The sequence below is a fragment of the Saprospiraceae bacterium genome, assembly GCA_026129545.1.
In the GTDB taxonomy this organism is placed as follows: Bacteria; Bacteroidota; Bacteroidia; order Chitinophagales; family Saprospiraceae; genus M3007.
Genome location: JAHCHX010000001.1, coordinates 2,841,514 through 3,252,500, shown reverse-complemented (window position 1 = coordinate 3,252,500; position 410,987 = coordinate 2,841,514). Strand labels below are relative to the sequence as shown.

General features: G+C 50.7%; 334 protein-coding genes, 1 tRNA gene and 1 pseudogene. 193 read left to right on the top strand and 143 right to left on the bottom strand.

Going from position 1 to position 410,987, the window contains the following annotated elements:
- Nucleotides 1-190: 190 nt before the first annotated feature.
- The 3 genes from KIS77_12625 (at nt 191) to mnmE (ending at nt 2,766) form a co-directional block, all read left to right on the top strand.
- Nucleotides 191-898: a ComF family protein gene (locus tag KIS77_12625; protein MCW5923187.1), complete on the top strand. Its 708-nt coding sequence runs from the start codon at nt 191-193 to the stop codon at nt 896-898.
- Between the two features lie 15 nt (nt 899-913).
- Nucleotides 914-1,210 (top strand): hypothetical protein, encoded by a 297-nt coding sequence (locus KIS77_12620; GenBank protein ID MCW5923186.1) that lies wholly within the window; start codon nt 914-916, stop codon nt 1,208-1,210.
- 80 nt (nt 1,211-1,290) lie between these two features.
- Nucleotides 1,291-2,766 carry a tRNA uridine-5-carboxymethylaminomethyl(34) synthesis GTPase MnmE gene (mnmE, locus tag KIS77_12615; GenBank protein MCW5923185.1) on the top strand — a complete coding sequence of 492 codons (1,476 nt, stop codon included), beginning with the start codon at nt 1,291-1,293 and terminating at the stop codon, nt 2,764-2,766.
- A 5-nt stretch (nt 2,767-2,771) separates the two neighbouring features.
- On the opposite strand, the gene KIS77_12610 is transcribed toward mnmE, so the two are convergent.
- A complete protein-coding gene (locus KIS77_12610; protein MCW5923184.1) occupies nt 2,772-5,084 on the bottom strand; it encodes a carboxypeptidase regulatory-like domain-containing protein in 2,313 nt (770 codons plus the stop codon).
- 255 nt (nt 5,085-5,339) lie between these two features.
- Between KIS77_12610 and mqnC the strand changes: the two genes are divergently transcribed.
- Entirely contained in the window at nt 5,340-6,482 is a 1,143-nt protein-coding gene (gene mqnC / locus KIS77_12605) for a dehypoxanthine futalosine cyclase (protein MCW5923183.1), read from the top strand.
- Nucleotides 6,483-6,520: 38 nt separating this feature from the next.
- Here the strand turns inward: mqnC and KIS77_12600 are convergent, their stop codons facing one another.
- From KIS77_12600 to KIS77_12580, 5 genes are all read right to left on the bottom strand, one after another.
- Nucleotides 6,521-8,008 carry an aminotransferase class V-fold PLP-dependent enzyme gene (locus tag KIS77_12600; GenBank protein ID MCW5923182.1) on the bottom strand — a complete coding sequence of 496 codons (1,488 nt, stop codon included), beginning with the start codon at nt 8,006-8,008 and terminating at the stop codon, nt 6,521-6,523.
- A gap of 15 nt (nt 8,009-8,023) precedes the next feature.
- On the bottom strand, nt 8,024-8,773 hold the full coding sequence (locus tag KIS77_12595) for a response regulator transcription factor (GenBank protein ID MCW5923181.1): 750 nt from the start codon (nt 8,771-8,773) through the stop codon (nt 8,024-8,026).
- 98 nt (nt 8,774-8,871) lie between these two features.
- Nucleotides 8,872-12,015, bottom strand: coding sequence for a histidine kinase (locus KIS77_12590; GenBank protein ID MCW5923180.1), 3,144 nt, complete (start codon nt 12,013-12,015; stop codon nt 8,872-8,874).
- Nucleotides 12,016-12,166: 151 nt separating this feature from the next.
- Nucleotides 12,167-12,658, bottom strand: a complete 492-nt coding sequence (locus KIS77_12585) for an acyl-CoA thioesterase (protein MCW5923179.1) — start codon at nt 12,656-12,658, stop codon at nt 12,167-12,169.
- 77 nt (nt 12,659-12,735) lie between these two features.
- Complete coding sequence (locus KIS77_12580) at nt 12,736-13,188, bottom strand: energy transducer TonB (GenBank protein ID MCW5923178.1); 453 nt, start codon at nt 13,186-13,188, stop codon at nt 12,736-12,738.
- Nucleotides 13,189-13,500: 312 nt separating this feature from the next.
- On the opposite strand from KIS77_12580, the gene KIS77_12575 reads away from it, so the two are divergent.
- A complete protein-coding gene (locus KIS77_12575) occupies nt 13,501-14,295 on the top strand; it encodes a hypothetical protein (protein ID MCW5923177.1) in 795 nt (264 codons plus the stop codon).
- 298 nt (nt 14,296-14,593) lie between these two features.
- Nucleotides 14,594-16,390 carry a translation elongation factor 4 gene (gene lepA, locus KIS77_12570; protein MCW5923176.1) on the top strand — a complete coding sequence of 599 codons (1,797 nt, stop codon included), beginning with the start codon at nt 14,594-14,596 and terminating at the stop codon, nt 16,388-16,390.
- A gap of 6 nt (nt 16,391-16,396) precedes the next feature.
- Here the strand turns inward: lepA and dapA are convergent, their stop codons facing one another.
- The 3 genes from dapA to KIS77_12555 all read right to left on the bottom strand — a co-directional run bounded on the left by dapA (nt 16,397) and on the right by KIS77_12555 (nt 18,894).
- Nucleotides 16,397-17,290 (bottom strand): 4-hydroxy-tetrahydrodipicolinate synthase, encoded by an 894-nt coding sequence (dapA, locus tag KIS77_12565; GenBank protein ID MCW5923175.1) that lies wholly within the window; start codon nt 17,288-17,290, stop codon nt 16,397-16,399.
- Nucleotides 17,268-17,819, bottom strand: coding sequence for a hypothetical protein (locus KIS77_12560; GenBank protein MCW5923174.1), 552 nt, complete (start codon nt 17,817-17,819; stop codon nt 17,268-17,270). Before KIS77_12560 ends, dapA begins: the two co-directional genes overlap by 23 nt.
- A 109-nt stretch (nt 17,820-17,928) precedes the next feature.
- On the bottom strand, nt 17,929-18,894 hold the full coding sequence (locus KIS77_12555) for an acetyl-CoA carboxylase carboxyltransferase subunit alpha (GenBank protein MCW5923173.1): 966 nt from the start codon (nt 18,892-18,894) through the stop codon (nt 17,929-17,931).
- A gap of 230 nt (nt 18,895-19,124) precedes the next feature.
- Between KIS77_12555 and KIS77_12550 the strand changes: the two genes are divergently transcribed.
- Nucleotides 19,125-19,198 (top strand) — tRNA-Asp (locus KIS77_12550).
- Nucleotides 19,199-19,246: 48 nt separating this feature from the next.
- On the opposite strand, the gene KIS77_12545 is transcribed toward KIS77_12550, so the two are convergent.
- A complete protein-coding gene (locus KIS77_12545) occupies nt 19,247-20,647 on the bottom strand; it encodes an IS66 family transposase (protein MCW5923172.1) in 1,401 nt (466 codons plus the stop codon).
- Nucleotides 20,648-20,722: 75 nt separating this feature from the next.
- Here KIS77_12545 and KIS77_12540 point away from each other — a divergent pair, with 75 nt between their 5' ends.
- The 4 genes from KIS77_12540 (at nt 20,723) to thrC (ending at nt 34,809) form a co-directional block, all read left to right on the top strand.
- Entirely contained in the window at nt 20,723-21,409 is a 687-nt protein-coding gene (locus KIS77_12540) for a hypothetical protein (protein ID MCW5923171.1), read from the top strand.
- Nucleotides 21,410-21,589: 180 nt separating this feature from the next.
- Nucleotides 21,590-31,855, top strand: a complete 10,266-nt coding sequence (locus KIS77_12535; protein MCW5923170.1) for a hypothetical protein — start codon at nt 21,590-21,592, stop codon at nt 31,853-31,855.
- A 48-nt stretch (nt 31,856-31,903) separates the two neighbouring features.
- Nucleotides 31,904-33,505 (top strand): OmpA family protein, encoded by a 1,602-nt coding sequence (locus KIS77_12530; protein MCW5923169.1) that lies wholly within the window; start codon nt 31,904-31,906, stop codon nt 33,503-33,505.
- Between the two features lie 5 nt (nt 33,506-33,510).
- On the top strand, nt 33,511-34,809 hold the full coding sequence (gene thrC / locus KIS77_12525) for a threonine synthase (GenBank protein ID MCW5923168.1): 1,299 nt from the start codon (nt 33,511-33,513) through the stop codon (nt 34,807-34,809).
- Between the two features lie 18 nt (nt 34,810-34,827).
- On the opposite strand, the gene KIS77_12520 is transcribed toward thrC, so the two are convergent.
- From KIS77_12520 to KIS77_12480, 9 genes are all read right to left on the bottom strand, one after another.
- Nucleotides 34,828-37,872 carry an amidohydrolase family protein gene (locus tag KIS77_12520; protein MCW5923167.1) on the bottom strand — a complete coding sequence of 1,015 codons (3,045 nt, stop codon included), beginning with the start codon at nt 37,870-37,872 and terminating at the stop codon, nt 34,828-34,830.
- Between the two features lie 62 nt (nt 37,873-37,934).
- Nucleotides 37,935-40,391, bottom strand: coding sequence for a DNA translocase FtsK (locus KIS77_12515; GenBank protein ID MCW5923166.1), 2,457 nt, complete (start codon nt 40,389-40,391; stop codon nt 37,935-37,937).
- A gap of 112 nt (nt 40,392-40,503) precedes the next feature.
- A complete protein-coding gene (locus KIS77_12510; GenBank protein MCW5923165.1) occupies nt 40,504-41,697 on the bottom strand; it encodes a LysM peptidoglycan-binding domain-containing protein in 1,194 nt (397 codons plus the stop codon).
- 103 nt (nt 41,698-41,800) lie between these two features.
- A complete protein-coding gene (locus tag KIS77_12505; protein MCW5923164.1) occupies nt 41,801-42,868 on the bottom strand; it encodes an efflux RND transporter periplasmic adaptor subunit in 1,068 nt (355 codons plus the stop codon).
- A gap of 51 nt (nt 42,869-42,919) precedes the next feature.
- Nucleotides 42,920-44,089, bottom strand: coding sequence for a sorbosone dehydrogenase family protein (locus KIS77_12500; GenBank protein ID MCW5923163.1), 1,170 nt, complete (start codon nt 44,087-44,089; stop codon nt 42,920-42,922).
- Nucleotides 44,090-44,169: 80 nt separating this feature from the next.
- On the bottom strand, nt 44,170-45,279 hold the full coding sequence (locus KIS77_12495) for an alpha/beta hydrolase fold domain-containing protein (GenBank protein MCW5923162.1): 1,110 nt from the start codon (nt 45,277-45,279) through the stop codon (nt 44,170-44,172).
- A gap of 143 nt (nt 45,280-45,422) precedes the next feature.
- A complete protein-coding gene (locus KIS77_12490; protein ID MCW5923161.1) occupies nt 45,423-46,442 on the bottom strand; it encodes a pirin family protein in 1,020 nt (339 codons plus the stop codon).
- A 124-nt stretch (nt 46,443-46,566) separates the two neighbouring features.
- Complete coding sequence (locus tag KIS77_12485; GenBank protein MCW5923160.1) at nt 46,567-47,742, bottom strand: thiolase family protein; 1,176 nt, start codon at nt 47,740-47,742, stop codon at nt 46,567-46,569.
- 88 nt (nt 47,743-47,830) lie between these two features.
- Nucleotides 47,831-48,508, bottom strand: a complete 678-nt coding sequence (locus KIS77_12480) for an SOS response-associated peptidase (GenBank protein MCW5923159.1) — start codon at nt 48,506-48,508, stop codon at nt 47,831-47,833.
- A 650-nt stretch (nt 48,509-49,158) separates the two neighbouring features.
- Here KIS77_12480 and KIS77_12475 point away from each other — a divergent pair.
- The 5 genes from KIS77_12475 (at nt 49,159) to KIS77_12455 (ending at nt 52,967) form a co-directional block, all read left to right on the top strand.
- A complete protein-coding gene (locus KIS77_12475) occupies nt 49,159-50,247 on the top strand; it encodes a COX15/CtaA family protein (protein ID MCW5923158.1) in 1,089 nt (362 codons plus the stop codon).
- Between the two features lie 99 nt (nt 50,248-50,346).
- On the top strand, nt 50,347-50,778 hold the full coding sequence (rpsF, locus tag KIS77_12470) for a 30S ribosomal protein S6 (protein ID MCW5923157.1): 432 nt from the start codon (nt 50,347-50,349) through the stop codon (nt 50,776-50,778).
- Nucleotides 50,779-50,905: 127 nt separating this feature from the next.
- Nucleotides 50,906-51,175 carry a 30S ribosomal protein S18 gene (rpsR, locus tag KIS77_12465; GenBank protein ID MCW5923156.1) on the top strand — a complete coding sequence of 90 codons (270 nt, stop codon included), beginning with the start codon at nt 50,906-50,908 and terminating at the stop codon, nt 51,173-51,175.
- A gap of 97 nt (nt 51,176-51,272) precedes the next feature.
- Complete coding sequence (gene rplI / locus KIS77_12460; GenBank protein MCW5923155.1) at nt 51,273-51,743, top strand: 50S ribosomal protein L9; 471 nt, start codon at nt 51,273-51,275, stop codon at nt 51,741-51,743.
- Nucleotides 51,744-51,905: 162 nt separating this feature from the next.
- Nucleotides 51,906-52,967 (top strand): VOC family protein, encoded by a 1,062-nt coding sequence (locus KIS77_12455; protein MCW5923154.1) that lies wholly within the window; start codon nt 51,906-51,908, stop codon nt 52,965-52,967.
- 20 nt (nt 52,968-52,987) lie between these two features.
- Here the strand turns inward: KIS77_12455 and KIS77_12450 are convergent, their stop codons facing one another.
- From KIS77_12450 to KIS77_12435, 4 genes are all read right to left on the bottom strand, one after another.
- Nucleotides 52,988-55,588: a carboxypeptidase-like regulatory domain-containing protein gene (locus KIS77_12450; GenBank protein MCW5923153.1), complete on the bottom strand. Its 2,601-nt coding sequence runs from the start codon at nt 55,586-55,588 to the stop codon at nt 52,988-52,990.
- A 726-nt stretch (nt 55,589-56,314) separates the two neighbouring features.
- Entirely contained in the window at nt 56,315-56,929 is a 615-nt protein-coding gene (locus KIS77_12445) for a TetR/AcrR family transcriptional regulator (GenBank protein ID MCW5923152.1), read from the bottom strand.
- Between the two features lie 176 nt (nt 56,930-57,105).
- Entirely contained in the window at nt 57,106-59,241 is a 2,136-nt protein-coding gene (locus KIS77_12440) for an elongation factor G (protein ID MCW5923151.1), read from the bottom strand.
- Nucleotides 59,242-59,477: 236 nt separating this feature from the next.
- A complete protein-coding gene (locus KIS77_12435; GenBank protein ID MCW5923150.1) occupies nt 59,478-60,728 on the bottom strand; it encodes a T9SS type A sorting domain-containing protein in 1,251 nt (416 codons plus the stop codon).
- A gap of 158 nt (nt 60,729-60,886) precedes the next feature.
- On the opposite strand from KIS77_12435, the gene KIS77_12430 reads away from it, so the two are divergent.
- The 3 genes from KIS77_12430 (at nt 60,887) to KIS77_12420 (ending at nt 63,360) form a co-directional block, all read left to right on the top strand.
- Nucleotides 60,887-61,723 (top strand): AMP nucleosidase, encoded by an 837-nt coding sequence (locus tag KIS77_12430; protein ID MCW5923149.1) that lies wholly within the window; start codon nt 60,887-60,889, stop codon nt 61,721-61,723.
- Nucleotides 61,724-61,892: 169 nt separating this feature from the next.
- Nucleotides 61,893-62,117 (top strand): hypothetical protein, encoded by a 225-nt coding sequence (locus KIS77_12425; GenBank protein MCW5923148.1) that lies wholly within the window; start codon nt 61,893-61,895, stop codon nt 62,115-62,117.
- A gap of 169 nt (nt 62,118-62,286) precedes the next feature.
- Complete coding sequence (locus KIS77_12420; protein ID MCW5923147.1) at nt 62,287-63,360, top strand: PA0069 family radical SAM protein; 1,074 nt, start codon at nt 62,287-62,289, stop codon at nt 63,358-63,360.
- Nucleotides 63,361-63,364: 4 nt separating this feature from the next.
- On the opposite strand, the gene ggt is transcribed toward KIS77_12420, so the two are convergent.
- A complete protein-coding gene (gene ggt / locus KIS77_12415; protein ID MCW5923146.1) occupies nt 63,365-65,071 on the bottom strand; it encodes a gamma-glutamyltransferase in 1,707 nt (568 codons plus the stop codon).
- A 147-nt stretch (nt 65,072-65,218) separates the two neighbouring features.
- Between ggt and KIS77_12410 the strand changes: the two genes are divergently transcribed.
- The 3 genes from KIS77_12410 to KIS77_12400 all read left to right on the top strand — a co-directional run bounded on the left by KIS77_12410 (nt 65,219) and on the right by KIS77_12400 (nt 69,585).
- Nucleotides 65,219-65,803 carry a YceI family protein gene (locus KIS77_12410; GenBank protein ID MCW5923145.1) on the top strand — a complete coding sequence of 195 codons (585 nt, stop codon included), beginning with the start codon at nt 65,219-65,221 and terminating at the stop codon, nt 65,801-65,803.
- A gap of 10 nt (nt 65,804-65,813) precedes the next feature.
- Nucleotides 65,814-68,690: a histidine kinase gene (locus tag KIS77_12405; protein MCW5923144.1), complete on the top strand. Its 2,877-nt coding sequence runs from the start codon at nt 65,814-65,816 to the stop codon at nt 68,688-68,690.
- Between the two features lie 133 nt (nt 68,691-68,823).
- On the top strand, nt 68,824-69,585 hold the full coding sequence (locus tag KIS77_12400) for a response regulator transcription factor (protein MCW5923143.1): 762 nt from the start codon (nt 68,824-68,826) through the stop codon (nt 69,583-69,585).
- A gap of 12 nt (nt 69,586-69,597) precedes the next feature.
- Here KIS77_12400 and KIS77_12395 read toward each other — a convergent pair whose 3' ends face one another.
- A complete protein-coding gene (locus KIS77_12395) occupies nt 69,598-70,704 on the bottom strand; it encodes a ferredoxin--NADP reductase (protein ID MCW5923142.1) in 1,107 nt (368 codons plus the stop codon).
- A 139-nt stretch (nt 70,705-70,843) separates the two neighbouring features.
- Here KIS77_12395 and KIS77_12390 point away from each other — a divergent pair, with 139 nt between their 5' ends.
- Nucleotides 70,844-71,893: an alkane 1-monooxygenase gene (locus KIS77_12390; GenBank protein MCW5923141.1), complete on the top strand. Its 1,050-nt coding sequence runs from the start codon at nt 70,844-70,846 to the stop codon at nt 71,891-71,893.
- Between the two features lie 93 nt (nt 71,894-71,986).
- Here the strand turns inward: KIS77_12390 and KIS77_12385 are convergent, their stop codons facing one another.
- Together KIS77_12385 and KIS77_12380 are read right to left on the bottom strand one after the other, a co-directional pair.
- Complete coding sequence (locus tag KIS77_12385; protein MCW5923140.1) at nt 71,987-72,814, bottom strand: M48 family metallopeptidase; 828 nt, start codon at nt 72,812-72,814, stop codon at nt 71,987-71,989.
- Nucleotides 72,815-72,956: 142 nt separating this feature from the next.
- Nucleotides 72,957-73,814, bottom strand: a complete 858-nt coding sequence (locus KIS77_12380) for an FKBP-type peptidyl-prolyl cis-trans isomerase (GenBank protein MCW5923139.1) — start codon at nt 73,812-73,814, stop codon at nt 72,957-72,959.
- A gap of 380 nt (nt 73,815-74,194) precedes the next feature.
- On the opposite strand from KIS77_12380, the gene KIS77_12375 reads away from it, so the two are divergent.
- From KIS77_12375 to folB, 3 genes are all read left to right on the top strand, one after another.
- Nucleotides 74,195-75,610, top strand: a complete 1,416-nt coding sequence (locus KIS77_12375) for an MATE family efflux transporter (GenBank protein ID MCW5923138.1) — start codon at nt 74,195-74,197, stop codon at nt 75,608-75,610.
- Between the two features lie 60 nt (nt 75,611-75,670).
- On the top strand, nt 75,671-76,027 hold the full coding sequence (locus tag KIS77_12370) for a hypothetical protein (protein MCW5923137.1): 357 nt from the start codon (nt 75,671-75,673) through the stop codon (nt 76,025-76,027).
- A 172-nt stretch (nt 76,028-76,199) separates the two neighbouring features.
- Nucleotides 76,200-76,745: a dihydroneopterin aldolase gene (folB, locus tag KIS77_12365; GenBank protein ID MCW5923136.1), complete on the top strand. Its 546-nt coding sequence runs from the start codon at nt 76,200-76,202 to the stop codon at nt 76,743-76,745.
- Here the strand turns inward: folB and mtaB are convergent.
- Nucleotides 76,716-78,107: a tRNA (N(6)-L-threonylcarbamoyladenosine(37)-C(2))-methylthiotransferase MtaB gene (mtaB, locus tag KIS77_12360; protein MCW5923135.1), complete on the bottom strand. Its 1,392-nt coding sequence runs from the start codon at nt 78,105-78,107 to the stop codon at nt 76,716-76,718. The genes folB and mtaB overlap by 30 nt on opposite strands.
- 233 nt (nt 78,108-78,340) lie before the next feature.
- Between mtaB and KIS77_12355 the strand changes: the two genes are divergently transcribed.
- From KIS77_12355 to KIS77_12345, 3 genes are all read left to right on the top strand, one after another.
- Nucleotides 78,341-82,735 carry a WD40 repeat domain-containing protein gene (locus KIS77_12355; GenBank protein ID MCW5923134.1) on the top strand — a complete coding sequence of 1,465 codons (4,395 nt, stop codon included), beginning with the start codon at nt 78,341-78,343 and terminating at the stop codon, nt 82,733-82,735.
- A 163-nt stretch (nt 82,736-82,898) separates the two neighbouring features.
- Nucleotides 82,899-84,143 carry an HD family phosphohydrolase gene (locus KIS77_12350; protein MCW5923133.1) on the top strand — a complete coding sequence of 415 codons (1,245 nt, stop codon included), beginning with the start codon at nt 82,899-82,901 and terminating at the stop codon, nt 84,141-84,143.
- Nucleotides 84,144-84,313: 170 nt separating this feature from the next.
- Nucleotides 84,314-85,042, top strand: a complete 729-nt coding sequence (locus KIS77_12345) for a polyprenol monophosphomannose synthase (GenBank protein MCW5923132.1) — start codon at nt 84,314-84,316, stop codon at nt 85,040-85,042.
- Nucleotides 85,043-85,045: 3 nt separating this feature from the next.
- On the opposite strand, the gene KIS77_12340 is transcribed toward KIS77_12345, so the two are convergent.
- Nucleotides 85,046-86,155 (bottom strand): hypothetical protein, encoded by a 1,110-nt coding sequence (locus tag KIS77_12340; protein MCW5923131.1) that lies wholly within the window; start codon nt 86,153-86,155, stop codon nt 85,046-85,048.
- An 88-nt stretch (nt 86,156-86,243) separates the two neighbouring features.
- Between KIS77_12340 and KIS77_12335 the strand changes: the two genes are divergently transcribed.
- Nucleotides 86,244-86,771 carry a peptide deformylase gene (locus KIS77_12335; GenBank protein ID MCW5923130.1) on the top strand — a complete coding sequence of 176 codons (528 nt, stop codon included), beginning with the start codon at nt 86,244-86,246 and terminating at the stop codon, nt 86,769-86,771.
- 85 nt (nt 86,772-86,856) lie between these two features.
- Here the strand turns inward: KIS77_12335 and KIS77_12330 are convergent, their stop codons facing one another.
- The 9 genes from KIS77_12330 to KIS77_12290 all read right to left on the bottom strand — a co-directional run bounded on the left by KIS77_12330 (nt 86,857) and on the right by KIS77_12290 (nt 95,556).
- On the bottom strand, nt 86,857-88,011 hold the full coding sequence (locus tag KIS77_12330; GenBank protein ID MCW5923129.1) for a J domain-containing protein: 1,155 nt from the start codon (nt 88,009-88,011) through the stop codon (nt 86,857-86,859).
- Nucleotides 88,012-88,124: 113 nt separating this feature from the next.
- On the bottom strand, nt 88,125-88,613 hold the full coding sequence (locus KIS77_12325) for a hypothetical protein (GenBank protein ID MCW5923128.1): 489 nt from the start codon (nt 88,611-88,613) through the stop codon (nt 88,125-88,127).
- A 156-nt stretch (nt 88,614-88,769) separates the two neighbouring features.
- The gene (locus KIS77_12320) at nt 88,770-91,196 is read right to left on the bottom strand and encodes an ABC transporter permease (protein ID MCW5923127.1); all 2,427 of its coding nucleotides are present in this window, start codon (nt 91,194-91,196) and stop codon (nt 88,770-88,772) included.
- A gap of 159 nt (nt 91,197-91,355) precedes the next feature.
- Complete coding sequence (locus KIS77_12315) at nt 91,356-92,789, bottom strand: Gfo/Idh/MocA family oxidoreductase (protein MCW5923126.1); 1,434 nt, start codon at nt 92,787-92,789, stop codon at nt 91,356-91,358.
- A 113-nt stretch (nt 92,790-92,902) separates the two neighbouring features.
- A complete protein-coding gene (gene trpS, locus KIS77_12310; GenBank protein MCW5923125.1) occupies nt 92,903-93,907 on the bottom strand; it encodes a tryptophan--tRNA ligase in 1,005 nt (334 codons plus the stop codon).
- A 21-nt stretch (nt 93,908-93,928) separates the two neighbouring features.
- Nucleotides 93,929-94,315 carry a Rid family detoxifying hydrolase gene (locus KIS77_12305; GenBank protein ID MCW5923124.1) on the bottom strand — a complete coding sequence of 129 codons (387 nt, stop codon included), beginning with the start codon at nt 94,313-94,315 and terminating at the stop codon, nt 93,929-93,931.
- A 139-nt stretch (nt 94,316-94,454) separates the two neighbouring features.
- Nucleotides 94,455-94,658, bottom strand: coding sequence for a 50S ribosomal protein L32 (rpmF, locus tag KIS77_12300; protein MCW5923123.1), 204 nt, complete (start codon nt 94,656-94,658; stop codon nt 94,455-94,457).
- Between the two features lie 100 nt (nt 94,659-94,758).
- Nucleotides 94,759-95,277: a DUF177 domain-containing protein gene (locus KIS77_12295; protein MCW5923122.1), complete on the bottom strand. Its 519-nt coding sequence runs from the start codon at nt 95,275-95,277 to the stop codon at nt 94,759-94,761.
- 90 nt (nt 95,278-95,367) lie between these two features.
- Complete coding sequence (locus tag KIS77_12290; protein ID MCW5923121.1) at nt 95,368-95,556, bottom strand: T9SS type A sorting domain-containing protein; 189 nt, start codon at nt 95,554-95,556, stop codon at nt 95,368-95,370.
- Nucleotides 95,557-96,171: 615 nt separating this feature from the next.
- Between KIS77_12290 and KIS77_12285 the strand changes: the two genes are divergently transcribed.
- The 21 genes from KIS77_12285 to alaS all read left to right on the top strand — a co-directional run bounded on the left by KIS77_12285 (nt 96,172) and on the right by alaS (nt 120,058).
- Nucleotides 96,172-96,429, top strand: a complete 258-nt coding sequence (locus KIS77_12285) for a hypothetical protein (GenBank protein MCW5923120.1) — start codon at nt 96,172-96,174, stop codon at nt 96,427-96,429.
- Nucleotide 96,430: 1 nt separating this feature from the next.
- Nucleotides 96,431-96,847: a PadR family transcriptional regulator gene (locus KIS77_12280; GenBank protein MCW5923119.1), complete on the top strand. Its 417-nt coding sequence runs from the start codon at nt 96,431-96,433 to the stop codon at nt 96,845-96,847.
- Between the two features lie 124 nt (nt 96,848-96,971).
- Nucleotides 96,972-99,182, top strand: coding sequence for a DUF2807 domain-containing protein (locus KIS77_12275; protein ID MCW5923118.1), 2,211 nt, complete (start codon nt 96,972-96,974; stop codon nt 99,180-99,182).
- A gap of 442 nt (nt 99,183-99,624) precedes the next feature.
- The gene (locus KIS77_12270; GenBank protein ID MCW5923117.1) at nt 99,625-100,551 is read left to right on the top strand and encodes a TraB/GumN family protein; all 927 of its coding nucleotides are present in this window, start codon (nt 99,625-99,627) and stop codon (nt 100,549-100,551) included.
- Between the two features lie 34 nt (nt 100,552-100,585).
- On the top strand, nt 100,586-101,053 hold the full coding sequence (locus tag KIS77_12265) for an OmpA family protein (GenBank protein ID MCW5923116.1): 468 nt from the start codon (nt 100,586-100,588) through the stop codon (nt 101,051-101,053).
- A gap of 302 nt (nt 101,054-101,355) precedes the next feature.
- Entirely contained in the window at nt 101,356-102,672 is a 1,317-nt protein-coding gene (gene ahcY / locus KIS77_12260; protein ID MCW5923115.1) for an adenosylhomocysteinase, read from the top strand.
- Nucleotides 102,673-103,018: 346 nt separating this feature from the next.
- On the top strand, nt 103,019-103,651 hold the full coding sequence (locus tag KIS77_12255; protein ID MCW5923114.1) for a sterol desaturase family protein: 633 nt from the start codon (nt 103,019-103,021) through the stop codon (nt 103,649-103,651).
- A 74-nt stretch (nt 103,652-103,725) separates the two neighbouring features.
- Nucleotides 103,726-104,961: a pyridoxal phosphate-dependent aminotransferase family protein gene (locus KIS77_12250; GenBank protein MCW5923113.1), complete on the top strand. Its 1,236-nt coding sequence runs from the start codon at nt 103,726-103,728 to the stop codon at nt 104,959-104,961.
- A 48-nt stretch (nt 104,962-105,009) separates the two neighbouring features.
- Complete coding sequence (locus KIS77_12245; GenBank protein ID MCW5923112.1) at nt 105,010-106,131, top strand: GNAT family N-acetyltransferase; 1,122 nt, start codon at nt 105,010-105,012, stop codon at nt 106,129-106,131.
- Entirely contained in the window at nt 106,128-107,114 is a 987-nt protein-coding gene (locus KIS77_12240) for an NAD(P)-dependent oxidoreductase (protein MCW5923111.1), read from the top strand. Before KIS77_12245 ends, KIS77_12240 begins: the two co-directional genes overlap by 4 nt.
- A gap of 83 nt (nt 107,115-107,197) precedes the next feature.
- Nucleotides 107,198-108,211, top strand: a complete 1,014-nt coding sequence (locus KIS77_12235) for a fatty acid desaturase (GenBank protein ID MCW5923110.1) — start codon at nt 107,198-107,200, stop codon at nt 108,209-108,211.
- Between the two features lie 54 nt (nt 108,212-108,265).
- Complete coding sequence (locus KIS77_12230; GenBank protein MCW5923109.1) at nt 108,266-109,621, top strand: inositol-3-phosphate synthase; 1,356 nt, start codon at nt 108,266-108,268, stop codon at nt 109,619-109,621.
- A gap of 145 nt (nt 109,622-109,766) precedes the next feature.
- Nucleotides 109,767-110,237 (top strand): phosphatidylglycerophosphatase A, encoded by a 471-nt coding sequence (locus tag KIS77_12225; protein MCW5923108.1) that lies wholly within the window; start codon nt 109,767-109,769, stop codon nt 110,235-110,237.
- A 149-nt stretch (nt 110,238-110,386) separates the two neighbouring features.
- The gene (locus KIS77_12220) at nt 110,387-110,839 is read left to right on the top strand and encodes a GtrA family protein (protein MCW5923107.1); all 453 of its coding nucleotides are present in this window, start codon (nt 110,387-110,389) and stop codon (nt 110,837-110,839) included.
- Nucleotides 110,840-110,978: 139 nt separating this feature from the next.
- On the top strand, nt 110,979-113,543 hold the full coding sequence (locus tag KIS77_12215) for a carboxypeptidase-like regulatory domain-containing protein (protein MCW5923106.1): 2,565 nt from the start codon (nt 110,979-110,981) through the stop codon (nt 113,541-113,543).
- A gap of 155 nt (nt 113,544-113,698) precedes the next feature.
- Nucleotides 113,699-114,403: a CDP-alcohol phosphatidyltransferase family protein gene (locus KIS77_12210; protein MCW5923105.1), complete on the top strand. Its 705-nt coding sequence runs from the start codon at nt 113,699-113,701 to the stop codon at nt 114,401-114,403.
- 13 nt (nt 114,404-114,416) lie between these two features.
- Nucleotides 114,417-114,962: a DUF4833 domain-containing protein gene (locus KIS77_12205; protein MCW5923104.1), complete on the top strand. Its 546-nt coding sequence runs from the start codon at nt 114,417-114,419 to the stop codon at nt 114,960-114,962.
- Entirely contained in the window at nt 114,943-115,860 is a 918-nt protein-coding gene (locus KIS77_12200) for an inositol phosphorylceramide synthase (GenBank protein MCW5923103.1), read from the top strand. Before KIS77_12205 ends, KIS77_12200 begins: the two co-directional genes overlap by 20 nt.
- Before the next feature lie 149 nt (nt 115,861-116,009).
- Nucleotides 116,010-116,861, top strand: a complete 852-nt coding sequence (locus tag KIS77_12195; protein MCW5923102.1) for an SPFH domain-containing protein — start codon at nt 116,010-116,012, stop codon at nt 116,859-116,861.
- Between the two features lie 184 nt (nt 116,862-117,045).
- Nucleotides 117,046-117,213 (top strand): hypothetical protein, encoded by a 168-nt coding sequence (locus tag KIS77_12190; protein MCW5923101.1) that lies wholly within the window; start codon nt 117,046-117,048, stop codon nt 117,211-117,213.
- A gap of 187 nt (nt 117,214-117,400) precedes the next feature.
- The gene (gene alaS / locus KIS77_12185; protein MCW5923100.1) at nt 117,401-120,058 is read left to right on the top strand and encodes an alanine--tRNA ligase; all 2,658 of its coding nucleotides are present in this window, start codon (nt 117,401-117,403) and stop codon (nt 120,056-120,058) included.
- A gap of 42 nt (nt 120,059-120,100) precedes the next feature.
- On the opposite strand, the gene KIS77_12180 is transcribed toward alaS, so the two are convergent.
- From KIS77_12180 to KIS77_12160, 5 genes are all read right to left on the bottom strand, one after another.
- Nucleotides 120,101-120,505, bottom strand: a complete 405-nt coding sequence (locus KIS77_12180) for a hypothetical protein (protein ID MCW5923099.1) — start codon at nt 120,503-120,505, stop codon at nt 120,101-120,103.
- Nucleotides 120,483-121,016: a transposase family protein gene (locus KIS77_12175; GenBank protein MCW5923098.1), complete on the bottom strand. Its 534-nt coding sequence runs from the start codon at nt 121,014-121,016 to the stop codon at nt 120,483-120,485. The genes KIS77_12180 and KIS77_12175 overlap by 23 nt, the downstream gene beginning before the upstream one ends.
- Nucleotides 121,017-121,139: 123 nt before the next feature.
- Nucleotides 121,140-122,192, bottom strand: a complete 1,053-nt coding sequence (locus KIS77_12170; protein MCW5923097.1) for a response regulator — start codon at nt 122,190-122,192, stop codon at nt 121,140-121,142.
- A 188-nt stretch (nt 122,193-122,380) separates the two neighbouring features.
- Nucleotides 122,381-122,758, bottom strand: coding sequence for a response regulator (locus KIS77_12165; protein MCW5923096.1), 378 nt, complete (start codon nt 122,756-122,758; stop codon nt 122,381-122,383).
- Nucleotides 122,755-124,113: a hypothetical protein gene (locus KIS77_12160; GenBank protein MCW5923095.1), complete on the bottom strand. Its 1,359-nt coding sequence runs from the start codon at nt 124,111-124,113 to the stop codon at nt 122,755-122,757. The genes KIS77_12165 and KIS77_12160 overlap by 4 nt, the downstream gene beginning before the upstream one ends.
- 340 nt (nt 124,114-124,453) lie before the next feature.
- On the opposite strand from KIS77_12160, the gene KIS77_12155 reads away from it, so the two are divergent.
- The 4 genes from KIS77_12155 (at nt 124,454) to KIS77_12140 (ending at nt 132,630) form a co-directional block, all read left to right on the top strand.
- On the top strand, nt 124,454-126,841 hold the full coding sequence (locus KIS77_12155) for an ABC transporter permease (protein ID MCW5923094.1): 2,388 nt from the start codon (nt 124,454-124,456) through the stop codon (nt 126,839-126,841).
- 208 nt (nt 126,842-127,049) lie between these two features.
- On the top strand, nt 127,050-129,491 hold the full coding sequence (locus tag KIS77_12150; GenBank protein ID MCW5923093.1) for an ABC transporter permease: 2,442 nt from the start codon (nt 127,050-127,052) through the stop codon (nt 129,489-129,491).
- 4 nt (nt 129,492-129,495) lie between these two features.
- Nucleotides 129,496-129,858 (top strand): cupin domain-containing protein, encoded by a 363-nt coding sequence (locus KIS77_12145; GenBank protein ID MCW5923092.1) that lies wholly within the window; start codon nt 129,496-129,498, stop codon nt 129,856-129,858.
- Nucleotides 129,859-130,248: 390 nt separating this feature from the next.
- Nucleotides 130,249-132,630 carry an ABC transporter permease gene (locus tag KIS77_12140; GenBank protein ID MCW5923091.1) on the top strand — a complete coding sequence of 794 codons (2,382 nt, stop codon included), beginning with the start codon at nt 130,249-130,251 and terminating at the stop codon, nt 132,628-132,630.
- On the opposite strand, the gene KIS77_12135 is transcribed toward KIS77_12140, so the two are convergent.
- Nucleotides 132,616-132,945, bottom strand: a complete 330-nt coding sequence (locus KIS77_12135; GenBank protein MCW5923090.1) for a hypothetical protein — start codon at nt 132,943-132,945, stop codon at nt 132,616-132,618. The genes KIS77_12140 and KIS77_12135 overlap by 15 nt on opposite strands.
- 181 nt (nt 132,946-133,126) lie before the next feature.
- Here KIS77_12135 and KIS77_12130 point away from each other — a divergent pair, with 181 nt between their 5' ends.
- Nucleotides 133,127-133,366, top strand: coding sequence for a hypothetical protein (locus KIS77_12130; protein MCW5923089.1), 240 nt, complete (start codon nt 133,127-133,129; stop codon nt 133,364-133,366).
- A gap of 26 nt (nt 133,367-133,392) precedes the next feature.
- Here the strand turns inward: KIS77_12130 and KIS77_12125 are convergent, their stop codons facing one another.
- Both KIS77_12125 and KIS77_12120 read right to left on the bottom strand, forming a co-directional pair.
- Nucleotides 133,393-134,811, bottom strand: coding sequence for a DASS family sodium-coupled anion symporter (locus KIS77_12125; protein MCW5923088.1), 1,419 nt, complete (start codon nt 134,809-134,811; stop codon nt 133,393-133,395).
- 55 nt (nt 134,812-134,866) lie between these two features.
- Complete coding sequence (locus tag KIS77_12120; protein ID MCW5923087.1) at nt 134,867-137,590, bottom strand: HAD-IC family P-type ATPase; 2,724 nt, start codon at nt 137,588-137,590, stop codon at nt 134,867-134,869.
- Between the two features lie 313 nt (nt 137,591-137,903).
- On the opposite strand from KIS77_12120, the gene KIS77_12115 reads away from it, so the two are divergent.
- From KIS77_12115 to KIS77_12095, 5 genes are all read left to right on the top strand, one after another.
- On the top strand, nt 137,904-139,988 hold the full coding sequence (locus KIS77_12115) for a PKD domain-containing protein (GenBank protein ID MCW5923086.1): 2,085 nt from the start codon (nt 137,904-137,906) through the stop codon (nt 139,986-139,988).
- Nucleotides 139,989-140,329: 341 nt separating this feature from the next.
- Nucleotides 140,330-141,385: a PorP/SprF family type IX secretion system membrane protein gene (locus KIS77_12110; GenBank protein ID MCW5923085.1), complete on the top strand. Its 1,056-nt coding sequence runs from the start codon at nt 140,330-140,332 to the stop codon at nt 141,383-141,385.
- Nucleotides 141,386-141,516: 131 nt separating this feature from the next.
- Nucleotides 141,517-144,366, top strand: a complete 2,850-nt coding sequence (locus tag KIS77_12105) for a PD40 domain-containing protein (GenBank protein MCW5923084.1) — start codon at nt 141,517-141,519, stop codon at nt 144,364-144,366.
- A gap of 57 nt (nt 144,367-144,423) precedes the next feature.
- Nucleotides 144,424-146,841, top strand: coding sequence for a PD40 domain-containing protein (locus tag KIS77_12100; protein MCW5923083.1), 2,418 nt, complete (start codon nt 144,424-144,426; stop codon nt 146,839-146,841).
- A gap of 105 nt (nt 146,842-146,946) precedes the next feature.
- Nucleotides 146,947-151,341, top strand: coding sequence for a gliding motility-associated C-terminal domain-containing protein (locus KIS77_12095; protein ID MCW5923082.1), 4,395 nt, complete (start codon nt 146,947-146,949; stop codon nt 151,339-151,341).
- A gap of 188 nt (nt 151,342-151,529) precedes the next feature.
- Here the strand turns inward: KIS77_12095 and KIS77_12090 are convergent, their stop codons facing one another.
- The gene (locus KIS77_12090; GenBank protein MCW5923081.1) at nt 151,530-152,114 is read right to left on the bottom strand and encodes a sigma-70 family RNA polymerase sigma factor; all 585 of its coding nucleotides are present in this window, start codon (nt 152,112-152,114) and stop codon (nt 151,530-151,532) included.
- Between the two features lie 376 nt (nt 152,115-152,490).
- Between KIS77_12090 and KIS77_12085 the strand changes: the two genes are divergently transcribed.
- Entirely contained in the window at nt 152,491-153,801 is a 1,311-nt protein-coding gene (locus tag KIS77_12085; GenBank protein ID MCW5923080.1) for an HlyC/CorC family transporter, read from the top strand.
- Between the two features lie 9 nt (nt 153,802-153,810).
- Here the strand turns inward: KIS77_12085 and KIS77_12080 are convergent, their stop codons facing one another.
- The gene (locus tag KIS77_12080) at nt 153,811-155,001 is read right to left on the bottom strand and encodes a glycosyltransferase family 2 protein (GenBank protein ID MCW5923079.1); all 1,191 of its coding nucleotides are present in this window, start codon (nt 154,999-155,001) and stop codon (nt 153,811-153,813) included.
- 501 nt (nt 155,002-155,502) lie between these two features.
- Between KIS77_12080 and KIS77_12075 the strand changes: the two genes are divergently transcribed.
- The 3 genes from KIS77_12075 (at nt 155,503) to KIS77_12065 (ending at nt 159,332) form a co-directional block, all read left to right on the top strand.
- Nucleotides 155,503-155,868 (top strand): response regulator, encoded by a 366-nt coding sequence (locus tag KIS77_12075; GenBank protein MCW5923078.1) that lies wholly within the window; start codon nt 155,503-155,505, stop codon nt 155,866-155,868.
- Between the two features lie 61 nt (nt 155,869-155,929).
- Entirely contained in the window at nt 155,930-157,015 is a 1,086-nt protein-coding gene (locus KIS77_12070; GenBank protein ID MCW5923077.1) for a sugar transferase, read from the top strand.
- Nucleotides 157,016-157,136: 121 nt separating this feature from the next.
- Nucleotides 157,137-159,332, top strand: a complete 2,196-nt coding sequence (locus KIS77_12065) for a S9 family peptidase (GenBank protein ID MCW5923076.1) — start codon at nt 157,137-157,139, stop codon at nt 159,330-159,332.
- 158 nt (nt 159,333-159,490) lie between these two features.
- On the opposite strand, the gene KIS77_12060 is transcribed toward KIS77_12065, so the two are convergent.
- On the bottom strand, nt 159,491-159,979 hold the full coding sequence (locus tag KIS77_12060; protein MCW5923075.1) for a type I restriction enzyme HsdR N-terminal domain-containing protein: 489 nt from the start codon (nt 159,977-159,979) through the stop codon (nt 159,491-159,493).
- A gap of 169 nt (nt 159,980-160,148) precedes the next feature.
- On the opposite strand from KIS77_12060, the gene KIS77_12055 reads away from it, so the two are divergent.
- Entirely contained in the window at nt 160,149-161,081 is a 933-nt protein-coding gene (locus KIS77_12055; GenBank protein MCW5923074.1) for a diacylglycerol kinase family lipid kinase, read from the top strand.
- A gap of 11 nt (nt 161,082-161,092) precedes the next feature.
- Here the strand turns inward: KIS77_12055 and KIS77_12050 are convergent, their stop codons facing one another.
- Together KIS77_12050 and KIS77_12045 are read right to left on the bottom strand one after the other, a co-directional pair.
- Entirely contained in the window at nt 161,093-163,114 is a 2,022-nt protein-coding gene (locus KIS77_12050) for a peptidylprolyl isomerase (GenBank protein ID MCW5923073.1), read from the bottom strand.
- A gap of 60 nt (nt 163,115-163,174) precedes the next feature.
- Nucleotides 163,175-163,456 carry a hypothetical protein gene (locus tag KIS77_12045; GenBank protein MCW5923072.1) on the bottom strand — a complete coding sequence of 94 codons (282 nt, stop codon included), beginning with the start codon at nt 163,454-163,456 and terminating at the stop codon, nt 163,175-163,177.
- Nucleotides 163,457-163,591: 135 nt separating this feature from the next.
- Between KIS77_12045 and KIS77_12040 the strand changes: the two genes are divergently transcribed.
- The 3 genes from KIS77_12040 to KIS77_12030 all read left to right on the top strand — a co-directional run bounded on the left by KIS77_12040 (nt 163,592) and on the right by KIS77_12030 (nt 168,905).
- Nucleotides 163,592-164,233, top strand: a complete 642-nt coding sequence (locus KIS77_12040) for a response regulator transcription factor (protein MCW5923071.1) — start codon at nt 163,592-163,594, stop codon at nt 164,231-164,233.
- Nucleotides 164,234-164,569: 336 nt separating this feature from the next.
- The gene (locus KIS77_12035; protein ID MCW5923070.1) at nt 164,570-166,540 is read left to right on the top strand and encodes a peptidylprolyl isomerase; all 1,971 of its coding nucleotides are present in this window, start codon (nt 164,570-164,572) and stop codon (nt 166,538-166,540) included.
- Between the two features lie 352 nt (nt 166,541-166,892).
- The gene (locus KIS77_12030) at nt 166,893-168,905 is read left to right on the top strand and encodes a T9SS type A sorting domain-containing protein (GenBank protein ID MCW5923069.1); all 2,013 of its coding nucleotides are present in this window, start codon (nt 166,893-166,895) and stop codon (nt 168,903-168,905) included.
- Between the two features lie 158 nt (nt 168,906-169,063).
- Here the strand turns inward: KIS77_12030 and KIS77_12025 are convergent, their stop codons facing one another.
- Nucleotides 169,064-169,504: a hypothetical protein gene (locus tag KIS77_12025; protein MCW5923068.1), complete on the bottom strand. Its 441-nt coding sequence runs from the start codon at nt 169,502-169,504 to the stop codon at nt 169,064-169,066.
- A 127-nt stretch (nt 169,505-169,631) separates the two neighbouring features.
- Here KIS77_12025 and KIS77_12020 point away from each other — a divergent pair, with 127 nt between their 5' ends.
- Both KIS77_12020 and KIS77_12015 read left to right on the top strand, forming a co-directional pair.
- Complete coding sequence (locus KIS77_12020; GenBank protein ID MCW5923067.1) at nt 169,632-169,997, top strand: DMT family protein; 366 nt, start codon at nt 169,632-169,634, stop codon at nt 169,995-169,997.
- Between the two features lie 61 nt (nt 169,998-170,058).
- Nucleotides 170,059-171,582 carry a GH3 auxin-responsive promoter family protein gene (locus tag KIS77_12015; protein MCW5923066.1) on the top strand — a complete coding sequence of 508 codons (1,524 nt, stop codon included), beginning with the start codon at nt 170,059-170,061 and terminating at the stop codon, nt 171,580-171,582.
- Here KIS77_12015 and KIS77_12010 read toward each other — a convergent pair whose 3' ends face one another.
- From KIS77_12010 to KIS77_11980, 7 genes are all read right to left on the bottom strand, one after another.
- Nucleotides 171,583-173,037, bottom strand: coding sequence for an MBOAT family protein (locus KIS77_12010; protein ID MCW5923065.1), 1,455 nt, complete (start codon nt 173,035-173,037; stop codon nt 171,583-171,585).
- 135 nt (nt 173,038-173,172) lie between these two features.
- Entirely contained in the window at nt 173,173-173,880 is a 708-nt protein-coding gene (locus tag KIS77_12005) for a hypothetical protein (protein MCW5923064.1), read from the bottom strand.
- The gene (locus KIS77_12000; GenBank protein ID MCW5923063.1) at nt 173,877-174,920 is read right to left on the bottom strand and encodes an acyltransferase; all 1,044 of its coding nucleotides are present in this window, start codon (nt 174,918-174,920) and stop codon (nt 173,877-173,879) included. Before KIS77_12000 ends, KIS77_12005 begins: the two co-directional genes overlap by 4 nt.
- A 16-nt stretch (nt 174,921-174,936) precedes the next feature.
- On the bottom strand, nt 174,937-176,199 hold the full coding sequence (locus KIS77_11995) for a glycosyltransferase (protein MCW5923062.1): 1,263 nt from the start codon (nt 176,197-176,199) through the stop codon (nt 174,937-174,939).
- 67 nt (nt 176,200-176,266) lie between these two features.
- The gene (locus KIS77_11990; GenBank protein MCW5923061.1) at nt 176,267-177,232 is read right to left on the bottom strand and encodes a glycosyltransferase family 2 protein; all 966 of its coding nucleotides are present in this window, start codon (nt 177,230-177,232) and stop codon (nt 176,267-176,269) included.
- Complete coding sequence (locus KIS77_11985; GenBank protein ID MCW5923060.1) at nt 177,229-177,876, bottom strand: hypothetical protein; 648 nt, start codon at nt 177,874-177,876, stop codon at nt 177,229-177,231. The genes KIS77_11990 and KIS77_11985 overlap by 4 nt, the downstream gene beginning before the upstream one ends.
- A complete protein-coding gene (locus KIS77_11980) occupies nt 177,845-178,096 on the bottom strand; it encodes a helix-turn-helix transcriptional regulator (protein MCW5923059.1) in 252 nt (83 codons plus the stop codon). Before KIS77_11980 ends, KIS77_11985 begins: the two co-directional genes overlap by 32 nt.
- A gap of 167 nt (nt 178,097-178,263) precedes the next feature.
- Between KIS77_11980 and KIS77_11975 the strand changes: the two genes are divergently transcribed.
- Nucleotides 178,264-179,145 carry a hypothetical protein gene (locus KIS77_11975; protein MCW5923058.1) on the top strand — a complete coding sequence of 294 codons (882 nt, stop codon included), beginning with the start codon at nt 178,264-178,266 and terminating at the stop codon, nt 179,143-179,145.
- 100 nt (nt 179,146-179,245) lie between these two features.
- Here the strand turns inward: KIS77_11975 and hemA are convergent, their stop codons facing one another.
- On the bottom strand, nt 179,246-180,499 hold the full coding sequence (gene hemA / locus KIS77_11970) for a glutamyl-tRNA reductase (protein MCW5923057.1): 1,254 nt from the start codon (nt 180,497-180,499) through the stop codon (nt 179,246-179,248).
- Nucleotides 180,500-180,647: 148 nt separating this feature from the next.
- Here hemA and KIS77_11965 point away from each other — a divergent pair, with 148 nt between their 5' ends.
- From KIS77_11965 to KIS77_11955, 3 genes are all read left to right on the top strand, one after another.
- The gene (locus KIS77_11965) at nt 180,648-181,541 is read left to right on the top strand and encodes a DMT family transporter (protein MCW5923056.1); all 894 of its coding nucleotides are present in this window, start codon (nt 180,648-180,650) and stop codon (nt 181,539-181,541) included.
- Nucleotides 181,542-181,721: 180 nt separating this feature from the next.
- Nucleotides 181,722-181,919 (top strand): hypothetical protein, encoded by a 198-nt coding sequence (locus KIS77_11960; GenBank protein ID MCW5923055.1) that lies wholly within the window; start codon nt 181,722-181,724, stop codon nt 181,917-181,919.
- 52 nt (nt 181,920-181,971) lie between these two features.
- Nucleotides 181,972-182,628: an RNA pseudouridine synthase gene (locus tag KIS77_11955; protein ID MCW5923054.1), complete on the top strand. Its 657-nt coding sequence runs from the start codon at nt 181,972-181,974 to the stop codon at nt 182,626-182,628.
- Here KIS77_11955 and KIS77_11950 read toward each other — a convergent pair.
- Nucleotides 182,625-184,028: an L-serine ammonia-lyase gene (locus KIS77_11950; GenBank protein ID MCW5923053.1), complete on the bottom strand. Its 1,404-nt coding sequence runs from the start codon at nt 184,026-184,028 to the stop codon at nt 182,625-182,627. The genes KIS77_11955 and KIS77_11950 overlap by 4 nt on opposite strands.
- Nucleotides 184,029-184,228: 200 nt before the next feature.
- Here KIS77_11950 and KIS77_11945 point away from each other — a divergent pair, with 200 nt between their 5' ends.
- Entirely contained in the window at nt 184,229-186,595 is a 2,367-nt protein-coding gene (locus tag KIS77_11945) for a 3-hydroxyacyl-CoA dehydrogenase/enoyl-CoA hydratase family protein (GenBank protein ID MCW5923052.1), read from the top strand.
- Nucleotides 186,596-186,600: 5 nt separating this feature from the next.
- Here KIS77_11945 and KIS77_11940 read toward each other — a convergent pair whose 3' ends face one another.
- Nucleotides 186,601-188,358, bottom strand: a complete 1,758-nt coding sequence (locus KIS77_11940) for a T9SS type A sorting domain-containing protein (GenBank protein MCW5923051.1) — start codon at nt 188,356-188,358, stop codon at nt 186,601-186,603.
- A 631-nt stretch (nt 188,359-188,989) separates the two neighbouring features.
- Between KIS77_11940 and KIS77_11935 the strand changes: the two genes are divergently transcribed.
- Genes KIS77_11935 through KIS77_11920 form a run of 4 tightly spaced genes read left to right on the top strand, consistent with a single transcriptional unit; the run spans nt 188,990 to nt 190,138 of the window.
- Entirely contained in the window at nt 188,990-189,223 is a 234-nt protein-coding gene (locus KIS77_11935; GenBank protein MCW5923050.1) for a hypothetical protein, read from the top strand.
- A 1-nt stretch (nt 189,224) separates the two neighbouring features.
- The gene (locus tag KIS77_11930; protein ID MCW5923049.1) at nt 189,225-189,389 is read left to right on the top strand and encodes a hypothetical protein; all 165 of its coding nucleotides are present in this window, start codon (nt 189,225-189,227) and stop codon (nt 189,387-189,389) included.
- A complete protein-coding gene (locus KIS77_11925; GenBank protein MCW5923048.1) occupies nt 189,374-189,526 on the top strand; it encodes a hypothetical protein in 153 nt (50 codons plus the stop codon). Before KIS77_11930 ends, KIS77_11925 begins: the two co-directional genes overlap by 16 nt.
- 42 nt (nt 189,527-189,568) lie before the next feature.
- Entirely contained in the window at nt 189,569-190,138 is a 570-nt protein-coding gene (locus KIS77_11920) for a phosphatase PAP2 family protein (GenBank protein ID MCW5923047.1), read from the top strand.
- Between the two features lie 102 nt (nt 190,139-190,240).
- Here KIS77_11920 and ald read toward each other — a convergent pair whose 3' ends face one another.
- Nucleotides 190,241-191,353 (bottom strand): alanine dehydrogenase, encoded by a 1,113-nt coding sequence (ald, locus tag KIS77_11915; GenBank protein ID MCW5923046.1) that lies wholly within the window; start codon nt 191,351-191,353, stop codon nt 190,241-190,243.
- 576 nt (nt 191,354-191,929) lie between these two features.
- Between ald and KIS77_11910 the strand changes: the two genes are divergently transcribed.
- From KIS77_11910 to rny, 6 genes are all read left to right on the top strand, one after another.
- Entirely contained in the window at nt 191,930-192,307 is a 378-nt protein-coding gene (locus KIS77_11910; protein MCW5923045.1) for a hypothetical protein, read from the top strand.
- Nucleotides 192,308-192,447: 140 nt separating this feature from the next.
- Nucleotides 192,448-194,922: a phenylalanine--tRNA ligase subunit beta gene (gene pheT / locus KIS77_11905; GenBank protein MCW5923044.1), complete on the top strand. Its 2,475-nt coding sequence runs from the start codon at nt 192,448-192,450 to the stop codon at nt 194,920-194,922.
- Between the two features lie 469 nt (nt 194,923-195,391).
- The gene (locus tag KIS77_11900) at nt 195,392-195,586 is read left to right on the top strand and encodes a hypothetical protein (GenBank protein ID MCW5923043.1); all 195 of its coding nucleotides are present in this window, start codon (nt 195,392-195,394) and stop codon (nt 195,584-195,586) included.
- On the top strand, nt 195,561-197,123 hold the full coding sequence (locus KIS77_11895) for an N-6 DNA methylase (protein MCW5923042.1): 1,563 nt from the start codon (nt 195,561-195,563) through the stop codon (nt 197,121-197,123). Before KIS77_11900 ends, KIS77_11895 begins: the two co-directional genes overlap by 26 nt.
- Before the next feature lie 302 nt (nt 197,124-197,425).
- A complete protein-coding gene (locus KIS77_11890; protein ID MCW5923041.1) occupies nt 197,426-197,698 on the top strand; it encodes a cell division protein ZapA in 273 nt (90 codons plus the stop codon).
- Nucleotides 197,699-197,936: 238 nt separating this feature from the next.
- A complete protein-coding gene (gene rny, locus KIS77_11885; protein ID MCW5923040.1) occupies nt 197,937-199,604 on the top strand; it encodes a ribonuclease Y in 1,668 nt (555 codons plus the stop codon).
- 106 nt (nt 199,605-199,710) lie between these two features.
- On the opposite strand, the gene KIS77_11880 is transcribed toward rny, so the two are convergent.
- From KIS77_11880 to KIS77_11865, 4 genes are all read right to left on the bottom strand, one after another.
- Nucleotides 199,711-200,184, bottom strand: a complete 474-nt coding sequence (locus tag KIS77_11880; protein MCW5923039.1) for a GNAT family N-acetyltransferase — start codon at nt 200,182-200,184, stop codon at nt 199,711-199,713.
- 41 nt (nt 200,185-200,225) lie between these two features.
- Entirely contained in the window at nt 200,226-201,077 is an 852-nt protein-coding gene (locus KIS77_11875; protein ID MCW5923038.1) for a hypothetical protein, read from the bottom strand.
- Nucleotides 201,078-201,145: 68 nt separating this feature from the next.
- Nucleotides 201,146-201,973, bottom strand: a complete 828-nt coding sequence (locus tag KIS77_11870; protein MCW5923037.1) for a DUF2490 domain-containing protein — start codon at nt 201,971-201,973, stop codon at nt 201,146-201,148.
- An 84-nt stretch (nt 201,974-202,057) separates the two neighbouring features.
- The gene (locus KIS77_11865; GenBank protein ID MCW5923036.1) at nt 202,058-203,320 is read right to left on the bottom strand and encodes a competence/damage-inducible protein A; all 1,263 of its coding nucleotides are present in this window, start codon (nt 203,318-203,320) and stop codon (nt 202,058-202,060) included.
- 211 nt (nt 203,321-203,531) lie between these two features.
- On the opposite strand from KIS77_11865, the gene KIS77_11860 reads away from it, so the two are divergent.
- Nucleotides 203,532-203,897 (top strand): hypothetical protein, encoded by a 366-nt coding sequence (locus tag KIS77_11860; protein MCW5923035.1) that lies wholly within the window; start codon nt 203,532-203,534, stop codon nt 203,895-203,897.
- A 451-nt stretch (nt 203,898-204,348) separates the two neighbouring features.
- Here KIS77_11860 and KIS77_11855 read toward each other — a convergent pair whose 3' ends face one another.
- On the bottom strand, nt 204,349-204,786 hold the full coding sequence (locus KIS77_11855) for a LytTR family transcriptional regulator (GenBank protein MCW5923034.1): 438 nt from the start codon (nt 204,784-204,786) through the stop codon (nt 204,349-204,351).
- A 258-nt stretch (nt 204,787-205,044) separates the two neighbouring features.
- On the opposite strand from KIS77_11855, the gene KIS77_11850 reads away from it, so the two are divergent.
- Nucleotides 205,045-206,598, top strand: coding sequence for a hypothetical protein (locus KIS77_11850; protein ID MCW5923033.1), 1,554 nt, complete (start codon nt 205,045-205,047; stop codon nt 206,596-206,598).
- 9 nt (nt 206,599-206,607) lie between these two features.
- Here KIS77_11850 and KIS77_11845 read toward each other — a convergent pair whose 3' ends face one another.
- From KIS77_11845 to KIS77_11835, 3 genes are all read right to left on the bottom strand, one after another.
- Nucleotides 206,608-206,811: a pinensin family lanthipeptide gene (locus tag KIS77_11845; GenBank protein ID MCW5923032.1), complete on the bottom strand. Its 204-nt coding sequence runs from the start codon at nt 206,809-206,811 to the stop codon at nt 206,608-206,610.
- Between the two features lie 152 nt (nt 206,812-206,963).
- Nucleotides 206,964-207,425, bottom strand: a complete 462-nt coding sequence (locus tag KIS77_11840; GenBank protein MCW5923031.1) for a RecX family transcriptional regulator — start codon at nt 207,423-207,425, stop codon at nt 206,964-206,966.
- A 24-nt stretch (nt 207,426-207,449) separates the two neighbouring features.
- A complete protein-coding gene (locus KIS77_11835) occupies nt 207,450-208,886 on the bottom strand; it encodes a hypothetical protein (protein MCW5923030.1) in 1,437 nt (478 codons plus the stop codon).
- A gap of 50 nt (nt 208,887-208,936) precedes the next feature.
- Here KIS77_11835 and aroQ point away from each other — a divergent pair, with 50 nt between their 5' ends.
- Nucleotides 208,937-209,365, top strand: a complete 429-nt coding sequence (gene aroQ / locus KIS77_11830; protein MCW5923029.1) for a type II 3-dehydroquinate dehydratase — start codon at nt 208,937-208,939, stop codon at nt 209,363-209,365.
- Between the two features lie 10 nt (nt 209,366-209,375).
- Here aroQ and KIS77_11825 read toward each other — a convergent pair whose 3' ends face one another.
- Together KIS77_11825 and metK are read right to left on the bottom strand one after the other, a co-directional pair.
- Nucleotides 209,376-210,905 (bottom strand): hypothetical protein, encoded by a 1,530-nt coding sequence (locus tag KIS77_11825; GenBank protein ID MCW5923028.1) that lies wholly within the window; start codon nt 210,903-210,905, stop codon nt 209,376-209,378.
- 103 nt (nt 210,906-211,008) lie between these two features.
- Nucleotides 211,009-212,271, bottom strand: a complete 1,263-nt coding sequence (metK, locus tag KIS77_11820; GenBank protein ID MCW5923027.1) for a methionine adenosyltransferase — start codon at nt 212,269-212,271, stop codon at nt 211,009-211,011.
- A 291-nt stretch (nt 212,272-212,562) separates the two neighbouring features.
- Between metK and KIS77_11815 the strand changes: the two genes are divergently transcribed.
- Nucleotides 212,563-213,516: a MarR family transcriptional regulator gene (locus tag KIS77_11815; GenBank protein MCW5923026.1), complete on the top strand. Its 954-nt coding sequence runs from the start codon at nt 212,563-212,565 to the stop codon at nt 213,514-213,516.
- Nucleotides 213,517-213,522: 6 nt separating this feature from the next.
- Here KIS77_11815 and KIS77_11810 read toward each other — a convergent pair whose 3' ends face one another.
- Genes KIS77_11810 through KIS77_11800 form a run of 3 tightly spaced genes read right to left on the bottom strand, consistent with a single transcriptional unit; the run spans nt 213,523 to nt 214,583 of the window.
- A complete protein-coding gene (locus tag KIS77_11810) occupies nt 213,523-213,738 on the bottom strand; it encodes a hypothetical protein (GenBank protein ID MCW5923025.1) in 216 nt (71 codons plus the stop codon).
- Between the two features lie 25 nt (nt 213,739-213,763).
- On the bottom strand, nt 213,764-214,246 hold the full coding sequence (locus tag KIS77_11805) for a hypothetical protein (protein ID MCW5923024.1): 483 nt from the start codon (nt 214,244-214,246) through the stop codon (nt 213,764-213,766).
- Entirely contained in the window at nt 214,212-214,583 is a 372-nt protein-coding gene (locus KIS77_11800; GenBank protein ID MCW5923023.1) for a hypothetical protein, read from the bottom strand. The genes KIS77_11805 and KIS77_11800 overlap by 35 nt, the downstream gene beginning before the upstream one ends.
- Nucleotides 214,584-214,779: 196 nt before the next feature.
- Between KIS77_11800 and KIS77_11795 the strand changes: the two genes are divergently transcribed.
- The 5 genes from KIS77_11795 to KIS77_11775 all read left to right on the top strand — a co-directional run bounded on the left by KIS77_11795 (nt 214,780) and on the right by KIS77_11775 (nt 223,795).
- Nucleotides 214,780-218,883 carry a T9SS type A sorting domain-containing protein gene (locus KIS77_11795; protein ID MCW5923022.1) on the top strand — a complete coding sequence of 1,368 codons (4,104 nt, stop codon included), beginning with the start codon at nt 214,780-214,782 and terminating at the stop codon, nt 218,881-218,883.
- A gap of 234 nt (nt 218,884-219,117) precedes the next feature.
- Entirely contained in the window at nt 219,118-220,674 is a 1,557-nt protein-coding gene (locus KIS77_11790) for an rRNA pseudouridine synthase (GenBank protein ID MCW5923021.1), read from the top strand.
- A 29-nt stretch (nt 220,675-220,703) separates the two neighbouring features.
- Nucleotides 220,704-221,333: a PorT family protein gene (locus KIS77_11785; protein MCW5923020.1), complete on the top strand. Its 630-nt coding sequence runs from the start codon at nt 220,704-220,706 to the stop codon at nt 221,331-221,333.
- 160 nt (nt 221,334-221,493) lie between these two features.
- The gene (gene nadB / locus KIS77_11780; GenBank protein MCW5923019.1) at nt 221,494-223,104 is read left to right on the top strand and encodes an L-aspartate oxidase; all 1,611 of its coding nucleotides are present in this window, start codon (nt 221,494-221,496) and stop codon (nt 223,102-223,104) included.
- A gap of 406 nt (nt 223,105-223,510) precedes the next feature.
- Nucleotides 223,511-223,795 (top strand): SUMF1/EgtB/PvdO family nonheme iron enzyme, encoded by a 285-nt coding sequence (locus KIS77_11775; protein ID MCW5923018.1) that lies wholly within the window; start codon nt 223,511-223,513, stop codon nt 223,793-223,795.
- Nucleotides 223,796-223,834: 39 nt separating this feature from the next.
- On the opposite strand, the gene KIS77_11770 is transcribed toward KIS77_11775, so the two are convergent.
- From KIS77_11770 to KIS77_11740, 7 genes are all read right to left on the bottom strand, one after another.
- Complete coding sequence (locus KIS77_11770) at nt 223,835-224,578, bottom strand: tetratricopeptide repeat protein (protein MCW5923017.1); 744 nt, start codon at nt 224,576-224,578, stop codon at nt 223,835-223,837.
- Nucleotides 224,575-225,576 carry a VWA domain-containing protein gene (locus KIS77_11765; GenBank protein MCW5923016.1) on the bottom strand — a complete coding sequence of 334 codons (1,002 nt, stop codon included), beginning with the start codon at nt 225,574-225,576 and terminating at the stop codon, nt 224,575-224,577. The genes KIS77_11770 and KIS77_11765 overlap by 4 nt, the downstream gene beginning before the upstream one ends.
- Before the next feature lie 133 nt (nt 225,577-225,709).
- Nucleotides 225,710-226,696, bottom strand: a complete 987-nt coding sequence (locus KIS77_11760; GenBank protein ID MCW5923015.1) for a VWA domain-containing protein — start codon at nt 226,694-226,696, stop codon at nt 225,710-225,712.
- The gene (locus tag KIS77_11755; GenBank protein MCW5923014.1) at nt 226,693-227,709 is read right to left on the bottom strand and encodes a hypothetical protein; all 1,017 of its coding nucleotides are present in this window, start codon (nt 227,707-227,709) and stop codon (nt 226,693-226,695) included. The genes KIS77_11760 and KIS77_11755 overlap by 4 nt, the downstream gene beginning before the upstream one ends.
- Nucleotides 227,710-227,737: 28 nt before the next feature.
- Nucleotides 227,738-228,619, bottom strand: coding sequence for a DUF58 domain-containing protein (locus tag KIS77_11750; protein ID MCW5923013.1), 882 nt, complete (start codon nt 228,617-228,619; stop codon nt 227,738-227,740).
- Between the two features lie 165 nt (nt 228,620-228,784).
- Complete coding sequence (locus KIS77_11745) at nt 228,785-230,230, bottom strand: hypothetical protein (GenBank protein MCW5923012.1); 1,446 nt, start codon at nt 230,228-230,230, stop codon at nt 228,785-228,787.
- Nucleotides 230,231-230,317: 87 nt separating this feature from the next.
- Entirely contained in the window at nt 230,318-231,361 is a 1,044-nt protein-coding gene (locus KIS77_11740; protein ID MCW5923011.1) for a MoxR family ATPase, read from the bottom strand.
- A gap of 332 nt (nt 231,362-231,693) precedes the next feature.
- On the opposite strand from KIS77_11740, the gene KIS77_11735 reads away from it, so the two are divergent.
- Entirely contained in the window at nt 231,694-232,194 is a 501-nt protein-coding gene (locus KIS77_11735) for a transcriptional regulator (protein ID MCW5923010.1), read from the top strand.
- Nucleotides 232,195-232,207: 13 nt separating this feature from the next.
- On the opposite strand, the gene KIS77_11730 is transcribed toward KIS77_11735, so the two are convergent.
- From KIS77_11730 to KIS77_11710, 5 genes are all read right to left on the bottom strand, one after another.
- A complete protein-coding gene (locus KIS77_11730; GenBank protein MCW5923009.1) occupies nt 232,208-233,755 on the bottom strand; it encodes an FAD-dependent oxidoreductase in 1,548 nt (515 codons plus the stop codon).
- Nucleotides 233,756-233,773: 18 nt separating this feature from the next.
- Nucleotides 233,774-234,469, bottom strand: a complete 696-nt coding sequence (locus tag KIS77_11725; protein ID MCW5923008.1) for a DUF4290 domain-containing protein — start codon at nt 234,467-234,469, stop codon at nt 233,774-233,776.
- Between the two features lie 21 nt (nt 234,470-234,490).
- Nucleotides 234,491-236,332: a glutamine--fructose-6-phosphate transaminase (isomerizing) gene (gene glmS / locus KIS77_11720; GenBank protein MCW5923007.1), complete on the bottom strand. Its 1,842-nt coding sequence runs from the start codon at nt 236,330-236,332 to the stop codon at nt 234,491-234,493.
- 72 nt (nt 236,333-236,404) lie between these two features.
- Entirely contained in the window at nt 236,405-237,763 is a 1,359-nt protein-coding gene (locus KIS77_11715) for a DUF4270 family protein (GenBank protein ID MCW5923006.1), read from the bottom strand.
- Between the two features lie 240 nt (nt 237,764-238,003).
- A complete protein-coding gene (locus KIS77_11710) occupies nt 238,004-238,825 on the bottom strand; it encodes a glycogen/starch synthase (protein ID MCW5923005.1) in 822 nt (273 codons plus the stop codon).
- Between the two features lie 293 nt (nt 238,826-239,118).
- On the opposite strand from KIS77_11710, the gene KIS77_11705 reads away from it, so the two are divergent.
- The 3 genes from KIS77_11705 (at nt 239,119) to bamA (ending at nt 244,061) form a co-directional block, all read left to right on the top strand.
- Nucleotides 239,119-239,967 (top strand): hypothetical protein, encoded by an 849-nt coding sequence (locus KIS77_11705; protein MCW5923004.1) that lies wholly within the window; start codon nt 239,119-239,121, stop codon nt 239,965-239,967.
- 149 nt (nt 239,968-240,116) lie between these two features.
- A complete protein-coding gene (locus KIS77_11700; GenBank protein ID MCW5923003.1) occupies nt 240,117-241,457 on the top strand; it encodes a peptidylprolyl isomerase in 1,341 nt (446 codons plus the stop codon).
- Between the two features lie 66 nt (nt 241,458-241,523).
- On the top strand, nt 241,524-244,061 hold the full coding sequence (bamA, locus tag KIS77_11695) for an outer membrane protein assembly factor BamA (GenBank protein MCW5923002.1): 2,538 nt from the start codon (nt 241,524-241,526) through the stop codon (nt 244,059-244,061).
- 19 nt (nt 244,062-244,080) lie between these two features.
- Here bamA and KIS77_11690 read toward each other — a convergent pair whose 3' ends face one another.
- The 9 genes from KIS77_11690 to KIS77_11650 all read right to left on the bottom strand — a co-directional run bounded on the left by KIS77_11690 (nt 244,081) and on the right by KIS77_11650 (nt 250,956).
- Nucleotides 244,081-244,965 carry a DUF58 domain-containing protein gene (locus KIS77_11690; protein MCW5923001.1) on the bottom strand — a complete coding sequence of 295 codons (885 nt, stop codon included), beginning with the start codon at nt 244,963-244,965 and terminating at the stop codon, nt 244,081-244,083.
- A 2-nt stretch (nt 244,966-244,967) separates the two neighbouring features.
- Nucleotides 244,968-245,963, bottom strand: coding sequence for a MoxR family ATPase (locus KIS77_11685; GenBank protein ID MCW5923000.1), 996 nt, complete (start codon nt 245,961-245,963; stop codon nt 244,968-244,970).
- Nucleotides 245,964-246,149: 186 nt separating this feature from the next.
- A complete protein-coding gene (locus tag KIS77_11680) occupies nt 246,150-247,676 on the bottom strand; it encodes a glycosyltransferase family 39 protein (GenBank protein ID MCW5922999.1) in 1,527 nt (508 codons plus the stop codon).
- Between the two features lie 49 nt (nt 247,677-247,725).
- Nucleotides 247,726-248,166 (bottom strand): SRPBCC domain-containing protein, encoded by a 441-nt coding sequence (locus tag KIS77_11675; protein MCW5922998.1) that lies wholly within the window; start codon nt 248,164-248,166, stop codon nt 247,726-247,728.
- Between the two features lie 61 nt (nt 248,167-248,227).
- Nucleotides 248,228-248,656, bottom strand: coding sequence for an SRPBCC family protein (locus tag KIS77_11670; GenBank protein ID MCW5922997.1), 429 nt, complete (start codon nt 248,654-248,656; stop codon nt 248,228-248,230).
- A 49-nt stretch (nt 248,657-248,705) separates the two neighbouring features.
- Nucleotides 248,706-249,083 (bottom strand): nuclear transport factor 2 family protein, encoded by a 378-nt coding sequence (locus KIS77_11665; GenBank protein MCW5922996.1) that lies wholly within the window; start codon nt 249,081-249,083, stop codon nt 248,706-248,708.
- Between the two features lie 118 nt (nt 249,084-249,201).
- Nucleotides 249,202-249,654, bottom strand: a complete 453-nt coding sequence (locus KIS77_11660) for a VOC family protein (GenBank protein MCW5922995.1) — start codon at nt 249,652-249,654, stop codon at nt 249,202-249,204.
- Nucleotides 249,655-250,011: 357 nt separating this feature from the next.
- Nucleotides 250,012-250,386 (bottom strand): DUF1801 domain-containing protein, encoded by a 375-nt coding sequence (locus tag KIS77_11655; GenBank protein ID MCW5922994.1) that lies wholly within the window; start codon nt 250,384-250,386, stop codon nt 250,012-250,014.
- A 141-nt stretch (nt 250,387-250,527) separates the two neighbouring features.
- The gene (locus tag KIS77_11650; protein MCW5922993.1) at nt 250,528-250,956 is read right to left on the bottom strand and encodes a VOC family protein; all 429 of its coding nucleotides are present in this window, start codon (nt 250,954-250,956) and stop codon (nt 250,528-250,530) included.
- 187 nt (nt 250,957-251,143) lie between these two features.
- Between KIS77_11650 and KIS77_11645 the strand changes: the two genes are divergently transcribed.
- Complete coding sequence (locus tag KIS77_11645; protein MCW5922992.1) at nt 251,144-252,124, top strand: helix-turn-helix domain-containing protein; 981 nt, start codon at nt 251,144-251,146, stop codon at nt 252,122-252,124.
- 58 nt (nt 252,125-252,182) lie between these two features.
- Here the strand turns inward: KIS77_11645 and KIS77_11640 are convergent, their stop codons facing one another.
- The gene (locus KIS77_11640) at nt 252,183-252,545 is read right to left on the bottom strand and encodes a hypothetical protein (GenBank protein MCW5922991.1); all 363 of its coding nucleotides are present in this window, start codon (nt 252,543-252,545) and stop codon (nt 252,183-252,185) included.
- 615 nt (nt 252,546-253,160) lie between these two features.
- Between KIS77_11640 and KIS77_11635 the strand changes: the two genes are divergently transcribed.
- A complete protein-coding gene (locus KIS77_11635) occupies nt 253,161-253,787 on the top strand; it encodes a DUF3455 domain-containing protein (GenBank protein MCW5922990.1) in 627 nt (208 codons plus the stop codon).
- Nucleotides 253,788-254,118: 331 nt separating this feature from the next.
- The gene (locus KIS77_11630) at nt 254,119-256,368 is read left to right on the top strand and encodes a patatin-like phospholipase family protein (GenBank protein ID MCW5922989.1); all 2,250 of its coding nucleotides are present in this window, start codon (nt 254,119-254,121) and stop codon (nt 256,366-256,368) included.
- A 140-nt stretch (nt 256,369-256,508) separates the two neighbouring features.
- Here the strand turns inward: KIS77_11630 and KIS77_11625 are convergent, their stop codons facing one another.
- Nucleotides 256,509-259,796 (bottom strand): UvrD-helicase domain-containing protein, encoded by a 3,288-nt coding sequence (locus KIS77_11625; protein ID MCW5922988.1) that lies wholly within the window; start codon nt 259,794-259,796, stop codon nt 256,509-256,511.
- Between the two features lie 280 nt (nt 259,797-260,076).
- Between KIS77_11625 and KIS77_11620 the strand changes: the two genes are divergently transcribed.
- Together KIS77_11620 and KIS77_11615 are read left to right on the top strand one after the other, a co-directional pair.
- Nucleotides 260,077-260,337, top strand: a complete 261-nt coding sequence (locus tag KIS77_11620; GenBank protein ID MCW5922987.1) for a zinc ribbon domain-containing protein — start codon at nt 260,077-260,079, stop codon at nt 260,335-260,337.
- A complete protein-coding gene (locus KIS77_11615) occupies nt 260,328-260,846 on the top strand; it encodes a DUF1572 family protein (GenBank protein MCW5922986.1) in 519 nt (172 codons plus the stop codon). The genes KIS77_11620 and KIS77_11615 overlap by 10 nt, the downstream gene beginning before the upstream one ends.
- 161 nt (nt 260,847-261,007) lie before the next feature.
- Here KIS77_11615 and KIS77_11610 read toward each other — a convergent pair whose 3' ends face one another.
- Nucleotides 261,008-261,265 carry a hypothetical protein gene (locus KIS77_11610; protein ID MCW5922985.1) on the bottom strand — a complete coding sequence of 86 codons (258 nt, stop codon included), beginning with the start codon at nt 261,263-261,265 and terminating at the stop codon, nt 261,008-261,010.
- A gap of 70 nt (nt 261,266-261,335) precedes the next feature.
- Between KIS77_11610 and KIS77_11605 the strand changes: the two genes are divergently transcribed.
- Nucleotides 261,336-262,271: a polysaccharide deacetylase family protein gene (locus KIS77_11605; protein MCW5922984.1), complete on the top strand. Its 936-nt coding sequence runs from the start codon at nt 261,336-261,338 to the stop codon at nt 262,269-262,271.
- Nucleotides 262,272-262,274: 3 nt separating this feature from the next.
- Here the strand turns inward: KIS77_11605 and KIS77_11600 are convergent, their stop codons facing one another.
- A complete protein-coding gene (locus tag KIS77_11600) occupies nt 262,275-262,655 on the bottom strand; it encodes a hypothetical protein (GenBank protein ID MCW5922983.1) in 381 nt (126 codons plus the stop codon).
- A 193-nt stretch (nt 262,656-262,848) separates the two neighbouring features.
- Between KIS77_11600 and fbp the strand changes: the two genes are divergently transcribed.
- The 4 genes from fbp to KIS77_11580 all read left to right on the top strand — a co-directional run bounded on the left by fbp (nt 262,849) and on the right by KIS77_11580 (nt 266,948).
- A complete protein-coding gene (gene fbp, locus KIS77_11595; GenBank protein MCW5922982.1) occupies nt 262,849-263,931 on the top strand; it encodes a class 1 fructose-bisphosphatase in 1,083 nt (360 codons plus the stop codon).
- A 29-nt stretch (nt 263,932-263,960) separates the two neighbouring features.
- Nucleotides 263,961-264,368 (top strand): DUF2141 domain-containing protein, encoded by a 408-nt coding sequence (locus tag KIS77_11590; GenBank protein ID MCW5922981.1) that lies wholly within the window; start codon nt 263,961-263,963, stop codon nt 264,366-264,368.
- 132 nt (nt 264,369-264,500) lie between these two features.
- Nucleotides 264,501-265,259, top strand: a complete 759-nt coding sequence (locus KIS77_11585) for an ATP-binding cassette domain-containing protein (protein ID MCW5922980.1) — start codon at nt 264,501-264,503, stop codon at nt 265,257-265,259.
- A gap of 54 nt (nt 265,260-265,313) precedes the next feature.
- The gene (locus tag KIS77_11580) at nt 265,314-266,948 is read left to right on the top strand and encodes a hypothetical protein (protein ID MCW5922979.1); all 1,635 of its coding nucleotides are present in this window, start codon (nt 265,314-265,316) and stop codon (nt 266,946-266,948) included.
- Between the two features lie 175 nt (nt 266,949-267,123).
- Here KIS77_11580 and KIS77_11575 read toward each other — a convergent pair whose 3' ends face one another.
- Together KIS77_11575 and KIS77_11570 are read right to left on the bottom strand one after the other, a co-directional pair.
- A complete protein-coding gene (locus tag KIS77_11575; protein MCW5922978.1) occupies nt 267,124-268,314 on the bottom strand; it encodes an amidohydrolase in 1,191 nt (396 codons plus the stop codon).
- 18 nt (nt 268,315-268,332) lie between these two features.
- Nucleotides 268,333-269,049 carry a TIGR00730 family Rossman fold protein gene (locus tag KIS77_11570; GenBank protein ID MCW5922977.1) on the bottom strand — a complete coding sequence of 239 codons (717 nt, stop codon included), beginning with the start codon at nt 269,047-269,049 and terminating at the stop codon, nt 268,333-268,335.
- Nucleotides 269,050-269,160: 111 nt separating this feature from the next.
- Between KIS77_11570 and obgE the strand changes: the two genes are divergently transcribed.
- The gene (gene obgE / locus KIS77_11565; protein ID MCW5922976.1) at nt 269,161-270,153 is read left to right on the top strand and encodes a GTPase ObgE; all 993 of its coding nucleotides are present in this window, start codon (nt 269,161-269,163) and stop codon (nt 270,151-270,153) included.
- A 41-nt stretch (nt 270,154-270,194) separates the two neighbouring features.
- Entirely contained in the window at nt 270,195-270,725 is a 531-nt protein-coding gene (locus tag KIS77_11560) for a hypothetical protein (protein ID MCW5922975.1), read from the top strand.
- Nucleotides 270,726-270,734: 9 nt separating this feature from the next.
- Here the strand turns inward: KIS77_11560 and KIS77_11555 are convergent, their stop codons facing one another.
- Nucleotides 270,735-272,870, bottom strand: a complete 2,136-nt coding sequence (locus KIS77_11555; protein MCW5922974.1) for a cation:proton antiporter — start codon at nt 272,868-272,870, stop codon at nt 270,735-270,737.
- A 276-nt stretch (nt 272,871-273,146) separates the two neighbouring features.
- Between KIS77_11555 and nhaD the strand changes: the two genes are divergently transcribed.
- Nucleotides 273,147-274,424, top strand: coding sequence for a sodium:proton antiporter NhaD (gene nhaD, locus KIS77_11550; GenBank protein ID MCW5922973.1), 1,278 nt, complete (start codon nt 273,147-273,149; stop codon nt 274,422-274,424).
- Between the two features lie 13 nt (nt 274,425-274,437).
- Here the strand turns inward: nhaD and KIS77_11545 are convergent, their stop codons facing one another.
- Complete coding sequence (locus tag KIS77_11545; protein ID MCW5922972.1) at nt 274,438-275,631, bottom strand: potassium/proton antiporter; 1,194 nt, start codon at nt 275,629-275,631, stop codon at nt 274,438-274,440.
- A gap of 5 nt (nt 275,632-275,636) precedes the next feature.
- The gene (gene rlmD / locus KIS77_11540) at nt 275,637-277,052 is read right to left on the bottom strand and encodes a 23S rRNA (uracil(1939)-C(5))-methyltransferase RlmD (protein MCW5922971.1); all 1,416 of its coding nucleotides are present in this window, start codon (nt 277,050-277,052) and stop codon (nt 275,637-275,639) included.
- Between the two features lie 93 nt (nt 277,053-277,145).
- Between rlmD and KIS77_11535 the strand changes: the two genes are divergently transcribed.
- Together KIS77_11535 and KIS77_11530 are read left to right on the top strand one after the other, a co-directional pair.
- Nucleotides 277,146-277,628 (top strand): heme-binding domain-containing protein, encoded by a 483-nt coding sequence (locus KIS77_11535; protein MCW5922970.1) that lies wholly within the window; start codon nt 277,146-277,148, stop codon nt 277,626-277,628.
- A gap of 150 nt (nt 277,629-277,778) precedes the next feature.
- Nucleotides 277,779-280,727 carry a S9 family peptidase gene (locus KIS77_11530; protein MCW5922969.1) on the top strand — a complete coding sequence of 983 codons (2,949 nt, stop codon included), beginning with the start codon at nt 277,779-277,781 and terminating at the stop codon, nt 280,725-280,727.
- An 18-nt stretch (nt 280,728-280,745) separates the two neighbouring features.
- Here the strand turns inward: KIS77_11530 and KIS77_11525 are convergent, their stop codons facing one another.
- Nucleotides 280,746-281,846, bottom strand: coding sequence for an aminopeptidase (locus KIS77_11525; GenBank protein MCW5922968.1), 1,101 nt, complete (start codon nt 281,844-281,846; stop codon nt 280,746-280,748).
- 145 nt (nt 281,847-281,991) lie between these two features.
- On the opposite strand from KIS77_11525, the gene KIS77_11520 reads away from it, so the two are divergent.
- From KIS77_11520 to rfbA, 7 genes are all read left to right on the top strand, one after another.
- The gene (locus KIS77_11520) at nt 281,992-282,549 is read left to right on the top strand and encodes an RNA polymerase sigma factor (protein MCW5922967.1); all 558 of its coding nucleotides are present in this window, start codon (nt 281,992-281,994) and stop codon (nt 282,547-282,549) included.
- Nucleotides 282,546-283,910 carry a hypothetical protein gene (locus KIS77_11515; protein MCW5922966.1) on the top strand — a complete coding sequence of 455 codons (1,365 nt, stop codon included), beginning with the start codon at nt 282,546-282,548 and terminating at the stop codon, nt 283,908-283,910. The genes KIS77_11520 and KIS77_11515 overlap by 4 nt, the downstream gene beginning before the upstream one ends.
- A gap of 129 nt (nt 283,911-284,039) precedes the next feature.
- The gene (locus KIS77_11510; protein ID MCW5922965.1) at nt 284,040-285,014 is read left to right on the top strand and encodes a hypothetical protein; all 975 of its coding nucleotides are present in this window, start codon (nt 284,040-284,042) and stop codon (nt 285,012-285,014) included.
- A 220-nt stretch (nt 285,015-285,234) separates the two neighbouring features.
- Nucleotides 285,235-285,714 carry a ribosome maturation factor gene (locus KIS77_11505; protein ID MCW5922964.1) on the top strand — a complete coding sequence of 160 codons (480 nt, stop codon included), beginning with the start codon at nt 285,235-285,237 and terminating at the stop codon, nt 285,712-285,714.
- 50 nt (nt 285,715-285,764) lie between these two features.
- The gene (nusA, locus tag KIS77_11500; protein ID MCW5922963.1) at nt 285,765-287,009 is read left to right on the top strand and encodes a transcription termination/antitermination protein NusA; all 1,245 of its coding nucleotides are present in this window, start codon (nt 285,765-285,767) and stop codon (nt 287,007-287,009) included.
- A gap of 240 nt (nt 287,010-287,249) precedes the next feature.
- Nucleotides 287,250-290,204: a translation initiation factor IF-2 gene (gene infB / locus KIS77_11495; GenBank protein ID MCW5922962.1), complete on the top strand. Its 2,955-nt coding sequence runs from the start codon at nt 287,250-287,252 to the stop codon at nt 290,202-290,204.
- Between the two features lie 263 nt (nt 290,205-290,467).
- Entirely contained in the window at nt 290,468-291,337 is an 870-nt protein-coding gene (rfbA, locus tag KIS77_11490) for a glucose-1-phosphate thymidylyltransferase RfbA (protein ID MCW5922961.1), read from the top strand.
- Between the two features lie 203 nt (nt 291,338-291,540).
- Here the strand turns inward: rfbA and KIS77_11485 are convergent, their stop codons facing one another.
- From KIS77_11485 to KIS77_11475, 3 genes are all read right to left on the bottom strand, one after another.
- Nucleotides 291,541-291,936, bottom strand: a complete 396-nt coding sequence (locus KIS77_11485; protein ID MCW5922960.1) for an OsmC family protein — start codon at nt 291,934-291,936, stop codon at nt 291,541-291,543.
- 108 nt (nt 291,937-292,044) lie between these two features.
- Nucleotides 292,045-293,514: a proline--tRNA ligase gene (proS, locus tag KIS77_11480; protein ID MCW5922959.1), complete on the bottom strand. Its 1,470-nt coding sequence runs from the start codon at nt 293,512-293,514 to the stop codon at nt 292,045-292,047.
- 9 nt (nt 293,515-293,523) lie between these two features.
- The gene (locus KIS77_11475) at nt 293,524-294,225 is read right to left on the bottom strand and encodes a YceI family protein (protein MCW5922958.1); all 702 of its coding nucleotides are present in this window, start codon (nt 294,223-294,225) and stop codon (nt 293,524-293,526) included.
- Between the two features lie 150 nt (nt 294,226-294,375).
- Here KIS77_11475 and KIS77_11470 point away from each other — a divergent pair, with 150 nt between their 5' ends.
- Nucleotides 294,376-295,173 carry a hypothetical protein gene (locus KIS77_11470; GenBank protein MCW5922957.1) on the top strand — a complete coding sequence of 266 codons (798 nt, stop codon included), beginning with the start codon at nt 294,376-294,378 and terminating at the stop codon, nt 295,171-295,173.
- A gap of 64 nt (nt 295,174-295,237) precedes the next feature.
- Here KIS77_11470 and KIS77_11465 read toward each other — a convergent pair whose 3' ends face one another.
- Entirely contained in the window at nt 295,238-295,432 is a 195-nt protein-coding gene (locus tag KIS77_11465; GenBank protein ID MCW5922956.1) for a hypothetical protein, read from the bottom strand.
- Between KIS77_11465 and KIS77_11460 the strand changes: the two genes are divergently transcribed.
- Both KIS77_11460 and KIS77_11455 read left to right on the top strand, forming a co-directional pair.
- Complete coding sequence (locus KIS77_11460; GenBank protein ID MCW5922955.1) at nt 295,431-297,590, top strand: hypothetical protein; 2,160 nt, start codon at nt 295,431-295,433, stop codon at nt 297,588-297,590. The genes KIS77_11465 and KIS77_11460 overlap by 2 nt on opposite strands.
- A gap of 26 nt (nt 297,591-297,616) precedes the next feature.
- Nucleotides 297,617-298,153: a hypothetical protein gene (locus tag KIS77_11455; GenBank protein ID MCW5922954.1), complete on the top strand. Its 537-nt coding sequence runs from the start codon at nt 297,617-297,619 to the stop codon at nt 298,151-298,153.
- Between the two features lie 7 nt (nt 298,154-298,160).
- On the opposite strand, the gene KIS77_11450 is transcribed toward KIS77_11455, so the two are convergent.
- From KIS77_11450 to gldG, 3 genes are all read right to left on the bottom strand, one after another.
- A complete protein-coding gene (locus KIS77_11450; protein ID MCW5922953.1) occupies nt 298,161-299,261 on the bottom strand; it encodes a hypothetical protein in 1,101 nt (366 codons plus the stop codon).
- Nucleotides 299,262-299,514: 253 nt separating this feature from the next.
- Nucleotides 299,515-299,808, bottom strand: coding sequence for an antibiotic biosynthesis monooxygenase (locus tag KIS77_11445; GenBank protein MCW5922952.1), 294 nt, complete (start codon nt 299,806-299,808; stop codon nt 299,515-299,517).
- A gap of 27 nt (nt 299,809-299,835) precedes the next feature.
- A complete protein-coding gene (gene gldG / locus KIS77_11440; GenBank protein MCW5922951.1) occupies nt 299,836-301,539 on the bottom strand; it encodes a gliding motility-associated ABC transporter substrate-binding protein GldG in 1,704 nt (567 codons plus the stop codon).
- A 196-nt stretch (nt 301,540-301,735) separates the two neighbouring features.
- Between gldG and KIS77_11435 the strand changes: the two genes are divergently transcribed.
- Nucleotides 301,736-303,436 (top strand): caspase family protein, encoded by a 1,701-nt coding sequence (locus KIS77_11435; protein ID MCW5922950.1) that lies wholly within the window; start codon nt 301,736-301,738, stop codon nt 303,434-303,436.
- A 21-nt stretch (nt 303,437-303,457) separates the two neighbouring features.
- Here the strand turns inward: KIS77_11435 and KIS77_11430 are convergent, their stop codons facing one another.
- Nucleotides 303,458-304,945 carry a polysaccharide biosynthesis protein gene (locus tag KIS77_11430; protein MCW5922949.1) on the bottom strand — a complete coding sequence of 496 codons (1,488 nt, stop codon included), beginning with the start codon at nt 304,943-304,945 and terminating at the stop codon, nt 303,458-303,460.
- A 171-nt stretch (nt 304,946-305,116) separates the two neighbouring features.
- Nucleotides 305,117-305,728, bottom strand: a complete 612-nt coding sequence (locus KIS77_11425) for a NifU family protein (GenBank protein MCW5922948.1) — start codon at nt 305,726-305,728, stop codon at nt 305,117-305,119.
- A gap of 521 nt (nt 305,729-306,249) precedes the next feature.
- On the opposite strand from KIS77_11425, the gene KIS77_11420 reads away from it, so the two are divergent.
- From KIS77_11420 to KIS77_11405, 4 genes are all read left to right on the top strand, one after another.
- On the top strand, nt 306,250-307,449 hold the full coding sequence (locus tag KIS77_11420) for a GNAT family N-acetyltransferase (protein ID MCW5922947.1): 1,200 nt from the start codon (nt 306,250-306,252) through the stop codon (nt 307,447-307,449).
- Nucleotides 307,450-307,465: 16 nt separating this feature from the next.
- A complete protein-coding gene (locus tag KIS77_11415; protein MCW5922946.1) occupies nt 307,466-308,248 on the top strand; it encodes a class I SAM-dependent methyltransferase in 783 nt (260 codons plus the stop codon).
- A 260-nt stretch (nt 308,249-308,508) separates the two neighbouring features.
- Entirely contained in the window at nt 308,509-308,985 is a 477-nt protein-coding gene (locus tag KIS77_11410; protein ID MCW5922945.1) for a hypothetical protein, read from the top strand.
- On the top strand, nt 308,985-309,161 hold the full coding sequence (locus KIS77_11405; GenBank protein MCW5922944.1) for a hypothetical protein: 177 nt from the start codon (nt 308,985-308,987) through the stop codon (nt 309,159-309,161). The genes KIS77_11410 and KIS77_11405 overlap by 1 nt, the downstream gene beginning before the upstream one ends.
- A gap of 6 nt (nt 309,162-309,167) precedes the next feature.
- On the opposite strand, the gene KIS77_11400 is transcribed toward KIS77_11405, so the two are convergent.
- From KIS77_11400 to apaG, 4 genes are all read right to left on the bottom strand, one after another.
- Complete coding sequence (locus KIS77_11400) at nt 309,168-309,683, bottom strand: 3-hydroxyanthranilate 3,4-dioxygenase (protein MCW5922943.1); 516 nt, start codon at nt 309,681-309,683, stop codon at nt 309,168-309,170.
- A gap of 34 nt (nt 309,684-309,717) precedes the next feature.
- Nucleotides 309,718-310,062 (bottom strand): cupin domain-containing protein, encoded by a 345-nt coding sequence (locus KIS77_11395; protein MCW5922942.1) that lies wholly within the window; start codon nt 310,060-310,062, stop codon nt 309,718-309,720.
- Nucleotides 310,063-310,069: 7 nt separating this feature from the next.
- Complete coding sequence (locus KIS77_11390; protein MCW5922941.1) at nt 310,070-310,993, bottom strand: hypothetical protein; 924 nt, start codon at nt 310,991-310,993, stop codon at nt 310,070-310,072.
- Between the two features lie 145 nt (nt 310,994-311,138).
- On the bottom strand, nt 311,139-311,525 hold the full coding sequence (gene apaG / locus KIS77_11385) for a Co2+/Mg2+ efflux protein ApaG (GenBank protein ID MCW5922940.1): 387 nt from the start codon (nt 311,523-311,525) through the stop codon (nt 311,139-311,141).
- A 221-nt stretch (nt 311,526-311,746) separates the two neighbouring features.
- Between apaG and KIS77_11380 the strand changes: the two genes are divergently transcribed.
- Nucleotides 311,747-314,635, top strand: a complete 2,889-nt coding sequence (locus tag KIS77_11380) for a PQQ-dependent sugar dehydrogenase (GenBank protein MCW5922939.1) — start codon at nt 311,747-311,749, stop codon at nt 314,633-314,635.
- A gap of 230 nt (nt 314,636-314,865) precedes the next feature.
- Here the strand turns inward: KIS77_11380 and KIS77_11375 are convergent, their stop codons facing one another.
- Entirely contained in the window at nt 314,866-315,729 is an 864-nt protein-coding gene (locus KIS77_11375; GenBank protein MCW5922938.1) for an FkbM family methyltransferase, read from the bottom strand.
- A gap of 190 nt (nt 315,730-315,919) precedes the next feature.
- On the opposite strand from KIS77_11375, the gene KIS77_11370 reads away from it, so the two are divergent.
- The 3 genes from KIS77_11370 to KIS77_11360 all read left to right on the top strand — a co-directional run bounded on the left by KIS77_11370 (nt 315,920) and on the right by KIS77_11360 (nt 319,554).
- A complete protein-coding gene (locus tag KIS77_11370) occupies nt 315,920-318,253 on the top strand; it encodes a hypothetical protein (protein MCW5922937.1) in 2,334 nt (777 codons plus the stop codon).
- Nucleotides 318,254-318,465: 212 nt separating this feature from the next.
- A complete protein-coding gene (locus tag KIS77_11365) occupies nt 318,466-318,705 on the top strand; it encodes a hypothetical protein (GenBank protein MCW5922936.1) in 240 nt (79 codons plus the stop codon).
- Between the two features lie 168 nt (nt 318,706-318,873).
- Nucleotides 318,874-319,554 (top strand): ABC transporter ATP-binding protein, encoded by a 681-nt coding sequence (locus KIS77_11360; protein ID MCW5922935.1) that lies wholly within the window; start codon nt 318,874-318,876, stop codon nt 319,552-319,554.
- A 165-nt stretch (nt 319,555-319,719) separates the two neighbouring features.
- Here the strand turns inward: KIS77_11360 and KIS77_11355 are convergent, their stop codons facing one another.
- Together KIS77_11355 and KIS77_11350 are read right to left on the bottom strand one after the other, a co-directional pair.
- Nucleotides 319,720-321,537 (bottom strand): T9SS type A sorting domain-containing protein, encoded by a 1,818-nt coding sequence (locus KIS77_11355; GenBank protein ID MCW5922934.1) that lies wholly within the window; start codon nt 321,535-321,537, stop codon nt 319,720-319,722.
- A gap of 33 nt (nt 321,538-321,570) precedes the next feature.
- Complete coding sequence (locus KIS77_11350; GenBank protein ID MCW5922933.1) at nt 321,571-322,023, bottom strand: nuclear transport factor 2 family protein; 453 nt, start codon at nt 322,021-322,023, stop codon at nt 321,571-321,573.
- A gap of 304 nt (nt 322,024-322,327) precedes the next feature.
- Here KIS77_11350 and KIS77_11345 point away from each other — a divergent pair, with 304 nt between their 5' ends.
- From KIS77_11345 to KIS77_11320, 6 genes are all read left to right on the top strand, one after another.
- Nucleotides 322,328-323,104 carry a hypothetical protein gene (locus tag KIS77_11345; GenBank protein ID MCW5922932.1) on the top strand — a complete coding sequence of 259 codons (777 nt, stop codon included), beginning with the start codon at nt 322,328-322,330 and terminating at the stop codon, nt 323,102-323,104.
- A gap of 19 nt (nt 323,105-323,123) precedes the next feature.
- A complete protein-coding gene (locus KIS77_11340) occupies nt 323,124-324,296 on the top strand; it encodes a tetratricopeptide repeat protein (protein MCW5922931.1) in 1,173 nt (390 codons plus the stop codon).
- A 3-nt stretch (nt 324,297-324,299) separates the two neighbouring features.
- Nucleotides 324,300-325,007, top strand: a complete 708-nt coding sequence (locus KIS77_11335) for a sensor histidine kinase (GenBank protein MCW5922930.1) — start codon at nt 324,300-324,302, stop codon at nt 325,005-325,007.
- Entirely contained in the window at nt 325,004-325,753 is a 750-nt protein-coding gene (locus KIS77_11330; protein ID MCW5922929.1) for a response regulator, read from the top strand. The genes KIS77_11335 and KIS77_11330 overlap by 4 nt, the downstream gene beginning before the upstream one ends.
- 84 nt (nt 325,754-325,837) lie before the next feature.
- Nucleotides 325,838-327,307, top strand: a complete 1,470-nt coding sequence (locus KIS77_11325) for a polysaccharide biosynthesis C-terminal domain-containing protein (protein MCW5922928.1) — start codon at nt 325,838-325,840, stop codon at nt 327,305-327,307.
- Nucleotides 327,308-327,652: 345 nt separating this feature from the next.
- Nucleotides 327,653-328,216 (top strand): hypothetical protein, encoded by a 564-nt coding sequence (locus KIS77_11320; GenBank protein MCW5922927.1) that lies wholly within the window; start codon nt 327,653-327,655, stop codon nt 328,214-328,216.
- Nucleotides 328,217-328,251: 35 nt separating this feature from the next.
- On the opposite strand, the gene rodA is transcribed toward KIS77_11320, so the two are convergent.
- From rodA to deoC, 3 genes are read right to left on the bottom strand one after another with little or no spacing between them, the layout of a single operon-like run.
- Nucleotides 328,252-329,736 carry a rod shape-determining protein RodA gene (rodA, locus tag KIS77_11315; GenBank protein MCW5922926.1) on the bottom strand — a complete coding sequence of 495 codons (1,485 nt, stop codon included), beginning with the start codon at nt 329,734-329,736 and terminating at the stop codon, nt 328,252-328,254.
- A gap of 34 nt (nt 329,737-329,770) precedes the next feature.
- Nucleotides 329,771-330,214 carry an SPOR domain-containing protein gene (locus KIS77_11310; GenBank protein MCW5922925.1) on the bottom strand — a complete coding sequence of 148 codons (444 nt, stop codon included), beginning with the start codon at nt 330,212-330,214 and terminating at the stop codon, nt 329,771-329,773.
- Nucleotides 330,215-330,220: 6 nt separating this feature from the next.
- A complete protein-coding gene (gene deoC / locus KIS77_11305; GenBank protein ID MCW5922924.1) occupies nt 330,221-330,844 on the bottom strand; it encodes a deoxyribose-phosphate aldolase in 624 nt (207 codons plus the stop codon).
- A gap of 6 nt (nt 330,845-330,850) precedes the next feature.
- Between deoC and KIS77_11300 the strand changes: the two genes are divergently transcribed.
- Both KIS77_11300 and uvrA read left to right on the top strand, forming a co-directional pair.
- A complete protein-coding gene (locus KIS77_11300; protein ID MCW5922923.1) occupies nt 330,851-331,102 on the top strand; it encodes a hypothetical protein in 252 nt (83 codons plus the stop codon).
- Nucleotides 331,103-331,326: 224 nt separating this feature from the next.
- The gene (uvrA, locus tag KIS77_11295; GenBank protein ID MCW5922922.1) at nt 331,327-334,242 is read left to right on the top strand and encodes an excinuclease ABC subunit UvrA; all 2,916 of its coding nucleotides are present in this window, start codon (nt 331,327-331,329) and stop codon (nt 334,240-334,242) included.
- 398 nt (nt 334,243-334,640) lie between these two features.
- Here uvrA and KIS77_11290 read toward each other — a convergent pair whose 3' ends face one another.
- A complete protein-coding gene (locus tag KIS77_11290) occupies nt 334,641-334,997 on the bottom strand; it encodes a hypothetical protein (GenBank protein ID MCW5922921.1) in 357 nt (118 codons plus the stop codon).
- Between the two features lie 195 nt (nt 334,998-335,192).
- On the opposite strand from KIS77_11290, the gene KIS77_11285 reads away from it, so the two are divergent.
- From KIS77_11285 to KIS77_11225, 13 genes are all read left to right on the top strand, one after another.
- Entirely contained in the window at nt 335,193-336,806 is a 1,614-nt protein-coding gene (locus KIS77_11285) for a site-specific integrase (GenBank protein MCW5922920.1), read from the top strand.
- A 585-nt stretch (nt 336,807-337,391) separates the two neighbouring features.
- Nucleotides 337,392-339,368 carry a zinc-dependent metalloprotease gene (locus KIS77_11280; GenBank protein MCW5922919.1) on the top strand — a complete coding sequence of 659 codons (1,977 nt, stop codon included), beginning with the start codon at nt 337,392-337,394 and terminating at the stop codon, nt 339,366-339,368.
- 64 nt (nt 339,369-339,432) lie between these two features.
- Nucleotides 339,433-339,963 (top strand): hypothetical protein, encoded by a 531-nt coding sequence (locus KIS77_11275; GenBank protein ID MCW5922918.1) that lies wholly within the window; start codon nt 339,433-339,435, stop codon nt 339,961-339,963.
- A 234-nt stretch (nt 339,964-340,197) separates the two neighbouring features.
- The gene (locus KIS77_11270) at nt 340,198-341,262 is read left to right on the top strand and encodes a hypothetical protein (GenBank protein ID MCW5922917.1); all 1,065 of its coding nucleotides are present in this window, start codon (nt 340,198-340,200) and stop codon (nt 341,260-341,262) included.
- A gap of 319 nt (nt 341,263-341,581) precedes the next feature.
- Entirely contained in the window at nt 341,582-342,571 is a 990-nt protein-coding gene (locus KIS77_11265; protein MCW5922916.1) for a hypothetical protein, read from the top strand.
- Between the two features lie 5 nt (nt 342,572-342,576).
- Nucleotides 342,577-343,266: a hypothetical protein gene (locus KIS77_11260; protein MCW5922915.1), complete on the top strand. Its 690-nt coding sequence runs from the start codon at nt 342,577-342,579 to the stop codon at nt 343,264-343,266.
- A 171-nt stretch (nt 343,267-343,437) separates the two neighbouring features.
- Nucleotides 343,438-344,760: a hypothetical protein gene (locus KIS77_11255; GenBank protein MCW5922914.1), complete on the top strand. Its 1,323-nt coding sequence runs from the start codon at nt 343,438-343,440 to the stop codon at nt 344,758-344,760.
- A gap of 20 nt (nt 344,761-344,780) precedes the next feature.
- Nucleotides 344,781-345,779 carry a hypothetical protein gene (locus KIS77_11250; GenBank protein ID MCW5922913.1) on the top strand — a complete coding sequence of 333 codons (999 nt, stop codon included), beginning with the start codon at nt 344,781-344,783 and terminating at the stop codon, nt 345,777-345,779.
- Entirely contained in the window at nt 345,776-346,357 is a 582-nt protein-coding gene (locus KIS77_11245; protein ID MCW5922912.1) for a hypothetical protein, read from the top strand. The genes KIS77_11250 and KIS77_11245 overlap by 4 nt, the downstream gene beginning before the upstream one ends.
- Before the next feature lie 52 nt (nt 346,358-346,409).
- On the top strand, nt 346,410-347,441 hold the full coding sequence (locus KIS77_11240) for a hypothetical protein (protein ID MCW5922911.1): 1,032 nt from the start codon (nt 346,410-346,412) through the stop codon (nt 347,439-347,441).
- Nucleotides 347,442-347,780: 339 nt separating this feature from the next.
- Nucleotides 347,781-348,527: a hypothetical protein gene (locus tag KIS77_11235; protein ID MCW5922910.1), complete on the top strand. Its 747-nt coding sequence runs from the start codon at nt 347,781-347,783 to the stop codon at nt 348,525-348,527.
- Nucleotides 348,509-349,651 carry a trypsin-like peptidase domain-containing protein gene (locus KIS77_11230; GenBank protein MCW5922909.1) on the top strand — a complete coding sequence of 381 codons (1,143 nt, stop codon included), beginning with the start codon at nt 348,509-348,511 and terminating at the stop codon, nt 349,649-349,651. The genes KIS77_11235 and KIS77_11230 overlap by 19 nt, the downstream gene beginning before the upstream one ends.
- Nucleotides 349,652-349,861: 210 nt before the next feature.
- Nucleotides 349,862-351,631 (top strand): AIPR family protein, encoded by a 1,770-nt coding sequence (locus KIS77_11225; GenBank protein MCW5922908.1) that lies wholly within the window; start codon nt 349,862-349,864, stop codon nt 351,629-351,631.
- A gap of 280 nt (nt 351,632-351,911) precedes the next feature.
- Here the strand turns inward: KIS77_11225 and KIS77_11220 are convergent, their stop codons facing one another.
- Nucleotides 351,912-352,964, bottom strand: a complete 1,053-nt coding sequence (locus tag KIS77_11220; GenBank protein MCW5922907.1) for a transposase domain-containing protein — start codon at nt 352,962-352,964, stop codon at nt 351,912-351,914.
- Between the two features lie 187 nt (nt 352,965-353,151).
- On the opposite strand from KIS77_11220, the gene KIS77_11215 reads away from it, so the two are divergent.
- From KIS77_11215 to KIS77_11155, 13 genes are all read left to right on the top strand, one after another.
- Entirely contained in the window at nt 353,152-354,678 is a 1,527-nt protein-coding gene (locus KIS77_11215; GenBank protein ID MCW5922906.1) for a hypothetical protein, read from the top strand.
- Nucleotides 354,656-355,054 (top strand): hypothetical protein, encoded by a 399-nt coding sequence (locus KIS77_11210; GenBank protein ID MCW5922905.1) that lies wholly within the window; start codon nt 354,656-354,658, stop codon nt 355,052-355,054. The genes KIS77_11215 and KIS77_11210 overlap by 23 nt, the downstream gene beginning before the upstream one ends.
- 347 nt (nt 355,055-355,401) lie before the next feature.
- Nucleotides 355,402-355,674 (top strand): hypothetical protein, encoded by a 273-nt coding sequence (locus KIS77_11205; GenBank protein MCW5922904.1) that lies wholly within the window; start codon nt 355,402-355,404, stop codon nt 355,672-355,674.
- A 24-nt stretch (nt 355,675-355,698) separates the two neighbouring features.
- Nucleotides 355,699-356,013, top strand: a complete 315-nt coding sequence (locus tag KIS77_11200; GenBank protein ID MCW5922903.1) for a hypothetical protein — start codon at nt 355,699-355,701, stop codon at nt 356,011-356,013.
- A complete protein-coding gene (locus KIS77_11195; protein ID MCW5922902.1) occupies nt 356,010-356,489 on the top strand; it encodes a hypothetical protein in 480 nt (159 codons plus the stop codon). Before KIS77_11200 ends, KIS77_11195 begins: the two co-directional genes overlap by 4 nt.
- Entirely contained in the window at nt 356,486-357,199 is a 714-nt protein-coding gene (locus tag KIS77_11190) for a hypothetical protein (protein MCW5922901.1), read from the top strand. Before KIS77_11195 ends, KIS77_11190 begins: the two co-directional genes overlap by 4 nt.
- A gap of 17 nt (nt 357,200-357,216) precedes the next feature.
- On the top strand, nt 357,217-357,531 hold the full coding sequence (locus tag KIS77_11185; GenBank protein MCW5922900.1) for an IS1 family transposase: 315 nt from the start codon (nt 357,217-357,219) through the stop codon (nt 357,529-357,531).
- Between the two features lie 11 nt (nt 357,532-357,542).
- Nucleotides 357,543-357,929, top strand: a complete 387-nt coding sequence (locus KIS77_11180; GenBank protein MCW5922899.1) for an IS1 family transposase — start codon at nt 357,543-357,545, stop codon at nt 357,927-357,929.
- 30 nt (nt 357,930-357,959) lie between these two features.
- A complete protein-coding gene (locus KIS77_11175) occupies nt 357,960-358,409 on the top strand; it encodes a hypothetical protein (protein ID MCW5922898.1) in 450 nt (149 codons plus the stop codon).
- Nucleotides 358,406-358,780 (top strand): hypothetical protein, encoded by a 375-nt coding sequence (locus tag KIS77_11170; GenBank protein MCW5922897.1) that lies wholly within the window; start codon nt 358,406-358,408, stop codon nt 358,778-358,780. Before KIS77_11175 ends, KIS77_11170 begins: the two co-directional genes overlap by 4 nt.
- 159 nt (nt 358,781-358,939) lie before the next feature.
- Nucleotides 358,940-360,265, top strand: a complete 1,326-nt coding sequence (locus tag KIS77_11165; GenBank protein MCW5922896.1) for a hypothetical protein — start codon at nt 358,940-358,942, stop codon at nt 360,263-360,265.
- 19 nt (nt 360,266-360,284) lie between these two features.
- The gene (locus KIS77_11160) at nt 360,285-361,280 is read left to right on the top strand and encodes a hypothetical protein (GenBank protein MCW5922895.1); all 996 of its coding nucleotides are present in this window, start codon (nt 360,285-360,287) and stop codon (nt 361,278-361,280) included.
- A 3-nt stretch (nt 361,281-361,283) separates the two neighbouring features.
- A complete protein-coding gene (locus tag KIS77_11155; protein ID MCW5922894.1) occupies nt 361,284-361,799 on the top strand; it encodes a hypothetical protein in 516 nt (171 codons plus the stop codon).
- Between the two features lie 447 nt (nt 361,800-362,246).
- Here KIS77_11155 and KIS77_11150 read toward each other — a convergent pair whose 3' ends face one another.
- On the bottom strand, nt 362,247-363,122 hold the full coding sequence (locus KIS77_11150; protein MCW5922893.1) for an IS5 family transposase: 876 nt from the start codon (nt 363,120-363,122) through the stop codon (nt 362,247-362,249).
- Here KIS77_11150 and KIS77_11145 point away from each other — a divergent pair.
- From KIS77_11145 to KIS77_11070, 16 genes are all read left to right on the top strand, one after another.
- Complete coding sequence (locus KIS77_11145) at nt 363,121-364,158, top strand: hypothetical protein (protein ID MCW5922892.1); 1,038 nt, start codon at nt 363,121-363,123, stop codon at nt 364,156-364,158. The genes KIS77_11150 and KIS77_11145 overlap by 2 nt on opposite strands.
- A gap of 296 nt (nt 364,159-364,454) precedes the next feature.
- Nucleotides 364,455-365,567: a hypothetical protein gene (locus KIS77_11140; GenBank protein ID MCW5922891.1), complete on the top strand. Its 1,113-nt coding sequence runs from the start codon at nt 364,455-364,457 to the stop codon at nt 365,565-365,567.
- Nucleotides 365,568-365,631: 64 nt separating this feature from the next.
- Nucleotides 365,632-366,381, top strand: coding sequence for a T9SS type A sorting domain-containing protein (locus KIS77_11135; protein MCW5922890.1), 750 nt, complete (start codon nt 365,632-365,634; stop codon nt 366,379-366,381).
- A 5-nt stretch (nt 366,382-366,386) separates the two neighbouring features.
- Nucleotides 366,387-366,935 (top strand): hypothetical protein, encoded by a 549-nt coding sequence (locus tag KIS77_11130; GenBank protein ID MCW5922889.1) that lies wholly within the window; start codon nt 366,387-366,389, stop codon nt 366,933-366,935.
- A 247-nt stretch (nt 366,936-367,182) separates the two neighbouring features.
- Complete coding sequence (locus KIS77_11125; GenBank protein ID MCW5922888.1) at nt 367,183-367,482, top strand: hypothetical protein; 300 nt, start codon at nt 367,183-367,185, stop codon at nt 367,480-367,482.
- Nucleotides 367,479-368,162 (top strand): hypothetical protein, encoded by a 684-nt coding sequence (locus KIS77_11120; protein MCW5922887.1) that lies wholly within the window; start codon nt 367,479-367,481, stop codon nt 368,160-368,162. The genes KIS77_11125 and KIS77_11120 overlap by 4 nt, the downstream gene beginning before the upstream one ends.
- A 114-nt stretch (nt 368,163-368,276) precedes the next feature.
- Complete coding sequence (locus KIS77_11115) at nt 368,277-369,752, top strand: T9SS type A sorting domain-containing protein (GenBank protein MCW5922886.1); 1,476 nt, start codon at nt 368,277-368,279, stop codon at nt 369,750-369,752.
- Nucleotides 369,753-370,102: 350 nt separating this feature from the next.
- Nucleotides 370,103-370,741: a hypothetical protein gene (locus KIS77_11110; protein MCW5922885.1), complete on the top strand. Its 639-nt coding sequence runs from the start codon at nt 370,103-370,105 to the stop codon at nt 370,739-370,741.
- Between the two features lie 3 nt (nt 370,742-370,744).
- On the top strand, nt 370,745-373,201 hold the full coding sequence (locus tag KIS77_11105; GenBank protein ID MCW5922884.1) for a zinc-dependent metalloprotease: 2,457 nt from the start codon (nt 370,745-370,747) through the stop codon (nt 373,199-373,201).
- 57 nt (nt 373,202-373,258) lie between these two features.
- Nucleotides 373,259-375,388 (top strand): T9SS type A sorting domain-containing protein, encoded by a 2,130-nt coding sequence (locus KIS77_11100; GenBank protein ID MCW5922883.1) that lies wholly within the window; start codon nt 373,259-373,261, stop codon nt 375,386-375,388.
- Between the two features lie 104 nt (nt 375,389-375,492).
- Nucleotides 375,493-376,557 carry a T9SS type A sorting domain-containing protein gene (locus KIS77_11095; protein ID MCW5922882.1) on the top strand — a complete coding sequence of 355 codons (1,065 nt, stop codon included), beginning with the start codon at nt 375,493-375,495 and terminating at the stop codon, nt 376,555-376,557.
- A gap of 516 nt (nt 376,558-377,073) precedes the next feature.
- Entirely contained in the window at nt 377,074-379,536 is a 2,463-nt protein-coding gene (locus tag KIS77_11090; GenBank protein MCW5922881.1) for a hypothetical protein, read from the top strand.
- 73 nt (nt 379,537-379,609) lie between these two features.
- Nucleotides 379,610-381,190, top strand: coding sequence for a T9SS type A sorting domain-containing protein (locus KIS77_11085; GenBank protein MCW5922880.1), 1,581 nt, complete (start codon nt 379,610-379,612; stop codon nt 381,188-381,190).
- Between the two features lie 228 nt (nt 381,191-381,418).
- Nucleotides 381,419-386,704 carry a hypothetical protein gene (locus KIS77_11080; protein MCW5922879.1) on the top strand — a complete coding sequence of 1,762 codons (5,286 nt, stop codon included), beginning with the start codon at nt 381,419-381,421 and terminating at the stop codon, nt 386,702-386,704.
- A gap of 55 nt (nt 386,705-386,759) precedes the next feature.
- On the top strand, nt 386,760-388,493 hold the full coding sequence (locus KIS77_11075) for a PKD domain-containing protein (protein ID MCW5922878.1): 1,734 nt from the start codon (nt 386,760-386,762) through the stop codon (nt 388,491-388,493).
- 111 nt (nt 388,494-388,604) lie between these two features.
- On the top strand, nt 388,605-389,540 hold the full coding sequence (locus tag KIS77_11070; GenBank protein ID MCW5922877.1) for a proline dehydrogenase family protein: 936 nt from the start codon (nt 388,605-388,607) through the stop codon (nt 389,538-389,540).
- An 18-nt stretch (nt 389,541-389,558) separates the two neighbouring features.
- Here KIS77_11070 and KIS77_11065 read toward each other — a convergent pair whose 3' ends face one another.
- A complete protein-coding gene (locus KIS77_11065; GenBank protein MCW5922876.1) occupies nt 389,559-389,897 on the bottom strand; it encodes a helix-turn-helix transcriptional regulator in 339 nt (112 codons plus the stop codon).
- A gap of 143 nt (nt 389,898-390,040) precedes the next feature.
- Here KIS77_11065 and KIS77_11060 point away from each other — a divergent pair, with 143 nt between their 5' ends.
- Nucleotides 390,041-390,502 (top strand): nuclear transport factor 2 family protein, encoded by a 462-nt coding sequence (locus tag KIS77_11060; GenBank protein MCW5922875.1) that lies wholly within the window; start codon nt 390,041-390,043, stop codon nt 390,500-390,502.
- A 48-nt stretch (nt 390,503-390,550) separates the two neighbouring features.
- On the opposite strand, the gene KIS77_11055 is transcribed toward KIS77_11060, so the two are convergent.
- The gene (locus KIS77_11055) at nt 390,551-391,435 is read right to left on the bottom strand and encodes an NmrA family NAD(P)-binding protein (protein ID MCW5922874.1); all 885 of its coding nucleotides are present in this window, start codon (nt 391,433-391,435) and stop codon (nt 390,551-390,553) included.
- Between the two features lie 122 nt (nt 391,436-391,557).
- On the opposite strand from KIS77_11055, the gene KIS77_11050 reads away from it, so the two are divergent.
- Nucleotides 391,558-391,908 (top strand): helix-turn-helix transcriptional regulator, encoded by a 351-nt coding sequence (locus KIS77_11050; protein MCW5922873.1) that lies wholly within the window; start codon nt 391,558-391,560, stop codon nt 391,906-391,908.
- A gap of 166 nt (nt 391,909-392,074) precedes the next feature.
- Here KIS77_11050 and KIS77_11045 read toward each other — a convergent pair whose 3' ends face one another.
- The 7 genes from KIS77_11045 to KIS77_11015 all read right to left on the bottom strand — a co-directional run bounded on the left by KIS77_11045 (nt 392,075) and on the right by KIS77_11015 (nt 396,263).
- The gene (locus KIS77_11045) at nt 392,075-392,275 is read right to left on the bottom strand and encodes a hypothetical protein (protein ID MCW5922872.1); all 201 of its coding nucleotides are present in this window, start codon (nt 392,273-392,275) and stop codon (nt 392,075-392,077) included.
- Between the two features lie 11 nt (nt 392,276-392,286).
- Entirely contained in the window at nt 392,287-393,762 is a 1,476-nt protein-coding gene (locus tag KIS77_11040) for a T9SS type A sorting domain-containing protein (protein MCW5922871.1), read from the bottom strand.
- 88 nt (nt 393,763-393,850) lie between these two features.
- On the bottom strand, nt 393,851-394,063 hold the full coding sequence (locus KIS77_11035) for a T9SS type A sorting domain-containing protein (protein MCW5922870.1): 213 nt from the start codon (nt 394,061-394,063) through the stop codon (nt 393,851-393,853).
- Complete coding sequence (locus KIS77_11030) at nt 394,005-394,469, bottom strand: ISAs1 family transposase (GenBank protein ID MCW5922869.1); 465 nt, start codon at nt 394,467-394,469, stop codon at nt 394,005-394,007. The genes KIS77_11035 and KIS77_11030 overlap by 59 nt, the downstream gene beginning before the upstream one ends.
- Nucleotides 394,470-394,524: 55 nt before the next feature.
- Nucleotides 394,525-394,929 (bottom strand): ISAs1 family transposase, encoded by a 405-nt coding sequence (locus KIS77_11025; GenBank protein ID MCW5922868.1) that lies wholly within the window; start codon nt 394,927-394,929, stop codon nt 394,525-394,527.
- A complete protein-coding gene (locus KIS77_11020) occupies nt 394,859-395,443 on the bottom strand; it encodes an ISAs1 family transposase (GenBank protein ID MCW5922867.1) in 585 nt (194 codons plus the stop codon). Before KIS77_11020 ends, KIS77_11025 begins: the two co-directional genes overlap by 71 nt.
- Nucleotides 395,373-396,263: a hypothetical protein gene (locus KIS77_11015; protein MCW5922866.1), complete on the bottom strand. Its 891-nt coding sequence runs from the start codon at nt 396,261-396,263 to the stop codon at nt 395,373-395,375. The genes KIS77_11020 and KIS77_11015 overlap by 71 nt, the downstream gene beginning before the upstream one ends.
- Nucleotides 396,264-396,559: 296 nt before the next feature.
- Between KIS77_11015 and KIS77_11010 the strand changes: the two genes are divergently transcribed.
- Nucleotides 396,560-396,802 carry a helix-turn-helix transcriptional regulator gene (locus KIS77_11010; protein ID MCW5922865.1) on the top strand — a complete coding sequence of 81 codons (243 nt, stop codon included), beginning with the start codon at nt 396,560-396,562 and terminating at the stop codon, nt 396,800-396,802.
- Nucleotides 396,803-396,824: 22 nt separating this feature from the next.
- Here KIS77_11010 and mutL read toward each other — a convergent pair whose 3' ends face one another.
- Together mutL and KIS77_11000 are read right to left on the bottom strand one after the other, a co-directional pair.
- Nucleotides 396,825-398,687, bottom strand: a complete 1,863-nt coding sequence (mutL, locus tag KIS77_11005) for a DNA mismatch repair endonuclease MutL (GenBank protein ID MCW5922864.1) — start codon at nt 398,685-398,687, stop codon at nt 396,825-396,827.
- Nucleotides 398,688-399,163: 476 nt separating this feature from the next.
- Nucleotides 399,164-399,892, bottom strand: coding sequence for a DUF4197 domain-containing protein (locus KIS77_11000; protein MCW5922863.1), 729 nt, complete (start codon nt 399,890-399,892; stop codon nt 399,164-399,166).
- Nucleotides 399,893-400,069: 177 nt separating this feature from the next.
- Between KIS77_11000 and KIS77_10995 the strand changes: the two genes are divergently transcribed.
- The 3 genes and pseudogenes from KIS77_10995 to KIS77_10985 all read left to right on the top strand — a co-directional run bounded on the left by KIS77_10995 (nt 400,070) and on the right by KIS77_10985 (nt 401,861).
- Complete coding sequence (locus KIS77_10995) at nt 400,070-400,897, top strand: alpha/beta fold hydrolase (protein MCW5922862.1); 828 nt, start codon at nt 400,070-400,072, stop codon at nt 400,895-400,897.
- 19 nt (nt 400,898-400,916) lie between these two features.
- On the top strand, nt 400,917-401,648 hold the full coding sequence (locus KIS77_10990) for a tRNA pseudouridine(65) synthase TruC (protein MCW5922861.1): 732 nt from the start codon (nt 400,917-400,919) through the stop codon (nt 401,646-401,648).
- Between the two features lie 22 nt (nt 401,649-401,670).
- Nucleotides 401,671-401,861, top strand: a pseudogene (locus KIS77_10985) (IS1 family transposase).
- Nucleotides 401,862-401,936: 75 nt separating this feature from the next.
- On the opposite strand, the gene KIS77_10980 reads toward KIS77_10985, so the two are convergent.
- Nucleotides 401,937-404,048, bottom strand: coding sequence for a TonB-dependent receptor (locus tag KIS77_10980; GenBank protein MCW5922860.1), 2,112 nt, complete (start codon nt 404,046-404,048; stop codon nt 401,937-401,939).
- Nucleotides 404,049-404,454: 406 nt separating this feature from the next.
- On the opposite strand from KIS77_10980, the gene KIS77_10975 reads away from it, so the two are divergent.
- From KIS77_10975 to KIS77_10960, 4 genes are all read left to right on the top strand, one after another.
- Entirely contained in the window at nt 404,455-405,657 is a 1,203-nt protein-coding gene (locus tag KIS77_10975) for an OmpA family protein (protein MCW5922859.1), read from the top strand.
- Nucleotides 405,658-405,828: 171 nt separating this feature from the next.
- Nucleotides 405,829-406,641, top strand: coding sequence for an SDR family oxidoreductase (locus tag KIS77_10970; protein MCW5922858.1), 813 nt, complete (start codon nt 405,829-405,831; stop codon nt 406,639-406,641).
- A 9-nt stretch (nt 406,642-406,650) separates the two neighbouring features.
- Nucleotides 406,651-407,133, top strand: coding sequence for a hypothetical protein (locus KIS77_10965; protein ID MCW5922857.1), 483 nt, complete (start codon nt 406,651-406,653; stop codon nt 407,131-407,133).
- 74 nt (nt 407,134-407,207) lie between these two features.
- A complete protein-coding gene (locus KIS77_10960; protein MCW5922856.1) occupies nt 407,208-408,101 on the top strand; it encodes a helix-turn-helix transcriptional regulator in 894 nt (297 codons plus the stop codon).
- 85 nt (nt 408,102-408,186) lie between these two features.
- Here KIS77_10960 and KIS77_10955 read toward each other — a convergent pair whose 3' ends face one another.
- On the bottom strand, nt 408,187-409,116 hold the full coding sequence (locus tag KIS77_10955) for an aldo/keto reductase (protein MCW5922855.1): 930 nt from the start codon (nt 409,114-409,116) through the stop codon (nt 408,187-408,189).
- Between the two features lie 228 nt (nt 409,117-409,344).
- Nucleotides 409,345-410,745, bottom strand: coding sequence for an IS66 family transposase (locus KIS77_10950; GenBank protein ID MCW5922854.1), 1,401 nt, complete (start codon nt 410,743-410,745; stop codon nt 409,345-409,347).
- Nucleotides 410,746-410,987: the final 242 nt, after the last annotated feature.

The window sequence follows — 410,987 nt, the reverse complement described above, 5'->3', positions numbered from 1 at the left end:
CAAAGGTACTACGGGTTTCTATTTTTCAAATAGCGCGACCAAAGTTTTACGCAAAAAAATTAAATAGGCTAAAAAAATTGGGCAAATCGCGTCTTTTTTTCATATATCGTTTGTCATTTGAGTCGAAGAGGATATTTTTGAATGTACTTTCATTTAATCGCCTTGCAAAAAAATTATAACTGTGTCGCAAATGACTTTTCCTTCGGTACGCGAACTTTGGAGTGGTTTTGTGCATCTACTCTATCCTGAGTTATGTGCTGCCTGCGGCGAAGAGCTCCCGCATGGCGATGTTTGTTTTTGCTTCAAGTGCCAGTTAAAAGTTTCTACATCGGAAATGCACTTTTCACGCGAGAACGAGTTTACCAACAGATTGTGGGGCAGGGTAAATATCGAAAGCGGTGCTGCTATGTATTATTTCAGCAGGAAGGGGCCAGTGCAACAGGCTCTACATCAGTTAAAATACCACAACCAACCGGACATAGGGTTAAAAATCGGAAGGGCGTTTGGCAAAAAACTAAGGTCTTCAGAGGTGTTTCAATCGGTTGAGTCGATAATCCCCGTGCCGCTCCACCCTAAAAAGGAAAGGCTTCGGGGATATAATCAGAGTGCTGTATTTGCTCAAGGTCTTTCTGATGCAATGGGCATCCCCGTCTTGCATCGAGTCTTGATAAGGAGGTCGTTCACCGAAACGCAGACGAAAAAAAAGCGGATGGACCGTTTTGGCAATGTCGGTGAAATATTTGTTGTGGACAAACCCTCTCTTATCGCGGGTAAGCATTTGTTGCTCGTGGACGATGTGTTGACGACAGGTGCCACATTGGAAGAGTGCGGGAAAGCACTTCTGGGCGTACCTAACACAAAACTGAGCATGGCCACCATTGCCATTGCCGTCAATTGATTAAATGCCACGACAATGAAAAGAATCTATCCTCGCCAGATTAAGGACAAGTTTTATCTTTCACGTTTGTTGGAGCAGTATCTGACCACCTTGGAAGAATCTCCGATGCAGGTCAAACTTCGGGCTTTGGCTTATAATTCAAAAATACCCGAATCCATTTTTCGCCGTCTTATGAATCTACACCGAAACCCGGAAGATGCTCCCAACATCAATGCCGAGGATTACCACATTCTTTTTTCCAACATCATGTTTCGCTATCCCACCGTGAAAATGTGGCTTCAGGATGACGGCGAGGTGTTTTTTGAAATGTGAATGGCCAAGCCTTGTTTTTTGAGAGAACTTGAATCTTCGTAACGTTGCACCTTGAGTTGTCATGTATTGAGACTTTATTCATGCTCGCGCCTGACCTGTCTTCTACCATTGTAGCGCTATCTACCCCACCGGGAGTGGGGGCTACTGGGGTCGTTCGGTTGTCCGGCCCTCGCGCTGTCATTATTGCAGACAAGATTTTTAAGGGAAAACGCTTGGAAAACCAACCAAGCCATACGGCACATTTTGGCAAAATAATCGCTGCGACGGATGGTGGCGAGCGAGTGATTGATGAGGCGTTGGTCACTGTTTTTAAAAATCCGCAATCATACACGGGGGAAGATGTTGTTGAAATCAGTTGTCACGGTTCGCCATATATCCTGCAAGAAACAATTCAACTGTGTCTTCAAAATGGTGCCAGAATGGCTGCCCCCGGCGAGTTCACGCTGCGAGCTTTCTTGAACGGCAAAATGGATTTAAGCCAAGCCGAAGCTGTTGCGGATTTGATTGCCAGCGAAAGCGAGGTAGCGCATGGTGTAGCTATGCGGCAATTGAGAGGTGGTTTTAAAAATGAAATCCAACATCTACGCGAAGAGCTTATTGGTTTCGCCAGCCTTGTAGAACTCGAGCTCGATTTTGCGGAAGAGGATGTGGAATTTGCAGACCGCACCCAATTGAAAACTTTGGTGGAAAGAATCAGGAAGTACATTCAAAATCTACTGCGCTCCTTTTCGTTGGGCAACGCCTTGAAAACGGGGGTTGTCACCGTCATTGCGGGACGGCCAAACGCGGGAAAATCCACCCTCCTCAACACCTTGCTCAACGAGGAACGTGCCATCGTATCAGACATCGCAGGCACTACCCGCGACACCATCGAAGAAGTACTCAATATTAAAGGTGTGCAATTCCGGCTTGTTGACACAGCGGGTCTCCGTGAGGCTCAAGATGCCATTGAGGCCATCGGCGTTCAGCGAACGATGGAAAAAATTGAGCAAGCAAGTATTCTCGTATATGTGTGGGATGTGGCGGCCATGACTCTTGCGGAGTTGTATGAAGATTTGTCGCAGTTTGCTCCGCTTCGGAAAAGCGACGGAAGGCTTCTCATCGTCTGTAACAAAATGGACAAGAATCCTTATTTCAAAACCGAGTGGCTATTTGACCCCATGCATCCTGACGTGCACCCCTATCTTCTCGAAGGTGGGATGCCGAGAGGTTTGTCGTTACTCGCCCATCAGCTATCTATTTTACCTATTCCCATTTCGGCAAAAAACGCTCAAAACATTGAGTTCTTAAAAGAAAAACTCTTCGAGGTAGCCATTGGAGAAGAGGTGAATCTGGAAAGCACTGTCGTCACTAATGCCCGTCATTATGATGCGCTGCGCCGGGCCGATGCCGCGCTGACCGATGTTTTAAATGGGCTTGAAAATGGCGTGACAAGTGACTTTGTGGCGCAGGATATTCGACGCTCGTTGGCCTGTTTGTCTGAAATCACGGGCGATGTTGTGGGTGTAGAGGATATTTTGGGGACGATTTTTTCAAAGTTTTGCATCGGCAAATAACGGGGTCAAAACTCCAGTCTCCAGCTCAAATTGGGAATAAGCCCCAGCTGATATTTCGTCTCTACCGATTGCTTGTATGGGTCCCAATACTGATAAGCGACGTTTTCTTGCATCAAGGCATTTTGGAAGTCCATCGCAAAGGTGCTGTTGCGGCGGTCGCCGAGGCTGCGTTTCCAGTAGACCCTTAAATCAAGCCTGAGATAATCGCGAGGGTTGGCCGCAAATCCTGCGCTTTCGTCAAAAACCGTGTGTCCAACTTGTGCCGATGCAGCGGCATTCACGGGCAAGGAGCGAATGCCATCCGTCCATGTGAAGCGACCGTTGAGGCCGAAAGCACGCACTTGGCCGGGGCGCTTGTCGCGATACCATTCCTTGCCGCCTGTGACGTTGGCAATGTAGCGTGCGTGCCAACGAGTCGTGCGCCATGCTCCATCACTCCCTTGATATGCCGATTTAAAAAAAGTGGCATTGGCAAGCACAAACCACCCTTCCGAAAAGTAGCGTTCTGCGGTCAGTTCAAGGCCGCGATTTTCTCCTGCTCCTCTGTACGCAAATTCTTTTTGGGAAAAAATTCGGTACTCGTTCTCATTGAGCAAACTAAAAGATGTCGGAACGTTAGCATCAATGCCTACATCCGTTTGTCGCTGCCAAAAAATTTCTGTTTTCAGCACCCAACTTGGCACCACGCTCCAAGTGTGCTTCAAGCCAGTATGCCACGCACGAATCAAATCGATATGGTCTTTGAGCAGCCATAAGGGCGCTATCGCGCTATACCGACCACCGGAAAGCGCGAGGCGATGGTTGGGGGCCAACTGATGTGTCAGGGTAAGGCGCGGTTCTATTGTGTGTCGGTTTTTGTATGGAAAAACCAAACTATGTGCTCCAAACTGCACACTTGTTTTTTCGTCGCGGCTGCTCCATGTTGCGTTCGCCCAAGGTTGGGTGATAAAATACCGATGGTCTGGAATTTCCTGCGACATCGTATTCAGCAGGGCCTCATAGCGATATTGTTGTTGTGTCAGCATGGCTCCTCCCATGATGCGCCATTGCGAGTGCAGGCGCTGCGACAGGGTGATAGAGCCGGACAATTTTGACTCGTCAACATAGTCGTAGCTATCGTATTCCGCGTATTGTTCGGAAAATGAGGTGCGAGCATTCGATTGCGCTGAAGCAGCAAACGCTACTTTCACCCATCCTTTTTTGCCCAACGGCGACCAGTTGGATAGCCCAATGACTCCTGTTTTTGACTGATAGTCAACGTCGAAAAAATCTTTGAACTCCTTGATCGCAGTCGAATCGGATTTGTGTTCGAACACGTTGTTGCTCAGCCCACCCAAACCAAAAAGCGACCATTCACCACCGTTTTTCCCTTGAAAATTGAATTTAAAGGATAGGTCTTGAAAATCTATTTGCTCGTCGCCAAATGAGATGCCCATTTGACCCAAAAGCCCAACGGTGGAATAGCGATAGTTGAACAAATATGAATTTTTGCCGCGTTGGAACAATGGTCCTTCGGCAGCAATATCAAGTCCGATGAGACCAGCCTGCGCGGTAAACTCGTGCTGCCGGGTATTGCCGCTCCGAAGATTGATATCCATGATGCCGCCCAGTGCCTCTCCGTAGCCAGCGGGAAAAGACCCGGTGAGCAGCGATGAGTTGTCGAGCAGTTGAGCCGAAAACATTAGTACCCCGCCGGCGGCGGCGGTGGGCCGGTCGCTGATGGTGCCTGCGTTGGTCAGGTGATTGGGATTAACCACATCAACGCCTTCCAAACGCCAACGCATAAAAGCAGGGCTGTTGCCCCTGACGCTGAGGCCATTGGCTTGGTCGTCATTGTTCATCACGCCCGGATACGCCATAGCCAATCGAGCAGGGTCGAAAAAGGTAGCGGGGAATCGCAGTGTCTGTTCGCGAGTGAGCGGGATGGCACCCAACGGCTGCAACGGGCGTCTTGCAGCTGCATTTACCACTGTCAACTGTGGCAAATCCATGTTTTGGTCGTAGTTAATATCCAAGAGGGTTTCTTTTCCGCCAGCCACGCTGATTTCTCTAATTGTCATGGGTCTGTAGCCTCCATAAGTTACTGTCAGCGTGTAGTAGCCGGGGCGCAGGGATTGGAAGAGATATTCTCCTGCTGCATTGCTCTGCGTTGTAATTGGTGTGCTATCGGCTGATGCGGCAAGGCTTACATTTGCTCCTATCAATGCTTCGCCCGTAACGACATCGCGCACGGTGCCTCTCAAAGTTTGGGCAATGGCCCAATGCAACGGCAACAGCAGTGAAAAAAATAGTAGGGCATATTTGATTGATGATGACATGGTCAAGGTTTCTATTGTTTTTTCTGAACGCAAGGTATTGCTCTAGGAAGAACCCTGCTAATGATTGAGCGGAAGAGATGCCTTTGTGGTGTGCTTTTATTCACAAACGGTTTTCCCGACTTGATTTCGCAAAAGTTTGAAGATGGGCACCCCAACCTTACCTTCGCTTTTTTGTTTTCAAAAAAAAATTGAAAATAACTCAGCAGCACAAGCAGGCTCCAACCAAGATTGGAATGTCGTCTTGGGTTTATCGTCATGAATATCTCCGACCTCCTACACCGCGCCCTCCACTTCGAGTGGCTTTCGCCCGAAGAGGGTGTTTTTTTGTTTGAAAATGCCTCCACCGCCGAATTGATGTATGTGGGCAATTCCATGCGTCAGCATCACGTGCCCAGCAAAATCGTGACTTGGATTATTGACAGAAACTCGAATACGACCAATGTGTGTATCGCCAATTGCAAGTTCTGCAATTTCTATCGGCGGCCTGGCCACGAGGAGTCGTACATCACCACGATGGCGCAATATCGCACGAAAATAGAAGAGACTTTCCGATTGGGCGGCGAGCAGCTTTTGTTGCAAGGTGGTCACCATCCCGACTTGGGGTTGAGCTTTTACGCAGAGCTCTTCCGCCAATTAAAATCGGAGTATCCCAACCTAAAGCTTCATGCGCTCGGCCCGCCAGAGATTGCTCACATCGCCAAGTTGGAAGGCATGAGCCACTATGATGTGCTGAAAGAGCTAAAAACCGCAGGGCTTGATTCGCTGCCCGGCGCGGGGGCCGAAATTCTCAACGACCGTGTCAGGCGCTTGATTTCCAAGGGAAAATGTGGGGGCGAGGAATGGCTAGATGTGATGCGGGCTGCCCACCAGCTGCGTCTTACGACCTCTGCGACCATGATGTTTGGGCACATCGAGACCAATCTTGAGCGCATGGAACATTTCGCCGCCATACGTCAGGTTCAATCCGAAAAACCCGCAGACGCAAAAGGGTTTTTAGCGTTCATCCCTTGGCCTTTCCAAGATGAAGACACGATTTTGAAAAAACTCAAACGCGCTCGCAATGCCGTCACGGGCGATGAGTATGTGCGTATGATTGCTATGAGCCGCATCATGCTTCCCAACGTGGTCAATATCCAAGCTTCTTGGCTGACCGTAGGCAAACAGGTGGCACAAGTTTGCCTTCATGCGGGGGCTAATGATTTTGGCAGCATCATGATTGAGGAAAATGTGGTGTCAGCCGCGGGAGCGCGTTTTCGTTTTACCGCGGATGGCATTCAACAGGCGATTCGAGAGGCTGGGTTTGTGCCTCAGCTGAGAAATCAACAGTATGAATTCCGTGACTTGCCTCCCAACATGGCACAACAGGAGTTAGACAGAGTGGCTATGGTGGTGGATTAAGGAATCTGTGAAGGATAATCTTATAGTTTCACACATTCTTAGGTCGCCGTTTCAAACTTGACGCACTTTTTCCCGATTTTCAACACGGCTTCTATCAAGAGTTCCAAATCAGCCGTCGTGGTGCGATGATTGGCGATAGCCACTCGCAGGCAATATGCTTGCTGTAACACTGTATAGGATGGCACTGCGATGCCGCTCTCGTGCAGCTGCATCAATATCTCTCGGTTCAAGAGATTCAGCTCGTGGATGTTCAAAAACCCGGGATTGTAACGAAAGCACACGATGTTGAGTGGGACTGATGCCATGAGCTCCAAGCCGGGCGTCTGGGCGATACGCCGAGCGAGATATCTTGCTTGCTCGATATTTTGTCGAATAAGACGAACGAATTTTTCAACGCCGTGCTCTTTGAGCGTCATCCACACTTTCAGGGCTTTGAAATCGCGAGAAAGCTCTGGCCCATAGTTCGACATCCCCTCCGGCCCGGCGGCAAAGCCTCGCTCGTGATGTGTCAAATAATCGGCACTGTAAGAGAAGGCGTTTCGATGCGTGTCGCCTTCGCGCACGAGCACACAACCCACATTGTATGGCAGATACATCCATTTGTGCAAATCGAAGGCGATACTGTTGGCATAGCTAAGCCACTTCAAGGCATCTTCATATTCTGGCAGCAGGCGCGCCAGCGCGCCAAATGCGCCATCAACATGAAGCCACAAGCCTTTTTCCTTGCATATATCTACCAATGCTTCCAATGGGTCTATTGCACCCGTGTTGACCGTGCCCACATTGGCCACGATGCAGAAGGGGCGATAACCCGCCGCCTCGTCGCGGGCAATGCACTCCTTTAGGTGCCCTACATCGAGCGTATAGTGGCTATCTACCCGAACATGACGCAGCGCATCCGTTCCCAAACCGAGCATTTCAGCCGCTCGGGCGATGCAACTATGTGTTTGGGCGGATGCGTATAGCGTCAATTTAGCTTTGCGTCCTTGCAGCCCTTCCTTGCGGATATTTTCGTCAGACGCGTTGCGTGCCACAATTAGAGCTGTGGCGTTGGCCATGGATGCGCCGCTAACCAATAGGCCACTCGCGTTTTGAGGATAGTGCATCATATGTTTGCACCACTCTATGACTTGTTTTTCCACATACATGGCAGCTTGGTCTCCGAGCGACACATTGGGGTTCATCGCCGCCGCGAGCATCTCAGCCAAAGCGGATTGCATGGAGCCTGTTCCTTTCACCCAGCCCCAAAAGCGGGGGTGTATGTTGCCATTGTGATAAGGCAATATATGTTTCTTGAAATCGGCGTATATGTCCGCGATGTCTTGAGGAAGCTGCGGCACACCCTCTTGCAGATATTCTTTTGCGGCATCGGAAGGTTTGCGCCAGACTGGCTGTTCGCCGATGTCCCGTAAAAACTGCGCCATGTCGTCCACCATTTGATGGCCAAGCAGCCGCATTTTTTCCCAATCCGATGGGTCAAGTGTTTCGGTGCCGGGGTTGGGAGGGTAGGGTATGTTGTTGTTCATAGCTTTTCAATTTTGTCAGGAGAGCAGGGTCAGCAGTTCTTCGCGCTTGCTTTTCGAGACGGCTACTTGCATTTTATTTTCTAAAATCAAGTATCCACCGTCGCCCCGCACGAATTCTCGCACTCGATTGAGGTTGACGAGATGCGAATGATGGGGCCGAAAAAAATCATACGGCGACAACAGGTCTTCAAATTCTTTCAACGTCTTGGAAATCAGTCGTTTTGCGCCATTACAAAGGTAAACTTCGGTATAGTTGCTGCTGGCCACGCACACCACTATGTCGTTGGGGTCAACAAACTCGATACTTTCTTTTGAAGCGAGCGCCACGCGAGCACGTTTGCCCTTCCGCTCGGCGTGTACATTGCTCAATAGGGCATCTATTTGTTCTGCGGGGATGCTTCTGTTTGTTTTTCGCAAATGTTTCTCGATGGCCTCTTTAAGCTCTTTGTTTTGAACGGGTTTTAGCAAATAATCAAGCGCACTGAATTTGACGGCTTGTATGCCAAAATTGTCGTAGGCAGTGGTAAAAATAATATCGAAAGACACATCTCGGCCTAATTCCTCCAGCACGTCGAAGCCATTGAGCATGGGCATTTCGATGTCGAGAAAAAGCAGGTTGGGCGTGTTTTTTTTCAAAAAGTCCACCCCCTCCGCAGGGTTGTCGAAGGCGGCTTCCACTACTACCTCTGGGCAATAGTTCTCGAGCTTCCATTGTAGCGTCTCGATGCTGGGTCGCTCATCGTCTATGATGACTGCTTTTATCATTTTTAAAAGTTGATAAAGGGTGGATGATGATTGATTAAGAATCGATGCATTGCGGCAAACCCTGCGTTATCGCTCTCACAACCCTTTGCAAACCGTCTTCACACTGGTATCGTCAGTTCCACGCGCGTTCCGGTTGCTTGTCCGTTCTCGTCCTTTAAATCAATGATTTCAACGCGGGCATCCATTTTGCGAAGTTTGTTGATGAGGTCAATGCGGTCGCGGGTAATACTCATGCCCATTGATTTTTTGTGATGATTCCCATTTTTCCCTGCTTTTAAGGCTGCCGATTCTTCACGGCCAATACCGTTGTCCTCTATCACACAGCGCAAGTATTCTCCCTCGCGAGCGATTTTTAGCAGAATTTTACCCTCGCATCTCTCTTTGGATATGTGCCGCAATCCATGCCAAATCGCATTTTCCAAAAAAGGTTGAATGAGCATGGGAGGAATCACGATACTTGACGTGCGCAAGGATTCCGCTACTTCAATCTTATAATCAAAACAATTGTCGAAGCGCAAGCTTTCCATTTGCAGATACAGGTCAAGCACTTCCAGCTCATCTGCCAGACTTATGTGGCCTGAACGCGACTGTTGGAGAATCAGCCGCACTAGTCGGGCAAAGTTGTTTAGGTATTCTGAGGCTTTTTTCGATTCGTTTTTGATGATATAGCTGTCTATCGAATTAAGGCTGTTGAACAGGAAATGGGGGTTCATCTGGGCCAACAGGGCGCTCATTTCTACTTGTGCCAACCTCTTTTCATATTCGGTCTTGAGGCGTTCTTTCCGACGAATTTGGCCGACACGATACTGATAAGCCCCATAGACGATGCCGCCGATGGCAAGCAACACAGCTCCCCTAAACCACCATGTGGCCCACCAAGCAGTGGCTACAAACACTGGGATTTCGAGCAGTTTTTCGTTCCAAACGCCTTCGTTGTTGGCTGCTTGCAATTGAAACACATACTTGCCTCCCGGCACGTTTGTGTAGTTGGCAAACCGACGGTTGCTCACTTCCGTCCAATCATCGAATCCCGCGAGCCGATAGCGGAAGCGCGTTTCGTTGCCGAGCGTAAAGGCTCTCGCCGAGAAGCCCACGGAAAAAAAGTTCTCCCAATACTGTAATCGGACTGGCTCTCCGCCATATAGGGACTCGTAGTGGCGAGATTTGTTCGACACATGAATCTCCGTGACATAAGGCACCGGCAGTTCGCGGTTGCGCTGAAGTTCTGCTGGGTTGGCCAACACGATGTCGTTGCGTCCGCCAAACACCAATTCGCCCGAAGGAAGAACAGAGAAGTGATAAAAATCGGCTTCTTTCACGCCATATCGAAAGTTGAAAGTGGTCAGCTCCAACGTCTCCGCATTGATTTTAAGCAACTCTTTTTCCGTGTAACTCCAAATATCACCATTTACGTCTGCCGCGATGTCGTACAGATTTTCCAAAATGCCTTTGCTTGCGATGTTAAACTTAAACGTCACGCCCAACTGAGGTTGAGCGGGGTTCGCCCACCCCAACCAGCCGTCGCTGCTTACCAACCACACCCGTCCCTTTTTGTCTTCCGTAAAATCAAACACTACCGGAAAACTGTTTGTGCTTGATTTTTTGTAAATAAAGTTGAAAATCGTGTCGTGGGCAGCATCGTACACGCCCAACCCGCCATCCCGGGCGAACCAGATATTGCCTCGGCTATCCTCAAATAACCCCCCGATTCTGAGCAAACTCTCTTCTTCGGTGGCCTGCAAGCTCTCCGCACCAAAAATACGCGGCTGGCGTTTGCTGGGGTCGAGACAAACAAGTCCTTCGCCAGTAGCGCAAAGCCAAATCTTGTCGTCGCGAGCAGCCAACACATCTCCCCATCGTTTAAAACGAATGCCTGGAACTGGCTTTTCTGGGCGCAACTGACCGCCCTTCGTTGGCAACCAAGTAAACAATCCTTCTTCCGCGGACACCACATACAGCCCATCGCGCCGGCGCGAGAATCCGCGCACCGCGACCTGCCTGTTGAAAGGGAACTTCGTCCATGTGTGGCTCAATTTGTCGAACCTGTATATGCCATCGGTATAACGAGGGCATACGATGAGGCCATCGCTCTCGATTTCGGGCAGGACGTAAAACGTGAACCCCCACTCCGTGTGCAAATCACTGTATGAGTATTGGGCAAATTGCTGCATCAGTGGGTCGAAGCATTGGATGCCTCGCAAGTTGCGTTGCCAAGCTCGCCCGTCTTTATCAATGCTTTCGGCCCCGTACAATTCCTGTTTGATATGTTTGTTGTGTTTGACAAAAACGACTTCTCGCCAGCGAGTGTGGTAAATGACCAGCCCATTCAACGTTGTTATCCAAAGCTCGTCGGTGTTGCGGCTCAAAATTTTGGCAGTCGGCGTTTGCAGGATGTCACTGCCATATTTATTTTTCAAAAATAGTGGTTCGAGCGTTTGTTTTTCGGGGTCAAAAACCGAAACGCCCGCCCCCCAGCTGCCCACATACAATTTCCCGTCACTATGGTAACACAAGCGCCGAAAAGCATTCACATTCACTTGATAATCTTTGTCTTTTTGCGGAAAAGTGAACCAGCGCACCTCGCCCGTTCGCTTGTTCACCTGCTGTAAGCCTGCGGGTGTGCCAGCCCAAACCAAGGAATCGCCATCCGACTCGATACTAAGAACCGATTGCGGAGAGTCCAGCATCGGCGAAATGGCCGGGTAAGCTTCTGGTGGGTAGGGATATTGGTAAAAATCGTCGCTCTCGGGGCGGAATTTCCAAAGACCATGAGAACGTGTCCCGAGCCAAATATCACCTGCCGAATCTTTGAACAACACCGAGACACTGTGGCCAAAATCGCGGGTCAAGGTGGCGGCCTTTCCTGTTGCCGTGATTTGATAATGCCTGAAAGTGTCGGCGCGGACATTGAGCACCGAAATGCCTTGTCCGGTCGCCACCCACACTTCATCTTTTTCTGGCAAAATGCTGAATATGTTGTTGTCAAGCAAAGAGCGGGGATTGTCTGGGTCGCGCCGCCAAACTTTGAATTGATTTCCGTCGAATCGGCAAAGCCCATCGTCAGCGCCCGCCCAAACAAAGCCATCCTCGCCCGCCACCACCAACCGCGCACCATTGACGGGCAACCCGTTTTCCCTCGTAAACTGCGTGGGTTGGCCAAATTTGTATTGCGCTGCCGCGATATTGGAGATGCCAAACCACGCTGCCACAATGAGCAACATGGTCCGGCGGGCTGGGAACACGTTTGCGAGACCATCGAAGAATTCGCAAGCGCCCCCCAACCATCTGCGAGTGCAATATAACGGAGGTGCATACATCGGACAAATGTAACATACTGGTTAATTCGAGGTGACAAATGCCGACAATTTGGCACTCGCATGTTTTCATTTCCCCTTAATGGGACACGCTGACAACGGTTTCCTTCATTGCCGCGACTCGCTCCTCGAAGGGCATCCTGCGCGACAAGGGGGTTTCCCATTGCTTGAAGAGGCCATTGACATACTCTGAATGAAGCGTTCGTTTTTGGGTGCGCAGATTCACATGAACATATCTCGTCCAAAGCATCGCTTTCACTTTGGTGCAGGACTCATTCCACATTTGCATTTCTACCAAAACGTCGCTTGAGTTCCATTCCAAAATGGACGACTGGATGAGTACTCTTTCCATAGCACGCGCCGGAGTCAGGTAGGCAATCTGGTTTTGCGCTACTACCCACGATTCGCCCGTTTTGGCTGCATGGTCGTAAATGTCGAATCCATAGTTGTGCAGCAGATGGTCTTCCCGCGCATTGATAAAATATTCGAGATAGCGTGTGTTGCTCAGGTGATTGAACGGGTCGCAGTGCATGAAACGGATGGTGTGCATCGAATCGGGAGCCTTTGTCATGATTCAAAATGTCTTAGGTCAAAACTTTTCAAAAACCCCCTCCCGACTATGTGCGGGAGGGGTTAAAACAAACCAAATTAAAACAACTCAAGTTTGAAGTGCACCCGAACAAACACCTTTTGTTCGACAGGCACTCCGTCACGACGCGCGGCATTCCACGGGGGCATACTCGATAGCATTTTTTTCACTGCCTTGTCGCAGCTGTAGCTAAGTGGTTCGACAATCCGAACATCCGTCAGTTTGCCATCCGTCCGCACCACGGCTTCCGCTCCGACCGCGCCCTCCAAGCCAGTTTCGCGGGCCGCACCGGGATATTGGATATGCTCACGCACATACTGCTTGAAATTGGGGAACCACGCATTTCTAATTCTGCTCCTTGAAGTCGAAAGTTCATTGTGTGCTTTCGGTGCAGGCGCTTCCTCGTCAAGAAAGACTTTGGTTTCCATTCGGCGAAAATGGGGCGGCGTTTGAGCGGTCGCAACGGACCAGAGGCACAGACTGGTCAGTGCCAGCGCGAAAATTGTTTTCATAGCGAAATAAGATTTGAAAAAAATGTGATTGAATTCGCTGACAAAGGACACCGCCATTTTAAAACAGGCCAAGGCTGTTTGATTGTGTGTGGCCAAAAGTTGAGTCGTTTGATGGTTTTTTTGAGTACGACAAGCATCGTGAGCAAAATGTGCGTTTTTCCCTTTTTGAACGTCGCTGCCTCAAAAAACACTGACTGCTGCGCGAAAAATGCACCTATCGGCTCATCTATTCATTGTCGGGTCAGGATGTCGGGCAAACCTTGCGGCGCAATTGAATCAATCACATTTTTTACACTCAATTTAACTCACTTTATGAAACGTCTTCTCGTTTTGCTGTACGGCGTTGTCGCTTATTGTGTGTTTTTCGGCACCTTTCTCTATATGATTGGATTCGTCGGAAACTTATTCGTTCCCAAAAGCATTGACGGCGAGCTACAGTTGCCGCTCATGGAGGCCATCCTCATCAACGCAGGCCTTTTGTCGCTGTTTGCAGTGCAACACAGCGTCATGGCCCGACCTGCTTTTAAGCGTTGGTGGACGCGGTTCGTCCCCGAATCCATGGAGCGTAGCACATTCGTGTTGCTTGCAAGTCTTTGTCTCCTTGCGTTGGCCTATTTTTGGCAGCCGATGGGTGGCGTGGTTTGGGCCGTTGAAAATGGCACGCTCGCTGCTACATTGACGGGCATCAGCCTTCTGGGTTGGGGTATCGTTTTGGTCGCCACGTTTATGATTAACCATTTTGACCTGTTCGGGCTGCGCCAAGTGTGGCTCTACTTTCAAGGTAAGAAGTACGAACACATCCCTTTCCGTCTCCCGCTTTTTTACAAGTATGTGCGCCACCCACTCTACCTCGGTTTCATCATCGCATTTTGGGCTGCTCCAGTCATGACGTTCACGCATCTCTTTTTTGCCGTGATGACCACAGGATATATTCTCGTGGCAATTCAGCTCGAAGAGGGTGATTTGGTGACTTTGTACGGTGACAAATACCGCAATTACAAAAAGTGGGCACCTATGCTGATTCCTTCCTTCAAAAAACTGTCTCGACGGGCCGAATCTGCCAAAATGGAATCTGAGAAAGCGGAAAGCCAAGCCCCCATCTACTAATTGACCACATCCCTGAGGCCATCCCATCAGAAGACAATCTTGCAAGGCTTTCATCTTAGCTCGGTCTGAAAAGACCGGGCTTTTTTTATTTTGTCTAAATGGTATCCCAACATTGGTTGTATCCATTCAAAACACTCAAAATCATCTACCTTTGCAGGCCGAAAACGGCTATTGGCTTTTTTGCCTTTAGCCGTTGGCAATTTTTTAGGATATAACTTGTTGCGGTGAAGAGATTTTCCTTCAATCAAAACCCTACACTGCACAACAAGCGTGTTTCCAAAAGCCAACACCATTTTCAATGAAGAATATCCGCAATTTTTGCATCATAGCGCATATTGACCACGGCAAGAGCACACTTGCCGACCGCCTGCTTGAATATACCAACACCATCAGCAAGCGTGACATGCAAGACCAGGCGCTCGACAACATGGACCTCGAACGTGAGCGCGGCATCACCATCAAAAGTCATGCGATACAGATGCGCTATGTGCATCCGGCCAATGGCGAGGAATACATTTTCAACTTGATTGACACCCCCGGCCATGTTGATTTTTCCTACGAGGTGAGCCGTTCCATTGCTGCTTGCGAAGGCGCACTGCTTTTGGTGGATGCCACACAAGGGATTCAGGCTCAGACCATTAGCAATCTTTATCTCGCGGTTGAGCACGACCTTGAAATTATCCCCATCGTCAACAAAGTGGACATGGAAACCGCGATGATTGAAGAGGTGCAAGACCAAATCATGGACCTTATTGGGTGTAGTAGAGAGGAGATTATCTCTGCCTCCGGGCGCACGGGCATCGGCGTGCCAGAGATATTGGCGGCGGTGGTTGACCGCGTGCCGCCGCCAAAAGGCGACTCTAACGCCCCCTTGCAAACGATGATTTTTGACTCCATGTTCAACTCTTACAGAGGAGTGGTTGCCTACGTCCGCGTGATGAACGGCACTTTGAAAAAGGGAGACAAAATCAAGTTTTACAACACTGGCAAAGAAGTGTTTGCCGAAGAGGTGGGCGTATTGAAGCTGGGCCAATTTGAAACCAATGAGCTGAGCGCGGGCAACGTCGGATATGTCATCACGGGCATAAAAGTCAGTCGAGAAATCAAAGTCGGTGACACGATAACCCATGTCGCGAACCCATGTTCCGAACCCGTTAAGGGTTTTGAGGACGTGAAACCGATGGTGTTTGCAGGGCTATATCCATTGGACAACGATGACTTCGAAGATTTGCGCGATTCTTTGGAAAAACTCCAACTGAACGATGCCTCATTGGTGTACGAACCCGAAACATCCGCCGCTTTGGGGTTTGGTTTCCGGTGCGGATTTCTCGGAATGCTGCATTTGGAAATCGTGCAAGAGCGTCTTTATCGAGAGTTCAAACAGGAAATCATCACGACGGTGCCCAACGTGCCCTATTTTGCCACCGACATGAAGGGACATCGTTTTCGTGTGCATCAGCCAACAGAATTGCCCGACCCCAACCACCTTTCATCGGTGGAAGAACCCTACATCTACGCCCAAATCATTACCAAGCCAGAATATATCGGAAATATCATGACGCTTTGCCTCGAAAAACGAGGCATTCTCATCAAACAGCAGTATCTCACCTCCACGCGCTTGGAAATGATTTTCCACCTGCCGCTCGCGGAAATTGTTTTTGACTTTTATGACAAACTGAAATCCATGACGCGCGGTTACGCCTCTTTCGACTATCACTTGCTCGACTACCGCGAGACGGATTTGGTGAAACTCGACATCAAGCTCAATGGCGAACAGGTAGACGCGCTCAGTGCCCTTGTACACCGCTCAAAAGCGGAACAGATGGGACGGCGGATGTGCGAAAAACTCAAAGAATTGTTGCCTCGTCAGCAATTCCAGATTGCCATTCAGGCAGCCATAGGCCAGAAAATAATCGCGCGCGAAACCATTTCGGCACTCCGAAAGGACGTGACCGCAAAATGCTACGGCGGCGACATCTCTCGCAAACGGAAATTGTTGGAAAAGCAAAAAGAAGGCAAAAAACGCATGAAGCAGTTCGGCTCGGTGGAAGTGCCGCAAGAAGCGTTTTTGAAGGTGCTGAAGTTGAGCGATTGACCCATCTCACAAATATCCCAACTTCTCCAGTTCGGCCATTATCAAATGTACGCCTTGCTCGCTCATTGGCACGAGCGGGAGCCTCACCTCGCGGCTGCAAAGCCCTTGCAGTTCGAGCGCGGCTTTCACCCCAACGGGGTTTCCTTCTAAAAAAAGCAACTTGTAAAGCTCGAGCAGTTTCAAGTTGAGTTTTTGAGCGGTCGGCATATCGTGGCGCAATGCGGCACGCACCATGTCGGTAAAGGGGCGCGGAACGGTGTTCGCAATCACTGAAATCACGCCATCCCCACCCGTTGCAATCAGCGGAAGCGTGATGAAATCATCGCCGCTCAGCACGAGAAAATCCTTAGGCTTCCCCTTGATAATTTTCATCACTTGGTAAATGTCGTCAGAGGCTTCTTTCACGCCAAGAAACTTTTCGCTCGCATTGGCAAGGCGAAGTGTCGTTTCGGCAGCCATATTGGAGGCCGTGCGGCTTGGCACGTTGTAAATGATGATGGGCCTTGGTGATACTTCGGCCAGTTCCATATAATGGCGAAAGATGCCCTCTTGGCCGGGCTTGTTGTAGGCGGGGTTGCTGGACAGCAGCGCATCAATGCCCTCGAAGTTGAAGTCCTTGATTTTGTCCACCATTGCCTGTGTGTTGTTGCCTCCAAAAACACCCGCCACCACTGGCAGCCTGCCCCGATTGACCTTGATGGTGAAATCAAGAATTTCCCGATGCTCTTCATCCGACAATACGACTGATTCTCCGGTGGTGCCAAGACTGACAAGGAACTCAGCCCCGCCCGCAATGACGTGTTCAATAATTTTTTCGAGGTCTTCCCAGTCAATGCCACCATTTTTAAAAGGCGTAACTAAGGCCACGCCAGTACCCCTAAATCGCTCGTGCAGATTCATTTTTCGAAAGGACGATTTTATCCAGATACAAGTGCATTTGTTCGATGAAATAGGCAAGCCCTTTGTCGTCGGGGGTCTCCAAAAGTAGGTCAAAATCGTTGGGGCGTTCCGTCGCAAAACCCACTTTCATGGCCGCTTGTGAAGCTGCGGCAAGCCACTCGAGTGGCGGGCACTCTTCCGGGTTGAGGTAAATCAACAGATCGAATTTTTCCTCGGCAAAGGCTTTGGCTTTCTCGCTTTTGGGCACTCCTGCCCAAGTTGTTTCTTTTTGAAAGAAAAAATTGAAAGCGTGGCCCTCTGGGGGTTGCTTGGTTTTGAAATAACCAAACAAACGAACACTCTTGCCCTTTTCCACCAATTGTTTAGCGTAGTCCATCACTTCATGCCGGGTTTTCTCGGCGGTGGCATCAAACAGGACACCCACTTTTTTCGCACTGGCAAAATTGTGCGCCTGGCGATGACGCTTCTGCGTCGCCAATACCTTGCGCAAGGATTTTTCATAAAGGGCAATGCGGATGGATTCCAGCATGGCAAGCGTAGATTTTTTGAATTCTGATGTGCTGTGCTCGGGGCAAAATTACTTGTGTCCCAAAGTCAACTGCCTAACGTTCAAGTGTCTCAATCTATTTGCTGTTCGACTATGCATTGGCGGGGAGCTCGCGGTAATGCCCCATTTTACTGTACTTTTCAATGCGGTCGGCAATACGTTTGGCAGGGTCTTGCGGCATCAGTTGCTTCAGTTCGGATAGGATGTGCTCTTTCAAGTGATTGGCCATTTCCTCTGGAGCATTGTGAGCGCCGCCAAGCGGTTCTTTCACAATGCCGTCTATCAATTTGAATTTTAGCATGTTTTCCGCATCCAGTTTGAGCGCCTCGGCGGCCTGTTCTTTGTAATCCCACGAATGCCAGAGTATGGAAGAACAGGATTCGGGCGAAATTACCGAATACCATGTGTATTCTAGCATGAACACCCGGTCGCCAAGACCTATGCCCAACGCACCACCCGAAGCGCCTTCCCCAATGATGTAACAAAGTATCGGCACTCGCAGCTGTGCCATCTCGAAAAGGTTGCGGGCAATAGCCTCCGCTTGTCCGCGTTGTTCTGCCTCAAGCCCCGGATACGCGCCAGGGGTATCAATAAGCGTCACCACCGGAAAGCCAAAACGCTCAGCCATTTTCATCAGACGCAGCGCCTTTCTGTAACCTTCGGGATTAGCCATGCCAAAGTTGCGATATTGACGCATCTTGGTGTTTACTCCTTTTTGGTGGCCAATGACCATGATGGTTTGGCCGTCGAGGTTAGCTAGCCCACCCACGATAGCGTGGTCATCGCCCGCATATCGGTCGCCATGCAACTCGATGAACTTGCGACACATCGTAGTCACATAATATAGGGTGTAAGGGCGTTCGGGGTGACGAGAGAGCTGCACTTTTTGCCAACCTGTAAGATTGGTAAATATCTCTGCGCGTTTGGAGGCGATTTTACCTTCCAGCTCGCGCACCATATCAGTCACGTCCAATTCGCCCTTTTCGCCCACTTCCTTCAACTTTTCCAGCTGCTCGTAGAGGGCTTCAAGGGGTTTCTCGAAATCCATGAAAGTCATTGCCATGTGGCTACAACATTGATTTTGGATGATTGACCAACCCAATGGCTTTAGCAATCAGGCCAAGCAAGATTGGTCTTTTTTGTTAAAATGGCGGACAAAGGTATGCGAACCCAATGGATTTTCGACAGCCGTAAACCGGAGCAAACTTTTTTGGATTTTTTTTGAAAAAAACTTGTTCTTCTAAACGGTTAGAAATTACCTTTGCCCCCGCTTTTGCTAAAAAATATGGATTGGTAGTTCAGTCGGTTAGAATGCCGCCCTGTCACGGCGGAGGTCGCGGGTTCGAGTCCCGTCCAGTCCGCAAGAAAGCTCAACGGTTTCGTTGGGCTTTTTTAATTTTCGTAAAAACTTAGCCAGCCTTAAAAACGATAGTTTTCCTATCAAAAGCGTTTGTCAGGTTCTGGAACACGTTCATTGAATGTTTGCGTAGAGTTGAGGTAAATGATTGTATGCGTGCATAGTGCTGCGCCCCTTTAAAGGTTTGGAAATTGGTGGCGACCTTTTGTTTGGTCTTCAGGCAACGGATGTCGCGCTCGGCTTGGTTGTTGGTGAACGGCACGTTTTGCTCAAAGGCAAAGGCAAGCCACTCGTCCCGGTGCTTGACCAGGCGATTGAGCAGGTTGCGTCCCTTCGAGTTTTTGGGCTTTCCTCTTTTGCCCTGTTTGGGGGGCGGCTCTTCCCTGTCGGCCGATTGGCAGATTTGCTCGAAGTGGTGCCGCCAGGTTTGAGGGTCGGCCACCGACCCGGTGCCCTTTTGGCTGGCTTGGTAGAGTTGCAGGACAAACTGGTGCATTTGGGAGGCCCATTTTGAGCCGTTTTCCGCCAGATTGGTCAGTTCCCGGAGCAGGTGCGCGCCACAGAGGGCGTGCTTGCACTGTTGAAAGTCAAAATAACTGGCCCAGCAGTCGTGCACGGCCCGCTTGGTGAAGTCCTTGAGCAGCGAGGCTTCGGATTCGAGCGCCTCCTTGCCCCGTTTTTTGTGGACGAACAGGTGGGTGAACAGCGCGGTCGAGGCGACGTGGAACCAGTGGAGTTTTTTCTCCACCCGCATGCCCGTTTCATCAAAATGAACCACATCGGAGGCCAAAACCGCCGTTTTGATTTGTTCCTCAATCGGCTCAAGGGCTTGGTACATGCCAGCGTTGGCCGTCAGGGCGGTGCTTTCGTTGAACGAACAGCCCCACAGGTCGCCCATGAGTTGCTCGATTTTCTCCAGCGGCAGTTTGTAGTCGTTGTTCAACAGGACGCTCAGCGCCTTGATCCGGGAACCGTACTGCACAGGCTGGCCTACCTCGGGCGGAAAACAGCCCCAATGCTGCCTGCCACAACAGACCGCCACGCCCAACTGGTGCTCCGTGACCTCCATGCGGGGTGCGGGAATATCGAACACCTGGCGCTTTTGGGCCACTTCAACCACGTCGGCAGTGGAAAAATCCTTCGAACAGCAGGAGCAGGATGTGGCATGGTGCACCACAACGTGGTCCACCGTGTCCACCATCTTGAGCGTCTTGCCTTTGTGGCCCAACTGGCCGCCGCTCTTTTTGGGCGGCTCTTTGGGAAGGCCCGGTTTCTTGGACAAACCATCTGACGACGGCGGCTTGTGACTGTTCTTGCTGTTCATCTTTAGGCGCGAACGCAATTCGGCAACTTCCGCCCGAAGGGCAGCATTCTCGGATTCCAGTGCCTCAACCTTGGCAAGCAAGACCATGACCAAATCCTTCAATACCGATATGTCATTCGATAACTCCATGAACCAGATGTATTCGCTAAAACAATTTTACATTGACTTGGGTTGGATGCCTAAGTTTTTACTAATTTTCTATCTATGCTCCTTGCCAAAATCCAAACCTACCTCGCTTCCTATAAAAATTGGCTCAGTGGTGTGCGCCATCATCCGCACACCTATAGATGGGAATCGGTGCAACATTTTCAAACTCATTGGAATTTGGGTGCCGCCGACCCTGTAGTTATGTTCGACCGTAGTTTTCAGAATTCCGAAACACGCCGCCTATGGCAATCGGAACATTGGCACCCCAAGGAAATGATGCTTGAGTTTTGGCGCTCATCGCCTCAAACCTTGCGGCTTATGTTCGAAGACTTGTTCAACGAAAACCGCGAGGTGGAAGGTCGTATCGGCCGCTTTTTGTTTGGCTGCGACGAACTGTTGCGCGACTACCGGCGCGACCACCCGCTCAGCCCCGAAAACAACCATTATCACGACGACTATCGAATGATAGCACTCTATCTCGCATTTCGTTACCCAGAAAATTACGCTCCTTACGACTTTCCCGTTTTTCAAAAAGCATTGGCTCGATTGGGCGCACGCGACGTGCCTCAACAAAACGACTTACCCCGATATTTCAAGGTGCTGCGAACATTAGGCAACTTTGTGGAGAAGGACCCGGCTGTGCAACCCGCTTTGAAAAAGCATTTGCACCCGGCTCGGCATTATCAAGGCAAAACATTGCTGCTAGCGGAAGATTTTTGCCAGCATATCGCAAACAACGCATAATTTTGTTCAATTTCCGTTAGTGTCTTAGGTTTGCACGACGAACCTTTTCCCCATTTCCAGCCCCTTCACCCTCCTTTACACCTCTCTGTAAATCTGCTCTAGTTTGCCGCAATGGTTAAGCGTGTTCTGCCCCGAACAGCCGCTAAGCAACCTTATTTCAAACTCTGACATTTTTTGCTAATGCTGAATGACACAATCCTTTCCAGCCTCACCAAGACCTACTCCGACAAGCAATATCGCCATACCGCTATGCTGCGACACAAAGGCAGCCTGATTGCCTTTGCCATGGACAACCAGCGGCGCATATATTATGCCGTGCTCGACCAAAGCCCCGACAATGCCGATTCGCCGCTTGACGTGAGCCTCTGGCCCGGCGGCCTGACTGAGCTAGATTTTCCCAACGAAATCGCAGAAGTTGGCTTTGGCATCGCAGACCAAACACTACTGCCAACATACCAGCGCGGCAGCGACACACCTGTGAAAACTGGCGTTCGCATTGATTCCCGCGAGAAGGATTTATTCCGCTCCACCACCGCTCGCCTCACGGCGGACGCGCCTTTTCAGGTGTTGACCGATGGGCGTTATGTCTATTTGTTTCGACAGGCTATTGATGCCGACCACCCCACTCAGGTTTTCAAAAAAGACAAAGACGGCGAGACTGTTTTGGATAAATCGGGCAAGCCCGTGCCGCTCGTGGACGCGACTTTGCTCGTGGACCGCTTCGTGTTGGTCGGTACCACGCTCGAACCCCGCCTCGAAGTGCGCTTCCAACGCAGTCGGAGCAAAACTCGCCCCGCCAGCCGCAAGGACAGCCTCGGCCCAAAAGATTTGGACGGCAACGACTTTTTCGAGCCAACGCAGGAACTCAAATTCATCGGCAACCTCACGGGCGGACGATTCACCGTAATGCTGCTGCCCACCGCCGTCGCCGAAGTGGAGCGTTGGCAAATTTTTGCCCAAAATCGCGCAACTGGCCGCATAGATGCTTTCAACGTGGAGCGTTCGGCGGATGGGCTGTTCAACACACGCGGTTCGCAGGTTTTTAGCCCTACAAAAGAGGGTCACGCAGAGTCGGCTTTGCAATTGGAAAAACCAAGCGACCATGTTGCGCTCAGCAAGGGCGTGACACTCGGCGAAACATTCACCTTCGAAGGCTGGATTTTTCCCGAACAAATACAAAGCACACAACCACAGGTGCTTATGGCTGGCGCGAAAAGCGGAGCAAATGCTGGCGGCCCCTCTATTCTGGTATCAGCGCAAACGCGGATTCGCGTGGATTTTGGTGGCGGGCAAGGCGACAAATACACCTCCAAAAGCATCCTTACGCCCAACACATGGAACCACGTCGCCATCACTTTTGATGGCGCGGCATTCCGCTTCTATATCGGTGGAAACCTGCGCGATAAAATTGACTTGGAAGAAAATGCCGAGAAACCGCCAGGCAAACCCGCCCTGTTTTTCGGAGCAGCCCAAAATTCCTTCAAAGGAACTTTGGATGAAATCCGCCTGTGGAATCGCGCTCGCGCTGCCCGTGAATTGCAGAATGACTTAAACCAGCGCCTTACTGGTCTCGAACCCGGTCTCGTGGGCTATTGGCGTTTCGATGAGGCGGCAGGCGACACGGTTTTTGACCAAACCAACAACGGCGCGGATGGCACTTTAAACGGCGGCAATTGGGTCACTTCTGATGCGCCGATTGGTGAAAAAGCGGGCGTGAACCGCAATACATTCCAAATCGTCAGCCGAAAACCCGACGACAAATTAGAATCCCGCGAGGTCGCTTCCGGCCTCACGGCTTTGCTTTATTTCCAGCAAGCCAACGTACCGAGCGGCTACGGTGGTGAGGAAAAGCCCCTCAAACAAACCGCTCGCGTGATGTTGGCATTCGCCACCAAAGGGTCGAGTGCTGGGGTTCAAAACTACATAGCCTCGCTCGACTTCGGGGTGTCGCCCTCTGGCAAAATCGCTCAAGCGCCCGACCGCATTCCGCTGAGCATTGTCAACCCTGACCCTACAAAATCATCTGTCAACGAACAGCTTGACGCAGTAAAAGCCGCAGAAGGACAGGTGCGCGTGTTGGGCGATTCTGTGAAAAAATTGGAGAAAAAACGCGATGCGCGGAAAACCGAGCTCGACGATTTGCAGGCTCAGCTGGATGGCGCAAAAGTCAAAATCCACGCGCTCAATGCCTCGAACGCAGCCATTGTTTTGGAAAAAAATATCGGCTCCGTCACCTATAACGAGTTGAACAATCTCGGCATCAACGACCGGGTCACAAAACTCGAACTACCAGGGCCGCTCCAAATCACCGTTTTTATGCACGATGTGGATGCTGGCGCGTCCAAAACTTTTTCGGAAGAGGGAACGGTAAATCTTGCCGACTTTGACATCGCCGGACAGCCGGCCGGCACGAAATGGAGCAACCATGTATCTGGGCTGACCATTGCCGTCAATCCGGCGTTTTTGGAGAAAATCACCAAGTCGCAGCAACGGTTGAGCCAAGCCCAAAATGACCTGACGGCACAGCAAGTGTTGCTCACAGACGCACAGGCCGCCCTTGCCTCTTTGCAATCCGTGTTGCGCACAGGGGCAGAGGTGGAAATGCCCGCCGTACACCTCGATGCTTCCGGGCTTTCTATTGCGGGCGGCCTACTTGGCTTCGCATGGACGGAAAGCACCCCTCTTTTGTTCGACAGTGCCACTGGCTCGCTCGCGCTCTATTTTCGGGGTGCCGACGACCAGTTTTTCGCCACTTACTACACCACGTTTACCGAAAAAGCGAAATACCCGCTCGTGGACAAAAGCGGCAATCAAGCCGTCATCTGCGTCGCCCGCTCCACCGATTTGGGCATGGACAAAATTGCCGTCGAAATCAGCAATGGCCCCGACGATGATAATTGTACGTTGAAAATCACGGGCCTCGAAATCGAGGAGGCATGGACCAAGATGCCGCGAGACCCGGAACGATTCGCCCGCGTACTCAACGGCGAGGCAGGCCACTACGAAAATGGCAAGCTCGTGGGCTATCGGGAATTTGTCGGCTCCGGCATATTGGAGAGCGACCAACTTACCCTCGAGGCTCCCGGCGTACGCCGGGCCTTGGAAAAAGGCGCGGCCTTGATGCTTGGCACCACACGCCTGTTCGTGAAGGAGGCCGTCGCCAAAAACGCAACGACGATTCCCGTTTCAAGCCAAGTGCTGATTTTCCCTACCCAGCCTTTGCCGATTTACTTCATGGAATATGACTATGCAGCCGATGCCAGCACCACAAAAGTGCCGGGTGATTTGTTCGGAGGGTCGCTCTTGCTTCGTGCGGTAAGCTTAGCAAACCTTCATGGTTTACCAAACTTGGACTCCAATGTCGCCAACCAGCGCGTCACCAGCGGCACCACTTTGAAGAGCAAATGGACCGCTGCTGCGCCGGGCAGCGCCCTGCTGTTCAACGGGGCCGACACCTTTGCTCGCTTGGAAGGGGCCAGCAAACTCAAACAGTTTGACCTCGACGACGACGTGACCCTCGAGGCATGGGTGCGACCTTTGAAAGTAGAAGATAAATCGCGCATTATTCAGCACAAATCCAACGAATCGAACTACACCCTGGGTTTGCAAAAAAAGGATTTGAACTCGGCGTTCAAATTCGACGGCACGGCCGATTATGTGACTATCCCCAAAAATGCCGCGCTTAATTTCGCGGGCGCAATCACCATAGAGGCTTGGGTAAAATTGGAAGCCAGCGACGGCTCTCGCAACATTGTGGCGCACGGCTACCCGCACGACGACAACCCCGAATTGTTCCTCCGCATCGAGGACGGGCAATACCAAGCGGGTATCTGGTCGGGTGGCAATCACTTGGCGGCCATGCCCATTCCCGAAGCCGACAAACAAGGCAAAGACTGGGTTCACCTTGCAGGCGTGTACGATGCCGTTTCCAAAAAATGGCTTTTGTATCGAAACGGTGTTTTGGGAAAATCCACCAACTCAAACATGGGCGCGCTCGCCGTGGAAGCCGATTGGGGCATCGGGGCAAATCCCAACCCTGCCGCCAACGTGACAGACCGCCGTCTTTGGAAAGGCGAGATAGACGACGTGCGCGTCTGGAAACGCGCCCGTACCCAAGCCGAAATTTTGGCCGACATGAACCGTCGCCTCGCAGGCAATGAAACCGACCTCACAGGATACTGGCATTTTGAAAACAAACAAGCCAGAGATTATTCCCGCAACTTCAACGATGGGGTACTGCACGGAGAACCCGAGCAAGCAGTGTCGCCGTTGCCAGCCTACGCCGTTTTTGCAGGCGTGAACGGAAAGTTTGTGCAAAGCAAGGAGGTGTTTCCCGCAGGGAATTGGGCGCATTTCGCGGCCGTGTTTCAGCAAAATTATGGTTTGAAATTCAACGGCATGGGTAGCTATCTCGATTGTGGTAAAGACGAATCGCTGAACATTGGCACAGACTTGACCATCGAAGCCTTTTTGCGGCCTACAAGTTTCTTTCGCGGAAGCGGTATCGTCGCCCGTGATACCAACACCACCAGCAATCAAAGAACCCCTTACTCGCTCGCTTTCAATGTTCAGGGAAAATTGATGTTTAGTTTTCAGGACAGGAATGGAAACCTTCAAACTTTCACCTCGACAGCAAGCGCCCAACTAAATCAATCTACCCGTGTGGCTGTCACTCGCAAACGCGAATCGCAGACCTATAAAATTTCGGACAACGAAACCAAGACGTTAGGATGGTACACCATCGAGTTGCATATTGGAAACACCCCAGAATCATTTATTTACGCCTTTGATGAGCCTACCAGATTGGCCGTTGCAGAACTTAAAAAATCGGCACCAAACGCTAACGTCATCCGCGCTGGCAGTGATAGGGTGCCCGACATTGGTCGCAACAACGCCAACACCCTCATCGGTCGAAATACAGCGGGTTCTTTTGCTGGCATCATCAGCGAAGTACGCATCTGGAACGCCGCGCGCGATGCCGCCAACCTCGGTCAGGAAATTGGCGGTGGTGAGGAAGGCTTGGTCTCTTGGTGGCGATTCGATGAGCGCGAAGGCACCCGCGCCAACGACTCCAACGGCCAAAATCACGCCTCCCTCAATGGTAGCCTCGAATGGGTGAAAGACCCCGACCCGCAAAGCTCGGTACTGACCTTTTACTTCAATGACAGAGGCACATTGACCACCGAAAATCTCACCGGCCTCGCAGCGGTAAATAACCAATTCGCGCTCGGCGCACTTGCCAATGCTGTGCCTACCGAACGCTTCAATGGCGAAATCGAAGAAGTGCGCATCTGGAAAACACCCCGCACCCGCGAGCAAATCGAAGACAACCTATTCCGCCGCCTCAACGGCGAGCTGGAAGACCTCATCGCTTACTATACCTTCGATGCTGAAACGGACACCAAACTTAGCGACAATGCCCTGCGCGGCAACCACCTCAAGGTAGAAGGCTCCCCCAATTATATCCTCTCCTCCGCACCGGTTGGCGACGACGCACCCGTCGTGCGCAGCGCGTTGGCTGGTGTGCGCACCCCTTTTAGCGGATTTATTCACGCCACACCCGCCGTACATGAATACGCTGATATGCAAATGGATAGCCGGGGCGAACTCATTGGCGTGTTCAAACGCAGTTACGGTTTTATTCAAAATGGAAACTTGAACCTGCTCACGGGCTACAAAGTCGGCGACCTTGCGGTGGAATGGATTGGTCAAGTGCAGTTCGCCCCACAACTCATCGGATTCATCGAAGGCGCGCCGCCCGTTCCAAGCGAAAACCTGACTCACCCCAGCGTGGAGGTTATTGGCGACCTCGACGATTACAACGAGGCCAGCACGGTCGAGTTTGCCCAAGCGGAAGAAACGACTTACACTTATTCTGCCTCCAAAGAGCAGGGCTTTGGCTTGGAAGTGGAGGCCGCGCTCAAGTTCGGCATCAAATCGGTATCCAGCGCCGGCGGCGGTCTCGGGGTCATCGCCATCACCTCCATGGAAGAGGCCAATATCCTCATCGGCTTGAAAGCGCAATTTGAGGCGATGTGGAGCTGGTCGTCGGAAGCCAGCGTGGGTACCACCCGCACTACTGGCAAAACCACCAGCCTCGAACTGCGCGGGCGCTATACCTCGCCGCAAGAATCCGAGCAAGAGCCATACGGCTGGCGACGCTTCGTACCCGAAAACACAGGGCTGGCACTTGTGCAATCCGAAACCGCCGACGTGTTTGCATTGCGCTTGAAACACAACAACGCATTGATTTCCTTCACGATGCGCCCCAATCCCGACATTCCGAAGGACTGGAACATCATTCATTTCCCCATCAATCCGCAGTATGTGAAGCAAGGTGTCTTGGACGGAAAAATCGGCCCCGCACCCGACGTGGATTATCCCAATGCGCTATCATACAGCAACGACGTGAGTTATTTCAAACCCGTGGAAGCCTACGCTTTGAAAAACAAGATTCAGAAAGATGAGCGGGAGTTGGAAACCTATTACAGCCAGTTCAACGCCGCCAATAAAGGCCGCAAAGCCTATTTTCCCTCCGAAAGCGCGTTCGAACTCACTGAATATGCCGAGCTAAAAAAGAAGATGCGCCGCAACCTCGTGAACACTTACGTCTGGACAGCCGACGGGGGACTTTTTGCCGAAACGCAGCAAACGATGGAAGTGCAGACTGAAACTTCCGGCGGCTCCTATGAATTTACTGGAAAGGGAGGCATTGACCTTGGAATCAACTTTGCGGTGGCCAAAGCCGCCGCTTCGTTTGAGCTGAGTGCTTTATTCGTCGGCCAACACAAACTCAACATCAGCAAGAGCAGGGAATCCAGCTCTTCATTTGCGCTCAATGTCGGTTTGGACAACGTGGAGCGCGACCTCTATATGCGCGACGAAGACAAAATCGTGCTGCTCGACAAAAGCGACCCCAAACGTCCGCGCCCCGTCAAGCACCCCTACAAGGTGGATGCTTACCGCTTCATGTCCTTTTATTTGGAACCCACGTCGGACCACTTTGACCTTTTTTTCAATAAAATCGTTGACCCGATTTGGCTCGAGCAAAGCGACGACCCCGCAGCACAAGCCTTGCGCGAAGCCCGGCAGGAAGGCAAAAAACCACCATGCTGGCGCATCATGCACCGCGTCACCTACGTCAGCCGCGTGTTGCCCCCGCTCGACAACACCGCGCCGCCCTCGTTGGAAAAAGCCCTGCAAACCCTCGACATTGAGAGCAACTACGAGCTCATCAAACAATTGGAACCTTACGTCAGCAATCGGCTCGGCAGCTTCCCAGAATTTTCCGATGCAGTGCGTGATACCATCCGTGAAAACCTGCCCGAGTTGCAGCCACACACCCAAGAGGTCATTCAATACATGAGCCTCTATTTCGGCATCACTGGCAACCAAATGCCTGAAGGTGAGCAATTTGGCGAAATCACCCTCACCGAACTCGCGCCCAACCAACCGCCCTTGGTCAATGCTGGCCTCGACCAAATCATTGGCCTCGATGGCACTTCCGTCGTCGCCGATTTAGAAACTGCTGTCATTGACGACCGTTTGGAAAAAGCCGAGGCCATTTTTGCGACTTGGCAAAAAACAAGCGGCCCCGAAGGCGTGACTTTTGCAAACAAACACGCCGCAACTACCAAAGCAACCTTCACAAAACGAGGCCGCTACGAACTAAAACTCACCGCCAACGACGGCTTGCTCGAAGCGGAGGATGCGCTCACCATCATCGTCAACGAGCGCCCTATCATCAGCGCGGGAGCCAATATAGAGACCAATGCGCTCGAAGTGCAGCTCGTCGGCCAAATCCTCGACACCGGTCTTGGCGACCCCGAAACGGGCGTGCTCACCGTGCAATGGCTCAAATCAGGCGGCCTCGGCAACGTTGTTTTTGAACAAAAGGATGCCCTGCAAACAAAGGTCAATTTTGATAAACCCGGCAATTATCTGCTCCAACTATTAGTAAGCAATGGCACTTTCGATGCCAACGCAGAAGTCATGGTCAGCGTAGCTGCTCGCGTCAACCGCGATATTCAGGCACTCTACACCTTTGAAGAAAATACCGGCCAAACAGTAAAAGACGCATCCGGTACAGGAGAGCCGCTCGACGTACAAATAATTGATTTACAGAAAATTAGTTGGCTAAATGGCGCATTAAAAATCAAAAACCCAACCCTGCTGCTCGCCTCCGGTCCCATTGGTCGCCTCCACGACGCGTTCAAAATCGCCAACGAAATTACCCTTGAAGCGTGGCTGAAGCCCAGCGATGTCAACGTGCCGGGGCTGGCGCGTATCCTCACGTTTTCTTCTGGGCCGGGCGCTCGCAATTTCACGCTTGCGCAAAGCGGCAACCAATATCACCTGCACCTTCGCACCAGCACCACCAATGACAACGCCAGCAACAAGGCGCTGGCAGGCGGTGTGGTAGAGAACAGGCTGACCCACCTCGTCTGCACCCGCGATGCGAGCGGCCTGACGCGAATGTTCGTCAACGGCACCGAAGTTGCCAGCCGCACCGTAAGCGGCAACTTTTCCAATTGGAAAAACGACTTCCAACTCGCCCTTGCCAACGAAATAGGCTCTGGTGCCGACGGCGACCGTGCATGGCTAGGCGAACTTCACCTCGTCGCCATCTACAGTCGCGCACTGACACTCGGCGAAATAGAACAGAACTTCAAATTTGGCGCGAACGCCAACCTACCACCTGTCGTGTCCGCCGGGGCGAATGCTGTGGTGAACTGGTCTGATTTTGATTGGTCAAAAACAAGCACCCAGAAAAAAACCATCGTGCTGAATGGCCGTGTTACTCATGACCGCCCGACACCTGCCGGAACGGTGCAATGGAAACAAATCGGCGGCCCAACAAGCGGTACTATAATTCAAAATGAAAATACCGCGCAAACCACCGTGCAAGTCACCCAGAAAGGGCGCTACGTTTTCCGCCTCACAGCACAAGATGGCGAACTATTGAGCAGCAACGAGACCATCGTAATAGTCAATGTGCCACCGAATGTTGAAATCAAATCCGGCACACAAAAAATTGCCCTCGTCGGCGCGAACACACAGGCCGACCTCATCGCCGAACTCAAAGACAGCGGCCTCGGCGACATGGGCGATATGAATGTGCCGACGTTTAAATGGAGCCGCACAGGAGGGCCTGCGACCGTGCAAATCGCGGATTCGGACAAGCCCACGGCCAAAGCAATTTTCACGGCACGCGGCTTATACAATCTAAAACTTGAAGTCAGCACCGGGGCACTTGTCGCAGAGATACCATTCAACATCACCGTAAACCAAATGCCCGCCCTGAACGCGCTATCATTACCTGTTATCACACTGCCAACCAATCAATTAGCCGTCAATGGCAACTTAGCCGACAACGGCCTAGGCAACACGGCTGACACCCTACAAATCCTTTGGGAGAAAACCAGCGGTCCGGGTACCGTCACGTTTGCGGATGCAACCAAATTGCAAACCACCGCGACGTTCAGCACGGGTGGCGTTTACTTCTTGCGCCTTACCGTGAAGAATCCCGACAACCCACAACTTTCGACCAGCTTGGAAGTGAAAGCCACGGTCAACCGCGCCCCGGTGGTGGATGCTGGATTTGATATGGTGCTGCTCAAGCCCTTGAGCCAACCGTTCATCGCGGTACAACTTGATGGCACGGTAAGCGATGATGGCTTGCCCGAAACACCGGGCGTGGTTGCGCTCAAATGGACAAAGGTCAGCGGCCCAGGCAACCTTACGTTTTTGCAGGACAACACCGATTTTGTGGAGGCGCGATTCAGCGCCAAAGGCAAATATGTGCTGCGATTGGAAGCCGATGACAGTGTCGCTAAGTCCAATGATGACCTTACGGTAGTGGTCAATACCCTGCCCGTTATCTCCCCAGGCCCCAATCAAAAAGTCACGGTGCAAAACAACGATGGCATCACGCTCGCCCTCAACGGTCAAGTTTCTGACGAGGGCTATGGCGACAAGACCCCTCAGAGTATTTTTAGTACACTTTGGGCGCAAGTCTCTGGTCCAACACAGGCACTCATCACCGATGCGAACAAGCCCGTCGCCTCTGTCAAATTACCCAATCAAAAAGGCATCTATGTTTTCCGATTGACTGCCACAAACGATTTTGGCACTTCCACCGGAACGGTGAATATCGTGGTCAATCAGCCGCCAAAAGTGACGGTGCAAGTCAATGATGTGGGGCAGAACCTGAAGCGCCAACTTTTGGTCAATGTGACCGATAGCGGCCTCGGCGACCCGCAAAACGACAACTTGACCCTCCAGTGGACAAAAGTGAGCGGCCCCGCCGGGCAGGTGACGTTTGTTCCGAATGCCAGCACCTCTCCCACTACGGCCACCTTCCCCTCGTCGGGTACTTATCGGTTGTTGTTGAGCGTGGGCAATGGCTCGTTTACATTGAGCAGGGAAGAAACCATCGTTGTGTGATGAGGAAGCCATGGGTTTACTTTTGCAAGCCGTAATTTTGCCCAGTCTATGAAACACACATTTTTTTTTATTTTTTTGCTGGGCATTCAATCGCTGGCGGCGCAGGATTTTAAGTTGGAAAAATTACCCGATTTCATCAATTCGATTTATGATGAAATTACGCCTGTGCCTAGCCGGGACGGCAAAACGCTTTATTTCACCCGAGTGGGCTATCCCGAATTTGAGCAAACACTTTACATTGATGGGATGGAACAATCAAAGAGACTTGGCCAAGAGCAGTATTTGAACAAGTTAGCAGCCATATTTTCTGAAATGGCTGGGGCCGGAGTCTATAACCCTGTTCGCTCCCCATACAATCAGGATATATGGGCCGTACAAGTCGAAGCATCCGAGTTTGGCACTTTGACGCATCCGGGTTATCCGCTGAATAATGCCTTGCCCAATAGCATAGTCACCGTCACTCCCGACCCCAACGCATTCTATGTCATCAACCAATTTGATTTGTCGGGCAATATGCAGCGGGGCTTCTCAATCGTTCGCCGACTGACGGATAGCACATGGAGTTTTCCAGCACCCGTGGAAATCAAAGACTATTACACTATCACCTCCGATGTAGGCCTCACCATGAGTTTTGATGGGAAAGTGTTGATATTGTCGGCTACTCGATTTGACTCGAAGGATATGGATTTATATGTTTGTTTCCGAGAAGGTGACAACAAGTGGACCGCTCCACAGCATCTGGGCAACGTGGTAAACTCACCCTTCCGCGAGACATCTCCATTTTTATCGGAAGACAACACCACCTTGTTTTTTTCTTCCAATCGCTCTGGCAACAGCGACATCTATATCTGTCAGCGACAGGACGATACATGGAAGAACTGGTCTGCTCCCTATAAAGCGGTGGAACCCATCAACTCTACTGCTGACGACGGCCAACCCTATTTCAACATGACTTCTGGCTACCTTTACTTCACATCAAAACGTGATGGCAACAGTGATATTTACCGAGTGCAAATCGCTCCACCGCAGCCGACCGAAATTGAAATAGTGGGCCGTGTCATTTTTCGCAAAACAGGACAATTGATTCGAGGTGCGCAAGTGCGCTATGGCACCGAAGGAAACATGGCCAGTATTATTTTATCAACGGATGGCACTTTCCGGCTGAAAGTCCCCAAAGGAGTGTTATTTGAGTTAAAACCAGAAAAACCAGGTTTTGTAGGCAATACCGAGCGTGTTTTGTTTCGTCGCGACTACTATTATTTCGACGAGCATTTTTTGGATTTACCAATGGATGCCTTAGAGGTGAATGCCAAAATCGAATTGCAACCCATCTTTTTTCAACAATCAAAACCAATCATTCTGGAGGAGTCGTACTCCGAACTTGAACGGCTTGTGGCCACCATGAATGAGCTGACCTCATTGCACTTGCGCGTGGAAGGTCACACGGACAATGTAGGCAAGGCAGAGGAACTCCTTCGTCTTTCGGAGGAGCGGGCTGAGGCCATCAAATCTTTTTTGGTAAACAAAGGCATAGACAAAAAACGAATCGAGACAGTGGGGCATGGCCCAAAGTACCCGCTCAACGACAACAGCACCGATGCGCTACGTGCGCAAAACAGACGAGTGGAATTCGTGATAACGAAAATATAGACCCAATGCAACTACATAGCACCAACAACCCTAATTTGCGTGTATCTCTACGAGAAGCAGTGATGGCAGGAATGCCCGAAGATAGGGGGCTTTTCATGCCTGTTGATATTCCAAGATTGCCAGAACGATTTTTTCAAAATTTGGCATCACGTTCATTTCAGGAAATTTCCATCGAAGTTGCCCAATATCTTTTGCAAGGCGCTATACCTGCCCGTGATTTAGATGCCATTGTGGAAGGTGCCATTGACTTTCCTGCTCCACTTTTTCGCCTCGACGACAGTACATACATACTTGAGCTGTTTCACGGCCCGTCTTTGGCTTTCAAAGATTTTGGGGCAAGGTTCATGGCCAAAATGATGGCCTATTTCAATCGGGATGAAAACAAGGAATTGCTCATATTGGTCGCTACTTCTGGCGACACGGGAGGTGCCGTTGCCGCCGGCTTCTTCAAAGCACCCGGCATTAAAGTAGTTATTCTTTATCCATCCGGGAAAGTTAGCCCTTTGCAAGAAAAGCAGTTGACGACGTTGGGACACAACATCACAGCCATAGAGGTGGATGGTACTTTCGACGATTGCCAAAGTTTGGTAAAACAAACTTTTTTGGACAGGGAGGTGACAAGCAGAATCCGGCTGAGCTCGGCAAATAGCATCAATATCGCGCGTCTGATACCGCAGTCTTTCTACTACTTCGAGGGATATAAACAAGCGATGCCATCAAGAAGCCCCATCGTATTTTCCGTGCCGTCGGGCAACTTTGGCAATCTCACTGCTGGCCTGCTCGCAAAAAAAATGGGTCTGCCCATCGCCCGTTTCATCGCAGCTACCAACGCCAATGACGTGGTGCCGGCATATCTCGAAACGGGGGCGTATGCTCCCCGTGCATCCACTCGCACCTTGAGCAATGCTATGGATGTAGGCACTCCATCCAATTTTGCCCGGATGTTAGATTTGTATTGTTCCACGTGGAACATGATAAGGGAAGATGTCATCGGATTCTCTTTTTCAGACGAAGAAACCGAAGAAGCCATGCGTGATATTGACAAGACATATAACTATGTGATAGACCCCCACGGAGCGGTTGGCTACCTCGCCCTACGCAAATATCAACGAACGAATCCTTGCACGGGCATTGTTTTGGAGACGGCTCATCCCGGCAAATTTGTGGAAGATGTGACGCGCATCTTGGGGCATCCCATAGAAATTCCATCAAGCCTTGCTGAATTGGGCGATAAAGAAAAAAGGGCAGTCAGCATAAAAGCAAACTACCCCTTATTTAAGTCATGGCTTTTACAAAACGTCTGACGTTCCACGTGGAACATTTCAGCCTTCGTCTTCAATAGACTCGCAATCGTAATAGTGTTTGGGAGAGGATGGGCGTTCGCGCCCTTCGTTGGGCTTAGCGGTTGTTTGAATTTTCTGGATGATACGCGCCCGTTCTTGTCGAACCTGCTGCTGCATTTCAGCATCCTGAGCGCGGTCGAAATAGAGAATGCCATCCACCCAAGTTTTTTCGGCTTGAGCATAGACAGAGAGAGGGTGCTCATTCCATAGTACGAGGTCAGCATCTTTGCCTACTTTTATACTGCCCACGCGAGCATCTACCCGAAGGAGCTTGGCTGGGTTGAGTGTCACCATTTTCCAAGCCTCCTCTTCTTTCATGTCTCCATACAAGATTGATTTGGCGGCCTCCTGATTGAGTCGGCGAGCCATTTCGGCATCATCGGAATTGATTGCGACGACCACTCCCCTGTCAGCCATGATTTTGGCATTGTATGGAATCGCTTCATATACTTCATACTTATAGGCCCACCAGTCGCTAAAAGAAGAGCCGCCTGCCCCATGTTTAGCCATCTTGTCAGCCACCTTATAGCCTTCGAGGATGTGGGTAAAGGTGTTCAATTTAAAGCCAAACTTTTCGGCCACGCGCATCATCATCGTGATCTCGGATTGAACATAAGAGTGGCAAGTGATGAAACGCTTGGACTCCAAAATCTCTTGAAGGGCATCCAACTCGAGGTCGCGGCGATATGGCTTGCCTGTTTTTTTCAAGTTCGCATACTCTTGCGCTCGCGTGAAATAGTCAATGTATGTTTGCTCCACCCCCATCCGTGTCTGCGGATAGCGGGTTCGATTGTTGTCGCCCCAATTGCTCTGTTTCACATTTTCACCAAGAGCGAACTTGATAAAGCCCGGCCAGTTCTGAAACTTCAGCTCTTCTGGAGCGCCCCCCCAACGCATTTTTATCAATTGGGTTTGCCCGCCAATGGGATTTGCCGAGCCATGCAAGATATGACTGGTCGTGACACCGCCAGCAAGCTGGCGATAAATGTCAATATCTTCCGAATCTATAACATCGCCAATGCGAACTTCGGCACTACTTTCTTGTGTGCCTTCATTGACAGAGCGGCTGACGGCTATGTGCGAATGCTCGTCAATAATACCCGCAGTGAGGTGTTTCCCCGTCCCATCCACCAATTTGGCATTGTCTTGCACTGGCAATTGACGTCCAATTTTCTGAATTTTTCCATTGGAAATCAGGACATCAACATCCTCGACAATGCCCTCTTGTTCGTTCGTCCAGACAGTGGCGTTTTGAATTAGGACGGTCTCGGCCTTGGGTTTTTCTTTCCAACCAAAAGCAGTGAAAGGATAAACCATGTCTCCTACAACGGGAGGTGTCACTGGATTTTGTTTCGTTGGCTGGTCTGGTGTTGCGGGACTGACAAACTCCGTCCGCCAGTCCGTCCAAGTTCCGTTGGGTAGTGTGCCTCTTCCGAACCATTCTTTTTGTTGGGCCGTACCAGACAATGAAACGAACCCTTTATTGATAGTGTCTGGCTGAAAAGAAAGTGACACTAATCCCGCAGCCGTAATGCCGAGATTGGCCTTTGTTTTTGTGCTGTCGGCTTTTATGATTTGAGCTTCTGGTGCTTCTGGCTTGCCTTTGACGACTAAACTATATTGCTCTCTTCCAATGGTAAGCTGGTAGGTGCCGAGGCGGCTGGGGTATGTCGTGAAATAGTTCGGCGGGGTCACTTCCAATGGTTTTCCCATCACCCAACTCTGGAGAATTTTGGTTTCTTTCTGAAATATATCTCCATTGGCAATGATAAAATTGGCCAACTTTCCAGGCTCCAAACTTCCTATCGCCCCACCTCGATTGTTGTCGGTAGGCAATGTGTACGCACCGATGAATTGGGCAGGGTGATAGGTCAATGCCTGCAATGCTGTTTGCTCTGAAAGTCCGTATTCAATCGCCTTGCGAAGGTTTTCCCAAAACTTGCTTTTGTCTTTCAATCCTGATGCGGTGAGTGCAAATGGCACGCCAGCAGATTCCAGTCGCGCTGGGTTAGATGGGGCTAACTCCCAGTGTTTCAAATCTTTAAGCGAAACATTCATGGCATCGTAAGGGTCTTTCACTTCGTAACTTTCAGGGAAAGACAAGGACACTACAAGCGGCAATCCGCTGCTTTTTACCGCATCAAGTCTTTGGTATTCATCGCCCGCCGTTTTTACGATGTATTTGATGTTGAACTCTTTGCCTAATTGCGCAATGCGCAGCACATCCAATTTGTCGCTTGCCTCAAAAATTTGGGGTAAATTTTGAACCACATTCCAGGCCTCAAGCGAGAGGTTGCGCTCTTCTCTGCTGCCCTGTGTTTTATACCATTGTCCATCCAAATATGTTTGGCGAACAAGGGCTATGCACCCCATCAGCGACGAAGGATAATTCTGTGTGCTTGTCCCTTTGCGAAAGGAAAGAAAATGGCCTGCCCTTGCTGTAATAATCGTCTCATGTTCCCTACTGCCTATGGCTAAGGCGACCAATGCGCCCGTGCCGCGAGAGATGCCGTCCGCTTTATGGGTTACTACAGCACCGAATCCGAGTTTCCGCCACTCCTCGGCGGCTTTTGCATCCATCGAAAAGATATCGGCAGCGTTGTATTCCGTGCGGAGCGCTTCGTTCCATGAATACGCGCCTTTTTTGTTTGAAAGCGGTTGCGGAATACGCTGTCCCGGTCCACCAGAACCACCTGCGGTGTTAGGGGTGGGTGGCAATCCAAAATCAGTGGCGTACAAGTCAACAAAAGCCGGATAAATTGTCTTGCCCGCGCAATCGGTGACGACCGCACCATTGGGGATGGTCACTTTAAGCCCACAATTTTCCACTTTACCATCGCGGATAAGCAACGTTGCGCCTTCTATACGGGTTTTGTAGTCCACATATATCGTGGCGTTGGTGAAAGCAAAAAGGCCAGACCTTTCGTCCGAAGGAGCGGGTTTTGGAAATGTGACTTGGGCAAAAGCGGCAGAGGTGGGCAACAAAACAAAGGCAAGCAAAAATTGCCGAATCAAACTATGCATGATGTGGAGGATTTTTTATGGGGTGAAAATAGGCAGTAGTCCCTAAAAAATCCCCAAAACATTTATCCTCGCTTAGTTCTCAATTCTGCCAGAAACCTTTCCAACTCATCCACGCTGTAATACAGCACCTCGCGGGGCTTGGAACCTTCGGCAGGGCCGACGATTCCTAGTGCTTCAAGTTGGTCCATAATGCGGCCCGCACGATTGTAACCCAATTTCATCCGCCGCTGAATCATGCTGGTAGAGCCGTGTTGAGTCTCCACCACCAATCGAGCCGCATCTTCCAGCATATCATCCATTTCAGAGAAGCTGAATTGTTTGGCTTCGCCACCTTGCTCCCCATCGGGGTGAAACTCCGGCAGGAAAAATGGCTCGGCAAATCCTTGTTGGTTTGCAATAAACTCGATGACGCGCTCCACCTCCGGCGTGTCCACAAACGCAGATTGCAAACGAATGATATCACCGCCGACCGAAAGCAGCATATCGCCGCGACCAGTAAGCTGCTCCGCACCGCCCGTGTCAAGTATGGTGCGCGAGTCTACTTTTGAAGCGACCTTAAATGCTATGCGGGCCGGGAAATTCGCTTTGATAACTCCCGTGATGATGTTGACCGAAGGTCGCTGAGTAGCAATGATGAGATGGATGCCTACCGCACGGGCCAGCTGAGCAAGGCGGCCTATCGGGAGTTCCACCTCTTTGCCAGCAGTCATAATAAGGTCGGCAAACTCATCAATGATAAGCACGATGTAGGGCAAGAAGCGGTGCCCTTTGTTAGGATTGAGGCGTCGAGCGACAAACTTGTCATTGTATTCGGTGATGTTGCGCACTTCGGCTTTTTTCAACAAATCGTAGCGCGTCTCCATTTCAATGATGAGCGAGTTGAGGGTGTGCACCACTTTCGTCGTATCGGTCACAATCGGTTCGGTCTGGTCGGGCAAAAAACCGAGAAAGTGATTTTCCAAGTGGGCATAAGGGAATAGCTCGACCTTCTTAGGGTCAATCAAAATCAATTTTACCTGAGAAGGGTGTTTCTTGTAGAGCAGCGACATCAAAACCACGTTGATACCGACAGACTTACCCTGACCCGTGGCTCCCGCCACAAGTAAGTGTGGCATTTTGGTCAAATCAGCCACAAACACTTCATTTTGAATGGTTTTCCCAAGCGCGATGGGCAGTTCCATCTTCGCCCGCTTGAATCGTTCGTCAGTAATCACCTCACGGATGCCAACCGTTTGGCGTTTTTTGTTGGGCACCTCGATGCCGATAGTGCCCTTGCCCGGTATGGGGGCTATGATACGAATGCCGAGTGCGGACAAATTGAGCGCAATGTCGTCTTCGAGGTTTTTGATTTTGGAAATGCGGATGCCTTTGGCTGGCACTATTTCATAGAGCGTGACAGTGGGGCCAATGGTCGCCTTGATTTTTTCAATTTCAATTTTGAAATACATCAAGGTTTGAAGTATTTGGTTTTTATTGGCCTCCAACTCTTCGCGGTCAATTTCCAGCACCGTGTTGTCGTGTTCTACGAGCAATTGGGAATGTGGATATTCATAGTGCGAGAGCTCGAGCGTGGGGTCGTATGGTTCGGTCAGATTAACGCTGTCTTCCTGTACGGCTACCACAGGCGGCTTGTAGGCTTCGGCATCTTCGGGGGTGGCGGGTGGGGGTGTATTGATGATGATTTCCATATCACCCTCATTGCCGGGCTGCAATACTTCCCGTTTGGGCAAATCAGCAAACAAGGCGCTTCTTTGACTGAGGTCGAATGCCAGTTGCGCTCCCGTTTCTTCCATTGGTTTGTTGGCGGATAGCGGAGGCTCGACCACTTCCGCGGGCGAAGGAATTTCGGTTTTCCCCCTCGACACGGTGGGTGAAGCAGCGGCGGTGGGTCGGCGTTTTCCAAAATTTCCCGTGAGCAAATCGTGCCACGCCTGCTTGGTCTCGTCCCATAGTCTTTGCCAACTCAATTCCTCAAGATTCGGATTGTTTGACCAGACAAAAGTTGCTATCAACGCAAACAACATCAATGCTAAAGTACCGACGGTGCCAAGCAAATTTTGAATGTATAGACTGACTGACTGACCAAACACGCCTCCCCAAGGGAATTCAAAATTTTGGAAAAAAAACGAGGAGACGATGGAAACAATCACCATCAGGATTACGGTGCGCTGGAAAGTGATGCCCAAATAGCCCAAGGGAATGCGGCGCACCAAGGCAAGACCGTATTTGTAAAGCAGATAGACAATGCCAAAAGAGGAGACACCAAACCCCCAATATATGATGCTGTCGGATAGAAAAGCGCCCAGCCGCCCCAGCCAGTTGTCCACAGGCTGGTCGGCCAGCAACATTTCCCATGAAAAACGGAACACAATGTCATGGTCGTTTTTCCAAGTAAAAAAATAGGAAACGAAAGCGATGAGGAAGTAAAAAGACAGGAACAAGAGGAATATCCCGAAGAGTTTCGGGACGCGCTCTTTGTCGAAATTCATGCTTAGTTGTCCGCGTTTACCTTTTGCCATGCCGTGTATTTCGGGTTCGGTCGAGTGGGTGGAAGTGCTGTGCTTTGGTGCAAAGGTAGGGAAATCGGACAGTCATTTGCCGATTTCCCTACTTAGAACACCAGAGCTTACACTAGCTCCATCCACCCGCCTTGGCAAAGCTCAATCCCGAATCCAATACGCCTTGCGCTCGGCTGCGTATCCGCTCATCCGTGGCATTGTATGCAATTGTCTCGGCCACCATTCGCTCGTCAATCTGTCGCAAATCGGGCACACCCGTCTGCATAGCTACCTGAGAGGTTGCGGGAGCCACCACATTGCGGCTCATGCCACCCACCCCTTGATTGATACCGATGGCGATAGCGATGGTCTGGAAAGCCTCCGATGTGAAAATATCTTTGAGTGTGACAGCCATGGAAGCACCCGCAATATTGAGGTCAAGTCGGGCATTAAGGGTTGGTTGCACATAAAGTGTGTTGGCCATACGGAGCTGCTCCAACACGAGGGCAGGCTCGAATCCCGCTTGAATGAACGCCCCATAAAGTGGCACGGTCTGCTGGATGTAAAGCCAAGCTGGGTCCCCCTGAAGCGTGTTTCCTTGGTCGTCAACCACCGTGACCACATTTCCAGAAACGCCGATGCCAACGCTTTGGAACACTTTGTCGAAAAGGCTTGGAGCGTTGGACTTCATGCTCGCCAACACTTGATTTAGACTTGCCCCATGCGCTGAAGCGCCCACAAACTGGATAAACCCATAAGAAAAAATGGCGCGGTCGTAACTGTTGATGGCATCGAATTTTCCTTCGTGCGTGGATACATATTGAAGCGCACGAGCGGTCTGAGGATTGAGACCGACCGACTGGATAGAGTATAAATCTACCTCAATATTCGATTGGCCCGCGTACATGATTCCTTGTGGGTAAACCAAATGGCTTGAATTGGTCAGATTGTCGCGCATATTGGCCGTCACGGTGCCACCACTGAGTAAGGGTACTGTCAATGTATAGCGATTGAACCCCGCGTCGGGGCGTATCTGAACTCCAAATTGCTGGCGGGCGGCGGCATATCCCCCACCGCTACCCCATGAACTACCGGACGAACTACCTCCTCCCCACGACGGCGGGCTTGGTGGTGGGGGTGGGGTGGGCGGGACGAATGACTCTTGGCCTCCGCTTTCGGCATAAACTTGAAGTGTCTGGCCAACGCTGAGATTGCTTGAGGAGAGGCCGTTTAGCGACATCAAGTCATTGACATCCATGCCAAATCGGCGGGCAATTCCATAGAGCGTGTCGCCGGGAGCGACAGTGTAATGTGAAGTTGTGGGCATTTGATAAAAGTTTGTTTTGTAAAAAAGACTGTTCGGGAACAAATGTAATAACCTATTCGGATATTGTTCCACAATCTTGGTAAATACAAAACATATCTGATTATCAATTGGGTATCACCACTTGCACCCTTGCCCTGTCAGAAAGGTTCATTTGCCCTGACACGACGACTTGCTCACCGGGTTGAAGCCCGGCGGTTACTTCAACTTTTTCGTCAAAGACTCCGCCAAGGGTCACAGAGCGGAGCTCAGCCAGAATGGAGTCGTGTACCACATATACTTTGGCATCTTGCAAGCTGCCAGCAATGGCTTTGCGAGGTAGCGTCAGCCCTTGGCGATTGGTGTCGAAAGTAAATTTAGCCATGCCGTGCATACCTGCGCGTAGAGGGCTCTTTGTTGGATTAATCACCTCTATCTCAACATCATACGTAAAAGCATTGTCAGCTCGAAGACCGATATTCGTCACCTTTCCGGGAATAGAAAGCCCGGGATAAACATCGGGGGACACGATGACCGACTGGCCCTTGCGCACTTTCAAAACATCGCGCTCGGTCACTTTTACCATGAGAAAAAGTTTCTCCAAGTTCGTTATTTGTGCCACCTGAATGCCCGGCCCAATGACGCTTCCTCGCTCAATGAAGCGTAGCCCCATGGTGCCCGTCATAGGAGCCTTTATGCTTGTGTTGGCAATTTGTTTTTTCAAGCCTTTTTCTTTGGCTTCGGCAGCCAAGATGCCTAGCGACACGTCCTCGATTTTGTTTCTCGGGGCAGCTTCGCCTTCTATGAGATTGGTCAGGCGCTCGCGGTCTTTGTAGAGTTTGGCGAGGTTGGCCTGTGTGGCCTCTAGCTCGGTACGCAACAGTTCATCATCCACTTTTGCTATCAGGTCGCCCTCGTTGACCCACTCTCCTTTGTTTCTGTACACTTCCAACACACGACCTGCTGTTTCAGAAATAACAAACATTTCTTTTGCTGGCAAAAATATGCCTTGCGCTTCAAGGCGATTGGCGAGTGTCTCCAGCTTTGCCTCCACAATTTCAACTGGCACATAAGCTCTGCTCACCTTGCCAAGCTCGGTCTCGGCAGCGAGTTCTTTTTTATTGAAATAAAGCTTCCATGCGACAAAAGCGGCGCATAAGAACAAGAAAAGCCAGAGGTAGATACGGTTGCGCACAATATGAGTGGATGTTGGCTTTTGGAAAAATTCGGCGCAAAGCTAAACAAATCATTGCCCTTCGTACCATATCCTGTACACCGCGTCTCCGTAGTCGTCCGATATGAGCAAAGAGCCATCAGGCAAGTGCTCCAAATCCACTGGGCGGCCCCATACAGATTCGTCGGGCTGTAGCCACCCACTCGCAAAAGGTTCGTAGCCTAGGCTTTTGCCATTGGTGTCCAGTTTTACCAAACTGATTTGATAGCCACTTTTTTTGCTTCGGTTCCACGAACCATGTTCGGCAATAAAGACTTGGTGGCGATATGTTTCAGGGAAATTGTTGCCCGCATAAATTTCCAAACCTAATGGCGCAACGTGTGCGCCGAGATTTTGGGTCGGTGCCGTGAAGTTGGAGCAAGGGCGTTTGTCCCCAAATTTGGGGTCTTTCAAATCTCCTTGATGACAATAGGGATATCCAAAGTGCATACCGGGTTGGGGAGCGTGATTGAGCTCGCAAGCGGGCAAATCATCGCCGAGCCAATCGCGGCCATTATCCGTGAACCACAGCTCTTTCGTGAGTGGATGCCATGTGAAGCCTACGGTGTTGCGAATGCCGCGCTGCACGATTTCTGGCTCGCGGGGGTTATCCACGTCAAGTCGAGTAATGGTGCAGTATATCGGGTTTTGAGGCTCGCAAATGTTGCAAGGAGCACCTACTGGCACATAAAGTTTGTCGTCGGGGCCAAAAGCGATATACTTCCAACCATGATGCTCATCGGTAGGATATTTATCAAAAACCACAATGGGTTTGGGCGGATTGGCCAACTGGTTTTCAATGTCGTCGAAACGCAGGATACGACTGATTTCCGCGACAAATAGGCTGCCGTTGCGAAAGGCCACGCCATTGGGCATCCGAAGACCCGACGCGAGCGTGTAGTAGAGGTCGGCCACATAATCACCATTGGTGTCGCGCAAGGCATATACATTGCCTTTTTCGCGAGTGCTAACGAAAAGCGTACCGCTGGGGCTAAGACATAGGGAACGAGCGTTGGCAAGATTTTCGGCATACACGCCTATCTTAAATCCCGGTGGCAATTTGATTTTTTCGATAGGCAACTTGCCTGTGTATACGGGACTTGGTTTAGAAGCAACTGAGGCTGAGCTGGCAGTCTCCGTCTTTTTGGGTGAAGAGGCCGTGCAGGAAAGCCAAAGAAGCAAAGCAAAAATCGAGTAGCGCATATTTTTTGCGGAAAAATAGGGCATTTATACCTTGATTCTCCAAGATTTTTCATGCGTGTGAGAAGGGAGACTAACACACGTCATCTGTCCAAAGGTATGGAATGGGGCATCGCGGTTTCACTTTCAACACCCCCGGGCAACAAAACCTCCAACTCTCGCATAGGTTTTCCATTGGGCCAGCAACCCAGCCAACGTTGGTCAGGAGTATTGCCCAAAGCCAGTTCGGTGTAGCAGCCGTTGCGGGTGGATTCCATGAGCGCATCGGCAAATTTCCAATAACAATTGAAATCTACTTCGTTGAGGCGAGAGGTATAGAGTACTCTTTTAGAGGTGTAATTGCGCACGCCCGTATCAAAATCGAGGTCGTAGCAATAAGGCTCTGAATGGGAGGCGCTTATCCACCGGCGACCGTCGGTGCTGCGACGTTGGATGACGAGGTTGCGTTGAGGAGTATTGATAGCCGAATGAAAAACAAGACGGCCAAACTCATCGCCCACCACATAGTCATCCTCACCCACCACCACTACCATTTGCAAATCGTCCGACAAGGCTGAATAATCCGACAAGCGAGCGCCTTTGAATGGCCCTGACCCCGGCTCGCAAAGAAGCATGGAGGCGGGTTTTGGTATGTCATATTTTTGCCAGTTCACGCCCAAATTGGCCGCAATGACCCCGCCATAAGAGTGGCCGATGTAGGCCACTTTTTCCGTTTTCGGTTTCACGCGCTCTTCTTTCTGCAATTCAGCCAATGCTCTACGGATGCCAATGGCCGCATTTTGAGGAAAGGCCTCTGGCCGAGGCCACATAAGGTTCTTCTGATAGCGCGGATATATCACGATGTTGCCCTTAGCCACCAGATGTTTTATCCATTTTCCGTAAGCCATCGGATTGTATGCGCCATAGCCATGCAGAAACACAACCACCTCTGCCGAGTCTGGTTTGGGGTTGGCTGGCTCAAAAAGCCAGTAGCCGTCTGCTTCCGCAGCGGCATCAAAAAATGCTACAGATGAATGGATGTATTCCGCTCCACCCGGCCCGGTAAGCGGCTGGCCGGGATAAGGTGTGTCTTGCGCTGTGGCAAAAATACCCCTAAACAACAAAGGCGTAAGAGGGGAAAAAACACGAACCACCCGTGTCAAGGTGATGGAACGAAAACTGCCGATGATGGAGGAGGTGGTTTGCTTTGCCATTGCGTCGCTGCTTGTTCAAAAAACAGGCATAAAACGCATGAGTGGGTGGTTTCGTTTAAAGAATAGAATGGAAAAGGGGATGTGCAACCTAAATATATTGGTACAAAACATTGGCTGCAAGCCCCCCCTTCCCTCAATGTCTATCAAGCCCCCTGCTCAAATGTGCCGTCCGAATGTCGGGCAAACCTGCCTTCGGAACGGTCATGTACTTGGTCGTATCGTTTCCACGGCCATCCTCCAAACTTGGTGGCATGGTAGTCTTCGAATGCTTGCTGGATTTCTTCTTTGGTGTTCATCACGAATGGTCCATACTGAATCACCGTTTCTCCAATGGGCTTGCCTTGCAGGACGAGGATGCGCGCCTCGTCGTCGCCTGTGTTGGCGATGCTCAAGTCCACGGCGGCGTTCACCACCACAGAGTGGTATTTTTCAATCGAGGTACCAGCCAATGTAATGTTATTGCCCATGTAAAAATAGAGCGCACGGTTGATTCCCACACTGGCCTTTGGCAATGTGAACGTGGCTCCCACTTCCATTTTGATATTGAAAACGGCCACCTCGTTTGCGGCATCGGCAGCCCAAGAGTCAGGCGGTGGCGCGGGCGCGATATGCTCATGCAAATTGCCTGCTATCACCTCTACTTCTGTTGTTTTGCCACTGGTGTCGGTATGTTTGGGCTTGGGGATTTTGCTGCCCCACAACATTTTGAAATGTGGTTCCACCATCTTGTTTTTCTTGGGCAGGTTGAGCCAGATTTGAAAAAGCTCCATTGGATTTTCCTCATCTGTCTTCAACAAAGGAAACATTTCAGAATGTTGAACCCCTTTGCCGGCGGTCATCCATTGCACGTCGCCTTCGCCATATCTGCCAGATGCTCCCATCGAATCAGCATGGTCAACCATGCCTTGGCGCACCACAGTAATGGTCTCAAACCCTCTGTGCGGGTGTCCTGGAAAGCCCGGCACTTTTTTTCCGTGATACATTCGCCACCCATCCTTGATGATGAAATCATCACCAAGCGACCGCCCTTTCAACGAGACGGCAGGCCCCATTTCTTCGTTGCCTTTCGGAAATTTGTCCTCATGATGCACGCAGAATAAGAACGGGTCAAGTGTTTCCCAGCTGAATCCCATTGGCTTAACATCCAGAATTGGGTTGAGCATAGAACTGCTCTTGTTGTTGCGTATTTTGGTCCCGCCGTTAATGGGCAGCCCCAATATGGAAAGGATGCCAAGTGAAAGTTTAGCCAAGAATCCTCTTCTATTATCCATGATGACGATGTGTGAATTAGTTCAACCTTTCAAAAATGCCAGCTATGCCTTGACCGCCGCCAACACATGCCGTCACCATGCCGTACTTTTGATTGCTTCGACGCATTTCATTGAGTATCTGCACCGTGAGCTTGGCTCCCGTGCAGCCAAGTGGATGGCCAAGTGCCACAGCACCTCCATTCACGTTGACAATGTCGGGATTCAGCCCCGCTTCTCTTATGACTGCAAGGGCTTGTGCGGCAAAAGCCTCGTTGAGCTCCACTGCCTGAATATCGTCGAGTTTCATCCCTGACTGCTTCAATGCCTTAGGGATAGCTGAGCAAGGGCCGATGCCCATGTAGAGCGGCTCCACTCCCGCCACGGCGCAAGCGGCCAAACGGGCAATTGGCTTTAAGCCCAACGATTTCATCAGTTCTTCCGACATCACCAGCACAAATGCCGCACCGTCGGAGGTTTGAGAGGAGTTTCCTGCCGTCACTTTGCCGTCGCTCGCAAATGCTGGTCTAAGTTTCGAAAGCCCTTCCAGAGAGGTATCGCGACGCACCCCTTCGTCGGTGTCAACAACATGGAACGACTCTTTGCGCTTGTCGTTTTCTACCCAAACATCGGTGACTTTTACCGGCACGATTTCATCTTTAAACTTGCCTGCATCTATGGCAGCCGCAGCGCGCTGATGGCTGCGAACGGAAAAAGCATCTGCATCCTCACGGCTGATATTCCACTTGTTGGCCACCGCTTCGGCAGTAAGACCCATGCCCACCAAATAATCGGGTGTATTTGCGGCAATGTTGTAGTTGGGGGCAAGTTTGTAGCCAGTCATCGGGATGAATGACATGCTCTCGGTGCCGCCAGCCACATAACAATGACCCATGCCTGCACGGATTTTGGCCACAGCAATGCTAATGGTTTCGAGCCCTGAGGCGCAATAGCGATTGACGGTCATGCCCGGCACATCCTTGCCAAGTGCACGAACGGAAATGAGGCGACCGATTTGAAGCCCCTGCTCACCTTCTGGATTGGCGCACCCCACGATACAGTCGTCCACCATTTTGGGGTCGAGTTGAGGCGCGGAAGCTAAAAGGTGGTTGATAACATCAACGGCTAAGTCGTCAGGGCGATATGATTTGAATCCGCCTTTGCCAGCTTTGCCGACTGCGGAGCGGTATCCGGCAATAATATATGCTTCTTGCATGGTGGGTGGTTGGATATTTACGGTTGCTTTTTTTGCAAACATATTGGACTTGCCTTGTAACAGCCAAACGAGCCAAAAGATTATTTTTTCAGAACAAAGTTGGTTGTTCGGGAAGCGCGTCGTGCAAGTCTGGTTCGTCGTAGTCGGGTTTGTTCAGCTTCTCGGAAACCCGATACATTGCCAACGAGCCGTCCGCTATTGGACGCAGCATGGTGAGTACTTCATCTGCTGGAAGGGAGGACAACCAATGTTCTTGCATGGTTTGGGTGAGCAGAATGGCGGGCATACGGTTGTGCAATGCCGACATTTCAAGATTGGGTGGAGTGGTGACAATAGAAAAGGTTCGCCTCGTCTCGCCCATCTTTTTCCACTCATCCCAAATGCCAGCTATAAACAACAGGTCTCCATTTTTCAAAAAGATGCGGTAGGGAATTTTTCGCCCGCCGGGTTCGGCGCGCCATTCATAAAAACTGTCGGCGAGCACCAAGCAACGCCTACGCTGAATCGGCTCCCGAAACGACGGTCGTTCTTCGATACCTTCTGAGCGGGCGTTTATCAATTTACCATTGTTCTTGCCATCTGCGCTCCAATGAGGCACGAGCCCCCACTCCATTGCCTGCAGTGAGCGTGGCGCATCGTTGGCGATGACATATCCTTGATGGGTCGGTGCGATGTTATAGCTAATTTTTAGTTCTGGGCGTTTCGCATCACGCAGACGGGCTTCGAGTTGTTGGGGTTTGGGAGCAAAAGAGTAACGACCACACATAATTGCGCAATGAGGGGATTTTTGTTTTGAGTTTGGCAATACTTTTAGGAAGTGATTCCGTTTTTAGACAAACCTTGTTAGGTTTTGGAGAGGTCAAAATTAACAATTTATTCATTTTCAGGCTTTTTGGGATAAACACAGATTGTTTCGACAAGTTTTAAACAATAAAAAAAATAATATACTTACGATTTTGATGGTCAATGAGAACTATGTGTTGAAAGATGTGGAAAAAACCAGTTGTTGTTCACCCCTACTCACAATCGCGTACGAGTTATGCCCAACGAATGAGTGACGGAGAGCGATGTGTGTGAGTACAGGCATGATTATGCTACAAAGATTCACACACGAGCGATCAAAGAATAATCAAACACAGGGTTTTTAAACAATGGCGGCACAAGATGTGAAAAACGTCACAATCTATTGATTGTAAAGACGCAACTGCGTGGAGAATGTGTGCATGAAACGGGTAACTGTCATGGAAAGCGAAAAAGGAATAAACAGTTGCAAGGTTATCCACAAACTAACAGGCCTAATGATGGCCGAAGGCAAAGAAATTTAAACTTATTAAAACTTATAAGGGAATACTGCTCTTGCGGAAAATGGAAAGGAGAAGGGTTCTACTTTTGTTTTGTTTTTAAAAAAGCAATGCGATGAAAATGAAATACGCGAAAGAAGAGCGCACCCCACGCGCAGTAAAAATTTGGCTCATCGTGGGGTTGTGCATGATAGCCATGCAAGTGGTAATTGGTGGCATCACAAGGCTGACGGGCAGTGGGTTGAGCATCACTCGCTGGGAAATAGTGACAGGCAGCGTCCCTCCTCTCAGCGAGGCAAAATGGGAATCGGAATTCGAACTATACCGACAAACTCCTCAATATCAAAAGATTAACAGGGGAATGAGCCTAAGTGAGTTTAAATTTATTTATTTCTGGGAGTACTTCCATCGCTTGTGGGCGCGGTTGATGGGTCTGGTGTTTATCTTTCCTTTCTTGTGGTTTTTGTGGCGAGGCATGCTGTCTCGACGGTTGATGTTGCACCTAATCGTGGTGGTTGTTTTAGCTGGTTTGGAAGGCTTTTTTGGCTGGATTATGGTAGCAAGTGGTTTGATTCACCGTCCGTGGGTGAATGCGTACAACCTTACTCTTCATCTTTGCATGGCGTTGGTGATTTTCGGCTATCTGCTCTGGACCATTTTCATTGCGTACCGGCCCCAGCCACCAGGCTTCGCCAACAATTCATTGAGGCGAATGGGCTGGTGGCTGGTAGGGATAGCATTTTTTCAAATAGCACTTGGAGCCATGATGTCAGGTTCAAAAGCAGGTCTTTTTTACCCAACTTGGCCCGATATGAAAGGAGAATACTTCCCTGCCATCTTGCTCGACGGTAGCCATTGGGTGGCGGATAGTTTCATTCATTATGACACTAATCCCTTTATGCCGGCATTAATTCAATTCTTGCATAGAAATACGGCTTACCTGCTTACTTTCATGGTTTTGTACTTCGCATGGAGAATGAGAAAAATCATCGTGACAGGCGACCTGCGCACTGGCGTTGTGGCGTTAGTTGCGGCATTGCTAGTGCAAGTGTTGTTGGGTATTGTCACGCTTATTAACTGTCAGGGTGCCATTCCTGTGGATTTGGGAGTGTTGCATCAGGCTGGGGCTGTGCTGCTTTTTGGGGTATTGCTTTATGTAAACTATCAGATGTCGGGTCGTCGCCTCGAAATTCGAGGTTCGTAAAAGAAAACTTTGAACTTTCCTTGCTCATCCCGGCGCGAGTTTCTACTTTTGCAGCCGTTTTTTCAAAAAGTTCATTTCTTTTTTTACAACTGACTGATAATGAGACATTACGAAGTCACCTTCATCGTAGATCCAGTGCTGTCGGGCGATGAAGTCAAAGCGACAGCAGAACACGTCCAAAAAGAACTTACAGGTTTTGGGGCTACTATCGTAGCGGTGGACGAGATGGGTATTCGGCAGCTGGCCTACCCTATCAACAAACGCTCTTCGGGCGTTTATTACACCATTGAGTTTGGCTGCGAGGCCGCTGATTGGTTGTCCAAGTTCGAGTTGAACCTGAAGCGCAACGAGCGCGTGCTTCGCTTCCTCACCGTTAAACTCGACAAATACGGCATCAAGTACAACGACGACAAGCGCAACGGCCGAATCGGGGTGAAGAAGAAGAAAGAAGAGGTGCCCGTCGCTGCTGAAAATGCTGCCGTCGAAGAATTGGTGCCCGCGCCAGAAGTGGTTGACCTTGATGCAGATTAAGGTTTCTTCACAGTCTCTCAGGGTCAACGCAAACGACAACCACCATCACTCAATTTGGTCCAGAGGCTTAGGCCGCTATAAAATGAGGGCTTGAACTTCTGGGCAATCAGCAAACAACATCCACATTATGGCTGCTTCAAGAGAAGACGTTAAATTTTTAAGCAACCCGAAAATCGGGCTTCGCCGCAAAAAATATTGCCGTTTCCGCAAGTTTGGAATCAAACACATTGACTATAAGGACAGCGATTTTTTGCTGCAATTCATCAACGAGCAGGGCAAATTGTTGCCGCGACGTATCACAGGTAATAGCCTGAAGTATCAGCGTCGGGTAGCTACTGCTGTCAAACGCGCGCGTCATTTGGGCATGCTGCCTTTCGTGGCCGACTTGATGAAGTAAAAGCGGTTTCGGGGGAATTGCCTTCTGCGGTTTTCTCAACTGAAACGCGAATGCAACAACCCTATCCAACATCTTTCAACATTCAAATTCAACAGTAATGAATATCATTCTGCTCGAACATATCGAAAAGGTGGGTGCCAAGCATGATGTCGTCAAAGTGAAAGACGGTTATGGCCGCAACTACCTGCTCCCTAAAGGTCTGGCTATCGTGGCCAACAAGACGAACCTTGCCAAACTCGAAGGCATGAAAAAACAAGCGGCCAAGAAAGAAGCGGCTGTGGTCTCTGCTCTTCGGGAAATGGCTGCAAAAATTGCCAACACTACCCTGAAAATTACTGCAAAGGCTGGCGAATCGAGACGTCTTTTTGGCTCTGTGACGGCACAGCACATCGTCAACGCGCTCAAAGAATTAGGCGTGGAAGCAGATAAGCGCATCATCGAAATGCCCGACGAGGTAAAAGAGCTCGGCACCTATTCTGCTACCGTAAAATTTCACCCAGAAGTGGTGCAAGAGGTCAAGTTTGAGGTCGTCGCCGAAAAAGAAGAGGTAGACGAGACCGCAGATTAGTCGCCGCTCTATCGCGTTGTTTTTACATAAGAGGCAAAGCCAGAACAAGCTGGTTTTGCCTCTTTTCTTTTTTCTCAAAAAATAGACGCACACATATTTTGTCAGCCTACTTTTGCCTGCTTCAAAAAACTTCAATTCACAATTTGAAATCGCAATTACTTCATGTTTATTTCTGGTATTCAGCAAGTTGGTGTCGGTGTGGCCAATGTTCAGGAAGCGTTCAAATGGTATCGGCAGCACTTTGGTTTCGATGTTCCAATTTTTGAAGAAGCTGCTGTGGCTGGTCTGATGCTGCCTTATACGGGCGGCCAGCCGCAGGCGCGACACGCTATTCTCGCGCTCAATCTACAGGGCGGAGGTGGCCTTGAAATATGGCAGTACACCGGCCGCACACCCATGCCATCCGCCTTCCAGACTCAACTTGGCGACCTCGGTATTTTCATCGCGAAAATCAAATGCAAAGATGTCCAGGCTTGTTTCCATGACTTGCGCAAACGCGGCGTGAATATGTTGAGCACACCTATCGCTCGCCCTGACGGACAAGAACACTTTTTTGCGAAAGACCCTTGGGGCAACACTTTTGAAATCGTAGAAGCATATGATTGGTTTTCCAAAAGCCAGCCATACCTGACTGGGGGTGTATATGGTGCCATTATCGGAGTTTCCGACATGGGCAGTTCGGTAAATTTTTATTCAGAAGTTCTTGGCTACGAAATAGTTGTGTACGACAAGACAGACGATTTTACTGATTGGCACGGTGTGGACGGTGGTTTTGACCGCTATCGTCGGGTACTCCTACGCCACGCCGAAAAACGCAAAGGGCCGTTCAGTCGAATGCTTGGCGACACGGAAATCGAGCTCGTGCAGAGCCTCGAACGCCAGCCGCGCAAAATCTACGAGCAGCGCTATTGGGGCGATTTGGGCTTTATCCATCTGTGTTTTGATATCACGGGCATGAACGAGATGAAAAAGTTTTGCGCCGAAAAAGGCCACGTCTTCACGGTGGACTCGAGCGGCTCGTTCGATATGGGCGAGGCGGCGGGCTATTTTTCCTATATCGAGGACCCTGACGGCACGCTTATCGAGTTCGTGGAGACGCACAAAATCCCGATAATGAAAAAGTTGGGCTGGTATCTCGATTTGCGCAAACGCAGTAAGCCGGAGAAACCTTTGCCCACATGGATGCTTAGGGCGTTGGGGTTAGGGAGGGTGAAAGACAAGTAACTTTGGGAGCGCGAGGCACTCTAAAACTCGACTTTAAACCTTGCGCGAATGCCCCAACTGGGCGCGTTCGGGTGTTCGAGATAATTGAGGCGGCGCACATAGTCCACCCGCAGTACTTTAAAGATGTTTGCCACGCCCACACTGGCTTCCATGTATGGTTGTTTTTCCAGCGTATAAGTCAGCGGTGTGCCATTCGGAGCAGTCGGGAAATGTAGCAACCCATTTTCGGCGGTAGGGCGATTCGTTTCATCGAGGCCTCCCCAAAGTCCTTTAAATGACACTACTTCACGCCATTTCAGTCTTTTCAATAGGGGTACCCGATTGAAAAAAAATCCGCCGAAAGTATGTGTCATATTGATTGACGCGTACTTATCGCTCACGAATTCCATGAAATTCATCAAATTATACGACTCCAATTGGTAGGCGTATGTCTGGTTGGCGCGGTGGATTTTCAAAAGCGGGAAAGGCAAGGTGCCAAAAACACGACCGCCTTCCAACACGACTTGCGACCATCCGAAAGGCGAGGTGTAGAAGACTTTTTCGACCTTCGCTTGCACTGAGTGATATGCATGTTCGCCACCGAGCACATCCTTGGCGCCGAGGTTGTACCAAAGGCTGAACTTAGGGTACTTGTTCAGAATCGGGGTGCGATAGGTGGCACCTTGATAAAATTTCTCATTGGGGGCGTAACGCAAGAACACGCCAAAATCCGTAGTTTGAATATCAGGGTCAAATTGGAGATTTTCCACTTCCCCATACTGGAAGTTGAGTGCGCCCGCTGGGCGTTGGCGCTCTGTTTTAAGGGTTATGGAATATGAAAAGTGGGAAGGGGTTTCCCGAAGGTATTCCATTCCAAGCACGCGGTTGTAAATCATCTTGTCGTTTACGCCACGCTTGAACGAAAGCAAAAAGTTGTCCTCTTGCACGAATTGAAGTTCCTGACCCGGAATTTTCACGTCGTCTTGATACCATATTTTCATCTGATGGAGCGGAAAACGCCGAACCTGTTGATTGTTCAGAGAATAGGTGAAAGTTGCGTTGCCCTTCATGCGCTCATCTTTTGTGCCGTAAGCCACATAACCCTCAAATTGCAAGTTTTGAGCGAAGCTCATATTCGTGCGTCCGCCGAAGCGAGCGCGAAAACCCTCCACCTCGTTGAAACTGTAAAATGTATTGACTGGCCCAATGTCAAAGCCTCCACCCCCGACCGTGTGATAACCTTCAAAAAGGATGCGGGCTACTGTCATAAAGCGTTTGAATGGCTTGTGATTATTCAGGGTGTCAATGGTTTTTTGGATGCCCTGCTCTCTTTCGCTGAGTGACACATGACGATGCTCCACCCAGAATTGCTCGTTTTGGGCGGAAGCATTTTTTTCATAGCGAGTGTTGCCGCTGAATTTGAACACCCCATTGGAAATCGGCTGGCCGAGCGAATACTGACGGTAAGATGTCGTTTTGCGCCCGATGAGGCCTCGGCGGGTGGTGTCCTTCGAAACCCCGAACTGCATCACTACGATGTCATTGCTTAGCATCAAGCCTCGTGTGGTGCCTACAAGACCATCATTCGATTCCACCCAGTCGAACTCCTGTTCGACGGTTAGGTCGCTCACCCAGTTCAGGTTAATGCCTTTTGGCACACCCAGTTCTATTTTTCGCACCGCGTAGGAGCCATCAAGTGCCACCCACATATTTCCTTCAAAAGCGAGGTCGGACTTGTTTCGTGGAGCAAAGTACAAACGAACCGCCTGTGTTTCCTTCATCGTCACAGTGTCCTGAATGTAGAACCGGTAGATATTCGGGGAAATCGAGGCAAGCGGGCTGACGAACTCGACGGTAGCCAAATTGATGCGGTTGTCGTAGATATCCACTTGCTGGTACATATTCTGCACATAGCTGGAGATGCCTTGCTCATCGAAAAATCCGGGAACGGTAGTGCTCTTTTCTCCTTTTACAAGGGTTTTTTCCTCACGAGGGCTTTTGCGGTAGTGAACATCTGAAAGGCGTTCGTAGAGATAGAACGGCAAACTGACCACCCCTGAGGCGCTGGTGTCGGCATTGTCGAAAAGGAATTGCATCCTGCGGAACAAAAGCCCATTGCGCAATTGGTCGTCCACGTGGTTGATGGCGAACTCCACTTTCTCGTATTGTTCGAAGTTGTAGAAATCCAACCCCTCTCGCCGATTCTGAGATTTGTGTTCAATTACCTTTTGAATAAGTTCCACCGCCGGATTGCCCTTGTTTCGGTACTTTTCATTTCGCACCACGACTTCCTTCAACGTATTGTTGGCTTCTTCCAAGCGGACACTCAGCCCAGCATTGGCCTGACCGGGGCGAAGATTGACGACGGCGGTTTCATAGCCCATGTACGTCACTGTCAGGCGATTGGCTGGTTCGTTGATTTCGACCTTGAAACGGCCCTCAGCGTCGGTGATGCCGCCTACATTTTTTCCTTCAAAACGAATGGTAGCCAAAGCAAGTGGCTCGCTGGTGGATGCGTCCACAACGATGCCACTGGCAGTTGTGGTGGTTTGTGCCGAAGATGGGATGGCAAAAAGAAGCAGCGAGCCAAATAAAATTAGGTTGGCGAGGCGAAGGAAGAAAGCGTTGGTTGGAGTTTCCATGATTGCAGACATGACGAAAGTGATGGGTTCTGTTTTTTAATGCTGGATTAAAAGTTTGTTTAACATGCTGGTGTTCTAATGTTGGAGCGAATTGTTAGAAATGGTAGCAATAGACTTTCAAAAAAGGAGAAATGTTGCAGCCCAGTGTGATTTTTAAATTTTTTTGACCAAAAAATTTAAATGTTTGTTCAAAAGCGTTTGGGCATGTTTTTAGTTTCTCGAAAGGCCGTGTTATTAGACCAACTCACCTATTTCTTTTGTGAGGAGCACTGTTTTTTCGGCGAATTTTGCTGAAAGCCTCTCATGTACGATGCTGGTGAACATATGGATTTATCTTCGGGGGCTTGATGTCCAATTTTAATTTGGTTGAAAGTGTTTGCACTCGTCTTCCAAAGGTGGTGCTCATGCTTCTTTTAGGCAATTTGTTTCTCGTGAACGGGCGTTTATGTGCAGCGAGAAGGTGGAAATAGTCAGTGAAAAGCAATGGCCGAAAAAAACATATTGGGAAGTCAACAAGGTGCGGGGGCATTGGTGCCTCCGTTTTTGCAAGGCAAAGGTGCGGGGCGGATTACATTCGACTGTTCAGCGGTATTTCGTAAAATGGATACGAAGATTTGCGTATGTAGAGGATTGCAAGACTGATGTGGTTTGGCGAGGGGGGATGAGTTTATTTTTCGTTTTAAATAAAAAATTTAAATATTTGTTTAATAATGGGGCAAAAAAATATTACCCCTTTTGTCGGAGGTAGGTTAAGAGCATTTCGGGGATATTTTTTTTGCGTTCGTCCACGAGCTGGTGGAATTCTTCGGTACTGAGGTTCTTTTTCATTTTTATCATATTCATGCTGAGGAAGGGGAAGATTACCATAGCCATGAGGCTAAGTTCTACTTGTTCGAAGTTGGTGCTTCTAATATTTCCCTTCTCTGCTTCTTCTTGGAGTTGTGCCTGAAAGCGGCTGGAGCCTTGCTGCTGCAATTCGGTCAATGATTCACAAATTTTTGAATTTTCCCCACGCATTTCGCTCAAGACAAACATGGGGAGCAGCGGGTCTCGTTTGAGCAACTCGGTCATGTGGTCCACAAACTTGTAGATTTTGACTTCGAGTGGCAAGTCGTCGTTTAAAATGCGTGTTACGGGCATAAAAGTCTCAGTGAAGCTATCCCGAAAGACTTCCTGAAACAGTTTCTCCTTGCTGCGAAAATAGTAGTTCACCAAGGCTATATTCGTGTCGGCGCATTCCGCGATATCGCGGGTGGTGGCGCTGCCAAATCCTTTCTTTAAAAAGATTTTTTTTGCTGCGTCCTTGATTTTTTCTTCCGTGCTCAATTCCGAGTTAGGCATAAGCAGTTTTTTTATGGCGCAAAGTTGCCTCAACTTCTATGAAAGAGGCAACAGGGGGCCAAAGGATATTTTTAAATAAATGTTTAAACTTTGAATGGTGAATTTGACAACAATAGAAAAATCCCGGCCAATCCAATGTTTGACCGGGATTTGCTTATGAATCTTTGAGTCTGCGATCAATGCTCGTCGGCTGCTGCGTGTTTGGCATATTCAGCAGTCAGTTTAGATTGAATGTCGCCCGGGACAGCTGCATACTCGGCAAACGAGATGCTAAATTTGGCCTTGCCTTGTGTGAGTGCTCGCAACGACGACGAGTATTTGTATAGTTCCTTGAGTGGCACACGAGCGCGGATGACCTGATAGTGTCCTTCCGAATCCATACCCATCACAATAGCTCGGCGTGTTTGCAAATCGCCCATGACACTGCCCATATACTCGGCATCTACCATGACCTCAAGGTTGTAGATGGGTTCGAGCACCTGAGGCCCAGCCATGGGGAAAGATTCTTTGAAAGCCATGGTTGCCGCAATTTGGAATGCCATATCGTTTGAGTCCACGGGGTGCATTTTGCCGTCGTATATGCTCACGCGGATGTCACGACAATAGGAACCGGTAAGTGGGCCTTCTTCCATTTTGGCCATGATGCCTTTTTTGATAGCATTGATGAAGCGAGCGTCTATGGCTCCTCCCACAATCGCCCAACAGAATGAGAACTTACCGCCCCATTTTAGGTCTTCCACCTCTATGTTTTTGACTGTCAGGCCGTTTGGGGCAGGCATGCCATCGTAGTAAGGCTCTATGCGCATGTGGACTTCGGCAAATTGTCCCGCGCCGCCTGATTGTTTTTTATGGCGATAGTCCTTGTTGGCTTCCTTGGTGATGGTCTCTCGATAGGGGATGCGCGGCTCGGTGAATTCGAGTTTGATGCCGAAATTTTGCTCTGCTTTGTAGCGTACCATGTCCAAGTGCAATTCGCCTTGACCTTCGATGATGGTCTGCTTCAACTCTATGTTTTGGTCCACGATGAGCGTTGGGTCTTCCTCGCGGATGGAATGTAGGGCATTGGCCATTTTTTCGACTTCGGCCTTGCTTGGCGGCACCACAGCCATACGGATGCGCGGGGCTGGGAAGTGGATGCGCTCGATTTTGATATCGGAACCTTTTGGGTTGAGTGTTTGATTGGTGTGCGAGCCTTTGAGTTTCACTGTGCAGCCGATGTCGCCGGCACGCAGTTCGTCCACTTGGTCGCGGTTTTTGCCCTCGCTTTCAAAGAGTTGTGAAAAACGCTCAACGGTGCTATTGTCGGCGTTGGTCAATTCGTCGCCTGTTTTAAGCACACCTGAATAAACCTTGAAATAGGAGACGTTGCCCACCTTAGGCTCGTTTACGGTTTTGAAGATAAACACGCACGGGCGAGCATTGGGGTCGCAAGGCTTGGAGCCGCCGCCTTCGAGGTCGGCAGCGGGCCGGTCTGCAGGGCTTGGGCAAATGTCGTGGATGAAACCCATGATGCGACCGCTGCCCATGTCTTTCAGGCCCGAGGCGCAGAACACCGGGAAAAACTGGTGATGCGCTAGGCCGATGCTCAGGCCCTTGGCAAGTTCTTCCTCGTCGAGGGTGCCATTCTCGAAGTATTTTTCCATGAGCGCCTCGTCATTTTCAGCGGCAGCTTCCACGAGTGCGTTGTGCATTTCGTCGGCGCGTGTTTTGTGTTCGGTAGGTATAGGTTTCTTTTCAGGCTTGCCACCGCCAGCTGGGAAAACATACATCACCATGCGCAAGGCATCCACGATGGCATTGAAGTCCGGGCCTTGATTGACGGGGAATTGCATGGGCAACACCCGATTGCCAAATCGGTTTTTGGCTTGTTCGAGTGTCATTTCGAAGTCGGCTTTTTCGTGGTCTAATTGATTGATGACAAATATGCTGGGTGTTTCGAACTTGTCCACATACTCCCATATCAGTTCGGTACCTACTTCCACGCCACTCCGAGCATTCAACATGACTACTGCGGTGTCAGCTACTTTTAAAGCCGTTACCACTTCGCCCACGAAGTCATCGAGACCCGGCGTGTCAAGGATGTTGATTTTGGTATCCTTCCAGCTGCAATGAAGGAGTGAGGCAAAAAGGGAGTGGCCGCGTTGTTGTTCGAGCGGCGCGTAGTCACTCTGCGTGTTGCCGTCGCCGACGGTGCCTCTGCGGTTGATGGCTTTAGCTTCATAAAGCATGGTTTCGGCAAAAGTGGTTTTACCACTGCCGGAGTGTCCCACGAGGACGACGTTCCTAATCTTGTCAGTAGTGTAGGCTGCCATTGGCAAAGAACTTGGTTTGGTGAACGAAAGACGGTACACGGCTGGCGGTGCGCGATGCAGGAAAAAAACGCCCTGAACCGCGTGTCTCCAGCCGTGTACCGTTTAGTGTAAACGGGCAGAATGCATGACCAAGAATTTTGTTTGGTGAAAAAATCTGCTTTGAGCGGTTAAAGTAGGTGGGTTTGAAGATTGGGGAAAGAAAATGGGGAAAAATTTTTAGAAGAATTAAAGTCGAATCACATTTTCAAGGCTTTGAAAACCTGAATATATGTTTCCCAGACTGCTTCAAAAGTATATGCCCCAGAAGGCAAGGTGCTCATATCCAGCGCTTCTGGCACCTCGTTGAGGTGAAGCACTACCTGACCGGATTGGTTCAGCACGCGGATATGGTGCGGTTTTTTGTGCTCAAAAAAATCGAAGCGCACCGACTCCACAAAAGGATTAGGAAAGACTTTAAACCCTGAGGCGGTGCTTGGCTCTTGGCTACCGACATTTTCAGGCACCCACTGCCCAAAATCGAACCATCGGGTGGATTGCTCCACGAATGTGACACCACCCGCCACTGTCCGTTCGTTGGAGATGTATCCAGTGCGATTGCCCAAAAAGCCGATACCTTCCGCCTGCCCGGTTGTGAAAGCCGAGCCAAGCTCGATGCGTCGCTTGTTACCCGTGAAGAACAAATCAGAGCCAGCTTGCCAGTCCCAGAGCAGCCATGCAAATACTTTTGGGATGTTTCGCAAATCGTACCCGAGCAGCGTTATTAGTTTGCCATCGGGCGACACGTCCGCCCCTGTTATGAGGCCATCGCAGGGGAATGTTTCAAGTTTTTCGGCTTTTCCGTTGGACTGATTCACTACATAGTGCGTCGTCGTGTATTCCTTGCGATTTTTGGTGAATAGGTGAATTTTTCCGCTCAACACAACCATCGCCTCGCAATCGAACACAGCGCTATCGGCAGGCTGAAACGAGAAATCCGTTTGGTCCTCGTAAGAAAACGGAATAAAAGACCAGTCGCTCGTCTCGATGCTTACAAAAGAGGTGTTGCCGATTTTGGAAAGCGGAATCCGATAAATGCCGAGGTCTTGCCTATTGTTGTTGTTATTCCCAACGTCGCCTATATAGATATGTGTGTCGGACGCAGCGATATCCTCCCAGTCCTTGTTGGAGGCTTGTTTCAAATGAATAATCTGGGCGATACTCCCGTTTTCAGGGTCAAAACGATAGAATCGGGACCCATCGCTCCCGTCGTTGTGGGCATACCAATTGGCTCCAACTCTCACTTGTCCGCTTATTTCAACCAACGTGTCGGGCAAGAGTGCCTTGAGCGTGGGCACATAATTGGTGGCAGGGTATTGGCACGAACCGTTGTTCGAGGTGGCTGAAGCATTGTAGTTGAGTGCCTGCGGGTCTGGGCATCCGGGTTGGGCGTAGGTTCCCGACACAAGTAGCAGCGAAAGGCAACAAAGCAGAAAAAATTTCATTGTCATGTCTATGTTCAATTTTTGGGCAAGTTTCGTCAATTTTCGCAGCATCCGTCGTTTCAAGACAGCTGATGCTGGCCAAACATAATTTTAAACGAGGCTGCTCTTCGAATCTTGCCGTTACTTTTGAGCCGAACAATTGCGCAAACAACAAATCAATTTTTATGGACAGCAAAGATTTTTTTCTCCCCGAATATCTCGAAGAAATTCAGAAACAGGAAAAGGAAGCCAAATCGCGCATCATAAAGGATTGGTTGCCAAGATATACGGGTATGCCCTTGGAAGAATTCGGCGAATACATCCTGCTGGTCAATTTCAGCGGCTACGTCAAAACTTTCGCTGACCAAAACGAGGTTCCGATTTATGGCACGGACCGCCCCATGCAGGCTGCCACTGCCGACAATATCACCATCATCAATTTTGGCATCGGCAGCCCCAACGCTGGTCTGGTGATTGACTTGTTGGAGGCGATACACCCCAACGCTGTTTTGTTTCTTGGAAAATGCGGAGGCTTAAAAACGGGCAAAAATCACGTCGGCGACCTGATTCTCCCTATCGCAGCAGTGCGTGGTGAGGGCACCAGCGACGACTACCTGCCCCCCGCGCTGCCTGCGCTTCCAGCCTTTGCTTTGCAAAAAGCTATATCCACTACCATCCGCGACTATGAGCGAGACTACTGGACCGGGGTCGTTTACACCACGAACAAGCGTGTTTGGGAACACCGAGAAGATTTCAAGCAGCGTCTCCGCGATTTGCGTTGCATCGCCATTGATATGGAGACAGCAACAATCTTCGTAGCCGCATTTAAAAATCGGATGCCAGCCGGCGCACTCTTGCTGGTGAGTGATATGCCTATGACATCGGAAGGCATCAAAACAGAAGCAAGCGACAAGGAAGTAACGGCTAATTTCGCGGACTTGCATTTGCGGATTGGGGTGGACTCGCTCAAACAACTCATAAACAAGGGCCTGACGGTGAAACACCTTCGATTCGAGGTGTGAGCACCACAAAGGCACTGGCAATCAGTGCGGGATATTTGGAAATGCGAGTGAGCTGTCAGAATTTCGCCGCACGCAACTTTTAAGCGGAACAACGAAATCGGTTTGACCAATAAAAGGCAAGCAATTATCACAACCTGTCCCGAAATACCGGGATTATCACATCTCACTTATGAAATCATTGGTGCCTGTTCTCGTCCGAATCATCGCAGTGTTCGCGGTTTTTTGGGTCTTGTTGTTCTTCATCCCTTACCCTTTGCTCGTCGTTGGGGGTATCGCGGCTGGTTTTTTTCTGTATAAAACCAGCGACGACCGCCCTCTGGCTTTTGGCTTGCTCATTGGCAGCGTTTGTTTCGGAATCTACGCCTACCTCATGTCAATTTATTTTCCGAGCTAAGTGTCGTTATACGGTGATTTGCACTTTGCCACAAAGACGCGAAGGCACAAAGATTTTGGAAGTCTTTGTGGCAAAACAAAAAAGCATGCTCAGCAACGCACTTTTTAAAAAAACAAAAAGTTTTTTAAACGCGATTTTGTTTTAACTTTGTCTCCTAATTACGAACAACGTGACAAACGAAAAAAGACAATTGAAAGGGCGTGGCGCGCAAATCAATCCTCCATCCCCTTATGAAAAATTCGTGCGCGACCACGAACCGCTCGACTGGGCGCTCGTTGCCGATGAATGGGAAGATGGCAGTTTAAAAACAGAATATCTCGAAACCCACCCCAAGACCATCCTCAATCGTGTGGAAAGCCCCGACATCCCGCTCGAATGGAGCATGAACCCCTATCAAGGTTGCGAGCATGGCTGTGTTTACTGCTATGCTCGAAATACGCACCCTTATTGGGGATACAGTGCCGGACTTGACTTTGAGCGCAAAATTCTTGTCAAGCGAAACGCTGCCGAACTTCTTGAAAATGAATTGAAAAAGAAATCTTGGAAAGCCGCGCCCATTATGTTTGCGGGCAATACAGATGTGTATCAACCAGCCGAGCGAACTTTCCGCATCACACGCGCCTGTCTCGAAGTATTTTGGAAATACCGCCACCCAGTTGGCATCATCACCAAAAACAGCCTTGTGCTGCGCGACCTCGACATCTTGAAAAAACTGGCTGCCGAGCAACTTGTCCATGTCGCTATAAGTATCACCACATTGAATGAGACACTGCGTCAATTCCTCGAGCCCCGCACTGCTTCCGTGAAGCAGCGCCTACGGACGGTGGAAACCCTATCAAAGGCAGATGTCCCTGTGTTCGTGATGATGGCACCCATCATTCCGGGCCTCAACGACCACGAAATTTTGCCATTGGTAAAAACGGTTGCCGATTGTGGGGCATTGGGCGTGGGTCACACCATCGTGCGACTCAATGGAGACATTGGCCCTATCTTCGAGGATTGGATACGACGTACCATGCCCGACCGTGCCGACCGCGTGCTCAACCGAATCCGCGATACGCACGGCGGAAGTTTGGAGGAAAAACGCTTTGGAAAACGGATGCGTGGCGAAGGCAATATCGCCCAGATTATTCACGACCAGTTTCGCGTGGCAAAAGAGAAGTATCTGAAAGACAGGAAAATGCCGAGCTACAATCTTTATTTGCACGAACAAGTCAAATTTCCTCAGCTGCGCTTGTTTTGAGGGGTCAATACCCCACAGCCTGACCATCCTTTCGAGCATCCGAAGCACCAAAATAAACCCTCTTCGAGGCATCGAATCGGATGGCCTGATACCCACCGTAACTGCCCGGCGGTGCCCAACCCACGCGATGCCCCATCTGCATCAAGGCGCGAATGGTCTCGTAAGGGAAGCCATTTTCAAGCGTGATGTACCCAGCATCTTTCATTCGCTCGCCAGTAGGCTCACTGCTTCCTTGATGGTCAATGCGCGGCGCGTCACCAGCCTCTTGCGCGTTCATGCCAAAATCAATCATGTTCATCAGTATTTCGACATGGCCGAGCGGCTGAAACGAGCCTCCCATCACCCCAAAGGACATCCAAGGCTTGCCGTCTTTGGTGACAAAAGCTGGAATAATTGTGTGGAAAGGTCTTTTGTGCGGCGCGTAAGTATTGGCTTGCTCGGGTTCGAGCGTGAAAAGCTGCCCCCTGTTCTGCAACATGAATCCCAAGCCATCAGGCACCATGCCAGAGCCAAAGCCCCTAAAGTTGGATTGGATGAGCGACACCATGTTGCCCTCTTCGTCAGCTACCGTGAGATAAATCGTGTCGCCATCTTTCAGATTGGGGTTTCCTGCTTCTACCGTCGCGGCAGCGCGATTGGGATTTATCAGTTTGCGACGTGCTGCGGCATATTCTTTTGAAATCAGGTGCTTCACGATGCCCGGCTGCATATATTCCAAATCAGCATAAAACCTTGCGCGGTCTTCATAAGCAAGTTTTTTGGCCTCCACGAACAGGTGAACATGCTCATGGGAGCCGAAGGAAATTTTGGAAAAGTCAAAACCCTCGAGAATGTTGAGCATCTGCAAGGCTGCGATGCCTTGGCCATTGGGCGGTAATTCCCACACATCGAAACCTCGATAATTGGTGGAGACAGGCTCAAGCCATTCGGAGGTGTGTTCCGCCAAATCCCTAAGGGAGAGGAAGCCACCGTTTTTCCGCATGAACTCGTCTATTGCTTGCGCTATTTCCCCTTTGTAAAATATGTCGCGTCCGCCATTGGCGATTTTTTCCAACGTGTTGGCCAGCAAGGGGTTTCGGAAAATATCGCCGCGTTTTGGCGCGTTTCCACCCGGCAAATAGACTTCCTTCACGTTTGGGAACTTCCCATATACCTCTTCCATGCGTTGCCATGAAGCCGAAGCTTCATCAGCCACCGCAAAGCCATCACGGGCATACTTGATGGCTGATGATAGATTTTCCTTCATCGGTTTTTTGCCAAATTTGCCATGTAGCTCAAACCAACCATCCACACATCCGGGCACCGACACAGGCAGTGGGCCAAAAGGCGGGATATGCTGAATTTTGCGTTGAACAAAGGTATCCAAATGAAGCGAGTGAGGTGAACGACCGGAGGCATTCAACCCATGAAGCTTGCCAGTCCTTGCCTCATAGACAATGGCATAGAGGTCTCCTCCAATGCCGTTGACGTGTGGCTCCACCACCCCAAGCACTGCATTGGCGGCAATGGCCGCATCCACCGCCGAGCCACCCTTGCGTAGCACATCGAGTGCCGCGGCGCTCGCTAAGGGGTGGCTTGTGCAAGCAATGCCGTTGCGGGCCATCACTTCCGAGCGGGTCGCAAAAGCGCGACCGACCAGGCGGTCTTGGGCAAAAGACGCGGCACAAAATGTGGACAAAAAGAGAGCACTAACAACAAGTGAATTTTTCATGGCATAGCTGATTTTGGAACAAGGTTGCAAGTATGTTGAAACAAAACTACGCCCATGTCATCCATTTAAAATACCCATTCAGCAAGCATTTTTGCCGGCAGAAAGATGTTTGGCCTTAATTTCACCTGTCGGAAAATACTTTGACCCATGTATGCAAGCATCTTAAGCGGGCTGTTGTTCTTAGCCGTATCGTCGTTGGGAACGAAGGTGGGCCTTGTGCGCCATGCTGAAAATGGCGCCCAGCAAGGCGTGTTTCGATGTGAAAACGGAAAGGTCGCTTTCAAGTCCGATGCACCGTTGGAGAGCATCACGGCCAAGAGCAGCAAGCTGCGGGGTATCATAGACACCTCCAAACAGACCTTCGCATGGACGGTGGAAATAAAGACGTTCGAGGGCTTCAACAGCCCTCTCCAGCGAGAGCATTTCAATGAAAACTACATGGAAAGCCGGAAATATCCGAAGGCAAGTTTTGCCGGAAAAATTATCGAACAAATAGACTTTCAGAAGAACGGGATATACACCGTTCGCGCCAAAGGCAATCTCAATATACATGGCGTGGAGCAAGAGCGCATCATAAAAAGCCAATTGGAATTGAGCGGAAACAAACTCAGGGTTCAATCCACCTTTACCGTTCCGTTGGCGGACCACGACATCACGATACCCAAGGTCGTTTACCAAAAAATTGCCGAGGAAATCACGGTGACGGTGGATGCAGAATTGACAGGCAACTAACATCCTTATTTTGCACAGATTAGCCAACATATTTCTCCTTTTCATCTGCCTTTCCGCGCAAGGGCAAACGCCTGTTTTCCGCCTTCGAGAAACAAAGGAGTTGGGCAACACCCAGTTGACTGCGGTCTTTCAGGACAGTAAAGGTTGGTTGTGGCTGGGAGGCCGGAACGGGCTTTATCGCTATGATGGACTATCGTTCCAAGCTGTGGGCTTACCCGCTTCTTTCTCCAGTGCCATCAGTGCTTTGTTCGAGTTGGATGGCCGGTTATGGGTTGGGTTTCGCGATGGCGCCATTGGCTTTGTCTTGCTCAATAGCGCGTTTGCTTCCGACAAGGATGGTCAAAATATGCACATTGCCCAATTGCAAGCGTGGTTGCCAGAGGAGGGGTTGCCTCAGAAACCCATTACCGCCTTTGCCGCCGATTCTGCTGGCGGATTTTGGGTTTCGACGTATGGTGAAGGGATTTACTGCCTGAAAAACAAACGTATATATCAATTCAATGCCGCTGACGAGGGTTTGGGTAGCGACGAAATTTACGCTTTGGCCTGCGATGCGAAAGGAAGAGTGTGGGCTGCGACAGATGCAGGCATCAGTATTTGCTCGATGCCAAAGCCCGGCAAGAAACAAGTGCGGCGCTTGACGACCGAGGATGGTTTGCCCGACGAAATCGTGACCGCATTGTTGGCCGATAAAAGGGGAAATATGTGGATTGGGATGCAAGAAAACGGTGTGTGCCACTATGACGTTTTTCAAAATAAATTTGATTTCCGAACCGAGAAATGGCCTTACAGCGCCGTGCTAAATCTCGCCACCACTGGAAACAAGGAGCTTTGGGTCGGCACGGAGAAAGATGGCGTGCTGCGTCTTGACTTGCCGACGAATACAACCCATCCGCTACCATCCGCGCATACGCTTCGCTCGGCTCGAATCAGGGCGTTGCTCAAAGACCGAGAGGGGCTTTTGTGGCTGTTGGGCGACAAAGGTGCGTTGTACGCCGCCAATATCAAGTTTGGAATGTTGGAGGCACCTTCCAACAACGCACAAGCCGTGCTCATTGACCGCCAACATCGAGTTTGGGTTGGGAACAAAGACGGCCTTTCTCTGCTAAAAAATGGAGAAAAAAAATCTGTAACCACCATCAACGGTGTTTTCAAGCCACAGAATGTCATATCCATCTGGGAGTCGAATGTGGATGGAAACATCTGGGCGGGTACCTTCGACAATGGGGTATATGTGGTAAGTCCGACAGGCAAGGTCTTGAAAAACTTCAGTAAGAGCAACGGCTTGAGCGACGCAAACGTGCTTTCTATCGCGGGTGACGACCGCCGTGTTTGGCTTGCCACGTTTGGCGGGGTAATGGAGATAGATTTACACACCCAACGAATCACCCGCATTGAAGAACTTGGCAACGGGTACGTCTATAAAGTGTTTCCCGATAGCAAAGGAAGGGTGTGGTTTGGAACGGATGGAAAAGGGCTTATCGCATTAGAAAACAACAGGTTTCGCCACTTTACGCAAGCGAATGGCAAACCGCTAAAAACAATATACAGTATTGCGGAAGACCTCAATGGGGGTATATGGTTCAGCACGGAAAGAGGAGGGGTATTCTGCTACGATGGTCAAAATTTTCGTCATTTCGGGACCGAGCAACGCCTACATAGTCTTTCCGTGACTGGCTTGGCCACTGACGGCAATGGTCAACTCATCATTGCCTACAACGATGGGGTTGACGTGTTGAATCCTGCGCGTTCGGAACACGTCACATTTTGCGACGCGGCCATTGGGGCTCCGAATGTAGAGGTAAATCTAAATGCGCTTTGCCGCGACGCACAAGGCAATGTTTGGCTTGGCACTCAACAAGGAATCATGCGAGTGGCAGCCTTCGACGAATCATTCATGGACGACCCTCAACCGGGCATCGTCTCTGTGTCAAATTTTTCCGAACCCATTGATTTTCTGTCGAAAAGTATCTTCCCGCACCATCAAAACTATCTTGTGTTCAACTTTACTGGCCTTTGGTACACGGCTCCCGAGTCGGTTCGTTATCGCTATCGGCTCGAGGGTTTTGACTTGGATTGGACGGTATCCAAAGACCATGTGGCATCATATCCCAACCTGCCCCCCGGACGCTACACATTTCGGGTTCAGACCAGCGAGCACGGCAATTTTGAAGGTGTGCCGGAGGCGACGTGGCAATTTACCATCGAACCGCCGCTTTGGGCACGGTGGTGGTTTATTTTGCCCTGCATTGTGGCGGCAAGTGGTATTTTTTTTATGTTTGTCAAAAACCGCGAAGCACGACTGCAACGCGAGGAGAGGCTGCAAAGGGAAAAGGTGGAGTCTCAATTCGCAGCACTCAAAAGCCAGATTAATCCTCACTTCTTGTTCAACAATTTCAATACGCTCATCACGATTATTGAGGAGAACCCCACGATGGCCGTGGCGTATCTGGAGCACCTCTCCGATTTTTATCGCAGCATCATCGCTTATCGAGAAAAAGACTTCATCAGCCTTCAAGAAGAAATGGATTTGGTGCGAAACTTTGATTTCCTATTGAAAAAACGCTACGAGGACGGCTTCAGATTGGTAGAACATCTGAACGGAGAAACGGGCTTAGTCATGCCGCTGGCTTTGCAAATGCTGGTTGAAAATGCCGTGAAACACAATGTCATTTCCGCAACAAAGCCGCTGATAGTGGAAATTTTTTCGGAAAAAGGCGGCTATGTCGTGGTTCGCAACAATGTGCAGCCCAAAATAAAGCCAGAGCCAAGCACGCATTTTGGCTTGCATAGTTTGGTAAAGCGGTATCAGCTGTTGGGAGAAAAGCCTGTTTTGGTAGAAAAGAATGATGCTTTCTTCATTGTAAAAATTCCACTTAAGCAATAGCGGCTCACTTTCTCAATTATACCCAGATGAAAATGATTTGCAAGATTGCCTTGATTGATAACAATGATTTTCAAGGGTTTAAATGGACATTTTTCGCAAACCACTTTCCGTTGGGTATAAAACCTTTTAGAAAATGAACATAGTCATCGTAGAGGACGAACACGCGGCTGCCCGGCGTTTGGAAAAACTCCTCAAGGAGGTTGCTCCCGAATCCGTCGTGCTCTCTCGGTTGGATAGTGTGGAGGCTGCCGTAATGTGGCTTCAAGGCAATCCGCAACCCGACCTCATCCTGCTTGATATTCACTTGGCTGATGGCGACAGTTTTGAGATATTTGAGCATGTGGACATCGTCTGCCCCGTCATTTTTACCACTGCCTATGACGAATATGCGCTGAAGGCATTCAAGGTGAACGCGGTGGATTATTTACTCAAGCCCATCAAAACCAACGAATTGGCCGCAGCATTGGAAAAGTATAAGAAGATTTACAAAAATGCCGCGCCTGATTATGCGCCTTTGCTCGAAATGCTTCGCAAGCAGGAAGGGCAGGCATTTCTTAGGAGAATGCTTATCCGATTTGGCAACAGCATCAAACTCGTGGACATGACCGATGCCGCCTATTTTTACACAAAAGATAAAATCACGTTTATTGTCGTTCGCAGCACTGGCAAGCGATTTCCGGTGGACTACCCCTTGGATAAATTGGAGAGTGTGCTCGACCCCTCCGTATTTTTTCGCATCAACCGCCAGTTCGTCATCAATGTAAACGCTATCAAAGAGATGCACCCCTATTCAAAGAGCAGGGTCAAAGTAGATTTGGAACCCAGCACCGAATTGGAAACTATCGTCAGTACCGAACGTTCGGCAGAGTTCAAAAAATGGTTGGTAGGCGAATAGCCTGGATAGCGGTTACATATCGTAGGTAAGCTCTACCACATCCGTCTCAGGGTGTGCCTGACAGGTCAGAATGTAACCCGATTTTACTTCTTCATCGTCGAGCGCATAACAAACATCCATTTTCACTTTTCCGCTTATTATTTTAGCCATGCAAGTAGAACACGCCCCCGCCGTGCAAGAGTAGGGTGGGTCGTGCTTCTCTTTGACCAGTACATCCAGCACAGTTGCTCCTTCCGGCACGAGTGTCTCTATTTTTTTACCCTTCAGATGCACCACGACGCGCTTGCCTCCGCCGTTGGCAGAAAATTCGCCTGGGATGTGGCTGGCGTTGACAAAGTGTTCCGTGTGGATTTGTTTGGCCTCGATGCCCCGACCCAAAAGGGCCGCTTTCACCGTATCGGTCATGTCGCCGGGGCCGCAAATGAAATAGAAACAGTCGCTTTCCGGGCCGCGGGCCATGTTCTCATCCAAAAATGAATGGACCGCTTTATGGGTGATGCGTCCGGTTTTGCCCAGCCAATTGGTTGTTGATTTTTTGAAAAGCCCGAACAATCCACCAGAGCCACCTTCTTTTTTGGGTTGGCTGAGGATGTGTTCCACCTGCAATTGACCAGCATAACGCCGAGTCAGCTCTTCCAACTTATCGCGGAAAATGATGCTTTCTTCATTGCGGCTGCCATAGAACAGAAAGACGGAGCTCATCGGCTCTTCTTCAAGGATGGTTTTTAAAATTGAGATGAGTGGCGTGATGCCGCTGCCCGCGCCAAACATAAAGTAGGTACGGCGTTTTTCGGGGTCAAGTTGGGTAAAAAAACGCCCGTCGGGAGGGGCGATTTCAAGAGTGTCTCCGACTTTGACAGAATCATGCAAGAAGTTGGAAACAGTGCCGCCGCGCACTTTTTTCACCGTCACGGCCAGTCGGTGCGCTTCCAATGGGCTGGACGACATCGAGTATGAGCGGCGCAACTCATGGCCGTCTTTTTGCAACCGAACCGTGATGTGTTGCCCTTGTATGTAGGAAAAAGTCTCGCGCAGGTTTTCCGGTATTTCAAAGTCGAGTGTCACGGTATCAGCGGTTTCCGCGGTGATTTCCTTTATTTTGAGCGTATAAAATTCCATTGATGCGAAAAAATTAAGGGCCTATGGGTCAACGTGGATGGGTCAATGGGGGGGCAAAAATATGGCGACACAACAAAACGAATTTTGAATAGTTTTGCAGGGTGTCAATCTTTTCAGGCGTTTGGCTAAACAATTGACAATGAAAGACTTGAAGTATCTCGCCGCATATCTGATTCCTCTAAGCGCCGCGCTTGCCCTGACTCGGCAAGGCGGATGGTCGTGGTCAACCGTGGTGCTGGGTTTTGTCATCGTGCCCATCGCCGAGTTGTTTCTGCCCCAATCTGCGAGCAACGTGTCGCCTGAGTTGGAAGAGGGCCGCTCCAAGACTCGCTTTTTCGATTGGCTTTTGTACTTGAACGCGCCCATGCTTTTCGGCATAGTGGGATGGTATCTATGGGTGGTCGCGCACGATTCGCTTAGCCTTTTTGAAGTTGCCGGTATTACCCTGAGCGTTGGCATCATAGTCGGTGCCAATGGCATCAACGTGGCGCACGAGCTCGGCCACCGTGCTGCCAAAGGAGAGCAGCTGCTCTCCAAAATCATGTTGTTGCCTGCTCTGTATCAACACTTCTTCATTGAGCACAATCGCGGTCATCACAAGAACGTGGCGACCGATAAAGACCCTGCCTCGGCGCGATTGGGAGAGCATTTGTATGCCTTTTGGTGGCGGTCCGTAGTGGGTAGCTGGCGCAGTGCTTGGGCACTTGAGCGCGAGCGGTTGGAGAAAGAAAAAAAGTTGTTTTGGAGTTGGCACAACGAAATGCTACGGTTCAGCCTGTCTCAAAGTCTCTGGTTGGCAGCCATATATTATATGCTAGGTTGGAAAGGGCTGGCTGGCGCACTTGCGGTGGCCGCGATTGGTTTTTTGTTGTTGGAAACCATCAATTACGTTGAGCACTATGGGCTGCGCCGACGGGTGCTTGCCACGGGGCGGCCCGAGCCTGTCTCGCCAACACATTCTTGGAACAGCGACCATGAATTGGGTCGCATTATGCTTTATGAGCTCACCCGACACAGCGACCACCATTACAAGGCGACCCGCAAGTATCAAATTCTCCGTCATCTCGACGAAAGCCCGCAGCTCCCTTATGGCTATCCGGCAAGTATGCTATTGGCCCTCCTGCCTCCCGCCTGGTTTGGTGTGATGAACAGACGGGTCATAATAGGCGAAAAAGCCGTGGCCATGTGATGGCGAGTTGCTGCTAACTTGGAAATCATTTTTGGCCACAACAAAAACGGGCCTGCTCGACCAAGCGAGCAGGCCCGTTTCGTTCTGAAACTGTCATTTGCTTCGATGCTTTGAACTGGCTGGCACGGGATATTGTCTGGCCAAGTTTCGAGCCTTCGGCACCAACGACCTCAGTTTTTGGCTGCGGTTGTCGGGGTCGGGGTGCGTGCTGAGAAACTCCGGCGGACGGCTGCCCGAGCCACCCATTCGCCTCCAAAACGGCGCTGCTTCGTCGGGGTTGTACCCGGCCATCGTCATCAAGTATAGCCCCATCTCGTCGGCTTCGGACTCATGCTTGCGGCTGAACGGCAGCATCACGCCAACTTGGGTGCCCACACCTGCCGCGCTCATAAGCAACTGGCGGGTGGCTGCGGGTTTTTGCGAAAGCGCGATGTCGAGCGAGGTAAGACCGAGCTGGGCAACCAACCCCTGACTCATGCGTTCGTTGCCATGATGTGCCAATGCGTGGGCTATTTCGTGCCCCATCACCACAGCCAAAGCATCTTCGTTTTGTGTCACTTTCATGATGCCAGTATAGACCACCACTTTACCGCCCGGCATACAGAAGGCATTGACGGTTGGGTCGTCCACCACATTGAACTCCCAAGAGAATTCCTTGAGCTCTGCGGAGCGTTTTTTGGCGCGGTAATAGACTTCAGTGGCAGCGACCAAATCCCTGCCGATGCGGCGCACCATTTCCACTTCCGGCCCAGAAGTGAGGGTTCTGCTTTGCTGAATGAAAGAGCGATATTCGTCTCGGCTCAGCTGGTTGATGGTGCCGGACGGAATGATATTCAGTGATTTGCGCCCGGTCATGGCGTTTTTGTGGCAAGCAAAAACAAAAAGCAACGCCAATAGGCTGAAAGAGATTTTTTTCCACATACTTCATGTATTTTGTTTTGGAAAAATGATTTTGCGGATTGTAACGCAAAAATACGCGCCCGCCACGTTTGGTGCGCAAGTTTTTTCAAACCCTTAATGGTACCTCCAATGGATGGTATATGGCAGTGTCGGGATGAGGGTTCTAAAAAATCTCGATGTAGAAAACCAGCTCCGAGTTGGCAGGTATCGCACCACCACCAGCCTCTTGGTCGCCATAGCCCAAAGCGGGCGGGACGAACAGGTAGGCGCGTGCCCCGTGGCGAAGCTGCATCACACCCTCATCGAATCCAGCAATCATCTGGCCCACGCCAGCGGCAAACTGAAGCGTCTGGCGGCGTATGTATGAGTTGTCGAATGAAGAACCATCGAGCAGGCATCCATAATAGTGCAGCTGCACGGGTTCGCCCTCTTGAATGGCGGCTCCCTGCCCGGCCTCTTCGACCAACATCTTGAGGCCAGAAGGACGAGCGACGATTTCGGCGTTGAGTAGCCCCGCATTGTAGGCTTTCACTTTTGCCTTCACTCTCTGGCCGATTTGTTCCACGGCTGCCTCGAGGGCTTTGGCTGCCGCCGCTTTCTGGTCGAGCGTCACGATTTCGAGCAGCACCAGCTCGAAACGAATTTCTTTGGCATCTTTTTGCGATAAGGGCAGGTATCGGCGCATATTTTCATCCACGTCCTGAAAAATGGTCAGGCTGTCGCCGATGCTCATAAGAAGGGCGGCATCATAAAGCGGGGGATAGTGCGTCAGTGTTTCGTTTTCGGGAGCGATGTCGAAGCGATAAGAGCCGCTACCGTTTTTTCGGGAAGAGCTCAGCTGGACATCGCCTGCATATATGTCCACATGGGCCATGATGGATTCTCCCTTTTGGGGTTTCGTCCCTCCTTTTTTTATATGATGCACATAGCGATAACCGTGTTCGGTGATGGTTTGGGCCGGAAGCGAAAAGCACAAACCGAATACGGAGAGCGAGAGGAAGGCACTACATTTCAATGTCATGAGTGAGCGTTTTTTGCTAAAAATATGGGAAATAAAAATGGATTGGTTGAGTGGCACAAAGTTAGGGTTTTTCAAAATTCTTGATTTTGCAGCAACATCTTGGCTGCGTTCGCGGTCATTTTTCAAGGGAACGATGTCACGAAGGAACTATGCTTGCTTTATGGTCGTTTCTGCCGAACTTCTGGTCTTTTCCGCCTTTCTGAATACTATGGTGGATGTACCGTTGAGTCTTAGTGTCAGTTCCCCAAACGTAGGTAGTTCACTTTGAATCACCGATGAGCAGGGCTAATCCTGGTTTTGTCTCACTGGTTTTAAACTTTCTCAAAACATTTTGTTGTGTAAGCCCTACCTTTGTGCGGCATTTTGCTCCCTACAATGTTATGTCTGAAACAAAAACACTCGAAACGCGCTCGCGGCGGATTGGCCGTATCTTGAAACAGGCCATCAATGGCGAGGAACAGGAGTTTACATCGGGGAGCATTGACCGCGCCATCGTCATGCTTTCGATTCCGATGATTTTGGAAATGGCGATGGAGTCGCTATTTGCGGTGGTTGACGCTTTTTTTGTGGCAAAAATTGGCGTGGATGCTGTCGCCACGGTTGGTCTTACCGAGTCGGTGCTAACGCTGATTTATTCCATCGCCATCGGTCTGAGCGCTGCGGCTACGGCGATGGTGGCGAGGCGAATCGGTGAGGGCAACAGGGACGCAGCCGCGAAGGCGGGCGCACAAGTCATTTTGATTGCCTTGGTCATGTCGGTGCTCATAGCGGTGCCGGGATATATTTTCGCGGAAGACATCTTGCGTGTCATGGCACGCGACCAGAGCGTGGCGGACGTGGGCACGCAGTTTACACGCCTGATGCTGACGGCCAATCTTCCCATTCTGTTGCTTTGGATGCTCAACGGCATTTTTCGTGGCGCAGGCGATGCCGCTACTGCCATGCGGGCTTTGTGGCTCGCCAATGGAGTGAATATCATTCTTGACCCATTATTCATCTTCGGTATTGGGCCGTTCCCCGAATTAGGCGTGTTGGGTGCCGGTGTGGCCACCACGATTGGCCGCTCCACAGGAGTGCTTTACCAACTTTGGCATTTGTTTGAAGTAGGAAAAATCGTCAAAATCAAATGGCAGCACCTTCGTCCTCAATTGGAAATCATCGTGCGGTTGCTCAAAATATCGGCGGGCAGCACGGGCCAATACCTCATTGCGTCGGCTAGTTGGATTTTTATGATTTACATATTGGGGCAAATCAGCAAGGAGGTGACGGCAGGCTACACCATTGCTATTCGAATCGTGATTTTTGCCTTGTTGCCCGCATGGGGCATGGCTAACGCCGCGGCGACATTAGTCGGCCAGAATCTTGGTGCAGGCCAACCCGAACGGGCCGAAAAATCGGCGTGGCGAGCGGGATATTTCAACATGGTGTTTTTGGCTATTGTGGGCGCGATTTGCCTCATCAGCGCACCGATGCTGATTCGATTGTTCACGCAAGAGCCTACTGCCGTGGCGGCAGGCTCCATGGCTCTCCGTATTTTGGCCGGCGGCTATGTGTTCTATGGTTGGGGCATGATTCTCTCTCAGGCCATCAACGGCGCGGGCGACACCCGCACGCCCACTATCCTGAACTTTATCTTTTTTTGGTTGGTGGAAACACCCCTTGCGGCTCTGCTGGCGCTCCAGCTTAGCTGGGGGCAGGTGGGTGTTTATTGGGCTATCGTGATTGCCGAATCAGGCATGGCATTGGCGGCGATGTGGGTGTTCAGAAGGGGTAAATGGAAGGCTGTGAAGGTGTGAGCGAGTAGCCGTTTTTTAGTTTTCGGAAAATTATTTGTCCTTTGTGGAAAAAAAGGTTTCATGCGTCTTTTTGTCCCTTTTCTTGTTTTGTTAGTGTTGGGCTGTGCCAATCAGCCAACAGAGTCCCGTTTTGACAAAATAGCAAAAGCATACTGCGAGTGTACTGGCAAATTGGCCGCCGCGAATGAGCAGGCCGCCAGTCTTGCAGCAGATACCAATGCCGTGGCGACCTTTCAGGAGCGGCTTCAACAAATTCAGGTGGAATACGACAGCGCGAAATTATGCTCCTCAAACATCGTCGCTCAATTTGGCAAGCTTGCTCCTTCCGAACTTGACTCCGTGAAACTTGCTTTGGCTGGAAGGTGTGCGTTCATGGCCGAGCAAACCGACTTGCTCCAAGAAATGCTTGGCGAATAGCAAAGCGCATCGTGACTTTTATCTTGCTACGATGATATGTGGGTTTACACCTCGCGCCGTCAAGTTCTGAGCATATTTGCCGGAGCAATCTGTTCAAAATCATGGAGAGCAATCATGTTCGTCCCACAAATCCCAAAGAATCAAGGTATAAAATCGTCAACAAACTAACATCATGGCATTAATTTCATTGGAAGGAATGAGGTTTCACGCCCGACACGGCGTGCATGATGCCGAGCAAGTGCTTGGCGGTGAGTATGTGGTGGATATCGTTGTCAATTTCAATAGCGAAAAGGCAGCAAAGGACGACGATGTGGAAAAAACGATGAATTATGAGACGATTTATCAGATATGCCGCATGGAAATGGAAACGCCTCGAAAATTGCTCGAGACGGTAGTGGCCAACATCGTGAAACGGATGAAGTTCCAATTTTTGGAAATGCAGGCATTGCGCGTGCGGGTCCGAAAACTCAACCCGCCGCTTGGCGGGCGGGTGGCAGAATCGTGGGTGCAGGAAGAACACGATTTCATCAGAGACTGCCCGCGCTGCAAGAAAAAATTCATCAACTATGATTCGGACGATTGCTGGAAGCGCTTTCCTCACCTGCACCCCGCCACAAAAGAGACGCTGGAGCGGCAGTTTGACAAAAAATGCCTTTGCGACAATTGCCTGAAGTTTTATGTGGGAGAATTAGTCGAGAACGACCTGCGAAAATTGTGACAAGCGGGCATCCGCTCCCAATTGTTCAAAACTCACGGCACGAGCGGCACAAGCCTCTCCTGTCGAGGTCAAATTATCCAATGACACGGGAGCAATCGTATTCACTCGCCCGACCTCGAATGGCATTTCTATTTTTATGTAGTTGTCCGTGAACCCACTCAATAGAGCGGGATTTTTGTGCTGCTCGAACAGCACTGGCCGCACGCTGCCAAAATGCTCGGCGTAAAAAGCGCGGCGTTTCATTTCGGATAGCCCACGCAGGACATGGTTGCGGCGGCGGCGTTCTTCAATAGGCACAGCGCCGGGCATCGTGGCCGCCAGCGTGTTGGCTCTTTCGGAGTAGGTGAAAACGTGGAGATATGAAATTTCGAGTTGCTGGATGAAGCGGTAAGTTTCCAAAAAGTCATCTTCCGTCTCGCCGGGAAAACCGACGATAACGTCGCAGCCAATGCATGCGTGGGGCATGGTTCTTTTGATGCTGGCTACCCGTTCGGCATACAATTCACGGCGGTAACGCCTGCGCATTTCTCGGAGTTGCTTGTCGTTGCCCGACTGAAGCGGGACATGGAAGTGCGGCATGAAACGCTTGCTATTCGCCACAAAATCAATGATTTCATTGGTCAGCAGATTGGGCTCAATGCTTGATATGCGGAAGCGGGCTACTTCGTCCAGCGTGTCCAATTCTTTCACGAGGTCAACAAACAGGGCCTCTTTTTTTGTGCGATGCCCCTCGATGACTTCCGTGCCATTGCCAAAGTCGCCCAAGTTGACCCCTGTCAGCACGAGTTCTTTCACTCCGCTGACGGCAATTTGTCGGGCGTTGTCCATTACATTTTCGATAGTGTCTGAACGGCTGGCACCGCGTGCCAACGGGATGGTGCAAAACGTACACTTGTAGTCACAGCCATCCTGCACTTTTAAGAATGAGCGCGTGCGGTCGCCAAAGGAAAAGGATGGGGTAAAGGTATTGATATCGCGCACATCGCCCGTGTGTATCATACCTTTGCCTTGTGCCTTGGCGAGGTTTTCCACATAGTCCAGAATTCGGAATTTTTCACCAGCGCCCAGCACCAAGTCCACACCGGGGATGTTCGCGATTTCCTGTGGTTTGAGTTGGGCATAGCAACCCGTCACCACCACAAATGCGTGAGGGTGATGCCGGAGGGCTTGCCGCACGAGCTTTTTACACTCTTTGTCGGCCTGCTCCGTCACGGAGCAGGTGTTCAAGACATAGATGTCGGCACCGTCATCAAATTTGACAGGCAAATAACCATTGTCCTCGAAGAGGCGGGCCAAAGCGGAAGTCTCCGAGTAGTTTAGTTTGCAGCCTAATGTGTGAAAGGCGACGGTGCGCGGTGTCATTTGAAAAAAGGATTGGATGAGCCCAAGCAACACAAGGGGCACAAAATTACGGCGAATTGCTTTTGCGAGCAGGTATTTACACAATGTTTGAACTTGTCCAAAACCGTTGTTTTTCAAGAAGTCTGCTACTTTTGGGGATGGTTTTTGAAGGTTGGCGCGTTTATTCGTATTCGAGTCACTCGCATCGGGTAAGTCGTATCTACTGTCCTGTTTTCCCAAAATCATTGCTTGTCATGCGCTATCTCATTTTGCTCCTCAGTCTGTCCATTCCATTTTTTTCGGAGGCACAGCAAGAAAACCCTTCAACCGAAAAACGCTGCAAGTGCCGTGCGCGAAGAGATTTTATATTGGAAAAAAATGATTCCTGCTTTGCAATCACACGAGCCGAGGCCGACCGTTTTTTTGGTTGCAGGTGCTGGGACGAGGCGATGCTGCTCTACCGGGCGGCAAAGAGCTGCACGGATGCCAATCAGAACGCGCGTTCGGAAATGAACAAGCGCATTCAGGCTTGTCGCGATTCTGCCGACTTGGAGTTGCGGAGGAGCGAGCAGGCGGCTCGTCGCCAATTTCTTCACGCCACAGCCGCCAATTTAGCTTACGACGCGCAAGCCCTGCTCAAGAACTACGATCGTTCGACGGCTTACCGTTTAGCCGATTTTGCCGAACGCTACGTCGCACCCGGCCCGAATCCTGAATGTCTGCAAGCCCTGCTGGACGCTTGGTATTATGTGCCGCCACAGCAATCTGGTCAGGAGTCGAGTGCCCTCCGGGTGCCTTTCTGCTATCAATTGGACTATGATATGGGTGGCGGTGTGCAGTCGAGATTCGGGGCAAGCGGTTGGCTCTATGCGTACTCCCCGACCACGAGCACTCTTTTTTCTTGGGAATCAAAAACATGGGAACCCAAAAAGCCAATTCAAATAGAAAAGGGGTTGCCCTACTTTGATATTTCGCCCGACGAGCGCACCTTGCTGTTCTTCTCCGCCAATACGTTGCTGTTTTGGCGCGGCGTTAGGGATACATTCAAGGTGCAAATTCCCGGCATCACCCGCTATTGCTTTAGCCCGTCGGGCGATGAGCTTTTCTTTAGCGACAACCAGCAAGGAAAGGTTTTTTCCATCGAGTTGAGCGCTGCCGACATGGTGCAGCGCAACTTCAAGAATGTGCAAACCAAAGGGGATAGAGGAGAAAAAAGACCGGAGCCTCGTATGCTTTTTGCCGAACCATTTGAAGTGATAGGCATGGCTGCTCACGGCAGGCAACTTTGGCTGGCTGGGCGAGATAGCATAGTGGTGATGGAGCTATCCATGGGAAAAGAGCGCCAGTGGAAATTGGTCAGCAAGATGAGCTGGAACAACGGCCCCCACTATTATGCGTACTATGCGGAACTGTTTCCGAAGCGACGGACGGCGCTGGTTGTGTCTGCAGATAGCCTGCACTATTACCATTTGCCCGACACAAAAGAAGCGTTGGGCGAGGCCGCCCATCTGGGAAATATCGCTGGCACGACGTTGGCCATAAAGCCTGATGGCGAATGGTTTGCATACACACGCTACGAATCGCTAGGAGTGGCATCGGATAGTAGCGCTATTCACTATGGGTGCTATGTACAGCCCGGAGAGGAATTCCGTCCGTTGAGTGGCGCCATATCGCCTGACAGCCGTTGGTTAGCAGCCGCGACCGATACGGGTACTTTGAAAATATGGGCGCTGCACGACTGGCAAGGGAACGTGGCTGCCTCCTTGCCAGATGTTTGGCGTGTCGTTTTTAGTCCCGGTGGCGACCAATTCGCCTGTCACCGAGGAGGCGTGTTACAAGTGTTCAATACCGAGCAACCGAGCAAACCCTTCTACACCGAACCTATTGATGGCGAGGAGGTATTGATGGATGCGATGGGAAATGACTGGGTGGCATGGCGCGTGGATGCCGAATCAATTCATTTGAAAAACGTAAAAACTGGTCAGCGATGGAAGTGGCCGGTGGAGTCAGACATGAGCTCCTTCCTGCCAGTAGCTTTTGACGATGCGGGCCGCCATGTTGCCTATTCAGTCAACCCAGATACCGTGATAGTGCGGTCGTTGGCAAGTGGCGCTGTGTTGTCGAGCCAGCCTTTTAATGGAGAGGTGTTGCAGATGCACTTTTTGCCTGAAAGCCGGGAGTTGTTAGTCATACAAAGTGCCAATTCCAGTTTTTATACAGAAAGTCAGACTATTGCTAAAATTTGGAATCCATCCGCAAGCTCCAACAAGCCGCGTTCGGTGCGGTTGCATGGCTACAAAATTGGCTGGTCGGATGTGGCAAGAAGCGGGAAATTGATGGCTTTTTCGTCGGGCAAGGATATCCGGATTTTTCATCTCGACAATTTGCTTGATGAAAGCGCCCGCATTCGACCTTTGGGTGAGCATATCGTTAGTTCCCTGGCATTCTATCCCGACGGTACGGCGCTCGCGGCGGGCTATGAGGATGGCACTGTGGTCGTCTGGGATTTGAACACCTACGAGGCCCGTTTTCGTTTGAAAGTGGCTGATGATTGGATCGACGAACTGAGCTTCTCCGCCGATGGCAGCCGATTGCGCCTGAAAACACTACAAGGTCAAATACTGAGCCGCGACATTGCACCCGACTTGATTCGCGCTGCTGCTCAAAATAAAAACCGTCGGATGGCGGCGTTCACTTCCGAACAAATTCGAGAATACGAATTGGAAAAAGCCCTAGATTATTCAGGTAATTTCCAACGTCTGGCAGAATCGGGAGACTTGCCACTCATTCGTTCCTTCTTTGAATACTATCGCCTACAGGCACTTAGCAGCAACAACATAGACCGCGTGAAAACCTATTTTGAAAGTGCCGCCAGCCTTTTTGCAAAACTCGACGACCCCGCGGCGCAGCGGGCGCTACGGCCCGTGATGTCCGAAATATACGAGGACTACAACTGGAAACTGTTGCTGCGTGAAAAGAACGCAGAAGCCCAGCGTGTGCTGAACGACTTCAATCGCTTGTTCGACAAGCCGCTCGCAGCCACCAAAATGAGCGCCCACACCGCCCTGCTTCGCAATGACATCAGCGCCGCCGCTCGTCAATATGCCGACTGGACAATGCTCGTGTATGAGGCGTCGGGTGCCGAGCCATATCAAGCCATGGACAGCCTTGAGCAGCAGTTTCGCCAGCTAGCTGAGTACGATTTGCTCAGCCCCGAGCAACGAGACTGCATTTGTGGCCTTTATGCCGGCATACTAAAAATCGAGAACCTCTGCCCTCGTGTCGGCAGAGCCAACACGGTGTCGCTTGATAACGAAACCCGTTTGCGGTGGCATATTTTCCAACAACATTACACGGCCTCGCGCCTTCTCAACCACTCAAAAAAGGCACAGTTGCTGGAGTCTGCGTTGGATGACGCTACAGCACTTAACCGACAAAACGCCGCGCGCTGGCGCGGAGAATTGGAAAAAACAACCCTATCCCTGGCAAAGGCATACACAGATTGGGGCATATTTGAACAAGGAAACGAATATTCGGAGCGGCTTTATCAGCAGGCCATCGGCTTGCTTGACACGTTCGGGACGTTCAGGCAGCACGAACCTCAGCGGCTAAAGGCGCTCCTGACGAATCGCTTGCTGTTGGGCAACCGCCTTTATGCCACAGACCGCATATCGGACGCAGGGCGCCAATACCAACTGGGTCTTGAGGCGGCGCAACGACTCATCCAGAATGCGCCAGCCGACTCTGTACTTCCTTATCGCAATGACTATCAGGCCCCCCTACTGACACAACTGGGCATGGTGCATCTGTTGGATAGCAACGCAACAGCCGCAAAAACATACTTCGAGCAAGCGTTTGATGCGATGACCTATGGCCTCAACTCGCTCTACCTCGGCCATGTGGCACTGCTGGAAAACAACCCCACCGAGGCGCTCGAAAAATATAAAGGCATTTACAACGAAGCACAATTGGGACAGGCGCTGTTCGATATTAGCCGCATGGCAGGGCGAATGTCGAAGCGCATTCGCTTAGAAGCGTTCGCAACACAATTGCGCGACACGATTTTGAAACAGTACCCAGAAATGTCGAAGGCCGCCGCCGATTATTGGCTGGCCGAAAATCAGGTCGCGTATCATTTTGCGAATCATCGTTGGGACAAAACACTTCTTTGGAACGAAAAAAGCCTTGCCGCATTGGAGCTTCTCGCAGACGGTCAAGATGCTGCTTATCAGTGGAAAACCAACAAACTCAATGCGTTGCTTTCGCGTTCCTATTATTTTTTGTATCAAAGCAATCAGAACCCCGAAGCCTTCGAAAAATCCCTTGAATGTGCCCGTCAAGCCGAAGAATACGCCGAGAAAGAATACCCGTCCTACCCATATCGAAGTTGGTTGAAGACGAATGTGGCGCACGCCCTATCCTTGCGCAACCACCCCGGCGATAGAACGCAGGCCATTTCGATATACCAAGAGTTTTTGAAAAAAAACAGCTACGACTATGACCATTGGGAGCTGCTCCAGAAAGATTTTCGAGATATGCACCGCAACGGCCTGCGTTGGGAAGATTTGAAAGGGTTGATTCTCCGCATCAAACCGGCGGATGTGGAACTCACCGAAAAAGAGTGGCGGGAAATGGAAATACAGTATTGAATGAGCGAAAACAACAACGAAAACGAACTTGGTAAACGATTACCTTTGCCCCCCAACATATACTTCACGCCTTAGATTTTCAGCATGATTGAAGTCGCTACCCCATAAAATAAAGGGGAGCAGTCGGGGGCATCTGGAAAATCTTGGCGAATCATGGTGTAAAATGAACATGATGTCTCAAGAACAACTCCTACACGAAACGGAGCAGTACATTCAGGATTATTTCGCCAAACACATCTCGCCGGAGCATGTATTTCACGACCTTGAACATACGGCGCAGACCGTCGCGGCGGCGCGTGTCATTGGCGAGGGATTCAAGATAAGCGAACGGGATATGTTGCTGTTGTTGCTGGCGACGTGGTTTCACGACACAGGTTACTCGGAAGGCCCAAAAGACCATGAAGAGCGCAGCTGCCACAATGCCGACCATTTTTTGCGCGGCAAAATTTCCGATGCCGAGCTTGCCATCGTGATGGGACTCATCAGGGCCACCAAAGTGCCGCAGAAGCCGCAAACGCTCTTGGAGCAAATCATCTGCGATGCCGACCTGAGCCATCTCGGCATGGAAACATACTGGGACCGTACCGGAAAATTTCGTCAAGAGCTCATCCTCGCCCGCAAAACCGTGATGAGCGAACAAGATTGGCTGGATTTTGAAATCAATTTCATGCTCAATCACAGCTACCACACCACCGTGGCGGACGAACTGTTCAACAAGCGCAAAGCCAAGCACATCAAACAACTTATCAAACAAAAAAGGCGGCTCAACCCCAATGCCACCACCATGGAGGAACTCGCCTTGCTCGACGACAAAGACAAGGAAACCGAAATCTCCAAAATTCTCAAAGAAAGCGAAAAAGAGCTGAAACACGCCCGCATGGGCCGTGGCGTGGAGACCATGTATCGAACCACCTACCGCACCCATACCAACCTGAGCGCGATGGCGGATAGCAAGGCCAACCTGATGCTGTCGGTGAACGCGGTCGTCATCTCCATTTTGGTCAGCAGCCTCATTCCGAGGCTGATGGAGTCCGGCACACTCGACCTTCGGCTCGCTATTCCAACCAGCCTGCTCACGTTGACCTGCCTGGGCTCCATGATTTTTGCGACACTAGCCACGCGCCCCAAAGTAACAGAGGGAAAGGTGACGCGAGAATCCATAAGGCAGCGCAAGGCCAACTTGCTCTTTTTTGGAAATTTCTACAACATGCCGCTTGAGGATTTTCAGTGGGGGGTCAACGAAATGCTCAAAGACTCTGATTTTCTCTACAGCTCCATGAGCCGCGACCTTTACTATTTGGGGATCGTGCTGGCGCAGAAGTACCGTTATTTGAGCATCTGCTACAACATTTTCATGTACGGTCTCATTATCTCGGTAGCAGCGTTCGCTATCGCATTTGTCGTTTAAATACTCGTTGTTCCCTGTCCGGCCATTGGGGCGGAGTTGTTTATTGTTTGTTGTTCCTCATGGTGTTTGCGGTTGTTTTTTAAAAAAAATCCGTTTCATGTTTTTTCAGAAACAATGCAACCAACACCGAGTAAAAACGAACAACGAACGACAAGAACAAACAACTAAAAATGTCCGCACTCGTCATAATACCCACCTACAACGAACGCGAAAATGCTGAAGCCATCATCCGGGCAGTATTTGAATTGCCCGAATTGTTCCATGTCCTCATAGTGGACGACGGCTCGCCCGATGGCACGGCCCAAATTGTGCGCGACCTGCAAGTCGCGTTTAAAGAGCGCCTGCACTTGCTCGAGCGCCGCGGCAAGCTCGGCCTCGGCACGGCTTACATCGCAGGTTTCCGTTGGGGATTGGAGCGCGGCTATGAGTATTTTTTTGAAATGGATGCGGATTTCTCACACAGCCCAGCCGACTTGTTGCGCTTGCTGGCCAAAATCCGCGACGAGGGTGCCGACGTAGCCATCGGCTCGCGTTATTGTGCTGGCGGCAAGGTGCAGAATTGGCCCAAAGACCGCATCTTTCTTTCCTACGGCGCTTCGCTCTACACCCGCTGCATTCTTTGGATGCCTGTGTCGGACCCGACTGCCGGCTTCATCTGTTATCGGCGCGAAGTGTTGGAGACGATGGATTTGGATAAAATTCGCTTCATCGGCTACGCCTTCCAAATTGAGATGAAATATGCGGCTTATTCATTGGGCTTCAAAGTGAAAGAGGTGCCTATCACTTTTAAAGACCGCGAGAAAGGACAGTCGAAGATGTCGCTTCACATCATTCGAGAAGCCATATTGGGTGTGATGCAGATAAGATGGAGAGGAATGTTTGGCGGGTACGGAAAATGACCCCTACCTTTTCAACACTTCCACATCGAATCCCAACGCCCTCAATTTGTCCTCGCTCAATTCGTCAAGGCTCTTGATTTCTAGGACTTTCCCTTCTTTATTTTTAAAGGTCAGAATCACTTCTTCACGCGCTTCGGCGTTTTGCCGGGCGAGCTCGGCGTATGCGGCAAGGTCACTTGCTTGGCGGATAGCGGTGTTGAGTTGTTCGAGCGCAGCATGTTCCTTCATTTGAGCCTCGTGGAGGCGCTGCTGCATCTCGGTGGTGCGGATGATGTTGTCGCTGAGTGTTTTCTTTAGGTCCTCCACTTGGGCTTTGGCGGAGGCAAGCTCCTGTTCGCGGGCTTTTTTCTCTTCTTCGGCTCGCAGGGCTTCCATGCGGGCGCGTTCGGCTCTTTCGCGGCGGGCAATTTCCTCATTGTTGAGGAGGTCATTACAGTTGTGCAGAGAGAGAAGTTTCTCCAAACTCACCAAGTCAACAGAGACCACATAATCCAATTTGAATTGGTCGCTGCTGCTGAATACTTCTCCGCCAACGCTGAACACCACGCCGCTGACATCCGAATTGCCAACCACCTTTTGAAAGGCACGGGTGTAGACGGTCGTCAGTTTGGCCGAACGGATGTAATAAGTTTTTTGCCGGGTTTCAGGTGCCACGTTGGTGGCTGCGCGGCATATTTCCAGATAAGGAATATAGTCCTCCGGCAAAAAGGCATAGCCCACGTCAGTCAGGATAATTTCATAGACATTGTCCTTTTCTACTTTTGTGGAGGCAATGCTGTAAGAGCCATTCATTTTGAATCTTGAATCTATTTTGGCGCTGTATATCACGTCCGAAGTGGAGGTGGTGACGATGGGAGGACGGTCTTGCCGCACAAATCTGGTCAACACAGTCGTTTTGTTGCCGTCTATAAGCACCATGGTGCCAGCCAATTGGTCAATCTTGTGCACGAATCCCGACAGCCCTTTGATAAAAGTTCGCTGCTTGTAGGTGTCGGGCAAATCAAAGCCGAGGCTGACGGGAGTGAGCTTGATTTTTCTGGAAGGTTGGGCGGGCAATTGGAATAAACCCAACACGAAGGGTATGGCGATGCAGAGGCGAAGCAGTTGATTCATCGTTGAACAATAAATTTTGAGTGCCCAAAACGCAAAACTTGCTCCATAATTTCATCCAGATTTGATAAGCATTTCTAAAATTTCCGACATGGACATCTTGCTCGACGCACAAAGACTGGTTCCATCAAAGCACCTGTCCGATTTGCTTCTGCTTGGCGACTCACGCCTCTACGAATGCTGCGAACCCATCTTGGAAACCGAATTGACACTCTTGCCCCAAATCGCTGCTGACCTGCGTCAGGTAGTGATGGAGGTGCGAGCAAAATACCACTTCGGGCGAGGCATCGCCGCGCCGCAATTGGGTTACATGAAGAGGGTGATTTACATGGACGCAGACAGACCTCGACTGCTTATCAACCCATCTATCACCGACCGCAGTGCGGAGGTGTTCGAACTTTGGGACGACTGCATGTGCTTTCCTCATCTGCTGGTACGCGTGCAACGCCACCAACGCATCACGGTGACCTATCTTGACGAGCATTGGGAGCGCCAGTCGTGGATTGTGGAAAATGATTTGTCAGAACTCATTCAGCATGAGTGCGACCATTTGGAAGGAATACTGTGCACGATGAGAGCAGTAAACGAAAAAGCATTCAAGTGGAGACCACAAGCGTGATGTGTGAGTTATGCGCTCCCCCACAACGCGCCAATTGGCAACGAGACTGGCTAATAAAACCAAAGGGCATTGACCGGACGCGGCATCAGCGACCAAAGATTCCCATCATTTTCAGTAATTCAGGTGGAATGTCGTCAAAACTGTCTTCTTCTATATGATACGCTTTGACAAATTGCTTCAACCCCTTCACGGTTTGTATTCCCTCTATCGTGTTCCGCACCATTTTAGCATATCTTTTTTGTTCTCGCACATGTTGCTCTATTCGATAGTCCATGATGTAGGGGTCTGGATGATAGAGCATGGCGAACATATTTCCATTCATGTCGGGCGAACACATTTCCAACTCCATCTCCAATTCCTGCACTTGACGTTTTAATACATCATTGAAGTATTTGAGTTGACTTTCATTGAAGTCTGCGAATACATTGTTTCGTTCATTCAACAGGGTCATTTGTAGCTCCAGTAGTTTCAGGTGGTCGTTTGCTTCGTAGGCGACGGTGATTTGTTTCATGATTTCGGTTTTTTCAAGGCGTTTTTGTTCGTCGGGTTCTTTGTCGGGGTGGAAGTGTCGAATCAAGTCCACATAAATCTGTTTGGCAGTTTTGGCCACAGCCTCTTCTGCGGCTTTGCGCTTGGCCTCGGCGGCCAATTGGCTGTTGGTTTTTTTGCGCTGGTTGCGACGCGCTTCTCGCGCTCTTTCTTCGGCTTCAAATTCGGCCTGACGCGCCTCTATCTTTTCTTTCATTTTGGCAGGGTCATCAAAATCGCTGCCCTCAAAGTTGGTACCGAACATCTGATTGAAAAAATGCGAGGCCATGTCCTTCATTTCTTCATTTTCTATTTCCATTGCCTCGTCCCAAGATTCCTCATCGGGATTGTATTTTTCGTATAGCGCTTTTAACGTTTCGTCGTCATGATGGAAATGAGTTTGCAGCAGGCGCTCGATTTCTTGCGATATAATGGAGCAGAACTTTTCATATTGTTTCTCGGTCAACGAGGGGAGATGAGGATTGCCGTCAAGCGCCAGCACCAGCTCGCGGAGGGTGGCAATAGCCTCTTTTTCGGCTGGAGTGACGCGCTTTTCCCCGGTTTGTCGTAGTTTGAGGTCTTGTTCCTTTGTTATCTCAATTTCGTTGCGCAATTGCTCTATACGGCGCACATAGTTGTTGAAGCGTTTTTGTTCCTTGCTAAGCGGCTGGGAAGCTTGGGGGTTTTTGTTGATTTGCAATTGTTTGGACATGGAACACGGATTTTCTTGGTCAAAGGTACAAGAAGGTATTCCTGCTCCATTTCAAAGGGATAATTAATTTTTACCCTTTTAATCCAGTCTGTTCATGTCCCCTACTATTGCGTTTACGGGTTCATTTCTCCGGTGCGTTCCATGATTGTTGTCTCGTCGCCGCTGGGCGTGTGACGCACCAAGTGCCATTGGTCGGCATGGAGGCGAGTCCAAGTCATGGGTTCCAAACCGGGAGCCGTGGGGTCGAGCCGGATATCCTTCTCTCCAATCCATGTGACCACCCACTGGCGATGTTGGCCGTAGTAGAAGCGTCCGTTGTGCCATGTGAGCAGCAACGACATCATGTCGCCGTTGCCTTCCATGCGAATAATTTCCAGTGTTTGGTTGTTGTGAAACTGGAACGACTGTCGGACGGCCCGCCCCGCTTCTTCTCCTTTCCAAACACCTGCCAGCCAAGTCATTTTCGACAAATCAGAACGCTCGTATCGAGCGGCAGGGGTGTATTCTGGCAATGCAATAATGTCCGTGAGATTTTCGGGCAACGTGTTGTGGCAGGCTGCGGTCAGCAAGAGCGAAGAGATAAAGAGTAGGTAGCGTAGCATAGCGGAAAGATTTTGACAATAATGCTTTCACAGGTTTGGGCAATTCCGTTGCCAAGCGCACAAGTATTTTGTTTTCAACTGTTTGCAAATGGTAGTACGGCTCAAATATGCTCGAAAGCGGACAAGGGCGTTCGATTTCGGACATACCGGGTCCATTTATTCCGAGCGGAGCGAGCGCACGGGATTGGCTAACGCAGCACGCACGCTCTGAAAACCCACTGTTAGCAGCGCAACCAAAATAGCGGCGAACCCCGCTACTGCAAACATCCACCCCTCAATATGAATGCGATAGGCAAAATCCTGTAGCCACTGCTCCATCAAAAAATAGGTGAGGGGAAAGGCAATGACAAATGATGCCACCACAAGTTTTAGGTAGTCGCGTGTCAACAAAGAAGTGATGCTTGCAACGCTGGCACCAAGGACTTTGCGAATACCGATTTCCTTCACACGCTGCTCAGCGGTGAAAGTGACTAATCCAAGCAAGCCCAAGCAAGCGATAAATACAGCCAATCCAGCACCCAAGCCTGTCAGGCGGCTGAATCGCGTCTCTGACCGATACACTTGGGCAAACTGTTCGTCGGCCCATTTGTATTCGAAGGGTTTGTCAGTAACAACCGATTTCCACACGGTCGCTGCCTCGCTCAGGGTATGGGGTAGATTCTTGGTATCTACTTTTAGGCTGATGCTGTTGGCAAAATTGCTTGCCCGCACGCACACTGGTTCTATCTTGTGGCGCAGCGAGTTAAAGTGAAAATCTTTAAGCACGCCTACTACGGTACCATATTCTTGCTGCCATGCGATGGATATTTGCTGCCCCACAGCATTTTCGCCCCATCCGATGCGGCGGGCGAGTGCCTCGTTGATTAGATATTCGGAGCCGCGTTCAATGCCGTCGTGGGAAAAACCGCTCCCGGCCACGAGTTCCATACCATACAAGTTTACGAATTGGTTGTCGGCAGCAAGGCAAGGAATAGCGATATGCTCCATTTTCCCATCTTGTATGTAGCGCACTCCATTTTGTATGAATCCTTTACCCATTACTTGGTCCGAAATGGTGATTCCAATGACACCGGGTACCTTTTCTAATTTTTCTTTCAGCACTTGTCCTTTCATCATGTTCGACATGCCGAGGTCGAGCGTCACGATTTGCTCATTGGAGTATCCAAGGTCGGCATTCTGTAAAAACTGCATTTGGCGATAACATACGACCGTAGCCGCTATTAACGCGACTGCGATAGCGAACTGTCCTGTCACCAGAATGGGTATGAGCTTCTGCTTGCTTTTCAAGGTCAGTTTTTGACCGCACAAAACATGAGCAGGCCCCGTTTTTCCAATAAAAAATGCAGGGTAAGCACCAGCCAACACGCCTATCATCAATAGGCCAGTAATACCCATTATGAGAAAGGCGGGGTTGCTTAGGTGTTCCAATGCGGTAATTGGATAGTCAATATGCTGTAAAAAGGGGCGTGCAAAAACCATCAGTCCCGCAGCCAGTAGCAACGCCAACCCCGTTGTCAGCACCGACTCCACTAAGAATTGTGATACTACTGCTCGCCGACTGGCGCCGATTACTTTCCGAACGGCAATTTCTTTGGCCCTCCGCCCTGCCAAAATAGTGGATAGATTGGAATAGTTCACCGTCGCAATGAGCAGCACAAACAGACCAATGAATCCAAATATACGCAGGTATTGCCCGTCTAATGAGGCAAAATTGCTTATCTGGTCAGTCGAGACACCTTTAGAGCCGAGGTGAATATCGAGCAGCGGCTGCAACTGATGTGCTACTTGCTCTGAACCCTGCATTCGTGAGCGCAACGCCAAAGGAATTTGTTGTTCCAATGCGGCGCGGTCGGTTTGTTCCGAACGGAGCAAGAGGTAGGTCATGGTGGCCAATACATGCCAGTCGCGCACCAGTTCGGGGTTCCAAAAGGCCCAAAATGGCTTTTTGGTGCCTGAAAGCAACGCATCGAATTGCAAATGCGATTGGGTCGGCACATTTTCCAGTACGGCGCTAACGGTAAAATGCTCGGTCGTATCCTCTTGAGAATATGGGGATACATAGGTTTTGGAGAGCGTTTTCCCTAACGCTTCTGCGGTTTGGAAAATGTTTTCAGCGGTTTTTCGCGTCAGCACGATACTTTGAGGCTGGCTCAATGCCGTGGCTGGTTCGCCTTGCAAAAATTTGAAATCGAATAGTTGGAAAAATGTGCTGTCAGCCGCAAACACTTGTCGAATGGTTGCTTGATGCTCGCCATTTTGCAGAATGAAATCTTGGTCAATGGGCACCACTCGACAAAAGGCTTCTATCTCTTTTCCAAATGTTTCGGCCAAAAAAGGCCCCATCGGATAAGAAGAATATGGCATAGTGCTCTCACTTGCGCCGGGGTATTTCATCGTCGTATTGAGGCGGCAAATACGCTCCGACTTTGCGTGAAATCGGTCATAGGCCTTTTCGTGTCGGATAAACAGACCAATCAGCACACAAACGGCAATGCCCATTGACAACCCCAACAGGTTGATACTCGCCACGAAGCGTCGTTTTAGTAAGTTTTTGAGGGCAAGCACAAGATAGTTGTGTAGCATGATGGTATTGTCTTGATTGGCAAAGCCTAATGCTGTGGCTCATACCTTGTGCCGAAATGCTTGTGAGTTGATTGTCAGTTTTTTACTTGACAAAACCAAGCATTGGCGTGTCCGAAAGCGGACAAGCGTGTACGAGAATGTACGCTATATTTCAAAGTGTCATGTTGCCAACGACCAACCGTTGCGGTATTCTCTTCCCACAAACGCGTTGGCCTCCTCGAAGTTAGTGATGCGCAGGTTGGCGGAGTCCCATTCGAGCCGGACACGTCCCGGGTAGTCGTAAGGCGCCCAGGAAGTCGGCGTTTTTCCGGGTTTCAATTTTTTGAAATCGTAACAGCGCACGGCGAGGTTGCCAATCAGCAAAGCCTCCGTTAATGGCACGGCGTACTCAAACGGAGAGGAAGTTTTGCCCTTGCCTTTGCAAGCATCGGCCCATACCATTTGGTGCGAGGGCGCGGAATAGCGCGGCTCTGTTGGCTTTGGTTTTTTAAAATCCTTCATCTTCGACGTGGGCAACAGAGTAGCTTTGTCGCCAAATATGTTGCAGAGGATTTTGCCCTTTGTGCCCTCGAAGAGCACGCCGCCGTCCCAAGTGCCGAATGGTTCGTTGGCGCCTAATTCTGCTGGTCGCATGGGACGAACGCCACCATCGTACCAAAGCAGCTCGCAAGCGGGCATCTTGTTGCGGGCGGGAAATTCGATTCTGACAATAGAGGCTGGCGGGCAGCTATCTGGGTAGTCGGCTTCCTGAAAATCATTCGACCACACAGTGGCAGCACTGGCCTCCACAGCCGTTGGCACAGTGAGTTTGAGGGCGCGATAGACGGGGTCAATGAGATGGCACCCCATATCGCCCAGCGCACCGGTGCCAAAATCCCACCAGCCGCGCCAACCAAAGGGAAGATAGCGGGCGCTAAATGGGCGCTCTTTGGCAGGACCGAGCCAAAGGTCCCAATCAAGCTCGGAGGGGATGGATTCGCCGGGTGCGGGGGTGGGCACTCCCTGTGGCCATACAGGGCGATTGGTCCAGACGTGTACCCGACTGACCTTGCCAATAGCGCCCGCTTGCACCCATTCGGCCAATTCTGCATTGCAATCCATAGAGGCGCCTTGGTTGCCCATTTGGGTCACGACTTTGTATTTTCGAGCTGCCTCCAACAATGTCCGCGCCTCACGGATGTTGTGCGTCAGCGGTTTTTCCACATATACGTGTTTGCCTGCTTGCATGGATGCCAAAGTTGCCACGGCATGGGTGTGGTCTGGTGTCGAGATGACCACAGCATCAATGTCGCGCCCGGCGGCATCTAGCATTTTGCGAAAATCCTTGAAACGCGGCACATCGGGATACTGCTGGTATGTGTCGGCTGCACGGCGGTCGTCCACATCGCAAAAAGCGGCGAGCCTCTCGGTGCCTTTGAGTTTGCCGATGCTGTCGGCGGCCTTTCCTCCTGCACCAATGAAGGCGATATTAAGGCGGTCGCTGGGAGGGAGGTGGCCTGTGCCGCCCAGCACATGACGCGGCACGATGGTGAAAGCGATGGCGGCTTTAGCGGTGGTTTTCAGGAAGTTGCGGCGAGAGTGGCGCTTTTTCATGTAAAAAAAGTAGGTTGAAAATGTCGGGGGTAAATGTAGGCATTGGTTAGAAAAACAAAAGCGGCATACACCACGAGAGATGTATGCCGCTTGGGGATAAGCAAGCTATGTTGTTATTTCAACGAAGCCAATCCCGTCAGTTCTCTTACTTCGCGCATGGTCTGCTGTGCGCGTTTGCGGATTTCGGCACTGCTTTCTTGAATTTGTGCCTTCACGTTGCGCTTATCGGCTTGCAAGGTGGCCAATCGTTCGCGGAGCGGGTTGACTAATCCAGCCACCGAGCTGGCCACCTCTTCTTTCAAGTCACTATATTTCAATGTGCCCGCGTGGTAGTCAGCCATAAGACTTTGGAAGGCCGCCATATTGCCACAAGCGCGGAGGAGCTCAAACAAATTCTGCACGCCGGGACTCATTTCTCCGGCCTTCGTTTCGCCAGTATCTGTCACCGCTGACTTGATTTGTTTTCGTATACGGTCTTCTTCCCCAAAAAGATTGATGTAGTGCTTTTCGCCGAGGCTCTTGCTCATCTTTTTGCTGGGGTCGGCAGGAGAAAGTATTTTAGGGGTTTCGGTAAATAAAGGCTCTGGATGAATGAAATACTCCTTTCCGAATTGGTGATTGAAACGTTGAGCGATGTCGCGCGAAAGCTCAAGGTGCTGCTGCTGGTCTTTACCAATCGGCACATAGTCAGCATGATATATCAGAATGTCCGCTGCTTGCAGCACGGGGTAAACAAATAGACCAGCGCCCACGAAAACATCTTGTCCACTTCTTTCCTCCAATTGCTTGCTCTTGTCTTTGAACTGCGTCATACGGCTCAACTCACCGTAAGATGTAAGGCAACTCAGCACCCAAGAGAGCTCCGCGTGTTCTGGCACGAGGCTTTGGATGAAGAGGTTCTCCGGTTTGATGCCACAGGCCAAGAGGTAGAACGCCATTTTCCAAGTGTTTTCGCGAAGCGTTTCGGCTTTGTAAGGCATGGTCATGGAATGGTAATCCACCACGCCGTAGGTGCATTGATAGTTTTCTTGCAGGCGTACCCAGTTTTGCACCGCTCCAAAGTAGTTGCCTAGGTGAAGGTCGCCAGTGGGTTGGATACAAGAAAGGACGTTTTTCATACTTGTTTGATGTTGAAGCGTTTAGGCCAACGATGCGACCACGGAGATTTCGATGTTTACGAATTTGGGTAATTCTACCACTTGCACCAACTCTCGCGCAGGGGCAAAAGATGGCTCGAAGAATTCGCCATAAACAACATTGATGCGGCTGAATTGATTGATGTCGCGCACGAAGACCGTGGCTTTCAGCACATGCTTGAGGCTTGACCCAGCCGCATCCAGTATCGCTTTCACGTTGTTCAGCACTTGGCGCGTTTCAAGTTCTATGTCGTCGAGCACGAGTTCGCCAGAGCTTGGCTCGATTGCAATCTGGCCTGAAACATAGAGCAGGCCGTTGAACGCAACCGCTTGGTTGTAGGGGCCGATGGGCATCGGGGCAGCGGGAGTGTTGATGATTTGTTTCGACATGGATAACTTGATGAAATTGAAACTGGGTTGACAGTGTGCTGCTCGTGTCAGCCTTTGTGTAAATAAACAGAAAAAGCCCCATCGCCCGACAATCGGGACTGGAGCCTCCTCAAAAACTGGGCGCTTGAAAACTTGTCGCTTATGCTTCCGCCTCCGAGCGTTGCTTGCCCGGCACCAACACCTGCCCGCGATAGTACAGGTCTCCGTCCACTTTGTAGGCGTGGTGGAAAAGATGTTGCTCGCCAGTAGTCTTGCAAATCGAGACGTTGGGCGCTTCCAATTTGTAGTGTGTGCGGCGGGCGCGCTTACGACGCTTCGAGTGCCGCCATTTAGGATTTGGCATGACCTATTTCGTTGTTCGTTGTTCATCGTTTGTCTGCATGGTCAAGCCATTCAGACGAGGTTGTCAATTCAACCTCCGCGAATCAACACGTGGTAATTAACTAATTATCATCAATTCCTTTGAGCGCATCCCACACGGCGTTGGGTTTTTGCTCGTCGGATTCTTTCTTCAAAAATTTCAAGACATCAAAGTTGCAAGGCGGATTCGGCTCACTCTGACAGTCATAGGTGTTTGTTATGGGCAGTGCAAGCACCGTGAATTCGTAGAGGTACTTGGCTACATTGAACTCCGATGCTTCCCTGTGGATAAACACCACCTCGTCTTCTTCCTCGCCTTCATCTTCGCCATATTTCACAATGAGTTGCTTTTCGCTCTCTAAGGGCAAATCAATCATCGCCGTGCATCTGTCACATTCCACTCTTGTATGCCCCCTCAGTTCAAAATCAAGGATGAGCATATCTGGCCGTTTGTCAAGTTGCAAATCGAATTGGATTTCGCCTTCATGGACGGGAGAATCCTCAAAATGGCGGAAAAACGCGCTGTCAATCAAAAACTTGAAGTGATGTATTCCAATTTTTAGACCCTGAATTGGGATGGAATACGCTTTAAATGCGTTCATTTCCGCTTCTGTTTTGCAAATCGGGCGGCAAAAGTATGACGCTTCGCTTAAATGGCAAAGCAAGTTTTGAAGATTCAGAGAAAAAAAGTTTCAATGCTGAACGGCGACTCTGTGGGTGACAACTTTCCCATTTTCCAAGCGGCATCGAAAAAAGTACAGCCCGGGGGAGAGGTTCGGCGAATGCCTATTTGCCCCGGCCGTGAATGACGTTTGATGGACGAATTTCCCTTCTACGGTAAAGATGCTGAGCATCCCCCCATTTGATGCTTTCAAAAACATAAAGTCATACGCCGGATTTGGCACAACGAACACCTCCGCTTGGGTTTTTTCGGGCGATTAGGCAAATTTAGCCAACTATCCAGATGTTTTCTCGGAATTTTAGAGCATTTGGCTTTTGTGCCAGTACTGGCATTTCCCACGCCTATCGGATGCCAACGTCTCGGCAAGGTTGGTGCCGACATTTGCTCAAGCTTTCTCGCCCTGCAATACAAACGTCGCAACCGACGCGGCACGAGTCCATCATCGGTGCATATTGTTTGAGTCTTCGGCACGTTCATCTCCCCAACGCCAAAGCGTGTGTCTCTTTTTAAAAAATTTTGTAAAAACTTAGCGTGCCTCCCGACCCCTCCCCGAGTGGAGGGGTCAGCACGAACGGCTATGTTTTTTAAAAAAATTTTTTTAAGAAAAGTTATCTCCTAAAAAACTGAAAATCAAAAAATTAACATCAAGCAAGGTAGTTTCCTAAAAAAATATTTTTGCTAAAATAGGTTCTATGTATTGCAAGGTATTGTCCCTTGCCATATTTTTGTTCCATGAAACAAGGACATTGCCTCTCCAGCTTGCGCTGAGTTGAGGAGCAGGTTGGGGTCGGGGCGACAATTTTTCTGATAAGCTATGAATGCAAAATTGAAACACATCATCTTCTTTTTGGCCGTCGTGTCGCTTGCAATCACGGCTTGCGGCGGCGGTGCTGCAAAACCCTTTAGCGGGCTGGACGTATCGCTATTGCCAGTCGGCTTGCCTGCACTGCACGAGACAGGGGAAGTATTGGAAGTCAATGAGCCGGGTGTCCGAACATACAAAAGGCTCAATCAGGCTGTCGAAACCGAGCAGTCGGTAATCATTAATCAAAATCCAGCAAATCAACAATAATATGGATCTGGAAAATGCGAAAGCTCAAATGCGGAAAGGCGTGCTCGAAATGTGCGTCTTGGCGGTCATCTCAGAGGGCGAGACCTATCCGCCGGAAATCATGAAACGGTTGGAATGGACCAACCTAATCGTGAAGGAAGGCACCTTGTACCCTCTGCTGATTCGACTAAAAAACGATGGGTTGGTGGACTATATCTGGCGCGAGGGTGAAAAAGGCCCTCCACGCAAATACTTCACCGTGTCCGAGCAAGGGCTTCAATTTTTGACTGAATTGACCGAAGGCTGGCATCAGCTGGTACACTCCGTCAACCAAACCCTGAAAGGTAGCGCTGCTGCCCCCGCGGAAAACGAACGCAAACGCAAAATGGAGGCTCCTCCCAAGCCCCTCAAAATCGAGCCATTGCCGCCCGATTCGTAACGGGTTGAGCTGCCGGGCCGATTGCCCAAATCTCCAACCCGGCAACCCAACCAATTGCCCCGTCTGAGCGAGTCAATCGCACAGGCGGGTAAAAAAACAAGTCACCGTTCAACCGACTTAAACAATGAATAAAATACTCAATATCAATCTCGGAGGATACGCACTCACGATTGACGACGATGCCTACGAATACCTCTTGTCTTACCTTGAAAGCATCCGAAAACGATTCAGCGAAAGCGAAGGGCGCGACGAAATCGTGCACGATATAGAATCGAGGTTGGGCGAAATCATCACTCAAAACATGGGTACCCGCACCATTGTCATGTTGCCCGACGCGGAGGCTGCCGTGGAGGTAATGGGCAAGCCCGAAGACTTTGGCGGCGAGCCGACTACTGAAGGTAGTGGTGGCGGCGCAGAGCGTTCCGGCACAGCGGGTAGCGGCAACCGCGCTAAGAAACAAACCGTGAAAACGGGCAAGCGGCTGTTCCGCGACGAGGAAGACACAGTGGTAGGTGGTGTCTGCTCTGGCTTATCTGCATACTTTGGCATGCACGACCCCGTGTGGATGCGCTTGATTTTTGTGTTGCTCACTTTTCTCTCCGCAGGCTTCTGGATGCCAGCCTATCTGCTTCTATGGATTCTTGTGCCACCCGCCAAGACTGCTGCCGACCGCTTGGCCATGCGTGGGGAACCGATAAACGTGGACAACATTGCAAAGGAAATCGAGGATAGTTTCGAGCGGCTAAGCACAAAGGTCAACGAGTTGGGGGCGGAAAAAAAAAGCGCGGGCGGAAGTGACAAAAGCTTTGGCAACGCCGTATCGAACGGAGTCTCCGTCTTAGGGCAGATGTTTGGGTTTGTCGTGCGTTTCATCTCCAAGTTTGGTCTCGCCATAGCCGCTATAGTTGCCATAGCCTTGTTTGTTGGGTTAGCTGTGTCGTGGGTGGCTGGTATATGGGGCTTGTTTGTGGCTGCGCCATTCGTCGAGTATTTCAGTCCATTCTCTGGCAGCGTCACTTGGCTGGGCTTTGCCAATATGTTTTTCTTGTTGGGTATTCCGATACTGAGCGTGGCCTTAATGTTTGTTCGTGCTTTGTTCAAGGTACGCACCCCCAGTTGGTTGCAAGGCGGGCTTTGGGTTTTTTGGTCAATCAACCTCATATCGGCAGTCATGCTGCTCGCCGTTGCCTCCAAAAATTACCGCTCTGGTGGAAGCTCTACCAAGACTTATGACTTGTCTGGGCTGCCTTCTGACACTTTGCGCGTGGAAGGTATCGCTCCATCTGCCCGTGGCATGGAATCCTTTGGTTGGTTTGACGAGGGCGACGGTTTTTCATTCGACGATGGCCAATTCAACATGAAAGGCTTGGTAGAAGTGCGCGTGCGCAAAAGCGACGATGGCAGGTTTCGCTGCACCCAAATCAGTCGCTCAAGAGGCTCCTCAAGCCGGGATGCAGCTTCCAATGCCGAACAGATTTCTTTCCCGGTCGAAATTGTGGGCAACACCCTAAAAATACCCACAGCATTCGGCATACCAAGTGGCCAAAAATGGCGAGGGCAACGCATCCGATTGAATATCGAATTGCCAGTAGGCAAAAGCATCGTGTTCGATGACAAAATATACAGGCATTCCGCCGCTGAATTGGACGAGTACTCCAAAGACAACGAGCGCAACTACATCTCCCGCTCGCCGGAAAAAGTATTCCGCATGACTCATCGGGGGCTGGTCTGCACAGGTTGCCCCCAATTCGGAGACCGCGACTACAGCAGCAGCGATGAATACTACGAACATTTCATCCTAGAGGGCGATTTCGAGACGGAGATGCGCAAAGGAGATGAATTCAAAATTCGCTTCGAGGGACCTGCCGATGCCATCGAAAAAATTCGGACAGGTCGAAAATTGACACTAAGCAAAAAAAGAGGGACATCAGGCGTAAAGGTTTTCATCGAGTCGCCTGTGATGACCTCGATAGTGGCAGACAACGCGGGCGACATCGTGATTCGTGGCTTTGAAGAGGACGACGCATCCATCACAATAACGGGCAATAGCCGCGTGAAGGCATATTTGGATGTGGCCGATCTGCTCAATGTTTCGCTCAGTGGCAAATGCTCATTAGAGCTGGTCGGAGAAGGGGGCCGAATGGACGTCAGCCTGAACGATGGGGCCTCGTTGGAGGCCGTGAACTGGCGTGCCAGCAACGTGGAAATCACGGCATCGGGCAGCTCGAAGGCACGCCTCTTTGCCAAGGAAGAAGCCGTCGTCATTAACGACGCTGGCAGTCAGGTAAAAGTGGATGGAGGAGCAAAAATTCGGAATGCGCGGTACGAAAATTAAAAGAAACCAACACGCTCGAAAACCAACAAGCAGACAGGACTCGTAGGTATCGTCAAATACTTGCGAGTCCTTTTCTTTTTGAAATACGCCTCGCGCCGTCAAGTTTTGAGCATGGCAAAAAGCACAATCTGCTCAAAATCAAGGAAAGCAATCTTGTTCGTCTGACAAATCCTATTGAATCAAGGCATACGTTCATCAATAGAGAGTGATACATCCGTGAGACCGGAAAATTTGAGACAGCGCCTCGAACGAGAGGCGCTGTTTTTGTTTTTCTCTGTATGCTGACTTGTTTTTCCTCAACTTTGCAACGCCAACATTTTTGAGAAATGGCGGTTTTACACCATGATTCGCCATGATTTTTCAGATGACAGCGATTTTGAACAAATAGCGATTTCGGTCATCCTAAAAGTAGTGGCAGCGCAAATTCGTTGAAAAAGTAAACATGAAAAAATACCTGTTTTGGTTGTTGCCGGCGCTAGTCGGCGTGGGTTGTGCCACCTCCAAAAAAGCCGTTTATCATCCTGAAAAAATCGTTCCAGACGAAAAGTCCTTGGTTTGGAAAATCAGCGGAAACGGCCTTAAAAAACCATCCTACCTCTACGGCACCATTCACCTCATTCCGAAAAGCGAATTTCAGTTCCCACCTGCTGCTCGCGAGGCGCTGGACAACGTGAGGCGCGTGGCTTTTGAGATAGACATGAAAGAAATGACCAATTTTCGGACACAAATCGGTCTAATGAGCAAGGCATTCATGGCTGGCGGCAAGACACTAAAAGACCTGTTGCCTGCTGATGACTACGACTATGTTAAAGATAAAATGAAGGAAAAGGGGCTGCCGGGCGGTATGTTTGAGCGCATGAAACCGATGTTTCTCAGCACACTCTTCTCCTCCGACGATGATAGTGGCGCGGCAACAAATACCCGGATGACTTCCGTAGAGATGGAACTCTACCGCATGACCCGTCGCCGCAAGCTCGAGACCGCCGGCTTGGAGACGGCGACCTATCAAATGGCGATTTTTGATAGCATCCCCTACGAAACGCAGGCCAAGATGTTGGTGGAAAGCTTGCGCACGGCCGAGGACAATCCGAGTGGCGAAAATGAGTTGGCAAAAATGCTCAAACTCTACCGCGACCAAGACATCGGCGCCATGCAAGCCATGATTGGCGATGCTCAATACGGCATGGGGGGCTATGAGGACATTCTTTTGAAGAATCGCAACCACAATTGGATCCCCATCATGGGGCGTATGATGCGGGAAACACCCACACTTTTTGCCGTCGGCGCCGGGCACTTGGGGGGCGAACATGGGGTGGTGGCACTTCTCCGACGCGAGGGGTACAGGGTGGAGGTGGCTCCAGAGGAGTGAGAGAGAACAAATCTGGAGAACCGTTTGCAGCAAAATGGCGGCATTCTGCACCCTTTTGAAATCTTTTTTCGACAGCCCCGAACTTTGCGAAAAATATAAAGTCAATCCCAACATAAAGCTGCCTCCCGCAAAATCTGGCGAAACCGCCATCCTGCGAGACCTCTTTTTTGTTGGCGACCAAGACATCCTGCTGAAAGCCTCCGAGCCAGCGCTTCCCAAAGTCCTCAGATTCATGCAAATGAACCCCGATTTGAAAGTGGGAATAGCCCGACATATCAACGGCCCGGGCCTTGATATGCCGAAAGAGCCGGAGTGGCGCAGAAGCCTGTCGGAGCGACGCGCCAAGCGTATCTATGATTCTTTGCTAAACAATGGCATCCCCGCCAAGCGCCTGACCGACAAAGGCTATTTGAACACGCAAATGCTCTTTCCAAAACCTAAGCCCCCCGAAGAATCGGAACAAAACAGGAGAGCCGAGATAAGGGTATTGGAAGGCAATTGACGCGGTGTTGGCAAGTTTTTTGTCAAAACCTTTTCACTGTTCAACCATGCTTCGCGTGGTCAAGTTTTCGACAAGGTGGACATCGAAATCCAATTAAGGCCGCGCTCATCCTTAATTCCTCGTTAATCCGGGTATAAATCGTCGCGCAAACCAAGCCTAACGGCAAACAATTCCCTACCTTTGCACTTCTTTTTCGACAACCAAACCGAACGATGTTTTGTTTGGGCGTTTTGATTCGCCCAACCACGAAATAATTGCCTCCCCATCACATCATTTATCACACTAAAATCATTTTCAAAAAAATGGCTGTTGCTACCGAAACTCGCCCCGCTTACAAAGTAAAAGACATTGCCCTTGCCGATTGGGGCCGCAAAGAAATTCAACTTGCCGAAGCCGAAATGCCGGGTCTCATGGCCTTGCGAGAAGAATTCGGCACAAGCAAGCCCCTGAAAGGCGCTCGCATCGCAGGCTGCCTCCACATGACCATCCAGACCGCCGTCCTGATTGAAACATTGGTCGAGCTCGGTGCAGAAGTATCTTGGTCGTCGTGCAACATCTTTTCCACGCAAGACCATGCCGCCGCCGCCATTGCTGCCGCTGGCATCCCGGTTTATGCTTGGAAAGGCATGAACGCCGAAGAATTTGACTGGTGCATCGAACAGACCTTGTTTGCCTTCAAAGACGGGAAACCACTCAACATGATTCTCGACGATGGCGGCGACCTGACCAATATGGTGCTCGACCAATACCCCGAACTCGTGCAAAACATTCGCGGCATTTCAGAGGAAACCACCACCGGCGTTCATCGCCTCTACGAGCGAGTTGCCAAAGGCACCCTGCCACTCCCTGCCATCAATATCAACGACTCCGTCACCAAGTCGAAATTTGACAACAAGTACGGTTGCAAGGAAAGCCTTGTGGACGCGATTCGCCGCGCCACCGACATCATGATAGCCGGAAAAGTGGCAGTAGTGGCTGGCTACGGCGACGTGGGCAAAGGCTCCGCCGCTTCGCTGCGCGGCGCGGGTGCGCGTGTCATCGTCACCGAAATCGACCCGATATGCGCGCTTCAGGCAGCAATGGACGGGTTTGAGGTGAAGCGCATGGAAAATGCCATCCCGCGCGCCAACATCATCGTGACCGCTACCGGCAACTGCGACATTGTGACCGAAAAACACTTCCGCATGATGAACGACAAGACCATCGTGTGCAACATCGGGCACTTCGACAATGAAATAGACATGGCTTGGCTGAACGACAACTTTGGTCAGACCAGAGTCAACATCAAGCCACAAGTAGATATCTACAACGTGGACGGCAACGACATTATCGTATTGGCCGAAGGGCGATTGGTCAATTTGGGTTGCGCCACAGGCCACCCCTCTTTCGTAATGTCAAATTCCTTTACCAACCAAGTATTGGCCCAAATCGAACTTTGGCAAAACGCGGACAAGTACGACAACCAAGTGTATATGCTGCCAAAACATCTGGACGAAAAAGTTGCACGCCTCCACCTTGCCAAAATTGGCGTGGAACTCGAAGAGCTGCGTCCCCACCAAGCAGAATACATTGGGGTCAATCCAGAAGGGCCTTTCAAGCCGGAATACTACCGCTACTAAGGTTCGGATAACATACTGAATGACACGGCGCTGTGAGGCAAACACCTTGCGGCGCCGTTCTTTTTGAGAAGGCACGGAACATCACTGAATTGTAATTTTTTTAAACGATTGTTTAATTTTTTTTTGACGCTAACAATCCATCCGCTGTGCAGCTTACCTTTATCCCGAAAATGCGAACGAACACGCCTGACACCTTACCAGACTAGCCATTTTTCGAGCCAAGTCCTTTTGCCGCAAACGCGCGGTGCAGGCACGAACCGGCTCCCAATCCTCCTTACAGTTTTTTTGCGGCGGAAAAAGACCCACGCGATTCTCCCATCCCTAATTGCTGCAAATCGTCTGACAAATGGCAATGAAAGAACAATCAAGAAAATTCATATCCAACTCGACCGAGTCCATCCGAATGTTTAAGGCCAGCTGGATGGAAGCGCTTTCCAAGGTACATTTTTCTGTGCCGCTTATCATCTATCTGCCCGTGATAGGCTGGTTGCTTTGGCAATGGCCGGGCAATTGGCTTACCCTGATGGGGCTGTTCCTCTTGGGTTTGTTCGCTTGGACCTTTGCGGAATATGTGTTGCACCGTTTTGTTTTCCATTGGATTCCTCCCGGTCGTTGGGGCGAGCGTCTTCATTTTATTTGGCACGGTGTGCACCATGATTATCCCAACGACCGTCTCCGCTTGGTGATGCCGCCAAGCGTGAGCATCCCCTTGGCTTTTTTGTTCTTTTTTGGCTTTCAGGCATTGCTGGGCAGGCCCGTCGTGTTCCCCTTTTTTGCGGGCTTCGTGGCAGGCTATCTTTGCTATGACACCATGCACTACGCAATACACCACCTCCGCTGGAATCATCCACTTTGGCAACGCATCAAGCATCATCACATGCTACACCATTATCAAGAAAATGACCGCGGGTTCGGTGTGAGCAATCCTTTGTGGGACTATGTGTTTCGCACAACCTTTAATTTGACCCGGAAAAAATAATCATCGGAAACGCCCTTCCCATTCAACTCAAACCTGCTGGTCTCCAAATTTCTTTCACCGTAACACAACAAGACATGAACCAACACCTACTCGACCGTGTGCGTCAATACACTGCACCAAAAGAAGTACGCGCCTTAGGATGGTACCCATATTTCCGTGAGATAGATTCCGAACAAGACACGGAGGTCATCATCAATGGAAATCCTGTTTTGATGTTTGGCTCCAACTCCTATCTGGGGCTTACCAACCATCCAAAAATCAAAGAAGCTGCCAAAGCGGCCACCGACCGCTACGGCACCGGCTGCGCCGGAAGCCGCTTCCTGAATGGCACCCTTCGCATCCACATCGAACTCGAAGAGATGCTGGCCGAACACCTCAAACAAGAGGCCGTGCTATTGTATAGCACAGGTTTTCAGTCCAACCTGGGCGCCATAGCGCCATTGGCGGGTCGCCACGACCACATCCTCATTGACGAGCGCGTGCACGCCTCCATCATTGACGCCACGCGGCTTTCGTTTGCCAAAGTGCAGAAGTTCCGCCACAACGACATGGAAGATTTGGAAAAAAAGATGTCGGCCATTGATGCTGCCGCCCTCAAATATGTCATCGTGGATGGCATTTTCAGCATGGAAGGCGACATTGCCAAACTCCCCGACATCGTGCGCATTGCGCGTCGGCACAATGCAGTGGTAGTGGTTGATGATGCCCACGCCATCGGGGTCATCGGCCAGAGAGGCATCGGCACTGGCTCACATTTTGGCCTGCTCGACCAAGTGGATATCCAGACAGGCACTTTCAGCAAATCACTGGCCTCGCTGGGCGGCTTCGTAGCTTCAAGCCGCGATGTCATCGAATTTTTGAAACACCACTCCCGAGCGCTCATCTTCAGCGCGAGCATGACACCTGCCGCAGCAGGCAGCGTGATGGCAGCCCTCGAAATCATGCGCGACGAGCCGGAACGCATGGAGCGTCTGTGGGAGAACACCAACTACGCGCTGGCCCGATTCCTTGAACTTGGCTTTGAGGTAGGGCCGAGCGAGTCGCCGATTATCCCGATTTATGTGCGCGACAACCTCAAAACCTTTGCTTATTCCACAGCCTGCTTCGAGTCGGGCGTGTTCATCAACCCGGTTGTGTCGCCCGCAGTGCCCAGCGCGGAATCACTCATCCGTTTCTCGCTGATGGCTACGCACAGCATAGAGCAAATTGACCGCGCCATTGACCGCATGTACAGCAATGCCGTGAAGCTTGGCATCATCGGCAGCGACCGCTCAGAAGCGCCAGTCGAAGTTTTTCAGACGCAGGTGTAATTCTTAAAAAACGTTGAGCATCAAATTCCTAACCACCCTTTTTCGGGCATGATTGACATCAGCAAAGTCGAATCCAAAAAGCAACTCCGACAGTTCATTGACTTTCCGCACGACCTCTATGCCAAGGACCCCAACTACGTCCCCATGCTGTTCATGGAGCAAGAGACGCTGCTCAATCCCCAAAAATCGCCTTTTTGGGAACACTCGAAAGCAGCCTATTTCATGGCAAAAAAAGACGGGAAAATTGTGGGACGCATCGCGGCGATTCGCAACAACAACCACATCGAGTTCACCGGGGAAAAAGAAGGCTTCTTTGGTTTTTTTGATGTCGTCAACGATTTTGAGGTGGCCAAAAAACTATTGGACACCGCGGCGGAATGGCTACGCCAAGAGGGCTTGAGAAAAATGCTCGGCCCAGCCAGTTTCTCCACGAACGAGGTGGTCGGCCTATTGGTGGAAAATTTTGATGAGCCGCCATTCGTGATGAACCCCTACAACGCCGCTTATTTCGTCCCGCTCTTGGAGCAATATGGTTTTGCGAAAATGACCGATTTGCTGTGCTACGATTTCCGCGACGAGCGGCTTCCAGAAGAGGTCATTCATTTTGCCGAAAAATTGGAGACGCGGTTGGCCGAGCGCGGTATTTCCATCCGGCAGGTCAATATGAAAAACTACAAGCAGGAAATCGAAAAATTCCTGCCGGTTTACAATGCTTCATGGGCGGAGAACACGGGTTTCGTGCCCATGACCGATGCAGAAGTGCGTCAAATCGGCAAGGACTTGAAGGCGATTGTTGACCCAGGCTTGATTTATTTTGCCGAAAAAGAAGGGAAAATCATAGGCGTGGCGCTCGCCATCCCGAACGTGAACGAGGTGCAAATCAAACTCCGGCGAGGAAGGCTGTTTCCTTTTGGCTTTGTCAAGTTTTTGTTGGGTTTGAAAAAAATAAAGAGCATTCGCATCCTCGCCCTTGGCACGCTGAAAGAATATCGGCGCTTGGGGATTGACGTTTGTTTTTACGTCCGCATCATCAAATACGGCCTCAGCAAAGGCATTCGCCGCGCCGAAGCATCGTGGATTTTGGAGAACAACGACATGATGAACCGCGCCCTCGTTCAAATCAAAGGGGAGGTGTACCGAAAATACCGCATTTACGAAAAGACATTATGAAACGAATACTCATCACCGGTGCTTCTGGGTTCATCGGTAGCTTTTTGGTGGAGGAGGGTTTGCGTCGGGGGTGGGAGGTGATGGCTGCCGTTAGGCCAAGTAGCGACAAGCGTTGGCTGCAAGACCCCAACATTCGGTTTGTGGAACTCAACTTCGGCAACGAGGCTGACCTACAAAAAAAACTGAGCGCCGCCGGACGATTCGATTATGTCATTCACAACGCGGGCAGCACCAAAGAACCCAATCGAGAAAGATACTTCGCCGCCAATTTCGAGAACACCAAACGATTTGCCGACGCGCTGCGCAAAGAAGGGTTGGCTCCCGACAAGTTTCTCTACGTCAGTAGTTTAGCCGCCGTGGGGCCAACACAATACGACCATGTTTTGAAACCCGGACAAGCGCCGAGACCCGTCACATTTTACGGCGAGAGCAAATTGGCTTCCGAGGAATACCTTGCGTCGTTGAGTGATTTTACCTGGGCCGCTGTGCAACCAACCGCCGTGTTCGGCCCGCGCGAAAAAGGCATCTACCTCGCCATAAAACTCGCCGCCAAAGGATGGGCGTTCCAGATAGGCACCCAACCACAGCGATTGAGCTTCATATACGTTAAAGACTTGGTGAACTTGATGTACGCCGCGCTTTTGCACGGACATTCGGGCAAGCGATATTTGGTCACCGATGGAAAATCGTATGCCAGCACGGAGGTGAGCAAGGCCGTTGAAGCCGTCACCAATCGTCGGGCGATTCAGCTGAAAGTGCCGTTGTCATTGGTGCGCATCGTGGCGGGGGTGTCCGAAATCGCGGGCAAAATAAAAGGGGAGGTACCGCCGCTCAACCGCGAAAAGCTGCCCGAGCTCGCTGCCGAAAGCTGGATTTGTGACATGAGCGAAACATTTGGAGACTTACATTTTCAGCCTCAGTACGATTTGTACTCGGGCATGGAAGAGACCATCCAATGGTACAAAAACAACCGCTGGCTTTGAAAAAACGACCGTCCAACGCAAGTGTGTAGGCGGCAGGATACTCGAACAACATTTTTGCTAAGCAAAAAAATACGCACTCTTCTATGGCTTATCAACAGGATTTCACTTACGTCGGTGGTACGGAGCCACATCGCATCCGCACCCGTGAAATCATCGCAGCACATCCAGAAGTAAAAAATCTGATTGGAAAAAACCCGTGGACGGCAGTCATCATCGCAGCCTGCGTGCTATTTCAGGTCGCGGTGGCCTATCTGCTCCGCGACCAAAGCTGGTGGCTAATTCTCGCTTTGGCGTGGTTCGTCGGAGCGTTTCCGTCACACACACTTTTCGTGTGCATCCACGAGGCGGCGCACAATCTGATTTTTCGCAGCCCCCGCTGGAACATCGTAGCGGGCATCGTCGCCAATTTTCCCACCCTGCTTCCTTCCGCCATTTCGTTCAAAAATTACCACATCAAGCACCATTGTTTTCAGGGTGTGCATGAGTTGGACGCCGACCTTCCCTCGCGCTGGGAAGCAAAATTGATAAACAACTATTTTATAGGCAAGGCATTGTGGCTCTTGTTTTTCCCCGTTTTCCAAGCTGCCCGCACCGTGCGGTGCCGCGAGGTAGCCGTCGTGGACAAGTGGGTCGTTTTGAATGTGGTCGCCCAATTTGCTTTCGACATCGCCATCATTTACTTTTTTGGCTGGAAAGCATTCGCCTATCTCGCCCTCAGTTTCATGTTTTCTATCGGGTTCCATCCGTTGGGGGCCAGATGGATTCAGGAGCATTACCTCGTGCTCGACAAAAATCAGGAGACTTACAGTTACTATGGTCGCCTCAATCCCGTCAATTTGAACGTGGGGTACCACAACGAACATCATGACATGCCGTCCATTCCGTGGAACAACCTGCCAAAGCTGAAAAAGCTCGCTCCCGAATTCTACGACCATCTGTTGTACCATGGCTCGTACACCAAACTTTGGCTGACCTTCCTTTTCAGCCAAGAAGTTGGTTTGTTTTCGAGGATATTGCGAAAAGAGCGTGGCAACGTCACCTTGGCCGACAATTCGACCCCTGATTTGCAAGTATTGAAAACAACCAACGCGGAATAGTCTGTCAGGGTGTCTGTTTTTCAAAATTCCTAACACTTTAAACACACACACATCATGAGCAAACAAATAGAAATAAAGCCCGCCAAGGGCAAGCTTGGCATCCTTACCCCGGGCATGGGCGCTGTGGCCACCACTTTTATTGCCGGCGTTGTCGCGGCACGCAAAGGCATCGCTTTGCCAATAGGCTCCCTGACCCAAATGGGTACCATCCGCCTCGGAAAGCGCACCGAAGACCGCAATCCGCTCATCAAAGACTTTGTGCCGCTCGCAGGGCTTGACGATATTGTGTTCGGCGGCTGGGATGTTTACAGCGACAACGTCTATGAAGCAGCATTGGAAGCCAAAGTGCTCGAACGCCCGCTCGTGGAGGTCTTGAAAGAGGATTTGCAAAAAATAAGCCCGATGAAGGCGGTTTTTGACAAAAAATATGTCCGCAATCTGGACGGGACCCACATCAAGACAGGAGCCACCAAAATGGATTTGGCCGAGCAACTCATGGCCGACATCCGCGACTTCAAAACCAAAAACGGTTGCGACCGTCTGGTCATCGTTTGGTGCGCTTCCACCGAAGCCTACATCGAGCCAAGCGATGTCCATGCCTCGCTCGAAGCATTTGAAAAAGGCCTGCGCAACAACGACGAACGCATCGCGCCGAGCATGATTTATGTGTACGCAGCCCTAAAAAGTGGCGTGCCGTTTGCCAATGGCGCTCCCAACCTGACTTGCGACATCCCGGCAATGCTCGAACTGGCCCACAAAACCAAAACACCCATCGCAGGCAAAGACTTCAAGACCGGGCAAACGCTGATGAAAACCATTGTGGCACCGGGGCTTCACGCCCGCGCTTTGGGCGTGAAAGGCTGGTTTTCGACCAACATTCTCGGCAATCGCGACGGAGCCGTGCTGGACGCGCCCGAAAATTTCAAAACAAAAGAGGTATCCAAAGGCAGTGTGCTCGATGGCATTTTCAACGCCGAACAACAGCCCGACCTCTATGGCGAGATTTACCATAAAATTCGCATCAACTACTACCCGCCGCACGGCGACAACAAGGAAAGCTGGGACAACATAGATATTTTCGGCTGGCTCGGCTACGGAATGCAAATCAAAATCAACTTCCTCTGCCGCGACTCCATCCTCGCCGCGCCCATCGTGCTCGACCTCGCGCTCTTCCTCGATTTGGCGCAACGCGCTGGCATGGTCGGCATTCAGGAATGGCTGTCGTTCTATTTCAAAGCACCACAAACCGCGCCCGGATTGCCCCCACAGCACGATATTTTCAAACAGCTGGGCAAACTCGAAAACACGCTCCGCTACCTCATGGGCGAGGAACTCATCACGCACTTGGGTCTCGATTACTATGAGGACTTGGTGAAGGAATACGAGGAAATGATCCCCGCGCATCATTGAGGCACCGAGCGCAGCCTTGTTTTTGATTTATACTTGGCGCCGTTAGGTTTTGGGCATGGCTGCAATCGCAATCTGGTAAAAATCAAGAACATCAATCATGATCATCTAACAAATCCTAGCGAATCAAGGTATACAATGAGTTGAAATGAAAAACTTCTACCGCATCACGGCCATAGGCTTCGGCACGGGCAAACTGCCGATAGCGCCCGGCACTTGGGGAGCGGCGCTGGCGGCCCTGCTCGCCGCGCCGCTGATGTGGGCAGATTCCAACTTGGCGAGGCTGGCGCTCATAGTGGCGGCCATCGCGTTCAGCTTCATCTGTGCGCGGGCTGCGGATATGTTTGCCGACGAATGGGGCGAAGACCCCAGCCGCGTCGTGGCGGATGAGATGGTCGGAATGTGGGTGACATTGGTCGGTAATCCACTGACTTGGGGCAACATTGGGCTGGGCTTCCTGTTCTTTCGGTTTTTCGATATCGCCAAGCCATTGGGCGTGCGGCGGTTAGAGCGGATACCGGGTGGCTGGGGGGTAGTGCTCGACGACGTACTGGCTGGCGTTTACGCAAACATCCTGCTTCAGCTGGCCAACCTGTGCTTCGCGCTACCATATTTTTAGTGCGATAAAATCCATAATCCCTTCAAAGTCAAGAGCATCTCACGACTCTGTCAGAACAAATGTGGCATGACCGTTCATGGGAATTTTACTTTGACACTGTCCTCAAAAGGGGGCATGCCACACCTAAAACAGGTTCTCAACATCAATTGGTGAAAACACGAGACAACATAACGAACAAACAAAAAATAGTGGCGGGCGAGCAGCCATTGCCGCGACCCTTGCGTAGGCAGGCGCAGCTGCTTGGCAAGTATGGCTCTACCTCTCTTGCGGCTACCACCGCTGATTTTGCCATGTTCCATGCCGCGCTGACTTTGTTGGGAGCGCTCCCCGTGCAAGCTACCGTGATGGGGCGTTCGGTGGGTTCTGTCGTGGCTTTTTTGTTGCACCGTTCGTGGGTTTTCAAAAATGCCAAAAACCGCGATGACAATGCGCTGCGAATAAAATACGTCGTGGGCATTTTTATCGGGATGGGGCTGAATGCGGCGGGCGTGTGGCTGCTGAATGGTGGCTTGGGGGTGGAGCCTTGGCCTGCACGGGTGGTTACTGCCACGGCGGTGTGGTTGTTTGGTTTTTTGTTCAACAAAAAAATTGTGTTTGGATAGCAGGAATCGGTGACTCAAAGCCACAGAGAGAAGGCCCTAACTGGCGCATCCTACCCTCTGTTACTCTGAACGCCAAACAAAGTCCAATACCGCGATGAAAACACCATTCTTTCTCTATCATCTCGGCAAAACTGTTGCTATGTACGCAAAACCCAGCCTGCGATATTGGCTAATTGCCCTTGTCGCGGCCATCCATGTCACTGCTTTTGGTCAAGCACTCACAGAAGTGCGCGGTCGCATCGTGGATGCAAAAACCGATGAGCCAATGCCTTATGCCACCGTCAAATTCGATGGCACCAACCTCGGTACTATTTCCGACATCAATGGCAATTTTCGGGTGCAGACGCAAGAGGACGTGAGCACGCTTACGGTGACACATATTGGCTATCAATCGTTGACAGTCAAAGTGACGCAGGGCAAAAAGACAGAGATAACCCTTCGATTGGAAGAATCCGGGACGGATTTGAAAGAGGTGGTGGTGAAATCCGGCAAATACCGCAACAAGAACAATCCAGCGGTAGAGCTGATCCAGAAAGTGATTGACAACAAGTCGCGCAATCGCAAGGAGGCACTTGATTTCTATCAGTTTGAAAAATATGAGAAAGTCCAATTCGCCATCAATAACGTGACAGATAAAATGCGGAACGGATTTCTATTTCGCAAAATCAATTTCATTTTCGACAACGTGGACACCAACCGGGTGACTGGCGATGTCAACCTACCCTTCTTTTTGAGGGAGAAAATATCGGATGTTTACTATCGGAAAATACCGCAAGCACAAAAAGAATACATACGAGGCGAGCGCAACTCCACCCTGCCCGGCTATTTGGACAATCAAGGCCTTTCCAGCTCTATAGAAAATATCTATCAGGAAGTAGATTTCTATAAAAACGCCATCAATCTGGTTACGATGGACTTTATCAGCCCAATAGCCGATTATGCGCCCACTATCTATCGTTTCTATATTCTCGACACAGTACTGTTGATGAATACGCCTTGCGTGCATCTTTACTTTGCGCCGCGTCAAAAAAGCGACTTGGGATTCATGGGATATATGTGGGTGGCGCTGGACTCGTCGTACTCCTTGCGCAAAATAGAAGTGGGGATTCCGAGAGACGCAAACCTCAACTGGGTGAACGAGATGCAAATCAATCAAGAGTTCAACTGGGTAAAGACGGCGGATGCAGATAGCGCGTTGATGCTATCGAAAGATGAAATTTTTATGGATTTCGGCTTAACCAAGAATAGTGATGCGCGTTCATTTCTTGGAAGAAAAATTACATCTTATCAGAACTATCGGGTCAATGAAATTTTGTCCGACACCCTTTTTCGCACAAAGGTGAACCAATTCAGGGATGTCGGGGCAGATGCGAGAGACGACCAATTTTGGGCAGCAAATCGGCACGACACCCTTTCTGCCCGCGAGCAGGGAATCTATAAAATGGTGGATAGCCTGAACAATCACAAACCCTTTCGCCGAATCATGGGAGGGGTGAAGTTTTTGTTTGAAGGCTACACACCCGTCGGGGGCTTCGACATTGGCCCCGCCAACACCTTTTACAGCTTCAATCAGGTCGAGGGTTTCAGGGCGCGGCTGGGAGGTCGCACCAACTTGAAGTTCCACAATCGCATCATGCTGGAGACCTACGCGGCCTATGGTTTCAAGGACGAAAAGCTAAAAGGCTATTTGGCGGCCTACTACAACTTTGGCAGCGCACAAACCCTGCGTTTCCCACTCAATCAGCTCAAACTGTGGTATCAGGATGATGTCCGAATTCCCGGACAAAATCTGAGCTTCATTCAGGAAGACAACTTCCTGCTTTCGTTCAAGCGCGGCGTGAATGATAAAATGTATTACACCCGCACCATCGGCGCAGAGTACATCAACGAAAATCAGGACGGCATTACCTACTCGTTTTCGGCCAGAAACATCAGCTATCGGCCCGGGGGCATCTTGAAGTTCGACTACGAGCTTCGAGATGGATTGTTCTATCAAGAGCAAGTGAACACCACGGAGCTGAGCGCGGGCTTTCGCTATGCACCCAACGAAAAATTCTATCAGGGAGCCACATATCGCACGCCCTTCTTGACGAAATATCCCATTTTCAATGTGGACTACGCGATAGGGGTGCGCAATTTTCTCGGCAGCGAATACAACTATCATCGAGTATCGGCCAAGATTTTCAAAGGCTTTTTTGTGGCACCTTTTGGCTGGACGGTGGCCACCGTGGAGGCAAGTCGCATATTTGGACAGGTGCCATACCCGCTCTTGATCGCGCATCGCGCCAACCAAACTTATGCCTATCAGTTGGAATCATACAACCTGATGAATTTTCTCGAGTTCATCAGCGACAAATATGTTTCCATCAACGTCAATCACAATTTCGGCGGGTTCTTTTTCAACCGTGTGCCGCTGCTGAAAAAATTGAAATGGCGCGAGGTGGTGACGGCCAAAGTGCTTTGGGGTGGGCTGGACGCTCGCAACCGCCCCACTTCGGAAAATGGCCTGCTGCTGTTCCCGGTGGATGCCAACGGCAACAACATCACATATACCCTTGACGAAAAACCTTATGTGGAAGCCAGCGTGGGCATTGCCAATATCTTCAAGTTTGTTCGGATTGATTTGGTGCGCCGCCTCACCTACACCGAAAATCCCGGCATTTCAAAAATGGGCGTTCGGATGCGTTTCAAGTTGGAGTTTTAACTACTTTTGACATAATCCTCCGCTATTTTTCTACCTTGATTCGCTAGGATTTGTCAGAACCCATGCTCGCTCTCCGTGATTTTGAACAGATTGCGCTTTTAGCCATGCCCAAAACTTGGCGGCGCGAAGTATCAATAAAACAAAATGCGTGTGTCATGTCAAACTTTCTGAAAGACGTAGGCCAACCGCTTGTTTACAAGGCCATCAACCCATTCATCAACCTGCTCTTGAAAGCAGGCATCACCCCCAATGCGGTGACGACAATAGGCTTCCTTATCAATATCGTAGCCACCATCGTGTTCATCGCCGGAGGGGGCAAGGAACGCACCGACTTGAGCTATGTGGGGTGGGGCGGTGCCATCATCCTGTTCGGGGGGCTGTTCGACATGATTGACGGGCGACTGGCTCGCGTGGGCAAGATGGAAAGCAAATTCGGCGCATTGTACGATTCCGTGCTCGACCGATACAGCGAGTTGGTCATGTTTCTGGGCATCTGCTACTATCTAGTAGCGCAGAGTTACTTCTTGAGCTCGCTGTTTGCGTTCGTCGCCATGATAGGCTCCATCATGGTAAGCTATGTGCGCGCGCGGGCAGAAGGGCTGGGCATAGAGTGCAAAGGCGGCCTCATGCAGCGACCCGAGCGCATTTTGCTGATTGGTATTTCTGCGGTGGTGTGTGGCCTATTGGCAGACTACACTGGCCAATTCAAATACACCTTTCCCGGCACCAATTTTCCTATTTTTGAAAATATCACTTTGTTCACCTTCCCTATTTTTGTCCTTGCCATCTTGACCAATTGGACGGCTATTCAAAGACTTCAAGAGTCGAAGACGGCGCTGGACAAATTGGAAACCAAATAAACCGTGCGTCCCCATGAACACATATTTGAGTTTGCCTCTCGTCCTCCTCTTGTTGGCTTGCATCGGCATTAGAGCATCCGCGCAAGAAAACTATCCCACCCCGCCCAATGGCAAACACCGGCTGTTTTATATCCAGCGGACGGGCAACACGAACACCATCGTGTATGATGCCAACGTAACAGGAAAAAACGCGTTTAAAAATGGCGACCCTATCAACATCTACTGGATTCGCTACGCCGAAGATGGCAGCATGCAGGGATTGAACTACTTACAAAGAACTTTTGCTTATGGGGTCAAAACCAAAAAGATAGCTGGTGCCGGGGAATATGAGTTTCAATTGGTTTGCTATTCCAAGAAAAAACTGCGCCTCGCCTTTGATGCCCAAGGAGAACCTTATGCGGCTCTCAAAATGAGTGGCCGCGACATGAAACTGGAACGAATCTTCGTGAAAATTGACAAAAGCACCACGTTTACACTCACGCCAAAAGTCGAGTATGTGGAGCTTTGGGGCAAAGACCCCCGCACGGGCGCAGCCATCTATGAGAAATTCATCCCTTGACTTGAGACATTTTTCCACCCTTTTCGTTGGCTCAGCGGCCTATTTTGCATGGTTCTGGTTTTTTGTGGGGTGGCGCACCGAGCACCTGTTTCTTTATGTGGCCGTGCTGTCTCTCTATTACGCGCACGCAACCACACGGCGCTTCGTGTTGGCATTTGGAGCCTTCATTGCGTATTGGATTATCTATGATTCCATGCGCGTACTCCCGAACTTTGAGGTCAATCCAATCCACGTCGCCGAACCATACAACATCGAAAAAGCGTGGTTCGGGCTGAACACGCCGGAAGGTCGCATCACCCCCAACGAGTACTTCAAAACACGCCACACCCCATTCTGGGATATTCTGACAGGTCTGTTTTACCTCAATTGGGTGCCAATACCACTCCTGTTCGCCTTTTGGCTGCTGCGTACTGACAAACTGCTTTTTCTCAAATTTTCCAATGCATTCCTCTTCACCAACTTGGTAGGCTTTTGCATCTACTACCTCTACCCCGCCGCGCCACCGTGGTATGTGGAGCAATACGGGTTCGAGGTGCTACACGGCACACCCGGCCACGCCGCAGGACTGCTTGAGTTTGATAAACTGCTCGGCATTTCCCTCTTCGCCAGTATGTATGAAAAAAACGCCAACGTATTTGCGGCGATACCATCCTTGCACTCGGCCTATCCCGTGCTTTGCTTGCTCTACGGCTGGCGTTTGAAAAAAACATGGCTCAATTTGCTTTTTGCCGTTTTTACGGCGGGTGTTTGGTTTACGGCAGTTTATTCGCGGCATCACTACATCATTGATGTCCTATTGGGTGGCGCGGTGGCCCTGTTTTCTTACCTCGTGTTTGAATATCTTTCCGAAAAAACGGTGGTGAAAAAATGGCTTGAACGATTGATGCGGCACATATAAGTTCGCATCTTCCCATCCGGCCTTTTGCTGCGTTTGTCGCTTATCGGCATGCGTTCTTCGTCTTTTTCGTCCGCACCACTTGACAAAACGATTCTAATGTGATTACATTTGCTATTAAAATAGTATCACATAAAAATCAGACCAAAATCATGGAAAAGACCATCAAGCCCACATCTGGTTGGGTAATGCTCTCGCTTTGCATATTGCTCTTGGCAGCTGGCATCGCCTTAGTCGTCACCAAGCAAATCGCGCTCGGTGTCATCGTTCTGGTGCTCGACGTCGCACTCATCACCCCCGGTTTTTTGGCCATCGAACCCAACAGCAGCAGGGTAATGACGCTTTTTGGCGCGTACATCGGAACCATCAGAGACAGTGGGTTTTATTTCGCCAACCCCTTCTACACCAAGAAAAAGGTGTCGCTACGAGCCGTGACGCTTGATGTGCACACCATCAAAGTGAACGACAAACAGGGCAACCCCATCATGATAGGCGCAGTGGTAGCCTATCGGGTGCGCGACACGTTCAAAGCGGCCTTCGCCGTGGAACACTACGCCGACTTCGTGAAAATCCAGAGCGAGGCAGCCATCCGCAAACTCGCGGGGATGTATAGCTACGACAACCTTGAAGACGAAGAGGCAACCGTGACCCTCAGAGCCAACTCTGACGAAATCAACCACCAGCTGGCGCACGAAATCAGCGAGCGATTGGAAATCGCGGGCATAGAAGTCATCGAAGCCCGCATCAACAATCTGGCCTATGCCACCGAAATCGCTCAAGCCATGCTTCAGCGCCAACAAGCCACTGCCATCGTGGCTGCCCGCAGCAAAATAGTGGAGGGCGCTGTCGGCATGGTCGAAATGGCTCTTGAGCATCTGTCGCGCAAGCAAATCATCGAACTCGACGAAGAAAAAAAGGCCGCTATGGTAAGCAACCTGCTGGTCGTGCTCTGCGGCGACAAAAACGCCCAACCCGTGCTCAACACCGGGACTTTGCATCAATAAATGTTGGCCCCGAAGTAGGGTTGACGAGGACAGGCTTTCGTTGATGAACATTGATACACTGCATATTGGGAGCAATTCAATCTTCATTCACGCTAGTCCGTCCTCGTCAACCCCATACTTGTTTTGTTCAGGCCAACCGCCAACCGCAAACATCATGGCATCAAAAAAATCATTTGTTCTCCGCATGGACGAAACCACATACACGGCACTCGAAAAATGGGCCGCCGATGAGTTCCGCAGCGTGAACGGGCAATTGGAATGGATTATTCATCAGGCACTTCGAGAAGCTGGTCGAGCTCCGAAGGAGCGAAAAGCCACCCTGCCGCCCGACGACGGCGAACACAAGGGGTAGTTTTTTTCTGGCACATCGGCGGACGCAACCAAACAGACTTTCTGCGCGGCGCTAATTTGTTTTGAAATCGCCCTACCTTTGCGCCTCTTTTTTTAATGTGCTATTTGATTTAACGTGCCAATGTGCCAATTCTGCACCAAAGCCATTTTTTCGTTAGCACATTCCCTCATTAGCGCATTAAAATACAATGACTTCCCGCGACATCCGCCGCCAATTCCTCGACTTTTTCGCTTCCCAAGAGCACAAAATCATCCCCTCCGCGCCCATCGTGGCCAAGAGCGACCCCACCCTGCTGTTCATCAACTCCGGCATGGCGCCGCTCAAAGACTTCTTTTTGGGCAACCAAAAACCGCCCGCTCCCCGCGTGGCCGACACCCAGAAATGCCTCCGCGTTTCGGGCAAACACAACGACCTCGAGGACGTCGGTTTCGACGGCTACCACCACACCATGTTCGAGATGTTGGGCAACTGGTCGTTCGGCGATTATTTCAAAAAAGAAGCCATCGCGTGGTCGTGGGAATTGCTCACAGAGGTCTATAAAATTCCGAAAGACCGCCTCTACGTCAGCGTTTTTAAAGGCGACGATAAAGAAAAACTGCCCTTCGACCAAGAAGCATTCGACGTGTGGAAACAATTCGTGAGCGAAGACCGCATCCTAGCTTTTGGAAAAAAAGAGAACTTCTGGGAAATGGGCGACCAAGGCCCCTGCGGCCCTTGCTCCGAAATCCATGTGGATTTGCGTCCTGACGCTGAACGACTTAAAAAAGACGGACGCGCTCTCGTGAACGCCGACGACCCCAACGTCATCGAGATTTGGAACAACGTGTTCATGGAGTTCAACCGCAAAGCCGACGGCTCGCTGGAAGAACTGCCCGCCAAATCCGTTGACACGGGCATGGGTTTCGAGCGCCTCTGTCGCGCCGTGCAGGGTGTCGCTTCCAACTACGACACCGATTTGTGGAAACCGCTTTTCCATTTTTTGGAAAAAGCGACCGGCCATCACTACGAAGGCACCTATCCCGGAATTAACCCTGAATGGCTCAAAAGCGACGTCGCCATGCGCGTCGTGGCTGACCACCTGCGAGCCGTGAGTTTCACCATTGCCGATGGCGAAATGCCGAGCAACACCGGCGCGGGCTATGTCATCCGCCGCATCCTGCGCCGCGCCGTGCGCTACTATTACTCTTTCCTCAATCAAAAAGACCCTGTGATGTATCGCATGGTGCCGATTTTGGCCGATGAGTTTCACGATGTTTTTCCCGAATTGAAAGCGCAGGTTGACTTCGTGTCGCGGGTGGTTTTGGAAGAGGAAAAAGGATTCCTGCGGACGCTCGAATCGGGTCTGAAACGCATCGAAAGCCTCACCCCCAGCCCCTCTCCAAAAGCAGAGGGGGGCATCTCCGGCCAGCAGGCCTTCGAATTGTTCGACACCTATGGCTTCCCCTTCGACCTTACCCAACTCATCGCCCGCGAAAAAGGCTGGACGGTGGACGAGGAAGGCTTCAAAGCCGCTTTGCAGGAACAAAAAGAGCGTTCCAGAAAAGACGCCGCCAAACAGGTGGGCGACTGGACAGTGTTGCGCGATATCAACCAGTTTGAATTTGTCGGCTACGACCAACTCGAAGTGGACGACGCGAAAGTGGTGAAACACCGCACCGTCATGCTCAAAGGCCAGCCACAATACCAAATCGTGCTGAACAAAACGCCCTTCTACCCCGAAGGCGGCGGTCAGGTGGGCGACACGGGCTACATGACTTTTGGCCCGAACGAAAAAATCCGCGTGCTCGACACCAAAAAGGAAAACGACCTCGTCATCCACATCGTGGACCAGTTGCCGGAGTTCGTGATGGACCGCACGGTGGAATGTTCTGTGGACGGCTGGAAACGCCGCCTCACGGAGAACAACCACTCGGCCACACACCTGCTCCACGCCGCGCTGCGCAAGGTGCTCGGCACGCACGTCCAGCAGAAAGGCTCTTACCTCGACCATGAGACTTTGCGCTTTGACTTTCAGCACTTTCAGAAAATGACCGACGAGGAAATCGCCCGCGTGGAGCGCCTCGTCAATGAAAAAATACGCGAAAACATCGCCCTCGAAGAAGCGCGAAAACTGCCCATCGAAGAAGCCAAAAAGGCGGGAGCGATGATGCTCTTCGGAGAAAAATACGGCGAGACGGTGCGCATGATTACGTTCGACCCCTCCTTCTCCCGCGAACTCTGCGGCGGCTGCCATGTGCAGCGCACGGGTCAAATCGGCTTTTTCAAAATCACCGCCGAAAGCGCCGTCGCCGCTGGGGTGCGCCGCGTGGAAGCCGTGACTGCTGCCGGAGCAGAGGCATTTATCGAACAAAAATTGGAGCGTTTGGAAGTCTATGATTCGGCGTTCAAAAACCCGAAAGACCCCTCGAAGGCCGTCCTCGATTTGCAGGAGGAAAACAAACGCTTGCAAAAAGAAATCGAACGCTTCGTGCAGGAGCAGACGAACAGCCTCCGTGACAGCCTCCGCTCCAAAGTTGTGGTGCTGAATGGCATTCGGCACATCGCAGCCGTACTCCCGCTCAGCGATGCCAACGCCGTGAAAACGCTCGCTTACGAACTCGACCGTGAACTCGGAAACGCCGTCATCGCATTCGGCTCCGTCGCCAACGACAAGCCACTGCTGACCGTCAAAATCAGCGACACTTTGGTGAAAGAAAGGGGTTTGAATGCTGGCACCATCGTCCGCGAACTCGCCCAAAAGCATCTTAAAGGCGGCGGCGGCGGTCAGGCGTTTTTTGCTACGGCTGGGGGCAGCGATGCGAGTGGGCTGGAGGAAGCGGTGAAGGGGGTGAAGGGATATTTTTAGGATGATAACTGTTTCGGGTTCTGCATTAGACAGTATACAGAATTAGTGTGATAGTCTGCCGCGTGCTCGCAACCGGAAGTTGTGAAGCCCGCAGGGGACGAAAATGTGGTAATCTCGCAGGTCAACCCTCCAAGTTCGGCACACATCCTTGGCTATTCGCCAGATTTTGACACCACGGATGCTGTGTTCAACAACAACCCGAACTTTTGATTTGTCCTTGTTCTGTTCTTTTTGTTCATCGGTCAGTTCTTTGCCCTTGGGCTTTTTGAGAGGCTGGACGATGTTGGCGTTTTTGGGTTTGAAGCCTTGAAAGCCGCTGTCTTGAAGCAAATCGATCGTTCTTTGAAATTGAAAATCCTGTTCGTCTGCAATGGTTTTGTCGTGAACGGAACCGCTATAGGTCGGGCTGAGGTAGATAATCTTCTTATCGTCGCCCGAAATCAGCACGTTCTTGACGCAATGTCTTTTTTTTACCGCTGCATTCCTCCTGTTGCGTTTCGTTGTCCCCTGAACGCAATATGGGGCGCTCCACGCCGTCTATGATCACCCGCTGACGCTCACCGATGGCCCTGTCCAAATGCTCTGAAACAAGTTGCGGCAAATCGCCTTCCCGTTGAAGGGTTTCTTGCAAGATCGGGCGAAGGATTTTCAACCACATGTTCGCATGAGGCTGCTTCATCCCAAACTGGGTGGCTAAAACTTCTTGCGTAGGGTAGTTTTTATGCTCGTACAGCAAAAACAGCAACTTGTCTTCCGAGGTGGGCAGCATGGAGTTCTTTCGCTCTTTTCTGACCTGTCGCTTCCGGGGCTTGCCCTCAAGCGTGTTGTTTTTGATGTATTTTTCCCAAACTAGTGTGAATTTGGCGCATAATGCCTCGAGTTCTACCGGTTGAAAACCTGTGAGCCGAAGGACTCGGTCCTTTTTCTCACGTATGTCTCGGTATCGTAACGCTACCATGACGCAAAGGTAAGTGCGCGGCATCTTACCACACTAATTCCGGATACTGTCTAATAAAAATGGGAGAACAACGGATGTATGCCCATGCCTCCTAAACGCCGCCACAGCGCCCCTCCCACCCCATCACCCCACCACCTCCCACACCATCACAGCGTTTGCTTTGTTTTTGAGCGTCAGCTCGCCCACAGGGCGGCATTGGAAGCGAGCGCCCACCTTTTCGTAAGTCGCTTGGTTGACCAGAATCTGTCCGGGCTGGGCGATGGACTGTAGGCGTTGGGCGGTGTTCACCACGTCGCCGATGACCGTGAAATCGAAGCGGCGGAGCGTGTCGGAGCCTATATTGCCCGAAATCACCTCGCCCGTGTTGATGCCTGTGGAGAGTTTGGGCAGGAAGGTCTGCGCGTCCGATAGTGTGTCTTTCATGGACTGGATGTTGGCGTTCACGGCGAGCGCGGAGCGGAGTGCGCGTGCGAGGTGGTCGTCGCCTTTGAAGACGGCCAGCACGGCATCGCCCATGAACTTGTCCACTGCACCGCTCTCGGCGATGATGGCCTTCACGATGATGTCGAAATACTTGTTGAGCAGGCGCACCACTTCGTCGGGTGGCTCGCGCTCCGAGATGGCCGTGAAGCCGCAGATGTCAATGAAAGCGATGGTGGCTTCGATGGTTTCGCTGACGAGCAGTGTGGACTCGAACTCGCGGGTACACATGAAGCGCAGCACACTGTCGTCCACATACATTTTCAGGATGTTGTTCTCCTGCAGTGCCCGAACGGTCTCTCTGAGTTGCTCGCTGAATTTGAGGGTCTTGCGGAGCGTCTGTTCCAAGTCGTTGAAATCCAGCGGTTTGGTGATGAAATCGAAGGCGCCGCGATTCATGGCCGTGCGGATGTTGGCCATGTCGCCGTAGGCTGATATGATGACGGTCTTGAGCAGCGGGTGCGTCTCGTCTATTTTTTGGAGCAGGGCGAGGCCGTCCATTTCGGGCATGTTGATGTCACTAAGCACGACTTCGATGTCGGGGTGTTCGTGGAGCCGAGTGAGTGCTTCCTTGCCGTTTTGCGCAAACACGAACTCATATTCCCCCTCGCGGATTTGGCGGCGGAATTTCTGGCGGATGAGTTGTGCCACGTCGTCTTCGTCATCCACGACTAATATTTTGTGTTTGGCGCTCATAACGTACTGTGGAGAAGTGATGCGTTTGCCTTGTCATCCTGAACAAAGTGAAGGAGCTACACAACTTTTATTGCTGTGAAAGTTCTTTTTGAACCCTCTCATCGTTGCTTGGCTTGTGTAGTTCCTTCACTTTGTTCAGGATGACAAGGCCGTTCGGTTGTTTTTTCCTAAAGCGGTTCTCAAAGGTGTCACTTCTGTAATTGCTCTAATTTCTCTTTCAATTTATTAAAATCCAGTGGTTTGTTCAGAAAATCGTTGGCGCCGAGGCGCATGGCCTCGGCTTGTTTTTCGGGGTCGCCGTAGGCCGTTATCATCACGATGAATGGCGGTGGGGCAGGGGTTTTTTCACGGATTTTGCTCAGCAGTTCCAGCCCGCTCATGCCGGGCATATTGATGTCGGACAAAATCAGGATGGCTTCAGAGGGGTGTTCCTGCAAAAAAGTCAATGCCTCTTCTCCTGAGAAACAAAAGGCGAACTGGAAGGCGCCCTCGCGGATTTCGCGCCGGAAACGCTGTTGGAACAGCGCCTTGATGTCTTGCTCGTCGTCAACGACTAAAATTTTCATTTTTCTTTCTGTTGTGGCAGTTGAATGATAAAGGTCGTCCCCTCGCCTTCTTTCGTCTCCACTTCCATCGTGCCGCCGTGTCCTTTGGTCACGATGTCGAAGGCCAGCGAAAGGCCCAGACCCGTGCCTTGCCCGGTGGGTTTGGTGGTGAAAAAAGGCTGGAAGATTTTGGCTTTCAGGCTGTCGGGGATGCCCGTGCCGTTGTCGCGGATGCGGATTTCGATGGCGTTCTTGAGTTTTTTGGTACTGATGGTGACGGTGGGGCTGTAGCCCTCCGAGGCTTGCTTTGCTTTTTGATGAACGGCGTAGAAAGCGTTGTTTATCAGGTTCAACAGCACCCGCCCGAAATCTTGCGGCACCACTTCGATTTTGCCGATGGCGGGGTCGAATTCTGTGTTCATTTTGGCGTTGAAACTTTTGTCTTTTGCTCGCAGGCCGTGATAGCTGAGCCGCAGGTATTCGTCGGCCAAAGCGTTGAGGTCGGTGGGTTCTTTGGCGCCGGTGCTGCTGCGTGCGTGTTGGAGCATTCCGCTTACGATATTGGCTGCGCGTTTGCCGTGGTGGTTGATTTTTTCTTGGTTTTGGGTCAAGTCGCTCACCAAATCCTTTACGAGCTCCCGGTCTAAGTTGGGTTTTTCGAGTTCATCCAGCAGTTCGTGGGCGAGTTCGACACTGAGTTCGGAGAAGTTGTTGACAAAGTTCAGGGGGTTCTGGATTTCGTGGGCGATGCCAGCGGTGAGTTCGCCGAGGGAGGCCATTTTTTCGGAATGGATGAGCTGGTCTTGGGCGGCTTTGAGTTCGGTGAGGGTTTTTTCGAGCGCGTCTTTTTGTTGGGTCAATTCAACGGTGCGCTCGGCCACGAGGTGTTCGAGTTCTGCTTTTCGGGCTTCGGCTTGGCGGATGCGTTCTTCCTGTTTTTGTCGCTGCTTGCGCTCGCGATTGTTTTGGACCATCGCATAAATGCCAAAACCAAAGAGCCACAGGCCAGCGAACGTCGCGGCAGACTCGAAGAACTCTTTGTAGCTGTTGTAAAAAGATGGGAGCGTGGCGCGAAATAGGTTATTCACCAAATAGATTGCGGCGACGGGCAGCAGAGCACCCGCCAGCAAGCGTGCGGAACGATGTTCGCGCAACAAATAGACGGTGATGAGCAACAAGACGTATATCAGTCTGCCGTACCAATCTTTAAGGAAACTTAAAAATGGCACGAGCGACAGAACGAAATACACGGTGGACCCCAGCCATACGTTTGCCAACACTCTGTCCCACGCAGGGGCAAGACGTGCGGTGTCCAGCGTTTTGCGGACAAGGTGTGTCACACCGACGGCGAGCAATATGGCGGGTGCCAATTCCATTGGGCGGCTGTTTTTTTACGGGGCAAGGTAAGGAAAAGGCGGATTTGCGCAGCTTCCCCCATGGCTGTCCGCTCTCGCACACCATAGCGTCCGAAACTGAACAACTTGTCGGTGTTTTTTATTTTGCAAAAAATTGATAATCAATTGATAAGATTTTCGGCACGGGGTGTGGGGAAGAACGAGGGGAAAATTTGAAAAGTGATGTTGACCTTCCTTTTCTTTTCTCCGGTCTTCCACGCTTCGCGTCGTCAAGTTTTCAGCAAGGATGAAGTACTGATTGATTCAAAATCAGGGAGGGCAATCACGAGGTGCTGGCAAATCAAGGTACAAAAATAACGCTATGATTCAAAATTATATCACCGTTGCCCTGCGCAACCTGCGGAGAAACCTGTCTTACACCTTGCTCAATGTGTTTGGATTGGCGTTGAGCCTTGGGTGTAGCATCCTGATTTTTCTGCTGGTGCGTCAGCATTTGAGCTTCGATACTTGGCACACGAAGACTGATAGGATTGCCCTAATTGGCACCGAATCGCGTGGCGAGACGGTGGAAAAAATGCCGCTCACGCCTTTCCCCATGTCAGCGGCGCTGCGACAGGAGTATTCCTTTTTGGAAAAAACGGCGATGGTGTCGAGCCGCAGCAATTCTTTGATTACCATTGAAGAGCAAGGTGCGGCACCTGTCAAATTTAAAGAGGAAAACACCCATGCGTTAGCCGAGCCAGAGCTGTTCGACATTTTCGATTTGCCTTTGACGCAAGGCAGCTTCTCGGAGTTCCGGGAGCCATATACTGCCCTTTTGACCGAAAAACTGGCCCGCAAATACTACGGCACTACCGATGCTGTGGGCAAAACATTCAAACTCAACGCCGAATTCGCTCTCCGGGTCGTGGGTATTTTGAAAGATATCCCTGACAACACGGCCTTGCAATACCAAATGTACACTTCATGGAAAACGATGGAGGCTGTTGATTCGAATGCCCGGCGCATGCTCGAAAATTGGGGCGGTATTCGGGGGGGCACTCAATGTTATGTGTTGTTCCGCGAGGGTCATTCGGCGGCAGAACTGGAATCGGCATTCGCAGGTTTTCGAGAAAAATATTTCCATCCGGAAGTGAAAAACTGGTACTATCATACACTGCCACTCAATTCCATCCACCTCGATCCCGACTATGGTTCGGGTACCAGCAAAAGTTACCTCTGGACACTCTCGCTCATCGGGCTTTTTCTGTTGTTGACGGCTTGTGTCAACTTTGTCAACATGGCTACCGCGCAGGCGCTCAACCGCGCTCGCGAGGTGGGTGTGCGCAAAACAATGGGCAGCACGCGTGGTCAGTTGTTTGGGCAATTCATGGCCGAGACAAGTCTTATCGTATTGATAGCCACTGGTTTAAGCCTAATGCTGGCGCGATTGGGAATGCCTTTCCTGAACGATTTGACGGGCTTGGGTTTGACGCTCGATTTTTCGCGGGACGGGTTGCTCTATGGTTTTTTGGCTTTGCTCATGCTTGTCGTGGTTTTTTTGGCGGGTGCTTATCCGGGCGTGGTGCAGTCGGGCTTTCGGCCTGTGGAGTCGCTCAAAGGCGCGCTCGATAGCCGACGGGTGGGTGGTTTTTCACTCCGTCGTGTGTTGGTCGGTGTTCAATTTGCCATTTCTCAAATACTCATCATTGGCGCGGTGGTGGTGACGGCGCAAATGGAATACGCCCGCACCGCCGACCTCGGCTTCCGGCGCGAGGGTATCGTGACGCTTCCTTTGGCTGACAGCGAAACAGATAAAAAGAAAACGCTCAAACAGGAGTTGGAGCAGATTGCCGGTGTGGAACAAATCAGCTTGTGCATGCAACCACCTGCTTCGGGGGCAAACTGGAAAACGCAAGTCCAGCTGGAAGGCAGAAACGAGAGGGAACCCTGGGCTATCAATTTCAAATTTGCCGATGCCAGCTATGCCGAGACATTCGGGCTTCAATTCGTGGCTGGCCGCAACTTGCAAGCTAGTGATACCCTGCGTGAGTTTATTGTGAATGAAACTGTTGTGAAGAAACTCAACCTCGCATCGGCGGAAGAAATCATCGGCAAAAAACTCGACGTGGACGGTCGGCTGCACACCGTGGTGGGCGTGGTGAAAGATTTTCACAACCATTCATTCCGGGATGCCATCGAACCGGTGTGCATGGGGAGCGACATAGAAAACTACGATGTGTGCGCGGTGAAGATAAATTTGCAAAACACTCAGCCCACCCTCGCCGCGTTCGAAAAAACTTGGACGGCGATTTACCCCGACCAGTTCTACGAATACGATTTCATGGATGAATGGATTGCTGAATTTTATGAAGAGGAGGCGATGCTTTTGCAATTGGTTCGCTTGTTTGCGGGCATCGCCATCTTTGTCGGTTGTCTTGGACTGTACGGCCTCGCGGCGTTCATGGTGGCTCGCAAAACGAAAGAAATAGGCATCCGCAAGACGCTGGGTGCGTCGGTGCCGGGTATTCTTTGGTTGTTCGGGAAGGAATACGTCCGGTTGATTGTGTTTGCTTTCGTCGTGGCTGCGCCGCTGGCTTGGTGGGCGATGAGCAACTGGCTGGCCGATTACGCCTATCGCATTTCCATCGGGGCAGGCATTTTTCTGCTTTCGCTGGTGGTCACGGTTTTGGTGGCGTTTCTCACGGTCAGTTTTCAGAGCGTGAAGGCGGCGCTGGCGAACCCGGTGAAGTCGTTGCGAAGTGAGTGAACTCTTGGTGATTTGGCTGTTCGATTTTTTGAATTAAAATACGCTCCAACGAATTATACCATGATTCGCTATGGCTTGTCGGGTGGCCATGATTGCTCTCCCTGATTTTGAACAGATTGCGCTTTTAGTCATGCCCAAAACTTGGCGGCGCGAAGTATAACGCACCACTCGCCCGACCCGCTCGCCTGGGTAGGCAAATCAACAAAAAATGCTCTCAAACTATCTCAAAATCGCCCTCCGCAACTTGCTGAAAAACCGCCTCTATGCCTTCCTCAATATCGCAGGGCTGGCACTTGGGCTGGCGTGTTGTTTTCTTGTCATCCTCTTTATCCGGCACGAACACAGTTACGACGATTTTCAGAAAAATGAAAAAACCGCTTACCGGGTCAACTACCTGCCGCGATTTGCCGACCCCGACATGGTGCTCATCAACAGCCCGGCCCCGATGGCGCCCTTGCTGGCGGCACAGATTCCCGAAATCAAAGTCGCTGCGCGGATGTACCCGCGCAGCGTGAGTGTGCGCGAACCCGGGAGCAACAAGCAGTTTGAAGTCGAAGACGCGCATTTTGCCGACAGCAGCATCCTGCAAATCCTGACCTTCGACTTTCTGGAAGGCCATGCGGCCACGGCGCTGAACGAACCGTTTTCCATTGTCCTGAATGAAACCAACGCCCGCAAATTCTTTGGCGCCCAGCCCGCGCTCGGCAAATCGCTCTATCTCGCCAACCAAGGGCCGTTCAAGGTGACAGGCGTGGTGCGCGACTGGCCTTCCAACGCCCACCTTCGCTTCGATTTTCTCGCGCCCTACTCGGCGATGTACGACATCGAACCGGACAACTCCCGCGACCAAATTCGTGACAACCTCACGCAAAACTGGGTGGCATCTCATTCTTACACCTATCTCCTGCTTGCCGATAATGCCAGCCCCGATGTGGTGGCGGGGAAAATGAGCGCGTTTATTCGTCAATTCGGCAATCCGCAAGTGCGCGACAAGCAGGAGTTTTCGTTGTTGCCCGTGCGCGATATTCACTTGAAATCAGCGGCGGACAATGAGCCAATAGCGGCAGCAAACACCCATTTTTTGCGCATCTTCCTCACCATCGGATTGCTCACGTTACTGATTGCTTGCATCAATTTTATTAACCTGACCACTGCCTCGGCCATGCAGCGGGTGCGCGAGGTGAGTTTGCGCAAGGTGCTGGGGGCGGGTCGGGGGGCGCTGATGCGGCAGTATCTCGGCGAGTCGCTGCTGATGGGCTTTATGGCTTTTTTGATGTCGTTGGTGTTGGTGGTGCTGGGGCTGCCTTTGCTCAATCGAGTGACGGGTACGGAAATCAAACTTGAATATATGCGCGATTGGCCGATGTTGGGGCTTTTTTCGTTGATTTTTATCGCGGCGGGGCTGCTGGCAGGGGGGTATCCGGCATGGTTCATCAGTCGCTTCCAGCCAGTGGCTGGGCTAAAGGGCGCGACTGGCACGCCGGGTGGGGCCTTGCTGCGAAAAATGCTCACGGCTGCACAGTTTTTTGTGGCAATCGCACTCATTGCGGGTACAATTGTGATTTTTTCACAACTGCACTATTTGCGCAATTTCCCCTTGGGATTTGAAAAGGACAATGTGTTGCGGGTGCCGCTGTTCAGCGCCAACATGAACGCCCTGTTCGGGCAGATTGACCAGAGCTGGCGCAGCAAAACCCTCGCGTTTGAGGAGGAATTGATGAAAAATTCGTCCATTGTGGCGGTGACGCAGTCGCAAGGTGTGCCGGGCTTTGGCTCGGTGCGGCGCAATTTTACGACCGACGGTATCCGCCCGGAAGACAACCTGTTCATGTCGGCGATGGCGGTGGACTACGATTTTTCGGAATTGTATGGCCTCCAAATACTCGCTGGGCGCGATTTCGACAAATCTTTCGGCACCGACCACATCAGCGGCTACCTCATCAACGAACAGGCGGTGAAAACCCTCGGCTGGCACACGCCGGAAAATGCAGTGGGCAAGCGCATCAACATGGAAGGCCGTGAGGGGCAGGTGGTGGGTGTGTTCCGCGATTTTCATTTTGCCTCGCTGCGCGGCGAAATCCTGCCATTGGCTTTGGTCGTCAGTCCCAACCAGTTCAACACGTTTTCGATTCGGTTACAGGGCGGGCGTTTCACGGAAGGCATGGCACATATCGAAAAGACATGGCAGCAGTTTTTCCCGGAAAAAGTGTTCGAGCCACAATTTTTGAATGAAGGCATTGCCCGCAGCTACGAAGCGGAGCAACGGCTTTCGGATTTGATTGGATATTTCGCTTTGCTCGCTATTCTGATTTCATGTTTTGGGTTGTTCGGCCTGACGACTTACACGGCTTTTCAGAAAACAAAAGAAATCGGTATTCGCAAAGTGTTGGGCGCGAGCGTGCTGTCGGTGGTCGGGCTGCTCAGTTCGGGTTATCTGAAACTGCTGGGCATGGCGTTTGTGCTGGCATCGCCGCTCGTTTTTTACGGGATGAATAAATGGCTGAGCGACTATCCTTACCGCGTTTCGGTGGAATGGTGGATGCTGGCAGGAGCAGGGGTTGTGGCGGTGGCAGTCGCGTTTTTGACGGTCAGTTTTCAAAGTATCAGGGCGGCGCTGGCGAATCCGGTGAAAAGCCTGCGAAGTGAATAAGTATATGAAACCACGAATCTTCAAACCCAGCGAGTCCGAAGAGTTCTTCATCGAAGAAGGGGTCTTCATCCTCGAGAACCTCAACTCGCCCGACGACCCGGCGGCTTCTATCGCTCGCGCCCGGCTGCCGGAAGGCAGCCAGACGCGCTGGCATTTTTTGGTCGGCACGGTGGAACGCTACCTCATCGCCTCCGGGCAAGGCCGCGTGGAAGTGGGCGATTTGCCCCCGACGGATGTAGGCCCGGGCGACGTGGTCGTCATTCCGGCGGGCACGCGACAGCGGATTGAAAATACCGGGAAGGGCGACTTGGTGTTTTTTTGTGTGTGTACCCCGCGTTTTCGGGCGGAGGATTATCGGGAGATTTAGCCCACGTTTACTAAACCTTCAAGGTTTAGTAAACGTGCCGCTCTGCCGAACAATGAAGTTCATTTCCCTCAAACTAAAAACCTTAAATGGCATTTGGAGAATGTTTTTGAAAAAGGCCGATGAACACCTATCCACAATTCCACTCTCGCATCCATCCACTGCCCCTTTTCTAATTTTCCCCCCTTTGTTTGCAAATCCAACATTGGATGTTGGATTTGCGGGAAACAACAAAACAGCATAAAGCCCCCGTCCGCTCCCGCACACCCCACCGTCCGATTCCGAACACCTTGCTCGCTCCCACCCGGCGCTAAAAATTTGGAAATCAACCCCTAAGCATTTCGGCACGAGGTATGGGGAAATGAGATGCCGACCAAAGCCAGCGTTACGCTTATGATTCAAAACTACCTTTCCGTTGCCCTCCGAAAACTCGCCAAACAACGCGACTACGCCCTGCTGAACGTATTGGGCTTGGGCATGAGCGTCGCCTGTGGGATTTTGATATTCGCGCTCATCCGGCATCACCTCAGTTTCGACACCTACCACAAAAACGGGGCGCGCGTAGCGCGGGTCGTGATGGATGTGCGCACGGAGGTATTGATGCCGTTCGCGGGGGTGCCCGCGCCGATGGCCAAAACCCTTCGCGCCGAGTGCGCCTTTCTGGAAAAAACAGCCATGTGCTCCGGCTATGATGAGATGTACGTCAGTGTCGTTAACCCATTGGGCAACAGAGACAAATACAAGGAGGAAGAAAACTTCGCGTGGGTGGAGCCTGAGTATCTCGACATCCTCGACTTGCCTTTGCTGCGCGGCGAGGCAAGCGCCTTGGCCGAACCCAACACGGTGATATTGAGCGAAAAACTGGCTCGAAAGTATTTTGGCGATACCGATGCTTTGGGGCAAACCCTGCGCCTCAACAACAAGACGGATTTGAGGGTGGTCGGCATCCTTCACAATTTGCCCGTCAACACAGACTACAAGCGCGAAATACTTGGCTCTTTTGAAACATTGAGAAACAGCGCTCCCACGACAAGCGGGCTGGACTCATGGGCGGGCGCGCGTGGCAACAACTATTGTTTAGCCCTGCTGCAAAAGGGACACGACATCGGTGAACTCGACCGCTTTTTGTCAATCATCAAAAAAAAATACCCTCACCCCGAATCGCCCGATTTGTTCCATTACAAGGCGAAATCCCTGCTCGATTTGCATTTCGATACCGAATACGGGTTTGGCATCAGCAAAAAATACCTATGGGCGCTGGGGCTTATTGGATTGTTCCTGCTCATCACCGCATGCGTCAATTTTGTCAATATGGCCACCGCGCAGGCCCTCACGCGCAGCCGCGAGGTGGGTGTGCGCAAGTCGCTGGGCAGCACCCGCAGGCAATTGTTTTGGCAGTTCATGTTTGAAACGGGGCTAATAGTGGCGGCTTCGTTGTTTTTGGGCTTCTTGATGGCTTGGCTTGCCCTGCCTTATCTGAACCAATGGCTCGAACACGAACTACGGTTCGATGCGCCATCCCTCATGGCAATGGCGATATTTCTCGTGGTCATGGGTGTCGTGCTGACCCTGATGGCAGGTTTTTACCCCGGCCTGATGCAATCTGGCTTCAACCCCGCCACCGCCCTTAAAGCCTCCTCCGATGTGCCGAAGGCGGGTGGTTTTTCGCTGCGGCGGGTGTTGGTGACCACGCAGTTCACGATTTCGCAAATACTCATCATCGGCGTAGTGGTGGTGTCGGCTCAGATGCGCTTTGCGCAAGAATCCGATTGGGGATTTCGTCCCGGGGCGGTGCTGACCCTCGAAGTGCCAGAGCCGTCCAATATGAACAGCCTGCGAGAGCAGCTTTCGCAGATTAGCGGCGTGAAAAGCGTGTCGTTGTGCTACCAGCCACCTGCCGCAGGCAGCAACAACCAGACGGGTGTCCGATTCGACAATCGCCCCGACGGAGAGCCGTGGTTGGCCAACGACAAGCCTGCTGATTCTCATTATTTGGAAACGTTTGGGCTTCAATTGGTGACGGGGCGCAATATCCAGCCCAGCGACACCACCCGTGAATTCCTTGTCAACGAGACATTTATCAAAAAACTGAACCTCGCTTCCCCCGATGAAATCCTGAATAAAAAAATCACGGTGGACCAAATAACGGCACCTGTCGTGGGGGTTATCCGCGATTTTCACAACTGGTCGCTTTCCGACCCAATATCCCCCATCGCCATCGGCTCGCGGGCTGAAGACTACAGAACTTGCGCCGTGCAACTCAACCCCGGCAACCCGGCCCCTGTGCTGGCGCAAATCCAAGAAGTGTGGGAGCGCCACTATCCCAATCACTACTACGAACACCGATTCATGGACGAGCGCATGGCCGATTTTATGGAAGCGGAAACGATGATTCTGAGGCTCGTACGCACTTTTGCGGGCATCGCCATTTTCATCGGATGCCTCGGATTGTACGGGCTGGCGGCTTTCATGGTGACACGCAAACGCAAGGAGGTCGGCATCCGAAAGACGCTTGGTGCCAGCGTTTCAGGCATCCTCTGGCTCTTCGGCAAAGAATATACGCGCTTGATTGTCATTGCGTTCGTTTTTGCGACACCCTTTTCCTGGTGGGCCATGAATGCGTGGCTCGATGACTACACCTACCGGATTTCGGTTGGCGCGGGCATTTTTATCATTTCACTTTTGGCGACGCTCACCGTAGCTGTGCTGACGGTCGGGGTGCAAAGTGTGCGTGCGGCATTGGCCAACCCAGTGCGCTCGTTACGCAGCGAGTGAAGTTTGCTCCCTATTATTTGAATGCAATAAAACAAAATCCGAATCTGGCGACATTCGAGAAAAAGCAATGGGCTGGTGGGCAAAACTTTGTGGCATGGTGGCAAATCCAATGTCTCGATTATGAAAAATGCCTGCCTCATTCTCCTTGTTCTCATCCTTTGCAGGGATGTCGCCCAAGGGCAAAATGCCCAGCGGTTGGGCTGCGAAGCCAAGTTTTACCTTCAAAAACCGCCCAACGTGTTCATTGCAAGAATGGAAGTTTTGCTCGACTCGTCCATCTTGGTTTCTTCCATGTTCGATACCTCTATTCAGCAAATTGAAATACCCATTTCGCGCATCGTGAAATTATACCTTGATTCGCTAGGATTTGTTAGATGAACATGATTGATGTTCTTGATTTTTAGCAGATTGCGATTGCAGCCATGCCCAAAACCTAACGGCGCGAAGTTTAAAACAGATGGGGCGGAGGGGGCATGGGGTCAAATATGGTTTTGCGATGGGTGCAAGTATAGGTTTCGTGGCGGGCATTCTTTCTGCAAAGGACGCAGACCCCAATTCCATTATCCGTGTGCCTCGCTTCGTCAACGGCTTTGCTTTCGCCATTGTGGGCGGCGCTGTGGGCGGCATTGTTGGGGGAGCGGCAAGTGTTGCCGACTCCCGATTTCGAGTTGATGGAAACCAAGGCAACTACGAGCAAAAAAAGGAGACGCTCCGCAAACTTTTGCAGTATCATTAAACCACCGCCAAAGCGCGTGGCGGCATTCACATGTACAGCCAAACCCAAAGCATCGCCGCCGCAAAAGCGGCAATAGGCCCGGCGAACATAAAAAACACCCCACCTCGGCGAAATTCTTTCTGTTGAATCAAACCAGTCGAATATGCCACCGCATTCGAGGGTGTCGAGACGGGCAACAGCAGCGAACAAGAACAGCTGATGGCCACTATGACCGGCACAGCCGTGCCGAAAGGCTGAGGCAAACTCACGGCAAGCGGCATCAAGATGGAAGCGGCGGCGGTATTGCTCATCACATTCGACAGCGACACGCCGATGAGACTGAAGAGAAATGCCACCGCAAGCGTGGGGACGGGAAGGTTGTTGATTTGCTGCATCACGATGGCTGCCAATCCCACCTCCACCAAGGCAAGCCCGAGCGCCAAGCCACCTGCTACCAACATGAGCGTGTCCCAAGGCAATGTGCGCACTTGGTCCGAATTGATAACTTGGGTGAGCGTGAGCAACAATATCGGCACTGCCGATGTGGCCGCCACCGGGATGCCGTGTATGGGTTCGGTGGCCCAGAGCGCGATGGTCGCTATCAAAGTGACGATGACAGCCCTGCGCTTGAATGGCTCGACCTTTTTTTCGCTTTCTGGTATTTTTGAAAGGTCGAGCTCGGTGTCCTTGATGTTGAGTTGTCGGCTCAAATACCTGAAAAACAGGCATATCAAGAGAAGCGCCGTCGGCAATCCCACCAGCATCCAATCAATGAAAGTGATGTGAATGCCTCTTTCCTGCAAGGCTCCCACCGCGATGGCATTGGGCGTGCTGCCGATGATGGTGCCAATGCCGCCAATGGTCGCCGAAGCCGGGATGCCCGTCAGCAAAGCAATAGAGTACTTGGATTGAGCACCCAACACACGGATGAGCGGCATGATGGACGAAATCATCATGGCTGTCGTGGCCGTGTTCGACATCACCATGCTGCCAAAAGCCGTGACGAACATTAGCCCCATCAGCAGACGCTCTGGGTCATTGCCGAACCTCCGAATCACAAGCCTGAACAGGTTGCGGTCCAATTCGGCTTCCTTCATCGCCTCCGCCAGGAAAAAACCGCCCAACAGCAACCATACCACGTTGCTGCTCCAGGTGCCGACATATATCTCTACCGAGCTGCTCTCCGAAAAAAGGTAGTCCGTCCCGAAGCCAAAAAGCAGCATCGTGACGATGAGAATGCCAACCGCAAAAGGTGGGATAGCCTCGGTTATCCAAAGGCCAATGGACAATACCGTGAGCAAAAACACATAATCCACCTCGTCGCCATAGCCCAAGCGCCTAAAAAAATAAGTAATAATCAACGCGATGGCCAAGTTGCCGATAAAGGTGGATGTGTTGAAAATCCAACCCAAGCGCAGCTTGGCGTACCATTTTTGCGCTGCGTATCTGGAATCATTTGATGCCACTGTTTACCTGATTTTGGGCCAAAAGTAGAGTAATTAGAAGGAACCCGTCGCCGGGTCATCCCTCGCGCCTTCGCACCCACCATTTGAACACTTCCATCACTACCAAAATAGTGGCTGCCAAGAGGAGAAGGGTCTTCCAATAGAAGGGGCTGACAGGCTCCACTCGTAGCAGACCCTGCATGAACGGGATGTGCATGCTCAATATGTGAATGCCCTGCGCGACGAGGACGCCAAACACCAGTAAATAGTTGCGGCTCAGCGGCACCCTGAAAACGGAGGTCGTTTCGGAGCGGCTGTTGAAAGCGTGCACGTTCTGCATCAACACAAAAAGCAAAAGTATATCGTTGCGGGCGGATTCCTCATCCATTTTCACGATTTCGATAAGCCAATACCAAGTGCCAAAAGCGATTAGCCCCATCGTGACGCCCGACACCAATGTTTGGCTAATCATTCGGGGATTGAAGATGCGTTCGGTGGTCTTGCGAGGTTTCCGTTTCATCGCTCCCGGCTCGCCACCCTCAAAGGCAAGTGCCACATCTTGGATGCCGTTGGTCACCAGATTGAGCCACAACAATTGCACGGCCAGCAATGGCAGCGGCAATTGGAACATGATGGCCGCGATAAACAAAAAGACCTCTGCCGCTCCGGTTGATATAAGCAGGAAAATCACTTTGCGGACATTGTCGTAGGCAAAGCGCCCCTCTTCCACACCCGCCACGATGGAAGAGAAATTGTCGTCCACGATTATCATAGACCCCACCTCCTTCGCCGCGTCGGTACCCGACCCCATCGCCACCCCGATATTAGCCCTGCGGAGGGCAGGCGTGTCGTTCACGCCGTCGCCCGTCACGGCCACAAACTCGCCGTTTTTGATGAGCACATCCACGATTTCCAATTTTTGAGTGGGCGACACACGAGCGAACACCGTCGTGGAAAGCACCAATTCCTGAAAAGCCGTGTCGTCGGGGCCACCCGCTTCACTGAGTCGCTGCCCCGTCACCACCGTCTGTTCGTCTGCCTTGAAAATACCCAGTTCTTGCGCGATGGCACCTGCTGTGGCGGGGTGGTCGCCCGTAATCATCAAGACTTTGATGCCCGCTTTTTTGCATTTGTTCACTGCGTCCGCTGCTTCGGAGCGCAAGGGGTCAATAAACCCGACCAAGCCATAAAAAGTCAGCCCGCTAAGCTCGTCGGCATCGTGTTTTGATTTTTTTTCAAAATCAGGACACGCCCCGCCTGCAAAGGCCAACACGCGCAAACCATTCTCGGCCATTTCATCTGCCTGTTTTTCAATGCTTTTTCGTTCAAGAGATACCTGCTCGTCGCCCTGTTGTGCATGGGTACAAAAGTCAAGTATAGTCTCTACCGCACCTTTGGCGGCTACCCATGTTTTCCCATTTTTTTCAAAAAACGCGGCTGAAAATTTGCGCTCCGACTCGTAAGGAATCTCGCCCAGCAGCGGCGTGTTTTCCTTCATTTCCATCGGGGCCAACCCTACTTTGTAGCCCAATGCAAGCAATGCGACATCCATCGCGTCGCCGCGGTGGCTCCACTCGTCTTGCTCATACACCAGGCTGGCCTCGTTTGCCAAAATAGCCACTTCGGTCAGGCGCTTTAACTGAATCATCTCGTCATCGTCGAGCGACGCATTTCCTTCCGAAAGCACTTTGCCTTCGCCTTGATAGCCTTCTCCAGAAATGCTAAATGTTTTTCCGTTAGGAAACACAACCTGCTTGGCCGTCTGCTGATTGACGGTGAGCGTCCCTGTTTTATCGCTGGCAATGACGGTGCAGCTGCCCAAACTCTCCACGGCGGTCAGTCGGCGCACAATCACATTGCGATTCGACATTCGTTTGGTTGCGATGGAAAGGGCTACCGTGAGCGCCACAGGCAAGCCTTCGGGAATGGCAGAAACGGCCAGCGCCACCACAAAAAAGAAAATAGCAGCCGCGTCGTAACCTTGAAAACGGAGCAGGATGGCCAAGACGACGCTCAGACCCAACACTATCGCGCTAATGTTCTTAGTGAACTTTTCCATCCGCTGCACCAACGGTGGTTTGGCCGTGTCGGACTCCGCTACGCTCTGGGCAATCATGCCTACTTGTGTCGCCGTGCCAGTCGAAATGACGATGCCTCGCCCTCGACCGGAAGTGATGGTGGAGCCAGCGAACACCGTGTTGTCTCGGTCGTTCACCACTGTACCCTCATCCAAAGGGTTGGTGTGTTTTTCGGCGGCTACCGACTCTCCCGTGAGAAAACTCTCGTCGGATGCGAGGTTGTTCGCTTCGAACAGCCGCAAGTCGGCAGGCACCTTTGCGCCCGATTCGAGCAACACCACATCGCCCGGCACCAAGTCTTCGGAAGGCACCTCTTTGCTTTTCCCTTCGCGCCGCACGAGTGCTTTTATCTTCAACATCTTTTGCAAACTCGAGGCGCTCTTTTGCGCCTTGAATTCCTGATAGGCTCCGAGAGCGGTATTGAGGGCGATGACCACGAATATAAACAAGGCATCCACGCCTTCCCCAATCATTACTGATGCGATGGCGGCTGCCACCAGAATAAAAATCAAGGGATTGGCAACCTGATGCAAGAGAATGTCCCAAATCGTGGGTTGCTTGGGAGCGGGCAACGTGTTCGGGCCATACATCTCCAATCGTTCCGCGACGGCGGTCTCTTTCAGTCCGCTTTTATTGGTCTCCAATTTTTCAAAAACCTCCTGCTCTGAAAGGGCGTGCCAGTTGGTCTCTTTTACTAACTGTATCCGTTCTGATTTGGTCATGTGACAAGACTAATTGTGAAGAAAATAAGAGAAGCGAAGTTAATAAGTCCAAAGTCTGGAAAGGCATCGTTTGTTCAAAAAAACGGGGGTATTTGAAAAAATGCTCCACGTCAATCGGTATGGCGATGCAAAATCCGGTTCGTTTCCCGGAAACCCGTTAGGAGCCTGCCCCCCGTTCTAGCTTTTCCGGTAGAGCCGTGATTTTTATGATTTCACCCATTGTCGGGTTTTCTGCGCAGGTGGCAGGCACACACTTTTGCCCAGCCAAGCATAGTAAACCATTTCTTTCACGTCAAACCAACTTTTTTGAAAGATGAGACCAAATTTCTTCCTGCCAGCCCTTTTCACCCTATTCTCAACCGTTTTGCTAACAGCTCAAAATTGGAATACTGCCAAAAGATATTCCGCCCCCCCTGCCGGCACTCTTACCAACACCTCCATTGCTGCCAGTCCCGACGGTAGCACCTATCTGACAGGCACCATTCGGGGCACCGTAGTTTTCGACGACTTGACGGCTGCCACTCCCGACAACACCACCACTCGTCATTACCTTCTCAAATTGAATCAAGCCAACAAGGCGGAGTGGGTTCAGCTATTCGAACCTAAGGCAAACCATGTCACCACCGATGCACAGGGCAACGTATTTGTGGCGGGCACCATAGAGGCAAGCCCAACCACGGGTGATAGTTTGACATATTTGGCGAAATACAGCGCAAGCGGCCAATTGCTGGCCACCTTCCAAACGTCTGGTGTCGGGAAAAGCTGGGCAAGGGTAGTACGCACCGACGCGGCTGGGAACTGTTATGTGGCTGGCGGACAATTTGGCACTGTCACTTATGGCCCCTACAGTTTGTCGGCCATTGGTGGAGAAGATGGGTATCTGCTGAAACTTTCGCCCAATCTGAGCCAAGTGGAGTGGGCCGTTTCGACAGGCTCCTCTTCCAACCGCGACCAAGTTTTCGACATTCGCCTAGACAATAATGGGAGTGTTTACACCAGCGGTCATCATGCCCAGACTTATAGTGGTTTCCCGTTTGGATGCTATTGTTGGAGCGGCAGTTTTTTTGTTGAAAAAAGAAGCACAACGAGCGGCACTTTGTTTTGGCAGAAAAAATTCACGGGAGGCTCGGGGTCGTCCACCAGACTGACCATAGCCCTTGACCCTTCGGCGCAACGGGTGTTTGCTGTGGCCAGTTTCAAACATACGACCACCTTTGCGCCGGGCATTTCGCTGACCGCCGAAAGTGGCACTGACGACTACCATATATGGGCGACGGCGCTGACCTCCTCTTCTGGCGGGGTGGAGTGGGCGAAGAAAATCGCATGGACGGGCGACAACTACCCCATTTGGTCGGCAGTGGCTGACAACCACCTTTTTATGTTCGGCTCGTTTGTCAGCACTGCTCTTTTTGGCACGTTCATTCTAAGCCCACAAGGCAATGCTGACCCATTCTTTGCAAAAGTGTCGCTTGCCGATGGCTCTGTGGCACACGCCGAGTCATTCGTGGGAGCAAGTGGCGACAATGGCATCAGCATGGATGCAAGCCCCAACAAACTGGTGGTTGGGGGGAACACAAGTAGTGCCACCCTGACGATTGGCAACCATAACTCGACAGGAACCACCAACTCTATCTTCTTTGCACAAATGTTGTTTGTAAGCCCCTTGGGGCTTCAACTCCTCTCCGCGACCCAACCCAGTTGCCCAGTCGCGTTCGATGGTTCGGCCACGGTGGGTGCGGTGGGAGGGGTGCCCCCGTTCAGTTATTCATGGAGCAACGGACAGGCTGGCCCCACTGCCGACGACCTCGCCCCGGGCATATATGGAGTGACAGCGACTGACGCGAGTGGGCAATCCCAAGCCCTTGAAGTAATCTTGTCGGCGGCCAATCAAATTCCCCAAGCGGGTTTCACTTACCATATAGAGGGGACGACAATCCATTTTGCCAACACTTCCAGTGGCGGTGCCACCGCATATCAATGGGACTTCGGCGATGGTATCACCAGCAACAGCTCCTCCACTTCAATTTCGCACACATATACCCTAGCGGGTACCTATACGGTGCGTTTGACAGCCCAAAATATATGCGGGTCGAGTGTGATAGAGCAGATTGTCGGCATCGTCGCCACCCAAAACCACGAATGGCTCAGCACCAGCCGGCTGTTCCCCAATCCAAACAGTGGCGTTTTCACGCTTGAGTTGAATGGAGAAGCAACGGAGGATATTGAAATATCTCTGTATGACCCCGAAGGGAAGATGCTGCACCGAGAAATCGCCAATTTCAAGACAGGTATGCTCACTCGCCAACTCGAATATCCCGAACTACCCTCAGGGTTGTATTTACTGCGCATCAGTGCGGGTCAGCGAGCATCCATGCTGAGAATGGTGATTCAGCAATGACATTTTGAGCATTTATGCCAATTTGTTAAAGGTTTGTCGGCTATACGGCAAACCTTTTTTGTGTTAATCCCCCTGAAAAATTTTGCCTTCCGGCGAAAACACTAACTTTACGCCGGTTTCTTTATCTCATGATTTTAATCGCAACGCCTGTCTGCCTCCCTGTAAGGGTGCTGCGATTCCTCCTCCTTCGATTTTAGTCTTTTTGACGCAATCCTCCACTCGGGTGCAGATTGTCTCATTGGTACAACATTTGCCGTTGAAGCAATCCAAACCGGCTTGTAGGGCTGCGATATGCCTGTTATTTTGTACCGAACGTGTACCAAATCCAAAATTCAGCGACTGTGAACACTTTTACCACATGCCCGCGAATCATCCTCCTGCTTGCGCTTTTACTCCCGGTTTTTGCCGCGAACGCGCAAGACATTCACTTTTCTCAATTTGGCAATTCGCCCCTCAATCTAAGCCCGGGGCTTGCGGGCGTGTTTGGCGGGGATATGCGTTTTGTGGGCAACTACCGCAGCCAATGGCATAGTGTGCCGGTGCCTTACACCACATTTTCCGGCAGCTTCGAAAACAAGGTTTACTGGACAAAAGGGAAATATGACCGCTACCTGACAGGTTCGCTCATCGTGAACTACGACAGGCAAGGCAGTCTCAATTTGACCTCCATGCAAATAGGCATTCCGATTTCGGCCACGCTCCCATTGGCTCGGAACACCTACCTCACCGCAGGCGTAACGCCAGCTTTTGGTCAACGGGCATTCAGCACCAATCGGCTCACCTTCGATGCTCAATGGGTGGACTGCATCTTTGACCCCAATGCGGATATGCGGGAAGACCAGCTTTTTCAGAACAACAGCCTGAAATACTTCGACCTCAGTGCTGGGGTCAACGTGCGTTTTCAAGCAGAGGAAAAGCGCCACCGCCTTGATGTGGGAGGTGGTATGCACCACATCAATCGGCCCAATCACGATTTTTGGTCGTCGAGCCTAACTGACCCCGGCAACGTACGGCTTCACAGCAAGATGTCCATCTACGCATTGGGACTTCTTCAAATGTCCAATACTTTTGACTTGGTAGGGCAAGGGCTTTTCCAACGACAAGGCGGTTATCGAGAAATCGTGTATGGCGGAGGCATCCGAATGCATCTCAATCAGAACCCATATCGAGAACTTGCTTTGCAAATCGGTGTGAATTATCGCCACCGCTATCAGGATGCGCTTATCCCTCACGTCGAGGTGCTTTGGCGCACATGGACAATTGGCTTCACCTACGACGTGAATATCTGGTCGGATGTGGACCTCGTCACACGCGGTCGCGGCGGCCCCGAAGTAGCCCTTATCTATCGCCTTTACAAAGTGAAACCCGTAAAATTCAAAACGTGCCCTATTATTTAGGGTGCTTTATGAACAATAAAACAACCCTTTTAACGACCACTTAATCCTCCCCCTTGGCTTTCAGCCAGATAACCAACAGACCATTGCAACAAAGCGTAATCCCCCTTTCGGAAATTCATAATCACGCCGTCATGAAGGCTAAACACTTTCTTTTTTTCCCCATAGTAATCATGTTTTTGGCCGTTCAGGCTGCCAAAAGCCAAAGCGGTATTACGGACAGAATCAACGCTGACCACGACCGCGCCCAAAACGTCAACTCGCTGGAACGCGATGCCGAAAAAGCGGTCGCCAAAGGCGATGACTACACAGCGATGATTTATTACAGGCGAGTGTTGGAATACGACAGCCTGCGAATGCCCGCATTGGAAAAATATGGCGACGCAGCCATGCGATTCTCGGCGATAGAACAAGCCGAAATCGCTTATGAAAGGATTGTTGGCAATAGAATGGTGACATCCGACGGGATGCAATTGGTGAAATTGGCACAAGCCAAATTCCTGCTCGGCAAATACGCCGAGGCCAAAGAACTATATCGTCGGTTTCTTTACATCGAAACCCCCGTCGGTATCACGCAGCAGGTGTTGGAGAACGCCGAACGCGGTCTTGAAAATTGCGATTGGGCGCTGTTGTTGAGCGCCGAATCGGATTCTCAGCCCCCTCTGGACACGCTGCACGCCATCAATTCAATCTACGCGGACTTTTCGCTTTACCCCAAAGGCGCCAAAGGCGACACGCTCTATTACTCGTCGTACAAGTTCGAGTTTGAAAAAGACAAAAACTATCCGAAGCGCCGCCTCACAAAAACCATGTATGCCACCTTAGAACCCGGCGACACATTGGTATCCAATATGGTGGATTTCAATGAGGAAAATCGGCACACGACCAACGTCACTTTCAATGAAAATGGTGATGTGATGTACTATACGATTTGCGATTTCGTAGGCAAAACAGCCAAAATCCGCTGCGATATTTATATGCGGAAGATGACTGGCGGCTCTTGGGGGCCTCCGGTCAAATTGCCCTCGCACATCAATCACCCAGACTCCACTAACACACACCCGAGTGTGGGCAGGGCCAATGGCGATTCTTTCGAGACCCTCTTTTTCGTCAGCAATCGCCCCGGCGGCAAAGGCAATTTGGATATATGGTACAGCCGTATTGAAGGCGACAAATTCTCAGAGCCAGTCAATCTATCCGCGCTGAACACCAAGGGCAACGACATCACGCCCTTCTTCCATAGTGGAACTGGCATGCTCTATTTCAGCAGCGATGGCTTGCAGACCGTCGGCGGTTTTGATATCTACCGAGCAAAGGGTTATGGAGAAAGCTGGGATGAACCCGTGCACATGGGCATACCCATCAACTCATCCGGTCACGACGCATATTTTGCCGTCACGAAAAATGGCAAAACCGGTTATCTCGCCTCCAACCGCAAAGGCTCGAACGCCTTCACGGTGGATGAGAAAGGCGAGATTCCCGGCGAGCAAGCGTGTTGTTACGATATTTATCGAGCATCCATCGAAAAGCCCGTCATGTTGGCAGTAACCTTCCACAAAGAAACACTCGACTCGTTGAGAGGCACCACCCTGCAGCTCACGGAGTATTCTGCCAAAGGCGCCATTGTGCGCGAGCGCACGGTTGCTTTGGAGGGTGCCTTTCAAAGCTTCGATTTGCAACCGCGCCGTTCTTACATGATTATTGCTACTAAACCTCGTTTTACTTCTGATACGGTTCGCTTTGAGACTCCCCCCACTATCTGGAAAGACACGTTGGTCAAAAAACTTTATTTGAAACCAGCCAAACCACGCCTTATAGTAAGTGTGTTCGACAAAGAAACCCTCGAACCTATTCCGGGAGCTACTGTGCGCCTTAATACTTTAGGTAGGTTTTTGGAAAACGGCAATTTTGTCACTGGCAAAGATGGTGGGGCGTTGGAATCATTGGTGCAGGTCAAGGAAGACACCAATCGCTACGACTATTCCATTGACTTTGAACACCGCTACCAAGCATTTGCCTCTAAACACGGGTACACACAAGACTCCACAGATGTCGTCACCACAGAAAAACTACATGATGCCATCACCATCGAGCGGAAGGTCTATTTGACCAAAGGCATCTCTTTCGTTGCGCATACGTTGCATGCTGTTACTCGCGACACGCTCTATGATGTCACCTATCGGTTGATGGAAATAGAAGGTGGCAGCCGCACCGAGCAATATGTGAATCCGTCCGGCACCAAATACTACGAAACGACCATCAGCTACGACCGCCAATATCTCATCGTCGCCTCCAAAGATGGCTATTTGAGTGATACGGTGCGGTTCACCACAAATCTGCCGCGTATTCCATTCCGTCATATCGAACAGCAGTTGCGCCTCAGGCCGCTCTATCTCGAAGCGTATCTGCCCATCAAGCTCTATTTCGACAACGACGAGCCGGACAAGCGCACCATGAAACCGACCACAGACCGCGAATACCGACCTACTTATGTGGATTTCTATCGCCGCAAGCCAGAGTTTATGGAAAATTTCAGCGCAGGATTGGATGGTGCCGAAAAGCAAGCGGCTTTGGACTCAATTGAACACTTCTTCGAGCGCGAGGTGCGTGCAGGTTGGGAGAAACTGTTCTTTTTCTCTGAAGACCTTTACAAGATGATGGAGCGTGGAGATTATATCGTATTGACCCTCAGAGGTTTCGCTTCTCCGCGTGCCGCCTCGCAGTACAATATGAACCTAACTTCCCGCCGTGTGGCGAGCGTCCGCAATCACTTCTTGAAGCACGACGGCGGCATTTACAAGAAATTTGTTGACAATGGTCAAATCATCATCAATCTCGAACCCAACGGCGAAAACCTGGCCCCCAAAGACATTAGCGACGATGTAAAAGACCCGCGACGCTCCATCTACGACCCACGCGCTTCTCGTGAGCGCCGATTGGAAATAATCGGGGTGGAAGTGAAGCGAGGCTCCAAAGGAATATAGACGAACCCTTATTTTACTCCCCACAGTCTCCCGCCCGGCAAACCATGTATAATCGCCATGAACAAGTTAATGAGAGCCGCTTTGGTGGTGTGCTCCTTGATGTTGCTGGTAGGGAGAGCCAGCGCCCAAACGCCACGAGCTTATGAAAACGCTGCTGACAACGCCATGGGGGCAAAAGACTACTATGCCGCCATGCAGTATTTTGGAAAAGTCCTTGAAATGGAACCAAATCGCCTCGACGTATCATACCGCTATGCGGATGCCGCCCGCCAGTTTGGCGCTTACGGGCAGGCCGAGGCATTGCTTCAACAAACCCTCGAGGCAGATAAAAACGGCAAATTCCCAGACGCTTCTTTCAAATTAGCCAATGTGAAAAAGTATCTGGGGAAATACGACGAGGCTATCCGGCTCTATCGCCGCTACACCGCAACGGCAACGGCTAACTCTCCGCTCCGCAAAGAGGCAGAACGAGACATAGAACAATGTATATGGGCTTTGGAACGACTCACCAATCCCGACCGAAGCATTCTCGTGGAACGGCTCCCCGACGAGGCCCCCAACACAGCACAGTCCGACTTCGCAGCTACCCTGCGCGACAACACGTTGATTTATTCGTCTTTTCGTGAAATTGAATGGGGCGACAAAAATTACCCCAAGCGCCCCATTTCAAAGGTGTTGGAATCAAGCGATGGTTCCGCCGGGGTATTTGCCGATTTCAACGATGCCAAACGACACACCGCCAACACGGCTTTCAGTGCCGATGGCAAAGTGCTTGTTTTCAGCAAGTGCGATTATGTGGGCGCAGGAGGGTTTTCTTGCGACCTCCACTTCACCTATCGCACATCAGCCGGCTGGGCGGCAGCCGTCAAACTACCGGATGTCGTGAATGTGCCGGGATACAATACCACTCAGCCCCACGTCAGGGTGGCTGAAGATGGTTACTACGAGCTTTACTTCGTCAGCGACCGCCCCGGCGGATTGGGAGGGTTGGATATTTGGAAAGCACCGCTGACATTGACCGGAAGTGTGGGCAAACCGGAGAACCTTGCTGCCCTCAACACCCCAAACGACGAGGTGACCCCGTTTTTTTACGAAAAAGATAAAACGCTGTACTTCAGCACGAACGGACGGCAAAGCGTGGGCGGATTTGACATCTACAAATCCGTATTTTCAAACAACACCTGGCAAACGCCTGAACACCTCGATGTGCCGCTCAACAGTAGCTACGACGACCTCTACTACGCTCCCCAAAACGACGACATGGCCTTGTTCACCTCCAATCGCGAGGAATCGGCTGCCGTCGTGGGCGATGCTTGCTGCTACGACATCTACAAAGCCACCTATCTACCCATCGAACTCAAAACACTGGCCTTCGCCAAACCAGAAGAAGCTCCTTTGGACGAGGTGGTGTTCACGCTTACGGAGGCTCCGGCAAAACTGCCGTCAGCCACCAAATTCTCTGGCGATAAAAACGAAGCCGATTTTGCTATTCGTCGTTGCCAGCAGTACATGGTAATCGCGCAAAAAGAGTTTTACAAACCAGACACAGTGTATGTGGAGACCAACTCCCTGCCTGCCGACCGAAAATTTGTTGAAAAACTCTATCTGGTTCCAGAAATCGGGTTGGCTGTCAAAACTTTTCACGAATGGACAAAGGAACCGCTTTTTGATGTGCTGGTACGGATTTATGAAATACCCGGCGTTGTGTCCGAACAAAAGAGAACTGGCTCTGACAGCAACGAATCCAAAATGGAAGTAGGCGGGCTTAGGATGTTTACTGTCATTGCGGAGAAAGAAGGGTTTTTGCCAGATACTGCTGTGGTGACGGCAGAAGAATTAAGGGCCGTCAAAGCAGGTACCACCATGTACAAAAACTTGTTTCTAAGCCCAGCCAACATGAGCGCCTACCTGCCTATAACTCTTTATTTCGACAACGACCAGCCTGACCCGCGCACCCGTTATACCACTACTTCGCAGACTTACGAACAAACAGTGGAGCGATACCTGACACGTCGGGCGGCATTCGTCGAACAGTACACAAACACCCTGAAAGGCGTTGAAAAAGAGCAAGCAGTGGAACAGTTGGGCAAGTTTTTCGATGAGGAGGTGCAAACAGGCTACGTCAAACTTGAAGTCTTTGCCAGCAACCTCGGACTGTTCTTGAAAGGAGGCTCGAGCATCGAAATCATGGTAAAATCATTTGCCAGCCCGTTGGCTTCCTCCGATTACAACATGGCCCTCACGCAGCGCCGCATAGCGAGCGTTCGTAATTATTTTAGGAAATATGACGACGGCATCTTTGAGCAATACGTTCGCAGCGGACAACTGAAAGTCTCGACGTTGCCACTAGGAGAAAGCGCCGCTCCTCCCCATGTAAGCGACGATGCCCGCGACAAACGACGCTCCGTGTATAGCATCGAAGCTTCACGCGAGCGCAGGGCAGAGATTATCGAAGTCAGAATGTTTAAAAACTAAATGCCCAATTGGGTTCCTAAAAAGACCATTTCACCAATAACCTTTTAGCCTTTTGAAATCTCTTTTTTGGTTCATCCCAAACGCACCATGAACATACTTTGCAATATGAAAATCCTTTTCCGCATGAAATACGGCCTTTTTTCGGCAATATGGGTGCTTCTGGCATTGAATACCCTTTCTGGCCAGATAGTGCTGTCGTTCACGACTTCTCAGCCAACCTGTCATGGGTTTACCAACGGGACGGCTACCGTGACCGCCACAGGGGGTGTTGAGCCATACACATACCTATGGAACAACAACCAAGCGGGTCAAACCACTTTTGGCCTGGGAGCGGGAACGGTCTCCGTCACGGTGACAGACCAGAATGGCCAAACCGCAACTGGCAACGTGGCGGTGCAGCAGCCCGACCCATTGGAAGTTACTTTTACGACAGATGGATTGAGTTGCTCCAGCAACAATGGGACAATCACCGCCAACCCTACTGGCGGTACACAGCCTTACGCTTATCAATGGAGCAATGCCGCAATCACCCAAACCATATCCGTTTCATCGGCGGGTACCTATTTTGTCACTGTGACGGACGCAAATGGCTGCGCAAAAATTGGTGCATACAATGTGGCACCTGCCGCCGAGTTTTTGCCAGCATACACATATTTCCCGCCATTGTGCGCAGGTCAGCCAACAGGTTCCATAGATGTGGTGGTGTATGGTACTAATCCGGGTTTCACATGGATTTGGGAAACGGGGGCTGAAAACCAGTCATTGCTCAATGTGCCGGGAGGGGGATATGGTATCACGATTACAGATGCGATAGGCTGCACCTACACCGAAACAGTGACGCTCAACGAGCAGGCAAAGCTGATTGTTGAAGTCATTGCCACTGACATTGCTTGTTCCTATTTCCCAAATGGCGGCGCGCTGAATTCATTTGTCGTGGGCGGCACCCCTCCTTATACCTTTGTTTGGAGCAATGGCAGCAACGACCCAAACCAATTGAACCTGCCAGCAGGCAGTTATTCATTGACTGTGTATGACCAATATGGCTGCGTGGCGACAAGTTTCGACACCATCAACATACCTGAGGTGTTGGATGGGGAAGTCATTTCCCTTTCGCCCGCTTGTGGCGACAGCAATGGCTGTATCACGGTGCAAGGCGTGGGCGGCACACCGCCATATACATACATCTGGCCAGCGTTAGGCATCACTGGCCCTACTGCTTGCGGATTGGGGCCGGGCACATATTACGTCTGCATTTTTGATGCAAACGGTTGCCAGCACGACTTGGAGGTCACCATGTATGCTATTGACTCTTTGGGGGTTAATCTCAATTTGACCAATGCTTTATGCCCCGGTATTGACAATGGTACCGTTACAGCCATTGTTGACCCGCCCACAGGCGTATATAATTACCAATGGCAACCTCAGCCCCAACCCAATAGCCCACAAATTGACAGCATCGCGGCCGGCACTATTGTATTTGTCACCGTAACGGATGTCAACACAGGATGCACAGGCACAGCTACCGATACCGTTGGCGCCAACACGGAAGTTGACCTTTCCGTAAATCTAATGGGCATTACCTGCCCTGACGACTTGACAGGCAGCGCCTCCGCTGTCGCATCTGGAGGCACAAGCCCATATCAATATGTCTGGACATATCCAGACAGCACCACAGTCAGCGGCCCCAATATCGCCAACCTTGGCATTGGCACCTACACCATAACCGTGACGGATGAACTGGGTTGCACGGCCAAAGACTCGGTCCATATCACCGCCCTATCCAACCCGGTGGCGGACTATGCGCTCATGCTTTTGGAATGTGAAGCCGATGGTATTACAATCCAATTTTTGGACAAATCCCAAGACTCCATCGTGTCGTGGAATTGGAACATATCATGGGGCATGGGCGACACCACCTCTACCGAACAAAATCCGCCGCCGCTGCAATTCATCATGGATGAAACCGGCACTGTTCAGCTGACAGTAACTTCTGCCTTTGGCTGTACGGCGGTCATTGACTCTGTATTTGAAATAGAAGGAGCGCCCACAGCAACCGTAAGCGTTCCGTCTGTTGACTGCGAAAACAATCCAGTCCTAATCACGGTGACCGATGGCTCTCCGAACAACACCTATACTTGGATGCCGGCTACGGGCCTAATCTTCGACCCCGACGAAAAGAACGTGATTGCAGACCCAAGCGAGACGACCGTCTATCAACTTGTCATTGCGAATGGCCTGTGCACAGACACCTTGGAGCGGACAGTCGTTCGGGTGCTACCCATCAACCTAAGTGTGCAGGACACTTCCATTGTAACTTGCGACACCTCCGCGACCTTGGTAGCTTTGACTGCCACAAGTGATGTGGTCACTTTTGTTTGGCTGGATGAACTTGGCAACGAGGTAGGTTCAAACGCTAACATAACGCTCATTGCAAAAGGCTTGAACACATATACAGTCGTTGCTTCCGACCCGTACGGATGCACCGAAACCGCACAGGCATCGGTGCGTGGCAACGGGGTGGACGTGAGCGCATCCTTCACCCCCGTCTCTATTGCTTGCGATGGGGTGTCGAAGGTGTTTTCAGTTACTAACCTCGACCCTTCTGACAACCTGACTTACCAGTGGACAGCCAACGACCCCAATGTGGTCATCACCCCGGCCAATACCCCCTCTGTGACAGTGACCGGGCCAGCAGGCAGCTACACACTCAGTGTGTTGGTGAAAAATCAATACGACTGTGAATTAACACTCACTACCGAAGTGACAAGTTTGCCCACGATTTCTTTGGAAGGAGCCGTTGCCATTGACCTTTGCAATGGCACGGAAGTGAAGTTCAGTCAGACAGTCAATGTGCCCGGCACATGGAATTTTGGTGACAACAACACAAGCGAAGAATTCAACCCAACCCACATCTACGCCGAATCGGGTGTATATGTCGTAACATTCTCGTCCACAGAAAACTGTGTGCTGCCTTATGACACTACCATATTTGTGCTTCCCGAAATAGCGGTGGTAGCTGCTATCGGCAACAACTATGTCAGTTGCACCAACCAAGCACGGATACAATTCACCGACTTGACCACCCATTTCTACCCCATCGCCAGCTGGAACTGGTCATTTTCAACTGGTGCTAGCTCCAACGTGCAAAACCCAATAATCACCTTCTCCGATGAAGGCACTATCATCGCCAACCTGACCGTGACCGATGTGAATGGCTGTACAGGCACTGCGTCCATGCCCATTGAAATCGCGGTGGTGAGAGACTCGCTCAGCAGCGAGGAGCCATTCTGTCCGGGAGAAGCTGTTGCACTCAACCCTGATTTCAACCCGAATTACACCTACACTTGGGTTTCAACACCAAATGACCCCAACTTCGATGCAAACAGCCCTAACCCTAATGTGATGCCGCCTGTACCAACCGTGTATGTCGCCACCATTGGCAATGGGCCATGCGTCGTGGTTGATTCCATCACTGTAACTCCCGAAGAAGCAGCTATCGTCAGCTTGCCCGACGACCAAATCGTATGTTCCGATGACCTGATAACCATCAAGGTCGAGAATACCAACGGTGTCACTTTTGTATGGTCGCAGCATCCAGATTTCAATCCGCCTTATCCGAACAACACCGATTCGTTGACCATTACCCCCGAAAAAAATGGCATTTACTACGTCCAAGCCATCAACGAGGCAGGTTGCAAAGCAATTGATTCAATCAAGGTCAACAATGCCGCTGCGGACATTTTGGCTGACCCAATAAATCGGTCTATTTGCGAGGGAGATAGCACCCAACTCATGATAATCAACTTGGACCCCGAAGACATATTGACTTACGAATGGATGCCAACGCTTCCCTCTATTCCCAACCCCACTGTGGCACCCAATGTTAGCACGGCCTACACAGTAAAAGTAACCAACCAGTTCGGCTGTTCGGATACTCAACAACTCAACGTCAACGTGATTAGCATCTCGGTCACAGCGGAAAACATCGGGAAAGACACCATCTGCCCCGGCCAATCCACCGAATTGTTGGCAACAGTCGTGAGCAATAGCAACAACATCACTTATGACTGGACACCTTCCAACTCCTTAACTGGGGAAAAGACGGCCAACCCTACTGCTTCCCCTTCCGAAACAACCGTTTATACCGTGACGGCCATTGCCGAAGGGCTTTGTCCTGACACCGCCAATGTGATAGTCTATTTCATGCCGGGCGAATGTGCCCCGCCGTACATCTTCGTCCCCAAAGCATTCACCCCCAACAATGATGGCAACAATGACTTTTTCATTGTTCGAGGGTTGGACATCACGGAAGTATACTTTGTGGTTTGGGACCGTTGGGGAGAAAAGGTGTATGAAACCCGTGATATAAACGCTCGGGGATGGGACGGCACTTTCAATGGCAAACAACTCACGCCAGACTCTTATGCGTGGTATTTGCAAGCAAGATGTGGGAACGGCGAGTTTTATACCAGCAAGGGAGACGTGACGCTTCTAAAGTGAATTTCGGTTCCTTTATGCGAATTAGGAGTAGAAGTTTCTTGGTATTTGAGATTCCAGTCTCCTACTCAGGTCTTATTCAGGCAGGTGATCTGAAATAACCGCCTGAATAGCACAAATAGCAAGCCCCGGCACATCCGATAGGAATATGCCGGGGCTTAATTTATTCAACCCCAAAACGACTGGCCTGCTTACTGAAGCACCACTTCGCGTTCAGCCATCATTTTGCGGATATTGATCAAGGCGTAGCGCATGCGTCCCAAAGCGGTATTGATACTCACGCGAGTAAGCGAGGCTATTTCTTTGAAACTCATGTCCGCGTAATGGCGCAGGATGACCACCTCGCGCTGTTCCGCAGGCAACGCATCTACCAATTGCCGGATGCGGTTGTGCGTCTCGCTGCGCATAATCTGCGTGTCGGGGCCATCGTCACTCAAGCGAAGTACCTCAAATATGTCGAAATCTTCGGAAGGATTGATGTGCGCACGGCGCTTGTGGCGACGGTGATAGTCCACGCACATATTGTAGGCAATGCGCATGGCCCACTGCACGAATTTGCCTTCGTGGTTGTATTTGCCCCTGCGGAGCGTGTCAATGATTTTGATGAAAACCTCTTGAAAGATATCTTCGGCGAGCGCCTGGTCTTTCACAAAAAGGTAAATGGAAGTGTATATTTTTGCTTTGTAGCGGTTGAGCAGAACTTCGAAGGAATGTTCGTCGCCATCTACATAGCGGGCGATCAACTCGTGATCATTGAGCATCGGCATAACTTGCATGAGCAAACGGATTTTGCTGTTTTACCAGTTAAATTAGCAGAATTTAAGCGGTGTACAAGTTTTAGCCTATAAGCAGATGCGTTTTGTTGAATGAGACGAATGAAAATTCGGTGAGTGAATTGTGCCGTCAAAAGTAGAGCGTTATTGTATTCTGACAAAAATTTTTTTTCTTTTTTAACAGAATTTTACGGGCTCGTGTGGGGTTTTGTCGCATGTTTTGCAAAAAATCGGGGATTCGCGGTAATTTTGCCCCAGATAAAACAAAACATTGCGCGACAGATTTCCAATCCACGCCCCTAAATTTTGCATTTGCTGAGTCGCTCATGCCGCGCATACAAACCGCAACCATCAACCCTGCGACGCCAGCCCAATCTACATGGAAATTGCCATAATACTCGTCCTTATCACACTGCACGGCTTTCTCGTGTTGGGCGAAATCGCGCTCCTTACTGCCAAACGCTCCCGACTGGAGAGCGAAAAAGCAAAAGGCAATGCCAACGCCGCCATCGCAGTCCATCTCTTGGACAACATAGACAATTACCTTTCCGCGATGCAAATCGGCATCACACTCATCAGCATCGTGGAGGGTGCTTATGCGGGTGTGACCATCGGCAGGTATCTTGAGCCTGTGGTGCTGCTCGTCCCCGGGCTGGCTCCGTACGCGCACCAGATTTCAGTAGCAGTCATAATTTCTCTTATTACCTATTTGTCGCTCGTCGTTGGAGAGCTCGCGCCCAAATACATCGCTATCCAACATGCAGAGGCCATCGCCATTGCCTTTGCCCCGGTGATGAACTTCATCACGCGCGTCACAGGTCCGATATCCGCTTTTTTGAGTTGGTCCACCAAGCTGTTCATGCGGATGCTATTCATAAAGCCTAACGAACAGCAAGGAGTGTCGGAAGAGGAAATCAAACTGTTGGTCAAGTTAGCCAACCAGCAGGGCGTGTTGGAGACAAAAGAGAGTGAATTTATCCAAAACATACTGCGATTCGCTGACCGCGATGCCTACACCATCATGACACACCGCAATGATGTGGAGTGGCTCGACATTAATGCGTCATTGGAAGAAAATGATAAAATCGTGTACGAAAGTGGGTACACCAAATTTCTCGTATGCGACGATTCCATTGAAAACATATTGGGTGTGGTCAAGCTCCGCGATTATGTGGACAGTCGCAACAAGCCGGGCTTCGACCTGCGCGATATTCTAACGCAGCCCCTCTTCGTGCCAGAGACGATGAACTCGCTCAAAATACTGGAGCGGTTTCGCAAGGCACGCAACTATTTTGCCGTGGTGGTGGATGAGTATGGTTCAACTGAGGGCATCATTACATTGCACGACCTCACGGAGAATATCTTTGGCGCATTGCCTGACCTTGACGATACGGAAGAACAAGCCATCGTGAGCAGAGAAGATGGCAGTTGGCTTGTGGACGGGACCATCCCCATTGACGAACTGCGCGAAACCATCGCGGTCAAAGAATTTGATGACCCCGATGCAGACTATTCAACGCTCGCAGGCTTTATCCTTTTTAAGTTGGGCGACATACCCAAGGTGGGGGAGCACCTCGAAACAGATGGGTTTCGCTTCGAAGTAGTGGATATGGACAAAAGCAAAATTGACAAAGTACTGATTACGAAACCCGAATCGGTCGCGCCCATGCGAACGGCCGTGAATGGCTGATCCTTCCTCTCAGGCTCGTTTGGCTCGCTCCCACAACACCGATTGTCGCCCGCGCAACAGCCTCCACAGCCCGGCGTACATGGAGTAGTTCATGATGCAGAAATAGTAAGGTATGAAAAAAGCCTTCGCTTTCAAGTGTCGAGTCTCAAGCACATACCCTGCAAACGCAGCGATGTAAAAGACAATCTGGGCTGCTAACAAGACCTGATACAGGGGAAAGCCGCGCATAGCTAAGGATGTATTTACCAAAAACAGAATCGGCAACAGCAACGGTGCCAGTGTCCAGCGCAATACGCGGTGAGAGATATATTGAAAAGTCAGCACACCATATCGAAAGACATTGAGCAAGGGAGCGAGGCGCACCACCGCTTGCAACCCACCCGCCGCGATGCGAACCTTGCGTTTCATTTCTTCCGCCACAGATGCCGAGGATGTCTCCACAGCGTAGGCTTCGGGTTCATATTGCACCCGCCATCCTTTCTGAGCGATGCGCATGGTGAGGTAAAAATCCTCCACAATGGTATCCAGCGGCACATGCTCGTACGCCTCGGTGCGGAAAGCAAACAGCTCTCCTGCCGCTCCCACTACCGACCAAAGCTCGGCATCCCATTTTTTTAAAAGACTTTCGTATCGCCAATAAATCCCTTCCCCAGCACTGCCAGCATCGGCTTTTTCTCCCATGGCAATTCGCTTTTCCCCCGCGACCGCTCCCACCGTGGGGTCCGCAAAATGTCGCACCATCAGCCGAACTGCCCCCGGATTCACCGAAGTGTTGGCATCGGTGCTGACCACCACAGGCGTTGACACATATTGCATGGCTCGCTGAAAAGCAGCGATTTTGCCTCGGCGTTCAGGCTCGTGAAGCAGCATCCACCGAGTGCTGGCAGGATAAGGGTAATGCCGCACCAGCGCCGCGGTGCGGTCGTTGGAGCCATCCGTCGCAAAGCAGAACTGGATGCGTTCGGACGGGTAGTCAATCGCCAATGAATTGGCGATTTTTTGCTCAATCCAGTCCTCCTCGTTGTAGGCGCATACGATGAATGTGACCTCTGGCAGGGGCGCATCTGCCAAAGGTCTGGCCCTGAACAGCATCCGCTTGAGCGCCACCATGGCCCACAACACGATGCCATAACCCAAATAAGCGTAGAACACGACGAGGAGTCCAATCCAGAAAATGAGTTCGAGCGTATAGATGTTCATTCAAAATGCTGTTCGGAACGCGGTTGCCAAATGATGTGCCAAGGGCTGCACAGGCTGTCCTCCGAATCACCATTCGACACGGCTGAAATGGTGGTTGCAAATCAGGCAAACCGTATTTCGGCAAAAAATAGGGGCAAATTTCACTTGTTTTTTAAAGTAATCTTGATTTAACATTTGAGTTATGCGCTTGAAGCATCATGCGCAAGCGATTGATTTTTATCTGTTTAATCGAGAGGCAAGAAAAAACAACTATAAATCAGACAGTTGCATAAAATTTAACGCCGAGCAAACCACCTGTTTTTTTGTGTGGCGGCACTATCTTTGTAAAAAAAGAAGCGCCTCGCAAAATCATTTACTCGCTTGCCAACATCTGAATCTGTTGCATAGTGCTTTGTGCAACCCTTAATCCACTCTTTAATCGTGTCCCCCCGCCTGCAGCCAAGGCCCGTCACTGCCGCCCAGCGCGACGGCCATTTATTGACCGATTAAAAAATCCAACCCGTGAATCGAAAGATACTCCTTGTGGAAGACCACGACAGCCTTCGCCGCGTCATTGGAGCATTCCTTGCCAAACGTTTTGAGGTGACAGCCGCAAAAAGCGGGCTGGAAGCCATGAGCCACTTGAGCCGAGGGTTTGTGCCCGATGTGATTGTGACCGATGCCATGATGCCCGATTTGACGGGCTTTCAACTCCTTTTCAACTTGCGCAATAGCGGGATATATGCCAATATCCCGGTCATCGTCATCAGTGGTTCTTGCAACGATGAGGAAGAGTTGAGATTCAAAGAGCTCGGCGCGCACGATTATTTCCGGAAGCCTTTTAGCCCCACGCAACTGCAAAACAGACTCATCCAGCTGACCAATTAAGTCTTCAAACCCACGTCCTGTCTGCGGTTCAATTGACAAACACTTCAATCTTCTGATGCGTATGAGCACGCACCTCCATTCAGCACCATCTTTTACATCTCGTGAAATGTTGTTTGTTGGCTTCGACGAAAGTTTCGATGCCAGCATTCTCGAATTTCCGCATCACGACCGCGCATATAGTTTTGAAATCATCAACAACCCATTGCAAGCTTTTCGATGGCTTTCGCAGCGCGTGGAGAGCCTCGAAACATACCAACTTCCCTATGCCGTTTTTTGTCGTTTAGATTGGTTGCGCAAAGATGAATTTCGATTGGCAACTCAGCTAAGAGCACATCCAGATTTGCGTTTTGTGCCACTTGTGGTACTCTCCGCCGAAAAGGACATATATGACATAGCCGAGTTGTTGAAAAACGGGGTGGACGATTGTTACATGGCTCCCATCCGATGGAGCCGCATGGAGGCCCGCCTCGATTTCCTCAATCAATTCAAGGCCAAACTTTTGGAGGGCACCTCCCCTGAGCAGTTTGACTTCCACATTTCTCTTTCCAAACGGATTTTCGATGTTATAGGAGCCTTCTTGGCAATCCTGCTTTCCGCTTTCATCTGGATACCTATCGCAATTGCCATTGCGCTGGAGTCTAGAGGCCCCATTATTTATAGGTCGAAACGGGTCGGTGCAGGGTACCGAGTGTTTGATTTTTTGAAATTCAGGTCCATGTATGTGGGCGCTGACGAACGTCTCGTTGAGCTGCGGCATCTCAATCAGTACAACGGCTCCGGCGCTGTGTTTGTCAAAATTGCAAATGACCCGCGTGTCACGAGAGTCGGGCGATTTATTCGCAGATACAGTCTGGACGAATTGCCGCAGCTCATCAACGTGCTGCGGGGCGAGATGTCGCTCGTGGGCAACCGGCCATTGCCCATCTATGAGGCAGAGCAACTTACCTGCGACGAATGGAGCGCCCGCTTTCTTGCGCCAGCAGGCATCACGGGGCTTTGGCAAGTGACTAAACGGGGCCGCGCAAACATGAGCGCCGAAGAACGCATCGCTTTAGACATTGCCTATGCCCAAAACCACAATTTGGCAACCGACCTAAAAATCATATTGCGGACATTAGGGGCGGTGATGCAAGAAGAGGATGTGTGAATGGGCGTCAATTCACCTGCGAACAGCACTCCCAGACACGCCTTTTGTCCGAAAAAAGAGTAGAATGGCACGCCGCCTTGCGGCGTGCCTTATTTTTACCCCGTAAAATCATTTTCAAACCATGCAACTGCTCCTCCGGTTATTATTCGTCTTTGTTCCCGCACTCCTTTTTTCCCAAAAGCAAATTACACTCGAAGATATATGGGTCAACGGCACCTTCCAAGCGAAGGGTGTGCCCGGGTTCAATTTTCAGAAAGATGGTGTGCACTACACTCGTTTGAGTGGTGCCATCATTGAGCAATACGACCTGCGCACGGGCGAAAAATCTGGGGTGATTTTCGACGCGGCGACGGTGCCCACCGCCGCTCCCGGCTGGAAGGGTGTATTTGACGGCTATTCGTTCAGCGACGATGAGTCTAAAATTCTCCTTAAAGTCAATTCCGAACCCATCTATCGGTGGAGCACCAAGGCCGATTTTTTTGTGTTTGACTCAAAGACCAAAAAAATCACGGCACTGCACGAAGGCTCCAAACAACGATACGCCACCTTTTCTCCCGATGGCTCAAAAGTGGCTTTTGTGCTCGAAAACGACCTGTATTTCAAAGACTTGACATCGGGCCAAACCACTCAAGTCACGCATGACGGCAAAACAAACCATATCATCAATGGTGCCTCGGATTGGGTCTATGAGGAAGAGTTCGAGCTGGTTCGGGCCTTTGAGTGGAGCACCGACGGCTCAAAAATCGCCTTTCTACGCTTCGACGAAAGCGCGGTGCCAGAAATGACGATGGAAATGTATCGTGGAGGGGCCTATCCCGAACTCGTGACTTTCAAATATCCGAAAGTAGGCGAGCAAAATGCCGTCGTCACCGCGTGGATATATGATTTGAACACACGCAAGACCCTTCAAGTGAATACTGGCGCTGCCCCCGACGACTACCTGCCCCGCATCGTCTGGACACCTCAAAACAAACTTTGCCTGACATGGATGAACCGTCATCAGAACCACCTAAAGCTACTCTTGGCCGACTCCGGAACAGGCAGTTGCGCCGTTTTGCTGGAAGAAAAAAACAAGTACTACATTGATTTGCACAACGCCACCTTCCTCGCCGATGGTTCTGGCTTTGTGTGGCCCAGCGAGAAAAGCGGCTTCAATCACCTTTACAAACACGACATGGCTGGCAAGGAGGTCGCCGCGCTCACAAAAGGCAACTGGGACGTGACCAATTTTTATGGTGTGGATGAAAGAAATGGATTGCTCTACTTTCAAGCGGCAGCCGAGACACCCATGCGACGCGAGCTCTATTCCGTGAAACTCAATGGCAAAAGCCTGAAAAAAATCAGCAAGGAAAAAGGCTTCCAATCCGCACAGTTCAGTAGCACGTTCGACTATTACGTCAACACCTTTTCGACGTTGAACTCGCCGCCCCGATATGTCGTGCGCGACCGAAAAGGCAAGGAGGTAAGGGCATTGGAGCAGAATGCTGCCGTCACTCACAAACAGTCGGAATACGGCACGGTGCCCGCTGAGTTTTTCAACTTCAAAACCTCCGAGCAAGTGTCGCTCAACGGTTGGATGATAAAACCCAATGCCCCCCGATTCCAAAACCAAAAGCTCCCCGTGCTCATGTTCGTTTACGGCGGCCCCGGCAGCCAACAAGTGACCGACGCATGGAAAGGTGCCAATTATTGGTGGTTTCAGATGCTGGCCCAACAAGGCTATGTGGTGGCTTGCGTGGACAATCGGGGCACTGGCGGACGCGGGGAGGAGTTCAAAAAAATGACCTACCAGCAACTTGGCAAACTGGAGACGCAAGACCAAATCGAAGCCGCCAAGTATCTCGGCACCTTGCCTTTCGTGGACCCTGCGCGGGTTGGGATTTTTGGCTGGAGCTATGGCGGCTATATGTCGAGCCTATGCCTGTTGAAAGGCAGAGACGTGTTCAAATCGGCCATCGCCGTCGCGCCCGTGACAAACTGGAAATGGTACGACACCATCTACACTGAGCGATATATGCGCACCAACAAAGAAAACCCGGATGGCTACGAGCAGAACTCCCCCATCAATTTTGCCGACCTCCTCAAAGGAAACTACCTACTCGTGCATGGTCTCGCCGACGACAATGTGCATTTTCAACACACCGCCGAGATGGCCAACGCCTTGATTGCCAAAAACAAGCAGTTCGACACGATGATTTATCCCAACCGCAACCACGGCATTGGTGGCGGCAACGCCAAAATCCATCTCTACACATTGATGACCAATTTTCTGAACGAAAAACTGAAAGGAGAGGCGAAGGGAACAGCAAGGCCGTGAGATTGATTCGGTTATACTTCGCGCCGTTATGTTTTGGGCATGGCTGCAATCGCAATCTGTTCAAAATCAAAAACATCAATCATGTTCATCTAACAAATCCTAGCGAATCAAGGTATAACTTGATTATGGCGGCTATGTTGATTTAAACGACAATCGAATCAATCGGAACAATCGAAATAATCAGGAAAATCCCCCAAATACTCAAACCCCTGTTTCCCAAAATCCAACGCGCAACAAAACGTCGCCAAACCATTCGTCACGGCGAGGAAGGGCGCTTGCCATTGAAGGTTGTATCGGGCCGCCTGCTCGAAGGTAGATTGCGCAAGCGCCACTTTGGGAGACTTGCATTCCACTAAAAGCCAAGGCTTTATGTCGGCATCAAACACGATGATGTCGGAGCGTTTTTGCATGCCGTTGAGGGCGAAGCCTGCCTCGACCCTGATGCGGTTGGCAGGGTAATTTTTGACCTCCAACAAATAAAGAAGCACCAATTGACGCAGCAACTCCTCCGGGATGAGCGCCACCTCCTTCCGCCGAATGGGGTCGAACACAAACGTCTTCTCGCCCGATTTGGAGAGGCGGAGTTTAGGCTGGAATTGCAAAAAATCAAGTTGGAGCAACACAGGGCGAAGGTAGTTTTTCGACATGATTTGCAAGATTTCTTTGCAAATCATGTATTCTTACGCCGTCAAGTTTTGGACATAGTATAAAGCGCAACCTGCTCAAAATCAAGGAGAGCGAGCATGGTGAACTGATAAATCCTAGCGAATCAAAGTGTGAGTTCCGTCGAGTAAAAATTGTCACTTTTGTCGCGTCATGCAAGCGTCCGAATCCCAACCCTTTTGGCACATCATCGCCAACCCAACCTCCGGCAACGGCAAGGTAGAACGACTTTGGCCGGAAATAGAGCGGCTATTGCAGGCGCTTGGTTTTTCCTATTCCGTCCATTTTACCCAAAGGCGCGGCCACGCGATACAACTCGTCGAGGAAGCCATCATCAGGGGGCGCCGCCACATTCTTGGCATCGGGGGCGACGGCACCAACCACGAAATCGTCAACGGTATTCTGAAGCAGTCGTTCGTGGAACCTACCGAAATCGCCTACGCCCTTCTGCCTGCTGGCACTGGCAACGATTGGGCGCGACAATATCAGGTTCCCACAGACCCTCGCCATCGTTTGGAGCGGCTATTGGCCCCGAGCACCCTTCTTCAAGATGTGGGTTTGGCGAAATATACCTTTGAGGGGGCGACCCACGAGCGCTATTTCGTCAATGTGGCAGGCATGGCCTACGACGGATTTATCGGTAAAAAACTGTCGGGAAATCACATCACGAACCGAATGCAATATCTGCTGCTGGTAGCGAAGTATTTGTTTGAATATGAATTGACCAAGGCACGGATTTCGTTCGATGCCCATGCCGTCGAGGACTTTTTCTACACCATCAACATTGGTTTGTGTCGCTATTCCGGCGGCGGTATGCAACTCGTTCCGCAGGCAGTGCCCGACGATGGGTTGTTTGCCCTTACTTTCGCGCGTCGTCTGCCCAAGTGGGAAGTGTTGTTGCAAACAAGGAGATTTTACAACGGCACCATATTGAATCATCCGAAAGTGGAAGGGCTACAGGCAAAATCCATTCGAGTGGAACACAACGGCCATACACCCACCTTGCTTGAGGCCGATGGGGAGTTTTTGGGCGAGACCCCCGTAGAATTTTTCCTGATAGAAAAGGCGTTGCGCGTCGTGACCTGAACGGGTTGGCTTCAATACTGCACCGTCACGTCTTTGATAACGCCGCCCGGCATGATGCGATTCACCACATCCATACCCGATTTGACCTTTCCAAAAATCGTGTATCGCCCGTCCAAATGCGGTCTGGCGGTGTGAGTGATGAAAAATTGGGTGCCCTCCGTGTCCCGACCTGCCGAAGCCATGCCCAGATACCCCTCGCTGTCATACCAAACCAACCCGATTTCGGTCCGAATGGTGTAGTCCAACCCGCCATAGCCATCACCTCGAGGGCAGCCTCCTTGAATGACGTGGTTTGACACGACTCGATGGAAATTTTTCCCGTCAAAAAAACCGTCGGAGGCCAATTGCAGGAAATTGGCTACCGAGCCGGGTGCCCAAAGCGGGTACAGTTCCAGCGTGATTTTGCCCTCCTCCGTCTCAAGAGTCACCTCCGTTTTTAGGCTTACTTGCTTCAATGCCTCCCATCCGATGGGGCGATTGTAGGCGATTTTGGGCAAGGCGGAAGCAGGTCTTTCTTCAAAAAAAGCTAGCGCCGAGTCGAGTTTAAGATATGCCTCATAGTCACGGGGCATTCGGAGTTTGGCGAGCGCCTCCCTCAAATCATCAAGCCGCGCGGAATCGCGATAGCTGAGAAAATTCATCGCCGGCACGCGAAACCCATCGGCACCTTCGGCAATCATGCCGGGGTCGCCTGCCGCCACGATTTCCCTCAAATAGCGATACAACGCGCGACGCACCCCGCCACTGTTTTCGCCAAAAAGGGTATAAAAATTTGGTTTTTTCAGAATGGACACCAACGCCGCGGCGGCAGCGGTTTTTACGGCAGGGTGGGGGTCGTTGAAGCCCCGGTCGTGAATGAAAACGTAATTCCAGCCATATTCCGAGAGTGCGCGAAGGCAGGCAGCTCGCTCATAAGGGCTGGTTGCTTGTCGGAAAAACTGCTGCAAACGGTCATTCACATATTCCTTGCTCTGCGGCTTTCCCGAAAGATGCTTGAGCGAAGCATGGTGCAGCAGGATTTGGGTCATCAGCGGCAAATCAGGCTCGTCCTGCGTGATGCGCCAGTAGTAGTCGCCATCCTGTGCTTGGCCATATTGCACAAAAAATTCGGCAGCGGCGCGGCTGACGTGTGGGTTGGTATCGCTGAGAAACGGTGCTACGAGGGTGCGAGCCGTATCGTAATCGAACTTGCCCAACGCTTGGATGATTCCGCATTTTACCCGCCAATCATTCTCAGTCTCTATGGCATTGGCCAGCCGATTAAAAGCAGGCCAAGTGGGGCTTTTTTCCAGAGCCTTGACGATGGCTACGCGAATGTCGGGATGGGCGTGCGCTCGCACATACGACACGGAAATGAGTTCCACTTGTGCGCTATCGAAAGTGATATTCTTGGTGCGGGCCAGATAGTGTGCCGCCATCAAGCGAGCTGGGGCCGGGATTTTGTCGTTTTGAAGATAATTGACCATCAATTGGGTGGCGACGGGCAAAACCGAGTCGCGCAGGCCAAACCGATATATGGCGCGGCACTGCCCCTCCAGCAAGAGCGTGTCGGTGGGCATATAGGTGGTGACGGTGGCAATGTGGCGCAGGCTGGTGGTGGAGCCGCATTTGCCTACGGCCTCCAACACGACCGCGTTGAATCGCTGGCGCACCGATGCCGTGTCGTCCCTCACGAAGGCATCCACCAAAGGTTTTTCACATCGAGGCAGGCCAATTTGCCCCAAGGCAAATGCTGCCGCGATACGCACATCTTCCACGGTGTCGCGCAGGCGATTGGCCAGCGCATCTATCGCGCTCGAGTCACCGGAAGACGCGAATGAGAGCGCCGCCAGATAGCGCAGCGTCGCTTCCTCATGTTGGAGGTAAAGCAGCAGGCTGTCCGTCCTGCGCTCGTCGCGGAGGTTGTAAAGTCGCTGCACCGCGGGATTGTTGAGGTCAAGATTGACTTGAGCAGCCTTGGATGACCCGGTCGGCGGTGGGGTACATTGCAAAAAATACCCGGCGACAAATATGGGAAGCAAAAAACGCATCATGGGAGTGCGGTTCGATGTTGGCATGGGGCAAAAGTAGCAAAGCCGCCCATCGCAACAAGCCTACTGAGGCACCGATTTCAGTTGTTCTTGAATTTCTCTTAACCGTTTTTGTTTGATGGAATCCACCAAGCGAGGCAACTCGGTGCGCCGGCGCTGCTCACAAAGACTGTCCAATTCGACTCGCGCAAGATTGATTTGTGCCGAAGAAATGGAATCAATGGCATTTCGCGTGGCCGCGTCGAGAGGCGTGTTGGGATTGTTGCAGGCAGCAAGCGACAATAGGCATACCCCCATCCACAAGGGCAATTTTGATGAACAAGTGAAGAGCAGCAGCCGAAACATGGCGCAAAAATATGGCGACCATTGGCATATTCCACGAATTTGATGCAATAGGGTGGCAAGACACCTTTCACACCTTTATGTGATTGTGACAAAAAATTGTCAGCGTGTATCTTTACAGCAGCAAAAAGCAAAAACATGGAGCACCCAGTCAAAGTCCTGCTATATGAAGACAACCGCGACCTCCGCGAAGGCATCGCTTACCTGTTGCAAGCCACGCCGGGGCTTCAATTGGCAGGAGCCTTTCCCCATGTGAACAATCTCAAAAGCGAGCTGCACGCTTATATGCCCGATGTGGTGCTGCTCGACATCAATATGCCCGGCATGTCAGGTCTCGAAGCTTTGCCCATCATCAAGTCCCTCTATCCCAAAACACAAGTCATCATGCAGACAGTGTTTGACGACGATGAGCGCATCTTTCAGGCCATTCGCAGCGGCGCGAGCGGCTATTTGCTCAAAAACACACCTCCGGCTGAAATCGTGCAAGCCGTGTTCGACGTGCATCGCGGAGGCTCGCCCATGACCACCAGCGTGGCACGCAAGGTGCTGCAATACTTCCAACAACCTCCCAAAACCCACCCCGCCGACCACCTCCTCTCCACCCGCGAACAGGACATCCTGAAAGGCCTCATGAAAGGCTACAGCTACAAGCTCATCGCCGACGAGCTCCACATCAGCATTGACACCGTGCGCACCCACATCCGCCACGTTTATGACAAGTTGCAAGTCAACTCCAAGACAGAAGCGATACTGAAGGCGATGAAAGAAGGATGGGTGTGATGCAGCGTGCGTTTTTGAGGAACAAGTTGAAGCGGGTATTTTTGTCAGGAAATTTCACCCATTCGCTTGAACGAACACAGGCCTGACTGTCGAAATATCTCTCCAACAACCCCTAAATACACTCCTTCAACTCGCTGCCGAAGAAAAATCCGAGTCGCGAAATATTCGAAGTCTGCCGCGGCGGCTGAAAAACGACACCTGGCAGACACACGTCTGCTATCATCATTCTCCTGTTAACATTTTGAAAACCGAAACCCTCCACCCGCGCTTTGAGCGCCCTTTCCTAATTTTGCCCGCCATTTTTTCACGAAAAACACCAAACTGATTTTCACTACTATGCCTCGTTTATTCAAGAACACGATTACGGCGGCCCTGCTGCTCGTTGCCAGCTTCGCTTTTGCCCAAAACGACCCAGTGCTGTTCACGGTGAAAGACAACCCCGTGACCGTTTCCGAATTCAAATACATCTATTCCAAAACCAATCAGGACAAAGCCGACTTTTCCGAGCAATCGCTGCGCGACTACCTCGACCTCTATGTCAAATTCAAGCTGAAAGTACAGAAAGCCCGCGACATGGAACTCGACACCGCGCCCTCGCTTCGCAGCGAACTGGATGGCTACCGGCGCACCCTCGCCAACTCCTATCTGATTGACAAGGAAGTAACAGACAAACTCGTCCGCGAAACCTACGACCACACCCTGCAAGACGTGGACATCAGCCACATCTTCGTGGCTTGCGACCGCAATGCCCCCGCCGCCGACACGCTCGTCGCCTACAATCGCGCCATGAACTGGATGAAGACGGTGAAAGGAGGCGTGGCATTTGAAAAGCTCGCTGCCGACAGCTCCGAAGACAAATCGGCCAAAGACAACCACGGCAACCTCGGCTTCGTGACCGCCATGCTGCCCGATGGCTACTACTTGATGGAAAAAGCCATTTACAGCGCCAAGCCCGGCGAACTGCGCGTGGTGCGTTCCTACTCAGGCTACCATCTCGTGAAAATCAACGCCTTCCGTCCCGCTCGTGGAGAGGTGGAAGTGGCCCAAATCCTGCTAAGAAAAGGAGAGGGCGAGGAGCAAAATGCCGCCCAACGGATGCGCGCCGACAGCGCCTACCAAGCCTTGAAAAATGGCGCAAAATGGGACGAGCTGTGCGCTGCCATCTCAGAAGATAAGATGTCGGCCCCAAAAGGTGGCTATCTCGGCTTCTTTGGCATCAATCGCTACCAACGCTCGTTTGAGGAAGCCGCCTTTGCGCTCGAAAAAGATGGCGACTTCTCCCCACCCGTGGAAACCAGCATCGGCTGGCACATCATCCAACGCAAGAGCCGCCGCCCCATCGCCGCTTTCGACGTGGCCAAACGCGCACTCACAGAGCGCGTCAAGCGCGACAGCCGAAGCGAGGTGGCCAAGCAAAGCATGATTGAACGCATCAAAAAGGAGAACAACTTCAAGGAATTTCCGAAGGCACTGGACGAATGGAGCGACAAACAAACGGATTCGATTTTCCTGACTTTCAAATGGAAGCCAGACTCCGTGAAATCGCAGACACCCCTCATGCGCTTCAACGACAAAAACTACACGGTGGCGGATTTCGAGGACTATTGCGCACGAGCCGGACGCGACCGTATGCGCGGAGCGGGCTACCCACTGGAAGAAACCGTGCAGCGGCTTTACAAAAGCTGGTCGGACGAAACCGCTATGGCCTACGAGGAAAGCCAACTCGACAAGAAATATCCCGAGTTCAAATCGTTGATGCGCGAGTATGAAGAAGGCATCCTGCTTTTCGAGGCGCTCAAACAAAACGTGTGGGACAGAGCCAACACAGACACCGTCGGGCTGCAAAAATACTTCGATGTCAACCTAAGCCAGAAATACAAATGGGACGAACGCGCCCGCGCCAACATCTACACCCTCAAAACCGACGACCCCAAAGTGCTGGCCAATGTGCGCGAGTTCGCCGCCAAAAATCCTGCCGCCAAAGTGCTCGACAAATTCAACAAAAAAGACAACGAGATAATCACCGTCATGGAGCGCATCTACGAGAAAGGCAAAAACAAGGAGCTTGGCAATCTTTGGAAAGCCGGCGACCTGACCGATGCTAAGACGGATGCCAACACAAAGACCGCCTCCTTCATCAAAATCGAGGAAATCATGCCACCCACTCCCAAAACGCTGTCCGAAGCACGGGGCTATGCAGTAGCCGACTATCAGGACTATCTTGAAAAACAGTGGATTGAAGAGCTCCGCCGCGAATATCCCGTGAAGGTGAACGAAGAAGCGCTGAAAACGCTGATTAAGAAATAACCCTACACCCCTTCTATACCTCGCGCCGCCAAGTTTTGGGCATAGCTGCAATCGCAATCTGCTCAAATCAGGGGCATCAATCATGTTCATCTGACAAATCCTGGCGAATCAAGGCATACCACCCTCAACGTCCTCCTTCCCTCCTATTGGGAAGGGGGACGTTCGCATTTATACCCTGATTTTGAAAAAACTTGCGCAGAAGGTGGAAGGCATCTCGTTTGGATGTTTGCAAAGCAATGTTTTGCCCAAATGCTAATTGCCAAATTTGGGAAATGGCACAACAGACACGGGAGTTGAGCGCGATGACTGAAAAAAAATTTCCTGAAAATCTGTTTGGGAAAAATACTTTTGTGTGGCAAGAGGCACAATCTCTTGCTTTTTTGCCAAACTCAAACTGTTCATTTTTTTCAATCATCATGTCACCATGCTTAAAAATGCACTCTCCCTCGCCTACCTGCTGCTCTTCCTCGCTAGCAGCCTCAATGCCCAACAACGCACCTGCGGCACCGACGAAGTGCTTGCCCGCCAACTTCTGGAAGACCCATCCATGCGCCAACGCTTGGACGACATCGAGCAGCACACCAAGAAATTTATCGAAGCTGGCGGTGCCAAAGACCGCGCCGTGGTGACCATCCCGGTAGTGGTACACGTCGTGTACTACAATGCAACCCAGAACATCAGCGATGCCCAAATCCTATCGCAGATGGATGTGCTCAATGCCGACTTCCGCCGACTCAACGCGGATGCCGCCAATACCCCCTCCGTGTTTCAGGGAGTAGCCGCGGACTGTGAAATCAATTTTTGCCTCGCCACGCAAGACCCCAACGGCAATGCCACCACAGGCATACAGCGCCGCCAGACCTCCGTCAATGGGTTCAGCACCAACAACAATGTCAAATTCTTCAGCAGCGGAGGACTTGATGCCTGGGACCGCAACAAGTACCTCAACATTTGGGTCTGCAACCTTAGCGGCGGATTGTTGGGCTACGCCCAATTCCCCGGCGGCCCGGCCAACACCGACGGCGTGGTATGCGACTATGCTTACTTTGGCACGGTAGGTGTCGCCACCCCACCCTTCGACAAAGGCCGCACCGCCACCCACGAGGTAGGGCACTGGCTCAATTGCTACCATATCTGGGGCGACGACGGCACCGCGTGTACCGGTAGCGACCAAGTGGGCGACACCCCCAATCAAGGAGGCCCCAACTATGCTTGCCCCACATTCCCCAGAGTCAGCTGCAGCAATGGCCCCAATGGCGATATGTTTATGAACTACATGGACTACACCGACGATGCATGCATGAACGTCTTCACCACTGGTCAGAAAAATCGGATGCAGGCTCTTTTCAGCGCGGGAGGCGCTCGCGCCGCATTGGTCAATTCCCCCGGTTGCCAGCCGCCCGGTGGTGGCTCTTGCGGAACACCCGCTAGCTTAAGCGCCACCAACATCGGACAAACAAGCGCCACGCTTGGCTGGGGCGCGGTGAGCGGCGCCACCTCCTACAACCTCCAATGGAAATTGGCGGCCAACTCCACATGGAACACGGTCAGCGGAATCTCCAACACCTCCTACAACCTGACTGGCCTCTCAGCCGGCACCAGCTACAATTTCCGAGTGCAGGCAGTGTGTGGCGGCAATTCGAGCGACTACTCCGCCGCGGCGACATTCACCACCGCCTCAGGCAGTTGCCCCGACCAATACGAGCCTAACAACACTCAAAGCGCCGCCAAAGTGATCCCGGTCAACCAAAACATCAATGCGTTGATTGCCACCTCCACCGACAACGATTGGTACCGATTCTCCAATACCAATGCCACTCGAAACATCAAAATCGAGCTGACCAACCTGCCCGCCGACTACGATGTGAGGCTCTATCGCAACAACAGTTACCTGGCCATCTCTCAAAATGCCGGCACCGCCAACGAACTGATTGTGTACAACACCAACACCGTGTCCACCAGCTACTATGCCTATGTGTATGGCTACAACGGCGCGTTCAGCAGCAGCCAATGCTACACGCTGCGCGTAAGCCTCAGCGGCTCAAACTGGCGCACCGACGGTAACACCGACGGTGAGGTGGAAGACATAGAGATACCCGTGTCGTTTGAAAATGCTGAATTTGGGATGTACCCCAATCCTGCCACGCAAGAACTGACACTAGAAATGTCATTGCAGCATGATGCCGACGTTCAAGTCACCCTCTTCGATGTGGCGGGAAAAGCGGCGCTCCAACAGCACAGCACGCTCACCAAAGACAACAACCGCATGACACTTGATGTGAGCCGTTTGCCCAATGGCATTTACTTCGTGAATGTGCGTAACGGCGAGCAAACGCACACGCGCAAACTGACGGTGCAGCATTAAACATGTTTGCGACGAACGAATGAGAGAGCGGTCGAGGCCGTCTTGCAATTTTTAATTTCGACAGGACTGACAAGATTTACAGGTTTTTTCCCCCGAAAAGGGCGCGAATCCTGTCAATCTTGTCCATCCTGTCAACAAATAGCACTTCTGGCCCCCCCTCACTTCAGCTCTCGGATATCGGAATAATAAATCAGCATCCACTCCCCGTCGCTTTGCTTGGCAAAACGCCGTTCGATGCCAAAATTGGCCGCCTTGGGCTTGATAACCTCCACCAACAACATCTCACCCAACAGATGGCGGTCGAAAACATAATCGTTGAGGTCAAAATCCAGCGTCTGGATTCGCCAGTCCGCTTGCTCCCAAATGATGGATTTTCGGCGCGTGCCGCCATTCTCGGTCTGCTCGTCCGTGTCGCCCTGCAAAGGCCAGCTGATATGCGCCAGCTGATACGCGCTGTCGCGGTGGAATCTGTCGTAAAAATCAAGAAAATCCTGCGGAACCTTAACGGTCGTTTGGGTCACCTGCTCAGCCTCTTTGTGTGTGTTTTTGCAGGCTAAAAACAAAAAAAACAAAAGAAATACCGGGAGAAAAAAACGCATGGTGCAAAAAGTTGGATTCACGAAAAGTCGGGCAAAAATAACCACGCCACAAACGCTTTTCCCTGAAGTATATTTGCACTCGCCTTCGTTAGTCCCAATCTACCGGGGCATTTTTCACACCATACCCATGAAAGGCGCTTACACGATTTTGCTCCTGCTGCTGTCCAACGTTTTCATGACATTTGCTTGGTACGGCCACCTTTTGTTCCACAAATTGAAATTTTTCCAAAAAACCGGCTTGTTCGGATTGATACTCGCCAGTTGGCTCATCGCATTCTTCGAGTATTGTCTGATGGTGCCAGCCAATCGCGCTGGGTTCAGAGAAAATGGCGGGCCATTCACCCTCGTTCAGCTCAAAGTGGCCCAAGAAGTCATTACTTTGGTCGTGTTCACGGTGTTCGCCCTGTTGTTTTTCAAAAACGAGCAGCTGAAGTGGAATCACTTCGTCGGTTTTGTGTTCCTTGTGTTGGCAGTGTATTTTATCAGAAAATGAAAATTACATTTGCACTAATAAACCGCAACCTAATACTGGCAAAACAAAACGCTCGCTGCCTATGAATTGGTTGGTCAACGAACTCGCCAAACAGTATCTGCGCCTGCGGATGCGGCGCATCGAACGATACATGAAACGGCCGGAAGAGCCGCAGGAACGATGGCTACAACGCCTGCTCGACACTGCTCGCAATACCGAAATCGGGCGGCGATATGATTTTGCCAGCATCCGCAACGCCGAACAGTACGCCCAACGGGTCCCCACGCACGACTATGAGCAACTCAAAGAAGCCATCGCCCGCATGATGCACGGCGAGCGCAACGTGCTCTGGCCGGGCGAAGTAAATTGGTACAGCAAGAGCAGTGGCACCACCAGCGAAAAAAGCAAATACATTCCCGTCCCCATGAGCAACCTCTACGGTTGTCATTTCGCAAGCAGTTGGGACTCGCTCGCCCTACTGCACAGCAACAAACCCGACTTGGAGATTTTCAGGAGAAAAAACTTGATGATGGCTGGCAGCTTCCAATCCTTGGAAGAATACCCCAAAACCCGATTTGGCGACGTGAGCTCGCTGCTTACCTATCACATGCCCACGCTCGGAAGACTCTGCTACACCCCCGATTTCGACACAATGCTTCTGCCCAATTTTGAGGAAAAGATTCAGCGCATCGCCGACATCACCAGCCGCCGTGACGATATTGCGATGTTTGGCGGCGTGCCCACTTGGCTCATCGTCCTGTTCCGCCTTATTTTGGAAAAAACCGGCAAGTCGAACATGCTCGAAGTGTGGCCCCACCTACAGGCATATATGCACGGAGGCGTGGGTTTTGAGCCGTATCGAGAGACTTTCAAGGCGCTGATACCCAGCCCGGATTTTGTGTATCAGGAAATCTACAACGCCTCGGAAGGCTACTTTGGCGCACAATGCGACCTAAGCAAAAATGATATGTTGCTCTTCGCCGACAACGCCGTGTTTTATGAGTTTGTGCCAGTGGAGGAGTGGGAAAACCAACATCCCAAGACCGTGCTTTTGGCCGATGTGGAAGTCGGGAAAAACTACGCCATCGTTATTTCTTCCAACAATGGTCTGTGGCGCTATTTGCCCGGCGACACCCTCATGTTCACTCGAAAATATCCGCACTGTTTCCAAATCACAGGCCGCACCAAACAGTTCATCAACGCCTTCGGCGAGGAAGTGATGGTGGGCGACACCGATAAGGCGCTCGCCGAGACCTGTCGCCAGATGAATGCCGTGGTGTCGGAATATACCGCCGCGCCCGTCTATTTCTCAGGCGAGCAAGGCAAAGGCGGCCATGAATGGGTGGTGGAATTCGAGAAAGAACCGACCGATTTAGAGATTTTCAACGAGATGCTCGACCAGACGCTCCAGCGCATCAATTCGGACTACGAGGCCAAACGCTTCAAGGGCATGGCGCTCCAACGGTTGCATCTGCGCATCGTGCCGCGCGGCACCTTTATGCGCTGGATGCGGGCACGCGGCAAATTTGGCGGCCAAAACAAGGTGCCGCGCTTGGCCAATCACCGTGGCTTCGTGGAAGAAATCATGCGGTTTGCGGGGGAGTAGCTAAAACTGAAAATAAATAAACGCATTCGCTCCAAACGTCCCGAAAAACGCAATCAGCCACAATAGTCCGGCAAACGCCGCCATGCGCCAAACCGGGTTGCGCACTTGCCGTTCATTCCACCGAAAACGAATATTCGTCGCCTCCACAGCCAGCAACACGCTTATCAGCAACGCGCCTTTGATGACTTGGAACTTGTTGACAACAGCCTCAAAGCCAAAGCCCTCCAAGCTGACGATGCCCGCGATGATTTTGTTCGCCGTGGCAAAACTATCCCCCCCGGCCAGCCCAATGCCCCCGCTGCGGAAAAATATCCAAGCCAACAATGTAAGGCAATAAACAGTGGCTACTGACACCGCGTCGTCGGCCAATTTTGGCAACCGAGCCAGCCGCACCAATCGTCGCCAGATCGGGCTAACCACTCTTTGCAAAATCAGATACAGCCCGTGCAAAAACCCCCAGAACACGAAGGCCCAATTCGCCCCGTGCCACAGGCCGCCAAGCAACATCGTGAGCATATTGTTTCGGTAGGTAGCGAGCTTGCCGTGTCGGTTGCCGCCCAACGGGATGTAGAGATAGTCGCGCAGCCATGAGGAAAGAGAGATGTGCCAACGCGTCCAGAACTCGCTGAAACTCTTGGAGAAATACGGGGTTCTGAAATTTTCGGGAAAATGAAAACCCATCATCCGCGCCAGCCCAATAGCGATGTCCGAGTAGCCCGAAAAGTCGCAATAAATCTGGAACGAGTAAAACACGACCCCGAGCAGCAAGTGCATGGAGCCGAAGGCCTGAGGCTCGGCGAACACTTGGTCCACAAACGGCGCAAGGCTATCGGCGATGGCGACTTTTTTGAAAAAACCCCAGAGCACCCGCCCGAGGCCGGAGTTGAAATTTGCCCAACTGAATCTTTTGTCCTCCCGCATTTGAGGCAAAAAATCCGCTGCCCGCACGATGGGGCCAGCCACCAATTGAGGAAAAAAACCGATAAACGTGGCGAAGCGCAACAACGACGGCTCCCACCGTATTTGCCGCCGGTACACGTCAATCGTATATGACATGGATTGGAAAGTGTAGAACGAAATGCCGACCGGGAGGATGATGTTCAGTGTTGTCCATGAGGGCGTTAGGCCAAAAGAGGAGACGAGTGCGGCGAAGTTGTCGGCAAAAAAATTGAAGTACTTGAAAAAGCCGAGAAAACCCAGATTCATCACCATGCTTGACACGAGAATGGCTTTTCGGCTCAAATTTAGGCGGTCCGCGGCCCCCGTTGTTTTTCCAAAAATTCGCAACACCGGACTGCCTCGTTCCCATTGGGCGCGGGTTTCTTCCGGCGCGTCTTTGTAAGTCAGCCACACACCGAACCACCAGTCCAGCACCGTCGAAAACAGGATGAGCGATAGGAAACGCCAGTCCCACCAGCCATAGAATATGTAACTGGCAATCAGGCAAGTCCACATCCGCAGCCTCCCTTTTGTGGCAAAATACAAGGGGAAAAAAAGCGCGATGAAGATTAAAAAAGTGAGGCTGTTGAAGACCACTTTTGAGAGATGAGTTATGAGCTATAAGAGATTACCGAGCACAACTTTGATGACTTATCTCTCATCTCCTATAACTTTTTCGATTTCTTTTTTCCAAACCAAATACCCCATCCCGTTCAAATGAATCCCATCGTCAGTGAATCGCGCCGACAAATCCCCGCTCACGTCGGTCAGTTGGCTGTACAGGTCAACATAAGGCAGGGCATAGTCTTTGGCAATTTGCGCGATGCGAACGTTCAGCGCCTGAATCTCGACATTCCCGGCAGGCAGGCTTCTTACTGTACCGTTCACGGGCAAAACACTTTGCAAAATCAGTTCCGAATCGGGTGAATCACGTCGGATTTTTTGCACAATCTCTCGATACCGCGCCTCGATAGCCTCCGGCTCGTTGCCCAAAAACAAGTCGTTCACGCCAATCAATAAAAAAATTTTCAACGGTTTGTGCCGCAGCACCTCACCCAACCGCCCCCAAACGCCATTCACATAATCGCCCGATATCCCTCGGTTCAGCACTCGGATGGAATCGCCCAACAATTCCTGCCACTCGCACAACGACGTTTGGCTATCGCCAAGCATCACGACTGCGCCGGGGCGTTCGGGCAACTTTTCAAAAAGCGTTTTCCGGTGCGTGTAAAGCCCTGCCTCGCCGCTTCGAAGGCGATAAAGGGCGTAATTCCAGCCACCGAGGCGGTGCACCATGTAGGCGATGCCTGACGCGAGCAGCACATTGAGAATGAGGGAAAAAATCAGGAGGCGTTTCATATTCTCTTTCTTTCAAAAATTCCTGTCCACCACACGCTCAGCGGTTCAAAAGCGCGGCCAGCCAACAGCGCGAGGGCAAGGAACGGCAGCAAACTTAGCCAATTTGCCGAAACGCCCATCAAATGAAGCAGTCGCAAATAAATTTCTAACACTAAAATATGCACGAGATAGAGCGAATAGGAAATACTGCCCACCCACAGGAAAAACCGCTTGAGCAGCGGCAGGAATTTGTCCCCGATTTGAAAGAAAAAAACGCTGAACGCCGCGTAGCCGACGAGCGCCGGGATGTCGTTGAAAACGCGGCCTGCGTCACCCATTTTCAGAATCATCAAAATCATGATTCCGCTAAAAATCAGAGCGATAGGCAAATAAATCCACCAAGCATGGTTCCAAAAATGCCGGGTACCTTGTACCGTTCGCCGTGTACCATCTCCCAGCACCATCCCCAACGCAAACTCCCACAAAAACTGCAAAAAGAAACTATTCCAAACCCGCGAATCGCCTTTCCCCAAAAAGTAAACAATCAGCCACCAAGCAACGGAAACAGCGAGTGCGATTCCGAAAAACAGCGAATGGTTGTCCATCTTTCTTTTCAACCAAAGCAGAAAAGGAAAAACCAAGTAGAACTGAATTATCGCGCTGATAAACCAAAAATGCCCGCCGAAACTCTCGATGTATCGCTCCGAAAACATCTGGTAAAGACCCGCGCCTGCCAGCCACGCATCAAATCGGTCAGGAAACAATCCCAACAAAATCGCCCCCAACAAACTAATCGTGAGAGCCAAAACGTAGGGTAGCCAAACTTTGACGAGGCGGCGTTTGTAAAAAAGCCCCACCTCGACCCTTCCCGAAGGAGAGGGGTTTGAAGACAGCACCAATCCGAACCCCGACAACAGAAAAAACAAGTGAACGCCTGTGCCACCGAACACAATCGCTTTTTGCAAAAGTGCCGACAACTCAAGCCGTTGTAGCGCGTGGTAGCACACAATGGTGAAAATCGCGTAGCCTTTGGCGAAGTCAATGTATTCGATGCGGTTCATGCCGTAACGCCGACTTTTAGTCGGCTTGCTGTTCGTTTTCGGGCCGACTGAAAGTCGGCTTTACAAGTTCATCCACCGACACCTGTTTTCGGTGTTCGGTGTGTTTGAAATGTTTGTTCGGGTCGCGCATTTTCAAAAGGCTCGTCATTTGCCGCCACACAAACTTCGGCACGTTCCAAACAGCGTCCCAGACTGGCTTCGGCGCATGGTCGAGTTTCAGGACCCATAAGATGTTCAAAGCGAAAATGCCGAGCGCGACCACCAGAGCCAATGACCAAGACGGCGCGATGCCCCCCCCAAAAATCGCCAACAATCCCGCCAGCCCGACTTGGATGAACATCGGCAAAGCCAGCGTGACCCAGCCAAAGTAAAACTGGTTGAAATTCAACCTTGTAAGCCCGCGAAACAGCAGTCCCGCCGAGTTCGGCAGATTTTGAAAATAGGAAAAAAGCCAGCGGCTGCGCTGGGTTTCCACCGCCTCACCCGTCTCCACTTTTTCATCAAAAACGATGGCGCTGCGGGCGTACGCGATTTTTTCGCCGCGCCACAGCAGGAAGTTTTGAAGGATTTTGTCCTCTTGCAACATCTTTTTTCCCGCGAGTTGGCCGCGCTCGATTTCGGGACTTGCCAAATAGGCTCTGTACAGCTCTGCCTCCGTCGCCATGCCCGACCCACTGATGACCGCCGAGCCGCCGAGCCGATACGGCACTTCGCGCTCGATGTAGTTTTTGTAATGCTCGCCCATGCTGTCGAGCGCCGCATAGGTTGTGTCTAAATTTTTCGCTGTTCGCTGCCCCTGAATGCAGCGAAAACCCGCGTTCGCGTAGCAGTTTATTTCCTCCAGAAAATTCGGGTGGGCCAGGTTGTCGGCATCAAAAACAGCGATGAAATCGTGCGGGCGTTTGAAATGTTCGACCGCGTGAATGATACTTTTCACTTTCAAGCGCAACGGCGAATCTGGGCGCAGCAAGACAAATCGCTCATCCGAAATGCCAAAATCGAAGTCTGGGCATTCGTCGGCGACGAGATAAATCGTGTGGTTCGGGTAAGTTTGCCGCAGCAGCGACTCGACAAGGGGCTTGGCGATGGCGGCGTTGCGGTAGGCGGTGATGATGCAGGCGAAGTGGAGAGGGTTTGAGAGGTTTGAGGAGTTTGAAGGGTTTGAGTTGTTAGGATTAAGCCGCTCTTTCCCAAATACTTGCGCGAGCAACACGGTGACGAAGGGGTACACGAGTTGCAAGATGAGAAGAAGCGCAAGTAGGGAAAAAATGATTTGCATATATCGGTTTTTGACAGGATTGATGTGATTTACAGGTTTTTGAAAACAAAAAATTGAATCTTGTAAATCATGTGAATCCTGTCTCCTCTTTGGAAAATTTCGCGCCAAAATTCCACCAAACGCCGCGCAAAAACGCCTTTAAATTTTCCGTCTCGCCGCGCAGCAGGTAGAGCAAAATATTTTTCGGAATCGTCACCAAAAAAAGGAAAACGAAAAAAAACGCCAGCCGCCAGCCGCCGAAGTTGCGCCGCATGAACCACACGCGGTTGCGATTCAGATAGTACGTTTTCAACGCGCCGAGTTTCTCCACCGTCAGGCTTTCTTTGTGATACACGCGGGCACGCGGTTCCACCCAGACGCTGAATCCTGCCCGCAGGATTCGCTCGCACCAATCCAGTTCTTCGTAGTACAGGAAAAAAACCTCGTCCATCGGGCCGACTTGTTCCAACACCCGCCGCGAAATCATCATCGCTGCGCCGTGCGCGTAGGCAGTTGGTTGAGGTTCAGTGAATTGACCTTTGTCAACATCCTTGTTGCCGATGGTTCGGTTGCGTCCTGTGAAGGGATTCACACGGGTCATGCCAGCGTATTGAATAATGTCGTTGTTGGTTGTTGCCCGCCCGGATGAATATCCGTTCGGACGCGGTTGTTCGTTGTTCGTTCTGAAATAGCAAATTACTGGGCTGACAATCCCCAAATCCGGCACTCGTTCGAACAAGGCGAGCAGCCGTTCGATACAACCCGCCGTCAGTTCCGCGTCGTTGTTGACGAAAAAAAGAAAGTCGCCTTTGGCTTGTTTCAGCGCCAGATTGTTGCCCCCGGCAAACCCCAGATTTTGCTCGCTGCGGATGAATTGGACTTCGGGGTATTTCTCTGAAAACACCTGCGCGGGATTTTCCTGGCTGCCGTTGTCCACCACGAAAATTTCCACATTCCGATAATCCTGCCGCCGAATGCTGTCGAGCAATTCGCAGGTCGCGTCCGCTTGGTTGAAGTTGACGGTGATGATGGAAACGAGAGGGCGCGAGGTCATAATTGAACGTGAAAATGGTCGTCGTGACGGGCGGCTTTGCAGCCATGCTGGCGGAATTTGTCGTAGCGTTCCAGCCCGAGGCGTTTTTCCAAATGCGGCTGAATCAAGACTTTCCCGACCGACGGGTGTTCTGCCAAAAGCCGCGCCAACTCGCGGGTTTTCTCTTTATCAAAAGTATAATTCTCCTTGTTAAAAAATGGCTCCGCGAGGGTTTTTAGCAGAGAAATGTACCACCTCCCCCTGCCTTCGCAGTCGGCGGCATAGTCGTACTCGCCGGGCAAGGGTTCGGCGCAAACGCCGTATCCGAATGGCGAAGGCGCGCCTGGCATCGGTTTCCCACTTTTCGCGTCGTTCCAAAAAAAGGCAAGGTCAACCTTTTTCCCGTCTTTATGGCTGAAATGCGGTTCCTGTGGATACCCATCAATGAAAGGAAAATTAGCATCCATATACCAAACAACCGAGCCGGGATAACGGGTTTGCGTTTGTTCGGCCACTTCTTCCAAAGCGCGACGCAATTCTGGCCGGACGTAGTGCCGATTGAAAGCGGCGAAGAGAAAACTTTCGGGTTGCAGATGCGGGTTGGAAAAAACGGGAAGCGGAACGCGGCCTATTTTATAGGGGAAGGTCTTCCTTCGGCAATTCAAAATCGAACAACTCCTTTGGATGGACATCCAACGCTTGGGCAATCTTGAAAACTTGACTAAGCCCGGCATTGATGATGCCTCGCTCCATTCGACTTATCTGACTGAGTTCGGAGTCGGCCTTCCAAGCCAACGCCTCTTGCGAGAGACCTTGAGATTCTCTCAACGCTCTCATTCTCTTGCCGAAAGCTTTAAGCCCAGCCGGATAAGTAGTGTATTTCACACCACGAGGTTCAAGAGGTTACAAACAAACAATTTAGGCAAATTTGCCTAAATTGCAAAAAGCCTTTACGTTTGCCGCAACAAAACATTGTTTCACCCCGACGGCAAAGGCCCCCCACTAGCGCGCGAGGCAGGAAAAACCTAAGGCTGTCAAAACATCTTCATTTTATGAAACGCTTACCAACGTCTGGCTTCCGCCCAGCTATTATCACGTTTTTTTCCTTACTCTTGCTTCTTGGCTGTGAAAAAGATGGCTTTGCGCCATTTGATACTCCTGATGAGATAGGCGACTATTCTCCAAGCGTGAATTATCCCATTAGCATTTGGGAGGCGATGACTTATTATGGTCATTTAAATTCATTCCCCCCGCATCCCCTTAATGGCAATGACACCACCTCGTTTAGATTGGTGAGTATGGAGCCTGCTTGGGAACAGGCTTTTATTGGTCATTCACAATCTGGCAAGGAAATAGTGATAGTGCCAGTACCCGACGAATGGTTGACCAATCACAACCAAGGTCGGTCTGGCGCAAGGTTGCTTTTCAGCAAGATAAATAATGACAGTATTTCAGCCCGCCTGCTTGTTTATCTGGCTGATACCGCTTATCATCAAGCAAACAACGGAGTACTTGACTTCAATACATTTACTGGCCTCTACATATTCTTTGATATAGGCCAACATTTCGTCAACGGCCTTCGGATGCATAATGGAGCTCCGGTTGGAGAAGTAAAATCTGTCTTCAAAGCGGGAGGGACGAGTGCGCTTGACCGCAATGAAGGGTGTGACTGCATCGTTCATTTTGATATCATACTCGCTTGCCAAGTTTTTGCTTTTACAAATTGTGATTATTCCAACGTAGTTGTTGAAAGCGAAGTTTGCGATTGTTCAGGTGGCGGTGGTGCCGCCAGCGGTTCTGGAAGTGGTAGCGGTGGCTCTGGCGGAGGCGGCTCTGGTGGCGGTGGAGGTACAGGTGGGAGCGGCGGAGGCCCTACACAACTGACTTATTCCGCCTTGCTTGGTGTTCTCACCCAGCAGATGCACCCCGAGTGACCGGGCTTACATAGGCGACGGCCAATCCTTACCGTATCAGAAATGCTTCAGGAAGGGCCGAAAATGGCAAAAATTGTAGGGGAGATTTTTGGGGTGCGAGTTAGACCAATTTGACGCTTTTGCTGTTCTTGCCCCGTAGCACGACCGCCTTCGCAGCCTTCATCGGAATGGCCACGCATTTTTTCTCCATGTAGTTCAGCATTTTGAGCATCAATGCTTGTGCGGCACTGTCAAGTTCGGCGAATTCTTTTCCAAAAACTTCATTCACAGCGCGTTCTTTCACGGCACGCACCTCGTCAGGAATGTGGGCAAGCGCCCGCTCCACTTGTCGCTCGTGCCACAGTTCGCGGTAGGCAAGGATGCGCCGTTCGATGATATCGCCCGCTTTGAGGCGCTCTCGCTCGCGGTGGGCGAGGTTTTCGTTTGCGACGGTTTTCAAGGATTCTATTTCAACAAAATGCACGGGGTGTTCGCTCACTATTCGCTTGTCCACGTTGTTCGGCACGGAAAGGTCAACCACCGTTTTGCGGGACGTTTCGCCAGCCAGAAGCGAGCGATACAACGCGGGTGTCACCACGGCTTGCGTCGCTCCCGTGCAGACGACGAGCGCGTCGAAACCTTCGGAGTAATGTTCCAGCGCATCGAAGGGCAGGGCGCGACCGCCGAGTGTGGCGGCGAGGTGTTCGGCATTCTCCAACGTGCGGTTGAAAACAGTGACGTTATGGTAGCCGTTTTTGGCCAAAAACTTGGAAAACAAGGTGTTCGTTTGCCCCGCGCCGATGAGAAGGATGCGAGCGTCTTTTGCCAAACCCGTTTTTTGCATGGCCGAAAAAGCTAGTGCCACGACAGAAAGGGCTTTTTCGCCGATAGCCGTTTGGGAATAAATCTCTTTGGCTGTCTCGATGGTGAAGCGCATCAACAAACGCAGATGGTCGCCCGTAAGATGCCAAGCGTGGTTGCGGTCGTAGGCCTCCCGAAGCTGACGAATGATTTCGCGCTCGCCGACCACGAGGCTATCCAAAGAACCCGCTACCTCAAAGAGGTGGCGGACGGCTTCGGCGCCATGCAATAGGCGCATTTTGTCCGCGATGGCATCCTGAACTTGCTCCGACAAATGGGGGCAAATTTCTTTCAACACGCTGATGGGCAGGTCATCACTCGCTGGGGCGGCACTGTAAAAAAGAAAAACCACCCGGTTGCAGGTGGAGAGATAGAGCAGTTCGTCCCAAGCGAATCGGGCTTTCAATGCCCGTAGGGTTGCGGGTGTGTCGTCGCCCGGTATTACGAGTTGCCCGATGGTTTCCAAAGGGGCGTCGCGGTGCGTCAAAGTGAGGATGTGGTAGCCGTCGAGCATGGCTTTTGTTCAGATTGTCGAGGGTGTATTTCTCAAAATTGACGTAAAAGTAGTAGGCGAGGTTGCAGCCCACTGTCACACCATTGTCAACGGGCGGGCGAGCAAGAAATTTGGAAAGCGTCTAAACGGCTGCGCTACCTTTGCGGCCATGACTGATAAGCTCCGCGCCTACCTCTATCTGCATTTTTGCGTCCTTATTTGGGGTTTCACAGCTATTTTGGGCAAGTTGATTTCGTTACAAGCGTTGCCTTTGGTGTGGTGGCGGGTGTTGATTTGCTGCGTCACGTTGATTTTGTTGCTTCCCTTCAGGCACATATTGGGGCTGACACGCGCGATGTTTCTGCGTTTGTTGGGCGTGGGTGTTTTGGTTGGCATCCACTGGCTGTGTTTCTACGGTGCCATCAAAATCGCCAATGCATCGGTGGCCGTTGCTTCCATGGCCACCACTTCGTTCTTCGCGGCGCTTACCGAGCCGTGGCTGTTGCGACAAAAGGTGAAGTGGTACGAGCTCGCGCTCGGCATTTTCATCCTGCCGGGCATGGCCTTGGTGGTGGGTCACATTGATTGGACAATGCGGCTGGGTTTTGCCGTTGGCATTTTGGGAGCCTTGCTCGCTGCCGTTTTTACGGCATTGAATAAAAAAATTTTGGAAGAAAAAACACCGCCCCCACCTTTGGTGATGAGTTTCGTGGAACTCTTCGGAGGGCTGGTGGTGACTTCTCTCTCGCTGCCTTTTGCCTTGGCCTACACCCCCGAACTGGCGGTGATGCCGGCGCGTTGGGACTGGGCGTGGCTGGGTGTGCTGGCGTGGGTGTGCACGTTGCTCCCTTATTACCTTACGTTGCTGGCCATGCGCCACATTTCCGCGTTTGCCACCAATCTTACCATCAACCTCGAACCCGTTTATGGCGTTTTACTGGCAGCAGTGCTATTCCATGAGCACAAAGACCTGAGTCCGGGTTTTTATTATGGTGTGCTTATCATCATATTGGCTGTGTTCGGGCATCCGTTTTTGAAAAAAAAATTCTCGAACGAGCAATAGCTGCGCGAATGGAACACGCTTGAAAAAGGGTAAAAACGCGAATCAGTGGTTGAGGCAAAATACTGAAAACGTGTGCTGTTCAGGTGGTGATGTCAAATCACCTCCCGAACGAATGCTTGAATATCAGACATTAAAGAACTTCAAGCCCTAACTCGCATATAAAACTATCAACAACCGCTCATGCTTTTAAAATGGCTTTTCACTCTGTTGGCAATCGTATGGCTTTATCAAGCACTGCGCCCCATGCTTTTCCCGCCAAGACCCCGTCAGGCTCCCCCACCCCCGCCGCCGCCAACTTTCCACGCGCAACATCACAACGTGCCAAAGGCCCGTCCTGACGACGACGGAGAATACATTGACTACGAAGAAATAAAATGACGCCCCACAGGACATACCGTCACTTCACCATTCCCCTTACCACTCGCTGCTCATGCTCGACATTCTGTATAAAGACCACCAGCTCATTGCCCTGAACAAACCACCGGGCACTGCGGTGCAACCCGACAAAACGGGCAACGTGCCACTGCAAGCACAGGCAGAGTCATACTGTCGGCAGCCGCTTCACTTGGCGCATCGCCTCGACCGCCCTGTGAGCGGGGTGGTGGTTTTTGCCAAAACAAAATCGGCTATGGCGGCACTCACAGAACAGTTTCGCAGCCGCTCGATAGCGAAAACCTATCTGGCAGTCGTTCAAAATATGCCGCCCGCCACAGAGGGCACCCTCGTTCATTTTCTTAGAAAAAACGAAGCAAAAAACATCAGCGTCGTCACGACTGAATCAGACTCCCGCGCCGAACGAGCGGAGCTCCGCTACCGACTTGTAGGCAGCAGCGAACGGTATCATTTGCTCGAAATAGAGTTGATAACGGGGCGACATCATCAGATTAGGGCGCAGCTGGCCGCCATCGGATGCCCCGTCAAAGGAGATGTCAAGTACGGATTCCGGCGCGGCAATCGCGACCGCTCCATCCATCTTCATGCGTGGAAATTGGCATTCCAGCACCCCGTGTCAGGCGAGGAGATAAATCTGGTGGCCAAGCCCGCCGCTTCCGACCCAGTCTGGTCGGCCTTGCTTGACAGCGATTAGCACTCCACCAAATTCACCGACACCGCCAGCCCGCCGTCAGCCGTCTCCTTGTACTTTGTGTTCATGTCGGCAGCAGTCTCCTTCATCGTTTTGATGACCGCGTCGAGGCTGACCTTGGCTTTCGAGGGGTCGCTTTCGAGGGCAATTTGACTAGCGGTGATGGCCTTGATAGCGCCCATCGTGTTGCGCTCGATGCAAGGAATCTGCACAAGGCCGCCGATGGGGTCGCACGTCATGCCAAGGTGGTGCTCCATCGCGATTTCAGCAGCCATCATCGCTTGTGCGTAAGAGCCGCCCAGACACTCGGTCAATGCGCCTGCTGCCATCGCGGACGACACCCCAATCTCTGCCTGACATCCCCCCATGGCCGCAGAAATCGTCGCTCCTTTTTTGAAAATACTGCCCAACTCACCCGCCGTCAGAAGAAACTTCACAATATCGGCATCGCCCTGAAAAAGGTCGCTGAAACAAACATGGTACATCAGCACGGCAGGAATAACGCCCGCCGCACCGTTGGTTGGAGCTGTCACCACTCGCCCAAAAGCAGCATTTTCCTCATTCACCGCCAACGCGAAGCAACTGACCCATTTGAGCGTTTCCTGAAAAGTGTGCCCGCCTCGGCTGATTTGAAAAATCCAATCTTCCACATTGCGGTAGGGTCTGTCTTTCAATAATTTGTGACTCAACGGTGCGGCGCGACGGGCCACATCAAGTCCGCCGGGCAACACCCCGTCGGTGTGGCATCCTTTGAAAATACAATCCCTCATCACCCACCAGATGTTGAGCAAATCCGTGCGGATCTGCTCCGGCGAACGCCAAACAAGTTCATTCCGAAACACGATGTCAGAAATGTTTTGCCCCTCCTGCACACACCATTGGCGCAGCTCCTCCCCTCGGTCAATAGGGAAAGGCAAATGGGTGTCGGAGCCTTGATTTTGTTCCCCTTCTTTCACCACAAACCCACCGCCCACAGAATAATAGGTGTGGCTCTCGCCTTCTCCGTTATGATAAAAAGCCCTGAAAATGAGGCCGTTGGCATGATATGGCAAAGTCTGGTCAAAGTGAAAAACCACATCGCGCTCAGGGTCGAACGGCACGTCGCACTGGCCTCCCAAGCGAATCTTCTTGCTCCGGTGAATTTGCTCAAAATTCGCGGACACGTCCTCTACTGGAATCGTCACCGGGTCGTCGCCATTCAGCCCAAGCAACACGGCGAGGTCAGTGCCGTGTCCTTTGCCCGTTTTTGCAAGCGAGCCATAGAGCTCCACTTGGACGGAAGCAACTTGCCTCAAATTGATTTCTCTTAAAAAACGCTGCGCGGCACGCCAAGGCCCCATCGTGTGCGAACTCGAAGGCCCTATGCCAATTTTGAAAATATCGAAAACGCTGATGCGCTCCATAACAAGAGGGGTGGTGAATGGAAATAATTGCTCGCCGAAGACCCGGCAAAAGCAGGGCGAATGTAGGGGAAAAGTGATTTTGGAAAGCGCGTGAATTGCCTACCTTCGCCCAACGAATTTTCGCTTGCTCAAATTTTCTCCCAAACAGCATTTTCAGGATGAAATCCCCGTCCTGCAAATCCTGTAAATCCTGTCCAAAAATGCTCAACAAACGCATCAGCAAAGTCACCGTCCTCGGTTCCGGCCTCATGGGAACCGGCATCGCCGCACACCTCGCAGGCTGCGGCCTCGAAGTCCTTCTGCTCGACCTCGCCAGCGAAGGCAACAAAAATAAGATTGCTTCCGATTCGCTTCAAACAGCCTTGAAAGCCAAGCCCGCGCCTTTTTACGACAACAAATTCGCCTCGCGCATCACGGTCGGCAACTTCGACGACGATTTCCCTAAAATAAAAGACTGCGACTGGATTATCGAAGTCGTGGTAGAGCGCCTCGACATCAAAAAGCAGATTTTTGAAAAAGTGGAAAAATACCGCGCCAAAGGCTCGCTCGTCACTTCCAACACCTCCGGCATCCCCATACACCTCATGGCCGAAGGCCGCAGCGACGACTTCCGCAAAAACTTTTGCGGCACTCACTTTTTCAACCCTGTGCGCTACATGCGCCTGCTCGAAATCATCCCCACGCCCGACACTGACCCCGCTGTTACAGAGTTCTTTATGCACTACGGCGACGTGATTTTGGGCAAACAAACCGTGCTGTGCAAAGACACGCCCGCCTTCATCGCCAACCGCGTGGGCGTCTATGCGATGGCAAAAATCTTCCAACTTGCCCACGAACTTGGCGTCGGCATTGACACGGTGGACGCGCTCACCGGCCCGGCCATCGGTCGCCCAAAAACCGGCACTTTCCGCCTTGCCGATTTGGTCGGCATGGACACGGCGGTTCATGTCATAAATGGGATGAAACAGAATGCGCCCGACGAGCAGATTTCCAAAATGGAAGTGCCGAAATTTTTGAATTTCCTCGTCGAGAACAAGTTTTTCGGAAACAAATCGGGTCAGGGTTTTTATAAAAAAACAGGAGAAAAAGATGCGAAAGGCCGCCCGGTCGTGTTGGCGCTGAACCTCGAAACACTCGAGTACGCCCCCAGCCAAAAAGAGAAATTGCCCATCCTCGAAACGACCAAACAAATTGACGAACTGCCGCGCCGCATCAAGGCTGTTTTTAAAGCCGACGACAAGGGGACGCAACTCTTGCAACGCTCTTTCCTCGGCCTGTTCGCCTACGTCTCCAACCGCGTCCCGGAAATTTCCGACACCGTTTATGCGGTGGACGATGCGCTCCGCGCGGGCTTTGCCTGGGAAGCCGGGCCCTTCCAGTATTGGGACATGGTAGGCGTGAAGGAAGGCGCGGAACTCGCTGAAAAACAAGGAGAAAAAATCGGCGCTTGGGTGAAAGACATGATTGCCGCAGGCCATAATTCTTTTTACAAAGTCGAAAACGGTCAGCGGCTTTGTTACAATCCCGCCGCTAAAAAATACGAACCCCTGCCTGGCGGCGAAGCCTTTATCATTCTCGACACTTACCGCTCGAACAAACCTGTTTACTCGAATGCCGAATGTACCCTGCACGACATCGGCGATGGCGTGTTGTGCCTCGAATTTCACTCCAAAATGAACGCCATCGGCGAAGGCATTTTGCGAGGCATCAACGACTCGATTCAAATCGCCGAAGAACAAGGCTGGAAAGGCATGGTCATCGGCAACAACGCCCAGAACTTCACCGTCGGCGCCAACCTGATGATGATTGCGATGATGGCCTACCAACAGGAGTGGGACGAGCTGAACATGGCGGTCAATATTTTCCAGCAAACTTCGATGCGGATTCGCTACTCGGCTGTGCCTGTGGTGATTGCGACGCAGGGCTACGTTTTTGGCGGTGGCTGCGAATTTTCCATGCACGCCGACGCGGTAGTAGCCGCTGCCGAAAGTTATGTCGGCCTCGTGGAAGTCGGCGTGGGCATCATCCCCGGCGGCGGCGGCACGAAGGAGTTTGCCGTGCGCCTCTCCGACGAAATCTCAAAAGAAGGCGATGTGCAGATTCCGCGCCTGATTGACAAGTTCAAAACCATCGCCACCGCGCAAGTCGCTACTTCGGCCTACGAGGCGTTCAACTACGGCTACCTGCTGCCGACGAAAGACTCGGTCGTCCACAACGTCGCCCGCAACATCAGCGAAGCCAAAAAGAAGGTGCTGGAACTCGCCGCCGACTATGTGAAACCCATCCCGCGCAAAGACGTGTACGTGCTGGGGCGCACGGGTCTCGGTGCGCTCTACATCGCCGCGCACTCTCTGAAACTCGGCCACTATGCCAGCGAACATGATATCCTCATCGCAAAAAAAGTAGCCTACGTGCTCTGCGGCGGCGACCTCACCAGCCCGCAGACAGTGAGCGAGCAATACCTGCTCGACATTGAGCGCGAGATGTTTCTGTCGCTTTGCGGCGAGCAAAAGACGCTGGAGCGGATTCAGTTTATGTTGGAGAATGGGAAGCCGTTGAGGAATTGAAAAACTCACATTTTCAGTATCCGCTTCACGCGCTTGCTTTTTCCATCTTTTATTTCCAAAAAATAAATCCCAATGGGCAACTGACCCATTCCAAAAAGTTGAATCTCCACATCGGATAATTTGTTTTTTGGGACTTCTATTTGCCTCCCTAACATATCAAACAAGCGGACTTCCGCAGCAAGTGCAGGATTTGAAAGTCGAATGGTGAAATGGTCGTAGAAAGGATTGGGGGAGACACTTAAATTTATTGTCAAAGGCGGTTCCGTACTTGACACGGTCGGTAATTCACCATTGGTCTTGCGGCGGTAAACGCCACTTTGTCCCATGAATAATTCGCCCTCAAAAAGGGCGAACACTTCTGCACTCTTGCTCCAAAGTCCTTCCGAAAATGGCAACCAGTTTTCTCCAAAATCAGTAGAGAAATACACGCCGTTGTTTTGCAGCGCAACAAAAATCGTGTCACCTGACATTTCGACATCGTTCCAACGATAATCCTTATAAATCCCTGTTGTAGTAAATCTGGGATGTTCTGTCCAAGTTTGCCCGCTATCGGTAGAGACAAAAAAATGGTAGCCTTCGTCCGGCGTATATTCAAGGGGTTGGGCGACGATGCACACATTATCTTTAACGTAGAGCGACCAATAGTCTAAAGAGGAAACGGATGGGTTGGACGAGAACGGAACAGGTGTATTGGAAAATAGAACAAATGCTTCATTGCCAGTATCCCATCGGAACAATCGGCCATCATGGTTCAAGAGATACAACACGCCGTTTGAAGCAGAAAATGTTATGACATTCAAGCCCGCGAGTTGTGGATAGAGACTTTTCCAAGTTTTTCCAAAATCGTAAGAAATGCGCGGTACTTTAATAGCGGGAAAGTCGCTCCAACCGATAATTTGATTACCCATCTTTTCCATTCGCTCGATGTCCCATACAGGACTGCCGTCCGCGTTTGTCGCCCATTGGAAAGCCTGTCCGCCATCTTCCGAATACCATACCTGCCCAGCCCATGCAGAGATAGCGATATTGTTTCCTTCAACCACCACGTCCTTGACTTGGCGCATTTCATATTGCGGCGCGAGCGGTTCCCAATGATGTTTGTCAGGCAATAGTCTGTAAAGCCCGGAATGGGTGGCCGCATACATTTGCCCTGCATAAATTTTCAACTGGGTAATTTGGCCGTCGTTCAAACCTTCGCATTTCGTCCAGTTTGTCGCGTCCATGCTGCGGAGCACTCCATTAAAAATAGTAGCGCGAAAAATCTCGTTGCCAGTAGAAAGTACCCCGAAAGCGGTGTAGGTCTCTGGTGGCAGCACATGCTCCTCAAACTTTCCGATTGCGGCATTGGCCACCCAAGCCCTTTGACTCACCTGCCCAAAAGCATAGAGTTTGCCTTGAAAGGGCAACAAGACATCAATATGGTTAAAATCATTAGCTGTCGCGCTGAAAGTCTGCCAAGTTGTGCCGCCATCTTCCGAGATGCTGGCTGTGTTTGTCTGGAAGCCATTTTTTACGATGAACGTATGGCCTTGTTTGAATTCAAGACTGACATTTTGAGGAAAAGTCAGGAGCGTGTCCCATGTAAAGCCACCATCGGAAGAGCGAAAAATTGCCTTCTCTTTGCTGCGAAACATTTGGTCGCCATCAGCTATAAAAACGAAACGGTCAGTATGAACCCATTGCCAAGTCGCGCCAAAATCGCCCGTTCTAATAGTACCGCCTGAATGTTTGCGAGCATAAACAAAGCCGTCAAAAATCTGCAAATCATTGCTGATAGTGTCCCAATGCGGCGCAGTCAATTCTGCCCAAGTAAAGCCCTCGTCGCTCGATTGGAAATAACGCCTTCCGAGCGAGTCATGGGTGCATCTTACCAAAACGTGCTTACCGTGGGTTTCCAGCATAGGATAGCTGCCATCGTGGAGTTCTGGTACGTCCTCCCAAGTCGCGCCCATATCCGATGAGCGCCAAACGCCGCTGCCTCCGCTCGTCAGCAAGGTGCTGTTAGAAAGTTTGAGTTCGTAGAGTAAGGCCCCGGGCGGCCCTTCTGTCTTCAACCATTGAGCACTCGATCCAAATTTGAAACAGCAAAAAACAAGAAGGAAAAAGCCTTTGAATGTGAAGGGAGAGAAGAGCGAATAGTGTTTCATTTCAACAAGTTTTAAAACAAGAATAGATTTTTGTAAAATCCTGTTTTGCGAGGCAAATTATGAGATTCAAGGCAAAGACATTACGCTGTTTCGATACTGAAATTCTGTACTTTTGCACCAAAAGCGAACGCATGGACACACCATCTCACCAAACTTCTACTCCGCTCCGAATCGGCGAAAACGTCCGCGATTGGATTGCAGCTTCGCATGAAGGTTGAGAATTAACTTGCTCAAAAATCGCTTATTTTTGCAAAAAAATAAAATTATGGAGATGCAGGCCAGCCAAAAACTCAGCCCCTTGCAGTTGGAATTGTTGAAGGTGTATTCCTTCAACCCGACAGAGGAGGAACTTTTGCAAATCAAGGAAATACTCGCCCGCTTTTTTGCAAAGCGATTCACCGACCGCGTCGCACAGGCTGCTGAAGCCAAAGGTATCACAGACGACGACCTCGACCGGTGGTTGAACGAAACCAATCAATGATATGCGCGTCGTCCTGGACACCAATGTCTTCTTGGTTTCGGTATTGCCCCGACACAAATATTGGTGGGTGTTTCAGGCGTTGCTCGACCAAGAATATGACCGTCATATCATTGGCAACTTATTCATTCCGACCCTGACGATGACAAGTTTGTGGACTGTGCTGTAGCGGGAAATGCCGATTTTATCGTGACCAATGACGGTCATTTTAAGGTGCTGAAAGACATTCAGTTTCCCCGCATAGAAGTGTTGAGTATTGACGAGTTTGAGCAATTGTTACTTGAGCGGCGAAAAATCAGCACTTAAAAAATAATATGCGCTTCATCGAACTCCCTTCACAAACGCTCCATGACAAAATCCACCGCCACCATCCTCTCTACCGTAGGTCATCCGTTCCTGTTGCTGCCGGTGGTTTTGTCGCTGCTGACGGTTCGGCAACTTCCTTTTGAAAAAGCGTGGCCGGCGTTGGCAGCGATATGGGGAAGCCTTGCTGTCATGGGCGCGTTTTTGTTTTTCAGAAAAAGAAAAGGCAAAATCTCGAACTGGGACGTGTCGGCACAAAGCGAGCGCGCCAGCAATATTTACCGCCCTGTGTTGATACTGTTGCTGGCAGCGGCGGCATTGCTCTACTTTTTTCGCCAGCCTTTTGTGGGCGAAACGTTGTTTTTTGCCCTGCTCATGGCCGTTTGTTATGCCATCAACACGAAAATCAAAATCTCGCAGCACACGCTGATAGTGACATACTTGGGTTTTCTGGTGCTTTCGGCCAATCTCTGGGCAGGCGTGGCGATGCTGATTTTTGCGCCCTTCGTCGCATGGTCCCGTGTCGTGTTGGGCCGGCACACTCAGCGGGAAGTTTTGATTGGCGGTTTGGTGGCGACGGCGTTCGGGATAGCGCACATTGGTCTGTTGGGCTAACATTTCAAAAGCATCCTTGCTTCGCCTGAATGCTTTCACGACAAACACAAATGGCCGCCCGAACACACGAGCGGCCATTATCACTTTTTGTTTTTGGCATTTTCACAGCACCCCTGCCACATCATGCATCGGCAGCCCGAACGCATCGGCCACGCCCTGATAGACCACTTTGCCACCCACCACGTTGAGGCCAAGCAATAGCTCCTGATTCTCTTTGCAGGCTTTTTGCCAGCCTTTATTGGCTAATTGGATAGCGTAGGGAAGTGTTGCGTTAGTCAGCGCCACGGTCGAGGTGAACGGCACCGCACCCGGCATATTCGCCACGCAGTAATGCACCACGTCGTCAATGATATAGGTAGGGTCGGCATGCGTAGTAGCTCTTGTGGTCTCGAAGCTGCCCCCTTGGTCCACTGCCACATCCACCAACACGGCACCGGGGTGCATGAGTTTCAGCATATCGCGGGTGATAAGTTTGGGTGCTTTGGCTCCCGGAATCAGCACGGCACCTACGATGAGGTCAGTGTCCTGAATGAGGCGGCGAATGTTGTATTCGTTGGAGAACATGGTGACCACATTGGCGGGCATCACGTCGTTCAAGTAGCGCAGGCGATTGAGGTTCGTGTCAAGTATCACGACTTGAGCGCCCAAGCCAGCAGCCATTTTGGCCGCTTGTGTGCCCACCACACCTCCACCGATGATGAGTACTTTGCCGGGAGGCACACCCGGTACCCCGCCCAACAGCACCCCGCGACCTTTCACGGGTTTTTCCAAATACTTGGCACCCTCCTGAATCGCCATGCGCCCGGCAACTTCCGACATCGGAATGAGTAGGGGCAGCTGACGGTCTTTGGTTTCCACCGTCTCGTAGGCGAGGCAAACGGCGCCACTTTTTATCATGGCACGGGTCAGCTCTTCGCTGGAAGCAAAGTGGAAATAAGTGAAAATCAATTGGTTGGGCCGACAACGCGGATATTCTTCCGCGATGGGTTCTTTCACCTTCATTATCATCTCGGCGATGGCCCACACCTCGTCGGCGGTTTGTAAAATTTTCGCGCCTGCCTCGATGTAGTCGCTGTCCTCAAAGCCGCTGCCGATGCCCGCCGTGCTTTGCACATACACCGTATGCCCCCGGCGGGTCAATTCCAAAGCCCCGGCAGGGGTGAGCGCCACGCGATTTTCGTTGCTTTTAATTTCTTTTGGTACACCAATTATCATGTCTGATTGATTTTAGTTGGTAAAAAAATTTAAGTCGGAAAAGCGGGCAAAGGTAAAAAAGGGTTTGAAGGTTTGAGGGTTTCTGGTTGGAAGGTTTCTGGTTGGAGGGGGAATGTTCAGGAAAGCGTGTCAAACCTTCCTATATGTTTTTTTTAATGGCGAACGCTGCACTCAAAAGATCGTAAATTATTGAAAACCAAAACCCTGTGCCTCCGTGTCTCTGTGTTTTCTCATTGCCCGAACTGAGGTGACACAGCTTTGTGGACACCCTCGTTTGAAGGTTTCTGCCTGAACGGATGCTCCATTCGGGCGTGCAGAAACCTATTTTAATGCCGTGTCTGGTCAATGCTCCGTGAATATGGTGAGCCAAAATTTTCCTTTATCAGGGCGCGGGTAAGGCGCAATACGGGATATTGTAACCGACGAACAACGCAGAGAAAGGGTGCCCTATTCATGAGGCATTGACCATACACGGCACTAGCCTTTTTTCGCCAGCATCGGCAATAATACAAATTCGACCATTCCCGTATTTTCGCCGTCGGATATTTGTCACTCTTCACTAAACATATTCGCACGATGAACAAACCTCTCAGCAAAACATCACCTCTTGCAGTCCTGCTTTTTCTGGTTGGCATGACGCTTTGGCTTGGCTGCAAAAAAGACGACAAAAAAGGCCCGGAGTGCAATATCTCTGGTGTCACCTTTGCTTATTCAGCCAATATCAAGGGTATTATTGACCGCCATTGTATTAGCTGCCACGCACCCGGCAGCGGTGTGTCGGGAGCAGACGTTTTCGATTTCACGAACTATGAGGCTATGAAGCCCCATCTGGACGCTGGCCATGTGCTCGAAAGGGTCGTTATCAAGAAAGATATGCCTCAGGGCGGCGCCATGACCCAAGCCGAGCGCGATAGTGTGAACTGCTGGATTCAGGCAGGCTATCCGAAAAATTAAGTTTGAGGGTTTCTGGTTGAGGGTTTAAAAGTTAGCGAACAACCAGAAACCTTCAAACCTTTTTAAGGATTCTCTCTACTTTTGCCCAAATTACTAAATCCCCGCGCCGAAAACCGAGCGCATAGTGTCACTGAGAAACAATGAAGGTTTCGCTGAATTGGCTTCGAGATTTTCTCGACTTAGATAAATCACCCTCTGAAATCGCCGACATACTGACATCGCTGGGGCTTGAAGTGGAAGGTTGGGAAACCGTGCGACCCTCGCCTGTTGATTTGGATAAAGTTTTGACGGGCAAGGTGTTGGAGTGCGAACGCATACCCGAAACCGACCACCTTTCGGCCACCAAAGTAGATGTTGGCGACGGCGTAGCCCGCTCCATCGTGTGCGGCGCGCCTAACGTGGCCGCAGGCCAAAAAGTCCTCGTCGCCCTGCCCGGCGCCAATGTTTTCAGCAAAGACGGCCAACTTTTCCAAATCGGAGAGCGCAAAGTCAAAGGCGTGCCATCGCAGGGCATGATTTGCGCCCAAGACGAACTCGGCATCGGCTCTGACCACTCCGGCATCATGGTGCTGCCCGCCGACACGCCGCTCGGCGTCACCGCCGCCGCGTATCTCAAGAAAGATTCTGACACCGTCATCGAAATCGGCCTCACACCCAACCGCGCCGACGCGACGAATCACCTCGGCGTGGCGAAGGATTTGGCCGCCTATTTCCGCGTTCAGGAAAATCGGGATGTTCAAATTCGCGAGCCAAAAATCGCTCAATCCGAAATCCGAAATCCGAAATCCGAAATTGCAGTTGAGGTTTTGAGCACCGAAGCCTGCCCTCGCTACACCGGCCTCGTTATCAGGAATTTGAAAGTCGCCGAAAGCCCCGACTGGCTCAAAAACCGCCTCCTCACCGTTGGCCAGCGACCCATCAACAACGTGGTGGACATTACCAACTACGTCCGCGTCGAACTCGGCCAGCCGCTCCACGCTTTCGATTTGGCGGAAATAAAAGGCAGGAAAATTTTGGTAAAAACCCTGCCTGCCGGAACGCCTTTCAAAACCCTCGACGAGGTGGAGCGCAAGCTCTTCGCAGAAGACCTGATGATTTGCGACGGCGAATCCACCCCTTTATGCATCGGTGGCGTGTTCGGCGGCTTCACGAGCGGCGTTTCTGAAAAAACGACCGATATTTTTCTCGAAAGTGCCTATTTCGACCCAAAATGGATTCGCCGCTCCATGCTGCGACACGGCCTGCGCACCGACGCGGCCTGGTCGTTTGAAAAAGGCGTTGACCCCAACGGCTGCCGCCGCGCGCTCGAACGCGCCGCCCAACTCATCGTTGAAATTGCCGGCAGCGAAATCGCTTCAGAGGTCGTGGACATTTATCCCAACCCCGTTCAGCCCGCCCGCGTGACCTGCGAGTACGCCCGCGTGAACGCTTTGATTGGGGAAAATTTGCCAAAAGAACGAGTCAAGAAAATCCTCGCCGCCCTCGAAATCGGCGTTGAAAATGAAACGGCCACGAGTTTCGTCGCGGTCATTCCCACCAACAAACCCGACGTGCTCCGCGAGGCCGACGTGGTGGAGGAAATCCTGCGCGTGCACGGGCTGGACAATGTACCCATCCCCACCCAAATCCGCAGCAGCATGGAAATCACCCAGCGCCCCAGCCCCGACGCGGTGCGCAACCTCGCTTCGGAGTTTCTCGCTGCCAATGGCTTCAACGAGTGCATGGGGATGTCGCTCTCCGGCTCGCACTACTACCTCGGCGAAGGCGCGGCGCTGCCTTATGAAAAAGAGCAACTTGTGTTCATCCACAACTCCGCCAATCAGGGGCTGGACTGCCTGCGTCCGACAATGTTGTTGAGCGCCTTGGAGGCTGTTCAGAGAAACCAGAACCGGCAAAATCCTGATTTGCGGTTGTTCGAGTTTGGAAAAACCTACCAACGATTGACGGCAGACGGTACGCGGCAGACGGAAAGCGAGTTTTCGGAGATTTCGAGATTAAGCATTTTGCTTACGGGCGCTCATTCCGCCGAAAGTTGGCAACCCGCCGCCAAGAAAAACGTGGATTTTTACACCTTGAAAGCCATCGTTCAAAACCTGCTCGCCCGGCTCGGCGTGAGCGGTTTTCAGGAAACGGCCATTCAGGAGGCGCCGTACCAGTACGCTTTAAAATACCATCGCGGGCAGCAGGAAATCGTGACTTTCGGTGCGATTCAGCCTGCGATTTTGAAAAAAACGGACGTGAAAAACGCCGTGTTTTTTGCCGATTTCAACTTTGAAAACGTGCTGAAAGCCGTGGCAAGCAACAAAATACAATTCGTCGAACTCAACCGCTTCCCCGCCGTGCGCCGCGACCTCGCGCTGGTGCTCGACCGGGGCGTGACCTTCGCCGATATTAGGCAGTTGGCTAACAAAACGGCCAAAAAACTGTTAACTTCGGTTAATTTGTTCGACGTGTTTGAAGACGAGCAAAAACTCGGCGCCGGGAAGAAGTCCTGCGCCGTGAGTTTCACCTTTGAAGACCCGGAAAAAACCCTCCAGGAAAAAGAAATTGACAGCCTCATGCAGCAATTGCAGCAGGCATTTGAAACGAAATTGAACGCAGTCATCAGAAAATGAACCACCGAGCCATCAGCGAACAATTTGAAACGGAAATATCCGCGCTTTTTGAGGAGTTGCGCTCCGGGATTGCTGAACGCGAGGATTCGCGGGCGTTCGGGGCGATGATTGAGCGTAGGATTACTCAAAATTGGTCGCGGCTGTGTGAAGGGTTGGGCTATGAACCAGTGAACATTCCCGGAAGGCGCACTATTTTTGATTTTGCCTGCAAAATTGACGGAACGCTGTTCGGTTTTGATGTGAAAACCAAAGATTTGGACACAACAAAATACTCTGACGGTGGGGTATGCGCGGTAGGCAATTTGTTGAAATATTTAGCGAATGACAAGGGTGTATTTGTCATCGTTGAGTTCGGGCACAACAAGTCAAGCGACAAAAGCGACGCGAGAGATTTGGAGTATATCAGGGTAGCGCCTTTTCACACGCTGCCAAAAGATTGTTACCGCATTGAAAACTTGGGCACGGGCAAGTGCGCCTCAATTACACTATCAATCAGGTTTGGGAGGAGATTGACTGGGAAAGACCGTACAAGGAGTTTTTCGATATTTTCTGCGATTTGGCAATGATGCACTACCGCCGCGTGAAAGCCGACGCGGATACCCGAATAAAATCAATTGAAGACTTCAAAAAGAGCGACTATGCCTGCTTCCGCTTTTCAAAATAGCAATCAACTCCAAATTGGGGCAATCTTCACCCCTTTGGAGTGGGCGGAGTTTGCCATTCGCCAATTTGATTTGTTTGAAAAATGGATGTCGGGCAAAACCATTTTCGACCCCACTATGGGCGAGGGAAATTTGCTCGAAGCGTTGGTCAAAACAGGTTTGAAAAAAGGCTTCCGGCTGGAGGATTTGCCTGTCAACAGGCTTTTTGGAGCGGAGTTGAACAGCGATTATTTCGAGCGTTTTTTCCTGAAAATGAAAACTTTGTACGGCTTGGAAATGCCCCGCGAAAATTTCAAAAACGCCGATATTTTCTTTTTGGAACAAGAACAACAATTCGACATCCTCTTCGGAAACCCGCCTTGGCAGAATTTTACGGATTTGCCCGAAACCTGCAAACAACGCCTCAAGCCCAAGTTCTTTGAATACGATTTGGTCGGCAACGCGCAAGACCTTTTGCTCGGCGGCTCACGCATAGACTTGGCAGCCTTGGTGATTCAAAAAACGATTGAAAAAAACTTGAAAAAGAGCGGCGAGGCTGTGTTTTTCATGCCACTCTCGCTATTGCTCAACGACGGCGCAAACAAACACTTCCGAACTTACCGGGTGAACGGGACGCACTTTCGCATCGAGAGCGTGTTTGATTTCAACGACGCGCCTGTGTTCGAGGGCGTGGCTACCCGGCATGGTCTGGTCAAGTTTGTGCGAGATATCCGGCAAGGTTTCCCAATACCTTTCAAGCGTTGGGGAAATGGCGTTTGGGTGGATTATGTCGCCAAGCCAGCATTTCATCCCAACGACCCGCTGAGCGTTTCGGCTTTGGAAGAAGAAGATTTGATGTCTGATTTTGAGCCGATTGTTTTGCCAAAAACCGCTACCCCGCGACAAGGGGTGAATGCTTGCGGTGCGAATGACTGGTTCTTTTTTGAGGATTGCGAACTGCTAGACGAATATCTATGCAAAGTTACGGTCAACAAAAAATCGGCTTCCAATGGCGATAGAAAAGTAGTGTTGCCCCGCCGCTACGTTTATCCTTTACTGACCGCCAAAAACTTTCGGGAAGCAAAACCCCAAGTACGCAAATGGGTACTTCTGCCTTATTCGCCGAACGGAAAGCCCTTGGAACCTCGTCAAGTTTTGGCAGACAAATACCTTTCAAAATACCTGTTGGACAACCGAAAACACCTCGAAAGCCGAAAAGGAACTATGCTCTCAGCTTGGCTTAACAAAGGTTATTGGTACGCTTTACTGGGCGTGGGCGATTACAATTTTTATCCTTGGAAAATCGTGTGGGAGGCTTACGGCAAAACCTCATTCGAGCCGCGCATTTTCGAGGGACATTGGCAGGCCAACCAATCTTTGCAAGCCTACATCCCCATGAAAAGCCGTCAAGAAGCAGAGGAGATTTTGGAAAAACTCCGCGACAAACGCATTGAAAACTACCTTCGCTCCCTCAAAATGGAAGGCACCATGAATTGGGCGCAACCTGGAAAAATCAAAAAACTAGTCAGATTTCAAGAGGAGGCACCGACCCTCTTTTGACCAAAATACCCCCAAGGCCACGACATTGACAGCCTCATGCAGCAATTGCAGCAGGCGTTTGAAACAAAGTTGAACGCGACGATAAGGAAAGGAGGGGTTTGAGGAGTTCGAGTGGTTTGAAGAGTTTGAGGGGTTTGTTTTTCTCAAAAATACCCAAATTCCTCTAAGTCTTTCTAAACCATTACTCGTAAAAAGGCGCGGTTTTTGAAAATAGGGTGCTAACGAGATAACACGCTCAATGTGACACCGTTATTTGGCACATTCAGCATTTTCCAATTATCACTCTAATCAATAATCCGGCCATGGCAACCGAGCAAGCATATCATACCATACCAGTCACCGTCCTGATAGGCGGACGGCCTTATTTGCTGAAAATCAATGCGGCAGACGAGGCGCTCGTACATCGGCTCGCCAAGGAAATCAACGATAAAACGGCCAATTTCAAATCGGCCCAGCCATCGAAAGATACACAGGACTGCCTCGCTATGGCGCTGCTCACCTACGCCGTCGAATTGCACCGCAGCCGCCGTCAGGCTACTGTCAAGCCTTCTGAGCGGCAGTTGCAGACGGTGTAAAGCCCTTCTTCCTCTTTCCTTTTTTTGTCGCGTTCCTGCCATTTTTGCAAGAAACCGCCCACTTTATCTGAGGCGTGTTTCCGCAGAATTTGCCATGTTGTCTTGTCATTGCAAGCAAAATGACAAAAACAGCATGACATAGCCATACATTTACGGCGCGGCAAAACGAATAACACTTTGCGCTGCTCATCGGCGCGATTCACGCATAACTACGTTAACCACTTAATTGTCACTCAATATGGAAATAATAATAGGATTGGTAGGGCTGGTCGTTGGTGGCGTCATTGCATACTTTCTCGCTTCACAGAGCAACAAAAAGCAAGTAGAGGAGAGCAACCGCCAAGCTGACCTCGTCATCAAAGAGGCTCGCCTCACCGCCAAACGCCTCGAAGACGAGGCTACCGTGAAAGCGGAGAAAATTGTCGGCAAAGCAGAGGCAGAAAACGAGCGCATCAAGCAGCAGAAAATTCAGGAGGCCAAAGAACGATATGCCCAAATGCGACAGGAGCTAGAGGAGGAAAAGACACGGCATCAGTTGAAGATGAAAGAGATGGAAATGGAGGTGATGTCGAAGCAAAAGGATTTGAAAGTGGAGCAAGACCTCTTTCAAAGTCGAATAGATGAGGTGGAGGCGCGCAAGACAGAGCTGGACAACCGAGAAATGGAGCTCGACACCCTGCGCGAAAACTTGGACAAACAACTCAAAATCGTGGCCAAGAAACGGGAGGAGCTCGACGCGGCGAATGAGGAACGCATCAAGGCGCTTGAAAGTATCGCCAAACTATCGCAACAGGATGCCAGAGACCAACTGCTCGAACAGGTGCGTGCCAAAAGCGAGACGGAGGTCATGTCCATCGTGAAAGATGCCGTGAGCCAAGCCAAACTGACTGCCTCGAAAGAAGCAAAAAAGATTGTGATTCAGACGATTCAACGGATGGCTGCCGAGTTCACCATCGAAAACACAGTCTCTGTTTTCAACCTTGAAAACGACGACATGAAAGGCCAAATCATCGGCAGGGAAGGCCGCAACATCAGGGCGCTCGAAGCAGCCACCGGTGTGGAGGTCATCGTGGACGACACACCCGAGGCCATCGTCATCTCTTCCTTCGACCCCATCCGACGCGAAGTGGCCCGCCTCTCCTTGCAGCGCCTCGTGGCCGATGGTCGCATACACCCTCAGCGCATCGAGGAGGTGGTGGCCAAAGTGAGCAAACAGCTCGAAGAACAGATTGTCGAAATCGGCGAACGCACCGTCATCGAGCTCGGCATACATGGCCTCAACCCCGCCCTCGTGCGCATGGTGGGCCGGATGCGCTTCCGCTCGTCTTATGGTCAGAATCTGCTGAAACACAGTATAGAGACTGCGGAGCTCTGTTCCATCATGGCCGCAGAACTCGGTCTCAATCCGAAACAAATCAAAATGGCCAAACGGGCTGGCTTGCTTCACGACATCGGCAAAGTGGCAGAAGAAGAAACCGAGCTCTCCCACGCACTTGTGGGCATGAAGATGTGTGAGCAATATGGCGAGCATCCGGTAGTGCTCAATGCGGTGGGCGCGCACCACGACGAGATTGAGATGAACAATATCATTTCTCCCATCGTGCAGGCCTGCGACGCCATCTCTGGCGCTCGCCCGGGCGCGCGCCGTGAAATCCTCGAAAACTATCTCAAACGCATAGGAGAGCTCGAAGACCTTGCCATGAGTTACGACGGCGTGGCCAAAGCATTTGCCATGCAAGCAGGACGCGAGCTGCGCGTCATTGTGGAAGCGGACAAAGTCACTGACCAATATGCGGACGATTTGTCGTTCATGATTTCGCAAAAGATTCAGGACGAAATGCAGTATCCGGGTCAGATTCGCGTCACAGTGATTCGGGAAAAACGGGCTGTGGCGTATGCGAGGTGATTTTTAGGGCTTTTTGCCACACAGGTCTTTCTTCGAATAAGTGATACGGGTCGTTCGGCTTTAAATCCGAACGACCCGTTGTGATTTTGATAATTCTGCAAGATTTTCAAACCCCGCTCGACATCAACAAATGCTTTTCGAAGCAAACACTATTTTCGACACCCATGTATTGGCCATAATTCGGGATACGGTCGTAGCCATTTTTTTGGTAGAGCGCGATGGCTTCCGGCTGCCGAAGCCCTGTCTCAAGACAACAGGAATGCGCGCCCAACTCTGATGCCCAGTGTTCCAATTCCGATAAAACGCTTGACGCAATGCCCTTGCCTCGTAGTTCTGGGGATACAAACATTCGTTTTACTTCCATCACCCCATCTTCCAATGGCTTGAATGCACCACAGCCGACAGCTTTGCCGTTCCAATAAGCGACCACAACATTTTTCAAACTATCAATTTTGTTGAATTGGGCATAGAAGGCATGGTCGTCGCCGTCGCGGGTGGCCAGTTCGGCATCAAGATGCCTCACGAGCGCCACGAAATCAGGATTGCTCGAATCCGTGCGTTTTATGAAGAGTGAGTTCATGTGTCGATGTATTCAAAATTTGCTGAAATTTGGCCACGTCACTATAAGTTTACTGCCTTCCCCTCCGCCAATTTGTCGTTTTTCCAGATGCCGCTGCGCAGCACTTGCCCTTGCTGGTTCTTGATTACCCCTTCTCCATTGCGCATATCGTCGCTCCAATATCCGTGATAGGTATCGCCATTGCGCCAAGTGTAGGTTCCGTAGCCTCTGCGCTTGTTGCGCACGAAATCCCCTTCATAGCACTCGCCTTCAGGGTAAGTATAGACACCCCTGCCGTGCTTTTCTCCCTTTTCCCAATTGCCTTCATAACGTGTGCCGTTCGCGTAAAAACCTATGCCGTAGCCATGTGGCTGTCCATCGAGCACATTGCCAAAATACAGAATGTCCACTCCAGAGGGGCTTTTCAATCTCAGTGCTGTTTTGCTTTGAAGTTCCTCCGATAACTGCTGTACTTGTTCTTTAAGGTCGGCAAGCAGTGCCTCTTTGAGTTGCAGCAAGCTGTCCTTCTGTTTGGCCAGCCCAAGATATTCGATGGCTTTATCCTGAACAGAATCGCGCAACAAAGCCATGTGCTGCTCTAAACCCCTCATTTGCCTGCGTAGCGCCATTACATCGTGTTGGCTCTGGTTTTCTTGCAATTGGCTTTCTCGCACCTGTTTTTGCAAAAAAAAGTTGTGCTCTCGGCGAGCCGAGTCGGTTTGCCGCACTGCCTCAATTTCTTTCAAGCGCGCCGCTCGAAATTCAGACGTGCCTATATCCGCTTGTAGCCATAAATCACTTGCGGCATCCCACTCTCTTGCCAGAAGCAGGCTATCGCTCAGCCTGATTTGTCGCTGCAACTCGGCATTTTGCAGCAAGTTGGTTAGCTCATTGCGTGCGCGATTCAATTGCATTTGTTGCCGCCAAAAAAGCCACAAAACAGTAAAAAGCGCCGCAAAAAAGACGAAAGGTTTTATCTTCATCAGTCAGTGAATTTTATGACGTATTGGTCGGGTTTGCCAATACTGGTGAGGTTGTCCACATAAATGCCTATCATGAGACCGCGCCCATGGTCAAATTCAAATCCGGTGGCGCCCCTAGTCCGAAAACGGTCAACATAACGCACCTCCGTGCGAATAGCGTCTAAAAAACGATACCCAAGTCCTACATAAAGGCGGTTCTGATTGAAAGTGTTTAACACAACGTTTTTCCCGAGGTTCAGCCCAATCTCGTTGGAGGCTGCGACATACCAAGTTTTGTCGTCGTAGAAGTTGTTGCCATTGATGATGTAGCGAATCCGATAGCGGAAGCGGAAACGAGAGAGGAAGCGGAAATCGTCGCGCCCGGGTTGTTCCTGCCACCGCAGCTCATACCGATAGCGCCAAGTATGCATCCATTTGCCATTCGCGGCACGTTGGTGATGGAAAAACTGAAAGGTGGTGCGCAGCTCGTAGTAATCGGGACGCAACAGGTCCGACTCCTTTCCGAGGTATTCGTTGGTGTGCATGTAGCCCAGCGGCGAGATGGATAGTCGCGCGTTTTTTGAAAACTGATAATGCACCCACGGGCGGATACTTTCTCGCAGAGGTTCGGCAAACATATTGCGGTCGTTGAGACCCGATTTGCGGCGATACACAAAATCCAGGCCCACGCCCCATTGCTGGCGCTTATCCAATTGATTGATTTCGGTTTTGCTCCAAAATACGGTGTGAGGATATATGACCTTGCGGTCTTGTGCATGAAGCGGGACGAAAAAAGCCATGAACAGCAACGTCGCACACAAGATGTTAGCCTGAATGGGAAGGCGCATTGGAATATAGATGTTTGAGTTGTAACGCAACAAAGGTACCCCATTGACACGAACCAAATCCCCATTTTGGATTAGGTAACGGCTTCATACCTCGCCCAACAAGAACCGTCGCACCAGATTGAGGGCATACACGCCTGTCAATTGGATGTTTTTGAGCCGGTCTCGACCAAAGAGATGTTTGCGTGTCACGGTCCGCTTGCCATCGCTCGCTGCCATCCATACTGTGCCTACCGGCTTATCGGGTGTGCCGCCACTTGGCCCGGCAATGCCTGAAATAGCGAGCGCCACATCCACGCCCAAGGCTTGGAGAGCGCCTTGAGCCATTTCGCGTACTGTTTCTTCGCTCACCGCGCCAAATCGGGTGAGCGTCTCTGGCTGCACACCCAGCATTTTGGTCTTCATTTCATACGAATATGTGATGACAGACCCTGGGAAATAGGCTGACGAACCGGGGATAGTCGTAATCAGATGTGCCACATATCCCCCGGTACAGCTTTCCGCCGTGCCGAATTGCTTGCCCTGTGCCGTCAAAATTTTTCCCACCACTTGTGGCAACGAGTCGTCGTCATATCCATACACAAGGTCGGGGAGAATAGCGGCCAACTCCACGATTTTCGCATTCAGCTCTGCCTCAATCTGCGCTTCCGTCTCAGGCGTTACACTCCCTTCCCACATATCGGTCAGGCGCAACCGAACCTGACCAAGCGAAGGAAGATACGCCAACTTGATATGAGGCGGCAGGGTGTCTTCAAAATCCTTGATGCGAAGAGCGATGGCACTTTCTCCTTCTCCGGCGGTGAGCAAGGTGCGGTGTTTGACGGGGTGCGTGGGGAAGGTGGCGAGCAGCCGAGGGATGACCTCGTGAGTCATCAAGTATTCCATTTCAAAGGGCACGCCCGGGAGCGACACAAACACTTTTCCGTCGCGCTCAAACCACATTCCCGGCGCTTGCCCGACTTTGTTGGGCAACAGCACCGCCTTGTCGGGAAGCGTGGCTTGACCAACCATAGCAGGCGATACAGGACGACCTATTTTATTGAAATAGGCCACGATGCGGTCGTAAGTTTCTTGATGAAAAACCATCCGGGCATCAAAAATCTCTGCGAGCGTAGTCTTGGTCACATCATCTTTCGTGGGGCCAAGCCCCCCTGTCATTATCACCACATCGGCATCGGAAGCCGCGCGTTCAAGCGCCTGAGCAATGGCTTCGCGGCTGTCGCCCACGCTGCTTTTTCCCGTCACGCGAATACCTCGCAGCGTGAGTTCGCGGCCCATCCAAGCAGAGTTGGTGTCCACGATTTGGCCGATGAGAATTTCGTCGCCAATGAGAATGAGGTGTGCAGTCATATTTTGATACAGATTGACAGTTTGTTCGTTTTACGCAGGCAGGTTCTCGTCGCCTGTTTTTTCATTGAAAACATTTTGTTTTGCCACAAAAACAAATTTGAAGTAAAAGCCGCTTATTTTTGCCCGTTTTCCAGCAAAAATGACCTACGACGAATTTGGTTTTGAAGAATCAGTGCCTCAACCGGAATTGCCTGCCAAACCGCACGTCCCTATGCGACAGCAATTTCCAGCGGCTGGCTCGGACTATCTCGGCGGCACGAGCGACGGCTGGGAATACCGCACCGTGTTTGGCGGGTCAAAGTTGGCCTACACTTACGACATGGTGAAACAGTTTCTGCGCGAGGAAGGTTACGGGGACATTCCGCTGCCTGAAACGGCAGAAGAGTTGCGCTTGTTCAAACGGCCACGAGGGCGGCAGCTGCAATTGTTTGCGGAGCGCGGCTATGTGCACAACCCCATCAAAATCCTTTTTCCCAACGACACACGTCAACGCAACACTTTGATTTTGTGTGTTTACGATGAGAAATCCCCTCAACACCTGTTGCGTTTTCACGGGGTGCGCCTGCACTCAAAATAAAAATCGCCGGTACGCGATTGCCGCGTCCGGCGCCAAACCAAACCCTTACTGTGTGTCTTTTATACCTTGATTCGCTAGGATTTGTTAGATGAACATGATTGATTTTCTTGATTTTTAGCAGATTGCGATTGCAGCCATGCCCAAAACCTAACGGCGCGAAGTATACCAACGCTGAAGCTTTTGTACCTTGATTCATCGGGGCTTGTCTGATATTCGTGATTTTGAACAGATTGCGCTTTAAACCATATTCAAAACTTGGTGGCGCGAAGTGTAACGGCTCCCGAGAGGCTCTCCAACACCCTCCTCGTCGGGACGAGGAGGGTAGAAGGAGTTGTGTTTATTTGCCTGGCTTCTGGGGCAATTCAAACACGGGTTCCTTTCGGATGTGGGGAGCGATTGCGGCCAAGGTGGTCGTTTAGAGGCAATTGGGGGGCTGCGCTGATAGTCGTGTTTATCCAAAATACTGTCGCAAAGCATTGAGAAAAAGGTCTTTTTGCCCAGCGGAAACCACAAGGGTGACACCGTTTTGCAAAACCACATGTCCTCCTTTTCCGCGCACATATCTTTTGATGTGTTTCAGGTGAATGGTGTGCGAACGGTGTATGCGAGCAAAGCCTTTCTCTGGCAGCATTTGTTCCACCTCACGCAGGGTGCGGCACACCAAAATCTGTCTTTTGTCCGTGAAATGCAGCAAGGTGTAGTTGCCGCTTGCCTCCAAGTAAGCGATGTTGCGTACTTTTTCAAAACACAGCCCTTCCATCGTGGGCAACACGATTTTCTTTGAAGCCTTTTTTTTGCTTCCATATTCCGGCATAAAAGCGACCGAACGGGTGCTGCTGTTAGGCTTGTTGGAGTCGGCGATGCTATGGATAGATACTGCGTTCAACATGACACGGATGGTTTACTGTTAAATAGACATCAGATGCGGTTGTCAAGGTTATACAGGCTCGAAAAAATGACGTTGACGTGATGAAATCACTGGTGTGTCCTTGCTCTGCTTGTGAGATTTGACAAAAATTTCTGAGACAAAAGTATCGGGCCTATTTGCTGTGAGCAATCCAACTTTTAGGCAAAAGTCAGGTTTCTAAGCGTCGTGCCGAGTTTTGAAAAATGCTAAAAACGCGACATTTTTGGCCTTTCAAACGTCATGGCTAAAACTCCGTCCGACAAATTGTATCGCCTCATTCGCTCGCTTTCGCCGACAGAAAAGCGTTATTGCAAGCTGTTCATGGGACAAAAAACAGATGGAGAGGGGAAATACCAATACCAGCAGCTGTTCGATGCGATGGCCGAGATGGAGGTTTTTGACGATGAATTTTTGAAACACAAAATCTATAAAAACCAGCAGCCTGAAGGGAAAAAATACTCCGAGTTGAAGGCTTATTTGTACGAAATGGTGCTTAAAAGCCTACAATCGTTCGACGAACAGCAGTCCGTGGAGTATCGGCTCAATCACTTTGTACAGAGCGTGGCGGCACTCTACAAACGCGGCCATTACGACGACTGTCGCGACCTTTTGCACAAGGCAGCCAAATTGGCGCGTCAATATGAAAGCTTCACGCACCTGCTCGAAATAATCCGTTGGGAAAAACAACTGGCATACACTCGCATGGACGTAGATTTTTTGCACCGTCAGTTAGAACATCTTCAGTTCGAGGAAGACCGGATTTTGGAGCAACTGCGCAATGCCACCGACTACCGCAGAGCCTTTTTTCAAGTGTACACCACTATAAAAAGGGAGGCGCAACAACGCGGCTTCGACCGCATGGAGCGCCTGCAAAGCCTTGTAAATCAGGGCGCTTTCAGCGACCCTGACCAAGCTGCATCGCACAAGGCAAGGGTCACGTTCTACCGCACGCTGAATCTTTACCACTACGCCGCGCTGGAATACGAGCAATTCTACGACACAGGGCAAAAACTCATTGCGCTGCTGGAGTCGCAGCCGCACTTCTTGCGCGAAAACATCTCCGACTACATCGCCGCCTTGAGCAATCTCATCTTATCCTGTGGCCTATTGCAGCGATACGACGAAGTGCGGGAGTGTCTTGAAAAATTGCGTGCTCTGACCCCTATCACAGAGGATGACCGGCGCAAAATCCACCGCCAGTACTTCACCAACAAGTTTGCCTTGTGCACTTATACCGGTGCGTTTGAGGAAGCCCGTCAAGAAATGGAACGGTGCCTGAATGAGGCTGGCGAGTTTGATTCGCACGACTATGAAACGGCGAGTTTTTACTTTCAGTTTTGCACGATTTGCTTGGGTTGCGGCGACTACGACCGCGCCTTGGAGTATCTGAACGAATGGCAAAACCAACCCCGCTCCGTCGAACGCGAGGACTTGCAAAGCCTGGCGCGAATACTGGCTCTTATCCTTCACTTTGAGATGGGAAACACTGTGTTGCTGGATTCGTTGTTGCGTTCCGCTACACGATTCTTACAAAAGAAAAACCGCCTCTACGACTTGGAAAAGCGGTTTATTCACTTTATGTCCGAGTTGGTGAGGCAGCCCAACCCACAAGAGCAACGGGCTGTTTTTCATAAAATGAGGGAGGATTTGCAGCGCCTCGCATCGAACAAAAGCGCCCAAACGGTGCTGCAAACATTTGACCTTGAAGCTTGGCTAAGCGCCAAAACAACAGGGCAAACGTTTGCAGCCACAGTAGCGGAGAAATGGAGACGGGAAATGAGGAAACAAACTTGACAATGACGCTTAGCCGCCAGCTTTGATTCCGTTGTGCGTCAGGTCGATCAACGCATCGGCGCGGGTGTCCACCGCTGTCCAACGAGTACGATAGGTGTACTGACGTCCCTTGACATAGTGGCCTCCTTTGAGAGAGGTCATAGATTCATCGTCCAACGAGGTGACGAAGCTTTGCACTTTGAGGTCGCTGAGTGTGAGTTTATCTTTTGCCATACGATAACAGAGCAGTTTGAAATGTGAACAATCGGAAAAGAAGCGAAAGTTAACAGCTCGCCGGGAGGTGCGGTTTACCAACTTTTTGGAAAAGTCAGGTTTCTAAGAGGCGGAATTTGGCGAAACAATCGGGGCGATGTGCGTTTGTTTTGTCAAAGATACCGAAAAACCAATTCCGGCTCAAACCCCGCTCGAATGAGCGATGCGGCTGTTTTTTCGCGTGCGTGTTCCTGACCTGCGTATTGGCGACTTTTTTTCTCCACCAGTTGCTTCAGTAATTTTAGATACTCGTGCTCATCAATCGAATCTAAGGCGCGGCGAATCACACTTTCATTTATGTCGCGCATCCGGAGCTCTTGGCGGATGCGGGCACGTCCCCAATGGTTCATCCGAAATTTCCCACCCGCGTAAGCGAATGCAAAGCGTTCTTCGTCGAAGAAGCCATCCCCGCTCAACACTTCGAGGATTTGGGCAGCATCCGCTCCTTTCATGCCCAGCTCGGCCAATTTTGCCCGCACTTCTTTGGGGCATCGCTCTCTATAAGCACAGAAGTGCTCCATCTTGGCAAGTGCCTCATCGGGGGTGAGTGGCCGATTTGAGCGTCGGGGCATCATGGTTTTGATAACGGTTGAGGGGGCTTATTGAAATCGGAGCAGCACCAATCGGAGCCGGTTGCGAAATTCGGAAGGCACCACGCACTCGCGGGAGCTGATTTGAAGGGCATCGCGGAAGCGCAAGCGCAGATTTTGCCCAATGGTGTTGATGATGCTATTGCGGTCAAAATCGCCTGTGGGCGCGATGACATACTCGCTGCAAGTGTTTTCGTATTTTATCTCGTCGTTGAACAACACATGCAAGCGGTCTGCCGTGCGGGCAAGGTAGAAAGACGAAAAAGTGCCACTGTCGTCTTGTGAGTATTGCTTCTTGTGCAGCACCGTTTTCCAATGCGTTCGCCCGTCGGGGTGCATAGCGACGATGAAGACATCGTCGTAGTAAAAATCCATCACCATGCGCATTCCTTCGCGCCAAAAACCCCTACCTGCCGCTGCGCCGCGTTGTATTTCGCGCTGTCTTTCTGCCACCATTATCACACCGCCATCTTGTCGCAGCACCAACTGCTTCACCTCGGCATCTTCTACGCCTTTTGTGTCGTCTGACACATCTTTCTGCCTCAGCACAGAGATGAACTTGTCGTCGAAGGATTCGTATTGCAACACCCGGCTGGACAAATCGCCGGGAGTGATGGCGAAGTAGAACACGCCGTTGGAGCGGTCGCGGTTTTTTTCGGCATAAAGCCCTGCCGCCACCAAACGCTGGTTTAGATTGTCGTAGATGAATCGCACATCGCGGGTCAAGTATTCGCCCAATGGAGCACGAGTGAAAATATCGGGAGCATCGCTCACGCGCAGGATGGTGAACTCGTGCGCTCCCAATTTGGAACGGCGGTTGTTTTTCTCATTCACAATAAACAACTCACCCGCGTTGCTCAACGCCAAACCCTTGAACCCATCCTCATAAAACTCCTCGTCAATAGCAACGGTTTTGTCCCATAGCACCTGCATTTTATCCAGACGGAAACAAGTGATTTCCAACTTGTTGCGCTCCGAAGTGTTGAACACGACAAAACAGTTCTTGTCATCACTGCTTGCTATCTCAAGCGAAGGGGGAGCAAAGGGACGTTCACCGTAATCTTTCACCAACATGCTGTCAATCAGATTGGCGCCCGGGTCGTACTTGTGGATGCGAAGTACCGCGCGGCCACGCCGCCGCACTTTGTGGATGATGGAAAAATCGTTCTTGCCGCCGACCACAGAAAGTATCTGTACCCCGCGCCGGTCCAAATCATCCAAGCCTCGCGTCCAAGAATGGCGCATCTGGTTGTCGAACGCCTGTACCTCAAAATCGTCGAATTTGTCGCGGAACAACAAAATCCGGTCGCGCAAACGCCCGATGAGCTCATAGCCGTAGTCATTGCGTATCGAAATGCTCTCCGAGATATGGACAGATTGCGTCGCGGCACCACAGGGACATGAACACAAGAAGAGGTACAGGAAAAGGCGTAGTATTTTGCTCATGGTCTCGATTTTTGAAAAAACCTTCCAAAATTCGGGAGAAATTTGCACTTATGAAAATTCTCATCATCAACGGCCCCAATCTCAATTTGTTGGGCAAACGCGAGCCGGAGATTTATGGCCACCGATCGTTCGACGAGTACTTCGGGGTGCTGAAGAATGATTTCCCGGGGGCCGACCTCGCCTATTTTCAAAGCAACCACGAAGGCGCAATCATTGACAAGCTGCACGAGTCAGGCTTTTCAGTGGATGGAATCGTGCTCAACGCCGGGGCGCTCACCCACACCTCTATTGCCTTGGGCGATGCCGTGGGGGCCATTCCCTCACCCGTTGTGGAGGTGCACATTAGTAATGTATATCGGCGGGAGGCCTTTCGGCACCACTCTTTTTTGTCGGCAAAATGTGTGGGCAGCATCATCGGCTTAGGACTCGAAGGCTACCGTCTGGCGGTGCAGTATCTGCTCCATCACGAGCGGACATGATGCGATTTGGCTACTGTTTGCTTTCCTCGGCTTGCTCACCTGCCAGCAAAAGATGTTCACGCATTTTCAGCCGGAACCGAATGATTGCCAAAAACGTCTCAAACTCTTTGGGTCGTGCTCTGGGCGGGTTTTGCAAATAATCACGCACCAAAGCGGCATGGGTCGCCTCACTTGGATTACAGTGGTACGCCGCCGTCTGGAGCGCTGAAGCAAAATGCCAACCGGGAATGACCCCGCTACCATAAGCAAGGCGGCGATATTGCTCCAAAAGACACTCCAACAAATTTATGGACCAAGGCTGACGATGCCCCTCCACTGCTCGCAGCGCTATCTGATTGTCATGCTCAATTACCAAGTTGTTTTGTCCGAAAAACACCATGGCCTTCTCCACAAAAAGTGCAAGAAACGCCTCCATTTCTTTGGTTCGCCACAACGCATGACGAAAATCGCGGGTGAAGCGCCGTAGCACCGCGCCTGTCCATTGCTCATCTTTGTGGCTGACGATGGATGATAACAGCGCATCCGCATTGTTCGACCTGTCGAGCGTGTCAAGTACGCGCTCGCATGACTGACCACTCAACAGGAGTAGCTGGGCGGGTGGAAGCAGGCGAAGCAAACAGCGGAATAGCGCCACACGCCAATCGTCAGAGGCATCCTTCGGCAAAAGCGCGAGCCATGGGGCAATAGCCTCTTCGGAAAGGTCGGGCAGTGTCTTTTTTAAAAAAAAATCGGCAATACCTCCATCCTGCGACAAAGCCGACGCGAGCCTTTCCCTGAAAAAATGGACGGTTGATGAAAAAAAACGGCTTTCCGGCAACTTCATCAAAACGATGGCCGCCGCATGGCGCACTTCACGGTTTTTGTCCAAAAGTGCCCTTTCCAACAAATCCTCATCCGTCGCTGACAGGCGAACTTGCAGTATATCAACGAATTGGGCTTTGTGGCCTGCTGTCTCCTGCGACCATGTTTTTTCGAGCCAAGCAAGTGCCAACAGGGGGTTGCGGGCACGAGTCAATCGTAGTAGTTTTTTGCGTTCCGCAAAAGTATTGGTGAGCCAATCCATTTCCTCCTCCCTGACCACTTCGCTCCATTCTGGGTTTTGGTGAGCCAGCCACTCGCCGCGCGTTCCCAATACAGGTCGAATTTTATCCACTAAATTAGCATCGCGGGCTGCCCGCTCCAGCAACTCGGGCAGCAGTTCGGGGGGCACAAAAAGATGGTTTTGAGCCGCCAGCTTCACAAACTCCGGCAGCGCATTTATATGATGCCCCGACAACAGAAACCACAGGTCTTTTGCAGCGGCATCGTTGCAGTACGTTGCCTCATCTGCTGGTGAGGAAGGAACAGTGGCGGATGGAGCGGCGACCGCGAGCAGGGAGGCGGCATGCTTCAACAGGTGAGTTGTTGCGAGTGCTTCCATAAGCGTTTGCGCGGGGTCGGGGGAAGGAGAAATGTTCAAGGGGGCCAAAGCCTTTTCAGGGAGCGGGTGGCGCTCCGTGCCGACGATGAAAGCTTTTATGATGGTTTGAAAAATGGACATGACCGGGCCGCAAGTTATTGGACTTGCGCGGGGACACAAAAAAAACAGGTGCCTCACTATCCGGTGAAGCACCTGCATCCTACAGGTTGGCAATCTTCGGGCATCAGTTCAAGCCAAAAGCCTTTTTGATGTCGTTCACCGCATCGAGTTTTTCCCAAGTGAAGGTCTCTACCTCGAGGGTTTTCGTGGAGCCGTTCAGGCCGATTTGAACTTTTTTCTTTTGCGGCTCGCGACCAAAATGTCCATAAGCGGCCGTTTCCGAAAAAATTGGGTTTTTCAAGCCAAAACGCCGCACGATGGCCGCTGGGCGCAAGTCGAAAATCTTGAGGAGTTTTTGCGCGATTTCGCCATCGCTCAAGCCTTTCACCTTGCAAGTGCCATAAGTATTGACATAAAGCCCGACGGGCTGCGCTATTCCGATGGCGTACGCGACCTGCACCAAAGCTTGGCTGCACAGGCCGGAAGCCACCAGGTTTTTGGCGATATGGCGTGTGGCGTAAGCTGCCGAGCGGTCCACCTTGGAAGAGTCTTTCCCGCTAAAAGCACCGCCGCCGTGCGCGCCTTTGCCACCATAGGTGTCCACGATGATTTTGCGGCCGGTAAGCCCCGTGTCGCCATGTGGCCCGCCTATGACGAATTTGCCAGTGGGGTTGATATAGTATTTGATGTCGGGAGTGAAGAGCCTTTGCACCCGTTTGGGCAGGTGCTTCTTCACACGCGGGATGAGGATTTTTTGCACGTCGGCGGCAATGCGAGCCTGCATTTTCTCCTCCGTGTCGAAATCGTCGTGCTGCGTGCTGACGACGATGGCATCAATCTTTTTAGGAACGTGCTTGTCGGTGTATTCGATAGTGACTTGGCTTTTTGCGTCGGGTCGCAGATACTTCATCTGCTTGCCTTCTTTTCGGATGGCCGCGAGTTCGCGCAACAGCAGATGGGCGAGTTCGAGAGCAAGTGGCATATAGTTGTCCGTCTCGTTGGTAGCATAGCCGAACATCATGCCTTGGTCGCCCGCGCCTTGCTCATCCTCGCTTTTTTTGCCCACATCCACGCCTTGCGCGATGTCGGGGCTTTGCTCGTGAATGGCGCTGATGACACCGCAGCTCTTGGCTTCAAACTGGTACTCGGCCTTTGTGTAGCCGATTTTTTCGATGGTGCGGCGAGCAGTTTCCTGCACGTCCACATAAGCTTTGGAGCGCACCTCGCCTGCGACTACGACGAGGCCGGTAGTCACCAGTGTCTCGCAAGCTACTTTGGATTCGGGGTCTTGCACCAAAAATGCGTCGAGGATGGCATCGCTGATTTGGTCGGATACTTTGTCGGGATGACCTTCTGACACGGATTCGGAAGTGAAGAGGTATGGCATTTCTTAATGAAAAATTATGAAATTATGAACGATAGTTGGTCTATCCCGAAATACCGGGATTGAATTTGACGAAACGAAAACCCATGTTCATGGGGAGGGCAGCGAGATTGTCATGTTTACTCTTGCGTTTCGCTCCATTGCTAAAAAGCGCCGCAAAGGTAGGGGTTGCCCGCCGAAAAAAGGAGTAAATGCCGAAGTTGCCTTGTAAAAGACACTCACGACGCGGTTCATTTTGCAAATTGAAAAAAAATCATTTGCAAAACAAGTAGTCAACAACGTAGTTTTGCAGACATGAAACATGCATCCAACATCATTGACGCGGCGGGGTATCTCGCCATTTCCACGCGCCTGCAACGGCTTGCCGACAATCTACGCAAAGACGGTGCCATGATTTACCAGCATTTCGGCATCGAATTCGAGCCAAAGTTTTGGCCTGTGGTGTACACGCTTTCAAAAAAATCACCGCTGGGGATTCTCGACCTTGCCACCGAAATCGGCTACGCCCATCCCTCGGTCATTGCTTTGGTGCGCGAAATGGAGCAGAAAAAGTGGATTCGCTCGCTCAAAGACAAAACCGATTCACGCCGCCGACTGCTCAGCCTTTCGCCGCTAGCGCTTGATTTGGTAGCGAAAATGGAGCCTGCTTGGAGCGTGATAGAAGCAGCCCTCGAAGAAATCTGCGAGGGGGCAACGCCCTTGCTCAAGGCCATCAGCGAGGTGGAGGCACGCCTTGAGCAGGAACGTTTTTTGGATGTCGCCAAGCGTATCGCCCGCGACAGAGCCGAGCAGTCCGTGCGCATCATTGACTATGAGCCGCGCCATCAAGCGGCTTGGGAGCGATTGAACCTTATCTGGATTGCGAAGGATTTTGAAGTGGAGGAAATAGACCGGGAGACGCTTGGCCAGCCAGAAAAGTATTTTCTCAGCGGCGGCGGGGCGGTTCTGCTGGCCGAAAAAGACCATGAAATCATCGGCACGGTCGCCTTGCAACCGTTTGGCAACGGGTCGTTCGAGCTGGCAAAAATGACTGTGGCAGAAAAGGCACGGGGGCTGAAAATCGGGGAAAAACTGGGTTGGGCGGCGCTGGAAAGGGCGCGAAAACTCGGCGCAAAACGGGTGTTTCTATATTCCAACACAAAGGCCTTTCAGGCCATCAACCTGTATTTCAAACTCGGTTTTCGCGTGGTGCCTTTGGACAGTCAAGAGTTCAAGCGGGCAAATATCCAGATGGAAATAGTGTTCTGAAAAGGGTCAGGAATGGCCCATGGAAGCGTCTTTTTCGACCTCGTCTTCCACCACTTCAAGCTCCCTTTCCAGCTCTGCCAACCATTCATCCAATTTGTCGGTGGCCATGTTGGTCAAACGGTCGAGCATTTTCCTTCCGCGCTCGGTGAAAAAGAGAAAATACACGGCCCCACCCGCTAAGGCACCCACCAATAACAGTCCGAGTGTGTTGCGTTTTTCCATGGTCAAGTTGTTTGTTCAAACAAAATCAGGAGGGTTGGATAATGTCTTCCGTTTCGTTGGGCGTGTCTGTCTTTTTGCGTTTCAGCTGGCTGCGCAAATCCGCCACGCCACTTCGCAAAGCGCCGTACAACTTGGCCTTCGACGAACGCAGCGATACGCCTTTTGCTTTTTTAAACAAGTTGGGCAGATAAGCGAGCAGCAGCGGGGCCACTATTTTAAGCAGCACCCGCGCACGGGTATTGCCCACCAGCAAGTCGGTGGCCACATGTAGCGGCCCCCGCAAGCTATTGGCCACCCCCGTTGCTACCGGACCGGGTGGTTCGGAGAGCCCAAGGAGCGACTGGGCAAAGCTGGAAGCGAGTTGACTTGGGCGAAGGTCGGAGCGGACTTCCTGCCAACTAGCGCGCAGGTCTGCTTGCTCCCGTTCAAGGCGAGTCTTTAGTTCGGCTTTTCGCCTTTTGAGTTCGCTAAGGTTATCCACTTGTGTTTTCGTCTTCAGTAGTTTCATCCTGTAACATGTTGTGAATGATTTTGGAACGGACCAGCGGCGGAATGAAGCGATAGGCAATCGCGGCCACGGGAACAAATATCAAGCCTGCCAACACAAACCCCCCTGCCCGATTGTCGAGATAATCGCCAAGCCACACAGCAAAGCCGATGCTGAGAAAAAACAGAATCATCAAGGAGAAAACGATGATAATCAACATACCAGCAAAGGCGGATGCGGCACCTGATATTTTTTCGGTGGCTGTGAGCGAGTAATACTCCCAGCGCGTCTCTATATGCTGAAGGCTTTTGTCGAGCAGGCGTTCAAAGGATGATTCCTGTTTGGGTTCTTCTGACATATTCGTGTGTTGGTATCAGCCTCTAAGGTATTGCGTTTCTTGCAAATCAAATGTTGCTCGCTAAGGGTTTTTTGTTTTTAAGCGCTTTGACAAAAAGAAACATTCTTTTAAAAACCCGAACAGCGAAAATGGCCGTATAGAGCATCTACTTTTGCCTGTTTTTTATTCTACATTTTCACAGCTACACAATTTTCGCATGAACTCAATCCGCAACTCCCGCTTGCTCCCCACTATTGGCCTCCTTATGGGGGTACTCGTTTGGCTCGCCAACAATGCCAATCCACCCACGGGCAACACAGGCGCCCCTTTCAATGGGCATTGCAACAGTTGCCACGGGGGCGGCAACCCCAACGGCTTCAACGGCAACGTTGAAATCAGCGGCCTGCCGCCTACCATTCAACCAAACACCTTGTATCCGCTCACACTCACAATGACCCCCACAGCGGGCACACCGGCTAAGGGCGGGTTCCAATTAGTGGTCGTCAATGGCAACAACGCAAACGCAGGAGACCTTGCTTCTGTAAATGCCGAGACGGGCACAGAGTTCCTCGCTGGCCGCGAGTATATCGAGCATCGCAATGGCAAAAACTTTGTGGGCGGCTCCACCTCGTGGAACTTCAATTGGACCTCGCCCGCCAGCGCCGCAGGCAACATCATTAGATTTTATTTCATCGGAAATTTCACCAACGGAAATGGCAACGATAACGGTGACTTCCCCGTCGCGGCATCCGAAACAATACCCTTTGAAGCCCCGGCCCCAGTGACCGCCACTATCGTGGACATCAACCATGTCTCTTGTTTTGGTGGCAATAACGGCAGTGCGACCGTGGAGGCCGGAGGTGGCAACCCTCCATACACCTATTTGTGGAGCAACGGCCAGACATCATCTACCGCTATCAACCTCACGGCTGGCAACTATACTGTCACCGTGACTGGCTCAAGCGGCAGCGGCACCGCCACGGCGACGGCGACCATCACCCAACCGCCAATACTCAACGCCACCGCAACCCCTGCCGGGCTTATCACTTGCGCCAACCCCTCTGTCAATGTAACAGCGAATGCAACAGGCGGCACTCCACCTTACTCCTACAACTGGTCAAACGGCGACACTGGCAATCCTGCTTCTTATTCACAACCCGGGCAGCATTCCGTTACTGTGACCGACAACAACGGCTGCACCCGTGTGACCACTTTCACTATCAATGCCAACCTAACCCCTCCCACAGCAGTCGCTGGCCCGCCCGGCACCCTTACCTGCGTTCAAACAACCGTCACACTTAACGGCACAGGCTCATCATCAGGCCCTAACTTTTCCTACTTGTGGACGGCCTCAGCCGGTGGCAATATCGTTTCTGGCGCCACTACGCTGATGCCAACCGTGAACGCCGCAGGCACATACACCCTGCAAGTAACCAACAGCACCAACGGATGCACTTCCACCGCTTCGACAACCGTGACAAGCAACATCAATCCGCCCGATATTTCAGCAACTGGCGGAACGCTAACTTGCGCATCCAATAGTGTTGTCATCACAGCCAACTCAAACACTCCGGGAGTCTCCTACTCATGGAGTGGGCCGGGAGGCTTTACTTCCAATCAACAAAATCCGACCGTGAGCGTACCCGGCAGCTATGTCGTCACAGTGACCAACCCTGCTAACAATTGCACCAATACCGCCACGGCGAACGTGGCGCAAAACACCACCCCGCCAACGGTCAGTTCAAGCGTCAACGGCATACTGACATGCGTCGTCACTAATGTCCAGATTACCGTTTCCACCAATGCGGCCAATCCCACCTTTGCTTGGAGTGGGCCGGGCGGCTACACCTCCAATCAGCAAAGCCCCAATGTATCGGTGCCCGGCAACTACACCGCCACCGTGACCAACACAGCAAACGGCTGCACCGCTTCCAGCACCGTGACCGTCAACCAAAACATAGCCACACCGGGAGCCAACGCCTCCGTGAGCGGGCCTATCACCTGTCTTGACACAATCGTGCAGCTCGCAGGCAGCTCGCCGTCGCAGCCCGTGGCATTTGCATGGAGCGGACCCAACAATTTTGTCTCCAACCAGCCCAACCCGAATGTCAATACGCCCGGCAACTACACGTTGACCGTTACCTGGGGCACCAATGGATGTACTTCAACATCTTCGGTCACAGTCATTCAAAACACCACACCACCTACGGCCAGCATCGCGATACCCCCCAATCTAAATTGCAATAACCCAACCGTGCAACTCAACGCTTCCGCTTCCTCGCAAGGCCCCAACTTTACTTATCTGTGGACGACTCCCAACGGTAACATTGTGTCAGGGGCCAACACATTGACCCCCACGGTGAACGCGGCCGGAAACTATAATTTGTTGGTGACCAACACCACCAATGGCTGCACCTCAACAGCCACCGCCACCGTTTTCCAAACGCCACCAGTCAGCGCCAGCGCCACTGCCATGCCTGTCAGTTGCAACGGCGGAGCCAACGGCGCTGCCACTGCCGTTGCGAACGGAGGCGCGGGAGGTTTTGTCTTTGCTTGGAGCAATGGCGGCTCCACGGCCACTATTGGCAATCTGCCCGCTGGCACATATATCGTCACCGTCACCGATGCAGAAAATTGTACTTCCACCGCTTCGGCCACCGTCACACAACCTGCTACACTGGCAGCCAACGCAACAGCCACGGCTGAAACCTCCAATGGCGCGAACGATGGAACCGCCACAGCTGCCCCCACAGGCGGAACTCCCGGTTATTCCTACCAGTGGAGCAATGGTGACACCACCCCCACCATCACCAACCTTGAGCCGGGCAGTTACACCGTCACCGTCACCGATGCCAACAATTGTAGCACCGTGCAAACCGTGACGGTCAACAGTTTCAATTGCAGCATCACGGCGAGTGTTTCCGCCACGAACATCTCTTGCAACGGTGCAAACGATGGCTCCGCAACGGTCGCCGTAGAGGGTGCGGCCCCCCCCATAGCTTACATTTGGTCAAATGGCGACACCACCGCTACCATCACCGATTTGTCGCCCGGAACCTACACCGTTTCCATCGTGGATGCCAATGACTGCCCAGCCTCCCTATCTGTGAGCATCATCGAGCCTCCTGCGCTTTCTGCCAATGCCACCGCTACTGCCGAAACCGCTTCCAATGCCAACGATGGCACCGCTTCCGCCCTGCCAACAGGCGGCACAGAACCCTACTCTTACGAGTGGAGCAATGGCGACACCACTGCCGTCATCACTGGCTTGGCGCCGGGCAGCTATTCTGTCAGTGTCACAGATGCCAGCGGCTGCATTGCTAGCCAGACCGTCATTGTCAATGCCTTCAATTGTGCTATCACCGCAAGCATTGCGGTTGCCAATGCCTCCTGCCCCGAAACCAGCGACGGCCAAGCCACCGTTACCCTCGAAGGCGGCTCCTTGCCTTTCACCTACTTGTGGAGCAATGGCGACACCACCGCTACCACTACCAACCTCTCCGCAGGGATTTATAGTGTCACGGTGATTGATGCCGATGGCTGTTTTGCCGCTCAAGCAGATACGGTTGCTTCGGGAGATGTGCAGCCACCAATCATCACTTGCCCCGGCGACATCAATCTCTGTGGCGCAGACTTGGTCAATTACCCCGCGCCCAACGTTTCAGACAATTGCAGCCTTGGCAACAATCAAGCAGTGCTGATAAGCGGCCTTCCGAGCGGCTCCGCTTTCAATGACGGCATCACGGTTCAGACCTTTCGAGTAACAGATGCCTCAGGGAATTCATCTACTTGCTCGTTCAAAGTAACCGTAAACCCCCTGCCGGATATTTTGGTAGATACCATCATCTTCGACTCGCTCGCTCTCGGCATCGGAAGCATTCAAATCACGCCCGTAGGCGGCACGCCGCCGTACATTTTTATTTGGCGTAAAAACGGGGAGTTCTTCTCCAATGAAGAGGACTTGGAAAACCTCAATGCTGGCATCTATTCCCTGCTCATCATTGATGCCAGTGCCTGCCAAACCCAACTGGCACCCATCACTATTAGCAACACCGTGAGCGCAGACGACATATTCGAAGCGGAGGCCTATATCCGGCTATATCCCAACCCGACCAGCAGCTCGTTCCGTTTGGACACCAAAGGCTTCACACCCGCAGCCGCGCAGATATTAAATGCGCAAGGTCAACTAATGCAGCGACTTAGCACAGCCGAACTGACAAACGAGATACCCGTCGCTCACCTGCCAGCTGGTTTTTACTATTTGCACTTGTCAACAGACAAAGGCAAAATATGGGTAGTGAAATGGATAAAAACAGATTAAGCATCGCGTTCAGTAAAAAAGATTCATTTCCACAAAGAACCAACCAACCAACAAAGCCCGCCGCGCTGCTTAAAGGCACCCGCGGCGGGCTTTTGATTTGCTCGCGCTCGAACACATTTGAAAATAAAACTTTCGCTTCTAGCAAAAATTAACCTGTTAAAACCCATGAAACCCCGATATTTACCCCTTCAAACACTTACACAGCAACTACATTTCACAACGTTACCGCCACTAATGGAAGAAAAAAAACGCCGTCCGCGCATTACAAAGCCGGACCCCGTCTCCCCGCTGAAAGAGCGCGAGAGACCCCTTCAGGACAACGAATCATCTGAAAATCAGGATGAAACCAATGAACGCAAGCCTTGGCAAGACCGCAATCAGGAAAGCGGCGGAGGCACCTTTGAGCGCAAGCCCTGGCAGGACCGAGGCCAACAAGGGGAACGCAAGCCCTGGCAAGACCGCAATCAAGGCGGCGGCGGTGGCGGCTACGAGCGCAAGCCCTGGCAGGACCGAGGCCAACAAGGGGAACGCAAGCCCTGGCAAGACCGCAATCAAGGCGGCGGCGGTGGCGGCTACGAGCGCAAGCCCTGGCAGGACCGAGGCCAACAAGGAGAACGCAAACCCTGGCAAGACCGCAATCAGGAAAGCGGCGGTGGCGGCTACGAGCGCAAGCCCTGGCAGGACCGAGGCCAACAAGGGGAACGCAAACCCTGGCAAGACCGCAATCAAGGCGGCGGCGGTGGCGGCTACGAGCGCAAGCCCTGGCAGGACCGAGGCCAACAAGGGGAACGCAAACCCTGGCAAGACCGCAATCAAGGCGGCGGCGGTGGCGGCTACGAGCGCAAGCCTTATGGTGACCGCAAGCCCTTCAACAAAGGTGGTGGTGGCGGTTTTGGCAAAAAGCCATTCGGCAAAAAACCTTTCAAGAAAAAAGACGAATTCTACATCGAGCGCAAGCCGAAACCCGGTCTGCCGAGCGGCGAGGGTATGCCCCTAAATAAATACCTCGCGCATTGTGGAGTGTCGTCGCGACGCAAAGCCGTCGAATATATCGAGCAAAACAAAGTAACCGTCAACGGCGAGGTCAAGAACGAGCCATTCTATCGCATTCAACCCGGCGACGTGGTCATTTGCGATGGCAAACTGGCCACCATCCAAGAGCGCCCCGTCTATGTTTTGCTCAACAAGCCCAAAAATGTCATCACGACCACCGACGACGACCGAGGCCGACCGACCGTTATGGACATCGTGGACCCGCACTTCCCAGAACGGCTCTACCCCGTTGGTCGCCTCGACCGCGAAACCACTGGCCTCCTGCTCATCACCAACGACGGCGACTTGGCGCAAAAACTCTCGCATCCCAGCATGCAAGTGCAGAAACAATATCGCGTCGGGCTCCGCAAGCCACTTACGCAAGCCGATTTGGAACATATCGAACGCGGTGTGGAACTTGAGGATGGCCTCATGGAGGTGAATTGGATTCGCTTCTCGGAAGACCACCCCGAACGCGACATAGTTGAACTCGAAATCTCTTCTGGCCGCAACCGCGTAGTGCGCCGGCTGTTCGAGGCATTGGGCTATGAGATTTTCAAACTCGACCGATTCTACTTCGCCGGGCTGACGAAAAAAGATTTGCAACGTGGCTCATTCCGCGAGCTGACGCAGCGCGAAGTCATCATGCTCAAACACTTCACGGGCCACCCCTCTACCGGGCCTAAAAAGAAACAGCCGGAGGAAAAACAAACCGATGCTGAAAGCACCGACAACAGCGCGGAGGAAGAAGCATCCTAACGTTTTGATATCGAAAACGCATCCTTAGCATGAAAACAATAAGCCAAACTCTTGTCGCGCTGTTTGCGCTGCTTTGCTGGACCTCAGCCTCCGCACAATCCAATTTTGGAGAATTCAGATGGGGCCTTAAAGCCGGGGCCAACTTTGCCAGTGTCAACAACCTGAGCAATGACGTTGAAAAAGACAAAGGGAAAGTGGGCTTTGTGGGAGGTGCATTTTGCAAAATCCCGCTCAAACACTATGTCTCCATTCGCCCAGAACTGCTTTTTCACACCAAAGGTGCCACGCTCGATATCCCTACGGACGTGACTGGGCAGCGATATACCGGGCGCTATGCTACCAACTACATCGAGCTGCCGCTATCAATTGATTTTGATTTGCCGTTCTTCCTTGATTTGCATGTAGGGGTGCAAGGCGCGGTGCTGCTTTCAAAAAAACTCACCGTTGACGGGAGCGCGGTAAAAGACCCCGAGAACTTCAATAGCAGCGAATTTGGCTGGCACATAGGCGGCGGAATAGACCTTGGCAACATCGGCATCCATCTGCGTTTTCAACAAAGCTTGACTTCATTCTATGACACTTTTTTAATGGGCGCTGGCAACGTGGAACCCCGCAATTGGGGGCTGGCCCTCACTGCATCTTATATGTTTGTCAATTGAACAAATCCCGCGTTCTGTCAGTATAGCACACTCTCCCGCCGGGGCACCTTCCAACAAAGATGCCCCGGCGCTGTTTTCAAGCAGTCAATCTATTTTTGCCACCATCTGCGCACACTTCGCGCCCGAAGAACGGAGCAAGCAGTGCGCCCCCTCCGTCACTATGGCTCGCATCCAAACCGATATACTCGTCCTCGGCTCCGGCATTGCCGGGCTGACATTCTCCATCAAAGCCGCTCGACAATTCCCAACCCGTCAAATCCTTGTGTTGACAAAGACCACCGAAGGCGAAAGCAACACCCGCTACGCGCAGGGAGGCGTGGCTGCCGTGTGGGACGAGGAAAAAGACAATTTTGAAAAACATATAGCCGACACGCTCGACGCAGGCGACGGCCTTTGCAACGAGCGCGTGGTGCGCATCGTCGTGGAGGAAGGCCCAAGTCGGGTGCAAGAAATCATCGAGTGGGGCGCTCGATTCGACAAGGAAAAAAACGCTTCGGGCTACGACCTCGCCCGCGAAGGCGGTCACTCCGAACACCGCATTCTCCATTACAAGGATTTGACCGGTTGGGAAATGCAGCGCACCCTGATGGAAGAGGCTGCCAAATACCCCAACATAAAAGTGATGGAACACTATTTCGCGCTCGACCTAATAACCCAGCACCATTTGGGGCGAATGGTCATCCGCGTCACCCCCGGCATAGAGTGCTACGGCTGCTACGCCCTCAACAAACAAAATGGGGATATTGACACCATCCTCTCGCGCGTCACCATTCTTTGCACGGGCGGTGCAGGACAAGTGTATAAAGCCACCACCAACCCCATAATCGCCACGGGCGACGGCGTGGCCATGACCTACCGCGCCAAAGGTCGCGTGCAGAATATGGAATTCATGCAGTTTCACCCGACCTCACTTTATAATCCAGCAGGCGAAAACCCCTCTTTCCTTGTCTCAGAGGCTGTCCGTGGCTTTGGTGGCATACTGAAAACCGCTGAAGGAGAAGAGTTTATGCAGCATTACGACGAACGTCGCTCGCTTGCCCCACGCGACATCGTGGCCCGCGCCATTGACTCTGAAATGAAAAAACGCGGTACCGACTGTATGTACCTCGATTGCCGTCATCTTAACAAAGATGATTTCGTGGCGCACTTCCCTACCATCTATGAAAAATGCCGCAGCATCGGGATAGACCCCATGCACGACATGATACCTGTGGTGCCCGCCTGCCACTATATGTGCGGTGGCATCATGACCGACGAACATGGGCGCAGCAGCATCGGGCGGCTCTACGCAGCAGGCGAATGTAGCAGTACCGGTCTGCATGGTGCCAATCGCCTCGCTTCCAATTCCCTACTCGAAGCGATGGTGTTTGCTCACCGCATCTTCCTCGACATTCAAGACAAACTGGATGGTTGGCATTTTCAGGACAACATTCCCGATTGGAATGCCGAGGGCACTACCGACCCGCAGGAAATGGTACTTATCACCCAAAGCATTAAGGAGTTGAAGGAAATCATGTCCTACTACGTCGGCATCGTGCGCTCCAATATTCGTCTCAAACGCGCGCTCGACCGACTTTTCCTGCTTTATCAGGAAACGGAGGAACTCTACAAAACCACCGCCGTCAGCCCTCAACTCATGGAATTGCGCAACCTCATCACCATTGCCTACCTCATCACCCGCTCGGCCTCGCACCGCCGCGAGAGCCGGGGGCTGCATTTTACAACGGACTTCCCCGACAAATTGCCCTTTGTGGAGGAATCTGTTTTGTAGGCATAATGCGGTAATCGGGGGAATACGGAAATGTGATATGCTTCGCGCCGATAGGTTTTGGGTATGGCTAAAAGCACAATCTATTCAAACGTGGGTTTGGCGTTAAAACTTTTGAAAATCCAGGGATGGTGCCCTGAAACACATTCCGGGGCGCGGCCCCTCCATCAAACAATATCGAGCATCTCCTACCGATTTTTCGGGGCGCTGCGCCTGCCTGAGTGGTCACAAAAATTCAAATATCGCAAACGTTTGATTTCCATAAAGTCATTTTAGCACCTCAAAGAGGTGAAAAGTTGATATACCTCGCGCCGCCAAGTTTTCAGCATCGTCTAGGGTAACGTTTACTAAACTTTTGAAGTTTAGTAAACGTGATCTCAATGCACTGGCTTGGTATTCGGGCAATGCCATGAAACACCCACACCCCGTCGGCACCAAACGGGCCAACGCGCTGGGATTCCATGACCTGAGCGGCAATGTGTGGGAGTGGTGTCACGATTGGTACGACATGGGCTACTATGCCCGCACCCGCGACGCTCAAGACCCTGCCGGGCCCGAAAAGGGGGATTTGCGCTGTTTGCGCGGTGGTGCTTGGAACAATAGCGGGAAGCATTGCCGTATTGCCAACCGCAGTAGCCGATACCCCGATTTCCGCGATGGCAGTGTCGGCTTTAGGGTAGCTCGGCGGCCTTGATGCGTTTGCCGATTTTGTATAAAGGATAAGCATTGACGCTCACCAATCTTTTCGTCTGTCGCTTCGTTGGGGTTGTTGACGCTGCTCGCGGTACTTTCTGGCGTTTTTCTGGTCTTCCGGCCCGATGGCTGTTTCGAGCAGGCGACGCGCCTCTTCCTTTTTCAATTTTTGAGGGCTTTCGGGTGGTTGCTGTTCTTGCTGCTGACCTTGATTGGGTTGTTGTTGGGGTTGGTTTTGCTGCTCGTTTTGTGGGGGTTGTGGCTGTTGATTTTGTTCTTGCTGTGAGGGTGGGGGTTGCTGTTGTTGGTTGGGCTGGTTCTGTTCTTTTGATTGCGGCTTTTGATTTTCCTCTTCTTTTTTCAATTTCTTTTTGGCCATCTGCAAGTTCTGCTTTGAGTCGGCATCGCCTGGACGCAGGCGGAGGCTATTTTCATAAGCATCCATGGCCTCTTTGTATTTTCCTTGCTTGAGCAAAGCATTGCCCAAGTTGTGCAGCGCATCTGCCTTGAAATTGCGGTCGGTAGCTGTGCGGGCTGCTTGGCCAAACCGGGCCTCGGCATCCTCCCATTTTCCTTGCTGGTAGAGGGCATTGCCGAGATTGTAAGCCGCTTGCGGGTCGCCATAGTGGAGGTCGGCGGCATCGCGGTAATGTCTCTCCGCGTCCTTGTAGCGCTCCCAATCGAAAGCCTCGTCACCTTTGCGCAACAGTTTGTGCGCCGATTGGCACCACAGTGTCGAGCACAAAAACAGCAAAAGCGATATGGAACAGATGGACTTGCTCATGACGAAAGGCGGTTTCTTTTTCTAAACGAAATCAAGGTTTCCAATAGCAGCAGTATCAATGCTGGCAATAGAAACCACTGATACCAAGATTCAAATTCAGCAAAAGAACGCACTTCTAAGGCGCGTTTTTGTAAGCTTCCCACTTCGCGGCGCAAAGCCGAAATAGCGGCATTGCCTTGCTTGATATTGAAAGACCGACCACCGCCTGCTTGGGCCAACTTGTTGAGCATTTCTTCATTGAGGCGGGTCAGCACTATTTCTCCTTTGTCGTCGCGCTTATATTGCGCTGCTCCCATCCCGTCTGTGGGGATAGGGCCGCCACTCGCAGTGCCTGCTCCTACCGCAAAGACCACTATGCCATTGGAGTACGTCTTTCTGGCTTTTTCCACAGCACCTTCGTCATGGTCTTCGCCATCGCTGATGAGGATGACGGCCCGGCCCCCACCCGGCTCGTAGCCAAATGATTGTTGCGCCAAATCAAGTGCTGCTATAATGGCGGTTCCTTGTGCGGTGATAAGGTCAGGCGAGGCGCTTTGTATGCTTTGAAGGATGAAGGGATAGTCCGTCGAGAGCGGCATTTGCAAGAAAGCGTTGCCGGCAAAAAACACTAGGCCAATGCGTTCGCCTTCAAGTGCCTGCACAAGTTTTTGGGCAAATACCTTGGCGAGTTCGAGGCGGCTGGGAGCCACATCTTGGCACAACATGCTCTGCGAAATATCAAGCGCGATAAAAACATCGGAAGCTTGCTGAGTGGTGGTTTGTTTTTTGGCGCCTAATTGTGGATTCGCCCACGCGATGGCGAGCAAAACCAGCCCTGAGGAGAGCAAGAGGGTTTTGAGCCACAGCCTCTGCGCTGAAAAACTTGGCATCATGCGCTCCACATTGCCCAACCGCGTCAAGGCGTTTTTTCGCCAGACCCAATACGCACCTACCAGCAGCACCAACAAGGGTACGGCAGCGAGCAGCCAGAAATGTTGGGGGTGTTCGTAGCGAAACATGGAAACGTTTTTGTGAAGTTTTTAGACTTTCCGGTTTTAGGATTTCTGGGGTGTGAAACTGTTTAATAAATCAAAATCGCCCCGCTTAAATTTTTGCATATTTCACACACACCGCGTTGCGGAGAACTTCTCGTCACATAGTCACCGTCCGCAGTAGCCACCACCTTCCCAGAATTTCCAGCAACAACAAAACGACTGCCGCGCCAATGAGCCAGTGAAAATAGTCTGTCGTGCGGCGCACGGTGCTGACCTCGATTTTTGTTTTTTCCAGACGGTCGATTTCGTCGTAAATGTCTTTCAAATCTGCTTCAGAGTACGCACGGTAATACTTGCCCTCTGTCATTTGTGCGATTTGGCGAAGCAGCTCTGTATCAAAAGTCATGTAGCGCGGGGCGTAGGCGTAAGTGCCGTCGGGCAAACGCTGCGCAGGCGACATGACGACACCCTCTGTTCCGATGCCGACCGTGTAAACCCTAACCCCAAGCGATTGGGCTATTTCCGCAGCTTGCAATGGGGAAATGTAGCCTGCGTTGTTTTCGCCATCAGTGAGCAAAATCACGATTTTGCTGCGCGAAGGGCTGTCTTTCAGGCGGTTGACCGCGGTGGCCAATCCCATCCCAATGGCGGTGCCATCTTCGAGGCGACCTGTTTGCAACTCGCGGATGAAGGCCTGCACCACGCGGCGGTCGGTGGTGAGTGGGCATTGAGTGAAGGCTTCGGCAGAAAAAGCAACCAGCCCAATGCGGTCGTGAGGGCGTTTTTCCACAAAATCAATGGCGACGCGCTTGGCCACCGCAAGGCGGTCAGGCTCGAAGTCGCGGCTAAGCATGGATGGTGAAATATCAAGCGTCAGCACGATGTCTATGGCATCGGCCTTTACTTTTTCCTGCACCCATGTTTTTTGCGGGCGTGCCATCGCCACCACCAAGCATCCCAACGCTGCCCAACGCATCGGCGCCAGCCAACGATGTGCCCCCGTTCGCCAAGTGGTGCCGCCATAGTGGGCGTTGTCTTGTGGCAGTCGCAAAGCAGCGTCGTGCTCTTTTTGGCGGCGTTCGCGCCAAAAGAGGGCTGCCAGAGGCAGTAGCAAAAAGAGCCAAAGTGGTGCGGCAAGGGTCACTGTGGAGCGGTTGGGTGGTTGACTGGTTGAGCGGGGAGCGGTTTTGTTTCCAAAATAATTTTTCGTGCAAAAGACATCGCCTCTTCGTGAAAAGTATCGGGTGGCGTGGCTTTGGCAAATTTCACGAGGTCTGCTTTTTTCAAAAGCTCTTGCAGCGCCGAGCGCAGGGGTTGCGGGAAATCAGTTTTTTGCAAAAGCACAACGATTTCTTCAGAGGTGGATTCAAGTGCCGGGATTTCGTAGCGTTTTTCCAGATATTCCCTTATGATGAAGGTTGTCTCGGCGCAGTATTCTTTCACCAACCCTTTGTCCCACAGTCTTTTTTGCACGAGCGCGTCCAATTTTTTCCAAGCCAGCTCATGCGGCGGCAAGCCCACGGTGCGGCTCAATGCCGCTTGTCGTTTTCTGTTTTGCGCCCGTCCCATCAGCCATGATGCCAGCATGACGAGCAGCGCCAAGGCAGCGACGGCCAATGCCCAAGGAAGGTAGTCCGTCCAATTGGCTGGTTCGCGGCGTATGTCTTTTATGTCCGACATATCCACGAGGTCGTCGGGCGAGGGCGTGGGCAAGACGACGATTTGGAGCGAATTCGTCATCACGGGGTCTGACTGCCCGTTGAGTCGGATGGGGAGCGGTGGAAGGCTGAGCGAGTCTGCATCAAAAAAAACAACAGTGAGGTCTTTGGTGAACTGTTGGCCATCGGTGGCCCATTCGGTTTGTTGCAGAATGTTCTGTTCCGGCAGGGATTCTTCCCATACCGAAAAATCCACTTGCCCCGGCTTCCCTGCACTTTGGGGCACTACAAGATGAATGACAAAAGGGTTGCCCGTTTCGGCGTAGTTGCTGTCTGTTCGTGCAAAGGCATCGCTTTGCGACGCGACGCGAACGGACAGGCAGAGAAACAACAAAACAGACGCGATGCGCCACGCCCCTGAGCACCTCCCCAACAAACGGGCGGGTAGCCCACTCATAAGGCTATTTTGTGCATCAAGCATTCTGCGGTGTTGCTTCATCAAAAAAAACGGTTGTTCAAAGAGGTATTTAATGTGTGCCTACACGCGCTCTTTTTTCAAAGAAATGCAGCAACGTGGTGGCGTAGGATTCGGTTGTTTGCAAACTTATGAAATCGGCCCCGGCACGCCGGAATGCCTTCGCCGCATAGTCGCGGCTCTCGTCGAAACGTTCGATGTAGTGTTCCCGAACGGTGGGGTCAGTGGTGTCGAGCCATGTTTTTTTTCCCGATTCCGCATTGCGCACGCAGAGCAAACCGACATCAGGCAGTTTGCGTTCGCGGGGGTCCCAGCAATGGATGCCCACGCAGTCGTGTCGCCTAGCCAACACTCGCAAAGCCGCATCGTAGTCACTTGCCCAAAAGTCTGACAAAATGAAACATACGCTCCTCTTTTTCAGCACATTGCGGGCAAACTGCATGGCTCCGGCCAAGTCTGTGCCTCGGTCGGAAGGCTGCACGTTGAGCAATTCGCGAATGATGCGTAGCGTGTGTTGCCGACCTTTTTTGGGGGAGATGTAAAGTTCGTTGCGGTCGGAAAAAAGCAGTACCCCCACCTTGTCGTTGTTCGAGTCGGCGGAAAAGGCCAGCAAGGCACAGATTTCGGTCAGCACTTCTTGTTTCCATTGACCAGTGGTGCCAAAAAACGAGGAGCCGCTCACATCTACCAATAGCATCACGGTCAGCTCGCGTTCTTCCTCAAAAATCTTGATGTGTGGCTCTCCGGTGCGTGCGGTCACGTTCCAGTCAATTGTCCGCACATCGTCGCCAAACTGGTATTGCCGCACCTCGCTGAACGACATGCCTCGCCCTTTGAAGGCGCTATGGTAGCCCCCCGCAAAAAGGTTGCGCGTCAGTCGCCGGGTCTTGATTTCGACCTTTCTGACTTTTCTGATGAGTTCGGCAGTATCCATTGAGTAGGCGATTGGGCAATTATACCTTGATTCGCTAGGATTAGTTAGATGAGCATGATTGATGTTCTTGATTTTTTAGCAGATTGCGATTGCGGCCATGCCCAAAACCTAACGGCGCGAAGTATAAGGGGGGAGCACAGAAACAATCAAAATCTTTGGCTGCGCTCATTTCACAAATTCGGCAATGGGATTGTCTTTTTTCATGTAGGGCTTTAGGGTGGAATATGGCACGAGCAGTGTTTGTCTTCCATATTGACCATGAAACAGCGTGCTCAATTCCAAGCCGTCGCGGCGCAAGGCAAACATTGGAAATCCTTCCCTTGCTATCCAGGCTCGATAGCTGGGGTCGTTGGCATAGTGTGCGAGTTTGGGTGCTTCTTTTTTGGCAAAATCGTCGAGCCAGCTTTGTGCGTTGAAGCTTTTATTGAAAATTTCATTGAAAGTAATGGGCTTGCCGGTGCGGAGGTCGAAGTTGAAGGCCAACCCCGTCGCTTCGGGATTCCATGTTTCCGAAAACGTAAGGTATCCCGAAAGGACATTCTCCGTGAGGCAGGCAATTTCTGCCCAGCTGCTGGCGCGTTGAGAGCTGCGCGTGGCGGGGGCCGCGGGGTATTTATTGACAGCGATTGTGGCCTTGCATTTGTTCACCCAATTCGTCACCTGTTGGTCGAGCCAGGTGTTGCAGCTGGCGCAGGGGGTACGGGGGTAGAGCGCATCGTAGCTTGAAATGAAATCGGCGTATTCGTAGCAGCCTAATTGAAAGTTGTCTTTCTGCGTAAAATTGAAGGTGCGTTTTTCGCCGCTTCCCACCCAATTGCAGTCGGTTCGCTGCGGGTTTTTCAGATTGCCGTGCAGCAGTCCCGCGATTTTGTCGTTGGCCGAAAGGGCTTCGATTTCGTAGTTGTCATTGGCATCCATCTCTCCGCGCAGGTCGTAGGTTTTGCCATCGGCTTCTACCCAGAGGTAGCCAAAGAGTTGGCCGTTGTGCATTCGTTGCAATATCATGTCGCAGCGAGCACCATTGTAGCGCGTGATGTATCTGCTGGCCCATTTACCATCGCTGCAGCCCACATTGAGCGACTGACCAAGTTGCACCTCTTGTACTTCGAGGCGGCTACCGATGGCGTTGTTGTGGCTTGTCCACTCCGCTTGAATCCGTTCATTTTTCAGGATGCCTTTGATGCGCCCCGTTACTTCCTTAAATGGCTCTCGCTCTTCGAAGAAAATAGAGTCGGCCTTGATAGACCCGTCAAGCCGGAGCCGGTCGCGGCTTTTTCCATAAGTAAGGTAGCCCCGACAGTTTTTGCCGTCGTAGCCGAGCGCGATTTCGAGGGTGGCCACGTCGTCCATGCGTCCTTTGAAATACTTGACCCACTGTATTTCGGTGGGTTTTTCAAACAATTTGGCAATGGCTGTATCTTTTGCCGCCGCTCCTGTGGCGACAGGGGCAGGCGGAGGGGGTGTCTTAGTGACGGGGGCAGGTTTGGCAGGCTGCGTTTTTGGGGGCGGTTTTTTTGCGGGCGGGTTGCCCTTCTTTTGAGCCAAAAGAGATATGGGCGATGCAAGTAGCACCAGCGCCAAACAGATATTCTTTATGAGAGCAGCGGGCATGGGATGGTGTGTTGGATGTGATAGATGGCAATGCTAGGGGAAAGAGCACACGGCGTAAGGGTAAAAGGCGGATTATCACAAGTTATTTTATGGCACTTCCACCGTGTTCAGCACTTTCCCAATAATGTCTTCGGGTGTCACATTTTCCGCTTCGGCCTCGTAGGTGAGGCCTATGCGGTGGCGCAGCACATCGGCAGCGACAGCCCGCACATCCTCTGGGATGACGTAGCCGCGCCGACGCAAGAATGCCAAAGCTCGCGAGGCTTGTGCCATGGCGATACTGGCGCGGGGCGATGCGCCATAGTTGATGAGCGGCACAAGTCCTTTGAGGCCGTACTCGCCCGGCGAGCGAGTGGCGAAGACGAGGTCGAGGATGTACTGCTCGATTTTTTCGTCCATGTAAATGCCGTGCATCAATTCACGCGCGCGGAGCAACACCGCTGGCGACACCACTTTGTGCACTTGGGGCTGTTCGCCCGTCAGGTTGCGGCGCACGATGTCGCGTTCTTCTTCTTTGGTGGGGTAGCCTATTTTCACTTTCAGTAAAAAACGGTCCACTTGCGCTTCTGGTAGCGGGTAGGTGCCTTCTTGCTCGATGGGGTTTTGTGTGGCCAATACGAGGAAAGGTTCCTCCAAGCGAAAGGTCTCGTTGCCAATGGTGACTTGGCGCTCTTGCATGGCTTCCAGCAAGGCGCTTTGCACCTTGGCGGGGGCGCGGTTGATTTCGTCGGCCAACACAAAGTTGGCAAACACTGGCCCTTTCCGAACCGAAAATGCGGCGGTGGCCGGGTTGTAAATCATGGTTCCAATCACATCCGCTGGCAGCAAATCGGGCGTGAATTGAATGCGGCTGAATTGGGCGTCCACGGCTTGTGCGAGCGTCTTGATGGCCAATGTTTTTGCTAGCCCGGGCATCCCTTCGAGCAGGATGTGACCTTTGGTGAGCAGGCCGATGAGCAGCCTTTCGAGCATCACTTCCTGACCCACGATGACTTTGGCGGTTTCGGCAGCGAGATGTTCCACAAAAGCACTTTCAGCGTGAATTCGATAGTTGAGCGCCTGAATATCCATAAAGCTTCGACGTGCCTCTCGGCCCGTTTTCAGATATTGGGCTTGCTTCGGCGGATGCATTGGTTGAGTGTCCGTTTTCCACTGCGGCAAGCCATTTGTTTTTTGAAAAAAGGTGTTGGATTGAATCTTTCGTGAGGGGCAAAAATAGGGCTTCGCGGGCAGTTTGTTTATTGCTTTTATATCCGGATTTAAGAGGGTTTGGGGATGACCTTGATTGATTTGCATGATTTTCACCAGATTGGAGGTGTTGTTGGTTCAAAATCAAATGGCCTTGGCTATATCGCGGAAATGAAGGCGCTTTCGCATCTTTCAATTTTTTTTGAAAACAAAAAACGCTTAATCGCATTTTGTATGCTGTAATCTGTATTCAAACAAAATTCTTGCTCAACATCATGGATGTCAAAGAAGCAAAGGAAAAGTTTATTGAATCATGGGGTAAAATGGCCTCCGAATGGGGCATCAATCGCTCGATGGCACAAGTACACGCATTGCTATTGGTGTCGCCCGAGCCGCTTACCGCCGACCAAGTGATGCAAGAGCTTGACATCGCCCGGGGCAATGCAAACATGAACCTTCGCGCGCTGGTGGATTGGGGATTGGTGCACAAGCAGCTGCGCAACGGTGAGCGCAAAGAGTATTTTTTTGCCGAAAAAGATATGTGGACGGTGGTGCGCCAAATTATTATCAACCGCAAAAAGCGGGAACTTGACCCCATGCTGCGTGTGCTGGATGAGATGGCGGGCGTGGAAGAGAAATGTCCCGATTCGGAACATTTTTGCTCGGTGGTGCGCGACATACGCACATTCTCGCACAAAGCCAGCCTGACACTTGACTCTTTGGTGAAGGCAGATGCGAACTGGTTCACCCGAACATTCCTGAATATGGTGCGGTGAGGAACGAGCCAAGTTAACGCACACCCATTTTCTTCAAAATTTTCTCGGCGGCTTTCCGGCCGGTCTCCGCCGCGCCGTTCATGAATCCCCAGCTTTCGGTGCTGCAATGTTCGCCTGCAAAGTAGAGTTGCCGCACGGGTTCAAAGGCCGCTCCCTCAAAGGCAGTATATTGGCCTACTTTGAAGCACGAATAACTACCTTTTGCGAAGGGGTTGGCCGACCAATTGGCGAGTTCGAGCTTGCCCGTGAGGCTGGCAGCGGTGCCCGGGAATGCGCCATCAAGCGCGGGCAGTATGTATGCCAGTTGTTCCTGTTCGGTACCGCGGGCTGCTGCTTTGCCTCTGTCGCCACCAAAGAAGCAGGTGAAGGCTCCGACACCTTGATTGTCTTGCTGCATTTGGGCGCTGTCCCATCCATTGGGAACTTGCTCGTTGAATAAAAATCCGCGATAACCTGCCTTTCGCCAGGTGCGCTCTTGGGTCTCTACGATGAATTTTGTGTTGGCGCCATAGCCTAATTCGCTGATGACGCGGCGCTTGCGCGGCGGCAAATCCATCTTGATGTCCAAATCGCGCAGGACAGCGAAGGGCAGGGTGACTATGACGACATCAAACGTTTCTTCGTAGGTGGTGCCATTCTGGCTGAAGCTGAGCGTGAGGCTGCGGTTGGCGTTTTCCCTGATGGAGCGCAATTTGTGCTCGTATCGGATTTGTGTTTCGAGCATTTTGGCCAATCCCTGCGTGATTTGCTCGTTGCCTCCAATGATTTTAAATCGCTCGTCGCTAATTCCGTAAGGGAGTATTTTTTCATCGCGTATCTCGAAGACTCCCAACATGTTTGCCGCGCTTTGCTCGGATGTCTCCAAGCCATTTTCGCCCAGATAGGCGGCATGAAGCATTTTCTTGACCCAGCTGCTGACGGGCAAATTGTCAATGTATGCTCCCATCGAGATGTTGTCCAAACGAGCAGCGCCACGCCCGTCGAGGCGTTTTTGGTCGGCGCGAATGCGGGGGTAAACGGCTTTGAACTCTTCCAATACTTCGCGGATGCTCCAATGCCGATTTTCAAAAAAGAGCGCGTCTCTTTGGCCAAACGTGTCTTGCTCGACATCCATGATTTTGGTATCCAACCCCAGCATACGGGCAAAAAACAGCATTTCGGAATGATTTGAATCAATGAATTCCGCGCCGATTTCGGTGTTGAGGTTGCCATTGTCAAAGATACGAGCACTTTTGATGCGCCCTCCCGGGCGTTTGTCGCCTTCAAAGAGCACTGCCTGCACTCTCTTGCGGCGAAGGAAATAACCCGCGCTCAACCCGCCAATGCCTGCCCCGACAATCGCAATTTTAGGGGCGGGCTTCCCTAAATTTTCCAAAAAATGCTCTGCCATGACAGGCCCGCCAATGCCCAAGAGCACCCCGGCCTGCCCTGCCGTTTTTAGGAAACGACGCCGGCTTTCGTGTTCGGCCAATAATTCATCAAGGGATTTGTCTTTCTGCAAATGAGCGAGATGCGCCAAGCCGAATGCTTGGCGAAGCATGGAGAGCAGCGTTGTTTTCATAAAAAAAAATGTATCGGACTATTTTTTCCGCTTGCGATAGTTGTTGCCGCCCCGACTGCGCTTGCGTCCCCCACCGTTGCTTTGTTGTTTGCCACGGTTGCGTTGGTATTGGAAGCGGCGGTCTTTGTCGTGCTTTCCTGCTCCGGCGGCCAACTTGTCGAGCGACTCGTAGCCCTCGTGAAGTTCGAGCAGGCCATCGGAAAGAATTTCGAGGTCGTCTTTCACAATGTCGTCACTGACGTAGTGTTCTTTGTTCCACGTTTTGTAGGCCAGTTTCATATAGGAAGCAATCACCTCGACAAATCCTTCTTTTTTGGGGCCTTCGGGCATTTCGATGGCTTTTTTTATGAGTGCCTGAATGCTGTTGCCGTAGTGGCGGAATCGGGTGGCGGAGGCTGGGTAGCCAATGGGGTCGGGTTTGGGGCGTTCCTCTTCGCGGCGAATGGTGATGCCGGAAGGCGGGTTCACGTCCAGCTCATAGTCGGCGATGGCAAAAGCGTGGTTCCACATCTTTTCGCGGTAATCGTCCATGTTGCGGTTGTTGCCGGGCGGCACGAGTTGCATCATCAGGCCGACAATGGCTTCCACTGTCTTTTGCCGATGCGGGCGCGATTCGATGGTTTTGGCGTATTGCAACATTTCCTGAATGGAACGTCCGTATTCAGGATAGGAGATGGAGGGTTTCTCGGTATTGTATTCTATGTCAACTTTCATGTGAGTTGTGATATGCGAGTTTTATTCCACCGTGACGGATTTGGCCAGATTTCTGGGCTGGTCCACATTGCAGCCACGCATGACGGCTATGTGGTAGGCCAACAACTGCAACGGCACGACGGACAGTAACGGTGTAAAGGGTTCTTCTGTTTCAGGAATTTCGATAGAGTAATCGGCAAGTTGCTTGATGCTCTCGTCGCCTTCTGTCACGACGGCGATTACCACGCCCTTGCGAGCTTTTACTTCTTGAATGTTGGAAACGATTTTTTCGTAGGCGCTCTTGTTGGTGGCGATGACGAAAACGGGCATGTTTTCGTCAATGAGCGCGATGGGGCCATGCTTCATTTCTGCGGCTGGGTAGCCTTCGGCATGGATGTAGCTGATTTCTTTCAGTTTGAGTGCGCCTTCGAGCGCCACCGGGAAGTTGTAGCCGCGCCCGAGATAAAGCGCGTTGGAAGCATCCTTGAATTCCCCCGCGATGTACCGCACTTGTTGATGGCAATTTTTGAGCAGGGCATCCACTTTGCCTGGAATGAGAGAAAGCGCCTGCACCAATTTTTGATATTTTGATTTAGGCAAATAGCCTCGCTCGTATCCCAGGATAAGCGCCATCATGGTCAGCATGGTCACTTGGCCGGTGAAGGCTTTGGTGGATGCCACGCCTATCTCTGGGCCAACGTGGATGTATGAGCCGCAATCGGTAAGGCGAGCGATGGAGGAGCCTACTACGTTTACAATGCCGTAGGTGAGTGCGCCATGCTGTTTGGCTAGTTCAAGGGCTGCATAAGTATCAGCTGTTTCGCCGGACTGAGAAATAGCCAACACCACATCTTGGTCGCGCACGACTGGGTTGCGATAGCGGAACTCGGAGGCGTATTCAACCTCTACGGGGAGGCGCGCAAGGTCTTCGAAGAGATATTCGGCAATCATGCCTGCATGCCACGAAGTGCCGCAGCCGAGGATAATCATGCGTTGGGCATTCACCATTCGCTTGAGGTGTTCTGCCATGCCGCCAAGGCGCACCCAGCCTTCGTCGGCATCCATGCGTCCGCGCATACATTCGGCGATGGTGGTGGGTTGTTCGAAGATTTCCTTCAGCATGAAATAGTCGTATCCCCCTTTTTCCAGCTGTTCGATTTGAAGCTCGATTTCGTGAATAGCAGGATTCGTCACTTCGTTTTTCAACGTTTTTATGAGCATTTCTCCGTCGAGCGTGACGGTTGCAACTTCTTCATCGTTGAGATAAACGACGTTTTTTGTATGCTCCACGATGGGGGTAGCATCTGAGGCGATGAGAAATTCATTGTCGCCCACCCCAATCACAAGCGGGCTGCTTTTTCGGGCGGCCACCAGTTTGTGCGGGTCTTTGCTATCCATTACCACGATGGCATAAGCGCCGTGCACTTGGGTAAGCGCCTGTCTGACGGCTTCCTCGAGGGGCAGGTCTTCGGCTTGCTGTACTTCCTCGATGAGGTGTACGAGCACTTCGGTGTCGGTTTCGCTTTTGAATGTGTGGCCGAGGTTGGTCAGCGAGCTTTTCAGCAGCGCGTAGTTTTCGATGATTCCATTGTGGATGAGCACAAGCCGTCCGTTGCCGCTAGTGTGCGGGTGCGCGTTGATGTCGTCGGGTTTGCCATGCGTGGCCCAACGGGTGTGTCCCATGCCGATGTTGCCATTGATATTTTTTCCTTTGGTGAATTCTATCAAATCGGCCACTTTGCCTTTTTTCTTGAAGACATTGAGCGAGCCATTCTGCAGCGCGATGCCCGCGCTGTCATAGCCACGGTACTCAAGGCGTTGTAGGCCTTTGATGACGATGGGATAGGCTTTTTGAGCACCGATGTAGGCGACGATTCCACACATGATTTTATCAAGTGGTTGAGGTGAGAAAATGAAATTTTAGAGCCTCAAAGTTACGCAACGAAACGCAATATCTTATTGCACCCGCGTATATTTCAGTTCCAGTTTGGCTGGCAATTCGGCGTTCTTCGGCCCGCGCAACACCACTCGCTGCGCCACGCGCCCCTGCGGCGTGATGTTGAGGTACAGTGTTTTTTTATTGATGTCGCCGGACGCATCGTTCACCATGTCTTGCAGCCTGTCGGAAAGGGTCAATCTATACCTTTCAACTAACGTGCCGTTTATGTTCTCTTTTTTGGGCATACCCCCAAAACGATCGAAACCCAGATTGAAGGCGGGGCCAACGGAATACAGCACGTCGCTGATGAGCACAAATGATGTGTCGCCTTGATTTTCGGTGAGCAACAGTTGCTCGGCAGGCATTAGCACGGACAAATCATCTGGCAGCGAGGCTCTTGTCAGTACCAGCTGAGCCTTATTGACGGCGATTTTCCCGAGTTGGTTGATGGTCGGGAACTGTACTTTCACGCGCAGCCCCTGCATGGCTTGTAGGTAGAGATGCTCGCCAGATTCTTGGCCGATTTGCTGCCCTGCGGGCGACCCTTCGTAGTTGTGCTCGAAGTGGGTGAATTTGTTGGTGCCAGCAAAGAAGAAGTCGTATCGGCGGACGATTGTATCACCCGTATTGCGATAATAGAGGCTGAGACGACTGTAGGTGATGTTGTTCAGGTTGAATGCGAGCATGGCACCCGGCGTGGCGTTGGAGGATGCTGTTATTTTGAGGCCGCGAAGTGCTTGATAAAACAAGCTATCATTTTGTATGGTGGTTGAGTCCATGTTGAAAATTTCTTTCCCGAAATCAAGGCTGAGCGGAACGCGCAGAAAAGGTGCCCGAGTGCTGGCATCGAACAGGCTATCAGCGGTGTTGGGCTGAGGAAAGAAGTTTTCCACCCGGCCAATTTCGGTGGTGGCAGGTATGGTACTTTGTGCGTAGTAGTTGCCAGTGCTGTTGAGCACTTCATCCAACCGGAAAACGCGGAGCGTCTGTGCCTGCAATGAGTCACCGTAGAAGTTGGCTGATGCGTAGCGTATGTGAAGCACCACAGAGTCGAGCTCTTGCTCGCCGGGTCTAAAGTTCGGATAAGGCAGCGACGGCCGCACCAAAGTGTATATCTCCGAGCGGGATTTGCCAAAAAAGGGGTCGTCCAGTTCGCCACACAAAAATGCGCTAGAGGTGGAGCCAGCATCGGATGTCAACAAACTGTCTTCCTCAAACTCAACACTGCAAACGACGGTCAGGGTGTCGGTGAATTCATAGCTTGCCAGTTCGTCGAGAAGCAATTCGGAGCCAAAAGGAGAGGGCTTGGTGCAGGCCGACCAGATGGTGGCGACCAGCAGAGTTAGCGCGGTGAAGACCGGCAATTTTTGTTTCATGCGATGTTATGTCGTGTGATGTGCGTATTTATTGGAAAGTGCTTTCATTGACGCGGCAATCTGCCGAAGGGTTGGGCGACGAGGGAGGAAAATTGTTGGTGTTTATTTCAAAATTATAGCGGGCAGTTGATGAAGCTGCCCGCTATCGATATCATCAGGCCTTATAGTTTTTTTCGGCCATTTCATTTGAATCGCCCCTTCGATGTCGAATCAAGGAAGCGACGATGTCCATCATTTTTTTTATTGAGCGACCTCGGCCTCTGTCAGGCTTTTGAAAAACTCGAGATATGCAGATGGCATTTCCTCACCGCTTTTCCAACTGAGCACAGGTTTGTCTTGGGCGACCGACAGGTAATCAACGCTGGTGTCGAGCGTTTCGCTGCCAATGATGATGGCATCTGAGTACATGGCTGCTCCTTTGTGCATAGAGAGGCCGTCACCGTCCTGAAATGGAATGAGGTCTTTTTTCGAGATATTGTTGATGGCCACTTTTTGGAAAAACCGCTCGCCGCCTTCGCGTTCGCGCGGTGTGTCGTATGCGGCGTAAACGATGTGGGAGTTGGCAAAAATAGGCTCTGTCTTGTAAGCTGTGCGCAGGTAGAGCGGCAGCAGGCTCGTCATCCAACCTTCGCACAACACGATGTCTGGCGACCAACCGAATTTCTTCACCGTCTCGATGGCACCTTTGCAAAAAAACGCTGCTCGGTCAGGGTTGTCTTCAAATGGGTGTCCGTTCTCATCTTCAAACACATGCTTGCGTTTGAAAAAATCTTCGTTGTCGAGAAAGTAAACCTGTAGCCGCGAGTTGGGGAGTGAAGCTACCTTGATGATGAGTGGGTAATCGTCGTCGTCCACAATGATGTTCATTCCTGAGAGGCGGACGACTTCGTGAAGGCGGTGGCGGCGTTCGTTCACTACGCCATAGCGAGGCATCAAAATCCGCAATTCGTACCCGTTGTCTTGCAAAAATTTCGGCAGCCTTGCTACCGCTGCCGACACTTCTGAGCCTTCCGTGTAGGGTTCCATTTCTTGGGTGATGAGGAGCAAACGCTTCTTTTCCATTGTCTTAATGAACCTAACTTTTATGTGTGTAAATCCCGATTAGTGATGTGCCGCCGCCGTTGCAGTGGCCAAAATGTCGGTGCAAAAGTATAAAAAAGAGCGCGTTTCATTTGCATCCCGACGGGTAGTAAAAATTTATCGGCTCCATTCATACAACCTCACGCACCCAACTTTGCATCTTAGGCAGTCATTTCTGACTGATTCAACTACCTTTGCCCGCCGTTTGCCATAGCTGATGGCCTTGCCTCGGGGCAGACCCCTCGGCAGGCCAATGAGTTTTCTTTTCCTCGACCATGAAAGGTATTTTGTTTTTTCTGTTGTGCTTCTCTTGCGCCTTGTTGTGGCATTGTGCTGGCAACGACACATCGCCTGACAACGATGTGCTGTTGGCACAGGTTTACAACAAGCACCTGTACCTATCCGAGCTTGAAGGGGTGGTGCCGGAGGGTGTCACGAAGGAAGACAGCGTGCTCATGGTGAGTGCCTATGCCCAACGCTGGGCACGCGAGCAACTGCTCATGTATGAGGCCGAGCGCAATATCCCGAAAGATTTGAACATTGACGAGTTGGTACGCAACTACCGCGCAAGTTTGGTGCGCTTCAACTTTGAGGAAAAACTAATCGCCGAAAAGCTTGACAGTACCATTGCCGAAGCAGAGGTGAAGGAGTTTTATGACAACAACAAAGACCAGTTTCAGTTGGAAAGCACCATCTTAAAATGTATGCTCCTGAAACTTCCGCCCCAGGCCCCACAGTCCGAAATCAACAAACTCTGGTACAGCCGCAACCCTGCCGACGAAATACGCCTCAACAGCTTTGCGAGACAATGGGCCACCCTCTCAATGCTCGACCGCGAAAAATGGCACAAACTTGAAGAGGTAGCCGCGCTTTTGCCCAAAGGAACGTTAACCACCGACAACGTCGGCTCGCGCCGCGAAGGCACACTAAGCGACGGCGACTTCCGATATTATTATCGTGTGCTCGAAGTGGTGCAAGGAAAGACCACCGCCCCTTTCGATTATGTGAGAGAACAAGCCTCCAAAATCATCCTGCACAAACGCAAACAAGAACTCCTTGAAAAATGGAAAGAAGACCTCTACCAAAAGGAACTGCGGCGAGAAAACGTAAAGATTGTGCAGTGAGCGAGGCATCTTCGCACCGTTTTTCAGACACCGTTTTTTTACCAAAAACAGATAAACGCTTGACCATGAAAATCTGGCAAAACCTTGAACGCCCATCCAACATGAGGCAGATATTTGCCCACAAAATAAGCCAACATCTGAACATTGCCATGCTCGCGCTGCTCGCGCCTATTTTGGCTCACACACAAGATAACAGGGCTGTCATTGACCAAGTGGTGGCCAATGTGGGCGGCGAAATCATCCTGCTTAGCGATGTGCAAGAGCAAGTTGCCTACGCCAAGCAACAAGAAAAAGACCTGCCTGACGAGTACAAGTGCCTTGCCCTGCAACAAATCATCATTCAAAAATTGTTGGTCAATCAAGCCAAGATTGACTCCATAAGCGTCAAGGACGAAGAGGTGGAAAACCAACTCAACGCCCGCATTGACCGCCTGCTGGTCTATTTCAATCAAGACGAAAAGGCCATTGAGGAATACTACGGGCAAAACGTGAATCAGATAAAAGACCAGATGCGCAACGATATGCGCAGCCAGATGCTGGCCGAGCGGATGCAGTCGAAAATCACGGGCAAGGCCACCATCACCCCCTCGGAGGTGCAGCGTTTTTTCAACAACATCCCCAAGGATTCGCTGCCCTATTTCAATGCGGAGGTGGAAATTCGAGAGTTGGTTTACAAGCCAGTGGTGAGTGCGGCAGAACGCGAAAAAGCCCAAAAACTTATCGGCGAACTCCGAACGCGCATCACAGAAGGTGGCGAAAGCTTCCCGGAACTCGCCAAAAAATATAGCGCCGACCCCGGCAGCGGCGCCAACGGTGGCGACCTCGGCTTTCAAAAACGCGGCACCTTCGTGCCCGAATTCGAAGCGGCCGCCTACAAGCTGGAGGTCGGCCAAATAAGCCCCATCGTGGAAACCGAGTTCGGCTTTCACATCATCCAGCTGCTCGAACGCCGAGGCAACCTCATCCACTGCCGCCACATTTTGATAAGACCCGAAATCACCGACGACGACATGGAAGCCGCTCGTGCCAAACTCGACTCGGTGCAACGGTCCATCAAAAATGGTGAAATGACTTTTAGCGAAGCCGTGAAGCGGTTTGGCGACAAAAATCAAGCAAGCTTCAACAACGACGGTCGCGTGGCCAACCCCCGCTCCGGCAACACCTTCTTTGAAGTCGCCGACTTGGAGACGGATGTCTTTTTTGCCATAGACGGATTGGCTGTGGGCGATATCTCCGAGCCCTTTCCTTTCCGCGCCATGGATGGCACCCGCTACTATCGCCTCGTCCTGCTGGAGAGCCGTTCAAAGCCTCACAAAGCGGACCTTAAACTTGACTATGGCAAAATTCAACAAGCTGCATTGGAGCAGCGCAAAGCGGAATTCACTGAAAAATGGGTGCTGGAACAATTGCGCCGCACCTACCTCGCCTTGAACCCGCTCTTCCAAGACTGCTCCAACTTGCAGGAAATGTTGGCACAACAAAGACCCTAAACCCTCACCCTCCCGCCAGCTACAGGCCGCAAGCCGCTGGAACCTTTTTTTAATTGACAACACACAATGAAATTACATACAATCGGCTTTTGGCTGTTGTTCTTTGCCCCAATGGCTATCAAGGCCCAAACCACCGACACCCTCCCACCCATCGTTTCCTACGAGAAACCCGTCGAATATGAAATCGGGGGCATTCGCGTCACGGGTGCTCAATTCGCAGATGCGGGCGCCATCATTGCCATTTCGGGGTTCAGGGTAGGCGACAAGCTCCGCGTGCCCGGCGCGCCATTTGCCAAAGCGGTGCAATCCCTCTGGAACTTAAAGCTGTTCACGGATGTGCAGATTTTTCAGGAGCGCACCGTCGGCGACAAGATTTTTCTTGAAATCGCCGTGAAAGAACTGCCGCGTTATACCCGGCACTCATTTGTGGGGGTGAAAAAAAACAAGCACGACGACCTGAACGGCATCATCAACAAGTATTTGCAAAAGGGCGCCATTCTCACCGACAACGTGAAAGCCTCGCTCATCAATGCCCTTAAACAGCATTTTGTGGACAAAGGATACATGGACACCAAAGTGACCATCAATCAATATCCCGACGAAAGGACGGTGAACTCCACGCGCCTCGAGTTTGTGATAGACCGGGGCAAAAGGCTCAAAATCAAAGAAATTCGTTTTGCTGGCAATGAAAACGTGAAGTCAAAGACCCTGCGCAAAAAAATGAAGGAGACGGCGGAAAAGCGCCGCATTTTCAAAAAATCGAAACACGTCAGGGAACTCTACGAAGAGGACAAGCACAAAATCGAGGAATACTACAACACGCTGGGATTCCGCGATGCCCGCATCGTGGACGACAGCCTCTGGCGCAACCGCAAAGGCGAGCTCATGATTCACATCCAAATCGAGGAAGGGCGGCGATATTTCTTCCGCAACATCGTGTGGAAAGGCAATACGATTTACGACTCCAAATACCTCGCTCAGGTGCTTGGCATCGAAAAAGGCGATGTCTATAATCAGGAACTGCTCGAAACCCGCCTCTCATTCAGCCAAGACGGACGCGATATCTCCTCCCTCTATCTCGACAATGGATATCTGTTTTTCCGCGTTGACCCCGTGGAAACGGCCATCGAAAACGACTCCATTGACCTTGAGCTCCGCATCTTCGAAGGCCCGCAAGCCACCATCGACCGCGTGGTCATAAAAGGCAACGACCGCACGCACGAGCATGTGATTCGCCGCGAACTTTACACCCGACCGGGCGACAAATTTAGCCGCGCCGACATCATCCGCTCACAACGCGAAATCGTCAACCTCGGTTACTTCAACCCCGAATCGCTCGGCATCAACACCCCCGTTAACCCCGAGCGCGGCACAGTGGATATCGAATACACCGTAGAAGAAAAGCCTTCCGACCAGCTTGAACTATCCGCCGGCTATCAACCCTCCACACAGTTTAGCAGGGGAGGGGTCATCGGAACGCTCGGCGTCACTTTCAACAACTTCTCCCTGCGCAACTTGCGCAACAAATCCGCGTGGAACCCACTACCACAAGGCGACGGCCAGCGTCTCAGCTTGCGCGGCCAGACCGCTGGCGACCGCTATCAGTCCTACAATATCTCTTTCACAGAGCCCTGGCTCGGCGGCAAAAAACCCAACTCGCTCACCGTGGCGGGCTTCTACAACCGTTTCACAAGCGGTTTCGCTGGCACCGACAATTACTCCGAGCTAAAAATCAGCCAGCTGACCGTCGGCTTCGGCACACGCCTCAAATGGCCGGATGACAACTTCATCTTCCGCACTGACCTCGAGCTCCAGCGACTCAACATCAACCGCTTCGGGGGATTTGTGGACGAACTGGGACGCCAAATCTCGCTTGGCATTTACAACAACTTCAGCGCCAACGTCACGATCGCACGCAACAGCGTGAACGACCCGATTTTCCCGCGCAACGGTTCGTTGATTTCGCTAAAAATGCAAATGACCCCGCCCTACTCCCTGTTCAAGAGCAAATCTTTCTACGAAACCGATAACCTTCAAGAACTCTACCGCTACATAGAATATCTCAAATGGCGCGTGGACGCGGATTGGTACACAACAATAGTCGGTAAATTGGTGCTGCGGACATCTGCCAAGATAGGCATTCTGGGCCGCTGGTCGAATAAGACCCTGCTCAGCCCCTTCGAACGATTCGAGCTAGGGGGCGACGGCCTTAGCAACCAGAACTTCGGCCTCAATGGCCGAGACATCATCAGCTTGCGCGGCTACGGCACCGAAGATATCATGCCGCCTTTCCCGGGTGGCGCGGGAGTGTTCAGCAAATACACCGTGGAACTGCGCTACCCGATATCGCTCAACCCATCCAGTACGATTTTCGTCACCACATTTGCTCAAGGTGGCAACGCATGGGCACGGGTGAGCGACTACAATCCTTTTGATGTGCGGCGCTCGGTGGGCATGGGCCTTCGCGTGTTCCTGCCCATGTTTGGCACACTCGGCTTCGACTATGGTATCGGCTTTGACAAGCCCAACCCTATCAACGCCGGGAGCCGCAAGCTGTCGGATTTCGCCCGCTTCAACATCGTGCTTGGCTTTGAGCCAGATTGACCGGGCATGGCACTGGTGCTCACCCATGCGCCACCACCCTCGAGCGTCGGGAAAAAAACTGCAACAAGGCCTGTGTGTAAGGTTGGTTGGTGCTGAGACTTAGGAAATCGGCCCCGGCTTGCCTGAAGCAAACTTGCGTGGCTGCCAGATGCGCATCGAAAGACTGCGCGTATTGGCGACGAAGGCGATAGCTGGTGGTGTCCACCCAAGTTTGCTCGCCCGTTTCGGCATCCGCCACTCGCAACACGCCCACATCGGGCAGATTGCGCTCCAACGCATCCCACACATGGATGCCTATGCAATCGTGCTGGCGAGCCAAAACTCGAAGTGCTTTTTCGTACTGTTCATCCAAAAAGTCGGAAAGAATAAAGCACACGCTGCGTTTTTGGAGCGCATTGTGGATGAATTGCAAAGCCGCCGCTATGTTCGTGCCGCGCCCTGTGGGGCGGGCGCTGAGTATTTCGCGGATGATGCGCAGGATGTGTTGCTTGCCTTTGTGCGGCGGGATGAACAGCTCGATATGGTCGGAAAAAAGCATCACGCCTACCTTGTCGTTGTTGGCAATGGCGGAAAAAGCCAAAACCGCACACAACTCGGTCAGATATTCTTCCTTGAACTGGGTGTGACTGCCAAACACCGCCGAACCACTGATGTCCACGAGCAACATGACCACATTCTCGCGCTCCTCTTCAAACACCTTGACAAATGCCTCCCCCGTCCGCGCCGTCACATTCCAGTCAATCGCCCGCACGTCGTCGCCGGGTTGATAGGCTCTCACCTCACTGAACGACATTCCACGCCCTTTGAAAGCGCTGTGATAGCCGCCCGTGAACAGGTGACTGCTAAGCCCTCTGGCCTTGATTTCGATTTTGCGCACTTTTTTGAGCAGTTCGGAAGTATCCATCATCAAGGTATTACCACGGTTCCCAGAATTTTTCCAATAATGTCCTCTTGTGTAATGTTTTCCGCCTGTGCCTCGTATGTAAGTCCAATGCGGTGACGCAACACGTCGGGACAAATGGCGCGCACGTCGTCAGGCGCGACGTAGTTGCGGTGGTCGAGAAAAGCCATCGCTCGAGCCGCCCTTGCAAGGGAAAGACTGGCACGCGGCGAAGCGCCATAAGTGATGAGAGGCGCCAACGCTGGCAGGCCAAATTGCGCGGGGGTGCGAGTGGCAAATACGATGTCGAGAATATACTGTTCTATTTTTTCGCTCAGATACACCTGCTTGACTGCTTCGCGTGCATGAAGCAAGGTTTGAATAGACACCACCTTTTTCACTGGGGTTTCCTCTTCATTTAGAAAACGACGAATGATGCCGCGCTCTTCCTCCTGACTCGGGTACCCGATTTTTACCTTTAATAAAAAACGGTCCACTTGTGCCTCTGGCAATGGATAAGTGCCTTCTTGCTCGATGGGGTTTTGGGTGGCCAACACGAGGAACGGCTCGTCGAGCCTAAATGTCTCGCTGCCAATGGTGACTTGACGCTCTTGCATGGCTTCGAGCAGTGCGCTTTGCACCTTGGCAGGGGCGCGGTTGATTTCGTCGGCCAATACAAAGTTGGCAAAAATCGGCCCCTTGCGCACTGCGAACTCGCCCTTCGAGGGGTTGTAAATTTGGGTGCCAATCACGTCGGCGGGCAGCAGGTCGGGCGTGAATTGGATGCGCCTGAAAGAGGCATCCACCGCTTGAGCCAATGTTTTGATGGCCAATGTCTTCGCCAATCCGGGTAGCCCTTCGAGCAGAATGTGTCCCTTGGTGAGCAGGCCGACAAGCAGCCGCTCTATCATGCCCTCTTGCCCCACAATCACTTTGGAGGTGGCGGCTATGAGCGATTCGATGAAAGCACCTTCGGCCTGCACATTTCTGCCTGATGCTTCTGTCTCCCTGTTTTGATGCATGGAAAAAAGGTTAGTCGATACACTGTGGATGCACTAAGGAACGCAGGGAGTGGCGATTTGGGGTAGCAACGCCCAATTTTTTTCGGGAATCCCTGCTTTTATACCTTGATTCGCTAGGATTTGTTAGATGAACATGATTGATGTTCTTGATTTTTAGCAGATTGAGATTGCAGCCATGCCCAAAACCTAACGGCGCGAAGTATATTTTTTCAGGTAAATAAAATGCACTTGTGTCGGCGCTGTGCTTGTGTCGGCGCTCACAAAACCATTTTGCCGCAATGTCTCCCGCATTTCGGCATCGCAACGAGGCTCTGTCAACGCAAATCTGCAAGTGGAAAAGTCCCGCGACAACTCCAAATGGTGAAAGCGTTGCAAATAGGTATGCGTGTGCAAATTATTCATCAATGAGGTACAAACGGCTACTTTCTCTCCTTCTGGAATGAGCCGTTGTATGCTCGGCAGGTCCTGCAAGAGCGCCCGCTCTCTTGCGGGTTTCCCAAATATCCATGCAAGATGTACCGATAGCGCCACAAAACCAACCCACGATATCACTCGAATCACTCCCAAAAAACGAGTGTTGGCCGCGCTTGGTTTTTCCAGCCAGCGCCCCACCGCCGGGAGGCAAACGTAGCCCGCCGCCAAAGCGAACATCGGAAGGCTGGGTATGACGTACATGCCGCTTTGCCGAGCACTGGCAATAAGTGGCAGGGTGGCCGCGAGGCCGAGCAACAGAAACAACAGTCCAGTCCTCCGAACTTTTCGATGCGCCTCGTCGCTTGCTCGCTCATGCCTTTTTTTATTGAAAACAACCGCCACGAGGAGCGTCACAACGACCACGACGGATAGCTCTGTGGCCAAAATTGCAAATATCTTGAGCCGCGCCCAGCCAGTCAGCAACGCATCCGCCCGCTCCCCCGCGATGACCGCGCCGAGACGTCTTTCCCAGTAATTTTCAAAATAAAACTTTGATTCAGGCACCAAAGCAAGCATGAGCACAAACGCGCCGGCCGCCACGACTGCCACCCAAGCAGACTGTGCAAGCCCCTCGAATATCTTGCGCTTGTGAAAGGAGGGGGCCGCCGTGACAGCCGCCAACAAAAAAGGCGCTGCTATCGGATACAGCGCCACAGGCCCTTTGGTCATAAACCCCAAATAAACACACAGCCCGGCAAGCGTCAGTCGCGGCCACCATCGCTCATCGGCAGACAAGCCCTGCAACACACACCACAACGACAGCAAGCAAAAAGTCAACAGGTTGTTGTCCATGAGGTTGTTGGGGTTGCCCCAGATAACAACCGGAATCAGATACCAAAAAAACAGCGGCAACCATCCAAAACGCCCGTGGAAAAGTGTGCCGCGCAAGGGCGTGTCCCATACCCGCACGATGAGCCACGCATTGAGGACAAACAATAGGAGCGCGTACAGCTTCTCCACCCACCACGGGTCGCCCAACAAACGGAAAAAGCCTGCTTGCAGCCAAAGCATGAGTGGCGGGTTTTCAAAATACGGGTTCCCGCTGGCAAATTCGACAAAATAACCTGACGAGAAAAAAGGTGCCCACATACTGCCCCGACCTTCGGCTAGATTGCGAGCCATGGAAGCATAAAGCAACCCGTCGCCAAACATGCCCATCGGCACCAATCGTGGCAGGAACATGGCTGCGAGGTACAGGCTTACAAACAGCCAAAGTGGGTCAATACCATTTCTTTTCACGGGACGGGCGACTTGTTTCTGCAAAAGTACAAATCGCTCCCTCATGCAGTCAGGCCGCCTCCGTCAATTCTTTCAATTTCGCCAGTGCCATGGGCCACGTTTCTCGCATATATGCCTCGAAATCTTCGGCCGTGTCAGTCTCGATATAGAGCGTAGTCACGCCGTTCTTTTCTCGCACGGCGTAGTTCTCCAAAGCACCCGACCATTTTTTGGTCTCCTCACTGTCAAAATCTTCCACGCCGTTGTTGACGGTTCCCAAATGCTGAATCGAGAGAAACTCATTCGGAACGTGCCTGAATATCCGGCTGGTCATGCCCGAACCTTCGGGCCCCAAAAACAGTATTTTGCTCCCTTCGCTCCAGTCGCCGACGGCATAAGAGCCTTCGTGGAAAACACTCGTCCATTGGCGGTAGGTTTTGTCGTCGAGCAAGGTGCTCCAGACTTTTTCTTTCGGGGCATTTATTTGAATGGAAAAATTGAGTTGTATCATTGGTGAGAAGATTTTAAGATTGACCCGATTGGTTCGATTGACCTCAATCGGCATAATCGAATCAATCAAATTGCTCCGCGTGTTTTTTAAAATTATCCAAAATCGCCTGCCAACCAGCGCGCTGCATTTCGTGCGAGTGAATGTTCTCAGCCTCGAAGTTCTCGACGATTTTGGTGGATGCCCCCTCCTTGGAAAAAATCACTTCCACTTTCCGCTCGTCGCCGAGGGTGTAGGCGATTTTTTCATGGGTTTTCACTTCGTCGTACACGCCCGCGAAATCGAACTCCATGCTGCCGTCGCGGGCTGCCATGGTGAAGGAGAATTTGCCGCCCGGTCGCAGGTCGTTCACGCCTTTGGGGCAATACCAGTCGTCGGAGGCTTGGTTCCATTGGGTGATATGTTCAGGCTCGGTCCAGCACTCCCACACTTTTTCGATGGGCGCGTTGACGAGGGCTTCTACTGTGATGGTGGTTTTGTTTGTTGCAGTCATTGTTGCTTGATTTTTTAATTGTTGAAAAAAATTTGGCTGTAAAAACGACTCAACTGATGTCGGTGAGTCCGATGATTTTGTCGCCCGAAAATTTGAAAACTGATTTTCCGCTCAATTGGAGTTTGTCGCCTTTTTTAAGACCGTTTGGAAGGTCGGTGTCCAGCACGGCGAAGTAGTCAATCTCTATTTCGGTTTGGTCTTGCTGATGATAAAAGGCCATGATGGTTTGTCGCCTTTCTGAAAACAGGTTTTTGGCTTGCTCCGCCTGCGCCCTGAATGCCTCCAAGCCTATGAGTGTCATGTTCGACACGCCATTTGAGATGTTCTCAAACTTGACGGACGCATCAAGGTCTGCCACCATTTTGTCAATGTCAAAATCATTGTAAGCCGCCACATAACGGCCGATGATGTGTTCTCTATTTTTCATTTTGAAAAAGATTTGTTTTACACAACTGCAAAGCGACGCGGCATTTTTATTTTCTGGAAATCAATACTTTGTGTCGCTGTGTCGTTGTGTGAATAAATTTTCAAGTTCGCTTTCCGCCCTACGCTTTTGTCAAATCCGCAATGACGATTTTCCGCATTTTCAGCATGGCCGCCATCGCGGTTTGTGCCACCGCAGGGTCAGGGTCGGCGAGCAGGCGCGGCAGGGCTTCGGGGACGATTTGCCACGACACGCCGAATTTGTCTTTGAGCCACGCACACATACTTTCCTCGCCGCCGTCGGCAGTCAGTTTTTCCCAGAAATAATCCACTTCGTCCTGTGTGTCGCAGTTGACCACGAATGAAATGGCCTCGTTGAATTTGAACTGTGGGCCGCCGTTCAGGGCATTGAATTTTTGCCCGTCGAGCGAAAAATCCACGACCATGACCGTGTCGCCGCTGCGGACGATTTTCTCGATTTTCGAGTTTGGGAAAATAGAAGTGTAAAACTTGGCGGCTTCTTCGGCTTGGCCGTCGAACCAGAGAAAGGGCGTGATTTTTTTAGTTGTTGCCATCGCTTTTTTTATGTTTTTGTTTGTTTAGAATCAAACACAGAGGCACGGAGACACAGAGTTTTTTATACCTTGATTTGCTAGGATTTGTTAGATGAACATGATTGATGTTCTTGATTTTTAGCAGATTGAGATTGCAGCCATGCCCAAAACCTAACGGCGCGAAGTATAGTGAAAATCAAGCGTTTGCCCTCTCCGTGTCTCTGTGTTTTTAAAATCATTTCCACTTCGGCGCGAAAGGGCGTATGATAAAAAATCTCTGTGCCTCCGTGTCTCTGTGTTTTAAAAATCATTTCCTCTTCGGCGCGAAAGGCGTATGACAAAAAATCTCTGTGCCTCCGTGTCTCTGTGTTTTAAAAATCATTTCCTCTTCGGCGTTTTTTCCAAAATCTGCCCGATTCGGGATTGTGTGATTCGAGTAATCAAGTCCAACGGCATCGGTTTGTCGAGCGGAAATTGAACAGAACCTTTGCCCGTTTTGTAGCCCGAAAGTTCTTCCTTGAAGGCTTCGCCGGCTGTCGGCGTCGGGTAAAACCCGATGTGATTTTTGAAGGCGGCGAAGTGAACCAAAATAGTTTTGCGGAACCTGAATGTCGGAATCCCGTAACTGATGGCCTCGTCGGCATCCGGCGCGACTTTCCGAATCGTCGCCCGCACCTGTTCCAAAATCGGCTGCACTTCTTTCGGAAAACCAGCGATATACTCGTCCATGTTGGAGGGTTTTGCCGTCGCCATGGCAGATGTTTTTTGTTTGAAAAAAAGGTTGTGAAGGGGTTGATGAAGGTTGATAATCAACATTTACCAACCTTCATCAACCCTTATCAACCTTCATCAACCCTTATCAACCTTCATCAACCCTTATCAACCTTCATCAACTTAAGATTTCGGATACGCGTAACTCACCATCCATTGCACGCCGAACGGGTCGGTCAGCATCCCGAAGTACGAACCCCAGAAAGAATCCGCCATCGGCACAAAAACTGAACCGCCCGCCGACAGGCCGTTGAACAAACGGTCGGCTTCCTCTTTGCTGTCGGCTGTGATGGAGATGTTGAAAAGGTCGCCCTGCGTGCCAGTACCAAAGGCGGGCGGGCAGTCGCTGCCCATCAGCATACAATGCTCTCCGACTGGCAGCGCGACGTGCAAGATACCATTGGGGTCTGCGCCTTCCATGTTAGGCATTCCGGGCGGCACGTCGCCGAAGCGCGAGAGGTCGGCAAACTCGCCGCCGAACACGGATTTGTAAAAATTGAAGGCTTGTTCGCAGTTGCCGTTGAAGTTGAGGTACGAATTGAGAAATGGCATGGTCGTGTGAATTTTGAAATGAAATTGTTTTAAAAAGTTGCTGGCACAAAGGTAATAGCACCCAAAAGAATCGGGCAGGGGCAAAAGCGACAGATAAAAAGGCCGATTGCGACATTTTTTGTTTTAAAAAACAATTTTTACTTTTGCACGCCCAAGTTATCTTCTCACTCTCTCGCGCCTCTCGCTCGTGAAACACATCTCCATCCTCGTCCCCGAATCGTCGGTGCTCGACAGCATCACCGCGCCACGCTACCTGTTCACGGCGGTCAATAATTTTCTCGCTCAAGCCGGCCAGCCGCCCTTGTTCGACGTGCATCTTGTCGGCTTGCAAAAAGAAGTTCGCCTGCACGATGGTCTCTTTTCCGTCCACGCCGATTCGGTGATTCAGGAGGTAAAAAAAACCGACCTGATTCTCGTCCCCGCCCTCTTCGGCGACCTGAACAACGCGCTCGCTCTGAACAAGGATTTTCTCCCCTGGATAAAGGCGCAACATCAAAACGGCGCGGAAGTCGCCAGCCTGTGCATCGGGGCGTTTTTATTGGCTTCGACTGGTTTGCTGGAAGGGAAAAAATGCTCGACGCATTGGCTGTTCGCCCACGATTTCCGGCGGATGTTCCCCAACGTGACGCTCGTGGCCGATAAAGTCGTGACCGAAGAGCAGCGCATCTACACGAGCGGCGGCGCCAATTCGTACTGGAATCTGCTGCTCTATCTGGTGGAAAAATACACCGACCGCTCGATGGCGATTCTCGCCGCCAAGTTTTTCGCCGTCGAGCTCGACCGCGAGAGCCAGTCGGCATTTATGATGTTCAACGGCCAAAAAGGCCATGAGGATGAGCCGATTCGGCAGGCGCAGACTTTCATCGAGGAGAACGTGACGGCCAAAATCTCGATAGAAGACCTCGCTTCCAAGTTCGCCATCGGGCGGCGCAACTTCGAGCGGCGCTTCAAAAAGGCGACGAACAACACGCCCGTCGAGTACATCCAGCGAGTGAAAATGGAAGCAGCCAAAAAGTGGCTCGAAACCGGCCGCAAAAACGTGAACGAGGTGATGTACGACGTGGGCTACTCCGATGCCAAAGCCTTCCGCTCGGTGTTCAAAAAAGTGACGGGGCTGTCGCCGATGGCGTATCGGAGCAAGTTTAGTCGGGGGACGGTGAGGGTTTGAGAGGGAGACCTCATGGATAGTTTCGCACGAGGCATGGCTTCGCGCGAGCGAGGTGTTCTTATTCACATAGCATTGTGTCAAACTCAATAGTAAGTTGAGTACTTCCATTATGGTCTACTGTAACCCACTTATAATTTTTCAGTACGTAAGCATTTCCTCCATCCAGTTTTACCCATTCATCAATTCCTTTGGCAGCATACTTCAGGTCTCCTTTTGTCGAAAGTCCCATAGGTGCAGCATAAGTCCTATTTTTTACTAAATACTTGCAACTGGAATTTTTTACATTTTCGTCTGCCTGTGCTTGTGTAATATATTTTGATTTTGTCAAAGCCGGCAATGTGTTGCTTACTTCAATTGGTGTCATTGAAGTCGCACAAGAAGTAAGCAAAAGAATAATTCCAACAAGGTAAAGTTTGTTCAATCTATACCTCGCGCCGCCAAGTTTTCAGCATCGTCTAGGGTAACGTTTACTAAACTTTTGAAGTTTAGTAAACGTGATCTCATCCTTCCAACCATGCTGAAAACTTGGCGGCACGAGGTATAATCATATTTTTTACAGAACCTGCTGCAAAAGTAAGTCGAACATCCACCCCCGCAAATTATCTGTTGGACTTTCAACAAAACCGCGACGCTTTCTTTTTCTCCTCCACCCAATCTCAATCATTCCTCTCCCACCATCTCTCAAACATCTCCGTTTCATTCAAATTGACTTTCTCCCCAATCAGCGGATGCAGCAAAGGCATTCCCTTGCGTGCGCTTTCCGCCGCCACTCGGATGATGGGAGCGTCCCAATCGTGAGTAGCCAGCGCGAACTTGCTCCAATGCGCTGCCAGCAGCCTTTTCGCCCGTAAATCCTGCGAACGAACCTTTTTTCCCTTCCCGCTCAACAAATCCTCTCTCTCAATCAAAAAGAACCATTGCCTGCTCAAATGCCCGATTGTTCTGTGCGGGCAGCCTTGACTTTTGCCGCCTCGTGATGAGAAAGGAGGAAGCCGAAAATCCTGTCCCAGAGTAGGCAAAAAAATTAAACCATCACATGAAAATGATTTTCAGTAAAATCATCGGCGGCGTCGTGTTCGCAGCCAGTTTGGCTTTTGCGTTCACCAACTGCCAGAAAGACCAAAGCACCGTTTCCGAAATCAACCTCGGCGAACTCCAATCTGAAGACCGCGCCCAGCCTATCGGCTGCGAAGCCGCTATCCCGCCCATCCTCGCGGTGCCGGAAGGACACAAACTGGCGTACCGCACTTATGCCACCGGCGTTCAGATTTACGAAGTGCGGCGCAGCGCCACCAATCCCGATGTATTTGTGTGGGTGAACACCGCGCCTTCTGCCGACCTGTACATCCAGCCCAACTTCAATAACCTTGTGGGCACGCATTACGGCGGGCCGACTTGGGAGTTCATACAAGGCCCTTTTAAGGATGAAAAGGTCGTGGCCACAAGATTGCAGGGCGTCACTGTGGATGCGACAGCGATTCCTTGGCTATTGCTGAAAGCCGTTGAAAGCCTCAGCTCTCCCGGTAACAAAGTGACCTATATTCAGCGGGTATGCACCGTCGGAGGATTGGCGCCGGCAATTATTCCCAACGAATCCAACCTTGGTCAGGTGGAGCATGTGCCCTACACGACGACCTATCTTTTTTACAAGAAAAAGAATTGACGTTTGGGCGGTCATAAGTAGAAAGAAATCAATGGCTTCCCTCCGTTTGTCAAAGCACGACGGGGGGGAGTTGTTTTTTGCCGTTGTTGGCATCCCTCGCCAACAACCCGGAAGCTTCGGGGGCGGGGTGCGCAATCAATCCTTCGCAACATCGCTTGACCGCAAAAAAGCAGCATCAAAACAGCGCCAACCCCGAAATTGCTATGATGTTTTTCAGGTCCGTGTATTTGTAGCGTTCGCCAAAGGCGCAAATTTTTTTCAAAAAACCCACCGATTTCGTGCGAAGTTTTTGTCTTGGTTGCGTTAGTTAGCGGTCTGAACCCGGTTCGTTATGACCACAATGCGCCTGCTGTACTATTCTTTCCCCATGCGCCTGCTGGCCCTTCATTTCCGCAACCACTTGTTGCTCATTGTTTTGTGGGTGGTGTTGGCGTTGTTGATGACGGGCCACATCGGGCGTTTTTTCGGGATGCACTATTTGATGCTCACGCCGGAATATCGGGGTCAGGTCAATTTTTGGAGTTTCTTTATCACGGGCGCGGCCTTTGGCGCTTTCGTGATGATTTGGAATCTGACGACTTATCTGTTGAGCGCCAATCGGTTTCCTTTTTTGGCGACGCTGAGCGCCCCGTTCACCAAGTTTTCGCTGAACAACAGCCTCATCCCGCTCGCCTTTTTTGCCACTTACTTGGTGGCCTCCACCCGATTCCAATGGTACGACGAACTGACGCAGACGCACGAAATTGCTTGGAACATAGCTGGTTTTTTGGCTGGGGCATTTGCCTTGGTGAGTGTGCTGGCCCTTTACCTCTATTTCACGAACAAAGACATTGGCGCATTTCTTCGCCCCGGCGAATTCGTGCCACGACCGGGGAGCAAGTTGCTGGCACCCGGCCAGCGATTGCCCACCATCTGGGAAATCAGGGAGGGGGCTACCCGCTGGCGTGTGGACACTTACATCACGGAGCGGCTGCGTGCTCGAAGGGTGAGAAGTGTGGCGCACTACAACCCGCGGATGCTCACGCAGGTGTTTCGCCAGAATCACTCCAACGCGGTCGTGGTGCAAGTGGTCATGTTGCTGATGCTGATGGCTCAAGGGGCTTTCATGGACAGCGAGTGGGTGCGGATACCGACTGGCGCCACGGTGTTTATTCTGTCGAGCATGGTCATGTCCATGTTTGGCGCCATCACTTTTTGGTTTCGGCAATGGGGCACTTTGGTATTCATCGGTCTTTTGTTGGCGGTCAACTACATCACGAGTTTCGGTCTTTTCAATTACCGCAACCGGGCCTACGGGCTTGATTATGGCGAAAAAAACCGCGCGGAATACTCCTATTCCGCGCTGGAGGAATTGTGTTCGCAGGAACACATTCGCCGCGACAAGGCTTCCACGGAGCGGATTCTGAGCAAATGGTTGGCAAAAAACCGCACGCCCGCCAACCCCAAGCCCAAGATGGTTTTTCTGTGCGTCAGCGGCGGTGGCATGCGCTCCTCGCTTTGGACGATGCAGACCCTGCAACAGGCCGACCGTGCCACCGGGGGAAAGTTGCTGCGCCAGACGGCACTCATCACGGGCGCTTCCGGGGGAATGTTGGGCGCTGCCTATTTGCGCGAAATTTATTTGCAGCAGCAGGAAGGAGCGGATGTATCTGTGCATGACACGACGTTTGTGCACGACGTTGGGAAGGACCTGCTCAACCCGGTCACATTTGCCATTGTCGCCAACGACCTGTTCTACCCCATCTCCACTTTTCAGTCGGGAGATTTCACTTATCGAAAAGACCGGGGATATTTATTTGAAAACCAATTGAATGAAAATTGCCGAGGATATTTTTCCAAGCGGCTTGCCGATTACCGCCGCCCGGAGCGCGATGCGGCGATTCCGATGATGGTGGTGTCGCCCTACATCCTCAACGACGCACGGCGGCTGCTCATTAGCCCTCAGGGGGTGTCGTATCTGATGAAGCCACACGACTTGGGTCGGTTGGCGGCCCAAGTCGAAGTGGACGGGGTGGATTTCGGCAAGTTGTTCGCGCAGCAACAAGCGGATAGCCTCGCATTTTCCAGCGCCTTGCGCATGAACTGTACCTACCCGCTCATCCTGCCCAATGTGTGGCTACCGACCCAGCCCTCCACCGAAGCGATGGACGCAGGTTTTAGGGACAACTACGGCATTGCCTTGGCGACGCGATTCGTGCATACTTTCCGCGATTGGATAGTGGAACACACGGGTGGGGTGGTGATTGTGCAAATTAGATGTTGGCAAAAAATTGACCCTATCGCCAAGAGTGACTCGAAGGGGGTTTTGCACAATTTGCTCAACCCAGTAAGCGCCGCCGCCAAAATCACGTCCGTGCAAGACTACGAACAGGACAACACCTTGGCGTTGCTCGATGACTTGCTCGGGAAAAACAAATTGGAGGTGATTCGCTTCCTCTATCGGCCCGTGCGCAAGGAAGATGAAGCTTCCATGAGCCTGCATCTCAGCGAGCGAGAGAAACGCGATTTGTTGCGGGCTTTCCATGCACCTGAAAATCAGGCCAGCTTAGCGGCGCTAAAGCAAGTGCTTGGGGTACGTTGAGTGCACAAGAGACGATTTTCTGGGACAGGATTTACATGACGAACAGGCTCTTTGATGGCCAAACAGCGTTGTTCATCTTGTCCCAGAAAATTGGCGGCTCCTGTCACCCGCACTCATCATGATACCGCTTCTGTAAAATTTCAAAACCGCAGCTCCACCGCCTGCCCTTCTATTGGGAAAACAATCCAAAACCGAGCGTGCTTCGGCTCCTGCTGCTTCAACATCGCTCGCCACCAACCCAACAACTGCGCGAGCGGCTGTGCTTGTTGCCGCCATTTTTTCATTCCCTCGGCAAAATTGGCAAAGAGCACAACCGCGACGGTCTCTTCATTTTCAAGAAAGAAATCGGTTTCCAATTTCAAAAGGCGCGTTCGCCCTTCCGAATGTGGGGGCTGGGAGGGGTATCCTTCGAGCAGGAACTTGCATAGCACTTGTTTTGGCTTAAATTGTTTTTCCAAAAAATCTCGAAACACATCGGAGTGCCGCACCAGACGCTCCGGCGAGGTCATTTCTGTCATTCCCCTGATTTCTAATTGTTTTTTGGCGGCGGACAGCCGTTCTTCCGAGGGAAGTCCGGGGTGGTCAGCGATTAGAAAAGCCTGTACGGCCTTCCCGAAGGCAGGCTCGTACTCGCTCTTGAACTCGAGCCATGACGCCCACGCCATCGGTTCGCCAAACTGTGGGTCGAAGCCCGGAGGCATTTCCTGCGCTGGGTCAATGTGGAGCGACTGGCGTGGCACGGGGTGTTTCCCAGCGCGGGCGGCGTGGAAAGTAATGGGTGTCTCATCGGGAGGGCTTTCGGCAAAATCTCGTGGTTTGTAGCATATCTCTGTCTGGCACAAAATGGGTTGCCCATTGTGGTAAAAAGGTGTTTCGTCCGAGTGTGGGTCGAGCGTGGGGATGGTCTCGTCGCCGTGGTTGAACACACGATTGAGCCACCCGGTGCCTTTTGCGTTGGTAGGGAAAACAAGGTAGTCGCGTGCCCTCGTCAGTCCGACGTACAATAGGCGTGCTTCTTCTTCCAGCGCCGTTTGCCTCGCAGCCGCCCATTCGGGTGTGTTTAGCAATGTTTCTTCCAGCCGCGTGTTTCGGAACTGGTCGCCGTAGGGGTTCACCCAAAAACGAAGCCAGCGGTTGCCCAGAATGTCGTCCAAATCCGGCTCTTCTACTTCCGAGACCAGGTTGATGCCCCAGATTTGTTCTTTCAAAGACTGGTTCAGGTTGTGGCAAATCGTCACGGGGTATTCCAACCCTTTGCTGCGGTGGTAGGTCAATACTTTCACCGCGTCGTCGCCCTCGCCAGAACCCTGATAGTCCAGTTCGGATTTTGCCAAGTCGGTGAGCCACAGTAGGAAGCCGCTCAGCGACGCAGCAGAATGAAGTCGTTGGCAAGCCGACTCGTAGTCCAAGGCATAGCCTCGCAGGCGGTCGAGGTTGTCGAGGCGTTGGTTCGGATGGCCGAGTCGGACGGCCACGCGGCGCAGGTCGAGTTCATCCAGCACGAGGTTCAATATCTCGGAAGCCGAGAGGTCAGCCGTGCGTGGGCGGATGGCGTTGAGTTCGCGCAGGTACGGCAAATCGCTCCACGACCCCCGCGCAGGCGGCGGTGCGTTGCCTGCCTTGAACGCCAGCCATTCAAGGCGGTCGCCGACGAGTTGCTCGAGGTTCATTTCGTGGGTCAGGAGGATGATTTCGGCGGCGCTGAGCGAATCGGAAGGGATGAGCAGGTATTTCAGGCAGGCTATCGCGAGTTTTGCCTCCGGTGTCTCGAGCAGTCCGGCGCGGCTAATCGCCGCTTTCAACCCTGCTTGGTGCAATGCTTCGGCCATTTTGGCGCAGCCGTCGTTGTTGCGGCACAACACCGCAATATCGCCCGGTCGCGCAGGCCGCGTTTCATTTCTTTTTTTGTTGTAAATCAGCGTTTTGCGTTCGAGCAGTTTTTGGATTTCCTCGGCGATGCAATGGTCCATCCAAGGAGAGCCGGGCACCCTTCGCTCGTCCAACTCGGAGCGGAAATGCCAGTGGACGAGGCTTAGCCCCGGTTCCTCGCCGCCAGACGGCGCAAGGGGGGCGGGATAGGACGCTGGCTCCAACACCACCTGCTCCACGGGCATTTCCTTAAAGGCTCTGGTGAAAATCGCGTTGGTGGCAAACACGATGTCGGGTCGGCTGCGCCACGATTTTTTCAAAATGTTTTCGTCCCTCACGCCACCCGTGGCGCGGATGATGGCCTGCATGAGGGCAGGTTCTGCGCCCCGAAAGCCGTAGATACTCTGCTTGGGGTCGCCGACCCAGATGGAATGTCGCGCCAATCGGCTGATTTGCAGGAAAATATCGAGTTGAATGGGGGATGTGTCTTGGAACTCATCGACGAGCAAGAGGTCGAGTTCTCGACTTAGGGTGTCTTGAACAGTGGGCACTCGCAACAGACGACTGACATAGGTTTCCATATCGGTGTAGTCAATCAGTCCGCGCTTCTTTTTGTACAGCTCGTACTCGTCGAGCGCATCGGTGGCAATGTCGAACACGAGGTCAATGTAGCCCTTTACATCGTCGTGAAACTGCCGATGTTCCTCGTGGCTGCGGGCGAGGTTTTGCAAGTCCTCCATGAGGTCGCGGCTCTTGGCACCTGGGTTGGTTTTTCCGATTTTGACCCATTCGTGCCAATAGAGCTCGCCTCGATATTTGAGTTGATTTTGAAAATTGCGCAGCACCTCGGCGGCTTCGCGGGTGGTTTTGGTGCCGTCGGCTTCGTTTGCGTCGAGGGCGGCGACGGTTTGGTCAATGGCCGATAGCAAACGATTGTGCCAAGTGGTGGCATCGGTTGTTTGAGCAGGTGGAAGCAAGCGTTCGAATGTTTCCCAAGAGCGGTTTTTACTGGTTTTTAAAATTTCTTTTGAAAAATTATTGGCTCTCGCCACATCGGTCAGCTGGCGAATATCGCGCCGCCAATCGTAGGCTTCGCCGACGGTTTTTTTGGTCAGTCCCAAGCGGTCGGCCAATTGGTTCATTCGCTCGATGCGCTGCTCGGTGAGGACCTGAGAGAGCGATTCGTTGAAAAGGCGCTGCTCGTCGCCATCGGCGATGATTTCCACGAGCGGCGACACGCCCGCTTCGAAGGCGAATCGTTGCAACAAGCGTGTGCCAATGCTGTGCACGGTGCCGATGAGCGCCTCGCCGAGTTCGTTGGCGGCCTCGACCATGCCAGATTCGAGCAGTCGAACACGCACTCGTTCCTGCAACTCGGCAGCCGCCTTTTTGGTGAAGGTGGTCGCCATGATGCCCGCTGGCCGAAGGCCGTTTTTCAACAGCTCGACCATGCGCCCGGTGAGCGTGTAGGTTTTGCCGGAGCCGGCGCCTGCGGAAATGACCTCGATTGGAAGGCGCTGTTTGGCAGTCTTTGTTTGTTGTTCGCTCGGAGGTTGCACGGAAAGGGTTGTTTTGGGCGAAGGTCGAGAAACACGGCGAGAGTTTCCCCAGCTTATCTGGGTTTTTGAGAGCGAAACAATCTCTACTTTTGTAACCACTTAGACGGAGCAGCGCCCTGCCTACTTTTTATACTTCGCGCCGTCAAGTTTTCAGCATAGGTGAAGTCCTGATTCACTCAAAATGGGGGGGTATGAATCATGGTCATCAGATAAATCCTGACGAATCAAGGGCTAATTTCCAATTTCTACATAGATTTGAAGCTCCAAAACTATTTTGAAAATGGAAAAAGCCTACAAAAACTGTCAGAGTTGCGGCTTGCCAATGCGCCGCGACGAATTGAATGGTGGCACCAACGCTGATGGCACCACAAGTCTCCAATACTGCTCCCTTTGTTACCAAGACGGGCGCTTCACCCATCCGCACATGACGATGGAGGAAATGAAAGCGTGGGTGAAACAACGGCTTCAGTCCTTTGGGTTTCCGGGGTTTATTGCCGGGATTTTCACCCGTTGTATTCCAAAATTGCAGCGATGGAAGTGAACTCACTTGAAATTATCGAAATCAAAAAACAGATTATTCTTCGGCTGGAGGAGAACACACCGCGCATTGAGATGTGTGTGGCGACTTTGACGGAAGCCGAAGTGTGGCAACGCCCGAACCCGGTCTCCAACAGTGTCGGCAACTTGATTTTGCACCTCTGTGGCAACATCACGCAATATGCGATTGCCTCGCTTGGCAACGAACCCGACGCACGCGACCGCGATGCCGAGTTCGCCGCCGAGGGAGGTTTCTCAAAATTGGAGTTGTTGGACAAGCTGGCTTCGACAGTGGCGCGAGCGGTCGAAACGATTCGCCGGGCAAGTCGGGAGGAATTGTTGCGCGAGCGCACGGTGCAGGGTTTTCAAATGAGCGGTATCGGCATCATGGTCCATGTGTGCGAGCATTACTCGTACCACACGGGGCAAATCGCTTTTTGGACCAAACTTTTGAAAAACAAAGATTTGGGTTTTTATGCGGGGGTTGATTTGACGGTGAGGAATCAAGATTAACTCGAATCAGGGGTTGGGGCAAACTGCTGAAAGCGTGTGCCATTCAGGCGGCGATTTCGAGTCGCCGTCTGAATCAATGCCTGAACATCAGACACTAAATAAGGCAAACCCCTCTATTCGCATTTTTGAAAATGACGGTAGTAAAAGGCATAAGAATAGCCTTAGGCAGACAGCTTCGAATCGAGCAAATACCAAACCAGCAAAATGAGCAGCGGGAGAGCAACTACAAGAAGTGACAACAACGCTTTTTTGAAAGCAAAACGAAGCAGCAACCCGCCAATGGTGCAGCCGAACAGCAAGACGGAATACCATGTGTTGATGCTGGATGCCGAAAAACTATCGCGAAATCCTTTTCCGACGAGGGCCAACAGGCAAATCAACAGGTCTGCAATCCAAAAAAGCCAAAAGAGAAAAGCCATGAGCGGAGTTTTTGAAAATTTCCAAATCGGTAGCAACGAAGGTCGTCATAATTGAAAAAATCACAAGTCAATGAAAATCAACCATCTCACGAGTATCGCTCTTTGCATCTGTTGCCTGTCAGGCTTATATGCGCAAGCCCAGCCCACACTCCCCGAACGCCTCGGCTACTCGAAAGATGCCAAGTTGCTCATCATTCACGCCGACGATTTGGCGGTGGCGCACTCGGAAAATCAGGCCAGTTTCAAAGCGATGAAAGAAGGCTCGGTCAATTCGGCGAGCGTCATGGTGCCGTGCCCTTGGCTGCCAGAAGTCGCTGCTTACGCGAAGGCGAATCCCAACCATGATTTGGGTTTGCACTTGACGTTGACAAGCGAGTGGAAACACTTTAAATGGGGCCCAGTCTCGGACTGTGGCGAACTGGGTGGGCTGGTGGATTCCAACGGGTATTTCTTCGACAATTGCACCTCTTTTGCCAGCCAAGCGAAACCGGAAGCGGTGGAGGCCGAGCTCCGCGCCCAAATCGAAAAAGCAAAGGCGATGGGCATAGAACCGACCCATCTGGATTCGCACATGGGTTGTTTGTTTTTCCAAAACCCGACGCTGTTCGGCATTTATCTGAAAATCGGACGCGAATATGGCATCCCGACGATGGTTGGGCGCGACCTTTTGAGCATGCTGCCTGACCCCTTCAAACAAGCCATGACGGAGAAGGACATCGTGCTCGACCGCATCTTGTCCGCCAGCCCTGATGATTACCAAAAAGGCATGGCCAATTACTACACATCCGTGCTCCAAAACCTCCAACCCGGAGTTAGCATCATCCTTATCCACACTGCCTACGACGATGCCGAGATGAAGGGCGTGAGCATTGACCATCCCGACTGGGGCGCGGCGTGGCGGCAAGCAGACTACGATTTTTTCACGAGCGATGCCTGTCGGAATTTGCTCAAAGAGCAAAATATCCAGTTGATTACATGGCGAGAAATAGGGAAATTGCTGCGATAAAAATTAATGCCCTAGATAAAGCATCGTGTCAATGACGGGTCTGTGGTCCAAAGAAATCTCCACTGGCAAACTGCCGAATGCCTCGTGAGGATAGTGCAAGCTGTCGTAGCCGAAAGCCACGAGCCAATGTCGTCCCTCCGGCACCGACTCGATGCAGCCTCGCGCATCCGCGCCCGTGACGAAGAAAGCATCGAAGTAGCTCGGCTTTTTGTCGTAGCCGGGAAATGTGTCGGTGAAATATTTGAGATAGACGAACGAGCCAGTGAGCGGGTAGTCGTGGTGGGTGGTTTTGATGCAAATTTTGGTTGGCAAAGGGATAGTATCAGGCCCTTCCGAGCGGCAGGCGAAAAGAACGAGCAGGGTGAGTATCAGTATTGGGCGCATAAACGATGTGTTGATTTGGGGGATTGGGAAAGTTTGGAGACTTGAACCCAAAAATAGTGCGGATGTTGGCAAGCGAGTTGTCAAGACTGGACAAAACATCGGATTTTTTACTTTTGTGCCGCCAAATGGCTTTCACCCAGAATTCAACCGTATTGCGCAACCGTAACCAAACATCAAAATCCACCACCACACTATGGCAACTTCTACAAAAAAATCTCCCGAAAACGGCCAACCGTCCGCCGCTTCCGTGCCTGCCTCTCCCGTATCGGGCAACCGAATCGTCACGCTCGACGAGTTTATCATTCGCGCGGAAAAAGATTTTGACTATGCCACTGGCGAACTGACCGGGCTACTGCGCGACATCGGGGTGGCTGCCAAAATCATCAACAGAGAGGTGAACAAGGCGGGACTTGTCAACATCATCGGGGTAGCCAATAGCGGAGAAAACCAAAGCGGCGAGATGCAGCAAAAACTCGATGTGTATGCCAACGAAAAGCTCATCGAGTGCCTCAAAAACTCTGGCGAATGTTGCGCCATCGCTTCAGAGGAAAATGAAGACATCATCCAAGTGCCACCCATTGGCTCCAAGGCCAGCAACTATGTGGTTATGTTCGACCCTTTGGATGGCTCTTCCAATATAGACGTGAACGTGTCGGTGGGCACTATTTTCGCCATTTATCGCCGCAAAAGCGACCCTTCTGGCCCAGCCACCAAAGAAGATTTTTTGCAAGCAGGCACCAAACAAGTAGCCGCAGGGTATGTCCTGTACGGCACTTCCACCTTGCTCGTTTACACCACTGGCCGCGGCGTGAACGGCTTCACGCTCGACCCCTCCATTGGCGAGTTTTGCCTCAGCCATCGGAATATGCGCATTCCCGAAAACGGCTCTACCTACTCCGTCAATCAAGGCTACTACTCCAAGTTTGACCTTGAGATGCGCCGTTACATTGACAACTGCTCCGACCAAAACTACGGCCTCCGCTATATCGGCAGCATGGTGAGCGACATCCACCGCATCCTCATCCAAGGCGGCATATTCCTCTATCCCAGCACTCGGAAATATCCAAAAGGCAAGCTCCGTTTGCTTTACGAGTGCAACCCACTGTCTTTCATCGTGGAGCAGGCCGGAGGCAAAGCCATGAACACCCAACTGAAGCGGGTGCTGGAAGTGACGCCCTCCGAACTTCACCAGCGCAGCACCGTCGCTATCGGCTCGCCCGCCATGGTGGACGAACTAAAGGCATTCATCGAGCGGTATTCCGCGCTGCCTTTGTAATCACGCAACTTTTTACCAAAAATCGAATTGTGCTATCGTTCGTTTTGTTTTTGCATCATTTTCTTCATCCTGTGCTTAGCATATCGTTCACCAACATCAGCGAGGCAAAAGGCAGTCTTTACATAGGTGTTTATGACAGTGAGTCCTCTTTCTTGCAGGAAAAAAAAGTTGTTTTTAAAAAAGTGCTTCCTGTGCGGAAAAAAGGTTCCATAGAGCTCAAAATACCAGACCTTGCTCCGGGTTTCTACGCGGTGAGCTGCTTCCACGATTTGAACGACAACGGAAAATTGGACAAAAACCTCGTGGGCATCCCTAGCGAGCCTTACGGCTTTTCCAATAATGCACGGCCAAAATTTCGCGCCCCCAAGTGGGAGGAAGCAAAGTTTGAAATAAAATCGGGTGAAAACCGCATTGCTATTCGTTTAGAAAAATGGTGATTGACCTATACCTTAACTCGATAGGATTTGTCAGTTCACCCTGATTGTTCTCCATGATTTTGAACATATCGCGCTTTTAGCCATGCCCAAAACTTGGCAGCGCGAGGTATAAATTCATTGCAAGCCCTCTTCATGATTCGAGCAGAAAACATTATCAAAACCTTCGGCGAGCAACAAGTACTGAAAGGCATTGACTTCACCTTTGAAGCAGGCAAGAACAACCTAATCATAGGCCGCTCCGGCGCTGGCAAAACGGTGTTGCTCAAAATTTTGGTGGGCCTGCTCAACCCCACGAGCGGCACCGTGTGGTACGACGATGAAAATTTCACGGCTTTGGATAAAGAGGGCATGAGAGCCATCCGCATGAAAATTGGGATGCTGTTTCAAGGCTCGGCACTATTTGACTCTCTGACGGTGGAAGAAAACATCCGCTTCCCTATGGATATGTTTACCCACAAAACGCCGCAGCAAAAATTGGAGCGCGTGAACTACTGCCTCGAACGGGTCAACCTCGCCGGCAACAACAAAAAATACCCTTCCGAGCTCTCTGGCGGTATGCAAAAAAGGGTCGGCATCGCCCGCGCCATCGTCTTGGAGCCGCAATATCTTTTTTGCGATGAACCCAACTCCGGCCTTGACCCCAAAACAGCCATCCTCATTGACGAGCTCATCAGCAGCATCACGCAAGAAAACAACATCACAACCATCATCAACACGCACGACATGAACTCGGTGATGGAGATAGGCGACAACATCTGTTTCCTTCACGAGGGCCAACTGGAATGGGCGGGCAACAAAAACGAGGTGCTCGGCAGCGACAATGAAAATTTGCAGTCCTTCATTTTCGCCTCCCCTTTCTTGCAGCGCCTGCGCAAGGCCGCGCTGAAATAATGTGACAAAGGGTCCGAATTTCGGCTTTCCTTTGCCCCCCTGAATCATGTCGCCATGAAATCCGCCGTTGCCTTTCCGACTGCCGAACGATTCGTCTTTCACCTGCTGCTGGCGGCCAATCTTGTGCCGTTGTGGGCTTTTCAATACTTTCTCACCTGCGACGGACCTTGCCATCTGTACAACGCCAAAGTTTTGCTCGACTTTTGGCAAGGCGGCGAACCCAAGGCATTCTACGAGACTTGGCTTTATCTGAACACGCGCTTTGAGCCAAACTGGTTTGGCCATGCGTTCATGACTTTGCTCATGGGGCTTCAAATCCCCGCCTTCCTTGCTGAGAAGCTCTTGCAGACGGTCTATGTGTTGGCGTTTGGGCTTGGCCTGCGCTATCTCATTCAGCAAATCAACCCCAGCAACCTTTTTCTGAGCTCTTTCGGGCTGCTCTTTGCCCATCACTATGTTTTTCAGATGGGCTTCTACAACTACTCTTGCAGCTTGGCCGCCATGTTTTGGGCGACGGGCTATTGGCTGCATATCCGTCGGGGATATGCGCCGGGCCAGCTGTTGGTGTTGGCAATCGGTTTACTGGTGCTTTATTTCTGCCACCCGGTGGGTTTGCTGTTCACGCTGCTGCTCATCGGAAGTCTGTTGGTGGGCGATTTTTGGAACGACACAAGGGCGCACAAGCGCGATAAAATCAATTGGCAAAAGTTCGGGCAAGCGATGGCAGCCATAGCGGTGGCGACGCTGCCAGTTGTGGTGTTGTTTGCGGAATACTTGTTCTTTAAAGGAATCAACGCGACACCACGCGGCGAACCAACTTCGGCACTATGGCATTTGTTGCGCGAAAATCGCGGATTGCTCATCATGGACATATCGGAACGGTGGTGGGCCGTAGCGGTGGCGGTGGCGTGTGCCTTGATGGCCTTACATGCTGCCTACAACAAATTGAAAAACAAGGACCGGCGCTGGACGGATGCACTACTGGGCGTGTTTCTTTTTACGGTCTGGCTCTATTTCAATCAGCCGGGCAGTGTGGCAGGGGGCGGTATCACCCCCCTACGGCTCGTGTTGCTTCCTTACTTGACACTGATTTTGTGGCTAGCCTCCACCTATTTTTCGATAAAACTGAAGCGGGCCGTGTTGGTGTTCTCGGTCGTGGTGTCGGCGGCTTTTCTCACACTTCGTTTTCCGCACTACAAAATGGCAAACGAAGCGGTGCAAGAGTATGCGAGCTGCGCAGCGGTCATACCCAATTATGCGACCGTGCTGCCGATTAGCTTCAACCATCATGGCCAAATCGGGAGCGGCAGATATGTGGCCGAAGCGATATGGCTATTTGTCCATGCGGGCGACTATGTGGGTGTGGACAAACATATCGTGTTGTTGGGCAATTACGAAGCACATACCCGCAACTTCCCGCTCGTCTGGCGCGAAGGGCGCAATCCGTTCGTGTTGTTGTCAAAAGATGGGGATTATTTTGAAGAGCAACCGCCCCGTGCCGATATACTCGGCTTGCCGGACAAAACGGGAGGCGCTCATGTGGACTACGTCGTCACTTGGTGCAAAGACCAGCGATTCCAAGACCATCCATACACGCAAGAAATCAATCAGCAGCTGGAGCAAGGCTACGACTTGATTTTTATCTCCGAACACGGCTTGGCAAAAGTGTTCAAGCGGAAGGGCATTTGATCGATTTTGCCGATGGATTCGATGGAGAGCCAGCCCTTTGTCAAGCGGTTTCGTTCAAAAAAACTTGCGCTGAATATCGCCATTTTTTGAGGTCTCCGAAAAGTCCAAGCAGCCACAAAAAATTGATTTCAATCTCTTCGCGCCTTTGTAGCAAACCTACATTACGGTGGTTCCCTCATTTGCCTTCCAGTTCCTTGATGGCCAACCAAGCCATCAAGCCCACGCCGGTTTCCAAAGCAGCCTCGTCAATATCAAATGTGTCGGTGTGGATGGGAGAAGTGATGCCCCGTTCGGGGTTACCCGTGCCAAGACGATAGAAGCAGGCTGGCATGGCTTGTGAAAAATAGGCGAAATCCTCGGCGGTCATGCGAGCAGGCAAATCCACGACATTGTCTTTGCCCAAAAACTCGCTCGCTCGCGCTTTCGTGCGTGCCGTCAGCGCCTCGTGGTTGTACAATACCGGATAGCCTTTCACGATATTGAACTCACACGCAGCCCCCATGCTTTTGGCCACGCTTTCAGCTATTTTCTTCATGCGCTTATGCGCTTCGGAGCGCCATTTTTCATGCATGGTGCGAAAAGTCCCTTCGAGTTTTATTTCATTTGGAATCACATTCGTCGCACCGCCCACGGTGTTTACTTTTCCGAACGTCAGCACGGACGGAATAGTGGGGTCGGCATAGCGACTGACGATTTGCTGAAGCGACACGATGAGTTGAGCCGCAATGGTCACGGGGTCAACACAATCGTGCGGCATGGCGCCATGCCCGCCGCGCCCCTTCACGGTGACATATATTTCGTCGGCAGAAGCCATATAGATACCCGGCTTGAGACCTATCATGCCCGCCCGCAAAGGGGGATGCACATGTTGACCAAAAATACTTGTGGGGCGAGGGTTTTCGAGCACTCCTTCCCGAATCATGATACTAGCCCCGCCCGGCAATTTTTCCTCTCCCGGCTGAAAAATGCACTTCACCATGCCTTCAAACTGGTGGCGCAGCTCATGCAAAACCCTCGCCGTGCCGAGCAAGGAGGAGGTATGCACATCGTGGCCGCAAGCGTGCATGACCCCATCGTTTTGGGATTTGTAAGGCACGTTGTTGGCCTCGCGGATAGGCAAAGCGTCCATGTCGCCGCGCAAGGCCACCACCCGTTTGCGGGGATTTTTGCCCTTTATCAGGGCGACCACGCCGTTGCCAGCCATGCCGTGTCGGTGTTCGATGCCGAGCGCGGCCAGTTGAGCAGCCACGAATTTCCCGGTTTGCACTTCTTGAAACGAAAGCTCTGGGTGGGCGTGCAGATGCCGGCGACAAGCCACCGTGTCGGCGTGGTATTGGCGGGCAAGTTGTTGGATTTGCTCTTTCATGGGAGGAACAAATTTCGTTTATGACTTCTCAAACAACCACCACACAGGGCGGTCGCGCTTGACCACTCGATAGTTGGCCGAAAGATACTTGCGGATGTGGCTGATGGCCTCATCCATGTCGTCGGTGAAAATGATAAGGTCCATGTCTTCTGGCGAAATGGTGCCCTGCTCCACCATGAACTTGAGATATTCTTGAAGCGGGCGGAAAAAATCCATCCCCATCACCACGATGGGAAAATTGTCAATTTTTCCGGTCTGCACCAAAGTCAAGGTCTCGAAGAGCTCGTCCATGGTGCCGAAGCCTCCGGGAAAAATGACAAAGGCATAAGAGTACTTGAGCAACAGCACTTTGCGCACGAAAAAGTAGCGAAAGGTGACGTACTTATCCAGATAAGGATTTTCCTTTTGCTCATGTGGCAACACGATGTTGCACCCCACCGATTTGCCACCCACCTCCCGTGCGCCGCGATTGGCCGCTTCCATGATGCCGGGGCCACCACCCGTCATAATGGTCAGCCCCAGCTCATCGGCAATTCGGCCACTGAATTTTTTTGCCGCCTCATAGTAAGGGTGACCTTCCTTGAAACGGGCGGAGCCAAACACCGTGACGCATGGGCCGATGAAATGCAACCCGCGAAACCCCTGCAAAAACTCCTTGAACACTTTGAACGCGAACCCTAACTCGAATCTGCGACTCTTCGGGCCTTCGAAGAACTGTGGTTCGTTGGGGTCAATGAGGCGTTTTTTTTCTGCCATTTGCGTTGATTTGTTTTTTGCGGCCAAACTACGACCTTTCTCTGAATAAGGTCAAATACCACATCGCGCCGTACCTTCGCCCACTGTATCATGGAAAATTTTGTAGATTATGTAAAAATTCTCTTCCGCTCCGGCAAAGGCGGCGGAGGAAGCGTGCACTTCTATCGAGGCCCCGCCACGCCCAAAGGCGGCCCCGACGGAGGCGACGGCGGGCGCGGCGGCCATATTATCCTGAAAGCCGACCCTCAGGAATGGACGTTGCTTTCGTTGAAATTCACCAAGCATATCTTTGCCAAAGATGGCGACGGCGGGCGCGGCGGCTTGAAAACAGGGAAGGATGGCGAAGACATTATTGTGAAAGTGCCATTGGGCACAGTGGCCCGCGATGCGGAGACGGGCGAATTCCTGATGGAAATCACCGAAAAAGACGACGAGAAAATCCTGCTCCCCGGAGGCCGAGGCGGCAAGGGCAACAATTTTTTCAAATCCGCCACCCACCAAACGCCGCGTTATGCGCAGCCCGGCGAACCTGCCATCGAAAAATGGATTATACTGGAGCTTAAAATTCTGGCCGATGTCGGCTTGGTGGGCTTCCCAAACGCCGGGAAAAGCACCCTGCTGAGCGCCGTCACGGCAGCCAAACCCAAAATCGGCGATTACCCCTTCACCACGCTCGTGCCCAATCTCGGCATCGTGAAAGTGCGCGAGGGACAGACCTTTATCATGGCCGATATCCCCGGCATCATAGAAGGCGCTCACGAAGGAAGGGGGCTTGGGCATCGCTTCTTGCGACACATCGAACGCAATAGCATCCTGCTCTTCATGGTCCCAGCAGACACCGACCGCAACATCCGCGACGAATACGCCATTCTGCTCCATGAGCTGGAACAGTACAACCCCGAACTTCTGGACAAACCTCGCCTGCTTGCCATCACCAAATGCGACTTGATTGACGACGACCTGGAAAAAATGCTGCGCCCGACATTGCCGACAGGCATACCCGCCATTTTTATCTCTTCCATGACCAACAAAAACTTGCAGCGACTGAAAGACCTGCTTTGGAACATGCTCAACGAAAGCTGACGGAGGCAACCTTTTCTCCCTGTTTTTCATCTTGTCGAAATATGCGAAACAAGATTTTCATCATGCTCCTGGGTTGCTTGTTGCTGGGCCTTTCGTGCGACAAGAACGAAGATGTGCCAGCGGGCCACGACCTGCTTTTCCAGCAGGATATTTTCATACCAGCAGGTATTGGTGCTTTTGACGTGCATCATTTTCAAATAAAAAACATCCCTACGCGCTACGACCAAGCGCTCGAGCTGAACGGCAAAAAGAGCGAGGATATTTCTAGGGTACTGACCCTCCAATCCACGATGGCGGGGGTGTTTGGCGATGCGGATTTTGCTTTCATTGACCAAGTTTCGCTTCGGGTGTTCGATGCCAGCGACCCGACTGATTTTGTGGAAATAGCCTACCGCTACCCCATGCCGCTCAACCCCGGCAACAACCTGCCGCTCATCCCGTCGTTGGCCGACTCCAAGCGTTTTTTCGAGAAATCTCACATAAGCCTCGATTTGGTGCTGTGGCTGCGCAACACCACACAAACCGAGACGGATGTGCGCCTCAGCTTGCAGATGCGAGCGGCGCACAAGTGACTCCGCTTCTCACTTGGTCTTCAAAATTTTGCTCCCAATGTTTTTCAGCATTTCAAAATTTTCTTTGATAGGCTCCGAAAGGGAGGGGTTGCGGTAGTCGAGCGCAGGGCCAATGTCGCGCCCGTCTCCCGGATAGACCAACAGGTAATTGATGTCTTGAAAATACTTGGTGAGGAAAATGGGGACTTTTTCAAAATGAGGATTGTAGGAGATATACGACTTCCGCGCTTGCACCACCACAAAAAGGTCTGCTTTGGTCACGTCCCGTGCAAGAATCAGAAAATCCTCCCAATCGGTAAATCGCTCAGCCTCAAAGGACAACGGCGTTTTCGAGCCAGCGTTGAGATTGCCAAGGTATCTCAACGTGGCCTCTCCCGCAAACACTTTTGCTTTTGCGCCTATCTCTTGGCATAGGTGCTTCATCATCGGGAACCAATGCGGGAACCCGATTTCGTACTCCGCATTTTCGGGGATGACAAACACTACTTTTTTCGTCAGGCCGGGCGGTTGCAGTATGCGCGAGATAAATATATTGGCTGAGGTGCTGTTGAGAATGGTGCGGATAATGTTGCCGTAGAAATTGTCAGTAGGGTCTTTGCGAACGTGGGAGCCTAAGAAAACATCGGTGATTCGCTCTTCTTTGACAATTTGCGACAATCCCGCGCCCACGTTCGTGTCTGCGGCGATGAGCGTCTCCAAACGATTGTCGGTTTCCGATGCTACTTTTTGAGTTTTTTCTATCAATTTTTCTGCTTCCGCAAGCTCCTTCCTATCGTGTGCATCGCGTACTATATGTGCCGCAAACAACTTATCCTCTTTTTCTTTCGACAACACAGCAAGCCCCACCAACGTGTCAATCACCTTTGCATTGGAAACAGGAATCAACAACCGACGCGATTTGCTGTGTGCATGGTCTGTGTCTTCCGATTCTACCTCAAGCAACGCCAGCTTGCGAGCGCTTTGCTCTGTGGCAAACGATGCAATAGTGCATGTGACCAAAATCATCAAAATGGTGCCATTGAGCACATTTTCATTGAGCAGCCTGATGGGTTCGCCATCAGCGCCCGTGCCGATGATGGTGTTGAAGCCCACCAGCACCGCCGCCAAGGTAGCTGCCGCTTGCGCATTGCTTAGCCCAAATATCAGATTGCGCTCATCCTTGCTAAGCCCCAGACTTTTTTGGGTCAAAAAAGCAGCGACATATTTTGCGAAAGTGGCTACCACCGACATGGTGACCGCGATTTTGATGGTCTCCGTATCCCGAAATATGATTGACACGTCCACCAACATCCCAACCCCTATCAAGAAAAAAGGAATGAACAACGCATTGCCCACAAACTCGATTCGGTTCATCAAGGCGGAGGTGTGCGGAATGTACTGATTGAGCGCCAAACCCGCCAAAAACGCACCTATGATAGGCTCCACGCCAGCGACTTGCGATAAGAAAGCGGCCAAAAACACAAGCCCCAACACAAAAATATACTGCATCACAGGGTCTTCGTTGCGACTAAAAAACCACCGCACGATGATAGGAAACCCAAATAGCACAAGCGCAATGAACGCCAACACCGACATGCTGAGCTGCAACCAGAAATCAGGCCCGATTTCACCTTTGGAGGTGCCAATGATGACGGCCAAAACCAACAGCGCCAAAGTGTCCGTAATCATCGTGCCACCGATGGTGATGTTGACCGCCCTGTTTTTGATGATGCCATAGCGCGACAATATGGGATAGGTTACCAACGTGTGCGAGGCGAACATACTTGCCAATAAAATGGCGGTGGGAAGGCTAAAACCCAAAAAATAGTAAGAAACGCTCACGCCAAGCGTCATCGGTACCAAGAAGGTATAAAGACCAAAGAGCAAGCTCTTCAACGTATTGCGCTTGAACTCGTTGAGGTCTATTTCCAAGCCTGCCAAAAACATGATGTACAGCAAGCCCACTGTGCCAAACAGCACGATGCTACTGTCTCTCACCATGATATTGAACCCATACGGCCCGATCAACACTCCCGCGATTATCAACCCAATGATGTGCGGAATCTTCAGCCGGTTCAGCACCAACGGCGCAAACAGAATGATGAAAAGCACCAACGCAAATATCAACACGGGGTTCGCAAGGGGCAAGGTCAAGTCTAAGTGCATAAAGTATCGGTATTGTGTCAACAGCAGCCAAACGTCGTCGGCAAAGGTAACAGGTGTATTCGATGGCCGGAGGTTTGTGATGCCGTTTGCCATGCTGGGCAAACAGGCGGGTGGCGCTTTCTTTTGAAAAAACCTCAAAACCATGCAACCGCCATCCCAAAAGGTTGTTCAAACGGCGCATCGGGTACATACTCTTCCAACCTGCTTGGGTGGCGTTCTCGGATTTTCTCCGTTTTTTCGCCCCCGTTTTCCAAACCCCGTTTACACTCGTGATTTATGAGCCTACTGATTGTTATCGTTTTTGTTCTCGGTTACGCAGCCATTACCTTAGAACACTCTCTCAAAATCAACAAAGCCGCCTTCGCCTTGGTGACGGGCGTGCTGTGCTGGACGCTTTATATTTTAGGCGAACCAAATAAAGAAATCGTGTCGCACCACTTGACGGAGCACATGGGAGAAATCTCCGAAATCCTTTTCTTTTTGCTCGGAGCCATGGTCATCGTGGAGTTGATAGATGCGCACGACGGGTTTGAGATAGTGACAGAGCGCATTCAGACCACCGACAAGCGCCGATTGCTTTGGCTGATTTGCACGATTGCTTTTTTTATGTCGGCGCTGCTCGATAACCTAACCACGACCATTGTGATGGTCAGTCTGCTGCGCAAAATCATAGCCGACCGGGAAGAGCGCCTATTGTTTATTGGGCTGGTGGTAGTGGCGGCTAATGCGGGTGGGGCTTGGTCGCCTATGGGCGACGTGACCACCACCATGCTCTGGATAGGCGGCCAAGTGACGGCGCTCAGCATCGTGAAAATGCTCATCATACCGAGTTTGGCTTGCATGATTGTGCCCTTGCTCATCATCTCGCGCGGGGCCAAAGGCAAGGTGAAGCCGCCTGCCGACGTGGTGACGCATGGCCTCACCACCACAGCGCGGGAGCGCAATTCGGTGTTTGCCATCGGGCTGGGCGCCTTGTTGTTCGTGCCCGTGTTCAAGACCGTGACGCACCTGCCCCCATTCATGGGAATGTTGCTCGGCTTGGGCGTCATGTGGATTGTCACCGAGCTCATCCACAATGGCAAAGACGAGGTGGAAAAGGGCACGCGCTCCGTGATACATGCGCTGCGGAAAATTGACTCCCCCAGTATCCTGTTCTTCCTCGGCATTCTGGTCGCCGTAGCCGCTCTTCAAAGTCTAGGGCTGCTTGGCAATCTGGCCGCTTGGCTCGACCGCACGATTGGCAACATCACCATCGTCGTCATCCTCATTGGCTTCTTGTCGGCCATCGTGGACAACGTGCCGCTCGTGGCAGCCGCACAAGGAATGTACACATTGGAACAGTTCCCCACCGACCACTATTTCTGGGAGTTTCTCGCCTACTGCGCAGGCACGGGAGGCAGCGCGCTCATCATTGGCTCGGCTGCGGGTGTAGCGGCCATGGGTATGGAGCACATCAATTTCTTTTGGTATGTGCGGCGCATTACTTTCTGGGCAGTAATCGGCTATTTGGCAGGTGCCTTAGTCTTTGTGTTGCAGTACGCTTTGGTGCATTAGAAGGCGCGCCCTCTCATGTCTGCTCCACACCCGCCACCTTTGCCATTCCAGACACAGTGGTGCCCTGCACCAGCATAGAAACCACTACCACGATAAAAGCAATGTTGAAAATTTTGTGAGCCTCTGGCACTTGGCTCACTATTGGAATCAAGGCAAACACAATAGGCGTGGCACCGCGAAGACCCACCCAAGAATAAAAGACTTTGAACCGCCAGCCAATTTTTTTGAAAAAAACCAAAGACCCCAACACCCCAAAAGGACGCGATACGAAAATCAAAACGGCGGACAAAATGAGTCCTTCCCAAAGTACGTCTTGCAACTCGAACAAATACACTTGAAGCCCCAATACCAAGAAAAGAGCCGTCTCCATCAGCCAAGAAAAACTTTCAAAAAAATGGATGTTGAAATCCCGTTGCACCCACGGAGAGTTGCCCAAAATCATTCCCGCCAGATATACCGACAAAAACGCGCTGCCTCCCAACAAGGAATTTACCGCATACAAAATCAATATCCACGCTAACAACACTATTGGGAACTGGCCTCTTTTGAGCGGAACGTGCCGTGCCAACAAATGAATGAATTTACCGGCCAATAGCCCTGTTGCAGCACCCACAAACATCGTCCACAAAAAATTGCCCGACAAGGCAAGCAAACCCGCGTCGGATGGCTGCGATATGAGCATGGCCGACACACTTAGGGTCAGGAAAAAAGCCATTGGGTCGTTGGCCCCCGATTCCAATTCAAGCACCTCGCGCACACCCGGTTTCAAGCTCAGGTTGTTATTTTCCAGAATGGAAAAAACAGCCGCCGCATCCGTCGCAGACACCACTGCCCCCAACAATAAACTATGCGTCCACGACCACCCCAACAAACCATAAGCGAACACGGCGGTAGCCACCACCGTCAACAATACGCCCAACGTCGCCAAAGAAACACCCTGCCAGAAGATAGGGCGAAAACGCTTCCAATTGGACTCGAAACCACCCGCAAAGATGATGACACACAAGGCTATTTCGCTGAAGCGAAGCGTCACCACCGGGAAGTTGTAGTCAAAATCATAAGGCCCGCCATTGCCGAAAATCACGCCGATAGCCAGCGTGGCCAAAAGGGTGGGCGCTCCGAATCGAGTGGCGAACCGCCCGGCCACTAAATTGACAATAATAAGTATGCCCGCTGCGAGCAAAATGTATGGAAGGGTTGGCAACATGATGTCTATTTCAGTTCTAACAAGGCCACGTTCTCTATGTGGTGCGTGTGAGGAAACATATCTACTGGTTGTGCTTTCAGCGTAGCGTACTTTTCGGAAAGCCACTGCAAATCACGCGCTTGCGTAGCAGGGTTGCAACTGACGTAAACGATGCGCGGAGCGGCCAGCTCCAACAAAAACCGCACAGCCTTTTCGTGCATTCCCGCGCGAGGTGGGTCAGTGACGACCACATCGGGCCGTCCATGCCGTTCGGCAAACTCAGCGGTCAGCACCTGTTTCACATCGCCCGCATAGAAAACGGCGTTGGTGATGCCATTGAGCCGCATATTTTCCTCCGCGTCGGCAATGGCCTCCGGCACCTCCTCTATGCCCACCACCTGTCGGCATTGGCGAGCCAAGTAAAGCGCGATGCTCCCCGTGCCAGTGTAAAGGTCATACACATTTTCCTTGCCGGTCAGGCCAGCGAAATCGGCTGCCACGTCGTACAACCGTTTGCCTTGCAAAGAGTTGGTTTGGAAAAAAGATTTGGGGCCAATTTTGAATTTCAAACCACCCAACTGCTCCACGACATAGCCTTTCCCAAAATAAGGAACCATCTCAAGGTCGAACATGGAGTCATTCAGCTTCGTGTTCACCGTATAAACCAGCGTGGTCAAACCTGGAAATTTTTCCAAAATGGCATCCAGATACTGGCGAATCGCCGCAGCGTCGTTTCGAGCAAAACTGACCAGCAACATTGTTTCGCCAGTCGTGGTAAGCCGCACCATCAGGTTGCGCAAAAAACCCTTGTGCGTGCGCAAATCGTAAAACGCCAAATTTTGCTCAAAAGCAATTTGGCGGCAAGTGTTGCGCAGCGCGTTGGAAGGCTCGGCTTGTAGCCAACAATGCTCGATGTCAATGATTTTATCGAAAAAACCAGCCTTGTGAAAGCCGAGTGCGTTCAAATTCGCGGGCGAAGTTTCGGCGGACGACGCGGCATCCATCTCGCCCGGCAACAGCCACCTTTTGTTTGAAAACCCAAACTCCAGTTTATTGCGGTAAAAAACCGTTTCCGGCGCGCCCAAAATGGGCAGCATCTCGCCGAGCTGTATTTTGCCGATGCGGAGCAAGGCATCCTCCACCACCTGCTGCTTGTGGCGCAACTGTGCCTGATAGTCAAGATTTTGCCATTTGCATCCCCCACAGACGGAGAAGTGCTCGCAGAATGGTTCCGCCCGGTCGGGCGACGGCTTCACGATGCGCTCGACCTTGCCCTCCGCAAAACCGCCTTTTTTCTTTTGGATGAACACATCCACCACATCGCCGGGCACTGCACCCTCCACAAACACGGCCAACCCATCCACCGTGCGGCCCACGCCTTTGCCCCTGTCCGCTATGCCGTGAATAGCGATGTTTTGGACTACTGTATGTTTTTTAGTCATAATTTTGAGGGGCAAAAATAAGAGGTTGAAACGGCTTTATCTTTTACAGCCTCAGCGCCCTGTTCTCGTCATGTCTTACTCAACCTTATTTTCATGAATCGCAAACGTATTTTAATTGGGTTGGCCGCGTTGCTCGTGCTCATCCAACTCATCCGCATTGACAAGACCAACCCTCCCGTGGACCCCAAAATTGACTTCGCCACCGCCGTGCGCCCCCCTGCCGAAGTATTGGCAGTGATAAAGGACGCTTGCTACGACTGTCATTCCCACGAGGTGAAATACCCGTGGTACAGCAACGTCGCCCCGGTCTCTTGGTGGCTTAAACATCACGTCAACGAGGCGCTCGAACACTTCAACTTTTCTACCTTGGGCATCTTGAAGCCAGAAGATTTGAAATGGGCACTCGGCTCCGCCGCCGAAGAAATCCGCGAGAAGGAGATGCCATTGAAAAGCTATACGCTGATGCACCCGGAGGCACGACTGAGCGACGAACAACGCGCCCTACTTGCCACATGGCTCGACACGTTTGTGCCACCCTCGACGGGCTATGGTGAGACGGAGGAGGAAAAAGATTGATTATGGCTTCATTAGATGTGGCGCGGCCTCGGCAGAAAAGATTTATTCAAAAAAAACTTTTCTGCCGGGGGGCATGCCGCGCTTGAAACAAGCTGACATCCGACGAACCTTGAAGAATCATGGTATATTTTCGCCCCAAACTTCCCACGCATGAAACACTCACTTACACTCTCGCTCTTTTTTGCGCCGCTGCTCCTTTTTTCTCAAAACAAAAAAATACTTGACCATGCCGACGTGCATCGGTGGCAAAAAATCGAACAACCGCGCATCTCCAACAATGGACAATGGGTAGCTTGGGTGCAAGTCTCCGTGACGGAGGGCGACCCCGCGCTGCACCTTTGGAACGCAAGCACCGCGCAGACGCAGGTGTTTCATCGAGCCACCGACGCGCGTTTTTCAGAAGACGGCGAATTGTTGGTTTTCAGAATAAAACCCGCCCTCGACACCATCAAAGCCCAGCGCCGACGCAAGGTGAAAGAAGAAGATTTACCCAAAGACACGCTCGGCATCGTTTCGCTTGCCGATGGAACTTTTGAGAAAATCGCGCGGGTGAAAAATTTCGCGCTCCCCGAAAAATGGTCGGGCTGGCTTTTTTTCCAAATAGAAGGAGAAAAAGCCCAACCCATGCCAAAAGACAGCACCGTCAGTGCGCCCGATAGCGCCCAAACCACCCCCAAAACCGTCGCCAAAGGAGATGGCAAGAAAGCCAAATCAGAGGACAAGGAAAATGGCTATCGCCTCATCGTGCGCAACACCAGCAGTGGACATCAAGACACCTTCGGCTATGTCACCCAGTTTGTGTTGGCCGAAAAAAACAAGCGTTTTCTGCTCCACACAACAGGCATCGGCGACACCCTGATTTTTGGGGCCAACCCCAACACCGCGACTTCGGGCGTTTATTTCATCAACTTGGAAAACTGGCACCTCCGCCCACTGTTCAGAGCAAAAGGCAAATTTCCGCACATCGCATTGGACAAACCGGGGGACCAAGCCGCTTTCATAGCCGATACGGATACGGGTAAGGCCCGCATTCGGCCTTATCAGTTGTGTTACTGGGATTTTTTGCAGGATTCAGCCCGTGTCATCGCCGACCCAAACAGCAACTTTCTGAGCCAATTTCCCTCCACAATGGCCGATGATGCCACAAGGCAAGGCGCAAAATGGGGCATCAGCGAACACGCGCAGCCCATTTTCTCCGACAATGGTTCCAAGCTTTTCTTCAATGTGGCACCACCGCCCGTTCTGAACGACACCACTTTGCTTCCCGAGGAAATCGTGAATGTGGAAGTGTGGTCGTGGACCGACGAACGCCTCTACACGCAAAAGAAAGTGATGCTGGAGAATGAGAAAAAAAGGGGGTACCCTGTGGTGTGGCGCGTTAGCGAAAAACGCTTTGTGCCACTCGGGGGGCCGGATATGCCTGAATTGCGTTTGCAGGAAGAGCGAGATGCCGAGCTGGCGCTGGGCTTTACGGAAGAACCTTATGCGCATTACCTCAGCTCGGAAGGAACCGCGCACAAAGATTTGTTTGCCGTTGATTTGAGAACGGGGCAAAAAAAGCAGCTCGTCAGGGACTTGCGTTGCAATCCGCGACTCTCGCCCCAAGCTCGGCATATTGCTTGGTGGAGCGCCCCCGACTCTGCGTGGTTTGCATGGAACCCCCGCACGGCTATCAATACCCGGCTTACCGACAACCATGCCGTCCTTTTTTTCAGAGAAGACACCGATGTGCCGGATTATCCCGCCGAACACGGATTGGCGGGGTGGCTTGAAGGCGATGCGGCCATGCTGGTCTATGACAAATACGATATTTGGCAAATTGACCCCGAAGGCAAGAAGAAACCCCAGCGCCTGACGCAAGGCCGCGAGACGGAAACGACCTACCGCTACTTAAAACTTGACCCGGAGGAAAAAAGCATCCCCACAAATGGGGTGCTGTTGTTGCATCAATTCAACCATTCGACAAAGGCAGAGGGCTATGCTTGGCTGGATTTGAATGGAAATAAAATGTCACAATGGCTCAATGGCGATTTTTCATTTTCAAGACAACCCCTAAAAGCGAAAAACGCCAACACCCTCCTTTTTACGAAGGGAAATTTTCAGGCTTTCCCCGACCTCCACACAACCGAAATACCCACCGCCAAGCAAGCCAATTTACGCACCGCCCCAACCGCCCCTCCGCAAGCCATCTCGAACGCGAACCCGCAACAATCGGAATATAAATGGGGGCGTATCGAACTCGTTTATTGGACCTCGTTCTCAGGTGAAAAACACACTGGCTTGCTGGTCAAACCCGAAGACTTTGACCCGACAAATCAATACCCCATGATTGTCAATTTTTATGAAAAAGTGTCCGATGGGCTGCACCAACATCGCTCGCCCGATTTCCATCGCTCGCAAATCAACTATACCTACTATGCCAGCCGCGGCTATTTGATATTTGCTCCCGACATACATTACCAAACAGGCTTTCCCGGCGAAAGTGCCTTCAACGCCATCATGAGCGGCGTGGCGGCGCTCATCGAAAAAGGGTTCGTTGCTCCCAAACGGGTCGCCTTGCAGGGGCATTCATGGGGCGGCTATCAGGCTGCATACATCGTGACGCGCACCAACCTTTTCGCCTGTGCGGAAGCGGGTGCCCCGGTCGCCAACATGACCTCGGCGTATGGCGGCATTCGGTGGGAGTCGGGCCTAAGTCGCGCCTTCCAATATGAGCGCCAACAGAGCCGCATCGGGGGCACGTTGTGGGAATACCCCATGCGCTATTTGGAAAACTCTCCCCTCTTCTCGCTCGATAAAGTGCAGACACCCTTGTTGATTTTGCACAACGACAAAGACGGCGCGGTGCCATGGTATCAGGGCATTGAATTGTTCACCGCCCTGCGCCGACTTGGAAAACCGGCTTGGCTGCTCAACTACAACGATGAGCCGCATTGGCCCGTGAAATTGCAAAATCGCATTGATTTTCAAGTTCGCATGGCGCAGTTTTTCGACCACTACCTGCTAGGGGCACCGCTACCACGCTGGATGCAAAGAGGAGTGCCGCCCATCGAAAAAGGCATTTTGCAAGGCTTGGAGCTGGCCGAAGAGCGGCACTAGGGCGAATCGGTACGGTCTTCAAATCAAAAACTTGCCGCGCTCATAGATTTTCTCTCCATCTGCCCAAATTTCCCCGTGCTGGGTCATGTCGGTAATCATGTCCCAATGCACGGGCGATTCGTTTTTACCCCCCGTTTGCAAATAACTTTGGCCAATCGCCAAATGGACGGTGCCGCCAATCTTCTCGTCGAACAAGATATTTTTGGTCATTCGCTGAATATCATAATTAGTACCGATGGCCGCCTCGCCAAAGCACCGGGCGCCGGGTAGTGAAAAGACATAGTCGAGGTACTCCTTACCGCGTCGCGCTTCCCATTTTTCAATAAGGCCATCCTTGACCCAAAGTGTCACCCCTTCCACTTCATTGCCTTGATGAATGCAGGGATATGAAAAACGCACCGTCCCGTTCACCGCGTTCTCCACAGGGCTGGTATAAACCTCCCCTGAAGGCATATTGGTTTGCCCATCCGAGTTCATCCAGATGCGGCCCTTTGTAGAGAACGTAATGTCCGTGTCCTCGTTGAGATAACGAACGATGGAGCATCGGTTCAGATGGTCAACAATCCGTTGTTGTTGCGCCCGCACCTGCATCCACGCGGCGGCAGGGTCGTCGGCGAAAAGCTTGCACGCGCCAAACACGAACTGCTCGTACTCACCCAGCCCCATGCCCGCCTCCTGAGCGGCCGCATCGGTTGGGAACTGGCACAAGTTGCGCTTCAGCCGGCGGTCGGCGGTGCGCTCAAAATATGCCTTGTTGATAGGTGCGAGGGCCTCGGTGCGTATTTGTGCCTGTTCGGGCGTGGCGCCAGAAGTCTCGCGCAAGTTGAAAGGTGCCCGGATATTCAGATAACAATCAAAAGATTCCATAGCCAACCGCGTGAGCACTGGTGGCACACGGAGCGCCGCCTCGCTGGCATTTTCCATGTAAATGCGCTCGCGCTCGCGGAAGGCAAGGTCGTATTCGACCAGCGCGGCACCCGCTGCGTAGGCCACCCGAAACACTTCACGCACGAGCGGCTCGGCCAATAAGGTGGTGGAGATGAAAACTTTGTCGCCGGGTTTTACTTGCAGGCAATAGTGGACGAGCAGTTGGGCATATTTGTTCAATATCGAAATCATCGGTTCAACAATAGATTTGCGGCAAAGAACATAAATTTTTGACCACAAGCAGCAAAAATTTCCCTCGATGAATCTACGCAAGCGCGTACCTTCGGGGGAATCCGCAAAAGCCAACCCTTCACCCAGCAATCATAATCCCTCCTTGTTGAGCGAAACGGAAATAATTCAGGGTTGTCTGCGCGGTTCAGCGCAGTGTCAGCGCGCCTTGTACGAGCGATTTGCCGGCAAGATGTATGCGGTGTGCCTACGTTATGCCCGCACTCAGACCGACGCTGCCGATATTCTTCAGGAAGGTTTTTTGAAGGTCTTTTCAAAATTGGGCCAATTCCAATTTCAAGGTTCGTTTGAAGGGTGGATACGCCGCATCATGGTCAATACGGCCTTGCGGACTTATCAGAAACAGCGATTCGACCAAGAGACATTTGGTCACGAGCGCTTGCCCGAAGCACCAGTGGATGCGGATGCCATTGCGGCGCTCTCGGAAGCAGAATTGTTGGACCTGATTGCCCATTTGCCCGAGGGGTACCGGATAGTGTTCAATCTTGTCGCCATTGAGGGATACGCTCACGCAGAAGTGGCAGAGATATTGGGCATTCAAGAAAGCACCTCCCGCTCGCAACTCACCAAAGCACGGCGTTGGTTGTGCGAACAGGTGGAAGTCATGCACAAGATTGTTGACTGCACAAATTTGGAATCAAAATGAAAATCGAACCGAACCATACAGATGAAATTTTCCGCCAGCGACTCCACGATGTGGAGGTCGAGCCGCCGCCATTTGTTTGGCCCAATGTGGAACGCGAGCTGAAACGGCAAAAGCGGAAGCGCTTCTTTATGTGGCTATTTGCCCTGATGTTGTTAGGGATAGGGGCATGGAATATCCTCTCCCGGCGCAGTGCCGCCCATGTTGCCAACCCAGCAGAGCAAGTGCTGCTCGAAGACAAGGTGGAGACAGTCGCCCCGCCGTTGCCTAAACCCGCCGATTCCGAAACGGACGACCAAGAAGCAGCGCGTGAAAAAAGCGTTTTTCTCGAAAGCAACACAAATCAGCAAATCGAATCCGCCACCCACACAAAAAGGGCTACCTCTGAAACACGCAATGCGCGTGCGCAAGCTGTGTCGGGAAAACAAGACAACATCGCTCCAATAGCCACTTTCGAGACCACAGAAGCCTTATCGGCCATTGCTCCCATAGTCGGAGCAGCACACGACGTGGCAACTTTGTCACTATTGGGCGAGCACACGTTGGAGCCGCTTGCTTTCATGAGAAAAAATGATTTTCCCCACATCAAAACACGCCCCGTTCGCAAAAAACAAACCCCAAAACACTGTTATGACTTTGCGAAAAACCCAAACGTTTGGATGTTGGATGCCTACATGGGGCCATCGTTCAGCTCTTTGACATCCGAAACCAACGACTCGTCGTCCGAACCATACCGACAACGGCGCGAAGCCACGGAACAACGTGACTGGGCCTTCCATGCGGGCCTTCGAGGCTCACTGTTGCTCGGGCGTCATTTCCTGTTGCGTTCCGGGGTTCATTACGAGCAAATGACAGACGTGTTCGAACACTTCGACCCGAACTATGTGAAATATATTGTGGAGATAACACAAGTAATCGTTGATAACAAACCCGTCATCATTGCCGACACCATAGACATACAGTACGGAGAAAGCTATGTCAAAACCTACAACCGCTATGGCTTGCTGGATATTCCATTTGAAATAGGCGGCGAGATTCGCAGCGGACGATTCGGCTTAAGCCTCCAAGCTGGGGCCTCCCTCAACGTGTTCTTTTGGAAACGCGGCACATTTCTTTCTGCCAACGAACAGCCCACCCCATTCACACCGGGCGCGAAGGGCGCCCAAGAGATATATCGCCCCAGAGTAGGCTTGAGCGCAGGCGCGAGCGCCCAGACATTCTTCCATCTGCGGCCTCGGCTGCGCGTTTTTGCCGAGCCGTATTTCCGGAAAATCCTCCATCCGCTCACTTTGGAAAACCAGTCAGTGCAACAACGGCGCAGCAATTGGGGGGTGAAAATTGGCGTGACAAAAATTTTTGATTGAAAACTGTTAAAATTTCGCATTTCAAAGCAGCGATTCCCCCGTCACGGCGCATCTGCCCAAAAAACCTCCCGAGAAGCACAAAGACCACCAACAAGCAATAACCACATAGCCGACTACTTAGACGCAATCATGTTCACTCGACCCGGACATATTTTCATATACACGTTACTAAGCACCGTTACCCTGGCAGGTGTGGGGGGGTGCCGGAAAGACGTTGAGACGTTTCGGCGCTACTCGCCGACGTTGGAAGCCATCCGACAAGTACTACAGCAGGTGCCAGACCCGTCTTCAAAAACGACATTCTCCTTGAGTTTTGTCAAGGAAGATAAGGTGCTTGTCACACAAAACGGTGTGCGGATTTTCTTAACCGATACCGACAACTTGTTCGCTGATGCCAACGGCACCCCGGTTCCTTGCAGCACCTGCCAAAATCTTAAATTGGAGGTGAACGAAGCCTTAGACAAAGGCGACATCATCGCGCTCGGCACCCCGACCATTTCCACTTCGGGAGAATTGATAGAGAGCGGTGGCATCGTGCACATCGTAGTATCCTGCGACGGCAAACCCCTTCAATTACTTTCCAATCGAAAACTTAAAATTCAAATCCCCGCCGACAATCCGGTTGACAAAATGAAAGTGTTCAACGGACTCGTCACAAACGATAATTTTATCGGCTGGGAGAACACAGGACAACCTGTCTATCAAGCGGAGTGGCTGTCGGACAACATGGACCTCGTGCAAGGTTACGAAATCCTAACGCCTTTGTTGGCTTGGGTGAATGCTGGCATGGTACTAAATGAACCATCCACCACATTCTGTGTTGCACTTCCAGACAGCTTCAATCCCGAAAACACCACCGTCTATTTGGTTGTGAAAAACACCCGTTCAGTTGTCTTCTTAGAATACAACACTTCCGAAAGATCCTTCTGTTACTACAGCGCCCCTATTGGCTATTCTGTGAAAATCGTTACGGTAAGCCAGACCCCGGATGGTCGGTTTTGGTTAGGCAACAAGGATACGGAAATCGGGACAGATGCCACCGTGAGCGTTGCGCCAGAGCAACTTAGCGAACTACAATTGCTCGACTTTTTGAAGAGCCTTTAAAGAATACCCGTGTTTAGTAATTTAGTATCATGCCGAGCCGGTAAAGACCAGCTCGGCTTTTTTTATCCCGTACTTTGCCAAATGAAAAACTTGCCTTAACTTTGTGCCATCATTCCGGCCATTCACCGCGCGAGGGGGGACCACACAGGTTCCCCCTCGTGTTTGTATAACCCCCATTTTTCTGCCCCAAAAGAGGCTTGACCCAACGCACATTTAAGGCATGGAACTAACCGAACGCATTGCCCAACTCCTTGAGGAAAAATACGCAACCGACGAATCTTTCGCCGATTGCTTCACTGTGGACATCGAATTGAAGCCAAACGCAAAGCTCTACGTCTTTGCAGATAGCGACTCTGGCATGACCTTCGAAAAGTGTCAAAAATTGAGTCGTTTCTTAGAAAGCCATCTGGATACCAATGGCTGGCTTGGCGACAAATATGTGCTTGAAGTCAGCAGCCCCGGCATTGGAAGACCATTCAAGTTTCTACGTCAATACAAGAACAATATCGGGCGCACCGTAGAGGTAACGATGAAAGACAAAACCCATCAAACGGGACTTTTGTCAGAAGTCAGCGAAGCCCAAATCACCTTGCTTCAAAAAGCAGTGGAGCGCGAAGGCAACAAAAAGAAGGAAGTAGAAAAACCAACGAGCATCCCCTTTGACCAAATTGAAACAGCCATCGTAAAAATCGCTTTCTGACAACTCAGCAAGCTCTATAAAATAACGAACAATCAATCACTATTTCAACCATGGTCAATTTAGTAGATGTCTTTTCCGACTTTAAGACCGGGAAAAATATAGACCGCCCCACAATGGTGCGCGTGCTGGAAGACGTGTTCCGCACCCTCATCAAGAAAAAATATGGTACTGATGAAAACTTCGATGTCATCGTCAACACCAACACGGGCGACCTTGAAATCTGGCGCGTCCGCGAGGTAGTGCCGGATGGCGAAGTCACCAACGAACTGGCGCAAGTCAGCGTCACAGAAGCCCACACCATTGACGAGGGCGTGGATGTGGGGGATGAATGCTATGAAAAACTCTCCATTGACGATTTTGGTCGTCGGGCCATCATGGCAGCCCGCCAGACACTCGTCTCCCGCATCATGGAATTGGAGAAAGACGAGATTTATCGCAAATACTCCGAGATGGTCGGCACGATAGTCATTGGAGAGGTGAGCCAAATCATGAAAAAGGAAATCCTAGTGCTTGATGATGCAACGAGCAACGAAATCGTGCTCCCACGAACAGAAATGATAAAAGGCGACTACTACCGCAAGGGCGATGTGGTAAAAGGCATCATCAAAAAAGTGGAAATGGTCAACAATGCGCCATATATCATGCTCAGCCGCACAGACCCGGCTTTCTTGGCCAAGTTGCTGGAAGGCGAAGTGCCCGAAATCGAGGACGGAGTAATCGAAATCAAAAACATCGTGCGCCTACCCGGCGAGCGCGCCAAAGTCGCTGTGGAAAGTCATGATGAGCGCATAGACCCCGTAGGTGCCTGCGTGGGGATGAAAGGCAGTCGCATACACGGCATCGTGCGCGAGCTGCGCAATGAAAACATTGACATCATCAATTACACCAACAACGTCTCACTTTTCATTCAGCGCAGCCTGACCCCAGCCAAAATCAGCAACATCGAACTCGACCACGAGCGCAAACGAGCCTCCGTCTTCCTTGACCAAGACCAAGTAAGTCTGGCCATCGGCAAAGCAGGGAGCAACATCAAATTAGCCACCAAACTCACCGGTTACGAAATAGACGTGTATCGCAACCAAGCAGAATACGAAATTGACGACGTGGACTTGGAAGAATTCGGCGATGCCATCGAACCGTGGGTGATAGAGGCGCTCAAGAACGTCGGCTGCGATACAGCCCGACAAGTACTCGAACTCAGTGCCGAAGAGCTCGTGCGCCGCACCGACCTCGAAGAGGAGACCGTGCGCGAGGTGTTGCGTATTTTGGCAGAAGAATTCGAGGAAGAAAAATAACGATTCGCATAACATTCACACGCGGTGGGGCAAATCGTATGGTTTTCCCCACCGTTTTTTATTGTACCTTTGCACCGCTTTAAACCCAAAAACATTTTTTTTCACTAAATTTTCATCGTCTTCTAAAACGGCAACTCATAGCGGCGACACTTGCGTTCCCCCGCTAACGCAAACAGAATCAACTTTTTACTTTGGATTAGCGACTGTTTTTTCTACAGAAAAGACAGGTAAAACCACTGCATGGCTCAAAAATTAATTAAGGTAGCAAAAGAATTCAACGTCGGACTCCACACCATCGTGGAAACACTGCACAGCAGAGGATTTGCTGATGTGGAAGAGAAACCGATGGCCGACATCAGCGACGAAATGCTCGCGGTGTTGCGTCAAGAATTTCAAAAAGACCTTGCTATCAAACAAGAGGCGGACAAGCTTGCCCGCCCCGTGCTCAAAAAAGAATCCGTTGCCGTCGGTGGCAATACATCTACCATTGCGCCTCCCTCGCCCCCTCCCTCTCACCGGCCATCCCTTTTGCCGCCTCGAGAAGAGACTGCCAAACCCAAAATAGAGCAGCCCAAAAAAGAAGAGCCTGAGGTCGTCACACGCGAACGCCCTGCTTTGCGCATTCTCGGCAAAATAGACCTTGATGCGCCAAAAAAAGCGCCAGTGGTGGAGGAAACTCCTCCTCCCGCCCCCCCCCCTCCACCAGTAGAGGAATCCAAGCCCGCCGCCAAGCATGAGGAAAAACCCAAACCACCACAACCAACCGAGCCAGAAAAGGCTCCGCCGCCCCCCCCTTCTACCGAAGCCGAACCAACACCATCATCCACAGGCGAATCCAGCGGTGGCACAGAGGACGATTTTTATCGCGCCGATTCCCCCACGCTACGCGGTCTTAAAATACTTGGGCGCATTAGCTTGGACAAACCAAAGCCGGAGCAAACCAACGAAAGCAACCAGCAACGCGGCGGTCGGCGCGATGGACAACGCGGTGGAAGGCGCGATGATAATCGCGGAGGTCAAGGTGGCAATCGAAACCAACAAGGCCAACAAAACCGCTCGTCGAGCGGTGGGCAGCAACAAAATCGCCCCTCTTCGCCCGGCGGGCAGGCAGGAGGCCAACAGCAGCCCAGTGGCGGTGGCAGCGACCCCAATCGCCACAAGCGCAAACGCAAAAAAGTACAACAGCCCATCAATGCTGCTTCATTGCAAGCAACATTGACGAGCAATCAGGGCGACAACAAGGGTCGCGGGCGACGTGACGAACCCAAAGAGGTATCACAAAAACAGATTGAAGACCAAATCCGCCAAACAATGGCCCGTATTGGCGCAGGAGCGAGCCGAAAGCGTCAAAAAATTCGCCGCGACAAGCGCGACGTGCGCCGCGAACGAGCCGAAATGGAGGAAATGGCACGCACCGAGGACAGCAAAACCTTGCAGGTAACGGAGTTCATCTCCGTCTCTGATTTGGCTTCCCTCATGAACGTGAAGCCTTCCGATGTCATCAAAACCTGCATGGGGCTGGGCATTTTTGTCTCCATCAATCAGCGACTTGATGCCGAGCTCATCGAGGTGGTGGCAAGCGAGTTCAATTACGAGGTGCAATTCATATCCGCAGAAGAGCAGGTAGAAGTGGAAGAGGAAGAGGTGGACGACCCCAACGACTTGGTCGCCCGGCAGCCTATCGTCACCGTGATGGGTCACGTGGACCACGGCAAAACCTCTCTGCTCGACTACATCCGGTCAGCGAAGGTCGCCGAAGGTGAAGCTGGAGGTATTACCCAGCATATTGGTGCCTATGAAGTCACGACCGAAGATGGCCGCAAAATCACCTTCCTTGACACACCCGGTCACGAGGCATTCACCGCCATGCGTGCTCGCGGTGCAAAGGTGACCGATATCGCCATCATCGTCATCGCTGCCGACGATAGCATCATGCCTCAAACCCGCGAGGCTATAAGCCACGCACAAGCAGCTGGCGTACCGCTCGTTTTTGCTATCAACAAAATAGACAAGCCGGGCGCCGACCCAGAGCGCATCAAAAATGAGCTAGCCCAGATGAACCTACTTGTCGAGGAGTGGGGCGGCAAATATCAAAGCCAAGACATCTCGGCTAAAAGCGGTACCAACGTGGACAAGCTCCTCGAAAAAGTATTGCTGGAAGCCGAATTGCTCGAGCTACACGCAAATCCCAAGCGCCGCGCCACGGGTACAGTATTAGAAGCCTCTTTGGAAAAAGGCCTAGGCTATGTGTCAAAAGTGCTTATTGAAAATGGCACACTCGACATCGGCGACCCGATTATCGCCGGAGAGTATGCCGGTCGTGTCAAAGCGTTGTTCAACGAGCGCGGCAAAAAGGTGAAAAAAGCTGGCCCAGCCCAGCCCGTCATGGTACTCGGCCTACCAGGCGCACCCCAAGCGGGCGAAAAACTGAAGGAAACCGCTACCGATGCGGAAGCAAAGGAAATAGCGGCACGGCGTTCGCAAATCATCCGTGAGCAAGCCACCCGCGCCTCCAAGCGCATCAGCCTTGAGGAAATTGGCCGTCGCCTTGCGTTGGGCAACTTCAAAGAACTCAACCTCATCGTCAAAGGCGACGTGGATGGCTCCATCGAGGCACTGAGCGACTCACTCATCAAGTTGTCCATGGAAAAAATTCAGGTCAACGTCATCCACAAGGCCGTTGGTCAGATTGTGGACAGCGACGTGATGCTTGCTTCTGCTTCGGATGCCATCATCGTTGGTTTCCAAGTGCGCCCATCCATCACGGCACGCAAGCTAGCCGAGAAAGAAGGGGTCGAGATAAAACTCTATTCCGTCATCTACGAGGCAATAGATGAAATCAAATCGGCCATGGAAGGAATGTTGGAGCCGACCAAAGAAGAGGAAATCATGGGCCAAACCGAAATACGCGAAGTCTATAAAATTTCCAAGGTTGGCACAGTGGCGGGCTGCTATGTGTTGGAAGGCAAAATCAGCCGCAACCACTATGTCCGCATCATCCGCGATGGCATTGTGGTTTATCCAGTCAACCCGGGCCAAAACGCGGAGCTCGCCTCGCTCAAACGATTTAAGGAGGATGCTAAAGAAGTCAAGGCTGGCCTCGAATGTGGCTTGACCATCAAAAACTTCAATGACATCAAGGCAGGAGATGTGGTCGAGTCATACATAGTGAACGAAGTGAAGGCGACGCTGTAACTACGCTAAAAAAACGCTCATATCATAAACGCCTTCGCTAACGACGAAGGCGTTTTTTTTGCCCAAAAACCACCTACGGTCAAATGACTTGTTGCGGTGGAGGGCTTTGAGTGAAGGGGATTGCCATTTTTTCGACTGGCAAGGCAAATTTTGCAGTCGAAATCGGGCATATTCGGCGAAAAACTTAACGAAGCCAGTCGGAAAAAGGGCTTCCCCTTCGCCAAAGGCCTCCACCGCAACAAGTCTCGTAAAAAACACCACGCATGAAAGGTATTATCCTCGCCGGCGGACTCGGCACCCGGCTCTACCCGTTGACGCTCGCCGTGAGCAAACAGCTCATGCCCGTTTACGACAAACCGATGATTTATTATCCCCTCAGCACGCTTATGCTGGCGGGCATCCGCGATGTGTTGATTATCTCTACCCCTTATGACCTGCCAAAATTCCAACAGCTATTTGGTGATGGCAGCGCATTGGGCATGAGCTTCTCTTACGTCGAGCAACACATCCCTAACGGTCTGGCGCAAGCCTTTGTACTCGGCGAACAATTCATCGGCAAAGATTCCGCTTCGCTGATATTGGGCGACAACATCTTTTATGGGGCGGGCTTGGGCGAAATGGTGCGTTCTTGCGCCAATCCTGACGGCGGCATCATCTTCGCTTATCAGGTGGCCGACCCCGAACGGTATGGCGTGGTAGAGTTCGACAAACAATTCAAAGCCATCAGCATTGAGGAAAAACCCAAACAGCCAAAGAGCCACTATGCCGTGCCGGGGCTTTATTTCTATGATAACAGCGTGGTGGAAGTGGCAAAAAACTTGAAACCAAGCCCTCGTGGGGAGTACGAAATCACAGATGTCAACAGGCATTATTTGGAGCGGAACAATCTCGAAGTACGCGTGATGGGTCGCGGCTATGCTTGGCTCGACACGGGCACTCACGAATCACTCATGCAGGCCAGTCAATTTGTGCAAGCCATCGAAGCGCGTCAGGGATTAAAAATCGGCTGCATAGAGGAAATTGCTTGGGAGATGGGCTTCATTGACGACGGTGGCCTCGAACGTATGGGGCAGAAATATCTGAAAAGCGGTTATGGAGAGTATCTGTTGAGCCTGCTTAAACTCGCCAAGTGACAGCCCCAAACGAGAAAAGTGTGGACTGTTCAAGTAGATGTTGAGCTTCCTTGGCGGTTGTTCCTCAAGCATTTAAGCAGGCGGTTATTTCGAGTCACCGCCAGAATTAGCGCACGTTTTCAGCAGTCCCCCCCTAGTTCACTTGAATTGTGAATTTGTTTTGGAGCGTCGAGCGGACCGGCCCCCAACGCCAATGTGCATGCTCACCATTCGATAGCAATTGCTTGCTCGATTTTTTCTGAAAGGCTAAGCGCCACGGGGCAGGTGCGGGCGATGGCTTCCAATACCTTTTTGTCTTTGTCCGAAAAATTGTTTTTCGGCATCTTGATTTTCACCTCAATGCGGCTAATCCGGCGTGGGTCGGCAGACATGATTTTGTTGACTTCGGCGTTCGCGCCTGTGATATCGAGGTCGCGGGCACGAATAGCCATCGTTGTCAGAATGCAAGTGGCCAATGAAGTGGCACAAAGGTCGGTGGGCGAAAATGCCTCGCCCTTGCCCTGGTTGTCGGGTGGGGCATCGGTGACAAAGGATTGGTCTGACCGAAGGTGGAGGCATTCGGTGCGGAGGTCGCCGAGATATTGGACAGTGGCGGTCATGGATGGTTGTTTACATGAATTGAGAGTTGAGGCTTTCTAGCGGTTGATAGCCAAGCCATTATTCAAGCAATAATTTGAAATCATGGCCCGGGCAGCGCCTACGAATGCTCAATAGGCTCTTGCAAACAGTACCCGTCGCTCGCTGGGCTTGCCCGTCAGGACGCATTGGCCTGCCTCATCAGGCCAATCCAACGGGATGCACCGAATGGTCGCCTTCGTACGCTCTTTTATCTGCAATTCAGTCTCGGTGGTGCCATCCCAATGCGCATGGACAAAGCCGCCTTTGTTTTCCAAAATATCTTCCATTTCAGCCAAAGAGTCTGCTTTCGTGATATGCGCATCGCGATAGGTCTTGGCGCGGTCGAAGAGATTCTGCTGAATCTCGTCGAGCAGTCGAGCGATGTGGTCTCCTATGCCATCGAGCGGAACGCTGGATTTTTCCTTGGTGTCGCGGCGGGCCACCTCTATTTGCCCGGCAGCCAAGTCGCGCTGCCCAAGCCCAAGACGCACGGGAATGCCGACCATTTCGTATTCAGCGAATTTGAAGCCGGGGCGATTCTGGTCGTCGTTGTCAATGGAAACCCGGATTCCTTTGGCGCGAAGTTGGGTGGCGATGCGGTCGGCGGCTTCCGTAAGTTCTGGGGAGGGCTTCGGAATTGGCACGATGACGACCTGTGTGGGCGCGAGTTTGGGCGGCAGCACCAGCCCGTCGTCGTCAGAGTGGGTCATGATAAGACCGCCAATGAGCCGTGTGCTCACTCCCCACGAAGTGGCCCAAACGTGTTCTTGTTGGTTGTCTTTGTTGAGGAAATAGACATCAAAGGCTTTGGCAAAATTTTGCCCCAAAAAGTGGGAGGTGCCTGCTTGCAAAGCTTTTCCATCCTGCATGAGCGCCTCTATGCAAAACGTCTCGTCGGCGCCGGCAAATCGTTCGTTCGGTGTCTTGACTCCTTTTATGACGGGCATGGCCATCCACTCTTCCGCAAAGCGGGCGTAGATGTCGAGAATCAGCCGCGTTTCGCTCATCGCTTCTTCGGCTGAGGCATGAGCGGTGTGGCCTTCTTGCCAGAGAAACTCCGCCGTGCGCAAAAACGGGCGTGTGCGCATTTCCCAACGCACCACGTTGGCCCATTGGTTGATAAGGATGGGCAGGTCGCGGTAGCTTTGTATCCAATTGCGATAAGCATTCCAGATGATGGTTTCGGAGGTGGGGCGCACGATGAGCTCCTCCGCCAATTTAGCCTCTGGGTCAACGATAACCCCATTGCCATCGGGGTCGTTTTTCAGGCGGTAATGCGTCACGACGGCACATTCCTTTGCAAAGCCTTCGACGTGCGCTGCCTCTTTGCTCAAAAAACGCTTGGGGATGAACAGCGGGAAATAGGCATTCACATGGCCTGTGTCCTTGAACATGGCATCCAGCGCGTCGCGCATTCTTTCCCATATTCCGTAGCCATTGGGTCTGATGACCATGCAGCCATACACTTCTTCCGCGTTTTCGGCCAGCTTGGCCTTGTGCACAATGTCCAGATACCACTTCGAGTAGTTTTCCGAGCGGGGCGTTATTTCTTTTGCCATGTTTTTTCGTCAGTGATGTGGTTCGATTTTTATTCTTTTTGCCGTGACCGTGAATGAGAGCGGCACGATGTCCTCTATGATTTTGTCCTTGGCCGTGCCAAGCAAGCCTGATTGGAAATTGACCCCCCACTTGGTTCGGTTGATGGCGAAATTGGCCGACTGCGCTTTCAATTCATCGTTGTTGATGGTCAGTTTGAGTGGAATGTTCACAGGGTGGGTTGTGTCTTTCAGCGTGAGCTGACCACTGACCACCCAGTTGAAATCAGGCAAGTTGCTGGGCAATACTTCGTCGAACACAAATTCGCCTACTGGGTATTTTTTTACTTCAAAAAAATCGGAGTCTTTCAAGTGCGACTCAAGGTCGGCCTTGGCGCCCGGGTCTTTTATATTGTTGACATTGATAGAGGTCATGTCGAGGGTTATTTTACCACTCAACAAATGTCCCTGATTCACCTTCAATTCTCCGCTTGACACGTTCAAAGTCCCTGTGTGCCGATTGCCGATGGTTCGTTTACCTAGCCAACTTACCACCCCATCGGTGATGGCGTAAGTGGCGGCTCCTTCAGCGGGTATGGAAGACAGGCGTATGGTGTCGGATTTCGATACGGGGGTGGCAACGGGCTCACGAGTTGGTTTTGAATCGTTTTTGCAAGAAATCAGGGCTATTACGCTCAATATCGAGAGGGTGGTCAATTTTAAAACGCGCATCATGGTATGTCTTGAAATAGCATTTGCACAAAAAAGAAGTGCAAAGGTACGGGTTGCAGCTTTTGGCAGTAACTTCGACAAAAAAATTCATGCGCGGGCAGCACTTACGGGTTTGCCGCGTTATTTAATCGGCTTTTTCCAAAACCATTTTCAATGAAAAATTTACATTGCCTACGTTTGCCGTTGTTGCTCGGCATTTTGGCGTCGTTGATAGCGGCCTGCCGAATCGAGGATGACAAAGACGTGGTGGTGACTATCCCGCCTGAATACAGGGTAGATGTTTTTCAAGACCGCGCCCCCACCGACGGCACCCCAACTTTTGGCCTTTGGGTGGAGAGCATGGCTAAATTCGAGTGTCCCGACTTTGGCATTGATGCCAGCGTGGCCTTGTTGGGCGGGCGCATCGAGGTGACGATTTTGGGCGTGCAGCGACCTTCCCCATGTGTGGGCGACTCTGCCACCGCCAAACAATTCATCCCGCTCGGTCATCTGGACGATGGCACCTACCCGTTTAGCCTCTCCTTGCGCGATGTAATCGTGAACAATGGGACACTTCGAATCGAGAATGGGCGCCATGTGTTATCCCTACCCAATGCGCAGGGCGTTGAAGTCCAAAACTATGTACTGGAACACTTGCCAGACGGCATCATTTGGGGTTACGCGGCCACGCCCGATGAGCCTTCGATGCCGATAGCCGACAATTTTCTCACAGACCTGAAAACACTTACCGCTGAAAACGACCTCGCGCCGGGTTTTTACAGTTACTTCACCATATCGGGTACTGGCGTGATTACACTGCACGGGCGCATCGCCCCGGCGGAAACGGCAAGCGTGTTCGTTCGCCGTCTCTTATCGTCTCCCGATTCTCTCAAAGGTTTGTTGCAAAATTACCGGAACGCTCAGCAGCAGCCATTGACCGTCAAGTGTTGGACGACGGGAGGGGAGCTGTAGCCACCCGAAACATAGGCATTAGTCTCCGCGTCGCCGAGTTTTGAGCATGGTTGATATACCCAGATTAAAGAGGATTTGAACCTGCCCGCTGGCAAGGCAGGGATGCCCTTGATTGATTTGTATGATTTTCATTGGCAAGAAAAATGCCGTCGCTTTCTACCTTCACCCATCGAAAGAACAAGGCACACGTTCCCCAGCCGACTGGTTTTTCTGCCAGCCCAAAGTTTTCAGCCACAAACTCACCCTGCCGGATACCCATGCTGTTCAATTTGCACCAACTGCCATTTGCACGACTGCTCGTGTTCGTTTGTTTCCTGATTTTTCCAAAAATACTCGCTGCTCAACATTCCATAGCACGCGAATGGAATGAGACTCTGCTTCAAACCATCAGGGAAGACCTCGCCCGGCCAGCAGTGCAGGCCCGCAATCTCTTTCATTTTTCCATCGCTCTTTACGACAGCTGGGCAGCCTACGACACCGAAGCCGAGACCTACCTGCTTGGCAAAACGGTTGGAGGCTTCACCTGCCCATGCAAGGAAATACCCGTACCAAAAGACATTGAAGCCGCCCGTAAAGAAGCGATGAGTTTTGCCGCGTACAGACTGCTCATGGCTCGCTACACGCTTTCGCCGAGTAGCGGCGGGGCATTGAGCAGATTTCAGGACCTCATGAAAAAACACGGATACAATTTTCGGGACTACTCTTCCAATTACGAGTCAGGTTCGCCCGCTGCTTTAGGCTCCTATTTGGCACATTGCATTCTTCAAATGGGTCAGCAGGACGAGATAAACGAGCAAGGCAACTACAGGAGCCAATCTTATCAGGCCGTGAACCCACCTTTGGACATCACGGCTCCCGGCACCTCAGCGCTGTCGGAGCCGAACGGCTGGCAGCCCCTCAAAATGAACATCGCCATCGAGCAGGATGGCCACAAAATGCTGGAGTGCAAATGCGGGGGCAAGCCGCTCATCGAATACGTCGGCTCCACAGACCCAAGTGGCCGCCCGGTCACGTCCACCCAAGCTTTCCAGTGCCCCGATTGGGGACTGGTGCACCCCTTTGCCCTGCACAGACAGGATATGAGCGTTTACCAACGCGACGGAAAGCAACATCGGGTCTATCTCGACCCCGGCACCGATTTTCTGCCGCGGTTGAATGCGAGCAAAGGCGGCGGCACCTCGCCGGACTATGCATGGAACTTTGCCTTGGTAGCCGCTTGGTCTGCTTACCTTGACCCCAGCGACGGGGTGCAATGGGATGTGTCGCCGCGCAGCATCGGCAACGTGCAGCATTACCCGCAAAACCTGAGCGAACTACGCGATTTTTACAACATGGAAATCGGGCGCGACGCGGGAGGCGGCCACAAGACAAACCCTCACACAGGGCAGCCTTACGAACCCCAAATCGTGCCGCGAGGCGACTTTATTCGTGTGGCTGCGCGGTTTTGGGATGAAGGGCCGAACAAGGAAACTATTGCGGGACACTGGTTCGCCATGTTGAACTACATCAGCGACCAGCCTGGTCTGGTCAAAAAATTCAACGGCAAAGGTCGCCTCATGAGCGATTTGGAATGGGATGTCAAGGCATATTTTGTGCTCGGCAGTGCGTTGCACGATGCGGCCATAGCAACGTGGAGCATCAAGCGTCGGTACGACGGCATACGCCCCGTTTCGGCGCTGCGCTACTTGACTGGCCTTGGCCAAAGCTCTGACCCCAGACTTCCGGCGTACAACCCGGCAGGCATCCCGCTGCTACCCGGACGAATAGAATTGGTAACTAAAAACGACCCGCTGGCTGGCACCCAAAAGGAAAACGTCGGTAAAATCAAATTGTACGCTTGGAAAGGGCCGTTTTCGGTGACGGACCCAGCCACCCAAACGGCGGGTGCCGGGTGGATACTGGCCGAAAACTGGTTTCCCTTTCAGCCCAAAACTTTCATCACGCCTCCATATCCCGGCTACGTTTCCGAACATTCCTCCTTCTCTCACTCTGCGGCTGAGGCATTGCTCCTGCTGACAGGGGATGCCTATTTTCCCGGCGGGTTGGGCGAATATCCCGTAAGGGCAGATAGCAATTTCCTAAGCTTGGAAAAAGGCCCGAGCATGGATGTCACCCTTCAATGGGCCACCTACCGCGATGCCGCCGACCAAGCAAGCCTGTCGCGCATCTGGGCCGGCACCAACCCTCCGTTCGACGACATACCGGGCCGTCTCATCGGCGCAAAAACCGGCGCGGCGGCCTTCCAACTCGCCCGAAACTTTTTTTATCAAGACCGCGACCGCGACGGGTATTTCAGTTACGAGGATTGCGACGATGCCAATCCTGCCGTCTATCCCGGTGCACCAGAAATATGCGACAAACTGGACAATGACTGCAACGGGAAAGCCGATGACGGCATAACCTGCCCGAATAAATAATCGGCATCAGTACAAATCCTATGAGCATGAATAATATGGACGACATAAAAAAACGACTGGATGAGATTTTCCTCAAAATAACCATAAATGACAAGAATCCATTTGAACGGGACTTCGACGAATCTGTATTTGATTTAGCGAATGACCTTATTCGCGCACACGAAGAGTCTGACTATGTTGAAACAATAATAGAACTGTCAAACAACATAGACGCTCACAAAATAGGCTGCCTATTCGATATTTTGCTCTGGTCCACCCGGGATGAAGGGCAAAAAGTACAAGAATGGAGAAAGAAAAGTTTGGAAAATGGAAAGGAGAGAGAAGTCGAGATTGCCTTATGCGTATCGAATGCCTATCCAATGATTGACTTGCATCGGTTTCTATCGGTATTGGATGAGCTCACAATAAAATATCCCAAATTGGCTTCCCTTTACGAGCATTGGAAATCTTCAACACAGAACTCGATCAAGCGAGACGAAAAAGAAGAAAAGCCGGGGCGGATATTTGGTTGGTTGAGGAATCTGCTACGCCGCGACTTAAAGGAGAAACTTCGAGGGCGATGAGAATTTATCAATGCTCCTCTGACCGTCCTAATATCCGCCCTTGTCCAAACATTTTTTTAAGTTCGGCCTCTTCCTTGAGTTCCTCTTCGGTTGCCGGAGGGATATCCATTTTCGTCAGGTCCGGTTGCCCGGCATCCACCCAAGCGGTGAACCATGCGCTGCTGGTGGCGTGAATGGCCGCCCTCATTCGGCGCTCCATCATGCCTTGTAGGGCGGCTTGGTAGGCGGCGGCATAATCGCGACAAGGGGCTAGTATGGATAGGCCATTGCGCATATCTGGGCACATCTGTCGGTCGGAAGGGAAGCTGCGGCTGAGGCTGCGTTCCATCGTCAGCACACTGTCCACCATGCTATGACTATCAAAAACCGCTTGCCAGAAGTAATCTACGGGATGGGTGATGTACTCGGGTTTGCCCACAAAAAAATCATACTCTTCGTCGGCAAAAAGCTCTGGCACACGGCTTTCCCAAAAGCCATGAATACCATGCTGTCCCGTTTTTTGTCCGTTGTAATTGCTCGTGGTGTGAAGCGGCACATGAGCATCGCCGATATAGTGTCCCATGTCCGCGCAAAGGCGAAGTATGCGTCTGGAATTGCGCTGACGGAAGGCTTCGGTGAGGTCGCGCTGCATCTTTTGCAGATGCCACGGCACAATGCCGTGTTCCGACAAGTGCTCGCGGTAAAAGGCTTTCTGCGCACGCATGGGTATTTCATTTTCCTCCAAAAAGGTGTTTAGGGTATCGGAGGGCAAATTGAGGTCGTCTTTGTAGTAGCGCGGCAGCACACAGCGGATGAAGAAGTTTTTGTACGAAGATGCTGTTTCCTCCGCGACGGGTTTTTGAGCGCCAAATAGTTGCACGGTATCGCCCCTGCTTGTCACCACCCACAGGTCGGTGTATTTTATCATGGCATCCACCCACAGCCTCGGCACATTATCAAAGGGCGGCTCACCGTACATATCAAGGTCAATGTAATGGCGCGGGGCCTCGTTTTTGGTCGCGTAGCGCCGCATATCGGCATCTACTGCGTGGTCGGCGAGCCAGTCAATGTTGGGTTTGAAAAACACCATCATTTCGGGGGGCAGTGTCAGCACTGCCAAGCGATTGATGCGCCTATGCGCAAAAAAGCCCCAAGGGGGAGCGTGGTCGTTCCCCTGCGTGGAGACAAGGTTTTGGTAGGCAAGTTTATTTTGCACAGAAATAAAGGGGAGGGGTAAAAGCGGCGCGGGATGTTCGCGCAGTTGTTCCACGGAGGGCAAGTCGGAGAAACTGGGCGCGGCCAATAGGAGCACAAAAAGCAAAAGAAAGGGGGCGAATGTTTTTTTCATGGCTGAAATATCCGAAGAGTCCGCAACATTCTACTCAACCGCCCACCACCTCCACCGACCATGCCTCTGCTTTTTCGGCAAATAAAATTTTGGTTTTGGCCCAAGTGGTTTGGAACAGGTCGGATTGCCGATAGGTCTCCAATGCTGCCTCATCCTCCCAGATACTCAGGGTGAAAAGCACATTCGGCGCATTGGTCTGACGCAAGAGTTCCATGTGCAGGCAGCCGGGAAAGGCACGGATGCGGTTTTTGCTGTGCTCAAATACATCCCGCAGAAAGACTTCCACCGCTTCCTCCCGGAAAGTCATTTTCACAATTCTTTTTATCATCAACAAAGAAGGTATCTTGAAAGCCTGTCAAAGCGCGTAACGCCGTTTTCGCCGCCAATTGAAAAACCACCCAAACACACCGAGAAAAACAAGCGGAACGCCGATGTTGAGCACGCGCCATAACGCCTGCTCTTTTTTAGCTTTCACGGTATCGAGCAGCCTCAATTTCACTTCTTTCGTGCGGGCCTCGATGACACCCGTAGGGTCTATCAGATACTCGATGGCATTGAGCATGAGGTCTTTATTGGCATAAGTGCTATTTTCAAAACGATTGTAACCAAGCGGGAGCCACTCTTTCTTGGCGGCATCGCGCACAAAATTGGCAGCCACGTCGCCGTCGCTAATGACGAGCATACGGGTCGGTTCGCTTTCCGCTCTGAACGTGAGGCCTAGCTGCTGCAAGCCCGCTTGCATCTCGGCTGATACCCGATTTTCATAGTTGGAGGGGAAAATACCTTCCAGCAAGAGACCCACGGTTTGCATCCCTTTGTCGAATTTGGCGGGGTCAGGGTCGTAGCGCAGGATTTCAAAATTTAAATCAATCGGGCTGAATTGCAGCCTGCTGTAGCGGCTACTGGTCAGCAGCCGTGTTTTTTTCACGGGTGTTTTGGTGCGAATGGTATCTATGGAAGAGCAAAATCGCAGCTCCACTCGGTCAAGGTTTTTCACAATCGGGTGGTTGCCAGTTGGCAACACAGCGGGATGATAGTACCATGGGAACAGTTCCATTTGAGGAGCATTGCCCATTTGCCCGGTAGCCAACGGGATTCTGGAACATTCGAGGTCGAGCACAAGGTCGGGCTGGATGCGAGCGCCGTATTTGAAGAGCATGTCTTCGAGGTTGAGCGGGTAGTCCGATGGCACAAAATGCCCCGTGTGACGCATGCTGTCGAGGTCGGCATTAAGCCGGTCAATGAGCCACAACACGCGGCCACCCTGCATGAGATATTGGTCAATCTTGAACTTGTCTTTTTCCGAAAATTCCGTGAGCGGCTTGGCCACGATGAGCAAAGCGCAATCTTGCGGTCGCAATTGCACCAAAGAGTCGAGTGTGATGCGGTCTGTGTCGTAAAACTGATTAAGGGCACGCTCCAAATCGGATGTTTGCAACCGGTCCAGCTCCCCATGCCCCTTCGTGAAAAGTATGGGCAGGCGTTCGGGGGTCAGAATCTTCTTAATTGCGTTGGCAAATTTGTACTCCAACAGTGACACCGAATTGTTGATGACGACCTCTGGATTCAGGCTGGGCGACTCGTTTTCGAGCAGTTTGACCACTACCCGGCGATTGCCGTAATGGACCACCGCCACCGGGTAGATAAGTCGTTGGGAGCGTTGCCCTTGGTCGGCCACGCGCAAGTTGACTGGCACGATGCCCTGCTCTGCCAATGCCTTGCGGCGCTCGTTCACGTCTTCCAGCGTCCCTTGGTTGGGGTCGTCGAACTGATAGTCAATATAGCCGCTAACGGCGCGAAAATCATTGAGCATATCGCGCGTGGCAGTTTGTAGGCGCTTAAATCCCGCCGGGAATTCGCCCTCCAGCAGCACCTGAACATAGATGCGGTCTTTCAGCCCCTTGAGCAGCTCCCGTGTGGGGCGGGTGAGTGTGAAGCGTTTTTCTTCCGTAAGGTCGAGATGCGTGTAAAAGGCACTGGCCAAAATGTTGGCAAACAACAAGATGCCACAAAAAAGGCCAAACTGCAAAAAGGCTTGTGAACGCTTGGAACGAGCCATGATGTGTTTATTTAGAGTGGCAAAAGTACGGCGAGTGGCAGGGGGTTTTTTACTGTCGAGCAATAAATCCTTTCTCCAAAAGTTAAATAAGCCCAAAATTAAACACGTCGTGTACTTCATTGCGCAGTTGACACATTTTAACACAATAGCGGCTCGAAAGTGCATCAAAAGTCAAAAGTTTTTCCGTCTCTATACCATGAATAAGCGCTTGCTGATTTTTCCCAAATTCATATTTACCCTTTTACTTCTCTCCATCCTCCCCATCACGCTCCAATCTCAATGTGTTTCCGGCGATTGCAAAAATGGCGTAGGCACTTTTGTCTATCCTTCGGGAGCGAAATACACCGGCCATTTCAAGGACGGTGAAATTCATGGTATCGGGGTGTGCTACTACACCGACGGCAGCAAGTATCAAGGCGAGTGGGTACATCGCTACCCCGAAGGCAAGGGCACCAAAACCTATTCGGATGGCACCGTGCGCACGGGCCTTTGGAAACGCGGAAAGCCCGTGGACGAAAATGGCAACCTCCTCGAAGAATATATCGCCAAGAAAAAAGATGAGCGTCAGGACGACGGCACCAACATCCAGTCGGGATGCCTATCCGGCGATTGCAAAAACGGACAAGGGATTTTCGCCTATCCCGACGGCAGCAAATACGAAGGGCAATTTTTGAAGGGCAAATTTCATGGGCAAGGCGTGTTTTATTTTGCCAACGGAGACAAGTACGAAGGGGAGTTCAAGGAAAACTACCCGGACGGTCATGGCACACGCACCTACGCGGTCAACAATCAGCAGGAAACTGGTGAGTGGCGGCAAGGCGAATACTTTGGCAGCAGCCTCATCGAAAGCGGAAAAACAGGGTGCATACAAGGCAATTGTGACAACGGAAAAGGTTCCTATATCTTCAAAGAAGGAGTGGCCAAATACACTGGCGACTTCAAGGACGGGCAGCCGCACGGTCATGGAATATGTATGTACGCCAATGGCGACCGCTACCGGGGGGAATGGCTCGAAGGAGCCTTCGGGGGAAAGGGAACCCTCTACCTGCGCGACGGCACCATCGTGGATGGTTACTGGCGTGCCGGCGAATACGTCGGGAAACAAGCCCCTGCCGATTACAAACCGACAACACCCACGGTGGCCGAAACACCTGCCCAAGCCCCAGTCGAACTGCCGGGTGCCAAAGTGTGGGCAGTGGTGGTTGGTGTGGCTGCCTACGACCACATGCCAGCCTTGCGCTACACCGACGACGACGCATACCGCTTCTATGCTTTTCTGAAAAGCCTCGAAGGAGGGGCGCTACCCGACGAACAGGTACAAATACTCGTGGACGAAGATGCTACCCGCGACAACGTGATTGGCGCCATCAATGAAATTTTTGCGCAGGCAGGCGCCAACGATTTGGTCATCTTCTATTTTTCCGGTCACGGGCTGAACGGCTCTTTCCTGCCTATTGATTTTGATGGTTTTAACAACAAAATCACCCACGACGAAATAGCAGGGGCTTTCAATAAATGTCGAGCAAAATTCAAGCTTTGCCTCGCCGATGCTTGCCACTCTGGAAGCCTGTTTGCGATGCGTTCGGCCACGGAAGAGCCTATTTTGAACACCTATTATACCTCGCTGGCCAAATCCGTGTCCGGCACCGCGCTCATCATGTCGAGCAAAGCCGACGAGACCTCACTCGAATCGCAGGGCCTGCGGCAAGGCGTGTTCAGCCACTTCCTCATCAGGGGATTGAAAGGCGAGGCCGACAAGAACAAAGACAAGGTGGTGACGGTGGAGGAACTGTTTGCTTACATCTATGCCAATGTGCGAGATTACACCAGCAACCGCCAAAGCCCCGTCATCAAAGGAACTTATGACCCGAAAATGCCAGTGGCTGTCACGCGATGAACACAAGTCCCCCGCTCGTTATCAGGAGTTTTGGGGCGGGTTAGAAAATTGTTTTCTTTCCAAAAAATAAATCAAGGCAAGGTAACTGCCGAACAGTACTGCCCGCCCGGCCCAGAGCAAAATGGGCTGAGCGGGCAGTGTCGCCTCAAGCATCTTACCCAGCGCAAACAACCCCAAGGCAACTGCCACATAAAACAGCATCCGACCCAAAGGGTAGGGTACGGGGTAATGTTTTTTCCCCGTGAACCAAGTCGCCCAACACATAAAAGCGTAGCAAGTCAGCGTCACCCAAGCTGCGCCCGTGTAGCCGAATCGGGGAATCAAAACCAGATTCAAAGCAACCGTGATGACTGCTCCTGCTATTGAAATCCACGCGCCCAGTCCCGTGCGGTCTTTCAGGCGATACCAGATGGAAAAGTTGTAATAGACACCGAGCAACAGATTGGCTGTCAACAAAATCGGCACGACGCGCAGCCCGCCGTGATACTTTGTTCCGATAAAATACTTGACCAAATCGAGGAAAAGCAGGATGCCCAACATCCCAACCGCGGCGGCAATGGTGAACCACAAAGTCACTTGGGCTTGTGTGCGCAAGGCATCTTTGTCGCCCGCGTGACGGAAGAAAAACGGTTCGGCGGCGTAGCGATAGGCTTGCGTGAACAGCGTGATGAGTGCCGCCAATTTGTAGTTCGCACCAAAAATCCCCACATCTGCCAGATTTTCCTGCGGAGTGCCGGGCAGCAGGTATTTCAACATGGAGCGGCTAAACATCTCATCCACAATACCCGCAAAACTCACGATAATGAGCGGTGCGGCATAGGCCATCATTTTTGCCCACAATGCCTTGTCGAACGACCACCGCACGGCTCTCAACTGCGGCGACAGCAACAGCAACGTCACGAGGCTCGCGACCAAATTGGACAGGAAAATATAGCCCACGCCCAGCCCCGACGACCACACGGCATGCACCCACCCCACACCCTTGCCCGCCGCCCACGGGCAAAGCACCAGCCAAAAAAGATTCATCCCGATATTGACCGAGATGTTGGTCAGCTTGATGAAAACGAAGCGTTTGGGGCGTTGCTCCAGCCGCAAGCGAGCAAAGGGCAGCTCAGCCAGACAATCGAAAGCCAAAATCAAGGCGAACCATCGCACATACTCCGGGTGCTGCGGATATTCCAGCACGTCGGCGATGGGTTGGGCAAAGACTAGCAACGCCCCCGCGAAAGCGGCGGTCGTGCCCATCAGCGAGAGCATTCCCGTGGAATAAACCCTTTCCCGAGCCTCCTGTGGTGTGCCGAATCGAAAAAACGCGGACTCCATTCGGTAGGAAAACAGCACCATGAGGAAGGCTGATGTGGCATACAAATCAATGACCGCTCCGTATTCGTTCGTGGTGGCCAACACCCGTGTGTAAAATGGCACCAGCAGCATATTGAGTAGCCGGCCTATGATGCTGCTGAGCCCATACAGGGCGGTCTCTCCCGCTAATTTTTTTATCAGGGACATTTTTTTTTGACGGTTGCGTAGGCCGACGATATATGATTCACTGTCACGGCCTTGCGAGGCAAAGGTAGTCGCGGGCAAAAGTGTTTTTTGCAAAAAAAATTGCCCGCGAGGTGCGTCAACGCGCTCCGCGGGCAATCCGTTTCCCCTCTCCACGAAGGAAGTGGGTTCTTGTTAGGCCATTTCTTGCACCACTTCTGTCACTTCTGGCACCATGCGCTTCAGCATACCTTCTATGCCAGCTTTCAGCGTCACCGTCGAAGATGGGCAGCCACTGCACGAGCCTTGCATGGTGACATACACGCGGCCGTTTTCAAAGGCCTTGAACTCTATGTTGCCACCATCCATCTCCACAGCAGGTTTCACATAAGTGTCAATCAATTCTTTCACTTTTTTGGCCAACTCGCCATTTTCACCACTGAACTGCTCGGCGTTGCTCTCTGCCATTGTTTTTTCCATGTACTCAGCAAAACCCTCTTTCACCACCGTGCCACCTTTTTCCACAAAATCTTTCACAAACTCTTTCAGCTTGAGCATGATGTCGGCCCATTCGTAATTGAACTCTTTCGTGATGGTGACGTAGTTGTTATTGAAATAAACGCTTTTCACATAGGGCAACTCCATCAGGCTATTGGCCATCGGGCTCCATTCTGCGGCCAAGTCCATATCTTTGAAGTCGGCAATGCCTCGGTAAAGCAGGCGGTTGGTCACATATTTTAGTGCCTCGGGATTGGGTGTTTGCTCCGTGTAAAGCATCACGGGACTTTTGGATATCGTAGCTTCCATCATCAAGAAGTTAGTGTCAGTTAGAAAATGTGCGGCAAAGATAACACGCTTCCATCTCAAAGGTTCACTTTAGAGGGGGCTCTGGTGCGCGTCCCGTTTTTTTGCCAAGCAGCCAAGCCTGCAAAAAATAATTGGCTGACGATACTGCTGGCGAACAATGCTAACAGTTTGGCTATCAATTTTTTGAGCAAAAAAGCATCCGTTCGCTTCCTGTCGTCGTCGTCGGTGCTGACGCTGAAAAATTCGTGAATTGCCGCTGAAAGGCACGTTTTTTGAAAAACAGGATGCCATTCGCCCCAAGCACACCACCCTAGTCGCCTACTGACTTTGCTGCCTGCCCAAATGTGCCTTTAATCCATTCCTCCTGTCGGCACATCAGGCATTTGGCAGCCTCCATGCCCCTTCAAACCGCCTATCCTTAATCCACTGCTATTCCCATGTTGTGCTGGCCGAATGCCGTCCAGCCGACTTATTCTTATCTTTGTCAAAACCGAAGTGACTTTTCCGCCGTTTGTCAAACAATGAAACACACCGTTCTATACCAACCACCTGACTCGAATTTTTGGGAGCGATATACCCAACTTTGGCGCAATAGCCCAGAGCGTTCGCCCTTTCAGTCGCCCCATATTTTGCAGCAGTTCACCCAACAGGTCAAGAACGATGTGGCCATATTTGAGTGTTCACTCGACGGCGAGATGATGGGAGCGGCCTTTTTCAGGTACAGCAAAGGCGTTTATGTCTTTCTGAGCGACTTCAAGACCGATGCAAATTTCTTTGTGCTCCACAGCAGTTGCACCGACGAGATGACCCGCCAGTTTTTTAGCTCGTTTTTCCAAATGGTCAGGCAAGAAAAATGGTCCATGATGCTCAATAGCCAGCCTGCATGGGCACCATACATGGATATTTTTGAGGCAGAGGCGCGGCGTGGCAGGGTTTATTGGATGAACCTTGACTATGCCGTGTGCCCTGTGGCGGAAGCCGAGACGCCTGCCGAATTGTTCAAAAAAGTCGGTTCGTCGCGCAATACCCGCTACAAAGTCAACAAATTCGCCAAACAGGGCGAGACCTCTTGCGAGGTGCTGACCGACGATTCGGACATTGACAAATGGGTGGAAGAGTTTAGCGAGGCGCACGTCGTTCGTTGGGCCACCACCCCTACTCCTTCATTCTACCGCAACGAGGCCAACCGGGCACTGCTGGGAGCATATCTGAGGGCATGGCACGAAGATGGGGTGTTGGTTCGCTTTGCCTTGATGGTGGACGGAAGACGCATTGGCTGCGTCATTGGCCTGTTGGAAAGGGACTCGTTGATTTATCACGCGCCTACCTTTCACCCCGACTTTTCGCATTGCAGCCCCGGTCGGGTACTCATCTACTACATGACCCAATGGATGGCGGAGCACAACCTCCGCATCTTGGATTTTGGCTATGGCAACGAAGATTACAAATACCACGTCGCCACCAAAGAACACGTCCTCAAGCGCATCTTTATTTCCGGCAAGTACAACCTGCCATTTATTGTGAAAACGCGCTTCATTAAGGCCATCCGCGAAAACCCTCGAATGTATCAGGTTTATCAGAACAAAGTGCGCCCGATATATCGCAATATGAAAGGCAGCGTCAGCACTTTCATGGCTCGCTTGTTCTCCATCAAATGGCTCAATACCATCCTGCTTGACGAGCAGATAGCCGACACTCTTCTTATTTTGCAAACCATTTAAACTTAAAAAATGCTTTATGAACGCAATTGATGTTGACAAACACAAACAGGTCTGGAACTCTGCCAGAACGACCAAGAACTACGCGGCGGAAGAAACCCTCCAATTGCCGGAACAGCGCATCATAGAGATTCTGAAAGACCAACTGCCCCACATGCGTATGCTCGACCTCGGCATCGGGGGCGGGCGCACCACCTTGCACTACGCTCCGCTCGTGAAAGAATACGTCGGTTCCGATTATGCCGAAAACATGGTAACCATCTGCCGCGAAAGATTTCACAACGCTGGCGCTCACGTTAGTTTCGAGCAGATTGATGCAACAGATATGTCCGAAGTGCCCGACAATTCTTTTGATTTTGTGCTATTTAGCTACAACAGCATAGACTGCGTGGAACCCGAAGACCGTGTCAAGGTATTTCAGGAGGCTCGGCGCGTAGGCAAGAAAGGCGGGTATTTTGCCTTCTCCAGCCACAACATTCAGTACATTGACAAGATGTACACCTTTAAATGGCACAAGAATCTCCGCGATTTTCTCTATCAATTTTATCGGTTGGTGCTATTGGTTTATTACAACGGTTTTCCCGGCAAATACCTTCGCATGAACGAAACCGTTTTCCGCGACGGGGTGGAGCGTTTTTCCATATCGCTCTACTATTCCAAGCCCGACTATCAAATGCAACAGCTGCGCGAACAGAAATTCAAGAACATCCGCGCTTTTTCCGTAAAGACCGGAAAAGAATTGACTGGGGAAGCATTTAGCGCTTGCAAAGAGGCTTGGATTTATTATTTATGCGAAATTTGAGCACGAGCGCGACGCAAAAAACATCCGGGATTCGGCCTCGCGTCGAATCCCGAATTATACCTTGACTCGCTAGGATTTGTCGGATGAGCATGATTGACGCCCCTGATTTTGAGCAGATTGCGATTGCAGCCATGCCCAAAGCTTGGCGGCGCGAGGTATATTAGACTTGTTGCGGTGGAGGGCTTTGGGTGAAGGAAAAGCCCTCCACCGCAACAAGTCTAATATACCTCGATTTTGATGCTTCATTTAAATTTCGCGACATGAGAAAAATTGCCACCCTATTGCTGTTTATTGGCAGTCTTTGTGCAGCCAACAGCCAAGAAGCGGATAAGCAACTTCGCAATTGCGACTCGGTTTTTATGCGCAGCGACACCCTTGTATGCTTGAAAAATGTCAGCAGCAAGTTGAAAGTATTGAAATTCTACAAGGACGGCGAGAGGTTATTCACCCGAACTGTCACGAAGCAGAAGAACGGAGACATCGAGATTTACACGACAAAAAAAAGGTTTTCCCAAAAATATGAAGGAGAGGGCCTCATCTTGCATCCCAATGGTCAGGTTAAGGTGCGTTCTTGGTACAAAAACGGGAGAGTGGACGGGCCAAGTTTAACATACTACGAAGACGGGAAAAGGCAATGCGTATGTCGCTACAAAAACGACGTGCGCGACGGAGAGCAATTTGTTTTTATCACAACGGTCAACTATACACCCACGAGGTGTGGAAAGAAGGCCGGTTGATGGAGAGGAGAGAACACTTCGACGAACGAGGCAATGCCCTCGAAATCGGCACTTTGTCAGAAGGCAACGGAACCCTCATTGTCTATGACGATTCGGGTGAGAAGATTGGGTTCATGACCTATAAAAACGGCAAGCCTACTAAGAAGAAGGTTCAAAAATTTCCCAAACAACAATAAACGAGCTCACATCTCCATCACCGTCCCGCATTTTTTGCAGGTGCGGGCTTCCAGATTTTCCTTGTAGGTTCCGATGGCTTCTTTGATTTGAGTGCCGATGTCCTTGAGCGGAAAGCCCGCCTCGTGGAGCGGCGCGCCGCAATTTTCGCAAAACCAAAGCAACTTGTCAATCTCCCCTTCATGGCGGCGGCGTTCCAGCACAAGACCGACGGTGTTGGCAGGGCGCTGCGGCGAGTGCGGGATGCGCGGCGGCAGCAGGAACATCTCGCCCTCGCGGATGTCAATCGTCTCCGGTTTGCCGTCCTCGTTGATGATTTTCACCTGAATGTCGCCTTCCAACTGATAAAAAAGCTCTTCGCCTTCCTCCCAATGGTAGTCCTTGCGCCCGTTGGGGCCGCCGACGACCATGACGATGAAGTCTTCGTTGTCAATGTAAATCTGCTTGTTGCCGACAGGCGGCTTCAGCAGGTGGCGGTTTTCGTCAATCCATTTTTGGAGGTTGAAAGGTTTAGCGATTGGCATGGCTCAGTAATTTTTTATGCTGACAAAAGTACAATCACCGCTTTGAGTATGCCACATTCCCGCTCCGAAAATCCTCTCGAACGGGGTTGAACACATCCAAAATGCGGCATTGTGTCAGCGCCCGGCCAGAGTGAGGCGCGTTGGAAGGTATGGCGAACACGTCGCCCGCTTCCAAGATATACGCTCGGCCACCGACAACCAACTCGAAGCGGCCTTCGAGCATATTCAGCACTTGCTCGTGGTGGTGCGAATGTTCGGGCAAATCCGCCCCTGCGTCCACATCCACATAAGCAAGCGTCATGGTGTCGGAGTGAATCAAGCGGGCTGTGAAGCCTTTGGAAATTTCAAATGGGGAGAGCGTGGCGACGGTGTGTTTCATAGCGTTTTTATTTTTTCAGCAAAAATACGAGCGGAACGTCGAATCTTCTCTGCCACGCCCGCTCCGAGTGGTCATCGCCTTCAAACAAGCGCGTGAGCCAGTTTTTGGAAGAAAAACCTTTGGCTCCCATGATTTCGTCGGCCTGCTTTTGAAGAGGCGGGTACATGGCATCCAACCCTACCGTGCCGCAGTCGAAATATATGTTGTGCTTTCGGGGAGAAGGCAGGCGGTTTTTCATGTATTGCAAAAAAGCGTCCGGCACAGGGTTGTTTTCTGTTCTGAAAATGCCCGGCCAATGTGTTGAGATGCAAGCCGCCCCGCCAAACACCTCCGGGTATTCGCAAATCGCGTAGAGCGAAATCAGGCCTCCCATGCTAGAGCCTGCGACGAAAGTGTTTTTCCGGTCTTTTTTTGTGGAAAAATGACTGTCAATGAAGGGCTTCAGTTCCGCGACGAGAAACCGCAGGTAATTGTCCGATTGGATTTTATCGGCAAAAAGGTCGTTGCTCACGCTTCGCGCCTCTTGCATGAGCGAATCACGTTGTGGCTGCGAAAGCGATTCAAAAGGTTTTTGCGGGAAATACTCGCTGTGGCGTTTTTTGCCGTTGTTCCAAATACCGACCACGATGCAGTCGCGGATTTTCTTTTCCGCTATCAATTGTCCGACCGTCTCGTCCACGCCCCACTCCTGTTTGTTCCATGTGGTGGTGGAATCGAACAGCATTTGCCCGTCGTGCATATAGAGCACTGCGTATTTTTTATTTGCGTCGTAACCATCTGGCAACCAAACATCCACGTTGCGTGGGTCAACGAATCGGGAAGGGAAACGCTCGAACCGCTGGATAGAGCCGGACGAGGGTTGGGGCGGCTGTGCAAGGGCTGTCGCCATGAACGTGAAAACCCATAAAGCGAGCAATACAATTGACTTCATAATACGAATCACAGGTTGGGGAAGGTGCTTAAAACATAAGCTATTCAGGCGACGATTTGAAATCACAGCCTGAATATCCGATGCTCGAAAGTTTAAACCCATGATTGGCGGTCATCATGTTGTGTGCAATGAAAATTGCCTCGCATCAATTCAGCCGGAATGGCGCGACCATTCTAAATTCAGGTATCGCCACCTCAAACAGCGAATCGTCGTCGCGGCGCTTCATCAAGTAAGTGCCGTGCATCTTCCCGATGTCCGTATTGAGGTTGCAAAAGGAAGCATACTCGTGGCTATCGCCCGGCTGCATCACGGGTTGCTGACCGATTACTCCCTCACCTTCCACCTCGCGCAATTGCCCGTCCGCATCTTGGATGACCCAATGGCGGCGTAGCAGCTGCACCGTGTATGGGCTACCGTTTTCTATGGTGATGTGATAGCCAAAAATAAACTTCTGCTCGCGGGGATTGGAATGAGCAGGCAGGTACTGTGTCTCCACGCTAACCGTGATACCGTTGGTCGTTAGAATTTCCATGACTGGGTGAGTTTGCTCCTCAAAAACGATTTAAAGCTTAGAAATTGCGTCACGGGCAAAGATGTTCAAAAAAAATAGAGCCATGCAACACCCATGCTGCCTAAATCTTTTTTTGCGTCGTATTTTCATGGCAAAAAAACAACATGGTTTAATTTTTGAAACACCCCCCACGTCTTTTTAATCCGCCCTCGGAATCATCTGATTATCAAAAAAATCACGTCATGAACCGCTTGTTCCCAAACCTTTTTTTGCCGATTTTGCTCATAGCCTTAAGTTCTATTGGCTGTTCGGAAAAGAAAAAATTTCAAAGCCGATATTCTTTTGTCAAAACCGTGGTGGCCGAATCGCTTAGCGAGCCTATTCAAATGGCCGAACTACCTACTGGCAAGATAATGTTCATCGAGCGATATGGGACCATCAAACTCTTCGACCCCGCCACAGGGACGTTGCGTGTGGCTGCGGAAGTGCCTGTGGTGCACCCTCCCGAAGAGGGGCTGTTGGGATTGGCCATAGACCCCCGCTGGGAGGAGAACAATTGGATATACCTTTATTATTCCCCACAAGGCAGTGAGGTGGCCAACCGATTGTCGCGGTTCGTTTTCGATGAAAACAGCGGTCTCGACCTTAATTCCGAAAAGGTGATGCTCACGGTGCCGGTACAGCGCGAGGAATGTTGCCACTCCGGTGGGGGGCTCGTTTTCGGTTCGGATGGCTGCCTCTACATTGCTATAGGCGACAACACCAACGCCACCGACGACTATGCCGCCATTGACGAACGTCCGGGAAGAGCACCCTGGGATGCCCAAAAATCGGCAGCCAATTCAATGGATTTTCGCGGCAAAATTCTGAGAATCAAACCCCTGCCCGACGGCTCATACCTCTGCCCGGCAGGCAATTTGTTCACAAAAGAAGATGTGACGGTCACCAATAATGAATACTCCATATCTGCCGAGCAAATGGAGGGGAAACCCGAAATCTACATCATGGGGTGTCGCAATCCTTTTCGCATTTCTTGGGATTCCCGCCGCCAACTGCTCTTTTGGGCCGACGTAGGCCCCGATGCCAGCGAACCGGACACCATTCGAGGCCCCAACAGCTACGACGAAATCAACTGCGCCGCCAAGGCCGGCAACTATGGCTGGCCCTATTTCATCGCCAACAATCAAGCCTACCGCGATTACGATTTCGCTACCCAAAAACCCGGCCCACACTTCAATCCCGAGCGCCCCTTCAACGACAGCCCAAATAACACAGGCCTGCGCGAGCTGCCGCCTGCCCAACCCGCCTTGATTTGGTACCCCTACGGCCCGTCGGAAGAGTTTCCGCTCTTGGACGAATACGAGGGCGACGGTGGCCGATGCGCGATGGTCGGGCCTGTATATTATGCCGACGATTACCCGGAAGCGACTCGCCTGCCCGACCATTTTGACGGGAAACTTTTCATCTATGATTGGATGCGCCATTGGCTCATGGCCGTAGAGCTAGATTCGGCTGGCAACTACATTGGGATGGAACACTTGGCTGCCGATGTGCGATTTGTCAGCCCGGTGGATATGCTGGTGGACCGCAACGGCGTGATATGGGTGCTTGAATATGGAACCGAGCGATATGCCGCCAACCCTGACGCTCGTTTGGTGCGCCTTGATTTGGTGAGGGACAACCGCCCGCCCGTACCGCTCTTGGAAGCGGACAAGACAGCTGGCGCCGCCCCACTTGACGTGGTTTTTGATTTTTCAAATTCTTACGACCCCGACGGAGATGCTTTGAGCTTTGAACTCGATTTTGGCGATGATTCGGAAAAGGCAATCGTGGATGGGGCATCCAATGTCAACAATGATAGCGCAAGCATCAAAACAAAAAAAAGCAAAGTGGGTGGCGACGATAAGCCAGCGAGCTCCGCTTCAAACGGCACTCCCGCACAGTCGCTCGTGTCGCACACCTTCTACAATACAGGCACTTACGAGGTCACATTAAAAGTGACGGATGCTCAAGGCAAATGGGACACTACGAAGATGCTTGTTCACGTCGGCAACGAGGCACCGTTGGTGATGTGGGATTTTGGTGGCAGAAACCGCAGCTTCTATCAACCGGGCGAGGTGCTTTCATACAACATCATCGTGGACGACGCGGAGGAAGGAACATTGGCCAACACGGGGATTGACCCCTCTATGGTATCCACCACGATGGACTATGTGGAGACAGGCTTCGACGTGGGGCTTTTGGCTCGCGGCACCCAAACCTTGGAAGACCACACGGAATGGGCCAAGGGTAAAATGCTGATAGAACGCAGCGATTGCAAAACCTGCCATGCGATGGACCGCCAAGTGAATGGCCCTGCTTACATGGCCATTGCCGAACGCTACAGAAATAACCCGTCCAAAGAGGTGGCTCGGCTCGCCCGCAAAATCATTCAAGGAGGAGGCGGCAATTGGGGCTCGACCGTGATGACCCCACACCCGCAACTTTCGGAAACCGATGCGAGCGAAATCGTTCGCTGGATACTTGCTCTTGGCACCACCCCCAAACCAAAGCAATCCCTTCCCGTGAAAGGGCAAATCGTGCTCTCCACCAAAGGACAAACCCCCGGCACCTACATACTCAGGGCTGCCTACCGCGACAAAGGTGCCAAAGGCCAAGCGCCGTTGGAAGGCAGCGCCGTCGTCGCGCTGCGACCCGCGCTCCAACAGGCCGAACAAACGGACAGCATCTCCAAAGGCGCCACCATCTATCGTCCTTTCGACGACGACGTGGCGGTGCTCAACAACTTGAACCACAGCTCCTTTTTCTGCCTAAAATATATGGATTTGAATGGCCTGAGTGCCATCACGCTCAGGCTGGGCCTGAGCGACCGCCTCAACCAATTTGTGGGCGGATATGTGGAGTTGAGATTGGATTCGCCCGAGGGCGCATTGATTGGGCAGGTAGAGGTTGGCGCATCGGAGGCCGAGGACAAAATGGAATTTTTGGAAAAAAAGATGGCTTTTTTGCCGCCAGCCGATGGCCGTTTCCGCGACCTCTATTTTGTGTTCAAAAATGACAAACAACCCAAGCGGCCTGTGGTCGCGGTAGATTGGGTGCGCTTTCACTTGGAGCCACATCCCTCCTTGTGAGACGAGCTTGGCCAAGACGCGGACACAAAAATCAAGGTAAAAACTTAGCCGCTCGTGCAACCCCACCGGGAGGGGGTGGGGTTGCACGAGCGGCTAAGTTTTTACAAATCAGGATTGTTGTCAGTGAGCAACGCGAATGCGGAATTGAAATTTCTTGGTGTTTGATATTCAATCTTTCATTCAGGCGGTGATTTGAAATCACCGCCTGAATGGCACGCATTCTCAACACTTTATTTCAACCCCTCATTCGCGTAGGCAATAAAATAGTAATCCCGTTTCTGATAGTAATGAGCGGCAAATTCCTCTTTTGTCAAGGGCGGTTGATTTTTCAGAAAACGGCGCATGAGCGAGACCCCCATGCCACATTGAAGGAAGAGCGCATGGATTTGTTCCGGGGTGGCCCCATAAAGTTCGGAAGCACCCAGACCGTGTTCGAAGATGACGACTGGCTTACAACGGGCCAACGTCTGCATGGCACCACGCAACACCAACATCTCGCCGCCTTCCACATCAATTTTTAAAAGGTCAACGCGAAAGTCGCTTGGCAGCACATCGTCCAATTTTTCGGTGCGGACAGTGATGAGTGTATCCTGCTCGTTGGGATGGTCGTAGTGTCGCTTGAGCAAGCCGCTGTATGAAGGGTTGCTAACCACATAGTTGAAGCTTGAAGTCCCCTTTTTTTCAGACAAAGCGATGTCGAGCAAATGGCAATTTTTTGCACCCGCGTATTTTTTTGTCAAACCCTCGAACAAACCCGGAATTGGCTCAAACCCGTAGTGGGTGCCTTGTGGCGCAAAATGCAAAAAGAGGTCGAGGATTTCTCCTTTATGGCAACCCACATCAAGGCAATTGCTGTCGGGCCGGCACACCGCCCGAATGACGCGGCGCGTCTGCCGGTCGTAGCGTTGGTTTTGGGTGAAAGCAAATGGGAGGGATTTCAGAAATCGTTTGATGAGCGCTTTCAAGTTTAAGGCACGTTGACACAGGCGCTCCAAAGATTGGACGGCACCCGCAGATTGAGCGGCAAAATTAGGTAAACACGCGGCTTCCGATGAAAATATACCTTGATTCGCCAAGATGGTTGGGTATGCCATGATTGATGTCCTTGATTTTGAATGGATTGAAATTTCATCCCGCTGAAAACTTGATGGTGCGAAGTACAGTTGTCCAAAATTGGGCAACCCATCGCCATCTTGAAGCATCAAGGGGGGCATTTGAACAAGTCCTATGTGGGTGTTGGCCTGCGACATCTCGCTCCGAACACCCTTTATCCAGTCCAACACCATGCGAACGTTTTTTCTACTTGCAAGCCTGATAATCGCCCTTCAAAACCTCCCCGCTCAATCAGACTCGTTTCCACCGCTGAAAATTGGCGAATGGCGGCAACACCTCCCGTGGCAACGTTCGACCTTTGTGACACAAAGCGCGACAAAAGTTTATTATGCTACTGAATGGGCGGTGGTGGAGATTGACAAAGCCGACCGTTCGCCCCGCTTCCTGACAAAAGTAGAAGGGCTGAGCGATGCCAGTATGCAGCTGATACGCTACAACCAAGCCTCCGATGTGCTCATCCTCGTTTACACCAATAGCAACATAGACCTCTATTATCCATCGAACGGCAACGTGCTGAATCTCCCGTTCATCCGAACGAACATCAACCTCATCGGGGACAAGCAGATTTACGACATCACCTTCGACGGCAAATTTGCCTATCTCGCCTGTGGATTCGGGGTGCTCAAGCTCAACTTGGAACGGGCGGAAGCGGTCTATACCACCTTTACTGGCATGGCCGCAAAGTCCGTCGCGCTATTCGATGGAAAACTATACGCTGGCACAGACGAAGGCCTTTTTCGCATCGCAGCCGACGATGCCAACCCTGCCGATTTCAGCCGATGGGAAATGATGGGAGGCAACGCAGGAATCCCTATGGGCGAGTCCGTGAACGCCATGACTATCTGGAACAGCAAACTTTGGCTCGGCATTGAGAAAAAACTCTACAACTACGATGGCACTACATCGGTGGAATTCGCCACCCACCCCCTGCGCTCGGTCAAGTATCTGACGGCAGAAGGCCCGGGACTGCTGGTGGGCTGGGCCAACGAAAATAATTTTGGGCTCGGTGTCGTGGACTATGTGGAGCCCAACGGGAATCGCTCGGAAATCCATTGGGCCTGCAAAGCGGAATTTCCACTGTACGGGATAGAGGATGGAAACAAAAAATTTTGGTTTGCCGACCAGCAAGACCAGTTCCGATACTACGACCACAATACTGGTCAGTGCGATTTGTTTTCCTACAACTCGCCACTCTACCAGCACTCCTCGAAAATAGTCATCGGCAACGGCAAGGTCTATGTTGCCACGCCCGGTGCCGACCCCAGCCTCAACGCAATTTTTAGGGATTGGGGGGTCTATATTTTTGAAAAAAACCAATGGCAACGCTTCAGCGTCCAGTCGAATCCCGAACTCGCGCTGGATACCTGCCAATACGCGCATTGGCGAGTGGCAACCCACCCGACAGAGGATAAATTCATGGTCGGAAGTTTTGCCATTGGCCTAATAGAAGCCACTACCCCCGGCGGCCCCACCAAGTGCTATACCCAACGCAACTCCATCCTGCAAGGAGCGGGGGCCTCGGGGCCGGGTCGAACAGCCATTGGCGGCATCGCTTACGACAACGCCAACAACCTCTGGATATGCAACTATGGCGCGGCAGCGCCTATTGCCGTATTGAAACCCGACGGCACCTTGCGCAATTTTTCGGCAGCACCCGCCAACAACCTTCTCCAGGTGGCCGTGGACAGAAATGGGTACAAATGGTTCGTGGTGGGTTTCAACGGCGGCGTGCTGGTCTATGATAGCGGTCAGGATATTGACAATCCTGCCGACGACCGCTACAAACTATTTACCACCGCCAATAGTGTGCTGCCGACCAATACCATCCTCTCCGTCGCGGTGGATTTGGACGGCGATGTGTGGGTAGGCACCGCGCAGGGTGCGGTAAGTTTTGAGTGCGGCAGCAATGTGTTTGAACCGGGTTGCACAGGCCGCCGCCGCATTGTGAATGTGGACGGGTTCAATGGTTACTTGCTTGAGACGGAGAATGTCAATGCCATTGCCGTGGACGGAGCCAATCGCAAGTGGTTCGGCACCAACAATGGCGTTTTCGTCCAATCCCCCGATGCCCTCAATCAAGAAGCACGGTTCACCGTGACCAACAGCCCCTTGTTCGACAACAGCATTATTGACATTGCCATAGACCCCAAAACAGGCGAGGCGTGGATTGGCACCCAAAAAGGCATTGTCTCCGTGCGAAGCGAGGCGACGGTGGGAGGCCGCATCAACAGCTCCGCGCCTTACGCTTATCCAAACCCGGTGCGCCCCAACTACGACGGCCCCATCGCCATCTATGGCCTTGCCCGCGATGCCAATGTCAAAATCACGGATGTGGCAGGCAACCTTGTCTATGAAGGCAAGGCATTGGGCGGCCAAGCCATCTGGGACGGGCGCGACTATTTGGGTCGGCGTGCGGCATCAGGCGTTTATCTGATATTTGCCACCAGCGCCCAAAACTTTGACGCACCCGATGCCGTCATCGCAAAAGTGGTGATTTTGAATTGACCAGCCTTTTGCCAGATACGGCATCAAAAGCCCAAAAAGAGGGAACGGAAGCCTCAAAGCGAGAGCGGCGGCCCTTGGCAAACAAGCGGCAGAAAAGCCAAGTGTTAAAATCGAAAATAAATTTCTCGAAAAAGCAATAACACTTCCGCTGCCATTGTTTAATACGCGATTTTTTTAAACTAAATTTCACAGTCGAAAAGACAAAAAAGCCTATGGAGGAAACTTACACTGATAACAACGCCTTGGTGCAGTTTCTGTACCGCGAAATGCCAGCCGAAGAAGCCGTGGAAATGGCCAGCAAAATTGAGGCAGACCTTGAGATGCGTGCCATGTTCGATGCGCTGCTGTTGGCAAAAATCCAACTCCCAAAAGTCCGCTTCAACCCGTCCACCGCTGCACTTAACAACATCCTGCAATACAGCACAAAAACGGCTTACGAAGCTTCGCTCTAACAGCGAACTTTCAGAACCAAACGCTCAAACCCTCGTCGTCACCACCGGCGGGGGTTTTGTTTTTGTTCATCGAAAAAAACAAGGCATCGGTCTGCTTTTGGAGAAAAGCCAAAAGCAAATCCGAAAAAATGCTGTTTCCCAACTCGCAATCAGCAAATCAAATACTCTATGCTATCTGCCGCACATCTTACCAAACAATACCGCTCCGCCAACGGCCAGTCGCTCACCGTGCTGGACGATGTCAGTTTTGAGCTCGCCGAAGGCGACACCTTTGCCGTCGTCGGCCCGTCCGGTTCGGGAAAAACCACGCTGCTCGGCCTTTGCGCTGGCCTCGACCGCGCCACGAGCGGCTCTATTTCATTGAACAACATTCAACTGGACGACCTCTCGGAAGACGAACGCGCCGAAGTGCGCAACCGCTACGTCGGCTTCGTTTTTCAAAATTTCCAACTCATCCCCACCCTCACCGCCCTCGAAAACGTGATGGTGCCGCTCGAGCTGCGCGGCGACCCCGCTGCCGAATCCATCGCCCGCCAATGGCTCGATAAAGTCGGCCTCGGCAGTCGGCTCGACCACTACCCCGCACAGCTTTCCGGCGGCGAGCAGCAGCGCGTCTGCATCGCCCGCGCCTTCTCGAACAGCCCGAAAATCCTTTTCGCCGACGAGCCTACCGGCAACCTCGACGCCGACAACGCGACTGGTATCGTTGATTTGATTTTCGACCTCAACCGAACCGTCGGCACTACTCTTGTGCTGGTGACGCACGATTTGGAATTGGCAAAACGAACGGGGCGGATTTTGAAATTGAAAGGAGGGAAGATTGAATCCGTGCTGGAAACGGGATATTAAAACAGAACTCTTCCGACCGTTTTATTTTTAGGTAAAAACGCCCTCACCGACCCGAAGGACGATAAGGGCGCGATTGCTATCAATGATTTTTTGGGGCAGGTCTAAGGTTTAACGCCGGAAGGGTTTCAAACCCTTCCGGCGTTTTTCGTCCGATGTTTTTAAGTTTCATTCCACCACTAATTTAAGCGTCTGCACCACCTCGCCTTCGGGCTGTAGCTGCACGAAATACATCCCGGCAGCCATGCCGCTCAAATCGAGGCGCAACAGGTCGTGGCTTGCTTGCACCACGTTGAGTTCGCGCACCAAAACACCTTGCACGTCGAGCAAACGGATGTTAAACGCACTCCCTTCAAATGCTGACATATCGAGCCAAGCCTCTTTAGAGGCAGGGTTGGGGGAAAGTTTGACGATTGCTAATGGCTGCTCGGTGGCTGATTCGCGGTCTTCCGCATTTTCGCGACCGCGCCCCTGCCCCCCGCAAGTCGCGTTGCCGCAAGGGCCGAGGTAATCGCCGTGGGCGATGTGCGCGGCGAGCGCGCTTTCGTTAATGCAGAGGGTGTTGCCGTTGTGGCAGATATAGACTTTGTTGTTGCCGCATTTCCATGCTGCGATGATTTGGTTGTAGGCGGGCGGGTATTTGCAGTCGGGTAAGCCGTCGTTGTTGTTGTCCACCATGTCGTTGCCACCGGAACAGTCGTCGTCAGCATCAAGAATGCCGTCGCAATCGCTGTCCTCGCCATTTTCAATGGGCGTACATTCTGTGGCACCGGGGTCGCTCTCCGTGTTCGCCGGACATCCGAGACATTGTGTTTGACCTGACACAGGGTTATAGGTGTTGGCTGGGCAGTTTTGACAAACCGCATTTCCTGTGGTGGAAGAATACTTGCCGGGCGGGCAGGCGATGCAGGCCGTTTGACCCGAATTGGGGTTGGAAGTCCCCGCCGGGCAGTCTGCGCAGGCCACATTTCCTGTGGTGGAAGAATACTTGCCGGGCGGGCAGGCGATGCAGGCCGTTTGACCCGAATTGGGATTGAAAGTCCCTGCCGGGCAGGCAGTGCATTGTATTTGGCCTGAGAGATTGGAAATCGTACCTGCTGCACAGGGATATGCATTTACACCATCCGGACAGTAGAAACCTGGAGGGCAAATCTGGCAGCTAGTGATAACGTTATTGGTCATCACGGCGTAATAGCCCGGTTGGCAGTTGCAGTTTTCTTCGTTGAAATTCGCAATGTCCGGTGCGGCAGAGCAATCGTCGCAAACATCGCCAATACCATCGCCGTCGCTGTCGAGTTGGTTGGCGTTTGGAGTGTTCGGGCAATTGTCGCTGCCATTGCCGATACCGTCGCCATCGTCATCGGCGAACCCGCTGAACTGTATATAGTCAATCTCGCTAGTGCTGTCGGGGTCGCAATTTGAAAACCCGATGGAAATGCCGTCAATATCCGAGGGGTTCAGACCGCTGAAGTCCGACAGCTGAAAGGTATAAGTTATAGGGCTTTGGCCAAGGATGTTCACAGAAACGCTGGAATAATCAGGGTCTCCCGGCTTGTTAAACCGAACGGCTATCTGTCCATCATTAAACGGCGCTTTTGTCAGTCTCAACTCGATACGACTGTAATCGGCGGCGTTCAGGTTCAAGTCAGTCCCCCCTGAAACATAGCTGTTGCCCCAGCCGATATCAAAGTTGCCCGTAGGATTGGAGCCGTTGTAATAGGGATTTACCCTTATATAGCCGGTCATATCGAAGTGAGCTATATAGGAAGATGCCCCCCCTGCATTGGAAATACTGACATCCCGCGAACCGCCGATGGCCCCGGAAGCGATGATATGCAGGGAACCGTTGCCTTGTTGCAGGAATGTTCCGGTATTGCAGTTGTCCACCACGATTTGCGCTGTGGACTGAAATGCGCCGGTCACTAAGAGGAAGAAAACGAGCAGCCAGCATCGGGCGCTCGGGTCGGTGTAAATAATGTTTCTCATTGTAGCAAAATTTGATTGTGAAAGTGGTGTTGTTTACTCGCTCAGCACAGATTTGGTCATTTTCCAAGCGCCATTTTCCTTAAGCATCGTATTGGTATAGGTGCCCGAAAGATTGATTTTGTCCCCTTTCACGGTGACGCCGGTCACATGGTAAGTGCCGGTTGCGACATAGGCATGGCTGACATCTTTCCATACCACGCTTGACTGCTTGAGCGTGAGGGTAGCATCGGCGCCTTTGAATTGTTCGGCCCAAAATGCTCCGATTGCCTCGGCTCCCGTGATGCTGGTGCCATCCTTGGCGACCCTGACGGCATCGGCGGTGTAGAAGGTTTTGAGGGTAGCGTGGTCTTCTTTGTTGTAGGCATCTTGAAACTGCTGGGCAAAGGCCACCATTTCTTTGTCAACGTCTTGGGCGTTCAAAGTCGTGGTGAAAGCGGCGCACAGAAGGGCCACGAAAAAGAGGCTGGATTGAATGACTTTTTTCATTGTTAGCAAATTATGTTTGTAAAAAAGGAAATGGGAATAATGGGCAATTTACTTTTGACTGCAGCAGCGTGGAAATACCCGATTTTGAAAATCAGATGTTTTCACGAGCATCGAAACTCATAGTAGTTGCGCTACCTTCGTCCTGCCAGAAAAAGCAATCTCCCCCCTGTTTCAAATGTAGCCTCCTTGCGAGGCAAGTCCTGCGTGCTATTGTCCCAATGGCGGGTTTTACTGTCCGAAGGCTGGGACTCGTTGACCGAATGTTAGCCGCAACTTTGAATTTTAAACTACAAAATCATTGGTAATGAGTAATGAAATTCTGAACGCCGAAAAATTGATAGCGGAGGGTGAGACCCTTCCTGCGCTCGACATGATTTCAAAAGAAACCACAACAACGGAAAAAAGGCACGAAATCATTTTATTACAAAATAAGATGACTTCCGTGGAGAAAATGTTTGGGTTGGGTACATTGAAGGCCGAAGATTACTTGCTAGAAAAAGCCAGAGTTACACAGGCGGCACTACGAACACTCAGTGAAATTGAGCAGAAGAGAGCAACAACATTTTTCAATAGACTTTCTGATAATAATTTTGAAATTACCGAAGAGCTATCTCGGAACGAAGATTTCATTCACGCATGCGGACAGACTTTTTTGAGTGTTCTGAAAACAAGAAGACAAGAAAAAATTAAATACTTCGCTGATCTCTTAAGCAATACTTTTTCAGCAGAGCAGCCACAAGAAATGGATGAATTCGATTTTGACTTCAACGCTCTGGACAATCTAAGTTTTACAGAAATCCGGTTGGTGATGTTGCTTTATAAGTTTGAAATGACATATTCCGACCATTCTACGCCCGATGTAACTCGAAAAAGAATGAATGCCGAGAATTGGCAGGAGTTCTTGACAAGTGTCCAAAAAGAAATGAATTTTAACAGGGAAATGGCTGAGGCCTACTTAATAAGCGCAGAAAAAACGGGCTTGATTAATTTTCCAAGACCAGGCAACAATGATTTGAGAAGGTATAGCGCTCACACAACCGAGCCTTTTCGGCGACTTTACAAAAAAATTAATCACACATAACAGTGTGCAGTACCGTAATATGAGAAAACTTTTTTTCCTGCTCTGCTTCCCCTGCCAACTTCTTTTCAGCCAAAACTCCCCGCTCGATAGCCTTGAACAGCGTTTTGCAGTCGCACAAGCCGACACACAACGCCTCGAACTGCTCAGTCAAATGACCAACATGGCTTTTGGCGTGGACTTCAAAACAGCCCTAGGCTACGCAAAACGCGGCGTGGCACTGGCCGAAAAAACGGGCGACAAAAACTGGCAGCCCAAATTCCACGAAATGCAAGGCCGGATGCACGCCAACCTCGGGCAGCTGGATTCCGCTACGCTGTTCTTTGACAAAGCCATGGCTGGCTACACAGCAGCGGGCAATAAAAGGGGCGAGGCCACGACCTATTTCAAAATCGCTTGGGTACACAAACGCAGAGGGGAAATCGCCCAAGCCATGGCGGCCGACCTTCAGGCGCTGCGGCGCATGGAAGAATTGGGCGACCAAGAAAAAATCGCCGATGCCCTGGGCCGGGTGTCCGATGATTTGCTCCTACAGGGAAGGCAGCAGGAAGCCTTAGAATATGCCCGGAGAGCGATTGACATTTGCCAAAAAAACAATTTTCAGCGAGAATTGCCTTACGCCCTGCGCTATGCGGGGGATGCCTGTATCGCCATGGGCGACAATGCGCAGGCTTTGGCTTACTACAATCAGGCACTCGAATTGACGCGCTCGTCCGACCCGTCTCTCAGCAACATAGCCGACATCATCAATTGCCGGGGCAACGCGCTCAAACGCTTGGGGCGCTATGCCGAGGCATTGGAAGACTACAAAGTGTGTCTGGCCAATTCCGAAAAAGCGAACTACCCCGGCGGCATCTCCACCGCCATCGCCAACCTCGGAGAGGTCAACTTATTGATGGGAAAATATGCCGATGCCTTGCCCTACCAGTTGAAAACCATCGCATTGCAAGAGAAAGGGGGCGACATCAGCAACCTTACCGAGAACTACGGCCACGCCAGCACGATTTACGAAAAATTAGGCGACTACAAATCGGCCTTGTTGTACCAAAAGAAAGCCCGACAGATGCGGGACAGCACCGCGTCCATCCAAAGCGACGCAGCCATTTCGGAACTGCGCACCCAGTACGAAACAGAAAAGAAAGAAGCCACCATCGCCTCGCAGGAGCAGCAAATTTCCCAACAGCGATTGGTGTAATGGTTGAGCATCGGCGTGGCGGCATTGCTCGCAGGTTTTTTGTTTTTCGGCTACCGCAGTTACCGCGCCCGCACGAAGGCCAACCAACTTTTGGCGACCAAAAACGCCGAAAACGAATTGCTTTTGAAGGAAATCCACCACCGCGTCAAAAACAACCTCGAAGTGGTGTCGAGCCTTTTGGCACTGCAATCCGCACAAATTGACGACCAAGGTATCAAAGACGCCATGCTGGAAGGCCAAAACCGGGTGCAGTCCATTGGCATCGTCCACCAGAAACTGTACCAGCGCGACAAACTCGCGGCTATCGAAATGAAAGACTATTTCCTCAACCTCAGCGAAAGTGTCCTCGATTCTTTTGGCGCGGACGACCGCGTGAGCATCGAATGCGCGATGGACCAATTGGATGTTGACATTGACACGGCTGTTCCCCTCGGCCTCATCGTCAACGAACTCCTGACCAATACCTTGAAATACGCTTTCCCCGACGGTCGAAAAGGCAAGGTGCGCATCAAATTGGAAAAAAATCCGGCAGGAATGTTGCACTTGGAAGTCGCTGACGACGGTGTGGGCAAAAGTAGCCTGACACACGGCACGGGTTTCGGCGGACAATTGGTGTCGCTCCTCACCCGCCAATTGAGCGGCACCATGCGGGAAGAAGTGAAAAATGGTACCACAGTAATTTTTGATTTCAACTTGAAAAAAGCGGCATGACCGAAAGTCCTGTCAAAATATTGGTGGTAGAAGATGAGATGCTCATCGGCGCGAAAGTCGCTATGTTCCTCAGCGAACTCGGCTACGAGGTCACCGGCATCATGTCCCGCGCCGAAGAAGCCCTGCTGCAATTGGAAGAAAACGCGCCCGACATTGCCCTGCTCGACATCCAGTTGAAAGGCAGCATGGACGGCATCGCCCTGGCGCAGGTCTTGCAACAAGAGCATCACATCCCCGTCATTTTCCTGACTGCCAATAGCGACGATGCTACCTTCAACCGCGCCAAAGCAGCAAAGCCTTATGCCTTTTTGGCAAAACCTTTCAAAAAATTGGACTTGCAACGGGCCTTGGAACTCACCATCAGCCTCATGGCGAACCAATCTCCCGCCGAACATCGGGAACAAAAAACGGGCGAAGACAACCCCTACATCCTTTCCGACCGCATTTTTGTACGAAATAAAGACAGGATGGTCAAAATCCTGTTCGAGGCCATTCTTTATATCGAAGCCGAGCGGAACTACTGCCGCATTTTCACCAAAACAAGAGAATACCTCCTCAGCATGCCGATGAAAACCTTGGAAGACCAATTGCCTGCCGCCCTTTTCCAGCGCATCCACCGTTCGCACATTGTCAATCTCGCGCAGATAGACGAAGTGGATGAGAGCACGGTGGTCATCGGACAAAAAACTTTGCCTTTGAGCAAGACATTAAAAGAAGAGTTTTTGAAACGAATAAAGACCGTTTGACAAACGTCGGAAGGGTTTTGACAAACGTCGGAAGGGTTTGGAACCCTTCCGACGTTAAACCGACGTTAATCCTACCTTCGCCGCGTGAACCGCGAATTCATCCTCAACGTCCTCCTGCTCGTCTTTATCAACCTGCTGATAAAGCCGTTTTTCATTTTCGGCATTGACCTGACGGTGCAAAACCGCGTCGGCGAGGACTACGGGCTGTATTTCGCATTGCTCAATCTTACCTACATTTTTCAAATCCTCAACGACTTTGGGATTCAGAATTTCAACAGCCGCTACCTGAGTCAGCACCCGCAGTTGCTGCCAAAATATTTTCCCAATTTGCTGGCAATCAAATTTTTGCTCGGCGTTTTCTACATCGTTTTAACGCTGTTCGTCGCTTGGGGAATTTTCGGCTACGGCTCGCGCGAACTGCCGCTGCTGCTCATTCTGCTGTTCAACGCCGTGCTGGTTCAACTGACCTTGTATCTGCGCTCCAACCTTTCCGGCCTCGGCCATTATCGGCTCGACAGCCTGCTTTCTTCGCTGGACAAATTGCTCATGCTCGCCACTTGCGGCATTTTGCTGTGGGGAAATCTGCCGGGCATCCCGCTCAACATCGAGACTTTCGCGCTCGCGCAAACGCTGGCTTTGGCGCTCACGGCGCTTATCGTTTTTTGGGTGCTACGGCAAAAAGCCGATTTCCCGGTGCGGCCTTCTTGGGCGAAAAACTGGCGGGCGGGTCGTCCCGTTGTTTTGTTTTTGCTCCGCAAAAGTTTTCCTTACGCCCTCGTCATCCTGCTCATGTTCGCCTACACGCGCCTCGACGGGGTTTTACTCGAACGCCTGTTGCCCGATGGAAAAGCCCACGCCGAGGTTTTTGCCGGGGCATACCGTCTGCTCGATGCCTGCAATATGTTCGGCTTCATGTTCGCGTCGCTGCTACTGCCGATGTTTGCGCGGCTGCTAAAAAATGACGGGACAAACGGTGCCCGGTCGCTCGCTTCGTTGAGTTTCAACCTGTTGTGGGCGGGAAGTCTGACTTTGGTGACCGTCATTTGCTTTGCCCGCGAAGATTTACTGCGCCTGATGATGCCGACCCGGGCGAATGCTTATCGTTGGGATACTTTGGGTGTGTTGATTTGGGCTTTTGTGCCAGTGAGTTTGACATATATTTTCGGAACGCTGCTGACAGCACACGAAAAACTGAGAGAAATGGGTCGGGTTTTCATCTTCGGCATTTTGCTCAATCTCGTGCTGAATCTCTTCCTGATTCCTCGTTATCAAGCCTTTGGGACGGCGCTGGCAGCGGTGCTGACGCAATCGTTCGTGTCCGTCGGCATGATGTGGCTGTGCGCCAAAACGTTCGATTTTTGGCCGAGCCAAAAATGGTGGCTGCGCAAGGCGGGTTTTGCCGCGTTCGTGCTCGCCGCGAGTTGGTTTGTTTTTGAAAAAACCGATTTGGACTGGTGGGTGAAATGCGGAATCGGCTTGCTGGCAGGAGCGGTTGGAGCGGTTGTTTTCAAAATGGCGGATTGGCAGAGAGCAGTAGCGTTTTTGAAAAAATAATGGCTCTTCGTGACTTCATGTGGACAACCACAACACACATCTATCATCTTGAAACCGTTCGTTTCAACGAGCGGACAGGAATGCCCACTAACCAATTTTATCTTCTTTACAAGACATCGCATCTACAACGTCTTGAAGATGCGATGTTTTTGCAAAGAAGATAGATGTGATGGACCACACTACTGGATATTTTCAAATTTGCCACGAAGTCACAAAGACGCAAAGCAAAATACTCGTTGATTTGCCGCATTTTGTGCCTTTGTGTCTTTGCGGCACAAAAACAACGTTCAGTAGTGTGCTTCTACCCTCAACCCTCTACCTTAGTTTTTACAAAAAAAATCAACTATGGGTTTACTATTCGGCCTATTCATTTTGTTTGTGCTAATAGTTGGTCTGCTCAACCGTCGCAGGCAAAAACAGTCGTGGCTCAAAGAAGAACGCTATGATGAGGGCGGCGCATGGATGGACAAAAGGGCTGGCGAACGAGGCACTTATGGCTCGCTGGATGCCGAGATGGAACAAGAGCGCAAAAAAATCGGAAGGGAGAGCCAAGCGAACGAAATTGCATTGCTGGTGCGCGATTATGCCTTTGAGCACTACCCCGGTTTCCATTTGCTGAACGACGCGCAAATCAAGACATTCAGCCATTTTGCCAAAACACAAGCCACGCTCCTGATAGCCACGATAGAACAATTTATAGATGGGCAAACATTGTCTTCTGAAAATACGATGCTCGTTGACACAACGCACGGGCTTGAATTAAAAAAACAAATGCTTGCTCTTGCCTATCAGCGATTTCCCAAACTTCTTGACATGGAAATTGACATGATAAAAATGTTTGACCGATATACTGGCACTATCGCGGAGACCTTGATAGAAAAGATTGAAGCCTTGAAAAATCATGAATGAAAATGACGAACAGGGCAAACGCAATTGTAGGCTCGTCAGGCCAAGTTCCGATTGCTGTCCAATTTCAAGAGTACCCCAATCATCAAGGAGAACCCGATGAGCGACGAGCCACCATAGCTCAAAAACGGCAACGGAATGCCAATGATGGGGAAAATACCCATAGTCATGCCCACGTTCACGACGAAGTGTATGAAAATGATGCCTGCCACCGAATAGGCATAGATGCGGGAAAAATTGGAGCGTTGGCGCTCTGCAATCACGGTGATGTGATATAGGAGGAATGTGAATAGCCCCACCACGACGAGAACGCCCACAAAGCCATGTTCCTCGCCCACCGTGCAGAAAATGAAGTCGGTTGTTTGCTCAGGCACATATTTGAGTTTGGTCATGTTGCCGTTCAAATATCCCTTCCCTACGATGCCTCCAGAGCCGATAGCCATTTTGGAATGAAGCATATTGTAAGCAGAGCCGCGTGCGTCGGCAGCGGTTGTTTTGGAAGGATTGAGCCATACGTTGATGCGCTGCTGTTGGTGAGGAGCGAGGAGTTTGGTACTGGCAAAATTGGCCGCGAACACCAACCCACAAGCCATCAAAAGCACCGACAATCGCCTCAACAAAGCGGCTTGGATAAACGATGCCTTGCCCCAGTAGTTTGAGAAAAAAGCGATAGTGGCCAATAGAAAATGAGGCCCCAGCATGTAGAGGTCAAAGTTGGCGATTTCCCCTTCTTTTTTATCCATCCAATCAAGCAACACGGAGGAAACAACAGGCCACGAAACCGTGAGCGCCACCGTCAACGTCCATAGCGTCCACCACAAGCGGTTCAGCTTGCGAAAGGGCCTGATGAGCAAAAAATTGTAGATGGCTATGTAGCCCGCCATAATGTAAGCAGGAGGCCAAGCCAAGCCTAAAATCACGCTCAACATGGCAATTGCCCCCAAGAAATACCAAGTCCCGGAAAGCCCTTCGCGATAAAGCACCAGAAAGAAAGAGAAAAAAATCAACGCCGAGCCGGTATCCGATTGAGCCATGATAATGCCCACAGGCACAAGAAAAATGAGGAATGCTGCAATACGGCTACGCCATGTGCCCAAATCAACGCCCGTGGAACTCAAATATCCAGCCATAGCAAGACTGGTTCCGAACTTGGCCAATTCAGACGGCTGAAAAGAAAAACCGCCAAACTGATACCAGGCCATTGCGCCATTCACCTCTCGACCAAAAATCAAGGTTCCGGGCAATAATACCAACGTGAATAAATAAATGATGAAACTATAAGTTCGCCAAAACGACCAGTCGGTCATCATGATTACAAAAATCATGGCGAAGCAAACCAAAATGAAAAGCATTTGCTTGCCCGCATTGTTGGTCAGGTCGAATACGCCGAGCAACGGGCCGTTCGGGTCGTAGTTGACCGAATAAATCATCATCCACCCTATTGAGACCAATGCCAGATAGAGCCAGACCAATCGTTTGTCAATGTCGCCAATCGTGAACGCGGTGCGTTTGGACGCTGCCATAATGTGATGAGCAAAAAATGCGAGGGTTGTTTGTCTATTGTTCTAAAAAATCGCGCGGATGGATGTTCGCATCTCTGGCTGGGTAAGCGCCCGCATATCCCGATAGTGTGGCCAAAAATCGCTGGGCTTCCAAGCGACTCCTGAAAGCGCCCACCCGCAGCTTGTAATAAGGCTTTTCATGTATCCATTCAGCGGGCACCTCAGGGTATTGAATGCGGAAACGAGTGCGGGCATCCTCCACCTGCTGGCGGTCGGCAGTTGCCATGATTTGCACTCGCCAGCCATCCACCTTGGGGTTTGCGCGATTGTTGTTGGTCCAGTTGCGAAACATTTGAGCGATTCTGGGGTCTTCGTTGAGCTGGATTTCCTGTCCGGATAGCTGTTGCTGAAAACCAAAAATCACCATGAAAAACACCCAAACGCTCACAACCTCGCGTGTGCTGCGTTGAGAAAAAGAAATAACTTTCAGATACTTCATGCCTATTTATTTTTCCACCCCGATAATTTTCAACGATGCCGACGTGCCTATTCTATCGGCACCCGCCGCGACGACCGCCGTTGCATCCTGAGTGGTGCGGATGCCACCGGCGGCCTTTATTTTCATGTCTTTGGGCGCCGCCGCTCTCAGCTGGCGCACCATTTCCTCCGTGGCAGGCAAGCCATGAAAGCCCGTGCCTGTTTTGAGCCAAGTAATGCGGGCGTTGGCCGCAAGTTCGCAAATTCTTTTGATTTCAGCCCAGTTCAAAAGGCCACATTCAAGAATTAGTTTTAGAGTGCGACCGCGCATGTGAGTCGCCAAGGCGACGGCCTCTATGTCGCGTTGCACATGGTTCCAATTGTCGCTCTTCACCGCTGCGATATTGACGACCGCATCTATATCGTCCACACCTTCTTCCAAGGCGCGTTTGATTTCCTCGCTTTTGGCAGCAATGGCAGAATATCCCATCGGAAACCCAACCACCGTCACGACCCTGATGTGCGCAGGCTCCCCCAAAATGCGGCGTGTCTCGCGCACATAAAGCGGCGGCACACACACGCCCGCAAGCCCATGCGCTTGCGCTTCCTCGCACACACGTCGCACATCCGCAAGCGATGTGTCAGGTTTCAAGATTGTATGCTCAATAATCTTTGCAAGTTCGGACATCACACAAAATCCGATGATTCGACACCGGATGATTTAATGGCGGAAAAGATTGTACCAAATATGAAGTACCTTGTTGGAAGTGTCGCTCAAACGACACGCAAAGAAAGAGGGCGGGCAGGTTTTTCATCACAAACGGGAGGCAAAAAAAAGAGCCTTCCCGCATGGTTCCGCGACGAGAAGGCTCAAAGGCGCTTTCATGCGGTTGTTCGGCAACAAAAGTAGAGTTGGTTTTTGATTCTATGGCAAATTGTTCTAAATTTTATCCAGTTCACATTGAAAAACATTCGTCTTGTCGGGTTTGTGACGTTTGGAGGAACGGGAAGCGGGTTCATTCCAAATAAATTTTATAGACATTTTGTTTTAAAACTCTTTTCCCGAAACCTGCCTTTTCCCTACTTTTGCCTTTCCCTCCAAACCTCTTTTTCACGGCGTTGTTCTCCCAAACTATGGCAAAGGCAAAAACCCAAACCGCTCCCGAAATCGCCCCTACAAATGGTTCCCCCAGCGATGAAGCCGCGCTTTCAAATCACCCCATCACCGAATCCTCAAATCAACAGTTCATCGAGGTCATCGGCGCGCGTGCCCACAACCTCCGCAATGTGGACGTGCGCATCCCGCGAAACCGCCTCGTGGTCATCACCGGCGTGAGCGGCTCAGGCAAGAGCTCGCTGGCATTCGACACCATTTATGCCGAGGGGCAACGCCGCTTCATGGAAACCCTGTCGAGCTACGCACGCCAGTTCATCGGCGAGATGGAACGACCCGACGTGGAGCAAATCACTGGCCTCTCGCCCGTCATCAGCATCGAGCAAAAAACGACAGGGCGCAACCCCCGCTCCACCGTCGGCACGGTAACGGAAGTCTATGATTTTCTGAGGCTGCTCTTCGCCCGCGCTGGCGAAGCCTACTCCCACGTCACCGGGAAAAAGATGGTGAAATACACGGAGGAGCAAATTATCCAAAACATTTTGGAGCGATTTGCCGACCGGAAAATCGCCCTGCTCGCCCCCGTCGTCCGCTCGCGCAAAGGCCACTATCGCGAGCTCTTCGAGCAAATCAGAAAACAAGGCTACACCCGCGTTCGCGTGGATGGCGAAATCGTGGAAATCACGCCCGGTATGCAAGTGGACCGTTACAAAATCCACGACATAGAAGTGGTGGTGGACCGCCTGAAAATCGGCGACGACCGGACGGACAGGTTGGCGGAGAGCGTGAGGATGAGCCTTCGGCTGGGCGACGGATTGTTGCAAATTCTTGATTTGGAAAGCGACAATCTGGCAAATTATTCCCGGAACTTGATGTGTGAGGACAGTGGCATCTCCTACGACGAGCCTTCGCCCAACACTTTTTCCTTCAACTCGCCTTACGGAATGTGCCCGCATTGCAAAGGATTGGGCGAAGTGCACGAAGTGGATATGGCGCGTGTGATTCCCGACGACGCAAAGAGTATCAATGAAGTCGGCATCGTGCCGCTTGGCGAGGTGCGCGACAACACCATGTTCAAACAACTCCGCGAACTGGCCAAGAAGTACAAGTTCTCCTTCTCAACAGCCATCAAGGACATCCCCGAAGCCGCCATGCAAACCCTGCTGCACGGCGGCGACGAGGATTTGAAAATAGAAATGACTTGGGGCAGCGAGGAATGGACCTACAATCTCGCCTACGACGGCCTGCTCAATATGCTCAAACGTTGGTACACCGACACGACCAGCGAGAAAATCCGCCAATGGGCCGAAGACTTTATGACCGTCGCCCCCTGCCCGGAGTGCAATGGTGCCCGCCTTAAAAAAGAAAGCCTGTGGTTTAAAATTGGGGAGAAAAACATCTCGGAACTCTCGGAAATGGACTTGACCGAACTCTCCGCCACGCTGGAAAACGTCGAAAACCGGATGAGCGAGCGCCAAAAAGCCATCGCGAAGGATGTGCTGAAAGAAATCCGCTTCCGCCTCAAATTTTTGCTCCAAGTCGGGCTTGACTACCTCGCGCTCAACCGACCCGCACGCACGCTCTCCGGCGGCGAAAGCCAGCGCATCCGCCTCGCCACACAAATCGGCTCGCAACTCACGGGCATCACCTACATCCTCGACGAACCGAGCATCGGCCTGCACCAACGCGACAATCATCGCCTCATCGAAGCCCTCAAAAACCTGCGCGACATCGGCAACACCGTCATCGTGGTGGAACACGACCGCGACATCATGCTCGAATCGGACTACCTCATTGACCTCGGCCCCGGTGCAGGCAGGCACGGCGGCCACATCGTGGACATCGGCGTCCCCTCCGACTTTTTGAAAAACCCGACCAAGACTTCCAATTACCTCGCGGGCCGCACCCACCTCGACATCCCAGAAGCACGCCGCAAAGGCAATGGCAAATGGCTCGAACTCGAAGGCGCGAGCGGGCACAATCTCAAAAACGTGACCCTGCGCTTGCCACTCGGCACCTTCGTGTGTGTCACAGGCGTTTCGGGTTCAGGCAAGTCGTCGCTCATCAACGAGACTTTGTACCCCATTCTCCAGCAGCATTTTTACAGCAGCCTGAAACGCCCGCTTACCTATCAAAAAATCACCGGGTTGGAACATCTGGACAAAGTCATCGAAATAGACCAAAGCCCCATTGGGCGCACCCCGCGCTCCAATCCCGCGACCTACACCAACGTCTTTGGCGACATCCGCAAACTCTTTGCTGACACGCCCGAAGCCAAAATTCGGGGCTACAATTCGGGGCGTTTTTCCTTCAACGTGAAAGGCGGGCGCTGCGAAGTCTGCGAAGGCGCGGGCTTGCGCACCATCGAGATGAATTTCCTGCCCGACGTGCAGGTGCACTGCGAACGCTGCCAAGGCCGGCGCTACAATCGCGAAACACTCGAAGTCCTCTACAAAGGCAAATCCATCTCCGACGTGCTCGAAATGACCATCAACGAGGCAGCCGAGTTTTTTGAGCCGCTCCCGTCTATCTATCGGAAAATCAAAACCTTGCAAGATGTCGGCCTCGGCTACATCACGCTCGGCCAACAAGCCACCACCCTCTCCGGCGGCGAAGCCCAGCGCGTGAAACTCGCCGAAGAGCTCTCCAAAAAGGACACGGGCCGCACCATCTATATCCTCGACGAACCCACGACTGGCCTCCACTTCGAGGACATCCGCCAATTGCTCGCCGTGCTCAACCGCCTCGTGGAAAAAGGCAACACAGTCGTCGTCATCGAGCACAACCTCGATGTCATCAAAATGGCCGACCATATAGTGGACATCGGGCCTGAAGGCGGCGGTCGCGGCGGCACGATTGTATGTGCCGGCACGCCGGAGGAAGTAGCCAAAGTGGGGGCAAGTTGGACAGGGCGGTTCCTGCAAAACGAGTTGTGAGCTAATGTTTGTCAGCCCCCCCGTGAGAGGTGGTAGGGTCATCTGTGTACTTCACGCCGCCAAGTTTTGGGCATGGCCACAATCGCAATCTGCTCTAAATCAGGGAGAGCGAGCATGGTGAGCCGACAAATCCTAGCGAATCATGGTATATACCGAGATTAAAGAGAATTTGAACCTGCCCGGTGGCAAGGCAGGGATTCCCTTGATTGATTTGCATGATTTTCAAAGGATTGCGAGCGCCGTTCATGCAAAACCACCTTGTCAGACCCTGTACTCAGGGGCTTGCTCGGCCAAGCGAAGCGGACGGGGCTGATTCGCGTTGACTATACAAACCGAGAATGGCTGGCCATTAGAGTGTCGGCGGCATATTCTGTGCGATGTGTTCGTGCACCTCCCATCTAATTTTTTTTCCGCACAATCAAGATTTTTTGGTCTGAAAAATCCATCCAGGCATAGTCATAGACGATGCGGTACACCTTTCCCTCTTTGTTGAGGTAGGTGCCTGTGTGGTATTCGTATTTGAACCCGGTGCGCGTCAGCACCAGTCGGTCCAACTCGACCTTTGAGGCGCTGCCCATCAAAGTGGCCAATATCTCGCGGTTGCGGTGCAGGTAGCCGTCTATCTCGGCCACGGCATCGCGCGTTGCCCGCCTGTGCTCGGCATGCCAAGCGTTTTTGCAAGCGACCGAGCAAAAACGCTTGTCGCTGCGACCTTTGAACTCGGCTTCGCATTGCTGACATTTCAATTTGTTCATGCCCCTGACGTGTTTGTTGGCTGGTATGCAAGCCTTGCACAAACGTATGCATTTTTGTTCAAAAACGGTTGCAACGGATACAGCGGTTTATTATCCGATAGCCAACCGTTTCAAACGATTATGTTTTACAAATACCTTATTTACAGTTGCTTGCAACAATTTTTTTTCAACAATTTTGTAAAAAAATATGCCGATATGCAAGACAAGCATGTAGAAAATGGAAGAATTTTCCTCCGAATCGGCCCCGAGCAACATGACCTGATCGCCTTGGTCAAAATGAAGCCCGGCAAATGCTGGCATCCCAACAAGAAGGTGTGGTCTTTGCCCGACACCCCGGAAAATAGGGCGTGGGCAGATATCCCGCACGCCGCGTCCGTCCCTCCTACTACCGATCGCCCCGTTTCAGACAGCGCCCCGGAGCCGCAAACACCCGCTCCAAGCGCACCACATCCCGCGCACCGTGCCGCTGCCTCGCTCGAAGGAGGCCGAATTTACTACAAAATAGACATAGCCCGCATCGAGAGGAGGGCCGCGATAAAGCGCATAGAAGGCTGTGAGTGGCACCCCGAGCGCAAGGCTTGGTCGGTGCCTGACACGCCCGAAAATAGGGAGAAAATCAAAGCGATACACCGTATGCCACCGCCCGAGAGCCAACCAACCGGAACGACGAGCGCGAGGATGAGCGTGCGGCCGCACCCGCAAAACCCGCGCCTGCTCTGCCTCGACCTGCCCCTCGCCCTGATAAAGGAATACCTAAAAACCGTGAAGAACATACACGGCCGCCGCTGGGACCAGCGGTGGATGTGGTGGGAACTGCCCTACACCCGGCTCACCCTCCGCTTCCTACGCCAATACTTCGCCGGTGTGCTGCGCTGGGACTTCACTCCCGACGAAAACGTGCCTGAGCGCTTGGAAGAGGAAGAGGCCTCGCCCGCGCAACCATGGCAGCCACAACAGTCCAAACCCGCCCGCTACGAGGCCGCCGTGACCGCGCTGGAGCAGTGCCTGCTCCTGAAGCGGTACAGTTGGCGCACGGTAAAGAGCTACAAGAACTCCCTACGGAATTTTATCCGTTTCTACGACGACACCAAGCCCAGCCAACTCACCAGAAAACAAATCAACGACTATATCCACCACTTGATCAAGGAACATCATATCACCGAGAGCTACCAGAACCAGATATGCTGCGCGCTCAAGATGTTCTACTGCGAGGTGGCCAATCAGGCAGAGAAAGTGGAAGGGTTGGTGCAGGCGAAAAAACCGCAAAAAATCCCCCAAGTGCTGACCGAGGGGGAAGTGGCCCGGCTGTTGAAGGCCGTGGACAATCTCAAGCACCGGTGCATATTGACCATGATTTACTCAGCCGGACTGCGCCTCGGCGAAGTCACCAAACTGAAATTGACCGACCTCCAGTTTGAGCAGCACCGCATCTTCGTGCGCGACGCGAAAGGCAAGAAAGATCGCTGCACCATCCTTGCCCAAAAGGCCGAAAGCCTCCTGAAGGAGTATCTGGCGCTGTACCGCCCGGTACATTGGCTATTCGAGGGGCCAGACGGAGGCCCGTACAGCGACCGAAGCGTTCAGGCCATCTTCACAGCCGCCAAGGATCGGTCGCGCATCAACCCGCTGGCAACCACCCACACGCTGCGCCATTCCTTCGCCACGCATCTGCTGGAAAAAGGCATGGATTTGCGCAACATACAGGAGTTGCTCGGTCACGAAAGCAGCAAAACGACGGAGATATACACCCATATCACGAAAAAAAGTTGGGAAAAAATAAAAAGCCCCTTGGATGATTTGGAGATATGACCAACACGCTTATTTTTGCCCGTCAAAGGAACCTCTCATGGACAATCTGCCTCGCCCCGCCAACATTCTCAAGCGCAGCTTGCCGGCACGCATAGTCCGGCACGCTGCGTTTTTTTTGTGGCCGGGGTTGCGTGTATCCAGCCGATTCGAGTTGGATACACGCAACCCCGGCGGGCGACAAAGCGAATTTAACCGTCAATTAGGGGTGACGTGGAACAAGAGTTAGCGGCAACGACACCGGAAGGCCTAAAAGGGAATGCCACTAACTATGCATGGCCGGACATGCCGCCGGATAAACCGCCGCCACGTCGTCCATGCCCCCGTTAGCGGCAACGACACCGGAAGGCCTAAAAGGGAATGCCACTAACTATGCATGGCCGGACATGCCGCCGGATAAACCGCCGCCACGTCGTCCATGCCCCCGTTAGCGGCAACGACACCGGAAGGCCTAAAAGGGAATGCCACTAACTATGCATGGCCGGACATGCCGCCGGATAAACCGCCGCCACGTCGTCCATGCCACCGTTGGTGGTTATTACAGAAATAAAATGAAAAACATTCCATAACCATTAAAATTTTTCGATTATGCAAAGGAAATTTTCAACCAACGGTCTAATCTGTTTAGTGTTAACCTTCAACATCTCTGCCCAAATTTTCGGACAGCAGGGTGATTTTTTTACGGTAACAACGGCACCTCAAGGATTGTCCCAAGGAAGACTTTCATTTATCAACAATCTGTCTCAAGATTCAGCAACCAAAAGAATTGAATATGTACTGTTTCAGGATTTGGCCCAGCACCTTTCATCAGGCGGGGTATTTTCCTTGAAAGTTTTGAGCGAGCAGAACCGCTTCGATCTCACTCCGACATACTATGATTTACAGGCAAACGGCGACTATACTTATCTAGGCAAAATGGCCAATGAGGAGGGCTATGCCGGCCTCATAAGAACATCAGGTCGTTTGTCCGGTTTCATACAAAATCATGAGGCATTTTGGGAAATTGTTCCAATTGATTACGGTGTATCCATAATCAGGGAAATAGATATTTCTAAATTTCAAAAAGAGATTTGTGGGATAGACCACATCCTTCAAGGGTATACGGAAGCAGAATTGCGGGAAATGGCAGTAGATTTATGCGACAATGATGGAGGATGTGGAGGCATCATTGATGTCCTTATTTTGGTGCCACCAGATGTGCAAGAATGGTATGGTACGCAGTTCGGTAACATCTGGGAAGTATTCGGCCATTTCGCAAGCAGTCTATTTGCATTTCAAGCAGCTTTAATCAACAGCGGTGTTGAAGATATCGGACTTAGGTTTCGAACAGCTCCGTTTGACTTCGAATACAGCGATCCGCTTAATATTGATAACGATATTTTTATTGAATTGCCCATTTCGGCAGCTGATATACGTGACGAGTTCAGAGCTGATCTCGTTGTCTTATTAACCTCAATGAATTATCCAGGAATTCGAGGGGCAGCACGGGCAGGTAGAATAATAAACGGGCAATTCGTATGGGAAGCACCTTCTAAACATTGTGCCTTCGTAATTTCTGAAGTCCAAAATAACGTAAATCCAACGTGGACACTAGCCCATGAAATTGCTCATCTATTCGGTGCGAGGCACAATAGAAACAATAATGTCCCGTGTAATAATTGTGGAGACAATACGGATATTTGTACCCATGGATGGCGATTTAATGACGGAGGTCAAGACAGAACCATCATGTCCATACTGTTCGATGACATGATAACCGCTGGCTCGCAACGGGTACTGCATTATTCCAACCCTGATATTCAATTCAATGGTTTTGATACAGGAACGGCTGATAATAACAACACGCTGGGAATCACTAATGCCACTTGCATTATCCAGCACTATCAGGCATCTCCCGAACTGGGGGTAACGATAGGTGGATCTTCTCTGCTTTGTGGGCTAAATGGTTGGGTCAATCCTAAAACATTAACCGCGAATGTTCTTGAACCTGCTACTGGCTTTCCCGGTGCGCCACCATATACTTACGAATGGAGGTGGAACCTTGACGGCAACTTCACATCTGCGAACCCGGGAACCTTGATGGGAACAGGTACCAGCGTGACCATTAATTCGGTACTTGGATGTCCACAATTTTTTCTAAGGGTCACAGTAACGGCAAGTGACGGCACGAAAGTTCATGCGACTCGTGTAATTAATACTATCCTTTGCGCCCAATGCCAACCACCGAACCCACTTATGAATAGCGACACAAATGAATTCGTGTCAATGGTTCACTCTAAGAGTTTATTGACGAGCGATGTGATTAGAGAATTAAAGAGCAATCGGTACAAGGTTGCCCCCAATCCGGCATCCGATATTTTGGTAATCGAGAGAGTAAACAGTATAATAAAATTATTCAGTGTAAAAATACTGGACGTTAATGGCAGGTTGCTTCTTGAGTTAGATGGTCAAAATACGGACCGTCTTGAAATCAAATTGGATAAGTGCCCAACTGGCATGATTTGGGTTTTTGTCTGCGATGAAGATGGAATATCTATTGAAAAAGTAATCAAATTTCAAAAATAGAATTTAATAGGCTAGATGGAAGGTTGTTACATCGGCAACCTTTCATCTTCAAAACATTTTTAAGATGAAACAACTCAATTTTATATTCCTGTTTATTTGCCTTGTGTCTGCGATTTCCTGTAAAAAAGAGGATGATGTCATAATATATGGCCCCGGGAAACAAGAATTTGGATGGGCAAAAGGCACAAAGGAAGGTAAAGCGTGGGAAGCCTCTGGATTTTGGCGTTACCACCAGAACGATTCCACTCTATGGGGAATTGATTTTTACACTTACAGTTCTTTTGGGGAGCAAAGGGAGCACTTTGCATTAAATGAAATACCCCTGTCGATTGGAACTTTTCCAGTAAAAGGTAGGATAAGCGACTTGGGAGATGGATTCGTTGGCGGAAGTTTTGGCCAATGGGGAGATGATGGAGATGTGTTGATTGGGTTTATGGGGATTAATGATAAAAAACACAGTTTTATAACCATCTCTGAAATTGATACGCTTACTGATACAATGAAAGGCTTTTTCGAGATTCATTTTATTAGTGACGATGAAAGTCTAAAGATTGAGATTAAAAATGGCAAGTTTGAGGTCAGGCTTTACAAGTAGCGAAGAAAAGCAATAATAACAACCACCAACCCTGCTTCCCCGCCCATGCCCGCTATGCGCGAGCACGGCGGGGAAGCCAACCGTTAGCGGCAACGACACCGGAAGGCCTAAAAGGGAATGCCACTAACTATGCATGGCCGGACATGCCGCCGGATAAACCGCCGCCACGTCGTCCATGCCCCCGTTCTCGGAAATAAGAGAAAGAAAAAAATGAAATAAATAAAAATAATAAAAATGAAGATAATCCCCAATTTTGGAATTCTTGCCTCGATTTCATGGAATAGCAACAAGTGGCAAGACGACCCCACCGACAAGGACTTGAAGGCATCGAAATACGATTTTGTAATCGAAAATGCCCACATGCACGAAAGCCTGAACTTCGGGCATGAAATATATCCAGCAGAAGAAGACGGGAGTTTTGTAGCTTACACGCCAATGTTCAATCGGCTGCCTTCGATTGAAAAATCAAAAGATATAAATATTGTCTTCTTCACCAGTTCTGATTACCAAAATGGCAATCGGAAATGTATCGTAGGATTTTATGGCTTCCCAGAAATAGATGAATGGTTTCCCCGGGAAGCAAAGCACCAAAAATTTAAAGAGTATGACGGAGGGAACGTAAGAGCCAATGTTGAACACATCATATACTTTGAAAACCACCTCGTAATAAATAATGAAAATGTAAGCAAATTAGAGTTGCTCCCCGAAGGCAAGAAAATATCACAGCAAGGTTTCAACTACCTGAATTCCGATAATGTACAAAATATACTAAAACTCGTCTATCAACTCAATCCGAAAAATGAAAAACTAAAACGTTTTCTCGAAAATTTCCCACTTGAAGTTGATGCAATTGGAGAGATAAATGAAGTTCAAGAACAACTCGAAGCCCTGACCGATGAAAATGCCGATACTTTGCAAGGCATACGGAAGTTGGAAGATAAAATGAAAAAATTACGCCCAGAGATAAAAGAAAGAGTTTCGACCTACATTGAACGAGGGGCAATATCAAATAAGATAAAAAGAATAACAGGATACAAGTGTTTAGTTTGTGAACAACTTGGCGAACCAGCACACGGCTTTAAAAAGAGCAATGGAGAATTTTACGTCGAAAGCCATCATGTTGAACCTGTCTCGAAACAAGGAAAAGGGTCGTTGAGCGCAGCAAATATTATCACAGTTTGCGCCAACCATCATCGCCAAATGCACTACGGAAACGTTGAGGTTATCGAGAGCGAAGGAGATTTTTTCAAGTTCAAAATTGACGGCAATGAATTGACAATCAATAAAATAAAAATATAAATCCGAGAACAATGCACTGCCGCCAATCGCCCGCAAAGCCAACGCTCAAAGCCAACGCAGCGGGCGACTGCGGCAGTGCCACCGTTAGCGGCAACGACACCGGAAGGCCTAAAAGGGAATGCCACTAACTATGCATGGCCGGACATGCCGCCGGATAAACCGCCGCCACGTCGTCCATGCCCCCGTTAGCGGCAACGACACCGGAAGGCCTAAAAGGGAATGCCACTAACTATGCATGGCCGGACATGCCGCCGGATAAACCGCCGCCACGTCGTCCATGCCCCCGTTGCAGGCAATGACAAAAATAAATAAATAAAAAATGAATAAATTAATTGGTGCTTACTACCCTAACAAAGTAAGGTTAATGGGATTCAATAATAATGACGGGGGAGATTGGATGCCAGACCCTGGTTTGAAATATGTGATGATTATCATTGAAGTAAGTAACTTGAATGATAGTTTTTATTTTTCAATAATAAATGATGTAATATTTTCAAAATCAGGCGAAAAATTTACACCGATTGCTTTTGCTTCGGGGGTCTTTGGAGGAATAGAAACTTTTATCTGGGTTGAAGAATTTGGCTTTAAGTTCGACAATGCACCCATAGGATTTTTTTACTCTATATTGTATGCTGTCCCGAGCGATTGCAAAATTAGTGAAGGATATTTTACGAATATTGGCAGGATAAATATTAATACTATTAAATCGTTGCCAAAGTATGACCCAAATAAAAATTTTAGTGGACGCTTTCAGAATAATATGACGATTGGACATCAAAGCATTCCTTTTTCAAACAAAATAAATAAATTAGATAATGTTTATTACGACACCTTGCCGTCACAATTAGGAATTATTAATCGTTTTTTTTATGACGATTATGTGTTATTTAATATTAGAGTAGCAAACGAGACGAATATAGAAAATATTGAATTGGACTCAAGTACGGTATTTGGAACATTAGAAGATGGGATGACAATTCTTCCTGAAGGTATAATATTAAGGCTTACAATGCCAAAATATGACTTAGACGGTGATTACCTCATTGGCAAAATATTGTTATCTTCTTTATCTCTTAGCATACCTTCTGGGGAAGAGGTTATGGTTCAAAAATTGAAAGATTATTCTGGTCCCTTATCTTATTGCAAAAAAGATGAAGCCAAACTAGTTTTTGCTTTCCCAAAAAAAATATTTGACCACCTTGAATACCTTTTTATTGAAAATGGCAAGTTTCAAGTTTCTCAAAAAGGAAGAACTACTGTAAAACAATGGGGTGTGGCTAATATTTTTAACAAGTTATTTAAAAAGTAAGTAAAATGGATTTTTTTGAAAAGATAAAATGGAAAATAAGTAAAGGCAATGCCAAGGATGCTATATCATGTTTCAAAAACCAGATAGGCGATGAAAAACCTACGATATATAATCAAATACTATTGATTGAAGGCAGATTGTCTTCTTGGGAAAAAAATGTTGCGTTAGGCTTAGTTGATAGAAGTCAATTTTCGCATGAATCAAATTCAATAAATCATGCCATTTTAAGTTTGTTAGACGAATACATGGAAATTGTATTAATGGATAGTACAGGTTTTGAGATATTACCTAAAAATTCATCTTCAAAAAAACTAGTCTACCATATTTTAAAGCATAAAAATATACCCTATAACGAAGATATGCCAATTATCGACATTCCAAATTCACTGACAAGCAAAGGAAAACAGGGTTTGATTAATTCTAAAATTGTCTTTTTTCTAAAATTTAATCAATCCAATCTAATTTTTATTATTTATTCTTCTTCCTTTAATTTAATCGGAAAAATAGCGAAATATTTAGCCGATGGGCTATTCCCTCACTTGTCCGATGAAAATTATGAATGGCATTTAGTAGGCGATGGTGAGATTTTGCCTAATGATTCACCACTTTATATGCAAGTTGAAGATGGAGCGAATATTTATTTGAAGGCTATTCATAATAAACCCGAAGTAAATCCAGCAATGCTCTCAAGATAGGAAAATGCCTACAACAACGCACTCAACGCCAACCGCCGCCAAACCCAACTCGCAAGCCCAACGCAAGCGGCGGTATGCGTGAGTGCCCCCGTTATCCCAAACTAAAAAATAAAATAAAACAATAAAAATATAATATAAAAGCACTTGACAATGAAATAAAAAAGATGAAAAATGAAATATAAAACACTCACAGCGATACTCATTTGTGCCTCGATAAAGGCAATCGGGCAGATGCCGACTGCCCCGGGAATACCCATCCCGCAGCCGCCGCAACCCGCCACGCTTGCGCCGCAGGTGGTCATCAGTTTCCCAAACCCGCAGCCACAAACGGCAAACCCGTTTGCCCCGAACGCCAACATCCAGCGGCAAAACGAGATGATAATGCAGGAGGTGCAGCAGCACGAGCAGAGAAGGATGCAACAGCAGCAACTTTTGGCGGAAATAGAGCGGGATATGAACCCAAGAGAGGTAAAATACGAGTTTCCCGACCAAAGCCAAGTCGCAGGAACGGAGTTTTATCGCCAAGCCTTCGATGAAATAAACCAAATGCTGAAAGGTGAAAAGCCTTGTAACCTGAAACGAGCCGTTTTCCTGACAGAGAACGCTTATTACGACAACCGAATGACCTACGACTGGTTTTCGTCGGACATTTCAAGCAATGCCGACATCATCAAAACATACATCGAGCAAAACGGCTACGACTTCAATAAACCGACCGCCAAGAAATGGGGATTGCGGCAGTTTTTGGCGGACACGGTGCAGTTGAAGGACGAAACAGGGAAGGTAACTTTCACGCACAAGCCCTACGGCTACGATTTTGAAGACCCTTGGGGCAAGCAGGACTGGTCAAAGCAGTTTGTGACGAAACTCATGGGCAGTGGCAAAGGTCAATGCCATTCCATGCCACTTTTATACTTGATTTTGGCGGAGGAGATTGGCGTGGAGGCTTGGCTTTCTTATTCGCCCTCGCATACTTACATCAAAGTGGACAACGGGAAAGGCAATATTTTGAACTACGAAGCGACCAACGGTTATTACACGACTGACGTTTGGGTGCAGAGTTCGGGCTACATCAAGGCGGAGGCGTTGCGGAGCGGTATCTACATGGATACCATGGGAAAGTGTGAAGTGATTGCCGCTTGCCTTGCTGACATGGCGAAAGGCTACGCCATCAAGTACGGATTTGACAATTTCGTGCTAAATTGCCTTGAAAAGTCGTTGGAATACAGCCCGAACAACGTCTATGCACTTCAACTGAAATCGGACTACCAGACTTATCTGTTCTTTTATGTCATTGACCAGTTGGGCAGACCGCCCGTCGAGCGGCTCCCCGAATTTCCGAAAGCCTACGAACTGTTTCTGAAAATGCACGAGGTTTACGGGCAGATTGACGGGATTGGGTTCGAGGAAATGCCGCAGGATGCCTACGAGCGTTGGTTGAAGTCCTTTGAAACGGAGAAGGGCAGACAGCCGAAAGAAATCATCAGACCATAACTTTGAAATCCATATCAACTATGCAAAAGTATCTGACACTCGTTTTTGCAATCCTTTTTTGCGGCAGCCTTTTCGCTCAACACGAGCCGATACAGCCTTTCGAGGAACTGGGCATCAAGGTCAAGGTCTTGACTTTGAGCAACGGAAAGTACCAAGAGAGTTTTCCGAACGACACGACCTTTCGTTTTGGCTCGGTGATGTTCAACCGGGTGACTGGCGAGGTCGTCACCGTCATCGAAAACGATACGCTTTACGGGGAGTACAACTTAAAGGCGGAAGTGGTGAGCAGGTGGCTTTCGCCCGACCCGTTGGCGGCGAAGTATCCGAATTGGTCTCCGTATAATTACGCTATTGATAATCCGATACTTTTCATTGACCCGGATGGGATGGATATTATCATTTCAATCAAAGGAAGAGGCGAAGCAGCGGATATAAAACGTCAAGAGCACTTGGCACAACTTCAAAGCCTGACAAATGATAAGTTGACTATGGGGCGGGACGGCAAAGTGACAATCGCAAGCCAAGCCGAGGGCGGATTGAGTGAACTTTCAAAGGCGGGAGGCACGATGCTTGTCAGAAACCTTATTAACGGCATCGAACAAATGGATGGGAGTGTGAAGAATTTTACAGTTACGATTATCGAAGGTACAATAAATGGTACTGACCCTGTAAATTCCAATGGAGTTATAACAGACGCTGCAAAAACAGATAGTGAAAACGGCACTGGTACGGGCTCGATAGTTACTTTTAACATTAATGGTAAAGGTGAAAATGTTGTAAATGAAGATGGTACTACTGGAAGGCCAGCAAAAATTGGCTTAGGCCACGAACTAATTCATGCAAAAAACAACATGATGGGAACAAACAAACGTTCTCAAATGACAGACGTTAATGACCCAGATGCGGCAAGAAAGGGAAAGGTTACGAAAATGTCCCAAGAAGAAATCAATACACGGATAGAGGAAAACGTTATTAGGCAGGAACAAAATGTTAAACCAAGACAAGGAGGAGGGCAATGAAAAAAATTACCATCATTTTTATTGTTTTGATACTTGCTGGTTGCAAATCTTCAAGTCAGTCAAAAAGTTCAGTTTTGAAACTTGATTTTCAAGCATGGCATTCTGCTGTTCTGGAAACTTTTGAAACCAAGACTGGATTTAAGAAAGGCGAAAAAAAAGAGCATGGAACCTCTCTGGGAGTTGTAGATAGTGCTATTAAAAATTTTTCAGAACAACAAATGGAAGAACTGTTAGTGCGGTCAAACGCTGATAAATCCAAATGGGATAAGTTGTTCATACTTGATTTTTATATCGAAGGAGAGACCAGTTATTTTGTCACATCAATATTGCTTTACAATAAGGCAAAATACAAGGGTGTCTCTTTTGATGGTTCGAGATTTTACGATTTAAAGTACATTCCTAAATTTAAGGTTTGGAAAATAAATTCAGAACATGAATTCGGGAACAATGGATATATTGTTATCTCTGAATTTGATAAACAATATAAAAACATTAGTAATAAAATACTAATTGGTATCCCAAATTATGAAGTAAATGAGAAACTTGTAAAAATTTATGACAGCGCAATTTTTGACTAACGCAAGCAAAAGAACCTTATTAAAAGGTCTTGTTTTCTCAACCTTAATCTTGTTGAGTAGCCCAAATTTTTGCCAAACCAATCACGAAATCGCTTTTTCTACCCTGAAAAAAGGATTGGAGCATGGTGGTCTAAAATTTAAAGAGGCAGTATTCCTTACAGAAAATACTTATTTCGACAACCTTCTTTACAGACAGGAATTTGAGGACGAACTGGAATTGTTGGTGCAACTGGTCATGATGCGTGAAAAAAGCGATAGTCTGATTTACAAAGGCAAAGATTTGGCAAAAATTAAGACCAATTCGGCGATGTTCAGGACGTTGACCGATACTACCCTTGCGCTTTTTTACGATACTGCCTATTATGTTTTCATGCCGTATAGGTATGATTTTGATGATATTTTTGGCAGCAAAGATTGGTCGAATATGTTTGTGACCAAACTCCTACGAACAAGGAAAGGGAATTGTCATTCTTTGCCATACCTGTACAAGATATTGGCGGATGAACTTGGGGTTAAAGCATACCTTTCGCTCGCCCCGAATCATACCTATATCAAGCAAAGAGCGGAAAAAGGCGGCTGGTACAACACCGAACTCACAAGTGCATCCTTTCCAATTGATGCTTGGCTCATGGCATCAGGCTACATTTCGCTCCAAGCAGTACAAAACGGCATCTATCTTGACACTTTGAGCGAAAAGGAAAGCATCGCTCTTTGTGTTTTGGATTTAGCGCAAGGGTATAACCATAAGTACCCCGACAACGACGGCACTTTTGTCATTGAGTGCTGCGACCTCGCACTCAAACACTTCCCCAATTATGTGAACGCCATCCTACTCAAAGCCGAAACCCTCCTAAAACAACTGCAAGCCATGCAGAAAGAAATGAAATTCGCCTACCTGAAAGAAGTAACCGCCATGCCCGAAGGCAAAGCAAAATGGGACGAAATGAACAGCCTCTACATGCAACTCTACAAACTCGGCTACCGGCAGATGCCCGAACAGATGTACGTCGAGTGGCTCACCTCGCTAAAAACGGAGAAAGAAAAGTACAGCAACAAGAATGCACCGGGAGCGACAAAGGACTGATAAATGCCTCACCAGCAATGAAATATAAAAAATGGGATAACAAAGGATGTACGCCTATGCCGCCGAAGCCCAACCCACAAGCCCAACGCACGGCGGCACAGCGTACATCCAACCGTTAGCGGCAACGACACCGGAAGGCCTAAAAGGGAATGCCACTAACTATGCATGGCCGGACATGCCGCCGGATAAACCGCCGCCACGTCGTCCATGCCGCCGTTAGCGGCAACGACACCGGAAGGCCTAAAAGGGAATGCCACTAACTATGCATGGCCGGACATGCCGCCGGATAAACCGCCGCCACGTCGTCCATGCCACCGTTCGCTGTAACTGAATAAAAATATGACAAAAAATATATACACAGCAATAACTGGAATCGGGATCGGAATCCTGATGGGTTTGAGTAAGTCACCTATACTTGCTCAAATACTTGTACCTATCTTAACTGTAATGGTGAGTCTAATTTCAATTTTGTCAGGCCAGACCACTCCGACAAAGTCAGAGGAGGCGAGTACGATACTAGGATTGAAAAACATAAATATATTGCCAGTAATGTCGTTAGTGATAGGACTTGTTTTCGGAGCATATTTTGGTTTGCTTGCTAGAAATTATGACATTACAAATCCATCTACTTGGGCAAAAAGGACTAAGTCTGATAATGAGATTGACTCACTTACCTTTGACATTAAACTTTTGTCGCTTAGGCAATCAAAACTCATTTTAGAGAAACAAAATAACTATCTTTTAAATCAAGAAATCAAACCAAACTCAGATGGATTGACGTATTCTGACTTGACAAATCTTTTGAAATCATTTGAAGAGCAAAATAAGAAAATTGAAAAATTTGCCCTCAACACAGATGACAAATCAAAAGACTTGGAAGAAAAATCAATACTCCATGGAGTGAAAGGTGCGTCTGCTGAAAGTGTATGCAAAATAAAAAAATTTTGTCGCCTTGACGGAGTTGACCTCATATTCGCATGTCAATACATTGATAATGCGGAAATAAGAGAAATAATTAATTCTTCAACAATCAATATTGACTCGTTAAAATCTAAAATGCATCGAATATGCAAATGCAATCAATAAAATTTATAGGTGTAATCATTTACATCACCTTTATTTGGCTTTCGCCTTGTCAAGCACAAGAACAATATGTAGTGCGGATAACTGCCGAAAGTTGTGCTTATACAGATAAGCCTGAAACAATCAATATATTAACAGGTTTTATTCTCAAAGATAAGGGGATAATAACTGCATTACATGGTGTATGCGGTTGCAAAACCATAACTGCGGAAGATGCTTCTGGAAGAGGCTTGGGCAGGATGAGTATAACATCAGTTGATTTAGAAAACGACGTGGCATTACTTTCCCCACAAAGTACTATCGACCTTAGTTCTGGTTTTGAATTTTCCAGTGAGATACCAAGTAAAATAGGGGGTAAAGATGTTACAATGATTGGATATGGACATGGAGTGAAGAAACCTAAAACAACTACCATTGCAAAGGTGCGCAATCCACCATTACTTTGGCTTAAAGATTGTATAAAAAACGAACATGTGAGAGGGTTAAAGGAAAGAAAAAGCCCTGACATAGGCACTGAAGTTTTAGATGTTGAAATGTCTATTGCTCCGGGATGTTCAGGGGCCCCTGTATTGTTAAATGGCAAAGTTGTAGGTATAGCAAACGGGGGCTTAGAAGAGGGCGCCACCAGTTATTGTTGGGCGATTCCAGTAAAATCAATAACGCTTTCTTCAAAAAGTTCACAAGAGCCGGAGTATTCAGAATTAGCAAGGAAAAACCCCACTAGTACACTGTTTATAAGCGATGTGAAAAATTCGGAAAAAAAGTTTGTTTTAAAAACCACATATCAAGACCTAGATGAAGAGGTAAATTGCACTAAAAGTGAATGTTTAGGCATAAAAAACATTCAAAGTGTTGAAATAGTGAGTTTTACATCGGGCAAGAGAGTCTTAAGCAACGGTAAGGAGGAATACTCATATTTTTACTCTGAAGATCCCCAATATTTTGGCAGATTGAAATTTGGAAAATGGACTAATCCGCAATGTGAGGCCAAAGGATTAAAGGTAGGAGTTTCTCAAGGTCGTGGATGGCACCTTCTCGGCGCTAGCACATGCGGCACTGGGTCCGGCGATGGTATTGCAGATGTAATAAAGGTTAAGGTAAAAATTTCGTATTTAACCTTAGAATGACAATACAGCGAACTATGGCTTCCTTGTCAACCGCTCGCTAAGCGCGGCGGTGTAACAAGGAAGCAACCGTTAGCGGCAACGACACCGGAAGGCCTAAAAGGGAATGCCACTAACTATGCATGGCCGGACATGCCGCCGGATAAACCGCCGCCACGTCGTCCATGCCACCGTTCGGTGCAACAAGAAAAGTAAAATAAATCAATAACCTGTATGGACATCTACCAAAAGATAAAAGACCAAATACAAGCGGAATACTTCCAACAGAATTTCCCCAATGACGGGCAAAGATTTGTGGCGTGGTATCTTTTCAACATTTTGCAGCAAGGACGAAATGAAACACGAGATGCGATAACCGACGGCGCAGACGATAAACAAATAGATGCAATTGTTATCAACGATGACAAACAAACCATCTACATCGTTCAGGGAAAATTCATTTCAGGCGGTACGGTTGATGCCGAACCACTTCGAGAAGTGCTTTCCTCATGGATGCAACTTCGAGATTTGGTAAGGCTGCAACAAGTAAGTAATTCAAGACTTCAACGAAAATTGTCCGAAGTAGCAAGGGCGTTTGAAGATGAATATGAAGTGTGTTTTGAGTTGATTACAACATGTGTATTAACACCGTCCGCCCAAAACGACCTTGAAACCTTCCAAAGACAACTTGCTGAAATTTCAGAAAATGAAGATTTCGATGCCACCATCAACGTAATTGATGATGCCGAACTTCAAAGAAGGTATGAGTTGGCACTTGAATTAGACAACCCTTCAATAAATTATACGATTGATTTGACCCAAAGCAAGTCAATGCCGATAACGATTGCAGGAACTCAAGTAATTATCGCAGCATTGCCCTTGAAAGAATGTGTGCTCATCCCTGGAATAAAGGACGGTTCGCTTTTTCAAAAAAATGTGCGTCAGAGTTTGGGCGCAAGTAATGCGATAAACAAAAAAATTCGACAGACAATTTTAGGCGACAAGCACAAGGACTTTTTCTTTTTCCACAACGGAATTACAGCGATTTGCAACCGAATGGATTTGAGTGAAGACCAAACGCAACTCAAACTTTATGGATTGAGCGTAGTCAATGGTTGCCAATCGCTGAACACTATTTTGAGTTGCAGCGAGACCGCCAAGAAAATTGATGAAACGTACGTTCTGTTTCGATTTTACGAGATACCTCAACGAGATAGAGCCGACTTGATAAGCATAAATACTAACTCTCAAAGTGCGGTAAAGCCAAGAGATTTACGAAGTAACGACAAACGAGTGCTGAATTTGAAGCGACTTTTTGAGCAGAAATACCCACAAGGATATTTCAAAACCAAAAGAGGTGAAATCGAACCACCCGAAAAGAATAAAAATTATGTGATTGACTTGTCAGATTTGGGCAAGTATCTAATTGCATGGCATTCTCAACGCCCAAATATTTCTTATGGAGAAACAAAAATCTTTGACAAGCACTTCGAGATACTTTTCAAACGAGATTACAAGCCCGAAAACATACAGGCGTTGAACGACTGGATGCGAGAGATAATGAAGAATTGGACAGATGCAAACCCGCTTGCATTGAACGAAACGCTTCTAACAATGAAAGCCTACGCTCCATTTCATCATTTATACGCAATTTCGATGTGCTTTGCGATAGGAAATAACAAATCAGACAGAGTGCCGGCACCAATGGCAACATGGGAAAGTGCAAGCCAAAAAGGAATGGTTGAGCAATTGATAAAGGTAACAGGAAGATGTTTGAATACGGCGTTGCGAGTTGCATCAAATAGAAACTTGCCGAACAATGCAATTTTTAGCCCACAGAATTGGGTGAAATCGAAACAGAGTTTGAACGATATTGACGCAGCAATTCAGCAGTACCTTGACATGCTTCCGACAATGGACGGAGGCGAACAAGCCTACAAAAACCTTATTGAAGCCTTGGCGATTGGGCAAGAGCAATTCGAGTATCGTTTGCAAGCGGATTGACCCCCTCAGTATAAAGCATTGAAAATGAATAAAAAAAGCACCGAACAATGCATCAACCCCATTAAGTTAAGCCTCGCCACCGCCCTATAGATCGCTTGCCCCGGCGCTGGTGGTGCGCCGCCAACACACCAAACCACAGACCATGGGGCTGTCCACGCAGGGCGGTCAATCCCCTGCCGGTCCGGGCGAAGTGCCGGAGCTGGAAAAAGCCCCAAAAAGGATTAGCCTCAGAGGGCGTGACGGTAATTGAACTCGAAATTGTGTCTTTCGCCGAGGCGCATCATTGGAGGCTTTCTGGGGCGGTTATTGATTTTGCGGGGCTCGAGTTGTTTGAGGAGGTATTTTTTGAGTCGCGCGATTTCGGCGTCGAGGTTTTCGCGCGGGCGCAGGAAAAGCCTGACGATGAAAGACTTGAAAAGCCCGACGCTGATATTGCGGTTAGCCTGGCAGGGCGTTTTTCTGCGGGCATTGATCCGGTCAATGTCATCTTGCATGCTGTGGTGGAGCGCCGACAGGAAATTGTACACGATGAGGGTGGCTCGAGGGCCTGCCCCCGCTGGAAGGGGATGCCAAGGGCGCGGAGCGTCCGTTTGGAGCGCACGTTAAGCGCTTCGCGGACAATGAGTTGTCGTTTTTTGGAAGCGACGAATTCCTCGACGACGGTCGAATGGGTGAGGGTCAGGCGGACCAAGCAATGTGAACCGAAATAAAGATGCAGCCAGGGGATGACCTGCGCCGGGAAACCCCGGTCGTAAATCATGAGCACGTCTGAGGGTACGGTATGAATATGCCATGGGGCGATGAGGGATTCGGATTCATAACGGGTGTGGAAAAAGGCGTTGACAATGATCTGGTTGAGCACGTCGAAGTGCGCCAGGACGCGGGCCGAGGCCACCGCCGAATGCTGGTTGACGTGCCAGCCGAACTCCTCGCCCAACTCATCGGTGTCAGGCAGGCGGAACCCCGACCCGTCGGTAGCCCACAAACGGAAAGAACGCCAGCGCCGCGCCTCAAAACAGTGATAAAACAACTCGGCGCTTTGCCGCAGCAAATCCCTGAAAAACGTGTGGTGGATTTTGTTGCGCGCCTGTACCAGGGCGCTTTTGGTGGGTATGTCATCCACAGCGTCGAGACGTTGGAAAAAATGGCCGAGCTCGACGCACAGGCTCTGGCGCAACAGCGATAACACCAGCCAGACCGTTCGCTCGGCTGGCAGCAGGCGACGACGACAAAAATCCCGCCCCGGACGGCGGAAGTATAGTTCCGGTGAGTTGGTTATATTTGCAACCGCGAGCCGTATGACCCGGAAATACTTGCTGAGAGACGACCCCATGATAGAGTGGTATTTATCACAAAGGTCGTCTCTCGCTTTATTCCAGTAGGCTTAACTTAATGGGCATGAACAACGGATGTACGCCCATGCCTCCTATACATCGGCACAGCGTACATCCAACCGTTCTCACCAACTAAAAAGAAAAAAAAGAAAGAAAATATAAATAAAAATAACCAAAACTGACCCAATGCGACTACTCCTTGACACAAATATAATAATTCACAGAGAAGCAAGTACGGTCGTCAATCAAGACATCGGCGTTCTATTCAATTGGATAGATAAATTGGGCTATCAAAAATGCGTTCACCCAACCACGATAGCCGAAATTCAAAAGCATCAAGACCCGAAGGTTGTAAAAACAATGTCGGTGAAACTTGGAAGTTATAACCAAATGCAAACCGAAGCACCTGTTGGACAGCAGGTTAAATCGGTCAGCGACAAAGTTGATAAAAACGAAAACGACTGGAACGACACAAAAATCTTAAACGAAGTATTTTGCGGTAGAATTGATGCATTAATCACAGAGGATAGAAAAATACACTACAAAGCCAGTTTGCTTGGTATCTCCGATAAAGTCTTTACGATTGATGCCTTTCTGGAAAAAGTCAATTCAGAAAACCCTAAACTGACTGATTACAAAGTTCTGTCTGTAAAAAAAGAATACTTCGGCAATATAAATATCGACGACTCTTTTTTCGACTCTTTCAAAGAAGACTATGCTGGGTTTGAAAAATGGTTTGCGAGGAAATCTGACGAAATAGCCTATATATGCCTTGACGGAGAAAATAAAATATTGGCTTTCCTGTATGTCAAAATAGAAGGACAGGATGAAACCTACAATGACATAACCCCTCAATTCTCAAAGAAGAAACGCCTCAAAATAGGTACGTTCAAAGTGGTAATGAACGGCTTCAAATTAGGCGAACGGTTTTTAAAAATAGTTTTCGACAACGCACTACTAAACAAAGTTGATGAAATCTATGTGACCATTTTCAACAAAAGGATTGAACAACAGCGGTTGATACAGTTGCTTTCAGATTGGGGATTTGAGAACTTTGGCGAGAAGGCATCGTCAACAGGAAACGAATTAGTGCTTTGCCGGGATTTTAGCAAAAAGGTGAACAAACCAAGTCCCAAATTAACTTACCCGTTCATTGACAAGGACACCAACTTTTGGATTGTTCCGATATATCCAGCCTACCACACCGAGTTGTTTCCCGATTCTATTTTGCGAACAGAATCGCCGAATAACTTTATCGAAAGTGAGCCACATAGAAACGCAATCAGCAAAGTCTATATCAGCCGTTCCATCGAAAGAGGTTTGAATGCAGGAGACGTAATAGTTTTTTACAGAACCGCCGAACAAGGAAAAGACGCTTATTACTCCTCTGTGGTTTCGACAATAGGTGTCGTAGAAAGTGTAATAACAAATATACAAAGCGAGTCAGATTTTGTCTCGCTTTGCAGAAAAAGAAGCGTATTTACTGATGCTCAACTCAAAGAGCATTGGAATTACAAGCCAACTTGGCGACCATTCATTGTCAATTTTCTATACGTTTACTCATTTCCAAAAAGACCAACCAGGAAAGACTTAATTGATTTAGGTATCTTTGCGGGCAATTACGCACCTCGTGGATTTGACAGAATTTCGAGAGAAAGTTTTGAAAAAATAATAAAATCATCGCTGACCAATGAGAGTTTTATTGTCAATTAAGCCTGAATTTGCTTTCAAAATTTTTGAGGGCAATAAAAAATATGAGTTTAGAAAAGCCATCTTTAAGAGAAAAGGTATAACAAAAGTAGTTGTTTATGCTTCCGCTCCTATAAGTATGGTTATTGGCGAGTTTGAGATTGCCGATATTATTCACGATGAGTTAGAGCGATTATGGCAGGAGACCAGCCGCCACGCAGGAATTGATGAGGATTATTTTTATCAATACTTTGCAGAAAGAGAAACTGGATATGCGATAAAAATACAACGAGCAAAACTTTATGAAGATAAACTTTGTATTCGACAGCATTTTGGACTTACTCCACCACAGTCGTTTGCGTACATAAGCAGTACGGCAAACCTGAACCAAAAAATATAAAAGGTGAGAACAATGCATGGTCGCCTATGCCGCCGAAAGCCAATTCTCAAAGCCAACGCACGGCGGCACAGCGTCCATGCTCACGTTAGCGGCAACGACACCGGAAGGCCTAAAAGGGAATGCCACTAACTATGCATGGCCGGACATGCCGCCGGATAAACCGCCGCCACGTCGTCCATGCCCCCGTTAGCGGCAACGACACCGGAAGGCCTAAAAGGGAATGCCACTAACTATGCATGGCCGGACATGCCGCCGGATAAACCGCCGCCACGTCGTCCATGCCACCGTTGGGCGAAACAAGAAGAAAAAATAAAATAAAAATGAAGATAAAAAATAAAGAATAAAATATGAAAAGGCAACTGCCAATATTACTTTTGTTCGTTTTACTCGGCTGCCAGAACGAGAAAGATAAGCCTGTCGCACAAGTCGAGGAAGTAAAAACCACGCCGCAAGTGGTTTTTAAAGATACCCTTGTGACCCAAGACGAATATTTCAACAAAGCCTACAACGAAATCGCCCACATGCTCGAAGGGAAATTGCCATTGGACTTCAAACGGGCGGTTTTTCTCACAGAGTGGTCGTACTCGGAAGGAAAATTGGACTATGACAAGTATTGCTGAGACATTGCGGCAACAGCGCAGGCTTTGAAAACCTTCATCGAAGAAAAAGGCGTTGGGCAGTACAAAACGGCGGGCAACTTCGCTTTGTACGAGTTTTTCACCCGACCGAGCAAGTTGAACGGGAATTTACCTTACACCTACGATTTCAACGATTTCACGGGCAAAAAAGATTGGCGGCAAACTTTCGTGTCGAAACTCATGGAAACGCACAAAGGCAACTGCCGTTCCCTGCTCTACTACTATAAGATATTGGCAGAGGAAATGAAAACGGAGGCGTTTTTGGAATTGCCCCGAACCACATTTACATCAAGCACCTTGACGAACAAGGGAAATGGGTGAACGTAGAACTGACGAACGGGCATTTTTCATCGGATGCTTGGATGATTTCTTCAAGCGGGATGTCGGCGGAGGCGATACAAAACGGGATTTACATGGAGGCTTTGGACTTGAAAAAGTCGGTCGCTTACTGCCTGACGGAACTTGCCATCGGCTATCAAAAGAAGTACGATTACGACGAGTTTGGGCTTTTGTGCTGCGACAAGACGCTGGAATACTTTCCCAAGAGCATCCACACGTTGATGCAGAAACACAACGTAATGCGGTCGGTCGGGATGAAAAGGGTGAAAACGTTCAAAGGCACAAAGCCAACGCCCGAAATGATTGCGTGGCACGAGGAGTTCAAGCGGAACGAAACCCTGATTGAAAGTCTTGGCTACCGTGAGATGCCGCCCGACAAGTACGAGCAATGGCTCAAATCAATGGAACAGGAAAAATCGAAACAATTATCCAATAACTCCTTAACTTCGACGAGATGAAAAAGAAACTATTACTCACCACCCTTTTTGCTGCCGTTTGTGCAGCCGCTTGGTTTTACTTCAACCAGCGACCGGAAGAAACCGCCTTGGACTATGGCGACCCAAACGCAAAGTTTCGGTACACCGAGCGGAAGAATTTAAGCCCGTATGCCATGTTTGGTGACAGTAGCGTAGTGTTATTGACAGAAGCCGAGCGGAAAGGCATCAGTTACTTAAAGGTTTCAAATTCTGATGTTAATTCAGATATTGGAAGCATTATTTTTGAATTGAGTACAGGCATTGTTCGCTTTTATAATAAAACGGGCAATCTTCTGCATTCAACTCTCTTGGAGCCGGAAGAATTGGCTAAATTTTTATCGGTTGACCCTTCGGCTCATAAATTTTCAAGTTACTCGCCATATCATTATGCGGGTAATAATCCAATTAGGAATATTGACCCCGACGGTAGAGAGTTTACTGATGCTGCCCAGAAGTGGGTTGATAGGTACATGAGCGATGTTAACAGCAGATATGATAAAAATAGTGCGAAAATCGCCAAATTGCAAGGAAAACTTGATGCAGGAGGATTGTCTGAAAAACAAATGAATAAACTAAATAGACAAATTGGCAACCTGCAAGGTGCAAATGCCGAACTTGATGTAATTAGAGGTGAAGTTGCTACCCTTGCTGCATCAAGCCAGATTTATGAGGTAGTGGAAATATTTAACTGACAATGTAATTTTGCGCCATGATAACGGAAGTTCGTCGTTGCCACCGCTGTGAAAGCAGCAACATCGTCAAAAACGGGAAAAACCGCTCCGGCACCCAAACCTACAAGTGCAAAGATTGTGGTTGCTGCCGGGTATTGGACAGCAAGCAACCCAGCAGGAACATGGACCCCGAACTGGTGGAGCGTGCCTACCAAGAGCGGCAAAGCCTTCGAGGCACGGGGCGCTTGTTGAATGTCTCGCATCGGACGGTACTCAATTGGTTAAAAAAAAAGCCCGGCAACTCCCCCCATTCAAAACCACCATTGAGGAAGGACAAGCCGACGACCAGTTAGAGGCGGACGAAATGTTCACTTACATCGCCGTGAAAATCAATCAAGTACGGGTCTGGATTGTCCAGTGCTGTAGAACTAGGCAGATACTTTCCTTTTTCATTGGCGATGGCTCGATGGACTCCTGCAAGCGCCTTTGGCGAAAACTACCCTACGAGTACCAAAAATGCTTGAGTTTCAGCGATTTTTGGACGGCGTACCAATGCTTGCCCAACGAAACACACTACATGGTCGGCAAGGAGACCGGTCTGACAAACCATGTTGAAAGGCTGAACAACACCTTGCGCCAGCGTATCAGCCGATTCGTCCGAAAAACCCTCTCCTTCTCCAAAAAGGAGTATATGCTCAATCTGCACTTCAAACTATTCGCATACCACTACAACTTAAATGTCATCAGTTAAATATTTCCACTACCGATTTATGATGTACAAATGGGAAGCGGGTTTAGTGATAGTGGAACTGACAGAGCAGGAGCAGGTTTTGATTTTTCAACAGGCAACTTTGTAATAACTATGCCCAAATCAAGCATGGGATTGTTTTCACATGAACTGAAACATGCTTATCAATTTGAAACAGGAAGTTATAGTATTGGTCCTGAAATTTCAGGAGTAGCACATAAAAATCTACTATACGATAAACAGGACGAACTAGAAGGGTATGCGAGAGGTGCAATTTTTGGTGGCGACAGGTACAGCACCACCGGAAGTCTTCCTTCCGACTACAAAAACGTAGCAGAAGGACCTTACAATTATACAAATATCTCTGAAATAAGCGCAGCACTTGCCGCATCTGACCCCTCAAAACATCTCCAACGATTTTCAAATGTAACAGGACACGCTTTTCGTGTAAATGGTGTAACTTACTACAAGAAGAAGCCATGAAGAAAATAATCACAATGCTTTCTATACTTTCATTTTTTGGATGTGTAGGCAATAGGTTGACATCAGGTATGTATATCAGTACATGCAGGATTAATGATTTAACCGCAGTAAAACTGCAAATAAATAAAGACAGTACATTTCAATATTTTTTAGCCTATAATGACGAATTAGTTATAGGAAAATGGAAAGTAATAAAAGATACCCTCTTCCTCACATCAAGTAAATTTGAAGAGAGGCGTGAAAGCCTAAGACCAGTTATAAAAAACACAGACCAACCCCTCAAAGATATGTATTTAATTAAAGAAAAAAAATTGAAAATAATAAACACACATGGTGTTACGAATGATTGTTACCTAAAACGTAGTAAATAAATCGCCCAACAAAGGATGTACGCCTATGCCGCCGAAGCCCCACCCGCAAGCCCAACGCACGGCGGCACAGCGTACATCCAACCGTTATCCCAAATTAAAAAATAAAACAATAAAAATATAATATAAAAACACTTGACAATGAAATAAAAAAGATGAAGAATGAAATATAAAACACTCACAGCGATAATGATTTGCGCCTCGTTGAAGGCAATCGGGCAGATGCCGCCCACCCCGGGAATACCCATCCCGCAACCGCCGCAGCCCGCCACGCTTGCGCCGCAAGTGATTGTAGGTTTTCCGCAGCAACAGATGCCCGGAACAGTAAACCCATTTACACCGAACGCCCAAGTTCAAAGGAACAACGAAATGATGATGCAAGAGGTGCAGCAGCACGAGCAGAGAAGATTGCAACAGCAGCAATTTTTAGCGGAAATCGAGCGGGACATGAACCCAAGAGAGGTGAAATACGAATTCCCCGACCAAACCCAAGTTGCAGGGACAGAATTTTACCGCCAAGCATTCGATGAAATAAACCAAATGCTGAAAGGCGAAAAGCCTTGCAACCTGAAACGTGCGGTTTTCCTGACCGAGAACGCCTACTTCGACAACCGTATGACCTACGACTGGTTTTCGGCGGACATTTCGAGCAGTGCCGACATCATCAAAACATACATCGAGCAGAACGGCTACGACTTCAATAAGCCGACCGCCAAGAAATGGGGATTGCGCCAATTCTTGGCAGATACAGCACAGTTAAAGGACGAAAAAGGAAAGGTGACCCTAACGCACAAACCCTACGGCTACGATTTTGAAGACCCTTGGGGCAAACAGGACTGGTCGAAGCAGTTTGTGACGAAACTCATGGGCAGCGGCAAGGGGCAATGCCATTCGATGCCGCTCTTGTACCTGATTTTGGCGGAGGAAATTGGGGTTGAAGCGTGGCTATCTTATTCGCCCTCGCACAGTTACATCAAGGTGGACGACGGCAAGGGCAATATTTTGAACTACGAGGCAACCAATGGGCATTACACAACAGACGTTTGGGTGCAGAGTTCGGGCTACATCAAGGCGGAGGCGTTGCGGAGCGGTATCTACATGGATACCATGGGAAAGTGTGAAGTGATTGCCGCCTGCCTTGCGGACATGGCAAAAGGCTACGCCATCAAGTACGGTTTTGACAGTTTCGTGCTAAACTGCCTCGAAAAGTCGTTGGAGTACAGCCCGAACAACGTGTATGCCCTGCAACTGAAATCGGACTACCAGACTTATCTGTTCTTTTACGTCATTGACCAGTTGGGCAGACCGCCCGTCGAGCGGCTCCCCGAATTTCCGAAAGCCTACGAACTGTTCCTGAAAATGCACGAGGTTTACGGGCAGATTGACGGGATTGGCTTCGAGGAAATGCCACAGGACGCTTACGAGCGGTGGTTGAAGTACTTCGAGACGGAGAAGGGCGGGCAACCAAAAGAAATCATAAGACCTTAACATTAAAAATCCATAGAATATGCAAAAGTTATTGACATCCGCATTCGCTTTGCTTTTCACAGCAAGCCTTTTCGCTCAGCACGAGCCAATACAGCCCTTTGAAGAACTGGGCATCAAGGTCAAGGTCTTGACTTTGAGCAACGGGAAATATCAGGAGAGTTTCCCGAACGACACGACTTTCCGTTTTGGCTCGGTGATGTTCAACCGGGTGACGGGCGAGGTCGTCACCGTCATTGAGGATGATACGCTTTACGGCGAGTACAATTTGAAGGCTGAGGTGGTGAGCAGGTGGCTGTCGCCCGACCCGTTGGCGGCGAAGTACCCTAATTGGTCGCCGTATAACTTTGTGGCTGACAATCCATTGATTTTCATTGACCCTGACGGCATGGACTTGATTTTTGCCTTCAAAAACAAAGATACGAAAAGTGAAGACAAGGCGAATTTGCAAAGACAATTGAACGAAGGTTTAGGTGGTTACTACACCGCTTCGATTGACAAGAAAGGTAAAGTATCCTTGACAGCAGTTGAAGGCAAGGACTTTTCAGGGGCATCTGACCAAGTGAAAGGGTTTTATGATGTACTCAACCAATCGGTATCAGCCGAAGGCAAAGTCGAAATCAACGTGTTAAATGGTGACGATAATGTGGTAGTTGGTTCGTTTGAAGACCAAGCGATTGACATGAAAGATTTAGCAGCGTTTGAGAATGTTACGAATACGTCAGGGGTGCCTAATGCAGTTTCGGCTCAAAGTAAACTTGCGCATGAAATTACCGAACAACATGACAAGCAGATAAATGGGAATAGTGATTTTCCGAGTGCTCATGGGAAAGCAATTCAAGCCGAAAACAGAGTAAGTGGTAGTACGAGAGGGGAGGATTTAAGAAACGTAAGTAACCCGCAACTTGAAATCAGACCTACTGTTTTTGAGGTCGGAGGAACAAGAGTAATTGTTACAGTTACACAGGACGGATACTACAATAAAACAACAGTTAAACAACGTAAAGAAAAAGAATAAAACATGACAAAAAAAATAATTATACTCATCGTTTTTTGCTATGTGTCATCTCATTATGTCTTGGCTCAGAGCAAGGCAACTATTGACCCTTTCTTTGAAAGAGAGTTCAGCGAAAAGGTACGGTTCGAAATTGACTTGCCATATAAGGTCAAAATTACCCCTCAAACCATTAAACGAAGTGAAGCACCTGAATTTTTGGTTTACAATTTCACATCTCGAAAGAAAAGGCATAAAGTCGATTTCAGTCTTAGCCTAACGCAAAATAATTTAGACCATTCCTTGAAGATGTACAAAGAAGCAGGGGGTATTCTTGATAAAGAAATAAGAGGAGGCACTTACTTAATCAAATTTATTGACAATTCAAATACTTCCAATTACCTTGCGATAATTATAAAGCAGGTTAGTGTTGGCTCTAAAACGATTTGCTTAGAACTAACAGTTTCTGGGGAACAGAAATTGCTTGATAAAGAACTGCCTAAACTATTAAATTCTTTTTATGCAAGTACAGTTTCTCATTAAGGCAGTATTATTGCTCTCGTCTACTTTCTCGCTGGCGCAAGGAAATCACTATATGCAAGCCAGACAAAAACTGGATGATATGTTAGAAGGCAGAAGTAAAGCAGATTTTACATCTGCCGTATTTCTTGGGCTTTGTTGCATGACTCCGGGTTAGCATAGATTTCCCCTTCCCGGCGCTTGGTTCAGGCGACCTTAACCGATTTTGGTCTGGCCACTTGTATGAATTTATTGAGGACGGCACACTTAATAGCGGCCTCCGTCTGTTGATGTTCCTCATTTCGTGCATACATTTTTTCTCCTAAAATCATTTTCCATCTAAAAAAACCATTCTCACTGATGCTTCTTCGAGGCTTTGTTGCATGAATAAATAAAATTTGGCCAGATTGATTTTTTCCAAATAAATTTCATAATAACGGCTTGCTAAAAAATTTTCAGAATTAAAATCGTCTATTTTCCAAAGAAAAAATGTTCATGCAACAAAGCCCTTCTTCGATGGTATCCTGATTGAACTTTCCAACCCTTTCGATTCTCTTCCATCCCTCCCTGATCGATCTGTTCTAATATCCTGTTTCGTGCATGGTCAATTAACTCACCTTCGTCATTTATCCAATATACAGCATTCTCTCTGGGTGGTATAATGGCCTCCACTTCCAGGGCTTCAAGTAGTTCCCAACATTCAGCGGTATCATATGCCCCGTCGGTACCTACTTTACCCACTTTAATACCTTGTGCTTCTATTTGGTCAAGCAATGGTAGTAATTGTGAGGCATCATCTTCGTCGCGCCCCGTAAGTGTCATGCTTACTATTTCACCACTTGATTCATCTAATGCAAGGTGTATCTTTCGCCACGTTCGCCGCTTACCATACCCGTGTTTACGCACTTTCCACTCGGCTTCGCCGAATATTTTCAGTCCACTACTGTCAATTACGATGTGTAACCCCTCCTTATGCTTAAGGCCAGTACTAACCCCAAGTGATAACTCCAGGCCTTTTTGACGACGGCATAACTGAGTGTAACAAGGCACATCCAAATCCAATCCCATCCATTTGATGATCGAACTGGCAAACCCCTCCAACTGGCGAAATGGCAAATTCAATACTACCTTGAGGGATAGCAAGGAACGAATACAAGACTCCGAGTAGGCATATTGGCCGCCACTCTGTTTAGGGCCACTGTGATACCATGAAGCGATCACCTCATCCGTAAACCACAGCGTCAGACTACCGCGTTTTACCAATCCGGCATTATACTCAGACCAGTTTTTAACCTTATATTTATCTTTTGGTTTGTTGGTTTGAGCCAATTTATCTAACTTTGCCATGAGCCGCGTTGGAGATTTTTTTTTCGCAAACTCAAAGATACGACAACCGGCTCAACCTTTTAAAATCGAAACTCCAAGAGGCCGAGCCGTGCAACAAAGCCTATTTCTTGTTGAAAATGCCTATTATGAAAATGTACTCTCTTTTGATAAATTTGAAAGACAAATTGATGCATACGCACAAATTGCAAATCAAATCTACCTAAACAGTTCGATTTTATATGATAAACCAGACAAGGCGAGAATACAAATGTATTATTCCGTATTTACTCTGATGACCGATACGATAGCAGTAAAGATTGATAGCCAACGGATAGATACTCTGATGCCATTTTATTACGACTTTGATGATATTTTTGGGAGTGGCAGTTGGTCAAAAATGTTCGTAACAAAACTATTGGCAACCCACGAAGGCAATTGTCATTCGATGCCATTTTTTTACAAGATGATTTGTAGTAAACTGAATATACCGTGTCATCTTGCACTCGCTCCAAATCATATTTATATCAAGCATAGAGCGCAAAAAGGCGGCTGGTACAACACCGAACTCACCAGTGCAACCTTCCCCATAGATGCATGGCTCATGGCTTCGGGCTACATCTCGCTACAATCCGTCCAAAACGGCATCTACCTTGACACGTTGAGCGAGAAGGAAAACATCGCCCTTTGTGTACTTGATTTGGCGCAAGGGTACAACCACAAATACCCTGACAACGACGGCAACTTTGTAATTGAATGCTGCGACCTCGCCCTGAAACACTTCCCCGATTATGTGAACGCCATCCTTCTGAAAGCAGAAACCCGCCTGAAACAACTGCAAGCCATGCAGAAGGAAATGAAATACGCTTACCTAAAAGACGTAACCGCAATGCCAGAAGGAAAAGCAAAATGGGACGAAATGAACAGCCTTTATATGCAACTCTACAAACTCGGCTACCGACAGATGCCCGAACAGATGTACGTCGAGTGGCTCACATCGCTCAAAACGGAGAAGGAAAAGTACAGCAACAAGAACGCCCCGGGAGCGAAGAAGGATTGATAAAAGCCTCACCATCAACGAAATATAAAAAATGGGATAACAACGGATGTGCGCCAATGCCGCCGAAAGCCCACCCGCAAAGCCCACGCACGGCGGCACTGCGCACATCCAACCGTTAGCACAAATCAGACCACAAAACTGATCTGCCAGGCAAAGCGGACCAGCTTTCGGAAAATAGAAATTGATCTGGCACCCCGATGTTTTTCCTCTGATTTGCAAGCATAACGGTGGCAATCCGAAACCACTTAAAAAATGAGGAATTCAACCAGCCGCATGGCTGCAAAATTCACGCTATTATGAAAAAAATCTCGCTTCTTCAGCTTCTCTTCCTAGCTACAATGAATCTGCTTCAAGCGCAATCTGACTTGCTCCAAAGATTCTCCAACACGGGCGTGTTGGGTGTTGAGCAACTTCAGACCTATAGCCTACTATCCCAAATCGAACGGTTTTCAACAACAAAATTGATAAAGGTCAATGCCTTGGCCTCAAGCGTCAACGAAAACAGTAATCTGCAAATTAACCTTGCTACTGATGAATACCAAGAAGGGGAATGCCAAATACTGGAGTTTTCACCAAAAGTATCACGCTACATTGACGACCAAAACTACTATTATTATGGAACGTTGCTTGAGGGTGATTCATGCGACTGCCAGTGTCAAAGTGGCGAAATCATGATAGAGGCAATTGGGGGCAGGAAATATGGCTACTTCATCGTTGACGAAGCACATTACGAAATCTTGGCCATTGATGGGGAGTATAGCATGTTAGGCAGAACAAGCGAAGACTATTTTGCCGACAAACAAGAATGCTTGGCGCCAGAGGAAACAGAAAGAGAATACGTCTCGCAAGAAACAGCCGTTTTGTCCCGAACTGGCGATAACGTTTGTGTTATCAGAGTCCTTTTTCTGTTCACACAGGCAGCAGAGGATCGATTTGGAGCCAATGGAATAAACGACATGGTTAGTCTTGGGATATCGCAAACGAATCAAGCCTTCGCAAACAGCCAAATATCAAACGTCTGTGTGGCAAGGGCAAATACAAGGGAATGGGAAGGCTTTAACGAAAACCCGCTTGATATCAGGCAAGATATGGTCACCCTTCTGACAGACAATGATGTAGCACAGTGGCGTCAAGATGATTTGGCCGATGTGGTTTGTCTCATCACCGACGCGGGGTATTCAAATGGTCAGCAATTGGGGCTTGCGGGCGAAATGCCCGACCCTGCTACCCCCGGTCAGGTTATTACGAACTTGGGCAATCCCATGGAAGACCTGGCCTTCATGATCGTTGAGGGCCATAGTTTCACCAGCAGGTTTACATTCAGTCACGAATTGGCCCATGTAATCGGGTGCAGGCATCAGACTTGCGCCATATGCTGGAAGCAGATGCGACGATATGGGCACATTTGAGCACGGCCACGGTTGGGGCGAGCGCCGGTGCTGGTTGTGCAAATGGAGGAACTACAGCACGATCATGCACCAACTCAGAAACAAAAACACCAGATTGTTGCGATACTCCAACCCAGACGTATCGCACAACGGGCATCCAACAGGAATTTCAAACGAAAGAGACAATGCTCGGTGGATAAGAACAAACAATGGTTGTACTGTTTCCAACTATAACCCTGTTGATCCGATATTCCCACTCCTCGTGTATATCTGGGGCGAAAATTTATTGTGTAAGCCATTTTGGGGTGATTTCTATGCGATTGCAACCGGGTCGGGTTCCCCTTATTCTTATGAATGGCACGTTTCAACCGACGGAATCAACTGGGGGATGGTTGCAGGCACGCAACAGTCCATAAGTTTAAATTCCAACGATTATGACACTGGCTCGAATGTTTTTTTGCGTGTCAGGGTGACGAATATGCTAGGAAATGTGGAGTTTGCCTTTTTCACGGTGACCATCATTTCCCCCACCGACTACGCCGCTTGCTATCGGTCCAACGACCTAATATCAGAAGATGACAGAGCGGCTGTAAGAGTTTATCCAAATCCAGCAAGCGACAACCTCAATGTCTCGCTCACTGTGCTGGAGGAGGGGTCGCAAGTCAGCATCCAACTTTATACTGTTACGGGAATCATGGTGGCAGAAATAAATCAAGTATTGGGCGCAGGTGAGTACCATGAAGTATTGCCTACAAAAGGTGCTGCTGCCGGATCATTCTTGCTCCGACTCAAAATAGGGCAAAAAACATACGACAAGTTAATAATCAAACAATAAAAGTCATGAAAAATCTAACATCAACTCTTCTGATTGTCTTGCTGCTCGCAACCTGTAAAAAGGAGTCGCTATTTGATGAGTACGGTTTTTACGGGGAAAGCCACGCCAAACTTAATGGTGTGGCATGGACTGGCAAGCCCGGCATATTTTTCACTACTGTACTTTGCGAGCCAGACTCCTGCATTGGCATTAAAATTTTTCACTTTAATCAAAAAGGAGAAATTCGAAGCGACATAACGATTGACCACATCCCCATACGCCCCGGCAGACAGACCCTGAATTATGGCCGGCATGTTTCCCAGAAGGTGCATTGTTCCTTGTCGTATGGTGAATACACATCCGATGGCGATGTGCTAACCGGAGACTATTCCGTTTTTGAGCAAAATGACGACAATTACCTCGATATTACCGAACTTGACCTTGCAACAGGGGACATCAGCGGCAAGTTTCAAGGTACTGTCGTCCGGCATGAGTTTTGGACACCCGCCGGGCAGCAACCAGATACGATTCGGATTACGGAAGGGACATTTAGGGGTAGGATTTTCAGGAAATAACAAATGTGCTAACTCTGCATGGCTGTCCATACCTCCTAAACGTCGGTACGGGCAGCCATGCCTCCGTTAGCATCAATCAGAGTATAATACAAATCCAATCCAGACAAAGTGTCCGACTTTCGGTGGCGTAAATAAGTCTGATGTGCGATTGAAAAAATTCTGATTTTTTCTATACGGTGGAACACCTCGGCCACTTTGAAAATCGGGGCTTCATTTACAGACCTAAAAAGGTCAAAACCACATCAATATGAAAAACTATTTTTCATTTTTCACCCTCTTGTTTTGCTTTTCTCTTGCATTCATAACGTGTAAGGAGGAAAACGCTTATGACGGCATCTCAGTCACGGCCTCTGAAACTGTCAATCAGCCCGCAACAGGTAGGACAGGGGAGATTACACCCTTGGCATTTGAAGCCAATCTAAACGCTCAATTTGCAAGCAAACAGTACAGGAAGGAGGTGACAGTATATGAAGAAATACTATTTTCTGCGGCAGAAGGGGTCACAGAAGCCAGCAAACGGAAGTGTTCGGTCTCGTTCAAAATATGATTACGCAGAAGCAGGATCAAAAGCCGTATTACATTGACGTAAATGTTCGGGAAAACAAGATAATACTGGCCTTTGCCGCTGAGAAAGCAGAGGGGCCAAATATGAACGACACAATTCACGGGGTAAGTGGTTGTACCACTTTCCCTGCAAGGCTTGCAAAAGCAAGGAATTGCACCATTGAACGTTTCCCAGGTGCTGCCAACCTCCGACCAAATGGAGGGATACCTCAAGTGTTCTGCGCTTCTGGTACTTTTTGTGACAATGCCTATGATGCCATGTGTGGAGGGCTTGGCAGGATTGCCAAGGTCTTTAAGGCGAACATCCCCCAACCCGACAACTTCTATTACTTTACCGACATAATAGAGATAGGGCTATTGGGCTGGAACACGACAATAATAACTGGCTCTATAGCAGATGGGGTAATCGAGAAACAGACACCCACACTGTGGTATCGCGATGAACCAGGCATTCAACACCCTTTGTGTATATCAAGTGTCGAAATGAACCTTTACTATTGTCAAATTTGGACAGAAGTGCTTTCGGTGCTGCCGCCAAATTACTATGTCATTGACGTTAAGTTTGCAAAGCTTGAGCCACATTTTGGCGGGCCAGCCGGTCATCATTGGTACATAACATTCAGAGTTGGGAAGGCCGTACAATGCTGCGATTGCTGCTGCTAAAGGAACTTGTTCGGTTTCAATTCTGACTGATTCCAACTTTCATCAGTGAGTGGCGATATCGTAGGCTTTTAACCACAAGCCGAGCGTGGCGCCACTCCTTAACTTCGCTTTTCAATGAAATCAATTCTGTTGCTCACCCTACTACTCCCTTTCGGTACTTTTGCGCAAGACACCATCCACGTGCCAGATTTGAACATTAGCCATTATTACAAGAGAATGATGTTCAGCGATAACAATAGCGTAACGCTGTTGTCTATTGGCTTGGGCGGTCAAATAACGCATAGTTTTCACACTTTTAACTTGCACGACGGCTCGTTAAAAATGATAACAAACCCTGTTGTCCCATCCTTTGACCTCAAATATTCCGTATCCAAATTGCCAAATATCCAGGATGGGGCAGTCTCTTATCCTAACCTCCTGTTTATCGGGGAACGAAACGACTCTGTTTTTCTGATAAACACACAATTCACCCAAGACTTCGATTTCGTAGAAACCCTTGATTTGAAATATTTGCCAGTGGAGGGCCACAACATCGAGTCCACCCATGCTATCATTGACCCCGACAATAGCGAGCGTCTTTTTTTTGTTTCGTTTTTTACAACCAATAGTCAAAACTCAAGATCCCATGCTTTGATAAAAGTATGGCCCAACCATCAGTTAGAGGTAACGCGGATGGACAGTATAGAATCCCAAAAATTGGAAATACTGCACTATTTAAAAGATTTCGCTTTTTTAGGCGGGTATTATTATGTGACCGGGTACAATAGCCCGCTCAGTGCAATAATAGACACTAACCTGAATGTAGTGGACATAGGAAATACCAATTATTTCGACCCTTTCAATTCGGACAATGACTATTCTTTACGAGGGTACGTTGTTCGGCAGGTAACGAGTGACCGTATGGCAGTCATTGGAGACGGCTATTATGGAAACTTTCCACTGTTAGTGAAACCGACGATTCAAACGGTCAAGGTAGAAAACGCAAAAATCGTGTTTGAAGATCATGATACTTATGCCACATCGGACAGGGGGACAGAAGGGGTCGAAGCGACTTACCCAACTCCCTCACACCCTGCCATATTCCTTGCTGGTGCCGAGCCGGAAACACCTTTCGATTTTACAAAAAGTTACATTTACGTTAAAAAATTAGTAGAAGGAGAAGAAGTGCTTTACAAGCGCTATGGCAACGATTATTACTATGAAGCGAAAGGTATAGACTTCATGGAAAATGGAAACATTGTGATTTGCGGTTTTACCGTAAATTATCATTCCGCTGAGGGCTTTGAGGGCTTCTTCATGTTTTTAGACCAAGAAGGTGATGCTGTTCTCAGTACCAATTCCATTTTTAAGCCCACTGAAAAGTTGGACATTTTTCCCGTGCCAGTTTCTGACAAACTTTTTTTCAAAACGGATTTGGCTCAAGATGCCTATTTTGAAATAACCGATTTGATTGGCAATATTGTCTTTACAGAAAGGAATACAAAGACTGGCTTTATTGATGTAAGTGGCCTTTCATCCGGCTTTTACTTCTTAAGGGTATATGAAAGATCAAAAATTTACGCTTCCAAATTCGTAAAAATTCATAAATAATGCTAACTCTGCATGGCTGTCCATACCTCCTAAGCGTCGGTACGGGCAGCCATGCCGCCGTTAGCGGCAACGACACCGGAAGGCCTAAAAGGGAATGCCACTAACTATGCATGGCCGGACATGCCGCCGGATAAACCGCCGCCACGTCGTCCATGCCCCCGATGGCTCGAACCATAAACATAAAAAAATATCAATCCAAGCAATCTGGCTTTCAGGATCAAAATTCAAGATTGGGTATTTCACGAATTGGAACGAGCCAAAGGTGGAAATGACTCCCCTCCGACCACCCAAAACCACAGAGGGGTTTCTTAACAGAAGCCGAAAGACAAGCTTCGCAAACAATTCATGCAATGAAACAGAAAAAATTCATCTTGATTCTGTGGCTCCTTGGCCTCACTTTTAGTCTTGTTGCTCAACCCGGCTTTGATTTTTCCTGCGGAACAGACCCCAACCCAGATTCCTCCGAAGCATACGCATCACCGCAAAATTGCGACAACACTTTTGCTTCCTTCCTGACGAACCACGCCGACGATATGGTCCCGCAGGGTATTGACCGCAAACTAAAAATTAGAACGAACATTGTTTTTGTTCAAAATGAGGGAGGGGAGGGCAATTTTTCCATCTCGAATCCCGATCACATGGACTACTGGGAGAGGATTTTTACCGAGGCGAACGGAAGACTTGAACAACTTCTGCAGGAGAACTGCGGCTGTCAGACGGTGCCGACACATTACGGCAATATCCATGTGGAATTTGTGCCAAACTATGTTGAAGTCAGGGACAACTTCGCATGGGATCACAACAATGATCCCGATCCCAACGCAGGAACCATTTGGGTAAATAGTTATGACAAGCCATATCTGAATTACATCCATGCACTTGCCGAACAGGCGCCAGGCTATCAAACGGGGTTCGACTTGATCATTACCACGGATGGCCCGGACTATAATACCTATGTGTACGACAATCCAGACAACAAACCTTTATGATAGATGGGATACACAAATTTCTACGCCGGATTCTGGTATTCCGCATTCCCGAGCTACGATTTGTATCATCCGCCCATGTGGCATGCCCCTGATGCTTACCTCTGGTATATTAACGGCCTTGACCACTTGGGAGGCCTCTGGTGGCTACATACCGATAATGTCCCATGGATGGCGGGCACCTTACTTCATGAATATGGCCACTATTTTAACCTAACTCATGTAAGCTGCCAAAATAACATCATGCGCTCGGGCGGTCAGAACCTCACCCGACTGGCTTTTACGGGGTGTCAGGTCAGGGAAATGTACCAAACCTTGATGACGAAAAACCTGCGCAAATATGTGCAGTGCGAAGACGTGCTCAATTTTGACCTTGTGGTGGACAACAACGAAACTTGGGCAATGAACCTAAAGGTCTTGGGCAATGTCAGAATCAAAGATGGCGCTACGCTCACCATAACCTGCGAGGTACACATGGGACCAAACAGCCGGATAATAGTGGAAAGAGGCGGCAGGTTGGTGTTAGACGGTGGATTGATCACCGGCGACTGTCCCGGCAGGTGGGGAGTAATACGAGTCGAGGGCGACGTGCCAGGCCAACAGGCGCAATCGGGCAAGGTTGTGCTCAAAAACGGCGCGGTGATTGAGCATGCAAGGGATGCCATTTCGATGAATCCCTACCATCTCCCGTGGGACAATGGCGGGCTTCAGAACTATTATGGCGGCGTAGTGGAGGCGGAAAACTCAACCATCCGCAACTGCGTGCGTGCCGTGGAATTCATGCGGTATGGTCAGGGCGGCATTAAAGACAAAAGCAAGTTCAAAAACGTCACCTTTGAAAATCTGCACGAAGGTGTCACTATCTGGGCCGACGACGGCGTTACCTTTGACAACTGCACCTTCAAAAAAATCGCAAAACGCAGCATCTTGCCCTACGACTGCGAGACTGTCGTCCGCGAATCCAACACCTTCGAGCAACAGCCCATCGGCGTGGACGTGATTACCACCTACCCCATTGTTTTTGCATCCAAAATCGGCAGAAAGGGGCTTGGCAGCAATACGTTCAACTGTCAGGACATGGGAATAAACATAAAGTCTGCCGGCAATGTGGAACCGCTCCGGGTATTCAACAACATTTTCTATGGCGACAACAGGGGACTCCACCAAAACGGCAACGGCCTGCTGTACATCGAGAACAACCGCTTTTCCGGTCATATCACCTCAGTCGAGCTGCACAGTGGCGGCACCAGTTTCAATCACGTCAAAGACAACGAAATACAGTCCTCCTACCTCGGCGCACATTCCGTGAAGCAAAACTCCGGCCTGCGCTACTGGGACAACTGTTTTTCGGCCAACCAATTGGTGGACATCGTTGTATCGGACGGCGATATTTTCCCGGCACAGGGAGAGGATGGCGGCGTGGCGGCCGGCAACTGCTTTACCAAAAACGGGAAGCCAGAGATTGACAACGACGCAGGCACGAGCACAATCACCTACTACATCAAAACAGGCACGCCGACCACATCCTGCAAGTACCCTGTCAATTTGAAAAATGTAACATTATCGACTACTGCTAACATTGACAATCCTTTGGCTTGCGGCCCGAGCGGTTTGATTGGGAGTGAAGACGAATACTACTGCGACCTCGACGAGAGCCTTTCGATTGCCTCCTTGCAACAGCAACGGCTACTAATGCTGCAGGAACTCGCCGCGCTACCGTCGGGCAGCAGCGTGGTAGCCGTCAAGACGCTCGAACGCTGCATAAAAATCTTGGAGTCGCTCATTGGCCAAAAAATGCTCGACCCCGAATCGGAAGACCTTGGGGCCGGCAAGGAAAATGCGATCGCTTTCTACACGTCCGCCGGCATGGACTTCAAGGACAGGACGACCGCCTACGGCATCATGGTGCATTACGGAGAGTTGAGCAGGGCAAGAACCTTTTTGAATAATCTTGTACCGCAGACGCGCGAGGAATCCGACTTCGTGGCCGTGCAGCATATCAACCTCGATTACTTAGGAGACACAAGGCATTACGTACTTGGCGAGACAACCAAAAACTACCTGTACAGCGTGGGCACACTCGACGGGCCTTTTGACGGCTATGCCCGTTCGCTTTACGAGGTGCTGACCGGCGAGCGTATTGAGGTCGAGATACCGGAGGTCGGAACGGAGGAGCGGAGCGAGTCCCTTTCCTCTGATGTCGCATCCTTGGTCATGCTGGTCTATCCCAACCCTTCCGGCAACGGGATTTTCAACCTAAGGATTGAGGGCTTGCCGCAAGGCGCTGCACATAGCGCCACCCTGACAGATACGTTTGGCAGGCTTGTCCACAACGTCAATGTTTCAACCGACGGGGTGTACGGCATTGGTAGCGAACGCTTGTCGCCCGGCCTGTATTTCCTGACAGTCCGGGACGGGTTCGGCTATACGCTTTTCTTGTCAAAACTAGTAGTGTCCAACTAAACATAAACCTGCTCTGGGTGTCGTTTCGACGATGCCCAGAGCACAATTCTATGTGCCATGAAAAATATAATTTTTATCCTGCTGGCTTTTCAATGTGCTACGGTGACTGGCCAAAACTGGTATTCAAAAATCATAGACCCCTTCGATGGAAAACAGGAATTGGCAGATGCCATGATTCTTGTGGGCGACACACTTTTGATACGGGCAAGGACGATAGGCAATACGGATAGTTTTTTGTATTCCTCTGTTTTAAAATACGACTACAGCACCGATGTCATTGCTGATGCCAAGTATTTTAATGAGGTAGAAAGTGGTGTAAATTTTATTTATTCGGAGCCTACCAGACTATTGCTGTCTTCCCAAGATGTGCCAGACCTAAAAAATATCACGGTTAATGTGATAAATAAGTTGTCGCTCCAACAGGACACTTCGATTTTGTTAACTATTCCAGACGATAGGTATTATAGCCATACAATAAAAAAAGCGATAAAATTTGGAGACAAATTTTTCATGGGATGCCAGGTTTTGGACAGCCAAACCTTTGTCCCTTACACGGGGTGGTACAAAGACCAGGAAAACGCTGTTTTTTTTGTTTTGAACGACAACCTTCAAACAGATACCGTTCTTATAATCCCGCCCACCTCCGGCGCTTTTCTCAAGATTGAAGACCTTGCGGTCGGCTCCGACTCGATTCTTTATGTATCCTTTCTCGAAAGATACCTTGTCTCAAACGTCCCGTTTCCTTATCTGGAGAACCGCCACGTGATTTACGGGTTTGACAAAGGGTACCAAAAGGTATTCGAATGGTTCGGGCCGGACTTCTCCGTCGATGACACCCGCTCCTGCCTGGCTGCCGCAGCGGATTCCACGCTGTACCATGTTTATCAGAGCGACTATTCACACGTCCATGTTGTGGCGAGGAGGCCCGCTGGCCAAGTTATATGGGACATGAAGATTGATTCCACAATAGGGCAACGCCTGTACCACATCAGCAAATTAATGGTGGCACAAAACGGCGACCTTGTTGTGGCGGGCGCCATATCGGCGGTTGGCGACAAACTTGGCCAGTCCGGATTCATCGCACGGATAAGCCCGCAGGGCGTCCTGAAATGGAAAAGGGCGTTTCGGGTGAACCAAAATTTTGCCCCGACCCTTCCGGAGGACTTCCCTTATCAAGCAGGATTCAAAGACTTGGCCGAGCTGCCCGGCGGTGACCTGTTGGCCGCGGGTTACGTCCACAAATATGTGGGCGGAGCTCCGCCAGCCAATCCCTTCAATTTCGATATCTGGCTTGTGCGAACTAGCAGCGAGGGCTGTCTTTGGGATGATTGCGGCTACATTCAGGACATTGTCACAAAAGACAACTACATACCGCTCGTAACGCCCGACAACGAATGGGTGGCAGATTATCTGCTTCCCCCGTTTCCGCCAGAAATACGGCGATATACCTTTTCATCTGACTCTACCCTTTTGTCAGGCAAGTATTACCGGCAATTGCTCTATTCCAAAAGCATGAGCGGCGGGCCATGGCAGTCCACGGGCGAATATTTACGTGAGGATAACGGGAAAGTGTTCAAAATATGGGTAAACGGAAACCAGCCCGAGCGCCTGGTCTATGATATGGATTTCGGGGTTGGCGACACGCTCGTTCCTGACCCTGCCTTGGGACAAGGCGACAGGAAAATTGTACAGGTGGGCACTATAGAACTGCTGGACGGCGTACCGAGAAAATTTCTCTTGCTCAAAAGCACCCAATGCGTTGACACAACCATGTGGATAGAGGGGATGGGGGACGTGGCGCGCCTGTTCTGGACGGAGGTCTTCTGTTCCCTGGGAGAAGACTTCCCGCCCGCTTTCATTAGATGTTTCAGCACCAACGGCCAGCTGCTCTATAAGCGGCCCGATGTGGACGGGTGCTACACGAGCTCGTCGAAGGACGTTGTTTTGCTTGAAATGAAAGTCTATCCGAACCCGGCATCGGACGTGCTGCTTTTTGACATGGAGGATATATCCCTAATCAACAGCGTCAACATATTCGATGCAACTGGACACCTCATGTTGAGCAATCAAAAAATTTTGAGTGAAGGCAAAATAGATGTCTCGCATCTTCCAAATGGGTTTTATATTGGCACTGCCTATTTTAAAAACAAAACCCAAAAGTCATTTAAAATAATAATAAATAGATAAAAGCCATCGAACCCACGGATGATCATAAACTAACGCAATATCTTTCACCAAGCGTTCCGGCGCATTCCTTTGAGAATACACGGAGCCTTAAACTAAAATTAGCCATGCGACACATTTACATTGTCCTTGTTTTTCTCTTCCCTCAACTCGTCTTGGCACAACCGTATTTCTTCGCCCGCGTACTCGAACTACCCGGCGGGAGCGTCGCGACTGCAGGAGAAGCGTTGATGTCCGATCCTATCACGGAGCTTAGTATGAACCGGAGCCAGAAAGCCTGGCCATTGCAGGCTGGTAGCAACGATTGCGTTTCACCGGTCAGCGGATATTTCCGGGACGTTGTTCAAAATTCAGATTATTTGCCTATCGTATCCCCTAGCAACGAATGGACGGTGAAGCATTACGAACTTTTCCTGATTTCCCGCAGGAAGTACCGTTTCTCCCCCGACTCTGTGTTGATCAATGGAAAACACCATTATGAATTGACATATACCGATAGTTTCTATGGATTTAAAGCCACGGGGCGGTATTACCGGGAGGAAAACGGCATCGTATATACTTCTGCCGGTGAAGTAGTATACAATCTGAACCTCGGCACCAATGATACGCTACCCTCCAACCAGAGTGCCAACCAGGGCGCCCGGACTGTCTTAGCGCTGGGAACGGCTATTTTTGACGACAGTTTACCGCGCAAAACCATGACGGTGCAATGTGCGACCGATCCGACTGCCCCCCCGGTCACTGTCGTAGAAGGTATTGGCGATATGCAGATTTTCTTTCACTCGGAAGTACAGTGCATCAATCCGCTTGATGGCCCATCGGATTATATCGTGTGTTATTCGGTTAACGGGGAAATCGTATACATGAAGCCTGACGAAAACTGCGACCTGTCTTCGACGACCCTCCCCGAAAAACGGGCGCTCGCCTCCGTATTCCCCAATCCGACAGCCGACTGGCTTTATATTGATATTCCGGTCAATGTGACCGAGCCGACCTATCAGGTTCGGATTTATAGCGCCTTGGGTGCATGTACATTCAGCCCCAAACAATCCACAGCCGACGGTTTGTTGTTGATAGATGTTTCTGGGCTAAATCCGGGCAGTTATTGGGGCGTGGTGTGGGGTAATGATGGAAAGGCCTTTCCTTTTATGTTCGTTAAGAAAAACGATTGAGGCTGCGCCAGTTAGTGCATCCATATCATGGTTGAAAGACGAGGTGGCCCCTGCTCACCGATGAAAGGCAGTGTTAAGCCAGCCAAATTCGTGGAAACCGCTCGTTCTTCTGTGCCTTTATTAAATCAGCCCGCAAGAAATTATGTGTATAGAACGCTCATCAAATGGGGTTAAGTTTGGGCGATCGTTTCTAAGAGGCTGTTTTAAAACCCCTCACCGGGCGGGAATACCATCTTTTGGCGCTATCCATCTGCTATTTTTGGACGAATATGCCCCGATATTAGCCAAAAAATGAGCCTTGACTATCCCCAAAATCTGAGCCTTCCCGTTCCGGCACGAGTTTTAAAACAGCCTCTAATAATGCCACTAACAACGGATGTGCGAAAATGCCTCCTAAATGTCGGCACGTTCGCACATCCAACCGTTCAGCGCAAAGACAACAGGACCGAACACCTGCTTGTCAATGCGTTCAACATAATTGAAACCATAATTTTTCACCCACCAAACAGTTTCATTATGAACGGTTTTATTCATCCCCCTCGCTTCCGCTCCCGTTTGTCGGCTGCGTTTCTCTTCTTCCTTTTTGCGGGCCTACCGCTACTTCGCGCCCAGTACACCCCATGCGCCACACCTCCGCCCACCGAGGCGGAGATGGCCGCGTTTGAGGCAGAAATGAACAGCACCGCGAACGCCTCGTCGGGGCCGCTCACCTGGGAAATCCCCGTGCGCGTCACCGTGTTCCGCAAGAGCGACGGCAGCGGGTGGGGCATCACCTACGACGACGCGTTCATTGACGCTTTCCTGTCCAACATGAACGCCAAAATGGCGGGCGGCCCCAACATCTTTCACTTCTTTCGCTGCGGCCCCATCAACTACATTGACGTTGACCAGTTGTACAACGGCTCATTGCCCCCGGAGGCGTACTCCTACAACCGCAACTACCTCAACCTCTACATCTACAACAAGCCCGGGCAGCCAGCGTCGGCAACTTTCCCGTGGCACCCAGAGCCTAAGGCCGTTTGGATGCCCTCTGGCATCGCAGGCACTTCGGATGCCACGGGCTTCCACGAACTCGGCCACACGCTTGGCCTGTTGCACACTTTTTCACCAGAGATGACATACTCAGTGCCCGTGGTTCCCGGCCAGCAAGACCATCCTGAAGCGCAAGGAGGGCGAGAAATAATGATTACAGAATCAGACCCGAACAAAGAATTTGCTCCTAACGGTAGTTTTGCAGGCGACCGCGTTGTTGACACCCCGCCCGGCTGTGACAGCAATCCCCAGCGCGCGGTGTTTTACCCTTCGTCCGCCACCATCGCGGGATGTTTGGACGGCGACCCCAACACCCCCTGCGTCAACGGCTGCTCTTGGGACTACACAAACTGTACCTACACGGGCGACTATCGCGACTACAACTTCGACTTGATTGTGGACACCCTGAACGTGCTGGCCCGCAACATCATGTCATACACCGGCTCTTGCCGCCAGAACTTCACGCCCGGTCAAGTGGGTCGCGCTGACCTAATCGCCAATTTCTTCCTCAACGACTACTATCAGGAACAACTCTGCGGCAACCTCATTGACCGTGTGGAGATTGAGGGCACGAGCACGGGGCTTGACCGCGTTCGATTGCGCATCTCTCCCATCGCAGACCCTGCCGACTACACGCAAACCATCGTGAGCGCGAGCGGCGATTTCAGCGGCAAACTGTCCCTGTCCACCTTTAGCGTGCAAGTGAGGGCCGATGTGAAGCGCTTCCGCACCAGCGACGTGACCAAGTTGGACGACAACTGGCTGAGCGGCTTGACCACATTTGACCTCGTTTGCATTCAAAAGCATATTCTTGGGCAGGACACGCTTGATGGGTACAAACTTTTGGCCGCAGATGCCAATAAAAGCAACTCAGTCACGACCTTCGACATCGTATTGTTCAGAAGATTGATATTGGGCCTCGACACGACTTTGTCCGCCTACGAGCAGCCGTGGCGGTTCATCCCGGAAGTGGTGACGCAAAACGTCATAGGCGGCGGGCTACAGCCCGATTTTGATGGGGTCGGCTACGACAACCCGTTCCTGACCGTCCCTCCCGCCATGGGCGGCCCCGCCGTGCCGCCCACACAATACTGCGAGCCCACATGGCCTTTCCTGATGAGGTCCGGCACCGTCCGCAACGGGTTCGACGCCGTGAAACTCGGCAACATCTGCGGCCCGGTGGCCCCCGACGAGTTGGCGGAGGACTGCCCGGGCGACATTGCCCTGCTCGTCCCAAATGTTTCGGTGGCGCAGGGAGACATCATAGAGTTGAATGTAAAAGGCTATGGCTTTCAGTCCGTCGCAGCGTTCCAGACGGGCATCAAAGCCCCCAAAGAAGATTTTGAGTTCATCGGCAAAGCCAACGGCTCCATTGGCGACTTTGCCACAACGGAGACCGCGCCCGGCGACCTCAACCAAGTCGAGGAAGGCATCAAGGCCGTCTGGATGCGCGACAACCTTGCCCCTCAGACTTTGGCTGACGGTGGCTCGCTGTTCAAAGTCACCCTGCGAGCGAAGGAGAACATCGCAGACCTGAGTCAGGCGCTGACCTTGGACAAGTCCATTCTGGAAACCTATTTCCTCACGGCAGAGGGGGGCTGCGTGAGCAGCGCCAGCCTCGAAATCAGCGTCAACAACCTGGGCGGCGGAGAGCGCGGCAACGGACAATCGGCAGACAACAGGCCGACGAGCGGGCAAAAAATCTTCTGCCTGCCCAACCCCGCGAGCGACCGCTTGACCGTGCTGTTCGACGCGGAGCGTGATTTCGACGGCAACCTGCTCGTGCACGATATGCAGGGTCGCTTGCTGCAGACCGTCGCGCAAAGTTTTGTCAAAGGGCGCAACGTCGTCAGCCTCAGCGACTTTGCCCGCCTTCCTGTGGGCGTGCTGAACATCTCTGTGTTTGACGGGGAATCCGTCCACGCCGTCCGAGTGAGCAAACAATAAAATTCTAATTTTCAGAGCGGGTATTCGTCTCCTGCGACCGATGCCCGCTCTGGTTTTGCAAAAACTGAAAACTATGAAATTGTTCAGTATCTTCTTTTTTTGTTCTGTTTTGTTGGCGTCCCTGTCCGCTCAAAATCAACCCGTCCAACTGTGGCAAGCAGCGGAATACGTGAAATCCATGAACATAAAAGGACCAACCATCTCGCTCGATAAATTCCAGAACACCTATATGCTCACCAACCAAACCGACGAAAGCCCTTTCGGCGGTTTTACCCTTGTCAAGTACGACACGCTGGGCAATGTGCTTTGGAAGCGACACTCTCAGGTAGGCATCATAGGTATCTTGTACGGCAGTTTCACGGTGGACAGCCTGGGCAACGCATACGTGGGCCAGTGGTACGACGGCGGCTTGCCGGGCTACGATGCTGATGCGGCGCTGATAAAATACGCCCCGGACGGCACGAAACAGTGGGAGGCTAACTATGGCCTTGACCAATCAGGCGACAGTTACCTTTACTACTCCGAAATGGACACCCTCAACGGCAGGCTGCTCACGCTGGGAATGAATCTTCACGAAACCGACCCCGCCGAAAACTTCCTGTTTGTGCAGGCGGTTGACACCTCCGACGGCAGCGTGATATGGAGAACAAAAATTTCCGGCGTTTTCCGCCCGCAGAACCTGCGCATTCAACAGGAACATATCCAATTGCTTTCAACACAATACAAGCCTGACAGCAAGTATTTTGTGAACACGTTGGTTGATTTTGACGGGAACATAACGGCACAGTACGAAAAACCCTATTCAGGATACGAGATTGACTTCAACTACATTTCGCGAACGGGCGATGTTGTCTTTGGCAACCGCGCGTTTGGCTACAATGTGACAAGGGTCAATATACAGGGGGATACTTTGTGGGCTTATGTGCATCCGCTAAACTCGGGTACAAATAAAAATTGGGTCAGGTCTGTTGTTGAAGATGATTCGTTAAATGTTTATGCAACTGGTTCAATTGAGTTACCGGGATTTGCCTTAGATATGGTCACTTGTAAGATAAATCGTTATGGAGAATTAAAGTGGGAAGATATATCCCGCTCTACAAACGATGAATTTGGAGACGGGGGAAACAAAGTGAATTTGTGTAAATTGAATCTATTGGTGTCTGGGTTCACCAAACTCGAAAATGGTGATGACGTTGGAATAGTAAGAGTATACAAGCATGATGACGGATCCATAGAACAAGACGTAATAATTTCAAGCCAAAATGCATATTCAATTGATAATTCTTTCAAATCAACAGGCAATTTGTTTTATGTAGGCATAGGATATCAAGGTCAAATGCCCGCGAATAATATTTTGGCTTTAACAGGCTGTTTTTCGCTTCCTAAAATATCATCCTCTACTAATGATTTTGAACACATAAATTCCATAAACGTGTTTCCTAACCCAACAGTCGAGGCGATTCTTATATCAGATATTGACACTAATATTTTTTTTAAGATATCCGTATGCGATATGAATGGGAAGGTAATTCTAAATAAGAAAATAGAAGCCGCCCAAGAGAAAATATCGTTGTCTAACTTTCCCTCTGGATTATACACGGTCTGTGTGCATGGCAAAAATCTACAAGTGAACAAAAAAGTAATAAAAATATAGTGCGCTGAACTATGCATGGCCGGACATGCCGCCGGATAAACCGCCGCCACGTCGTCCATGCCCCCGTTAATGCCAAGAAGAAATAAAACAAAACGCGATACGGCATAAAAAAAGAAGGAGGCAACGGCTGGCACCGTTACCTCCCGACCGACTCGCCAGAGTCCCCGGTAGCACCGAAATGGCCGGGCAAAACAAGCAGAGTAAGGCCTTACAAAATTTTCCAAATTTATGAAAAATCTAAAACCTCATCAGAGGCAAACGAAAAACTGGGCTTTGCTGCTCATCTGTCATTTTGGGGCCATGTTTTTTGCCCCAACAATTTCTGTTCATGCCCAAGCCTTGTCGGGAGGGTACGAGTGCGGCGTGTTCGAAAAGATAACCCCCGATGGGTTTCAGCCGAGCCAACCGGCCTACGCTGACCGTTTTGGCAACCGGTACACAGAAGACGAAATGGCGCTATGGAACCTGAACCAGCAATCCAACCACTGCGACCAGATTGAGGACTTCACGCTCATTTTTGAGAATAATCAGAACAATCCGTTTTCAAACGACGAGATAGAAACGATTTGTGACGTTTTTGACTATCTTTCTGGTTTGATAACCGCCCAATCTGGCGAAAGAGCGGTCATCAGGTTAAGAAAAGACCCTGCCTTGGGAATTGGTGTCGCTGCAGTAGGTACGCCCTTTTTTCCCAATCAATGCGGCCTTGGCCACAGTCTTGTACACCAGCAGTTGTTTACAGGCGGAGTAAATACACCCCAACACGGGTTGATCGCGGTGAACGCCAATATCTCTAACTTCTACATTGGGCCTTCGGCGGGTATTGGGCTAAATCAGGTGGATTACTACACGGTCATATTGCACGAAGCGCTCCATGTCATGGGCTTTGGATCACAAATAACGCCCAACGGCGCCCCAGCGCAGGGTTTCTACACCCTATGGGACTTGAATATCGTCAACAACGACGGAGAGCACATGATTCTCTCAACAATGCCAAGCACTAACGGCAGTTGTTGCGCGGATTATGTTTTCAACAGCGCCGATTTCCCCGGCATGCCCAATCTGGTTTGGAATCAAAACTGCGGCCCGGCCAATGTCAAATTTGACGTGGCGCAACTGCCCCCGGTCAATGGGGAATACGCAAGTCAAGACCCACAAACTTTCATGAACGTGCTGAGCCATTTGGATCGCACTTGCGGTTCAGAACATTATGTAATGAATTCGGGCATACCGCCGGGGGCCGACGGTGTGCAACGAACCCTAACCAATGCTGAAACGGCAATCTTGTGCCGCCTTGGTTATCAGACAAGTGGGTGCATGCCTGACTGCATCGTAATTGCAGAAAATGACGGTGCGTTCTTTGTGGCGCAAGGGCAATCAATTACCGTCGATATATCGACGTTGCTCGCCAATGACTTTCCGTCCAATGCGACATTCAGCCTGATGACGAATTGCGGGAACACGAGCGGTATTGGAGTGACTTCAAATGGAACGCAAATTGTCGTACAAGGCAACGATCTGGGTGTTTACACTTTTTGCTATTCGATTACAGGTTGTAATGGGCTACGGTGTGATGTGGCGACCGTTCGAATAGTAGTCACCAACCCGGCTCTTGCCGAGGCTTGCGAAAATCTGGAAGATTGCCAAATCAACCCATTTGTGGACTTCGAGGAGTTTGGAAGCGATGAAGAGCTCCGTCAATTGTTAACGGCGGGCAATAATGGATTCGGGTTCGCACAACAATCTTGGGGAGGCTGGGACAATACTCCCGACCTGGTTGCTTCACCAGCAGGCTATTGGTTCATACCCTGCAATGTGCCTTTCGCACTTGCCACTACTCCAAGCGGGAATCAATTCCTGCGTTTTGCAATGAGCAGAAACAATGGTATTAATTATGCGGAAGGGGTGTCATTGCCACTCTGTGAGCCCATTTTTCCCGGCATGTCGGGTATTGTAACGTTTATAGCAACTTCATCAGATCGTTGCCAAATTTATGGGCCGGAAGTCAGGGCTGAATTTTCTGAAAATGCACCAATAGCCGGACAAATTGTCTATAACAATCCCGGCATTTCCAGCCCTTCTTGGTTTGTTCCTATCGTGTCAACGGTGAGCACAAACCCGGCATTCACAACTTATGCGATACAGTTTACGAACCAATCTGAGGTCTGCTGGAATTATTTATATCTCAGTTCATTCACCGAGGTCGAAATGCCGGGTATTCTTGCGGCTATATTTATAGACGCTGTCCGCGTGGAGATAAACAACGACCTGCTTGAGATGCTTGATGTAGCGACAGGTGTTTCGCCCGAAAACCCGTGCCTTGGCGATCAGGTAAACATGACCATAGAAATCTGCAACAATGTCGGATGCGACGGCAATACTTTCTCCAACCCGGCAACTCTCGTCACAGCGCAGCTCCCTCCGGGTCTGACTTTAATTCCCAACGCGGACTTCCCATCCCTGACACACCTCGTCAATGAAGGCGATATCCCCCCCGGCGGTTGCGTAGTACTGACCCTTGCGCTCCAGGTAAGCAGCGACGAGGCGTTCGACGGACAGACTTTGCCAATAAACCTGCAATTCAACCCATTGGCCCCTTGCTTCGATGGCGCAACGTTGAACGCGGGAAACGTGACGCCGATGATATGCACGTCTGAGTTCGCCTGTCCCTGCACTGGATCGAACGACCTTAACATTGATGCCGGAGACGCTCCCGTTGACCCCAACCAAACCATTTCTGGCCTATCAGTCACCAACACTCCCCTCGGTGGTGGCCAACCAATACAAAACTCCTACAACAACAGTGGCAAATGCATAGCTGTACGAGGCCATCTGCTGATTGACAACGATTTCACATTAAACATCGACGGCGGAGAAATTCGGATGCAGCCCGGCGCCAAAATCATTGTGAAAAACGGGGCAACCCTGAACATGAAGGGCATAAATGGCGGCGCTTCCTCCGACCCGGCCCAGAGAGGCATTCACGGTTGCGAGCAAATGTGGCGAAGCATCGTGGTAGAGCAGGGCGGAAAGTTGAATTTGAGCGGTAACATCATTCAAGACGCCGAGTATGCCGTGGATGTAAAAGGCGGCAGCGATATGCCATCCTTTGATGCCTCCAACAACGATTTCGACCGCAACCATGTGGGCATTCGCGTCAACGGCGCGGTCGTGCAAGCCCTGCCTTTTCAAAAAAACAAATTCCGGGCGACTTCAATTTTGTTGCCGGTTTACAGCAGTGGCATTACCAACTGGATGCCCCTCCGCTCCTATACAGGCATGGAATTGACATCTACGGCTTTCACTGTTGGCGTATCGGGCGATATGGCTTCTGAAAACCTGTTCGCAGGGCCGGGCCTTAGAAATGGCATCCTCTCAGTAGGTGCTTTTTTGAACGTCTATTACGCAAAGTTTACTCAAATTTTTGGAGCGATAAACTACAACCAAGCCAATTCTATTGGCAATACTCAATCAGGCGTTGCAATTCACGCCCGAAGCGGCGGCAAGGTGACCGTGCACAATTCAACTTTCGGGGGAGAAGGCTCTAACGGGTGGCGGGCGATTTACGTTGGGCGCTGCAACCTCGAAGCAAAATGGAACGATATGTACGACATTACCTCCGGCATATACGCCACTCCGGGGGGGCAAGCCACGGAAATCACCATACAGGAAAACAAATTTAGGGTGACGCTGCCCAATTGGGGATTTGGGCAAAACGCCTATTTGATAAACAATCTAAGTCCTGGAACCCACATCAAAATTCTCAACAACAATCCCATCCAAATCAAGGGTGCCGGCCCGGCCATTTTGCTCACCAATGACCCAAACAACGTCGGCACAACCACCCGGCGAGTTTCGGGCAACCACATTTACCACAGCCGAAGATTCTACGAAGGTATAAAAGCGGAAAATTCCAGTAACTGGACGATGGATAACAACCACATCTTCTACTCCGGTTTTCCCAGCGGCAATATCTTTACGCAAATAACCCGGGGCGTCTTCCTGTCCAATTCCGACAAATGCCTCCTCCGCGACAACGAAATAAGGGCCACTGACGGCAGCTTGATTGGAACCACCATGCACGGGATTGAACTCCTGGGCTCTCAACGCTGCACCCTGTGCTGCAACCTCACCGACGCGACCACAGTGGGCAATTTCTTCATGGGCAACTGCGACCCCACTTACCTGCGACACGAACAACTGCACAACCACTGGATCGGCCTCGACTGCCGGGACATTGGCACCGTCATCGGCGACCAGAACTGGGCCGGCAACCAGTGGCTCGGAACTTACGGGATGCTGGGGGCTTGGCATTCGGGAAGTCAGGCAAACGTAGAAGGCTCTGAATTTTTTGTCGAAGGCCCCCAAACGACGACGTATTGGCCTCCAAGTCGTGAGCCTGACGACGCGGATGTTTGGTTCAGGCAACTCCCCGGCAGTTCAAATGATTGCAGCGCGGCCGACGCGCTCTGCCCCAACCTCCCTCCAGCGGTGGCGCCCAACGGCCCGCGCGACCTGACCGAAAATGAGATTCGAATCGCTACCGGGACATACGCAAGCAGTCACATGTATGACCAAGCCACGCAACGAGAGGGCGAGCGCAGCCTTTACCGAGAAATGAAAACCAACGTCTCTTTGTTCGGACAGGATGCTTTCGCAGACCAGTTTTTTGCCTCTACGAGCACAAGCACGATTGGACAACTTGACTATGTGGAAAGTCAGTTCCAGACACTGGGCGCTGTCCCAGAAAACGACCGCGCCCGTCTTTTGCAGATTATACACGACATGGACAGCCTTGCCCAAGTGCGCAACCAAATAGACCTGCTTTATGCGAGCGCTCAAAATGCCGCCGACTCGACGGTATTGAACACCAGGAAAACGACCTGTTTTGCCTCCGCACGTTCCTTGCTGATGGAATGGTCAGAAATCCGCGACAATGCCGAAGCCGCTTTGGCGGCAGAAATACCCGGCATCCTTGCACTGAACAACAGCATTGCTTCAAGCGACACTTGGGTTGCCAACCGCAAAACGGTCAACCGGATTTATCTGGAGGCCATCGCATCGGGCGTTGACACCGCCACGCAGCAACAAATCAGCGATTTGCTTGCCGTAGCCAACCAATGTGCCCTGGAAGGCGGCGACGCGGTGCTTCAAGCGCGTGCCATTTACAACGCTTTGGCTGAAGAACCTCTGATGCTCAACGACATGGAAATCTGCGAACTGGGTGTCGGTGAGCGGAGCGACAAATCGGTTGCCGGGCAAAATCATACAGCACATCAGGTGAGCATAGCGCCAAACCCTGCCCGCGATGTTTTTACTCTCTGGGTACAGGGCGTGGAGCCGGGCGAGATGCTGCGCTTGCAGGTGCTGAATGCCAACGGCGTTTTGGAAAAAGAACTGCTCGTGGCAAACGGCGCTGCCATCCCATCCGCTTTCAATCCGGGGCTGTACTTCTGCCGGGTTTATGTCGGCGAAGAACCCGCCGATGTGTTAAAACTGGTCATTATTCATTGATTCATAACCTGACCGGGGAGGCCTGCATTGGCTTCTCCGGTCTTTTTTACAGCACATGAAACACAGCATTTTATTGTTAGCCTGTTTCCCATTTCTACTGATTGGTCAGGGACATGAGAACACCATGATATTTGGGTATGCTGGCGGCAGCGCATCGCCCGATGACCCCGCCTTTGGTCTGAACGTGCTGACTTTTACCGATGGCAGTTTACAACTTTCCGACAACCAAGAGAGCGAATGTTTTTTCAACGATACAGACGCGGCGATAAGCGACAGCGAAGGCAACTTGCTGTTTTATTTCAACGGTATTGATATTTACAACAGGGCGCACCAAATCATGGAAAACGGCGACACGCTCAATGAGTACAAACCAACGGGGTATGACCTTCCGCAAGGCGCAATCATTATTCCGTATCCTGAAAAAGAAAATAATTACATACTATTCCACATGGAAGAAGGTTATGTGGCGCCTTGGGGCAATACAGGCGTGGGGCTATATTATTCCGTGATTGACATGGAAGAAAACAACGGACTGGGGAAAGTGGTGCAGCTCAAGCTACCGCTGGTAATTGACACATTGGAGTACGGCAAATTGGCGGTTGTCAGGCACGCCAACGGGCGTGACTGGTGGCTGGTCACCGGAGAAAGTTGGAAAAATACTTTTTATCGGATTCTAATTGATCCGGGAGGAATACATTTAGCCGGCAAACAAACAGTGGGGGTACATCGGGTGGATGGCATTGGTCAAGTTTCTTTCTCGCCCGATGGAACTAAATATGTCATGTTTGCTTCTGTAGGAGCAGCAGGTTATTGGCAATATGTTGATATTTATGATTTTGACCGTTGCAATGGTTTATTCAGTAATCATGAACATTTTGAACTTACGGGCAATTCGGGTAATGGTGGGGCGATTATATCGCCCAATTCCAGATGGCTGTATGTTCCATCAAAAGATTGGCTATACAAATACAATCTAAATGCAAATCCAATAGAGATAACAAAAGAAATAATTGGAACTTACGAGCCATTTAATGACCCCTTCCCCACTAAATTCCATCGAGGCTTTCTCGCCCCAGATAATAAAATATACATCATCACCACCAGCGGCTCTCGCACCCTGCACGTCATCCACAAACCCGATGAGCCGGGAACCGAGTGCGCTTTCGAGCAGCATGGCATCCGGCTTCCATGCAACAACAACAGCAGCCTGCCTACCTTCGCCAACTACCGCCTCGGCCCGCTCGACGGCTCGCCCTGCGACACCCTCGGGCTGGACAACCACCCCAAGGCTTGGTACCGCTACGAGCAGGACACCCTCGACGCGCTGCACGTAGAGTTCACTGATTTGTCGTACTACGAGCCGGCCACTTGGTCATGGGACTTTGGTGATGGCTCGGCAGGAAGTGTGGAGCAGCACCCCGCACACCAGTTTCCGCAGCCGGATGTCTATCAGGTCTGCCTCACGGCGAACAATCAATACGGCTCGGACACGCACTGCAAGATGCTTTACATCGGCGTGTCGGCGCAGCAAAACCCCGTGCTGCAAACACAGGTGCAAGTGTGGCCTAATCCATTCCGCGACAGGCTGGCAGTGGCATTGAGCGCAAACCTTCGCAGCCCGGTGTTCAGGATGCACGATATGACGGGGCGGTTGGTGCAGCAAGCACCGATGACTTTGGGTGTCAACGAAATAGTTACTGCCGACTTGCCACTTGGCATATACTTTTGGGAGGTTTTGTCTGGTGGCTTGAGGGTTAAAAATGGGAAACTGTTGAAGGGTGTAGAATAAAATGCCACTAACAACGGATGTGCGAAAATGCCTCCTATATGTCGCCACTTCGCACATCCAACCGTTAGCGGGAAGTATTATCAAGAAAAACAAAAAAGACGTTAAAAACGAATGGAATACCATCTAATAAATATAGGAGCGGAGGCACTAAGAAAAGCCGCCCTAAATGAAGAAGCAAAGAAGTTTGTGCTTCAAAATGAAAAAATGTTTAAGGTACTAAAAATGGCGGCAGACCGTTACATAGGTGGCGAAACCTTAGAAGAGGCTATCCTGTCTGTTCAAAATCTGAATAGAAAAGGATATGTGGTTACTACTGATTTTATGGGCGAAAGTATCCGCAATGAAAAAGAGGCAAACGAGGCTACACAAGAATTTATACGTTTTGCAAAAATTATAAAGTCAGAAAACCTCAATTCTTCCATTTCATTAGACTTATCCCACATTGGGCTATTAGTTTCGAGAGATTTGGTATGCCAAAATCTTGCTTTGATTTGTGAAGCTGCTGCAAAATCAAAGCAAGAGGTAGTCATAAGTATGGAAGGCACTGACCGCACTGACGCAATTTTAGATATTTACAAACAAACCCTTAAAAATTACCCGAATTTGGGTATAACTATACAAACTTATCTACACCGAACCAAAGATGATTTTAAAGACCTTCTTAATCATTCGGGTAGCATAAGGCTGGTAAAAGGTGCGTATGATGTTCCCAAGCATTTAGCTATGGAAAGAGGTGAAAAGCTTGATGAAATCTATTTGGATTATACAGCCCAACTTTTGGCTAAAAATCACCCCTGTGCCATTGCTTCTCACCACGAAAAAATACATCAAGCCACTGCCCAACTCATAGACCATCACAAACCTACCAAATATGTTTTGGAAAGGTTGTTGGGCATTTGTAACGAGGAATTTGAAACGTACAAAAACAATGGTTATAAATGCCGTATATACTTGGTGTATGGCAAAGAATGGTACTTGTATCTTTGTAATCGTTTGGCAGAGTACCCCTTAAATTTGTTCAGGGCTTTGGCTGATATAGTAGGATAAAAACGATAAGGCAGTGTTTTAGTTATACACTGCCTTTTTTCCTGTTCTTGCCAATTGTATTTCGCCCCATTCACAAATAACCTCAATTATTGGAGTAAGTGTTTTTCCGTATTCGGTCAAAGAATACTCAACTCTTGGCGGTACTTCAGCAAATAATTCCCTTTTTATAATTCCATCAGCTTCCAACTCTTTGAGTTGTTTTGACAACATACGACTTGAGGCAGTTTCCAACAATTCCATCAAATCCTTGAACCGTTTATTGCCTTGCGTCAAATAATAGACCACAATGGCTTTCCATTTCCCACCAATTACAGCAAAAGTGGCTTCTACCGGACAATCAAAATCAAAATTTCTCATCAGTTGCTTTTTTTAATTTGTTTCAAAAATAAATATAAACAAACAGATACAAAACAGTAAGCAAGTTACCTAAATGTAACTATTGAAGCTCGTATAAAGTAAAGATGTATTTTTGAGGAAATTTATTTAAAACAATTCTTAAAATGAAAAAAACACACTATCTCATTTTGGCACTTAGCACTTTGTTTGCCTGCCAACCACCCCTTTCCCAACCCAACAAAGAGGAGGTTTTTAAACTAACCAAAGCCGCTAATGATGCTTCTCTACAAGGGCATATTGAAAAAAATGCCGATAAAATCATTGCCGTCTATACCGAAGATGCCGTAGTTTTACCACCTAATGGTGTAAAACCAATTATAGGATTGGATAGTATCAAAAGATATTATCAAAATTCTTTGAAAGGTGAAGGCAAAAGTATTGAAATCACTACGGAAAATCTGCGATTTGATGTAATTGACCAAAACAATGCTACTGAATTGGGCAAGTATAACATCAAATATCAAGCAAGTGATACCTCAGCCGTTACAGTCTTTAAAGGTGAAATGCTGATTGTTTGGAAAAAACAAAATGGGCAATGGAAAATTTATTTGGATATGTGGCACTAATTCCTAAATACAAAAGCCCGAAGAGAATCGGGCTTTTGTATTACTGTGTTAGCCTTGAAAAACGGTTCTGTGCTGTTGTACCCAATTTTCTATGGCAGTCATTTGAATAGGTAGTTTTTCCAAAACCTTGGACATTTCAGGCGAAAACATCACGGGGTATTGCTTGGTATCGTGAATTTGTTGGTACATTATTTCTGCCCCTTCGCCCCAAAGACCGTCTAAAATTTTGCCAAAATCTTTGGGAGGCATCGGGTAGTAAGTAATATGCTCACCTAAACCCAAAGTGAATTTTTCGGCTAATTGTTTACCATTGAGGTTTTCTAATCCGCTTACTTGAAACGACTGACCCGCCAACTGTGGCGAATAAATGGCTTCGGCTACCAAAGCCGCTACATCTTGCGTGGCAATCCACCCTACGGGCATTTCTTCTGGAGTAGGATAAGCCACTCTTTTTTCGTTTTTAACGAAGGGAGCAGTCCAAGGTCCTAATAAGTTTTCGGCATACACCGAAGGCTGAATAATGATATTTGGAATACCGCTTTCCTGCAAATAGGCTTGAATATCAAGACGAATGTCCAACGCAGGATTGCCAATTTTCACGGGCAAAATAAATCCACTTGTATTCCAAACTATCAGTTTTACACCATTGACAACTGCCGCATCAATCGCATTTTTGGCATACTGAAACCCATCAGCAGGATTTGCCAAAAAAAATGGTATAAGCAAGGAAACAGCCTCAATACCTTCATTGATTTCTTTCAATCTTTGTGCGTTATCCATATTCGCAAGCAAGACCTTCGCCCCTGTTGCTTCCAAACGGGCTATGTTATCTGCTGTATGTGTGGTCGCTACAACGCTTGCACCTTTGTTTTGTAAGGCTTTGATGACAGGAAATTGTTGAGAGCCTGCCGCCCCATACACTAAAACTTTCATTTTTTTCTTGATTAATGTGAAACATTGATGCAAAACTAACTATCTTTGCTATACAAAATATACTACTATACAAAAGGATAGTGGTATATTAAAGTATAGTAACTTGAAAACCAATTATTTGTATGTATAGCAAAAACGAGTGTAAAGAGTTTATCCGCCCCGTGCGAGATGTGATAGAACTTATTGGCGGCAAATGGAAACTACCCATCCTGATAGCCCTTTCGTTTGGTAACAAACGTTTTGGAGAATTGGAAAGAGATGTAGAGGGCATTACCCCGAAAATGCTTTCCAAAGAATTGCGGGATTTGGAAGAGAACAAATTAGTACAAAGAACTGTGTATGACACCATACCCGTAACGGTTGAGTATAGCCTAACCCCTTATGGTAGGACTTTAGATGAGGTGATAGTTTCGCTCAGGGATTGGGGCAAAACTCACCGCAAGAAAATATTTGAGAGTAGCCCAACAGAGTAAGTTGCTTATACCTCGTGCCGCCAAGTTTTCAGCATGGTTGGAAGGATGAGATCACGTTTACTAAACTTCAAAAGTTTAGTAAACGTTACCCTAGACGATGCTGAAAACTTGGCGGCGCGAGGTATACACCCGCAGGTTTCACATCCTTTAAGTGTCTGAAATGGAACTACGCCTCCCATACCGCACCAGATAAATTGCTTGCATTTTTTTTAACTGGGTCAAAATAATATTTTGGGATGGCCGCGTTGCCAAAGCCAACATGTGGCTCAAGCGCACAGTTTTGTTCGCATTCGGTGGGATTGATTTCTTCTTTTTGGCAGTAAGAAGCAAAAGCCAGCAGAGATACTAGAATTATAACCTGTCTCATGTTGTCGAAATTTAGTGATGAACAATGATTCGTTTACTCCCAATAATCTCATTCTCCCGACGGATCATCAGATAATATGTGCCTGACGTGATGCCCGACAGGTTGAGTTGGGCTTTAGGAGCGTTTATTTTTTCCTGCCTGACGATACGGCCTCCATTGGACACCAAAACTGCGCGAACGTTTTGCCCAATGTCAAAATCCGCCGGGAACTCCACCTGTACATAGTCGCTCGCCGGATTGGGGTAAATCTTGATGTCTTTGCCTTTCAAAAAAACTGCCTCTTTGGTATCGGTGATGTAGTTGATATTGCCACAACCCGGTTCGAGGCAGCCCATGGAGTCCAGTTTGAGCAGCCAGTTGTGCGACTCCCAAACCCCGGTCATATAATTGGTGATGGTTCCTGTGGCCAAGTAGCCGCCGTCGCTGGTGGGGATAACGTGCTGCAAGCCGAAAGTTCGACCTTGATAGGTGCTGTCTATGTACGAGCGCTCCCAAAGCACTTCACGGTTTTCGTCCATTCTGAACAGCCAGCCGAATAACTTGGGACTGCTTAAGTTGATATAGTTAGGGTATTCGTACCCACAGCCGATAAGACCTTTTTCCCATACAGGCTCCATGTTCCTGATTTCCTTAAGGGTCTGGTTTTGGAATACAACGGTGTCCAACACATTGCCCGACATGTCCGTGAAAAAGATGGCAGGTGGGGTAAGGTCATGGTTTGGTATGGTCGTGTTGTCAACGTACCATTTGACAGCGAGATGATGAGAATCAACCTGTGATATTAAACATTCATATGGATCAAATGAGTAAGGTAGATCAAGCCCCCATTTAAGATTGCCACTTGTATCAAATGCTACAACTCCTGCTTTGAAATCCAAAAAACAGCCACCTGGACAGTACACGAAACTTGATATACAATCACCATTAGTGCTTGCGATCGATTTAACGGCAATAGTTGCTAAATTATCACTACCGTAATAGATTTCATTTAACTGATTACCGTTAATGTCTGAAATTACAAAATATAAAATTTGAGCAGCGATATTATTGATATTGCGGTCTTGTCCTCCACAAAGCACCCATTTGTCGCCCCAAAGAGCCAATCTTGGAAATTTATTGTTCTTAGTCGAGTCACCGTAGACTTTATTCCAAACAACTTCCCCAAGGCTATCAATACAGTATAAGGTATACCGGGAATTGGATTCATTTGTATGGCCTGCTACATAGATCAGGTCATTATGCACAACCAATGTGTTTGATCCCTGATGAAAAGGATATTGTTTGAACCATTCTATGTCACCGTATTGGTCTAATTTAGTTAGAGTACAACACTCTTTGTTTTTATTTAAACAAGATGAGAAAGATAAGAGTAAATATCCGTCATTTATTTCTTTGACAATAACTCCGTTCTCTGGATTTAACTGAAAATTAGAGAAAACTTTGGAGAAAGTAGTCTGCTGTGCATTAATCACATTCGTCCAGCACATCAACAGGAATATCGAGCATAAGTATCTCATCTTCGTTAAAAAATAATCGGCGGTGCAGAATGATTCCGCACCGCCGATGGGTGAAGGTTTAGTGTTGAACGATGAATTTTGCGCGGTGCGCTACTTTGCCCTTGTCACGGATGACCAAGAAATAAACGCCCTCTGGCAGGTTGGCCACACCAAGCACTCGATTAACTTCTTTTGCGCCAATCGGTTGGGAAAGATGCTGTCTGCCCAAGAGGTCAACAACCTGAATCTGAGCATCGGCACTTGCCGACAGCGCAGGCCAGGTGACGACCAATTGGTCGCTTGCCGGGACGGGATATATTTTTAACCCGCCCGCTGCGACACGCCCCGTCGGGTTGCCCCGTTCTTCCGGGAAGTCGTACTCGTCCCAGGGCAAACGCATCAAAACCGAGGTTTTTTTCCCGATATTGATCGGATAGAGCGCATTTGTTACGTTTTCTGTTGACACTGATTTTTTCAGTTTTGGCCTTCAAAAGGTTGAGGGTCATTTTTCGGACCGTAGAAAAGTTTTGTGCGGCATTTCGGATTCGTTTTCTGCTTTGGTCTTCACCGAAGACGACATCCAGTGCCCAGTGCAGTTGATTTTCCACATTCCAATGGGAACGGACAAGTCGATTAAAAGCCGGGGCATCCATGGCTAAACTACTGATATATACCTCGTGCCGCCAAGTTTTCAGCATGGTTGGAAGGATGAGATCACGTTTACTAAACTTCAAAAGTTTAGTAAACGTTACCCTAGACGATGCTGAAAACTTGGCGGCGCGAGGTATAATATCGAGTTTCATTTTCTACGACACCAGTTGAGAGGATCGTGCGTTGGGATTGAATTTCAACAACTGATTTTAATCCTTTCCAATCAGGTGCCCGACCCCAAGAAGGAAGCGCTTCGGCAGGTAGTACGCGGCAAAGCCGGGATTCTTTTCTGCCGTGATTTTTCACTTCCCAAAGTTCTTTGTCCGCATTGGCTTGTTCCTCTTGCTTGGAGAATGCCGTGAAGACTGCTAAACTAAGCGCTTCTTGATTGTCTTTTAACCCCATAATGTAGTCACCGCCTTTGTCGACGATCTTTTCAGTAATCGTTTTTTGGCACCCCATGGCATCCAGAGTGATAATGCACCCAGAAATTTCCAAAAAATCCAAAATGACCGGTATGGCTGTGATTTCGGTTTGATTTCGTATCGGTTTTGTATTGAGCCAGACATAGTTGCAATTCATGACACCAGTCATGAATCAAATGGACGGCCGATTTGCCACCCCGTGCATGTGGCGTTTGTTGTTCTTTTTTGGTGGCGCTGCCCCGCAGTTTCTTGCCATCAATGCTAATCACAGTGCCCTGAGGAAGTTCGATGTCCATTGTCGCCCAATTGATGAAGCATGCTTCGAACACTCGATAATCAATCATCGAAATTACCCGATTTACTGTGTCATGCGACGGAATACCGTTCTCGTAGGACAAATATTTGCGCAACCAATCGAGTTTCTCTTCCCCAAAATCAACTATCTCATCCCATTCCTCAAAACCACTCAGCACAGCACTGGTAGTCAAAAACAGAATTTCAATGAGTGGATACAACTTACTGCGGTCAATTCGAGGGTCTTCGACAGAGCCAAAGGCTTCCAGCAGATTGCCCAGCCGATTTTGCGTACTTCTCATCACAAATTGTTTTTGCCGGAAAGGTAGCCTCTGCGTTCATTTTTTCGTCGATTTTGATGCGTTTGCCCTGGCCGTACCCCGGCGGCGTTCCTCCAATTGATTCGATATACTCCCTAATCGTTGTGCAGGTGCTCATCTGAGCTGCGAACTGTTGCTCAAACATCCCCACACCGCCGGGAGGTGAATAGTTGCTTGTGTTAAGGATAAATCCCGAGTCAAAAAAGAAAGAGCCTGCTCCATAATATATGTTTGGTCCTGTAACATCATCCCATATTTGCTGTCCTGCAAAAAAATTTCCGATATCCTCCAACAATTCGCCAACTTCCCTCCAAAACACATTCCACCAGTTTCTTTGGCGCGGTTGCCAACAGCATCTGTTCTGCGCTCCGCCGACAACCAAGCCGTCCAGCGAAATATCCTGAACTGCCGTGGCGCCGCCTTTCGCTTTTACTATCTTTCCATGGAGCAATCGGGCGACTTTTCTCAACGTGTCTTGGTCATCTATCATCATCATGCCATTGAAAAGACTCGTTGAATCCAATGGTGCTTTGTTCGATGTATATGGTGACAGCGAATCTGCTTGCCAAGCCAGCAAAACGCTTTGTATGACTCCCAGACCGTCTTTGTAAAAAGCGAGATTCCCGCCGTGCCAGTTGTCCTGATAAAGCGACGCGGTATCGAGCGCAGTGAGGATGACAGGCACGGATGCTTTGCTGTAGGTATATGCGCTGGCCCAATTCGGAATCAAATCTAGGGGCAATTTTTCGTCAGTACGTTCGGCCACGCCATGTTTGCCATACTTGGCAATCACCTCTTCCAATGTTATGGCTCGGCTGAACGAAGGGGAAGGAGGTTGTTCAATGCAGTCTTTCTTGCAGCCAAAAAGGATGGAGACGAGCAAAAGCAAGGCAGCAAGAGGTCGAAACCCGACCAATGAGAGGTTATTCATAAAATGAAGATGTTTTGACAGCCTTAGGTTTTTCCTGCCTTGCGCGCTGGTGGGGATGCCTTTGCCGTCGGGTGAAAAAATGTTTTGCCGCGACAAACGTAAAGGCTTTTTGCAATTTAGGTAAATTTGCCTAAATTGTTTATTTGCAACCTCTTGAACCTCGTAGTGTGAAATACACCACTTATCCGGCTGGGCTTAGAGCTTTCGGCAAGAGAATGAGAGCGTTGAGAGAATCTCAAGGCCTCTCGCAAGAGGCGTTGGCATGGAAGGCCGACTCCGAACTCAGCCAGATAAGTCGAATGGAGCGAGGCATCATCAATGCCGGGCTTAGTCAAGTTTTCAAGATTGCCCAAGCGTTGGATGTCCATCCAAAGGAGTTGTTCGATTTTGAATTGCCGAAGGAAGAATGACTCAATAGGCTTGGAAAGCCACTCACCCGCCAAACCGTTTCTGCAGCTCCTCCAATTCAAAAGTGATGAAACAGCTCCGCCCCGACGGGCTGCTGAACGGCACGACGCAAGCAAAGAGGCGGTCAATCAGGTCTTGCATTTCCGCCACGGTAAGTGGCTGGCCACGCCTCAAGGCGGCATTGCGAGCCATTGAGCGAGCCAGATTGTCTTGTGTGCCGAGCTCAAGTTCCAAATTGTCCTTGTATTGCGCCAGCACTTTTTCCAGCAAGGATTCTTCCGAGATGCCGCTCAGGTCGGCAGGAGTGCCGTGAATGATGAACGCATTGCCCCCAAATGCCGCGATTTCAAAACCCAGTCGGTTCACTTCGTCGAGGATGTCGCGCAGCAGGGCAGCATCGGCGGCGGGTAGTTCCAGCGTTTTTGGGAACAGCATTTTCTGCGTGGCGATGGGCTGGTTGCCCAAGGCATCCAAGTATCGTTCGTAGAGAATGCGTTCGCTGGCTGCTTGTTGGTCAATGAGCAAAAAACCCGATTTGAGGTGGCTCACGATGTATTGCCCGTGAATCTGATACGGCTCTTTTTGGCCTTTTGAGAAAGAGCCGGCATCGTCGTCCATGGTAAAGTTCTCGGCACTACTTCGGATTTCAAAATTGAGTGCGGACGCCATCTCAACATCGCTATTTTCCGTAGCGGGGACATTTTTTTCTACTGTCTCCAATCCTTCGTAGAGGCGCTGCCAGTGGCGCAGGTTGTCGTCGTGTCGGGGGTCGTTGTCGCGGCGGGGGCGGTATTCGCCCACCGAAGCAGGGCGCTCCGCTTCGGGTCGCAAGGAGGGGATGCGTGTGGGCGTGGCTTGAAAAGCAGGCTCCTGTTCAAAGTCGAGCGTCGGGGTGACGTTGTGGCTGCCCAGCGCGTGGCGGACGCTGACTTTCAGGTAGTTATAGACTAATTTTTCGTCGTCGAATTTGATTTCCTGTTTGGTGGGATGCACGTTGATGTCAATGCGCGTGGGGTCAATGTCGAGAAAAAGGACGTAGAGTGGGAAGGTATCGGAGGGCAGCAAATCCTCGTAGGCGCTCACCACGGCATGGTGGAGGTAGTTGCTTTTGATGAATCTTTTATTGACGAAAAAGAGCTGCTCGCCCCGCGCCTTTTTGAAATAGTCTGGTTTGCCTACGAAGCCGCTTATTTTCAAGATGTCGGTTTCCTGCTGCACGGGCACGAGTTTTTTGTTGACGATTTCGCCAAAAATCTTGACCACGCGCTGGCGCAAGTTGCCGGGTGGGAGGTGAAAAATCTCTTGGTCGTTGTGGTGCAGGGAAAAGAAGAGGTCGGGGTTGGCCATTGCCACCCGTTGAAATTCGTCGAGGATGTGGCGCATTTCCACGGGGTCGCTTTTCAGGAAATTGCGGCGAGCCGGGACGTTGAAAAACAAGTTTTTAACCGAGATACTTGTTCCGGGAGGGCATTGGCAGGCCTCCTGTGTTTTCACGGAGGAGCTCTCCACCATGAGGCGTACGCCCAATTCGTCGGTGGCGCGGCGGGTGCGCATTTCCACTTGCGCAACGGCAGCGATGGAGGCCAATGCTTCTCCTCTGAAACCCATCGTATTGATGGCAAACAGGTCTTTGGCTTCTCTGATTTTGGAAGTGGCGTGGCGCTCAAAACTCATGCGGGCATCGGTTTCCGACATTCCGCAGCCATTATCTATGACTTGTATGAGGGTTTTTCCCGCGTCGCGTACGATGAGTTTTATTTGAGTGGCACCTGCGTCAATGGCATTTTCCATCAACTCTTTCACCACTGAGGATGGGCGTTGCACCACTTCTCCGGCGGCAATTTGGTTGGCCACATTATCCGGCAACAGTTGAATAACGTCGGTCATGGTCGGGAGCGCGTCCGTAGTTTTTGTTTGTTTGCAGCTCAAAGAAGACGCGCGTTTCTGGCAAAGATACCGCGATTTTCGTTTATGTTCGGATAGTTTCTTGCTTTCGGCGGCTGGTGTTTCGAGGGCTTGTTTTTTAAAAACATTCTGAACACGCGAAAAAAAAGGGCTGTCAAGTGGATTGTTGGGCAGGCTTTATATTTTTGCCGGACTTTTTTGCATCACCACAATACGGATAATTGACATGGACAACATCCAAAACTCTCGCGGCAAGGGCTACTGCATACTCTACCTCTTTATGGGGCTGTTTTTCTTCGTGGCGCTGCTTTTGTTGCTCTACAATCGCAATTTCATTCTCGATTTCCCCAAATAATTATTTGATTTCCATTGGTTTAAAGGCGAAAGCCGCAAGAGTGTCCCAAACTCTTGCGGCTTTCTGTGTTTAAAAAACAGGTAGTCGCGCGGGCATTTCCCTGCTATTTTTTCTTGTCTTGCTCGGCAAAGACTTTTTTCAACAAGGGGCTGTTGCGCTGTCCGACATCGGTGCGAATGCCTTTTTCCTTTTTTTCGACAAGGCTGAACATCCCTACCAGCGCTTTCTTGGTGACGTGGTCATCTAGCTCTGGGTTGGTCTTGGTGACAAGCGGAAGTTTGTTGTAGGCCGTGACGGCGTTGCGCCAGTATTCGCGTGCGTTCACTTTGTCCAGCGAGCTTTGAATGACGGGCAAAAACTCCGTGTAGAGCTGGGTGCTGGTCGTTTTTTCCAAATATCGGGTGGCTGCGTCCTGATTGCCCATGAGGATGTTGAGCGCGTCCTGAAAAGTCATTTTCTTGATGGCGGACATGAAAATGGGTTTTGCTTTGGTGGCGGCATCCTCGGCGGCGCGGTTCATGCGCTCTGTCAGGTCAGCTTCGATGTTGGTGAAGCCCGGCACGGTCTTGAGCTTGTCCACCACCACTTGGGCTTCTTCCGGGACGAGGATTTTGTACGGGCTTTTAAAGTAGCCGTCTTTGGCGGAAAGGAAGTCCACGGCTTCGCTTATGCCAGCGTTGAGCGCTTCTTTCAGGCCGTTTCCGGCCTCTTCTTGGGAAAGCCCGCCCCCTTTGAGGGCTTTTTCAGTTTTTTTGATTAACCCATCCAATTGGGCATTGCCAAGTTGGAGGGTCAGGAGGGCGATGACGAGCAAGAGTGATTTTTTAAGCATGGATAAAAGTGCGTTGTGGTATGGTTCGGGCTATAAACGATGAAACAGACGCAAGGCAACCGCACGTCGGTTGGGATTAGCCAAAGATTAACAGCGAGTGTTTGCCAAAAAAGTCGGTGCCCAAATTTTGGTCACATCACCTGAAGGCCGTTACATTCGCGCAAACGAAGACCTCACATGGTGTTCTGGATAAGCATACTCTCTTGGGTGGGCGTGGTGTACGTCGGTCTGTGCGTGGTGTTTTACTTCGCGCAAGATTTGTTTTTTTTTCGCCCCGAACGGCTGCCCAAGTGGTTTTCTTACCAATACCCTTTTCCATTCACTGAGGTCAATTTCGACATGGAGGATGGCGGTGTGGTGAACGCGCTTCATTTTCGCGTGCCCAATAGCAAGGGGGTGGTTTTTTATATCAAGGGCAACTCGCGCAGCATCAAGGGTTGGGGCAAGTTCGCAAAGGACTTTGTGGGCAAAGGCTACGATTTTTTCATTCTCGACTATCGGGGGTTTGGCAAAAGCAAGGGCCGACGCACGGAACAAATACTGTATGCCGACTTGCAGCAGGTGTACAAATGGCTGGCTCGAGAGTATGGCGAGGAGCGCATCGTGTTGTATGGGCGTTCGCTCGGAAGCGGGTTGGCCGCTCGCATCGCCTCTTGGAATCAACCGCACATTCTCATTCTTGATTGCCCTTATTATTCGTTTCTCTACCACATATCACGCTACGGGTTTATTCTGCCGATTCGTTGGCTGCTGCGCTATCATATCCGAACCGACCGTTTCATCAGGAAGGTTCAATGTCCCATCCATATACTGCATGGGGTGAAAGACCGGCTCATCCCATTCCGCCAGAGCGAGATGCTCAAAGCCCTTGTGCCGGAACAAATCACCCTGCACCCCATCAACGGGGCTGGTCACAATAATCTGCCAGACTTCCCGCTCTACCATGATTTGCTCTACGATATACTCCACGCCGAAATAAAAGAGGCGACGCGAATGCGGGCCTGACGCTTCGTATCTTCGCGCCATGTCCTTCCCCATTCTTTACTCCGACGAGCATTTTGTGGCCATCAACAAACCGCCGGGTTTGCTCATGCACCGCACACGCATCAGCGAGGACACGGTGTTTGTGGTGCAGCTGCTGCGCGACCAACTCGGACTGCGCATATTTCCCGTGCATCGTCTGGATAGGGCTACCTCCGGGGTGTTGATTTTTGGGAAAACGTCAGAAGCGGCGGGGCGTTTGGGAGAGCAAATGATGGATAAATCGGTCACCAAAAAATATCTGGCGATAGTGCGCGGCTGGCCACCCGAAAACGGGACAATTGACTACGCCCTCGACGACCCCGATAGTGGCAAGGGCAGGCTTCCAGCAGTGACCCACTTCATGCGGCTTGGCACATCGGAGATAGATGCCCCCATAGGACTGCGCTACAAAACAGCTCGTTTTTCGCTGATGGAGGCACAATTGGAAACAGGACGCCGACACCAAATCAGGAAACATTTTGCTCACCTCAACTACCCGGTCATCGGCGACACGCGCCACGGCGATGTGAAGCAGAACACCTATTTTCGGGAAGTATTTGGCATGAAACGTATGTTGCTCCATGCGGTATCGTTGGAGTTTCGACATCCGTATCTCGAATCGCAGACGGTCGTTCGAGCGCCGGTGGATGCGGAATTTGAGCGAGCGTTGGGCATCACGGCGCTAAGTGGTTTTTTGCCAGAAGACATCCACGTCAATCCTACCCTTCTGTAAGTTTCGGCATTTTTGGCGCAAACTCCCCTACGAGTACCAAAAATGTCTGAGTTTCAGCGATTTTTGGACGGCGTATCAATGTTTGCCCAGCGAGACACACTTCATGGTCGGCAAAGAGACCGGGCTGACCAACCATGTCGAAAGGCTGAACAACACCTTGTGCCAGCGCATCAGCCGGCTCGTCCGAGAAAAACCCTCTCCTTCTCCAAAAAGGAGTATATGCTAAATCTGCACTTCAAACGCTTCGCATACCACTACAATTTAAATGTTGCCGGGTAAAAATTTCCACTACCAAAAAATGAAAACACGATGAAGGCCAAGCCGAAAACTGAAATTCACCCCGCCATAAAAATTCAAAGGAGCGGCTGCATTGAAATATCGCCCTCCAAAGGCATTGATGTCATTTCCCAGACTATACTTTTCATTCAGGATATTGTCTGCACCTGCGAACATCTCTATCCCCACTCTTTTTACCCGAAGTCCCGACCAACACACTTTTGCTTGCAACAAATTGTACTTGCTGGCATACACAGTGTTGCCGTCGTTCAATGGCAAACGCGCGGTGGAGTTTGATTCCACAAACAAACTGACATCCTGCGGAAACCGCATTGTAATTCCCAATACCATCACAGTCTGCGGGACGCCTGTAAGGCTGTTGCCTGAATAATCCGTAGTTGCGTCCTGATAGTTGCTGAATAAAAAGCGGCTGTAGGTATAACTTCCGGTCATCTGCATCGCCCGTATCACACCTGTCCTTTTGGGCGCGAGCAGCCATGCTGTGATGATTGACTCGACACCAGTTTGCTTTGTGCCTCCGGCGTTTGCAAAATACTCCGCCCCACTTTGGTCTAACCTACGCACGATGGCATTCGTCAAGTCATAACGAAACACAGATGCATCCATTTGTAGTCTGTCTTTCCATGTCGTTAGCCGAAGGCCGACTTCTCTGTTCCAGCCCGATTCGGGTTGAAGCGATGTATTAATCACATTGTTGGACGGCCTGATTTCGGCAAGTGTGGGCGGGGAGTAACCACGACTCAGCGTGGCACGAATCGCAAAGTCGGACGTAAGCAAGTAACTCACAGCGAAGCGGGGCATCCATTGGTCAGCAAATCTTCGGTCGCCTTCGGATGAGCCTGTGTATGAATATTTGTACTTGTTCAGGCTGACCGCCAACTCGGTGGTCAGACGCTCCTTGACGGTGGTAGTCAGTCTTGTAAAATAAAATATCTGAGCAATATCGAATTCGTCTTGGGCCAGTTGCGCGCCTGCGGTGCCTCCATTGTTTTGATAATTCGAGATATCCTGCCATCCCTTCTGGCCTTCCAGCCCGAGATTCCATTTCCAGTTTAAGTTTGAATTTTCCTTGCCGGCGAGTTCCATGTACGTTCTGATGCCCAAGTTCTTTTCATTTCTTATTTCGTAGTTCGTGATAAACGGGTTTTCAAAATCGGTATTAGTACCAAAAACAGAGGCGACATAGCGAAGATTGCCCGGAAGATGGAGTTCATTCGTGATGCCCGCGAAAAATGTTTTGTTGTAAATACCAGCCTGCTGCTCTACTGCCCCGGGGTTTGGTCCTGCGGCTAGTCGTGCTTGTCGCGGGTTCGCATCGTATTGTGCTTGTGTCAGGCCTCCGGGTGTTCTGTACTGCAAGTCGGAATAAAAAGCCAATAACTTCACGCTGTTGTTGTTTCTATATGACCAGCGTTCGGCGGCTTGCAGATAATGCCGTTTCATAGCGGTATTTTCGCGGTAGCCGTCCGAGCGTTGATAAGCCTGATTGAAAGAAAACTGAGACTTCCCCGATGAAATTTTCAACGCTGCGTTTTCGTGAAACAACCCGTAGGAGCCTCCATTCAAGCCAAGCGATACCTCACTGCTGTCTCTTTTTTGGCCTTTCAAATCAAGCAACACAACGCCTCCCGAATTTGCCCCGAACAAACTGCCATCAGGGCCTTTGAGTATTTCGATGCGTTCAATCGCGTTGGCATCGAGCAAATTGATGTAGGTGTTGCCACCCGCGTCGGTCAAAGGAAACTCGTCCATATACACCTTCACGTTGCGCACGCCAAAGGGTGAGCGCAGCAGGCTTCCTCGAATGGACAGGCGATAACTGCCCGGAGAGCGCTCCTCCATCCGCACGCCGGGTATGAGGTTCAACACAGGTACCAACGAATGAGCAGCGCGTTGACCCAATTGCTCGTTATTGACAATTCCAATGGATGCGGGTGTTTGCAACAGGGGCTGCCGCGACAAATAACCCTGCACCACAACTTCCTGAATCTGGTGCAATGAGTCAATGGATGGAGCCGACTGCCCAAAAACTGGATTGGGGGCTGCAAGAAAAATGCAAACGGCGGCGCATGGGAGCAGTAGGAGCGTAGATTTTTTCTTCATTCCTTTACAAAGAGCGATTGAGGGGCAAAGAAAGTTGTCCTTTGGGTTATCCCTCGCAAACACGATGACTTACCTTTTACTAATTTCCCACCTTGCTTGATGAAAACACCGAGCAAGGCGAGCCAATCGGTAGCGGAACCAAATTGTCAGGCGCCCCTCTACTCGAGGAGTGTTAGGTGCCGTGAAAAATCAAAAAATCACCGACATTCGTAAAAACTTAGTCAGCCTACAAGCGCAGAAAACTCAGTTGACAGGCTTATATGTTTTTGACAGGATTTACAAGATTTACAGGTTCAATGAGGCGGCTTCGCTGCGAAAAACCCTGTAAACCTTGTAAATCCTGTCAAAATTCAATGTCTGCTCTCCTGCCTATGTTTTTACAAAAATTCTTGAAAATGAGGGCCAAATGAGCAACATCTCTGAAACCGTATTCAACTCACAAAAACATACTATGCTGTTTCGATTCACTGCTTACGCCCTCGTGGCGACTTTTTTTGTCGCGTCGGGTTTCGTTCCGACCCATAAAAAACAAACGGGTAAACCACCGCTCACAATTGTGACCGACAATACTTGGGATGTCAGCGGCCAGAAAACGAAGTTTGGCGAATACCCGCTGTCGGCAGAACGGATAGCCTCACCAACGTCGCCGCTGCTCGGCGGGACCTACAAGGCGGTGGCCGCAGAACATAACGGGCGAGGGAAGCTCGTGCCCGGCACCGTGCCCATCTGGCGCAACCGCAAAGCTGACGGGGAAGGGGAGGCCTACCAGTTTCGCAAGACTGTGACGCTCGGTGCCGAACCTATCCAAAAAATCACGCTGGAAATCAACTGCGACGATGTGGCCCGCGTCTATATCAATAAGCGGCTGGTTAGTGTCGAAAAGCGCGATGGAAAACTGAAAGACGGGTACGACAAATGGTTCCTTTTCCGCAGCGTGAGCGGCTTCATGTTCGACAGAATCTACACTTACGACGTGACGGACTACTTTTTCACCAACGTCACCAACACAATACTGGTCGAAGCCGTCAGCCTTGCGTTCGATGGCAGCCACGCCTACCTGAGTGCCAAGATTGTGATTGAATTCGCACCGACCCCAGAGCCGACCCCTCCAGCAAAAGCAGCCGCGCCAGCGAAACCCAAACCCGAAGCCAAGCCGAACACAAAGGTCGAGACACAAAAGCCCGTCTCCGCCAAGCCTACAGCGGATAAAGAAAATACCGTGTTCGAGGCTGGCCGCGACCCCGAGATTGAAAAACTGCGCGTCGGCAGCACTCTCGAGCTCGGCCACGTCTATTTCAAAGCTGACAGCTACCAGCTCGACACCGCCTCCTACCGCACACTTGCCGCTCTGGCGAGCTTCATGAAGCGCCACCCCGGCCTGAAAATAGAAGTTGGCGGCCACACCAACCTGCGACCCAGCGACCGTTTCGCCACCGAACTATCCACCAACCGCGCCCGCTCCGTCATGCGCTACCTGACCGATAATGGCGTCGAAGCCGACCGAGTCACATATAAAGGCTACGGGAAAACCCAGCCACGCATCAATGTCGTTTCCGAAGAAGCCGACCGCGCGAATCAGCGGGTGGAGGTGAAGGTGCTGGCGAAATGATGGACAAGCAGCGGCATGGCCGAATGCGTTCCCGAAACTTTCAGAACTAACCCCAATGAACGGCTCGCTCCAAGTTTCCCCTAAAAAGAAAAGCCTTTTCGCCATAAGTATAACAGCCCGCCGCTGCCCTGCCCACAACTTTGCCCCATCAAAATCAAATTTTGTAAAAAAATGAAAAAGACAATTCTCATCACGGGCAGCAGCAGCGGAATCGGCAAAGCCGCCGCTAAGTATTTTTCGGAAAAAGGCTGGAACGTGGCAGCCACGATGCGCAAGCCGGAAGATGAAAAAGAGCTCCGGGAAAGCGCCAATCTCAAGCTCATCCGCCTCGACGTACAGGACGAGGCATCCATCGCCGAAGCGGTGCGGAAAACCATCGCCGCCTTCGGCAAAATTGACGTTTTGGTCAACAATGCGGGCTACGGACTAGCTGGCGTGGCGGAATTTATCGGCGAGGCGGACATCCGCAGACAGTTCGATGTCAATGTTTTTGGCGTGATGGCAGTGACGAACGCCGTTTTGCCGCACTTCCGGGCGAACCGGTCGGGGCGCATCATCAATGTTTCGAGCATGGGCGGCAGGGTCACATTCCCGCTTTTTTCGTACTACCACGCCACCAAATTCGCCGTCGAAGGGTACAGCGAATCCCTCAACTACGAACTCAACCCACTCGGCATTGACGTGAAAATCATCGAGCCCGGCGGCGTGAAAACCGACTTCGGCGGCAGGAGCATGGACATGGTGAAAACCGACAGCCCCGATTACCAACGCTTGCAGGACAAACTCGTGGCGGCACTCTCCGACGGAAGCAATATCCCGACCGAGGCAAAAGCCGTGGCTAAGGTCATTTTTCGGGCGGCGACCGCGAAGGGCAGCCGGATGCGCTATCTCGTCGGGTCCGATGCCCGCATGATGTGGACGGTCAAAAGGCTCTTCGGGACCACGTTCCAGCAAAAAGCGGTCAAATCATTTTACAAAATCTGAAAAACGAGCATGGACAGCATCCTGAAATATTTCAACGGCGAAAAGGCGCAGTGCACCATCGGGTTGCTGGTCGCCATCGTTTTCATCCTCGTTGCCGGCTATTTTCTATGGCTCCAAAATCCGGTTCTGAAAGGCGTGGCCTACGTCACTCTGCTGGTTTCGGTATTGCTGGGGAGCATTTGCGCCGGGGTGGTTTGGCGCACGCCGAAGGACATTGCACGGGTCAGTTCGTTCTACCAATCCGCCCCCGAAAAAATGCGGACGGAAGAACTCCCCCGCATGAAAAAGGTGATGTCGTCTTTTTCCATCATCAAAAAAGTGGAAATCGTGCTCGTCGCGGCGGGCGTGCTGATGTTTTTCTTTTTTGGAAAAAACGACCTCCTGCGGGGCATTGGGATTGGGCTGGTGGCAATGGGCTCGCTGGGTTTTCTTTTCGACCATTTGGCGGAGGCGAGGGGAAAAATCTATTTTGATTTTTTGAAAAAACTATGAAGTTTACGGTCAATGCTTAAAATTACCTGTTATCCAGATAAGTGAGATTAAACAGTGGAAATACACAAATTAAAATGCTGCACTTCAAATCCATCGGGCAATTGCTCGAAGCGTTCAGGGCTCCGAAAACGAGGCATCCGCTATTTCACTTGATGAGTTTCGATGCTTGCGAGCTGGAGCAATACCAACAGCTGCCCGTCTTCACGGCCGACCTGTATTTTGTTTTTTTCAAAAAAATCGTGGAAGGGCAAATCCTCTACGGACACAGCCGCTACGACCACACACAGGGCACTTTGTCTTTTTTCAAACCCCGGCAGGCCATCGAATTTCAGAAAACAAAGTGCGACGAGCGGGGCTTCATCATCGCCTTTCACGAGGATTTTTTGCTCAACACGCCCCTGTTCGACCCCATCAAACGGCTCGGCTTTTTTGACTACGACGTACGGGAATCGCTGCACGTTTCGGATGCGGAAAAAGCGGTCGTCTGGCAACATTTCGACCTGATGGAAGCCGAGTACCTGGCCCACGAAGACGAGTTCAGCCGCGAACTCATCGTGGCGCAACTGCAATCGTTGTTCGTCCATGCCAAACGTTTTTACAAACGGCAGTTTTTGCACCGTCAGCCGCTCAATTCCTCGCTTTTTGCCCGTTTTCAAAAGGCTTTGGCAGCCAATTACGCCAATGAGCAAGTCGAATACCGCCTGCCCACCGTGGCGGCGCTCGCCGAAAAACTCGCCCTTTCGCCAAAATATCTAAGCGACTTGCTCAAAGCCGAAACAGGCAAAACCGCCCAAGAACACATCCACCTTTTCGTGGTGAACGAGGCAAAAAACTTGCTGAAAAAACCGGAACTGAACGTGTCGGAAGTGGCGTACCGATTGGGGTTTGAGTACAATTCGCACTTCACCAAGTTTTTCAAATCAAAGACAGGCATGAGTCCGACGGCTTTTTTGGCGGGGGAGAATTAGCGACCTTAACGCAACCGCGCCGGATGGCCCCGCCGCATTGCGCCAAAACGGGACATGGACAGGGATTGGGTAGCGAACATGGAACTCAGTTCCGCACCTGTTGCGCAGGCTGCCCGGTGTAGCGGTCACCTACCACTGTGATTTTTGAGACGGCTTCGTTCATCGCCTTCAATTCTTCCGGCGTGAACTCGATGTCTGCCGACCAAAGATTTTCCTGCAAATGCGCCAGTTTCGTGGTGCCGGGAATTGGAACAATCCAGGGCTTTTGCGCGAGCAAAAATGCCAGTGCCACCTGGGCGGCGGTGTAGCCTCTGTGGTTTCCAAATTCGGTGAGCACATCAATCATCACCCAGTTGGCTTTGATGGCATCGGGTTGGTAGCGGGGCAAACTTGGCCGGTTATCGTTGGCGGCGATGAATTTTGTCCGCTCATTGATAAGCCCCGAAAGATAGCCCCTGCAAAGCGGGCTGTACGGCACAAAGCCGATACCCAGTTCTTCACAGACTTTGAACACATCTTCTTCAGGTTTGCGCCACATCAGGGAATATTCGCTTTGAATGGCGGTTAGCGGCTGCACAGCGTGGGCTTTCCGAATGTCTGCCACGCTGGCTTCGCTGAGGCCAAAGCGCCTGACTTTACCTGCCTGGATTAAATCCTTCACTGTTCCGGCCACGTCTTCCATAGGCACGTTCGGGTCAACGCGGTGCTGGTAAAGCAGGTCAATGTGGTCGGTTTTCAGGCGTTTCAGCGATTGTTCCACCACGTTTCGGATATGCTCAGGTTTGCTGTTCAGGCCCGCCATCTGCCCGTTTTGGATGTTGAACCCGAATTTGCTGCAAATAAGAATCTTCTTGCGGACAGGCGCCAGCGCCTCGCCCACCAATTCTTCATTGACGTACGGCCCGTATACTTCGGCAGTGTCGAACAAGGTAACGCCCATGTCAACGGCTTTCCGAATCAGGTTGAGCATACTTTTCCTGTCCGGCACAAAACTGCGGTGGTAACTCATGCCCATGCAGCCAAGCCCGAGCGCGGAGACTTCGAGGCTGTGTTTCCCAGAGCCGAGTGTGCGGTGTTTGACATTTGTCTTGCCGCCTTCGATTGTTCCGCTTGCCGTTGCGTTTGATTGGGAGGGGTTAACGCTAAAAGCGGGAGTTGCTAAAAGCGATGCGCCGAGGGTAGCGCCGACCTTCAAAAAACTTCTTCTGTCTTGACGTTTCATGTTTTAAAATTTTGTAAAAACTTAGCCAGCCTTAAAAACGATAGTTTTCCTATCAAAAGCGTTTGTCAGGTTCTGGAACACGTTCATTGAATGTTTGCGTAGAGTTGAGGTAAATGATTGTATGCGTGCATAGTGCTGCGCCCCTTTAAAGGTTTGGAAATTGGTGGCGACCTTTTGTTTGGTCTTCAGGCAACGGATGTCGCGCTCGGCTTGGTTGTTGGTGAACGGCACGTTTTGCTCAAAGGCAAAGGCAAGCCACTCGTCCCGGTGCTTGACCAGGCGATTGAGCAGGTTGCGTCCCTTCGAGTTTTTGGGCTTTCCTCTTTTGCCCTGTTTGGGGGGCGGCTCTTCCCTGTCGGCCGATTGGCAGATTTGCTCGAAGTGGTGCCGCCAGGTTTGAGGGTCGGCCACCGACCCGGTGCCCTTTTGGCTGGCTTGGTAGAGTTGCAGGACAAACTGGTGCATTTGGGAGGCCCATTTTGAGCCGTTTTCCGCCAGATTGGTCAGTTCCCGGAGCAGGTGCGCGCCACAGAGGGCGTGCTTGCACTGTTGAAAGTCAAAATAACTGGCCCAGCAGTCGTGCACGGCCCGCTTGGTGAAGTCCTTGAGCAGCGAGGCTTCGGATTCGAGCGCCTCCTTGCCCCGTTTTTTGTGGACGAACAGGTGGGTGAACAGCGCGGTCGAGGCGACGTGGAACCAGTGGAGTTTTTTCTCCACCCGCATGCCCGTTTCATCAAAATGAACCACATCGGAGGCCAAAACCGCCGTTTTGATTTGTTCCTCAATCGGCTCAAGGGCTTGGTACATGCCAGCGTTGGCCGTCAGGGCGGTGCTTTCGTTGAACGAACAGCCCCACAGGTCGCCCATGAGTTGCTCGATTTTCTCCAGCGGCAGTTTGTAGTCGTTGTTCAACAGGACGCTCAGCGCCTTGATCCGGGAACCGTACTGCACAGGCTGGCCTACCTCGGGCGGAAAACAGCCCCAATGCTGCCTGCCACAACAGACCGCCACGCCCAACTGGTGCTCCGTGACCTCCATGCGGGGTGCGGGAATATCGAACACCTGGCGCTTTTGGGCCACTTCAACCACGTCGGCAGTGGAAAAATCCTTCGAACAGCAGGAGCAGGATGTGGCATGGTGCACCACAACGTGGTCCACCGTGTCCACCATCTTGAGCGTCTTGCCTTTGTGGCCCAACTGGCCGCCGCTCTTTTTGGGCGGCTCTTTGGGAAGGCCCGGTTTCTTGGACAAACCATCTGACGACGGCGGCTTGTGACTGTTCTTGCTGTTCATCTTTAGGCGCGAACGCAATTCGGCAACTTCCGCCCGAAGGGCAGCATTCTCGGATTCCAGTGCCTCAACCTTGGCAAGCAAGACCATGACCAAATCCTTCAATACCGATATGTCATTCGATAACTCCATGAACCAGATGTATTCGCTAAAACAATTTTACATTGACTTGGGTTGGATGCCTAAGTTTTTACTTTAAAACTAAACAAAGCCAGCAGCAGGCATGTTTCGATGATTGAATTTCGCATCATGCTTTAGTTTTAATGAGAAGGCTTATTACATCGTGTTTTAGATTCTCCAACACAGAGGTACAGAGGCACGGAGACTCAACATTTTGATTTTCAGTAAATAAACACCTCTATGACTTCGTGCCT

Excerpts from the sequence above, each read along its gene's own strand:
- alaS (MCW5923100.1), top strand. The coding sequence starts at position 117,401 with ATGACTTCCCGCGACATCCGCCGCCAATTCCTCGACTTTTTCGCTTCC.
- KIS77_11080 (MCW5922879.1), top strand. The coding sequence starts at position 381,419 with ATGAAAAATCTAAAACCTCATCAGAGGCAAACGAAAAACTGGGCTTTG.
- KIS77_12255 (MCW5923114.1), top strand. The coding sequence starts at position 103,019 with ATGGCAATGAAAGAACAATCAAGAAAATTCATATCCAACTCGACCGAG.
- KIS77_12000 (MCW5923063.1), bottom strand. The coding sequence starts at position 174,920 with ATGAACCGCATCGAATACATTGACTTCGCCAAAGGCTACGCGATTTTC.
- KIS77_11860 (MCW5923035.1), top strand. The coding sequence starts at position 203,532 with ATGCGACAGCAATTTCCAGCGGCTGGCTCGGACTATCTCGGCGGCACG.
- KIS77_10980 (MCW5922860.1), bottom strand. The coding sequence starts at position 404,048 with ATGAAGAAAAAATCTACGCTCCTACTGCTCCCATGCGCCGCCGTTTGC.
- fbp (MCW5922982.1), top strand. The coding sequence starts at position 262,849 with ATGGCAACTTCTACAAAAAAATCTCCCGAAAACGGCCAACCGTCCGCC.
- KIS77_11245 (MCW5922912.1), top strand. The coding sequence starts at position 345,776 with ATGAAAAAAATTACCATCATTTTTATTGTTTTGATACTTGCTGGTTGC.
- ahcY (MCW5923115.1), top strand. The coding sequence starts at position 101,356 with ATGGCTGTTGCTACCGAAACTCGCCCCGCTTACAAAGTAAAAGACATT.
- KIS77_10950 (MCW5922854.1), bottom strand. The coding sequence starts at position 410,745 with ATGGAGTTATCGAATGACATATCGGTATTGAAGGATTTGGTCATGGTC.
- KIS77_11095 (MCW5922882.1), top strand. The coding sequence starts at position 375,493 with ATGCGACACATTTACATTGTCCTTGTTTTTCTCTTCCCTCAACTCGTC.
- KIS77_11050 (MCW5922873.1), top strand. The coding sequence starts at position 391,558 with ATGTATAGCAAAAACGAGTGTAAAGAGTTTATCCGCCCCGTGCGAGAT.
- KIS77_11460 (MCW5922955.1), top strand. The coding sequence starts at position 295,431 with ATGCTGTTCAATTTGCACCAACTGCCATTTGCACGACTGCTCGTGTTC.
- KIS77_11345 (MCW5922932.1), top strand. The coding sequence starts at position 322,328 with ATGAGTAATGAAATTCTGAACGCCGAAAAATTGATAGCGGAGGGTGAG.
- obgE (MCW5922976.1), top strand. The coding sequence starts at position 269,161 with ATGGAAAATTTTGTAGATTATGTAAAAATTCTCTTCCGCTCCGGCAAA.
- KIS77_12315 (MCW5923126.1), bottom strand. The coding sequence starts at position 92,789 with ATGAAAAAGCGCCACTCTCGCCGCAACTTCCTGAAAACCACCGCTAAA.
- rodA (MCW5922926.1), bottom strand. The coding sequence starts at position 329,736 with ATGGCAGCGTCCAAACGCACCGCGTTCACGATTGGCGACATTGACAAA.
- KIS77_12295 (MCW5923122.1), bottom strand. The coding sequence starts at position 95,277 with ATGAACGCATTTAAAGCGTATTCCATCCCAATTCAGGGTCTAAAAATT.
- KIS77_11275 (MCW5922918.1), top strand. The coding sequence starts at position 339,433 with ATGAAACAACTCAATTTTATATTCCTGTTTATTTGCCTTGTGTCTGCG.
- KIS77_11875 (MCW5923038.1), bottom strand. The coding sequence starts at position 201,077 with ATGCAATTGAATCGCGCACGCAATGAGCTAACCAACTTGCTGCAAAAT.
- KIS77_11040 (MCW5922871.1), bottom strand. The coding sequence starts at position 393,762 with ATGTGCTGGACGAATGTGATTAATGCACAGCAGACTACTTTCTCCAAA.
- KIS77_11215 (MCW5922906.1), top strand. The coding sequence starts at position 353,152 with ATGCGACTACTCCTTGACACAAATATAATAATTCACAGAGAAGCAAGT.
- KIS77_12130 (MCW5923089.1), top strand. The coding sequence starts at position 133,127 with ATGGGTGCAAGTATAGGTTTCGTGGCGGGCATTCTTTCTGCAAAGGAC.
- KIS77_11075 (MCW5922878.1), top strand. The coding sequence starts at position 386,760 with ATGAAACACAGCATTTTATTGTTAGCCTGTTTCCCATTTCTACTGATT.
- KIS77_10975 (MCW5922859.1), top strand. The coding sequence starts at position 404,455 with ATGAGCAACATCTCTGAAACCGTATTCAACTCACAAAAACATACTATG.
- KIS77_11395 (MCW5922942.1), bottom strand. The coding sequence starts at position 310,062 with ATGAAACACACCGTCGCCACGCTCTCCCCATTTGAAATTTCCAAAGGC.
- KIS77_11690 (MCW5923001.1), bottom strand. The coding sequence starts at position 244,965 with ATGGATACTTCCGAACTGCTCAAAAAAGTGCGCAAAATCGAAATCAAG.
- KIS77_11525 (MCW5922968.1), bottom strand. The coding sequence starts at position 281,846 with ATGATTTCGATATTGAACAAATATGCCCAACTGCTCGTCCACTATTGC.
- KIS77_11370 (MCW5922937.1), top strand. The coding sequence starts at position 315,920 with ATGCGAACGTTTTTTCTACTTGCAAGCCTGATAATCGCCCTTCAAAAC.
- KIS77_12045 (MCW5923072.1), bottom strand. The coding sequence starts at position 163,456 with ATGTTTCGGCTGCTGCTCTTCACTTGTTCATCAAAATTGCCCTTGTGG.
- KIS77_12455 (MCW5923154.1), top strand. The coding sequence starts at position 51,906 with ATGTTTATTTCTGGTATTCAGCAAGTTGGTGTCGGTGTGGCCAATGTT.
- KIS77_12105 (MCW5923084.1), top strand. The coding sequence starts at position 141,517 with ATGAAGGCTAAACACTTTCTTTTTTTCCCCATAGTAATCATGTTTTTG.
- KIS77_12175 (MCW5923098.1), bottom strand. The coding sequence starts at position 121,016 with ATGGTAGCGTTACGATACCGAGACATACGTGAGAAAAAGGACCGAGTC.
- KIS77_10955 (MCW5922855.1), bottom strand. The coding sequence starts at position 409,116 with ATGGGCATGAGTTACCACCGCAGTTTTGTGCCGGACAGGAAAAGTATG.
- KIS77_10970 (MCW5922858.1), top strand. The coding sequence starts at position 405,829 with ATGAAAAAGACAATTCTCATCACGGGCAGCAGCAGCGGAATCGGCAAA.
- mnmE (MCW5923185.1), top strand. The coding sequence starts at position 1,291 with ATGCTCGCGCCTGACCTGTCTTCTACCATTGTAGCGCTATCTACCCCA.
- mqnC (MCW5923183.1), top strand. The coding sequence starts at position 5,340 with ATGAATATCTCCGACCTCCTACACCGCGCCCTCCACTTCGAGTGGCTT.
- KIS77_11255 (MCW5922914.1), top strand. The coding sequence starts at position 343,438 with ATGAAATATAAAACACTCACAGCGATACTCATTTGTGCCTCGATAAAG.
- KIS77_12100 (MCW5923083.1), top strand. The coding sequence starts at position 144,424 with ATGAACAAGTTAATGAGAGCCGCTTTGGTGGTGTGCTCCTTGATGTTG.
- KIS77_11425 (MCW5922948.1), bottom strand. The coding sequence starts at position 305,728 with ATGGAAGCTACGATATCCAAAAGTCCCGTGATGCTTTACACGGAGCAA.
- KIS77_12140 (MCW5923091.1), top strand. The coding sequence starts at position 130,249 with ATGATTCAAAACTACCTTTCCGTTGCCCTCCGAAAACTCGCCAAACAA.
- lepA (MCW5923176.1), top strand. The coding sequence starts at position 14,594 with ATGAAGAATATCCGCAATTTTTGCATCATAGCGCATATTGACCACGGC.
- KIS77_11840 (MCW5923031.1), bottom strand. The coding sequence starts at position 207,425 with ATGATGCCCCGACGCTCAAATCGGCCACTCACCCCCGATGAGGCACTT.
- KIS77_11600 (MCW5922983.1), bottom strand. The coding sequence starts at position 262,655 with ATGCGCCCAATACTGATACTCACCCTGCTCGTTCTTTTCGCCTGCCGC.
- KIS77_11845 (MCW5923032.1), bottom strand. The coding sequence starts at position 206,811 with ATGGCAAAAGATAAACTCACACTCAGCGACCTCAAAGTGCAAAGCTTC.
- KIS77_11125 (MCW5922888.1), top strand. The coding sequence starts at position 367,183 with ATGAAAAACTATTTTTCATTTTTCACCCTCTTGTTTTGCTTTTCTCTT.
- KIS77_11815 (MCW5923026.1), top strand. The coding sequence starts at position 212,563 with ATGAAACATGCATCCAACATCATTGACGCGGCGGGGTATCTCGCCATT.
- KIS77_11390 (MCW5922941.1), bottom strand. The coding sequence starts at position 310,993 with ATGAAGTCAATTGTATTGCTCGCTTTATGGGTTTTCACGTTCATGGCG.
- KIS77_11410 (MCW5922945.1), top strand. The coding sequence starts at position 308,509 with ATGAGAAAAATTGCCACCCTATTGCTGTTTATTGGCAGTCTTTGTGCA.
- KIS77_11165 (MCW5922896.1), top strand. The coding sequence starts at position 358,940 with ATGAAATATAAAACACTCACAGCGATAATGATTTGCGCCTCGTTGAAG.
- KIS77_11505 (MCW5922964.1), top strand. The coding sequence starts at position 285,235 with ATGGAACTAACCGAACGCATTGCCCAACTCCTTGAGGAAAAATACGCA.
- rpsF (MCW5923157.1), top strand. The coding sequence starts at position 50,347 with ATGAGACATTACGAAGTCACCTTCATCGTAGATCCAGTGCTGTCGGGC.
- KIS77_11205 (MCW5922904.1), top strand. The coding sequence starts at position 355,402 with ATGAAAAGGCAACTGCCAATATTACTTTTGTTCGTTTTACTCGGCTGC.
- KIS77_12450 (MCW5923153.1), bottom strand. The coding sequence starts at position 55,588 with ATGGAAACTCCAACCAACGCTTTCTTCCTTCGCCTCGCCAACCTAATT.
- KIS77_11465 (MCW5922956.1), bottom strand. The coding sequence starts at position 295,432 with ATGGGTATCCGGCAGGGTGAGTTTGTGGCTGAAAACTTTGGGCTGGCA.
- KIS77_12495 (MCW5923162.1), bottom strand. The coding sequence starts at position 45,279 with ATGGCAAAGCAAACCACCTCCTCCATCATCGGCAGTTTTCGTTCCATC.
- KIS77_12150 (MCW5923093.1), top strand. The coding sequence starts at position 127,050 with ATGCTCTCAAACTATCTCAAAATCGCCCTCCGCAACTTGCTGAAAAAC.
- glmS (MCW5923007.1), bottom strand. The coding sequence starts at position 236,332 with ATGTGTGGAATCGTCGCCTACATCGGTGCTCAAAAAGCCTATCCCATC.
- KIS77_12610 (MCW5923184.1), bottom strand. The coding sequence starts at position 5,084 with ATGTCATCATCAATCAAATATGCCCTACTATTTTTTTCACTGCTGTTG.
- KIS77_12225 (MCW5923108.1), top strand. The coding sequence starts at position 109,767 with ATGAAAAACTTCTACCGCATCACGGCCATAGGCTTCGGCACGGGCAAA.
- KIS77_11800 (MCW5923023.1), bottom strand. The coding sequence starts at position 214,583 with ATGTCAGAAGAACCCAAACAGGAATCATCCTTTGAACGCCTGCTCGAC.
- KIS77_12145 (MCW5923092.1), top strand. The coding sequence starts at position 129,496 with ATGAAACCACGAATCTTCAAACCCAGCGAGTCCGAAGAGTTCTTCATC.
- nadB (MCW5923019.1), top strand. The coding sequence starts at position 221,494 with ATGGCTCGCATCCAAACCGATATACTCGTCCTCGGCTCCGGCATTGCC.
- KIS77_12355 (MCW5923134.1), top strand. The coding sequence starts at position 78,341 with ATGCGCTATCTCATTTTGCTCCTCAGTCTGTCCATTCCATTTTTTTCG.
- KIS77_12275 (MCW5923118.1), top strand. The coding sequence starts at position 96,972 with ATGAATAAAATACTCAATATCAATCTCGGAGGATACGCACTCACGATT.
- KIS77_12400 (MCW5923143.1), top strand. The coding sequence starts at position 68,824 with ATGAACATAGTCATCGTAGAGGACGAACACGCGGCTGCCCGGCGTTTG.
- KIS77_12520 (MCW5923167.1), bottom strand. The coding sequence starts at position 37,872 with ATGCATAGTTTGATTCGGCAATTTTTGCTTGCCTTTGTTTTGTTGCCC.
- ald (MCW5923046.1), bottom strand. The coding sequence starts at position 191,353 with ATGATAATTGGTGTACCAAAAGAAATTAAAAGCAACGAAAATCGCGTG.
- KIS77_11960 (MCW5923055.1), top strand. The coding sequence starts at position 181,722 with ATGCTTTTAAAATGGCTTTTCACTCTGTTGGCAATCGTATGGCTTTAT.
- KIS77_12005 (MCW5923064.1), bottom strand. The coding sequence starts at position 173,880 with ATGAAACGCCTCCTGATTTTTTCCCTCATTCTCAATGTGCTGCTCGCG.
- KIS77_11270 (MCW5922917.1), top strand. The coding sequence starts at position 340,198 with ATGAAGATAATCCCCAATTTTGGAATTCTTGCCTCGATTTCATGGAAT.
- KIS77_11705 (MCW5923004.1), top strand. The coding sequence starts at position 239,119 with ATGAAAGGTATTTTGTTTTTTCTGTTGTGCTTCTCTTGCGCCTTGTTG.
- KIS77_11770 (MCW5923017.1), bottom strand. The coding sequence starts at position 224,578 with ATGAGCAAGTCCATCTGTTCCATATCGCTTTTGCTGTTTTTGTGCTCG.
- KIS77_12040 (MCW5923071.1), top strand. The coding sequence starts at position 163,592 with ATGGAGCACCCAGTCAAAGTCCTGCTATATGAAGACAACCGCGACCTC.
- KIS77_11350 (MCW5922933.1), bottom strand. The coding sequence starts at position 322,023 with ATGAAAAAAGTCATTCAATCCAGCCTCTTTTTCGTGGCCCTTCTGTGC.
- KIS77_11585 (MCW5922980.1), top strand. The coding sequence starts at position 264,501 with ATGATTCGAGCAGAAAACATTATCAAAACCTTCGGCGAGCAACAAGTA.
- KIS77_12335 (MCW5923130.1), top strand. The coding sequence starts at position 86,244 with ATGGACATCTTGCTCGACGCACAAAGACTGGTTCCATCAAAGCACCTG.
- KIS77_11265 (MCW5922916.1), top strand. The coding sequence starts at position 341,582 with ATGAATAAATTAATTGGTGCTTACTACCCTAACAAAGTAAGGTTAATG.
- KIS77_12020 (MCW5923067.1), top strand. The coding sequence starts at position 169,632 with ATGAAAGGCGCTTACACGATTTTGCTCCTGCTGCTGTCCAACGTTTTC.
- KIS77_11130 (MCW5922889.1), top strand. The coding sequence starts at position 366,387 with ATGAAAAATCTAACATCAACTCTTCTGATTGTCTTGCTGCTCGCAACC.
- KIS77_12285 (MCW5923120.1), top strand. The coding sequence starts at position 96,172 with ATGAATGCAAAATTGAAACACATCATCTTCTTTTTGGCCGTCGTGTCG.
- KIS77_12430 (MCW5923149.1), top strand. The coding sequence starts at position 60,887 with ATGGACAGCAAAGATTTTTTTCTCCCCGAATATCTCGAAGAAATTCAG.
- KIS77_11320 (MCW5922927.1), top strand. The coding sequence starts at position 327,653 with ATGGGTTTACTATTCGGCCTATTCATTTTGTTTGTGCTAATAGTTGGT.
- KIS77_12625 (MCW5923187.1), top strand. The coding sequence starts at position 191 with ATGACTTTTCCTTCGGTACGCGAACTTTGGAGTGGTTTTGTGCATCTA.
- KIS77_11140 (MCW5922891.1), top strand. The coding sequence starts at position 364,455 with ATGAAAAAAATCTCGCTTCTTCAGCTTCTCTTCCTAGCTACAATGAAT.
- KIS77_11510 (MCW5922965.1), top strand. The coding sequence starts at position 284,040 with ATGTTCACTCGACCCGGACATATTTTCATATACACGTTACTAAGCACC.
- KIS77_11145 (MCW5922892.1), top strand. The coding sequence starts at position 363,121 with ATGAGCCGCGTTGGAGATTTTTTTTTCGCAAACTCAAAGATACGACAA.
- KIS77_12345 (MCW5923132.1), top strand. The coding sequence starts at position 84,314 with ATGTCCGCACTCGTCATAATACCCACCTACAACGAACGCGAAAATGCT.
- KIS77_12445 (MCW5923152.1), bottom strand. The coding sequence starts at position 56,929 with ATGCCTAACTCGGAATTGAGCACGGAAGAAAAAATCAAGGACGCAGCA.
- KIS77_11285 (MCW5922920.1), top strand. The coding sequence starts at position 335,193 with ATGCAAGACAAGCATGTAGAAAATGGAAGAATTTTCCTCCGAATCGGC.
- KIS77_11115 (MCW5922886.1), top strand. The coding sequence starts at position 368,277 with ATGAAATCAATTCTGTTGCTCACCCTACTACTCCCTTTCGGTACTTTT.
- KIS77_11790 (MCW5923021.1), top strand. The coding sequence starts at position 219,118 with ATGGAAGAAAAAAAACGCCGTCCGCGCATTACAAAGCCGGACCCCGTC.
- rfbA (MCW5922961.1), top strand. The coding sequence starts at position 290,468 with ATGAAAGGTATTATCCTCGCCGGCGGACTCGGCACCCGGCTCTACCCG.
- KIS77_11865 (MCW5923036.1), bottom strand. The coding sequence starts at position 203,320 with ATGACTGCACACCTCATTCTCATTGGCGACGAAATTCTCATCGGCCAA.
- nhaD (MCW5922973.1), top strand. The coding sequence starts at position 273,147 with ATGAGCCTACTGATTGTTATCGTTTTTGTTCTCGGTTACGCAGCCATT.
- KIS77_11420 (MCW5922947.1), top strand. The coding sequence starts at position 306,250 with ATGAAACACACCGTTCTATACCAACCACCTGACTCGAATTTTTGGGAG.
- KIS77_12375 (MCW5923138.1), top strand. The coding sequence starts at position 74,195 with ATGTCTGAAACAAAAACACTCGAAACGCGCTCGCGGCGGATTGGCCGT.
- KIS77_12370 (MCW5923137.1), top strand. The coding sequence starts at position 75,671 with ATGCGTCTTTTTGTCCCTTTTCTTGTTTTGTTAGTGTTGGGCTGTGCC.
- KIS77_12560 (MCW5923174.1), bottom strand. The coding sequence starts at position 17,819 with ATGCTGGAATCCATCCGCATTGCCCTTTATGAAAAATCCTTGCGCAAG.
- KIS77_12385 (MCW5923140.1), bottom strand. The coding sequence starts at position 72,814 with ATGTGGAAAAAAATCTCTTTCAGCCTATTGGCGTTGCTTTTTGTTTTT.
- KIS77_11150 (MCW5922893.1), bottom strand. The coding sequence starts at position 363,122 with ATGGCAAAGTTAGATAAATTGGCTCAAACCAACAAACCAAAAGATAAA.
- KIS77_11685 (MCW5923000.1), bottom strand. The coding sequence starts at position 245,963 with ATGCATCAAAACAGGGAGACAGAAGCATCAGGCAGAAATGTGCAGGCC.
- KIS77_11210 (MCW5922905.1), top strand. The coding sequence starts at position 354,656 with ATGAGAGTTTTATTGTCAATTAAGCCTGAATTTGCTTTCAAAATTTTT.
- aroQ (MCW5923029.1), top strand. The coding sequence starts at position 208,937 with ATGAAAATTCTCATCATCAACGGCCCCAATCTCAATTTGTTGGGCAAA.
- KIS77_11795 (MCW5923022.1), top strand. The coding sequence starts at position 214,780 with ATGAACTCAATCCGCAACTCCCGCTTGCTCCCCACTATTGGCCTCCTT.
- KIS77_11945 (MCW5923052.1), top strand. The coding sequence starts at position 184,229 with ATGCTCAACAAACGCATCAGCAAAGTCACCGTCCTCGGTTCCGGCCTC.
- KIS77_11455 (MCW5922954.1), top strand. The coding sequence starts at position 297,617 with ATGAATAATATGGACGACATAAAAAAACGACTGGATGAGATTTTCCTC.
- hemA (MCW5923057.1), bottom strand. The coding sequence starts at position 180,499 with ATGCTCGACGGCTACCACATCCTCACTTTGACGCACCGCGACGCCCCT.
- KIS77_11610 (MCW5922985.1), bottom strand. The coding sequence starts at position 261,265 with ATGGCTTTTCTCTTTTGGCTTTTTTGGATTGCAGACCTGTTGATTTGC.
- mtaB (MCW5923135.1), bottom strand. The coding sequence starts at position 78,107 with ATGACACCGCGCACCGTCGCCTTTCACACATTAGGCTGCAAACTAAAC.
- KIS77_11055 (MCW5922874.1), bottom strand. The coding sequence starts at position 391,435 with ATGAAAGTTTTAGTGTATGGGGCGGCAGGCTCTCAACAATTTCCTGTC.
- KIS77_11920 (MCW5923047.1), top strand. The coding sequence starts at position 189,569 with ATGACAAAATCCACCGCCACCATCCTCTCTACCGTAGGTCATCCGTTC.
- KIS77_12190 (MCW5923101.1), top strand. The coding sequence starts at position 117,046 with ATGGACGAAACCACATACACGGCACTCGAAAAATGGGCCGCCGATGAG.
- rlmD (MCW5922971.1), bottom strand. The coding sequence starts at position 277,052 with ATGACTAAAAAACATACAGTAGTCCAAAACATCGCTATTCACGGCATA.
- KIS77_11100 (MCW5922883.1), top strand. The coding sequence starts at position 373,259 with ATGAAAAATATAATTTTTATCCTGCTGGCTTTTCAATGTGCTACGGTG.
- KIS77_12210 (MCW5923105.1), top strand. The coding sequence starts at position 113,699 with ATGTCAAACTTTCTGAAAGACGTAGGCCAACCGCTTGTTTACAAGGCC.
- rpsR (MCW5923156.1), top strand. The coding sequence starts at position 50,906 with ATGGCTGCTTCAAGAGAAGACGTTAAATTTTTAAGCAACCCGAAAATC.
- KIS77_11630 (MCW5922989.1), top strand. The coding sequence starts at position 254,119 with ATGACCACAATGCGCCTGCTGTACTATTCTTTCCCCATGCGCCTGCTG.
- KIS77_12160 (MCW5923095.1), bottom strand. The coding sequence starts at position 124,113 with ATGGAATTGGCACCCGCCATATTGCTCGCCGTCGGTGTGACACACCTT.
- KIS77_10990 (MCW5922861.1), top strand. The coding sequence starts at position 400,917 with ATGTCCTTCCCCATTCTTTACTCCGACGAGCATTTTGTGGCCATCAAC.
- KIS77_12170 (MCW5923097.1), bottom strand. The coding sequence starts at position 122,192 with ATGAGCGCCAAACACAAAATATTAGTCGTGGATGACGAAGACGACGTG.
- KIS77_12250 (MCW5923113.1), top strand. The coding sequence starts at position 103,726 with ATGAACCAACACCTACTCGACCGTGTGCGTCAATACACTGCACCAAAA.
- pheT (MCW5923044.1), top strand. The coding sequence starts at position 192,448 with ATGAAGGTTTCGCTGAATTGGCTTCGAGATTTTCTCGACTTAGATAAA.
- KIS77_12395 (MCW5923142.1), bottom strand. The coding sequence starts at position 70,704 with ATGGAATTTTATACGCTCAAAATAAAGGAAATCACCGCGGAAACCGCT.
- KIS77_12090 (MCW5923081.1), bottom strand. The coding sequence starts at position 152,114 with ATGCAAGTTATGCCGATGCTCAATGATCACGAGTTGATCGCCCGCTAT.
- KIS77_12055 (MCW5923074.1), top strand. The coding sequence starts at position 160,149 with ATGCAAGCGTCCGAATCCCAACCCTTTTGGCACATCATCGCCAACCCA.
- KIS77_11715 (MCW5923006.1), bottom strand. The coding sequence starts at position 237,763 with ATGAAACAAAAATTGCCGGTCTTCACCGCGCTAACTCTGCTGGTCGCC.
- KIS77_11545 (MCW5922972.1), bottom strand. The coding sequence starts at position 275,631 with ATGTTGCCAACCCTTCCATACATTTTGCTCGCAGCGGGCATACTTATT.
- KIS77_11665 (MCW5922996.1), bottom strand. The coding sequence starts at position 249,083 with ATGAAAAATAGAGAACACATCATCGGCCGTTATGTGGCGGCTTACAAT.
- KIS77_12585 (MCW5923179.1), bottom strand. The coding sequence starts at position 12,658 with ATGACAAAGGCTCCCGATTCGATGCACACCATCCGTTTCATGCACTGC.
- apaG (MCW5922940.1), bottom strand. The coding sequence starts at position 311,525 with ATGGAAATTCTAACGACCAACGGTATCACGGTTAGCGTGGAGACACAG.
- KIS77_11030 (MCW5922869.1), bottom strand. The coding sequence starts at position 394,469 with ATGCTGAAAACTTGGCGGCACGAGGTATATATCAGTAGTTTAGCCATG.
- KIS77_12085 (MCW5923080.1), top strand. The coding sequence starts at position 152,491 with ATGGAAATTGCCATAATACTCGTCCTTATCACACTGCACGGCTTTCTC.
- KIS77_11085 (MCW5922880.1), top strand. The coding sequence starts at position 379,610 with ATGAAATTGTTCAGTATCTTCTTTTTTTGTTCTGTTTTGTTGGCGTCC.
- KIS77_11745 (MCW5923012.1), bottom strand. The coding sequence starts at position 230,230 with ATGCCCGCTGCTCTCATAAAGAATATCTGTTTGGCGCTGGTGCTACTT.
- KIS77_11895 (MCW5923042.1), top strand. The coding sequence starts at position 195,561 with ATGCCTGCTTCCGCTTTTCAAAATAGCAATCAACTCCAAATTGGGGCA.
- KIS77_11405 (MCW5922944.1), top strand. The coding sequence starts at position 308,985 with ATGGAGAGGAGAGAACACTTCGACGAACGAGGCAATGCCCTCGAAATC.
- dapA (MCW5923175.1), bottom strand. The coding sequence starts at position 17,290 with ATGAATCTGCACGAGCGATTTAGGGGTACTGGCGTGGCCTTAGTTACG.
- KIS77_11310 (MCW5922925.1), bottom strand. The coding sequence starts at position 330,214 with ATGAAGTATCTGAAAGTTATTTCTTTTTCTCAACGCAGCACACGCGAG.
- KIS77_11375 (MCW5922938.1), bottom strand. The coding sequence starts at position 315,729 with ATGGCATACCCAACCATCTTGGCGAATCAAGGTATATTTTCATCGGAA.
- trpS (MCW5923125.1), bottom strand. The coding sequence starts at position 93,907 with ATGAAAAACGTCCTTTCTTGTATCCAACCCACTGGCGACCTTCACCTA.
- ggt (MCW5923146.1), bottom strand. The coding sequence starts at position 65,071 with ATGAAAAATTCACTTGTTGTTAGTGCTCTCTTTTTGTCCACATTTTGT.
- KIS77_11580 (MCW5922979.1), top strand. The coding sequence starts at position 265,314 with ATGAAATCCGCCGTTGCCTTTCCGACTGCCGAACGATTCGTCTTTCAC.
- KIS77_11855 (MCW5923034.1), bottom strand. The coding sequence starts at position 204,786 with ATGTTGAACGCAGTATCTATCCATAGCATCGCCGACTCCAACAAGCCT.
- KIS77_12535 (MCW5923170.1), top strand. The coding sequence starts at position 21,590 with ATGCTGAATGACACAATCCTTTCCAGCCTCACCAAGACCTACTCCGAC.
- KIS77_12205 (MCW5923104.1), top strand. The coding sequence starts at position 114,417 with ATGAACACATATTTGAGTTTGCCTCTCGTCCTCCTCTTGTTGGCTTGC.
- uvrA (MCW5922922.1), top strand. The coding sequence starts at position 331,327 with ATGGCAAAGGCAAAAACCCAAACCGCTCCCGAAATCGCCCCTACAAAT.
- KIS77_11160 (MCW5922895.1), top strand. The coding sequence starts at position 360,285 with ATGCAAAAGTTATTGACATCCGCATTCGCTTTGCTTTTCACAGCAAGC.
- infB (MCW5922962.1), top strand. The coding sequence starts at position 287,250 with ATGGCTCAAAAATTAATTAAGGTAGCAAAAGAATTCAACGTCGGACTC.
- KIS77_11810 (MCW5923025.1), bottom strand. The coding sequence starts at position 213,738 with ATGGAAAAACGCAACACACTCGGACTGTTATTGGTGGGTGCCTTAGCG.
- KIS77_12595 (MCW5923181.1), bottom strand. The coding sequence starts at position 8,773 with ATGATAAAAGCAGTCATCATAGACGATGAGCGACCCAGCATCGAGACG.
- KIS77_12035 (MCW5923070.1), top strand. The coding sequence starts at position 164,570 with ATGCCTCGTTTATTCAAGAACACGATTACGGCGGCCCTGCTGCTCGTT.
- KIS77_12475 (MCW5923158.1), top strand. The coding sequence starts at position 49,159 with ATGAAAATGAAATACGCGAAAGAAGAGCGCACCCCACGCGCAGTAAAA.
- nusA (MCW5922963.1), top strand. The coding sequence starts at position 285,765 with ATGGTCAATTTAGTAGATGTCTTTTCCGACTTTAAGACCGGGAAAAAT.
- KIS77_11615 (MCW5922986.1), top strand. The coding sequence starts at position 260,328 with ATGGAAGTGAACTCACTTGAAATTATCGAAATCAAAAAACAGATTATT.
- KIS77_11560 (MCW5922975.1), top strand. The coding sequence starts at position 270,195 with ATGCGAAACAAGATTTTCATCATGCTCCTGGGTTGCTTGTTGCTGGGC.
- KIS77_11735 (MCW5923010.1), top strand. The coding sequence starts at position 231,694 with ATGGATGTCAAAGAAGCAAAGGAAAAGTTTATTGAATCATGGGGTAAA.
- KIS77_12390 (MCW5923141.1), top strand. The coding sequence starts at position 70,844 with ATGAAAGACTTGAAGTATCTCGCCGCATATCTGATTCCTCTAAGCGCC.
- KIS77_11535 (MCW5922970.1), top strand. The coding sequence starts at position 277,146 with ATGAATCGCAAACGTATTTTAATTGGGTTGGCCGCGTTGCTCGTGCTC.
- KIS77_12540 (MCW5923171.1), top strand. The coding sequence starts at position 20,723 with ATGCTCCTTGCCAAAATCCAAACCTACCTCGCTTCCTATAAAAATTGG.
- KIS77_11045 (MCW5922872.1), bottom strand. The coding sequence starts at position 392,275 with ATGAGACAGGTTATAATTCTAGTATCTCTGCTGGCTTTTGCTTCTTAC.
- KIS77_12510 (MCW5923165.1), bottom strand. The coding sequence starts at position 41,697 with ATGCCCACAACTTCACATTACACTGTCGCTCCCGGCGACACGCTCTAT.
- KIS77_12485 (MCW5923160.1), bottom strand. The coding sequence starts at position 47,742 with ATGCAAGAAGCATATATTATTGCCGGATACCGCTCCGCAGTCGGCAAA.
- KIS77_11105 (MCW5922884.1), top strand. The coding sequence starts at position 370,745 with ATGGGATACACAAATTTCTACGCCGGATTCTGGTATTCCGCATTCCCG.
- KIS77_11965 (MCW5923056.1), top strand. The coding sequence starts at position 180,648 with ATGACTGATAAGCTCCGCGCCTACCTCTATCTGCATTTTTGCGTCCTT.
- KIS77_12435 (MCW5923150.1), bottom strand. The coding sequence starts at position 60,728 with ATGACAATGAAATTTTTTCTGCTTTGTTGCCTTTCGCTGCTACTTGTG.
- KIS77_12600 (MCW5923182.1), bottom strand. The coding sequence starts at position 8,008 with ATGAACAACAACATACCCTACCCTCCCAACCCCGGCACCGAAACACTT.
- KIS77_11950 (MCW5923053.1), bottom strand. The coding sequence starts at position 184,028 with ATGGAGCGCATCAGCGTTTTCGATATTTTCAAAATTGGCATAGGGCCT.
- KIS77_12015 (MCW5923066.1), top strand. The coding sequence starts at position 170,059 with ATGAATTGGTTGGTCAACGAACTCGCCAAACAGTATCTGCGCCTGCGG.
- KIS77_11990 (MCW5923061.1), bottom strand. The coding sequence starts at position 177,232 with ATGACCTCGCGCCCTCTCGTTTCCATCATCACCGTCAACTTCAACCAA.
- KIS77_11975 (MCW5923058.1), top strand. The coding sequence starts at position 178,264 with ATGAAACGCTTACCAACGTCTGGCTTCCGCCCAGCTATTATCACGTTT.
- KIS77_12115 (MCW5923086.1), top strand. The coding sequence starts at position 137,904 with ATGAGACCAAATTTCTTCCTGCCAGCCCTTTTCACCCTATTCTCAACC.
- KIS77_12165 (MCW5923096.1), bottom strand. The coding sequence starts at position 122,758 with ATGAAAATTTTAGTCGTTGACGACGAGCAAGACATCAAGGCGCTGTTC.
- KIS77_12575 (MCW5923177.1), top strand. The coding sequence starts at position 13,501 with ATGAAACGTCTTCTCGTTTTGCTGTACGGCGTTGTCGCTTATTGTGTG.
- gldG (MCW5922951.1), bottom strand. The coding sequence starts at position 301,539 with ATGGCTCGTTCCAAGCGTTCACAAGCCTTTTTGCAGTTTGGCCTTTTT.
- KIS77_11090 (MCW5922881.1), top strand. The coding sequence starts at position 377,074 with ATGAACGGTTTTATTCATCCCCCTCGCTTCCGCTCCCGTTTGTCGGCT.
- KIS77_11870 (MCW5923037.1), bottom strand. The coding sequence starts at position 201,973 with ATGCGCCTTCCCATTCAGGCTAACATCTTGTGTGCGACGTTGCTGTTC.
- KIS77_11155 (MCW5922894.1), top strand. The coding sequence starts at position 361,284 with ATGACAAAAAAAATAATTATACTCATCGTTTTTTGCTATGTGTCATCT.
- KIS77_11785 (MCW5923020.1), top strand. The coding sequence starts at position 220,704 with ATGAAAACAATAAGCCAAACTCTTGTCGCGCTGTTTGCGCTGCTTTGC.
- KIS77_12490 (MCW5923161.1), bottom strand. The coding sequence starts at position 46,442 with ATGCTCAACCCAATTCTGGATGTTAAGCCAATGGGATTCAGCTGGGAA.
- KIS77_12330 (MCW5923129.1), bottom strand. The coding sequence starts at position 88,011 with ATGTCCAAACAATTGCAAATCAACAAAAACCCCCAAGCTTCCCAGCCG.
- KIS77_12320 (MCW5923127.1), bottom strand. The coding sequence starts at position 91,196 with ATGCTACACAACTATCTTGTGCTTGCCCTCAAAAACTTACTAAAACGA.
- KIS77_12500 (MCW5923163.1), bottom strand. The coding sequence starts at position 44,089 with ATGCGCTACTCGATTTTTGCTTTGCTTCTTTGGCTTTCCTGCACGGCC.
- KIS77_12425 (MCW5923148.1), top strand. The coding sequence starts at position 61,893 with ATGAAATCATTGGTGCCTGTTCTCGTCCGAATCATCGCAGTGTTCGCG.
- KIS77_11755 (MCW5923014.1), bottom strand. The coding sequence starts at position 227,709 with ATGAAGCAACACCGCAGAATGCTTGATGCACAAAATAGCCTTATGAGT.
- KIS77_11700 (MCW5923003.1), top strand. The coding sequence starts at position 240,117 with ATGCTCGCGCTGCTCGCGCCTATTTTGGCTCACACACAAGATAACAGG.
- KIS77_11185 (MCW5922900.1), top strand. The coding sequence starts at position 357,217 with ATGATAACGGAAGTTCGTCGTTGCCACCGCTGTGAAAGCAGCAACATC.
- folB (MCW5923136.1), top strand. The coding sequence starts at position 76,200 with ATGGCATTAATTTCATTGGAAGGAATGAGGTTTCACGCCCGACACGGC.
- KIS77_11445 (MCW5922952.1), bottom strand. The coding sequence starts at position 299,808 with ATGATAAAAAGAATTGTGAAAATGACTTTCCGGGAGGAAGCGGTGGAA.
- KIS77_12155 (MCW5923094.1), top strand. The coding sequence starts at position 124,454 with ATGATTCAAAATTATATCACCGTTGCCCTGCGCAACCTGCGGAGAAAC.
- KIS77_11850 (MCW5923033.1), top strand. The coding sequence starts at position 205,045 with ATGGCTAAAACTCCGTCCGACAAATTGTATCGCCTCATTCGCTCGCTT.
- KIS77_11575 (MCW5922978.1), bottom strand. The coding sequence starts at position 268,314 with ATGAAAGAGCAAATCCAACAACTTGCCCGCCAATACCACGCCGACACG.
- KIS77_11620 (MCW5922987.1), top strand. The coding sequence starts at position 260,077 with ATGGAAAAAGCCTACAAAAACTGTCAGAGTTGCGGCTTGCCAATGCGC.
- thrC (MCW5923168.1), top strand. The coding sequence starts at position 33,511 with ATGCAACTACATAGCACCAACAACCCTAATTTGCGTGTATCTCTACGA.
- KIS77_10995 (MCW5922862.1), top strand. The coding sequence starts at position 400,070 with ATGGTGTTCTGGATAAGCATACTCTCTTGGGTGGGCGTGGTGTACGTC.
- KIS77_12290 (MCW5923121.1), bottom strand. The coding sequence starts at position 95,556 with ATGTTTTTGAAAGCATCAAATGGGGGGATGCTCAGCATCTTTACCGTA.
- KIS77_11730 (MCW5923009.1), bottom strand. The coding sequence starts at position 233,755 with ATGAAAACAACGCTGCTCTCCATGCTTCGCCAAGCATTCGGCTTGGCG.
- KIS77_11660 (MCW5922995.1), bottom strand. The coding sequence starts at position 249,654 with ATGGCAACAACTAAAAAAATCACGCCCTTTCTCTGGTTCGACGGCCAA.
- KIS77_11020 (MCW5922867.1), bottom strand. The coding sequence starts at position 395,443 with ATGAGAAGTACGCAAAATCGGCTGGGCAATCTGCTGGAAGCCTTTGGC.
- KIS77_11190 (MCW5922901.1), top strand. The coding sequence starts at position 356,486 with ATGAAAAAGAAACTATTACTCACCACCCTTTTTGCTGCCGTTTGTGCA.
- KIS77_12265 (MCW5923116.1), top strand. The coding sequence starts at position 100,586 with ATGGCGGCATTCTGCACCCTTTTGAAATCTTTTTTCGACAGCCCCGAA.
- KIS77_12240 (MCW5923111.1), top strand. The coding sequence starts at position 106,128 with ATGAAACGAATACTCATCACCGGTGCTTCTGGGTTCATCGGTAGCTTT.
- KIS77_11290 (MCW5922921.1), bottom strand. The coding sequence starts at position 334,997 with ATGAACAAATTGAAATGTCAGCAATGCGAAGCCGAGTTCAAAGGTCGC.
- KIS77_12195 (MCW5923102.1), top strand. The coding sequence starts at position 116,010 with ATGGAAAAGACCATCAAGCCCACATCTGGTTGGGTAATGCTCTCGCTT.
- KIS77_12580 (MCW5923178.1), bottom strand. The coding sequence starts at position 13,188 with ATGAAAACAATTTTCGCGCTGGCACTGACCAGTCTGTGCCTCTGGTCC.
- KIS77_12380 (MCW5923139.1), bottom strand. The coding sequence starts at position 73,814 with ATGACATTGAAATGTAGTGCCTTCCTCTCGCTCTCCGTATTCGGTTTG.
- KIS77_11880 (MCW5923039.1), bottom strand. The coding sequence starts at position 200,184 with ATGAACTCACTCTTCATAAAACGCACGGATTCGAGCAATCCTGATTTC.
- KIS77_11120 (MCW5922887.1), top strand. The coding sequence starts at position 367,479 with ATGATTACGCAGAAGCAGGATCAAAAGCCGTATTACATTGACGTAAAT.
- KIS77_11355 (MCW5922934.1), bottom strand. The coding sequence starts at position 321,537 with ATGAGAAACATTATTTACACCGACCCGAGCGCCCGATGCTGGCTGCTC.
- bamA (MCW5923002.1), top strand. The coding sequence starts at position 241,524 with ATGAAATTACATACAATCGGCTTTTGGCTGTTGTTCTTTGCCCCAATG.
- rny (MCW5923040.1), top strand. The coding sequence starts at position 197,937 with ATGGAAATAATAATAGGATTGGTAGGGCTGGTCGTTGGTGGCGTCATT.
- KIS77_12530 (MCW5923169.1), top strand. The coding sequence starts at position 31,904 with ATGAAACACACATTTTTTTTTATTTTTTTGCTGGGCATTCAATCGCTG.
- KIS77_12200 (MCW5923103.1), top strand. The coding sequence starts at position 114,943 with ATGAGAAATTCATCCCTTGACTTGAGACATTTTTCCACCCTTTTCGTT.
- KIS77_12060 (MCW5923075.1), bottom strand. The coding sequence starts at position 159,979 with ATGTCGAAAAACTACCTTCGCCCTGTGTTGCTCCAACTTGATTTTTTG.
- KIS77_12070 (MCW5923077.1), top strand. The coding sequence starts at position 155,930 with ATGAGCACGCACCTCCATTCAGCACCATCTTTTACATCTCGTGAAATG.
- KIS77_11825 (MCW5923028.1), bottom strand. The coding sequence starts at position 210,905 with ATGTCCATTTTTCAAACCATCATAAAAGCTTTCATCGTCGGCACGGAG.
- KIS77_11225 (MCW5922908.1), top strand. The coding sequence starts at position 349,862 with ATGGACATCTACCAAAAGATAAAAGACCAAATACAAGCGGAATACTTC.
- KIS77_12340 (MCW5923131.1), bottom strand. The coding sequence starts at position 86,155 with ATGAATCAACTGCTTCGCCTCTGCATCGCCATACCCTTCGTGTTGGGT.
- rplI (MCW5923155.1), top strand. The coding sequence starts at position 51,273 with ATGAATATCATTCTGCTCGAACATATCGAAAAGGTGGGTGCCAAGCAT.
- KIS77_11065 (MCW5922876.1), bottom strand. The coding sequence starts at position 389,897 with ATGAGAAATTTTGATTTTGATTGTCCGGTAGAAGCCACTTTTGCTGTA.
- KIS77_11470 (MCW5922957.1), top strand. The coding sequence starts at position 294,376 with ATGAAAAATTTACATTGCCTACGTTTGCCGTTGTTGCTCGGCATTTTG.
- KIS77_11300 (MCW5922923.1), top strand. The coding sequence starts at position 330,851 with ATGCTCAATAATCTTTGCAAGTTCGGACATCACACAAAATCCGATGAT.
- KIS77_12245 (MCW5923112.1), top strand. The coding sequence starts at position 105,010 with ATGATTGACATCAGCAAAGTCGAATCCAAAAAGCAACTCCGACAGTTC.
- KIS77_12120 (MCW5923087.1), bottom strand. The coding sequence starts at position 137,590 with ATGACCAAATCAGAACGGATACAGTTAGTAAAAGAGACCAACTGGCAC.
- KIS77_12350 (MCW5923133.1), top strand. The coding sequence starts at position 82,899 with ATGAACATGATGTCTCAAGAACAACTCCTACACGAAACGGAGCAGTAC.
- KIS77_12305 (MCW5923124.1), bottom strand. The coding sequence starts at position 94,315 with ATGTCGAAACAAATCATCAACACTCCCGCTGCCCCGATGCCCATCGGC.
- KIS77_11835 (MCW5923030.1), bottom strand. The coding sequence starts at position 208,886 with ATGAGCAAAATACTACGCCTTTTCCTGTACCTCTTCTTGTGTTCATGT.
- KIS77_11175 (MCW5922898.1), top strand. The coding sequence starts at position 357,960 with ATGGGAAGCGGGTTTAGTGATAGTGGAACTGACAGAGCAGGAGCAGGT.
- KIS77_11475 (MCW5922958.1), bottom strand. The coding sequence starts at position 294,225 with ATGATGCGCGTTTTAAAATTGACCACCCTCTCGATATTGAGCGTAATA.
- KIS77_11365 (MCW5922936.1), top strand. The coding sequence starts at position 318,466 with ATGGAGGAAACTTACACTGATAACAACGCCTTGGTGCAGTTTCTGTAC.
- KIS77_11805 (MCW5923024.1), bottom strand. The coding sequence starts at position 214,246 with ATGAAACTACTGAAGACGAAAACACAAGTGGATAACCTTAGCGAACTC.
- KIS77_11995 (MCW5923062.1), bottom strand. The coding sequence starts at position 176,199 with ATGCAAATCATTTTTTCCCTACTTGCGCTTCTTCTCATCTTGCAACTC.
- KIS77_11260 (MCW5922915.1), top strand. The coding sequence starts at position 342,577 with ATGGATTTTTTTGAAAAGATAAAATGGAAAATAAGTAAAGGCAATGCC.
- KIS77_11775 (MCW5923018.1), top strand. The coding sequence starts at position 223,511 with ATGAAACACCCACACCCCGTCGGCACCAAACGGGCCAACGCGCTGGGA.
- KIS77_11180 (MCW5922899.1), top strand. The coding sequence starts at position 357,543 with ATGTTCACTTACATCGCCGTGAAAATCAATCAAGTACGGGTCTGGATT.
- KIS77_12440 (MCW5923151.1), bottom strand. The coding sequence starts at position 59,241 with ATGGCAGCCTACACTACTGACAAGATTAGGAACGTCGTCCTCGTGGGA.
- KIS77_11060 (MCW5922875.1), top strand. The coding sequence starts at position 390,041 with ATGAAAAAAACACACTATCTCATTTTGGCACTTAGCACTTTGTTTGCC.
- KIS77_12545 (MCW5923172.1), bottom strand. The coding sequence starts at position 20,647 with ATGGAGTTATCGAATGACATATCGGTATTGAAGGATTTGGTCATGGTC.
- KIS77_11670 (MCW5922997.1), bottom strand. The coding sequence starts at position 248,656 with ATGACTGCAACAAACAAAACCACCATCACAGTAGAAGCCCTCGTCAAC.
- KIS77_12410 (MCW5923145.1), top strand. The coding sequence starts at position 65,219 with ATGTATGCAAGCATCTTAAGCGGGCTGTTGTTCTTAGCCGTATCGTCG.
- proS (MCW5922959.1), bottom strand. The coding sequence starts at position 293,514 with ATGGCAAAAGAAATAACGCCCCGCTCGGAAAACTACTCGAAGTGGTAT.
- KIS77_12025 (MCW5923068.1), bottom strand. The coding sequence starts at position 169,504 with ATGCGTTTTTTTCTCCCGGTATTTCTTTTGTTTTTTTTGTTTTTAGCC.
- KIS77_12050 (MCW5923073.1), bottom strand. The coding sequence starts at position 163,114 with ATGATGCGTTTTTTGCTTCCCATATTTGTCGCCGGGTATTTTTTGCAA.
- KIS77_11000 (MCW5922863.1), bottom strand. The coding sequence starts at position 399,892 with ATGCTTAAAAAATCACTCTTGCTCGTCATCGCCCTCCTGACCCTCCAA.
- KIS77_11235 (MCW5922910.1), top strand. The coding sequence starts at position 347,781 with ATGACAAAAAATATATACACAGCAATAACTGGAATCGGGATCGGAATC.
- KIS77_11725 (MCW5923008.1), bottom strand. The coding sequence starts at position 234,469 with ATGAAAGTTGACATAGAATACAATACCGAGAAACCCTCCATCTCCTAT.
- KIS77_12555 (MCW5923173.1), bottom strand. The coding sequence starts at position 18,894 with ATGACTTTCATGGATTTCGAGAAACCCCTTGAAGCCCTCTACGAGCAG.
- KIS77_11280 (MCW5922919.1), top strand. The coding sequence starts at position 337,392 with ATGCAAAGGAAATTTTCAACCAACGGTCTAATCTGTTTAGTGTTAACC.
- KIS77_11400 (MCW5922943.1), bottom strand. The coding sequence starts at position 309,683 with ATGCCAATCGCTAAACCTTTCAACCTCCAAAAATGGATTGACGAAAAC.
- KIS77_11955 (MCW5923054.1), top strand. The coding sequence starts at position 181,972 with ATGCTCGACATTCTGTATAAAGACCACCAGCTCATTGCCCTGAACAAA.
- mutL (MCW5922864.1), bottom strand. The coding sequence starts at position 398,687 with ATGACCGACGTTATTCAACTGTTGCCGGATAATGTGGCCAACCAAATT.
- KIS77_11435 (MCW5922950.1), top strand. The coding sequence starts at position 301,736 with ATGAATAAGCGCTTGCTGATTTTTCCCAAATTCATATTTACCCTTTTA.
- KIS77_11070 (MCW5922877.1), top strand. The coding sequence starts at position 388,605 with ATGGAATACCATCTAATAAATATAGGAGCGGAGGCACTAAGAAAAGCC.
- KIS77_12235 (MCW5923110.1), top strand. The coding sequence starts at position 107,198 with ATGGCTTATCAACAGGATTTCACTTACGTCGGTGGTACGGAGCCACAT.
- KIS77_11710 (MCW5923005.1), bottom strand. The coding sequence starts at position 238,825 with ATGGAAAAGAAGCGTTTGCTCCTCATCACCCAAGAAATGGAACCCTAC.
- rpmF (MCW5923123.1), bottom strand. The coding sequence starts at position 94,658 with ATGCCAAATCCTAAATGGCGGCACTCGAAGCGTCGTAAGCGCGCCCGC.
- KIS77_11110 (MCW5922885.1), top strand. The coding sequence starts at position 370,103 with ATGAAACAGAAAAAATTCATCTTGATTCTGTGGCTCCTTGGCCTCACT.
- KIS77_11340 (MCW5922931.1), top strand. The coding sequence starts at position 323,124 with ATGAGAAAACTTTTTTTCCTGCTCTGCTTCCCCTGCCAACTTCTTTTC.
- KIS77_11415 (MCW5922946.1), top strand. The coding sequence starts at position 307,466 with ATGAACGCAATTGATGTTGACAAACACAAACAGGTCTGGAACTCTGCC.
- KIS77_12010 (MCW5923065.1), bottom strand. The coding sequence starts at position 173,037 with ATGTGGACTTGCCTGATTGCCAGTTACATATTCTATGGCTGGTGGGAC.
- KIS77_11890 (MCW5923041.1), top strand. The coding sequence starts at position 197,426 with ATGGCAACCGAGCAAGCATATCATACCATACCAGTCACCGTCCTGATA.
- KIS77_10965 (MCW5922857.1), top strand. The coding sequence starts at position 406,651 with ATGGACAGCATCCTGAAATATTTCAACGGCGAAAAGGCGCAGTGCACC.
- KIS77_11220 (MCW5922907.1), bottom strand. The coding sequence starts at position 352,964 with ATGGGGTCGTCTCTCAGCAAGTATTTCCGGGTCATACGGCTCGCGGTT.
- KIS77_11650 (MCW5922993.1), bottom strand. The coding sequence starts at position 250,956 with ATGCCATTTCTCAATTCGTACCTCAACTTCAACGGCAACTGCGAACAA.
- KIS77_12080 (MCW5923079.1), bottom strand. The coding sequence starts at position 155,001 with ATGAACATCTATACGCTCGAACTCATTTTCTGGATTGGACTCCTCGTC.
- KIS77_10960 (MCW5922856.1), top strand. The coding sequence starts at position 407,208 with ATGCTGCACTTCAAATCCATCGGGCAATTGCTCGAAGCGTTCAGGGCT.
- KIS77_11555 (MCW5922974.1), bottom strand. The coding sequence starts at position 272,870 with ATGCACTTAGACTTGACCTTGCCCCTTGCGAACCCCGTGTTGATATTT.
- KIS77_11530 (MCW5922969.1), top strand. The coding sequence starts at position 277,779 with ATGAAACACTCACTTACACTCTCGCTCTTTTTTGCGCCGCTGCTCCTT.
- KIS77_11170 (MCW5922897.1), top strand. The coding sequence starts at position 358,406 with ATGAAGAAAATAATCACAATGCTTTCTATACTTTCATTTTTTGGATGT.
- KIS77_11430 (MCW5922949.1), bottom strand. The coding sequence starts at position 304,945 with ATGTCCCTGATAAAAAAATTAGCGGGAGAGACCGCCCTGTATGGGCTC.
- KIS77_12230 (MCW5923109.1), top strand. The coding sequence starts at position 108,266 with ATGAGCAAACAAATAGAAATAAAGCCCGCCAAGGGCAAGCTTGGCATC.
- KIS77_12065 (MCW5923076.1), top strand. The coding sequence starts at position 157,137 with ATGCAACTGCTCCTCCGGTTATTATTCGTCTTTGTTCCCGCACTCCTT.
- KIS77_11740 (MCW5923011.1), bottom strand. The coding sequence starts at position 231,361 with ATGCATCCGCCGAAGCAAGCCCAATATCTGAAAACGGGCCGAGAGGCA.
- KIS77_12620 (MCW5923186.1), top strand. The coding sequence starts at position 914 with ATGAAAAGAATCTATCCTCGCCAGATTAAGGACAAGTTTTATCTTTCA.
- KIS77_11485 (MCW5922960.1), bottom strand. The coding sequence starts at position 291,936 with ATGACCGCCACTGTCCAATATCTCGGCGACCTCCGCACCGAATGCCTC.
- KIS77_12095 (MCW5923082.1), top strand. The coding sequence starts at position 146,947 with ATGAAAATCCTTTTCCGCATGAAATACGGCCTTTTTTCGGCAATATGG.
- KIS77_11515 (MCW5922966.1), top strand. The coding sequence starts at position 282,546 with ATGAAAATCGAACCGAACCATACAGATGAAATTTTCCGCCAGCGACTC.
- KIS77_11330 (MCW5922929.1), top strand. The coding sequence starts at position 325,004 with ATGACCGAAAGTCCTGTCAAAATATTGGTGGTAGAAGATGAGATGCTC.
- KIS77_11360 (MCW5922935.1), top strand. The coding sequence starts at position 318,874 with ATGCTATCTGCCGCACATCTTACCAAACAATACCGCTCCGCCAACGGC.
- KIS77_11930 (MCW5923049.1), top strand. The coding sequence starts at position 189,225 with ATGCGCGTCGTCCTGGACACCAATGTCTTCTTGGTTTCGGTATTGCCC.
- KIS77_11910 (MCW5923045.1), top strand. The coding sequence starts at position 191,930 with ATGAACAAACCTCTCAGCAAAACATCACCTCTTGCAGTCCTGCTTTTT.
- KIS77_12325 (MCW5923128.1), bottom strand. The coding sequence starts at position 88,613 with ATGCTACGCTACCTACTCTTTATCTCTTCGCTCTTGCTGACCGCAGCC.
- KIS77_11380 (MCW5922939.1), top strand. The coding sequence starts at position 311,747 with ATGAACCGCTTGTTCCCAAACCTTTTTTTGCCGATTTTGCTCATAGCC.
- KIS77_12270 (MCW5923117.1), top strand. The coding sequence starts at position 99,625 with ATGAAAAAATACCTGTTTTGGTTGTTGCCGGCGCTAGTCGGCGTGGGT.
- KIS77_11605 (MCW5922984.1), top strand. The coding sequence starts at position 261,336 with ATGAAAATCAACCATCTCACGAGTATCGCTCTTTGCATCTGTTGCCTG.
- KIS77_12280 (MCW5923119.1), top strand. The coding sequence starts at position 96,431 with ATGGATCTGGAAAATGCGAAAGCTCAAATGCGGAAAGGCGTGCTCGAA.
- KIS77_11675 (MCW5922998.1), bottom strand. The coding sequence starts at position 248,166 with ATGATACAACTCAATTTTTCCATTCAAATAAATGCCCCGAAAGAAAAA.
- KIS77_11765 (MCW5923016.1), bottom strand. The coding sequence starts at position 225,576 with ATGTTTCGCTACGAACACCCCCAACATTTCTGGCTGCTCGCTGCCGTA.
- KIS77_11635 (MCW5922990.1), top strand. The coding sequence starts at position 253,161 with ATGAAAATGATTTTCAGTAAAATCATCGGCGGCGTCGTGTTCGCAGCC.
- KIS77_12215 (MCW5923106.1), top strand. The coding sequence starts at position 110,979 with ATGTACGCAAAACCCAGCCTGCGATATTGGCTAATTGCCCTTGTCGCG.
- KIS77_11230 (MCW5922909.1), top strand. The coding sequence starts at position 348,509 with ATGCAAATGCAATCAATAAAATTTATAGGTGTAATCATTTACATCACC.
- KIS77_12480 (MCW5923159.1), bottom strand. The coding sequence starts at position 48,508 with ATGTGTGGTCGTTACTCTTTTGCTCCCAAACCCCAACAACTCGAAGCC.
- metK (MCW5923027.1), bottom strand. The coding sequence starts at position 212,271 with ATGCCATACCTCTTCACTTCCGAATCCGTGTCAGAAGGTCATCCCGAC.
- KIS77_11750 (MCW5923013.1), bottom strand. The coding sequence starts at position 228,619 with ATGGATACTGCCGAACTCATCAGAAAAGTCAGAAAGGTCGAAATCAAG.
- KIS77_11655 (MCW5922994.1), bottom strand. The coding sequence starts at position 250,386 with ATGGCGACGGCAAAACCCTCCAACATGGACGAGTATATCGCTGGTTTT.
- KIS77_11135 (MCW5922890.1), top strand. The coding sequence starts at position 365,632 with ATGCACCAACTCAGAAACAAAAACACCAGATTGTTGCGATACTCCAAC.
- KIS77_12515 (MCW5923166.1), bottom strand. The coding sequence starts at position 40,391 with ATGGCAAAAGGTAAACGCGGACAACTAAGCATGAATTTCGACAAAGAG.
- KIS77_11250 (MCW5922913.1), top strand. The coding sequence starts at position 344,781 with ATGCAAAAGTATCTGACACTCGTTTTTGCAATCCTTTTTTGCGGCAGC.